Source organism: Clostridioides sp. ES-S-0049-02, assembly GCF_020658465.1.
In the GTDB taxonomy this organism is placed as follows: Bacteria; Bacillota; Clostridia; order Peptostreptococcales; family Peptostreptococcaceae; genus Clostridioides.
Window position 1 is genome coordinate 692,059 of record NZ_JACVWG010000001.1, and the last position, 461,373, is coordinate 1,153,431.

Consider the following 461,373-nt stretch of genomic DNA (forward strand, 5'->3'; position numbering starts at 1 on the left):
TTTTTGACCGAATCTATGAGCTCTGTCACTAGCTTGATTTTCTACTGATGGATTCCACCATGGGTCAAAGTGAATTACAATATCAGCAGTTGTAAGATTTAATCCTGTACCACCTGCCTTTAAAGATATTAAAAAAACTTTTTTGTCAGTACTATTATTAAATTTATCTACAAGTTCAAGCCTTTCTTTAGCATTAGTTTTACCATCTATATAGTGATATGCAATTTTACACTTATCAAGTTCCTTGCCTATATTTTTAAGGACAGATGTAAATTGTGAAAATAATAATATCTTGTGATTTTCATTTATACTATCTCTAAGTATTTCTAGACATGTTTCTATTTTTGAACTTTTTTTATTATAATCTTTTACCACTATACTTGGGTCTAAACAAAGCTGTCTTAGTTTAGTTAAATAAGAGAAAATAACTATTTTATCTTTCTTAAGATTTTTATCTTTCATTTTATCTTGTATATCTTTTGCATACACACTATATATTTTTTTCTGTTCCTTATTTAATTCAACAAAAAAGTTTTTCTCAATCTTGTCTGGGAGTTCTTTCATTACTTCTTTTTTACTTCTTCTAAGAATAAAAGGCTTTATAAGTCTTTTTAAATTTTCAACATTATCTTCTTTATTTATAAATAACTCTTGAAATTTTCCTCTACTATATAAATATCCAGGCATTATAAAATCAAATATAGACCATAACTCTACTAAATTGTTTTCCATAGGTGTACCAGTAAGTGCAAATTTATTTTTGGCATTTATATTTTTTACAGCTTCTGTTACTAAAGCCACTGGATTTTTAATGTTTTGAGCCTCATCTATTACACAATAATCAAAAATTATTTCATTATATTTTTCTAAGTCATTTCTAAGAGTACCATATGTTGTAAGGACTACATTAAAATCGTTTATTTCTCTAAAGCACTTTTCTCTATCTTTTTTATTTCCATGTATCAATAGAACTTTTATATCTGGAGCAAATTTTTCAAATTCATTTTTCCAATTATAAATAAGTGATGTTGGCGTAACAATAATACTTTTTTTATTGAATACAGATAGTAAAAATGTAATAGTTTGTATTGTTTTTCCAAGACCCATTTCATCAGCTAATATACCACCAAATTTATAAAAATCTAAAACTTTAAACCAATTAAAACCATTTATTTGGTAGTCACGTAGATTTGCTTTTAAATTACTTGGAATTTCTGAATTTATAACATTAAAATTTCTAAATTTAGCACATGTATTTTCTAATTCATTTTTACCAGTTATAAATTTTAAATCTTTACCTTTTATCATTTCATTTATATATAGAGCTTTATTATTATGAATTTTATTATCTTTTGATTTATCAATTACATCCAAATTTTCAACCAGTTCAAAAAAATCTTTAGTTTCTTTTTCTGATAAGTCTATAAAACTTCCATCTTTTAGCTTATAAAAAGTACGTTTTTCTTGGAGAGCTTTTAGAATATCTTTGTACTCTTTTGGATTTATATCAGATATATTAAAATTAAATTCTAGATAATTTTGATTAGTTTGATTAATTGAAGCTTGAATTGATGAAGAATTATATATTTTCTTCAATTTAAACTTTTCAGAATAATAGATATCTCCAAATTCCTTTAAAGATTCTAACTGTAAATCTAAAAATGTAAATAGGTCATAGTCAGTTCCTTTAAATGTATATCTGTTATTTTCTTTTACAAATTGTGAAGAAAGCATTTTATTTTCAATTTTAGCCTCCTTTTGTATATTGGGAAGTATAAATTTTTTACCACCTTCATCATCATAGATATACTTTATGTCGCAACATACATTGCCATCAATTATATCAAAGTAAAACTCTGTTTCAAAATTATTTGCTATATTATTTTTTATGTTTTCATCCAAATAAACTTCTTTGGATATTGACTTTAATTTAGGCACTAATAGCCCTAAAACATCTTTAGAGTCTTCTTTATCAAATTTTAATTCCTTAGATTTTGATAATACTTGATAGATTTTTGAATAATCTCGAGCCTTTTTATGAGACAATAAGTAGATATTATTCTCATATAAAAGTACATCACCTTTTCTACTAAGTGGAACAGGTAGTAAGTCTTTGGAGGATAAGACAATTTTATCTTCTATATTTTTAAAATTAAATTTTATTGGTAAAATATCACTTGATACTTTTGGATGATATTCTTCCTTAGAAAAAATTAGAGTAAAATCCTTGTCCTTAAGAGCATTCAAAAATTGTTTCAGAGAACTCATATTTATTTCCATGAACTTTTTTGAGTATGACGAAGAAAAATTATATGAAAGATTTGTTCCATATTCTTCTATCATATCTATTAACTTCTCATCTTCATCAGCAAAATAATGGATGTTAGGATTATAAATAAATTTTTTTCCAAACTCCAATTCATATCCATTAAGTTTTGAATATGCAAATTCAGTGATATTTTTTAAAACATACATTTTATCGATTCCAATTTTAAACTCAGCAATTGCTTTGTTTGAATCAATGTTTAATAATACATCTAAATTGACTCTTTCTTTTTTAGTATCATTTAAAAAAGAAAGTAGTTGTTTACTTAAGTCCAAGCCGACTTTAGAATCAGTCTTAGAAAGTTTATCTTTATCATCATCTAATATATCTATTAGAACAGGAGGAATGTCATTTTTACTTTTTATTTGCTTTAGGCTTTTTATCACAATAGCAACTAGATGTTTACATATAAAGATGCCTCGATTTGTAATATTTGATTGACAATCAACACAACTACAGTCACTTTCAATTATTTTAAAGTGTTTTATATCTATTGTTATTGAATTAAAATAAAAGCTATAATTATCCTCAGAATTGACTCCACCACGAAATGTTAGCAAGTTATTTTGTAAGTCATCAATATCAATGTCTATATAATCAACTAATTGATTACTATAGTATTTTATACCTCTTGACCATCTTGATGGTTCTGTATTTCTTTTGATTAATTTATATATCATATCTATTTTCATTTTATTCACCTTACCTCACTGTATATATTATAATCTAAATCTATTCAATTTACACTCTAAATACAGTGTTTAAATTAAAGCATATATAAATAGCTTTTATCTATTGCAAAATATATATAAATAACAATTTGCTATTAGATTTTTATTGTAATCTCCTGTAAACTAGGAGTGAAAAATAATGATTTAAGTAGTTTATAAATGTATATAAAATTTAATTATTAAAAACATATTTTAAGTTTATGATATTTAAATTAAAAGAATGTATAATAATTATAGTGTTTTATATTTATCATTGGGAAAGGAAGATATTGATATGGATAGTTATAAATTGATTAAGGCTAAGATACCATGTAAGGAAACAGGAATAGAAATAAAGAAGACTTTATGTGATATTTGTTCTCCAGGAATTCATTGTGGAATTGATGCATATGTCAAAGATGGCAAAGTAATAAAAATAGAAGGAACAAAAGAGCATCCAATGAACAGAGGGTTGTTGTGTACAAAGGGGCTTTGTAATAGAGAATATATGTATCGAGAAGATAGAATAAAAACACCACTGAAGAGGATTGGAAAAAGAGGTGAAGGAAAGTTTAAGCCAATATCATGGGAAGAAGCTTATAGTGAAATAGGGGGAAAATTAAATAAAATAAAAGACGAATATGGAGCAAAACATGTAGCATTTTTTACAGGGTATGGAAAGTGGTATAGACCGTTTTTACAAAGGTTTGCATCTTCATTTGGTTCTCCTAATTATGGTACAGAATCAAGCTCCTGTTCAACATCAGCACAGATGGCTGGAAATGTTGCAACTGGGAGAAATTTTACAATGCAGGATATGGAAAATGCAAATACTTATTTAGGTTGGGGGTTTAATCCATACTACTCTAAATTTTTAAATAGTGTAAATTTAAGTAAACTAAAGGAAAAAGGTTTAAAATTTATAATTGTAGACCCTAGGATAACACCAACAACTCAAAAAATAGCAGATTTGCACTTGAGAGTTAAGCCTGGTACTGATGGAGCTTTAGCTCTAGGAATGGCTAATTTATTTATAGAAAAAGATTTGATAGATAAAGAATACATAGAAAAACATGTACATGGGTTTGATGAATACAAGAAATATGTAAAATTATTTGATTTAGATACTGTCAACAAAATTACAGGGGTTTCTAAAGATGATATAGTAAAAGCTGTAGAGATGTTATCGAAAGGTCCATTTTGTATAAATGAAAGTGCTGCTCCAGTAGTTCATCACCAAAATGGATTTCAAAATTATAGGGCAATGATGTCTCTATCTGCTATAACAGGTAATTATGATAAAATTGGAGGTAACATACCAAAACAAGATTATTTTGCTGGTAAGGTAGGAGGATTTCAAACATTAGAAAAAGAGTTTGTAAAAGAAGTGCTACCTAAAAATATAAATGAAAGAATTGGTGGGGAAAGATTTCCTCTTTGGAATGAAATGGTAAATCAATTTCAAGCTATGGATTTAACTCGACAAATAGAAGAAAAGACACCTTATGAAATAAAAGCATTGTTTTGTCATGGTATAAATGCTAGAATGTTTCCTAATTCAGGTAGGCTTTTTAACGCTCTAAACACTGTAGATTTCTTTGTCAATATAGATTTATTTATGACAGATGCATCAAAATATGCAGATATACTTTTACCTGCATGCACATCTTTTGAAAGAGAAGAATGTAAGAGTTATCCAGGTGGATATATTACATATACGAAAAAAGTAATTGATACATTATATGATTCAAAATCAGATGTAGAAATACTTTCTGACTTAGCAAATGTTATGGACATAGATGATGATTTCTTAAAAGCAGGTTATGAAGCAAGTATAAGACATATGTTTAAAGGAACTTGTGTAGATGTAGATGAACTTAAAGAAAGTGATTTACCATTGAAATGTAAAGATTTTAAATCATATGAGGTAGGTTCGTATACAATGGAAGGTTATGATACTAGTACATCTAAGTTTGAATTAAAATCTACAATTATTGAAAAATATAAAGATTTTGGATTAGATACATTACCAACATACAAAGAATTTAATGATGATATAGATGAGTATAATTACCTATTAACATCAGGTGCAAGAATTCCAAATGCATTACACTCAAGACTTCATGATGTTAAGCTTTCGAGAATATTAAAAAATGAGGCTAGTTGTGATATTTCTAGTTTAGATGCAAAAGACTTAGGTATTAATAATGGAGATTATATAAAAATAACTACTAAAATAGGAAGTTTGAATGTTAAGGTCAATGTTACTGATAGAGTTTTATATAAAAACATACATATGTATCATGGATATAGAGAAGCTGATGTAAATAGTATCATCTGTGATAATTTTGACCCTTATAGTGGATTCCCTGCATATAGAAGTTGTAAGTGTAAGATTGAAAAAGTGAATAAATAATTGGGGGGATATAATGAAAAGTTTATTTGAATTCAATAAAGAGTTATGTACAGCATGTGGGGCTTGTTTGCTTGCTTGTATAGACCAAAATGATAATGACATAGATAAGGGTGAATTTTTTAGACATGTATTTACAGTGGAAGAAAAAGAAAAGGTAGAGTATTTTTCATTATCATGTGTTCATTGTGATGAAGCAAAATGTGTAGATGTATGTCCTAAAGATTGTTTTAAAAAAGAAAATAAATTTGTCATATTAGATAATCAAGATTGTATAGGATGTAAACTTTGTGAAAAAGCTTGTGAATATGGAGCTTTGATTTATGGAAATGATGGTAAAGCAAACAAGTGTAATGGTTGTGTTGAACGAAATGAGTGGGGTATGGATGCACCTTGTGTAATGGTATGTCCTACAGGAGCATTAAAGTTTAATATGGAAGTAGATTAATTATAAATTATAATTTATACTAAGATGTAAAATGAACTTTGTAAAAGACTACATTAAATTTGTATTATAACTAATTTAATGTAGTCTTTTTATGTATATACTTATAAAATAAAAAATTGAGATAGTTAGAAGTTTAAATTTTTATTTTAAAAAGTTTGTCTTATGGATTACTAATCAATTAACATGTTTAAGAATTTTTCTTTATGATTTAAAAAATCTTGAGTAAGTTGATAATTTTCACTATCTTCGCATTTAACTTTATTAATGCCATTCTCATTTATTTCATAGATGATTGAATTAGGATAACAAATTAATATGGGTGAGTGTGTTGCTATGATGAATTGGCAATTTTGGGTTACTAATTCGTGTAATCTTGTTATAAAAGCCATCTGTCTAGCAGGTGAAAGTGCTGCCTCTGGTTCATCTAATATATATATTCCTTCTTTAGAAAATTTATGAATAAATAATGAGAAGAAGGATTCACCATGAGATTGTTCATGCAATGATACTCCTCCATAATAGTTTATAGTTTTTATTCCTGACGAAAACCTAGAAGCTTTATCTATTGCAGTAGCTACATTATAAAAAGATTCAGCTCTCAAAAAAAAATTTTGCTTAGGTTTTTTAGGTCCTTTTGTGATTGTTATATATTTATGAAGTTCAGAGTGGCTATTATAAGTACTAAAGCCAAAGTTTTTTGTCCCACCTTCAGGGTTGAATCCATATTCAATAGCTATTGCTTCTAATAATGTTGATTTTCCACTTCCATTTTCACCAATTATAAAAGTTACGTTTTTATGAAACTCAAGTTGATATAAGTTTTTTACTATTGGTAGATTAAATGGATATTCATTTATACTATGTATACCTTTTCTGTTTAGTTTAACTGACCTAATATATTGATTTATTTTTTCAGCATTCAAATTTAAAACTCCCTTTTATTGATTTTAATATACTTATTATAACTTAAAATTAGTGACTATATTTAGGTTTTTATCTAATAAATTTTAATATAGATATTAATAATTTTTAAATTGGAATCTAGATATAGATATTCATAGTGTTAATTATCAGAAACCTTACACTAACAACAGATAATTTTAATTACTCTTAAAATATTTACTTAGGAAATTAAAATATTTTATATTTTTAACAATAAAAATATATCTTTTATTATAAAAAAATTATTGAAAAACGATATTGTATGATGTAGTATATAATATATAAAATATTTTAAAGGAGTTGATATAGTGTCTGATAAATTTATAAAAAATCTATTAAATGGTATATTACAAATTTTATTTTTTCTTTTAGCATTAGTACTTTCTGTAGGAGGAATTAAAGGCTTTAGTTATATTTGTTTTAGTGGTGAAGCAACTATACAAAGTTTTATATCTGGTATGTTAAGGTTTTCTTTGGTTGTATCATATTTTATTATAGTAAAGTCATTGTTAGAAATATTAAATAGTTCTGAATATAGCTTATTCATAAATGAAAATGCAAAAAGATTTAGACTTATTGGCTATCTTTTACTTTTAAATTCTGTTATAGAATTTAGTTCAACTTTCGGTACTACTGGAACAGGAATGAGGTTCCTAGATTTAGGATTCGGATTTTACTTTACAGTCCCAACTCTTGTATATTTTGTGGTTGCTCTTATGAGTTTTGTGATTTCAGACGGATTTAAGAAGGCAATAAAGATAAAAGAAGATAATGATTTAATTATTTAGGAGGCACACTATGTCAATTATAGTAAATTTAGACATGATGTTTCGATAACTCTATATTTATGTTTAGTATATGGTAATAAAATATTTAATATATACTCAGTCTTTATTTTAATATATCCAGTATTCGTTCCATCACTACATCCATAATAATTCTTCTGAAGTAAATGATACACGAGATATATTTAATTCTTTACTAAATTTTTTCGTATCTAATTTTTTATTGATTAATATACAGTCTTCCACGGAGGTTGATTTGCAATAGCAGTAATGATATGTAAATATCTATATTACAACTTTTTCATATGTTTTAATTTTATAAAAACGAGTTAGACAGCCCAATCATATTAAATAAATTTGATATTAAAAAGGGCTATATAAGTGGGTAAGGAAATAGTTTTTTTCTATTGGAAAAATAAATAAAATTCTATTATAATTTAATATGTGACAAAAGTTTGCAAAAAACAACATTAAGTGAGGGGGACTTATTTTATGATTTTTAACATGAAATATTTTTTGGAATTATTTCCAATAATAATGAAATCATTCAATGTAACTGTGATTTTAGCAATAAGCTCACTGATATTTTCATTAATTATAGGAACGATAGTAGCGTTATTATCTTAGAAGAAAAAGTGCTTTAAAAATACTTGGAGATGAAAATATTGAAATGATTGATTTTTCAGCAATGACAGGTGAAGATTTTGCTATTTATATGAAGGAAAGACCTGGTTTATTTATGTATATAGGGGTAGGAAATAAAGAAAAAAATATAAATTACAGACTTCATAATAACAAGTTTAATATAGATGAAAAATGTTTAAGCACAGCATCTTCATTATTTGCACAACTTGCAGTAGGTTATCTTTGTCAATGTTAGATTATAATTATAAGAATATATTCTATTTAAAAATAAAATGACTAAGTTATTTTTAGATTTCAAATTAACATATTAATTTTTAGTATCAAATATGTGATTAGTCTATTATATTTATTAAAAAAGGTGGATACTAATGATAAAAGTAGAGAATTTACATAAAAGTTTTAAAGGTACAGAAGTTCTTAAAGGTATAAATTTAGAAATAAATCAAAGTGAAGTAGTAGCTATACTTGGTCCATCTGGAACAGGTAAATCTACGTTACTTAGATGTTTAAATTATTTAGTTGAGCCTACAAAAGGAAAAATAATGATTGGAGATGTAAAAGTAGATGTAGAAAAAGCAACAAAAAAGGATATAGCAAATTTAAGAAAACATACATCTATGGTATTCCAAAATTATAACCTATTTAAAAATAAAACAGCATTAGAAAATGTAATGGAAGCATTGATAGTAGTACATAAAAAGAGTAAACAAGAAGCTAGAGAAATTTCGATAAAATTAATAGAAAAAGTTGGGATGTTAGATAGAAAAGATTTTTATCCATCAAAGTTATCTGGAGGTCAGCAACAAAGAATAGGTATAGCTAGAGCGATGGCAGTAAATCCAAATGTAATATTATTTGATGAACCAACATCTGCACTTGACCCAGAACTTGTTGGAGAAGTTTTAAGTGTTATAAAATCGCTTGCAAAAGATGGAATAACAATGCTTATTGTGACTCATGAAATAAATTTCGCAAAAGAAGTTGCTGATAAAATTATATTTATGGATAATGGTGTGATAGCTGAAGAAGGAACTCCTGATGAAATATTTAATAATCCAAAAAATGAAAGAACGGCAAAATTTTTAAATATTATTAGGAAAGAAGAAGTATTTAATTAAAAACATATAATTGAAGTATGTCTTAAGACATATGAGATACTTTCATAAAAGTAAGCTAATTAACATACAAAATTAATAGATATCTTAATTTATATAATTAAGATATCTATTAACTTTTTGAGTAAAAATATAAATTCTAGATTTAGACGTAATGCCTATAATTTGAATTAATTAAAATTATGTGTATTGAATCATATAAGTTTAAATATCAAACTTATTTTGGAAACAAAAGATTTCAAACTTATTTTTGTTAAAAGATAATAGACCTTCATCTCTCATTTTTCCAAGTTCTCTTGACATAGAACTTCTATCAACACATAAAAAGTCAGCCATTTCATTTCTTGAAAAAGGGATTGTAAACTTATAGTTACCCGTTCTCTCTATTTGATTTGAAAAGTACATGAGCAATTTTTCACGAGTTGTTTTACAAGAAAGCAACTCTATTTTGTTATGAAGTAAAATATTTTTTTCAGCTATTAATTGTAACATATTTTCAACAAGTCTATTGTGAAATTCACATGTAGACGAGCAAATACCAGTCACACTTTTAAACTTTATAAATAGAACTTCACATGAAGATGTTGTCACTACTGTTACAGTACTTTTATGTAGTCTAGTGCAAGCAAACACCTCTCCAAATAAATCACCAGGTAAAAGTTCAGCCACAATATTTCTATTACCTTCAATATCTTCTTTTATTATGTGTGCACTTCCCTTAAGCATAATTCCAATAGAAGTCACTTCATTTCCTACAGAAAATATTATGTCATCTTTTGGATAAGTCTTATCAGTAACACCCAAACATTCTAACATTGCTTCAAGTTCATCATCTTTAATCCCTTCAAACAGAGAAATCCTTCTTAATAGATTTATATGTTTTTCTAAAAATTTTTTCAAATAATCACTTCCTTGTTGCATATGCAACCGATAATTTCTTTTCATTGTACTATACTAAATTTATAAAAGCAAGGAGATATAAAAATCCTGATACAAAAATCTAAAATAAAAAAGACCTATGTCTTAAAAATAAATATCTAGTAAAGTAGTATTTTAAACAAAAAAATTTTATGAGGTGATATAAATGATTAGAAAAATAATTAAAATTAATGAAGAAAAATGTAATGGTTGTGGATTATGTGTTGAAGCTTGCCATGAAGAAGCTATAGGTATGGTAAATGGAAAAGCAAAACTTTTAAGAGACGATTATTGCGATGGTTTAGGAGATTGTTTACCAACTTGTCCAACGAATGCAATTTCATTTGAAAATAGAGAGGCTGCAGAATATGATGAAGAAGCAGTAAAAGCAAATATGGAAGCAAAGAGAGCACAAAAAGAAAATTTAGCATGTGGATGTCCAGGTTCTCAGTCTAAGTCTATAAAAAGACAAGATTTAGATACTATATCTACAAATAACAATATAGTAATGGAGGCACAAGAGTCTCAGCTTAATCAGTGGCCAGTGCAAATAAAACTAGTACCTGCTAATGCATCATATTTAAAGAATGCAAGTCTTTTAATAGCAGCAGACTGTACAGCATATGCATATGGAAATTTCCATAATAAATTTATGAAAAATAAGGTTACATTAATTGGTTGCCCTAAACTTGATGAAGTTGATTATGCTGAAAAACTTACAGAAATTTTAAGATTAAATGATATTAAAAATATAGTGGTAACACGTATGGAGGTACCTTGTTGTGGTGGTATCGTAAATGCAGTTAAAACAGCCCTACAAAATAGTGGAAAGATGATACCATGGCAAGTAATTACTATATCTGTAGATGGGAAAATAGTAGATGGAGAAATCTAATTAAGTAAATCGTAAACAATTTAATAAATTTTAATAAATAAAATTAAATGGGAGGAATAAAAGATGGAGAATATGTTTTGTTTTCAATGTGAACAGACAGTTGGTGGTAAAGGATGTACTATAAATGGAGCTTGTGGTAAAAAAGGGGGAACAGCTAATTTACAAGATGAACTTACAGGAGTATTAATTGGACTTTCAAGAGCAACTGTTGGAAATAAAAATAGACCAACAAGAGAAACAGATAAAGTTATGATAGAAGGATTGTTTACTACTGTAACAAATGTAAGTTTTGATGATGAAGCTATAAAAAGACAAATTGAAAAAATTGAACTAGCAAAAAGTGAACTTGTACCTAGATGTTCAGATTGCTCAACAACTTGTAGTAGAAATGATAACTATGATATGAAGAATTTATGGAATGATAATGAAGATATACGTTCATTAAAATCATTAATTTTATTTGGATTAAGAGGGATGGCTGCTTATGCTTATCATGCAATGGTACTTGGATATACAGATAAAGAAGTGAATGACTTTTTCTACGAAGGGTTAATAGCAGTTGGAGAAGACTTATCTAGTGATGAACTTTTAGGATTTGTAATGAAAACTGGGGAAATAAACTTAAAATGTATGGAATTACTTGATAGAGCAAATACCGAAACTTATGGAACACCAGAGCCAACTCAAGTACCTATGAAAATTGAAAAAGGTCCATTTATTGTAGTTACAGGGCATGACCTTTATGATTTACACAAATTGCTAGAGCAAACAAAAGATAAGGGAATAAACATATACACTCATGGAGAATTATTACCAGCACATGCATATCCAAAATTAAAAGAATATAAGCACTTAAAAGGAAATTTTGGTACAGCATGGCAAAATCAACAAAAAGAATTTGACAATATACCTGCTCCAATACTATTTACGACAAACTGTTTAATGCCTGTTAAGGATAGTTATAGAGATAGAGTATTTACTACAGAAGTGGTTGCTTATCCTGGTATGGTTCATATTGGAGAAGATAAAGATTTTTCTAGTGTAATAGAAAAAGCACTTGAACTTGGAGGATATAAAGAAGATATGCATATGACTGGAATAAATGGAGGTGATATGCTAACTACTGGTTTTGCAAGAGGAACAGTTTCATCTGTACAAGATACAGTAGTAGAAGCTGTAAAAAATGGTGACATAAGACACTTTTTATTAGTTGGTGGTTGTGATGGTGCAAAACCTGGAAGAAATTATTATACTGAATTTGTAAAACAAGCTCCTGAAGACACTGTTATATTGACTCTTGCATGTGGAAAATATAGATTTAATGATTTAAATCTTGGAGAAATAGGTGGTTTACCACGTTTAATGGATATGGGACAATGTAATGATACTTACAGTGCAATTCAAGTGGCTATTTCATTGGCAAATGCTTTTGAATGTGATGTAAATGAATTACCTCTTAGCATAGTTCTATCATGGTATGAACAAAAAGCTGTTTGTGTACTTCTTACATTGCTTTACTTAGGTATAAAAAATATCTATATAGGACCTTCTTTACCAGCGTTCTTGTCTGAAAATGTATTGAATATATTGGTTGAGAAATTTGCTTTAACTCCTATATCTACTCCAGAAGAAGATATGAAAAAAATATTAGGATAAAGAAAATACGCTTAGCTGATAAGGTATAAATTTTATAATCAAAGTATTATTAAGATTAATTATAATTAACATAAATAAGGGGTGGCTTTGTATAAGGTCAACCCTTATTTATATTTTTATGGTCTATTACTAAAGTATATATTATTTTAATCAATTATTTATAATAAATCATACTTTTAAATATTTATAATAAATCATACTTTTAAACTTATAATACTTAAAATATGTGTATAGTACAAACAAATAAAAAGTATAGTTTTAATAGTGCAGGATACTGAATTTAATTATAGAAAGAGGAACTTTGTAATATAGAATTTGCATAATATATATATATTATAGTGTAATTATTTTAACTAAAATTTAAAATATATAAGGCATTTTATATGGGGGTATGTATATATGAAAAATTCGAATTTTAATATATTAACATTCGATGGTGGTGGATTAAAGGGAGCATTAAGTATATCCATACTTGAGAGAATAGTAGAGGAGTATCCAAGTTTGTTAAATAACATAAATATGTTTGGAGGAACATCTACAGGCAGTTTGATTGCATTAGGGCTTGCATATGGTGTAAGCCCAAAAGAGATAAAGACTCTCTATTCAATTGAAAATTCAAAGTATATTTTCAACAAAAGTTATGCAGAAATGCTCAGACCAAAGTATGAAAATAAAAATTTAAAGGAAATTTTACTAAGTATATTTCCAGAAGACTTAGAATTGAAAGATTTAAGTAAATTAGTCATGGTACCAAGCTTTTATATAGGTAATGAAGAACATTCATGGAAGCCTGTATTTTATAATAATATGCCAAATTCTCTTAATAAAACTAGTAAAGTTGTGGATGTAGCAATGGCAAGTAGTGCTGCACCAGTATTCTTTCCAACCTATAATTGTCATGTTGATGGTGGTATAATAGCAACTGACCCAAGTTTAGCATGTATAGTTTATTCAATTGACAGTGGACTTAAGCTAAATTATAAAAATACAAGACTTTTTTCTATAGGGACTGGATATGTATATAATAGTATAAAGACAGATACAACTGAATGGGGAGCTATTGACTGGATAATCAATAAGGAGCCAGACTTACCAATTATATCTGTTACACTAGAAGGGAACTCTCAAATGAGTCAACTATTTTCTCAAAAACTTCTTGGAGATAATTACTATAGGTTAAATCCTAAAATGGAGAGAGATGTAGCTATGGATGATTGTGATTCACTAGAATATTTAATATCTCTAGGTGAAAACTGTGATATAAAAGATGCATTTGAATGGATAAATAAAAAAGGTTTTTATAAAAATTAGGTATAGTTTTTCATTATATTTATAAGTAGAAAATTTTTATAGTTTATAATTTTGATAAAAGATTTTGTAATTTTAAATACTTTAATATCATATAGTATTTTCTAAATAAAGTAAAAAATAATAAAATACAAGATTATTAAGTTACTTCTTAGGGAATAAATAAAATATAATTTTTTTAAGGAGTGATGAAAATGATAAAACTTGCTACTTTTGCAGGTGGGTGTTTTTGGTGTATGGTAAAACCTTTTGATAAATATGATGGGGTTATAAAAGTAGTTTCTGGATATACATCTGGTCATGTTGAAAATCCTACATATCAAGAAGTATGTTCAGGAACAACTGGCCATGTTGAAGCTATTCAAATAACTTATGATGATAATATAATAAGTTATGATGAACTTTTAAATATATTTTGGAAACAAATTAATCCTACGGATGATGGTGGACAATTTGGTGATAGAGGAACTCAATATAAAACTGCTATATTTTATCATGATGAAGAGCAAAAAAATACAGCTTTGAAGTCAAAAGAAAGCTTAGAAAATAGTAAAATATTTGATAGTAAAATAGTTACTGAAATAATTCCAGCAACTAAATTTTACGAAGCAGAAGAAAATCATCAAGATTATTATAAAAAAAGACCATTAAATTATAATATGTATTATAAAGGTTCAGGAAGATATAATTTTGTAAAAAGTTATTGGGATGGAAATAATGTAGATAGGGAAGCGTTAAAAAAGACTTTAACTCCTATTCAATTTGAAGTTACTCAAAATGACATGACAGAAGTACCTTTTGAAAATGAATATTATGATAATAATGAAGAAGGTATCTATGTGGATATAGTAAGTGGAGAGGTTTTATTTTCTTCAAAGGATAAATTTGATGCAGGATGTGGATGGCCTAGCTTTGCAAAGCCAGTTATAGATAAGTCTATAATTGAAAGAAGTGATTTTTCACAAGGCATGTATAGGGTTGAAGTAAGAAGTGCTAAAGGAAATTCTCATCTAGGTCATGTTTTTGATGATGGGCCAAAGGAACTTGGAGGTTTAAGGTATTGTATAAATTCTGCTTCTCTTAAGTTTATACCTAAAAAAGACATGGAAGAATTAGGATATGGAGAATATTTAGAGCTTTTTAAATAATTAAAACTAGTTATATCATATATTCAGATTAGAGATGGAAATATAAATTTATGTTTTCATCTTTTGTTTTTTTGCCAATAATATGATAAATTATTAATTGTAATGTTATAATTTATATTTGTATGACTAAAGAATTTAATTTTTGAAAGAGAGAAAACAAATGAATTTAAAAGACTTTAATGGAAAAAGATTAAAATCAGCTAGAGTTTTTAGAGCTAAAACTCTAGAGCAGTTATCTAAAGAAACTAAAATAAATAAAAAAGATTTACAAGCTTTTGAAGAAAATAAGTATGTTCCAAATATTGAAAATGCATTAAAATTATCAAATATATTAAACTTCCCAAAAGAGTATTTTTATAAAAACGAAAGTATAAATGTTATTGTGGAAGATAGTCATTTTAATCCTCAATCTAAACTTCCTAGAGTGGAGGAAATTTCTTATAGAGAAAAAATAATAATCATTCATAAAATATACTCGTTTATGGAAAGTTATATAAAATTTCCAAAAGAAAACTTACCAAATAGAAAACTAATTAAGGATGTTAATATAAATGATATAGAAAGTCTTGCTAATAAGACTAGAGAACTTTGGAATTTAAACAACAATCCAATAGTAAATATGGTAAGTTTATTAGAGGCTAATGGGATTATAATATCAGGAATGAATGTAGATAGAAAAGGAGCAACCGTATTTACTCAAAAACAGAGAATAGGTAAAGAAACTAAATATCTAATATCTCTTGGGAATGATAAAAAATCAGCATCAATTAGAAACTATGATTTAGCCTATGAGCTTGGATATATAATATCAAGTCAATTGGGAATACCAAATAAGCAATTCTTAGCAGATGAATATGCCTGTGCATTTTTGCTTCCAAGAGAGACTTTTTTAGAAGACTTGGTTTATCCAGAAGACCTAGATTATTATGTAGAACTAAAGCAAAAATGGATTGTACCTATATCTGTTATGATTTTTAGAGCATACAATTTAGGTGAGATAAGCTATAAAAAGTATAATTATCTTATGAGCGAAATGGATAAACGAGGATGGTTAATAGAAGAACCATTAGATAAAATGAAGGGTGTAAGTCCAGTATATTTAAAAAAAGCAGTCGAATTACTGATAGAAAACAAAATAATGAACACAGACAATATAGTATCAAATTTAGGAGATATAGGAATAAGTCTTTATCCAGAAGACCTAGAATTATTGATGGGATTGAAAAATGGACTCCTATCTCAAAATACAAAGAAAAAAAGTAAAGTTATAAAATTTGATGGGAAAAGATAAATTAATATTTTAATATTGAAAGATAAAAGCAGGTATTTATGATTTAAATTTAAGGTTTATTAAGATAATTTTTTATCATAAGAAATTTACCTGCTTTCAATATTAAATTTGAGATACACTTAAAATATGCTATTAACTTAAATATGTATTCTAATATGGTATTAATCTAAATATCCTTAGCAATTTTAATGTATTCTTTTAAAATAGTACATGATTTATTGAATTTTTTTTGTTCATCATCAGTTAAATTAATTTCTACTATAGACTCAACTCCATTTATGCCAATTATGGCAGGAACACCAGCAAACACATCTTTTTGCCCATACTGACCATCTAATAAAGTAGAAACAGGAAGGATTTTTCTTTCATTATGAAAAATTGTCTTTACTATTTCTGTTAAAGCAGTACCAATACCAAATTCAGTAGAACCTTTGCCATAAAGTACATCCCAACCAGCTCTAGCTGTTTTTTCAGTTAATTCATCTAAGTTTAATTTTCCATAAGTGTTAGGATTTTCTTTCATAATATCAAATAATGGTTTACCACCAATTGAAACATGAGACCAAGGAACCATCTGAGAATCTCCATGTTCACCCATAGAATAAGCTTGTATTGATTGTTGAGGAAGATTTGTTTCCTCAGATAAAAGCCTTCTAAGTCTCGAAGAATCGAGTGCAGTGCCTGTACCCAAAACTTTATTTTTAGAAAATCCAGAAACTTTCCAAATATAATCAGAAATTATATCAACTGGATTTGAAATTACAATAAATATACCATCAAATCCAGAATCAACAATAGGTTTTACAATTGTTTTTACAATGTTGACTGTAGACTCAAGAGTATCCAATCTAGTCTGATTTTTTTCAGGTAATGGACCTGCACTTATTACTACAATATCAGAATCTTTACAATCATCAAGTGTTCCACTTTTTATTTTTGTAGCATGTTTAAGATAAGAAACTGCATCTGATAAATCTAAAGCTTGAGCCTTTGCTTTATTTTCATCTATATCAATCATCAGTAGTTCATCACAAACACCTTGAGTTATTAAACTAAATCCACAATGTGAACCGACATGACCAGTTCCTATTATTGATACTTTTCTTGGTTTTATTGACAAATTTAACATCTCCTTACAATTTGTTTTATGTATACATATGAGAATACTCTATAATAATTATAGAGTATCTAAATAAGTTAATTAAAGAATAAATCGTATAGATTTAAAACTAAATAGTCTTTGAAAGTGCAATATGGTCTCTTAAAACAGAACAAGATTTACTAAATCCTTCTTGCTCATCATTAGTTAAATTGATTTCAACAATTCCCTCAATCCCACTTTTTCCTATAATACAAGGAACACCTGCAAATACATTTTCTTCATTGTATTGACCTTCTAATAATGTAGAGACTGGTAAAATCTTTTTCTCATTATGTAGTATAGCCTTTACAATTTCTACTAAAGCAGTTCCTATTCCAAACTCTGTGCAATCTTTGCCATTTATTATGCCTATACCTGTTTTCTTGTTTTTTTCAACTATTGATGGTAAGTCTAATTTGCCATAAGTATCTGGATTATCCTTCATCATATCTAAAATTGGTTTGCCACCAATTGAAACATGAGACCAAGGAACTATTTGAGAATCTCCATGTTCACCCATTGAGTAAGCCTGTATTGATTGTTGAGCGATTCCAGTTTCTTCAGATAAGAGTCTTCTAAGTCTTGTTGAGTCTAAAGCTGTTCCAGTTCCAATAACTCTGTTTTTAGGGAAACCAGACTTTTCCCAGATATAATTTGTAACTACATCAACTGGATTAGAAATAACGATAAATATACCATCAAATCCAGAATCAATTATAGGTTTTACTATAGATTTTATCATCCCAATAGTTGGTTTTAGTAAGTCTAACCTAGTTGTGTTTTGTCTGCGTAAAGGACCTTCTGAAGAATCTGCAACACTTATCACTACGATATCAGAATCCTTACAATCATTAAAAGTTCCTTTTTCTATATGTACTTTATGTGGAAGATAGGAAACCGCATCAGCTAAATCTAAAGCTTGAGCCTTTGCTTTAGCTTCATCAATATCAATCATAAAGAGTTCATCACAAACTCCTTGAGTTATCAAACTAAATCCACAGTGTGAACCAACATGACCTGAACCTACAATAGATATTTTTCTTGGTTTTATTGGCATTTTAAATCACTCCCCCTACAAAATAAAACGATATATTTATAATACAATGCTATATGTTATTAAGTATGTTTTTTATAGATTGCAATATTCTATCATTTCAGAAAATTTATTTAATATGATTTTATACTAAAGTTTTTAAAAAAGCAATGTTAATATACTTTATATTATTGAATATTTAAAATAATATATAATTATAAATTTGTTAACATTAATATCTATATGTTAAAATATAGTAGAAGATTACTATTAAAAAATAGGTTAAGCTTTATATGGTGTAATTACTTTAAACTTAACCTAAGATATGTGTATATTTAAACAATAAGGCAGTTTACAATAAAGGAAATGGAGATAAAATCATAATGGAAAAGTTATACTATACAAATCAGTATGTAAGAGATTTTACGGCAGAAATAATTGAGATAAGAGAAATAGAAAATAAGTTTCATGTTTTGTTGGATAAAACAGCGTTTTTCCCTGGTGGAGGAGGACAATTTGGAGATTTAGGAAAAATAGATAATTATGAAGTAATAAGTGTATATGAAGAAGATAAAAAAGTATATCATATATTAGATAAAAAGCCAATAAAGATACATAAGGTAAAGTGTAGTATTGATTGGGATAGAAGAGAAGATGGTATGCATCAACATTTTGGACAACATGTACTCTCAGGGTGTTTTTTTAAGACTTTTAATGCAAATACAACGGGTTTTCATTTAGGTAATGAGTACAGCACAGTGGATATAGAGGGTAATTTAGATGAAGAAAAAATTAGAGAGATAGAGTTGCTTGCCAATGAAATTATTCATCAGAATATACAAGTAGAAACATTACTTCCAACTAAAAGAGAATTAAAAAAAATTTGGTTAAGACGTGCTTTACCAAACACAAATGAAGAAATAAGGGTAGTAAAAATAGGTGACTTAGATACAAATGCGTGTTGTGGAGTACATCCAACATCAACACGTGAGCTTAGAATGATAAAAATAAAGAAATGGGAGAAGCATAAGTCTAGTACAAGAATAGAGTTTTTGGCTGGTAAAAGAGCTGTAGATGAAGTATTAAAAAGGGATATATATTTAACCAAAATCTGTAGATATTTAAGCTGTAGTGAAGAAGATGCTATAAATGGAATTGTAAATTTAAATGAGAAAGTGGAAGATTCTCTAAGTAAAAAGAGAAAACTTGAAGAAATAGTAGCTAAGTATCAAGTTAAAGAAATGGTTGAAAATGCAAATAAGATTGGAAATATTTCAGTTGTTAAAAAAATTTATGATGAAGAAGATTTAAAATATGTAAATAAAATTGCAAATAAAATTACAGAAGATGAAAATAAGATTGCATTATTAGCTGTTAGATTTGAAGAAAAAATAAACTTGATTTTTGCATGTTCTGAAAATTTGAAGGCTGTTAATATGGGAAGTTTATTGAAGGATGCAATAAGTCTTATAGATGGTAAAGGTGGAGGAAGTCAGGTTTTAGCTCAAGGTGGGGGAAAAAATAATGGTAACTTAGAATCTACCTTCGATTATGCATTTATGAAACTAGAAAAAATTTTATAATGTATTATTACAAAGAGATTAATGTAATACGTAAAATAGATATGGGGGAATAAGTATGGAACAAAAGGACTATATAGAATTATATGAAAATGAAGAACTGATAGAGATAAGAGAAGCCCGTTTAGATGATTTGGATATAATAGCGAGATTTAATTATAATTTAGCTAAAGAAACAGAAGGAAAAGAACTTGACATGGATGTTTTAACTAAAGGTGTAAGGGCGCTATTATTAGATGAAAGAAAAGGAAAATACTATGTATATACAGTATTTGATAAGGTTGTTGCACAGATTATGTATACATATGAGTGGAGTGATTGGAGAAATGGAAACTTTCTTTGGATTCAGAGTGTATATGTAGAGAAAGAGTATAGAAGAAAGAACATCTTTAATTATTTATTTAATCATATAAAAAATATGTGTGATAGAGATGAAAATATTGTTGGCATGAGATTATATGTAGAAAAAGAAAACATAAATGCAAAAGCAACATATGAGTCTTTAAATATGTATGAATGTGATTATAATATGTATGAATATGAAGTAATAAACTAGTAATGTAAATATAAGAAGTAATAAACCAATAAGATAAACTTATACTATTATTATATTAAGATTATACGTTTATCTTGGGTATATTGAGAATTGTATGAAATAAAGCAGATATTATAATTAAATTTTTTAGGGGGTATAAGTATGGGCGTTTTAAAAGTCATGTTTTATGTATTTTTGTTTTTAGATTTAGTATCAATATTCTGTTTCTTTTTTAATAAAGGCAAGATAGCATCTAATACAATTGTATTTAATGCAATAGGTGTATATACATTTGTACTTTGTTTCATGCATTTTAGTTCTTATCCAAGTAATAATATTCTTGGTAAATTTATTGCATCTCTCTTTTTTATACTTGGAGTTGCAGGAGTCATGCTTAAAGAAAAAAATTTTTTATATGCTAGATTACTTTTAACTTTGGTTATTGTTTGTTCTACACTTAAATTGTTTGTTATTTAATAAAATGTATCTATAATGAAATTTATGAAGGTCTATATTTTAAAGTATAGATCTTTTTTAATATGTTTTAATTTAACACTTAAGGAAAATTTAAGAAAATTTTAAAGGCATCTTAAATACTTGTTGGTATTATTAAAATATTAAAAGAGAGAAGGTGTTATTATTGAAAAAAGACATGTGTAGAACTTCAGAAAAATTATTATTATCAATTATATACATAATATTTTTTGTATATGTTCTAATAACTATAAGGATAATTTTATTTAAAGATATACCAATTTATGCCATTTTCAAGGGTGGATTTAGGTCTGTCAACTTAATTCCATTCTATACAGTATGGGAATTTATGACAGATAGTAACATTAGTCTTATAAGAGCTATTGCAAATATCATAGGTAATATTGGTATATTTATTCCAATGGGAATTTTTCTTCCTGTAGTATTAAAAAAATTAGATAAAAAAACTATAATTATAATAATTTCTCTTATTAGTTTAGGATTTGAATTAATACAATACATTTTGGCTATTGGAAGCAGTGACATAGATGATGTGATTCTAAATTCATTAGGTGGGATACTTGGTATTATTATTTATACAAAGGTGACCAAATTATTTCCTAATAACATTAAAAAATTCCAAGCCATAATAAGTACAAGCATAGTTTTGGGAGTAATAGGATTAGGTGTCATTGTTACAAATTACCAAAGCTTGTTAACTTTTAAACTCAAGCCAGATAAACAAGTTTCAAGAATATTAGTTGAAGAAAATAAGGAAATAATTAAAGATATAGATAAAAATGAGGGAGATATAATTGGCTCATTTGAAAGCTTTAAAAATGGTGTATTAACTATTAAGGCAGCTTGTAATAATAATATAAAGAGTCCAGATAATTTAATGGATAAGAATGGTAATATAAAAGTTTATCTAAGTAAAAATACAAAACTAATATCCTTTGTAATCACTGAAGGAGAGAATAAAGATATAATTAGATATGAAGAATTTGATGCTAAAAATTTGCCTCTGTTAAAGAAATCTGATACATTTGAGATTTGGATTGATAAGTATAATCGACCAAAAGATGAACATGGAATTACAGCTGCTAGATTATTAATCGGATTAGATGAATAGAATATCCAACAAAAAAGAATAACAAAAGTAAAAAACGAAAAAACTATTTCTACAATTATTTTTACATTATGCACAAAAATATATCAACTATTGAAGGAGTAGAGATAAATTATGGAGATAATAAAATATATTTTGTATTTTTTTATATATTCATTTCTAGGATGGGTAGTAGAAAGTGCAGGATGTTCTATAGCAAGCAAAAGGATAATCAATAGAGGTTTTTTAAATGGCCCAATATGTCCTGTTTATGGTTTTGGAGCAGTACTTGTGATATCAGTATTAGGCAGGTTTGACAATATAATTATTTTATTTTTGATAGGAATGATTTTGACTACAATACTAGAATATTTTACAGGATTTATTTTAGAAACATTATTCCATGCCAAATGGTGGGATTATTCTGACCAAAAATTTAATGTAAAGGGAAGAGTCTGTTTAAAAAATGCAATATATTTTGGAATAATGTCTGTTGTAATAATAAAATTTATACATCCCTATATAGAATACATTGTGAGTACTATTCCGTATAATATATTAATTTCAATAGTGGTAATTACGACTTTATGGACAATTGTGGATTTAATTGTTACTATCATATCACTTAAAAAATTAGACATGAAGCTCAATTTATTAGATGAAATAATTACAGACCTAAATGGTATAAACATGAAATTGGATAAGTTTGATAGAAGAGAGATACAAGCTTTATTTAAAACAATAAATAGTGAAGAGTTAGAAGCCAGAGAAAAATTAAACAAAATAAACAGTAAATTAGACCGTATAGAATCTAATATTATCTTACAAAAAAGAATTATCAAGGCTTTCCCAGATATAAAACATAAAAAACAACAAGAACAATTACAATATTTTAAAGAAATCATTAATGATAATAAAAGATGATAAGATGATTTAATTAGAAATAAATGGAAAAATAGTATTTATAAGATAATTTGCAAAGAACTCTATTATAATAGAATAGAGTTCTTTATTTTTTGGAGAAATAGAGTTGATTTGCTGAAAATAAAATATATTATCTCTGAATAACAAATATTTTGAAAATTATAAAAACATATATTGACAATTTGTGTCAAAAATACTAACATTAGTATATAAAGAATTTTATATAAAAATATCTTTATAAATTGCAATAATTCTAAAAATATAAATTTACTTAAAGAGGGGAATGATTTGCCAATGAGCGAGATAACTAGTCAAATGATAAGTACAGAAGAAAAAAAATATGTTGCTAAGACTCAAAAAATACCTTATTATCCAGTAGCATTTAAATCAGGTGAAGGTGCGATGTTATATGATTATGAAGGTAATGAGTATGTAGACTTTTTAGCAAGTGCAGGCTCTGCAAATGTAGGTCATGGAAATAAGGAAATCTCACAAGCAGTTAAAGAACAAATGGATGATATCACACAATATACACTTGCATATTTTCATAGTGATCCTCCTGTAAAGTTAGCTGAAAAGCTTGTGGAAATAGCCCCTGGAGATAATGATAAGAAAGTATTATACAGCGCAACAGGCTCTGCTTGTATAGATGCTGCTATAAAATTAGCAAGAGGATATACTGGAAGAACAAAAATAATATCTATGTGTGAATCATATCATGGAAGTACTTATGGAGCTATATCTATATCTGCATTAAGTACAAATATGAGAAGAAAAATGGGTCCATTATTACCAGAAGTTTATCACTTCCATTATCCAGATAAAAATAGAACTGCCAAAGAATGTTTAGATGAAATGGAATATGCTTTTGCACACTACTTACCAGTAGAAGAAGTAGCTGCAATATTTATAGAACCAATTGCAGGAGATGCAGGAATAATAGTGCCTCCAGTAGAATGGATTAAAGGATTAAGTAAAATATGTAAAGAAAATGGAATACTACTTATAAGTGATGAAATACAGCAAGGTATGGGAAGAACAGGTAAATGGTTTGGTATAGAAAATTTTGGTGTTGAAGCAGACCTTATAGTTCTTGGAAAATCTGTTGGTGGAGGATTACCTTTAGGAGCAGTTGTTGGAAGAACAGAAATAATGCAAAGTCTTGATGCACCAGCACATCTATTTACTTTAGCTGGAAATACAACAGTATGTGTAGCTGCTTTAAAATCTATAGAAATAATTGAAAGAGAAAATTTACTTCAAAAGAGTATAGAAATGGGAGATTATATTAAAGCAGGATTTGAAAAACTAAAAGAAAAATACGATATAATTGGAGAAATAAGAGGCTTAGGTTTATCTATAGGAGTTGATATAGTTAAAGGAAAAGGTTCTACTGAAAAACATCCAGATGCTACAGCTAAGATATGCTACAGATGTATACAAACTGGTTTGATAATGATATTCTTAGGACAATCCACTTTAAGAGTACAACCACCTTTAGTAATAACTAAGGAACAAGTAGATAAAGCAATGAGTATTATAGATTCTGCAATAGATGATTATTTAAATGGTAGAATTGGTGACGAAGTTTATGAAGTAACTCAAGGTTGGTAAAATAGATATTAAATAAAAAAGAGTTATCTCAATTTTAGAAAATAATTTCTGAAATGAGATAACTCTTTTAAGTTACCCACAAGTAAGAAGATTAGTCGATTCATTAAAGGTTATGTTTTGGGTATTACTTTTGTGAGTATTAGAAACAGTATTGCGAGAGTAGTTACTCTTACTCGAACTATCTGTCAGTTTTGTTATAATCAAAATTGCTAAAAGAATAAAAATTACTGTGTATAAAGCAATAACATATGGTTTTCTTTTATATTTGTATTTGTTATTAAAAAAAGAATGTCCATAATTATCTTTATTGACCTTATGTTTATTTATATTTGTATTCTTTTTTTTGTTATTCTTCTTTTTATCATCCTTTTTTCTATTTTTAGGGTAAGGAATGACTTTGTGTGTATCATCAAGTTTGACATTTTTATTTTTTTGAATATTGTTTTCTAGGCTAGCTTTTTTTTCTCCAAATTGAATAGTTTTATTGGTATTGTTGTTATCTTTCAATGTTAATCTCCCTCCCTTAAACTTTCCCTTTAGATAATATTACTACTAACCTATAGAATATACAATAATAATATACAACGAATAAAATTTTATAAGTATAAATCTCTTTCCCCACGTTCTAAGGCAGTCATATTGTTAGATACGATGTTTCTTATGTCTTCTCTTTCTATCTTAGATATTTCTTCAGTAATAAGTTTTTTACCCATAGCTTTAAGTTCTTCGTCACCATAATCAATTAAAAATTCATTCAATGTAGTAAGTGCATTTGGTGTGCAGACATTGTGAATTTGACGACTCTTAGCCAAACTCATAAATCTATCTCCAGTTCTACCTTTTCGATAACAGGCTGTACAGTAACTAGGGATATATCCATCAGTGATTAATTCCTTAAGGACTTCTACAGGGCTTCTGTGGTCTCCAACCTCAAATTGTTCTGTATTGTCACCATCTTCATATGCTTTATATCCACCAACACCTGTTAGAGAACCTGCACTAACTTGTGATACACCATATTTTAGTAATTCGTTTCTCATTTCAGCAGTTTCCCTAGTAGACATTATAATTCCAGTAAAAGGAACTGCCAATCTAGTTATAGCTACAATTTTTTTGAACATATCATCAGAAACTAAATGAGGGAAATTTTCTAAACTCATACCCTCAGCTTTTTTTAATCTAGGGAAAGATATAGTATGGAATCCTACACCAAATTTTTCTTCTAGGTGTTCATTATGCATCATAAGTCCTAAAACTTCAAATTTAGGGTCAGCTAGACCAAATAAAACTCCTGCACCAACATCATCAACTCCAGCTTCCATGGCTCTATCAAAAGCTGTTAAATGGTAGTAGTAATCATTTTTTATAGACTGACCATGCATCTTTATAAATGTTGGTTTATGGTAAGTTTCTTGGAATAGTATATAAGTTCCTATTCCTTTTTCTTTTAGTAGTTTATATTCTTCTACACTAGTAGCTGCTATGTTAACGTTTACCCTTCTTATGTTTCCATTTTCATTATATGTTGAATAAATTGCATCTAAGCAGTCTAATATATAATTTATATCACAATTTTTAGGGTCTTCACCAGCTTCTAAAGCAAGTCTTTTATGACCCATTTTTTCAAGTATTTTAACTTCTTCTCTTATTTCGTCCATAGTAAGTTTTTTTCTTTTAAATTTATTACATGTATTGAAACCACAGTAAACACATTCATTTACACAGTAGTTTGATACATAAAGAGGGGCAAATAAAACCACTCTATTACCATATATTTCATTTTTTATTTGCCCAGCTATACTAAATAATCTATCAAGTTGTTTTTTATCTTCTACTTCAAGAAGTGTAGCTATATCTTTATAACTAAGTTTTTCTCTTCTATCAGCCTTATCAAGTACTTTCTCAATATCATCCGAAGTTGAATTTTTTGCATCCTCTAACAAAGAATTAATAAGTTCATGTTTTATGAACATTTACAAACGCCTCCATTCAATATTATCACCACGAGAGTAGTCAACTTTAAGTCCTAGTGACTTGATATTTTCCTCTAAACTCTGGTGATATTCACAAGCTTCTTGACCAGTAAAGGCTTTGTTATCATAAAGAGAATATTGTTTTCTAAATTCTTGAGGAGAAAGGTTTGGCATAATTACATTACAACCAGCTAAAAGACCTGCATTTCTACCACTAGGGTTTATAGATGCAAGAGCTGTTGTAGCAGGTAATAAGACTTTTGGAAGTAGAAGTCTTGTAATTGAAAGCATAAGTAGTGTTTTTTCTAAATCACCATGTTTATAATCTTTAAAGATTGTATCATGATGTGGGATAAAAGGTCCTATACCAACCATATGAGGATTTAACTCTTTTAGGTATAATAAGTCACGAACAAGGTCCTCATTGCTTTGGAATGGTGACTCAACCATAAATCCAGCACCTACTTGATAACCAATTTCCTTGAGGTTTTTAAGGCATTCTTTTCTAGTTCTAAGTTCAATGTTTGGCGGATGTAATTTTTTGTAATGGCTGTCTGTAGCAGTTTCATGTCTTAAAAGATATCTATCTGCACCACTTAAAAAGTATTTTTTATAGGAGTCATAGCTTTTTTCTCCTAATGATAATGTTATAGCACAATCCTCATATTTATTTTTGATACTTGAAACAATCTCACATATCTTATCATCAGTAAAATATGTGTCTTCACCACCTTGTAAAACAAAAGTTCTGTATCCTATCTTATAACCTATATCACAACATTCAAGTATTTCATCCGTTGAAAGTCGATATCTTGTAATATTTTTGTTAGAAGATTGTATACCACAGTAGTAACAATTGTTTTTGCAGTAGTTTGTAAGTTCTATAAGCCCTCTTAAGTAGACTCTATTTCCATAGTGTTTATTTCTCATATCGCTAGCTTGCTTGTAAAGATAGTTTCTCAAATTTTGTTCAAAGTTATATTCTTCATTGTCGATATTCTCTATTAAGTATAGTAGTTCATCAAAGCTTAGTGAATTAATGCTGTAAAGTTTATCTATAAAGTATTTAATCTTATTTTTAGTCATATCTTAGTATGTATTTATTAAATATATTTAAATTTTTAGTAATTGAAAAGTTCAAGGGATCTTTCCAAAATACCTTTTGTATATGCTATTAAAATACCATAGTTTACGATAGGTACATTGAAAGATTTTGCCTTTTCTATTCTAGATAACATTCCAGCTCTATTCATCATACAAGCTCCACAGTGAACTACAAGTGCATATTTAGTTATATCTTCAGTGAAAGATACTCCAGAACTAAATTCAAAAGTAATATTTTTACCAGTTTTCTTTCTAATCATATTAGGGATTTTAACTGTTCCAATATCATCAGTTTGTCTGTGATGAGTGCAACCTTCAGCCATCAAGACCTTGTCACCATCTTTTAAATTTTCTAAAGCATAGGCACCATCAATTAATTCTTTAAGGTCTCCTTTTTGTCTAGCGAACAATATAGAAAAAGATGTAAGAGGAATATCTTTTGGAGTATCTTTATCCACTTGTGGAAATACTTGAGAGTCAGTAATAACAAGCTTAGGTTTTTTACCTAAATTAGATAGAGTTTCTTTTAAGCTATCTTCTTTTGTAACTATAGAAATTGCTCCAATATCCAAAATATCTCTTATAACTTGCTGTTGAGGAAGTATAAGCCTACCTTTTGGAGCTGCCTTATCTATTGGAACAACTAAGACAACTAAATCATTTGGCTCGATTAAATCTGATACCAATTTAAACTCATTACTGTCTTTAGGCAAAACCTTTATTATTTCATTTTTTAAATCTTCAATTCCAATTTTATCTGTTGATGAGACAGAAACAACTGGACATTTAACTTTATTTTTAGTTAAGTTTAAAATTTCAGATTGATTTTTAATTGTATCAATCTTGTTAAGTACTAAAATATGAGGTATATTTTTATCATTAAACTTTTCAATTAGTGATAAATCTTCTTTTGACACACCAATTTGGCAATCCACTACTAGTAAAGCTATGTCTGTCTTTTCTAAAATATCTAATGATTTGCTTATTCTAAGCTCACCAAGTTCACCAACATCGTCAAGACCAGCAGTATCTATAAGAACACAAGGTCCTATAGGAAGGATTTCCATTGGTCTAAATACTGGGTCTGTAGTAGTTCCAGCAATATCTGATACTATTGCAGCACTTTGATTTGTTATAGCGTTTATTACGCTAGATTTACCTGCATTTCTTTTACCAAAGAGACCTATATGTACTCTTATTGATTGTGGAGTAGAATTTAGACTCATTTGTACTCACCACCTTAAATTTCTTTTTTTGATATACTAGTTTTTACAGATACATGAGGTATATTTCCCAATTTACCAGTCAAACTATTGATAATATCCATTTCGCCAACAACTGCTATACATACAATTGAGACACCTTCTTCTTCACAAGGAATTCCCATTCTACCTTTAATAATACCTTTAAAAGTTGATACAACTTCATTAAATTTAAGCTGACATTCTTTTGGTTCTTCCAAAATAGCACTTATAACCGCAACCTTTTTCATAAATATCCTCCTAACTCAGAAAATATGTTCTTAAACAAATCCAAAATCAAAAAACTTTTCTTTTTAAAGAAAAGTTTCTACAAAAGAAAAGTTATTAATTACACAATTATAATGTGCTATATTAAACTATTTCCTTACAGATTAGATAACTCTTTTCTGGTAGGGTTAGCTTGTAAAATTTATTTTAACAACAATTAGCTAAAGAAAATTTTTATACAATTTGTGTGAATCATATAAAAATTAACTAAAGAAAATTGAAGTTACTTATATAATAGTAGTAAATCGAGATTAAGTCTATAGAAAAACCAATTTTTGTATAAAAATAAAAATAAAAATTGGTTATTTACAAAGAAATGACTTTAATAAAATATATAGTTAATTATTTTTTTAGCATGTAGTTTATAAGAAGTTTTAGAGTATTTTCAATTGCTTCTATATGAGTTCTTTCGTAGTGGTGGCTATTATTTGTTCCAGGGCCAACACAAGCTATTTGAACATCTTCTCCCCAACGAATAGCCTCTGAAGCATCTGAACCATAAAAAGTAAATACATCGACAGCATAATCTAAATTATTATCTTCTGCAACATCTACAAGTTTATTTCTTAAACTAAAATCATATAGAGATAAGTTATCTTTTGCAACTATAGTTACACCATGTTCACTAGATGTTTGACTTGGTCCAGTAGGTGCTATATCTATTGCTACAAATTCTCTAGTTTTTTCAGGTAAAGCTTTAGAGACACCATGTCCAATTTCCTCATAATTACTTATATAAAAGTTAGTAGTATGCTTAGGTATTAAGTTGTTTTCCTTAAAGTATCTAGCTATTTCAAGAACCATTGCTACAGCTGCTTTGTTATCTATATATCTAGATTTTATAAAACCAGATTCTGTAGCTTCAAAACGATGGTCTAGACATACAAAATCTCCAACATTTATTCCCAAATCCAAAATATCCTGTTTATTAAATACTTTTTCATCAAGTCTAATAATCATTGTTTCTTCATTTCTTTCAGATGCAGCTTTTGTCTGTCCATATATATGAGTAGAAGCGTATTTAAACACAACACTTCCTCTAACTTTTTTACCTTTTCTAGTTATAACAGTGCAATTTTCACCTTCTATAGCGGCCCAACAACCACCACCGACTTTATGGTATTTAAGAGTACCATCTGGTGATATTTCTTTTACCATAGCACCAAGTGTATCCATGTGTGCAGATATTGTTATTTGATTTGAATCATCTTCACCAGGAAGAGTAGCTATAAGAGCACCTTTTTTTGTAAGAGTAGTATTAAGACCCAAAGTTTCAAAATCCTTTTTGCTTTCTAAAACTGCATTTTCAGTATATCCAGCTGGACTTGGTATATCAAGATACTTCTTCATCAAATTTATAGTATTAGTTAAATTTAAATTCATATTATTTCCTCCTAAAAAATGTATATTCATACAAATTATAACATAAATACGAATGTTCTGAAAACTGTATTTGAAAGAAAAATTTCTAAATCTATTAAAAAAAATAATATATAAGGTAAAATTAATTTATATTATATGGGTTTAAGTTGAAAATAGTTTTATTGTATAAATAATAAAAATAAATAAAAAACAAATAAACAAATAAAAACAAATAAATAAAATATTTAGTTTAATTCTCTTTACAAATAAAGATTTTAGTAATAAAATAATTTTTGAAAAAGATTTTAAATTCAGACTATTCGTTTTTAAAGTAATTAATCTGTAAACCTTTATTAATATGTGTAAATAGTTGGTTATATATGTATTTAATTAGCTAAATATAAATAAAAAAGTTTATTTTAATTATTTTCATTATTGGGAAAAAATTTATTAGGAATTATAAAAAATCTGGATTACTTAGAAAAAGAGAGGGTGTGTATAATGTGATTGAAAACGGATTCGTATTTTGTAGTTTTTTAGTTGTATTTGTAGGTGGCATTTTTTACATGGTTGATAAATTAAAATGGAAGATATTCGATGTTATTAATCCAATGCTTTTAATCTATTTAGGAGCTGCTATACTTGCATCATTTGGTTTATTTGCACAAAATGAAGAAGTTGGTATCTATCAGAATATAATAACCGTAAATTTTCTACCATTAATGTTAGTATTCTTATTAATTCAATGTGATTTAAGAAAAATATTAAAAATGGGCCCTAAAATGTTATTATCATTTTTCTGTGCTACATTGACATTTATGCTTGGATTTGTTATAGCCTTTATAATTTTTAAAGGTTCAATGGGTGCAGATTCATGGAAAGTTCTTGGTGCAGCATCTGGGTCATGGATAGGTGGTTCATCAAATATGATTGCAGCAGCTAATGCTTTAGGTGTTGCAGAAGAAGGGCTTAGTTATGCAATACTTATGGGTTCTATAGGATATACAGTATGGATGTCTGTTTGTCTAATGTCTGTAAAATTTGGACCTAAATTTAACAAATGGACAAAATGTGATACAAGTTTTATAGATGAGGTTACAGCAAAGCTTGAGAAAGAAAATAAAGATAATACAGCACCTACGTTTGTGGAACTTATGACTTTATTATCTGTTGGATTTGGAGTTGCAGCATTTGCACAGATTGTATCTAAGATACTTCCAACTTCAGGCATACTTAATGAGACTATGTGGGTAGTGCTTGTTGCCTCTACAGTATCAATATTGTTAGGTATGACTAAGATATCAAAACTTAAAGGAAGTACATTAGTAGGAAATGTGTTTATGTACTTGCTTCTTGCAGCAACAGGAAGTAAAGCAAATTTCTTTGGACTATCAGAGGCTCCTGTTTACATAATGTTTGGATTAGTAGTAGTTCTTGTACATGCCATTTCATTTATAGGACTTGCAAAACTATTTAAATTAGACTTATTTACTTGTGAGGTAGGAAGTATAGCTAATATAGGTGGTGTAACTACAGCACCAATGATTGCTGGGGTTCATAATCCAGTATTAATTCCAGTAGGTGTACTTATGGGGCTTTTAGGAAATGTTATAGGAACTTATTGTGCTCTTATAGTTACTCAAATATTACATATGTTAGCTTAATGAAACTATAGTATAAAGCTAAATAATTCATATCAAAAAAGTTATTTCAATTTAAGCATAAGCTTTTATCGAAATAACTTTTTTTATTTGGCAAAATAAGTCGTTTTAAAAAGTTGTTTTGACATATTTAGTGAATAATATTGTAAAAATTACCAATAACGATATATATTTAATTTTTATATTGAATCGAACGTTTGTATGATGTATAATAAATATATAGAACGAATGTTTGCAGAACGAATGTTTTTTGAAATTATTTTAATAATTTATGAATATATATCACAATGCATAAATATATTTAAATATAAAGATAAAAAGAATTTAAAGGAGTGTTGATAACTTATGATAATTCCATCAAGAAAAATACAGGATATAACATTAACAAATTTAAAAAATGGTGAAGTGACTTTAATTGAATTAGATGAAATATATAAAAAGATGGGATTTTTATTTGTTGTAAGTGAAGGCAAATTGAAAAAAATAAAAAAGGAGAATCATCATTAAAAATGCATAAAATAAATACTATAAAATTTTGTAAAACCTAACTTATGTAGAATATAAATACTTAAGTTAGGTTTTTTTGTGATAAAATCTGTGATTACTTGAGTTTTAGAAAGCAGTACAGTGTTTTATAAACTAAAAAATAAATGAGTTTAAATCTCAAGGGCATAATACTGCATAAGAGGTGATATTAATGAAAATAGTAACCTACAATATTCATAAAGGTATGGATTCAAATAATAAATTGACATTATCTAAAATGGGAATATATTTAAAGAGCTTAAATTGTGATGTAGTTTGTTTGCAGGAAGTACTATACCCTCAATTTTTAGCTTTAAAGGCTGTTTTAAATATGGATGGTGTATTTGCTACAAATGTAAAAAAGGTAAATATGCTATATGGAATTTGTACATTTACAAAATTAAAAATATTAAACAATAATCATTTTTTTTTAACTAGTAAAAAAGAACAGCGAGGAGCACTTTGTATAACTGTAGATGATTATGGAAGAATTATAAATATTATAAATGTTCACTTAGGTTTAGATAGAGAAGAGAGAGCAAAGCAACTGGATGAAATAATAGACTATAGAAATAGATTAGTAGGAGCTGTTGTTTTATGTGGTGATTTCAATGAAAAAAATATCTCTTTAAATATGTTTAGTGATATGGCTGTTTGTCTAAATAAATCTCAGTTTGCAACCTTTGAAAAGTCAAATTCTAGGATAGATTATATTTTTGTTGATAGAAAAACTGAACTAAAAGGATATATAGTAGAGAAGATTTATTTATCAGACCATTATCCAGTAATAGGATATATTTGATTTTTAATGTAACTTAATCAATATTCGTAAATAAAGAGTAAATTTTTTATTAAGGTATAATTAAAAAAATATAATTAAAAAGTGTCAAAAAGAAATCTAATTATAAGACATAAATTTACAATAAAGTTACATTTGCTTAAATGCCTTGTTTAAAAAAAGCTATTCAAATATAATCTAAAGTAGTTTTGAAAGGGAAACTTTAATAAGCAAAATTAAGATAAATTAAGTTAGTGTTAAAATGAGGTGAATTTATGAGCAGAAGTACAACAAGGGTTTCAAAATTAGGAAAAGAAAAAAAACGAAATTTTATAATAGTGTTAGCAGTTTTAGCTGTAGCGATTGGTGTGTCTACTTATTTTTTTAACAACAAATTTCTATATAATGGGAAAATAGCTAAAAATGTATATATAGAAGATATAAATGTATCCGATATGAGCAAAGAAGAAGCATTAAAAGCTGTAACAGATAAGTATACTCCAGAAGACCTGAATCTTACTTATGATGGAAAAGATTATAAAATATCTCCAAATGATATTGATTTAAAATATAACACAGAAGAAGTTGTAAAAAATGCTTATGAGAGTACAAAAAAAGGTTCTTACTTTCAAAACTTAAAGAAGTATATTGATATAAGAATAAATAAGCTATCCCTGAAAATAGAATCTGGATATGATGAGGCAAAACTTAGTGCTCAAGTATCTTCAGTAGCAGATAGCATCAACGTTAAAATGAAAAATGCTTCAGTTAGTGTTGGAAGTGGTGGATTAAATTACACAGAGTCTGTTATAGGTAGAGAATTTGACTTGGCATCAAATAAAGAATCTATATACAACATGATAAAAAATAAAGAGCATAAGCCTTTAGAACTAAAAGTAAACCTTCAAAAACCAGATATAACGACAGAACAAGTAAAATCTGTGAATTCTGTTATAGGTCAATATTCAACAACATATTCTCAATCTGTATCAGGTAGAGCATATAATGTGGCATTGTCAGCAAGAAAAACTAGTGATGTTTTACTAATGCCAGGTGAAGAATTTTCATATAATAAGCTTACAGGGCCTAGCAATAAAGCTAATGGTTACAAAGATGCACCAGTTATAGTTTATGGAAAATTAGAGCAATCAGCAGGTGGAGGTGTTTGTCAAACATCTTCAACAGTTTATAATGCAGCTCTTCTTTCAGGTATGGAAATAACACAAGTTACAAACCACTCATCTGCATCTACTTATGTACCAAGAGGTAGAGATGCTACGGTAAGTGATGGAGGATTAAATTTAAAATTTAAAAATCCATATAACCATCCTGTATATATTAAAAATTATGCAGGTGGAGGAAGTGTATCATCTATAGTATATGGCAATTCTGGTGATAAACCAAATATATCTATAGAAGTAAAAAACACTGGAAAAGATAAATATTCTACATATAGGGTGTATAAAGACTCAAATGGAAAAGTCATAAAAAGAGAACATATATCAAATAGTTCTTATAAAGAATTGAAAAAATAGATTATTTTTTAGCTTAATATTGAATTGATACAAAAAACAAGAGAGTTGATAACTCTCTTGTTTTTTGTATAAGAGTAGACTTACTAATTGTCGTTTTGATATTAGAATCATTAATATATAGAAAATATTCCTATATATTGGTATAATTATAAATAGATTTAGTTATATAAAATGTATGAGGAGGTGACAGGGTTGAATTTTATAGGCAATAGGTATGAGGTAGTAAATTCTGATGACGTTTTAGAAATTAACAAAATCTATAAAGCTAGGGATGTTTTTTACAGAAAAAATGTGTTAATAAAAGTTATAAAACACAATAACTATATTTGTGAAGATTTTGTATCAAATTTAATTGATGAAAGTACTGCTTTAGATGAAATAAACTCTCCTTATATACTAAAAATAATTGATGTTGGGATTCATTGCACAGAAGAAACAACATTATATTATATTGTAAGTGAAGACTTTGATGGTATTGGCCTAGATGAATTAATTCTAGGTAATTATCTTCATCTAGAAGCAATTATAAATATAATGATACAAGTTTTAAAAGCTTTAGAAATGATACATAGAAATTATTCATATCATGGCAGTTTAAAGTCAAGTAGTATAATGGTGAATACAGAATATAATATTAAAATTTGTGATTTTGGAATTACAAAAGCAAATAATGGGGTTAATACAAGAAGCTATGGAAATAGAAGATATTTATGTCCACATCAACTATGTATAAACTATACTGATAGAGAGAGTGATTTTTTCGCAACAGGTCTTATTTTATTTGAGTCTATATTTAAGAAATTACCTTTTGGAGAAGCAAATTCAGAAGAAAAAATGTTACAATTGATTGATAAAGGGCTAGATTGGAATAGTATAAGAGCAATTAATGGCAACATAGAACTTATAAATGTTATAAAAAGACTGCTTGGTAGAAATAATAAATATACTAGAGCTAATGATATTATTGTTGACCTTAGTAAGGTAATGTATGAAAAAGCATATATAGAGGTTGAAGATAAATTAGAAGAAGAACCAAAAAAAATTGTTCAGGTTAGAAAAGAAGATAAAAGTAAAGTGAGAAGAAAATTACATAAAAAAATTGTTGTTGCTGGCTTAGCTATAGTTATGATTTCAATGATTATTATAGGTTCTATAATATAAAAATTATATATTGTACATTTTAAAATAAATGTCTATAAATAATATACATATAGATTAAAATTTTAGTATTGTTTTAATTATGAGAGGAAGTGGTTATTATGTTAGCAAAAAATAATGAGGTGTTAAACGTTTAAGAGTATTTTAACAAATAGCCACCTGCTTTTGTAGTTTAAAATAAAAAGCTGTGGCTAAAAGTCACAGCTTTTTGCTACTTTTTAAAGGCAGGAGTATATTAAAAAGGAGCAAAGTATGAGTGAAATAAAAATAATAGCAAGTAACAAGTGTTGGATTGAAGATATAGCAAAGAAACAACTTGAAGATATTTTAAAATTGAATGGAGTTTTAAGAATAGTAGGATTGCCTGATTTACATGCAGGTAAAATACCTGTGGGCCTAGCAGTTGAAACCAAAGATATTATCTATCCACATATAATTGGAAATGATATAGGTTGTGGCATGACTTTATTTAAAACTGGAATTTCCAAAAAGAAATTTAAAAAAGATAGATGGATTAAACGTCTTTATGAAATTAAAGATTTATCTGATATAAAAATAATAAATCCATATGAAGAGGAATGCCCAATATCAAATTTGGGGACTATTGGAAGTGGAAATCATTTTATAGAATTTCAATGTGTAAATAAAATTCACAATAAAGAAAAATTTGAACTATTAAGATTTTCATCTGATGACATAATGATGTTAGTTCATTGTGGGTCAAGAAATTACGGAGAAACCATACTTAAAAAATTTTATAATAAAAATGGTATTGAAGTTGGAAGTGAAAAAGAAAGAGATTATATGATAAATCATGATAAAGCTTTAATCTGGTCAGAGCGTAATCGTGAAATTGTTAGTAAAAAAATCATGCAATCAATAGGTATATCTAGAGATATTGAAAAAATATTGTCTATAAATCATAATTTTATAGAAAAAAGGGAAGATAAATTCATACATAGAAAAGGTGCTGTTTCAAGTGAAAGAGGAGCTGTAATTATACCTGGTTCAAGAGGAAGTCTATCATATATAGTTATGCCTACTGAAAATACAGAACTGTCTTTATATTCTCTATCACATGGAGCTGGTAGAAAATGGTCTCGTTCAATTTGTAAATCTCGTCTTAAAAACAAGTATAATAAAGATACTATAAAACAAACAAAATTTAAAAGTCATATTCTATGTAATGATATAAACTTGTTATTTCAAGAGGCTCCAGAAGCATATAAAAATATAGAACAAATTATTGAAAGTTTGATAGAATATAAGCTTATTCAAGTAGTGGCAACTATGAAACCACTAATTACTTATAAAGGGTAATTTTAAAAATTATATTAAATTATAAATAACTGATTTTATTAAAGCATATTAAGAATGCTTTGATACTATCAGTTATTCTTTTGTTTTTTGTTAGGGTTAATAATTTAAAGAGCTTAACTTCATAATATGTAATTTTTATAAAATTACATTCTGTAAGAAATGTTGGGTATAAATGAAAGAATAAACATTATTTTTATTTTAATAGTGAGTATTATAGGTGTTTTATTATGTTAAAAGATAAATAAATTTATTTATATTGACACTAGGATATAATTTATGAAATAATGTTAAAGTGACTAAAATAGTTAAGTAAAAATAGAAAAGGAGCAGTGTTTTATGAAAAAGAATACTAACATTAGTGAGTCCGGGGTTAGACTTCTTAATAAATAAGGAGTTTAATGAACAATAATTCCTTATTTATTAAGTCGATTACAAATAATTATTATAAAAATAAGTGAAATAGTTATTTAAAATTCATGACTTATAAATAAAGGAGAAAGTAAAATAATGAATAGTAATACAATTGAAAGACTACAACTAAATGAGGTTAAAGAATTAATAAAAATACATTGTGTAAGTTCACTTGGAAGAAATTTAATAGACAAATTAACTCCTAGTGGTAATATTGAAGTAGTAAGAAGGAAATTAAAAGAAAATAAAGAAGCTAGAAAAATAATTGAAAATAGTAATCATATACCACTTGAAGGGTTGTTTAATGCAGGTTCTACAATAGATAAAATTGAAAAAGGAATGATAATAGAACCTATTGAACTTGTAAATATAGAGGATTTTTTAAGAGGTTGTAGGAAGATGAAAGCTTTTATGTTAGACAAAGAATTTTATTCGCCTACATTAAGTTCTTATGCTTTAAATATAACAGAATGCAAAAACATAGAGGAAGAGATAAACTACTGCATAAAATCAAATAAAGTTGATTCTAATGCCAGTAAAGAATTAAAAAAGGTAAGAAGAAATATAGAAGTTACAGAAGGAAAAATAAAAGATAGATTAAATAAGTTTATAACATCAAGTATAAACAAAAAGTATATACAAGAGTTTATAATAAGTAAAAGAAATGATAGATATGTAATACCAATTAAATCTTCTTATAAAAATGAAGTTGATGGTACTATATTAGATACTTCATCAAAAGGAAATACTGTATTCGTTGAACCAATAAGTGTGTCAAATTTAAGTACAGAATTGACTATGTTAAAAGCTGACGAGACTATTGAAGAATATAAGATATTATCTTATTTAACAGAGCTTATATTTGATAAAATAACTCAGATAAAGTTAAATATAGAAATACTTTCTGAATATGATATGGTATTTGCAAAAGCTAAATATAGTCAAAAAATAAATGGTATTACTCCAAGAATAAACAACAATGGATATATAAAAATAATCAAAGGTAAGCACCCACTTTTAACAGGAGATGTGGTACCTTTAGATTTTGAAATAGGTAAAAGTTATAGAAGTCTTGTAATAACAGGACCTAATGCAGGTGGAAAAACTGTAACTCTTAAGACTGTTGGTCTATTAACTTTGATGGTTCAATGTGGTTTTGATATTTCTGCTAAAGAAGACAGCGAACTAAGTGTATTTGAAAAAGTGTTTGTAGATATAGGAGATAATCAAAGTATTGAAAATGCTCTAAGTACTTTTTCATCACACATAAAAAATATTGCAGAAATTATGGACTCATCAAATAATTCTACACTTGTTCTATTTGATGAGATAGGTAGTGGAACTGAACCCAATGAAGGAGCAGGACTAGCAATATCATTGCTAGAAGAGTTTTATAGTATGGGATGTATAACAATAGCATCAACTCATTATGGCGAAATAAAAAAGTTTGCTAATTTGCATCCAGAATTTGAAAATGCAGGTATGATGTTTGATAAAGAAACTTTAGAACCATTATATAAATTAACAATAGGAAAATCTGAAGATAGTAATGCTCTTTTTATTTCTAAAAAGATGGGAATAAAAAATAAGGTATTAAGTAGAGCTAAAGAATATATAACTGATAGAAACTACAATTTAGATTTAGTTAAGAGAAGTAAATTAAAATCCCATACTGAAAATAAAGATAATGTTGAATTTATTTCCAATTATACAGAGTATAATACAGGTGATAAAGTAAAATTATTGGATGAAAATGACTTTGGAGTTGTGTATAAACCTAGAGACAAATTTAATAATGTAGAAATATTATTTAAAGACAATTTTGTTTTAGTAAATATAAAAAGATTAGAACTTAGTATAAAAGCAGAAGAGTTATATCCAGAAGGATATGATTTAAATTCATTGTTTACTAGTTTTAAAGATAGAAAATTAGAAAAAGACATTCAGAGAGGTTCAAAAAAAGCTCTTAAACAGATTCAAAGAGAAATTAGAGAAAATAGAAAACAAATGTAAAAAACATAAATGACTATTTAAAATGTAAATAATTATTTTACAAAACATGAGTAATAAATGCGATTATTTTTGCGTATTTTACTCATGTTTTTTTGTGTGTAAAAATTTATACTTTAAACATAGATGAAATAATATTAAAGGAGGTATAAATATGGATGTTCTATTATCTGTAAAAGATGTAACAAAGACTTACAGTAAAAATAAAAAACCAAGTTTGAATCATGTTTCATTCGAGGTAAATTCTGGTGAATTTGTTGGAATTATGGGAGCATCAGGTTCTGGAAAAACAACTTTACTAAATGTATTATCTACAATAGATAGTGTAAATAGTGGTGAGATAGTAATTAATGGTGTAAATTTAAAAGAATTAAATAATAACTCTACTGCGGATTTTATAAAGGATAATATTGGATTTATATTTCAAGAATACTTTTTGATTGATAGTTTGAATGTTTTTGAAAATATAGCTGTACCACTTACTTTAAAACATATGCAAGCAAGTGAAATCGAAGATTCTATCAAGTTATTGACAAAACGTTTTGGAATAGATTCAACTTTGTATAAGTATCCAAATGAGTTATCTGGTGGTCAATGTCAAAGGGTTGCTGCAGCAAGAGCTATTATAAAAAAACCATCTATAATACTTGCAGATGAGCCAACTGGAGCACTTGACTCAGTATCAGCAAATGAGTTACTAAAAACACTAAGTGATGTAAATCGAGAATTAAAAACTACTATATTGATGGTAACACATGATGCTTATGTAGCTAGTTTTTGTAGTAGAATTTTGATTTTTAGGGATGGTCAAATTATAGATGAACTTCAAAAAAATGAAAAAAATCATAAAGATTTCTTTGAAGCTATAGTTAGCAAGACCAGTAAACTAGAAGAAATATATTAGTATACATTAAAAGGAGATAGTAAAAATGAATATATATAACATTGCTAAAAAGAATCTCAAGAAAAACTTTTCGTTTTATTCATTATATTTGTTTTCTGTAGCTTTTATACTCATGATATTTTTTAGTTTTGTATCTTTTTCTGTGAATGATATTATAATGAATAAAATTTCATCAGATGGAAGAGTAGAAACTATGACAAAAACTATTTCAATTTTTATAATTTCATTTGTATTATTCTATATGCTTTACTCAAATAGATTTTTTATAAGACGTAGAATGAGAGAGCTTGGCATATACACCTTGATGGGATATAGAAAATCAAGTATATTAAAATTAGTTATGATTGAAAATATATTTATTTGCATGATTGCTTTTATTATAGGTGTTTTAGCTGGTTCATTATTACATAAGTTTATTATACATGTAATTGTGCATTCATTAAATTTAAATGTAGATAGTTCAAAGATACCTTTTTTCAATGTAAATGCTGTTATTTCTAGTATATTATTTTTAATTGTTATATTACTTGTACTATATTTTTCAAATTGGAAATTGATTCGAAGAAATTCTCTTCTTAATTTAGTCAAAATAGAACGAAACGAAGAAAAACAGATTATAATAAGACCTTTGATAGCTTTTATAGGTATTTTTATGCTTGTATTAGGATATGTACTAGCTTTTGATATGACTAGAGGAAAGGATTCTGTTTGGTATAGTATTGGTTTTTCTCCAATTGCTATATTGACCTTACTTTGCGTAGTTGTTGGAACTGTTTTTTTTATAAATTCATTTTTACCTTATATTATTAGAATATTAAAAACTAAAAAAAATCATTTTTATAGAGAAATACAGATTATTACAATTCCTAAGTTTATTTACTCCATACGTTCTAATGCAAAAACATTAATTTTATTAACTTTGTTGTCAGCAGGAACATTATGTATATTTGCGTCAACTGTTTTATCAATTTATTATCCTGTAGTAGCAGTTTCTCGTATAGTACCTTCTGCTATTGAGTTTAAGTTAGAAGAAAAAAGTAATGTTGATAAAATTATTAATGCTGTAAGAGATTATGAATTAATAGAAAACCTTAAATACAGAGAAACAAATATTATAAAAGTAAATTCTTCATCAAAAAATTTACCGATTGAGTATTCTATTGGCAAAGACAAAGGAAGAATCTCTGGATTTGACTGTATATCAGAGTCTGATTATATAGAATTAATTAAACAACAAGGGAAAAAATTTGATTTAAAACCTCTGAATTATAATGAAAGTGTATTAGTAAAATATAGACCAAGTGAAGAGAATGTGGATAAAGGGAAAATCCTTAATTTAGATTTATATTCAGATAAAAAGGTAGATGTGGTTATAAAGGATACTACATTAGATAATCCAATTAGTTTTTCAAATAGTATTGGAACATTAATAGTGTCGGATAAATTATATAATGAAATATCTAGATACAATAATCTATCAAGAAATTCTATTATAAGTATTGATGGAAAAGATATGAGAGATAATAAAGAAATTTATGAAAAACTTAAAAATTTATTAAAGAATAATCCATATTTTATAAGTGCTTATCAAAGAAAATTTGAAATTGTGCATGAGAGTAGTTCAACTTTTTTATTGATTAGCTTTCTTTCTGTTATATTTTTTATTGCTACAGGAAGTATGCTGTATTTTCACAGTATTTCTAATGCCATTTATGATAGAAATAGTTTTAATATATTGAGTAAAATAGGATATAGTCAAAAAAATATAAAGAAAATAATTAAGAATCAGATTTTAGTGTTTTTTTCGATACCATATGTATTAGGAATGGCACATAGTATATTTGGATTAATTGCTTACAAATCTGCTTTAATAGATAACATATTAGGAAATAATACACCTATAATAATTCCAATAGTATTTGCAAGTGTCATATTTACACTAGTATATATAGGATATTACATTTTAACAAAGTATTCATGTTATAAAATAATGCTTAAAAAATAGCATTAAAAATTTTATAAAATATTTGGAAAATAGAAGATAAGCATCTTGTATATAAATTAATTTACAAGTTATGTAATGTTATCATATAATTAATTATCAGAAAGGAGTTAATATGTTCAAAGTCAGTTATAATAAAAGAAAGATTTTCATATTAATAAATCAATTATTGATAATATTATTTCTAATTTATGAATTTTTTAATAATAAAAATATTAAAAGTATTTCCATTTTCAATCTCTTACTTGTATCTATTATAGTTGTTGATATAATGTACATTGAATTAATTAACTTGAAACAAAATAGAGTGCTCGTACAATTTACAAACTTGCTTGTTTTGCTTTCTTGGTATTTTTTATTTTTATTTGATAATAGTAAAACATCTTCTGAATTAATTTTTTTCCTAAGTCCAATTATTGTTTTTGAAAGTGTAAGATTTTTATTTGTATTTTTCTTTCAAGATTACAAATACAACTACCAGAAAGGCTTAGAATTTATATTGAAACTTATGTGTGCTTTGACAGTCGTTTCAAAATTTATTGATAATCATCTGTTTGCACTACTTTATTTATTACAAATAATTATAAGTTTGATAAGCTTTATATTCTTAATAGTCTTATATAAAAAAACTGTGATACTTGTTTTAAAGTGTGAGAAAAGAAATTTTATATATTCAGCTATTTTATTGTTTATATTCCTTGTATATGCTATAGTTTTTTCTAAAAAACAGGAATATGTTGAGAATCTAGGAATGTATTTAATTATATCATTAGCCATATTTAGTATCCATAATATTGCTATAAAAGATAAAGGTTATATAAAACAAAATACTATGCTAAATGGTAAGAAAAGATTGATTTTTATTTCTTTAATAAGTGTATTTTTCGTTGGAATTGGAAAACTATTAGACCTTAATATAATTACGTATTTTATAATAATACATTGTATATTTTGGTTTACTCTACTTTACTTTATTTTAATTTACACAAACATTGATGATATCATATATAATAAAAATTCAGTAAAAAAATTTAGTGTGCAAGAAAGTAACTTAATAAATAATCTAATGCAGATATATAAAGAGGAAGAGCTTAAAAAGGATTTTTCTAATTATCTACATGATGAAGTATTACAAGATTTACTGTCAATTAAAAATATGATGAAAAAATCTGAAAATCCAGATGTAAAATATATAATCGTAAGTACATTAGAAAAATTAAATCTATCTATTCGCAATCAAATGCAGGATTATCATCCAATATTGTTAAAAACACTTACATTAAAAGAAAATATAGAAAATATGTTTGTTATGGTTAGAGGTAATTATTTATCTAAAAATATAGAAATTTGTTTTACATGTGAAGATAATATATTTTTGGCTGAACCATATAATTTTATTATATACCGTATATTAAAAGAGCTAGTAACAAATGCTTTTAAACATTCAAATTGCTCTAAAATCGAAATTTCACTAATTCAAAAAAATAAAGATATAATTCTTTCAGTATTAGATAACGGAGTGGGAGTGGAAAGTGAATATGATTTAATAAGATATCAAAATAATGGGCTATCTTCTATTCAAGAACAATTACACAGATTAAATGGTGTTTTTAATATTGATAAGACAGCTTCTGGGTTTAGTATTGTTGTAAAAATTCCTATGGAAGGAGAGAATTATTATAAATATTTTATTAATAGATGACCATGTATTATTTGCAAAAAGCTTAGAAATTGCATTAGAAGATTATACTGAAATAGAAAAATTTATTTATATTAAAGATATTTCCCAGGTAATTTCAATAATTAAAAATGAAAAACCAGATATAATTCTTATTGATATTAATTTAGGAAAAATTGACAATGATGGGTTGTCTCTAGCAAAAGACATTATAAGAATAATACCTAAAGTAAAAATAGTCATGTTAACGGGTTATGATTTGCCTGTATATAAGTATGAAGCTCAAAAAATGGGTGCAAAAGGCTTTATAAATAAAAATATCGAGCCAGATAAATTTATTGAAATATTAAATCAGATTCAAAATGGATATAATTATTTTCCCAATGAAATAAAATATATTGAAGAGCTAACACATAGAGAAAAATTAATATTGCAATTTCTATATAATGGAGTTAAGAGAAAAGATATAGCAACTCAATTATACTTAAGTGAGCGAACAGTATCTAATCATATCCAAAACATTTTTGATAAACTAAATGTATCTTCTTCATTAGAAGCTGTCACAAAGGGAGTTCAGCTTGGATATATTAAACTCAATATGCAATAAGAGAAGTTTGTAGTTCGGTAAATGTATTTGATTGTAAATTTTCATCTAATATAATAATTAAATTTAAGTAGAAATTTTTATCATTTAAAATATATATAAAAAGGCTATCTAAAATAAAATTTTAAGATAGCCTTTTTGTTAACATATTTTCATAAATCCAATAATTAGTAAAATCAAACCGCTTAACCAAGATAAATTTAGATTTATATTTTTAACAAATACATTTCCTAGTAAACAACCAAATGATACTGCTAATATATTTGAAATTAGAGAAAATAAGATAACTTGTATATAATTTACACCTACAAGACCACTTCCAAATCCAATAGCTAATCCATCTAAGCTTAAAGCAAGTGCAAGTGTAAATGCTTCAGCAGGTTTAAGAATTTTAGATTTATTTGTATCTAAAGTGTCAGGTTCAACACTAACATTAAAATTTAACTTAAGATCTAGCATATTAAAATTATAATCTTTTGAATGTATGGATTTTTTTTTGAAATAAGATTTAAAGAAACTCTCAACTAATCGAGAACTTCCTAATAAAAATAAAATTAAAAAGCATATCAACATTGTTATATTTTGAGGTAAGAAGTCTCTAGCTATTGTACCTGCAAAAAGTGATATTGCCAAAATTGCTGAAGAAACCACACTAATAATCATATTTGAATATAAAGGAACTTTAACTTTATTTACGCCATATCCAAAACTTGTTACAAAGGCATCTATACAAAGAGAAGTTACTAATAAAATTGATTCAATCACAGTAGATTAACATCCTTTCTCTTAAATTTTATACTTATATAGTTATAGTATTGTAAAAAGAGATAAATTGTTACAGATAAACCAATAGAGTGTTGATAGAATTTCAACATTTTGTAACACCTAAAAAACAAAAAATTCATATTATATAATATAAAATCAAACATAATAAAGCAGGTGAAAATAATGGAGCAACATATTGAGGTTGAGAGTTTTGGTAATCTATTGAAGGCATTACTAAAAGAAAAATCAATATCAATGGGAGCGTTGAGTAAAAAAAGCGGAATTGATAAATCTACTATATCTCGCATAGCAAATAATAAACAAAAACCGAATATAAATCACCTAGAAAAGATTGCAATACACTTAAATGTAAATTTAGAAGAGTTATTAAAAGCATCAGGATATGAGTTTAAAAACAGTAATAATAAACAAATTTTTAATATAGATAGCGATTTTAGTAACTTTGATGATGTACTTGGATTTGCAAATTTAATTAATGATAAAAATTTCAACGGAAATATTGAGAAAGAGTTAAGTAAATGTGAATTATATGTTCAAACAGATGAAGGGAAAAAATTACTTTTTGATAGTTTTAGTAAAAAAATAGATTCTATAGAAAAACAAGGACAATTTACAGATAGACTGAGGGACATGTATGCTGAATTTTGTACAGGAAAATTAGGAATAAAAAAATATTTATTGACTGGAAGTATGCTGCTTTACTTTGTTATATCAACGGATGTTATTCCAGACTTTGTATTTCCAATAGGATTTATGGATGACTTAGTAGCATTAAATATGATTACAAAACTACTTAGAAAAGATAAGTAGTTTTGTAATTGTACTACTCTATGGGGATGACAAACAAAGATACTGAGTATAGATAAATTTTAATGTTTATCTAAGGAGAAATAACTTGAAAATTTTAAAATAAACAATTTAATATATATTTTGTATGTATTTAAGTATATAAAATAAAATAATATCCAAACTAATACAAAATAGTGATAATTTTTTTGTACTGGAGGATATTTATGAATTGCAAATGGATATCTAAAATAGATGAAAGAAAAAAATGTCATAGAGAAGCAGATTCTTCTGGATATTGTATTTTTCACAAAGAGAATAAGTCTAGTGAAGATATAAAACTGATGATGGACAATATATATAAGGAAGAAATAAATGCATTTAATGGATTTATATTTGAGAATGAATTTAATGCAGAAGAAATATTAACTTATGACTATAAATTATTAAATTTTTCTGAAACGATATTTAAAAAAGAAGCAAATTTTAGAAAATATCTTTTTAAAAAAAATGTTATTTTTAACTATACAGATTTCAGGGGTCAAGTATCTTTTAATGCTTGTGTATTTTTAGAAAATTGTGATTTTAATAAAACAAAGTTCAATAAGGTATATATAAATGATAAGATATTTGAAAAAGTAAAATTTAAAGGGCCTGATTTAGTAGTTAATAAAGTAGAAAATTTTCCAAGAATGGATGGAATAATTTTTAGTATGTGTACAAAATTTATACTTAAAAATGTGGAGTATGGAAAAAGTGAATGCAAGCATGGAAAAATAAATTATAGAATAGCTAGAAATCAAGCTACAAAAATTGGAGATTATGAGATGATAGGTCCTTACTATTATAAGGAAAGAATTTATAGTAGCAAAATGATAAAACGTTCTGACTATCCAACTCTCAGCAGTTATTTAGTTGAAAAGTTTTTTGACCAAATAGCGCACTATACTACAGGTTATGGAGAAAAACCATGGAATATATTATTTGTGATTATAGCTATAATAAGTAGTTTTGCCTTATTATATCTATTCGTAGGTATAGAAAGTTCAAACAGTACACTTATAACTTTAAATATAAATAACTTAGGTAATTATTCAGCAAGTGAGATTTTTAAAACATATATAGATTTATGGTATTTTAGTATGGCTACATTTAGTACAGTAGGATACGGAGATATGGTTGCTACAAGTTTGATTGGTAAAGCTTTAGCAGGTATAGAAGTATTTTTAGGAGTTACAATAGGAGCAATTTGGGCATCTGTGATTATTAAGAGAATGATAAGATAATATCTGTGTAAATATGGATAGGTATTAATTACTAGATATAAATTGGACTAAAGAGGGAAAATTTAAATATAAATATACTTAATAATCCAAGAAGGTGAAAAAATTGAAAAACGGAATAAAAAAAATTTTAACATTAACTCTAATTCTAGCATTTATAATACCAAATTATTCATATGCTGATGAAAAATCCGTAGACAAATACTCAAAAACATCTATACTTATAGACCAAGAAACAGGTAGAGTCTTGTATGGTAAAGAGCCTGATATGAAGGTACCTTTAGCAAGTTTAAGTAAGATGATGACTTTTTTACTTGCAATAGAGGCTATTGAAAATAAAGAAGTAAAAGAAACTGACACAATAAAGATAGACAAGTCTATTGCTTCAGTGAAAGGTTCAAGCTATAAACTAAAAGTTGGTGAAGAAGTACCACTTATAGAACTTATGAGAGGTCTTATGATTGTATCAGGAAATGATGCAGCAATTGCTATAGCAAAACATATTTGCAAATCTAAAGAGGCATTTGTAGATAGGATGAACAAAAAAGCAAAAGAAATAGGAATGACTAATACTCATTTTTTAAATCCAAATGGTCTTCCAATATATGATTTAAGTAATCCCAAAAAACCAGCAAAAGAAAATATATCTACTGCAAGAGATATATCTATTCTTGGAAAATACATGTTTGACCATTATGAAAAGCAAGTAACAGCTATAACTGATATGGAAACCTATACGAACTCAGATAGAAGCTTTGAAAAAAGCAATACAAATGCATTATTGAGAATTATACCTGAAGTTGATGGTATAAAAACAGGGTACACTGGGAATGCTGGCTATTGTTTATCATTTTCTATGATTGTTAATAAGAATGATAAAAATGAGAAAAAACGTAGAGTAATAGGCGTTGTATTAGGTGCTAATCATAAAGATAAAAGAATATCCTCTTCTTTGGCTATGTTAAAATATGGAAAAGAGAATTTTAATATGAAAAAAGTAATTGATAAAGATAGCTTTATTGGTAAGAAATATATAAAAGGAATGAAAGAACTAGAGGTTACTTTAAAAGCAAAAAATGAACTTTATACAATATTAAAAAATGATGAAAATATAAAATCTGAAGTAAAAATTAAAAATATGGAGTATCCTGTTAAAAAAGGTGATACTATGGGTACTATAAAATATTACACTAGTTCAGGTGATTTACTTGGAAGTGTAGATATAGTCAGTGATAATAGTGTTGATAATGTACCACTAAAAATAAAATTAAAAATGAAATTTGCAAATTAAATTCAAAAAAATGGTATAAAATATACAAAAAAATATAAAAATAGAAAATATGGAAAAAATATTGTTATTTTTTCACCTCTATGATATACTACTAGAGGTGAAAAAATAAAATAAATCACACACAGCATTGGGATCCTTAAAAGGTGCCTATTACATGGTTTTTTAGGGAGAAGATCAAGCTGGAGGTATAAAACCAGGAGGTAAATATGTCAGTAATATCAATGAAACAATTATTAGAAGCAGGTGTTCACTTCGGTCACCAAACAAGAAGATGGAACCCTAAAATGGCTAAGTATATATTCACAGAAAGAAATGGAATATATATAATCGACTTACAAAAAACAGTTAAAAAAGTTGAAGAAGCTTACAAGTTCACTAAAGAAGTAGCTGAAACAGGAAAGCCAATTTTATTCGTAGGAACTAAGAAACAAGCTCAAGATGCGATAAAAGATGAAGCTGAAAGATGTGGAATGTACTTTGTTAATGAAAGATGGTTAGGTGGAATGTTAACAAACCACAAAACTATAAAAACTAGAATAAATAAATTAAGAGAATTAGAAAAAATGGAAGAAGAAGGCGTATTTAACGTTCTTCCTAAAAAAGAAGTTATAAAATTAAGAGCTGAAAAAGAAAAACTAGAAAAGTACTTAGGTGGAATAAAAGACATGCCTGAATTACCAGGTGCAATGTTCGTAGTTGACCCAAGAAAAGAAAACATAGCTATTCAAGAAGCTCACAGATTAGGTATACCAGTAGTTGGTATAGTTGATACAAACTGTGACCCAGAACAATTAGACTTTGCTATACCAGGAAATGATGATGCAATAAGAGCCGTAAAATTAATAACTGGTGCTATGGCAACAGCTGTAATTGAAGGTAGACAAGGTGCTGAAGAAGAAGTAGCTGAAGACCAAGAATAATAATTTGACAATTAAATGGTAAGGGTCGCCCTTACCATTTATAATATGGAATAGAATAAGTAGGAGGAAACTTAAAAAATGGCTAATATAACTGCTCAAATGGTAAAAGAGTTAAGAGAAAGTACAGGCGCAGGAATGATGGACTGTAAGAAAGCTTTACAAGAAGCTGAAGGAAATATGGAAAAAGCAGTAGATTTATTAAGAGAAAAAGGATTATCAAAAGCTGCTAAAAAAGCTGGTAGAGTTGCTGCTGAAGGTCTAGTTGCAATAGAAATGAACGATGATAATACAGTTGCTTCTATGGTAGAAGTTAACTCAGAAACAGATTTCGTTGCTAAAAATGAAGACTTCAAAGTGTTCGTTAAAGATGCTGCTTGTATGGCATTAGCTACTGATAAAGAAGATATCGCTTCTTTATTAGGTGAAACTCATAGAGAAGGAATAACTTTACAAGAAGTTTTAAATAATAGAGTTGCAAAAATAGGTGAAAAATTAGACTTTAGAAGATTTGCTAAAGTTGTAACTAATGGACAAGTTGCTGGATATATCCACGGTGGTGGAAAAATAGGTGTTCTTGTTGAAATGGAAACAGAAGCTAGAGATGCCAAAGTTTTAGAATTAGGTAAAGATGTAGCTATGCAAGTTGCTGCTATGAATCCTAAATACGTTTCAAGAGATGAAGTAGATGCTGAATACATAGCACATGAAACAGAAGTATTAACTCAACAAGCATTAAATGAAGGAAAGCCAGCTAATATAGTTGAAAAAATGGTTAAAGGAAGATTAGAAAAAGAATTAAAAGAGGTTTGTTTATTAGAGCAAACTTTCGTTAAAAATCCAGATATAACTGTTAAACAATTAGTTGCTGATGTTGCTAAAGCAGTAGGTTCTGATATAAAAGTTGTTAAAGTTGTGAGATTCGAAGTTGGTGAAGGTATACAAAAGAGAGAAGAAAACTTTGCAGAAGAAGTTGCTAAGCAACTTAAGTAATAACCAAAGAGAGAACACGCAGGTGTTCTCTTTTTTAAAAAATAGAAAAAATGGATATGAAGGATTGAAATAGGAGGTTTCTGATGGATAAACCAATGTACAAAAGGGTATTGTTAAAATTAAGTGGAGAAGCATTAGCGGGAGAAAGAGGTTTTGGTATAAATAATGATGTAGTTAATGATATTGCTATTGCTATTAAAAAAATACAAGAAATAGGTGTTGAAGTGGCTGTAGTTGTAGGTGGAGGAAACTTCTGGAGAGGTAGAACTAGCGAAGGAATGGATAGAACTACTGCTGACTATATAGGTATGTTAGCTACAGTTATGAATGCAATGGCATTACAAGATGCACTAGAAAATATAGACGTTGCTACAAGAGTTCAAACTGCTATAGATATGAGACAAATTGCAGAACCATATATAAGAAGAAGAGCAGTTAGACATTTAGAAAAGGAAAGAGTTGTTATATTTGGTGCAGGAACTGGAAACCCTTACTTTACAACAGATACAACTGCTGCTTTACGTGCTGCTGAAATGGAAGCAGAAGTTATTTTGTTAGCTAAAAATGTTGATGCAGTATATGACAAGGATCCAAAAGTACATGCAGATGCTAAGAAATTTACAGAATTAAGCTATATGGAAGTTATACAAAAAGAATTAAAAGTTATGGATTCTACAGCTACATCTTTATGTATGGATAATAAGATTCCAATAAAGGTATTTGAGCTTACAACGGAGAATATAATAAGAGCAGTAAAAGGTGAAAATATAGGAACTACTGTAAAATAATGAAGAATGAAGGAGGAGTAAAATTATGAAACTAGAAATACATAAGCAGTTAGAAGAGAAAATGAATGGGACAATTGATGCTTTAAAGTTCGAATTTGGAACTATAAGAGCAGGAAGAGCCAATGCACAAATGTTAGACAAAATAAGAGTTGATTATTATGGAACTCCAACTCCAATAAATCAAATTGGTGCTATATCTGTACCAGAGCCAAGAATACTAATGATATCTCCTTGGGATAAATCTGCTATGTATGAAATAGAAAAAGCTATAGCTAACTCAGATTTAGGATTGAATCCATCTAATGATGGTGAAGTTATAAGACTTTCTGTACCAGCTTTAACAGAGGAAAGAAGAAAAGAATTAGCTAAAAAGGCCAGTAAAGCTTCAGAAGAATTTAAAGTTAGAATAAGAAATGAAAGAAGAGACGCCAATGAAAAAATTAAGAAAATGGAAAAAGGCGGAGAAATAACAGAAGATGAATTAAAGAAAGCACAAGATGAAGTTCAAAAAATGACTGATAAATTTATAAAAGAAATAGATACATTATTGGCTAAAAAAGAAAAGGATATAATGGAGGTATAATATTGAAAAAATATTATAACCTTTTAGGTCTTCATATAGATGAGGTAAAACAGTATTTTGATGAACAAAATCTAGCTTATACCATAAAATCTATTGAAGGTAAAAAGGATAAAGATAAACTTGTAGTTCCTAGAGTTATAAAAATATCTGAGATAGGTGATAGTGTAGAACTAATAATCACATACTTTTCTGACTCCTTAATTTAAGGAGTCAGAACAATATTGGAGGCAAAATATGAATAACAACATCATGTATGACATAGACTTAAATAACATACCTACTCATATTGCTATTATAATGGATGGGAATGGAAGATGGGCAAAATCCAGATTTCTTCCAAGAACTGCAGGACATAAGGCTGGAGTAGAAACTATAAGAGATATAGTTAAAGAATGTTCAAATTTAGGTGTTAAGCACTTGACACTATATGCATTTTCAACAGAAAATTGGAAAAGACCAAAACTTGAAGTTGATACACTTATGAACTTATTATCTACATACTTAAGAAATGAAATAGCTGAACTGCATCAAAATAATGTAAAAGTAACAGCTATAGGAGAGATAAGTGCTTTACCAAAAACTTGTATAAGAGAATTAAATTCAGCTAAGGAAATGACAAAAGACAATACAGGAGTTAACTTAAATTTAGCATTGAACTATGGAAGTAGAGCAGATATAAAAAATGCTCTTATAGATATAGTAAAAAATTGTGAAAGTGGTAAAATAGATATAAACAATATTGATGAAGATATTATAAAAAACTATTTAAGCACAAAGTCTATACCAGATCCAGACTTGGTCATAAGAACAAGTGGGGAACAAAGATTGAGTAACTTTTTACTTTGGGAAGTTGCTTATTCTGAGTTTTACTTTACTGATATACATTGGCCTGATTTCAACAAAGAAGAATTACAAAAGGCTATATATTTATATCAAAAAAGAGATAGAAGATTTGGAGGACTTAAGTAAGGAGATTATTTTATGCTTACAAGAATTATTGCTTCACTAGCTCTGGTTCCATTATTTCTATTTGTTGTATATGGAGGGATTCCTCTTTATATAGCTGAGATGGCAATAGTTTATATTGCATTACATGAATTTTATAAAGCATTTAAAATAAAAGATATACATCCAATATTTATTATAGGGTATATATTTTCTATTTATTTAGCTGTAAAAAATATTTTTAACTTACCATTGGAATATACTTATGCAGTGCTTTTCATTTTATTTTTAGCAAGTATAATTTATATGTTGATGGGCAAAAGCAATGTTATAGATGTTTCGATTACATTTTTAGGAGTTTTTTATATAGGAGTATTTTTAGATTTTATAGTTATAACTATAAATAGCTTTGAAAGAGGGAATATCTATGTATGGCTTATATTTGTAATATCTTTTATGACAGATATATTTGCATATTTTAGTGGCTATTTACTTGGCAAACATAAGTTAATCCCTAAAGTGAGTCCTAAAAAGACTGTAGAAGGAGCTATTGGAGGAATAATAGGAAGTACACTTTGTTGTATTTTATTTGGGTATTTATTTGGTATTGATTTGCTTCAATTGGCTATAATAGGAAGCATAGGAAGTATAATAGCTCAATTAGGAGATTTATTTGCATCCTCAATAAAGAGATATGTAGGGATAAAGGATTATGGAAAGATAATACCTGGTCATGGGGGTATATTAGATAGATTCGATAGTGTTATATTAGTAGCGCCTTTTGTATATAATACTATTAAATTTTTTATTAGATAAAGATTGGTTGGTTTTAAAAAGGCAGTCTATAATTGCTAGTAATGAAAATAGCTATGTAACTTTTAAAAAGCAGAAGAATTCTGTGAGTATTTAGTTACATGGCTATTTTCATTTTTTTATTTAATAATTTCGACATTTTTAAATATAGTATCTTTTTATAAGCTATATATCTGAATATAACTAATTTATTCTCAATTATAAATTTTATTTTTATGTATAATTAATAAGTCATAAGTATATTATTGATTTTATTTGATAAGTATGGGTATAATTTAAGTAATATATCAAAAAAAGGAAAATGTTTCCAAAATATGATAAAATAAATTCAAATAGTTAAATTCTCAATAAATAATATATTTTAATTGTTTATTGAAATATATTAGGTACTCCATCTTCAACATCATCAAGTTGATGATGTAAATTTAAAGTATACCAGTATAAAAATAGCTTTTGAATTAGGTAAGAATTTATTATATATATATAAATTTTCATAACTAGAAAATATGATTGGAATTAAAAAAATAATAGAAAAAAGTTTATTTCAAGAAGTTAAAGCAATTTAGGGGGGATGGATTAATAGGCATGTTAACTAATAATATTATAGACAAATTAACGAATTTAAATGGAAATTACAATTTGAGAATGATGCTTTCAAGTCTAGAAACACAGAAAAAGACATATGGTATTATGTTTATTGGAATTGATGATTTCGAACAAATTAATAACTTATATTCTTATTCATTTGGAGATAGGGTTTTAAAAAAGTTTTCTAAATCTATTTTACCTTTTTTACCTGAAGATATAAGTTTATATAGATTAGATGGAAATGGTTTTGGAATTTTGTATCCAAATGGAGATTGTTATGAATTAACAAAACTCTTTAATAGGTTTCAAGATATCGCACAATGTATAAAACAGATTAATGGACATGCTATTTCATTTACTATATCAGGAAGTATTTGTTTTTATCCAAAAGATGGTATAGATTGTGATACACTATACCAAAATGCACGTGTTACATTTGAAAAAGCAAAAAAGCAAGGGAAAAAAACACTAATTGTCTATTCAAAAGATGAGTTGACTTTTTCGCAGTATTCTATACAGTTGATAGAGTATCTAAGAGAAAGTGTATTAAATAATTTTAAAGGATTTTATTTAAATTATCAACCACTTATTTTTAACAATAGTAAGAAACTATATGGATGCGAAGTATTGCTTCGTTGGAGAAATCCTAATTTTGAAATGAAACTTGGTCCAACTGAATTTATACCTTTTTTAGAATCTTCTGGGCTTATGGATACAGTTAGTCAATGGGTAATTAAAACAGCTTTAAAGCAATTAAAAGTATGGACAAAATATATGCCAAATTTCAATATGAATATAAATGTGTCATATCAGCAGCTTGAAGACCCTAGCTTCAAGTTTTTTATTTTAGACACTATAAAGCAAGAGGGTATATCTCCATCTCTGATTACATTGGAATTAACAGAAAATAATAACATAAAACAAATAGAAGAAATAAGGAGTTCTTTTGATTTTCTTCGAAGTCAAGGTATTAAGATTACATTCGACAGCTTTGGAGCAAAACATTCATCTTTAGAAATTTTTCGTGAACTAAGTGCTGATTCTTTAAAAATTAATCATACTCTTTTAAACCGTATTACATATGATGTAATAGACCAAAAAATCGTCTCTCAAATTATTAATCTATGTCATAGTATGAATATGTCCGTTTATGTGGAAGGAATTGAAAATAAAGAAACTTTAAAAATAATTGAACAGATGAGACCAGAAATATTGCAAGGATTTTATTATAATGAGCCTATAAACGCAGAGAAGTTTTATGAGCATTACTTTGAAAAGAATATTGAGAGCATTAATTATCAGGAAGATGTTATATCAAAAGAACTTTCTATAGAAAAAGAAAAAAGTATGGTATATTCTGCCTTTACTCCAACACATTCAATGAATATAAAAGAATTGGTTGATAATGCTTATGCAGGCATATTTCAAGTAGGAATGAACCCTGAATTTACTTTTCTTACATGTAATGAAGGCTATAGAAGGATGTTAGGTTATACCATTAAAGAGATGGAAGAAAAATTTAAAAATCAAGCATTAGGATTTGTGCATCCAGATGATATGGAATATGTGAATTATGAAATTAGAAGGCAACTTGGAATTAGCGATATAGTTACAATTGAATTTAGGGTAGTAAAATCTGATGGAACTCCTATATGGATACTTGGAACAGGCAATGTAGTAAAAGGTAAGCAGGGTTCTAAAAGTTTAATTGTAGTCATAATAGAAAATGATAGGCTTAAGAAAAGGTCTTTAGAGATGGAAGAATCCTATTGGAAATACAGAAGAGTTTTAGATAATATTCCTGCTTGTGTAAAATGTATCCATTTTGATGAAAATTTTACTTTAGATTATATTTCTCCTAGCTTTATATCATTGATAGGTTATACAGAAAAAGAAATTAAAAGTAAGTTTGATGGAAAGTATATCAATTTAATTATAGAAGAAGATAGAAGAGTTGTACTTGGAGATATGATAAGCCAAGTTAATTCTGGAGATATAGTTACACTTCATTATCATGTTAGATGTAAAGATAATCGTTTGATTTCTTTAGAAACGATTTCTAGATTATGTGAAAATGATAAAGATGGCAAGAAGTACTTTTATTCAAGTATTGTGGATGTAACAGAGGCAACAGATGTAACTTCTGAAAAAAGTGATAAAAAATCTAATAGACTTGTTAATCGCTATCAAACAGCCTTAAAACAATGGGGAGATATATTATTTGAATATAGTTTTAAGGATGGTACAATAACATTTTCTGATAACTATTATAGTATATTTGAGATAGAACCAAGAGGAACAATTTCTGAACAATTATCAAATATTTATGAAGAAGACCATCAGATTTTACTTGACGCTTTAGAAAATGCACGTATTGGTAATAAGCCAGAAGCAATAGAGATACGTATACGTTCTAAAGATAACATACATTTATGGTGTTCTATAGTATTTAATGAACCTGATAAGATTGGAGATGCTACTATATCGATACTAGGTAAAATAAGAAATATTGATGAAGAAAAGAGAGAGTATAATAAGTTAATTGAGCAATCTCAAAATGATTTAATGACAGGATTACTAAATAAAAGTACTACTGAGGAAAAGATAAGACACATGTTGCTATCAGTTGATGAAAATAAGAAATATGCATTATTTATGATTGATGTAGATAATTTTAAGGATGTTAATGATACTATGGGGCATGTATTTGGAGATAAAATCTTAATTGAGTTAGCGGAATGTCTAAAAAGTAATTTTAGGAAAACAGATATTGTTGGCCGTGTTGGAGGTGATGAATTTATAGCATTTATGGAGTATAATGGAGATAAAGAAAGCCTACAAAAAAAAGGTCATGATATATTAAAAAGATTAGATACCACGTTTACATATGATAAATTATGTTTTGAAGTAAGTGTAAGTATAGGTATTTCTAGATACCCAGAAGATGGGAAACAGTTTTACGAGTTGTATCATCGTGCAGATAGTGCATTGTATAGAGCAAAAGAAGAAGGTAAAAATACATATTGTATGTTTTCCATCTAAAAATAAAATCAATCAAACACATGTTACTACAAAGCTTTTGTAATCACCTTTACTAAGTGATTAGTTATTTGTAAGTTATATAGATACATTATAATAGAGGTAACTGAAAGTGCTTTTAATGAAATATCAGAGCCAGTTAATTCAATTTTAGAAAAGCTTACTTAAAGAAACCTTTAATTGAGAAAAAGTCTACAAGTATCATTTAGTACATTATTAAAATGTCACATCGTATAGATATGTATGTTGTATGTTAAGGAATTGAAACTAAGAAAGACTTAGATTTTTTAAAGACTATTAAATGTGATGTGGGACAAGAATTTTATTTTTCGAGACCAATAGAAGAAAAAGAATTTTTTAATAAATATGTGACTGAAAAATAATATAAATATTGTAAAAGTGTAATAAGAACATAACATGCTAGAAGAATTAAAAATTTGTAATTAAAATTAGCAATAGATAAAAAGTATTAGTAATGTAACTAATGCTTTTTCTTATTGGCTTTATTTAGATTAATAATCATAAGAATAAAATGTTCATATAATAATTGAGTTGATTTCAATTTGATTTTATTAATAATGTAATAATGTTATTTGTGTAATGTCCAGTATTCATAACCAAAGATACTCTTTCTTTTACAAAGTTGAACTGAGTTATTTTTATTTGTCGAATCATACATGTTATTAGTAACTTTCATTTTTTTATTTTATTATTTACATTTATTTTAAGATAGTAATCGTTTTCAGAGCGAGAAGGATTTATTTCTTTATCAACAACTGTTACAAATTCAAACTCAGGTTTATCTAATGTTGCTATATAATTTAATGCTGGTGTTGTAGAAAAACTAAGAATAAATGTAGATAAGGTAACCAGTAATACTTTAAGTTTTGTTTCATGTCTTTTTTTGATAATTAATACTAAGGCATAAAAAATTAATAACACTATCATGTAAATAGCAGAAAAACTAAATCTTTCATTATTTGGTGTATTTAGGGTGTTTGTTGATAAAAGTGGAGTTAACATAGATAATGAACATGCTGTTAAAGGAAATGGTATATGATACTTTCTTGATTCTTTTGCTTTAGGTATTTCTAGTAGCATTTTAGGATATAGCCATAAATACATCATCCAACTGAATAGTAATATAAATATATAGATGGAAAATTTAATTTTCATAGGAGTAAGGAGAGCAATGATAGCAAGTATTGTTAGTAAATAACGAATAATACAAGTAACCTTTTTTTCTTTTTCTATGACAGCTAAAGTCCATCTATTTTTTATAAATTCATTTTCTCTTTTTTCACTCTGCTTCATTTAATAACCCTCTATTAATAGTATAGTTTTTTAATCCATTACTTTGTTTTATTTTAACATATTTATATAAAAAAGTAACATTGAAGTTTTTTATTTTTTGGAATGTTATGTTAACTTGGGATAATGATTATACAAATTTGTAATCAGAAGAAATTACTTCTATCATTACTTAAAGTTAATAAATATAATTTTCTGTAAAGCTTTTTAATTAGATACAGATTATTTTAAAACATATTTTTGATAGGTGCTATTTATTGTTATATTAAAATGAATTTATTTATCAATATTGAAAGAACATGGTTTTAGCCAATTTTGAATAAGTGATTATTTATCGAAAAAGATGAAAATTTTTCAAAATAGATAAAATATGATAAAATAGATTTTAGAAGAGGTGATAAAATGATTTCATACACTCCATTGTGGAAATTGCTAATTGATAGAAAAATAAGAAAGATGGAATTTGTAAATATATCAGGTATAAGTATTTCTGTTTTAGGTAGATTAGGAAATGATAAGTCTGTTTCTATGGATACAATGGAAAAGATATGTTTAGCACTAGACTGTAAAATAGAAGATGTTGTAGAAATAAAAAAGGATGTTTAATGATGCTAAAATATTTTAATAATATTATAAAAAACATATAAAGAATAGGTAAGGTTTAATTTAATAGATAGAGTTTTATTGGATTAAAAATAAAAGTAACTATATGTGAATAAATTAAAATTAAAGAGTAATGCTATAATGTAAACTAAATATATTTTTCCAGTAATTATATGAAGTTTTTGTGAATAGTAAAAATAATTGTTTTAGTAGTGTTATAATGTCTTGGTAGGGTATATTTATTATTAGAAAGGATTATTATATGAAAAAAATATCAATTTTAGGTTCTACAGGCTCTATAGGTAAGCAAACCTTAGATGTAGTTAGAGAAAATAGAGACAAGTTTGAGGTAGTTGCAATATCAGCTAATAGCAGTATTGAATTACTACTTGAACAAATTGTAGAATTTAGACCTAAATATGTAACAGTTTTTGAGGAAAGCAAAGCATTAAAATTAAAAGAAATATTGCCACAAAATATAGAGATAGAAGTTTTAACAGGAATGGAAGGTTTAAAAATAATTTCATCACTAGATGAAATTGATGTACTTTTAACTGCTGTTGTGGGAATGATAGGATTGGTCCCAACACTTTGTGCTATAAAGAAGGGAATAGATATAGCATTAGCGAATAAAGAGACATTAGTAACTGCTGGAGAGCTTGTAATGGCAGAGGCAAAAAAATATAATGTAAATATTCTTCCCGTTGATAGTGAACATAGTGCTATATTTCAGTGTTTAAATGGAGAGAATAATAAAAATATAGAAAAAATAATACTTACAGCTTCTGGTGGTCCATTTAGAGGAAAGAAAAAAGAAGAACTTTTAAATATAACTAAAAATGAAGCTTTAAAGCATCCAAACTGGAGTATGGGAAGAAAAATAAGTATTGACTCTTCAACTCTTATGAATAAAGGACTAGAAGTAATAGAAGCTAAATGGCTATTTGGAGTAAAACAAGAAAATATAGATGTAGTAGTTCATCCACAAAGCATAATTCACTCAATGGTACAGTATACAGATAGTTCTATAATTGCACAATTAGGATGTCCAGATATGAGGTTGCCTATACAATATGCTCTTACATATCCAGATAGAATGGAAAGTAATTTTGAAAGAATGAATTTTTCAAAATTTAGTACTTTAACCTTTGAAGAACCAGACTTAGAGACTTTTCCATGTTTAAAATTAGCTTATGAATGTCTAAAGATGGGTGGAACTTATTCTTCTGTTTTAAATTCTGCAAATGAAGTTTTGGTAAGTGAATTTTTAGAGGATAAAATTGGTTTCTATGACATACCATATTACATAGAGAAAACTTTAGAGGTTCATAAAAGCATAAGCAAACCAACGTTAGAACAAATTTTAGAAACAGATAGATGGAGTAGAGCTTATGTTGAAAATCTGATAAAAAAATAGGAAGGTGAATTTATGACTATAATAGCTGCATTAATACTATTTAGTATAATTGTATTAATACATGAATTAGGACATTTTATATTTGCAAAAAGAAGTGGGATTAAGGTAAATGAGTTTTCTATAGGTATGGGACCTAAGATATATAGTGTAAAAAAAGATACAGAGTATTCCATAAGAGCTCTTCCAATTGGTGGATATGTAAGTATGGAGGGTGAAGACGAAGAACAAATAAGTCCAAATTCTTTTGGAAATAAATCTATACTACAAAGATTTAGTACTATTGTAGCAGGACCAATATTTAATATAATACTGGCAGCAGTACTTTTAGTACCAGTGTTTTTGTATATAGGTTCTCCAACTACTACACTTGGAAAAATAATGCAAGATACTCCTGCACAAGCAGTAGGACTTCAAGTAGGAGATAAGATAAATAAAATAAATGGTAATTCTGTTAAGACTTGGGATGAAGTTGCAAATATTATAAATACTTCTTCTGGTGGAGAATTGAAGCTTAGTATAACTAGGGATGGAAATGATAAAGTTGTAAATGTAATTCCTAAAGATAACAATGGAAAGTATGAAATAGGAATTCAGCCACAAAGAGAAAAAGATTTCTTTGGTTCAATAGTAAATGCATGTAAAACTACTGTGGATATGACAAAACAGATGTTAACATTCTTAGGTCAAATGGTTACAGGACGTGTACCAGGAGGAATTGGTAATGCTGTTGCAGGACCAGTAGGTGTTATTGGTATGGTATCAGATGCAGCCCAAACAGGTCTTATAAATGTAGTCTATTTGGCAGCTGTCATAAGTTTAAATCTAGGTATAGTAAACTTATTACCAATACCAGCCCTTGATGGTTGGAGAATACTTATGTTATTATTAGAAGCTGTTAGAGGCGGTAAAAAACTTGACCCAAATAAAGAAGGTATGATAAATGTAGTTGGATTTGGAGCCTTAATGTTATTTATGCTTTTTATAACATATAAAGATATATTAAGGTTATTTCAATAATTTAACTTTATATAAAGTTTAAAAAAGCTATGTAGTTTTAAGTGAGAATAAATTAATTTTAAAAGGTTAAATTTATTCTTAGTTGTTTAACTATATAGCTTTTTAATTTATAATATATATGTAGTTTGTAGTATTTTTTAAGATATTGAATAATTTTAATATAAAATAATATATAGAGGTGAAATATGAGTTACAAGAGAAGACAGACAAGAGAAGTTAGTGTTGGGAGTGTAAAAATAGGAGGAGAAAATCCTATAAGCATACAATCTATGACAAATACTGATACAAGAGATGCAGAGGCTACAATATCTCAAATAAAAAGATTAGAAGAAGCTGGTTGTGATATAGTTAGAGTTGCTGTTCCTGATATGGAAGCAGCTAAAAATATAGGAAAGATAAAGTCTAATGTAAATATACCTGTTATTGCTGATATACATTTTGATTATAAGTTAGCACTTGAAGCTATAGAACAGGGTGTAGATGGTGTTAGAATAAATCCTGGTAATATTGGAAACATAGAAAGAGTTAGAATGGTTGTTGAGAAATGCAAGGAAAAAAATCTAAAAATTAGAATTGGTGTTAATGGGGGTTCTTTAGAAAAAGAACTTTTAAATAAATATGGTTCTGCAACTGCTGAAGCATTAGTTGAAAGTGCTATGGGACATATTAAGATTCTTGAAGATTTAGGTTTTTATAATATAGTTATTTCTCTAAAATCATCTGATATTTATAAAACTGTTGATGCATATGAATTAATATCAAAGAAAGTTGATTATCCTCTTCATATTGGAATTACTGAATCTGGAAGTGTTCATAAAGGAACAATAAAGTCTTCTATAGGTGTGGGAGCACTTCTTCTTAAAGGGATTGGAGATACTGTCAGAATATCTTTGACAGGTGACCCTGTTGAAGAGGTTGTTGTTGGTAAACAGATTTTAAGAAGTTTGGGTCTTTTAAATGATAAGATTAAAGTTATATCATGTCCTACATGTGGCAGATGTAATATAGATTTAATTAGTGTTGTAAATGAAGTTGAGGATAAAATTGGTAGTATGGAAAAAGATATTACTGTTGCAATTATGGGGTGTGCTGTAAACGGACCTGGAGAAGCTAGAGAAGCCGATATAGGCATTGCTGGTGGTAAGGGCGAAGGTCTTTTATTTAAAAAGGGTGAAATTGTAAGAATGATTAATGGTGATAAATTGGTTGATGAGTTACTGGATGAAATTGATAAGTTATAGAGTATATATTTAAAACATATTAAACAGCTAGATGATTAAATACTTTTAGAATAAACTTTATCTATAGTATTTAATTATCTAGCTGTTTTAAATTTTAACATTTTATAGTTGTATAATACTTTGTTTTTGATATTTTAACAGTATAAAGCTGAATTAACAAAGTTGATAGAATAAAATTGATTTAAAATTTAAGTTAAATGATTTGTCGAACAAAAAAATAAAAATTTTAAAGGAAAAAGTTGTTTAATAAAGAAATTATTAGATAGAAGTTATTTTTTATAATTTATTGTTGTTAAATAGATACAAAGGTCTTAATATATTTAGTTTATTAATATCAATTATCAGAAAATGGGGGGTGTTTATGAATTGGTTAAATGTATAGAATTATCAGTGAAGGTATACCTTCTTGAAAATATTTATTTAGATAATGTAGCCAAAGAAATATGCAAATTAATAGATGATACATTAATTATGGAAGATAAATATAGAGAGTTTCATAATAAAAATGAATTTAAGTATTATTCTTTCAATCTGCTATATCCTTTAGAAAAGGATAAAATTTATAAGAAGGATTGTATCTACACTTTTATTATTAGAACAGTAGATAGTGAGTTAGGAACTTATTTTATGAGGAATCTAAAAAATCAATATTCTGATAAAATAAAGGTCATTACAATGAGTAAAAAAGTAATTCCTAAAAAACATATTGAAAGTATTTATTCTATTACTCCAGTGATAGCAAAGTTTGAGGATGGATATTGGAAGGGTAGTAATACAGTAGAAGATCTGGAGAAAAGAATTAGAGAAAATTTAATAAAAAAATACAACGAATTTACCAACAGCAAGATAGATGAAAATTTTGAATTATTTAATATGATTAAGTTTATAAACAAAAAACCTATTTCCATGAAATATAAAAATATATCCTTACTTGGAGATAAAATAAGTTTTAAAGTATCAGAAAATGATATGGCTCAAGAAATTTCAAACTTTGCACTTGGAGTAGGGGTTGGAGAAATCAATTCTCGTGGATTTGGTTTTGTAAACTATAGATGGTTATAGGAGGTGAAGGTTTGTTAAAGGATTGCTTAGAGATTTTTGAAAAAGAATATAGGGCTATAGGGAATAGTCTTATAACAGATAATTATGTTTTATCTGAGGGCTCATATGTATTGGTAAAAGATTTTTCTATCATAGAAAAATTGGAAGTTTCAAAGGGTAATAGAGATAATACAGAAGAATTATATAGCAAGTTTTCAAAACTGGATTACTTGTCAAAACTGGTAGATATGAATAAACCTATTGATGACAAAAAGATAATTCATAGTAATAACTATCTTTCATTTTTTATTAAAAAAGAAAATTTAAGACCCGACAAAAATAACAGCATAAAGCTTACAGAAGATATTATTAATAACTATTATGATGTGTTACTAAATCCAGGGCTTAAATATGATAAAAAGAAAAAAGAAATATTTGATTCTATGGAAAAAAAATATGGTAGAACAGATGAAAATAATCTAAATAAGGTAAAGGTGTGGATAAAAAATAATATATTTACTTTAGTTGAAGATGTAAAAAAAGATAAAAACTATTTAAAAATATTTTTTGATGAAGAGATAGATATATACAATATAGAAAGTCAAAAATATGTAATTCCCAATATATATAATAAAAATGATTTTAATGTAACTATTGATGGTAAAACCTATGGATTACCAAACAATAATATGCAGTTAAATGCAAAAAAGCCATTTTTAGAATTAAAAACACGAAAGAAAAACTCAACACCATATCTAATTGATGAAGATGAAGTTTTGTTACAGAAAGCTTTCTTTGATTATTTAATGAATAAAGCATCCAGTGGAGAAGAATTAGTATATATAAGTAGTGAAAAAGGAATCCATAGAAAAGCTGATATACCAAATGAGTTTAGTGGATATATACTGAGGATAAAAAAGGGTAAAGAATTAGAAATACATGATTTTGATACTGTGGTAAATTTAAATACTAAAATAAAAAAAATAAATGTAAAGTTTGTAATACCAATAGAATATGACAAGTATGGTTTAAATCCAAGTTTAGAAGTAGGATATATTAATAATCTTAAAAAATTAGAAAAAACTATTGATACTATATATTTTAATACATTTATGTGTAATAGTTATTTCAGAGAAGTTAAAGAAATAAACTTAAATGATTTAATTCTAAGAGATATATTGGTTAGAAATAGAGATGGGTTATATACATGGTTTTATAAAGGTAGGGATAATATAGTAAGACAAACTTTTTCAAACTATTCTATGGAGATAATTAAAAATTCTATAAAAAACAATAACTATGTAAAAGCCAAGGAACAGTATAACTTAAGAATAGCTATAATAAATTATTTTTATGGAGGATATAAAATGGCAGATAAAATAAAATATATTAGTGAATCTTTATTTGAAAAAATAAATTCTAAACAAACACAATGTATACAAAGTGATGAAGAATACTATTTTGCAATTGGACAATTAGCTTCATATCTTATATCTAAAAATAAGTCATCAAAAAATAAAAACCATTCTCTAATTAATCCTATATTAAATGCACGAAATAAGGAAAAGCTTATGCTAGAGATAAGGAAGTTGTTTAAAAAATATAATTATGCCATAGATTATGGTAGTAAGAGGTTTGATAATTTATATGCTATGATTGTAGGATATGAAGTAGAAGATAAAAAAATTAATGGGGATTTATTAATAGGTGGTTACCTATATTCTAATTTAATATATACAAAAAGAGAGGAGAAAGAAGATGAATAAGAGAGTATATGGGGTGTTAGGAATAAAATCTGTAATGTCAAATTGGAATGCTGATTTTTCTGGATATCCAAAAACTATATCAACAGGAGAAATTTTTGGAAGTGACAAAGCTCTTAAATTTCCTATGAAGAAAATGTGGGAAAATGAAGGTGAAAAAGTATTATATATAAAGTCATTAAAAATAGATGAATCTAAGAAAGGAGAAATCAAAGTCAGACCAAAGTCACTAAAAGAGAGGTATGAAGAATTGTTTGATATAGAAGATTTAAAGGTAGAAAAAAATCAACAAAATGTGTTAGAAAATTTATTTAAAGCTATTGATGTCAAAAACTTTGGAGCTACATTTGCAGAAGTAGGAAATAATATAGGAATTACAGGAGCAGTACAAATTGGTCAAGGATTTAATAAGTATGAAGATAGCAATGTCGAAGAGCAACAAATACTTTCTCCATTTAGAGACTCAAAAGCTAAAGATAAGAAAAAATCGACAAATGAAGAAGAAAAGGAAGATGCTAATTCAACTACTTTAGGTAAAAAAATAGTTAGTGATGAAGCGCATTATTTTTATCCTTTTTCAATAAATCCAAAGGCCTATGAAGCTTTTGTTAGTATGGGTGTAACTGAGGGGTATACTGAAAATGATTATAAAAAATTTAAAGAAGTTGCTCTAGTGAGTGCGACTGCGTTTAATACAAATTCAAAAATCGGATGTGAAAATGAATTTGCAATATTTATTGAAACAAATGAAGAAGTATATTTACCAGATTTAACTCAATATATAGCATTTAAAAAGAAAGAAAATGAAAATGATTTAATTTCTTTAAATATGATTGACTTAATGATTGACTTAGCAGAAGAAATTAATAGTATAGAAATATATTATAATCCATATAAAACAGAAATAAAGCCTTCCAAAGAGAAAATAGCATCAAAATTAGATAAAGTAAAGTTTATAAATATATTTACAAGAAAAGAGGTATAAGATGGAAGTCTTAAAATTTAACCTAAGTGGGAGAACTGTATTTTTTAAAAAGCCAGATGTAAATAGTATAGTTTGTTTTACTTATGGAAATATACATAAAGTCGCACTTATGGGAATTTTGGGAGCTTGCTTGGGACTTAAGGGATATAATCAACAGACTAAAGATGACGAATATCCTGAATTCTACTCTGAACTTGAGAATATAAAAATATCGATAGTTCCAAAAAATGAATTTGGATATATAGATAAAAAGATTCAGAGATTTAATAATTCTGTAGGATATGCTTCAAAAGAAGAAGGGGGAAATCTAATAGTAAAAGAGCAATGGCTTGAAAATCCTAGTTGGGATATATATATACAATTAGAAGATACAGATATTTGTAGAGATTTGAAAAATAGATTTTTATCTAATAAATTTGTTTACATACCTTATTTAGGAAAAAACGACCATATAGCAAATATAAGTGGAATTGAACTAATTAGTGATGCTTATAAATCAGAAAGTGTTGATAAAATAGATAGTTTTTTTACAAGGGAAGATTTTGAATTTGAGAAATATGATTTTGATGATGATGACGATGATTATGAAGAACCTTTTAAGTATCAAGAGAAGCTTCCTTGTAAGTTAGATAGAATAACTAATCAATATATTTTAGAAACCATAATATTTACTAATATGCCAGTTAAATTGCTTAGTAAAAAAGATGTATATAAAGTAAGGGATATGAATTTAATATTTATTTAAATTTATAACTCCAGGAGGGATATATGTATTTTGAAAAAGTTGAATTATTTGATATAAATAGCAATGTAAATAATTATCAAAATATTTATGCACATATAAATAAGGATAAATCTCCAGAAACTTTGAAAGAACATTCAGATTTAGTATACTCATACTTTATGAAATTATGTGTCAAAAAAGATTTAGAATCTTGTTTAAAAAGAATAGAAGATAAATTTTTTAAAAATAACTCTTATTTAAGTAAGAATTTTTATAGAGAACTTATGTTAAATATGGTTTACATGCATGATTTAGGTAAAATTAATGTTTCATTTCAATCTGTAAAAATGAACAATAAAAATTTTAAAAGTATTTCAACAAGATATACTAAACATTCTTTTATTTCGTCTATATTGTATTTTGATTATTATTTTGAAAAGTTAAAGAAAGTTGATGTTGAAGAGAAAAAGATATTGAAGTTGTTTTTAATGATAAATACATATGTAATATCAAAGCACCATGGAGTCTTGAAATCATTTAGGGAATTTTTATCTTCTTTTGAGGATGAATTTGTAAATATTGAAGATAATTTTAAAGATTTATTTATACATAATTATAATTTAGAGATTAAATCAACTTCAAAAACTATTAAAAAAATAATTAGTGATACATATAAGTATTTGGATGATAGTTCTATAAAAGATGGTTTAGATATAGAATTATATATATATTCAAAATTAATGTTTGCAATTGTTACATCTTGTGATTTTTATGCTACATCAGAATATAATGGTGGAAAATCTATAAATGATTTTGGGACTATTGATAATCATAATAAATATTATGATGTATTTAAAAAATCTAAAATATATGAAAATATGAATAGGTACAGAGAATATCTAAATAACGATGAAAAATGCCCATATGAAGATAATGATATAAATAAATTGAGAACAGAGATGAGTATAGAAGTTGAAGAAACAATGACATGTAATCTAAGTAAAAATATATTTTACTTAGAAGCACCTACTGGAAGTGGAAAAACTGTTACATCTATAAATTTAGCATTAAAATTTATAGAATTAAATCAATCATTAAGTAAAATATTTTATATATTTCCATTCAATACATTAGTAGAACAAACCAAAAGTGTATTTATAAATGATTTGTTTAATTCTGTTAAAGATATAGAAAAGGATGTTGTAGTTATAAATTCTATAACTCCGATACAGACCTATGATGACGAAGAAGATAATAAAGATGTTAAAGACTATAGCACAAAACAAAAAATTGACTATGAAAAATCCTTGCTAAATAGACAGTTTTTACACTATCCTATAGTACTTACTACTAACATAGGTTTTTTTAATTATTTATTTGGAGTTTCAAGAGAAGAAAGTTTCCCATTGGTACATATGATAAATAGTGTAGTTATATTAGATGAGATACAAAGCTATAAAAATGAGATATGGAAAGAGATTATTTTATTCTTAGAAAAGTATGCTGAAATATTAAATATAAAAATTATTATAATGTCTGCAACTTTACCTAGATTAAATAAATTAGGATGTAATGATGATAATTTTGCTTATTTAGTAAGGTACAGAGATAAGTATTTTAAGAATCCACTTTTTAAAGATAGAGTAAATATAAGTTTTGAAATGTTAAATTCAGAAGTTAATTCTATTGAAGAAATAGCAAAAAAGGTTGTAGAGGAATCAGAAAGATATAATAAGATACTAATAGAGTTTATAAAGAAATCATCAGCATTAGAATTTTACAAGGATATTAAAGAAAAGTTGAAGGATAAGTCAGAAAGCATTTATTTAATAACGGGAGATGATAATAAATTAGAGAGAAAAAAAATAATAAATAAAATTAAAGATATAGGATCTGTAATCTTAGTTGCTACACAAGTTGTAGAAGCTGGAGTGGATATAGATATGGATTTGGGATTTAAAGATATATCTATAATTGATTCAGACGAACAATTTTTGGGAAGGATAAATAGGTCTTGTAAAAAATTAAATTCAAAAGTTTATTTTTTTAATTTAGATGATGCAAAAGAGATATATAGGAAAGATATTAGAAAAGAGAAAAATTTAACCCTGAATGAGGAGAGCAATAGAGAAATTATTTTAGAAAAAGATTTTGAAAAGTACTACGACAAAATAATAGCTAGAATAGAAGAAAATAAAAATAAACATAATGACGAAAATATAGATGTTTTTACAAATGATATTGTAGGTAAATTAGATTTTAAATCAGTAAATAAAAGGATGACATTGATAGATAAATTAAGAGATTATACAATTTTTTTGAACACTCAAGTAGAAGATGAATCTGGAAATATAGTTGTAGGAAGTGATGTTTGGGAAGATTATGTTTCTCTATTAAAAAATAATGATATTGACTATTCTGAAAAAAGAGTAAAGATGTCTGACATTATGGAAAAATTAGATTATTTTACATATAAACTTCGTAAATTTGATAATTCATTTAATGATTATATAGGAGATATTTTTTATATTGATGATGGTGAACAGTATTTTACAGATGGTAAATTTGATAGAAGCAAATTTAATGAAAATGTAGAACATGAGTATATATAGTAAGGTTAGATTAGAAATAGGATATATAGTATAGTGTAATTAAAATTTATCCCAAGCTAGTAAATGAAGAATAGTTTCTAAGTATTGAAATTTAAATATTTTATAACTTTTATAGATTTTTTATGATTAGCTGGGATAAAAAATCTATATATCAGTCTTTTCAATGTGTTTAAAAGCAATATCCTTTTAAGAGATATTGCTTTTACAGTGGTTAAACAGTAACATGAGATGTATTTAAATCCTATGTGGTGGGTAGGTATGTTTATTAATACTTTTGTTAAACAGTAACATGAGATGTATTTAAATTTATGATGTTAACAGTTTATATCCTTATGTTATGAAAGTTAAACAGTAACATGAGATGTATTTAAATACACTTTGAAAATTACATAAATTCAGCTTGTATAATGTTAAACAGTAACATGAGATGTATTTAAATTAAAGTGATAAGGTAGTTTTGCATGAAAAGACAGTAGTTAAACAGTAACATGAGATGTATTTAAATAATATAAAAAAGTACTTATAAAAGAATTTTCAACAAGTTAAACAGTAACATGAGATGTATTTAAATTGGCATAGAATACATCTAACTTGTTTTGCAACTCTTGTTAAACAGTAACATGAGATGTATTTAAATTCAGTATCCACAAAGCAACATTCGACTAAGATTGACGTTAAACAGTAACATGAGATGTATTTAAATTAGAAATACATTTACTAAAGTTGAAGGACATTATCGTTAAACAGTAACATGAGATGTATTTAAATGTAACAAAGTAATCATCTATGTTATCTAAATCATTTGTTAAACAGTAACATGAGATGTATTTAAATCTCACATATATTGGTATTTCTTCCAAAACAGGCTGTGTTAAACAGTAACATGAGATGTATTTAAATTTTTTTTGCTATACTATTATTGTAAAGGTTGTTAAAGTTAAACAGTAACATGAGATGTATTTAAATTGGCATAAAACACATCTAACTTAGTTTGTAACTCTGTTAAACAGTAACATGAGATGTATTTAAATACTGTACTTTTTCCAGTTTGCGCTTGAAACGAATTGTTAAACAGTAACATGAGATGTATTTAAATTAAATATATTTGTGAAGGATTAGAAGTCTATTTAAAGTTAAACAGTAACATGAGATGTATTTAAATCCAACACCCCGACAATGATATGTATTTGAGTATTTGTTAAACAGTAACATGAGATGTATTTAAATTAACAACACTATATAAGTAATAAATAAGCATACAAGGTTAAACAGTAACATGAGATGTATTTAAATCTACAGCCCATTTTCCAATCTCGTATTCTTTTTTGGTTAAACAGTAACATGAGATGTATTTAAATCCAGTAGAAAAATCAGTAGTCTTTAAAATATCAGTTGTTAAACAGTAACATGAGATGTATTTAAATAGGGACAATTTTTCAGAAAGAGAAATTAGAGAATTTGTTAAACAGTAACATGAGATGTATTTAAATCTAACTTTAAGTATTTTGAGTTGGCAGACTTCTTGCGTTAAACAGTAACATGAGATGTATTTAAATAGAGATAATGACATCAGAAAAGCAGTATTTAATGACGTTAAACAGTAACATGAGATGTATTTAAATAAACAATCTCTATAACTAAGTCTGTAAGCATAATCGTTAAACAGTAACATGAGATGTATTTAAATCAAGTATAAATCTGCATTTACATTATAAATATTAAATGGTTAAACAGTAACATGAGATGTATTTAAATCAGAGAAAGAAAGTTATAAGAAATTTAGTAAAGAGAGTTAAACAGTAACATGAGATGTATTTAAATCTAAGGTTAATAATAAAGTAGTTAATAACTATCACAGTTAAACAGTAACATGAGATGTATTTAAATACCAAAGGTATATCACTTGGAGGATTAGGGTCAGGGGTTAAACAGTAACATGAGATGTATTTAAATAACCATATAAACTTTTTTTCATGTTGCACTCTAAAAGTTAAACAGTAATATGAGATGTATTTAAATTTTAATTTATATTTTATTTCTATATCATTACTAAAGTTAAACAGTAACATGAGATGTATTTAAATTATTATACAATATTAAATTAAATAAAAATAATTTTATAGTAAATTATATTGTAAAATTATAAATTTTAATATTCTGAATAAGACAATATATGATATACTTATATATAAATAATCAAATAAATAGGTGATATTATGAAGCTTACAGGAACTTTAATAAATTACTATTTTCATTGTAAAAGACAATGTTGGCTACTTGGCAATAGAATAAACCTAGAAGAAAATAGTGAAGATGTAAAAATAGGTAGAATTCTTCATGAGCTAAAAGAAAAAAATTCAAAACATAAAGAAATTGCAATTGAAAATATAAAGATAGATAAATTAACAAAAGAATATTTAGTAGAGATTAAAAAGTCTGATGCTGATGTAGAAGCTGTCAAATGGCAAGTTCTTTTATACTTAAAAATATTAAAAGAAAAAGGAATTGTTAGAAAAGGAAAAATTGAATTTATAGAAAAAAACAAAACCGACAAAAAAATAGTTTTTGTAGATTTGAGAGAAGAAACTGAAAAACAGCTTGTATCTATAGAAAAGGACATTGTCGATTTAATAAATAGGGATAAAGCACCATATCCAGATTTAAAAAAAGGGTGTAAAAAATGCGCTTATTATGAGTATTGTTATATATAAAATTAGATAACAACATATAAGGAGGTGTCATTATTGGGAAAGACAAAATATATTGGCTCAATGGGAGAGCTTTCAAGAAAAGACAATTCAATATGCTTTAGAAAAAATGGAAAGAATGTGTACATACCAGTAGAAAATACTAGCGAAATATTTTGTTTAAATGAAGTATCATTAAATTCTAAATTACTTGATTTTTTATCGAGAGCAAATATTGTTGTTCATTTTTTTAATTACTATGGTGGATATAGCGGAACCTTTTATCCTAAAGAATTTTTGATAAGTGGAAAGGTAACTGTAGCTCAGGTAAAAACCTTTGAGAATAGAAGAGAAGAAATAGCAAAATCTATAGTTAATGGTATAAGGATTAATACAATAAATACATTATCACATTATTATAAACATGGAAATTCAGAAATACAACCATTATTATCACATCTAAAAAAAGATTCTCTAAATAAATTAGAAAAATCGAATAATATAAAAGAAATATTATCAGTTGAAGGAGATATTTGGCAAATATTTTACTCTTCCTTTAAATATATTTTAAGAGAAGAATTTATTTTTAATAAAAGAGTTAAGAGACCACCAGATAATCCCCTAAATGCTATGATATCATTTGGAAATAGTATATTATATGCTAAAACTGTAACTGCTATATATAATACCCATCTAAATCAAAGTGTAAGTTTCTTACATGAACCAAGTGAAAGTAGATTTTCTTTAAGCTTAGACTTAAGTGAAAATTTTAAACATGCAGTAACATTTAAAACTATATTTGATTTAGTAAATAATAGAAAAATAAATGTTGAAAAACATTTTGATAAAAAATTGAATTATTGTATTTTAAATGATGAAGGAAAACAGCTTTTTATAAATTCCTTAGAAGAAAGGTTAGAATCTGTAAAAGAGCATCCAAAATTGAAAAGAAAGGTAAGTTTGAAAACATGTATAAAACTAGATGCTTATAAAATATTAAAATGTATAATGGAACAAAAAGAATTTATTCCTTATAATTTAAAATATAGTCTATAATTTTAAAAATAAATAAAATTCCTTAATGTAATAACACTAGAATTATAATAGTGATATTATTATTAAATATACATAATATACTATTATAATAGTGCAAATTAAAAGTAGAAATTCTCAGAGATAGTTGAAAATATGAAAGGAGGAAGTTCTGAAAAATAATTATAACATTTTGATTTATTGAAAGTTTATATGTTTTTCAGTTTAAGTAATATATTATATATGAAAAAGAAAAGTAATTTAAATTATAATTATGTATTTGTGGTTTATGATGTAGGAGAAAAAAGAGTAAATAAAGTTTTTAAAATATGTAAAAAGTATCTTTCACATTTCCAAAAATCAGTTTTTAGAGGAGAAATAACTCCATCTAAAATTATGAGTTTGAAACATGATTTAGAAAATATTGTAGATAAAGATAACGATTTTGTATGTATAATAAAATTAATGAATTCTAATATATTTGAAGAAGAAATAATAGGTAATAATAATAGTAATTGTGAAAATTTAATATTATAAATAATTTACTTAGTATACTCATAAAAACAAATATAATAAATTGTTAAAGGATAGTGAAATTAGACGATAGTTAAATTAAACTTGGAAATATTTATTAGTAAGGCTATGGCTGAGAGAAGCATAGTCTTATTTTTATATTTTTTAAAATCTTTTAAAAATCCTTTTTTATATTTAAACTTTCTAAATTAATATCTATAGCTATACATGTTGATTTGTTTATTTATTCTACTTTCGCTTCTAGTCTTATAATGTATTGAATTTATAAAATACAATTGGATAAATCATATCAGGTGGTCTATTTTACCATTCAAGAGTCAAATGCATAACTTTATCAGTAACTTTTAGCTAATAGTGAATGAGGCATATGATGTCTTGATATACTCTGAGTAGAAATACCTTTTATTTCTATGTCTATTTATAGAATTTTAGCATCTTTATTCTTATTGTAATAGCTATAATCATTTAAATGATTATAAAGCTCCGTTTCCAATATTTAATGAATTGTATTTGTAAATAAATCTTTTAGTATCTTTTAAATATATATTGTTGTTTTAACATCATATTGTTAAATAAGTTTTATATATTATGATTCAATTATATAAGTGAGTACCAAAATCCATTCTATATTTATTATAATAAAATTATATTTACTAAAATGAAAATTACAACAGTAGTATTGAAATATAATTACTATTATGGTAATATTTAGTTACTAAAACTATTGATGTATTATGTCAACACAAATATCAATGCATTTTACAAAATGTTTTAGTAAAGATTAATAATAGAAAGGAGAGCAACTTGTGGGATATAAAAAAATATATAGATTGCCTATTTTGGTTATTGCTTTATTGGTTACTGGTACGACAACGGCCTTTTCTCTTAATACAACCAATTCAGAACAAACAAGTGTATACTTAACAAATTCAGAAAGTACTTCAACACAGAAGGTTTTAGACATTTCAAATAGCAAAGGTATTGCCAATAATAAAAATCTTCCACTAGCCATAAACAATAGCAAAATACAGTTTGATGATAGTCCATATCATTGGCCTAGCAATGTTATAAGTGTTAAGAATAACAGTAAAAAGGCAATCATAGATTATGAAATTGTGTGTCTTGCATATGACAAAAACGGAAAACCACTTGAACTATATTGGGATGCTCAAAATGTAGCCACAAATGGAGAGGTAGGAAGTGTTGGATTTGGTACAGATGGTGTAGATTATGGTATTGTTGCAGGTATATCTCCTGTATCTAAGAAAGCATACTCACATACTTATAGAAGAGTGCAACAATCACCACCAAAAGATATAATAAGTATGTTTGAAAAACAACAAGGTAAGGCATGGGTAGAAAAATGGCTGAAAGAATGGCAACAAATAGAGAAAGAATATGCAAAGAAAAATGCAATAGTTCCAGGTAAGAATCAAAATGATGCTTCTTTATTGTTTGATAAATGGAACCAATCAACTGGAAAGCATGATGTGAAGTATATTATATCATGTGTAAAGCAAGTAACATTTACTGATGGTAGTGCATGGAAAAATTCATCATATGAGACTTGGATGAAAGATTTTCAAGGAAAATCAGTGTCAACTAATGTGTTAGAAAATTACTGTAAGTAATATTTGACACTAATAAGATAAAATCAGGTATACACTTAATTGGTGTTAAGCCAGCTAAATACTTATTGTTCCAATGGAAATAGACATTTTTACAGATGTATTTTAATTGTGAAAATGAATCTTATAGATAGATATACCATAGACAGATATACATAAGATTATAGGCATGTATCAACTTTTGATAGGTGCTTTTTTTATTGGATAAAAAAGATAATGAATGCTATTCAATTTAGAACCTATTTAAGAATATATACTATAATTCTTCCTTGTATCATAAGTATACATGTAGTAAATACTTAGAAATAGTTTGTTTTTAATAATGAACTTATAAAAAATAAACTATTAAATAGTAGAAAAATAGATAAAAATAGCAATTTTTTATCTATTTTTCCATTCTCTATAAATACTCTTAATTATATGGATATAATTCATAATAAGTTAGCAATAAATCAACCATTTTACCATAACTTTGAGTTCCTTCAGCAATTCCATTAGCTTTTAAATAAGAATTATTAAACCCATTGGAAATTTTATCGATTTTACCTTCATATCTTTGCCAAAATTCACTCTCATTTTTTAAATCCCTACGAACAGACTCTGAAATACCAGCAGAAATATCAGCATATGCCTTATAGTCAACTTTGCTTAAAGCAGAAGCAGTATAATTTAAGGCCAAAATATAGCCAGAATAATTAAAATCAATATCAGGATGTTTTATTGAAGTAAGATAACCTATAAAGTTAGCTTCATCTTCACTAGCAAATCCTCTCTGATGTGCCATTTCATGACCAACTGTACAAGGAATATATAAGTCAGGGATTGCAATATTAATATTTGCCTCACCTGTAAAGGGAAAGTATATACCAGTTATTCCTGTATAACACATAAGATGTGATGAAATAACATACTTTGGCTTAGAGTAACTACCACTAGCACTAGGTAAAATATATGAAATTTTATCATATCCTAATTGAGCTCTATTTATGACACCTTTATAATCTGTATTAGATTTTACGACACCATTTTTATCTTGTAGTGTAAGTTTTCTAGTTTCATTTGCTTTAGCTACCAAAAATTTATATAACTCAGAAAGTTCTTTAGTACTATGTTGCTTTGATTGGACAGAACTGTTGTTTTTTAAATTGTATTGGTTGATAAGGGTATTCTCGAGTGGAACTCTATTGTAGTTTATACCCCAAAGTACTACAAAAAGAAAATAAACTATTGATAAAATGGATAATATATTTAAAATAGAATTCTTTAAAAATGTCTTTAAATTTCTATTCTTTTTGAAAATTGTAAATACAATAGAACATAAAAATAAAAAAATAGATATAACTATTATGTACATTGTAATTTCGTAGATAGAAAATGGAAATATTCCTGAAACTTTACTTAATAGCTGTATAACTTTTTTATCTATGGCTTGAGAATAATATTTTTCAACAATATGTGGAATTTTACTTGCTATGAAATTTAAAAACAAAGCAATAGGAAAAAGGATTAAAGAAAAATATTTTATTTTTTTACTCATATTTCACCTCGCAGACTTTAATTTATATAAATATATTATATATCAATTAAAGTTATATTGTAAAATAGGTATAGTTATTTATATTTATGACTTTATACTAAATAAATGATAAGTTATAATATTCATATGAATAAACAATTTATGTATAACTAATAATAATTAAAAATAACAATTGTATAAGGAGTAAAAAATATTATGATAATAAGGCTTACTAAAGATAATTTTAATTTTAGATTTAAACAATATGAAGGGATGTTTTTTCATGCTGAAGTAAACGAAGGAGAAGAATCAATTAAATACAAAATAACTAAAGATAAAGATGGCACTGAACTAAAAGAGTTTGGAAATACACATATAAAGGATAATATGATATATATACCTCAAATAGAAGCATACATAGATTTAAACAGTATAAAATAAAGATTGTAGGTATTAATTTAAAAAGAGGGTTATGTTTAGGGGGGAATACAGTATGAGTAAAGCATTAGACATAGTAATAAGACCAGTAAGAAGGGAAGACGCGAAATCGATTAATGAAATGAGAAGAGCATATAATGTTATGAGAAATACACTAGCATTAATGAGTGATAGGCTGGATAGAACTATAGCTATGCTAGATTCTCTAGGTGAAAATGATTATATGTTTGTGGCTGAAATTGATAATGATGGAGAAAAAAATGTAATAGGTTTTGCTGGTTTACATGTGAATCCATCTCCAAGATTAAGACATAGTGCAGAACTAGGAATAACCGTTGATGAAAAGTATCATGGTATAGGAGTAGGTCAAAAGCTTATGGAACAACTTTTAGACATAGCAGACAATTGGATTAAGTTGATGAGAGTAGGGTTAGAAGTAATTGTAGACAATGAAAAGGGATTAAACTTATACAAAAAACTGGGATTTGAAATAGAAGGAACTAAAAAATATGCTGTAATTAGAGATGGAAAATTTGAAGATGTTTATATCATGGGAAGATATAATAAAGATTTAATTTAACTCATTCCAATAAAAATAGAGAAGTAGAATAGATTATCTATTAATAAAGAATTTTCATTAAAGATAATTTAATATTACTTCTCTATTATATTTTAAAAACTTTATTATCGAAAATTTATAAAAACATTCTATATACAAATAGAATTATTAGCAATATCAAAGCTACCTTAAAAGCTAGACTAGCAACAGTTTTTATAATTTTTACAGAAACGCCTATAGCAACTATAGCAAATACTATTTTAAAGAGTAAATCTATATCCATATTTAAGCCTCCTATTCTATCATACATATAGATATTATTGACAAATATCTAGGAAAAAATTCCATCAATACACTATAATAAATTGTTTATATTTGTAATTTATTGAGTCTATTATTATATAATACATAAAAGAATAAATCAAGATAGTAAAAAAATACTTATAAAAGGTATTGATATAACTGAAAATAATGTCGTAAAAAATACACATTGTGAGGCTAGTGTTACATTAGAATCATATTGATTAGCAAATATAGCAGTATTTGCAGCAGCAGGCATAGAAGAAATTACTACTGGTATAGCTAAAATCATTTTATCATTAACCCACCCTTTTAGAATAAAGTATATAATCACAGGAAGTACTAATAATCTTACAATAGTAACTAGATATAATCTTTTATTTACAAAACAATCTATTGCTGAAGAATTAGCAAGCAAACTACCAATAATAATCATAGATATTGGTGTAGTCATATCTCCTAACATCTTAAGTGGATCATTTATAAACTGAGGTAATCTAAGACCTGTTATAAATAAAAATAAACCAATAACTACTGCTATTGTAGCAGGGCTTATAAGTGATTTCATTGAAAATCCTTTAGTGGTACTACCTTTAGATAACAAGTAAATTCCCAAAGTAAAAGAAAACAAGTTAAATGGTAGATTAAAAATAGCGGTGTAGAATATAGCTTCATGGCCTAGAACTGCTTCAATTACAGGATAACCCATGAAAGCTACATTTGAAAAAACAACTATATACTGATATATCCCCAGGTCTTTTGTATCTTCACATTTTAAAATGTATTTTAACAAAAAAGCAATTATAATAGAAACTATATACATAACTAAGGATATAAATAATAATAGTAGTATTTTTTGTATCATTTTATTATCAAAGTTAATCTGCATAGAACTAATTATCATAGATGGTAAAAAAATAGTCATTGTCAAATTTGAAAGTTTAGATGTACAGTGTTCATCTAATAAGTTGAATTTTCTGACAAAGTATCCTACTAAAATAATTATAAATAAAACTGCAACTTGAACAAAAATATTGCTGAAATTCATAAAATGTCCCCCCTATATATACATTATATACCAACTCAATAATAAAATCTAATGATTATAAAATTTAAAATTCAATATTACAATATAGTGACAAAAGGTAAAAATTCAATATTATAGCATTAATTATGGTTTATAATGTATAATAATGTTTGAGAGAATATATTTTATAAAATGGGTAGGTAGCGAATAATGAAAAACACAAAATTTTCTATAAGAAAAATAAAAAATATATCTAGTGACCCCAAAGTTATACATACTAAGGGAGCTCTTTTTGAAAAAATGGGAAAGACAGAAAGTGCAATAGAATTATATAAAAGTGCAGCATTAGATAATTATGTAAAATCTCAATATACTTTGGGAAATATATATGAAAATAAAAAGCAATTTAAAGAAGCAGAAAAATGGTATTCAATGGCATATAAGAATGGAAGTGAAGATGCTGCATTTGATTTGGGTAATATGTATTATAGATTAGATGGATATGAGTATGCTATATACTGGTATGAGAAAATAGCTACTATAGGATATTTACAAGCACAAAATAATTTAGGTGTATGCCATTTTAAAATGAAAGATTTTATAAGATGCGAAAAGTGGTTAAAAGAAGCAGCAGATAATAATCTAGGTAAGGCTTGTTTTAATCTAGGAGTATTGTATACATTTTTAGAAAAAGAAGATGAGGCATATGAATATTATAAAAAAGGTTCTGTACTTTTAGATGATGATGCGAAGTATAATCTAGCAATACTAAATGGAAAGAAGAAGGACAATAAATCTACAGTAAGTCTATATAAGCAATTGTATAAGTCTGGTCATATGAAAGGTTGTTTTAACTTGGGTATGATTATGGAAATCAATGATAATTTGGAAGAAGCAGAGAGATATTATAAAAAGAGCGCAGATAGAGAAGATGTAAAATCTGAGTATAGACTTGCATATGTATATGATAGAAAAGAAGAATTAGGAGACGCAATTTATTATTATGAAAAAGCAATAGAAAAAAATCACACACTTTCTAAATATAGACTTGCAAATTTATATAATAGAGAGAATGAGATAGAAAAAGCAAAGACTTATTATAAAATGGCAGCAGAAGATGATATAACAGAAGCTAAAAACAATCTAGCAGGTATATATTTTGAAGAAAAAGATTATGAAAATGCTATAAAGTACTATGAAGATGCTATAGCTGTTGGATGTAAAAGTTCTCTTGAGAATCTTGGAGACTTATATTATCAAAATCAAGATATAGAAAAAGCAGTTTCATATTATTCTAGAATTCCAAATAATGTATCGTGTCAAATAAAATTAGGGAATATATATGAAGATTTAAATAACATAGAAGAAGCTATAAGTTGGTATAAAAAAGCATCTGAAAATGGAGATACCAAATCTAGCTATAGATTGGGATGTATATATGAGAATTTAGGAAATACAAAAAATGCTAGAAAGTATTTTGAGATGGCAAGTAGTAAAAATCATATGAATGCGCGTATACATTTAGGTAGAATTTATTTTAGAGAAGGAAAACTAGAAGAATCTAAAATGATGCTTGACACACCTGCTAATGAAAATAATATATATGCTCAACACATGGTAGGACTTATTTATGATATGTTTTACAAAGATTATGTTAATTCCAAATACTGGTATGAGAAGGCTAGAGCACAAGGTTGTGTTGAATCAATATATAATTTAGGGCAAATTTATTTAAAATTAAATGATGATGCAGAAGCTGAAAAATATTATAAAGAAGGTATTAAATTTGGGAGTAAGAAGTGTGAATACATGCTTGCAGGACTTTACTACAAAAAAAGTTTAGATATGTATATTTCTCTAGCAGATGAAGAATATGATAACTGTGGAGAAATAGTAGAAGATTTCCCTAAACTAAATATAAACTTTGATGAAATATTAATTCCACCATTTAAATTACAGGAAGAAATACTTGATGAAGAAGAGTATGTTCCAATTTATATATTGAACATAAAAGAAAGTTTAGACTCAATGTTGGAAGGTCTTGAAACTGAAATGAGTATAGATGAAGAATATGATAATTAAAAAACCTGATAAAAAGAGTATTTTTAAAATAAATAAAAGCCATTGGAGTAAATGTAAATTAATTAACTCTAATGGCTTTTTCTTATTAATATTTTATAATAGCTTGTTTCTTGACATAAAAAATGTAATTATTATGCATATTATAGAAGTAATGAGCATAATTATCCAAAATCCATTTGGGTTATCAGAAAATGGCATATTGATAACATTCATACCAAAGAATCCTGATATTATTGTAGGTATTGAGAAAATTAGTGTAACTACTGTTAAAAATTGCATAACATTATTTTGATTATTACTTATAATTGCACTGAAAGCATCCATAATTCTACTCAATATATCTCCATAGATTTTAGCCATATCAAGAGCCTGTCTATTTTCGACTATAACATCTTCTAAGAGGTCTTCATCATCTGGATATTTCTTTATACCAGCAGTTCTAACCATCTTGTTTAAGACCAATTCATTGGACTTTAAAGAGGTAGAGAAGTATACCAAAGACTTTTCTAATTCCAATAGTTGTACTAGTTCTTTATTTTTCATAGATTTGTAAATTTCTCGCTCTATTATGATTGTCATTTTATTTATTTTTCTTAAGTAATGCAAGTAATAAGCTGCATTTTTATGAAGAATTTGAAGCAAGAAGCGAGTTTTTTTAAATGTAAAAAAATCTTTAATATGACCAACTATAAAGTCATTTAAAATCTTAGTTTGTGCATTACAAACTGTTATAATAGCTTCTTGAGTTATTATAATACCTAAGGGTATTGTAGTATAATGAGAAGAATTAGAGTCACTTTCGTCTACTGGTATATCTATAAGTATAAGAGTATGATTGTCTTCAACATCTATTCTTGAGCGCTCTTCTTCATCTAGTGCAGATTCTATGCTTTCTACATCTATATTTAATAAATTAGAAATTTCGTTGATTTCACTATGATTAGGTTCAACAAGATTTATCCAACAGCCATCTTCAAAAAAACTAAGTTTCTCTAATTTTGAATCTATAGTTTTGTAATATCTTATCATGGCAACACATCCTTTATTCAGTTTTATATAAATCTCATCATTTAATAGTATCTATTAATTAACTAATTTATATAACTGAATATCTGTATTAGTTTTAAAGTTAGATATTATTAAGTGATGAAATTGTAAAAAATTCTCTCCGCAACGGACTAGTATCCATTGCTCATCACTCTCCTTATTTATTATTTTATACATGCCTATATACAAAAGAAGTATTTTAAGCACTCTTTAATATAATACCTTTTCCAGGTATATAAATCAAGTTTTGATTTAGTCAAATGATATTTTTGTTATAATTTACATGTAAAACATAACAGTCATATTTAACTTAGATAAAGTATATATATACTCTGAGTGAAAATATTAAATATATTAGAAAATGAATAGGTATCTATATCCTTACTCCTTTATAATATGTTTAATAAAAAATACTTTGTTTTTCAAAGTAAATTCTAGTAATAATTTATGATGAAAATAAAAGTATTATCAATATAATAGAATGAGAGGTTATTAGAGGTATGAGTGAATTTAAAGAGATTATGTCAGAAGAAATTAAAAGTAATCCATTTAAGTTGATAGGTAAAGACTGGACATTGATAACAGCTGAAAAAGAAGGTAAAGTAAATACAATGACTGCTAGTTGGGGTGGACTTGGAGTTATGTGGGGAAAAAATGTTGCTTTTGTAGTAATAAGACCACAACGTTATACTAAAGAATTTATAGATAATACAGATTCATTTTCTCTTACTTTTTTTGATGAAGATTTTCGTGAAGAACTTTCTTATTGTGGTAAAGTATCTGGCAGAGAAGAGGATAAAATATCTAAAACAGGATTTAATGTAGAACATTTAAATGGTACACCTTATTTAAAAGAGGCAAAGTTGGCTATTATATGTAAAAAAATGCACTGCCAAAAAATTGACCCACAATGTTTTATTGATGAAGAGATAGATGGAAGATGGTATCCACAAAAAGATTATCACACTCTATATGTAGCTGAGATAACAAATGTACTTGTAAAAGAAGATTAAATAATATGCAATGATAGGGTTATATCAGTAAGCAGTATTATAGGAAGCAAAGAAAATTTAATTATGATATATAAGTGATTGAGTTTTTATACATGAAATTTTCTACAATTGATTGGAAAATAAATTAAGTAAGAGCAAGTGAAATTTTGAAATATACTATTAATAATGGTGTAAATTATATTTATATAGTATCTTAATAAAAATAAAGATGAGAATATAAATAAGCTAAGGATATAAATATGTTAATATAGATTGATTAGTAACATATTTAAACATCCTTAGCTTAATAAAAATTTAATTTGTAAATTTTCAAATTATAATTCAGAAATTAATTCATTGATAACATCTTCAACAGAACTTAACTTATCAATTTTATACGCATTATTGCCACAGAATAAAAGTGAATTTTCCACATCTCCTTTAACAGCATTAATTAATGCTTGAGAAATACAGTATGGTGTTTCTTTTGGATTGCAAGGAATCAAACAGTTGTAACATTTTTTTATCTCTGGACGATTAGTTTTAACATCTTCTATAAATTTATTTCTTATAGCACGTCCAGGAAGACCTACAGGGCTTTTAACTATGTGTACATCTTCTTCTGTAGCATTTATATACGCCATTTTAAAGTTTTCATGTGCATCACACTCATAAGTAGCAACAAATCTCGTACCAACTTGTACACCACTTGCTCCCATATCAATATATTTTTTTACATCACTACTAGAAGTTATGCCACCAGCAGCAACAACTGGAATGTTCTTGCCAAATTTTTCTCCATAATTATTTGCAACTTTTAATATCTCAACAAATTCTTTATCATAGTCTATAGAATCTATGTTATCAAGCTCCTCATTAGAGTATCCAAGATGACCACCAGCTTTTGGACCTTCAACAACTATTAAGTCAGCAGTAGTTTTCTCTTTTCTATCCCACATTTTTAAGATTACACTAGCAGCTTTTGCAGTAGAAACTATAGGTGCTATTTTTACATTACTTCCTTTTACTAAAGATGGTAGTTTATTAGGAAGTCCAGCCCCTGATATTATAAGGTCTACACCAGCTTTAACAGCTTCTTTTACATATGTTTCATATTCTTTCATAGCGACCATGAAATTAATGCCAATAATGCCACCATTTGAAATTTCTTTTGCTCTGGAAATATGTTTTTTTATAGCTCTTAAATTTGCATTTATAGTGTTAGTCTCAAAATCTTCCTCATCATAACCAATTTGAACTCCAGAAACTACACCAACACCACCAAGCTTAGCAACAGCACCAGCAAGTGATGATCTAGATATACCAACGCCCATTCCACCTTGAATTATAGGAACTTTTGCAACTAAATCTCCAATTATTAACTCTTTTATGATAATCCCTCCTCAATGTAAACATGTTTAAAGAACTAGATTATAATACTTAATATTATTACCTAGTCCTAATTATTATACTACAAATTATAATAAAAGAGTAGTTATATTTTATATGTGAGACAATAATTATAGAATATTTAAAACTGCTCCTTTAGAATCACAACACAACTCTTTTATTTCCCAATTAGATTTTAAGTTTGATAGATGATCTCTCATATTATACACGAAATTATCATCATTTTCTTTTATTAAAGCCATTATAGTAGGCCCAGCTCCACTTAAGAATACGCCAATACTATTTAATTGTTCAGATTTTTTAACAATATCACTGTAGTTTTCAATTAAAGTACCCCTATAATCTTGATGCAATTTATCTTGACAAGCTACTTTAAGAAGCTCAAAGTTTTTGTTTAACAGTGCAGACACAAGTAAAGCGACTCTACTAACATTAAACACTCCATCAGAATATGGTATTTCTTTTGGTAAAACACCTCTAGCTTTTTCAGTTGACAGTTTGAAATTAGGTATCATTGCACAAAATTTGAGTTCATTAGGGATTTCTATAATATCGTAGTGTATATTGTCATTATCAGTAACAGAAACAACCATATTACCTAAAATAGCAGGAGCAACATTATCTGGATGTCCCTCTATTTCTGAAGCTATATTTAACAACTGGCATTTATCTAAATTAGCATTTGATAGAGCATTTGCAGCTATAACGCCAGCAACTATACAAGAGGCACTACTACCAAGACCTCTACATATAGGGACATCACTTTGGATTTTTATTTTGATACCAGTAGGTATTTTAGCTGGCTTAACTCTATCAAAGAAGTATTTCATAGATGTATAAACTAAATTATTTTCATTTTTGTAGGCATCTTCGCAACCTTCTATTTCAAGACCACTTTCAATTTCTTCAACATAAAATTTATTATATATATTTAAAGCAATTCCAAGACAATCAAATCCTGGACCTATATTTGCACTTGTTGCAGGAACTATAATTTCTAACATAATAATCACCTATACCTTTAAGAATTTTTCTATAGCTATTTTTAATTCATCCTTTTCATAAATATCTTTATGTAGTATTTCTGCATTTTGAAGATTTCTAATAGGTTTTGGTATATCTACCTTAGCAATATTTGATAATCTATCTATTATGGCAAAATCATCAAGATTTCCAAAATTGGAGTCTATAGATTTTAAAACATCTTCAGAAAACTTAAATGGGCTTGCAGTACTTACAACAACAGTTTTTGTATCATCAGAAGTTTCTTTTTTGTATTTTTCATAACAATTATATGCAACAGCAGTATGAGTATCGATTAAATAATTGTAATTTTTAAAAATATTATTTATCGTGTTTTTAACTTCTTCCTCATTAGAATATTCACCATAGAATGAAGCCAGATTCTTTTTCATATCTTCATTTATTTTATAAACTCCATCTTCACTAAGATTAGATAGAAGTCTGCTTACAGTTTCAGTATTTCTATTTGATATTTCAAATAATAATCTTTCTAAATTACTTGAAATTAATATATCCATAGAAGGTGAAGAAGTCAATTTCAATGCTCTATTTTTATCATATATACCAGTTTTAAAGAAGTCATAAAGTACATTGTTGTCATTTGATGCACATATCAATTTATTTATTGGAAGTCCCATTTGTTTAGCATAATATCCAGCTAAAATATTACCAAAGTTACCAGTTGGGACTACAAAATTTATTTTGTCATTTAACTTTATTTCATCACTATCTACCAATTTCATATATGAATAAAAATAGTATGCAACTTGAGGAAGAAGTCTTCCTATGTTAATTGAATTAGCAGAAGATAAGATATAATTACTATCTAATAGTTTTTCATTAAATTCCTTATTAGAGAAAATTTTCTTTACACCAGATTGTGCATCGTCAAAATTTCCTTTTATACCAACTACATATGTATTTTTTCCAGTTTGAGTCTTCATCTGAAGTTTTTGCACTGCACTTACACCATCTTCTGGAAAGAATACAATTATTTTTATCTTGTCTATATCTTTAAAACCTTCAAGTGCTGCTTTTCCTGTATCTCCAGATGTAGCAGTAAGAATTACAACATCTTTTTCTAAATTATCTTTTTTAATAGATGTTTTAAGAAGGTGAGGCATTATAGTAAGTGCCATATCCTTAAATGCTAAAGTTGGACCATGATATAATTCTAAGAAATAAGCATCATTTACTTTATTTAATGGAGCTATACTAGTGCAATCAAATTTTTCGTCATATGCATTTGTTATACAATCTTTAATCTCAGATTCAGTAAAATCGCATAAAAATTTACTAAGTACAAAAAATGCTATTTGGGAATACGTTAAATTTACTAAATCTATAAGTTCATTTTTTACATTTGGAAATTCACTTGGAACATAAAGACCACCATCGTTTGAAATTCCTTTTATTATTGCTTGTGATGCAGTTACTTTTTCTTTGGTGCCTCTTGTACTTGAATAATACATTTCTATAATCCTCCATATATTTTAAATTTTTAATTAGCTAATTAAACTAGATACAGAATATTTTAAAAACTGAATTTAGGTAATAAAAAAAGACCCTCATCCCTAAAAAAGGGACGAGAATCTGTTTCCCGCGGTTCCACCCAAATTGATTTTAAAAAATCCACTTGATACTTTAACGTAAGTAGTAAAACGTCTATTCTTACTAAAATCATAAGATAACTTCAGATAGAAGCTCATAGGTAGTTTTCAATCTTTCTAGTTAAAGAAACTTTTCAGCTAATAGTTTCCTTCTCTGGTAACCGATTCAGATTTACTCTTCCTAATCAAAGCCTTTAAATATTCTTAATATTATTAATTATTCTAGAATATAAAACAGACAAAGTCAAGTATTAATATAAAAATTTGGAAAAAATATTTTTTGAAATATAAAAAAACTGTAATCAAATTGACTTATATACAGAATATTTTTTTAACCTTTTTAAATCTATAAAAACTTGAATTTTCATAGAAGTGAAGTGGATTTTAATAAAAATTAATTAGAAGATAAGAGTTACATATCTGTAATATTAAAATTTTATGCTACACCATATTACAAAAAAAGTTTACAAAACTTTAATTTGAAAAATGTAATTATATGGTATATCATATAAATATAGATAAATAGCGTTAATATTTAAACGATTAATTGTACTTGAATTAATAAAAGTATATAATTTTTAATTTGAAAAAAATACTATTGTAAAATTACAAATATGTTCAAATTAAATTCACAAGTATTTCACATAATAAGAGTATACTGTAAACAAAAGGAGGTATTAAATATGGGAATAGTACTTATAACAGCAGCATTAGTTTTGGTTATGTATGGACTTTCAATTCTATCATATATATCAGAAAGCAATATATTAGAAGACACTGTAAATGATAACCAATAAGGTTTTAAATTATATAAATAAGTAGAACTGTAAGTAAAAATTACTTTTTATTTACAGTTTTTTTATATATTTATTAAATAAAGTTAACATATAAATAAATAAAGTTAAAATGTAAAAAATAATACTTTATTTATAGCTATCAGTTTTTAAATTAATCCTTTCTATAAACTAACAAAAATAATGTTTTGTTTATAGTATATATGGATAATAATAGTAAAGTATAAGAATAATGAGAATAATATATAAGAAATAATAATATAAAGAGAGGTAAATTGTCATGGTAGATATTATTGTAATTGGTGCTGGACCAGCAGGTTTAACTTCAGCAATTTATGCTATGAGAGCTGGTTTAAGTGTAACAGTCTTTGAAAAAAGTATTTATGGAGGTCAAGTTGCAAGTACATCTGAGGTAGAAAATTATCCAGCAGTTCAAAAAATCTCTGGTATAGAGTTTTCTACTAACATATATAATCAAGCAGTCGATCAGGGTGTTGATATTCAGTTTGATGAGGTAGAAAGGATAAGTTTAGAAGGTAAAGTAAAAATTGTTAAAACAGCATCAGGAGAACATAAAGCAAAGGCTGTTATCCTTGCAAATGGAGTCGAAAGACGTAAATTAGGATGTGTTGGAGAAAAAGAGTTTACAGGTAGAGGAGTATCTTATTGTGCAACATGTGATGGAGCCTTTTTTAAGAATAAAGAAGTTGCAATAGTTGGTGGAGGAAATACTGCATTAGAAGATGCTTTATTTTTAGCTAATAATTGTACAAAAGTGTACTTAATTCACAGAAGAGATGATTTTAGAGGTGAAGAAGTATTAGAAAAGTCAGTAAAGGCAAGAAAAAATATTGAGATACTTTATAGTCATGGTGTAGAAAAAATAGAAGGTGAAAAGACAGTATCAAGAATAGAAGTAAAAGACTTAAAAACTGAGGAGAAAAGAACTATAGATGTAAGTGGTATTTTCATTGCTATAGGACTTAAACCTAACAATAAAATGTTTGAAAATGTACTTGAGTTAGATGAAGGTGGGTATATAGTTTCAGATGAGTCTTGCACAACATCAGTTGAAGGTGTATATGTAGCAGGAGATAATAGAACGAAGTTTTTACGTCAAATAATAACAGCAGCTTCAGATGGTGCTATCGCAGCTGTTCAAGCAGCTAATTATATAAATGTTGAATAAATATAACTCTTAAATAAAAATAGCCATATAACACTATAAAGAAAATATATCTTTAAGTATTATATGGCTATTTAGTAAATAGATATTAGAATTTATTTACCTTGTCTAGACTTATTATATCTTAATCTATCATGTTCATTTAATAATCTTTTTCTAAGTCTTATAGAATCTGGTGTGATTTCAACTAATTCATCATCTTCTATAAATTCTAATGCTTCCTCAAGAGTGAATATTCTAGGAGGTGATAATTTTATAGCATCATCTGAACCAGAAGCACGTACGTTACTCATTTTCTTGTTTTTACAAGGATTAACTACCATGTCATCTTTTCTAGAATTCATACCAATTATCATACCTTCATAAACTTCTACACCAGGGTCTACAAACATCGTAGCTCTATCACTTAAAGCATTAAGAGAATATCCCATAGTAACACCAGGCCCTTGTGCTATTAAGACACCATTTCCTCTTGAAGGTATTTCACCCTTAAATTCTTCAAATTTTTCAAATGAACGAACTAGAGTACCTTCTCCACGAGTAGCATTTATAAACTCACTTCTATATCCTAAAAGACCACGAGTAGGAGCTAAGAATTCTATTTTTACATAGTCTCCTTCTATTGACATAGACTCCATCATACCTTTTCTCATGTTCAATTCATTTATAATAGTACCTGAATAAACTTCTGGACAGTTTACAATAACTCTTTCTACTGGTTCCATTAATTTTCCATCTTCTTTATGCATTAAAACTTCAGGCTTAGAAACACCAACTTCATAACCTTCACGTCTCATATTTTCAAGAAGTATAGATAAATGAAGTTCTCCACGTCCAGAAACTTTATATCCATCAGTAGTATCAAGAGGTTCAACTTTAAGTCCTACATTTACTTCAAGTTCTTTTTCAAGTCTGTCTTTTAAATGTCTAGTTGTAACGAATTTACCACTTTTTCCAACAAATGGAGAATCATTTACTAAGAAGTTCATAGAAAGAGTAGGCTCTTCTATTTTTATCATTTCCATAGGAAGTGGATTATCTAAATCACATAGAGTTTCTCCTATAGATATATCAGGAATACCAGATATAACAACTATTTCTCCACTAGTAGCTTCATTCACTTCAACTTGTTTTAAACCTTCATATACAGAAAGTCTTGATACTTTTCCTCTAGATACAACAGAACCTTCTCTACAAATAGCAACTTGTTCATTGCTTTTAAGTGTTCCTTTATAGATTCTACCTATACCAAGTCTACCTACATAATCATCATATGCAAGAGCTGATATTTGGAATTGTAGAGATTCATTGTCGTAATCAGGATAAGCTTCAACATGATTTACAATAGTTTTAAATAGTGGAGATAGGTCTTCACTGTCATCATCCATTTCAAGTTTAGCTATACCTTGTTTAGCTATTCCATATATTATAGGGAACTCACATTGTTCGTCTGTTGCATTTAAGTCTACAAATAAATCGAAAACTTCATTAACTACTTCTTCCGCTCTTTGGTCTTTTTTATCAATTTTATTGATAAATAGTATTGGTTTTAAACCGAACTCTAAAGATTTTTGTAAAACAAATCTAGTTTGAGGCATTGGGCCTTCGCTTGCATCAACTAGTAAAATAACTGTGTCAACAGTTTTCATAACACGTTCAACTTCAGAAGAAAAGTCGCTATGTCCTGGTGTATCAACTATATTTATTTTATAGTCTTGATAGTTTATTGCACAGTTTTTTGAATATATAGTTATGCCTCTTTCTTTCTCAAGGTCGTTACTGTCCATAACGCAGTCTTTAACTACTTCATTTTCTCTAAAAACACCACTTTGAGAAAGGAAAGCATCAACTAGTGTTGATTTTCCTGCATCAACGTGGGCAATAACTGCGATATTTATAATTTTATGTTTTTGTGACATTTTTGTTGCTCCCTTCGATTAAAATAACTTATTAATTATATCACAATATATTATTAGGTACAAGGAAAAATAGATTAAAATGCATTAATATAATTTAAATTAGGTAAAAATGTTGATTTCAAATATATAAATTTATTTTGTTTAAAAAAAATTTTTAGACAAATAATAAATTTATAAATGAACATACTAATTTAAAAGTAGAGGATGATATATATTGGAAGTAACTAAAATAATCATTAAATATTTTACAAGTGAAAGTGATACTTTCATAAAAGAGGAAGTAGATAATTTTGAAGAACTTTTAAGATGTTCTAAAAAGTTTATTGAGGGTAAAAAAATAGAAGAAGATGTTTTATATATAAAATCTAAAGAAAACTACAAAGTAAATGTAGTTAAGTTTATAGAAGTTAAAGAGTTGGAGATAGTAAGAAAACAGCAAATACCCCCATACATGTAATAATAAAATTACTATAAAATGGAATGCATGGAAATAATTTATTGTAAAAAAAAAATTACAAAGCTTATATTTGGGTATAACTGTATTAATTAGACATTAATTAGGAGGAACTTAAATATGATAAGAGTATGCCCAAACTGTTCAAATGTGGATGTAAATAAGCTAAAAACTTTAGTTGGAGAAGAAAATGTGAAGACTGGTTGTATAGGTCAATGTAGAGCATTTAAAAAAGAAGCTGTAGGAATAATAGATAATGAGCTTGAAATAAGAGAAACAGAGGAAGAATTTTTTGAAGTATGTAAGAAATAAACTATACATGTAAGAAAAAACTACAGTAGAAAATAAATTATATAAAAGAGAGCATATAAATTGAGTAAGTATTTAGCAATTTATTTGCTCTCTTTTTATGTACATATTTAATTATGAGTATACTTTTTTATTAAATACAAATAAATATAACTAAATTAAATTTATTTATTAAAAAAATATTGATTAAATATACCTATAGGGGGTATAATAAATACTATAGATTTCCAAATAAAGAATTTATCAATATTACATATCAAAATAAAATATACAAATTAATTGAAAATATATTGAAAGAGAGGAAGAGTTTATTATGAGTTCAAATAAAATAGTAGAAAATTATAAAATAACAGGTATGACATGTGCAGCTTGTGCAAAGGCAGTAGAAAGAGTAACTAAGAAATTAGATGGAGTATATGACCAAAGCGTAAACATAGCTACTGAAAAACTTAAGATAGAATATGACAATTCTAAAGTTAGCTTTGATGACATAAAGCAGGTTGTAGAAAAAGCTGGATATGGAATTATAAAGGAAGAAAGTAATAAAAAAATTGATATGAAAATTGATGGAATGACATGTGCAGCCTGTGCAAAAGCTGTAGAGAGAGTAGTAAAAAAATTGGATGGAGTAGAAAGTATTAGTGTAAATATTGCAACTGATAAAGCTAATATAGACTATAATCCATCAAAAGTAAAATTATCTCAGATAAAAGCAGCTATAGAAAAAGCTGGTTATAAACCAATAGAAGAAGTAAAAAATAAAGTTGATGTAGATGAAGATAAATTAAGAAAAGAAAAAGAAATGAATACTTTATTTATTAAATTCATAGTTGCAATAGTATTTGCAGTACCTTTGTTTTATATAGCAATGGGTCCTATGATAATAAAACCTATAGGACCATGGCCTTTACCAGAAATTCTAAATCCTATGACAAATACTTTAAATTATGCATTAGTTCAATTGATTTTAGTAATCCCAGTTATGATAGCTGGATATAAATTTTATATAAATGGGTTTAAAGCACTTTTTTCTTTAAGTCCTAATATGGATTCTTTGGTTGCAATTGGTACCTTGGCAGCATTTTTATATAGTCTATATACAACAGTACAAATAGCAAATGGACAAATTCAGGGTATGCACCATCATCAGTTGTATTATGAAAGTGCAGGAATAATAATAGCACTTATATTACTTGGTAAATATTTAGAATCAAAATCAAAAGGAAAAACATCAGAAGCAATTAAAAAACTTATGGGGCTACAACCTAAAACTGCAATAGTAATAGTTGATGGTAAAGAAATAGAGACTCCTATAGAAGAAGTTGGAATAGGAGATATAATACTAGTAAAACCAGGGACTAAAATACCAGTAGATGGAGTTGTAATAGAGGGATATACATCAGTTGATGAATCTATGCTTACAGGTGAAAGTATACCAGTAGAAAAAAATATTGGAAGTAAAGTTACAGGAGCTAGTATAAATAAAAATGGTGTTATTAAATTTAAAGCTGAGAAAATTGGTGGAGATACAGCTCTTGCTCAAATAATAAAATTAGTTGAAGATGCACAGGGTACAAAAGCACCCATTGCTAAACTTGCTGATACTGTTTCTGGATATTTTGTACCAATAGTAATTGCAATAGCTATAGTATCATCATTATTGTGGTTTTTAGTGGGTGGAAAAGATATAGTATTTGTACTTACTATATTCATATCAATACTTGTAATTGCTTGCCCTTGTGCATTAGGATTGGCTACACCAACTGCTATAATGGTTGGAACTGGAAAAGGTGCAGAAAATGGAATACTGATAAAAGGTGGGGAAGCACTAGAATCTGCTCACAAAGTAAATACAGTAATATTTGATAAAACAGGTACAATAACAGAAGGAAAACCAAAAGTAACAGATATTGTATTAAATAATGTGAAAGAAGAATACCTAATTAAGATTGCTTCAAGTGCAGAGAAAGGTTCAGAACATCCTCTAGGAGAAGCAATAGTTAGATATGGAGAAGAGAAAAATATACAGATTGAAAAAGTTGATAACTTTAAAGCTATACCAGGTGCTGGTATACAAGTTGCTATAAATAATGAAAATATATTACTTGGAAATAGAAAGCTTATGAACGACAATAATATTAACCTTAAAGATTTAGAGGAAAAATCTAATATACTAGCAAGTCAAGGTAAGACACCTATGTATATTGCTGTAGATGGAAATTTATCAGGAATAATTGCAGTTGCAGATGTGGTTAAAGAAAGTAGTAAAAAAGCAATAGATATTCTTCATGATATGGGAATAAAAGTTGCAATGGTAACTGGAGATAATGTTAAGACTGCAAATGCTATAGCAAGTCAAGTAGGTATAGATATGGTATTAGCAGAGGTTTTACCAGAAGATAAATCAAAAGAAGTTGAAAAATTACAAAATCAAGGTAAGTTTGTTGCAATGGTAGGAGATGGAATAAATGATGCACCAGCTCTTGCAAAAGCTGATATAGGAATAGCAATAGGAAGTGGAACAGATGTAGCAATTGAGTCTGCAGATATAGTGCTTATGAAGAGTGATTTAATGGATGTTCCAACTGCGATTAAACTTAGTAATGAAACTATAAAAAACATAAAGCAAAACTTATTTTGGGCATTTGGATATAATACAATTGGTATACCTGTAGCAGCAGGATTATTGTATATATTTGGAGGACCTCTTTTAAATCCAATGATTGCAGCAGCAGCCATGAGTTTAAGTTCAGTTTCGGTAGTTTCAAATGCGCTTAGACTTAAAAATTTCAAAGCATATAAAAAAAATTAGAATAATAAATTAAGTAAAAATGTATTTAAAAGAGCTATCTTTAATTAAAAGGATTAATTTACAAATTAAGATAGTTCTTTTTTCATGTAAAATTCACAACAATGAGATAAAATATAAGTAATATAAGAAATTTTAAAATAGAAAGGATTGATAGGATGAACTCGTCAATACTTGTAATCGAAGACGATTCAAACATACAAGAATTAATATCAGAGTTTTTAAGTGCAGAAGGCTATCAGGTTGAGTCAGCAAATGATGGATTAGAAGGTATACAAAAATTTAAGCAAGGAAGTTATGACTTGGTAATATTAGATATAATGATGCCAAACTTAGATGGTTATGGAGTTTGTAAAATGATAAGAAAATCATCAAGTGTTCCAATTATATTTTTGACTGCTTTAAACGATGAAGGAGATCAACTTAAGGGATTTGACTTAGAATGCGATGATTATATAACAAAACCATTTTCATTTAATCTTCTCATTAAAAGAGTAGAAGCTATCTTGAGAAGAAGCAACAAAACGATAAATGATAAGTTTATAGTTTTTGAAAAATTAAAGTTAGATTTAAACACATATATTGCTGAAATAGATGGAGAGCCTATAGAACTTACATTAAAAGAATTTAATATATTGAAAGCTTTGATAGAAAAATATCCACAGGTTATAACTAGGGAAGGTCTTTTAGATAGTATATGGGGTTATGATTATTATGGAGATACTAGAATTGTTGATGCACATATAAAAAATATAAGAAAAAAAATATCATTACCATATATTAAAACTGTAAAAGGAATAGGATATACACTTGAGAAGGATATTTGATAAGTGGGAAAAATTAAGTATAAAGTATAAATTATTTTCCATAACAACATCATTATTAATAGCATTAGCTTTAATAATATACCTAATTTTATATTTTTTATTGCCATCATATTATCATGAGTATAAAATTGAGTCTCTTCAAGAAAGCTTAAAATCTCTAGTAGATAGTTCAATTCACTTTGATACATATACTTTAGAAGAAAGACTCTATTATATGGCTAAAGACCAAAACCTTGCTATTTTACTAAAAGACAACCAAGGAAAAATTGTATATGGTAAAAATGAAGTAGTTATTTTAAGATATAGTAAGTATATGATTAATAGTATTGAAGATGAGTATAGAACATCTATACCTATATATACAAAAGACTCAAAAGACGGGCCATATAGTTTAGAACTTGTTATGCCATTACAGCCAATTGACGAAGCAAATGAAGTCATAAGAAAGTTAATGCCATACATTATATCAATAGCGATATTAATAGCAATTATTGGAGCATATATATATTCAATCGTAATAACAAAGCCTCTTATAAATATAATAGAGAGTGAAAGAGAACAGGAATATAGAAGAAAGGATTTTGTTGCAACGATATCACATGAATTAAAAACTCCAATAACCATAATAAGTGGTCAAATTGAAGGAATGATTTATAGTGTAGGTAAGTATAAAGATAGGGATACTTACTTGAAAAAATCATATGAATGTACACAAGAGCTAAAAGATTTAGTAAATGAGATGATAGAGGTTTCAAAATCAGAAATACTAGAAAAAGATTTAAAATTAGTATCAATAAATATAAGTGAACTTTTAAATAGACTGGTAAAAAGACAAGTATTTTTAATAGAAGAAAAACATATGAAAACTATTCTAAAAATAGAAGAAAACCTAGAAATTAAGGCAGACCAAGAGAGAATAACTAAAGCAATTAATAATATAATAAATAATGCTATAAAATATTCTCCTGAAGGCTCAGACCTTATAATTAGACTTTATGATAAAAACAATCGAATAAACAAAAAAACTTCTAATCAAAGAGTTATTTTAGAAATTGAAAATACTGGTGTAACTATAGAGAAACGTTACTTAGAAGAGATATTTAATCCATTTTATAGAATAGAAAAATCTCGTTCAAGAAAAACTGGAGGAAGTGGTCTTGGTCTTTATATAGTCAGTCAAATTTTTAAAACTCATGGGTTTGAATACAGTATAAAAAATAAGGAAAACTCTGTAGTATTTACGGTTGAATTTAAAAATTAGCTTTAAAACATATATAGAGTATCTTTTCATAAGTTGGAAAATGTCAGCATAGCCTGTATTTACGAGTTTTGATAAGGATGGTAGTAGAAAATTAGCAAAATCAAGGCTTTGCAGACAGCAGGCAGACAGTGTGATTATATAAAACTGAATATTATGATAGAAAAAGGACGCATTTTTTGAAATCTGCGTCCTTTTTCTATTGGATTTTGCTTATCCTTGAAAAGTCAGCAGGCAGTAAAGAACGTCATTGAATGGGCCTTCATTAATGGCGTTTGACTGAATGGGTTTTAGAGCCGTGTTACAGTCATTTTTAGATACCGAAGATACAAGGCATTTTACTTAGAGGATGGGCAAAATCTAGCGCTGGATAAGGTAGATTTTGGTTATCTCATTGAGCATTTATACAGGCAGACTGGAACTGAATATGAGTTATTCCCTGCTGAATAAGAAATTTGAGAGGGATTTTTTGGATAAATTGCAAGGTTAATGCAAGGTTCTAGCAAGATTAATGTAAGATTAGAGTGTTATAATGGGAATCAGAATAGGGGGAATGTATATGAACAAATACATAATTGAAACGAAAAATCTTACAAAACAGTATGGTTCGCAAAAAAGTGTTGCTGACCTGAACATCCATGTACAGAAAGGGAGAATTTACGGTCTGCTTGGTAGAAACGGAGCAGGAAAAACTACCACAATGAAAATGTTGCTTGGATTAACACAGCCTACTTCTGGTGAAGTGAAGATTTTTGGAAAATGCTTAAAAGACAATGAAAAAAAATTGCTGCCACACATAGGAAGTCTGATTGAATCGCCTGGTTTTTATCCGAACCTGACTGCTACGGAAAATCTGTGTATTTTTGCTACTTTACGTGGAATTCAAAACCGGAACGCTATCAAAAATGCTTTGGATTTAGTAGGTCTTCCCTATAAAGACAAAAAGCTGTTTTCTCAATATTCTCTGGGAATGAAACAAAGACTAGCGATTGCCCTTGCTATTATGCACGAGCCAGAATTATTGATTTTGGATGAACCAATTAACGGTCTTGACCCTATTGGAATTGCAGAAATACGCTCATTTATCCATGACCTATGTAAAAAAAGAGGAAAGACCATTTTAATCTCCAGTCACATTTTATCAGAGATAGCTCTGCTGGCTGATGATATAGGAATTATCGACCACGGAGTATTATTGGAAGAAGAAAGTCTATCTGAACTGGAACAGAAAAGCAACAAACATATTCATTTTACGATTTCTGATACAGCACAGGCAGGAAGAGTTTTGGAACACATATTCCATGAGCAGCACTTTACAATTCAAGATGACCACAATTTAAGACTGCATAATCTTGATTTATCTGTTGGAAAAATTGTAACTTCGTTTGTAGAGAATGGATTAGAGGTTTTTGAAGCACATACTTGCGAAGAGACCCTTGAAGACTACTTCAAACGAGTAACCAGAGGTGAGGTAATTGCTTAAACTTATAAAATGTGAATTTTGGAAGTTAAAACGCAAAAAGTTATTATACGCACTTTTGTCATTATCATTATTCTTTCCCTTAATTTTAACATATATGGCAAAATCCAGAACAAACACAGATATGACAGAACATTATCTTCAAACAAGATTTGATTATGTCTATACAATGATGTTAGGTTATGGATTGGTTTTTTTACTGCCTTGTTTAATTGGTATTATTGCAGCTATTCTTTTCTTTATAGAAAGAGACTGTAATACTTCAAAAAATATCAGGACAATACCTATTGCAAATACGCAACTTATCATGGCAAAAATCTATATGTTATTTATTTTTGGAATTGCTTTTTGCCTAATAAATACCTTATCAGTTGCATTGTTTTCCAGTTTGTTTCATGCAGGAATGGTTTATGGTATGTCCTATAAGTTAATGATGAGTTTAGTTTTTGCTGTGCTTATTGTAGCGGCTTCTTTACCGATTGTTTTTCTGATTATTTATTTTAACAAAACATTTTTATTGTCCATCTTGCTTGCATTTTTCTATTCTATTTTCAACTGGGGAATATTGGGGACTGTGGGAACCTCCATAAGTGCTTCTAAAATCACTTTTTTAAATTTCTTTCCAGTTATATGTGTTATGAACTGGGCGAGCGGTTCCATGATGAATAATCTGCAAAAAGATAATCTTTTACCAGAAGCATACGATATTGTACCAACCACCAGCCATACAGTTTTACTCATGGTGATTACTGTTACTATCTTCTTATGGCTGATAGTTCGATTCTACAAAAAATGGACGAGGTAATATATATGGAAAATATAGTAAAAGTTGAATTTTTGAAATTAAAACGATATTCTGTAATAAAGGCTGGAATTATTATGACAACACTTTCTCCACTACTGTCATTATTTTATTCAACAGCTAGTGGTGAACAATCATGGACATTTGAATATTTCATGCAACAGGTTATGACTAGTAATTGTACCCTTTTCTTCCCGATTATTATTACATTGATTGCTGGATATATCATAACACGGGAATATACAGACGATACCATAAAAAACCTATTAACAATTCCTATTCCTTACAAACAACTACTTTCCAGCAAATTACTTGTGTTACTACTCTTAACAATTTATTTCAGTTTTATAGGATGTGTTATAGCGTTAGTAATCAATATAATTGCTGGATTTCCAGGAGTAGGTTTTGGCAATATCATTAATATGTTTATTCATATTATCGGAGCAAACATTTTTGTATACATTGCTGTTTTACCCATTATCTTACTTTTCTGTTGTTCAGTAAATAACTTTTTGGGTGGTGTTGCACTTGCTTTTGTGTATGGATATTTTGGAACTTTTGAAGGAACATTATTAAATTATTATCCAATTAAAGCAAGTATGATTTTAATGGATTCTAATTGTAGTGCAGAGTATGGATATACTTATCGTATTTTTCCTGCTTTAATTGTACTGCTGTTCATTTTATTGATTTCTGGAATTATCCTTGCTGGCAAAAAGAAAGAAACTAGTGTATTAACGATTACTAAAAAGAAAAAAACAGCAAGAAAAAAGGGATGGTAATAATTTAAAAATAAGCCAACAGAAGATTATTCTTCTATCAATTTATATTGGATAATTTTGTAAATTAAATACTGATGTGCAATACAATATCTTTACATATATAATATTTTCTACATTAAAAAGTAGAAGTTTCAATAATAGTTCATTGTAAAATCATAAAAAATTCATACTAAAAATGTATTATGTAAATAGAAATAAAAAATTTTAAACCATAAAATAACACCAAGCTATAATGATGATATAACCTAATATCCTCCAATTAAATCATCATTATAGTAATTCCCAACAATTAAATGCAATGAATTTAAAAAATAACATCGAGCATAGAGTATATATGCTTGATGTTATTTTTATTTTAAAACGAAAAATAGGTAATCTTTATTAAAAGTTATATATTCAGATAGTCTTAAATTACATTTAATAACTTAAAAATTATACTTGATAGAGCAAATAAATATATACATTTTGGGAAAAATAACTGTAGGAAGTATTATATTTACAGAGGAGGTAGTTTTGATGGATAGACTTAAAAGAGATATGAAAAACATGAAAGAAGATTTAAAAGAAGGTGCTAAAAAGACAGCTTATGTAATGAAAAATACTGCTGAAGACTTAAAAGATGACGCTCAAGGTGCTATGGTAAACCTAGAAATGAAGAAAGATGAAATGATGGAAAGATATGAGCAAAAGAAATTTGCAAAAGATTTAGAAAAGCAAATGAAAGATGAAATGAAATAAAGTTTTGTCTATAGATTTAGGTACTATTATCAATAATAGTTCTTAGATAAGAAATACTATAAAAGGTTTTACAGAAGAAATAGGCTTTCTAAAAATAACTGTATTATATTTAGAAAGTCTATTTCAAGTATGTTATATTTAAATCATATCAATTTTAAAATTTTAAATATTAAATTTGATTATTGCTGTAATCATATAGAATTAAGGCTTTTAAGGATATTTACAAAATAATGGTTTATCTTTTTAATCTATTTGAAAAATATATCATTAAGTTTATAAAACATTCACATTAAATTCTGATAAAGTATTTATTATGTCAGGAGTAGGTGATTTTTCTGTAATTATAGAACTAATGTCTTCTAAATGAGCAAATTTAAAGTTTCCATCAAATTTAAATTTTTTATCTTCCATAACTATAAATACTTTTTTACTTGAATTTATTATAGCTTTTTTTGTAAGTCCATCTTCAATTTCAAATGTTGTAAGAGAAGAATTAAATACATCTATACCACAACTGCCCATAAAAGTTTTATCAAATTTATATCTTGATATAAAGTCTATTGTCGGAGTACCAACAAATCCATCTAAGCTAAGATTTAATAAACCACCAGTAGAAATTACATTTAAATTATTGGGCTTTGAAGTAACTACATTTAGTATATCTAGCATATTTGTGACCAATGTTACTTTCTTATTGCTTTCAGCTAACAGTTTAGCCAACAATATATTGATTGTAGATATATCTAAAAATATAGTTTCTCTATCTGAAATTAGATTAAATGCTTTTTCTGCTATTATTTTTTTTGTTGGTATATTAATTTCTTTTCTATCTTTTGTATCTTGGTTTTCAAGGGTTTCTCTGACTAGTACAGCTCCACCATAAATTCTTCGTATCGAAGAAATTTTTTCTATATTTTTTAAATCTTTTCTTATACAATCTTCAGTAACATTAAATTTTGAACTGAGTTCTTTTACAGTAACTCTTCCTTCTTTTTTTAGGATATTTAATATAGCTTGAATCCTTTCTTCCGCAAACATCTTTTACCTCTTTTCCTGAATATAGTATTATAGTAAATATTATAAGATAAAAGATAAAATATCAACTATTTTAATATGGAATACAACATTAATTTAATATAAAAAGTATATTATTCTTAATAGTCTATTTAAAACTTAATAAATAAAGAAATTATAAAAATATACAACAGAATCAAACAATAAAAAAACATAAAAAACAATAATAAAAAAGTTGAAAATAATACCAAACCAATATATAATAAGAATAAATAAAATAAAAAAATAAAGTTTAAAGGGGGATATTTTAATGCAACTAATCTTAGATACAGGTAACATAGAGGAAATTAAAGAGCTAAGTACTTATTTACCAGTTGATGGTGTAACAACAAATCCAAGTATTATTTCAAAGGAAAAAAAGAATTTTAAGCAACTTATAAGTGAGATTGGTGAAATTATAGGTGAAGATATGCCTATACATGCTCAAGTATTAAGTACAAAGTATGAAGATATATTAGATGAAGCATTATATATAAGTAGTTTGAGAGAAAACATATATGTGAAAATACCTGTAACACAAGATGGTTTAAGAGCTATAAAAGACCTTCATAAAAAAGGAATAAAAATAACTGCCACTGCAATATTTACTGCTCATCAGGGATTTTTAGCTGCAAAAGCTGGAGCAAATTATGTTGCACCTTATGTAAACAGACTTGATAATATATCTGGGGATGGTGTATCTGTGGTTTCAGAGCTTATAAAAATAATAGATACTTATAATATGGATACAAAGGTACTTGCTGCTAGTTTTAAAAATGCACAACAGGTTATAGAATTAATGAAGTGTGGAGTACACAGTGTTACAGTGCCATATGATATTTGTAAATCCATGATGAATCATCCATTGACAGATTGGAGTGTTGATAAGTTTATAGAAGATTGGGAAAATACTTTTGGAAAAGGTAGCAAAACAAATAACATTTAATTTTAGAATAAAAAATTAGTTTTTATGCAATTTTATAAATAGATTTTTATAAAAAAGATGAAAATATGAATTAACTTAAGATAATAATGTTCTAAATTATTAAAAAGAAAATTCATATTTTCATCTTTGTTAAACTTCTAGACCTATAAATCTCCACCAAGGGAAGGTTATACAGATTATTATAAAATAGGTTAAAGGAATTAAAGTCAAACCATACTTAAAAATAACCTTACTATTATATAGATTCTCACCATGTCCAACCATTATTGTTGCATGATGAAAAGGCAATATGTATTGTATACTTACTACAATATAAACAAAAAGGCAAAGAACAATACTATTTTCTTTCAATATATGTAAACTTCCAAGTAATGGTATCACCACAGAGGATGTAGTGACAGCACTTCCAAGGCATATATTCAGTATTATTGTCAGGGTTATTAAAAATAATATTGAAATAGTTTTTGAAGAGTTTGGAATTAATTTTATTAAATAGTTTCCCATTATATCAACAACTCCAGAATACTTTAGTACTCCTCCAATTGAAAACGCTGCTACAAAAAAAATGAGAACTTTCCAATTTATTTCTTTTAAAGTATTGAAACCAATTATTCTTTTTAACAACAAAAGAAGTACACAAATAGACATTATAATTAGTGTATTTAAATTATGAATAAATTGAGTTAAGAACATAAAAAACATTATTCCTAAACATAAAAATACATGTTTTTGTTCATCACTTAATAAACAAAATTCTTTTTTTAGATTAGAATATGAAAATTGAAATTTATTAGAATTAAGATTATCATAAGAAGTAAATTTTATTAAAGATAATTCTTTTTTAAAAACAATTATAAATAAAAAATAAGTTATAAAACAAGTAATTATAGTTGGAACAGACATATAAAAAGCCCACTGCCCCCAGTTTATATTACAATTTCCAAGTTCTAGGACTACATAGTTTAAAAGAGTATCTCCATTTACAAAAAACATTGATGTAAATGTAGATGCTGTAAATATACTAAAGAGAAGTATAGATTTTGAATCATCAGCTAAGTGTTGTTCTTTAAAAAATTCTTTATAAAAAGCTGACACAAGAATGACTCTTGGAAATGGCTGTGGTATGAAAAATATTAATAATACACCTAAAATATATGATAAAAAAATCATTTTTTTAGGGGTATCTACAGTATTTAAAATTAATTTTTCAGAAATAATTTTTGCAACACCTGTCTTTGCAACTGCATTAGTAATTATGTAAGCAAGGATTATTATATAAAAATTTTCTGTAAATAAAAATTGTAAAATGACTTTCAAAGGTGCAATATTAAAAATAAAAGCTAATATTACAAAGACTAGTGCAACTACAGTTTTTTCAACAGAGTCTACAGCCCATATTAAGATAGTTAAAAACGATAAGCATATAGAAAATTTTATATTGAAACTATAATTTAGAAAGAAGTAAAGAATTATAGTAACCATAATAGTCATGCAAAATTGTTTTGGTTTAAGAATAATATCCATTTTTTGTATCCACCTCCATAATTTATTATATCATAATGAAGGTGAATACATTTTATTAAAAGATTATTCATTAATTCTATGATTTACAATAGCTTTAGTTTTCCAATAACCTTTTTTATAATAGATGACTGTAACAATAAGACCTAAAGTCCAACCAAAAGGTATACCCATCCAAATTCCATCTGTTCCAAATAATCTAGAAAATAAATAAGAAGCAGGAATTCTTCCAAGCCATAAAGATACGACTGAACTCATCAAAGCAAACATAGAATCACCAGCACCTTTCATTGCACTTGAAAGTACAAAGGAAGTACCAATAAATAAGAAAAAAGGTCCTATTATAAATAAGTAAGAAGAACCAATTTTAATGACATCTTTGTCTGTATTAAATAGAGAAATTAAGTTTTCTCTAAATAATAAGATTAAGGCAACGACAACAATTGCTAGAATTAAAGCCATTTTTATAGATTCACGAATTCCTTTTCTAACCCTTTCATTTTCTCCAGCACCTATATTTTGAGCAACAAAAGTGGAAACAGCAGAACCAAGGTTCATGATAGGTAAGCTTATAAAGTTTTCTATCCTAAGACCAGCTCCAAAAGCTGCCATGGCAGATGTACCATAACCATTAACTAAAAATTGAAGAGCCATGTTGCCAATTGAAAATAACATCTGTTGAACTCCACTTGGAAGTCCTAATCTAAGACCATCTTTAAATATTTTATTGTCATATACAATTCCTTTAATCTTAAATTTAAGTACTTCATGTTTTTTATTTAAATATATTATGCTAATTATAAATGATACTGCTTGAGCCATTATAGTGGCAAGTGCAACACCTTCAACTCCCATTTTCAAGACAACAATAAAAATTAAATCTAAAACTATATTTAAAATTGTGGCTATTATTAAAAAATAAAGTGGAGTTACTGAATCTCCAAGTCCTCTAAGTATTGCACTTACTGAATTATATCCAGCAGAAAATAAGATTCCACCAAATATTATAGTAAGATACAGTTTTGATTGATTAAAAACTGATTCTGGAGTATTCATAAGCTTAAGCATAGGACCTCCAAATACTATTCCAATAACACTTATCAATATAGAGCCAATAAATAAAAGTATATATGTAGTATCAATAGTAGCTTTTACTTTTTTTAAATCTCCTGAACCATAAAACTGTGAAATTAAAATAGAAAAACCAAGACTGACACCCATAAGCATTGCTACAAGCAAAAACATTATAGGGTTAGCACCTGAGACTGCTGCCATAGCTTCTTTACCAATAAATCTACCAACTATAATACTGTCAGCAGTATTGTATAGTTGTTGAAATAAACTACCAATAAGCATAGGCATAGCAAAAAAGAATATAGATTTTCCCTCATGACCTGTAGTTAAATCTTTCACCCTTATTCCTCCAAATTTAAAAATTATTAATTATCAATTTGCTATAATAAATATAATATAATCTTAACATAAACTTTATATCTGTACTATAAATAAATTGTATTAAATAATCATATATTTTATAAAAATGTAAAGAATATAAGTATGACGTAGATATAGAAAATTAACATTTAATATAATCGAATATTAATACAAATTTATTCTAATATATACGCATATATTGACAAAATTAACTATATAAATTAAAATAATATTCGTAAAGAAAAATTCATGTTTTATATTGTATAACATATAATTTTGACAATACGGGTCATAAGTTTCTACCGGAATACCGTAAATATTCTGACTATGTATACTATTATTTAGTTAAATAAATATTTATTTAACTAAATTATGAAGGATACGACTCAGCTTATTAGTTACTGCGTCGTTTTTTTGTAAAATTTAATAGGAGGTGTTGTTATGCAAACAACAAACAGTAGTACCATGCAGAAACTTTTTCCAATTTTGACTAATAAAAATGTCGACATGAAGAAAGAAGTAATTGCTGGTGTAACTACTTTTTTAACTATGGCTTATATAATAGCTGTAAATCCAAACATTTTATCAGCAACAGGGATGCCAGCAGGTGCTCTTGTTACAGGGACATGTCTAGCAGCAGCATTTGGATGTATTTTAATGGGAATGGTTGCAAATCTTCCTTTTGCTTTAGCATCAGGTATGGGTCTTAATGCATTTTTTGCATACACAGTAGTCTTACAAATGGGGGTTCCTTGGGAAGTAGCTCTTACAGCGGTATTTGTAGAAGGTATCATTTTTATAATATTATCAGTAAGTGGAGTTCGTGAAGCTGTTGTAAATGCAATACCAAAGAATATGAAGCTTGCTGTTACAGGTGGTATAGGTATATTTATTGCACTTATAGGTTTAGTTAATTGTGGAATCGTAATTGGAGATCAAGCTACTCTTATAAAGATGGGGAAATTTACTCCAGCAGTAATAATAGCTTGCATAGGATTAATAATTGTAGCAGTATTAGATAAAAAAAGAGTTAAAGGTTCTATCCTTTTTGGAATAGTAGTAAGTTCATTACTTGCTTGGGGATTTGCATTTATGAATCCAGAATATGCACAAAAATTAGGTATATACTTACCTAGTGGAATATTCAAGTTTGAAAGTTTAGCACCGATAGCAGGTAAAATAGATTTAGGATATGTATTACATCCAACAAATATAGGTGGTTTCTTTGTAATAGTTTGTACATTCTTATTTGTTGATTTCTTTGATACAGTAGGTACATTAGTAGGGGTTTGCTCTAAAGCAAATATGCTAGATGAAAAAGGAAATGTTCCTAATGTAGGTAGAGCTTTGCTTACAGATGCAGTTGCAACTACAGTAGGTGCAGGGCTTGGAGTATCTACAGTTACAACTTATGTTGAGAGTTCAACAGGAGTTATTGCAGGTGGTAGAACTGGATGGACAGCAGTAACAGTTGGTGTTTTATTCTTAGTTGCAATGTTTTTCTCTCCTGTATTTATAGCAATTCCATCATGTGCTACAGCACCAGCTTTAATTTATGTTGGGTACTTGATGCTTGGTACAGTTAAAGATATTGAGTTTGACAATATAACTGAAGGTGTTCCAGCTTTCGTTACTATTGCTTGTATGGCATTAACTTATAGTATAGGTGATGGTTTAACTCTAGGTATATTAACTTATGTTTTTGTAAATGTATTTTACAACATATTTGGAGCTAAAAAGGCTGAAGATAAGAAACATGTTTCAGTAGTAATGATTGTTCTTGCTATATTATTTATAATAAAACTTTGGCTATTATAATAGATATTGTTTAAAAATTTAATTCAATAAAATAAAGAACTGTAATTTCTAATCTATTTTGAGAAGAAGTTACAGTTCTTATTTTTTTGTATTACTTAGATATATCTACTAATTTTCCCTTTTCTAAGGTTTTAGGCACAATTGTTATATTAAATTCTTTTTGCAATTCTTTTATAATATCTAATTCTTTTTTTGTTATTATTGAAATAGTATCTCCACTTCGGTTTCCTCTAGCAGTTCTACCACATCTATGCAGATATTCATTTTTACTATTTGGAAAATCTAAATTAAAAACATGGCTTATATCTACTATATCAAGTCCACGAGCAGATAAATCTGTTGTAACTAAAATTTTTGCTTTTCCAAGTTTAAATTTATTTATTGCATTTTTTCTATCCTCTTTTGGCATATTTCCAAATATTCCAATTGCTTTATAATTATGATAGTTTAATTTTGATACTATAACATCTATGTTTTTTTCATTGTTTACAAATACAATAGCTCTTTTTGGGTTTGTAGCAGCTAATGTTTTTCTAAGAAAATTAAATTTATCTCTTATTTCCCCTAACATATATGTATGATTTATATTAGGATTTATCTGTGACTTTTCTTTTGTTTTTATTAATTCAAATTCTTTCATAAATTTATCACAAATTTTTATAGTACTATCTGTAAGACTTGCAGAACAACCTATGATTTGTCTATCTCTTAATGTAGTTTTTATTATGTCTTCTACACAAGTTATATTTTTACCATTCAACAAATTGTCCACTTCATCTAAAACGATAGTTTTTATGTTGTGTGATTTTAACTTCTTCTGCTTTATTAAGTCTAAAACTCTTCCACAAGTTCCTATTACTATATGTGGTTTTATAGCCTTTATATTTTTTATTTGTTTTTGTATATTAACTTCTCCAATTAAGGATAGTGAAGTCAAAGGAGTTTCTGAGTTTTTTGCTAATAATTCAATTTGATTTGTAATTTGCATCACTAATTCATGTGTTGGTGCAAGTATAAGAGCCTGAGTTTCTCTTTTTGATGTATCAATTCTTTCAAATATAGGTAAAACATATGCAAGTGTTTTTCCTGTTCCAGTTTGTGAGTTGATTAATAAATCTTTATTTTGCATTATATTTTCTATAACAAGTGACTGAACTTCTGTTGGAGAAGTTATGTCTTGTTTTTTAAGTCCATTTATTAGAGTAGAACTTATCTTTAATTGTTCAAATGTGTTCATCTTTTGCTCCTTCTATTAAAAACTTATATTATTGTAGTTAACTATTTCTTATTATACATTGTTTAGTCAAATCTAACTATACATTATTTTATAATTATGTGCAATTTAGAAGTAAATATAGATGTTTTTTGTATATTTATATTGAGTTCAGTATTTTTACAATTGTCTAATACTTAAATTTAAAAATTTAGCAAATTGTAGTTGCAATTGCTTAATACTTGTTATATATTATATATAACAAGTATTAAAACTATAATATATAACATGGAGGGAAATTATGTTAAAGATAAGTAATGTATCTAAATCATATAAAAATAAAAAGGTAGTAAATAATATTTCATTTGAGGTAAATGATGGAGAGATTTTTGGCTTTATAGGTCATAATGGTGCAGGAAAAACTACTACTATTAAAGCAATTGTTGGGATACATGATTTTGAGGGAGGAGAAATACTTATAAACTCTAAATCTATAAAAAAACAATCTGTTGAGTGCAAAAAGGAAATGGCGTATATTCCTGATAATCCAGATTTATATGAAGCTCTAACTGGAATACAATACCTTAATTTTATAGCAGATATATTTGAGGTAGATAAAAATGAAAGAGAGGACTTAATAAAATACTATTCAAATAAATTTGAAATTAATAGGGCATTAGGAGATTTAATATCTTCGTATTCACATGGAATGAAACAAAAACTAGCTATAATTTCAGCTTTAATCCATAATCCTAAAATTCTAATTCTTGATGAACCTTTTGTAGGTCTTGACCCAAAAGCTTCCTTTATATTAAAGGAAATCATGAAGGAGTTTTGTAAAAAAGGTGGTTGTATATTTTTCTCAACGCATGTATTAGAAGTTGCTGAAAAAATCTGTGATAAGATTGCCATAATAAAAGATGGAAATATAATTGCTTATGGAACTACTGAAGAAGTGAAAGGAAATAATTCTCTTGAAAATATTTTTATGGAATTAATAGAAAAATAAAATGCTATTTTTACAGAATATAATGTCTAAAGTGAGGTATGATAAATTATGAGTAATCTAAGTATATTAATAAAAACTAATATAATAAATGAGTTTAAATTGAATGCTTTAAAAAATATAGACAGCAAAGAAAAACAAAAAATAATAGGAATGATGTTTTCAATAGTTGTTGTAGTAGGGCTATTAATATTTTATGTAACAAGTTTAAGCCTTTCTCTAGTTGATATTTTAAAACAAATAAATCAAATGGAAATGTTGCTTGTGTTTGGCTTTGGATTATCAACAGTAATGGCAATTGTTACATCATTATATAAAACTTCATCATATCTATTTCAAGCGAAGGATTTAGAGTTATTAACTAGTTTGCCAATAAAAGAATCTACTATATTGGCTAGTAAAATATTAATGTTAGTTGGAACTAATTATTTGTTTTCTTCAGTGTGTATGATTATACCAGCAGTAGTTTATTTTTTTAATGCCAATGTAAGTATAACCTATTTTCCTTACTTAATATTATTATTTTTGGCTCTGCCATTACTACCAATAGTTGTTTCATCAATAATTTTCTTATTTATAGGACAGCTATCATCAAGGCTAAAATATAAAAATTTAGTGTTAATCATAGGTAATGTAATATTAATTTTGGCTTATACTGTACTTATGTCAAAACTAAACTCTATATCAGTTGAGTTATTAAAAAATAGTGTATCTATTTCAGAAACAATTAATAAAATATATCCACCTATATACTATTTTGTTGATGCTCTTAAAACTGGAAGTATAGTTTCATTTTTAATGTTTATGGCAACATCATTAATACCATTCTTTATCTTTGTGACTCTATTTGCAAAAGGATTTACAAAGATAAATGCTAGAATGGGTGAAAGTTATAAGACTAAAAACTATAAATTTAAAAGTCAAAAAATTTCAACACCCTCAAAGGCTCTATTGAAAAAAGAATTTAGAAGATATACTTCTTCATTTATTTACTTTTTGAATTCATCTATTGGTCTGTTATTTTTAATAGTGGCTACAATCGGTGTGTTGGCATTTGGAGCTGATAAAATAGGTGAGTTACTAAAAATGAATATAGATTTTAGTATTATAAAAATACAGTTATTAGGTGCGTTTCTATTTATAATAGTAATGAACTGCACAACATATTGTTCAATTTCTTTTGAAGGAAAGAATCTATGGATACTAAAGTCTTCTCCAATAGATGAAAGGGAGATATTTTGGTCAAAAATATTGATGAATTTTTTATTAAATGCACCATTATCTGTTTTATGTCTAATATTAGTGTCTATAAAACTAAACTTTGAAATTCAGTTCGTGATGGTAGCAAGTTGCTTGATTGTAACTATGTCAATGTTTGTAGCTTTAATGGGATTGTTATCAAATTTACTTTATCCAAACCTTGATTGGAAAAATGAAGTGGCGGTAGTAAAAAGAAGTGCAAGTATGATAGTTACAATATTAGTATCATTAATTTATATAGTTATACTTGGAGGCACATATATGTTATTGAAAGTTTCATTTCTAAATATATATTTGATTTTAGCAAGTGTGCTTACACTTATATTAGACTTTATGCTATGGAGAATTATTTCCACTAAAGGAGTAAAAATATTTAAAAATTTATAGATATATTTGTGTTAAAAATAGACTTATTTTTTAAAGTATTGCAAAGAATATGCTAAGTAGTATACTATTGTATAGTGATATGAAAAAATTTAGGAGAAAATAAATGAGAAAATTATCCAAAAAAGAGAAAGATTTTATTCAATATGGATTTCTGATATTTTTGATATGTATTACTACTTATTTAGTATCAACCACTTTAGATGTAAAACTAATACCTAAAATTATAAGTCTAGTAAATAAAACCTATATATTTCTTGGCATACTAATAATGTTAATATATATGATAATTGAATCTATTGTGACACATTTGATAATAAATGCAGTTCAAAAAACAAAAGTAAAATTTATAGGTATCAAAATGGCTACAATGGGATTTTATTATAATTTAGTTACTCCCTTTGCATCTGGGAGTCAGCCAATGCAAATATATGCACTTACAAAGTATGATGTTAGTCTCAGTAAATCTGTAGCCATAGTTACTAATAAGACCGTTGTATTTCAAAGTACAGTTACTATATTTTGTGGAATTTTAATTTTATTGAATAAGTCATTATTAATGGAACAAGTGCATTCAGTTAGAGTTTTAATCGCCGCTGGGATGACCATGAATGTAAGCATGCTATTAGGAGGACTCTTAATAGTATTTAGTCCTAAGCAAGTAAAAATGATAGCAGAGGTTTTGATTAATTTTTTATCTAAATTTAAAGCATTTAAGTTTTTAGATTTAAAAAGAGATAGAATAAATCATTATATTGATGACTACAATTATTCTATAAAAATATTTATCAAAAATGTAAGGATTTTATTTTTAAGCATATTGCTTACTGCACTACAACTTATAGCATACTTTAGTATAGTTTATTGTGTGTATAAAGCTTCAAATTTAAAAGGAGTATCATATATACATATAATGACATTGCAAGTATTTTTATACATGGCAATATCACCAGTTCCAACACCAGGAAATGTTGGAGCAAATGAAGTTACATTTTTTACCATGTTCTCAAACATAATTCCAAAAGAATTATTGGGATATTCAGTGCTTTTGTATAGTGGATTTGTATATTATATGTTATTAATAATTTCAGGATTGTTTACATTCAGAACACATTATACATTGAATAACTGGAAACATGATAACAAAAGTAATTCTAGTTTAGGAGAAGTTATTGAAAAAGTTTAATTATTAGAAAATAAAAAGAAATATAAATTACTTAGTTTGTAAAATTTAATCGATAAAATTATTATTAGGGAAATTCTAAATATAAATATACTGCTAAAATAAGCTGTATTGTATTGAGATATTTCCCTTTTTTGATTAAAATTATAGAAATTTGAAATAATAAGTAATAAATACAAACTCTATATTATTTAGAAAAGGAGAAAATATGAAACAAAATAAAGAAAATGAAAAACAAATGAGTAATTCTAATATTAAAAAAAATAGTGATAATAAAATCGAAATTGCTGAAGAACTATATCCAAATAAAAATATAGGTAGTATGCTTGGAGATAGAATAGATAAGAAAAAAATCAATCGTCCAAGTTAATGAAGTAGTTGAAAATGGTGTGTTTTAAAAAAATAATATAATGAGATGTTTTATTGTTAAATTTAAACTTATTTTAATGAGAAAAAAAGTCGAAAATCGTCTAAAATGCACCTGTATGGGGGATAACGTTATTTTATAGATGCATAAAACTTGACAAAATCAACCTTTTCTTGGCAAGAAAAAAAAGATAAAATTATATGAGCGTTATTTAATTGTCAAAAATGAAGGTAAAGTTGCAAGTGATAAAAAATATGATTGATAACATTTATTTCTGTGCTATAATTGTATAGTAAAATGAATAAATGAATATGTTGTATACATGCATATTAGGAGGAGAGACTGACATGGAATCATCTATACATACAATTGCCAGCAATAATTTATTGATAATTTTTGCTATTGTGAGTATAACTGGAATAATTTGCAGCAAACTTAGCGAAATCGTAAAAGTTCCAGATGTTGTATTATTTTTACTAGTAGGTATTTTAATAGGACCATCATTTTTGAAATTTATAGATATTCGTGGATTCCAAATAGAGAATCAGCTGATACTTACATTTGGTTCTGCATTTATATTATATTTAGGTGGAAAAGAAATAAGTTTAAAGGTTTTGAGAAATGTAAAGATATCTGTATTTTTACTAGCTACTGTAGGAGTAGTGATATCTGCTTTTATAATGCAACAAGTAATAGGATTTACTTTTGGAGTAAGTGCAATGACTGCTTTATTAGCAGGAACTATAATAGCATCAACAGACCCTGCTACTCTTGTACCTATATTTAATCAAGTAAAGATAAAGGATAGAGTAAAACAAACTGTAATAAGTGAATCAGCTTTTAATGATGCAACAGGAGCTATATTAACATCAGCAGTGTTAGCTGTAATTTTATCAAATAAGTTTTCCTTAAGTGCCAATATTTATGAATTAGGTACAATGGTTGTTGTAGGAATTGTAGTTGGTCTAATTACAGGAATACTGCTTTTGAAATTGGTTAATGATAAGCCATATGGTATATTTAAAGATTTTGCACCAATAATATCTGTTATTTCAGTTGTGGTTGCATATGAATTATCTACAAAATTAGGCGGAAGTGGATATATGTCTTGCTTTATTGTAGGTATAATAACTGGTAACAAGAAAAACTTTAAAATATGGTTAAGCCAAAAATCTTATGATGCAGATTTTTATGTTGCTGAGACTTTAGGAACTATTTGTCGTATGGCGATATTCATAATATTAGGTAGTCAAGTTAATTTGGCTCAGTTAGGTAAATATTTTGTACCATCTGTAATTGCAGTGCTAGTATTAATGTTTATAGCAAGACCAATTTGTGTCTTAGTATGTGCACTTGCAGACAGAGAAGCAAAATGGAGTAAAAATGAAATATTGTTCATGATGTGGGTAAGAGAAACTGGTGTAATCCCAGCTGCACTTTGTGGTATTATTTCAGCAATGAAAGTTCCTGGATATGAAGTAATTTCATCAGTAGTATTTATGTCTATATTAATTACATTAGTAATACAAGGAAGCACTACAAAATTGGTAGCTAAAAAACTTGGATTATTAGAAGAAGAAGTGATAAATATAAGCGAAAAGGTATCAACTTTTTAGTTTTTCACTTTAAAGGATACATAATAATGGCTATTTTAAGGTTATCTAGTGATAATTATTGAAGTAGCTATTTTTTATGTAAAAATGAATTTACATAATTTACATATTGCATATATTTATTATCAAAATTTGTTGAAGCTGTGATATAATTAGTTGTATTTAAAATAAGAATAGCGAATAAGGGAGGAAATTTATGTTTACGGTTATAGATATTGTACAACCAGATACAGTGGAAGAAGCGTACTCAATTTTAAATAAAAGAAAAACTAATCAAGTAATTGGTGGAAGTGCTTTTTTAAGAATGGGGAAAAAAAGAATAGGAACAGGAATAGAGTTATCTAACCTAAACCTAGATTATATAAAAGAAGATAAAGAGTATGTTGAAATTGGTTCTATGACTACTTTTAGAACATTGGAAACAAGTTCAATAATAAAAGATAATTTTGGTAAAATAATAGAAGATTCAGTTAAAGATATAATAGGAATTCAGTTTAGAAATGTAGTAACAGTTGGTGCAACAGTATTTTCTAAATATGGGTTTTCTGATTTGATAGTGGCATTGCTTTCATTAGATACAGAAGTAGAGTTATATAAGGGTGGGAGAATTAGCCTTGAAGAGTTTTTAGATAGAGATTATGGGAAGGACTTATTGACTAAGGTGTATATAAAGAAGGAAAATAAAAAAGCCTCTTATAAGTCATTGAGAAATGCAAAAAGTGATTACCCTATTTTGAATGTGTCTGTTTCAAAAGATGGTAAGAAGTTTAAGTTGTGTGTAGGAGCAAGACCTCAAAAAGCTATGATTGCAAAAAAAGCTAGTGAATTTTTATCTAATAATGAAATTAATGAAGCTAATATAGATAGGGCAATAGAAATAGCTTCAGAGGAATTAACATTTGGTTCTAATATGAGAGCATCTAAAGACTATAGAAAAGCTATGAGTAAAGTACTTTTAAAAAGAGCTATAATGGAGGTTATTTAATGTTAGTAAAGCTTAATATAAATGGAAAAATGAAAAATATTGATATAGAGCCAGAAGAATATTTGGTTGATACCTTAAGAAAAGTTGGCAATTTAAGTGTAAAAAGGGGTTGTGATACAGGTTGTTGTGGTCTCTGTACAGTTTTAATAGATAAGAAACCTACATTATCTTGTGCGACATTAACCTTGAGAGTTTTAAATAAAGAGATAACTACAATTGAAGGTTTAGAAAATGAAGTTAAAGAATTTAGTGAAGTTTTGGTAAAAGAAGGAGCTGAACAATGTGGTTTCTGCTCTCCTGGTTTTATACTTACTGTACTTGCAATGAAAGATGAGCTTAAGAACCCTACAGACGAAGAAATAAAACATTATTTAACAGGAAATTTATGTAGATGTACAGGATATATGGGACAGTTAAGAGCTATCAAAACTTATCTGGAGGTAAAGTAGAATATGAATATAGTTGGAAAAGGAATTGAAAAAATAGATGGAATGAGTATAACAACAGGAAAACCTGTATATACTGATGATTTAGCAGCAAAAGATGCTTTAATAGTAAAGATACTTAGAAGCCCTTATGCTTATGCAAAGATAAAAGATATAGATACATCAAAGGCAGAAATGGTTGATGGTGTTGAATGTATTTTAACATATAAAGATGTACCAAAATCTAGATTTACACTTGCTGGTCAAACCTATCCAGAGCCATCACCTTATGATAGGCTAATTCTTGAAGATGTTGTGAGATATGTTGGTGATGAGGTAGCTATAGTTGCAGCTATAGATGAAAAAAGTGCAGTTAAAGCAATGAATCTTATAAAGGTAAATTATGAAGTACTAACACCTGTTTTGAATTTTGAAGAGGCAATCGGAAATAAAACTATAGTACATGATGAAGATAGACATTGTAATTTTGAAATAGGTATGCAGAGAGAAAAGAATATAGTGTCACATCATGACTATACAAAAGGTGATATAGAAGAAGTATTAAGTAATTGTGACATAGTGATTGAAGAAACATATTATACTCAAGCTCAAGCCCATGCAATGATGGAGACGTATAGATCATATAACTATTTAGATCATGCTGGAAGACTAGTTGTAGTAAGTTCAACTCAAATACCATTTCATGTTAAAAGACATCTATCCCGTGCATTAGAACTACCAGCTAGTAAAATTAGAGTTATAAAACCTAGAATTGGTGGTGGCTTTGGTGGTAAACAAACTGCTTGTGTTGAGATTTTTTCAGCTATTGTAACTTTAAAAACAGGTAAGCCAGCTAAAATAATATATGATAGAAAAGAAACTTTTAATTGTTCGACTAGTAGACATGCAATGAAACTAAAAGTTCGACTAGGTGCTACTAATGATGGAATAATAAAGGCTATCGATATAAATGCACTTTCAGATACAGGAGCATATGGAGAACATGCTTCTACAACTATTGGCTTAGTTGGGGAAAAGACTTTACCAATGTATAATAAGGTTGAGGCAACAAGATTTATCGCAGATGTAGTTTATACTAATAAAATGCCAGCAGGTGCACTTAGAGGGTATGGAGCTTCTCAAGGCTGTTTCGCTGTTGAATCAACTATAAACATGTTAGCTGACAAATTAAAAATGGACCCAACGGACTTGAGATTAAAAAATGTAGTAACACAAGGTGAAACTACCTTTGCATATGGAAAAACTTTAAATAGTGTAGACTTAGTAAAATGTATAAATAAAGGGAAAGAACTTATCGGATGGGATGAAAAATATCCTTGTAAGCATCTTGAAAATGGAAAAGTTAGAAGTGTGGGTATGGCAATTACTATGCAGGGTTCTGGTATACAAGGGCTTGATAAATCTTCAGCTGAAATAAAACTAAATGACTGTGGAGACTATACACTTATGATAGGTTCTACTGATATGGGTACAGGAAGTGACACAATTCTAGCTCAAATGGCTGCTGAAATTCTTGAGACAAGTATTGAAAATATAACAGTTATATCAGCAGATACAGACTTGGTCCCATATGACCCAGGTTCATATGCTTCAAGTACCACTTATGTAACTGGGATGGCAGTAGTTAAGGCAGCTCAGGATTTAAGGGATAAAATAATATCTGCTGGAGCAACTAAACTAGGTGTAGATAAAGACGAATTAGAATTTGATGGTATAAAATTAACTAGTAAAGAATGCAGTACTTCGTTATTTGACATAGCAGTTGACTCTACAATTGGACCAAATACTAATCAATTAATAGGTCTCGCATCTCATGGTAGTCCAGTATCACCACCACCTTTTATAGCTGGTTTTGCAGAAACTGAAATTGATAAAGAAACTGGAAAAGTTGACTTATTAAATTATGTAGCCATAGTGGACTGTGGAACAGTTATAAATAAAAACTTAGCAAAGATACAGGTTGAAGGTGGAATTGTTCAAGGTATTGGAATGGCAATGTTTGAAGAAGTTAGATATACAGAAAAAGGTAACATGGATACAAACACATTTATGCAATATAAGATTCCAGCTAGATGTGATATTGGAAATGTGGAAGTTGATTTTGTTGAAAACTATGAGCCAACAGGACCTTTTGGAGCTAAATCTGTTGGAGAGGTTGTTATAAATACACCTTTACCAGCAATACAAGAAGCTGTTTTTAATGGTGTTGGGGTTAGAGTAAATACACTTCCTATTACACCTGAAAAAGTTTTTATGGAAATGAATAAGTAAGTATTTTATACAGATTTTAGACTAGTTTTACATGTTAAACAACCAGTTATGTCATACCTGTTGAAAGATATTTAATAAGTAGTTATTATAATATTATGAAACTTTACTTGTAAAATATAAAATTAACTAAGGGGATGATGTTTTGGCTGGAAATCTAAATAATATGAGAGCAGTAAATAATTTTAGAGGAGATAATAACATTTTAGAATGTTTAGTCAGCTTTGAGGGTCGTTCAATAAGTCAGAGAAAAGCAAGGGTATTTTTTAAGGAAATGAAGAATCAAATAGAAATCGACTTCGTAGAAGAAGAAATTTCTAAACTTGTTGAAAATGTTGTTTTAAATACATCATATCAAGAAATGTTATATGATGAAATAGAGAAACAGCTGGAAATTGATTGTGTAGGAACTTGGATGATATTATCTAAATTAAAAGATGCTAGAGTTCATTGATTTTAAAATAAATTATTAGAGCCTAATTTTAAGGCTCTTTTTTAATGTTTTTAATTAAGATATAAACTTATTTTAATTTATATATATGATAATTATAACATATATTTAAAATCTAACTATTTAATTTTATATGTATTCTATTGTATAATATAAATTAGATTAATAAAATAGTTCGTTAAAATAATTTATTTATTTTAAATTATTGTTTAAGTTTATAAATTTTGTATAAAATAAAATTATATTATTAATTTTTAGCAATAAAATTTTCACTAGGAGAGATATATGAGAAGAAATAGTACCAATATAGCAGTAACAGCAGTTGTTACATCAATTTATGCAGTTTTAACTTTATCATTAGGATTTATAAGTTATGGACCAATACAATTTAGGATAGCCGAGATTATGATGCTTCTAGCATTTTTAGATAAGGGATATATAGTAGGTCTTACATTAGGTTGTTTTTTAGCCAATGTAATAGGTCCATATGGTGTACCTGATATAATTTTTGGAACATTTGCCACATTTGTAAGTGCAAGTTTAGTGTATATTACTAGAAAGTTAGGCGGTCAAAATAAAAGCACATTAATTATAGCTTCTATATGGCCTACTATCATAAATGCAATTGTAGTTGGATTAATGTTAAATATATTTTTTGGACTTCCTCTAATATTATCGATGATACAAGTAGGTTTTGGAGAATTTGTAGTAGTAACCTTGGTAGGAGTACCATTCTTTTGTTTTTTAATGAAAAAATATAGAAATATCATTGATATTAAGTTTTAGAGTGCAGAAAGTTATTTTGTAGATTAAAAAATTAGTGTGAATTAAGAATAGTATTATTATAAGGGGGATTTTATTTGTCAAAGATAAAGAGATTAACTGATGTTTGGACATATATTAATGATAGACAAAAGTTTACAATCAAAGAGTTGTCAGAGAAGTTTAATCTTTCAACTAAAACTATTCAACGATATTTAATAGAATTAAATGAAATGGGGCTTCCAATTAAAGCAGAAAAAGGTAGAAATGGAGGTTATAGGGTATTAAATAATAGCTATATACCTCCTGTTATATTTACAGAAAAAGAAGTTATGTCTATAGTTTTTGCATTTAAGTCACTACAAGTTTACAATTTTTCACACATAAAAAAAGAAATTGATTCTATAATTAAAAAAATAAATTATAATCGTGAAAGTAGTGCAAAAATAGGTATAAACAACATTGAAAAATATATTGAGTTTATAGCTAATTATAAAAATATTGATGCCAATATTGTGACTGAATTTTTCAGGTCTTCATCAAACTCTTGTGTTTTAAATATCAAATATAAATCTGGAAATCAGTTGCTGGAGAAAAAAATATGCCCAATAGGTATATATTTAAATGAAGGATTTTGGTTTTCACCAGTGTATGACTATGAAAGTGATAATATTATACTAATACGTATAGACAAAGTACTGGAAATTGAAAAAGTAGGAGAGTCTAAAAAAGCATGTATAAGTTTGAAAAGTTGGCTAGATTCAGTATATAGCAAGTTAAATGAAGAGATGGCAATTACTAAGAAAACTAGTGAAATTGTTCATTTGCATATATTACTCACAAAAGAAGGTATTTCTAAAATAACTAGAAGTTTTTTAGATTTGGATATAGAATTAAATGAAAATGGAAGTGGAACAATTAGTAAATTTATAAAGTATGAAGAAATAGATTGGTGGATATCTACATTATTTTCAATAGGAAAAGATGCTAAAGTTATAGAACCAAAATTTATGAATAAATTACTTTATGATAGGGCTAAAGAGTTAAAATATTTTTATGAAGAAAATATGATATAATATTTAAAAATGTTAAAATTAAATAATTATTAAGGAGATATATATTATAATGGAAAGTTTTAATAAGAATGCTAAGATAATTGGTATTGGAGCTAAAGGTATTAATATAATAAATGAAATAGAAGAAAAAGTAAAAATAAATATGGATATAGAAAAAATTACTATGAATCAAGAGGTTGAAAAAGAATATGTTAGAAGTCTTTTAGATGGAGTTGACATATTATTTTTAGCATATTCAGCTGAAGATAAACAAAGTCGAGAAGTTATAAAAGCTATTTCATACATGTCTAATGAAAGACGAATTTTATCTATAGGTATAAATTCTTCAGAAGAAGAAAATAAAGATGACTTAGGAATTAATAGAGAATTTAAAGTCAATGAAAATAGTATTTTAAAATTTGTTGATTTGATGAATGTTATGATAGAATCTATTTCAGACTCTTGTATGATAAATATAGATATAAGTGATTTAAAAGAAGCTATTATAAGTGATAAAGGGATTAAGTATTCTTTTGAAGAATTTGAAGATTCAAAACAGCACAGTGAAATAGTAGATATTTTATTTGAAAATATGGAACATTTTGGTGAAGAATTTATTGGGAAAAAAGGTATAGTTTTTGTTGAAGGAAATGATAAATTTTCACTAGTTGAATTAAATGATTTGATGAATAATATTCAAAGTAAGGTAGAAGAAGGCTATGAAATAATATTTTCTTTATACTTAAAAGAAAATTTAGATGGAAAGATTAAAGTGGGAATGTTATATAATTAATGTATTTTAGATATTAAGGAGAAGTATATGTCTGAAAATATAAATGTTACAGAGTATTGGCTAATGGAAGAATTTTTTTATCAAGAGACAGATACACCACAAATTTTTAAAGAAGAAAGCATAATTGCATTGGGATTTGATATAAAAATAAATTTAAAAAAAGTGCTTAATATGGGAAAAAAATCTGAAAAATACATTAATGAGAACTGTAATGACAAAGATTTTATAAAAAAATTTATTTCAGTTAAAAAAGGAGATTATTTTCTATATAAGGCATATCAAAATGTAGAAGAAAAAATTAAGTATAGTGTTCTTATTGGTATTGTTGAAGAAAGTTTTGAAAATGGTTATGAATTAAGTCATATCTTGGGTCATACATTACCTATAAAATGGATGTACACATTTGATACAGTTTTAAATTGTAAAATATATACGAGTGAGTTTTATAAATTAAATAATGAAGATATAAATACATATTTAGACATTATTAAATTGCAACATAATAAATCATTAAAAAAAAGAATAGAAGAAAATGACAATAATAAATGGTACCTAAAAAACTATTATTATATAGATGTAGATAAGTGTGTAGAGAATGAAGAACTGTTTATTCAACCCACTAATTTAGAACAATTAGAAAACTTGAAAAATATAAATACAGATGATTATATTCTAGTATATAATAGCGAAAAAGTAAGTTACGAAAATGACCATACAATGAAAAGCTTATTTGGTGTTTGTCAAGTTAAAGAGGGTTTTGATAAAGACAAAATAACTACTTCAGAAGGTGGATGTTTTTTACCTGTAGAATGGATAGAAAATGAAAAAGAGAATATTGATGGAAATGCATGGGTTATCTTTGAAAATAATAATTTAGTTGAAAAATATATAAAAAGATGTATTAATAAAATTCCATTAAATACCATACTTTATGGTCCACCAGGGACGGGTAAAACATATAATGCAAAACAAATAGTTTATAATTTAATAAATGAAACTAGTTTAAAAAATAATGATTGTACAAGTTATGTAGATTATAAAAATAATGTAGAATTTTGTACTTTTCATCAATCATATGGATATGAAGAGTTTATAGAAGGTCTCAAATCCGATGGTGAAGGTAATTTTAAGCCAGAAGATGGTATATTGAAGGAAATATCTATAGAAGCATGTTACGATGGGTTGAAACTTGAAAAGAAGCTAAATCTTGAGTTAGAAAAAGATACTTTAACTATAGAAGATGTAAAGGCAAGAAAAAAGATGTTGGTGCTTGATAATATAGAAGATGTCGAGAACTTTAATTTTGAAGAATCAGAAAACTATGTTTTAATAATAGATGAAATCAATAGAGGAAATATATCTAAAATATTTGGGGAATTAATAACATTATTAGAAGATGATAAAAGACTTACTAAATCAAATCAAACTATCGTAAAACTACCATATTCAAAAGAAAGATTTTCTCTACCTCCAAATTTATATATAATTGGTACTATGAATACATCAGATAAATCCATAGCTCTTTTAGATATAGCTTTGAGAAGAAGATTTGCTTTTGAAGAAATTATGCCAGACTATGATTTATTGTCCGTTGTAGATGGAATAGATGTTAAAAATATGCTATATACAATTAATAAGAGAATAGAGTTTTTATATGATAGAGACCATGTTATTGGACAGGCCTACTTACTAAATGTAGAAAATATTGATGATATAGTGGCCATATTTAGAAAAAAAATAATACCACTTCTTCAAGAATATTTCTATTATGACTCAGAAAAAGTAGGACTTATTTTAGGTGGTATAGGTAAAAATGAAAAGGATAAATATATTGTTTATAAGGAAGAAATCACAGCATCTAAATTATTTAAAAATAATAATTCATCAATAATGGAAAGTAAAGTTAATTATTGTATAAAACGAAATATATCTATTGAGGAGTTAAAAAATATATATGAGTAAAAATATATATGTAAAGGAAACTTATGAATGGATAAAAGTAGGTAATGGTGAAAATGAACTTACAGAAACTGAATATGAAAAATTACTTAAATATCTGGATAATAATAAGGATGTGTTAAAGAGTAATATAATAGATATCAGATATAAAAAACTGAGATTCATAAATTATGTAGGTGTTATATATTTTGAAAATGTAATATTGGAGATACTTCCAAAGCTGTCATTAAGTAATGATATTGTAAAAGATAGAGAAATGCTATTACAAATGCTTTCTACATGTAATAAGATTCCAATTATAATAAACGAAAATATAAAATCAAGTTTAAAAAATTATAATCTCATGAATTTTTTTGTTATGTATTTTATTGAAAGTATGCAAATGCAAATTAAGAGAGGGATTTATTTTGAATATATAAATAAGATAGATAATTCGAATGTTGTAAAAGGCAAGATATTAATAAGTAAATATGCAAGAGAAAAAAATATATCTCCAATGAAAATAAAATGTGAATATGATGAGTATAGCGAAAATAATTTTTTGAATCAAGTTTTAAAAAAGGCATGTATATCTATATTATGTAGAGTAAATGACAATTTAATTCAAAATAAGATAAAAAAAATTTTGAGTTATTTTTATAATGTGGACTTAGTTTATATAAATAGAGAAGAACTATTGGATTACAAATTTTATAAAAATAATGATAGATTTAAAGATTGTTACTCATTGGCGAAACTTATACTTTTAAATTTATCGATGGATAACAGCGAAAATAATCAAGATGCATTTTCTATATTATTTGAAATAAACATTTTATATGAAGAATATATCGGAAACTTAATAAAAAATATATGGAATAATGAATTTAGAGAAACGTATATACAAGATAAAAGTAAATTTCTTTTAAAAAATGAGCAAACAGGAAAGAAAACTTTTAATTTAAGACCAGATATAGTTTTATATGATTCAAAATATGAATCTGAAATCATAATTGATACAAAATGGAAAGCTATTGAAGTGGATTCAAATATCTTCTATAGATCAAGTGATATATATCAGATGTATGCATATATAACATCTTATGAAAATGCAAAAAGGTGTATATTATTATATCCTTGTATTAAAAAAGATAAAAATTATAGCTCATGGAGATTATTGGAGTCGTTTAAAGGTAAATTTATAGAAGCAAAAACTGTAAGATTAGATAATATAAAAAACACCATATCTGATTTGAAAAAAATAATTTTTAATTATAAATTTTAAAAATAAGAATTATAAAAATAATAAAAATACATTGTATAAAGCAATAAACAATTTTATAGCATATAAGAACTATAAAAAAATAATAAATGAAAATTTTTGTAAACTATTTTAGATGTTAAACATGGCACTATAATTGCTTATTTAGCATAGAATGCTTGCAAAATAAAGACAGTATACCTGCTAAATTGAAATTTAAGTAGGTATACTTTTTCTTAAGCTTCATTTGAAAATTAAAATATTATTGTAAAATTATAACTAAGCTTTTCTGTTATGATATAATTAAATAGATAATTTAAATGATGATTATATATAATACTTATTTGGAGTTGATATTTTATGGATAAACACAGTGATTCAGTAATGTATGGTGGAATGGAAGTATACAATATTTGGGGAACAACAACAGTAGACTCTATAATTGGGGAGTCTGATGTAATGCTTGCTCTTAAAAATAGAATTTGTAAAATTGGAAATAGTGATTCTACTGTAGCGATAACTGGAGAAAGTGGCACTGGAAAAGAGTTAATAGCAAGAGCCATTCATCTCGCAGGAAACAGAGGGAATAAAACATTCGTTGCTATAAACTGTGCTGCTATACCAGAGCCCTTGCTAGAAAGTGAACTTTTTGGGTATACAAAAGGAGCTTTTAGTGGGGCAGATTCAAAAGGCAAAATTGGTAAATTTGAATTAGCTAATGGAGGAGTTGTATTTCTAGATGAGATAGGGGATATGCCAATTCAATTACAATCAAAGCTTTTGAGAGTGTTACAGGAAAAGAAGTTTACAAGAATAGGTTCAAATGAACTAATTGATATAGATGTTAGAATTATATCAGCTACTAATAGAGATTTATTTGAGTTGGTTAAAGAAAATAAATTTAGAGAAGACTTATATTATAGATTGAATGTAATACCTCTAGAAGTACCTCCTCTTAGAGATAGAGGAGATGATATACAAATATTAATAAATAATTTTATAGATAAATATTCAAGGAAGATGAAGAAAAATGTATACCATATAGAGCCAGATGTAGAACATATGCTGCTTAAATATCCGTGGCCAGGAAATATAAGAGAATTAGAAAACACTATAGAATTGGCTTTAAATCTTCTTGAAGAAGATGGGATAATACATAAAGGTATAATAAATAGAAAGATAATTGAATATTTTAAGTTAAACAAAATAAATATAAAATTACTTGAGGAAAGTGACTATGAAATAAATATGGAACAAGATATACTTACCCTTGAAGAATTTGAGAGAGCATATATAAAAAAGGTATTAAAGTTTTATGGAAATGATACTAAATCTAAAAAGTTAGCTGCTAAAAAGCTTGGAATATCGCTAGCAACATTGTATAGAAAGATAGATGTATAGTAATTATTCTTTTAATTCTCAATTCTAAAATTTGAAATTATAAAATTGATAAAAATCACTTGAAAAACTATTTTCTAAGTGATTTTTTTTGTAATAAGATTTTATTATCCAAAAATAAAAAAAATTTGAAAGAATTTAAAAAAAGAAATGGTTTATCAAATTATTAAATACTAACAAATATAATAAAAATTATATATGTAAAACAATTTTGTTAAAATATTGGCATTATAATTGCTTCATATTAAATCAAGATGACAAAATAAAAAAGAAAGGATGTTGAATAATAACTGTCATTAAAAAATAGTTGGGAGTGATAACCTTGAGTAAATATCAAAAAAGTGTATCTATGTTTGATATTGATGGAAGGCCACCAATTTTAAAGTGTTTACCACTATCAATGCAGCATATACTAGCAATGATAGTTGGAACTGTCACAGTACCTATAGTTGTGGGAGGAGCTGTTGGTGCTAGTGCCACACAAATAACACTTTTAGTGCAATATGCATTAATAATAGCTGGAATATCAACACTTATACAACTATATCCAATAGTAAATATTGGTTCAAGATTGCCTATAATTTTTGGAGTCGGTTTTACTTATGTGCCAACACTCGTAGCAGTTGGAGGAAGTTATGGACTAGCGAGCATATTGGGAGCACAATTAATAGGGGGAGTGGCTACAGTATTAATAGGAATATTTATAAAAAAGATAAGAAAATTTTTTCCTAATATAGTTGCAGGAACAGTAGTTTTTACAATTGGATTATCTTTATATCCTATAGCAATAAATTATATGGCAGGTGGTGTAAATAGCCCTACTTATGGCTCTATGCAAAATTGGGCAGTAGCAGCTATAACACTAGTGGTAGTTATAGGTATTAGTCAATTTGCAAAAGGTTATGCAAAATTGGCAGCAATATTTTTGGGAATTATAGTTGGATATTGTGTATCTTTAGTTTTGGGCATAATAAATTTTGACCCTATTAGAGAGGCAGCTTGGTTTGCTATACCTAAGCCACTTGAATTTGGACTTAAATTTGATATACCAGTAGTAATCTCTGTAGTAATTGTAAGTATAATCAATGCTGTTCAAGCAATTGGAGATTTGTCAGCTACTACAATGGGAGGTATGGATAGAAATATAACAGATAAAGAACTGTCAAGTGGAGTAATAGGAAGTGGAATTTGTACTATGATAGGTGCTTTGTTTGGAGGTTTACCACCATCATCATATAGTCAAAATGTAGGTATGGTAGCTATGAACAAAGTAATAAGCAGATTTGTGCTTGGAATAGCTGGTATATTTATGTTATTATCGGGGTTTGTACCTAAGTTTGGTGCATTGATGACAACTATACCATATTCTGTTTTAGGAGGGGCTACAATATCTATATTCAGTATGATAACAATGACAGGTATAAAGTTAATTATTACAGAAGAATTGTCATCAAGGAATATTACTATTGTAGGTTTGGCAATAGCTTTAGGTATGGGAATAACATCAGTTCCGGCAGCACAGGAAGCATTTCCTCCATTTGTAAAGTTAGTATTTGGAGAATCTCCAATAGTAATTGCGACATTGGTTGCATTTGTTTTAAATCTAATAATACCAAATAAAAGTCTAGAAGATGAAGCTAAAGAAAGAGCTGTTATGGAAAAGGCTAATTAAAAAATGATAATTTAAAAGGGTTGTTTAAATTATTTTATTATGAGATTGTTAGATTACTTCAGATAGCTATTCATTTTAATAAGAAATTTAATAAAGAGTATACATCAGACATTTAATGTTTAGTCAAAAAGAAAATCGGGGAGGGTATATTTGCACGTTTGTTAAATTTTTATAAAAATAGCTCAGTTTAGCTGTGGTTATCGGTTGAGCAATAAATTCATGGTCATAAAAATATTTATAGAAAATAATTATAAAATATTTAGTCAAGATATTTATGTATGGGAGGATTTATTTTATGAAAACACGTAATACTTCAAAATATGATGTGGATGGGATACCACCACTAAAGGAATCGGTACCTTTAGCTTTACAACATTTGTTAGCAATGATAGTAGGAAATATGGTGCCTGCAATATTAATAGCAAACGTGGTAGGACTTAACCAGGGGCAAGCGACGATGTTGATTCAAGGCTCTATGTTAGCAGCAGGTTTGGCAACGTTTTTACAATTATATCCAATACCTTTATTTAAAGGATTTAAATTAGGTTCAAGATTACCTGTAATGATGGGAATGAGTTATGTATTTTTAGGGGCCTGTCTTTCTGTAGCAGCTAAAGACGGTTTAGCAGCTCTATTTGGAGCACAAATTGCTGCTGGGGTAATCGTATTCTTTGTAGGATTTGCAGTTAAGAAAATTAGACATATATTCACTTCTATAGTTTCTGGAACTATAATAGCATGTATGGGACTTGGATTATTTGCAACAGCTATAAAGAATTTAGCAGGAGGAGAAGGTGCACAAACATTTGGAAGTCCAATAAATTTTATAGTAGGAGTTATAGTTGCTTTTGTAATAATAATGATAAATAAGTATGGTAAAGGCTTAGTTAAAAACTCTTCAATATTAATTGGAATATTAGTAGGATATGCTATATCTTTAGTTTTAGGATTAGTTGATTTTTCTGCAGTTAAAGGTGCAGCTATAGTATCTTTGCCAACACCAGCAGCTTTTGGATTGGAATTTAGACCAGAGTTAATAGTAATGTTTACTATTATTTACATAATAGGTATAGCTGATATGATGGGTGCGTGTACAATAGCAACAATAGGTGCAATGGACAGAGAGGTAACTGATGAAGAGTTATCATCAGTTGTTTTAGGAAACTCTGTAACTTCTATAATTTCATCACTATTTGCAGCTCTTCCAACTGGAGTATTCAGCCAAAACACAGTAATTGTATCTATGAATAAAGTTACAAGTAGATTTGTAATAGCATTAGGAGCACTTGTATTATTGCTAGCAGGAATATCTCCAGCATTAGGAGCAATAATGACAACTATACCATCTTGTGTTGTTGGTGGAGCAACTTTAGTAGTATTTTCATCAATAGCAATGTCTGGTTTCTCTATTATGAGTATGGATGGTTTTACTGAAGAAAATAATCTTATAGCAGGAGTATCTATAGCAACAAGCATGGGTCTTACAACTGCTCCACAAGTTTTAGACCAATTTCCAGCAACAATTGGAACTGTCCTAGGAGGCTCAAGTATAGTTTCTGGAGCAATAATAGCTATATTACTTCAAACACTATTTAAACTAAAAGGAAGTAAGAAAGCTGAAAACGTTACTTCAAATCTTGAGGAAAATATTGGATAAATGTATTAGATATGATATGAGAAAGCTATGTGATAAAATGTTGTAATGAAAGTATTAAAAGGGGGATTTAAGATGATTGATATACTAATAAAAAATGCAATAGTTGTTACAGTTAATAAAAATAGAGAAGTTATATTTGATGGAGCAATAGCTATTCAAGGTGACAGAATCTTAGATATAGGAAATACAGATGATGTTGAGGTGAAGTATACTGATGTTAAAAAGGTTATAGATGCTAAAGGAAAAGTGATATTCCCTGGATTTATAAACACTCATAATCATCTATTCCAAGTATTATTAAAAGGTCTAGGAGACGACATGGCACTTCATGAATGGTTAAACACAATGATGTTTCCATCAGCAAAGTTCTTGACAGAACAAGATACCTATGATGCTGCAATGCTTGGATGTATGGAAGGTTTAAAAAGTGGTATAACTACAATGGTTGATTATATGCATACACATAATAGACCAGGACTTACAGATGGAATAGTAAAAGCATATAAAGATTTAGGTATAAGAGGAGTAGTTGGTAGGGGCTGTATAGATTTAGGTATTCATAAAGAGCTTATAGAAGACGTGGAAACGGTTGAAAAGGATTTGAGAAGAGTATTTGAAAAATATCATAATTCAGAAAATGGAAGAATAAAAATTTGTGTAGCACCTTCTTCAATGTGGGCTATATCTGAAGAAATGGGTAAAATGCTTTGGAATATAGTCAAAGAGTATGATTCATACTTCACAGTTCATATTTCTGAAACTGAATTTGCAAGAACAGCAACAAAAGATATACATGGGGAAATAGATATAAAATTACTTGAAAAATGGGGAATAGTAGGTCCAGAGGTTGTAGCAGTGCATTGTGTATGTATAACTGATGAGGACATGGAAATGCTTAAAAAGTATGATATAAAAGTTTCTCATAATGTTGCAAGTAATATGTATCTTGCTTCTGGTGTTGCACCTGTTCCAGAAATGTTAAAGAAGGGTATAAATGTAAGCTTAGGTCTTGATGGTGCAGCAAGTAACAATGCACAAGATATGGTAGAACTTATGAAATTAACAGCTTTACAACATAAGGTAAACAATTGTGACCCTCTTGCAATTTCTGCAGAAAAAGTCCTTGAAATGGCTACAATTGAGGGAGCAAGAACTCTTAGAATGGAAGATGAAATAGGTTCTTTAGAGGTTGGAAAAAAAGCTGATTTAGTAATATTTAACTCAATGCTTTCTCCAAAATCAATACCTCTTCACAATCCTGTATCAACTTTGGTATACTCAGCTAGTATGCACAATGTAGAAAGTGTCTTAGTTGATGGAAATATAATACTTGAAAATGGTAGAGTTACTACAATTGAAAGTGAAGAACAAGTCTTATTGAATGCTCAACATGCAGCAGAAGAATTATGTAAGAGAGCTAATGTAACTAATAGAATGGAAGGGCATAAGTGGAATAGCTTATACTAGTATAAAAACAAACTTGTAATAATATTCTATTACAACATTAGTTTATCTGTAGGAGGAGAAAATGGAAAAAATAAAATTAAATATTAATGATTACATGTATGAAGTAGAAGTTGAAAAGAATGAAACTCTTTTGCATGTACTTCGTGAAAAATTAAATCTAACTGGAGCGAAACAAGGTTGTAATAGTGGCAGTTGTGGAGCATGTAAAGTTTTGATAGATGGAGTAGATATAAAATCTTGTAAACTTCTTGCAAGGAACTGTGAAGATAAAGTTATATACACTATAGAAAGTTTTGCTAATGGAGAAAATCTTCATCCAATACAAGAAGCTTTTATAGAAGTTGGAGCTGTACAATGTGGATATTGCACTCCTGGCATGATTATAACTACACAAGCTCTTTTAAATAGAAATTCATCTCCTAGTGAAGATGAGATTAGAGAGGCTTTTAAAGAAAATCTCTGCAGATGCACAGGATATATAAAAATTATAGAAGCTGTAAAATTATCTGCAGCTAGATTAGGAGGTAGATAGTTATGGAAAAAGTCATAGGAAAATCATACCCTCTAAAAGATGCAGCTTTAAAAGTTACTGGTCAAATGAAGTATGTAGCAGACATGAAACCGCAAAATGCACTTCATGCTAAAATGCTTTTAAGCCCAGTAGCACATGCAAAAATAAAAAGTATAGATACAAGTGAAGCCGAGAAAATCGTTGGAGTTAGAGCCATAGCTACACATCTCAATACATCACAGAGAAAATATAATGGTTCTTTACGATTTTATGAACATAATATACCTGAAAATGAAGTTATTTTTTCAGATACAGTTAGATTTGTAGGTGACCGTGTAGCAGCAGTTGCAGCAGAAACACCAGAAATAGCAGAAAAAGCTGTAAAACTTATAAAAGTAGAATATGAAGAATTACCAGCTATATTTACTATACAAGATGCAATAAAAGAAGATGCTATATGTATACACGGAGATTCAAACATGGTTTCTCAAAATAATATAAATGGTGGAGATGTAGAAAAAGGTTTTAAAGAATGTGACTACATCTTTGAAGACGAATACTCTACTCCTGCTATACATCATAGTGCAATAGAAACTCACAGCGTAATTGCACATTATGATTATAATGATAAATTGATTGTACATACACCTTGCCAAAATACATTTGGTTTTAGAATAATATTATCTCAAATTTTTGGGATGTCATTAAATAAGATAAGAGTTATAAGACCTGCTATTGGAGGTTCATTTGGTGGGAAATTAGAAATGACAATTGAGCCAGTAGCAGCAGCATTGTCAAAAATGACGAGAAGACCAGTCAAAATGGTTCTTACAAGAAAAGAGTCTATGATATCAACAAGAACTCGTCATGGGTCTTTTGTAAAACTAAAAACTGGTGTAAATAAAGATGGAGAAGTAATAGCACAGGAGATAAAAATATACACAAATACAGGTGCATATGCATCAAGTGCATTAAATGTTATAGGAGCACTTAGCCATAAAGTGTTTAAAGTCTATAAAATACCAAATATAAAATTTACTGGAATACCAGTATATACAAATACACCAATAGCAGGTGCCATGAGAGGTTATGGTTCACCTCAAATATTTATGGCTCAACAAGCTCAATTTGCAAAAATAGCTAAGAAAATAGGTATGGATTTAGTAGATTTTCAAAATAAGAATGCTGTAGAGCCAGATGATGTTGATATAATCTTCCACGGTTCTCTTGGCAATCCTAGAGTTCTTGATTGTATTGAACAAGGTAAAAAAATGTTTAAATGGGATGAGAAGAAAGCTCTTCCAAAAGAAGAAGGAAATTATTTAAGAGGTATAGGTATGGCAATAGGTGCACATGGTAATGGAGTTTTTGGTGCACATAGAGATGTTGTCACATTGACTCTTAAATTAAACGAAGATGGTACACTAACACTACTTACGGGAGCACATGATATGGGTAATGGTGTTGTAACTATGCAAACAATGATGGTAGCTGAAGTTTTGGGAATAACTCCTGATAAAGTTGATACTTTTGAAACTGATACTGATGCATGTACATTTAATCTTGGAGATTATGCAAGTAGAGGTGTATTTGTAGAAGGTGGAGGAGCTAAAAAGACAGCAGAAAAATTAAAGACTTTAATACTGGAAGAAGCAGAAAAATTACTCGAAATTTCAAAAGAAGAGCTATATCTAGATAATGGATATGTAATCAGTAAACTTGATGAAAATATTAAAGCATCATTATCTGATGTTGCAGTATATAGTCAAAGTAAGTCTTTGAGAGAATTGACAGTTGTTGAAGATTACTCTTCTCCAGCAGGTATTACTTCTTATGGTGTACATTTTGCTGAAGTTTTAGTAGATAAAGAAACTAAAGATGTAAAAGTAGTTGATTTTGTAGCTGTACATGATGTTGGTAGAGTTATAAATCCTCTAAATTTAGAAGGTCAATTAGAAGGCGGAATTCATATGGGGTTAGGTTATGCGTTAAGTGAAGAGCTAGCCTTTGATGAGCAAGGAAGACCTAAAGCTACTGATTTTAAAAATTATAAATTATTTAGAACTGTCGATATGCCAAAGTGTCAAGTTGCATTTGTAAATAGTTATGAAAAAGCTGGACCTTTTGGTGGCAAGAGTATTGGTGAATGTGCAGTTGTACCAGTTGCACCTGCTGTAGCAAATGCAGTATATGATGCAACTAATGTAGAGATACATTCATTGCCAATAAAATTAAAATAATAATACTTAAACTTAAAATGAAACTTTATTAAAGTTATAGAAAGTAATAAAAATAGATTTATTTGATGAGGAGATATTGTTATGGCAAAGATATTAGGTATTTGTGGAAGTCCACGTAAAGGAGCAACAGAATATGCAGTATTAGAAGCTTTGAAAGAAGCTGAAACTATACCTGGTATAGAAACTGAGTATTGGTCAGTTAGAGGGAAAAAAATAAGTCCTTGTGTGCATTGTGATGCATGTATAAGAAAAGAGACTATGTGTATCATAAAAGATGACATACAAGAATTAGAGCAAAAAATATTAGAAGCAGATGGAATTATAGTGGGTTCTCCAGTGTATGATATGAATATAACTGCTCAACTTACAGCAGTATTTAATAGACTTCGTCCTATGTATTTAGTTCATCCAGGAAAACTTCAAAATAAAGTTGGAGCAGCTATAACTACTGGTGGAACTAGATATGGTGGTCAAGAATTAACAAAACTTCCTATAATAAATTTCTTCTTAATGCATGAAATGTTAGTATCTGGAGGATTAGGAGGATGCTATATAGGCGGTACAATATGGAGTAAAGATGGAAAAGCAAAAGGGGCTCAAGAAGACGAAACAGGTATGGACACAGTAAAAAGACTTGGAAAAGGTGCTGCAGAAGCAGTTATGGTTTCTAAGTTTGGTCTTGAAAAATGGAATCTTGTAAAAGAAGAATTAGATGTTAAAAAAGATGAAAAATCACCTCTTAGAGACCATTAAAAAGCAATTACTTCTTCAAAAAAAATAAAGACATATGGATATGTGAGATATAAAGTTGACACTCTAAGGGAAAAGGAAATATAGCATTTTACTTTAATCTGACAGATGATAATTACAAATCTGCAATTATTTATGTGAATGCCAAAAGTAGTGTTGTTTGTTTCACTTTATCACAAAATTCCATAACTGAAAACTAAGTTGATACAGTTACAAACTTATATACATACGAGTTGAATTTTTACTATTCGCTCAATAAAAAATAGTGATGTAATAAAATATTACATCACTATTTTATGTCTTTTATTAAATATTTTATAGATTTATATGTCAAAAAATACATAAGGAATACGTTTTAAGTATTAATTTTTAAATTTTAAAAATGAGAATTAAAAAGTGAGAAGATGAAAAAGGTTTTTTTATTATCAAATTCTATATACATTAGATAACCTAATAGATAAAAGTAAAAAAAGTTGAAAGTATTGCAAATTCTATGCTAAATAGACACAGAAAAATATTTGATATATATTAAGTGTTGGCATGTTAATTGCTAATATATAGAGTATAAAAATTTAACAATAATTTGGAGGTATTTTAGATGCTAAAAGAAATTAAATGGAAAGTAAACAATCTGCCAAAGGGCGATAAAGAAAATTGTATCAAATTTTTAAATGAACAAGAAATAACTAAGGTTAGAAACTTCCATAAAAGCTTTCCTCAATATAAAGAAACTCCATTAGCAAACCTAGAAGGTTTAGCAAAAAAATTAGGTGTTGCAGGAGTATATGTTAAGGATGAATCTTATAGATTTGGATTAAATGCATTTAAAGTTTTGGGTGGTTCTTACTCTATGGGTAAATACTTAGCTCAAAGATTAGATACAGATATATCAGAGTTAGGATATGAAAAATTAACTTCAGATGAAATAAAAGAAAAATTAGGAGAAATAACTTTCTTTACAGCTACAGATGGAAATCATGGTAGAGGAGTTGCTTGGACAGCTAATAAATTAGGTCAAAAATCTGTTGTATTAATGCCAAAAGGTTCTTCTGAATTTAGATTAAATAAAATCAAGGGAGAAGGTGCAGATGCTAGTATAACAGACTTAAATTATGATGACGCAGTAAGATTAGCTAATGATTATGCAGAAGCTGATGACCATGGAGTAATGGTTCAAGATACAGCATGGGATGGATATGAAGAAATACCAGCATGGATAATGCAAGGATATGGAACTATGGCTCAAGAAGCTATAGAACAATTAAAAGAATATGGAGTAGATAGACCAACACATGTATTTGTGCAAGCAGGAGTTGGTTCGCTTGCTGGTGCAGTTCAAGGATATGTTGCTTCAATATATGATGAATGCCCAATAACAGTAGTAGTAGAAGCTGATGAGGCAGATTGTTACTATAAATCAGCAGAAGCAGGAGATGGAAAACCAAGATTTGTAGGTGGAGATATGCCAACTATAATGGCAGGTCTTGCTTGTGGAGAACCAAATACTATAGGATTTGAAGTATTAAAAAATCATGCAGCAGCATTCGTTTCAGCACCAGACTGGGTTTCTGCTAAAGGTATGAGAACATTGGGGAATCCTTTAAATGGTGATGAAAAAGTAATCTCTGGAGAGTCTGGAGCGGTTACAACTGGTCTTTTAATAGCAGCTATGGAAAGAGAAGATTTAGCTGACTTAAGAAGAGATTTAAAGTTAGATGAAAATTCAAGAGTACTTTTAATAAGTACAGAAGGAGATACTGACCCTGATAAATACAGAAGTATAGTTTGGGATGGAGAGTATCCAAGCATATAGATAATTATTAAAATATTATCTTTATCAAATAATCATTTACATATTAAAAAGATTATAAGTTCTAAAATTTAGAAATTATATAAATTATAAAGGCTTAAATTAAAATATACATTTATAAAATCTAGGGGGATAACGAAATGCTAAACGAACAAAGAAAACAAGAAGTAACTGAGATATGTCAAAAACTAATCCAAAATCCTAGTTCTTCTGGAAATGAAGAAGGGGTTGTAAAAGCAATAGAAGAATCTTTTGAAAAATTAGGCTTTGATAGCTGGTCAAGAGATAGATATGGAAATATAGTAGGATGCATAAAGGGAAATAGACCAGGTAAAAAAATATTATTTGATGGTCATATAGATACAGTTCCAGTTCCAGATGCAAGTAAATGGAGTGTTCCTCCTTTTGAAGGAAAAATAGTAGATGGAAAGATATATGGTAGAGGAACTTCTGATATGAAAGGTCAGTATACTGCAATGATGTCTGCTGTAGCATATTTTGCTAAAGATACTAATAAAGACTTTGCTGGTGAATTATATGTAGCAGGAGTTGTTCATGAAGAAATATTTGAAGGAGTTTCAGCTAGAGAAATAAGTAAAGCTGTTAAACCTGATTATGTTGTAATCGGAGAATCTTCAGAACTAAACTTAAAGATTGGTCAAAGAGGTAGAGGAGAAATAGTTGTAGAAACTTTTGGTAAACCAGCTCACTCTGCTAACCCAGAAAAAGGTGTAAATGCAGTTTATAAAATGGCTAATGTAATTCAAAGAATACAACAATTAGTACCTCCAACTCATCCAGTTTTAGGTGATGGAATATTAGTTTTAACAGATATAAAATCTTCTCCATATCCAGGTGCATCAGTGGTGCCAGATTATTGTAAAGCTACTTTTGATAGAAGATTATTAGTTGGAGAAACAAGAGAAGGAGTATTAGCTCCAATACAAGCATTATTAGATGAAATGATGAAAGAAGACTCAGAATTAAATGCAAAAGTTTCTTATGCATCTGAAAAAGCTGACTGTTATACAGGAAATACTATAGAAAGTGAAAGATTCTTCCCAGGTTGGTTATATGATGAAGATGATGAATTTGTTCAAGCAGCATACAAAGGATTAAAAGAAGCTGGAATAGATTCAGAAATAACTCAATATTCATTCTGTACAAATGGAAGTCACTATGCAGGTGAAGCTGGAATAAAAACAATAGGATTTGGTCCTTCTAAAGAAAATCTTGCTCATACAATAGATGAGTACATAGAACAAGAACAATTATTTATAGGAACAGAAGGTTACTATGGAATATTAAAATCTGTATATGGAAAATAATATTTAGTTCACAATAAATTATTTAAATATAGTCTAGAGGTGCTAAATTTAGCACCTTTGGCAAACATAAATTTATGTAAACAATATAAAATTAAAATTCTAAAAGAATCTACTAGAGCTTAAAAGTTAGGAGGTATATATGGGAACAATACTAAGAGGTGGAACTATAATTACCTCTGATAAAACTTATATAAGTGATTTAAGAATAGAAGATGAAAAGATAACTGAAATAGGAAATGATTTAGAAATAAATAATGATAAAGTAATTGATGCTACAGGGAGACTTATAATTCCTGGAGGTATAGATACACATACTCACTTTGATATGAATGCAGGCTCTATAACTACTGCTGATAATTTTAAAACAGGAACAAGAGCGGCTATAGCTGGAGGAACTACCACTATACTAGACTTTGCAGAATCAAGTGAAGGAGAAAATCTAATACAAGGTGTAGAAACATATCATAAAAAAGCAAGTGGAAATTGTTATTGTGATTATGGATTTCACATGACAATCACATGCTTAGATAAAGATACATTTACGCACATGGAAAAGCTTATTTCAGATGGAATAGTATCCTTTAAAATGTATATGGCATATGAAGGTATGAAAGTAGATGATGGAACAATATACAAAGTACTAAAGGAAGCTAAAAGCCTAGGTTGTATAGTTGAATTTCATTGTGAGAATGGAGATTTATTGGATGCATTAATAGAAGAACGTTTACAAAATGGAGATTTAGAACCTAAATATCATCCACTTACAAGACCAAACATAGTTGAGAAAGAGGCTGTTTCAAGACTTGCTGATATAACTGAATTGTCAAACTCAAAATCATATGTAGTTCACCTAAGTTGTAAAGAGTCACTAGAAAGTATAAAGATAGCTAGACAAAAAAATGTAGATATGATAGTAGAAACATGTCCGCAATATCTATTATTAGAAGATAGTTTATATAATAAGGATGAATTTGAGGCAGCTAAATATGTAATGTCTCCTCCACTTAGAAAAAAAGAAGATATAGATTTTCTTTGGAAAGGTTTGTCTGAGGGCGATATTCAGACCGTAGGTACAGACCATTGTTCATTTAATTTTAAAGGTCAAAAAGATTTAGGAATTGATAATTTTAGTAAAATACCAAATGGAGCACCAGGTGTTGAACATAGATTATCTCTTTTATATACATATGGGGTTTTGGAAAATAGAATAAGTGTAAATAAATTTGTAGAAGTTACTTCCACAAATGCTGCTAAAATATTTGGGATGTATCCTAAAAAAGGTGAAATAGCTGTAGGAAGTGATGCAGATATAGTGATTTTAAATACAGATAAAGAAGAAATAATCAGTTATAAGAATCAAAAACAAAATGTAGATTATACTCCATATGAAGGAGTTAAAGTCAGATGTAAAGTTGAAGATGTTTTTTTAAGAGGAAAGCATGTAGTACAAAGTTGTAATATCATGGAGCAACCAGCAGGTCAATATATTAAAAGAAAAATTACTAAATAATGCAGGGGGAAATAAGAATGATGGATATACTTATTAAGAATGCCATAATAGTAACTGTAAACAAAGAGAGAGAAGTTATTTTTGATGGGGCATTAGTAGTAAAAGATAACAAGATTGCAGATATTGGGAATTCTAAAGAAATAGAAAGTAAGTACACTGATGTTAAAAAGGTAATAAATGCTAAGGGCAAAGTCCTATTCCCAGGTTTTATAAATACACATAATCATTTATTCCAAACTTTATTAAAAGGATTAGGAGATGATATGGTACTTAAAGATTGGCTAGAAACTATGACATTTCCAGCAGCCAATTATTTAGAGCCAAAGGACACTTATGATGCTGCAATGCTTGGCTGTGTGGAAGGTCTTAGAAGTGGTATAACAACAATGGTTGACTATATGTACCCTCACAGTAAACAAGGTCTTTGTGATGGAATAATAGATGCTTATAAAGAATTAGGAATAAGAGGAATACTTGGAAGAGGATGTATGAACACAGGTGCTCAATTTGGAGTTCATCCTGGAATAATGCAAGACGTAGAAACGGTTGAAAAAGATGTAAGAAGATTGTTTGAAAAACACCACAATACAGAGAATGGAAGAATCAAAATAGGAGTAGCTCCAGCAGCAATATGGTCAAATTCTCAAGAAATGCTTGAGATGCTTTGGAGAGTAGTAAAAGAATATGATGATGCTTTATTTACAGTACATATATCAGAAACTCCTTTTGATAGAGAAGCAGCAAAAGAATTGCATGGGCAATATGACATAGATGTTTTAAAGAAATTGGGAATACTTGGACCAAATGTACTTATGGTACATTGTGTATATTTAACTGAAGAGGATATGGAACTTACTAAAAAATATGACATGAAGGTGTCTCATAACACAGCAAGTAATATGTATTTATCTTCAGGAGTTGCACCAGTACCAGAAATGCTTAAAAAAGGAATAACAGTTAGTTTAGGCGTAGATGGAGCTGCTAGCAATAACTCTCAAGATATGCTTGAACTTATGAAATTAACAGCACTTCAACATAAAGTTAATAAATGTGACCCATTAGCAATGTCAGCAGAAAAAGTTCTTGAACTAGCGACTATAGATGGAGCAAGAGCTATTGGAATGGAAGATGAGATAGGTTCACTAGAAATTGGTAAAAAAGCAGATTTACTAATATTTAATCCAATGCTTTCACCAAAAGCAATACCTATGCATAATCCAGTGTCTACATTAGTATATTCTTCTAGCATGAAAAATATAGAGAGTGTTATAGTGGATGGAAATATAATAATGGAAGATTCAAAAATATTAACAACTGATGAAGAAAAAGTATTAAAAGATGCTCAAGATACAGCTGAGAGACTTTGTGTAAGAGGGACTATAAAGAATAGAATGGAAGGCCATAAGTGGAATAGTCTTTATTAATAAATACAATATTATTCTTAAATAAATTAAATATAGTATAGACTTTGGCTTAAAAATATGAGTTTTGAGGTGATTTATTTGATTATCAAATGTACCATAAATAATAAAGAAAAAGAATTGAATGTAAGACCAGATGATTTTTTAGCAGATACATTAAGGGAAAATGGATATGTAAGTGTTAAAAAAGGTTGTGATACTGGCTCATGTGGTCTATGTACAGTAATGGTAAATAACAAAGCTGTGCTGTCTTGTAATTATCTTACTGCTAGAGTAGAGGGACAACACATTACAACACTTGAAGGCGTAGTAGATGAAGCTAAGAAATTTGGGGATTTTCTTGCGGATGAAGGCGCTGACCAATGTGGATTTTGTGCTCCTGGATTTATAATGATGGTTTTAGCAATGAAAAGAGAACTTCAAAATCCAACAGAAGAAGAAGTTATAGATTATGTAAATGGAAATCTTTGTAGATGTACAGGATATAAAGGTCAACTAAGAGCAATACATAAATATTTGAACACTTAAATTTTTTTAAGTGAAAATTAAATTGATATGGGGAGAGAATATGATAACTATAAAGGAATATGTAGTTCCAAAAAGTTTAGATGAAGCTTATGAACTGCTAATATCAAGAAAAAACAACATAATACTTGGAGGCTGCGGATTTTTAAAACTAGGTAGCAAAAATATTGGTTCAGCAATAGATTTAAAAGACCTAGGTTTAGATTATATAAATGAAACTGAGAATAGTATATTAATTGGAGCAGATACAAGTTTAAGAACTTTAGAATTAAATAAGGTTATTAAAAATTACTGTAGTGGAGTAATTTCAAACGCTGTTTCTAATATAGTAGGAGTTCAATTTAGAAGTGGAGCTAGAGTGGGAGCTAGCGTATTTGCTAAGTATGGATTTTCAGATTTAATACCTTCATTACTAGTAGTAGATGCAAAGGTTAAGTTATATAAAAAAGGGGTTATGAATTTAGCTGATTTTTTAGAAAGTGAGCTTGAAAAAGATATATTAATGGAAATTATATTACCTAAAAAAGATGCTATAGGTGTATTTGATTCAATAAGAAAATGTACAGGTGATTTTGCGGTATTAAATGGGGCAATGTTAAAAGAAGGAAATTCTTATAAAATTGCAATAGGAGCTAGACCAAGAAGAGCAAAGATTGCATACAAAGCAAGTGAAGTGCTAAGCTTAGAAAATGATGCAAACAAAGCTGGAGAGGTATCAAGTGAAGAACTTTCATTTGGAAGTAACATAAGAGGAAGTAAAGAGTATAGAAAAGATATGGCAAAAGCATTAGTTGTTAGAATGTATAATAGTATTGGGGGTGAGTTTAATGGTAAATAAAGAAGTAAGAAAAATAGATAGTGAAGCCATTGTTACTGGTAAACCAATATATACTGAAGATTTAATTTTTCATAGGGATGTTTTGACTATTAAACTTCTTAGAAGCCCACATGCTTTTGCAAAAATAAAAAATATTGATATAAAAAATGCATTAAAAGTAAAAGGTGTAGTAGATATATTTACTTACAAGGATGTACCAAATTATAGATATTCAATGGTTGGAGAATCATATCCAGAAGCATCACCTCATGACCAATTAATACTTGAAGATATAGTGAGATATGTAGGAGATGAAGTTGCTATAATAGCGGCTGAAGATGAAAGAGCAGCTATTAAAGCAATGAAACTTATAAAAGTTGAATATGAAGTAATGACACCAATATTAGATGCAAGAGAATCAGAAGGTAATAAAATTTTAATACATGAAGAAGATGATTTGTTTTGTCCGTTTGATTTTGGATTAGATGCTACAAAAAATATAGTATCAAGAGAAAAAATGGGTAAAGGTGATGTAGAAAAAGAGTTTAAAGAGTGTGATGTGATAGTAGAAGAATCTTATATGACTCAATCACAAGCACATTGTATGATGGAAACTCATAGAGCTTACACATATATAGATACTAATGGTAGACTAGTAGTAACTTCTGCAAATCAATCAGCTTATCATATGAGAAGACAGGTTTCAAGAGCATTGGGAATACCTCTTTCAAAGGTGAGAGTAATAAAGCCAAGGATAGGTGGAGGTTTTGGTGGAAAAAATATAGCTGTAACAGAGATATATGCGTCATTTGTAACTTGGATGACGAAAAGACCAGCAAAACTTATATATACTAGAGAAGAAACTTTTGCAATGACTAATACTAGACATCAGATGTTTTTTGACATAAAAGTTGGAGCAGATAAAGAAGGAAATATAAAAGCTATAGATATGAAAGCATTAAACAATACAGGTGCTTATGGTGACAATGGACCTTCAGTTTGTTCCGAGTCAGGGCATAATGTGCTTCCAACCTATAATAATGTACCTGCAATAAAGTTTGATGGAAGGACTGTATATACTAACTTAGTTCCAGGGGGAGCATTGAGAGGGTACGGAGCAACTCAAGGTACATTTGCACTTGATTGTGCAATAGACGAATTAGCACATAAACTTAATATGGACCCAACAGAAATAAAATTAAAAAACATTATAAAAAAGCAAACTGAAGGCGGAATAATGAATTTTCCAATAAGAAGTTGTGCACTTGATGAATGTATAATTAGAGGCAAAAAGCTAATTGGATGGGATGAAAAATATCCTGTTATAGATATTGGGAATAATAAAGTAAGAGCTGTTGGAATGTCAGTTGGAACTCATGGTTCTGGTATAGCTAACATAGATATGGCAATAGTAAATATGAGAATGGATGAGGATGGAACTTATAAGTTATTTTCTGGGTCTTCAGATTTAGGAACTGGTTCTGATACAATACTTGCACAAATTGCTGCCAAGACACTAAATACATCTATTGATAGAATTTCTGTTTATACAGGAGATACAGATATGTGTCCATATGATACTGGAGCATATGCTTCTTGTACTACTTATGTAACTGGAAATGCTACAATAAAGTCAGCTGAAAGTTTAAAACAAAAGATATTAAAAGTAGCACAGAAGAAATTAGACCTACCAATCGATGATTTAATGCTATATGAAGACAGAGTTTGTTATAGTGAGGATGTAGAAAAGTTTGTTTTATTAAGTGAATTAGGAAGAGAATCTGTTGGTGGTGGAAATCAAGATGTCTTATACTCATCTGAATCTTATGGGATAAAAGAGAGTGCAAAACCATTTTTAGCAGGTTTTGCAGAGATTGAACTAGATAAAACAACAGGTGAGTTTAAGGTGATAAACTATGCTTGTTCAACTGATTGTGGTACAGTTATGAATCCTGCACTTGCAAGAATACAAGTTGAAGGAGGAGTAACTCAAGGTATAGGGCTTGCAATGTATGAAGATCCTAGACATGGTTCTGATGGTAAACTTCAGACTTCTAATTTGTTACAGTATAAAGTTCCAACAAAAAAGGATATAGGAAATATATTAGTAGATTTTGTAGATAATTATGACCCAACAGGACCATATGGAGCAAAATCTTTAGGAGAGATAGTTATTCATACGCCAGCACCAGCAATAGCAAATGCAATTTTTAATGCAGTAGGTGTGAATATAAGAGAACTTCCTATAACTTCTGAAAAGGTTTATATGGCTATGAAAAAACTAAATCAGGGAGGTAAATAAATGGTTGCTATAAAAAGTAAATACTTAATATCTTCTGCTGATGAAATATATACAAATTATGCTGTTGTAATAGAAAATGACATTATAAAAGATATATTGCCAAATGAAGAAGTTGAATTAAAATATAAAGATATTTCAGAGATAATAAATAAATCAGATGCCATAGTAATGCCAGGCTTTATCAATGGGCATATGCATCAATATGGAGTGCTTTCTAGAGGAATACCAGCAAATGTACATTTTACTGATTTCGAAGGATTTTTAAATGACTATTGGTGGCCGTTTATAGAAAATAGAATAGGACTAAAGGAAGTAAAAGCCACAACTAAAGCATCTGCAATAGAACTTATAGAATCTGGTGTAGTAGCATTTTGTGACACATTAGAAGCTCCAAATACAGAAAAAGGAACTTTAATTGAGCAAGGGAAGATACTAGAAGAAATAGGAATGAAAGCAGTTTTATCTCTAGAAAGTTGTGAAAGAATAAGTTATGAAAATGGGTTAAGATGTTTAGATGAAAATTCTAATTTAATAAAATGGAGTAGAGAAAACAGTAAATTAATAAATGGAATAATGTGTACACATACTAGTTTCACATGTTCAGATAAATTTATCAAAAAAGCTAAAGAAGATGCAAGAAAATTAGAGGCACCAATGCAATTTCATTTATGTGAGAGTATATATGAACCAAACTACTCTAAAAAACACTTTAATAAAAAAGCAGTTGATTACTACAATGATTTAGATATATTAGATGAGACTGTATTAGCGTCTCAATGTGTAAAAGTAGATGATGAAGAGATAGACATATTAAAGGAGAAAGGTGTAAAGGTAGTTCACATGCCTCTTAGTAATTGTGAAGTAGGTGGCGGTTTTTCTCCAGTTCCACGAATGATTAAAAAAGGCATAAAAGTAGCATTAGGCACAGATGGATATATAAATGATTTTTTTGAAGTTATGAGAGGTGCATTTTTAATGCATAAATCAGTTGAAGAAGATGCATCTGTAATGCCCGCAAGTTTAGTATTTAAGATGGCAACAGAACATGGTGCTTATGCATTGGGACTTCAAAAATCAGGAAAAATAACAGTTGGTAATAAAGCAGATATAATAGTTATGGAAGATGAATTTAAAACTCCTGTAACACTTGATAATATATTTGACCAGATAGTAGTGCAAGGTAAAAAAGAATTTATATCAAATGTATACATAGATGGTAAACATATTTTAAAAGAAAAACAATTGGTTAACTTAGATAAAAAAGCTATTGTTAAAGAAATGAAAGATGTTGCCTGTGAATTCTGGAAGTTTTAATAAATGTAAATAAATATGAAAAGGGGAAGTAAATAATGTATAATTTTTTAGGGAAAGAATTAAAATCACCTTTTATAATAGGTTCAGGTCCGTTGACATATAGTGCAGCTGGATGTAAGATACTAAGTGATGCAGGAGCAGGAGCAGTTGTTACTAAGACAATAAGAAAAGAAAGAGCTATAAATCCAGCACCTCATATGGTGAGAAATACAGCTAATGCTCTTTTAAATAATGAGAAATGGACAGATTTTGAACCAGAGCAATGGATAGATTTTGAAATACCACAAATGAAAAAAGATGGAACTGTATGTATAGCTTCAGTAGGTCATACAATAGAAGAAAGTAGTGAACTAGTAGAAAAGATTGCAAATGCAGGAGCTGATTTTATAGAGCTGGTATCTTATGACTATAGAGATTTAATACCAATGCTTAAGGATGCGAAAGAAAGAGTGAATATACCAGTAATAGTTAAACTTCCTCCTATGATAGATGAAATAGGGGCTTTTGCTAAAAAATTAGAAGAAGCAGGAGCAGATGCAATAACTGCTTGTGATTCTGTAGGACCAGCACTTAGAATAGATATAGAAACTGGCCAACCTTTATTAGGTGGAAATGGAATTGGATATTTAAGTGGAGAAACTATTAAACCAATAACTCTACAAAGAATATATGAAATAAAAAAAGAGGTAAATATACCTATAATTGGATTAGGTGGATGTGTAAGTGGAGATGATGCTTTAGAGATGATTATGGCAGGTGCTGACTTCGTTGGTATATGTTCAGTAGTAATATTAAAAGGAGCTCAAGTAATAGCTAAAATACACAATGACCTAAATTCTAATCTTGACAGACTAGGATATAAAACTATAGAAAATGCTTGTGGGGTAGTACATAAGCATATGGGAGAGGTAAATGAAAGACTTAGTTTTGAATTTACTTATGATGAAGAAAAGTGTACTAAATGTAAGATGTGCGAGAGAGTGTGTGCATATCAAGCTAGAAAATTAAATGACAAGATGGAATTAAATGAAGGTGAATGTAGATATTGTGGTCTTTGTATATCAGTATGTAAACCAAAGGCACTTGGAAGAAAGATTTCATGTCCAGAATTAAATGCATAAGATGTTTTATAAAAAATATAACTTCAAAAGATAAAAATTTATATACAGATAAAGGATACCATATTAAAATGGTATCCTTTTGTTTGTAATTATTATTTTTAGATTTATATCTATATTAATTATTTTTTGTAGTAATTATACATAATAATTTTAATAATTAAATTTATGACAACTATTTTAGAGATATATGTTAACATTGTATAGCATTTGTATAAGATGTTATAATAATTAATAGGGATGGTGATGTAAGTGGAAGATAAAATTTTAGAATTATTACATATTATAAATAAAGATGTGGTTAGCATGAAAAATGACATGTCAGAAGTAAAACAAGAAATAAGTGTAATGAAAGAAGAAATAAGCGAAGTGAAACAAGAAATATGCATAATAAAAAATGACATGTCAGAAGTAAGACAAGAAGTAAGTGTGATGAAAAAAGAAATGAATGAAGTAAAACAAGAAGTAAGTGTAATGAAGAAGGAAATGAGTGAAGTAAAGCAAGAAGTAAGTGTAATGAAAAAAGAAATGAATGAAGTAAAACAAGAAGTAAGTGTAATGAAAGAAGAAATGAATGAAGTAAAACAAGAAGTAAGTATAATGAAGAAAGAAATGAGCGAAGTAAAACAAAAAATAAGTGTAATGAAAGAAGAAATGAATGAAGTAAAACAAGAAGTAAGTATGATGAAGAAAGAAATAAATGTAGTGAAAGAGAATTTACATGAAGTTAAATTAGAAATGAACTCTATGCAAAATCAAATAAGTAGTGCAAGTAAAGATATAAGTGAAATTAAAGCAGAAAGTATTATAGTTAATGAAAAACTATATGAAATAGATGTTAAAGTAGATGCCTTAGAATCTGAAGGAAAATCAATTAAAGAACAACAAATTGAACAAAATAGTATTTTAGGAAGTTTATTACATAACTCTGAAATAAATAAAGCTACTCATGATAATATGGAACATAGTATAGCACATATAAAAGGTGATACAAACTCCATAAAAGAAGATGTTTCAGAAATAAGAAGAGATTTAAATTTAGTAGAATTAGCTACAAGCAAAAATTGGAGCGATATTGTAAAATTAAAATCAGCTAGATAATCTTTTAATTACATTAACTTATCATCCATAAAAGTATAAACTTTCATATAAAAATAGATGCTTATAATAGTCTTACTATTTATTATAAATTTTAGAAATTAAAATAAAAATTTGAGAAAAGATCATTTGAAAAATACTTTTGGTCTTTTTTTTTATGTAATTATAAAAATATCATAAAAATAAAATTTAAAATTTGCTTAATAAAAAATTACAGAACAGTTGGAATAAGTAAATTTTTATCAAGGAAAGTATAAAAAAATTATTCTATGCAAATGTATGCAAATATTGGCATTAAAATTGCTGTATAGAAATAATAAATAGTAATGTACATAAAGATTGTATTATACAATAGTATTACTATTTTTAATTATAGATATTGGTTTATATCTATATGCTAGATAGAAACTTGTATGTTTTATGTTGCAGATACAAATATAGTAAAGGAGAGTACATGGGTACAACTGAGATACATAGCTTATTAAGTTTTTCTGTCTTATGATAATTATATTATAAAATATTCATAAATATTTTGATTTTCAATTTGAAAATTATTTTATGCTTAAATTAATTATTATGTAATTAATTTAATAACAAAAACAGTGAAAGAGTAAATAATATTATTTACAGGGGGTAATAAAAAAGTATATTAAATAAGTTGTACTTTTAGCCCCGTACATAAAGAAATTTATGTAGGACACAACTTTAAAACCAGTAAATCCTAAAGCCTTGCAACTACAATAAAAGATAGAAAGAAACTTTTATGAATGTGGTGAAAACCAGAAATAATAGCAAGGATGGTATATGGTGAGAGCCTAAGTACTTTACAATGGACATTTGGTCGCCAAGCCTAGAAATAGGAAGGTCAAACGACTATCTCGAAAGAGAGTACACTATAAGCTATTGATAGTGGAAACGGGTTGCTCTTAACAGGTAATGCTGAAGATGAAGAAATAGTCTACGCTCATATGAAAGTATGAGGTCACTTAAGATTAAAGTGGCATCTATAAAGTAGCGTTTATAGGTAAATGTTTAAAACTTACAAGATATAAATACTTATGAAAACTTATAACTTATAATGATTAAGATTGAAAGATTTAGATTGGATTAGAATTGTTGTAAAAAATTTTAAAGTCCATAGCTACAATACTCTTATATTTGTAAAGCACTATAGAACATATACAAAATAATAGAATAAATTTAATTGTTAATAATTAAATTTGTTGTACGTGATTTTTAAGTATAAAAACTTAAATGTATTACTGAGTATAGTAAGATTTATAAAAGTCATTTAATTTAATATATTAAATTTTTAAGTATTTATATAATTCAATAAGTTTTATGTAACGGGAGTTTTTATTATGAAAGCAAAAAGTACATCAAAATTTGAATTAGACGGAATACCACCACTAAAGGAAGCAATACCTTTGGGGTTACAACACTTAATGGCAATGGTAATAGGTAGCTGTTTACCAGCGATACTAGTTGCAAATGCGGCTGGACTTAATCATAAAATGTCTACACTATTAATTCAAGCTGCTTTAATTTTTGCAGGATTATCAACTTTGTTACAATTATATCCAATACCACTATTTAAAGGTTTTAAATTGGGAGGAGGAATACCAGTTATAATGGGAGCTACAGCAATGTTTATAGGAGCTGGAGTTTCTGTTGCAGGCAAGTATGGATTACCTGTCTTATTTGGCTCTCAAATAGTCGCTGGTATAGTGATAATCATAATTGGTTTTGGTCTTAAAAAAATAAGGTTTATATTTACCCCAGTCGTATCTGGTACTATAGTTGCATGTATGGGTCTTGGACTTTTTCCAATAGCTATAAAAAACTTAGCTGGAGGTATGGGTAATGAGACATTTGGACAACCAATTAATTTTATAGTTGGAATAGCTGTATCACTTATGATATTAGGATTAAATAAATATGGAAAAGGATTGTTTAAAGATGCATCAATATTAGTTAGCATAGTTTTTGGATATATTTTATCACTAATTTTGGGAATAGTAAATTTTTCTTCAATTCAAGAGTTTACTTTGGTTGCACTTCCAAAACCACTTGCTTTTGGATTGGATATAAAGCTTGAGGTTGTAGTAATGTTTTCAATAATATATTTGGTTGAAATAGCTGATATTATGGGAGCATGTACACTTTCTACAGTAGGAGGACTTAATAGACAAGTTACAGATGAAGAACTTTCTTCTGCTGTTTTAGGAAATGGAGTATTATCTACAATAGGAGCATTATTTTCTGCTACTCCAATGGGAATGTTTGGTCAGAATTCTGCAATCGTTTCTAATACAAAAATTATAAGTAAATTTGTATTAGCTATTGGAGGCATTGGATTATTTCTGGCGGGAGTATCACCTTTATTAGCTAATTTAATTAGAACAATACCTCCTTGTGTGGTTGGAGGAGCAACACTCGTAATATTTTCAACTCTTACAACATCTGGATTAAGACTTGTTAGTATGGATGGTTTTAATCAAGAAAATAGTATGATATTAGGTCTTTCTATGGCAACTGGGATAGGATTTATGGTAGTTCCTCAGGTTCTTGAAAAATCTCCAAAATTTATAGAAACACTACTTGCAGATTCAAGTGTAGTTTCAGGAGCTATGGTTGCTATAATAGTTCAAGGTTTATATATGATAAAATTTTCAAAAGGTAAGGACAATAAAAATAAAAAGGAAAATATATAGAGTAAAAAACTAATAGAATTAAATTAAGTTTACTATATATTTATAAAAATAAAGCAAAGTACTTAGTAGGTTTCAAGTTTTAATAAATATAATATAAGGGGGATAAGATGGTTACTATAAAAGAATATTCTGTTCCACAAAGCCTAGAAGAAGCATATAAAATTTTGATTTCTAAAAAAAATAATGTTATTTTAGGTGGTTGCGGATTTATAAAATTAAGCAATAAAAACATAGGAACAGCCATAGATTTAAAGGATATAAATCTAGACTATATAAAAGAGGATGAAAAAAATATACTAATAGGAGCAGATACATCTTTGAGAAGTTTAGAAATAAACAAAACTATTAAAAATTATTGTAGTGGAATAGTCTCAAGTGCTGTTTCTAATATAGTTGGTGTTCAATTTAGACAGGGTGCAAGAATTGGAGCTAGTGTATTTTCAAAGTATGGTTTTTCTGACTTGATTACAGCACTTTTAGTTGTTGGTGCGAAGGTAAGGTTATACAATAGTGGAATATTAGAGTTAAATGAGTTTTTGGATAGTGAATTAAATAAAGATATATTAATTGAGGTAATACTTCCTAAGAAAGATGCAGTAGCTGTATTTGATTCAATAAGAAAGTGTACAGGAGATTTTGCTATATTAAATTCAGCTATGTTAAAAGAAAATGATACTTATAAAATAGCAATTGGAGCAAGACCTCAAAGAGCTAAATTAGCACTTGAAGCAAGTCAAATATTGAGCAAAGAAAAGGATATAGATAAAGCATCTATTATTGTAGGTAAAGAATTAATTTATGGAAGTAATATGAGGGCAAGTAAAGAATATAGAATAGATATGGCAAGTGCACTGCTTAAGAGGATGTATAGTGCTATTGAGGGAGGTAATAAATAATGATTAATAAGGGGATAAGAAAGATAGATAGTACAGCAATTGTGACAGGAAAGCCACTATATACTGAAGACCTTATTATGCATAAAGATGTTTTGACTCTTAAACTTCTTAGAAGTCCACATGCACATGCCAAAATAAAGAATATAGACACGTCAAAAGCTGAAAAAATTCCAGGAGTTGTAGGAATTTATACCTATAAAGATGTACCACAAGTTAGATATTGTGTTCCAGGTCAAACAGAACCAGAAGCATCTCCTTATGATAGAGTTTTACTTGAGGATACAGTTAGATTTGTTGGAGATGAGGTAGCATTAGTAGCAGCAGAAGATGAAAAAACTGCACTTAAAGCTTTAAAAATGATAAAAGTAGAGTATGAGATTTTAAAGCCTGTATTTAATGCAAAAGAAGCAGAAGGAAATGAAGTTATTATACATCCAGAACAAGATATAGTAGAACCGTATCCTTTTGGATTAGATGCAAAAAATAATATAGTATCAAAAGAGTTTTTCGAGTTTGGTGATGTTGAGGCTAAGCTTAAAGAAAGTGAATTTGTGGTAGAAGCATCATATAAGACTCAAAGTCAATCACATTGTATGATGGAAACTCATAGGTCATATGCATATAAAGATATAAATGATAGGATTGTTGTTGTGTCATCATTACAATCACCACACAATATAAAGAGAATACTTAGAAAAGTATTGGGGATTCCTTCTTCTAAAATAAGGGTGATAAAGCCTAGAATAGGTGGTGGATTTGGAGGAAAGAATATAGCAGCAACAGATATATTTACTGCATTTGTGACTATGAAAACTGGAAGACCAGCAAAATTTGTCTTTACAAGAAGTGAAACCTTTGTAGGTTCTAATAGTAGGCATGAAATGTTTTTTGATGTTAGAGTAGGTGCAGACAAAGAAGGAAATTTAAAGGCGATAGAATTAAAGTCACTAAATAATACAGGTGCCTATGGTGGTAATGGAGTTTCTGTTTCTTCAGAATCAGGTCATAATACATTACCAATATATAATGATATTGATGCTGTTAGATTTGATGCTAGAACAGTATATACTAATAGATTACCAGCAGGTGCACTTAGAGGTTATGGAGCTACACAAGGCATATTTGCAATAGATAGTGCTATTGATGAATTAGCCAATAAGATTGGTATAGATCCTCTTGAATTTAGAGTTAAAAACATAATAGATAGGTACACTAATGGAAAAGCAGCAGAAGAAGAAATTCTAAGCTGTGAATTAAAACAGTGTATAGAAAAAGGGAAAAAATTAATTAATTGGGATGATAAATACCCATGTAAAGATATAGGTAATAACAAGGTAAGAGCAGTAGGAATGGCAGTGGCAAATCATGGTTCTGGTATACCACGTGTAGATATGGCAACAGTGACTATACGAATGGACGAAGATGGGACATATAAGTTATTATCTGGTCTTGCTGATTTAGGTCAAGGTGCTGATACAATTCAAGCACAAATTGCTGCAGAGACTTTAAATACGACTGTAGATAGAATATCTGTTTATACAGGTGATTCAGACCTATGTCCATATGATACAGGTGCGTTTGCTTCTTGTACTACAACAGTTACAGGAAATGCAACAATAAAAACAGCAAATAAATTAAAAGAAATAATACTTTCAGTAGCAGAATCAAAACTAGAGTCTAAAAAAGAGGATTTAGAGTTAAGTAAAGATAGAGTTTTTGTTAAGAATGATGAGAGTAAATTTGTGTTATTAGAGGAATTAGGAAGAGAGTCAGTTGGAGGTATAGGGTTTTCAAGTGACGATGTACCAGTTGTTTTAGAAGCAACAGAATCATTTGGTATGTTAAAAAGAATAAAACCATTTATAGCAGGATTTGCTGAAATAGAACTAGATAAAAATACAGGAGAATATAAGGTAATAAATTTTGCATGTGTACCTGACTGTGGTACGGTTATAAATCCAACATTAGCGAGAATACAAGTAGAAGGTGGAGTAATGATGGGGATAGGGTTTGCAATGTATGAAGACCCTAAATTTGATAAAGATGGAAAGTTATTGACAGACAGTTTCTTGCAGTATAAGGTTCCTACAAAAAAAGAAGTAGGAAATATATTAGTAGATTTTGCTGATAATTTTGACCCAGGAGGGCCTTATGGAGCTAAATCTTTAGGAGAAATAGTTATACATACGCCAGCACCAGCAATTGCAAATGCAATTTTTAATGCTACTGGAGTTCGTATAAGAGAGCTTCCTATAACTTTTGAAAAAGTGTACATGGGGATGAAAAACAACAACAAATAAATTTAATAAATGATATACTATAAAAGTATAAATTTAAGTTATTTTGCAAAATAAAGTAATTTAATAGACATTATATATGGTGCTTTATAAAAATACCATATATAATGTCTAATAGAGTAGGAGTTAAAGGAGGTGAGTTTATGCCAAATAGAACAAAAAACATACATTATGGGACTCAGAGACAACAATTAAAAAATTTAACTAAGAAAGAATATCAGGCTTTGCGAGAGATGTGCTTTTTAGCAAAGAACTTGTATAATGTTGGTACATATAATGTCAGACAACACTACTTTAATCAAGGGGAGCATCTTAATTATGAAGCCAATTATCATGTATGTAAAGAAAATGAAAACTATAAACTACTCAATAGTAATGTAGCACAACAAATACTAAAAGAAGTTGATAGTTCATTTAGGTCATTTTTTGGTTTAATTAAATTAGCTAAAGAAGGCAAGTATGATTTTAGAGGAATAAAATCACCTAAGTATTTAGATAAAGAAGGATTTTTTAGTATAATAATAGGACAAATAAGAATTAAAGAGGATGGAATTTTAAATGTGCCTATGTCTCCCGTATTTAAAAAAATGTATGGAAAGGTGAGTATAAAAGTTCCAAATAATATATTAGACAAAAAAGTTAAGGAAATAAGAATAATACCTAAACATAAGGCTAGGTTCTTTGAAATTCAGTATTGTTATGAAATACCGAAATCAGAGGAAGTTTCAAATAAAAAAAATGCACTGGCAATAGATTTAGGTTTAGAAAACTTATGTACTTGTACTACCAACTTAGGTGATAGTTTTATTATAGATGGAAGAAGGCTTAAGTCTGTGAACCAATGGGCAAATAAGCAAAATGATAAAATAGAGGCTTTAAAATTAAAAAAGAATATAAGTTTAATTACAAGAAAACAATTTAAAGTATGGAATAAAAGAAATAATCAGGTTAAAGACTATGTAAATAAAACTTGCTTTTACATAATTGACTACTGTGTAAAAAATAATATTGGCAATTTGATTGTAGGATATAATGCTAAGTTAGAAAAAAGTGATAATATGGAAAAGAAAATATATAGAAATTTTATAAGAATTCCTTTTGGAGAGATAAAAGGAAAACTAGAGTATCTATGTAAAATAAAAAATATTAATTTCATTAGACAAGAAGAAAGTTATACTAGTAAATCAGATTTTTTTGCCAATGATTATCTTCCTGATATTAATTTGGATGATGTACAGAAACACAAATTTAAGGGAGAAAGAATAACACGTGGTCAATATAAATCTAGTATGGGTATGATTATAAATGCGGATGTAAATGCAAGTCTTAATATATTAAAAAAATCACAAATAGTTGATTTATCTTACTTGCAGAATAATCCTCAGATGTTAAAGCAACCACAAAGAATAAGAATATCTTAATAATAATTAAAAGATAAACTGATAGCGTATAAGCTTACAGCTTAGCGGCGAATTGGATCCGCCTTGTTGTTTACAACAGAATCTATTTACTTTTTAGTTTATAGAATTTCAAAAATCACTTTTACTAAAACAGTTAAATTATAAATTTCAAATAAATCAAATTTAGGATATTTAAAAGAAATATTTATGAGAGGTGAAAGTGTGAAATTATCAGATATGATAGGAGCAAATGAAATAATAACTGTAGTTGGAGCAGGAGGAAAAACTTCATTTATAAAATACTTTGCGAATTTTTATAGAGATAAGCTAAAAGTTTTACTTACAACAACTACTAAAATATATTTACCTGATGAAAAAGACTATGACAATATATTTATGACAATAGATGGAACTTCTATTCCATCTATTTGTTATGGAGTAACAGTATGTGGAAGCTGTATAAATAATGAAAATAAAATAGTAGGAATCAAGTTATCTGATTTAGAAAAAATGATAGACAAATTTGATTTGGTATTGATAGAAGGTGATGGTTCAAAGAGAAAAAAACTTAAAGGTTGGAATGATGGAGAACCAGTAGTATATTGTAAAACTACAAAAACTATAGGTATATTAGATATAACTTCATTTGGAATGGATATTAATGAAGAAAATATACATAGGTTAGATGAATTTAAAAAAATAACTAATTTAAATATGCGTAATATAAATGATAATTCTACAGTAAATCTTGATAATTTAAAAAATGTAGTATTAAATCCAAAAGGATTGTTTAAAAATTATCATGGTAAAAAAATATTATTTATTAATAAAGTCGAAAATGAAATGTATGAAAGTTTAGCTATAAATTTAATTAAAATTATTAAAGAGCATGAAAGTGAAATAGACATATTTTATGGAAGTATAAAACAAAATTTTTGTATAAGATATTGAAGTATTAAAATAATTTATGTGATATTATATATATAGATAATATCAATAAAGATACTATAAAATCATAACAATATCAATACATTATAAATGTTAAGGAATGATATATATGATAAATGCAGTAATAATGGCGTCAGGATTTGCCAGAAGAATGGGAGAAAATAAACTTTTACTGGAATATGATGGATGTTCTATAATAGAACATGTACTTAAAGCAGTTAGTAAAATTAATTTTCATCAAGTTGTAGTTGTAAGTCAATATAAAGAAGTTTTAGCATTGTGCAATAAATATGGCTTTAAATATGTAGATAATAAAGATGCAAATATAGGTCAGAGTGAATCCATAAAATTGGGCATTTTAAATAGCTCAAAATGTGATGGATATATGTTTTTTGTGGGAGACCAACCATTTATTGATGATTTATATATAGATAAAATTATAAATACTTTTAAATTAGATAGAGATTTTATAGTAATTCCAAGATGCAAAGATGTATGTGGAAATCCAGTTATATTTCCATTTAGCAAAAAGAAGGAATTGTTGGCACTTAAAGAAGATGAAAAAGGGAAAACTATTTTAAAAAATTCATCAAAAATAAAATATGTAGAAGTTCCCGAAAAAATGTTATTAGATATTGATACAAAAGTGGATTATGAAAGAATAGGGGGCAAATTATGAAATTAATAAAAACTATAGATGCTGTTGGACAAGTTTTATGTCATGACATTACTCAAATAATACCAGGAGAATTTAAAGGAAGAAAATTTAAAAAGGGACATGTAGTAAAAGAAGAAGACATTCCAGTTTTATTATCTCTTGGTAAAGACAACTTATATGTATGGGAAAAATCAGAGGGAATGATTCATGAAAATGAAGGAGCTTTATTTTTAAAAGAATTAACTGCTGGAGAAAATTTAGATTTCAGTGAAATAAAAGAAGGAAAGATAGATTTTATAGCAGCATGTGATGGGCTTTTAAAAATAGATGTCGATGCACTTTTTGATTTAAATTGTGTTGGCGAAATAATGATGGCAACTCTTCATAATAATTTTGTAGTAAATAAAGGGTTGAAAGTAGCTGGAACAAGAGTCATACCTTTAGTTATAGATGAGAAAAAACTAGAAGAGGCAAAAAAAGTACTTGATAACAGAAAGATAGTCAATGTGATACCTTTTAAACCTAAAAAAGTAGGAATTGTTACCACTGGTAATGAAGTGTTTTACAGTAGAATTGTTGATAAATTTGGACCAGTAATAGAAGAAAAAGTAAAGGGGTTTGGATGTGAAGTTATAGGTCAAACTATATGTCCAGATGATAAAGATATCATAAAAAATGCAATAAAAGAATTTATAAGTCAAGGAGCAGAACTTATCTGTTGTACTGGTGGAATGAGTGTAGACCCAGATGATGTCACACCAACAGCTATAAAAGAGACTGGAGCTGATTTAGTTACATATGGGTCACCAATATTACCAGGAGCAATGTTTTTACTTGCTTACTATGGAGAAGTCCCAATTATGGGTATACCAGGGTGTGCAATGTATCATAAAACTACAGTGTTTGATATAGTTCTATCTAGGATTTTAATAGATGAAAAACTTGACAAATATGATATAGCTAAATATGGTCATGGTGGTCTTTGTATGAACTGTGATGTATGTACTTACCCTGCATGTAATTTTGCTAAAATATAAAACCATAAAAATAGAGTACTTACAAACTTAGGTACTCTTTTTAAGTATTAATTATACAGAAAATATCTTTTTACTAATAGCTAAAACAGTTTAAAGATTCAAATAAAGTATTTAGAGTGTGTAAAAGAATTAATAAAGTTGCAATTTGATTTTTTTATAAGTATAATATAATAGATTGTTAATTTTTATGAAACTTACAATCTTTAATACAATTTTAATAAATATTTCACGAATTTGGTATAAAAAATATGCTGTTTACGTGAGAATAAAAATGTTATCAAAATTTTATGATAAAATAAATTATGAACAAAAAGAAAGGAAAATACATTAATGTTACAAGTTACAGGTGTTGGACTTAGATTTGGTGATAAGGAACTATTTAAAGATGTTAACTTAAAATTCACTAAAGGAAATTGCTATGGAATAATAGGAGCTAATGGTGCGGGAAAATCTACTTTTTTAAAAATATTATCAGGAGAAATAGAACCAAATACAGGGAATGTGTCTATAACTGATAAAGAAAGAATGTCAGTTTTAAAACAGGACCACTTCGAATATGAGGAAGAAACTGTTTTAAATGTTGTTATAAGAGGTCATGAAAGACTTTGGAGTATAATGCATGAAAAAGATGCTTTATATATGAAAGAAGATTTCAGCGAAGAAGATGGAATAAAAGCTGCTGAACTTGAAGGTGAGTTTGCAGAACTTGATGGATGGGATGCAGAAACTAACGCTGAAAAAATACTTATGGGTCTTGGTATAACTAAGGATATGCATTACAAACAAATGAAAGAATTAGTTGGTGGAGAGAAGGTTAAAGTGTTATTAGCACAATCACTTTTTGGAAAACCTGAAATACTATTAATGGATGAGCCTACAAACCACTTGGATTTTAAATCAATAAATTGGTTAAATAATTTTATAATGGATTTAGAAGAGTCTATAGTTATAATAGTATCACATGATAGACATTTCTTAAATCAAATATGTACTAATATAGTTGATGTTGACTTTGGTAAAATACAGATGTATGTTGGAAACTACGACTTCTGGTATGAATCAAGTCAATTAGCATTACAACTTGCTAAAGACCAAAACAAAAAGACTGAGGAAAAGATAGCTCAATTAAAGGAATTCATAGCTAGATTTAGTTCTAATGCTTCAAAAGCTAAACAAGCTACATCTAGAAAGAAACAATTAGACAAATTAGAAATTGAAGATATACAACCATCAAGAAGAAGATATCCATATGTAGGATTTACACCTGCTAGGGAAATTGGTAATGAAGTTTTAGAAGTACACAATTTAACTAAAACTATAGATGGAGTTAAAGTACTTGATAATGTTTCATTTAGATTGGATAGAGATGACAAAGTAGTATTTATGGGTGATGAAATAGCTACTACTGCACTTTTAAATATAGTTATGGGAGAACTTGAACCAGATAGTGGAGAATATAAATGGGGAGTAACTACTTCTCAAGATTATCTTCCAAAAAACCATAATAAGTTTTTTGATGGAGTAGAGTATTCTCTAGTTGACTGGCTTAGACAGTTTTCTGAAGAAAAAAGTGAGAGTTTTATAAGAGGATTTTTAGGTAGAATGTTATTCTCTGGAGAAGAAGCTTTAAAAGAAGCTCAAGTTATATCTGGAGGAGAAAAAGTCAGATGTATGCTTAGTAAGCTAATGCTTTCAAATGCAAATGTACTTGTGTTAGATGACCCTACTAACCACTTAGACTTAGAAAGTATAACTTCTGTTAACAAAGGACTTGAAAAATTCCCTGGGGTGCTTTTATTTACTTCTCATGACCATGAGTTTATATCTACTATAGCAAATAGAATTATAGAGATAACTCCAAATGGAATAATGGATAGAAAGATGGATTTTGATGAGTATTTAGAAAGTAAAGAGATACAAGACCAATTAGCTAAAATGTATGGGAAAGATAAATAATTGTTAGTTTAAATATTATTTTTACTAATTATAATTATTAGAATAAAAACCTTTTAATGTTTGAGAATACGCTATAGAAGTATGTAGGTATTTAATCAAATATTAGGAGGTTTTTTATTTAGTATATATATTGTAGTAAATAGGGTTGTAGAGATAACTCAAACAGAACTACGGATAGAAAGATGTATGGATTTTTATTATAAAAAGTACATGTCTCCAAATCAAAATTGATTGTTTACATTGGGTCAAATTACAATAATGTTTGGAGACATAATAAGAAAAAGTTATATAATATAATTTCATAAGTCTATAGACATTCTCTTTTATGATAATGTATTTTTTGTAAGGTTATAGGTGTTACTTTTTCATCATAAAAATCTTCTGCTTTACTAGTAACAATACCACCTAAGCTACAAATGATTTTAACTGTTGTGTTACGTGCTTCCATAAAAATTTCATCAACATCTTGAGAAAATAAATTAAGTTTATAACGCTAAAACTATTTTGTAATAAATATATTTTAACTCTTCTATTATAAAATTAAATTTGAATATTAATTTAACTTTAATTTTATTAGTAGTAAAAATTAATTTTATAGATGATAAAGGCTAGAGTAGTTATAATTAAAAAATGTAATATTAGTTGGCATTAAATAAGTTCTCAGAAATTTTGTCAGATGCTTCTTTATCCATTTCTTTTAGAACATGGGAATAAACATTTAAGGTTGTATTTATATTTGAATGACCAACTCTTTCTGAGATAACTTTTATAGGTACCTTAGAATTTATAAGTAAAGTAACATGTGAATGTCTTAAATCATGAAATCTAATGTGTGGCAAGTCATTCTTTTCTAAAAATCTTTTGAATTTTTTACTCATAACATCTTCAGCAATAGGTTCACATTTTTTATTGAAAAATAACAAGTCATGACTATTTCTAATAGAAGACTTTAATAAGTTTTTATTTTGTTTTATCTTATATTCCTTTAGTAAAAAGATTAATTCCTTTGGAGCAGATATTTTTCTAATAGAGCTTTCAGTCTTTGGTTCTTTAAGAATTACAGAGCCATTAATTCGAGCTGTTATCTTATTTACAGTTATTGTATTCTCTTCAAAATCAATATTATCCCAAGTCAAACCTAAAACTTCTGAAATTCTAAGACCTAAACCAACTGCTAAATTAATAGGTAATTCCATATATGTATTTTTTGACAATTTCAACAATTTTATCATTTGTTCTTTGTCATAAATTTCATTTTTAAATTTTTTATATCTTGGAGCTTCTATATTATCCATAATATTTTCTTTTACTAATTTGAGTCTATATGCTCTTTTTATTGCAAGTTTCAATATATTTATATGAATCTTAATTGATTGAGGATTCAATTTATGAGATAGTTTATCAATGTAGTTCTGTATATGAATTGGATGTAAATCCTGTATTTTATATTTACCAATAGAGGGATTAATATAATTCTTACAAATACTAACATAATTGTTGTATGTAGCTAATGATATATTTTCACTGTACTTTTTTAAAAAATCTAATAGAAATTCTGAGACAGTGATTTCGTTTGGAATTAAAAAGCCATCTTTATACAGACTTTCCTTTACTTCATTTAACCTTTTGTTCGCATCTCTTTTTTTATCAAAAATACCCATGTTCTTTTGTTTTCTTTTTCCAGTATCTTCATCTGTAAATTCAAGATAAACTACATAATTCTTGTTTCGTTTTCTAATAAATGCATTCATATATAACCCACCAATCAAAATTTTATACATTTATTATAACATATGGATAAACTCAAAAATAGTTTTTGAAATAAATTTATGGCTATTTCAAATATTGATATTTATTGATTATAAAATGAGTATATTATCTTAAATATTAGAATTTTAATTTGATAATCTGTTATACTTATATATATAAATAAAATTTATTATTTACTTTTGGGTTTTTTATGTTTGATTGGTACTGAAAATATAAGTTTTTTATATTAATAAATTTGAATTGTATATTTTGAATAAAACCTTTGACTGGGAAAGTTTATTAATATAGTATTTAATTATGTATAAGTTTGAGAGGAGTGTAAAATCATATGACTATTACTAAAATACCACCAGCGGAATTAAAGGTCATGAAATTTATTTGGGGATCAGATTTTACAGTAACATCAAAAGATGTCATTGAAGCTATGGAAAAACTATATGATTGGAAGCAAACTACAACACTAACACTTTTATCAAGATTAGTAAATAAGAAGTTCTTGGATGCTAAAAAGATAGATAGACATACACATTATACAGTTATTATTGGAGAAGCTGAATATTTACATTTTGAAACAAAAACTTTTCTAGATAATATGCATGGAAGTTCTATTGAAAGCTTTATGAAAGCATTGTTCAAAAAGGGGGTAAATGAGGAGGAATTAAATTCTGTTGAAAAATGGGTAAAAGACATTAAGAAAGATGAATAGTTTGTTTGAGATCAATAGCAAGAATAACTTTAAACATATATTTTTTGTAGTAATTGTATGTTTAAATGTATGAACATTTAAGCATTTAATAGTATATAAAAACTAAGGCTTATTAGTTATTTTTAAGATGAATTTAATTATCATAAAATAAATAGTTTTTACAATAATTAGTAAAATGAATTAAAAGTGAAGTAAACTGTAAAATACATAGATTTATTTATTAAGTATCCCTAGTTTTCTAATGCATTTTAATACTATAAGTCTAATATAAAATAAAATTTATTGATATTTAATTTTATATTAGACTTATAGTTAATCGGAGCTTAGCTAAATATCGATTATTAAAATAGAAAACTAAAATTTTTTTATTATTTATACAAATTGATTATTTTTTAGGTATATTAAAAGTTGTAATTTTATTTTTATATTGATTATTTATAGTATATTAAATGACAATGTATTAGATTGTCTTGTTGTTTAAATAAGTATTTATAAGTATAAAATAAATATTACTAAAATAGATATTAATAGCCATTAAAATAAAAAGAAAAGTTCCTAATTTTTAGGAACTTTTTATTTGTTTAGTATAATGTATGAGTTTTTGCTTCAGCAATAGCTCTTGCTGCACTTTTAGGATTTTCTATATTCTCTTTTTTATAGAAATTAATTACTTCTTCTAAATCTTTATTTTCAATGTCATCTTTTCTATTTTCAAGAATATAATTTATGATTGATTCGTTTATAAAGTTTGATAAATCTGTATTTTCATTATTAGTCATTTTGTATACTTCTTGTAATAAAATTTCATTAACTTCAACTGTAATTTGTTTTGTATTTTTTATCATATTAATCACCTCTTAAAAAAATTATAGCATTTCAAAAAAATAAAATCAATATGTTTTAAAATTATAGAATTTTAATTCTTAAATTCTTAAAAATAGAAAAATTAAATAGAAGTAGTTTTGAGCTATTAAAAAGATTAATAAAAAAATATTTAGTCATAAAAGCCTTATACTATATGATTCTAAGATGAAGGATTTATAAAGGTTTAGGGTGAATTAAGTATAAGACAACTTCTTAAAGCAAATGAGTATGGCATTTAAATCTAAATGTAGACATATAATATTAAATATGCTAATATATCAAAATAATAAGGGGGGAATTTATGAAGCTTAAAGAAGCATTGATTACATGTGTTGTATGTAGTGTATGTTTAACTCCATTATTGGTAAATGGAGAAACAAAAATAGATGCAGAGCATTGTAAAGAATCTATAGTAAATATAGATACTATAGTAACTTCAGGTAAAAACTTTAATTCTAAATATAATCAAGGTATGGAAGACTATAAAAGCAGTGATGAGTATAAATTGAAAGTGCAAAAAGAGAGACTAGAAAACCAGCTAGGAATCAAAATAAAGGATTTAATTCCTATAACATTTGAAGTGAGTTATTATACCAGCCTTAACCAAGAAAATGGATATGGAGCTATAACTGCTACAGGAGATGATTTAGAAGATGGTTTTGTGGCAAACAATCACTTAAGTTTTGGAACTAAGATTATTGTAGATGGTAAAGTAAAAACCGTTATGGATAGGGGGTCTAGTAAGTATTTTAGTAATTCTAATGCGATAGATGTATTTGTACCCAAATGGAGTAATGAAAGTGAATCAGAGTATTATGACAGGGTTAATAATATGGGAAGGCACTATAAAAAAGGATACATCATTATGGAATAATAGTTCTTCTTCAAGTAATATGTATTGATTGCAATATTTATTACATATATAATAGATATTAAGTTAATTAATACAACAATGTATATTACTGGGAGGGCAATATGGAACAAACTTTTATAAATGGGAAAATAAACTTATTAATGGAAAATTATAAAGCATTAAATGAAGTTAAAGGTTCTTGGCAAATGGGATTAATTCAACATAGTTGTGCACTTGCATTTACGCTTAAGAACAAGAGGATAAGCCCTAGATTAGTAGAAGAGCGAATAGAACTTATTAAAAAAAATACTGGATTATTCTCTAACTTTAGAGGATATAACATATTTTATATTGCAACACTACTTTCATTTGAATCAAATCCAGAAAGTAGTTTTAAGATGATTTTAGAGATATATAAAAATCTTAAAAATGAAAAGTTTTGGGGAGATACATATTTACCACTTACAGCATCAATAGTCTATGAAAATAGAGATAAAATGGATTATATTACATGTATATCAAAAATGAAAACAGTATACGAATATATGAAGAAAAAACATCCATTTTTAACATCTAGTGATGACTATTGTAATATAGCACTTATTGCAATTCATTCAAAAAATTTAGAAGAAGATTTAGAATACATAGAAAAATGCTATGAATTTCTAAATAAAAATGGTTTTTATAAAGGAAATGACTTACAAGCACTATCTCAAATTCTTTTATTTAGCGAAGATAGAACAATGGGTAAATGCAAAAAAACTATTGAACTTAAAAAAGCATTTAAAGAGAATGATTGTAAGTTAAATTATTATGGGTATCCAATAATAGGAGCAATTTCGTTATTAGATTATAAAGAAAATGAAATAATAGAAAATATAAAAAATGTTTCAAATAGACTTAAAGAAGAAAAAGGTTTTGGGAATTGGTCTTTAGGAAAAAGCAATAGAGTAATGATTAGTTCTGCTGTTGTGGCTTCTATTTATGCAGATTCAATACAAAAAGAAAATAATATAGATTCTATAGCTAATAATATATTTTTAAATATTATTATTGCTATTCAAGTTGCTTGTGTAATGGCAGCTACAAGTGCAGCTATAGCATCTTCTTCATCAAATTAGTGACATTATTTATTAAAATTGGATATAATAAACCTAATAATACAATTTATATGTTTAAAAAAGAATATGATATTACATTTAAATTAATTGTGATATTTAATAAAGTAAAGCATATAATTAATATATAGATTTCAGAAAATATATAATACTACATACAATATAGGGAAAGTAGAAAAATACATCTACTTTCCTTTTTAATTATAAATTATGAGTTAGTCTTATAAAAAAATTTATGGAAAATTTATTTAAAGTTTTATATTGTATTTTTTCTTAGATGTACTAAAATAAAACTATAAAGAAAATAAAATTTATAACAAACTAATACATATTGAAAATAAGGGGGAAGTTGAGATGGATCAAAATCTAAATTGGCTTAAAGAAAAAAGAATAGAAAAAACAATAAAATCTCTAGAAAGTAATAACATGAAAGGGTATCTAGTAAATAATAAAGAAGAGCTTCTTAAAAAAATTGAAGAAATAGTAGAAGTAGGTTCTTTAGTAGGTTGTGGTGGCTCTATGACTTTATTTGAGACAGGAGTTATTGACTTTATAAGAGAAAAATATGATTTTCTTGATAGATATGCAAAAGATATTAAACCAGAAGAAATGAAAGAAATATACAGAAAATCATTTTGTGCAGATGCTTATTTTACAAGTACTAATGCAATAACAGAAAATGGAGAGCTCTATAATTTAGATGGAAATGGAAATAGAGTAGCTGCTATGATATATGGACCAGACAAAGTAATAGTTGTAGCAGGTGTAAATAAAATAGTTAAAGATGTAGATGAAGCTATAAAAAGAACTAAAACAATAGCCGCTCCAGCAAATTGCAAGAGACTGAATACAAATACTGGATGTAAGACTACTGGCATATGTATAGATTGTTCAAGTCCAGGAAGAATTTGCTGTAGCTATACACTTATAAAAAGACAATTAGCACCAGAAAGAATACATGTAATTTTCTTAAACGAGGACTTTGGATATTAAAAGAATAAAATAAGTAAGGAGAAATAATGAAAAAAGTAAAACTTATATACAATCCTAATTCAGGTGAAAAAAAAATATTATCAAATTTAGATACTATTATAGAATTATATCAAAAACAAAATTATTTATTGATACCCTATAGATTGAATATTAAAGAGCCTGTAAATAATGCATTTAAAGAAGTAGATAGTTCCTATGACCATATACTAATAGCAGGTGGCGATGGAACTATAGATTTAGTTGTAAATTCAATGAAAGAGTTAGATATAAAGATTCCAATCGGAATTTTACCTACAGGAACTGCAAATGATTTTTCAAATGCTCTTCAAATTCCATTTGATATAAAAGAAGCTATAAAGGAAATCATAAATTCAAAGCCAAAGAAAATAGACATAGGGAAGGTAAATAATAAATACTTTATAAATGTCGCAAGTGCAGGTATGTTTACTGATGTATCACAAAGAATAAGCACAGACTTAAAGAATTCGTTTGGAAGAATTTCTTATTATATAAAGGGAATAGAAGAAGCATTGTATATGAGGAAGTTTAAGATAAAAGTATATTCCAAAGAGATGAATTATGATGGAGATATGTATCTTATGCTGATTTTTAATGGAAAAACAGCAGGAAATATAAATTTAGCATATAAAGCTGAAATAGATGATGGATATTTAGATGTAATTATTTTTAAAGGAATGCCAATTCCAAAATCAATACCAGTTTTGATAAGTGTGCTTAGAGGTGATTACTTAGATCAATATAATGGAAATGAAATATTGTATTTTAAAACTAAAAAAGTAGATATAGAATGTAAAGATTCTCTTATAACAGACATTGATGGGGAAAAAGGTCCAGATTTTCCTCTCAATATAGAATGTATAAAAGATGGAATAGAGGTTATGGGAATCTGTAGTGGAAAAAGTTAATTATTTAAAATAAATGATGAAGACTAAAATAAAAAATTACTTCTAACTAAATTTATTTATAGTAGAAGTAATTTATATCTTAAGTCTTCATTTTTTAGTTATAACAATTATTTAGCAGGTTTAAAAGAGCTTTTTAAAGGAACTATTCTATTGAACACAAGTTTTTCCTTAGTTGTGTATTTATTATCTATACTAAAGAACCCATTTCTAACAAATTGGAATTTATCAAAAGGTTTAGCATCTTTTACTTGTGTAGGCTCAACAAAACCTTGTAATATTTCTAATGAATTAGGATTTATCTGTTCTAAGAAATGCTTTCCTTCATTTTCAGGTAAATCATCAAGAATCAATGGCTCAAACAATCTAAATTCACATGGTATAGCTGATTTAGCATCAACCCAATGTATTGTAGATTTTACTTTACGACCTGTAAATCCAGAACCACTCTTAGTTTCAGGGTCATAAGTACCATGTATTTCAACTACATTTCCATTTTCATCCTTAATTACATCCGTACATTTTACGAAATAAGCTCCTTTTAAACGAACTTCATTTCCTGGGAAAAATCTGAAATATTTTTTAATAGGTTCTTCCATAAAATCATCTTGTTCTATATATAATTCTCTAGAAAAAGGAACTAATCTTTTACCTTGAGATTCATCTTTAGCATTGTTTTCTATTTCAAGCATTTCAACCTTATCTTCTGGGTAGTTGGTTATAACTAGCTTTAAAGGTCTTAAAACTCCCATAGCAAGTGGAGCCTTTGGCTGTAAGTTTTCTCTTAGGAAATAATCAAGCATTTGACTGTCTACTGTAGAGTTAACTTTCGATACTCCTATTTCACTACAAAAATTACGTAAAGCTTCAGCAGTATATCCCTTACGTCTAATTCCAGATATAGTAGGAACACGAGGGTCATCCCAACCATCAACAATTCCTTCGTCTACAAGTTGTTTTAATTTTCTTTTACTCATAACAGTATTGTTTATGTTAAGTCTAGCAAATTCTATTTGTCTAGGTACATTTTCCATTTCACATTCTCTGACAAACCAGTCATAAAGAGGTCTTTGGTCTTCAAACTCCAAAGTACATATAGAGTGAGTTATTCCTTCAATTGCATCTTCAATTGGATGGGCAAAAGCATACATAGGATATATACACCATTTATCTCCTGTATTATGATGTGTTGAATGAGCTATTCTGTATATAATTGGGTCTCTAAGGTTTATATTTGGAGAAGACATATCTATTTTAGCTCTTAATGTTTTTTCTCCATCTTTAAATTCACCATTTTTCATTCTTTCAAATAAATCTAGGTTTTCTTCAATAGTTCTATTTCTATAAGGGCTTTCTTTACCAGGTTCAGTAAGAGTGCCACGATACTCCCTCATTTCATCTTGTGTTAATTCACACACATAAGCTTTACCTTTTTTTATTAGGATTAAAGCTCTTTTGTACATTTCATCAAAGTAGTTAGATGCAAAATTTAATTCACTCCAATCAAATCCTAACCACTTAACATCTTCTTTTATGGATTCTACATATTCAACATCTTCTTTTAATGGATTTGTATCATCAAATCTTAAATTAGCCTTTCCATTAAATTCTTTAGCTAGTCCAAAGTTAAGACATATACTTTTTGCATGACCAATATGTAAATATCCGTTTGGTTCAGGTGGAAAACGAGTTATTATACTGTCATGTTTTCCTGTTTCTAGGTCATTTATAATAATATTTTTTATAAAGTTAGATGAGTTCGTTTCATTTGACATATTTTCATACCTCCTATTTAATTTGCTTATAATACAGAACACTACACTGTATTGCATAATATTAATTTTAATCCAAGATTAGAAAAAAATAAAGGTGTAATTAAGAGTATTATGCAAAATATTAACTTTTATACTAAAAACATGTTTTTTTACAGTTTATTTACAAAAAAGCAGATTAGTTGAATTAATCTTTAAAAGACTGTATTATAATATGTATATTGTTAAGAATATTATGTGAAGTTAGTTATCTAAATTTATTTTAAATCTGTTGACAGATTTGTAAAGGAGACGATTATGGGAAGGATTGCAAAGATTATATTAAGCTTAATTGTTATTATTTTAGTGTTAACAGGTATTGTTGTATACATATTAACACCAAAAGAGAGATATGATGTTAGTTCACAAAATAATAAAATCATAGACGAAGAGTATTTATCAAAAGGTTCATATATAAATTCTATGGAAATAGTAAAAAATCCACTTAGAATGGTTGGAAAAGTATCTGTTTCCGAAGAAGAGTTTAGAAATCTAATATATACATTAATGAATAAACATGGAATTAAAGAATTTGAAAATAATTTTGTTGAGATGAAGGATGGAAAAATAAAAGTGGCAGGTCCATATAAGGTCTTTGGTCTAATCAATAGCCAATATGAGCTTGAACTAAAACCCACTTTAAAAAATGAAGATTTGGTTGTAAGTCTTGAAAATGTAAAGATTGGAAAATTTAAAATAAGTGATAAAATGCTAGAAAAAATACTAAGTAATTACAATAAAAAGGTTCCATTTGAGGTTAATGGAAATAAAATTACTTTAGAAAAAAGTTATCTTTATCCAGTAACACTTAAAAATATATCTATAAAAAAAGGAAATGTTGATTTGGATATGGAAGTAGAAATAGATTTAAAATCACAAATAAATGGAGCATTAGGTTATCTAAAGGATTCTGGAAAAGCTCAGGATATACTAAATCATTTGATTAATTTAAAGAAAACATCTGTTGGTTAAAAATATAGAAAATTTATATTTATATTTTTATTATATTTTATATAATATTAAAGCACTTTAAAATCAAAATTTGTAAAATAGCCTTTATTATGTTAGAATATTTTATGACATTAAGTTGTAAGTGTATAATATTATTTAATTACTAGATTGGGGGGAAATGATGAATAAAATTTATATTGTAACAACATATACAGGAACTGTATTATCTTATTTAATAAGAAATATAAGTAAAAAACTGTATACACATGTGTCAATATCATTAAATGAAAATTTAAAGCCAATGTATTCTTTTGGGAGATTAAATCCAAGAAATCCATTTATTGGAGGCTTTGTTGAAGAAAATATAAATCAAGGCTTATATGCTATAAGAAAAAATACTGTATGTAGAGTATATTCATTAGAAGTAGATAATTCACAATATGAAAATCTATTTAAAAATATAAAATTAATTAGTGATTATAGAGAAGATTACTATTATGATATAATGGCATTGATATATTTGTCTATGAATATTCACAGAAAAGTTGAATATAAATACGTATGTTCAAACTTTGTTGCTGATATGTTAGAAAAAAGTGAAATAGATATTTTGAATAAAGAAGCATTTGAAGTAACACCAAATGATTTCTATAATTTAAATGGTTTAACTTTAGAGTATGAAGGTTTATTGTCAGAATATAATTCTAAACAGCATTCTTATGTATCCAAAATGGCAAACATATAAAAAATTTATTTTAAAATTTATCATATAAAAATATTGCTAAATAATTAGGCTGAAGATGGTAGTTTAACTTCGAGAGGATTAAGAATTCGTAAATCTTAGTTAGAACACTTTCTTCAGTTTTTGATTTTCTGTAGTTATTTACATGATTATAATATTTTTTTGAGATATATATCAAATATAAATAAACAGTGGTACAAAAGTATAAAGATATCTTAATACATAATAAATATGATAAATATTTATTTTTTGTAAATATATGGATATAATAGTAATAATAATATTTTATAGAGAGGAGTATTAAATGAAACGATATCTTAAAACATATGGAGTTTCACTCATAATTGTAGCAATTTATGCATTTATTAAATTACCTGTACTTAGACTGGACTTCACATCTTTATTTTCAGTAGGAATAATATTTTTTGTTGTAGCAGGAATATTAGATATGATGCTAGATAGAAATGAAAGAACATCTAAACTTGCTAAATATAATTTTTCAATAGCAATAGCTTTACTTGTATATGTTGTAGTTGTACCCTTTATAGCCTCTACACCTGTACTTCATGCAAAAGCCTATAAAGACTTATTAGGAAAGGTGACTGAGAGTAAATTTACTGATGATATGAGTCCTGTCAGTGTAAATGACATTCGTCTTGTAGATGAAGACATGGCAATGAAATTAGGTGATAAAAAACTTGGAGAAGTTCCAGCTATAGGTAGTGTATCAAAATTAGGAAAGTTTCATATACAAAATGTAGATGGAGAGTTGTACTGGGTAGCACCTCTTGTGCATAGAGATATAATTAAATGGGTTACATCTTTAAGTGGTACAAGTGGATATGTAAAGGTATCAGCAAGTAATCCTCAAGATGTTCAACTAGTTCAAGAAATAGATGGAAAACCAATAAAGATAGTATATCAACCAGAAGCTTATTTACATCAAGATTTACAAAGACATTTATACATACATGGTATTGTAAATGTTGGTATGACAGATTTTACTCTTGAAATAAATGATGAAGGAAGACCTTATTGGGTTGTAAGTTTATATGAACATAAAATTGGTTATGGAGGAGCAAATGCCACAGGCATAGCTACCGTTGATGCAGAAACTGGAAAAATAAATGTCTATAATGTTAAAAATACACCTAAATGGGTAGATAGAATACAACCACAAAAATTTGTAACAGACCAAATTCAAGACTGGGGTGTTTATGTCAATGGATTTTTAAATTCTGTTATATCAGAAAAGGGAGTACTAGTGCCAACAGAAGGGACATCGCTAGTCTATGGAAATGACAATAGGTCATATTGGTATACAGGTATAACATCGTCTGGTGGAGATGAATCTACAATTGGATTTATGCTTGTTGACTCTAGAACTAAAGAAGCTAAACTGTATAAGCAGCCAGGAGCAACTGAGACAGCTGCGATGAAATCAGCTGAAGGTAATGTTCAAGAAAAGAATTATGAAGCTACATTCCCTGTTATGTACAATATATTAGGTCAGCCAACATATGTATCATCTTTAAAAGATAAAGCTGGTCTTGTAAAGAGAGTAGCCTTTGTATCTGTTGAAGATTATAATGTACTTGGTCTAGGGGAAGATAAAAATGAAGCTTTAAGAAATTATAAAGATTCATTAGAATCTAAAGGCAATGACTTAAAGCTTGATAATGATATGAAAGATGAAGTTATAGAAGGTGTAGTAACTAGAATAAGTCCTGATGTGCGAGGAGGAAATACTAATTACTATGTAACTTTAGATTCTAATAAAGAGATAATATTTAAAGCTACCTCAAAAGTATCTAGCGAATTACCATTGACTCAAGTTGGAGACAAAGTTAAAATATCATATTCAAAAGAAGATTCTGGTGTAATTGAAATGTCAGAATTTGATAACTTAAATATTGCAAATTTTGATGATAAAAAAGCAAAACAAGAGACAGGAACTAATGAAGATACAAATTCACAAGATTCTGAAAGTCAAAGCAATGTGTAACTTAGTAAAAAAACTGTAGATAGTGTTTAGTGCATTAATAGCTAGTTTTTATAGAAATAAATTCTATAAAAACTAGCTATTTTATTTTAATTCTTTGTAAATTTAATGTCATAAATTTAATATAATATTAGTACAACTTTGCAAATAATACTTCAAGGAGAATGTACTATGACGAATATGGAAAAAGAGATATTGCTTTTAATTAGCAGGGTTAGATGTGTTACAGAAGCTCAATTTAGAAAGATTTATGGAGACCAAAAAAGATACAATAAAAAAAATTTCAAAAAAACATTGAGAAAAATGTGTAGTGAGTATACACTAAAAAAATATCCATGTGATGTGGATTATCGTAACTATAAGGACCTCTCATATGTTTACTATTTGAATGGTAGTAAGCTTTTTAAGGGAGATGATTTAATAAAGGCTCTAGTAGGGTCAGAACTAGTTGTTAGAATTAATACTGCAGGTTGTGATGTAAAAAGATTTTATCGAAATGTTAGTGTAGATGATGTTAAATATGATTTATTTATTGAATATACAGATCAATTTGGCAATATAAAGCAGGTTTTAGTAGATGTTGATTTAAATAATGAAATAGATGTTTCTAAATATGAGAATCTCTCTAGAAAAATAGATAAATCTACAATTCCATTTTTTAGAGTACCAAATATTTTGGTGGTTACACCAGATAATTTATCTGAATTAAATGACTTAGAGAAAGAAGATAATGAATATAGTATAAATTTTATAGATTTAGGATTAAATAAACTATTTAATTGTATATAAGATATTTTTAGAAAATAAAGTTTTTGATTTGCCACATTTTGTAAAAAAATTGTTGCAATATTATATAGAATATGATAAAACTATATTAATAAATTAATTAATAATAATGAGCCTAGGGTAGAGGTAGCTATATTCAAGAGTAATCAATAGTAGCTGGTAAGTGTTGATGATTGATGAAAGGGTCTATAGCCGAAGAAAAGTTGTTGACAAACAGATTTTCTGGACTTATGCAGAATATGCATAAGGCTGTCACTTTTAAAGTGGTGAGCTACAAGGTTACTTGGTCTATGAAGTTCACACGTCCAAAGTATACCTTTGGGCGTTTTTATTTATCAAAATTTAGCTTGAGGGGGAAAAAGCATGAGTATAATTGTCCAAAAATATGGAGGAAGTTCAGTTGCAGATACTGACAAAATAAAGTCAATTGCAGAAAATATAATAGAAAGAAGAAAAGAAAATCCACAAATGGTAATAGTTGTATCTGCTATGGGAAAATCAACAGATGAATATATAAACTTGGCAAAAGAATTGAGTAATGAACCTAGTAAAAGAGAGCTAGATGCTTTAATGTCTACTGGAGAAATGATTTCAGCATCTTTATTATCAATAGCATTAAATGCACTTGGTTGTAAAGCCATAAGCTATAATGCTTATCAATTAAATATAAAAACAAGCGGACTTCATGGAAAATCTCAAATTGACGATATAAATGTAAATAGAATAAAGAATAGTTTAGATGAAGGGAATGTTGTAATAGTAACTGGATTTCAAGGAATCAATGAAGATGGTGATGTAACTACTCTTGGAAGAGGTGGTTCAGACACATCTGCTGTAGCTCTTGCAGTTAAATTAAATGGCAAATGTGAGATATATACAGATGTTGATGGAATTTATTTTACAGACCCAAGAAAATATGCAAAGGCAAATAAACTTGATGAGATTGAATATGAAGAGATGCTTGAATTAGCAAGTTTAGGAGCACAAGTAATGCATTCAAGAAGTATAGAACTTGCACAAAAATATGGTGTTGAAATTTATGTTGGACGTACATGTAGTACAGTAAAAGGAACATATATAAGAGGGGGAAAAGACATGAAATTAGAGGATAAAGTAATAACAGGATTAGCTACTAGTGATGATGATAGTTCTATAACAATAAAAGATTTTAAAGTAGAAAATATATCTAGTTTATTTGAAGATATAGCAACTATGGGAATAAGTGTGGATATGATAAGTCAAACTGCACCTATTTTAGATAAAATAAGTGTGTCATTTACAGTTCCAAAAGAAGAATTAGGAGAGTGCAAAAAGATAGTGTCTAAATATACAAATGAAGAACATGTAGTAATTGATAATAACATCACTAAATTCTCTTTAGTAGGTCTTGGTATGAAAAATACTTCTGGAGTTGCTGCTAAAGTATTTAAGATATTTAATGAAAATGGTATAATGGTAAAACTTATAACTACATCAGAAATTCGTATAACTTGTGCCATAAATTCTGATGATAAACAAGTAGCTATTGAGAAAATAGCAGAAGTATTTAATATATAAAACTTAGGGAGGATATTATGAAACTTCATGGAACTATGACTGTAAAAGACAATGAATTATATATTGGAGGTGTAAGCTGTCTAGAGCTTAGTAAAAAATATCAAACTCCATTATATGTATTTGACGAAGACTTAGTAAGACAAAACTGTAGAGAATATATAAAATATTTTAAGGCTAAAGATGGAAAAAATAAAGTTGCTTATGCAGGTAAGGCATTTTTACCTCTTTATATGTGTAATCTTATAAATGAAGAAGAGATGTGTTTGGATGTAGTTTCAGGAGGGGAACTATATACAGCTTATAAATCAAATTTTCCTATGGAAAAAGTTTTCTTTCATGGAAACAATAAAACTGAAGAAGAAATAAATATGGGATTAGATTTGGGAGTAGGTAAGTTTGTAGTAGATAATTTCTATGAGTTAGATTTAATTGAAAAATTATGTGAAGAGAAGAAGAAAACTCAAGAAATATATTTTAGAATAACACCTGGTATAGAAGCTCACACACACGATTATATAAAAACAGGTCAAATAGATTCTAAATTTGGTTTTGCTTTAGTAAATGGAGATTTGTTTAGAGCAATAGAAAAATTGAATGATTATACAAATATTAAATTGGTAGGTCTTCATGCTCATATCGGTTCACAAATATTTGATGTAGAACCATACATAGATACAGTAGATATAATGATGAACTTAGTAAAAGAAATAAAAGAAAAATTTAATATACAGCTGACAGAAATTGACTTAGGCGGAGGTGTAGGTGTTTATTATAGTAAAGGTGATAAACCTAAAACTATAAGAGAATTCTGTGAAACTATAATCACTAAAGCAGAAAATTCTTGTAAAGAACTTGGAATAGAAGTACCTACATTGGTAATAGAACCAGGAAGATCAATAGTTGCAAATGCAGGAAGTACATTGTATACAGTAGGTTCAATAAAAGATATAAAAGATGTTAGAGTTTATGTAAGTGTAGATGGAGGTATGACAGACAATGTAAGACCTTCACTATATCAAGCTAATTATGAATGCAGTATTGTAAATAAGATTAACCATGAAACTATGAACCATGTAACAATAGCTGGTAAATGTTGTGAAAGTGGAGATATATTAATTGGAGATATAGATATAATGGATATAAAAAGTGGAGATGTACTTATAACAACATCAACAGGTGCATATGGATATTCAATGTCTTCAAATTATAATAAAATACCAAGAGCAGCAGTAGTGTCAGTATTTGATGGAGATGACAAGATAATTTGTAAAAGACAAAGTTATGAAGACTTATTATCTTTAGAAGTATAGAAGAAGAATTAAATATTAATTTTTAAAATAAGTAGATTAGACAATATATCTATAGATTTAAACTAATTTTTAGTTTGTTATAGTTATTCAAGTCATATCTACTTATTTTCTGTTTTATTAACAATTTTCCTGTAATAAATATAAAATATTTTAAAAACTTCCTGATTATGATAAAATTTAAAGTATATGACAAGGAGGGATTTAATGAGAGGAAGAGTAATTTTATTGATATCGATATTATCTATATTTCTTGTAGGATGTTCATTTAATAAAAAAGATGAAATAAGTTCAACTGAGCAAGGAAAAATATATTTAGAGAAACATGACTATAAAAAAGCTATGGAAGCATTATCCTCTGCATTAGAAGAAGATAGCGCTAATGAAAATGCAAGAGCTATGTATATGCAATCTATGAGAATGCTAAATGTGGATGAATTTGAAAAAGCTACAAATTATACGGATGCAATTAAAGAGCTTAAGCTTATAGAGAAAATTAAAAACGGCTCATCTGTTATTAAAAATGAAGCATCTAAAAAGAAAGAGGAATTGACTAAATTAGAAAAAGAACAGAATGAAGCAGAGGAAGAACGAAAGAAAAAGGCAAAAGACACAGCTGGAGAAGATAGGTATAGAGTGGAATCAGAAGCAAAGAAATCTTCCTATAGTGAAAAGAGTAAAAATAATAAATCTAATTCCAAAAACAAAAATACAACTTCAAACAATAACAAAGATGTAACTAACAATGATTCTTCTCAAAATCAAGAAAAACCAAATACGAGCAATCCAACACCGACACCAACTCCACCTTCATCAGAAAATAGTGGAGGGTCAGATAGTAGTGGAAATTCTCAGAACTCAAATAATCAGTAAATGTAAAGTATTACATATAAACAATTAAGACTTTGTATCAGAAAATGAAATTAACTTTTAGCATATATTCTTTGCCAAGAGTTAATTTCATTTTTTTATAGTAATGTAATAGATAATAATTAATTTTTAAAATTATAAAAGATAAAGCTTATTGCAATCTCTTGTCAATATATTTGTCAATAGAAGTTTTTACAACAGCAGCTACAGGTACTGAAAGAAAAACACCTATAAAGCCAAAAAGAGACTGTCCTATTAAAATCGCAGAAATTATCCATATAGCTCCTATTCCAACTTGATTGCCCATAACCTTTGGCTCTATGAAATTTCCATCTAGTTGTTGTAATATAAATATAAATATGATAACCCATATGGTTTTTTGTGGGCTGTATAAAATTGTCATAGCTACTGGAGGTATAGCTCCAATAAATGGCCCTAGATAAGGTATTATGTTTGCTAAAAATATTATTGAAGCTAAAAATAAAGCATTTTCTATTCGAATGATAAATTGAAATCCTATAAATGCAATTATACCAATAATGAGAGAGTCTAAAATTCTACCAATTAAATAATCATAAAAAATATCATGGGTAGTTCTAAAAAATTCTATAATGTCATCAGCTTTGTTTCTAGCAGTAGAAGAATATAGCAATCTTTTAAATCCTAATGCAATTTTTTCCTTATCATATATAATATATATAGATAATATAAAGCCCATTACCATACTAAATAGCATAGATGATATGCTAAGTGTATAGATTAAAAAGTTTTTAGGAATTCTACTAATAAAATTACTAGCTTCTTTTAATGCATTATCTAAGCTGTGTTGTATATGAGGAATTAGAGCTTTTAAAAAATCTATGTTTGACATATTTTTTTCTATAAAATTATCTATATAATCACTGTAGATAGGCATTTCATTTATTAATCTATTTAATGTATTGGCTATTGAAGGAATTAGTAATCTAATACCAAAAGCTAAAATAATACCTATCAATATATAAGATAAAAAAATGGATAAAAGCCTATGTGTTTTAAATTTTATTTCAAAAAGCATTACAAGAGGATTTAAAAGCAAAGCGAGTAAAATAGCTAGTAAAAATGGACTAAAAAAACTTAATAATCCTTCAATGCTAGATATAAAATCTGCTGGAGTATTAATAAACTTAAAAAATAAAATTCCAATAAACACGACCATTAAATAATATTTTACATTTTCTTTTGAAATAATAATCACTTCCTTAAAATAGTGTTTAATCAGCTATTACATATTAATAGTATGTGAAAAGAAATTACAATTATTTAGGAAAATTAAATAATTTTTTGGCTTGTTTTTAATTAAGGTCTAGTATAGTATAATAATGTAACAAAATTAATGTTGATAAAAATATTAAATAACATATAATTTAAGATAAGAAAGGATTATGTATGAGAATTAATAAATATATAGCTTCTTGTGGAATTGCATCTAGAAGAAAAGCAGAAGAAATCATTCTTGAAGGAAGAATAAAGGTAAATGGAAATATAGTAAAAGAGCTATCTTTTAATATTGATGAAGAAAAAGATATAGTAGAATTTGATAATAAAGCAGTAAAGCCAAGCGAAAATTATGTCTATATAGTATTGAATAAGCCAGAAGGTTATATAACTACTGTAAAAGATCAGTTTAATAGAGCAAGTGTAATAGATATATTAAAAGATGTAAAGGAAAGAGTATATCCAATAGGGAGGTTAGATTATGAAACAAGTGGGCTTTTGATACTTACTAATGATGGAGATTTAACATATAAACTTACTCATCCAAAACATGAAATTAATAAAACTTATGTGGCAAGTGTAAAAGGAATTATAAATAAGGATGAAATAAAAAATTTTGAAAAAGGACTAAAAATAGAAGATTATACAACAGCACCTGCTAAAATCAGAGTAACTAAGGAAAATAAAGAAAAGAATTATTCAGTATGCGAAATAACTATACATGAAGGAAGAAATAGACAAGTAAGAAAAATGTGTAAGGCTATAAATCATCCAGTTTTAAACTTAAGAAGAATTTCTGTAGGGAAAATAGTATTAAAAGATATAAAAGTTGGTGAATATAGATACTTAACAGAAGATGAAATAAAATATTTAAAATCAATAAAATAACATGAAAATGAAATGAAGTTAATAGTAGGGAGAAATAATATTATGGCATATGCAAAACATTTAACTAAAATTACAGATATAAATAAATTTTATTTAGAAAATATTATTAATAAAGGTGATGTAACAATAGATGCTACCATGGGAAATGGTTATGATACAAAGTATTTGGCTGAAAAGGTTGGAGAAGAAGGCTTTGTATATGCTTTTGATATACAAGAAGAAGCTCTAAAATCTACAAGAAAAAAATTAGAAAAAGAAGGATATATAGATAGAGTAAAATTAATACTTGATGGTCATGAAAATATCGATAAATATGTAAAAGAAGAAGTTTCATGTGTTTTATTTAATTTAGGATATCTTCCAAGAGCAAAACATCTAATTATAACTAAACCAGATACAACTTTAAAAGCTATAAAGTCTAGCTTAGAAATATTAAAAGAAAATGGAATAATAAGTATTGCTATATATACAGGACATGATGGAGGGCAAGAAGAAAAAGATAGTATATATAATTTTGTAAATAATTTAAATCAAGATGAATTTAATGTTTTAGAATCTAAATTTTTAAATCAAGTCAATAACCCACCACAATTGATTTTAATTGAAAAGAAAAAATCACAATAAACACTAAAAAAAACTTGACAAGATTCTATTAAGAGTTAATATATATATTGTAACCTTTTAAAAACACTTTAAATAATAAGTATATGATAATTTACTTTTGAAGTAAGTAATGTGCTTAAATATGCAAAATAAAATATTTAACTTTTAAATGAGTAAAAATTGAAAATTTTAAAAGAAATATTGAATAAATCTTAAAAAATGCAAGGAAAGATGGTATAATAAATTTAATCGAAAATACTATGTGAAGTATAAGGTACAGAAAAGTTAGAATTTTATGAGTTTAAGAAGCTGAGATAAAAACTAAAATAATAAAATTTTTAGAAAAAATATTAGTAGTGATAAAAAGAAAATAGTTTATATAACTAAAAGGAGAAAAAAATGGAAGAAACAAATGAAATGAAAGATAGTAAACATTTGATATCAAATATACAATCTCAATACACGAGGTTAAGTAAGGGGCAAAAACTTATAGCACAATATATTTTGAATAATTATGATAAAGTTGCATTCATGACTGCATGCAAATTAGGTGAAACTGTAGGAGTGAGTGAATCTACTGTTGTAAGGTTTGCAAATGCTCTAGGCTATAGTGGGTATCCAAAATTACAAGCTGCACTTCAAGAACTCATAAAAAATAAATTAACTACAGTACAAAGAGTTGAAATGGCACATGATTATTCTGATGATTTTGCAATATTGAACAAAGTTTTAAAGAGTGATATAGATAATATAAGATCAACATTAGAAGAAATTGATGAAAAAGCATTTAAGGAAGCTTCTAATAAACTTTTAAAGGCAAGAAAAATATATATACTTGGTATGAGAAGTTCTTTTGTAGTAGCTCAATACCTAGGTTTTTACTTAGATATAATACTTGATAATGTCCATATAATTAGAATGGATATGGGAGATGCATTTGAACAGATTGTAAGAATAAACGAAGAAGATGTTATAGTTGCAATTAGTTTCCCACGTTATTCAAAAAAATCTTATCAAATTGTCAATTATGCTAAGGAAAAAGGAGCACATGTAATTTCATTAACAGATAGTTTATTTGCACCAGTAGCAGCACTTGCAGACAATACTCTTTTGGTTAAGAGTAATATGGCTTCATTTGTAGATTCACTAGTTCCAGCACTTAGTATTTCAAATGCTCTTGCAATCTCTGTTGGTATGAAAGAAAAAGAAGATATTAAACAGCACTTCGATGACTTAGAGCAAATCTGGAAGAGATATTCTGTATACGAGTAAAGTTTATATATTAATAAGTATGATTAATTATTAAAAATCTCAAATCCATCAGTTTTTGAGTAAAAATACTATAAAAAACTGACTGACATTTAACTGACAGTCAGTTTTTTTATTTAAATAAAATTTTGCTTAAATTATCAATAAAAAAAGACCCTCAAAAGAGTCTTTCCCGAAAAATCTATATATTATAATATAGTTATATTTTCTGCTTGAGGACCTCTAGCGCCTTTAACTATATCAAAGCTTACTTGTTGACCTTCTTCTAATGATTTAAATCCTGAAGTTTGTATAGCTGAGAAATGAGCAAATACATCATCTCCACCTTCTATTGATATAAACCCAAATCCTTTTTCATTATTAAACCATTTCACTATTCCATTATTCATTAAAAATACTCCTATTAACCTATATCAAGATATACTTGATTTAATTGTGTATTACCACAAATACTATTATATCATAGATTAATAGTAATGTCTATTTAATTATATTTTTTAGTTAACATCTTTGGTTATTATTAGTCTTAAAAATATATTTAAGAGTTTTATATTAAGATATCTTAATATAAAACTAGATAAAACTAAAAAGGGTTTTCTAGAAAATAAAGTCTATTTAATTTAATACCCATTAGTACACATGAAAAAGATTTGACAACATGTCTAAATTTTCAAGTAAAATAATAAAGGCTATAGGTGATAATCAAAAAGAGTGTTTTAGACACTCTTTTCTTAATCATCTTCTACATATTCAAGTATATCACCTGGTTGGCAGTCTAAAGCTTTACAAATTTCATTTAGAGTGGTGAATCTAATAGCTTTTGCTTTACCAGTCTTTAAAATTGATAAATTAGCATTTGTAATATCTATTTTTTCAGCCAAATCTTTAAGTGATATTTTTCTTTTTGCCATCATTACATCTAGATTAACTATAATTGCCATAATATCACCTCTATATCGTTAAATCGTTATCTTCTTTTATTTTTATAGCTTTATTAAATGTTTCAGCAATTACAAAACACATTAGTGAAAAGATAAAAGAGATGACCATAAGTGGTGAAATTCCTCCATTATCAGTTCCAAAAATTCTTATATTGCTGGTATTCAAACTATAACCATTGATACATTCAATTATAGTATTTATCAATAAGCAATATCCCATTATTTTAAATCTCTTAACATTTTCAAGTATAAAAGGTGAGTATTTATTGCTATTAATTATAAAAGTTAGGAATAAAATAACTATGAAATAGTTAGAAAAATACATTATTCTAACTACTAAAATAAATAATTTTTCAAGGTTAAAATCATGTAAAAACATAGGTATCATACACATGAATAGTATACCAGATACACTTAAAATTACTAGTATAAAGTATAGAAATACTGATAGAATATTGTTGAAAATTCTTGTAATCATTAAATACCATCTCCTTAATATAAGTTATATTATTGATTATAATATATAATTTATTGTTTTTCAATAAAAAAATATTGATTAAAATATAAAAATATTATTGTATATATAAATAAGAATATTAAGGTGGTAAGTTTATATGAAAAAGAATATAAGTTCTAAAATGTTGAATAATATTGTGCTAGTTGGAATAATTTTAACTTTATTATCGCTTATTTTAATGATATTAAGGTAAAGTGAATTGATAGAATAATTATTCTAATTTAGAGATAAATAGTAATAATGAAATTATCTTCACTCAAATAAAGTATTTGTCCATTTATTTAATACTTTTAATTGCTCTGGTGTATTAAACCAATGCTCCCCGTTTGCTATAACTGTTAAATTACAATTAAAATGGCGTGTAAATTTCTCTACCACACTTAGTTCTGTAAGTTCGTCATGTTTACCATATAGTATTCTTGTTGTAGTGTTCCATTTAGTAATAGGATGTTTTTTGACATATTGCAGATATTCCCATGAAAGTGTATGACCAAATGAAGTTGGAATAATTAGTTCATGTTTAAGTTGTTCTTCTGATACATTTGCCCAAAACATCATATTAGAAATAAGTTGTTGCATATCGAGAATTGGAGATACAAAAACACACTCTTCCAGATTCTCATTTTCAAAACTTAACATACTAAACCATGCACCAATACTATTTGCATATAATGCAATCTGATTCCAATTAGATTTTGCATATTTCATTATAGCTAATAACTCTGGAACAACATTCCATGGGTCAAACGAAATGTTTTCTTCTTTACGTTCTCCATGTTTAGGTAAATCAATGCTTAAAACCTGCCATCCATGATTAACAGCGATATTAGCAAAAATTTCGGCTTCTTCTTTATAACCACATTGTCCGTGTATATAAATATACAATTTGTTTGAAGGATTTCCCCAAAGAATTGAAGGAATTCCATGAATTTGAAAATATTTCTTTTCCATAAAAATCTCCCTTCAGTTTAATATATAGTATCTATTAAACTATAAAATTATACTGTAATATTCTAATTTAATTACCTATAATACTAATTTAATTAGTTATAATACTAATATAGTTAGTATTATATTAAACTAAAATTAAATTGTCAACATTGCACTCAATATAAAGTTTTTTATAAGTCTTAATTGTTGACGAAGCTAATTAGATTAGTTAAACTAATAAAGTAATTAATTTTAGTTGAGAGAGGTATAATCATGCGTGTTAGTAGAGATATAGTAATACAGGTAGCATCTGATATAGCTGATAAAGATGGGCTTAACAAGCTTTCTTTAAAAGTTGTTGCAGAAAAACTAAGTATACGTACACCTTCTTTATATAATCATATAGAAAGCTTAGATGATTTGTTGAGAGAGGTTGCTCATAATGGTATGAGGAAAATGAATAAACAGATGGAGAAAGTTGCTATTGGTGATTCTGGAGATACAGCTATAAAGTCTGTAAGTATTGCATATTTTAATTTTATAATTGCTCATCCTGGGGTTTATGAAACAATTCAATGGGCTATTTGGCATGGGAACAAAGAAACATCAGAGATATTTGAAGAATATAAATCGCTATTAGAAAAACTTATTCTTTCTTGTAATTTAAGAACAAAGAATATAGATGAAGTATTAAATTTGTTGATGAGTGTGATTCATGGATATTCAACTTTGCAACTTGGAAAAGCTCTTTTAGATTCAGAAGAAGCCATAAAAAGTCTATCTGACACTGTTGATACTGTACTATTAGGTATTCATAAAAAGTATGACTAAATATATCGCTAAATATTAATGTAAATGATAGAATTAATAATCAACATTACATATATATCAATAAATTATAATATAGTTGATTTAATTAATAGATTGGATTAGAAAATAAGAAGTAAAAAAATAAATATTAATGTCTTTGCTAGAAGATTCTTTCGAAGTATATTACTTAAAACTTAAAGAAAAATAGTGTACTTTAAAAATTTAATCTAAAAGCAAATCAACTTTAAAAACTTTAAGTGGATTTGCTTTTGATATATTTCTTTGTTAAATTAATTTGATATTGATAGTTTCATTGGAGTAAAACGTATACCATTGACAATCTGTTCAGCATTAGTATTTTTAAATCCTAATTTATGGTAAACTTCAACAGCATAAGGGGATGAATTTACAGTTACTTCAGTTAAATCATCTATGTTTTCAGTACAATACTTTACACCTATAGCCATTAATTTTTTTGCAACACCACATTTGTGATAATTTTTATCTACAAATAACATACATATATGATTTAGGTCTCTGATAGCTAAAACCCCAATTAACTTTTCACAATCAAAACAGCCCCAAAAGAAAATAGATTTTTCTTTGACTTTTTCAATAATAGAGTTATATTCTATAAATTCATGGAATGACTTAATTCCTTCAGCACAATAATCTGGAGACTCAAATTCTTCAAATACATTCCAAATTAAATTTAATGCACTTCTAATATCAGGTTCTTTTAATTCTCTTATTAGGTACTTTTCACACATTATAAACAACACCTCTATTATTAAAAATTTTTCTTATAATTATATACCTTAAATATATTTATTTCAATATAAATTGTTTTATTAAATTTGAATTTAAAGGTGATTAATAAAACAATCCATATATAATATAGTTAGAACATAAAAATTTATTTAATTTTACATATAATTTAATAATAATGATAAATTTGAAATAATTTAATATAAAATGAAAATATATATGACATATAAGTGTCATATATATAATAGTACAATTAAAGATATAGTATATATATGAAAACTATTTTGTAAAGAGAGAAGGAGAGGTAATATGCAGATTATAGATATAAATTCAAACAATATTGATAATGAACATGTATGTTGTGCAATTACTGAAAAAAAGGGAGAAAACTGTGTTTCTTCTAAAAAATATTGGATGAAAAGTAATTTTGACAAAGGTCTTGTATTTAAAAGATTAGATGAAAGAGGTAAAGTTTTTATAGAATATATACCAGCAGAAAATGCATGGTGTCCTATTACTGCAGATAATTATATGTATATTAATTGTTTCTGGGTATCTGGAAAATTTAAAGGACAAGGATACTCTAATTTATTACTACAAAAATGCATTGATGATGCAAAGTCAAAAGGAAAATATGGGTTAGTTGTACTTTCATCTGAAAAAAAGCTACCATTTTTATCTGATTCTAAGTATTTAAAATATAAAGGATTTTATCTGGCAGATACATCAGAACCAAGTTATGAGTTATTGTATTTTCCATTTACTGATAATGCACCTATTCCATGCTTTAAAGATTGTGTAAAACAAAGTAAATCAAAGGAGAATGGGATAGTTTTATATTACAGTAATCAGTGTCCACATACTGCAAAATATGCTCCTATTTTAAAAAAAATTGCGAATGCTAGAGGTGTTGAAGTAAATCTTATAAAATTTGAAACAGCAAAAGAAGCACAAAATGCTCCTGCACCATTTACTACATATAGTCTTTTTTTCAATGGAGAATTTATAACTAATGAGATACTTTCTGAGAAAAAAATTGAAAAATTTTTAGATAGTAAAGGTTTTTAAAACTTAATTAAAATAAGATATAAATTTAAATCTTCTAGTTTTTGTGCAATTTTTAGGTGTTTGTTTGGACATAAATGAGAATATACATTCCATGTTGTTTCAATTTTTTCATGTCATAAATGTTCTGCTATTGTTAGTATATTTATTCACTAGTCAAATTATAATATTTTACAGAATAACTAAACATTGCAACAAGATGGTTGTGTATTGTTTTTAGATATTTTTGACTGTAATTAACTTTTAATAATTAGTTTTGTCACTTTCTTACATGGGAAGGAATAATTTCATTTATTTGAAAATTTCAAAAGAAAGGAAGTAATTTTAAATCTATTGTAAGCTTTTCATTAATAGTAGTATCCTTTGCTGTTGTTTGAGTTCTTCTATATTTATTCTCCATATACTTATATTAACATTATATGTGTATGTATCAATGTTTTTTATATACTATTTGTGCTATCCATTCAACCTAAAGGAGTGTGATTTTAACACTAAATTGTAAAAGCTTCATATAAATCCTATGATATATTTAAGATATTTTTATAATAATTATAAATTTATATTAATAAACAACTGTAAAGGTGAACTTGCTTATAGTATAATAAATTAATATATTATGCAAAGAGTTAAGGAGAGATACTTATGCAGACTTTAGATGTATACATGAAAAAATTATGTCCACAATATCTAATAAAACATAGTGAAATCGTTGATGAAGTAACTGTTGATGTACGTACATCGATAGAATATGGTAGTATAGCCAAATTAGAACATAATATCTCTGTTATTAATGAAAAAGAATATGACTTCCTGCACAGGAATAAACCCATCGCAGGAATTGTTGTCTTATATGGTTTAATAAAAAATCGTAAAAAAATAAAAGATAGGCTTCTATCTATTAGCGATAACAATAGTAAAAAGATAATAATTGTTTGCTCTAGAGGTAGGCTTCGTAGTCCAATTGTTTGGATGTATTCTAGATATTTAAAAATAGATTCTAAAGTATTAATAAATGGAATACACTCTCTAAAAAATAATTCTTAAACTTATAAAAATATAGATCATTCTCGATATTATGCAACTAATTATCACATATATAGTATCAAGCTAGAATGTATATATATTTACACAAATCTATATGTATTCTCACTTGTTGTTCAACTGTGTTGAATTAATAATGATACTTTTATCAGTTAATTTCCATCAATTTTATTTTCAATAATTACAATTGTAAAATTGAGGATGTTGTAGAAATAAAAAAAGATATTGAGTAGTAAAATTTATGATACTAATATACTTTATAGCCTGTTAGAAAATATAGAACTAATAGAACTAATAAATGAAATTTCATGTGATAGATGAGCTTTTATCAGATTAAAAAGAAAATCAGCAGAAAGACTATTGTTGTGTATGATTAAGAATTCTTTGATAACAATTTTAGTCTTTCTCTTAAAAGGAGAAAAAATGATATTAAAAACAGAAAGATTAACTCTAATTCCACTATCACTTCGTCAACTTGAACTTTGGACTTCCAATAATTCAGAATTAGAAAAGGAATTAGAATTCATTTATTGTGCAGAACCAATGACTGGTTTTTTTTATGATATTGTAAAAGGACAATTAAATATTGCTAAAAAAGATGAAAAAAATATATTGTTTTATACATTTTGGTTTATTATGTTAAATGAAAACCGTACAATTATAGGATTAGCCGATTTTAAAGATGTGCCAAATTCTTATGGTGAAATTGAGATTGGTTATGGATTAGGTGAGGATTATAAAAAACAAGGATATATGACAGAAGCTATTAAAAAGATATGTAGCTGGGGATTAAGTCAACCAAATGTTTCTTCTGTGATAGCTGAAACTGATGCTTACAATACAGATTCACAAAATGTTTTATTAAGATGTGGTTTTAAGTTATATCGTAACTCGGATACAAAATGGTGGAAATTAACAACCTAGAAAAAATTTCCAAAAATTTATAAATAATATTGACAAACTACTAAAAATAAATTATTATATAAAACAACAAGAAAAGAAATTGAAATCCTATGAAAAAGAAAGTAGCATAAAAGGATTTGATAGAGAGCTAGGGATGGTGGAAGCCTAGTAATGAATTTTATTGTGAATAGAGCTTTGGAGGAAGTTACCAGAATTAGTAGTATGGTAATTGGTGAGTCTCGCCTTAAGAGATTAGAGTGGGTAAGATTATCTTATCAATTAGAGTGGTAACGCGGGTGTATATTCGTCTCTTGGTCTTTGACCAAGAGGCTTTTTTAATTTTAAATATACATTTGCAAATACTTTTTAATTCATAAGAATTATTATAATTGTAATTTTACCAATAAGAGTGGTACCGCGGAAATTCGCCTCTTAGCATTATAATGCTAAGGGGCTTTTTATTGTTAGTTAGATAGTTTTAAACTTATATATTATCAAATGATTATTAAATAATAATATTAATTTAAAAAAATAATTCGAAATATTCTTAAAATAATTATAAAACGGAGGAAATAAAATGAGCAAAATAAAAGCTGGAATTATTGGAGCAACTGGATATGTTGGTGTAGAATTACTAAGATTACTAATAAATCATGAAGGAGTAGAAGTTACAGCTATAGGTTCAAATTCATACATTGGCAAAAACATAGTTGATATATACCCAAGTATAGGTTATGAAAACAGTATGACATGTATAGAAAACGAAAAAGTAATTGATATGTGTGATGTTGTATTTACTGCTCTTCCACATGGTGTAAGTGAAAAGTTTGCAATAAAAGCAATTGAATCTAAAAAGAAAGTCATAGATTTAGGTGCTGATTTCAGAATAAAAGATGAAAAAATATATAGTAAATGGTATGGAGTATCTTTTATAGATACAATTTTGCACAAAAAAGCTGTATATGGATTAAGTGAGATATATCAAGAAGATATAAAAAGTGCTGATATAGTTGCAAATCCAGGATGTTATCCTACTAGTATTTCTTTACCATTGATGCCATTATTAAGTTCTAAATTAATAAAAAATAATAATATAATAATTGATTCTAAATCAGGTCTTACAGGAGCTGGTAGAGAGTTATCAACAAGTAGTCATTTTACAGAAGTTAATGAGAATATAACTGCATATAAAATAGGAAAACATAGACATACTCCAGAAATAGAACAAAATCTAAGTGAAGCGTATAAAGAAGATGTAGATGTAGTTTTTACACCAAATCTAATTCCAGTAAATAGAGGGATACTATCAACTATATACTGCATAAAAGAAGATAATGTATCTATAGGTGATATACATAAAAAATTAACTGATTATTATGAATATAAAGAATTTGTAGAAATACTCCCATTAGATAAGATAACCTCTTTAAAAAATGTTGTATATTCAAATAAATGTGTAATATCAGTACATGAAAATAAAGATACATTAATAATCTGTTCAACTATAGACAACATGATTAAAGGGGCAGCAGGGCAAGCCGTACAAAATATGAATATAATGTTTGGAATTGAGGAGACTACAGGCTTAAAGCATATTGCACCAGCATTTTAGGAATAGAAAAATACTAAACTCATATAATTAGGAGGATAAAAATGGAGATTATAAAAGGTGGAGTTACAGTTCCAGAAGGGTTTGTTGCTTCAGGAATTCACTGTGGCTTAAGAAAAAATAAAGAAAAGAGGGACTTAGCTTTAGTTTATTCAGATATTTTATGTGATGCAGCAGCAGTAGTTACTCAAAATAAAGTTAAAGGAAATCCAGTTTATGTAACACAGGAGCATATTAAAAATGGAAAAGCACAAGCGATTATAGTCAATAGTGCTAATGCTAACACATTTAATGGAAAAGAAGGTCTTATAAACGCATATAAAATGGCTAAATTTACTAGTGAAAAATTAAATATTAAAGAAGATGATGTTTTGGTTGCATCTACTGGTGTTATAGGAAAACCACTAAATATAGATTTAATAGAAAAAAATATGGATGAGTTAGTAAGTAATCTCAGTAAACAAGGTCATATTGGAGCAAGAGAAGCAATTATGACAACTGACATTATAAAGAAAGAAATAGCAGTAGCAATAATGTATGGAGATAAAAAAATAACTATTGGAGGTATGGCAAAAGGTTCAGGAATGATACATCCTAATATGGCAACAACATTGGGATTTATAACGACAGATGCAAATATCGATAGCGTTCTCTTAAAAGAAGCTCTAAAAAGTGCAGTTGATAAAAGTTTTAATAGAGTTAGTGTAGATGGAGATACAAGTACTAATGATATGGTAATGATTTTGGCAAATGGAAAAGCGAAAAATGAGAGAATGGATGAAAAAGATGAACATTATCAAGTATTTTTAAGTGCGCTTACATATGTTTGTATAGAACTTGCTAAACTTGTTGCTAAAGATGGAGAAGGATGTACAAAATTAATTGAATGCTATATAAATGGAGCACTAAGTGAAGAACATGCAGTAAAGTTAGCAAAAACAGTTATATCTTCTTCCTTGGTAAAGACAGCTGTATTTGGAGCTGATGCAAATTGGGGAAGAATATTGTGTGCTTTAGGATATGCGGGTGAAGAAATAGATATGGAAAAAGTAGATATTATTTTTGAAAGCATGAAAGGATATATAGAAGTATGTAAACAGGGAAATGGGTTGGATTTTAATGAAGAAAAAGCGAAAAAAATTCTTGAAGATGATGAAATAAGTATATTAGTAGATTTGAACATGGGAAATGCTAGAGGAAATGCATGGGGATGTGATTTAAGTTATGATTATGTAAGAATAAATGGAAGTTATAGAAACTAGGAGGAAATGCTTAATGATTGATATAGAAAAAGCAAATACACTGATAGAAGCTTTACCATATATAGAAAAGCATCAAGGCAAAACTATTGTAGTTAAGTATGGTGGAAGTGCAATGAAAAAAGATGGTTTAAAAGAGTCTGTTATGGAAGACCTTGTACTTATGAGTTATGTTGGAATAAATATAGTTTTAGTACATGGTGGAGGAGCAGAAATCAATAAAATGCTTGCTAAAGTAGATATAGAAAGTAAATTTGTAAATGGGCTTAGATATACAGATGAAGAAACTATGGAAATTGTAAAAATGGTCTTAGCTGGAAAGGTAAATAAAGACTTAGTAAACAAGATACATACAAAAGGCGGAAAAGCAGTAGGGCTTTGTGGGATAGATAATAATATGATTTTATGTGACCCATATAAAAATTATGAACTAGGATTTGTTGGAGAAATAAAGAAAGTAAATGTTGAACTTATAGAATCTTGCTTGAAATCAGGCTATATTTCAGTAATTGCAACTATTGGAGTAGGAGAAGATGGTGAGACCTATAATATAAATGGAGATACAGCAGCATCAGCTATAGCTAAAGAATTAAATGCAGATAAGCTGATACTTCTTACTGATGTGCCAGGTCTTTTAAGAGATCCAGATGAAGAAAAGTCATTGATAACAGAAGTTATACTAGATGATGTTGATAAGCTATTTGATGAAGGTATAATTACTGGTGGCATGATACCTAAGATACATGGATGTGTAGACGCTTTGAATAATGGGGTAAATAGAGTCCATATTTTAGATGGAAGAGTTCCTCATTCTATAATAACAGAGTTATTTACTGATAGTGGAATAGGCACATTAATAAGAAAAGAAAATGAATAAGAAAATAAGTTAAATATAAAAAAGATTATAAACTTAAGTGAGGATGATAAAAATGAAGATAAATAACAATAATATAGTTTCAAAATGGGAGGAATATTTCATAAATACATATAGCCAACCTGATTTTATTATAGACTATGGCGAAGGTAGTTGTTTTTTTGATACTAAAGGCAATAAATATATAGATTTTACAAGCGGATACGGAGTATCTTCTCTTGGATATAGTAATAATAATTTAAAAACTGCTTTAAAGGAGCAAGTGGACAAATTATTACATACATCAAACTTATATTTCAATGGTCCAGTATTGTCTGTAGGAGAAAAAATAATTAATATAAGTGGATTGGATAAAGTATATTTTTGTAACTCTGGAACAGAAGCAAATGAAACTGCTTTTAAAATAGCAAGAAAGTACAGTAGTGATAAATATGGTGAAGGAAGAGGGACAATCATAAGTTTAAAGGATTCTTTTCATGGTAGAACAATGATGTCTTTGATGGCAACTGGTATGGATAAGTATCATAAATATTTTTATCCACTTCCCGAAGGATTTAAATATGTAGAAAAAAACGATATTGAAGATTTTAAAAATAATATTGATTCAACTGTTTGTGCAGTAATTCTTGAAGCAGTTCAAGGTGAAGGTGGAGTTAATGTTCTTGAAAAAGATTATATTTTAGAACTTGTAAAAATATGTAAAGAAAAAGACATAGCAGTAATATTTGATGAAGTTCAATGTGGCATAGCAAGAACGGGGAAACTTTTTGGATATGAATATTTTGATGTAAAACCAGATATTGTTACAATTGCAAAAGGTTTAGGCGCAGGGATACCAATAGGAGGAGTATTAGTAAATGAAAAATTTTCAAAAGTTTTAGGGAAAGGAGACCAAGGTACAACATTTGGAGGGAATTTATTAGCTATGGTGGCAGCTTCTGTTGTGTTAGATGAAATATCTAAAGAAGGATTTTATGAAGATGTGTTAGAAAAAGGAGATTATATAAGAAAATCTATTGAAAATTTTAATAGTACAATCGTAGTAAAGACAAAAGGTATGGGCTTGATGATAGGAATCGAAACTACTATTGAATCTAGCACTATAGAAGAAAAAGCTAGAAAAAAAGGATTACTTATTTTGACTGCTGGAAAGAATGTACTTAGATTTTTACCACCTTTAACTATTAGCTACAAGGAGATAAATGAAGCTCTTGAAATTTTAAAAGATATATTACTAGAAGATAATTAAGTTATTAAAAGATTCATTGTTAGGGTGAGAATTAGAGTAGATAAAAATATATGAAACTAAAAATTTTATAGCATTTAAATAAATTTACAAAAAGGGGAAAATCAATATGAATAATATAAGTTTAAAAGGAAAGAGTTTTTTAACATTAAAGGATTTTACAAAAGAGGAAATTAGATATTTATTAACTTTATCTAGTTATTTAAAAACTAAGAAGAAGGTTGGTATAAAAGGAGATTTATTGCAAGGTAAAAATATAGCATTATTGTTTGAGAAGACATCAACAAGAACTAGATGTTCGTTTGAGGTGGCTGCTCATGATGAAGGTGCTCATGTAACTTATCTAGGACCCAATGACTGCCATATGGGTAAAAAAGAATCTGTATCCGATACAGCAAAAGTTTTAGGAAGATTTTATGATGGTATAGAATTTAGAGGATTTAAACAGGAAACAGTTGAAAGTTTAGCAAAATACTCTGGAGTACCTGTTTGGAATGGCCTTACAGATGAATATCACCCAACTCAAATACTTGCAGATTTTCTAACAGTAATTGAAAATGTAGATAAAGATTTAAATAAAGTTAAATTTGTTTATGTTGGGGATGCTAGAAATAATATGGGTAACTCATTGATGATAGGATGTGCTAAAATGGGAATTCATTTTGTAGCGCTTGCTCCTAAAGAACTTTGGCCAAATGAAAAGTTAGTTGAAGATATGAAAGAAATAGCTAAAAAGTCTAAAGGAGATATATTGTTAACTGAAAATATTGATGATGTAAAGGGTGCTGATGTTATATATACAGATGTATGGGTTTCTATGGGAGAAGAAGAACAATATGAAGCGAGAATAAATCAACTTAAAGATTATCAAGTGAATATGGATATGATAAAGAAAACTGAAAATGAAAATGTTATATTTTTACATTGTCTTCCAGCTTTTCATGATTTAGAAACTAAAGTTGGTCAAGAAATTTATGAAAAGTTTGGATTATCAGAATTAGAGGTTACTGACGAGGTATTTAATTCCAAGTATTCAAAAGTATTTGAAGAGGCAGAAAATAGAATGCATACTATAAAGGCTGTTATGGTTTCTACTATGACTGATGTAAATATGAATAATAATTTAATATAAATATTTTTTAATCTAGATTTATGTTTTGATAAAAGTCATAAATATTCTAAATATATTATTAAAAATCCTCATTATATGTTAAAATAATTTATGTATCAACAAATTAAGAGGGAGGATTTGAGATATGAAAAAAATCATATTACTTTTAACAACTTTTTTATTAGCAATATCTTTGACAGCATGTTCAAGTGCAAAACCAGAAGATACAATCAATAATTTTTTTAGTAGTGCAAAGAAATTTGACTTTGAAGGTATGAACAAAGTTATGGAAAATAATGATGAAAAATATAAGGATATACTAAAAGAATTAGAAACAGAAGACCCAAGTACACAGTATGTTTTAGATTATCTAAAACATAATGCATCTAAAATAACATACACAATAAAAGACAGTGAGATTAAAGATAATAATGCAAAAATTCAAGTAGAGTGTAAGTTTGTAGATTCAACACCATTACTTAAAGAAATAGTGGCTGAAGCATTTACAAAGATGCTTGGCATGAGTTTTTCAGGTCAAGATTTAACAGATGAGAAAACAACTGAAATGTTAGTGTCAATTATGAAAGAAAAGCAAAAAAGTGTTGAAGAAACTTTTGTAACAAAAACTGTAGAGTTTGAATGTACTAAGAAAGATAATAAATGGATAATAAGTTCAGCTAATGATGCACTGGCTGATGTATTATTATCTAATCTTGTTACAGCAGGAGAGGAATTTTCTAACTCTATGAGTTAAGTTGAATATTAAATTGGAACTATAATAAAAAATGAATATATAACATTTATAAGGGATATCAGCTTTGGTATCCTTTATATTTTTAAGGTAAATAGATAAAAATCAATGGAGATATTAAAAATAATTTGAATATTTATTGTCATTATTAGAAAAATATTTACTGTATAATATATATTATTTAAAATGAGATAATTACGAATAGAATGTATAATTATAAGTAAGACATATATCTAATGGAAATGATAGATGTGATATTATTGATGAGAAATCAACTTTTATATAAATAGAATTAGAAGGTAGCAATTAGAGTTAGTTGCTACCTTTTTCATGTTTATTTTCTTTTTTTATACATCAGAATGAAGAGTATTATCGTAAAATTATTTTAGATTAAGATTATCTAGTATTTTTAAAAATATTTTTACTGCAATATCTAAATCATTCACAGTAACATTTTCATTAGGATTATGACTTATGCCTTCAGTACATCTTATAAATACCATGCCTATATCAGTTATATTATCCATTTCTTGAGCATCATGACCAGCGCCACTATAAATATAAAATGGGTTGAGATTTAAATCCACAAAACTTTTTTCTATAACTTTTGTCATTTTATCAGAACATGGTACAGGAACATTTTCAAAAGAGAGTTCACTTGTATAATTAAGTTTTCTATTTTGACATATGCGAGTTATTTCATCAAATATTTTTATTACTGAAGTATCAAGAGTTTCTTGTGAACATGAGCGGACGTCAAGAGTAAAATCAACCCTTTCAGGAACTACATTTGATGATGATGGATAGAAATTCATCTTTCCAACTGTAGCAACTAAATCAGGCGTTATCTTAGCTATATTTTCAATTGATAATACACATTCACAAGCACAACATCCAGCATCAAATCGCATATCCATTGGGAGTGTTCCAGCATGGCCAGATTTGCCATTTACTGATATTTTAAAACTCTTAAATCCTGTAATACTTGAAACAATACCAGCAGGAAGAGCATTGTTTTCTAAGACAGGTCCCTGTTCGATATGGAATTCTAAATAAGCATCAATATCTTTTCTAGGGTGTAAATTTATTAAATTTTTAGTATCAAATCCAAATTTTGTTACAGCTTCTTCAAGCGTAATTCCATTTTCATCAACAGATTTGAGTAGTTCCTCTTTAAAAGTACCAGCAAAAACTTTACTTCCCATTAGAGATGTTTCAAATCTTGTTCCTTCTTCCTCAGCAAATGCAACTAATTTAATATTAAATGGATAAGACTTATTATTATTTATAGATTCTTCAAGTCCAATTAGAGGAACAATTATTCCTAGCATTCCATCAAATATACCTCCACATTTTACACTATCTTGATGAGATGCAACTACTAATGTAGGTGCGTTTAAGAAATTAGATTTATATGTACCTATAATATTTCCAATATCGTCAATTTCAATATCAAGATTCAAATTTTTCATCCAAGAACTTATTAATTCAATCGATTTTTTATGCTCATCAGTTAATATAAGTCTTGTAAGTCCTGTTGTTGTTGAACTTATTTTTCCTAATGTTTGTAAATAATCCATACATCTTTGTCCTAACATGTGTACCCTCCTAAAAATATAATTGTCAACTAAATTTATCAGATAATTATATTATATCAGTATATTTAGAAAATAATAGGATGTTACTGAATAAATAAATAATAAAAAAACAAAAATCCTAGTAGAAATAAATTCATAAAAAACAAAAATACTATCAAATTTTACCCTGATAGTATTTTTATAAAATCTTTTATAAAACCACTTAAATATAAAACTAGTGTTAATATCTTTTACACTTCTTTTTTACAATAAATTTTTGTAGAAATAAAATATGAAATTACAAATAATAAAATCGCAATAAATGGAAGAGAATAAACTAAAGTATTAAGTATAATTTCAATAGAAATACTTGAATTAAATCTTTCCAAAAGACTTTTAAATCCTAATATTGCAGCAGTAGGAAGTAAAAAGCATGCAATCATTAATAAACGAGCTTTTTCTGTACCAAATTTATAAATAAGTGGTAAAATAAGGCTAGCAAAACATACTGAAATTGATAAAATTAATCCTGTAATAACTAAAGTATCATCTAAAACAAGTGTATTTTTAAAATATCCATTAACAATGCTAATAATAAGTGAAAAAAATACACCTATAAAGCTAAATATTAACATAGTTAAATATTTACTTAATACAATAGTGTCACGTTTGATAGGCATTGTAAGTACATAGCTATCCCATTTATTTAAATCATCATATGAAAATGTTGAAACAATCATTGTTGTACATAAAACTATAATAACACCTATAAAACTACTGTTATTTCCATCTCCAACAGAAGAGATATATCCAAATACAATCATAAATAAAATTAGAAATTTTATATTGCTTTTTAAATTAAGTAAGTCCTTTAAAATTAGTCCCTTCATTATTTATCACCTCTCACATAAAATAACATAATTTCTTCAATTGATGTATTATCAACTATAAGGTTTGGATGTTTTGTAATAAATTTATACTTATCTTTAAGTAGTACTTCATATCCAAACTGGCTTTTACGATAATATGAATAATCTTCATTTGTAAGTTTAGCAAAATCATTAGAATTACATTTTAAGATACCCATAGTATCGATTAATTCATCTTTGCTTTCGCTAAATACAATTTTCCCCTTATGTATAAATGTAATATAATCTGCTATTTTGTCTAAATCACTTGTAATATGTGAAGATAAAATAATAGAATGTTCTTCATCTTGTATAAAATCTAAGAATATATCCAATATTTCTTCTCTTACAATAGGGTCAAGTGAACTAGTTGCTTCATCTAATATTAATAACTTTGGTTTATGAGATAAAGCTACAGCAATACTAAGTTTCATTTTATTACCTTTTGAAAATTCTTTAATTAGTTTATTATTTGGAACTCTTAGTTGTTTTAAATATTCTTTAAATAGTCTATCATCCCAGTTTTTATAGATATGGCTCATAATTTTTGAGATATTATTTGTATTTAAATTCTCATGAAAGTTGCTTCCTTCAAATACGACACCAATTTGTTCTTTGATTTCTTTTTCATTTTTTATGTTATCAAGGCCAAAGATTTCAATATTTCCACTATCATAAGATATTAAATTTAAAATTGATTTTAGTGTAGTAGTTTTTCCTGCACCATTTTCACCTACAAATCCCATTATAGAGCCTTTTGGTACTGAAAAAGATACATCTTGTAATGCAAAATTTTTGTAAACTTTGTTTAGGTTTTTTATAGTTATTGCGTCCATAATTATCATTCTCCCTTATATAATAAAAGTAAAATATCTTGTAACTCATTATATGTAATGCCACTACTTTGAGCTGTATCAACTGCTTTTTGTAGGTATTCTTCGATTAAACGAAGTTGTTCTTCTTTAACAAAATCCATATTTTTGCCAGATACGAAACTACCTTTACCAGTAACTGTTTCAATAAATCCATCATGTTCTAAATCACTATATGCTCGTTTTGTAGTAATTACACTTATTCTAAGTTCTTTTGCTAATAATCTCATACTTGGAAGAGCAGTACCTTCTGGCAACTCTCCACTTATAATCATACTTTTAATTTGTGTAGTAATTTGTTCGTATATTGGCTTGCCACTTGAATTACTAATAACTATATTCAATTAAACACCTCCTTAAATTGTATATATAGTATATATACATTATATAAATATATATATACTATGTCAAGTAAACTTACAAAAAAATAATTGGAAATATTATGTGTTTAGTGGTTTTACTCTGTAGAAAAGATTATTTTACTGAGCATATTAAAATTTTTTAAAAAAATTTACAAATATTATTCAAAAATCTTACCAATAAATTGAAAATACTGATTTTAAAAAACAATAAAGTTTAGCTTATAGATAAATAAAAGTTTAGCTTATAGATAAACTTTTGTTATTTTTGTTTTTGACATACATATTTTTTTGTAATATATTTATATTATCAATTAGAGATAAGGAGAGTGAGAAGAGATATTTAATTTAGATAAGGCATTAAAAAAAGATTTAAATCAAGAATACACAGAAAGTAGAAATTTGGTTATGAACAAAAGTAAATATATGAATGTTTGCTTTAAAAATTATATCAAAGTGGCAGAAGGAATGTATACTAAAAGAGATTTAATTCCAATAAAATTAATAAATTCTATGGATAAAAATAATAAGATTAGGAAAACACTACATGAATTATCTTGCGAATTTGAATATCCAAAGACTTCCTTGTCTTCATTGTTTACAGAACTAAAAAAATTAGATTTTTTACAGAAAGTAAAAAATGGTGAGTATATGATAAATCCACATATAGCATATAAAGGAAATAAAGCTGATAAAGAAAGTTTACTAGAAGAATATAATCAGATAAAAAGACCTAATAAGGTTAGTAAATAAGGAAGAAGGTTTTTATATGAGTTTAAAACTTGATAGAAATGTTCTACAGTGGTTTGATTATGTATTTGAAAATGAAGAAACTAGTTTGAGATATTATAATTTTGAATGTACATTAAAAGAGATTAGCCCTACTAGTTTAAACAGAGTAGCATTTATATTAGAAAAAAATAATTCTGAATACTGGAAGTTGTATTTTGAAATACCAGCTGAAGTTACTTTGAAACTTAAACAAAACATTCATCCTTTATTTAGAGAGTATATATATGAACAAATATCACTGTATAACGATAATCAAATTTACAATTTTGTAAATTCAAATTTATTAAAAGTGTTTAATAATATTGCAATTTACCAATATAATCTTTTAGAAAATCTATATACTATTGATTTTAGAAAGAGTTTTATAGATAAGTGCCAATATTTGTTAATAGGTGAAAAAAGACTTATAGATGAAGATTTATATCTAAGAGCAAAATCAAAAGAAGTGTTTGATTTTTTTAATTCAGATGGAACCTTTAATCTGACATTAAGTTTTGACATACAAAAAAATGAAAGTTTGCTTGATAGTCTTTTAGAGCTTAGAAAATCAATAATCATAAATGAGAGAATTTAATTTATTTGGATATAATATTAAAATGGAGGGATTTATATGGACGTAGAAAAAATGACTTTAAGAGTTCAAAAAAGTTTAAATGAGGCTTATAATGAAGCAGTAAAAAATCATAACCAACAAGTAGATGTAATTCATCTTTTTTCAGCACTTATTAATCAAGAAGATGGATTAATACCAAATATAGTAGAAAAGATGAATATATCAATAGATTCTTTAAGAAATACTGTAAACTTTGAAATGGATAAACTTCCAAAAGTATATGGAGAAGGAGCAGATTCACAAGGAGTGTCAGCTACTAGAAAAATAAATGAAGTACTTATAAAAGCAGAAAGTATTTCTAAAGAATTTAAAGATTCATATATAAGTGTTGAACATGTTATGCTTGCAATGATGGAAACAGAATCAAAATCAGTTGTTGGTAAAATATTGAAACAATATAATATAAATAAAAATGATTTTTTAAATGTTTTATCACAAGTTAGAGGTAGTCAAAGGGTAGAAACGCAAGACCCAGAAGGAACATATGATGCACTTGCTAGATATGGAACAAATTTAGTAGATTTAGCTAAAAAAAATAAATTAGACCCTGTAATTGGAAGAGATGAAGAAATAAGAAGAATTATAAGAATTTTATCAAGAAGAACAAAAAATAACCCTGTATTAATTGGTGAACCAGGTGTAGGTAAAACTGCGATAGTTGAAGGCTTAGCAGAAAGAATAGTAAGAGGAGATGTACCAGAAGGATTAAAAGATAAAATAGTATTTTCTCTTGATATGGGTGCATTGATTGCTGGTGCAAAATATAGAGGAGAATTTGAAGAAAGATTAAAGGCTGTCTTAAAAGAAGTTCAAAGTTCTGATGGAAAAATCATTCTATTTATAGATGAGATTCATACTATAGTTGGAGCTGGTAAAACAGAAGGCTCAATGGATGCAGGTAACCTGATTAAGCCTATGCTTGCAAGAGGAGAGTTAAATTGTATTGGTGCAACTACTTTTGATGAGTACAGAAAATATATAGAAAAAGATAAAGCACTTGAAAGACGTTTCCAACCTGTAATTGCAGAAGAACCTACTGTTGAAGATACAATATCTATACTTAGAGGACTTAAAGAAAGATTTGAGATACATCATGGAGTAAGAATTCATGATAATGCTATTGTAGCAGCAGCAAAACTTTCTCATAGATATATACAAGATAGATTTTTACCAGATAAAGCAATAGATTTAATAGATGAAGCTGGAGCTATGATTCGTAGTGAAATAGATTCATTGCCAACAGAATTAGATGTGGTTAGAAGAAAATTATTTACACTAGAAACTGAGAGAGAAGCTTTGCTTAAAGAAAATGATGATAAGAGTAAGACAAGATTAGAAGATATTCAAAAGGAAATAGCAGAGTTAAAATCTAAAAATGATGAAATGACTGCTAAATATGAAAAAGAGAAGAGTCAAATACTAGATATCAAAAATTTAAAATCTCAATTAGATGAAGCTAAAGGAAAAGCTGAAAAGTACGAAAGAGAATATGATTTTAACAAAGCAGCAGAGGTTAAATATGGTGAAATACCTAAATTAGAAGAGCAAATAAAGAAATATGAAGAAAGTATGAATGATGGTTCTGAAAACTCACTTTTAAAAGAAGAAGTTACAGAAGAAGAAATATCTAATATTGTATCAAAGTGGACAGGTATACCAGTAACTAAATTAGTCGAAGGTGAAAGAGAAAAGCTACTTAAGCTAGAAGATGAACTTCATGAGAGAGTTATTGGACAGAATGAAGCTGTTACAGCAGTTTCAAATGCAGTAATACGTGCAAGAGCTGGCCTAAAAGATGAAAGAAAACCAATTGGTTCATTTATATTCTTAGGGCCTACAGGAGTTGGAAAAACTGAACTTGCAAAAACTCTTGCTAGAAATTTATTTGATAGTGAAGACAATATAATTAGAATTGACATGTCTGAATATATGGAAAAACATGCTGTATCAAGATTAGTAGGACCTCCTCCAGGATATGTAGGATATGAAGAGGGCGGACAACTTACAGAAGCAGTTAGACGTGCACCTTATTCTGTAATATTATTTGATGAGATAGAAAAAGCACATGAAGATGTATTTAATATGTTTTTACAAATATTAGATGATGGTAGACTTACTGATAATAAAGGTAAGACTGTAGACTTCAAAAATACTCTTATAATAATGACCTCTAATATAGGAAGTAATTATTTATTAGAAGCAGGTGGAAATATAACAGATACTACTAACAGTCTTGTAATGAATGAGATGAAGCATAGATTTAAACCTGAATTTTTAAATAGAGTAGATGATATTATAATGTTTAAACCTTTAGACCAAGATAATATCAAGAAAATTATAGACATATTTATGGAAGATTTAAAAAATAGATTAAAAGAAAAAGATATTTCTATTGAGGTTACAGATTCAGCTAAAGATGTAATGGTGAGAGAAGGTTATGACCCTGTGTATGGTGCAAGACCTCTTAAGAGATATATAGGAAATACATTAGAAACTATAATTGCAAGAAAACTTATTGCTGGAGATATATATAATGGATGTACTATAGTTATAGATGGGCAAGATGAAAATATTGAAGTTTTAGTTAAGTAATAAAAAGTCAGTAGAGCAAAATGTATGGTTTGATACATCATGCTCTACTGACTTTCTTGTTCATTAATGTTAATTAATTTATATATTTATGATTTTAATAAGGAAAATATAATTAGTTTTATTATTTATATAATATAGGGTATTAATTGATTTTATATAAAACAAATATTTTTAAACAGAGTAAAGTTTTTTTATTAAAAGTTGATAAAATATATGATATAAATAAGTAAAACTATTAATCATAACTGAAGATAAAAATAAATATGGAAGGATATAGTGCTCAATGAAAAATATATTTTACTATGAAACTAAAATTGGGAAAATAGGAATATCAGAAGAAAATAATTACATTACAGATTTATTCTTTGGGATACAAGAATTATCTTGTGAAAAATATACCATTAAAGAGACTAAAATTATAAAAGATGCAAATAAACAACTAAGTGAATATCTAAATGGTGATAGAAAAAAATTTGATTTACCATTACATCCATCAGGAAGTGAGTTTAGTAAACAAGTGTGGAGTGAACTTTGTAAAATTCCATATGGAGAAACAAGAACTTATCTAGAATTAGCGAATACAATCAATAGACCTAAATCATATAGAGCAGTGGGGTTAGCCAATAGTAAAAATCCTATTTCTATTTTTATACCTTGCCATAGGCTTATTGGTTCTAATGGAAGTTTAAGAGGTTATTTGGGAGGAATAAAAACAAAGGATTATTTATTAAAACTGGAAAGTGAAAATAAATAATAGAATTATATAGTAAGTACATATTGAAAAGATAATACTTATAATGAAAATTAACTTTATTTTCATTAATAATTAGGTTCCAATAATTAAGTCATGAAAACTTAAACTCTCAATAATAAAAATAGTTTCAAGCTAAATAAATTTTACTACACAAATATAAAGTGAATAACATAAATAAAAGATAAATAGTATTTTGTGAGAAAAATTTGAAGTGTAGTCAGGTAAATATAGCCTCTTTAGAAAGTGGATTTTAATTATGTTTATAAATGGTAAAAAAATACTGATAATGATAGTTAGCAAACTATAATTATCAGTATTTTTTATACTTTATCAAGTACTAAAAAGTAGATTAAATAAACATAAAAATTTATATATTTATACAAAGTTTTATAATAAGAATTATCTTGAAAAATATATAAAAACATAAAAAATATACAAAATTCTACAATAATAGATTTTTTTGTTATAATTACGAGTTTTTTATTGCATCTGTAGAATAAAAGTATTATTATATAGTTAAGATAATTATCCAAGAAAATTTTGGATAAGAGAAAAATATTTTATGAAATGAAAAAATCATAATTACATAATTTTTATTAAAAATTTGTTGGGAATCTTTGAATAAAATTAAGAACATAGGTTCGCTGGGGGATGGTGTATGTGGAAAAATCAAATACTACTATTATAAGAAAGGAAAAAATTAAAGACACAGGAATTAAATTAGATTTTTTATTGAGTGTAGATATTGATTTTTATGAACTGTTATTAGAAATATTGGAAAAAGTAAAAGAAGAGAACTAATTCTCTTCTTTTAAAAATCTCTTTATATAAGCATTATCAATCATTTTTTCTATAGCTTCCCTATCTTCTTCTTCAAGTGAATATATCTTTTCTAAAAGCTGCTTTGTTTTTTCACTAACTGATAAACTTTCTATTATTAATTTGTCTTCTCTATTTATTTTTGTATTTTCATTTATACCTAATAAATAATCTGTAGATGTCTTCAGTGATTTTGCTAATCTTACTATTATTTCACTTTTAGGTTCTCGAAGATTATTTTCATAACGTGATAAACTAGCTTCAGTTATACCAACTTTAGTAGCAAGTTCCTTTTGATTTATATTCAACTCTTTTCTTAGCTTTGCTATTCTATCTCCTAAACTTTCCATATGTACATCACTCCTTACCGAAATTATAAGTTATTTTGCTGAAAAGTAAAATAAAATTACCAAAAATATATAAAAAAAGAAAAAAGATAAGAAAAAAGATTGATAATTACCGTTTGTATATATATAATATAAATTATACAAATGGTAATTTATGGAGAGATGATATGTTGAATGGAAACAAATCAAAATTAAAAATGATGCTATAAAAAAATAATGAAATTATTAAAAATAAATCCTATAATACATTTATTTGAAGAAAATATAAAAATAAGTTTATAGAAAAGAGATATATATGTTGTAAAATATTGAGTTTTGATATAAATGATTTAATATACAAATGATTTGAATAAAAATTTTTATTAATACAATTACCAAATGTATAAATCGACATAGAAAGGGTGGTAAGGATAAGTTTTACTAAGTGAAATAGATTGTATAATGATGTTGGAATAATCAACAAATGATTTATTATGGAAATAAAAAAGAGAACTAATTAGCAAGGCTTTTAGGATTAAAGAAACTCTCAAAAGAGAAAGATGGTATATAAATATGTAATGGTAAAAGTTTTAATTATGTCAAAATAGTATATAACAAGGAAATGACTTAAAAATAAATTAAATATATTGGAGAATTTGAAATGATAATAATTAGAAGCCAGGATAAAACTAATTTAATGAAAGTTAGTAAAATTGAAATAAATGATAATCAAATATATGTAACATTTGAAGATATGTATAATACTAGGAAGATAGGATGTTATGAAAGTAAAGAGAGAGCAATACAAGTATTAGATAAGATACAAAATTTTATTGAGAATGGCACTGAATATGATTATATAACTGCTAATAAAGTTAGATGTAATGTAAATCGAATATTTCAAATGCCAATTAAGTAAGGTTATTATATTAGGCTATTCAGATTTGAAAATTATTCTAATAATTTTGTTGAAAGTGATTATAATTAAAATTTATTTTAAATATTGTTTTTGCTATAATCAAGCAGAAAAGTGAAAATAGGTATTATCAATAAGATAAAAAGTTATTGTTAAATATATTAAAGAATAAAATACCCTGTTCTTAAGGTAGTAAGAATGGGTATTTTATTTGTACATAAATATTAAGATAAAATGTAAAGCTAATAGATACATTAAATTATCTAATAAGTGATATAAAAATTATACAATAGAAATTCTCCTAAAATAGCTAATATTAAGTACATAATAGCTTCATTTTTAGGGAGGTTAATAGTTTTTCTATTTGTATCATCATCAGCTTCAACAGCAATTTCATCTTGAAGAATCTGTTCATATCGATGTGCAAAGATAGTCTTTTTACTTATATAATTAAATAAATTATCTATACATATCCATATGAAGTATCCCAAAATAGCACCTAGAGTATTCATCATCAAATCATCAATATCTGTAGTCCTATGATTAAATAATTGACAAATCTCAATTGCCAATGAAAAGCTTAGTCCAGTACATAATATGCTAATAAAATTTCTAAATCTTTTCCAAATCAAAGGAAGTAAAAATCCTAAAGGCATAAACATGATGATATTTAGAATGTAGGTTAAAGCACCACTTGAACTAAATGGAATTAAATTTATTTCATCTAGTCTAATAATTTCACCATATCTACCTATATCCCATATACTTCCAATACCTGCTTTGCTAAGTGCTAAGTAAATATAAAACAAAAAAACATAGACCCATATTAGATGTGTTACTAAATTCCTTTTTTCTTTTAAATTTACTCTTCTTATAACAATTATTTGGTATATTAAACAAGGTAATATTGCACAAAATAACGGATAAAGTGTACACATAATTTTAATTTATCTCCCTCCAAAATTTATATTTTTGACCTTATAAATACTATCTTTATTGTAATCTTTAAAAATAAACTTTTCTTTAATAAAACCTTAAAAATTTATTAACTTATAAAAATAAACTATGTATCCTTATAAGACTTAGAAAATTGAATCTTCTACACTTAATATGTAAGTATTTAAAAATTTTATCATATGTATAAATATTATAAATATATGGAAATAATAATAGTATATATTGGTAAAATAGGAGGAATTGTATGAAATGGATTAAATGGTATAGTATTACATGTATATGTATTTTTGCTCTTATAACTTTTTTTATGTTAATGTTTCCTAATAAAGTAAAAATACTTGATGCTTCATCTGCATATAGTTTTATTGAAAAAAAAGTGCCAAATAATGCTACCTATCAAGGATACAAGAGGAATCAAATTGATGGTACTACTACAATTTATTATAATTATAATAATTCAACTCATGTAGTAAAATTATCACACCCTGAATATAATTCGAGAGCGATTAACTGGGATAAAGTTTCAAATATTATATTTGATTAACTTAAAATTAGTACTTATATACAAGTATATTAAGTTATAATTTGTTTTACATTTGTAAATGTAGATATTAGAATCTAAACATAAACGATTTTTGTCTATCTTGAAGATAAGGCAATTATTGTGTGTTAGACTGGAGAAATAGATTATGAAAAATGTCGAAGAACTACTTCCAAAAGATAAGTTTGATAACTGTAATATTGAAAAATTAAAATTATTATCTGATGAAGAGATAAAACCTATTTGCCTTAAGCTTTTAGAATGGATACAAGATTACAATTGGCCTGTTGCAAAATATATATTGCCTGTATTGGCATCACATCAAGAAATTATTACTCCATTGATATAGATATTCTTACCCCAGAGGAACAAGATGATGATTGGAAATATTGGATAATCGTATGTCTATTACCAATGTTCACAGATAAAAAACTTGAACCAATTATACCTTTTATAAAGAGAATTGCAGAAAAGCCAACAAAATGGGAAAATACTTCAGAAGTAGATGAGGTTGCGAGAAAATTATTACAATTAAGGTTATGAGTATTTTTGGAGTGTGCTTTATTAGATAAGATATGTATAATAGTTCAACTTTACAAAACTATGCTATTATGTGATATGCAGTTAAAAATATGGGATTTTAGAAAATAATTATTTTATGAAGGTTTATGGATTTATATATGAATATATGAAGATATTTTAGACTTATATTCTCCAAAAAATATTGTTGATAGAATACAAATAGCAGTGTATTTCTAATATACTTATATACCTAAAAACATTCTCTTAATGGGAATGTTTTTTATTTATTAAAAAATCAATATTTATTAATGCATGAAATAATAAAGCTCATATTTTCTATAAATAATACTATCTTACATCTTATTAAAAAAATTTTCTAAGGAATACAATAAAAAATAATTATTTAGTTTAATTGTGTAATTTATTGATATTTTTTAGATTTTTTGTAATTAGTTAATATAAAAATGTATTATAATGATATTATTGAAACTTGAAAATCTGATAAAGAGATAATATCATAAGAAGTGATTACTATTAACTTTCATCTAATAAGTCTAAATCATATAGAATCTGAATTAATTAATATTAAAAATCTTATTTTAATTTTTGATGTAGGATTATTAACTTTGATGAAATTTTAAAAAGTCATGAAGAAGTTATTTAGATGGAATATAAATAAAGGGTTATTTATTGAAACTTAAAAAAGAAGATAAATAATAGAGATATACAATAAATACACATAGAAAGGATGATATTTATTATAAAAAGGAATTTGAAAGGAATTGTTACAGCACTTATCATTGTTATTTTTATACTCATTTATTATGCATTTTTTAGGGGTATTACAGCAGAGCAAATACGTCAATATGTGCAATCATATGGAAACTATGCACCCTTTGTATATATATTGATTTTCTCAATTTTGCCAATTACTTTTTTTCCAGTTCCAGTATTAGCATTGGCTGGAGGATTAGCATTTGGATTGTGGAAAGGGACACTTTATACGATAATAGGTGCAGGTGTTAATAGTGCAATTATGTTTATGATGGCAAAGGTATTAGCTAAGGATGCCATAACTAAGTTTTTAAAAAATAAATTATCACCATCTTTATGGAAACTTTTTATGGAGGCAGATGAGAAGAGAGGATTTTTTATTATATTTGTATTAAGATTGATACCAATTACTCCATATAATCTTATAAACTATGGAGCAGGGCTTACTAATATAAGATTTAGTAGCTATATGTTTGCAACACTTATTGGTATTTTACCAGGAACATTAGTGTTCTTAAATATAGGAGATAAAGCTATTGATATCACTAATCCTTCTTTTATAATTTCTATAGTGTTGTTGTTTTTATTAATAATAACATCTTTAATATTGGCAAAAAAGATTTCTCCAACTAGTATATCTAAGAGAGAATAACTATTTAATTTATTTGTGTAAGATATTAATATAAAATAGTAATATTTTTATATTAATATCTTTTAATATTTTTTGGGTTTTTTGTAATTAATTGATATAAAAATATATTATAATAATATTATGAAAATTTTTAAAATATAAGAAAGAGGTAATACCATGAGAAGCGATATAAAAAAAGGAATAGAGGGAGCTCCAAAGAGAGCATTAATGTATGGAATGGGTCTTACTAGAGAAGAAATTGAAAGACCATTAATAGGTATAGTAAATGCACAAAATGAAGTGATTCCTGGTCATCTTCATCTTGATGAAATAGCAGAAGCAGCAAAAAATGGAGTGAGAATGAGTGGTGGATTACCATTAGAATTTCCAGCTATAGGAGTTTGTGATGGTATAGCTATGGGGCATGTTGGAATGAATTATTCACTTGCTTCAAGAGAATTAATAGCCGATTCTATAGAGGCAATGGCAATGGCACATGGTTTTGATGCTTTAGTACTTATACCTAATTGTGATAAAATAGTCCCAGGAATGTTAATGGCGGCTGCAAGACTTAATATACCAAGTGTTGTTGTAAGTGGAGGTCCTATGCTTCCAGGAAAAGCAAATGGAAAAGTATATGACTTTAACTCTGCAATGGAAGGTGTTGGAGCTTGTAAGGATGGGACAATGAGTGAAGAAGAACTAGAAGTGTTGGCAATGAATTCTTGTCCTGGATGTGGTTCATGTTCTGGGCTTTTTACAGCTAATAGTATGAATTGTTTAACAGAGGCACTAGGTATGGGTATTCCATATAATGGTACTGCTGCTTCACATTCAGGAGAAAGAAAAAGAATCGCAAAGTATGCAGGTATGTATGTTATGGAACTTCTTAAGAATAATATAAAGCCTAGAGATATTTTGACAATAGACGCTTTTAAAAATGCAATAACTGTAGATATGGCAATGGCTGGTTCTACAAATACAGTGCTTCATTTACCTGCAATAGCCTATGAAGCAGGAATAGAACTTAATTTAGATTTATTTGATGAAATAAGTGAAAAAACTCCTTGTTTAACAAAATTAAGTCCAAGTGGTAAGCATCATATCGAAGATTTACATATGGCAGGAGGAATACCAGCTATAATTAATGAACTTTCAAAGATAAAAGGAATAAATTTAGATTGTAAAACAGTAACAGGCGAGTCTATAGGAGAAAACATAAAAAATTGTGAGATAAAGAATGAAGAAGTAATACATACATTAGAAAATACATATAGCAGTCAAGGTGGCCTATCAATTTTAAGAGGTAATCTTGCTGTAAATGGAGCAGTTGTAAAAAAATCAGCAGTAGCAGAGGAAATGTTGATTCATGAAGGTCCAGCAAGAGTTTTTAATTCAGAAGAAGAAGCTGTTAGTGCTATATTTGACAAAAAAATAAACAAAGGTGATGTTATAGTTATAAGATATGAAGGTCCAAAAGGAGGGCCAGGAATGAAAGAAATGTTATCTCCCACATCAGCAGTTGCGGGAATGGGGCTTGATAAGCATGTAGCACTTCTTACTGATGGGCGTTTTTCAGGAGCTACCAGAGGGGCATCTATAGGGCATATTTCTCCAGAAGCTATGGAAGGTGGTTTAATAGGAATAGTTGAAGAAGGAGATATAATTTCTATAAATATACCAGATAAAAAATTAGAACTAAAAGTAAGTGAAGTAGAAATAGAAAATAGAAAATCAAAATTTAAGCCTTTAGAACCAAAAATAAAGCATGGATATTTAAGTAGATATGCTAAGCTGGTTACATCAGCAAATACAGGGGCAGTTTTGAAATAGTAAATATATTAAAAAAGTAGAGAATATTAAATACTAACAGGATATCTTAAAAAGTTTTTACCATAAATAAGATATCCTATTTTATTGTTTTAAATGTATAAAATATTTTATATCCTACAAAAAAGTAAATTATCTATAAAAGTAAATCTGTATATGTAAGCAAATCTTTATTTTGATATAACATATAAATTTTATTTTGTAGACAATAAAATATGACTCCTAAAAATAAAAAACATATCATAAATATAAATAGATGAGTATAAGCATGTAACTATAAATTAATAATTTAATTTATAGTTTATCACTTTAACTTGTTTATAATTTTTTATATGCAATAAAATTTTTAGGGGGATACATTATGAATAAAAAAATGAAGTTAATTCCATATGAGATAAATGAAAATCTAAGAGGAACAAAGAATAAATTTCCATATGGTATAAAACAAATGAATGCTAAAGGAATGTGGGAAGAGGGTTACACTGGTAAAAATGTTGTAGTTGGTATAATAGATACAGGTTGTGATACATCTCACCCTCTATTAAAAGGAAAAATCATTGGAGGTGCAAATTTCAGTGATGATAGTAATGGAAATAAAAATATATATGAGGATTTTAATGGACATGGAACACATGTAGCAGGCATTATAGCAGCATCTAATTATAATAATGAAGTTATGGGAGTAGCACCAGATTGTAAATTATTAATAGCAAAAGCATTAAATAAAGATGGTATTGGGACATATCAGAGTATAATTAATGCTATCAACTTTGCTGTAAGTAGCAAGGTAGATATTATATCTATGTCTCTAGGAGGGAATAAAGATGATAAAAATCTAAAAAATGCTGTTTTACAAGCAGTAAAAAATAATATTCCTGTAGTGTGTGCAGCTGGTAATAATGGAGATGGGGATTCTAGTACAAGTGAATATAGTTATCCAGCAAGTTATCCTGAAGTAATAGAAGTAGGTGCAATAAATGAAAATTATTTAGTTGAGAAATTTAGCAATTCAAATAGTACAATAGATTTAGTTGCACCAGGAAGAAATATTTTATCCACTTATATGGATAATAAACTTGCTATTATGAGTGGTACTAGTATGAGTGCACCCTATGTAACAGGTTCAATGGCATTGATTAAAGAGTGGGCAAGAGAAGAGTTTGAACGAAATTTTGATGAAGCTGAGTTGTATGCACAGTTGATAAAGTGTACAAGAGCACTTGGTTTGCCTAGAACAGAACAAGGAAATGGTTACTTATATTTAAACCTTTATAAATACAAGGGAAATACTAAAAGATAATCTTTGTTTGCTAATGAAAGATAAGGACTATATATTTACGAAATAAATGATAAAAATTATTTAATGAGAAATATTATCAATAAGTATTGATTTTTAAAACTGTGCATGATATTATATATTTAGAAAAAATAAAGAGATTTCAAATAAAGAAATCTTTTATTTTTTAAATTCTAGTTAGCTATAGCTAACTAAAAGAATGATTAAAAATATCGTAGGAGGTAAAAATGAATAAAATATATATTGTTTATTGGAGTGGAACAGGAAATACTGAAAAAATGGCAAATTTTGTAGCTGAAGGTGTAAAGTCAAAAGGTAAAATAGCAGAGGTTTTAGATGTAAGTTTATTGAAACCAAGCGATTTAAAAGGAGAAAATAAATTTGCACTAGGTTGCCCATCTATGGGAGCAGAACAATTGGAAGAAGGTTATATGGAACCATTTGTATCAGAATTAGAAGCAATGGTATCAGGTAAACAGATTGGATTATTTGGTTCATATGGTTGGGGAAATTGTGAATGGATGAGAGATTGGGAAGAACGTATGCAAAATGCTGGTGCTACAATTATAGGTGGTGAAGGAATCACAGCAATGGAAGATCCAGATGGAGAGGCAGAGGCTAATTGTATTGAATTAGGTAAAATGTTGGCTGAATAAATTTGTATGCTATAAAAAGCTAATTTTTAAAAACTAATGATAATATTAGTATACATAACACTAAAAAATATTAATAGCATGATATATGTAATGAATATTTTATAAAAGATAAAATATTTAATATTTTGACTTCAATATATATTCAGTACTGCCAGATAACGATTTTTTATTTGTTATCTGGCAGTATGTTTATTAAGTATAAACTGAATAATCTGAGCTATTTAATCTTATGAAAGTTTTAATAAGTGTTGTAGAAAAATGTAAGGAAAAGGAGTAATAATGTGCTCAATTTATTGTAAAAGAAATATAACCATCAACCTGTACTATCTCTTCAAGATTGTCATAGCCTGATTTTTGTTCAATTAACATCATTTTCAATGTTTCTTTATCTGCATTTTTAATATAGTTTAAATAATTCATACGCCCATAATACGAAGCACGTTGGGGGTTGCATCCTCTTATGCCTTTTGGTGGATAGGTACAAACTGATACTGCTTTTTGTGCGTCTTGTACTGTATTAATAAATGGAAAGCCTATAATATCTGTTCCCATATTCATTATAGCTCTAACAAGAGTAGGGTCACTATTTCCCAATTTAACCAAAGAAGCAGCACCACCAACAGTGCTGCTATCATATGTTGCTGAATGTCTTTACGGTCTAAAGCTCCATGTTCTCCCTCAATCCATACAAAATCATATCCAGATAATCCTACTAATTCACTTACAGCTGAATCAGACAGTGAAACTGCAATCCCACAAAGTACTTTTCCTGCATTTAAATTTTCTTTAATCATAGTTGCATATTTTTCCATTTATATCATCCTTTCTTTTACAAATTGATTTTTACACTTCAAACTATACAACTTCAACCTAACTTGAAGTCAATATTTTTTATTGAATACTGATTGACTATTATGAAAGGAATTTTTATAATGTTATTATTCATTTAAAAGTTTAGGGAGGTAAAGAACATGCAATATTCCATGACTGAGGTATCAAAAATAACTGAAATTTCTCCATCAGCAATCCGTTTTTATGAAGAAAAAGGTTTACTACTTCCCATCAATAGAAAACCAAGCGGTGTTCGTTACTTTTCAGAAAAGGATGTAGAACGCTTGATATTTATTACAGAACTTAAAAAGGCAGGTTTATCTATAAAGAATATATATGAATGTTTTCATTTCTGCGATATGGGAGATGACACAATAGATAAAAGAATTTGCCTATTTGAGCAATATAAACAGAATATTCAAAATAAAATACATGTGTTGGAACATTGTATGGAGCAAATAGATGAAAAAGTAGCTTATCTAAATGAAAAAAAGGCAGTTAAGAAATAATTTCTTGTGCTCTTTTTATAACTATTTCTATTGAGGATAAGTAAATATAGAAAAAGGATACTAGTTTTTGATATTAACTTCTTAGAATTAATGGGTTGATAATAATTAAAATAGTGTGTAGAAAATGAATTAGTATTCCTGTCATTTATACCTGATTTTATGAAGGTTTTTCAACTATGTTGTCTATTTATTTATGTAAAGTCTCGTTTTTAATGATTTTTACACTATATATCAAAATCTAAAATGGGTTTTATTTTATATGATATTTCTCTATGTAATAAAAAAGAAAATTATGATAAGATATATTAATGTAAGTGATAAAAATACTTATGAGTATAAAAGTGAGTATTTTTTTATTATATATGAACAATCTAGATTATGATGTTAAAACATACAGTTATACTTTTTTAATTAGTATGATAAAAATATCAGAATTGAATTGTTATTGCTTGGGGGAAGTAGAAATGTATGAATCAAGAGAAAATTATTTAGAGACAATATTGATTTTGGAGAAGAAAAATGGAGTTGTAAAGTCTATTGATATAGCAAAAGAATTAAATTATAGTAAAGCAAGTGTAAGTAGAGCTGTAGGGATTTTAAAAGAAAGTAGTCTTATTATAATGATGCTTGATGGTGAAATTATTTTAACTGAGAATGGTAGAAAAAAAGCAGAAGAAATTTATGAAAAACATATTTTAATTACTAGATTTCTAATAAATACATTGGGAGTTTCATTCAATATAGCTGAAAAAGATGCATGTAGAATAGAGCATGTGATAAGTAATGAGACATTTGAAAGAATAAAAAAATATTTAGACAAAAACTAAGAGGTGAGCTTATGGAGTATTTTAGTGAGTCGAGTAAATATGAAGTGCAAAAATTTAATTGGGGAGAAGTTACATGGATACATGAGCCATCAAAAACACAATCTAATAGACTTAGTGCTGGAGTTGTAAAATTTTTTCCAGGAAATTGTCAAGAAAAACATTTTCATTTAAGTGAAGAGCAACTTTTATACGTGATTCAAGGAGAAGGAATACAAATAATTGATGGTAGAAAGATTAATATAAAGAAATCATCAATAATCTATTGCCCACCATATTCAGAACATGAAATTATAAATACTGGTAAAAATGATTTGATAATATTAATCGCCTATGTTCCCTATAAATTTTCGAGTTTAAAACAATTACCAATCATGTTTTCTGAGAATAATATACAAGAATTAGTTAATATAAATATAATTGAAAATATTGCAAATCAAATATCTAATATACTGAAGCTTAAAATATCTATTTATGATTCAAAACACGAAAAAATATTTGAAACTAATGGAGAAGTTAAATTTTGCGTTACTTGCAAAAATATAAGAACCTGTAATAGAAAACTTAATAAAAATATAAATAACGACAATTTTACTAAAATATATAATTGTGATTATGATGTTTCTAGTCTAGAGATACCGATAGTATTAGAAGAAAATATAATTGGGTATATAGAATGTGGAAATTTTATAATATATAAATCTATTGATATAGATAAAAAGTTGTCTATATTATCAAATAAATCAAATATAGATACAAAATATATAAATAAAATTTACAGTGAAATTCCATTAAATCCTAAAAGTAGATTATATGTATTAAAAGAAAATTTACTAATGGTAACTGATTTTATTCAGGAAATAGCGAAAAGAAAATTCTTTGAAAACCAACTTAGCATAAAGGATGAGGAAATATTAAAAAATAGAAAAGACAATATAAGGCTTGAAGATGCACTTAAAAAGGCTAATACTAGGCTGTTAGAAGAAAAATGTATTATAAGCCCTATAGAAATTAGTATACTTAATACTGCTGGTGGAGAGTATCCTTATGAATTAGAATTTTCTCTTGAGAAAGAAATTAAAAATATGAATTTAGAAGGTATTTGTAAATTAATAGAGGTAAATAAGAAAATACATAATAATATTAAGAGTATTGTTCAAGAGATGACGCTCATATTATCTAGAACAGTACTTAGAGATTTAGAAGATTTAAATCTTATTTATTATGTAAAAAATAAATATACTAAAAAAATATCACTTGTAAGTAGTGATGAAGACTTATGGAATATATTACTTGAATTTTCTAAAGAATGTATTGATATTAATAGAGACTTTTGGAGAAAAGATAAAGTAAATTTAATTGAAAAGATAAACGAATATATACAAAAACATTATAAAGAAAATATAAATTTAAATAGCATATCTGATGTATTTTTTATAAGTCCAAATTATTTAAGTTCTATTTTTAATGAAAAGAATAAAATTTCAATAACTGAGTATATAAATATTCTTAGAATAGAAGAATCTAAAAAATATTTAAAAAATGGAAATATGAGTATAGCAGATATTTGTAAGAAAGTAGGATTTAATAATAGCAGTTATTTTTCACAAATATTTAAAAAATTTAATAATAGTACTCCAAATGAATATAGAAAAAATATATTGGACAATAAAAATTAAAAAGAAATTGTATAGAGTATATATTATAAAGGAGATTGAAATAGAATGTATGGAGGAATTTTATGTTTGTAATTACTTTTTTATGTATCGGGGGTTTTATAGCTGCTTTTGTAGATTCTATAGCAGGTGGAGGTGGGCTTATCAGTATGCCTGTTCTTATGGCTATTGGAGTACCAATACATCTTGCTATTGGTACAAATAAATTTGCAGCATCAGCAGGTTGTATAAGTAGTGCTTATAGATATGCAAAATCTGGCAAAACTAATAATGAACTTTTAAAAAAGCTAGTTCCTTTTACTATTATAGGTAGTATTTTAGGAGTAAAATGTGTATTATCAATAAATGAAAATATACTAAATGTTTTAGTTGTATTAATGATTTTAATAGTGGCAATTTATACTTTTGTTTCTAAAAATTTAGGTCAAGAAGATAGATTTGAAGGTATTAATAAGAAAAATTTGAGATTAGGAATGCTTATGGCATTTATAATGGGATTTTATGATGGTTTTTTTGGACCTGGAACAGGAACATTTCTAACTTTCGGATTTATAAAAATATATGGATATGATTTCTTGCATGCTTCAGCAAATACAAAAATATTAAACTTGACAAGCAATGTAACTTCGTTATTATTATTTATGATAAATGGTCAAGTATATTATAAAATTGCTGTATTGTTTGCATTAGTGATGATAATAGGGGCCTATGTGGGTGCTAAAGTTGCAATAAAAAATGGTTCAAAAATGATAAAACCAATATTTTTAGTAATGGCATTGTTTATGGTCACAAAGCTAATGTACCAGACATTGTTTTAATTAGATATTTTTAATTCCTATAATTATTTATATACTATATAAAAATCTACAACCATTGTAGTTATATTAGTTATGGCTTTTTTATAGGATACTGATAATTAAAAACTTCAAGTGTTTTGTAGTTTCTAAATGCTCATTATAGTATATATGAGAACATATATTTCATGTTATTTTAAGATTTTCATGAGGTTAATGTTGTATAAATATGAATATATACAAATTTTACAAAAATTCTAATTATCTTCTAATACAGTTCATATATAATACATATGGAAATTGTAATATTATAATAGAAAAGTTATATAGTATAAAAATATAACTTTAATCTATGTATATGAAATATATAATAATTTGTAGGAGGAATATATATGAACATATCAAGAAGAGCTATGAAAATAATTGAACTGGCACAGAGAATTGCTAATAAAAGAGGTGTAACAGTACAAGAAGCTTGGAATGATGCCGTAAGAGAATACAGAGAAAAGTATGAATATGTTGCATAAATAGTGCGCATTATATTTTAAATATAAGAAAGTTTATAAAATAAAAGGACTTAGAGTTTTATTTCTAAGTCCTTTATTTTTTTGAAAGTAAAGTATTTAAATAAAACAATCTATGATTGAGATTGTTTTATTTAAAGCTAGTTTTAGAAATTTATATAATAATTTTCAATAACTATTTAGAAAAAAATCTAAATAGTTATTGAAATGAATAATTAATTATGTTATATTGTATTTAGATGAAATTCTAAATAGAGAGGTGATATTGTTGGGTTTTCCAGAAACGTTTAAAGCTCTTTCTGACCCTGTAAGAAGAGAAATCTTACTTATGCTAAAGAATAACAAGATGTCAGCAGGAGAAATTAGTGAAAAATTTAATATGACAAATGCCACAATCTCTTATCATCTATCTCAATTAAAAAAGGCAGGGCTCATATTTGAAACCAAGTATAAAAACTTCATTTTCTATGAAATAAATACTTCAGTTTTTGAGGAAGTTATGCTTTGGTTTTCACAATTTATGGAGAAGGGAGAAAAAGATAATGAAAAAAATGATAAATAAACAATTTGTTTTATCAACTTTAGTATGTTTTATACCATTTATTGTATCAGTTTATTTTTATAATAGATTGCCAGATCAGGTTGCAATTCATTTTGACAATTATGGAAATCCAGATAATTATGCTCCAAAAGTTATAGCGGCTTTTGGTGTACCATTATTAATGCTATGTGTTCATTTATATACATGGTTTAGAATTGAAAATGAACCAAAGAAAATAGGATTTTCAAAAATACTTCAAGGTTTTTCAAAATGGGGAGTTGCTATACTTTCAGTTATTTTGCAAGTAATGATGACTGTGTATTCAATAGGAATTACTTTAGAGACAAATTTTTATATAGGATTATTTTCAGGAATATTGATTTTCTTTATTGGAAACTATATTCCTAAATGTAAACAAAACTATACATTAGGAATAAAATTACCATGGACTCTTAATGATGAAGAAAATTGGAATAAAACACATCATTTAGCTGGATGGATTTGGATTATTGGTGGAATATTGTTAATTATTAATGCATTTATTAATATTCCTTTTTATAATACTTTTGTAATAATTATGATTGTAGTGATACCATTTATTTATTCTTATTTTATATATAAAAGTTCAGCTAAAAATAACTAGGATAGTTATATATTTTTATAAAGCGTAGCTAAATCTTATATATTTCAGAGCTAAAACAGACAATTAAAAACTTATTAAGATATTTATCTTAGCTCTGAAATTAATTAATATTAAAAGTAAGGAGTCATCAGTAACTATATATTCTAAGGTTATTTACCAATCAGGATATGCATTATAAATTGAAAATTCATATTTAATATTGAAAATATAAGTATGATGTTATATCATACTCTATAAAAATTATTTATGAACACAGGAGGTAGACATGAATCTTGAAGAAATGAAAGAATATAGAAAATTATATAATAATAAACTAAGTGAAACAGATGAATTTTTTAGAGCCTTTGGAAGTCTTGATGATAAGACTTATTCTGAGGGAGCTATAAGTAAAAAAAATAAAGAGTTGATGGGATTAGCAATTTCTATTTTAAGTCGTTGTGATGAATGCATTTGCTATCATATAGAGGGGTGTGTAAACTCTGAAGCAAGTAAGGCTGAAATTATAGAAGCAATAAAAATAGGTGTAATTGGTGGTGGCTCTATTACATATCCAAATGCAAGATTTGCAATAAAAATCTTAGAAGAACTTAATATATAATTATAGATTTGTTTTTGTAATTAATATTTAATATCTAAGATATATTCTAAGACAGTTTTTTTAATACTGATATAATAAAACCTATTAGAAAATCAAGTATATCAGAGGATGTATGAGATAAGATTGACGATTAAAAAAAGGAAGTGGTTCTTGGTACTTCATTTATCTTTTTCAACTTTAAGACTTTAGATAAATTTTATTAGATTTAAATATATTGATTGCTTAAAGTTATAATAAAAAATAGATAAACTATATAGTTTATCTATTTTTTATTATAATCTTGTTTAATTGTCAATAGTTAGAATGTTAAATAGAAAGATATATTTCTTCTTTTCAAAAATAATCTTCCTCTATCATAATTGCTATCTCACAGTCATATAATCTTTTTGACAAACTAGTATTATTATGCTGATATTTTTCCTTAATAGGTATTAGTAAATCAAGTTGTATATCTTTTACCTCATGGTCTGTCCTTTCTATATGGCTAAAATAGTTTAAATGTTCTTCTAAAAGACCACACATATGTTCTTGGTCTTGTAAATCACCTGCAAATTCATATTTCTCATTGTTATTCACCCATTCAAGAAGTGCATCCCATTCAGCAAAATTGCCAAAAGCAATCATATGTACACCATATAACCCTCCTGCAAATTGCTTTCTTTTAAGTGGTGCCGAAATCTCCATATTATCTGGAATTGTCACCCATGCCTCATAACCATGATAGCCTGTTTCATCTATTGGATTAGGATGATTGAAACCATAACGTCTTAAATCTGGTTTAATTTTATTCAAATTGTTTTTACACACGAATTCATCAAGCATTGTATTTGCATGAAGTTCTGGGTCATCACCAATATAATGAGCGGAAGCAATAGTAGTTGGTGGTAGGTATACTATACGTATATCATTGATTTTTGATAGTCTTTCATCTGCTTTATTTAACTTATTCATACCTTGCTCCTCCTTAAAATTAATACTAACAATATTGAGTGATTCAATAGCTGATAACAATGTGTCATTTTCAGAAATAATATTTTTGAATGGTAGTTCTGTAACTTTAATTAATTCTTTGATAAAACAAAAGAGAATATCCTTGATTGTTGAAAGAGCAGTAATTTCCTCGTCCAATTCATTTATATTTTGACGAAAGATGTTAATAGCAGTAACTGCATTTTTATTTTCTAGAATTGTTTGAATTTGACGTAAAGGAATTCGCAATTTACGCAAAAGCATAATCTGCTCAATTCTAGAAATTGCTTCATCATCATAAACTCTGTAAGCATAACCTTCACGACGAAAACTTTTAATTAATCCAATTTGTTCATAATAGCGTAGCATTCTAGTGGATATCCCCATATTTTTAGATACTTGGCTTATAGTGATTGTCTTCATTATACTTCCCTCCTTACAGCTTCAGTATAAACTACGACACGGTGTCAAAGTCAATAATTAGACATTATAATTATTTATAACCTTAATTTAATCAGTTTAAATATCTCCTATTACACTTAGCTCTTTGTGAAATTAAATAAGTCTATATAATAACATAAAAGTTTTTGAAATATTATATATCAAAGGCATACAGGCTATTTATTTCAAGCTGTATAATCATCTGTCATTATACTAGATACTGTATTTTACAGGAAAATCAAATATTTGATATGTTTTTTTAGAAAAATTCTACTAATAGCATATAAGTTTGAAACTTTTCTGTTATTAAATATTTTACCTTTTATTTACTTTTAGAAATAAAATAGTTAAGGAATCTTACTTATATATTAAATCTGCTACACAATAAATAATTTTTGTTATTTTTACTGTAAAACTTTTGAAAAGAGAAGTACTGATTTTATTACAGAGTTTTTTACAAATTAAATTGCATATTTTTATTTATAGGGTAGAATAAACTAGTTTTGTTAAGTATTTTGAAGGTAAAATAAAGTCAAAAAAATAAAGGAACTAATTTGTCTAACGTTTATTGGTGAAAAATAAACATATAGAAGTTATAATAAATATATAAAAATGTATGAGAGGTGTTGTATGTTTGGCAAACAAAAGGAAAGTGTTAGATTTCTAGAGTTTAATGATGTAGCAGAGAAGTTTGGAGAGAAAAAAGCTGTTGCAATTTTTGATGCAATAGCTGGAAAAAAATCTAAAGAACATATTATCAAAGACATAGAGAAATTAGTCAAAAACGAAGTGTAGATATTTATAAGGTATATTGAGCTTGAGGGTAGCTCTTTATACCTTCTTTTTTATTGTATAAAAATAATTAAATATTCTAGTATTCATTTAATTATGATTGCATTACTTTTATGTTGACAAGAAAGCGCTTTAAATATATGGTGTATATATTAAAATAAATTTAAATGTAATTATGAAATACAGCTATTGATTCATTTGTTTAGGTTAGGGATTTGTATAATCACTTTCCTAATGAATTTATTGTTATAAATAAACAAAATAGTCAAATTAGTAATGTGAGGTGAAACTTTATGCCAATTAATTCTTTTGAAAATTATCCTATGAATTGGAAACCAAAACGGCCATTAAGAGGACAAATATTATATAAAGCTATTGCAGAACAATTAGAACAAGATATTGATAATGGAACTTTGTTGCCTGGTACCAAATTGCCACCACAACGTGAATTGGCAGACTTCCTAGATGTAAATGTAAGTACTATTTCTAGAGCCTTTAAAATTTGTGAAAAGAAAGGATTAATAAGTGGGGTTACAGGAAGTGGAACTTTTGTAGCTTATGATATACGGTCAAATTTATTTTTGATGTCAAGTAATAAAATTACATTCATTGAAATGGGTACAATGAATCCTGATTTTGCATTAGAAGAAATGAGTACTTTATTTAAACAAATAACTAAAGAATTGGATTTTAAAACTATATTTCAATATGGACAGAGAGATGGTGCTGATTGGCAAAAAGAAGCTATAGCTAAATTGATTTCCCAAACTGGATTTAAAACCTCAGCTGATAGCTTACTTCCTGCAAGTGGAGGACAAAATGCAATTGTAGCCATTTTGGCAGGGCTATTTCAACATGGAGATAGAATAGGTGTAGACCCATTAACTTACCCTGGAATAAAGACAGCAGCCAAAATGCTTGGAATACAATTAATTCCAATTAAACAAGAAAATGGGGAGATTAGTGAAGAAGGTTTATTATATGCATGCAAGAATGAAAATATCAAGGGAATATATATAATACCAGATTATCAAAATCCCACTACACATATAATGTCAGAGGATGGACGAAAAATGATTGCACATATTGCATCCAAATATAACTTAATTGTTATTGAGGATGCTATTCATGGTTTACTTAATGAAATACATTTGAATCCAGTTGCTAATTATATACCTAATCAGACAATTTATATTACAAGTTTATCAAAAATTCTTGCACCTAGCTTACGTCTTGCATACATTGCTACACCTAAAAAGTATAGAGAAGCCTTATCAAGTGCTTTGTATAATATTAATCTCTCTCAATCATATTTTTTAACAGAAATAGCTTATCGTATGATTGCATCAGGAGAAGCAGATAAATTAATTGAGGCACGCCGTAAGTCTGCTAGAAAGAGAAATGAGATTGTCAATCAATATTTATCTGAGTATAATATTTTAGGAAATAATGAATGTATATTTAGATGGTTAATACTACCTGATGATATAATGGCTGAAAAACTTGAGTTACAAGCACTAAAAGAAGGTGTACAGGTTTATGCATCTGAGCGCTTTGCAGTTGGAAAAGAAAAACCTATTTCTGCAATAAGAATAGCTGTATGTGCTACAGAAAATATAGAAGAACTTAAATCTGGTTTAAGTGTATTAAAACGATTACTAAAAGAAAAAAGATAATTGTATTGCACACAATATTTTAATTGTGTGTAATTTTTTTTGCTGTTACAATGAAAATATGATAGATAATTGATTTATAAGAATTGACATATATTATTGCCTCACAACAAAAAGTAATTATAAATTAATAGTATTTCAAAATTAATTTATTTTTATTTATATAGTAAAGCTTATATAGTTAATTCAAATCTATGTTTAAGTATAATTGCAATTATATGATTAATCTATTTTATATTTTAATAATACTCAGTGTATTAAAGGTTAAAAGGAGTGATTTATCATGGAAAGAACTCAGCAACTAAGAGAAAGTTTTATTGCTTCTATACCCATATTTTTGGGCTATATACCAATAGGAATAGTAGGAGGAATACTATTGCAGAAATCTGGTCTTTCACCTTTCCAAATAGCATTAATGGTAACTTTGGTATTTGGAGGAAGTTCTCAATTTATTGCAGCTTCAATGATTTCAGCTGGTGCAAGTGTAACGTCTATTGTATTAACCACATTTATTGTTAATTTGAGACATTTTTTAATGAGTTCCAATTTAAATATGTATATAAAAAATAAAAGTCCAAAGTTTATATTGCCATTTTGCCATACCATAACTGATGAAACTTTTGCAGTTAATTATGAAAAATTTACTACTGGAAATTGGACTGATAAAAATGCAATCTATCTCAATTTTTTTTGCCTAGTTTCATCAGTCTTAGCTAACTTTATTGGGGCATTTTTAGGAGAAACAATATCTATAGATAGTTCTATTTCTGGATTTATACTGACCTCTATGTTTATAGCATTAATAGTTTCTCAAATAAAAAACAAGATTTATGTTTTAGTATTTATATCGTCAATTATTATTTCAATTATTTTATATGTATTGTTTAAGAGTAATTTAGTAATTATAGTTGCATCAATTTTAGCCTCTTTAATTGGGTTCTTTGCAGAAGAGGTACATTCGAAAAAGGAGGAATCTTATGAATAATAGTAATTATATATTTTTTATTATAATAGGAATGTACATTGTTACATACCTTCCAAGAGTTCTTCCAATGTTAATTTTTTCGAAAAAGGATATGCCTGAGTCTTTGAAAAAAATAATGAAATTTATACCTGTAGCAATACTTACTTCTTTAACAGCGAAAGATGTATTTTTTAATGGAGATAATTTATATTTGTCTGTAGTAAATCCTAAAATTATATCTTTTCTAATTGTGCTTCTTGTTGCATATAAATTTAAATCTATTGGAATTTCTATTGTTACAGGTGTGATATCTATATATTTATTTGGATTTATTATGTAATATTTAACCACTGTCATATACAAATTTAAAAATTATAAATATTTATAAATACATATTGCTTTAGATTTTATTATTTAACATAATTATATATTTTTAGTATTATCTTGTTATGTATTTTAAATTTAATTGATTAATGTTTTACGTACAAATATAAAGAACTTATTGCTCATATATTAACTTTCATATAGTAATAAGTTCTTTTTTATAATTTAAGTTTGTAATTAATTTATAGGTATTTTAATTTAATAGAGAATATTGTATAAATACATAATAAATATAAATGAATTTATTTTATATTTATATAAAGTCATATAGATTCAGTTACTAAGTAAACTTTAGAATAAGGTAATAATAAATTTAACTGGATTATAAATAAAAGTCTAAAACATGTTAATTTTAATCTATAAAAAATTAAATTATTATATAATAATTTTACATAAGTACTGTGATTTATATATGGAAGTAAAAAAATATTACTTGCACCAATTTATATGTATTTGTTGAATATAATAAATTAGGCATTTACTCTAATTGATTTTTTATTACTTTTAAGTTAAACTTTGCATCATTGTTATCCTTATTAGCATACAATGATTTATTTAAAAATTTTTTTGCTTCATCATATTTTTTATTACCCATACACATAACGGCCTTTAAATTATATGCATCACTTAAATCTTTTTTATAATTAGAATTTTTTTTATCTAAATATTTTAAGCAGTTATTAATTGAAATCAGACCATTATCATATTCGTCTAAATTCATATAGTGACATGTTTGTGCATAATAAGCATCTGAATTAGTAGGATCAATGTCAACTGCTTTTTTCAGTAGTAGAGTAGTATCTTTAAGTGCTTTTTTAAGTGTTTTATCTGAAACTATCTCATGTTTTCTAAATTTTAGATATACAACATCAAGGTATCTAGAACTAAGATTTCGTTTGAAATTTTCATGCCATAATAACTTATATTGATTATTTTCAACTATAAGGTACCTATTAATTTTTAAAGACTCACATTTTTTTAAGTAAATATTTTTTATATCATAAGTTTCTTCTAGTTTAACAAGATTTTTATATTCTTTTTTATCATATTTATATTTTTCTATATTTTCTTCTTTTATTAATTTATAACCAATTACTTTTTTTGTCTCAAGTAATACACTTTGATACTCTTTAAACCTTTCAAGGCTAACTTTTTTCTTGGTGTCTTTGCTTAGTAAATCATATGCTGTTTCATAATCTCCAGAATTTACTCTATCACTGTACTTTTTTGCTACTTCACTAGCACTTTCTCTTGGAGAACATCCTGTTAGTAATATTGCAATTAATACTATTAATATTAAGGGTACTCTTTTAATAATGTTCATAATATAGTCCTCTATAATTAAATATTTATTAATTTTATTTTATCATCAAACATTAGATAAGTCATCAGCTTTAATATATATGTGAAGTAGATAGTTTAATAAAATGTTGTATATCTTAATTTAGATATATGAAAAATTTCTTATAAACAATTATTGCTTTAAGAAGTTGTACTTATATTACTTTATAGATTTCCTAATAATAGATTTACTTATTTCTTTACTTATAACTATTTTGATTTTATAATATTAGTAATATCTGTTTTATTTATACTAATATTTCTAAAAACCTAATTCTAATAACCAGTTTGTAAGTTTATTTTCTCTTTCCTTTAAATTGTTATTATATTCATTAAACTTTCCTAATATAATTTCTCCAATGATTACACCATCAGACATAAATACTACTCGTTCTGTTTTTGCTGCAACTTTGGCATCATGAGTTACAAGCATAATGGTTGTACCAGAGTTGTTGATATCTAAAAGAATGTCCATCACTTCATTTGTTACTTTAGAATTAAGTGCACCTGTTGGTTCATCTCCAAATAAGATTTCTGGAGTATTAATTAATGCACGACATATAGCTGCTCTTTGAAGTTGACCACCAGAAACCTGAGTAATATCTTTATCTTTGATTTCTGAAATATTTGTTTTCTCCATAAGTGTTTTTGCTCGTTCATTAATTATTTGGCGGCTTTCTTCCTTTCTCAAATAGGCGGAAAGGACTATATTATCAAAAATATTTAAATTTTTTAGTAAATTGCTTTGTTGAAAGATAAATCCCATTTTTTCTAATCGTATCTTCGATAATTCTTCCTCAGACATACTAGAAATCATTTCTCCGCAGAATGTAATATTTCCAGATGTGAGTTTATCCATACCACTTAAGTTATAAAGTAGAGTTGTTTTTCCTGAGCCAGAAGCTCCCATAACAGATACAAACTCTCCATGTTGAATGGTTAAATCAATTCCTTTTAAAACTTGATGTATATTCTCTTTGCTGATGACATATTCTTTACTAATTTTTCTAGCTTCTATAATATTATTCATAATATACCTCTTATTCTATGATAGACATAATTTTTATTTTTTTGATTGTCATACTAATTGCTGTAATAGTAACAGATACAGTTATAATTAAAGTTATTGGACAAACTATATATACAATTAGTGGATTTGTTATAAATTGTAAATTGGATATACCAGAAAGAAGTAGCCCTGCTATTTTCTGACCAATTGTATTTGATGCAATAATTCCTAAAATAATTCCAATTGTAAGCACTAATAATGCTCTTGCAGTATATTGAGTTCGTATATTTTTAGTAGAAAATCCTAAACTAAGCATAATTGCAATTTGTGATGTATCTTTAGCAATCAGCATTTTGAAAAACATTGCTGTAATAAATCCAGAAATCGAAACAGATAGAATAATAGCTAACTTTATAACAAGTCTTAATTGGCTAATAACAGAGCCTAATGTCTGACTTACATAATCATCCATATTTGTAACTTTTGCAGGATAACAATCCATTCTATACTGATCTAATTTATCTGTTAAATTAACTCCAGGTTTCATATTTAAATTTATGATATACCATAAAATTGTATCTTTTTTGTAAGGTAGCATCGCTTTTGCAGTCTTACCACCATATGTAACATCTTGATAAATGCCACTAACAGTGAGAATTAGTTCATTATCTTCTTCTGAAAAAATGGATAAATTATCTCCAACACTTTTCCCTAGTTCATCAGCATTTATAACAGATAGAGCAATCTCATTTTCATTTGTTGGTGCAGAACCATTTACATATTCAAGTGGAAAAGTTGAAAAATCTCCATTTTCTATTTTCATGTTTTCTATCGCCCCATCCTGATTCACTACCTTATAAGAACTCGTTATAAAGGAATCATATTTTTCAACATCATCATCACTTTCAATCACATTCAATATAGAATTAAGATGGTTTTGAGTTTCATTTGTCTGTTGCAAATCAATGCGAATATCGCTTTGACCAGCTCCCATATAAGTAATAAATTCTGGAGACTGAATAGTATTTAGAAAATTAAGTGGTACAATCATGAGGAAGGTGCAGACAGCATAAACAAAGCAGAGTAAGCTATAAATGGTAAATCTTCCAGTTACTTCATTTAATCCTAAAAAGAGATTAACATTTGTTATTTTGCTTTTGTACAGTTTTATATTATATCTGTTTTGTTTAGTGGTCATTGAAGTACCTGTTTTTAATGCTTCTACTGCTGATATTTTATTAAATCTTTTGAGTATTAGATTACAAAAGAATATAACTGCTATAAATACAATAACTGCACCAATTAATGGGATAAAGACACTAAAAGTATTTTTTTCTACTGTACCGATATAAAGATTGATATTCTCTGTAAAAAAAGTTCCAATAAATAATGAGGTTATATAACCAAAAAAACTTGCTAAAGATGCAATCAATAGATATTTTGCAAGATACAACTTTCGGATATTAACACTTTGGATACCAATTGCTTTCATAACACCAATTTCACGATAATCTTCTTCAATAGTTGTAATTAGTGTAAATCGTAAGCATAAAGTAGAAATTATAATAAGTAGAATACTAATTAATATAATAATTGCAACTAAAATTCCATCAGATAATGCATTTAGTACTTGATAAAGAGAATAAGTTATTGATGTTCCTGTTTGTGGAAGATTAGTTGATTGATATAACGTTTCAAATTCACTAATTTTATTTATATCATTTAATAGAAATTCAATAAGGTACTCACTTTCACCTAAGTTAGCATGTAAAGTATTCCAATCATCATTACTGATTAAGAAACGCTTTGAAGTAACAAGGGAAGGGTTCATTTGTACATCACGCACAAAGTCTTTTATTGTAAATTCCATGAAGAAATCACCATTGGCTATTTGTATCTTATCTCCAATATTTAAATTATTTTGTTTCATGTAATAGACAGGAACCCCTATTTCTCCATTTTCTACTTTTAATATAGCATTATTCATGTCTAACAAAAAATCGAACTTACTATTTTGCCTCACAAAACTATTTTCTAAAACACTGTCAGATTGGCTTTTTTTCTCATTTCCTAGAAAAATATTTCTTCCATTGATATTTAGAAGTTCAACCGTTTGTTGTTCTTTTACAGACGGAGTTGAAGATGTAAATTCATTGATTAATTTTTGGTTTAATTCTCCAGAATACATTTGAACATAGTGAGGTGCGTGAGATTGTCTAAACAAGGAAGACATAGAACTAGTAAGTTCTATAATGATATTTGTAGCACTAGATACCAACATAGCTGCCAGGAAAATAAATATGAATAATGTGGCTGTTACTACTTTATTTCTTGCTAAATCTTTTTGTAATATTCTTTTTAACATATTTCATCCTCGTTTCTTAAAAATTTTAAAAAATTAAAAATAGCATAAGTATAGCAATGTAAATAACTAAAGTAAGTGAACTGAGTTGAATATAAAAAAACTCAAGAAAGTGTATCATAAGTGATTTTTTTATTAATGTTATATATTGATAAGAGATAACAATAGTTACCACTATTTTCATTAAAATTTTTATTAGTTAGTCTTTATGTACTTTCATAATCATACAAATATATGTAGATTTTATACTTATATCTATTCTATAGACTGACTGTCGGTTTATATTAATGATACAGTGATATACCTTTTTTGTCAAGTAAGCTTTAAAAAATTATGATACCTAAATAGTGTTCAATAATCAAAAAAGAGATATAAGGTATAAGAACCTGTATGAATACACACAAACTTTTTTGTTAATATATATTTATAAAAGTTCCTGTATTAAAGATATAAGAAATTATGAATTTGTCTTTATATCTTCATATTCTTAATATAGAAAAAAGTTTGTTATAAAAAATTATATGTTAGGTAAATTACTATTTTATGGATGATTCATAGAGAATAATACTTTATTTAGTAATATAAAGATATTTTTTATTTATTATTAATTAAAAATTGAATTTATATTTAATTAATATAAAATTTGAGGGAATATTATTTTGTAAATATTTAATTTGTGTTATTATTCAGATATAGGCAATATTAGATAAATCTAATGACGCAAAGCTATAGGGACTAAAATCTTTATATAATAAAGGTCATGTCAGCCAGTTGCCAAAAAGATAATAATTCTTTTTGTTAAATTTATTTTTTAAGAGTTAGGTATTTTTAATAACTTAAAATTTGGCAAGAGGAGGATTTTAAATGATATCTGAATTAATGTTAAAAAACTTTGATGAATCTAACATCAATTTTAAGACTAAGATTAAATTGAATTTAAGAGAGAAACCAGATATAAACAGTATGAAATTAAAAAGCATACCAGAAGGAAAAATGGTTAAGTTAAATTGTGTAAATGGAAAATGGGCAGAAGTTGAAAGTAATTATGACAAAGGTTGGTTACTATATAAATATTTAGAGAAATTGAGCAATGCTAAAAGTAATAATATTCTAGAAAACAGAAAAAGAAATTACATAGGAAATATAAAAACTAATGGTTTAAATCTAGAATTAAGAAATGACAGAACAACAGATTCAAAAATAATAACTACAATTCCTGATGGTTTTAAAGTTGAAGTCTGTTATAGTGTTGGAAAATGGACAAGAATCAATATTCACAAAAATGGGAAAAGATATTCTGGATATGTATATAGTCAGTATGTAGAAGAATATTCGACTTTGACATAATCATATATAATAAACTTTATAAAAAAAGAATCCTAATAAATGCAAGATGTCATTCATAAGGGTATATGAAAATATATTGAGAAAAAAGTTTTATACAATAGTTAAAGGTAATAACTAAAAATGAATATAATATAGATAGGCACTTCATATGAGGTGCCCTTTCTATATCTATGAAAGAAGAGTAAATAAAATAAATACAAAACAGTAAACTATGAATTATATGTGGAAAGCCATTATCTACAGTTTTTGCTTAACCCTTACAAACAGTTAATAATTTTTTTGTTCCAGAAATTTCTGCTAATACTATATCTATCATACGTTTTACATTAGCAACATGAAATTCACTAACTTCTTTTTCCCAATCATCATCTTTTTGCTTAATCCCTGTTAGATATTGATTTAAAACTTCTAATCGTTTTTCTAAAAGCTTCTTTCTTTCTTCTTTTCCTAGGTATTCAATAAAGAATGCTGTAATAGAAAAAATATTAGTGTCATAATCGAATTTTAAAATAGAACTTCTCAAAGTATCGTGAAATTCTATACTTCCTTTTTCTGTGATTGTGTAAACCGTTTTGTCTGGCATATTACCATCCTTTTTAACAGTACCTAAAATCAATCCTCTTTTTTCTAAAGTCTTAATTGTAGTATATACGGTTGAGTCTGCGATATTAAACCAGTACTTTACATTCATGTATTCTAGCACTTTTATAATTTCATAGGCATTAAGAGGCTTTTCATTTATTAGACCTAAAAGCATTGTTGCTGGTTTTGATAACATTATAATTCACTCTCCTTTGTAATATTTATTATTACATAATTATATATATATTAGTTTTATATTAAACTACTACTATTATCTAGCAGTATTATTGTATCATGGAATTTTAATGAAAGAAAGTATGAATATAGATTATGTTACAAATTAATAAATGTATAAAGTTTAAATTAATTATTTCAAAAATTTAAGTAATAAAAACTGATTTATAAGTTTAATTTTCTACTTAATCCATTTAGGAAGGAATATAAGAGACCTAAAGATAACAAAGCAATTGTATATGGTATGAATAATATGATAGATGTTAAAGTATGATTTTTATATGTTGATGTGATAAAATATGACTAACAAATAAATTGAACTTTGAAAGGAAAAATGAATGAAAAATATTTATATTATTGGTGGGACAATGGGAGTAGGCAAAACAACAGTATGCCAATCTCTAAAATTAATCTTGAAAAATAGTGTTTTTCTTGATGGTGATTGGTGTTGGGATATGCATCCATTTCAAATTACTGTTGAAACGAAAAAAATGGTTCTTTCAAATATTTGTTCATTGTTGAATAACTTTATAAAGTGTAGTACTTTTGAAAATATTATTTTTTGTTGGGTAATGCATGAACAAAGTATTATTGATACTATTATATCTTGCCTAGATATATCTGATTGTAGAGTAATAAATATTTCCTTAATTTGTGATGAAACTGTATTGAGAAAAAGGTTGAAGACCGATGTAGAGGAAGGTTTGCGTTTTACTGATGTAATAGAAAGAAGTGTTAACTATTTACCCATGTATGAAATATTAGCAACAACGAAAATTAATGTTTCTAATAAATCTGTCAAAGAGATTGTTGAAGAGATATCTAAATTGTAAAATTTTAGTTTTTAATTTAAAGTTAATGACATTATAGTATTGTTGAACATTCCACTGTTGATTGATAAATATAAAAAAGGAATGCATTGCTTAATTCTATTTGTGTAATTCCTATTGTTCCAGTTAGATTAAGAATAAGGACGAAAAAATATAGTCAAATTTTAATATTCTTCTGATATTATAAAAAATATCTAATATAAAAAAATTAGAAATTTGAAAAAATTTGTAGTTTTTGAGTGAGTATATATTATAATAAAATAGATATAAATTTTTTATGAGGGGAAAGTAAATGAAAAAAAAGAAAAAATTGATTAGGATAATTATATGTTTTTTGCTAGTAATCAGTATTGTAAATCCGCTACAAGTAGAAGCTGAAATTATTAACGATTTTAGTACATCTGTTTACTCAACACAAACGAACTATACATCTACTAATGCTAAGTTTAAGACTATTAAATCTAGAAAAAGACATAGAGGTAGTAGGTCAAATAAAAGTAAAATAAAACTAAAAAAACGAAGTACAAGTAATAAAAGGTATAGAAATGGAATTATAAATAGACATAGTAACAGAAGTATAAAAAAACACAATATAATATCAAAGTTGATATTGTTAGTAATAGTGATATTTATCATTATAGCTATAGTAATAGTAATATTAATTAAAAGAAATAAGAAAAGATTTTATTAGAATATAAAAATAGAATTATTAAAGCCTTATTAAGACTAATTCAAAAATTACATAAAATAGCTAGATAAATAATAAGAAAATAAATTAAATTATTGAAAATAAAATTTAAAAAGTTTGAATTAGGTATAAAATTTTAAGAAAGAAATTAGTATTGATTTTTATTAGTATTATTTTAAAAAAATAGTTTTAAAAGAAGTATATTTAAAAAGCTATAAAAATATATTGACATTTTTTAGAAAAAGTAATATGATTATTTCAATGGCAAAACAATATATAATAAATTAAATCCTATGACAAGGAAGAGTAGTTAAATTTAGGTTCAATATAGAGAGCCAAGGATGGTGGAATCTTGGTAAGAAAAAATTTGATGAATGGGCCTTAGAGGAGTAAATCGAAATCATATTTTTGAGAGTAGACTTTATCGTTAGTCGTACGTTATAGCGAATAGGGTATGTAAGTACCTGATAATGAGATATATAAAAATTGAGTTTTATATTAAGTTTTTATATAATTTAGGTGGCAACGCGGATAATCTCCGTCCTATTAATTTAGGACGGAGTTTTTTATTTTACGAAAAATTCGATATGTAGAAGGTGGTGAAATGGATGTTATGAATTTCTAAAGCTAAAGATGATGATTTAGAAAACTGGCAAAAAAATAAATTGAAAATTAAAAAAATTAGGAGGAAATACAAAAATGAAAACAAATACAAAAAAACTAACTTTAAATGCAATACTTTTAGCAATGGGATTATTAATACATCAAATTACACCTGCTATAGGATTACCAATGAAACCAGATGTACCACTAGCAATGCTGTTTGTGATATTAGTTTTAAATAGAGATGACTATAAAACTTGCTTAATAGCAGGAATAGTGACAGGTATATTTACAGCACTTACATCAAGCTTCCCAGGAGGTCAAGTTCCTAATATAATAGATAAAACTCTTACAGCCAATATAGTATTTTTATTAATATATGTTAGCTATAAAATGCCTTTTATAAAAAACTTATCTAAAAAAACACAGGATACTATAGTAGTTGCAATTATAATGCCAATAGGAACACTTGTAAGTGGAACAATATTTTTGTTAGCTGCTCAAGCTATAGTTGGTCTTCCAGGAGCTTCTTTTACAGCATTATTCTTAACAGTAGTATTACCAGCTGTTTTAATAAATTTAGTTGCAGGAATATTTTTATTCAAAATTGTTAATTTATCAATAAGAAGGGTTAGTTACCAAAGTTAAAATTTGATTAGATATATGGCTTATAATATTTAATTTGAGATATACTTGATATAATAAAAAGTTTATTTTATAAAGATATTATGATTATTTTATTTTCTTAAATAAGATTAATTTAATGTACTTGTATAGTATAAACTTAGTAAATTATTAGATATCAATAGAAATATATTTTGTAGAATTGTAAATGGATTGATTTAAAATCTATTTTTATATAAAAGTATAATATAATAAAGGACAGCGATTTGGCTGTCTTTTATTATAGTTAAAACTTTAATAATACCTTTAAAAGATTTTTCTTATTTGATATAATTAAGGTTATGTGTAATATAAGAAATTAACTAGGAGGAATAGAAGTGAGCAAAAGAAAACAAGTAACAATACCTATAGAGAAAATACAAGAACAAGATAAATATATAGAACAAATACACAGACAAAATGAAGAATACTTCAACAGAACTGGAAAGAGAAAACTCGTGTTTACTCAAACCTTTGGATGCCAGATGAATGAACATGATTCAGAAAAACTTTGTTCAATGTTAGAAGAAATGGGATACCAAATGTCAATGATAGTTGAAGAAAGTGACCTAATAATATATAATACATGTGCAGTAAGAGAAAATGCAGAACTAAAGGTGTATGGAAATTTAGGTCAGTTAAAGCATCTAAAAGGAAAAAATCCAAACATGAAAATAGCTGTGTGTGGATGTATGATGCAACAACCACATGTTGTAGAAGAACTAAGAAAAAAATACAAACATGTAGACCTTGTATTTGGAACACATAATCTATATAAATTTCCACAATTACTTACAGAATCAATAAATTCTGATAAAATGTTAGTAGATGTATGGGATGTAGATGGAGAAGTAATAGAAGGCCTTAGAAGTAATAGAAAATTTGAATTAAAAGCATTTGTAAATATAATGTATGGATGCAATAATTTCTGTACATATTGTATAGTTCCATATACAAGAGGAAGAGAAAGAAGTAGAACACCTGAAGATATAATTAATGAGATAAAAGAGCTTGTTTCAAATGGAACAAAAGAAATAACTTTGCTTGGACAAAATGTAGATTCGTATGGCAAAACACTTGAAAATCCAGTTGCATTCTCAGAACTTTTAAGAAAAGTTAATGATATAGAAGGAATTGAAAGAGTTAGATTTATGACATCTCATCCTAAAGACATATCTGATGAGGTGATATATGCAATTAGAGATTGTGATAAGGTGTGTGAATTTTTACATTTACCAATACAATGTGGAAGTAGTAGTCTTCTGAAAAAAATGAATAGACATTATACAAAGGAATATTATCTAGACATAATAGAGAAAGCTAAAAAAGAAGTGCCAGATATTGCTTTTTCAACGGACTTAATGATAGGTTTTCCAGGAGAAACAGAAGAAGATTTAGAAGATACTCTAGATGTGGTTGAAAAAGTTAGATATGATTCAGCATTTACATTTATTTATTCTAAAAGACAGGGAACTCCTGCTGCTAAAATGGAAAATCAAATACCAGAAGAAATAAAACATGAAAGATTTAATAGAGTATTAGAAGCAGTAAATAGAATCTCAGCAGAGATAAATAATGAATATAAAAATAGAGTAGTTGAAGTTTTGGTCGAAGGAAGAAGCAAAAATAATGAAAATAAACTTGCTGGTAGAACTAGACAAAATAAACTTGTAAATTTTGAAGGTGGAAGTGATGATTTAATTGGAAAATTAGTTATGGTTAAAATTACTGAACCTAGAACATTTTCATTGAATGGGGTACTAATAAATGATTAACACTGTATAAAATAATAAAATTATGTAAACTGATTGAAATAGATGTACTATAAAACAAAATATATTAAATTTTTTAATTTTAAGAACATATCATATATATTATGATAATTTCAGTTTCTATTATAAATAAAAATAAATTTGATATAGGATGTAAATTAATTGTACATCTATTTTTTATTCTATTTTATCAAAGCTTACTTAACTATATTTAGTATTTATTATATATTAAAATATCTAATAGACATAAAAAAGCAGTCAATCTTTCATAATTAACTGCTTAACTTACTAATTTTTATTTTTTACATTTCTTGTTAGAGTAATAGATATTGAAAAACACGCTAGCAAGTATAACTATTATAAATATTACAGCAAACGGAAGCATTTTTTTTTCATCCATTTGTCCACTCTCTATTCTATATCCCAAAAATGACATGATAAATAACATTATAGATACAATAAAAGTAACAATGCTAGAACTTCTACATAGTTTTTTTACATCATATCGAGCTTTTTCTTTATCACTCATAGTATTATAACCTGCTAATAGCATACTTCCTTTTCCATTAAATAACAATATACTTAAAATGAAAGAGGCAATTGCAATTATAACTGTGAATCCTACTGCAAACATTATAAGCACCTCCAGATACTCTGATTTATCAGTTTACTTAATGATTAATATTTTACCATAAACATACATTAAAATCATTTATTTCATAGATTAATCTTATTAGATATATTATCATATTATAATTTATTTATAATGTGGTATTAGTACATAGTGCTTAGCTTGAAATTGTATTAAAAATTGTGTAACAATAATTGAACAATAATCAAGCATAAAAAATATTATAAAACATAATTTACTATCTTTTTTAGAATTATAACATTTTAAAGTTAGAAAATTTTAAAAACTTCTTATATAAAAATTTGAATATTTGATTACAAGTATTATTCTGATAAGAAGTTTAAAAAATTTTCTAATATTTTTGCTGTTATTCCCCAAATTACATAATCTTTATATTTATAAAATAGAACAGGGTAACTTCCACTTTCAAATTTATAATCTTTTTGATTTGGAATTGAACCATATGGAAGATTTTCATCAGGAAAAACTTTGACTGTATTATTATAGGTATTTGGAGGATTTTCTAAAAGATATTTTATAGGTACCAAAAAAGTATGGTCAACTTCATCTTTATTTATATTTAAATTATTGATGTTTTTTATATATCCTAAGTAGGGATGTATTATAAATTTTACAGGAGTTATAAGTAAGTCAAGACTTGCTATAACTTCTATATTGTCATTAAAAGTTCCAAGTTCCTCACATGTTTCTCTAATAACGGCTTCATAAGGAGTTTCGTTAGACTCTATTTTTCCACCTGGAAAAGAAATTTCATTGGGTTGATGCTTTAAATTTTTTGAGCGAACTTCAAATAATATATGATGTATGTTATTTATTTCTACTATTGGAATTAATACAGATGCTCTTTTCATATTTTCATAACCGTTTATATATGGTTTGTAATCTTTAAATTTATTTTTAATATTGTTTATCATTTTTTCCTCCTAAAATAATATTATTAAAAAAATGTAGAATTAAATTTTGACAATAACAATATATACGTAATTATATTTATCTAATTCAAGATATAGTAATATCTATATTATTATATAATAAATCAATAAATATATATTAACAAGTATTAACAAATACTAAAGTATTTAAGTTTAGTAATATTTAAACTAAAGTATTATAAAATAATTTTGTGACCTTTAATTGAAAAATATATTTCTATTTTAACTGACATTCATTTTTTTATTTTTACAATCTCATTAAGGTGAATTTTATTTTAGAATCATCATCAAAAATAAAAAAGTGAGTATTTATAAAAAAGTAAAGTGGTAAGATAATCTTACTGCTTTACTTTTTTATGAATAATTTATCTAAAATATTTATAAATTAAAAATAGAGTAAATTCTATTTTTCTAACTCTAAATATTTCTTAATAACTGACTCTGCTAAACATTTTGACGAATCAATAATGTTAATTGATGGTTGTATATTTTCCAAGACAACATTTAAATCAGTGCAAGCAATCACTATGTTTTCAATAGATTCAAATTTTATACTTTCTAGAAGTTCATTCCAAATATTGATATTTTGTGGATTATTCTTATCTGTTTTTATGTTTTGTATAAGAGCATTTATCTTTTTTTGCCATTCTTCTTTAAATATAAATTCATGACCAGCTTTTGTTATACCTTTTTGATAAATTGTAGATTCAAATGTTGAACTTGTTGAAAGTAGAGTTACTTTTTGTGGCGTAGCAGGTAAATATTTAATAGTTTCTTCTACAATATTTAATAATGGAATACCTATTGATTCTTTCAATTCTTCAAAATATATATGAGCTGAATTGCACGGCATCGCAATAAAGTTTGTTCCAATTGATTCAAGTTTTTTTAGACCCTTAATGATAGTTTTTTTCATAAGTTCATGATTTATTGCGCGGTCAATATAAAATGGAGTAGGTAAGGAATATATCATAATTTCAGGAAACTCTTCATCGTATCTCGCTCCATACTGAGACTGACATTCATCAATAATTAAATCAACAAATGGCGCTGTTGACCTTGGGCCCATCCCAGCCAAAATTCCAATTAATTTTTTATTCATTTAAATAATCTCCTTAGATTCTGTATAGTTTATTTTGTATAGGCTTTATCCGCCAAAAATGAAGAAATCATATGTTTCTTTAATTCTAATATTTGGGTGTCTTTCTGTCAAATGTAGAATAAATCTTTGTAACAATCCTTATAGTCTTTTATACTATTTTTGTATCATTTAACAATTGTAGCGTAATTATGAAAAATATTTGAGTATTCTTTATTTATAGAATAGCTCTTGTGGTATTATGTCATGCTCTATGTTACAATCAAAATTATATAAAAGAAGTATTTAAATTTTTATAAAAAAAGATTCGGATGGAATAAAATTAAAACCAACTATGCTTATTGATAATAGAGGATGACTCGATTATGTCTTAAAAGAGATAAAAGAAAAGCTATACCTAAAAGTCATTATCCTATTTAATTAAATTTAAGTATGTCAACTGTCAAAAGATATTGGAATTTTTAACTGGTGTCATGAAGGAATTCTTTGTATTAAGAAAGACATAGTCCTGTTGCTATTTTTATATTGGTGCTTGTTTTTTAAATATTCCACAATTCACTCTAGAATAAGGGGGTGAAAATTTATGATTTCAATTTTAAACGATTTTTTTAGAACCGTTTTAGTAAGTAGTTTATTTATAGTTCTCTTATTAGTTTTTAGAATGACTATTTTTAAAACTTTCAGTAGAAAATTTAACTATTATATATGGTTTATTGTCATTATAAAACTATTATTACCATTTACATATTATACTTTTGCATTTAATGAATTGAAATATCAACACAATATTAATAAGGTAAATTTAGAAGGTTTTAACAATATTTCTACTTTGTGTACTATTATTTTAGTGTCTATTTGGATTACTGTTACGATATTTTATTTGATTTCTACTTTATGGAAATATATTAAGCTTAAAAATCTGATAGAGGATTTGTCCTATGATGTTGATGATGAAGACATAAACAATCTTTATGATAGTTTATTAAAAGAGCTTAATATAAATAAAAATGTAAAGATTAAATATTCTCATGAAGTTGAAACTCCGTCATTTTTTAATTTCTGTGTTCTTTTACCACCATATGATTATAAATTAAAAGAACTTGAATGGATATTTAGACATGAACTTATGCATTTTAAGAGTAAAGACATTTATATTAAATATTTAGTATTATTCTTAAAAATAGTATATTGGTTTAATCCTTTTATGTACATTATGGATAAAGTTATAGATTTAGATTGTGAACTTTATTGTGATGAAAGAGTTTTAAAAAATCGTAGTATAGAAGATAAAAAAGAGTATGCTTTGACTATTATAGGTGCAATGAAAAAAGATTTAAATTCTTCAAATAAATTTGTAGCTGGACTGCATAAGAAATCAGATATAAAAAAAAGAGTATCTAATATGTTTAATGAAAAAAATAAAACAGGAAATTTAATGGCATTAATTTTATGTTTATTATCATTGATTACATATTTTAAAATAGATATAATTGATTCTAAATCATTAATTTATTCATTACCAAAACAATTAACTATTGTAAATAAGAATTCTAATTTTAAATACTTAGGACAGGTTAATACAGATGAGTAATGTAAATTTTAAATAATACATTTAGAGATTTATTGAGAATAAATTAGCTTATTAATTACGCTAATATATATTTTGGTGTAAATTAGTTTGTTAGTTCAACTGTTATACTTTATGTATATTAAGTTTTATAGGGGGATAAAATGAATTTTAAAAGTAAAGCCAAAGTATTAAGTTTATGTTTAATATCAATTCTAATGATATTGACAGGTTGCACTAATTCTAAAAATGATAAAATCACTGAAATCAATATATTAGCAACTACAGACTTACATGGAGAAGTTACCTATAATGTAGCTGAAAAAATAAACGAAGAAAGAAAAAAAGACTCTAATATAACATTAGTAGATGCAGGAGATTTTTATGATTCGGATGGTTTAGGAGCAATGGAGCAATATCTTAGTGAGGCTCGAGATGCTTACGAAAAAGATGAAGTAATTAAAAAAGAAGTACCTATAGTTAGACAAATGAGTGAAGTTAAATATGATGCAGTAGTGCTTGGTAATCATGAGTTTGTTTCTAGCTCTAAAAAAAATTTAGATAAAATGATAAATGAATTTAATAGTGAAAATATAGAAGTTTTATCTGCGAATACATATAATAGTAACAGTTCAAGTTATGTTAAACCTTACACAATAAATACAATTGAAACAAAATATGGTGAAGTTAAGCTTGGTATACTTGGTCTTACAATCAAAGAAGTCGGAGAAGGATGGGATTTTGATGAAAACGAAAATAAAATTAAGGCTAAGTCCAGAGATTTAAAAGATATGGCTACATACCAGGATTTATATATGAATGATATGATAGATGATGCTAAAAAATGGGTGAAGGAAATAAAAGAAAAAGAAAATCCAGATATACTATTAGCCGTAGTACATAGTGGAGAAAAACCTAAAAAGCCTAAAAATCCAGGTAATAGAATACAAGAACTAGCTAAAGAAGTTGATGGAATTGATGCGATAGTAGCAGGGCATACTCATAAGGAAATTGAGCAACATGATTATACAAATGATATCTTTTTTTTATCAATTTTATATCAATAATACATTTAAAATGTAGATAAAACTAAAAAGGGTTTTCTAGAAAATAAAATCCATTTAATTATACTTACTTACCAATACCATCACTTGATGTAAACAAGATTCCACAACATTTTCACCATACTCTAGTATAAAATCGTTTAACTGCGTATCTATAAAATTACAGTAGTCATATGAACTACATATATAGGCAGTTAGTATATGTGTACATCTATCTATTTTATTCATAAACATATATTATTTATCCCCCTAAAAAACTTTCATAAAAAACAAAAAGAAAATATCTTTTTGGCAACTGGCTGACATAACTTATTTTATAAGTGTTAGTCCCTATAGCTTTGCGTCACTAAATTTCTCTAGTTTTGCCTAGTTAGTTTTATTCTACGATTATAATATTACAGGAAAACGTTTTATTTTTCAATATATAAACTAAAAAAATTAAATATAAAAGTTATTTTGTCCTTTAAAAATAAAACATACAAGTAAATTATGTAATAAAGCTTGTTGTGTAAAAGGAACTGTAAAGTTATATTATTAATCTATTTGAATTATATTGATGAAGTAGCACAAAATTAATCAACAGGAAGTGTTCAATATATTAAAAAGAGTATAGATAATAAATATATGTGTATAAAAATCTATTATATCAAAAATAATAGCATTAACAGAATAAAGCTATAGTAAATCAAAGATGGTTATTGAAATTTTACAAAATTAGTGAGAATAAAGACAATAAATCATAAACTACTATAGTAGTTTTGTAAATTTTAATACAAATAAAATATATGATATAAATAAAAAATTTGTTAAAATATGATAAGTGTAGTATAATCAAGTAGAAAAGATATAATATATTTCGGGGAGCTAATATGCTGAGAGGAGATTTTATCTCGACCCTTTGAACCTGTTTGGATAATGCCAGTGTAGGGAGACCAGTAAAGATAAAAATAAGTCTTATCCTATTTTGGATAAGACTTTTATTTTATTTAAATATACTATGTTTTTATCTATAAAATATTTTAATAAAAAACAAAATATACCTAGTAGGTATTAATTATTTTAAAAGGAGTGATTTAAATGGTAATTGCAGACATAGCAGTAATGCCACTAAGACCTTACAAAGGTGAAGAAGAAATGTATAAAGTAGTAGATGCTTGTATAGCAGAAATTGAAAACAGTGGTCTTAAATGTGAAATAGGAGCAATGAGTACTACTGTTGAAGGTGATTTTGATGAAGTTTTTGAACTGCTAAAAAAAGTACATAAAATCCCTTTTAATCTTGGATGTGAAAGAGTTATAACAGTAGCTAGAGTAGATGAAAAAGCTGGAGGTTTAACTATAGATGATAAACTTAGAAATCATAGATAAAGTCAAAAATAGTATATATCCAATAGCAACATTTTTGTTTATACTTATTTTTTGGCAATCTGTGGTAGAAGTTTTAAGAGTTCCTCAATATATACTGCCTACACCAATAGATATAATTAATGTATTTTTTAAAGATTATCAAAATTTATCCATGCATGCCATGGTTACTATAGGAGAAGCAATATTTGGCTTTATAGTTGCAATAATAATATCTTTAATAATTGGAATATTAATGGATTTTGTATTGATAATAAAAAAATGTCTTTATCCTATTATGTTAGTGACTCAAATGATACCTACAATAATAATAGCTCCACTTTTTATGATTTGGTTTGGCTTTGGAACAATGCCAAAAATATTGATGGTAACACTTACGTGTTTTTTCCCTATATTAATAAGTTTTGTAGATGGTATTGAGAATATTGATAAAGATTATTTAAATTTGTTTAAGACTATGAATTCAAATAAGATTAATACTTTTATTCATCTTAAATTTCCTATGTCAATGGATAAATTTTTTTCTGGACTTAAAATATCTGCTACTTATGCTGTAATGGCAGCAACTGTTGCAGAGTGGTTAGGTGGAACTAAAGGTCTTGGTGTTTATATGCTAAGGTCAAAAAGTGCATATGCACTTGATAAAGTATTTGCATCTACTATATTAGTAGTTATATTTAGCTTAATATTTGTAGGAATTGTACAAGCTATAAAAAAAGTTGTTATAAAACATAGATTAGAAGATTAAATGTACTTGAGGGAGGATATTATGAATTTCAAAAAATTAGGAATATTAGGTTTAGTAAGTGCTCTTACATTAGCAACAATAACTGGATGTTCTTCTGGAAATAATAGTGATAAAGACAAAAAAAATAGTAAAGATACTTCTTCTAAAAAAGTGACTGTTGTACTTGATTGGACACCAAATACTAATCATACTGGATTATTTGTGGCGCTTGATAAAGGTTATTATAAAGAAGAAGGCTTGGATGTTGAAATAGTACAACCACCTGAAAGTGGAGCTGAGACTTTAGTAGCAACAGGAAAGGCTGACTTTGGTATAAGTTATCAAGAGCAAGTTACTTACGCAAAAACTAGTGAAGACCCACTTCCAATAAAAGCTGTAGCTACTGTTATACAACACAATACTTCTGGATTTGCATCTCCAAAAGAAAAAAACATAACTACAGCAAAAGATTTTGAAGGAAAAACTTATGGAGGTTGGGGTTCTCCATCAGAAGAAGCTGTTTTTAAAGCAGTTATGAATAAAAATGGAGCTGACTTTAATAAATTAAAGATAGTTAATACTGGTCAAGATGATTTCTTTGCAGCTATGAAAACTGTAGATTTTGCATGGATATTTGAAGGTTGGGATGTAGTTAAAGCTAATTTAATTGATTATGATTTAAACTTTATACCAGTAAAAGACCTAGATGAAAGATTAGATTATTATACACCACTTATAATTTCTAATGAGACTGTACTTAAAGACAATCCAGAACTTGCTAAGAAATTCTTAAAAGCTACAACAAAAGGTTATGAGTATGCAATAAAAAATCCTGAAGATGCTGCAAAAATTTTAGTAAAGCATGCTCCTGAGGTAGATGAAAAACTAGCAATAAAGAGTCAAGAATATTTAGCAAGTAAATATAAAGATGATGCACCAAGATGGGGAGAAATGAAAGATAGTGTATGGAATAACTATACATCATTCTTAAAAGAATATAAATTAATAGATAAGGATATGAAGGCAAGTGATGCTTACACAAATGAATTCTTACCACAATAAAAAGGCAAAAATATCTATAGAAAATGTATCAAAGACATATAAAGATGTAGATGTTTTAAAAGATATAAGTATTGATGTTTATGAAGGCGAATTTGTTTCTATATTGGGACCAAGCGGATGTGGAAAAAGTACTATCTTTAATATTATAACTCAATTGACAGACTATAATAGTGGTATGGTAAACATAAACGGTAATTATAGCTACATGTATCAAAAAGATTTACTTTTACCATATAAAACTATAATAGATAATGTGTCTCTTCCATTGGTACTAAAAAAAGAAAAAAAGAGCAAAGCTAGGTCTATGGTAAAACACTACTTTGAGGTTTTTGGTTTGGAAGGGTATGAGTATAAATATCCAGCAGAACTTTCCGGAGGTATGAGACAAAGAGCTAATTTTTTGAGAACTTTTATAAATTCTAATGACATAATGCTTTTAGATGAACCTTTTGGTGCACTCGATTCATTAACTAAAACATCTATGCAAAAATGGCTTTTAGAAGTTAAGAAAAAAGTAAATTCAACGATACTTCTTATAACTCATGATATTGATGAAGCTATAATGTTATCAAATAGAATTTATGTTATCTCAAAAAAACCATCAATAGTAAAAAAAGAATTTATCATAGATAATAGAAATATAAATGAAGATAATCTTGAGAATGTTATTAAACTGAAAAAAGAGATAATATCTTTATTATAAAATTCTATACGTTTTTACTTAGTGATTATTAAACTTAACAATCCAAAGTGCAATCAGCATTTTGGATTGTTTTTTAGTTATACGTCAAAATTTTATATATTATGTTAATAATAATCAAGTACTATGATATAATATTTAATTAGAAAAGAAGGAGGTTTAATAATGCAAATAGATATGAATAAATTAACTCCTATGATGAAACAGTATCTTGAAGTAAAAAATAGATATAAAGATTGTATACTGTTTTTTAGATTGGGAGATTTTTATGAAATGTTTTTTGAAGATGCATTAGTAGCTTCAAAAGCTCTTGAAATAGCATTAACAGGGAAAGCCTGTGGTTTAGAAGAACGTGCTCCTATGTGTGGAGTACCATTTCACTCAGCCAATTCATATATATCAAAGTTAGTAGAAAATGGATATAAAGTAGCAATAGGTGAGCAAATGGAAGACCCATCTACTGCAAAAGGAATTGTTAGGAGAGAGGTAATAAGAGTTATTACTCCTGGAACAGTTCTAGATGGAAATTTACTTGAAAATAAAAAGAATAATTATTTATTATCTTTATATAAAGATGACGCCAATATAGGTTTAACTTATGTAGATATAAGTACAGGAGAAGCTAATGCAACTTGTCTGAATGAAGATAAAGTAATAGAAGAAATTGCAAAAATTCATCCTACAGAAATAATTATAAATGATTTGAATTTTATAGAAAAACTTAGAGATATAGCTACTGTAAGCAACATATACATAAATGAAAGTTTTAGCGAAAACTATTTAGATATAAATATATTAAAAGAGTATTTTCCAGAGGTTTATCTACAAAAATTAAAGTTTGATGATAAGGGTCTTATAAAATCGAGTTTATCAATTCTTCTAAACTATATATATAACACTCAAAAGCAGATAACATCCAATATTAATAATATAAATATATACAATTCATCAGAGTATATGGTCTTAGATATGTTTACTAGAACTAATTTAGAACTTACTCAGACTATAAGAGGAAATAAAAAGAAAGGTTCACTATTACATGTTTTAGACAAAACATCTACTGCGATGGGAGGAAGACTTCTAAGAAAATATGTAGAAGAGCCTCTGATAAATAAACCTAAAATTGAAAATAGATTAAATGTAATAGAAGAAATAAAAGATGATTTTATACTAAGAGAAGATTTAAATGATATACTTAAAAATATATATGATATAGAAAGAATATGTGGGAAAATAGCATTTGAAAGAGTAACACCAAAAGAATTAGTTCACTTAAAAAATTCAGTAGAAAAATTACCAAATCTAAAAGACACAATAGACTTATCAAATGCAAATAGATTAAAAGAGTATGTATCAGAAATGGACAAGTTGGATGATATATACAGTTTAATAGATGAAGCCATTTTGGAAGAACCTACAATAACTATAAAAGATGGGAATATAATTAAGTCTGATTTTAGTGATGAACTTAAAGAATTGAGGGATATTTCTAAAAATGGTGCTTTTCTTATAAAAGAAATAGAAAATAGAGAAAGAGAAAAGACGGGAGTTAAATCATTAAAAATAGGATTTAATAAAGTATTTGGATATTATATAGAAATAACAAAGGCTAACTTTAAACAAGCAAAACTAGATGAGACATATATAAGAAAGCAGACACTTAGTAATGCAGAAAGATATATAACTCCAGAGTTAAAAGAAATAGAAGAAAAGATACTACATGCTGAAGAGAAAATTAAATCTCTAGAATATGAGATATTTGTAAGTATAAGAGATACTATATATAAAAATATAGACAGAATACAAAAAGTAGCTAAGATTATAGCTAATATAGACGTTTTTGTATCTTTGGCAACAGTTGCTCACATAAACAACTATATAAAACCACAGATAAACGAAAATAATAAACTCGATATAAGAAATGGTAGACATCCAGTTGTTGAAAATATAGTAGGTGAAGAAAATTTTGTTCCAAATGATACATATTTAAATCGTGGAGAAAACATCATTAACATAATAACTGGACCTAATATGTCTGGTAAGTCAACATATATGAGACAAACTGCTATAATAGCACTTATGGCACATATAGGTTCTTTTGTTCCAGCAGAATATGCTAATGTACCGATATTAGATAGAATATTTACAAGAGTAGGGGCTAGTGATGATTTATCTCAAGGACAATCTACTTTTATGGTAGAGATGAATGAGGTATCTCTTATATTAAAAAATGCTACTGAAAGAAGCTTAGTTATTTTAGATGAAATAGGACGTGGAACTAGTACTTATGATGGTATAAGTTTAGCATGGTCAATAGTAGAATATATTCAAAAGAATATTAGATGTAAGACACTATTTGCAACACATTATCATGAACTTACTGATTTAGAAGAAGAATTTAAAGAGGTTAAAAATTATTCAATAGCAGTTAAAGAAGATGGAGAGGGAATAATATTTTTAAGAAAAATAATTCCTCAAGGTGCAGATAAGAGTTATGGAATCTATGTTGCTAAATTAGCTAAATTGCCAGATGAAGTCATAGATAGAGCAAAATATATACTTAAGGATTTAGAAAAAAATCATGTTTATAACAGTGTAGCAATAAATGGAGATAAAGAAAAAACTATTGTGATTAATAAGGATTTAGATGAAGAACTACTTAAGGTAAATCAGAGCAATTTTAAAAATAAATACGAATCTCTAAAAATAGAGCATGAGCTTATAGTAAAAGATTATAAACACATGAAAAAGGATTATGATAAACTAAATTCTAAGTTTAAAACGTTAAACGATGAAGTTATTTCAATGAAGAAAAAGGATAGTAAAGAAGAAATTGATAAAGAAGATTCTGTAAAGGAATTAGCACTAACTCAAATATCTTTTGATAGTGTAAAGAGAGATATATTGTCAGAAGAAATTTTAAACTTAGATATTTTAAATATGACTCCATTAGATGCTATAAATTCTCTTTACAATCTTCAAAAAAAAGCAAAAGAAATAAAATCTTAGAGGTGTAAAAATGAAAAATATAATTAACATCCTAGATGATTTGACTATAAATAAAATAGCAGCAGGAGAAGTAGTAGAAAGACCGTCTTCTGCATTAAAAGAATTAATTGAGAATTCTATTGATGCAGGTGCAAATAAGATTTCTATAGATATCATTGATGGAGGAAAAACCTTAATTAAAATCACAGATAATGGAATAGGAATACCTTCAAGCGAAGTTGAGAAATCATTTTTAAGACATGCTACTAGTAAAATTAAAAAAATTGATGATTTATATGATTTGTACTCTCTTGGATTTAGAGGAGAAGCATTAGCATCTATTTCAGCTATATCAAAATTAGAAATGATTACTAAAACCAAAGATGAAATGGTTGGAACTAAAATATTTGTAGAAGGTGGAAAAATAGTTTCAAAGGAGCCAATTGGTTCCACTAATGGTACAACAATCATTATAAAAGAGATTTTCTTTAATACACCAGCAAGACAGAAATTTTTGAAATCTACCCATGCTGAAACCATAAACATAAGTGATTTGATAAATAAGCTTGCAATAGGCAATCCTAATATCCAATTTAAATATACAAATAATAATAAACAAATGTTAAATACACCAGGTGATGGAAAGCTCATAAATACTATTAGGAGTATATATGGAAAAGAAATAACGGAAAACCTAATAAATATAGAATTTAAATGCAATCACTTTAAAATTGATGGATATATAGGAAATAATAACATCTATCGTTCCAATAAAAACTTGCAACATATCTATATAAATAAAAGATTTGTAAAAAGTAAAATAATTATAGATGCAATAACTGAAAGTTATAAGTCTATAATTCCAATAGGTAAGCATGCTGTTTGTTTTTTAAATATAGAAGTAGACCCAGCAGGTATTGATGTAAATATACATCCTAATAAGCTTGAAGTTAAATTTGAAAAAGAACAAGAAGTGTATATAGAGCTAAGAGATTTTTTAAAAGTTAAATTAATACATTCTAACCTTATTGGAAAGTATGCTACATATAATGATAAAAAAACGCAGCCTCGAATTGCTATCAATAGTAGAGAAAAAAGTACAGATTATGAATTTAAAAATAAGAACTTCATTGAAGCTAATTCAAAAAATAATAATACAACTAAAGATAAAGATGAATTCATTGAAGTTGTAAGTTTATCAAGTGAAAAACCAATAGACGAATTTCCTTCTGTAAGCGAAGTTTTAAATGCAAATATAGAAAATGAATTAAAAAATACGGGCTCTTTAGAAGAAGAGGTTGTAAATGACAATATACAAGAAGAATTTCAAGTTGATAGGCCTAAACAAATTGATAGTTCTAAAAATGAAGATAGTAATTATTTAGAAAGAAGTATTAAAGACAGCCAAGAGGAATATTTAACTAATTCAAAACAAAGATTTTCTTTATATGGATATTCTGTAATTGGAGTCGTATTTAATACTTATATAATTCTAAGTAAAGATGATTCTATGTATTTGTTAGACCAACATGCTGCACATGAAAGAGTTTTGTATGAGAGATATATGGATAAGTTCTATAGACAAGATATCAATATGCAAATACTTTTAGACCCAGTAATTCTTGAAGTATCAAATGTAGATATGCTTCAAATTGAAAATAATTTAGAGTTATTTATGAAATTTGGTTTCGAATTAGAAGTTTTTGGCAACAATCATGTAATGATAAGATGTGTTCCAACTATATTTGGAATTCCAGAAACTGAAAAGTTTATACTTCAAATAATTGATAATATAGATGAGATTACAAGTAATTATGATTTAAAAGGTGAGAGATTTGCATCTATGGCATGTAGGTCTGCTATAAAAGCAAATGATAAAATATATGATATTGAGATAAAAAGCTTATTGGAACAATTAGAAAATTGTGAGAATCCATTTACGTGTCCTCATGGTAGACCTATAATGGTTGAAATTTCTAAGACCGAAATAGAAAAAATGTTTAAAAGAATTATGTAAAATATTTTGGATATTTAAAATATATGGAAAGGAATGTTATGAAAAAAATACCACTTATAATACTTACAGGTCCAACTGCTGTTGGAAAGACTGATTTGTCAATAAAGTTAGCAAAAGATATGGATGCAGAGATAATTTCAGCAGATTCTATGCAAATATATAAATATATGGATATTGGAAGTGCAAAAGTTACATCTGAGGAAATGCAAGGAGTAAAGCATTATCTTATAGATGAGGTTAAACCTGACTATCCATTTTCAGTTTCAGAATTTCAACAAAGGGCAAAAAAATATATATCTGAAATAAATCAAAAGGGAAAGTGTATTTTAGTGACTGGAGGAACAGGTCTTTATCTCAATTCTTTAATATACAATATGGATTTTGCAAAATCTGATGCTAATAATGAATTAAGAAAAGAGCTTCAAAAACAACTTCTTGAGAATGGAATAGATTACATGCATGATAGATTAAAATCACTTGATGAAGAAGCTGCTGATAGAATTCATAAAAACAATACAAAGAGAGTTATAAGAGCACTTGAAGTTTGTTTAAGTGGTAATAAAATGAATGATTTTTCAAGTGACTTAAAATTTAATGACGATTATCAACCTATAATAATAGTTTTGAATAGAGATAGAGAGCATTTGTATGAAAGAATAAATATGAGAGTCGATATCATGATAGAGAGTGGTTTAGTTGAAGAAGTTAAAAAACTCCTAAATATGGGATTTAAAAAAGATATGATATCAATGCAAGGTATAGGATACAAAGAGATGTTGAAGTATCTAGATGGAGAATATACATATGAAGAGGCCATTGAAATAATAAAAAGGGATTCTAGAAGGTATGCAAAACGTCAGATAACTTGGTTTAAAAGATATGAAACAGCAAAATGGTTTGATTTGGATAAATATGAAGATATAGATTTATTAAAAAATGAAATAATTATATATATTAAAAATTCTATAAAATAATATATATAAATTTTTAAGTATACAACTTCATATTGAAAATTTATCATAACTTATATAGAATATAAGATAGGAATATTTTAGATGTTCAATTTAATCTTGGGAGGGTACAAATCTAATGAAAAATACAGTTTTAAATTTACAAGATTTGTTTTTAAATAATGCTAGGAAAGAAAGGATACCTGTTACTATATATTTAGTCAATGGAGTTCAAGTCAAAGGGCTTGTAAAAGGATTTGACAGTTATATAATATTGATAGAAGGGGACAATAGACAACAAAACATGATTTATAAACATGCTGTTTCGACTATACAACCTGGTAAATATATTAATTTAACTAATCAAAATCAAAATAATAACAACAATAACAATAGATAACTAATTTAATTTAAGATAATTAAAAGGAGACTTATGCTAACTTATAAACTACAATTTATTTGTTTTAGTAAAATAGTCTCCTTTGATATGTTTAAATAAAATAACAAAGAGACAGGTGATAAAATGCTTAATGAGACAAAAGAATTATTGAAAGGTTACTATGGGATAGATGATGATACTTTTAAATTATCACAAGAAATAATGGAAGATATAAAATATAAGTTTGAGGAAATAAAAGAAATAAGAGAATACAATCAATATAAAGTTTTAAAAGCTATGCAAGAATCTAAATTAAGTGACATGCATTTTAATTGGACTACAGGATATGGATATAATGATATTGGACGTGAAAAAATAGAGGAAATTTATTCAAAAGTTTTTAATACAGAAGATGCTCTTGTAAGACCAATAATTGTAAATGGAACACACGCACTCACTTTATGTATACAAGGAATAGTCAGACCAGGAGATGAAATTCTATCTGTTACTGGAAGACCATACGATACTTTAGAGGGTGTTATAGGTATAAGAGAAGAAAAAGGCTCTTTAAAAGAATATGGTGTTACATATGATGATGTAGATTTTTTAGAAGATGGAAATTTAGATTTAGAAGGAATTAAAAGAAAAATAAATGATAAAACTAAACTTGTTATGATACAAAGGTCAAAAGGGTATTCTTGGAGAAAATCACTTTCAATTAGTGATATAAAAGAAGCCATTGATGTAATAAAATCTGTTAAACCAGAAGTTATAGTAATGGTTGATAACTGTTATGGTGAGTTTCTAGATACTAAAGAGCCAACTGATGTTGGAGCAGATGTTATGGCTGGTTCTCTAATAAAAAATCCTGGAGGTGGACTTGCATTAACAGGTGGGTATATAGCTGGTAGAAAAGATTTAATTGAGCTTATATCATATAGAATGACTTCTCCTGGAATAGGTAAAGAATGTGGTCTTACTTTTGGAACTACTAGAAATGTTCTTCAAGGATTTTTCCTAGCACCCTATGTAGTATCTCAAGCTGTGATGGGAGCTATATTTTGTTCAAGAGCTTTTGAAAAATTAGGATATGATGTATTGCCAAAACATGATGATTTAAGAAGTGATATTATTCAGTGTATTAGACTTAATAATGCTGATGAAGTCATAAGTTTTTGCCAAGGAATACAAGAAGCTGCTCCAGTTGATTCTTATGTTAAACCTGTACCTTGGGATATGCCTGGATATGAAAGTGAAGTTATAATGGCAGCAGGAGCATTTATACAAGGTTCTTCTATAGAACTAAGTGCAGATGCTCCAATAAGACCTCCTTATAATGTTTACTTCCAAGGAGGGCTTACATTTGACCACTCTAAAATGGGTACTTTAAAAGCAATTGAATTTATAAAAAAACTAAAAAAGTAAGCATATTTTTCTTTTAAAAGGTCAAAATATTTACTAGTATATTATGATGAGAATTGAAGGGTGATAATTATGAAAGAACAAATTAAAGAAAAAGTAAGTTCTCTACAAGATGAAATGATTTCTTCAATACAAGAAAGTGTAAAAATACCTAGTGTTATATCTGAGCCAACTAAAAATTTCCCATTTGGAGAAAATATAGATAAGGCTTTAAGAGGTATTTTAGACTTATGTAAATCTTTAGGGTTTAAAACAGTATATAAAGATGGATATTATGGCTATGCAGAAATAGGACAAGGTGAAAAAATGATAGGTATACTTGGTCATGTTGATGTAGTTCCAGAAGGTGACTTAGAAAGCTGGAATTATCCACCATTTGAAGGTGTTTTAGAAGATGGTAAGTTATATGGAAGAGGAACACAAGATGATAAAGGACCTACAATATCAGCAATTTATGCAGTAAAAGCTCTTATGGATTTAAATATAGATTTAAATAAGAGAATAAGATTCATTTTTGGAGCTGATGAAGAAAATCTTTGGAGATGTATAAATAAATACAAAGAAAATAATGAAGAAGTACCAGACTATGGATTTACTCCTGATTCTAGATTTCCAATAACAAATGCAGAAAAAGGTCTTTTACAAGTTCATTTAACATGTGAGAGTAAAAGTGATATAGAATTATCAGTTGGGAAGGCTTTAAATGCAGTTCCAGGAAAAGCAGTTTATATTGGAAAATATTCTGATAAGTTAAAAAAAGAATTAGATAAATTAGGTTTTGAATACACTGTTGAAGGCAATAAAATATGTATAATAGGAAAAAGTGTTCATTCAGCAGCTAGTGATACTGGTATAAATGCAGTAGCTAGACTTTGTATAGCTCTTAATAATATAGGAATAGATTCTAATATAATTAAGTTTTTAGCAGAAGTTATTGGTGAAGATGCTAATGGAAACAATATAGTTCCTAATTGCAAGGATGATGTATCAGGAAAATTAACAGTAAATATAGGTAAAGTAACTATTGATAGTAAAAAAGAATTTGCTGGAATTGATGTAAGAATTCCTGTAACATATAAAAAAGATGATTTTGTAAAAGAACTAAAGAAAATAACAGATAAATATAATTTAGATTATAAAGAATATGATTTCTTAGATTCAATTTATGTTCCAGAAGATACACTTCTTGTTAAAACATTGAGAAAAGTATATGAAGAGGAAACTGGTCTTGATGGAACACCTCTTTCATCTGGAGGAGCAACTTATGCAAGAGCTTTAGACAATTGTGTTGCCTTTGGAGCTATTTTCCCAGGGAAACCAGAAACTGAGCATCAAGCTAATGAACATTTGATAGTAGAGGATATTGTAAAAGCTGCTAAAATATATGCTCTTTCTATTTATGAATTATTAAAGATTTAAATATAAATATAAAGCTGTCTTGTAATAGGATTTTTTCTAGTAAAAGACAGCTTTATTGTTGTATTATTAAATAAGTTAATAAGATAAATATTTAATAGATATAAAAAATAATAGTAATGTTTATATTAGGAGGAATTATATGAAAATAGCTATATTTTTGGGAGCAGGAGCTTCAGCTGCAGAAAATTTACCCATTCAAAATGAATTATTTAGTGAATACTTTAAGAAATTAAAACCTAAAAATTATGATACTGATATGAATAGAGAATTGTATGCCTTTTTTAAACAAATGTTTAATATTGACATAAGAAAAGATAATCTAGATAATGCAAATTTTCCAACATTTGAAGAAGTTTTAGGGCTTTTAGATTTAGCAGAACAAAGAAGAGAAGCCTTTAGAAATTTTGGACTTGAAAATTTAAATAATAGAAGTGATAGTATACGTTTTTTAAGACAGTATTTAATACTATTGATGGCTGAAGCAATTCATAATACACCTAGAACAGATAATAAATATCACAAACTTTTAGTTGAAAATCTTTTACAAAATGATTTACTCCTTGATACAACTTTTATTAGTGCAAATTATGATATACATATAGACAATACAGTTACTGGCTTAAGAGATAAAAATGATTTGCCTATTATGCTTGATTATGGTGTAGAATTTACTAATTTTAAGGAAGAATTAAACTGGAGAAAACCAAAAGAACCATTAATTAAACTCTATAAGATACATGGTTCATTGAACTGGCTTTACTGTCCTATTTGCAACAGTTTAACTCTTACACCACATGAAGGTGGTGTTATGAAACTAATTGAAAATAGTTCAGAAACAAAATGTTTGGAGTGTGGAGAACTGACAGAACCAATCATAGTTCCACCAACATATTTTAAGAATATGTCAAATATATTTTTAAGTAATGTTTGGAATGAGACAGAAAAAACTTTGAGAGAGGCTGACCTTCTGGTATTTTGTGGGTATTCATTTCCAGAGGCTGATATGCATATAAAATATATGTTAAAAAGAGTACAAACAAATGGTGGAAAAACACCTCTTAAAATAATGGTTTTTAATAATCATTCACAAAAACAAAGGATTACTTTAAAAAAAGAAGAAAGAAGATATAAGCGTTTTTTAGGAGAAGATGTTATATTTACTGATAATTCTTTTCAAGATTTTTCTATGAACCCATTAAATTTTATAAAAAGTATATACTAATTTGGCAATAATAGGATAAAATCCAATAGAAATAAAGTGAATTTAGGTATATAATAGAAAATAAAACATAGGGGGTATAAAAAATGAAGGTTTTTGATTTAACTCATGTGACACATAATGATATGCCTGTATATGCAGAGACTAATAGACCTGATATAAAAAAAGTAGCTATTATTGAAGAAAATGGATATCAAGAAACATTAATCAGTGTATTTTCTCACAATGGAACTCATATGGATTCACCAAAACATATGTATACTAAAGGTGAATCCTTAGATACATTGGATATAGAAAATTTTGTCGGTAAGGCTTATGTATTAGAACTTGAGCAAGGAAGCAAAAACATAGAATTAGAATATCTAAAAAAATATGAAGATGAAATAAAAAGTAGTGAGTTTATAATATTTAAATCAGGTTGGTCAAAGTTTTGGGATAAAAAGCAATATTATGTAGGTTATCCTACATTAACAGAAGAGGCTGCAAACTATATAGCTGATAGTAATCTAAAGGGAATAGGAATTGATATGTTATCTGTAGATAGATACGACACATCAGCTTTTAAGGTACATCACATTTTATTTGAAAAAGGTAAAATAATAATAGAGAATCTTACAAATTTAGAAGCTGTGCCAGAAAGATTTCTATTTATAGCAGCTCCATTTAAGTATAATGACGCTGATGGTGCTCCAGTAAGAGCAATAGCCATAGTAGAATAATATTTACTATAAAACAGGAGAAGTGTAATATACAAAGTATTAAAGGAGAATATAGCATGATGAGTGATGTAAAAGATAAAATAACAGAATTATCAGATGCAACTGAAGTAAATTTAAATGAAACTAAAATATACAATATTTTAGATAAGTTAAATATTAAATATGAGGTAGTAGAACATGAAGCTGTATATACAGCAGAGCAGTTAGTAATTTTAAATGATATAACAAAAGGATGTCAGTGTAAAAATTTATTTTTAAGAAATGCTAAAGGAAACAAATACTATCTAATTGTAGTTAGAGGGGATAAACATGTTGATTTAAATTCAGTTAAAGAAAAAATAGGAAGTTCTAGGTTATCATTTGCTTCGCCTGAAAGATTATACAATGTACTTAAACTTCTTCCTGGAAGTGTAAATCCTTTTTCATTAGTAAATGATACAGAAAGAAAAGTAGAGCTTTACATAGATGAGGATGTAATTAAAGAAGAGTATTTAAATTTTCATCCAAATATAAATACTAAAACTGTAAATATATCAAAAAAAGGATTTGAAAAATTTTTGGAATATTTGGAATATCCACTACAAATCATTGACATTTAAGTTTTTAATGAACTTAAGCAAAATTTAATTAACTAATCGAGGGGAGAAAAAATGTTTGGAGTAATAGCAAATAGTCTAGCAATCGCAGGTGGGTGTATAGTAGGTCTTATAATCAAAGGTGGTTTACCTCAAAGAGTAAGTGATACTATAATGAATGGAATTGCCCTATGTGTATTATATATAGGGATATCAGGAGCACTAGAGGGAAAGAATACACTAGTGACAATAATATCTATAGCTTTAGGAGCTTTAATAGGAGAGTTAATAGATATTGATAAATGGGTAAATAAATTAGGTGCATTTTTGCAGAGTAGGTTTTCTAAAGGCAATAAAAAGGATTCTATTGCTGAAGGTTTTATATCATCTAGTTTGTTATTTTGTATAGGGGCTATGGCAGTAGTTGGTTCGTTAGAAAGTGGACTTACAGGAAGCCATGATACTTTATTTGTAAAATCAGTAATAGATGGGATAGCTTCTGTTATATTTACAGCTTCTTTAGGTATAGGTGTAATGTTTTCTGCTGTATCTGTATTTTTATATGAAGGTATTATATGTTTAGGGGCATCATTTTTAAATGGATTTTTAAGTGACCCTGTAGTTACAGAAATGACAGCTGCAGGAAGTTTATTAATTATAGGACTTGGTTTAAATGTACTTAAGCTAACAAATATAAAAGTAGCAAATCTATTACCAGCCATATTTATACCAATATTATTTGGTGTATTTGGAGTAATTTAGAGATTAAAAACTTAAAGTTTGTCTAATTTTTTTAAAAACTTTAGACAAATTTTTTATTTAGAAGGAAAATGGCTTTCATCATCAAATTAATAATTATAGTAGAAATAAGTTTAATATTATGATTATAAAGTTTATATTAAATTTATTTTATTGATGAAACTAATGGGGGAGGTTAAAACTCAATGATTACATTTGATGTAAATGGAGCTATTATCAGGTTTGATGATACAAAAAATAATTATAATAAGATAAGAAAAATTTTTAAATTGTATGCTTTAGAAATTTCTAAAAACTTTGAGAGAGATTGTTTAAATAATTTTCAAAATCTAAAACAAATATCAGATAGAGGTCTAAATCTAGGAGAAAAATATATAGAGGAATCTTTTAAGAAAGGAATCGAGACTATAGTGAGTTTTGGAATTATAACTATAGATATTGATACCTTTAAAAGTGTTTATTGTGAAAAATATTTAGATTTTAAAAGGCTTTTTAATAACTTAAATAAAACTTTTATCATACCAAATAAGAATAAAAAAAATAATCATGCAAATTTTTTAGAAATAGAATCTACAGTAAAAAAAATGAGCAATTATTTGTATAATGATTGTTTCAAAATTCATTATGCTGTAATAGATGCGCTTATAGAAAATAGAGTCAGTGAAGTCCATTCTTATATTGATGAAGAATCTATAAAAAAATCTAATGCCTTGTTTAATAATTACAAAGATGGTTTTATTGGAAAAGCAGATGAGTGTAAGGTTGTAAAACAAATAATAACATTAAATCCATATAGAGAAGATGTATACGAGTTTTTGGTAAAGGAAGATGGAGATTTTAGTAAGGAGATTGAAAGATTAACTGAATTTTTAGGATATAATATAAAAGAATATAAGGCTTCTTTAATGGACCTTTATATAAATGAACTAGTAGAGAGCGATGAAAGTGATGCTGAAAATGCAAGAGAGAAGATTGAAAAGTATGCTAAATATATTGGTTGTAGTGATGAAAATCTATATATAGCAAGGGTTAATGCCATATACACTTTTGCCAATGCATAAATTTTGTAAAATTTATAAATAAAGAAATACATGTTTGTACTAAAATTTTAAATAAAAAATACTTATTAAGCTTACTAAAAAATAATTTATATTTTCTAGATAAAACCATTTCTTTAAAGGAGTGGTTTTATTTTTTCTATCACTCAATATAAGCAAAATTTTAAATTACGAATAGCTCATATTACTAAAATAATTTTAAGTAAATAGAAAAGACAATATATTGACTAAATTGGTTCGAGTTGATATAATGAAATAGTCAACATGATGTCTTATATTTGGATTATTCATAGCTTGCTAAAGAAAGCTATTTCAAATATATAAATCATGAGCAATAATTATTACATGGAGGAATCAATTATGAAAGTAAATATATACAATGCAGAATCACTTGTAGATGATAAAATTAAAGTTATAGTTTCAGGCTTAATTCCAAATAGTAAATTAAGAGTATCTATGAAAATGGAATTTCCATGGTGTAAAGGAGAGGAATTCTCATCTTATGGGGTATTTTATTCAAATGAAAAAGGAGAAGTGGATTTAGATTCAATTGAACCTGTAGAAGGGACTTATAAAACTACTGACTGCATGGGGTTAATATATTCTCTGAAAAAATCAAAAACTGAAGGTGAAAATTTTGCAGAAAATATATCTATTGATAAACCAATAATCATGAATATGATATTTGAATCTGATATTGAAAGAAAAGAAGTTAAGTTGAAGAGATTGTTCAAAACAGAAGATATTATCACAAAAGATATATCTGATGAATTTATAGGAAAATTATTTTATAAACAAAACTCTAGTAATAAAACAATTTTAGTTTTAGGGGGTTCTGATGGAAATTTAGATGCTTTAGAACTCCTGGCAGCTCCACTTGCATCTAGAGGGTGCAATGTACTAGCAGTTGCTTATTTTGCTCTAGAAGGATTGCCAAGTAAGTTAGAAGAAGTACCATTAGAATACTTTGAAAAAATATTTAAATGGATTAGTGAAGATGAAATCACTAATACTAAAGAAATATTTGTACATGGGACATCAAAAGGTGGTGAGTTAGCACTTTTACTTGCTTCAAGATATAAACAAATTAAAAAAGTAGTAGTATCACAGCCTCATGCGTATTGTTTTCAAGCACTTGATGGACAAATGAATGGAAAAGATACTTCATCATGGTCATATAAAGGTAAGCCACTTCCATATATCAAGGTAGACAATAATATATTCTTTGAAGACCAGAAAAAAGATATAGAAAAAGGAATTCCATTTGGATTTGCCAGTACTTATAAGAAAAGTATTGAAAGGGCAGACAATAAAGAAGAGGCTAGGATAAAAGTAGAAAATTCTGAAGCTGACATTCTTATGATTTCTGGAAAAGAAGATAATATTTGGAATAGTTATGATGGTTGTGTAGAAATCATAGAAAAACTTAAAAGAAATAATTACCAATATAATGTGGAACTATTAACATATGATAAGATGGGACATCCTTTACCAATTCCATATATTGTACCTCTAAGTGAAACTTTATCTATGAATATGGCTGGAGGAATATTTTCTTCAGGAGGAACTGTAAAAGGTAATGCAAAAGGACAGTTTGAATCATGGAAAAGAACTATTGAATTTTATAAAGAACCTTTATCAATCGATATAAAAAAATAAAAATGGATATATCTTTCTATATATGCACAAAATCTATCAATTTTACAATTTTAATTTATTGTTTATGTAATTTATATGTTATATACTAGTTTTAACAAGATTGATAATTTATAAACAATTAATAAGAGTTATTGAAAGGTGGAGTGAAATTATGGAAAGACTCACTAGAAGTGAACAGCCTCACATAAAATTTGGAATGTTTAAGATACGAATTCCGTTTATACATTACAGATTTGAGAAACCGGAAGCTATTCAAGGCATAATATCAAGTATGACAAGCTTAGGAACTATTGGACTTAGCACGCAAATATTAGGATTACCCTATGAAGTAGCATGGAGTATGGCTATCATTAACTCAATATTGTATTGCCTGCATGTTTTTATGGGAGACCCAGTAGTTCCTGGCTGGATTACAGCTTCTATAACTCTTACAACTGCATATTTGTTAAAGTTCAATATTGGTATTGAAAGAATACAAGCATTAACAGCTTTACAAATAGATTTAGGAATTATATTTATTTTAATGGGTATAACAGGTATAGCTGGAAAACTAGTAAATAGAATCCCAAATTCCATCAAAGGTGGAATACTTATGGGAGTTGGTATATCAACTGTAATAGCAGAATTTAGCCCTAAAGGCAGATTTGAATCTTATCCAATATCTATAACAGTTGGGATTTTAGTTGCTTGCTTTGTAATGTTTTCTGAAAAATTCGATGCTCTAAAAGTAAAGAATAAGTTTTTATTTCGATTAGGTCAATATGGAGTAGTTCCAGCTATTTTAGTGAGTTTAATTATAGGAATATTTAGTAAAGAAATAGGAATTCCTAGCTTTAATTTTGAAAATATTATTTATATAATGGATTTTCAAAAATTAATAGATACAGTATCTCCTTTTGGAATAGGTTTTCCAAGTCTAATATTATTTATACAAGGATTGCCAATGGCTTTCATGATATACATAATTGCATTTGGTGATTTTATAACAGGTGAAAATTTAGTTCTTTCTGAAAGTAAAAACAGAACAGATGAGTATATTGATTTTAATTCTAATAGGTCTAATATTATAAGTGGGATAAGAAATATTGTTATGGCAGTTATTTCTCCATATATAGCTATGTGTGGTCCATTAGCTGCAACTCTTACTGGAAGTGTTGCTCAAAGATATAAGGTTGGAAAGGAAGCAATGCAGTCTATTTTTAGTGGTATGGGTACGTTAGTATGGGTTTCAGCTATTTTTATCTGCTTTTATCCAATTGCCCAAATAGCTACGCCTCTTATACCATTAGCATTATCAGTGACACTTTTAGTTCAAGGTTACTTATGTACTAAACTATCAATGGAACTATGTGATACTGGCGTAGAGAGAGGATTAATTGGGCTGATGGGTGGCGTGATTGCTGCTAAAGGTGGAACCTGGGGACTTGTTGTAGGTTTTATACTATATTTTGTCTTAATTGATTCTAAAAAAAGAAAAGAAAGTAATATTAATTCAAAAGAAAGTGATATTAATTCATCAGAAGATTATGTATATGAAATATCATGTAAAAAGAAAAGTATTTAAAGTAAAATATGAGTTGCAATCGTCTATTAATAGATTAATTGCAACTCATATTTTATTTGTCAGCTTCAGGAATGATAAAAAATGCAAAACTATTTCTTGACATAATTTTTTTAATGTGCAACAATTGTTATACAACGTATGTATTTTATAAAAATTTAATGGAGAAGTGAATTTATATGCCACCTAAAGCAAAAATAACGAAAGAAATGATTTTGAATATTGTCTTGGATATTACAAGAGAAACAGGATTTGAAACTGTAAATGCAAGGAGTATCGCAAGTAAATTACAATGTTCCACTCGACCAATTTTTACTTGCTATGAAAATATGGATGAATTAAAAGGTGAATTTCTTGCTTTTGCATATGAATACTATAATCAGTATGTTATTAATTATCATAATTCTGAAAATGTCAGTCAATATTTATTACTTCCACTTTCATACATTGAATTTGCTCAAGAAGAAACACATTTATTTAAGTTGTTGTTTATAAACGATTTAGATTTGATGATGGAAGAGCCAAATGATTTCTACAAAGAAATTGATAATGAAAAAAAGGCAAGGCTTTTTTCTGAAAGTATTGGAATAGAGTTAGAATGTGCAAAAGTCATATTTTTAGATTTATTTCTTTATACTCATGGCATAGCTGTCTTAACAGCAACGAAAAAATTGACATTAGATAGAAATAGTGCCGAAAAAATGTTGGAAAATATATTATCAGCTTTTATAAAACAAGAAAAAAAGGATTGGAATTTATCTATTTGATGTTTACTAACTAATACAGAAGGGGGTGCAATATGAAAACAAACCAATACTTAATTGATTTTTACAATAATTACGACGAAGATAGTCGGTTGGCATTAAAGCATGGAACAGTTGAATTCCTAACCACTATGCATTACATTGAAAAGTACATAAAACCTAGCGACCGTGTGCTTGAAATTGGTGCTGCAACTGGTCGATATTCTCACACGCTGGCACGTCAGGGATATGACGTCGATGCAGTCGAATTGGTCGAACATAACATAGAAGTTTTCCGTAAAAATATTCAATCAAATGAAAATATAACTATTACTCAAGGTAATGCTATGGATTTGTCTGCTTTCTCAGATAATGAATATGACATTACATTGTTATTAGGTCCGTTGTATCATCTTTATAGCAAAGAGGATAAACAACAAGCTCTACATGAGGCTATTCGTGTAACAAAACATGGTGGTGTGATTTTTGCTGCATATGTTATATCTGATGGCTGCCTTATTGATGAAGGGTTCAACCGAGGAAATATCAATGTAGCTGAATATATTGAAAAGGGCTTGATTGACCCACAAACATTTGCTACCAAGTCAGGTCCTAAGGATTTGTTTGAACTTGTCCGTAAAGAAAACATTGACGATTTGATGTCTGTTTTTCCTGTAACAAGACTGCATTACGTAGCATCGGATGGTTTAGCCCTATGTATGCGTGAAGCAGTCGATGCTATGGATGATGAAGAATTTGAGTTATATTTGAAATATCACTTTGCTACTTGTGAACGCGAAGATTTAATAGGTGTTACGAGTCATGCGATTGATATATTTAGAAAATAAATAATAGAAGTTAAAAAACAAACAGAGGGTCGTAAAATCAAAGTTTTCAGACCCTCTAAATCTTGAAAATCTATGTTGAGTGTAGTATAAAAGTAGCTATTTTTATATATATTTTTATTGAGAGCGTAAACGTTTTGTAATTGATTGTTTTTCTAGATTTCTTATAAGGAATTCAATTATTAATATTTGCATGCCTATTAATATAAATGAAAAAATTAAAATAGAAAGTATAGAGAAATTGAAACTAATGAAGTCTAATCTAACAACATCTTTTATAAAAAAGCAGAGTAATTTTGAACCACAATAACCCAATGTAATTGATACAAATACAGCTTTAATACTCAAATTTAAACCTTCTCGATAGAGCATTTTGCGCAACTGTTTTTTTGTCATTCCAACCGCCTGAAGTAAGGCAAACTCTTTTTTTCTAGTTAATACACTATTTACAAGGATATTTGTCATATTAAGGATACCAAAACAGGAAATTAAACCAACAAATACATATGCAGCTATAATCATATACTTAAAAGCTCTAGTTAGCATTTTATAATCGCTATCATATGAATAAAGGATTAAATTTGAATTATTTTGAATAATATTTAATAGTTTTTCTTCAACTTCTTTTGAATACTTTTTATCGGATAAAATTGAAAAATGTAAATTTGTATTATATGGTGTTATTTTATCTAAAGCCTTGTCTGAAGTAAAGAACATGCATCCTGTATTTGAATTATCAATTATTCCAACTATTTTCATTTGTTTTTTGATGATGTCATTTCCACTAAATATATTAAATGTAATTGTATTTCCAATTTTCAAATCAACTCCATAAGATTTTGTCCTATATTTATTTACAATCAAGCTGTTTGAATCCAATTGCTTATAATCAACTTTACCATTTACAATATACTTTTGGAATGATTTTGCAAGCTCTGGTGTGACACTTTCAATCAAAGTTGTAACATTACTTCCATCTTTATCCTTAATAGAAGGGTATATAACTTCACATTTTATTCCTTTAGATTCAATTACTTTTTGTACTCCATAAATTGATTTGATTTCATTTCTAAGAGTGTTTGTAAATGGATTATTTTGCTGAATTTGTGTAATTCGTTCATACAAATTGTCAATTTTATTTCCAATAATATAATTTTCATTATAAACGAATGTCTGAGACATCTGTTTATTAAAATCTATAGAATTAGACAGACTAGCAATTGAAATAAATAATATTCCACTAATACTCAATGAAATCAATGCTATTAAATTTTTCTTTCTATTTACCTCAATATTTTTTAGTGCTAAATTTTTAATATTTATATAATTAAGTGTTTTAATTTTATTTCTAGATTTAATTTCTGTGTATTGCATAGCTTCAATAGCGGAAGTTTTTGAAATAATTCTAGCTGGCTTATTTAAAGAAATTCTTACAGTCAAAAATATTACTATTGATAATACTAGAATAATAAATAAGTCAGTAGTCATTTGCCATGCTAAAGGCTGAATTATATATGTAATTATGCAGGAAGATATAATGCCTATTGGAATAAAAATAATAGATAAAATATTTCCTTGTAGGTAAATAATCTTTTTCAACTGAAAAGAAGTCATACCAAGTGCTTTCAACTTTGCATACATTTGAACTGAATTAACAACTGAAATATAAAAAATACTATAAATAACAAACAAACTAGAAAAAAGAATAATTACTCCTACTATTAAAACTGTAATAACTTGTTCACCATCAATTAAATTTGATTCAATATAATTATCATTTAAATATATATTATGTTTTTTAATATTTAAAGAGGAACCAATTTCACTTAATTGAGTCTTAATTAAAGTAGGGGATTTTTCTGTATTTTCTTTTGATAATCTAACTAATACATCTACAGTGTTTGGAGTTGCTTCATTAAAATTATTACTTTTGATTTGTAAAGGTGTAGAAGCCATATGCTTGAGATAATCATTGGAAACAACTGTATAGTATTGCTTAGCATTATCTTGATAGTAATTTTCTACAAATCCAACAATAATAAAATCGTTTTGTATTTCTTTGTTAGTAATATTGTCGCGATATTTTAATGTAATGCTATCTCCAAGGTCTTTATTCAAGCCAAGTTCAGATAGATATTTTTCTGAAATAGCAATTTCATATTTATTTGTTGGCATACCGCCCTTTAATAGTTGAAAATTCAGAAGCTCAATTGCAGTGTTATCTACATATATCATTGACATTCTATAATCTGATTTTATCTCACTACCAAGTGACTTATAAACTCCTACACTACTAAAGTTTTTATTTTGCTGTAATAATGTTTTTGATTTTTCATTTACAGATTGATATCTTGCATGATAGGGAGATGAATTAACCAAATCCATAGAGCCATTATATGAAACTAAAGTAGTTGTTAATAATAAACATGTGGAAATCATTATAATAATACCTGAAAGAAAAAATTTAAGTTTATTAATTTTTAAATCATTCAATGCTATTTTTCTAATGAAAGCACCATTATTATTTTTAAACATATATTTCACCTCCTAGTTATAAATTTTTCCATCTTCAATACGAACGATTCTATCTGCTAATTGTGCAATTTCATTGTTATGGGTAATCATTACAATTGTTTGGTTAAATTTCTCACTTGTCATCTTAAGTAAGCCTAATACATCTGCACTCGTTTTGCTGTCAAGATTACCTGTTGGTTCATCAGCAAGTATAATAGCAGGCTTCGTCACAAGTGCTCTTGCAATAGCAACACGTTGCTGTTGTCCTCCAGAAAGATTACCTGGTACATCATATAATTTTTCATCTAGTGCAAGTAAACTTATAATTTCATTTATAAAGTCTTTATCTAGTGTTTCACCATCCAATCCAATTGGTAAAATGATATTTTCATATACATTAAGTAAAGGAACAAGATTATAATTTTGAAATATAAAACCTATATTTCTACGTCGAAAAATTGTAAGTTGTTCATCATTCATAGTTGATAAATCCTTTCCTCTTATAATGACATTTCCAGATGTAGGATTATCTAAACCTCCCATAATATTTAATAATGTAGATTTACCACTACCAGATGTACCTACAATAGAAATAAATTCACCTTTTTCAACAGATATGCTCACACCATCAAGAGCTTTTGTAATGTTTGAATTTCTCCCATAATATTTTTTTAAGTCTGTTACTTGTAAAATACTCACTATAAAGACCTCCTTTATATATTGTAAATACAGTATATAATCAAAATGTTGCAGAATTATCACAAATAAAATATTTAAAAATTTATTTATTAGGTAAAAATATAGAAAAAGTAGAGCCTTCTCCAATTTTTGATGTAACTTTGATATATCCACCTTGAAGAGATACAATTTTTCTTGAAAGATATAGACCAATTCCAATACCATCTATATCATGTACATCTTCCTCACGATAGAATCTCTTAAAAATTTCTGCTTGGTGACTTTCTGATATGCCTTTTCCAGTATCAGTAATATCTATTTTAGCATACATAACCCAGCATTCTGTAGATATATGTATCTTACCTTTAGGACTTGTGTACTTCACTGCATTGTCTAATATATTGAAAATAGCTTCAGAAGTCCATTTTTTGTCATGACATATATATAAGTTTGAATCACAATCAACTGTAACTTCAATGTCCTTTTTTTCAGCATCAAATAAAATTCCACTAAGTGAAGTCGCAATTGTTTCATAAATCGAATTCTTTTTTTTAGATAATGAAATTATACCTGTCTCTAGTCTTGAAGTTTTTATCATAGACTGCATTAAAAATTCTAATTTATCTAATTGACCTTGCATATCCATCAAAAACTCATTTTGAATTTCAGTTTTAAGATTCTGATTCAGTAGAGTATTATTAATTATCTTTAAATTTGCAATAGGAGTTTTGATTTGATGAGAGATATCAGAAACTAATTCTTGTAAATCAGCTTTTTCCATAGCAATATTGTGGCGATTTTCTTGAATGACTTCATACATTCTAATCAGTCTATGATTAATACGTGACAAAAGTGTTTCTTCCTCCAAAGTAATTTCCAGATTATCTTTACTATTCATCATCTTATCTAAGGTTAAACATATCTCAGAGCAAAATAGAGTTATTTTTTTATGAAGTAAGAGCATGATTAATAATATAAAACCAGAGAATATTATTGTGTATATCAATAATAGAACAACTATTTTAAAATCATTAGTTATTATATAAATTGCTATATTGAATAGAATAGCTGTAAGAGCCATACTAACAGCAATTATTAAATAAATAGTATTAAAAGAAAAATTTTTAAAATTCATTTTTTTCACCTATCCACATGTATCCCATACCATATACTGTTTTAATGTATTGAGAGCCATCTTTTTCAATTTTACTTCTAATTCTACTTATAACAGATGTCAAAGTATGTTCATCTACAAAATTAGCATCTATATCCCAAAGTTTTTCTAAAAGTATTTTTCTTGTTAGAATGTTTTTGGGATTCTCAATAAATAGTTTTAAAGTACGATATTCTAATGGTGTAAATACAATTTGATTGTCATTTATATATGCACAGAACTCAGAAAAGTTAATCTTGAGATATCCATCATCATAACAATCTTGTTTTGTTTTTGTTGTAATATGATTTAAAAGTGCTCTTACTTTTTGTTTAAACACATTGATATTAAATGGTTTTGTTATATAATCCAAAGCTCCAAGTTCATAACCTTTAATCATATCATATTCCATATCATTGGCTGTTAAAAAAATTATAGGGATATCATAATTTTCTTTAATTTTCTTGCACAAATCAAATCCACTTCTATCTGGTAGATTAACATCTAAAATAATTAAATCAAATTTGTGCTTAACAATAGATTCTAAAGAAGATATAGCTGTAAATTTTGAAATAACCATATATCCCTCTTCACTTAAGTTGTACGATAGTGTTTTATTTAATATAGTATCATCTTCAACTACTAATATTTTTTTCATATATTCACTCCTTTTATGTTTAATATTCTATATAAAGTTAATTATATAATCAAAATGTTGCTAAATTATCATATTATATTCATATAAATAAAATACTTAATAAATAATCTGTCCTAGAATTTATCATGGGACAGACTATTTATTAAATATATAAAATTATTTTAACCAAGATGGATTTCCAGGTACAAATATTCTTTTACCAAATTTTGAAGTATATTCATCCAAAGCTTTCTCAATAAGCTCATTATTGCCTTTAAAAGAAGTAGTGTTTTTTATAGTTTCAAGGTTTTGGCTAAATGGGCAAGCAGATATACACATACCACAGTCTGTGCCTAAATATCTCCATTTAATGTAACATGTTTCATGTTCAATCACCCAATTATATTTTCCATCATCACCAATTTTAATATCATTAGAAAGTGAGTGAGAAGGGCAATTAAAAGAACATTTTTTACATACTTTGCAAAAGTCTTCAAGTCCAAAATCAACATATTCATCTTCTATAAGTGGAATATCTGTAGTAACAACCCCTAGTCTAAGTCTAGAACCATAATCTTTATTTGTAAGTATTGCGTTTCTTCCTATATCACCCAATCCAGCATCACGAGCTATAAAAACAGGCATTACTAGATAATTAGCATCCATATGATTTCTAGCATCATATCCTAGGTTTCTTATGTAATAACTTAAAATCATGCCAACAATAGATGCATCTACATAACATTTTGAAGTTTCTATAACTTCACATATCATCGGGGCTCTGTTTATCATTTCTTTATCCATTTCACATCCAAATACAATTGCATATTTGTGAGATAGATTAACTTCTTCACCATAGTTTTCTTCATGTCTACCTCTATTTGTATAAATATGATAATCTTTTAATCTAGTTATACCAACCACAGAAGCTCCATATTGCTTTGCAAACCCTTTTATTTTTTTAGTCATAGACTTTGCATCTACATCCACTTTATTGTCACAAACTTTTCCTTCACATAGTGATTTTATATCAGATAAAAAGTCAAATGCACTACTTGCCATTGGAGAATTTATCTCATTATAAGTCATAGTTCCTTCACTACATAAATTTGGTCTACTTCTTATACTATCATCAACTTCTTTTTTTTCAGGATTTTTCTCATAATAGTCATTATAAGCAAAACCATTTTTTTTATAATTTGCTCTTGCAAACATAGTATTTCTTTCATCAACCCTTTTCAATTCTATTCCCCCTAGTAAAAGTATAATTAAATCATATAACCTTATCCTTATCCTTACATAATTTAATTATATAAGAATAAGGTTATATTTTCAATTTAAGCGTCATTAAATTAAATAATATGTATTTATATATGTTTTATAATATTTTTACATATAAATTATATTAATGATAAATAATAAGAAATTTAAGAATAAATACGATTTGTTGTCTTTAAATGGTGTGTATTGACATACTGTAAAAAATCTTATTATAATAAATGTATGAACAATTAATATAAATTGATAAAGAAAGAAGTGAATTTATATGTCAAGAAATAAACATTCTGACAAGATGAGAAGTCAGATATTAGACGTTGCGTGGAAAATATTCGAAGAAAATGACTATGATGATGTAACTATGCAACAAATTGTGGATACTCTTGATATATCTAAAGAATCTGTATACTACCATTTTAAAGATAAAGAACTCCTGTTCGAAGAGATTATATCAAGTAATTTAAAAGTAGAGATGGAAAATTTAAAGTTAATATTAAATAATCCTAACTTTACGATTAGAGAAAAAGTGTCTGAATTTATCTTACACATATCTAGTTCAGAAATAAGGAAAAAATTGATTGATTATATGTGCCTCCAAAAAAAACCTATCTTATTTATGAAGAGTATAAGAGCATCTACGCTTGAAATGACCCCTTTACTATCTTGCTTAATAAAACAAGGTGTTGAAGAAGGCATTTTTAAAACTGATTATCCAAACGAAATGTCTGAAGTATTTATAATATTAATAAATATTTGGTTAGACCCAGTATTGTTTAATGAGAGTACAGAAAAACATTTCAAACGTATTGAGTGTCTTGCTAATTTATTAAGTGCAAGTGGTGTACATATTATAACTGATAATGATTTAAAATCAATTAAAGCCTTTTATAGAGAATGTTCTAAAGGTGAATAGTCTATAAATAAAAAACTGTAACTAGATTTGAGAAAAAACAAATTTAATTACAGTTTTTTTAGTAAAATAGGTGTATCAATATATTTTTAACAAAAGATAAGAAGAAATACTATTTTAAAAGTTTAAAAATAAAAGGAGTAGAAAATTGAATTTATTAATTATTGAAGATGATACAAACTTAAATGAAGGTCTTTTTTATGCTTTTGAAAGTGAAGGATTTAATGTTTTAAAAGCTTATACAAAACAAGAGGGCTTACATATATTTAATAATAAAAATATAGATTTTATAATTTTAGATTGTAACCTGCCAGACGGAAATGGATTTGATATATGTAAGCAAATACGAGAAATGTCAGATATTCCAATTATAATGCTTACTGCAAGAGATTCAGAGATTGATGAGGTAACAGGATTAGAAATAGGTTTAGATGATTATATCACAAAGCCGTTTTCTTTGTCTGTATTAAAAGCGAGGGTTAAAGTATCAATAAGAAAAAAATCAAATAATAAAGTACTGTATTCTAATGGTATAAGATTAGACCAGAAGTTATTAAAGGTGTATAAAAATGAAGTAGATTTGGAACTTAGTGCTGTAGAATATAAGCTTATTAATTATTTAATTGAGAATAAAGGACAAATATTATTGAAGGAACAAATTTTACATCATATATGGGATAGTGAAGAAAATTATGTTGATGAGAATATTATATCTGTAAATATAAGAAGACTTAGAATGAAGGTAGAGGATAATCCATCTAATCCAAAGTATATAAAAACAGCTTATGGAATGGGCTATCTATGGAATGAGGTGGAATAAATATGTTACTATTATTTGTTGCAATATGTATGATAATTATAGCTATAATAACTATTAAAAAAAGTCAAAATACATGTGACGAATTAAGTCTAATGCTAAATCAATTATTGGAAGGTAAAGAAATTTCTTATCCAGATACAAAAGATACAAGAATATCAAAAATTTCTTACCAAGTAAAAAAAGTTAAAGATATGATAGAGATAGAAGTAGAGCAGTCAAAATCAGAAAAGGAAGCAATTAAAAGTTTAATTTCAAATATGTCACATCAATTAAAAACACCACTTTCAAATATTACCATTTACTGTGAACTTTTAGAAAATAGTAATCTTCCTACATCAAAAAAAGTAGAATTTTTACAAAAAATGAAAAATCAAACTTTTAAAATTGACTGGTTATTAGAGTCTCTATTTAAGATGACTAAATTAGAAGATGGGGTTATCAAATTTGAAGCAGAAGAACTACTAATTAAAGACACTATTGTTCAAAGTATTAGTACTGTTTTTAATAAAGCAGAATCTAAAAACATAAAAATAAATTTAGAAATATTTTCAGATATAAAGTTATTTCATAATAAAAAATGGACTATAGAGGCAATCGTAAATGTCTTAGAAAATGCAATAAAATATTCACCATCAAATAGTATAATTACTATTTCTGTAGAAAAAATGGAACTATACACTAAAATTATAATCAAAGATGAAGGAATAGGCATTGATGGTAAAGAATTGAACAATATTTTTAAACGATTTTATAGAGGTAAAAATGTTGAAAATCAAAATGGTACAGGAATTGGTCTCTATCTTACAAGATTAATTTTAGAAAAAGAAAAAGGGAATATTATAGTAGAATCCAAATTAGGAAGCGGAAGTTGTTTTAGTATCTTCTTACAAAATTGTAAGAGTTTAAATTAACTTTGTAGGATGGGTGTAATTATCGTCACTTACAATATCTTATAAGAACTTATATTTTAAGTTATGTTGAAAGGAGAAATAAAATGAGTATATTAGTGACGAATCATTTAGTAAAACATTATGGAGAATATGAAAACAAGGTCAATGCACTAAATGGGGTAAGCATAGAAATTGAAAAGGCTACATTTACTGCTATAGTTGGAACTTCTGGGTCTGGTAAAAGTACATTATTAAACATTATAGGTGGGTTGGATAGCCCATCATCAGGAGATGTAATAATTAAGGGTAAAAACATATCTAAATTAAGAAAAAAGGATTTGACTGTATTTAGAAGAAGGAATATAGGTTTTATATTTCAAAATTACAGTTTAATACCAGTATTAAATGTCTATGATAATATTGCTCTTCCTGTTACATTGGATAAAGGAAATTATGTAGATCATAGCTATATTGAAATGTTAATGAATACATTAGGTATTTGGGACAAACGTCTAAAATTTCCAAGTGAACTTTCTGGTGGACAACAACAGAGAGTAGCAATTGCTAGAGCCTTAGCAAATAAACCTGCACTTATACTAGCTGATGAACCAACAGGAAATCTCGATAGTAAGACTACAATGGAAGTAGTATGTTTACTAAAAGAAAGTAGTGCAAAATTTCACCAAACAATACTTATGGTAACACATAATGAAAATATAGCACAAATATGCGATTCTATTATACATATTGAAGATGGAATTGTAGTAAATAATGGTGGTGAAATACTATGATATCTTTAATGAAGTTTGCAATTCAATATATTAAACATTATAAAAAACAATCTATATCTATAATCTTAAGCATCGTACTATCAGTAGCCTTATTGACAGGAATTGGTTCTTTAGTAAATAGTGCAAATAAAAGTAAAATTGAGAAAATAAGAGCGGATAATGGAGATTATCATTTTTATTTTAAGGTAGATAATAAACAACTACAAAAAATTAAGAAAGACAAAAAATCAAATGAATACACTGTAAATAGGCTTGGTATCACAAATACTAAAGGTTCTATAGATGAACCTTTCATTATGAATTTTTTAAATGTGGATTCATCTTATTTAGATATGACAGGTAGAAAATTATTGAAAGGAAAGCTTCCTAGCAAAGGAGGAGAAATAGCACTTGATACCTATTCATTAAATAATTTAAATATAAAAGAAAAAATTGGAACAGAGATAAAATTAGACGGAAAAACTTATAAGTTATGTGGGATTTTATCTGATATTTTAAATCCAGAAACTGCTTTAGAGGGCTTTGTAGATAGTTCTACATTTTCTGAAGAAAATGGTAATTATATGGTTTATGTAAAATTTGATGAAAATAAAAATATAAAAAAACAAAGCGCTAGATTTATGAGAGAATTTAGTATATCGAAAAAAAGTTCCTATGTAAACTGGAATTTATCAAGTGAATTTGGTGTAAAACCTCCAATAACTTTTGAAAGATATAGTGTATTTCAATTTTTAAATTCTTTAAAATTAAATACAAATGCAATTGTTTTGATTATTGGAATATTTAGTGCAGCAGCAATATATAGTATTTTCCATGTTTCGATACTTCAAAGAATATCACAATATGGCGTTTTAGAAGTGTTAGGTGCTAATAATAAGCAACTTTTACTACTCTTGTTTTTAGAATTATTTTTACTTTTTATCATAGGTTTTCCTATAGGATGTATTTTAGGCATAGGAGTAGCTTCAACAATACATCAACAATTTCCTCATATATTCTTAGGTAGTGATATTATTCCAGGGTCATTTTTTATAAGTGAAAAATCTATTTACTTAGGATTTTTGTTTTTAGCATTATTGTTAATTTTAATCACTGTACGAGTTGTATATAAGCTAAGCAAATATTCTAGTATTGAGTCAATGAAAAATTTTGAAGTTATTAGTAAACAGAATAGAGAGATAAAAAGTATAAAGTTTTCTAACATGACAGCAGTATTATCTCATAAATATATGACTCAAAAAAAAGGAATGTTTATAGGGATTTTGTGTTCATTAGCACTTGGGGGAATTATTTTTCTATGTTCTAGCTATTCTATACAACTTACTAGAAATAATAACGAGCTTACAATGAAGGCTGATGATGGTTTAAATTCTGATTATCAAATAGCTATGCAAACAACTGATTTTGATATAGGAATACCAAAAGATAAAATTTCAAGACTAAACGAAGTAGAAGGTGTATCAAGTATTCACCCAGTAAGGTATTTTTTTGGTGGTATACACATTAGAGATGAACAATTACTTTGGAAAAATTTCTTTAAACCTCTTGAAAAAGATTACAGAATAAAGAATTTTTTCAATGGAATTTGCACTAAACAAAGTGATGGGGGATACCTTTTAAAGACAAATATCTATGGATATAATGCTAACATGTTAAAAGGATTAAATCCTTATATTATTGATGGAAAAATTGATAATTCTGACATGGTTAAAAATAATAAAGTGATTGTTAGACTTCCTATGGATGGTACTGGTATATATGGTGCAGTTGACATAAAGCCAGGAGATACTATCAAAGTTAAAGTGCCAAAAACAATGAAACCTACTGATGAGACTATTAAGTTTAAAGAAGAAGATAAAAATGATTATACAGTAAAAGAATTTGTAGTTGCTGCTACTGTAAAACGTGTAATGGCAAATAATATATACTTTATTGGCGATTATGGCATGGATATAGTTATGACAAATGAACAAATGGAAAGTAATTTTAATATCATAAATTACAATATGGCCAGTATAAAAAAGACGAAAGAAAGCAATAGCATGGAAGTAGCTAAAGAAATAAAAAATGTTATACATAATATAAAACGATGTATTGTGACAGATTATACTATTGCTATTGAAAAAAATAATATTTATTTAAACCAGAAATTATTGTTTATATATGGTATCGTATTTGTACTTCTAAGCATAAGTTTGTTTCATATTATCAATACAGTGAGTTATTTAGTTTTTTCAAGAAGACATGAATTTGGAATTTTAAGAGCTATGGGAATCACAGATAATAAGTTTTTGATTATGATGATGAGGGAAGGTTTTTTATATGGACTATATGCAAGTATTATAATGGTAATTGGAAGTATTATTGGGCAATCTATGATTTATTTTATAGTAAAACGCGTATATTTATATATAAATCCAGTTTTCAATATAAATATGTCTCTATATGTGGGTATGATTATTTTAAATATTACTATTAGTATTATTGCAGTTATCATTCCAGTAAAACAAATATTAAAGAGTGATATTATTTCAGAAATAAATAGAGATTAAAATTCTTAATAAAGATTAATAAATTAAACTATGTAAATATTAAATAACCTCTTAATTGATATACAGTAAAGTTATATCAATTAAGAGGTCTATATTAGTTTTTAATCTAAATAAATTACATAAAATGCTTTAATATATATTATTTTGTATAGTTATCAAAATAACCTTGTATGTAAATAATAGGAGTACCTTTATCTCCACTTCCAGAAGTTAAATCTGCTAAAGAACCTATAAGGTCTGTAAGTCTTCTTGGAGTAGTACCTTGAGAAACCATATTTCCTGTTAAATCATCAGATTTATTATCTTTTTCAACTATGTATTTTGAAATTGCTTCTTTTAACTCATCTCCAGATAAGTTAGCAAAATCATTATCAGCTAAATATTTTAATTTCACCTCATTTGGAGTACCTTCTAAGCCTTTTGTATAAGCAGGAGAAACTACTGGGTCAGCTAGCTCCCATATTTTCCCTACAGGGTCTTTGAACGCTCCATCTCCATAAACCATTACCTCTACATTTTTACCTGTAATTTCTTTTATATTGCTTTGAATTTTATTTACAACTTCATCACAATTTATAGGGAATAATTTTACAGTTTCTTCTGTAGCTTTGTTTGAACCTAAAAGTCCATATTGGTCATTATACCCACTACCATCTACACTTGATGTCATTATATCATCAAGAGAATATACCTTTTTAGCACCATTTTGATTTAAAATTCTCTTTGTTCTTTGTCTTGTATGTATATCACAAGTTAAAACACTTGTTGTGTAATTAAGTATAGTTTTTGGGTTGTTAGCAAAAACTATTTCTACTTCTGCACCACACTCTTTAATTAAATTTTTATAATAATCAACATAATCAACACCAGTAAATGTATGTTTATTATATCCAAATAGTTCTCTATATTTTTCTTCTGTTAACACATCTGACCAAGGGTTTATTCCTTTGTCATCAAGTTCATCAATACTTATCAAGTGATTTCCAACCTCATCAGAAGGGTAGCTTAACATTAATACAACTTTTCTACATCCTTTTGCAATACCCTTTAGACATATTGCAAAACGATTTCTACTTAAAATTGGAAATATAACACCAACAGTATCATCTCCAAATTTATCTTTTACATCTTTCGCTATATTGTCAACATGAGCATAGTTTCCTTGTGCTCTAGCAACAACAGCTTCTGTAACAGCAATTACATCTTTGTCTCTAACTTCAAAGTTTTCACTCTTTGATGCATTTAAGACAGAATCAACAACTATTTTAACTAAGTCATCTCCTTGTCTTATAATAGGTGCTCTAACACCTCTTGAAACAGTTCCAACTAATCTATCCATTATTTAAAATCCTCCTAAAGAATTAATATTGTCATATTAGTACCATGTATATTATAATTCAAATATAATCATAAGTAAAATAAATAATACTAATATTTGATATAAGGAGTAGTTATGTATGAACGTAAAACTTGAATTATATAAAGTTTTCAATGCAGTTGTAAGTCATAAGAGCTTTTCTGTTGCTGCCAAAGAATTATTTATGTCACAGCCAGCTGTAAGCCAATCAATTAAACAATTAGAAGAACAATTAGATACTATATTATTTTATAGAAATAATAAAGGTGTAAAGTTAACTCCAGAAGGGAAAATTTTAAGTGAACATGTTGCTACTGCATTAAACTTAATCGCATCAGGAGAAGATAGAATAAATAAATTTAAAAAATTGGAATATGGTTCATTAAAAATTGGAGTAGGAGATACAGCAGCACGTTTTTTTCTATTAAAGTATTTGGAAATTTTTCATAAGAAATACCCACATATACATGTATCTACAATAAATAGAACTAGTAGAGAGCTTATATCCTTACTTAAAGATGGTAATATTGATATAGCAATCATAAATATGCCAATAGAAGATGAAACATTAAATATCGTTGAATGTATTGAGATACATGACATATTTGTATGTGCAAATGATTACATAGAATACAAAGGAAAGCAAATATCTTTAGAAGAATTAAATTTGTTACCTTTGATAATGTTAGAAAATAAAGCAAATTCAAGGCTTTATGTAAATGAATATTTTTTATCAAAAGGTATAAAGCTAAATCCAGATATAGAATTAGGCTCTCATGAATTACTTTTAGAATTTGCATATATAAATCTTGGAGTATCTTGTGTTATAGAAGAATTTAGCATAGATTACTTAAATAGTGGAAAATTATTCAAATTAGACATAAAAGAGCCAATACCTAAAAGAAGTATAGGTTATTGCCATTTGAAAAATATCTCTCTATCACTAGCAACAAAAGAGTTTTTAAGTATGATATCTAATAATATGTAAGTTTATATTTGGCATTTCTAAAATAAGTTTAATAAAAATAAATTAAAAAGTACCTACATATACATGTATCTTACAATAAATAGAACTAGTAGAGAACTTATATTATTACTAATAATGTTGTAGATTTGAGAGATTTATAATAAGCTAATTTTTATTAAATTAGAAATAAGGTTAATTTGAGCACATTTATATAATTAATATCGTATTTTAAATATGAACAGTATATTAGATTAATGTATAAAGGAGGATTAGAAATGTCTGATTCTGAATATCCTCAAATGAAAACCTTAGAAACTAGAAACTGCATACTAAGACCTGCATCATTAAATGATACTGAGGATTTTTTTGATTGTTATAAAAATAAAGTAGTAGTAAAACATTTACCATTTAATGAGCATAAGTCTTTAGAAGACACAAGAAAATTTATAAAATCATTTTTTTTAAATCCATATAAAAAAGGAAAAATAGGTCACTTTGCAATAGTGTACAAAAGAGATAATAAAGTTATTGGGAATATGGGGTTTAATAATATAAATCCAAAGGCATTGGAAGCTGAAATTGGCGTATGTATTAATCCCAATTACTGGGGTCATGACTTTGCTACTGAGATAACTAAAAGAGTAATACAATATGGATTTAGAGAACTAAATCTAAATAAAATCATTGCGATAACCTATGAGGAAAATGCGAATTCTACAAAATCATTAGATTTATTGGGTTTTAAATGTGTAGGAAAATATATCAAAAAAATTCATACTGGAAGCACAATAAAAAATGTCCCATGTTATCAGTATGAATTGAAAAAATAATGAGTATTTAGTGTTCTAATAAATGTTAGATAAAAACAATGCCAAAATCATATTATATCTACTAAAAAGGTTTAGTATATTAATTAATATACTCACACTTTAATATGATATGATTTTGGCATCTATAAGTTATTAAAAGCTATATAAACAAAGTTATAAAACAACTTATTAATTTTCTAAGTTTTTAAATCCTTCTCCAAGAACCTCATGTACATCTGTAACAATAACAAATGCAGTAGGGTCAGTCTTTTTAACTAATCTCTTAAGATAAAGTTCTTGCTTTTTAGAAACTACAACAAGTAGTACTTCCTTGTTTTCTCTAGTGTAACCACCTTTACCATCAAGAATAGTAAGACCTCTATCAAGTTCTTTTGTTATGGCTTGTCTTAAACCTTCAGGTTCTTCAGAAATAATAAAAAATGCTTTTGAATGATCAAATCCTTCCATTATCATATCTGCTATTTTTATTAAGACACAAAGTGCTATCCCAGAGTAAAGGCCTGTTTCTATACTACGATTTACTATACCAGAAGATATAACGACCATTCCATCTAAACAAGACATAAATTTTGTAGCTTTTATCCCTGGAAACTTTTTACTAAGTATAAGTGCAATTAAATCTGTTCCTCCAGTAGAAGCATCTGATTTAAACATTATTCCTAAACCTATCCCAACTAAAATTCCTCCTGCAATAGCTGATAGTAGTAAGTCATCAGTTAATCTCAATTTTGATAGTGGGTCTGTCAATTGGACTATAGCAGAGAATACTATTGTCCCAAATAACGTTTTTAATGAATTTTTTGTACCCATAATTCTGAAAGCAAGTATTACTAATGGAACACCTATGATTAACATGATAGCTGATACTGGAAGTCCTGTAACTTTATTTAACACTAAAGATAGACCACTAAGCCCTCCAGGAGCAATTGTATGTGGTTTTAAAAACATATTTATACCAATACTCATTGATATACAACCAAAAAATAACCCAAGCATTTCAAGTAAAATTGGCGACTTTTGTTTTTTCATATAAACACCTCCATGAACTTGTCACAATTTAATATTATAACATATTTGACCAGTTTATATTATATAAAATTTCTTGACATAAGCAATTTCAAGTGTTTTATTATTCTTAATATTTGTGAAATATTTCCAAAATACATGATTTTCTGTCATTCTTCTAACACGATTATTTTTTAGTGGAAATTTTTTATATGTTATAATTTTTAATTCTTTTATTAAAGTATCCCCTATAAAAGTGGTTCTATGATATGCTTTTCTATTTTCATTAATATACACATATTATTTTGTATCCAGATTTAGATAGTTTAATATTTAATAAGTAATTTTAAACTGTTTTATATATCATCACTGTTTTGTATATTGTTACAGTGCTTTATTAAATAACAGATAACTTGATAATATAAAACTATACACATATAATTTAAGATAGTATCATATTTAATAAGATTTACCTTAAAAATAGTTAAAGAACACAAATATATAAGTTTTGGAAAAGAGTTGATTAAATGCGTAAGTCTGGATACAGGACAATACTTTACTCGTACATTATTTTTTTCTTAGTGCTTTTCTGCCTGGCTTTAACTGCAATAGGAATTTTCTTATCACTTATTAATGTCCAGCATCCAAATGGAAAAAGCATACGTAGTGACTGGCCTCAAAATTTTATGGAAAGTTTTACTGAGCAAATTATATTTATAGATAATAAACCACAAATAAAACAATCTGGTTTGGAAAAGCTTCGGGAAAATCAATTATGGATACAAATCTTAGATAGTTATGGAAATAGAGTTTATGGATTTTCAGAACCAAAAAATCATAAAAATCATTATTCTAATTCTGAGTTATTGGAATTAGCCAAGAAAGATACTTCAAATGCTGATACTGTATACTTGAGTACTATTAAAAATAATGAGGATGAATTTATTTATATTATACACTTTCCACTTAATATTTCTAAAGTAACAATGTTTTTTGATGGGACTAAATTTATAGGTGGAAAACCTATTGTGCTTTCAATAATAGGTATTATATTTTTAATAGTTTTAATTTCTGGAATTGCCTATGGATATTGGATAACAAAATTTATTTCACGAATCACGTCTTCTGTTAGTGATATTGCAAAAAGAACATATCTTCCAACCAAAGCGAAAGGAGCTTTTGCTGATGTCTATGATAGTTTGAATACTCTTAATGAAGAAATTCATATCAGTGATGAAATGAAAAAGAAAACAGATATTATACGAGAAGAATGGATTTCAAATATAACTCACGATTTAAAAACTCCCCTTTCGCCAATAAAAGGATATGCAGAGATACTTGTAGACACTGATAATATTCTTTCATATGAACAAGTACATAAATATGCTTCTATCATGCTTAAGAATATAGAATATACAAATACACTTATTAGCGATTTAAAGTTAACATATCAATTAGAAAATGGTATCATTCCGTTGAATAAGCAAAATAGCAACTTGATAAGGTTTTTGAAAGAGTTAGCTATTGATATTTTGAACTATCCAGAATATGGAACTAATACAATTGAATTTGACAGTAACATTGACAATATTAAATTTACTTTTGATTCTACACTTCTAAAGCGTGCATTTAGTAATCTGATTATTAATGCTTTTATGCATGGAAATCAAGATACCAAAGTTTCTTTGAATGTAATGATATATGATAAAATTAATATAACTGTTTTAGATAATGGGAGAGGAATGACAGAGGAGGAAGTATCAAATTTATTTAATCGTTATTATCGTGGCACTAATACAGAACAAAAAACAGAAGGAACTGGTTTGGGATTGGCAATAACAAAGCAAATTATTGAGCTTCATAGAGGAACTATATCGGTCGAGAGTATTTTATCTTTAGGAACTACATTTCATATTTCCTTTCCTATCAATTAAGGTTAAATAAGGTTAAATAAAAGATATATTAAGGTTGATAAATTATCATATTTATATGGTAGTTATCAACCTTTTATTATTTAGGAGGAGACTTAATTTTAGGAGGAAATTTAATGAAAATAAAAAATTCTATGATTATCATTACATAAGTAAAAGCTTTTTTATCTGATTTTGTTTATGGAATATTAATTAGCATTAAGAAACTTTAGAGTTACATTAAATCAAGAAAGTAGGTGTAAATTTGAAAATTATATTAAAATATATCCTAACAAATATTAAAGAACGAAAAATAAGAACAGCAGTTATGTTGCTATCCGTAATTTTATCAACAGTTTTACTTTTCGTTTCCTTTTCAATTGGATTGTCTTATGAAAGTGCACAGAGAAAAATGGCAAGAGGTATGGCTGGGACTGCAACAATAGCTGTTCAAGGTACAGGTTCAAATAAATTAATTAGTTTAGAAGATATACCAGATTTACATTCCATAAAATCAAAAGTCGGAATATTAGAAAGCTCTGCTGTTTATCATGAAGATGGATATTATGAATCGTTCGATATTATAGCAGCAGATTTACCACAACTAAACAAAATTAATAAACCACGATTGGTAAATGGAAATAATATCACTGATTTTTCTGGTGATAAAATTATTCTTCCAGACCGTTTCACATCAAAATATAAAATTAAAAAAGGTAATTTAATCACTTTACAAATTTATAGTAAGCCTTACACTTTTGAAGTGGCTAATATTGCTGTATATGACACAGTCTTTTTGAGACATACAAGAGGGGTAAATGCATTAATACCTAAAGACACGCTATCTAAAATTTTAAATAAAGAAAGTGGATATACAAAAATTTTGATAGAGCCGAAAAACGGCATAACAACAGAAAATTTGATAAATGAATTATCAGAAAAAATTTCAACTAAAGAATATAAAGTATCAAATACTGTAAATGAAACTCAGATAATTGCAGATGCTAGACAGAAAACAATGCCATTTTTCCTAATAAGTTTTTTTGCATTAACTATGAGTATTTTTATTATATATAGTAGTTACAAGGTAATTACATTAGAGCGTCTTCCAATCATTGGAACATTTCGAAGTATTGGTGCTAATAAAAAAACAGTAACTAATATTTTACTATTTGAAAGTATATTATATGGAAGTGTTGGAGGGTTACTTGGAATTCCGATTGGTATAGTTGTTTTAAATTTTATGCTTCATGGTCTTGGTAATTCTCTTGAACAAGGTATATCAATTCCAACAGTAATATCTCCAATAGTAATTATTTCTTCTTTTTTAGTAGCGATAATTGTTTCTCTACTTAGTTCATATATACCTATAAAAAAGACTAGTAAGTTATCAATAAAAGATGTTGTTTTGGGAACGGTGGAAGAAAAGAATATTTCAAATCGTACTATATTTTGTATAGGTTTTATAGTACTTTTTTTATCTATTCTACTTCCAAGGATAACAACTGAAAATACTTTGTATTTAGCTGGAGGATTTTCGTTATTAGGACTAATTGTATCTACCATTATTCTAATTCCTATTTTTACTGATACTATGTCTACAGTATTTGAATTTATTTATGAAAAGATTTTGGGAAATGAAGGTAAATTAGCTGCCAGAAATATGAAGAATAATAAAAATATCACACAAAACATTACATTACTATTTATAAGTATTTCTGCTGTAATTGCAATAAGTGTTGTAGGAAGTTTTGTCAAGACATATATAGGCGATGTATTTCGTGATGCCAAGTTACAGGGATTCGCAGATGGAAATATGAATCAAGAATTTATTGAAAATGTTAAACACATGGATGGAATTAAAAAAGTTTTACCTATCTATGTTATGAACAATGAAATATCTTGTGACAGTATAAAATTTTCAAGAGTAGAAGCAACTGATAATATAAAATCATATAGTTCTATGTTTGCAATAAATTATACTAATTCTCATATGAAGGAAGTAGCAATTAAATCTTTTGAAAAAGAACGCTCTATTATTTTAAATGAAGATACACTTAAAAAAACAAGTTTCTCTGTAGGGGATAAAATAATTGTATCTGATGGTGATAAAAAGGTTTTTTACACAATAGTTGGAAGTTTTAAATCTCGCGCAAATGATGTAGAAGCTGTTATACCATCTCGTTATGCAGTTAGTGATTTCGATAAAACTACATATGGATTTTTAGCTTACACAGCAGTCAATCCAGATGTGATTATGATTCAGATAAGAGATTTATTTGGAGATACATCTAATTGGAGTCGTACTGTTGAGGAATTCAACAATGACTCTTTAAATACTATAAATAGCTTTTTATCTCCTATGAATAATATGACCTATTTTATTTTACTGCTTGCTACAGTAGGTATAATTAATAATCTATTGATAAACTATATTCAAAAGCGACGTTCTATAGCTATGTATAAATCTGTAGGACAAAGTGATAAACAGAATATTAAAATGACTTTAATTGAAGGATTTACATCAGGTTTATTTGGTGCTTTTATTGGAGTATTAATATCTATATTAGAAATTCAGACGATTTTCATAGTTGCAGGACCAAAGATTTCAATGACACCAGATTTAGATTTTAAAACATTCATTTTTGTTGGAATGTTAGGTATTACGGTAACATTAATCGGTTCAGTAGTACCAATTATAAAAGGAAAGAAAATGAAATTAGTAGAAGAAATTAAATTTGAATAAAAATGGAGGATAACACATGAAAGCAAGCTATAAAAGTATAGCAATAGAAGCAAAAAATATTATTAAAGAATTTAAAGTTGATAATACAACTACTAAAGTTTTAAAAGATATATCTTTACAGGTGATGAAAGGTGAGTTCGTTTCTATTATGGGACAATCTGGTTCTGGCAAGAGTACTCTTTTATATATTTTAGGTGGGCTAGATACTCCAACAAGTGGAAAGGTATATATGAATGGAACAGATATATCACATTTCAATGACGATAAGATGAGTATAATACGTCGTAGAAATATAGGGTTTGTATTCCAATTTTATAATTTAATACCTAATTTAAATGTTGAAGAAAATATTATGCTACCTCTATTACTAGATGGGAAAAAAATGAATGATTACAAAAATCAATTAAACGATATTTTGGAAATTGTTGGATTATCAGATAAACGTAAACATATTCCACGTAAGTTGTCAGGTGGTCAACAACAACGTGTTGCAATAGCACGTGCATTAATAGGAAAACCAGAGATTTTATTTGCTGATGAACCTACTGGAAACTTAGACAGTAAGACAGGAGCAGAAATAATGCAATTACTCCGTAAAATAAATCAAGAAAGTGGTCAAACAATAATTATGGTGACTCATTCACCTGAAGCTGCTGGAAGTAGTAATCGTATTATTACAGTTCTAGATGGTGTAATAGCAGAATAATTAATAGATATATTTTGGTAATTTTTACATAATAATTTTAAATATTCTTAAAGATTTCAAGTCTTTTTAGATTGTATAATTTTTATATATATGAATTAGAATATGTTAAATGTGTTATAATATTAAGACAATGAATAAAAAATTATACTCTATGTAAATTATTTTATTTATTGTTTATTAAACATATTATTAGGGTATTTATTTAAGACAATAAAATATTTAAAAGTCTAAGTAATAATTGGTAGAAGTTTTGGCAAAATATACAAAAACTAATTGATTATATACGTTATATGGGTATATAATAGATATTGTTTTAATAAAATACTTGAAAGGGAATGATTTGATGAAAATTACTTTACCAGAAACAGCTATTGATACTTTAAAAAGTATCTTAAAAGACAATCAAGATAAACCTAACAATGTAAGAGTATACTTTGCAGGTGTTGGTTGTGGAGGTCCTTCTTTTGGATTAGCTTTAGATGAGAAAAAAGAAGATGACTTAACTTATGAAGTCGGAGAATTACAATTTGTGATGAACTCTGATGAATATAGTCAATATGGAGATATAATTATAGAAGATACAGGATTTGGATTTAGAGTAATTCCAGAAAATATGAAAGATCAAGGTGGAGGAGGATGCTCTGGTTGTTCAGGGTGCCACTAGAATTGATTTTTTAGTATATTGAGAACTCTCTTTGATAGAAATAATTTTCTATTCTAAGAGAGTTCTTTTTATTTTTAAGTAAGATAATGTATAATAAAAAATGTATTTTACTAATTTTTATATGTAAGGAGAATTTATTGTGAGAAGAAGACGAAAAAAAGGTGCAGATGAAAAACTTTTAAGTTATACAGAATATGTCTTAAGAGAAGATATAGACAAGTTAAAGGGCAAATGGAGTATAAAATTTGGAAATGATAATCCAATACATGTTGAATTTGGAACTGGAAAAGGTCAATTTATTACAACCTTGGCCAAGCAAAATCCTGATATAAACTATATTGCTATGGAATTAAAGGAAGAAGTACTTTTAAAGGCTGTTGAAAAAGCTGATGTTTCTAATTTAAATAATATATTATTTTTATGGGCTGATGTAAGTGATATTCTAAATTATTTTGAATCTAAAGAATTATCTAAGATTTATATAAATTTTTGTGACCCATGGCCAAAAAATAGATGGAGTAAAAGAAGACTTACTCATTCTGGATTTTTAGAGATGTATAATAATATTTTAGAAGATAATGGAGAAATTCATTTCAAAACAGATAATGAAAAATTATTCGAGTTTAGTTTAAATGAAATTGCTGCAAATAATTGGCTCTTAAAGAACATTTCTCTTGATTTAAGCAGTAGTGAGTATAAAAATAATGTTACAACAGAGTATGAGGATAAATTTATGTCACAAGGAATGCGAATATTTAGATGTGAAGCTAAAAAACGTAACTAGTAATATGTTTATAAGTTTAATAGTAGAAATTTATTCTAATTTATATTAATAAAGTGTACGAAAGTAGGCATATATAACAAGGAAACAGAGCCCTCTCATAGAAATTAATTTACTATGTAAAAAATTTTGTTTTATGTGGGAGGGTGCTATGAATTTAGCTAATTTAATACCATTTCTTATTTCTGCGACGGCTTTAAATCCAATAAATTCAAACGATAAGATTTTAAGTGAAAACCAACTTAAAGATATTTTTCCTGATGCTAACCTGAGAGCAGTTGTAAAGCGATATGTAAATCCAGATGAAATGACTATAAGTAATATAAAGGCTTTGGATGGTGAATTTTATGCAACTGGAGAAAATATTTCAAATTTAAAAGGTATATCATATCTTGAAAACATAGACAATTTTATTTTTTGGAACAATAACATAAAGGAACTTCCTAGAGAAATACTAGGTCTAAAAGATATGGACTCAATTAATCTTGCAAATAATTATTTAATTAATGATAATACAGTTAATTCTCTTTCAAATAATGGTGTAGATGTAAATTGTGATTTGAATTTTATTGATACAAAAGATAATCAATATAAATTAGATTCTAAATACCATAATATTGACATATCAAAAGGCGAGAGTATTGATTTGAGAAAAATAGTTACAAAGAAAATTGATAGTTATTACAAATACTGGGAAGTAACTAATAGCCTTCCGAAAGATTTAAACTTTGTGGTATCTGTAAGTGATAAGAGTATACTTTCATGTAAAGATATGATTGTTAAGGGTAATAATAAAGGGCAAGCAGTAGTGAAAGTTATACTAAATGACAAAGATGATTTAAATACATCTCAAGAAGTTTTAATCACTGTAAATGTAAAATAACATAAAATAAAGTGTATATTTATACAACTTATTTAATTATTATATTTTTAATTTTAATATTAAATCAAAACAAAGGTTGCTAGTAACAAGGCACTAATATTAATGTTTTGTTACTAGCAACCTTTAGATATCTATAAATAGATTATCTAAAAAATCCCATTTCTTTTGTTAGTAGACCATATTCCTATTAAAATTATCAATGAATATACTATATACAAAACTATTCTTATATACTGAACATCTAGTCCAAAAAACTCAATATTACTTTGTGAGGTATGCAACATCACAAGTACTGCAGATATACCAATAAGCAAAGGATTAATTACTATTTGCTTATCAGTTCTTAAAATCATTATTTTTCCCATCCAAATTATCGATAATATAAAAAATAAAACTTTAAGACCAAACTCTAATGTATCTACCAAAGCGAAAACATCCCTTCATTTATAATAAATTTTTCAGCTTAATCAAATATAAAACCCTAATATAACTTTTTAAACTTGTACTAAATCCATATAAGATAATTTAATTAAGTTCTATAAAACTTTATCTACATTAATATATACTACACTATACTTTGCATTTCTTAAATATAAATTATTAAAATTAATAAAATTTTGTTCATGAGTGTATAAAGATATATTTCATTATTTAAATGCATATCATTATATATACAGTTTTAGGAGGCGAGGTATATGGAATCTAAATTTTTTAATTGGTACACTCAATCCTTAGGAGGAACTTTTGGTATTATATCATGTATATGTGCTTATTTAAATGGATATATGTTTGTTTATACAAATAGTGCTAGCAGTTACTTTGAAAGTATAGGATTTTTAGGAATAATTTCAAGCTATGTATTACTTCCACTTTGTATGCTAACTTTGGTTTTTGGAATTATACGTTCTTATACTCCAGATACATCTGATAAAAGTATTTTTGATATACCATTTTTTACTTTAAATAAACGATTGATACTTGTTACAGTAGTTTTTGGATTTATTGGTGCTAGATTTTATTTTATAATTCCTGCAATTTTAATGACTTTTAACTTATATAGTAGTATTTTAATCACTAAATTAAAAGATATACTATATAAAAACAAAGAAAATGATACTAATATGAAAGAAAGCGAAGTCTAAATTGCATAATTTTGGTATTTGTCTTAAAATTTCCCGAGGTATTAATTTGTATTTTATTGTATTTTGCAAAATATATTGAATTTTATTCATTTTATACTTATAATTTATATTAATAATGGAAAATTAAAACAAAAGAATTTACTGGTTGTTAATTTAAAATTAAAATATATCTGAATGTGTTGATTCTATAGTCAGCACTTTTTCTTTTATAAATTTGCTTTTTGTGATATAATATTAGCACCAGGTAATAATACAAGGGGGTAACAACATGAACATCAATGAAATTAAGGAATTATTAAAGGTCATAGACTCAACTAACTTAGAATATGTAAAGCTTGAAAGTAGTGATTTTAAATTAGAAGCATCTAAAAAAACTGAAGTTACAAGCTCACCTGTTTTAAGTGTACAACAAGAATCGGTAGTAGATCTTTCTTTAGAAAAGCCATTTGTAAACGAGGAACCTGTAGTATCTAATGAGAATTTATCAATAGTAGTAGCTCCTTTGATGGGGACATTCTATGATTCTCCAAGTCCAGATGCAGAAGGTTTTGTCAAGGTTGGCGATGTAGTTGAAGAAGGTGACACTTTATGTATATTAGAAGCAATGAAGCTAATGAATGAAATAACAAGTGAAATTAAAGGTGAAATAATTGAAGTATTAGTTGATAATGAAGAACTAGTAGAATATAATCAACCTTTATTTAAGATAAAACCATTGTAGTAGGAGGTATTTAAGTTGATAAAAAAAATACTAGTTGCAAATAGAGGTGATATAGCAGTTAGAATCATCAGAACGTGTAAAGAACTAGGCATAAAAACTGTCGCTATCTATTCTGAAATAGATAAAGATTGTTTTCATAGATATATAGCTGATGAATCTATTTGCATAGGGCCAAACAATATAAGCAAGAGTTATAATAACATAGAAAATATTATATACCTTGCTCTTAAATTAAAATGTGATGCTATTCATCCAGGTTTTGGCTTTTTATCAGAAAACCCTGAATTTGCAAAACAATGTGAAGAGAATAATATTATTTTTATAGGTCCAACAAGAGAACAAATGATTTTGATGGGAGATAAATCTAGAGCGAGAGAAACTATGATGGAATTAAATATCCCTGTTGTTCCTGGTTCAGAGTCTGTTTTAAAAACTAAGGAAGAAGCTTTAGAAGTTGCAAGAGAAATTGGCTATCCTGTTATGATAAAAGCCTCAAGTGGAGGCGGTGGAAAAGGTATGAGAATCGTTAGAAAGGAAGAAGAACTTTTTTCAAATTTTGATATGGCAAGTTCAGAAGCTTTAGCAGCATTTTCTAATAGCGATTTATATATGGAAAAATTCATAGAAAATCCTAGACATATAGAAGTACAAGTATTTGGTGATAAACATTCAAATGCAATACATTTAGGTGATAGAGATTGTTCTATGCAAAGAAGAAATCAAAAAGTAATAGAAGAGTCTTTAAGTCCATACCTTTCAGATGAAGAAAGAATAAATCTTCATAAAATTGCAGTGGATATAGTAAAAGGTGTAGGTTATATTGGTGCTGGTACTATTGAATTTATAGTTGATAAAGATAAAAACTTTTATTTTATAGAGATGAATACAAGAATACAAGTTGAACATCCAGTCACAGAGATGGTAACAAATCTTGACCTTATAAAACTTCAAATATCTATAGCTAATGGAGAAGAAATACCTTTTAAACAAGAAGATGTTGTTTTTAGAGGTCATGCTATTGAGTGTAGAATAAATGCTGAAGATTCATCAAATAATTTTGCTCCATCACCAGGTAAAATAGAGTCATTAAATTTACCTGGAGGTTTTGGCGTTAGATTTGATACTTTTGTATATACAGGATATACTATTCCACCTTTATATGATTCTATGATAGGTAAATTAATATGTTGGGCTGAGACTAGAGAAGAATGTATAAATAGAATTTATAGAGCTCTAGATGAAATTATTGTAGAAGGTATTAATACAAATGTAGAATTCCAAAAGGCACTTGTAACAAGTGAAGAGTTTAGAAAAGATACTCATCATACCAAATTTATAGAAGATGTCTTTATGAAGAAAGAATTTGCTACATTATAAGGAGTAAATAGATTATGATAAAAAAATTTTTATCATCAAAAGAATCTAAGTATGTTACGATTTCTTTAGATGACAACTTTAAAAAGAATAGTGTAGATGATAAATTTTGGACTTATTGCAAAGGATGTAATAGTCATGTATTTAGAAAAGACATAGAAGAAAATTCATTTGTATGTCCAAAATGCTCAAGACATTATGGTTTAAGAGTTCGAAATAGAATAAATTTATTGATTGATAAAGGGACTTTTATGGAATTTAATTCTGATATAGAATTTCAAAATCCATTAAACTTTCCTAAATATAAAGAAAAAGTAGACTCTTATAAGGAAAAAACGAATGAGTCAGAAGCTGTTGTCACAGGTTATGGAAGATTAAATGGAATTAAAACAGTTATTTGTGTAATGAATCCTGATTTTATGATGGGAAGCATGGGTTCTATTGTTGGAGAAAAAATAACTTACTCAATAGAATATGCTGCCAAAAACAATTTACCTATAATTATTTGTTCTGCTTCAGGAGGAGCTAGAATGCAAGAAGGTATGGTATCTCTTATGCAAATGGCAAAGACTTCTCAGGCACTTGCTAAGCTTGAAGAAAAGTCATTACCATATATATCAGTTTTAACTGACCCTACTACTGGAGGCGTAACTGCTAGTTTTGCTATGCTTGGAGATATTATAATTTCTGAACCAAATACATTAATCGGTTTTGCAGGACCAAGAGTAATAGAACAAACAATAAATCAAAAACTTCCTGAAGGATTTCAAACTTCTGAGTTTTTACTTGAAAAAGGTTTTATTGACATGATAGTAGATAGAAGAAAAATGAAGGAAGTATTGTATCAAATTCTTGCTATGCACAAGAAATAGGGCATAAAGGAGGAACTGTTTTGATTGAAAATAATAATGATAAAATAAAAGTCTTGGAAAATGATATTAAACAATTAATAGCTATTTCTGAGGCAAATAACATAGATTTAAGTGATAAAATAAATTCCCTTAATGAAAAATTAGCAAAGCTTAGAGAAGATGCCTTTTCACATCTATCACCATATGAAAAGGTAGTGTTAAGTAGAGATATAAAAAGACCTACAACTTTGGAATACATAGAACATATTTGTTCTAATTTTTTAGAGCTTCATGGAGATAGGCTTTATAAAGATGACCCTTCTATAGTTGGAGGAATAGGGCAAATAGGAAAATTCAATGTTACTATAGTTGGTCACCAAAAGGGAAGAGATACTAAAGAAAATATAAAAAGAAACTTTGGTATGCCTCATCCAGAAGGATATAGAAAAGCGTTAAGACTTATGAAGCAAGCTGAAAAATTTGACAGACCGATAGTGACATTTATTGATACATCAGGAGCATTTTGTGGTCTAGAGGCAGAAGAAAGAGGACAAGGAGAAGCTATTGCAAGAAACTTACTTGAAATGAGTAAACTTTCTGTTCCAGTAATTACCTTTGTAATTGGTGAAGGTGGTAGTGGAGGAGCTTTAGGAATTGGAGTAGGCAATGATGTGTGTATGTTAGAACACTCAGTTTATTCTGTAATTTCACCTGAAGGTCTTTCGAGTATCTTATTTAAAGATTCATCTAAAGCAAAAGAAGCTTGTGATGTTATGAAACTTACAAGTAATGATTTATATGATTTAAAAATAATAGATAAGATTATAAAAGAACCTCTTGGTGGTGCACAAAAAGATGTAGAAGCTGTTTCAAAGGAAATGAAGTCTTATATTTTAGAAAGATTAAATCATTATAAAGATATGCCTAAAGAAGAAATAATGTCTCAAAGGTATAATAAATTTAGAAATATTGGAAAATGCTTATAGAATATAAAGAAATTTGTAGATTTTTCATTATAAAATGGTTTTAAAAAATAAAGGTTTTCTTAAATCTATTATAGAAGTATATTTTTATAAAAGTATACTTTAAATGATGATTGTAATTAGTAAATGGCAATTGTGATTTAGTACTTTAGGTAATGGATACTTTAACAAATTAACAAGGAGATGTTGAAATGGAAGTACTAAAAGTTTCATCAAAATCTAATCCTAATTCTGTAGCTGGAGCTTTGGCTGGAGTACTGAGAGAGCGAGGTATTGCAGAAATACAAGCTATAGGAGCTGGAGCTCTAAATCAAGCAATAAAATCAATTGCAATAGCAAGAGGATTTGTTGCACCTAGTGGAATGGACTTAGTGTGTATTCCCGCATTTACTGATATAGAAATCGAAGGTGATAAGAAAACTGCCATCAAACTTATAATTGAACCTAGATAATATATCTTTTTGTTAGAATTTAATCAAGTTTTAAAGGTTGACTATGGAAATGATGTCCTGTAGTGAACCTTTTTTACTTCGATATATTTTATTTTATATAAATTTTAATGTATAATCTTAATTAAACAAATAAGTTTGAAGGAGATGTATATTATGAAATTAAAACTATTTTTAGAAGAGTATGCAGTATGTAGATTAAATAATAACAGTAAAATACCAACATGGATAGATACAGAAAAATTTTACTCTATAACTAAAACTGATGATGAATTGAGCATTGTATGTTCAAATAACAATATTCCTTCTGATATTAAGTCAGAAAAAGAATGGAGAATACTTAAAATCTTAGGCCCTTTAGATTTTTCACTTATAGGAATTTTATCTAAGATAAGTGGGTTATTAGCTGATAATAAAATAAGTATATTTGCAATTTCTACATATGATACAGATTATATTTTAATCAAAGAAAAAGATATAAAAAATGCTTGTAAAATTTTAAACTGTAATGGATATGAGATAGAGTAGTTGAATACTTAAATGCGAGGTCATAGTTTATGATTCATATAGTTGAGATTTTTAAAATAAGTATAATAAATATCTTTTGTTTTATAGGAATATTTATTGTATTTGGATTGATTTTTAGTATTATAGAAAATTTAAATAATAAATATATCTTTTTATCTTTTGGAAAAACTGGTGTCATTGTAACTGGAGCTATAGGAACTTTTGTACATGAATTGAGTCATTTAATAATGTGTTTGATTTTTATGCATAAAATAAATTCAGTAAAATTCTTTAGACCAATTGAAAGTAAAAATGATGGAGTATTAGGATATGTAAATCATAGCTATAAAAAAGATAATATTTATCAGAGTATAGGAAATTTTTTTATAGGAATCGCTCCAATTATAGGTGGAACAATGATAATTATTTTACTTTTTAGAATACTATTACCAGATAGCTATATTAAAATAATACAAAGCATAGATTTAAAGTTATATGTAAGTATGATTAATAACTTTAATATAGCAGGTTTTACACAGATTATTTTAGATGATATTTTTAATTTTGTAAAAATAATATTGTTAACGCCTGATATATATTCATTAAGATATTTTATATTTATGTTTTTAATGTATTCAATTTCCACTCATATGTCACTTAGTAGTGCCGATTTAAAAAGCAGTTTAAAGGGTTTGAGTTTTATAGTTATAATTATATTTGCAATTAGTTTAATCATATACTTATTTGGGCTTAATAGCTTAAATATTTCTAATTTAATAGTGAAGTACAATATATTTATAAGTTTTTTTATGACAATAGGTGTTATTTTTTCAATAGTAACTCTCATAATATCTTATATTTTAAGTTTGGTAAGTCCATTTAAAAATTTTAATTAAGATATTAAATCTTATACTATTTTACTTTCATTGAAAAGATAGTAAAATTCAAAATTGAAAGAGAGTTTAATAAAACATAAAATTTCTCGATATATTTTAGTAAATACTTATTAAGTATATATTGAGAAATTTAAAAAGAGCATTTGAATTCAACTAGTCTTTAAATGTGGATTTAGGGAATAGTTAGTGCAAAAACCAATTAGAGCACTACTAATCTCTTAAAAAATACATTAATTGATTAAATTAAATATTTATGCTAACATAGCTACATTGTTATTAATAAAAATAACTTACAAATATTCATATTTTAATTTTAGGAGGTTTAAATTTGAATAATGATAAGAAAATTATAAAAGTACATAATAAATCTGATAAACCTGATAATATTGTCATCAAAGAAAATGAACTTATAGAAAAATGTCTACTTTTGGAAAATAAACTTCCTGCATTTATGAAAGATTATTTTATATATTTAAAAGGTTCTGTTGCTGTCTCTACACGACTTGCTTATTTAGAAGATATAAAGTTTTTCTGTTTATACATGATTGAGACAAAGGAATTAACAAGTGCAGATTGTATAAAAGACATTACAGAAAGTGATTTTAACATGATAAAATCAAGAGATATAAACTTATTTTTAGGTGATTATTGCAGTAGATATTATAAAAATACAGAGAAAAACACATTAATTTTTGAAAATAACAATAGAGCTCTGGCAAGAAAAAAATCATCCATCTCTACTCTATTTAAATTTTTATATAGAAATTCTCAAATAGATAGTAACATAACTGATGGATTTAATCCAATAAAGCTACCTAAACCACAACCAGATGCTATCAAGCGTCTTGAAATAGATGAAGTTGCAAAAATGTTAGAGTCAGTAGAAACAGGTGAAGGTCTTACTGAAAAAGAAAAAGTTTATTGGAAAAAAACTAGATTACGTGATAAGGCTATATTAGCTCTATTTGTTACATATGGGCTTAGATTAAATGAACTCAGAGAACTTAATATCTCCTCTTTTAATTTTTCAAGAGGTGAATTTAAAATATATAGAAAACGTGGAAAAGAAGTCTTAATGCCTATAAATCATACTTGTGAACATGTAATAAAAGATTATTTACAAAATGAGAGAACAAGAGATGACTTACTAGATGATGAAGTTAAAGATGCATTGTTCTTATCTCTTCAAAATAAGAGGATTACAGCAAAAGCTATAAGAACACTTGTAAAAAAATATACCTCTATTCCATTAGATACAACTAGAGATAATGGATATAGCCCTCATAAATTAAGAGCAACTGCTGCAACTTCTCTGATTCAAACAGGATTTTCTATATATGATGTTCAAAATTTACTCGACCATGATAATGTCACGACTACTCAACTTTATGCCGCACATAAAAAAAATGTAAAACGTGATATAGTTAAGAATTTTGAATGGATTGAAGATGATTAAAAATCAGGAACAAATGTTTGCAGATATAAATGGATTATGTTATAATTAAAAATATAAATGTATGGAAATAAAAACAAAATATGTTTGGAAATGAGTGATGTTATGTATTTAGATCTAACTGAAAAGCAAGTTTTAATACTGGAATTTATAAAATCTCAAATCATATTAAAAGGCTATCCACCTGCTGTAAGAGAAATATGTACTGCTGTAGGGTTACGATCTACTTCAACTGTGCACTCTCATCTAAATAAACTTGAAAAACTGGGATACATAAGAAAAGACCCTACTAAACCAAGAGCTATTGAAGTTTTAGAGCGTAGTAAAGTCAATGATGTTTCTGGAGCTAACCAGGAAATAATAGAACTTCCTTTAGTAGGTCAAATAACAGCTGGAGAACCCATTTTAGCTCAACAAAACATAGAGGAATATATTCCATTCCCTGCCAGTTTAGTAAAGGGCAGTAATAATTTTGTATTAAAAGTAAAAGGCGAAAGTATGATTAATGCAGGAATTTTAGATGAAGATTACGTTGTAGTAGACAAAAAAAATACAGCCTTAAATTCTCAGATAGTGGTTGCACTTATAAATGGTGAATCTGCGACGGTCAAGAGATTCTTTAAAGAAGGAAACTCTATAAGACTTCAACCAGAAAATGATTTTATGGAACCAATTATGCTTAAAGACTCAGAAGTTGAAATTGTAGGTATTGTAACTGGTGTATTTAGAGTTATAAAATAACTATTAAAGAATATCAAAAAAATAAGCTATTTAATAGATAAAATATATCTTAATTTCTTTATTTTATCTGTTTGGAATAGCTTATTTTTATATGCATTTACTTTTTTATAATATTTAATGCTTTTTATTTATTATTTCTCATACTTTAGCTATTGATATTTTAACTATTGCTTTCCATAACATATATCACATGGGTCATTTTTCTTACTTTCTGCAATTGTACCTGATAATATTTTTTTACTTCTTGAAAGCCCACTACAATTTTTAGTTGAGTGATAACTCTTCCCTTTTGGAGTAAAATACACTGTTTTTGACGAATTTGATACATTTTGTTCCTTATTTAAGGAGTCGTTTTTGTCTGTATTGTTATTTAAATTTTCGTAGTTTCCATTTTCTCTAACACCCTTTTTGTAACTTCCATCTTTACAGCTTGTAAAAACTCCATCACCTGTAGATTCAAATACTATATCTGAACATTCGTCACTTCTATGTACTTTTACACCCATCTTTTTTAATTTGTTCATTGTTTCCTCATGTGGATGACCATATGAATTACCTTTCCCAACTAAAATTACTGCATATTCAGGGTTTACTTTATCTAAAAAAGCCTGAGATGAACTACTACGAGAACCATGATGAGCTACTTTTAAAAGGTCTACTTCTCCAAGTTTTGATAGTATTTCTTTTTCTGTACCTTCCTCAGCATCACCTGTAAATAAGGCTTTATCGTTACCATTAGTATATGCAAGTACTAGTGATTGTTCATTAGTAGTATCTCCTCCATTTGTATTTAGAACTTCAAAATAGGAGTCTTCAAGATAAAACTTTTTATTTTCAAGAGGTACACTTGGAGATAAATCCTTATTTGCTAAAGCATTTATAAAATCTCTGTAACTCTTTGTTTCTGCTGAACCATTTGATACAAAAACATTTTCTATATTGAAATTTTTTACAACAGAATCAAGTCCCCCTAGATGGTCTGCATGAGAATGAGTAGCTATAAGATACTTAATATCTTTTACCCCTTGATTATTTAGGTAGTCTACCATTAAATTCTCATCATCGTTATCTCCCCCATCTATCAACGTAAAAGTTTTGCCCTCTTGAATTAATATTGCATCACTATTTCCAGTATTAATAAAATGAATTTTTATATTTTTATCATTTGATATACTACTAGATAAAGTTTCTTGGTTATTTGATTGATTATTTTCACTGTCTGTTGCACTACTACATCCAGTTAAATAAATAGATATAGAAATTATCAATAAAAATACCAAAGCTTTAATTTTACAATTTCTTTTGTTTTTTATATTACCTTCTATCATAACTTACTCCTCCATTTTCACAATACTTTATGTCATCTACCGACTTATTCTATCATAATTAGCCATTTGATATCAATATTTATCCTATACAGTTAATTTATCTTGTATTAATAATAAAACAATAATATTTCAACTTTTTTTATTTTAATAATATAATTTATTAACTTTTTATATATTTTTAAGTAATAATATTTAATATAATAGTAATGATGATAAATTACAAAATAAAGGATTTTTAAGCTTTAATCCATTGGAAAAATATACTATAATATATGTATTAACCAAGAGAAAATAGCTAAATAAGCTATTCTTAGTAATATAAAAATATATTTCTAGATTTTGATAACTGTCAGTTTAACTATCATAACCTATATTTGAGGAAAGAAATTCCCATTTCAAACCTAGCTAAAGGATGAGTTATTGACAGAATTTTTACTCAGGAGGTAAAAATGAAAGATAATTCACATTATACACTCATTCTAGCATTAGCTGATATAATTATTGGAAAACAAATAGATACAAAAAAAGTCACTAGATCGCTTGAACTTATATGTAATAGTTTTTCGTTTGAATGTGCTCTAGTATATGAAGTAGACCAATATAATCATTTTAATTTAATTGAGAATTACAGTTTGAGTGACATAAAATTATGTAATAGTTTCAATGCATATGAAATTGAATCGGATTTTCAAAAGCAATTAGCTCATCAGAAAATAATTTATTTAAATAAAAATAAAAATTATAAACCATGTGAGATTGATTTTATGAATATTTTTCATGCAGAATCTTTGATTGGAATATCTGTGATAGATGAGAATTTTAATAATTATGGCTTTATTTTATTTTTAAATACTACATCTAGGAAAATAGATTTTTCTGATTCTGAACTTAATACACTATGTATTGTCCTTTCACTACTTGAAAAGTATTTAAGTGTAAGAATACATAGAAATAAAGTTTTCTTCACACAGACTGCACTTGAAAGCATAATAAATAATACAGGCATAGATATTTATGTCATTGATTTTTATACATATGATATTATATATGTAAACAAGTCAATGGCTGAACCTTATGGTGGGATATCTCAATTTTTGGGTCAGAAATGCTGGCAGGTTCTTTTCCCTGGGCAGACATCTCATTGTGAGTTTTGCCCACAAGAAAATCTTATTGATGAAAACGGCAACATTACAGGAGTACATACCTGGAATTATCAAAGACCTTTTGATGGAGCATGGTTTAGAGTATTTAGTACAGCTTTCAGATGGATTGATGGTCGTCTTGCTCATCTTGTTAGTAGTGCAGATATAACTGATAATAAAAAGAATGAAGAATTAATTGAATATATGGCAAATTATGATGTATTAACAGGTCTTCCAAACCGAAGAATGCTTATTGAAGAATGTAAAAATAGAATTGACAATGCTAAAGAAGATGAGCAAGGGTATGTAATCTTTTTCGATATTGATGGTTTTAAGGTAATTAATGATAATTATGGGCATGATGCTGGTGACGAGTTTCTTATAAAATTGGGGGAATTCTTCTCATCAATTCCACTTCTTAAAAATTCAGTTTATAGAAATGGTGGAGATGAATTTGTTGCTGTAATTGGTGGTGACATTACAAAAAATAACATACGTAATTTAGTAAGTTTTATACATGAAAGGTTTAAAAACCCATGGAATTTAAAAAATGGTTCTATATATTGTAATACTAGTGTTGGTATAGCTTGCTATCCAGAAGATGGAAATAATGCTGAAGAATTAATTAATAAAGCAGATCAGGCAATGTATCAAATTAAAAAAGCTGGCGGTTCAGGAATATGTTTTGGCTACCAGTTAATAAAAAATGATTAAATCTAATTTTTTTAATCAGCAGTAAAAGGGTAATAACTAATTCTAGTTATTACCCTTTTACTAATTAATTGTAACATGATATGAGTTTTTACGATGTTTTTTTACATAATATTTAAATAATAATTTATAAAGCAATAACATAGAAAATTGACACCTTATAAGTTTTATATTATATAAAATGAATTATTTTACATCAGTAGTACCCAGTTATGCATTTTAAACGCCCATTTATGTTTAAAATATTGCAAAATTCTTCCAAAAACTATAATATATTAAATATCAACAAAAATAAATAAACTTTTTCCTTAAAGAAGGCTTAAAGCTCACACCAACTGCCTTCTTTTTTTTTATAATTTTTTAACTATTTATTTTGATTAATATTTATTTCATATTTTAGCTCTACTCTTCTAGATGCATCTCTATTTACACTATTATCTCCGTTTTTTAAGAGTTCAGCTTTTGACCTACCTATTGCAATAATATGTTTAGTTACCTTATCTTTATATTTATAATTACCTATTTCATCTCCTACTATAAATTTAGCAACGCTATATGCCCTTCTTTGTGATAAATCTAAGTTATAGATATAGCTTCCTACATCGTCTGTATGGCCTTCTATAACTATTTTAGATATATAGTCGCCATAATCTTTATAAATAGTTTCTATGTACTTTGGAACAAACATTTTTAACATCTCTTTAGCCTCTGGTTTCAAGACATCACTATCTACATCAAACATTGTCCTTTCACCAAAAGTTACTTGACCATTAGCCTTATCCACTTTCACAGGTATACCACTTTTTTTAAAGGTATCTTCAACAGAAGCATTCACATTTTTAGCTAAATCCTGTTCAACTGAACCTGAGATACTTTCTGAACTAAATAATATAAGAATTACAACCATCAACACAGTGGATAATAAATCTGTAAATGTTGGCCAGAAACTACTCTTTTCAAATTCTCTGTTAACAGTTCTTCTATATTTATTATTCATTTAACTCATCCTCACCTATGACCTTTATTTCTTTCTTTTCTATCTCATAAATTTCTTCACTTAAAGGATTAAATATACTATCAATATTACTTTCAAATAAGTCTTCACTATCAAGAGGAACTTCGTCTTGCATGAAGGAGTTATTAAACATAACATCTAGCTTATCTTGAATGTCTAAAGAGTTCTCAAACATTATATCTAGTTTGGCTTGTAAGTCATTAGAAAAGTTCTCAATAATACTTGAAAGATTCTTAATTGAATCGTCTAGAGTATATTTTTCGTCTAAAAGAATTTTTTGATTTTGAGATATTTTGTTTTCATGAGTCATTAATTTAGTTAACAAATCTTGAGCACTTCTTTCATATAAAGCAAATCCTGCATTTATATTTCTTATATAATCTTTAATTTTATGTTGGCTTTCAGTGGAATTATATATATTTTTTGAGGATTCTTTTATATCAAATAAAATTTCCTTATTTATATTATCTTGATTATCATACTTATCAAACAGTTTTACAAATTTTACATTTAAAATATTAAACTGTTTATCTAATTTTCTTACACTTTGGTCAAATGTCTTAATAGAACTTTGAGAGCCTTCTAAAAGACTTTTTAAAGCTTCTATTCCACTAATAAATTCGTCATTAAAATCATTTAAGTCTTTAGATATTTTATCAAATTTTTCAATAGCTTCTATAGACTTGCTTATTTGTTTTATTGTATTTTTTACCTCCTCTACTTTTAAATCCATTCTTTCTGATTTAATATGAGTTACCTCAGAAGTCAGTAGATTCTCAGCTTTTAACATTATTTGTATCAAAACATGTTCACAGTCTTTTATCTTTGTAAAATAGCCTATAATTAGAGAAAACACCACTCCAAATATACTAGTTGTAAATGCAGTTTGCATGCTACTAATAGTCGAAGGAAGTGAATTTATAATATCTTTAGTATCAACACATAAAAGCATTGTAGAAAGCCCAACAAATGTACCTAAAACTCCAAGTAATATACTTATTGAAGATGAATTTTTTATGCTCCTAATTTTTTCTAATATCGGTAAGTTATTATATTTTAAATCTGATACAACTTCTTCTACAAACGAAGTTATATTTACATCAGCATAAGGATTTTCTTTACTATATGTATAGTAATCATTCCTTATTTTGCTATAAAATACACTCGTTTTATAGTCTTGGTTGATTTCTTCTAGTTTTGAACTTACAAACAAATACAACTTGTTGTTTTCCATAATTTTAAAAATAGAATACACAGTTATTGCAAGTAAAAATAATATAGTTATTGGATTAGTAAATATTGACTCTATCAAATTAGTTATTATGTTACTCAATTTTATCCCCTACCTTATAATTTATTTATCTATAATTTATACGTACAAGTTACTAAGAAAATACGTAAATAAACAAAATATTTATATTATATTTATGAAAAATGGTACAAATAGGTTGTAATGTTAATAACATAATATATACGAGCTAAAAGTTATAGGGGGTGGCATAATGAATGACAACATAGTAGAAGTTAAAAATATCAATATGAACTTCTACACTAAGGAAGGCGAGCTTGAAGTATTAAAGGATGTCAATTTTAATTTAAAAGAAGGTGAAATACTAACATTACTCGGTCCTTCTGGAAGCGGAAAATCTACAATTTTAAATATTCTTACTAATCTTTTAAAACCAACTAGTGGTGATGTAAAGATTACTGGAAATATTGGATATATGTTTCAAAAAGACAATCTGCTTGAATGGAGAAATATAATGGATAATATAACTATTGGTTTGGAAATTCAAGGTAAAAAAGATAAAAAATCTTTAGATAGAGTTGAAGAGCTTTTAAAGACTTATGGACTATGGGATTTCAGAAGTATGTATCCTAAAGAATTATCTGGTGGTATGAGACAAAGAGTTGCTCTTATTAGGACACTTTCTGTAAATCCAGATGTTTTACTTTTAGATGAACCTTTTTCAGCTCTTGACTATCAAACTAGACTGTTGGTTTGTGATGATGTTTATAGTATTATTAAAAATGAAAATAAGTCTACTATTTTAGTTACACATGATATTGGTGATGCACTTTCTATAAAAGTGCAACTTTAGGAATTAATCTATTTTATTTAAATCCATCCATTTAGATTCTAACTCAGATATTTTTCATGATAATACTCATAAATATGAAGTTGTTATAGTCAATCTTAATATGTATGAAATGTAGAATAGTTGAGGGTGCTATTGCTTCTAACGAGCTAGGAATTATAAAAAAGTCCTTTTAATCTTAAAAAGGGGTTTGTGATATACAGTAAGATAGTAAAGCTGTTTTCATAAGGTTTTTATATTGACAGTTTTGCAATAAAGTTATAATATTAATAGGATTGTAGTTTTTTATAGCATATGGAAAATTATGTTCATTTTAAAACTATTAATAAATATAATTTTTTATATTTGGATAATCGTAAAATTAAAATAAAGGATGATAAAAAATGACAGAACAAAATTTAAGCTTGATTGATGAAGTTAAAAGAAGAAGAACCTTTGCAATCATTTCCCATCCCGATGCAGGAAAAACTACATTAACTGAAAAGTTTCTATTATATGGTGGTGCCATTCGTGAAGCCGGATCAGTTAAATCAAGAAGATCTCAAAAACATGCAGTATCTGACTGGATGGAAATTGAAAAACAAAGAGGTATATCTGTTGCATCAAGTGTTCTTCAATTTGAATATAATAACTTTTGTATAAATATTCTTGATACTCCAGGGCATCAAGATTTTAGTGAGGACACTTATAGGACTCTTATGGCAGCAGACTGTGCAGTAATGGTTATTGACTCTGCTAAAGGTGTCGAGGATCAGACAAAGAAATTATTCCAAGTTTGTAAAATGAGAGGAATACCAATTTTCACTTTTATAAATAAAATGGACCGTCAAGGAAAGGATCCCTTTGAACTACTTGAAGATATTGAAAATGTTCTAGGAATTCGCTCTTGTCCAGTAAACTGGCCAATTGGTTCTGGTAAAGAGTTCAAAGGTGTGTTTAACCGTCATAAAAATCAAGTTGAACTATTTGATGATGGTAACCATGGACAATCTATTGCTAAATCTACAACTGGAGATATATCTGATGAAAAATTTAATACTTTATTAGGTGATGCTCTTCATGAAAAACTACTAGAGGATATTGAACTTTTAGATATTGCTGGAGATAATTTTAATTTAGACGGAGTATTAAATGGTGAATTGACGCCTGTGTTCTTCGGAAGTGCCCTTACCAACTTTGGTGTAGAACCATTTTTAGAATCGTTCTTAGAAATAACACCTCCGCCAAATCCTCGTAGCAGTAATTTAGGTGATATTGACCCTAATTCTAATAGCTTCTCAGGATTTATATTTAAAATTCAAGCTAATATGGATAAATCTCATAGAGATAGAATTGCATTTTTAAGAATTTGCTCTGGTAAATTTGAAAAAGGTATGACAGTAACTCATGTACAAAGAAACAAAAAGGTTAAACTTTCACAACCTCAACAGTTTGTAGCCCAAGACCGTGTTATAATAGATTCAGCTTATCCAGGGGACATTATAGGGATACATGATCCAGGAATATTTAATATTGGTGATACATTAAGTGAAAAAAAATCAAATTTACAATACACTGGTATACCACAATTTGCTCCTGAACATTTTGTAAGAGTATCTACAAAGAATGCTCTTAAAAGAAAACAGTTCTTAAAAGGTCTTACACAATTATCAGAAGAAGGTACTATACAGATATACAAACAACCTAATTTTGGTATGGAAGAACTTATTGTAGGAGTCGTTGGAGTTCTTCAATTTGAAGTTTTAGAATATCGTCTAAAACAAGAATATGGTGTTGATATGATAATGAATACACTACCTTATCGTCACATACGTTGGATTGAACCTGATACTTTCAAATCGGATAAGCTTTCAATACCAATGGATACAATACTAGTTGAAGATAAAAATAGCAATCCAGTATTGTTATTTCAAAATGAATGGTCTATTAGACATCTAATTGAAAGAAATGAAAATTTAGTTTTAAGAGAAACTTCTTTATAAAAAATAAATATTAATGCCCCCTACGTCTATTTTTAAACGTAGGGGGGAGATTTCCGATTTTCTTTTTTCTAACCACTCTTCTCTTTTAATGCCATTAGTCTCATAAAATATATGTGAATCCAAATATTTTCTCATTTGTTTTTCCTCTCTTATATCATATGTATACCTTATCAAAATTTTAAGCTTTAGCTTCACTTTTTTCTAAATCTTCTTCTAGTATCTTAAAGGCTTTATCTAAAACTTCCTCAGGATACTTTTTTCTTAATGCATTTACAAACCATATAGCTTTAGCTGATTCTATTTTTTTTAGTTCCAGTGGATTTGTAGGAAAAATCTCCACAACTTTTATATCCATATATAACCCCCCTATGCCTTAATTGAGTTATTATATTAATCTATGAGGTTATAGACTTGTCTTGACACAACTAATTAAGTCTCAAATTTTCTCTATGAAAACGAAATCAATATTTTTTCATATGATGCAATAAAAATGTATTATTAACATTTAATGTATTCTTTACATCATATATTTATATATAAGTAAATAATAAAACACTATTAATACCTATACGTATTGAAAATACTACTATAAGGGGTGAACTGATAAATACATCTACTCTTTTGTGATATGAAATTGAATACCAGAATATTACTTATTCAAGTCAATTTATACCAAAGTTTAAGGGGGTTAAACTTATGAAGGCTGCAATTTATTCAAGAAAATCAAAATTTACGGGCAAAGGTGAATCTATAGAAAATCAAATACAACTATGTATGGACTATGCTAAATCTGTTGGTATAAAAGATTTTTTAATATATGAAGATGAAGGCTTTAGTGGTGGTAATATAGATAGACCTCAGTTTAAAAAAATGATGCAAGATGCAAAAGCAAACAAATTTGATTATCTTGTGTGCTATAGATTGGATAGAATATCAAGAAATGTATCTGACTTCTCTACTCTAATAGAAAAATTAAATAAATTAGATATATCTTTTATATCTATCAAAGAGCAATTTGACACTTCTACTCCAATGGGAAGAGCTATGATGTTTATATCTAGTGTATTTGCACAGCTTGAAAGAGAAACAATAGCTGAACGTATAAAAGATAATATGTATGAACTTGCTCGTACTGGGAGATGGCTAGGTGGTAAAACCCCTCATGGATTTAGCAGTAAAAAAATTAAATACTTAGATGAAAACCTAAAAGAAAGAAGTATGTATCAGTTAGAAGTTAGTGATGATGAGATGGAAGTTGTTAAAATAGTTTATGCTAAGTATCTAGAACTTAGATCTTTATCTCAATTATACAAATATGTTTATCACAATGGAATAAAAGGTCCTCGTGGTGGTAAATTTGACCCTAGTTCATTATCTGGTATACTTAGAAGTCCTGTTTATGTAAAAGCTAATGATGTTGTTGTAGAATATCTTAGAAATAATAATATGGAAGTTATCGGTACTCCTGATAATGAATGTGGAATACTTACTTATGCTAAAAATACATCTACACCTATCGCAGCTATTGCTAAACATAAAGGAATTATAGATTCTACTACTTGGCTTGAAGTTCAAGGTTTACTTGATGCTAATCGTGATAAGAGTCCAAGAATTGCTACTGGTAAAGTTGCTTTATTATCAGGAATTTTAAAATGTTCTAAGTGTGGTTCTAATATGAGAATTACTTATAAAGGCAAACGAACTGATAAAGAATTAAAGTATTATTATGTATGTGGTACTAAAAAGAATCTTGGTGTTGATGCTTGTAATTGTAAAAATCTTAAAGGACCTTTAGTTGAAGCTATTGTTATTGAAAGAATTAAAAATTGTAATGTAGAAGCTATTATAGATGCTTTTCATGAAAATAAGATTAAAGTTGATAATGCATCAAATAGTATTAATAGTGAGATTAATTTATTTAGGAATTTTATTAAGGATAAAGAAAAAATCATCAGTAATTTAGTTATAGAACTTGCTAAAAATACTGGTAGTGTTGCTTCTAATTATATTATCTCTCAGATTGAAAGTTTAAATAGTGAAATTGAAGAATTAAAAGTTAAGGTTAGAAACTTAGAAGATAACAATGCTGATATTAAAAATGCCAGTGTTAATTTAGATATTGTTGTTAGTAATTTAGAAAAGTTTAATAATATGGTTGATGATGCTAATTTGGATAATAAGAAGTTATTGTTGTCTACTATTATTGATTCTATAGTTTGGGATAGTTCTAGCAACACTCTTAGCATTGTTTATATGGGTGCTGACATAGATGACTTAGTTTCGTTGTCTGATAGGTCGCACTTCTGTAGTGATGGCAGATGCACTTTCTATAAAAGTGCAACTTTAGGAATTAATCTATTTTATTTAAATCCATCCATTTAGATTCTAACTCAGATATTTTTCATGATAATACTCATAAATATGAAGTTGTTATAGTCAATCTTAATATGTATGAAATGTAGAATAGTTGAGGGTGCTATTGCTTCTAACGAGCTAGGAATTATAAAAAAGTCCTTTTAATCTTAAAAAGGGGTTTGTGATATACAGTAAGATAGTAAAGCTGTTTTCATAAGGTTTTTATATTGACAGTTTTGCAATAAAGTTATAATATTAATAGGATTGTAGTTTTTTATAGCATATGGAAAATTATGTTCATTTTAAAACTATTAATAAATATAATTTTTTATATTTGGATAATCGTAAAATTAAAATAAAGGATGATAAAAATTGACAGAACAAAATTTAAGCTTGATTGATGAAGTTAAAAGAAGAAGAACCTTTGCAATCATTTCCCATCCCGATGCAGGAAAAACTACATTAACTGAAAAGTTTCTATTATATAGTGGTGCCATTCGTGAAGCCGGATCAGTTAAATCAAGAAGATCTCAAAAACATGCAGTATCTGACTGGATGGAAATTGAAAAACAAAGAGGTATATCTGTTGCATCAAGTGTTCTTCAATTTGAATATAATAACTTTTGTATAAATATTCTTGATACTCCAGGGCATCAAGATTTTAGTGAGGACACTTATAGGACTCTTATGGCAGCAGACTGTGCAGTAATGGTTATTGACTCTGCTAAAGGTGTCGAGGATCAGACAAAGAAATTATTCCAAGTTTGTAAAATGAGAGGAATACCAATTTTCACTTTTATAAATAAAATGGACCGTCAAGGAAAGGATCCCTTTGAACTACTTGAAGATATTGAAAATGTTCTAGGAATTCGCTCTTGTCCAGTAAACTGGCCAATTGGTTCTGGTAAAGAGTTCAAAGGTGTGTTTAACCGTCATAAAAATCAAGTTGAACTATTTGATGATGGTAACCATGGACAATCTATTGCTAAATCTACAACTGGAGATATATCTGATGAAAAATTTAATACTTTATTAGGTGATGCTCTTCATGAAAAACTACTAGAGGATATTGAACTTTTAGATATTGCTGGAGATAATTTTAATTTAGACGGAGTATTAAATGGTGAATTGACGCCTGTGTTCTTCGGAAGTGCCCTTACCAACTTTGGTGTAGAACCATTTTTAGAATCGTTCTTAGAAATAACACCTCCGCCAAATCCTCGTAGCAGTAATTTAGGTGATATTGACCCTAATTCTAATAGCTTCTCAGGATTTATATTTAAAATTCAAGCTAATATGGATAAATCTCATAGAGATAGAATTGCATTTTTAAGAATTTGCTCTGGTAAATTTGAAAAAGGTATGACAGTAACTCATGTACAAAGAAACAAAAAGGTTAAACTTTCACAACCTCAACAGTTTGTAGCCCAAGACCGTGTTATAATAGATTCAGCTTATCCAGGGGACATTATAGGGATACATGATCCAGGAATATTTAATATTGGTGATACATTAAGTGAAAAAAAATCAAATTTACAATACACTGGTATACCACAATTTGCTCCTGAACATTTTGTAAGAGTATCTACAAAGAATGCTCTTAAAAGAAAACAGTTCTTAAAAGGTCTTACACAATTATCAGAAGAAGGTACTATACAGATATACAAACAACCTAATTTTGGTATGGAAGAACTTATTGTAGGAGTCGTTGGAGTTCTTCAATTTGAAGTTTTAGAATATCGTCTAAAACAAGAATATGGTGTTGATATGATAATGAATACACTACCTTATCGTCACATACGTTGGATTGAACCTGATACTTTCAAATCGGATAAGCTTTCAATACCAATGGATACAATACTAGTTGAAGATAAAAATAGCAATCCAGTATTGTTATTTCAAAATGAATGGTCTATTAGACATCTAATTGAAAGAAATGAAAATTTAGTTTTAAGAGAAACTTCTTTATAAAAAATAAATATTAATGCCCCCTACGTCTATTTTTAAACGTAGGGGGGAGATTTCCGATTTTCTTTTTTCTAACCACTCTTCTCTTTTAATGCCATTAGTCTCATAAAATATATGTGAATCCAAATATTTTCTCATTTGTTTTTCCTCTCTTATATCATATGTATACCTTATCAAAATTTTAAGCTTTAGCTTCACTTTTTTCTAAATCTTCTTCTAGTATCTTAAAGGCTTTATCTAAAACTTCCTCAGGATACTTTTTTCTTAATGCATTTACAAACCATATAGCTTTAGCTGATTCTATTTTTTTTAGTTCCAGTGGATTTGTAGGAAAAATCTCCACAACTTTTATATCCATATATAACCCCCCTATGCCTTAATTGAGTTATTATATTAATCTATGAGGTTATAGACTTGTCTTGACACAACTAATTAAGTCTCAAATTTTCTCTATGAAAACGAAATCAATATTTTTTCATATGATGCAATAAAAATGTATTATTAACATTTAATGTATTCTTTACATCATATATTTATATATAAGTAAATAATAAAACACTATTAATACCTATACGTATTGAAAATACTACTATAAGGGGTGAACTGATAAATACATCTACTCTTTTGTGATATGAAATTGAATACCAGAATATTACTTATTCAAGTCAATTTATACCAAAGTTTAAGGGGGTTAAACTTATGAAGGCTGCAATTTATTCAAGAAAATCAAAATTTACGGGCAAAGGTGAATCTATAGAAAATCAAATACAACTATGTATGGACTATGCTAAATCTGTTGGTATAAAAGATTTTTTAATATATGAAGATGAAGGCTTTAGTGGTGGTAATATAGATAGACCTCAGTTTAAAAAAATGATGCAAGATGCAAAAGCAAACAAATTTGATTATCTTGTGTGCTATAGATTGGATAGAATATCAAGAAATGTATCTGACTTCTCTACTCTAATAGAAAAATTAAATAAATTAGATATATCTTTTATATCTATCAAAGAGCAATTTGACACTTCTACTCCAATGGGAAGAGCTATGATGTTTATATCTAGTGTATTTGCACAGCTTGAAAGAGAAACAATAGCTGAACGTATAAAAGATAATATGTATGAACTTGCTCGTACTGGGAGATGGCTAGGTGGTAAAACCCCTCATGGATTTAGCAGTAAAAAAATTAAATACTTAGATGAAAACCTAAAAGAAAGAAGTATGTATCAGTTAGAAGTTAGTGATGATGAGATGGAAGTTGTTAAAATAGTTTATGCTAAGTATCTAGAACTTAGATCTTTATCTCAATTATACAAATATGTTTATCACAATGGAATAAAAGGTCCTCGTGGTGGTAAATTTGACCCTAGTTCATTATCTGGTATACTTAGAAGTCCTGTTTATGTAAAAGCTAATGATGTTGTTGTAGAATATCTTAGAAATAATAATATGGAAGTTATCGGTACTCCTGATAATGAATGTGGAATACTTACTTATGCTAAAAATACATCTACACCTATCGCAGCTATTGCTAAACATAAAGGAATTATAGATTCTACTACTTGGCTTGAAGTTCAAGGTTTACTTGATGCTAATCGTGATAAGAGTCCAAGAATTGCTACTGGTAAAGTTGCTTTATTATCAGGAATTTTAAAATGTTCTAAGTGTGGTTCTAATATGAGAATTACTTATAAAGGCAAACGAACTGATAAAGAATTAAAGTATTATTATGTATGTGGTACTAAAAAGAATCTTGGTGTTGATGCTTGTAATTGTAAAAATCTTAAAGGACCTTTAGTTGAAGCTATTGTTATTGAAAGAATTAAAAATTGTAATGTAGAAGCTATTATAGATGCTTTTCATGAAAATAAGATTAAAGTTGATAATGCATCAAATAGTATTAATAGTGAGATTAATTTATTTAGGAATTTTATTAAGGATAAAGAAAAAATCATCAGTAATTTAGTTATAGAACTTGCTAAAAATACTGGTAGTGTTGCTTCTAATTATATTATCTCTCAGATTGAAAGTTTAAATAGTGAAATTGAAGAATTAAAAGTTAAGGTTAGAAACTTAGAAGATAACAATGCTGATATTAAAAATGCCAGTGTTAATTTAGATATTGTTGTTAGTAATTTAGAAAAGTTTAATAATATGGTTGATGATGCTAATTTGGATAATAAGAAGTTATTGTTGTCTACTATTATTGATTCTATAGTTTGGGATAGTTCTAGCAACACTCTTAGCATTGTTTATATGGGTGCTGACATAGATGACTTAGTTTCGTTGTCTGATAGGTCGCACTTCTGTAGTGATGGCAGAAGCAATAAGCATATCAGATAAAGTTGCAATACTATCTAAAAGACCAGCTACTATAAAAAATATTTATGACATTGAACTTAATATGGATGGAACAAAAACGCCTCTCAAAACACGTAAAGTTCCCGATTTTCAAAAGTATTTCGACATCTTATGGAAGGAGCTAGATACACATGAGGCTTAATAAAAGATCTGAAGGATATATAAACTATATTAAAGGTGTAAAAAGAGAAAAAAGAAATGTATTATTTTATCAACTATTAATTTTAATTGGCTTTATTATAATTTGGGAGATTTTAGCTGATTTAAATGTTATAAATACTTTTCTATTCAGCAAACCAAGTGATATTTACAATTTGTTTATTCAATATGCATCTAGTGGCCAACTATTTAAACACATTGGAGTATCTGTATATGAAACAGTTCTTGGTCTTGTTATAGGAACTGTTTTAGGTATTTTAGTAGCTATTGCTCTTTGGTGGTCAGAAAAATTATCAAAAATATTAGACCCATTTTTGGTAGTTTTAAATGCTCTTCCTAAGACTGCTTTGGCTCCTATAATTATAGTTTGGGTTGGTGCTGGAATAGAAGGAATTGTAGTAACAGCTGTAACTATTTCCGTTGTTGTTACCATACTTTCAGCCTATAATTACTTTATGAATATAGATGAAGAAAAAATTAAGATGTTAAAGAGTTTTGGAGCTAGCAAATCACAAATCCTATTTAAACTTATATTACCCGCAAATACAGGAAATTTAATAAACTTAACTAAGATTAATATTGGCATGGCTTGGGTAGGTGTTATAGTAGGAGAATTTTTAGTATCAAGATATGGAATAGGATACTTGATAGTTTATGGCAGTCAAGTATTTAAGTTAGATTTAGTAATGATGGGTGTATTCGTGTTAGCTGTTTGTGCATGGGCAATGTATGCTATAGTTAACATTATTGAAAAAATATATAATTCTAGATAAATAAAAAATATTATTTAGTAAATTTTAATCATTCTAGTATTTATAGGATAGTTTTCTAGAAATACTAGAATTGTACAATTAAAAAATTATAACTATATAACTTTAATATGTGAAACTGTAGGAATATTTGTGAGAAACATAAAGCAAATTTACCTACAGTTTTTAGTGTATAAAATCAGTAAAATAAGTTAGATATTTACTGATTTTATTACATAAATCCAATAGTACAATTCATCTTTCCATAATATCTGGAGATGTATCATACAATCTTATTTTTTATTGAGTATATTATAATGTAATAGAACAATTAAAATACTGATTACCCTATTTTGCAACTTACACAATTATATATAAAAGATAAAAAATAATTATCATCAAATTCATAATTTTAAGGCTTAATGCATATAATTATATGTCGGTTAAAGGCGCATAAAAATAAAAGGAATTCATAAGTTATATGTTGTATAGATATTGTAGTAGATGTAATATGTAAGAAATTTCAGCACTATTTATATTCTGTACAAAAAGATACTTGAAGGGAGATTGAAAATGGGAATATTAGAAGGAGCTGCAATGATAAGAGAAATTGCAATTAAAATAGCCAAAGAAAAAGGTATTACAGAACAAAAGGCATGGCCTGAAGCTGTAAAAGAGTTTAAAGAAAAATATGAACTTGTGTTATAAATTTTGATTATAAAAAACTGTCTTGATTTTATTAAGACAGTTTTCATATTTTATGATGAAAATTTTATAAAAAGTTTAATGAAATAAGATTTAATTATTAAAAAAACAATTTAAAATTTATTTTATCTTTTATACTTTTAGCTATAAAACAAATTTGTTTTTAATACTGTTTTTGAGGTATAAATCTTATATATTAAAGATAAGATTTGGAGGTATTTAGTTTGGAAAGTAAACTTGAAAATAGATGTTCATGGCAAGAGTATTTTATGAGATTATGTGAGACAGTAGCTGAAAGAGGTACTTGTGACAGAGCTTATGTTGGAGCTATAATTGTTAACTCAGAAAACAGAATCGTATCTACTGGATACAATGGTAGTATATCTGGAGATAATCACTGTAGTGAAGTTGGTCATGAGATGAGAGATGGTCATTGTATTAGAACCATTCATGCCGAACAAAATGCCCTTTACTATTGTGCTAAAGAAGGCATATCAGTTAAAGATTGTTCTATTTATGTAACCCATTTTCCTTGTTTAAATTGTACTAAGGCCATAATTCAATCTGGAATTAAACATATCTACTATAAAACTGGATATAGGATGGATGAATATGCCTTGAGATTATTACAATCAAGCAATGTGTTATATACAAAATTGCAATTTTAATACTTACACATATTATTCTATAATTTTACAAAATATTTTATATTAGATAATTAAAGTATAAAAAGAAACAAAATTTTAAATTGTGCATATATTAAATAGAAGTTAAATTTAATCATAAAGGAGATGTATAATTTGAAAGTAGTAGTAATACCAGGGCACACTTTAACTGGGAAAGGTACAGGAGCTGTAGGATATATAAACGAAAGTAAAGAAACAAGAATAATGAATGACTTAATAGTTAAATGGCTTAAATTAGGAGGGGCTACTGTTTATACAGGAAAAGTTGATGCATCAAATAATCATTTAGCTGACCAATGTGCTATAGCAAATAAACAAGAAGCTGATTTAGCTGTTCAGATTCATTTTAATGCAAATGTTACAACTTCAGCCCCAGAAGGTACAGAAACTATATATAAATCTAATAATGGAAAAGCATATGCAGAAAAGGTAAATGCTAAACTAGCTACAGTATTTAAAAATAGAGGTGCAAAATCTGATGTTAGAGATCTTTATTGGCTTAATCACACTAACGCAACAGCTATACTAATAGAAGTATGCTTTGTAGATAGCAAAGCAGATACAGATTACTATGTTAATAATAAAGATAAAGTTGCTAAGTTAATAGCAGAAGGAATATTAAATAAATCTATATCAAATTCTCAAGGGGGAGATAAAGTGTATGAAAATGTAATAGTTTATAAGGGGGATGCTGATAAAGTTGCTGCTCAAATTTTATACTGGCAATTGAAAGATGCTTTAGTAGTAGAAGCATCTAGCTATAAGCAAGGTTTAGGCAAAAAAGTTTATGTTGTAGGTGGAGAAGCTAATAATCTTGTAAAAGGTGATGTAATAATAAATGGTGCTGATAGATATGAAACTGTAAAATTAGCATTAAGACAAGTAGGTAAGTTATAAAATAGATATTATTTTATAAATATATAATAAAAAGATGTATCTACTTATTATGTTTATTCATCAATAGATACATCTTTATTTATTTGTACTTTATAAAGTATTTTCTGTAAAATTAGTTTAGTAAAGTTTTAAATTCACAGAAATACTAAAGCTTATCGTATTAATATTTTTTATCCGAAAAAATATTTTTAATTATAGTTAATATATCAACTATGACATCCATATTTGATTTAACGCTGTCTTTAGTAACAAGAAAGTCTGCTGTAACTTCAGTAACAGCCTCTGTTACATCTTTCATATTCTCGCCTACTTCTCCAAAACTATCTACAACACTAGGAAGATTATTTAAAGTTGTATTTATATTTTGAGTATTTTCATTTAATACATTTCCAACAGTATTTAAAATCTTATGTAATTTAGCAAGTACAATAATTAAATAAATTAAAGCGATACACCCAAGTATAGCTAATAATACATATATTATACTAATATTAATTGTTATTGTGTTATTCATTGTTATTCCTCAGTGACACTTACTGGTTCAACAATGTCTATTACTTTATCTTCCTCGCTAGAATCTTCAACACGTTTTTTATTATCTATATAATTTCTTATCTTTTGCTTTGATTCAATGAAATTTCCTTTTCTGTCTTCTAATTTCTCAGACATCTTACCTTTTACATCCACTGTTTTCATGTTTATTTTATCCGCAATTTGTTGAGATGCATCTTTTATATCTTCTCTTGTTTCTTTTCCTGATTTAGGTGCTAGTAATACTCCTCCAACTGCACCAGTAACAGCTCCTAATACGACACCAGCCGTTGCAATTTTAGCTTGTTTGGCTTTTTCAGCTCTTTGTTTAGCTTTTCTTTTATCTTCTATTTTTTTTGATAAGCTCATATCCAATCGCTCCTTATTATAATATTTCTAAATATTATAATACATTTTTTTCCATAATGATATAGTTTCTAACTAAATTTTTAAAAACTAATAAAAAGTTCTTTCTAGTATTTATATATATAATAAGAATTCTAAACTACATTCCAAAAATTCTATAATATAAGTATCTGAAAACTCTTTAATATAAGTCTCCTACTCTTTCACTGTATATCAAAAATTTTGATGCAGTTTCTAAATACAATTCTTCATTAGCGTTTAAACATCTTATTTCTTTTGTGCTAAATATCTCCATATTTTTAACCCTTTTAAATAAATTAATTAAAAAAACAATAAGAGAGGAATTAATCCTCTCTTTTAAATTTAATTAGATTTGGCAGGGCGGCGTATCCTGCATCTCTATTAACTACCCTATAAGCAGCGTATTGGGTGCCTTTTCCAACCTCAAATCTAATAAATAAATATTTACATATATATTTATATTATAACTTATTTGATAATATTTTTCAATGCTTTAGGAAAAATTAATAATATTATGTTAACCATCATATTGTAATACTCTTCCACTACTAATTCTACTTTCTAATTTTGCTTCTTTTATGGCGTATAATGAAGAGACATATAGATATCCCTTTTTTGTATCTAGTTCTGTAGCAACTAATATATAATCATCAAGTTTTTTTACAAATTCTACACTTTTACCAGGTTTTTTAGGATGACTTCCTATATACTCAGGAGATTTTAGCACTGTTTTTATAGTTTCTAGTATATCATTAAAAATGTCTTTACTCAATTGACCTCTATGTTTTTTCTTTATATGTTTTATAACACCAGAAGAAGCATAAATTTTACCAGTATATTTAATTCCAGCGAGTTCAGCTAATTCTTCATCTATGATTCCAACAACTTTGTCTGTAGACATATAAAGCACATTCCTTTCTAAGATAATTTATTGCTAAAATTATTAAAATTAAATATCTATATTTAAAGTATAGTTTATTCGAAAAAGAAAAGATAGTATAATATAGTTTTTTCATATCTGACCTTACATAACCTCTTTTTATATGATTTATAAATGGTAACTAAGGCTCTATTTTCAAATTATTTTTGGAAAATTTTTAGTTTTTTAAGCTTATATTATATATATATCATTTTTTACTTGAAAATATATATATTCTGAATTATTATAATAGTAAGAATTGAAATGAAATTAGGCAAGGCTGTTGAAAGATTTTATGATTAGATATGGAGAAAATATAGTAGACTTTTGTTTGTACAGAATAATAATGCATGTTTTATTTTAAAGTGTTCTATGATAATATTATTTTTATATATCAAATAAATTACCAACAGGAGGAAATTATGAACGCTCAACAAGAAGTATATAAAAAATTGGATGAACTAAATATATCTTATGAAATTGTAAATCATCCTGCAGTCTATACAATTGATGAAATGGAACAATTAAAAACACTACAAATGGAGTTTGTTGTAAAAAATTTATTCCTTCGTGATTCTAAGGGTAAAGAGCACTTTTTAGTTGTCTTAGGTAAAGATAAAAAAGCAGATTTAAAGGATATACGCCAAAAAATTGATAGTAAACCTCTTAGTTTCGCTTCTGAAGAAAGACTTGAAAAATATCTAAAACTTACTAAGGGAGCTGTAACACCTTTTGGTATACTAAATGATACTGATGCTATTGTAAAAATTGTATTTGATAAAGATTTATTGAAAATGGATAAAATAGGTATACATCCAAATGACAATACTGCCACTGTATTTTTAAAGTTTGAAGATTTAAAAAGGATTATAGAAAAAAATGGAAATGAAATATACTATGTAGAAGTATAGTTTTATTATTTTACATATAATAAATGATAGATAAAGTGGGTACCTCAAAATAAAAATTTGAGTCATCCACTTTTTTATACAAAAAATAGAAAGGGGGGTTCATAAGAACCCCTAGTATAATTCACACTACTTCCATAGGATGAACTCTGTATTTTCAATGTTTAAATCTCCTTTTGGGACAATTGTGAATCATTTGAACTCAATCACGCAGGTATCTCTTTTATTTTCTATTAAGTCATATCATCCCTAAGCGCATCAATAATATTTTCTCTTTTTATTTTACTAATGGCATACAACATTGTAATGAACACTATAAAGAGAACGACAAACACGCTGATTCCGATACTGGTCCATGGAAGTACAAAATCTATATCATCTTTGACCATTCCTTTATGAATTAGCCAGGAAGAAATTACAGCTATAGGAAGTCCAAAGAGCAGCGACCTCATGCCATAAAAGGCACACTCAAAATTCATCATCTTCTGAAAATCACGTTCAGACATTCCCACAGAGCGAAGCATGGCAAGTTCACGACGGCGTAACTTGATATTTGTGGAAATTGTGTTGAATACATTGGCTACTGCAATCAGCGAGATCATAATTATAAAGGTATATGCGAACACATTGGCAATAAAGATGTAATTACGGTTTTCGTCCATCATTCCATACATATTGTACAGGTTGTACTCAGCCGTAATCCCTTCCCTCTCGATGATTTTCTCCATTTCTGCAACTGACTGATTGGGATTCTTTGATTTAAAACTCAGGCTTTTAATTCCTTTAGAAATACTTGGAGTCTCAAACGAATCTTTGACCGAATAAGGTGCCAACACCCTGAAGCAGGCTTTCCTCATCTTTGAGTTTCTGACACCTGGTGGAGAATCAGGTGGCACGACTTTTACAAATGAAATGTTTACATTTTTCCTATCGACTGTGTTCGACTTGCTATCAGCTTCAGGAGTAAGTTCAAGATTTATGGAAGAATTTGTGAAGATATCAATAGTATGGTCATCCTCCACCATCATGGAAACGGCAATCATTTTTGCATTTTGCCCAGTGTACTCTTCTGTTGGCAACCCCAGACTTTTGATAATATTCAGATACGTACTGTCATCAAGAAACTGCATATCTACTGGCATATCAACCGTTTCAGATGGCGAATGTGAACCCTCATAGTTCAAGTAATCATCTGTAAGTTCACTTACTTTAACAACACATGAATAGGTCATAAGTTCTTGATACAAGCCTTCATACACACCATTGGTAGTCTTCAGCTTATCGTATAGCTGTAGCATTTTACTGTCATTCATGTCCTGTGTGGAAAAAATGATGTCCTGGTCAGTAACCTCTGATGCCTGATTTGAAACTTGTTTCAAATCAGCTACCAAAGCACTGGTCGATATGAACAGCACTATACTTAAAACAAGCGATAGCACAATACTACGATAGCGTTTCTTGTTTCTTTTAAAATTCTTCAGCGCCAGAGTTCCCTCCAGACCGTAAATACGCTGTGCAAGCTTTGATATCCTTACTGCTTTGGATTCAATTTTCACCTCGTTCGTCTGGCGAATACACTCCATCACTGGTTTGCTGGCAGCCTTTCTAGCTGGAATATAAGCCGATATCAAGATGGTAACCATGCTGACCACTGCCGCAACAACGATTGCTGGGATGGACAATGTCAAGGTCAAAGGTACATTGGTGTATAGAACATTTGCGAAATTTTTGGAGATAACAGAAATAACAAGTCCAATACTAACTATACCAACCGCAACACCAATCGGTATGCCAACAGCACCAATGCAAAGACCTTCAAATAAAACTGAATTACGTAGCTGCTTTGCTGTAGCTCCAACAGATGAAAGGATTCCAAACTGCTGTGTGCGTTCGTTCAACGACATGTTAAACGAATTATATATCAGAAAAATCGAGCCGAGCATGATTATGGCGACCACAATACCACCAACTGAGTACAAAAGCATATTGAACAAGTTATTGTCGGAAATACCCATGAAACGCAACACATTATCATTTAAAACGTAAGCATGGTCTCCAGTACTGTTTGTATATGAATGAACCTGACGTGGATTTTTCAACGTGACAAACAAGCTAAGGCTGTCAGCTTTGACTTGTGCATCCGCTTTGGTTATCAATGTGTATCCTGGTGCGGAAGATTCCTCAAAGACAGGCCTTTGGCAGGTACCAACAACTGTATAGCTTCTCTCGCCTTGTGGAACAAGAGTTTCATCTCCAACAGTATATTGGTCACTCTGACTAAGCTTCTCATTTCCATTCATACGGTTTCCCACAGGCAAAGAAATAGTGTCGCCCACTGCGAATTTAACACCGCCATCTGTTGCAACTTTACCCGAAACAAGAATCTCTCCACTGTTTTCAGGTAATCTGCCAGAAATCAAAGTTATAGGCAAAGTATCAAAGGCTTTTTCGCTGAATCCAGCTATAAAAAGATACGGTTTGCTTGGATTTTTGTTGCCATCAAGCTTTGCATAGCCAATATTTTCAAATGTTGCGGTATTTGCAACTTTATCATTTCCTATCTGTTTCTGTACGAAAGAGGAATTAACATCCAAAAACTCAACGTGCCAACCACCATATTTCTCAATCGAACCATTTACCATATAGTTTTGCAGGGAAATGGCAAGTGTAGCGACTGCTGTAATCATAGCAGCAGACAGAACAACTCCGATAACTGTTACAATCGTTCGTGTGCGTCTCTTTTTCATGTTTTGCAGTGCAACTTTGTTGAAAATGTTCATGGATATACCTACCTCCTTTCATCTCGCGTCACTTTGCCATCTGATATGCAGATAATGCGGTCTGCTTGCAGGGCTATATTTTCGTCATGCGTTACAATGATAAGGGTTTGACGATATTTTTTATTGCTTAATTTCAATAGATTGATAATTTCATGTCCATTTCGGCTGTCTAAACTACCTGTGGGTTCATCAGCAAGCATTACCGCTGGGGCATTCATTAAAGCACGTCCTATGGAAACACGCTGTTGCTGACCGCCAGAAAGCTGATTTGGTAAATGCGTTTTGCGGTCTTTTAGGCCAAGTAGGTCCATCAAGTCATTTAAGCGTTCCTCATTGACCTTTCGCTTGTCCATCAGTATAGGTAAAGTGATGTTTTCCACAACATTCAGAGTTGGAATAAGGTTATGAAATTGGTAAATCAGTCCGACTTGTCGCCTACGGAAAATGGCCAGCTTTTCATTGCTTTGGGCATATACATCCTGACCGTCCAAATACACCTTTCCGCTTGTTGGTACGTCCACTCCACCGATGATATGAAGTAATGTGGATTTTCCTGAGCCAGATGAACCAATGATTGCAGTAAACTCTCCCTTTTCTATTGTAAGCGAAACATTATCAAGTGCGGTAACTTTGTTCTCGCCCTTGCCGTAGACCTTGCATAGATTTTCAATTTTTAAGAACTCCATTATGTAAGTCTCCTTTCTTATGGTTTAACCATATAATATAACTTTCAACTTACATCTGTGTGACTTTCAGGTGAGAGATTAGTCACTTTGGGAAACGAATTACAAATATCGCGCCACCTTTTTGGTGATTTTTTGCAGTAATCGTCCCTCCCTGTCGTGTTATAATTATTTTACAGAGTGCCAATCCAATCCCATATCCTGTGGCTTCTGCGTTTTTACCACGATAAAATCTATCAAACAAATAAGGTAAATCTTCTTTTTCAAATCCTGTGCCACTGTCATGGATAGTAATCTCAGTAAATAGCGGATTATCTTCACAAACAATCTCAATCTTCCCATTATCGCCTGCACTTTCCATACAATTTTTGAGGATATTCTGAATTGCTTCTGAAAGCCAACCCGAATCACCCTGAATAATCATTCCTTTAGGCACATCTATTTGTAAAGCAATGTTATGCAGTTCAATTGGAATTAGAAATGGTCGAAGTGAGTTGTATATCAAGTTGTTCACATCTATCTGCTCGCTTTGGAAAACTACAATACCTGCGTCTAAGCGAGATAACTTCAATAGGGAAGTAATCAACCAATCCATCTTTACAAATAATTCCTCTGTTTCCCTCACCAATGCCTTTCGTTGATTTTCATCAGAGCTATTTGATAGCAATGACAGAATAATATTCGCGGATGTAAGAGGTGTGCGGAGTTGGTGGGCTATGTCAGCCAACGAATCAGCAAGATGTTCTTTTTCTTTTTTCAGCGCATCGTTTTGTTCCCGAATACATAGTGTCATTTTTGTTATCTCGCTGTGCAGAATGGAAAGTTCGCCCTCGTCCGATTCACCAATATACAGATGGTCAGCATTATGAAGCACAAGATCAATTTGATTAGAAATCTGTGCAATATTTTTATATCGAGCTTTGGTAAAAGAGAAAAACGCTAAACCAAATGCAGTAACAGAAATAATAGAAAGGATTCCCGCCACCATATTTATTGTAAATCCAAGCGTTACAGTGGTGACAGCCATTAAAGAGAACAAAATAGCAAACTGCTTAAACTCTCTATTTCGAAGCATAATCGTCCCCCAATCTATACCCTGTCCCACGAACAGTCAGAATTATTTGTGGGCTTGCTGGGTCGCTCTCTATCTTCTCCCTCAAGCGCTTTATGTACACAGTTAATGTATTATCATTGACAAACTCACCCGCCGCGTCCCATAATTCATCAAGGAGCCTGCTCCTCGTGATAATACTTTTGGGGTTATTAATAAACACCAACAACAAGCGGTACTCTAAAGCTGAAAGAAAAACCTCATTGCTGTTTTTTTTCACAACGCCACTTGCCATATCGACATGAAGCCCACAGATTTCAAAAGCCGCTTCTGAACGTCCGTTTTTTCGTAGGGCAGTTCCAATTCGCGCAATCAATTCACGTGGACGAAAAGGTTTTGTTATATAGTCATCTGCGCCTATATTCAGCCCAGTAACAACACTCGCCTCATCGCCTGAAGCTGTCAGAAAGATAACAGGAACATCTTGCATTTCTTTGATTTCTGTGCAAACTGTAAAACCATTTCCGTCAGGTAAGGAAATATCAATTAACGCCAAGTCAAATTTATTACTGGAAAGCATGGCAATAGCTTCACCTCGTGTAGGAGCGTGAGTGACTTCAAATCCTTCTGAGTGCAGCAAAAGCATAAGATTTTTAGCGATTGCTTTATCGTCCTCAACCAAAAATATTCGTTTCATTTGTTTTCACCATCCTTTACTTTACTATTTCTATATCGTCCATCAGCTGAAACAAATCACATATTCTTCATTTTTTTGTTTACTTAACCCGCTCAGCAGAGTAATTTCATATCACTATTATGTATGCAATTCCCCAATTTTTCAAGGATTCTTTTGTTGTTATATAGCTCACGCGTAACACCTCCATTGCTATATTATATTTCTTTTGATGGAAATACACAAGTTGAGGTCTAGGTAAAGCTGCTTTAACAAGCATCTTTACACTTGAAAATAGTTCTCCATAATGAAATCAATTTTCGAAAGTTCTCATTTTACATTGTTATAGAAAGTAACCATATTCCTGTAAATACAGGTTTGATAAATGCCTTACCTATATTTACAGTGTCAAATGTACATGTTTATAATGTAATAAAGAGGGTGAAAGCAACAAGTGCTTTCACCCTCTTTGAATATATAGCTTGTGTCACCCAATAGAATCCCATAATCACTTGCAACCAAAATTCCACTATTTTTTATTACTTTTTTCTTGCAGAAACAAGTAACATCATAGGTCTACGTAATTCATCTTTCATTTCAGGAATCGTATTTAATAATTTCTCTTCTGGTTGAGGTTCGATTATTTCTAATATCTCAAATCCAGTTTTAACTAAAGTATTTAGATAAGTAGTTAATGTTTTATGATATTTTATAACTTCTTCCCCTAAAAAATTTGATTTTCGAAGTCCCTCTATAAAATAGTTATCTACTGGCCAGTGTAAATTGTTTCCATCTTTATCACAGTACCATTCTTGAGCTCCATATGCAGTGAATATAGGATGTTCAACTGAAAATACAAAATCTCCTCCGCTTGAAAGACAATTGCTTATATTTTTACATATATCTTCAAATGATTGAATATAATGAAAAGCCAAAGAACTAATTACTACATCAAAGCAATCTTTTGGGAAGTCTATATCTTCAATAGGCATACATATGTATTTTATATTATCAAATTTGGTTTTATTTCTTGCTTCTTTTAGCATCTTTTCTGAAATATCAATTCCAATAGCAGACTCTGCACCATTTTCAACTGCATATTGACAGTGCCATCCAAAACCGCACCCTAAATCTAATACTCGTTTCCCCTCAAAATCAGGTAACATTTTTTTTAGAGTATGCCATTCTCCAGCACCTTCAAGACCTTTTTTAGAGCGTTCCATATCACTGTATTTACAAAAAAATTCATCATTATCATATTTATTTTGTTTCATTTAATTTCCTCCATTTTAACTGTACTTGTTTAACTATATTTGCCAAAATATAAAATGCAAATCTTCACTACTTTACACAATAACATTTTTTAAATTTATAAAATTAAATTATTATTTATATGAATTAATTTAATATCTATTATTAATAAATTTTGTGCCTATATAATTTATATAAAAACATTACTGTTTTAATTTTATATCTTAATTTACAAATAATCAATACAATCTATTTAATATAATCGATTACTTGAAAAATTCAAATATAAAAATTATTTTTAAATTATTGTAGAAATAAATTCTATAGGTATATATTTTTGTAACAACTACAACAAATATTTAATATTATATATTATTCGGATGTCTTATGGGAGGTATTTATTATGTTTAAAAAAATAATCGCAATTGCAAGTTCTATTGTTATGAGCACAATATGCTTAACTGGATGTGATTTTAACTCTAATGATGAAAATGATAAGTCTGCTTCATCTAAAGACTTAGATAAAGTAACTATTGCAGAAGTTACTCATTCTGTTTTTTATGCCCCACAATATGCTGCTATTACAAAAGGATTCTTCGAGGATGAAGGAATAAAGGTTGACCTTATAAATACTCAAGGTGCGGATAAAACTATGGCAGCTTTAATTTCAGGTGAAGCAAATGTAGGCTTAATGGGTCCTGAAGCTTCCATATATGTATATAATCAAAACAAAAACGATTATGCTGTAAACTTTGCACAATTAACTAAAAGAGATGGTAGCTTTTTAGTTGCCAGAGAAAAGATGCCTAATTTCTCCTATGATGATTTAAAAGGAAAAGAAATATTAGGTGGTAGAAAAGGTGGCGTTCCACTAATGACTTTTGAATATGTTCTAAAAGACAAAGGGCTTACTATTGGAGAAAATTTAAAAGCAGGCAATGTCAACGTAAGAACTGATGTACAAAAATCAGTCTGTTTATAACTGTGATTTATAGCATCTAAAATACATATAATATAATTATTACTAAATTTAATGTCAAGATAATATAAAAAGACATAGATGAATTACTCTTCATTCATGTCTTTTTTGTATTATTATTTTTTTCATATATTTCTATATTATATATTAATTAACTTGATGTTTTCTAAAGTTATTCTTAACAAAAGGTAAAAAAATAATTGATAATATTAAACCTGTAAAAATAATCATTGTAGGTAAATCTATTATTAAGTTTCCAAATCTGTAGTTTACATACTCAGAAAATGAGAATGAAATAGCATTTGATGGTAAAATTCGAAGAATCTGATTATATAGCCAATTTGTCTCACTATATTTTAAGAATAGTGGTATAAATAGTAACACTATATCTGTAATTAAAACTGGAAAAGGCGATTTCATGCAAGAAGATAATAAAAGTGTAAATCCAATTAATGCTATTAATATCATATAGATAACTAAAATACTCAATAAGGTTGCTTGTAAAAATGTAACTGGGTATGGTGTTGAGCTCACTGTAAGTTGTAATGGTAAATTCCATCCATCTACTCCAAAAGACAATATAAGAATTCCAATAGATATAATTGTATTTATTATAAAAACAATTGTCCCAAATAAAAAGGAACTTATTATTTTAGCTGTTATAACTTTTGTTTTTCCATATTTAGAAGACAATATCACTGAATCAGTACCTGATTGATATTCTCCTGAAAATACAGAAGCTATACTTATACAGATAGCCAATATAGTGAAAATTAGTAAGTCTCTACCCAGTAAAAAATAATTCCAGCCTTCATAATATCCATTTAAATAGGGTTCATTTATTTTCTTATTCTTAGATAACCAAAACTCTTTTTCTTTTTGTGCATAATTTCCATCTGAATATTCACTGTTTAATATTGTATTTACTTTTTCATTTCTAAACTTATAAAAATTAGTTCTATTTTTTAATGATATTGATTGAAGTATCATAGAATTAAAATCATTTGGTGCATTATATGATTCTGTTATAAAGTTATAAAATGTTTTGTTTGGATAAAAGAATCTCCAATAAACGCCTTGCTTAAAACTTGAAAATCCATTTTCATCTTTTACAATATTATTTGGATTATTAAAATTTTTTTGATATTCTCTGATTGAGTTTTCTATTTTTTTATCTGTTATGTATCCCTCGTTTAATTTAGATTGTTGTTTTGAAAGTTCAATAGCTTGTAGCCCTCTATACTCTTTACCATTCTCATCATAGGATTTTTCTTTGAGTGGCATTAAGGCAAAAAGAAATATACTTAAAATCAAGCTTCCTAAAACAACTGCTATTGTAGACTTTCTTTTTATTATCTTTTTTAATTCAAACTTAATTAATGTAGACATATTTATCCCCTCACACATATTTATTGTACTTCATTAAAACAATATAAATATAAATCTTCTAATGTTGGTCTTAGATTACATGCATTATCATGTGGTTTTATATCACTTATAATTCTAAGAGTGGCAACACCTCCAGAGTGATGAATATTTACCAAACAATATTTACTAGCCATATAATCTACTTCATTTTCATTAACCACACATTTCCATACTTTATCTTCTATTTTTGATGTTACTGCTTCCACTGAACCATCCAAAATTAGATTCCCTTTTTTCAGTATTAAAATTTTATCTGCAATATGTTCTACATCAGATACAATATGAGTAGATAAAATTACAATTTTTTCCTTGGAGAATTCTGAAATCAAATTACGAAAACGGACTCTTTCTTTTGGGTCTAAACCAGCTGTTGGCTCATCTAATATTAAAATTTTAGGGTCATTAAGCAATGTCTGAGCAAACCCAAGTCTTTGTTTCATACCACCAGAAAATGTTCTTATTTTTTTATTAACGACACCTGACAATCCAACCAACTCTAATAATTCTTGCGATTTTTCTTTTGCGTAACTAGGAGTTAAACCTTTCAATGAAGCTATATATAACATAAACTCTTTTGCAGTAAAGTCTGGATAATATCCAAATTCTTGAGGAAGATATCCAATCATATCTCTAAAATCTTCTCCCATATCCAAATTATTTTTACCATCTATCTTCACTTCTCCAGAGGTTGGGCTTAATACTCCGCAAATCATTCTTATAAGAGTTGTTTTTCCTGCTCCATTTTCTCCTAAGAATCCATATATACCTTCATTTAGCTTGAATTCTATCCTATCTACTATAATTTTGTTATCATATTGTTTTGTTAGACATTCTAAACTTAGTTCCATACAATTCCTCCTAATACTATATATTGTTATTTATTATTTAGATAATAATGTTTTCAAATGAACAAAGATGTTTCCATGTTTTTTTTATTTCATGTATTAATATTACTGATGTCACTAAAAAAATAATTAACCATTGCTCTATTGATTCAAATTGATATATACTGTTTTTAAAAGTACCAAGCATAAATATTAACAAGACAAGAGATGTACCATAAATCATACAATAGTAATTTGTATACTTACCTCTATTTCTATTTATAATTTCTAAGCATCCAATACACATTAAGTTAAAAGGTACTAATATATAAATTATTATATACAAGGTATTGATATCAATTATTTGTTTTGCTAGTAATAAGATAACGCACATAAATAATAAATCACTTACTCCAAAAACAATCATTCTAGTAGCAATAATTTTATGTAATGTATTTTTTGTTGAAAATTCTATTTCCAATACACTATTGTTATATACTTTTGCTATCTCCTCTATATTAGTCAATATAAAAAGTGGAACTGCTACAGAAACCAAGGATAATATTTCATAAAATGAGTTATTATCTCTTGATGTATTGAATAGTAATGCACATATTGTACATAACACTAGAAATTGTATAATCCAGGTTCTTTTTCGTATAAAACCAATTTGAGAGATAAAAAAATCTATACTATTCATCCTTTTATCAGCGTTACTAAACGTCATTTTATGTATTGTTTTAATAGTCTTTTCAAAAGCTGAAACTTCATATTTAGGAACTGTATACTCCATTAAACTTTTTTTGATTTTTTTCTTATTCATAGTTTGCCTCCTTCCATATATGCCTCTAATTTTTTTAAGGCCATACTCATCCTATACTTTGTAACAGATACACTGGAATCCATAATTTTAGCAATATCCTTAAATTTCAAATCATGATAATACCGCAAAATTACTACTTCAAATTCTGTTTCTGGCAATTTAGTCAAAGCTTCTTTTACAAATATCTTGTTTTCTACATCTACTAATTCTTGTTTAGATTCTTCTTTGTCTAGTGACTCTAAATATAGGGGTTGTTTTTTCTTCCAAAAATCCTTACACCTATTTCTAGCAATAACATATAAATAATTTTCAAATTTACCATAGTGTTTATAATTACTTATATTTTTTATAACTGTTACAAATACATCTTGAGTTAAGTCCTGTGCAGTCATTTGATTATCTACATGGCGATAACAATAACAATAGACGCTATTATAATATTTCTCTATTAAAGTATCAAACAATTCTTTTTTACCTGTTTTTATTTGTGCTATAATCCTAGAATCATTCACTATTATCACCTCCATCACTCTATATAACGATTAAAACAAAGATAATCTTCAAATGACTTTATACCTTTAGATAATGCCCTATTTATTCCTTGTTTTGCTGTTTTGTTTAACACTAAACTCTTATTGATAACTATTTTAAATTTAAGTATAATATATAAAACTAAATATTGATTATAATTTAATTATCCTCTCTTAAAATATCCTGTTTATAAATTTTAATATCCTCTTCAAGAGCTTCTTGTGAGTCACTATTTAATTCCTTATTTATGTATATCTTGTCTATAAAAAGTTTAAGCTTTCCTCTATAAGATAATTTGAATATAATGTATGCAATACAACCACCTAAAGTATTCATTATCAAATCATCTATATCTACAGCTCTTAACTGTGGAACTATAGACATGCAGTTCATAATTAATTGAATAGTTTCTATTGATAATGATATTAAAAAGCTAACTATAATTGTTTTTTTAAAATTTCTTAAACTTGATTTTATTAAACATAGATATAATGTAAATGGTAATAACAACAAAGTGTTGCCAATTAAATTATTTTTTATAAGATTTATATTTGTATACTTATTTTCTATGAAATCTCTAAATGGCAATAGATTTATATTCATTTTTTCATAAATAGTAAATCCTGAGAAATAATTTTCATCTGTATCTATTGGCAAAATGACTAAACTTATTAATATAAATAAATAAAGTATAAATATGTTGACCATTATTTCTTTTAAAAAAATATACTTCTCTTTATTCTTATACTTATTTATAAGTACAATTACCCTAACTATTACCCATATTGGTAATCCACACACAAATAACTTCATTATATCAAATTTCATAATATACCTCCTTAGTATTTGTAATTTGAAAACTTTAAGTAATTTTATCCTTATAAAATTGATTTATCTAGTGTAAATTACTTCTACTATCTTATATAACGATTTACAGTTTCAAAAAGTCAGTATTAAAAAATTATTTTATAAAATATATTCTTTAATATTTATCAATAACAATTTGAAACTTATATACTATCTGAAAATAAAAATAAAAGCTCTCTCCAAATATTTTATATATTTAGAGGTAGCTTTTATTTTTAATAACTATATTTGATTTGGATAATCTAAGGTAGTGTTTATATAAAGTTTATATTTTATTTGAAAGTATAAATGTATCGTACATCAGTAATTTTTTTATCCATAATCTCAATAGTATATACATCATTATTACAATAAAATCCATGTTTCTCATAAAATTTTCTCGCTCTCTGGTTTTCTTCTAATACCCAAAGATAAATATTACTAAATCCTGACAATCTCATATCATCTAGAGCACTTTGAAATATTTCATTTCCAACACCTTTTCCAAAATACTGAGGAAGTAAATACAATGAAACTATCTCGCCCCAATCTTTTAAAGTATCATCCCTTGAGTTGCCATAAGCAATACAACCAATTGGTTTATTATTATCAAAAATCATTTTAGCTGTTATTTTATTGTTTCCAATTAAACCTTTAAAAGTTTCAACCCAAAAATCGTCCTTTAAATCGTCTAAATAACTCTGTGGTATAATTCCCTTATATGCTGTTTTCCAACTTTGAGCATAAATCTTACTTATATTTTCTACATCATCTATTACAGCGTTTCTAATTTCCATCTTCTCCTCCTTAAACATAAAATATTTATGATAGTTATTTTCTATTTTATAATCTTTTATAGTAATAAATTTTAAAAATTATATAACTTACTTTAGTAAGAGTATACCAGTTTTCTTTTATACAATAAATTAAATTTTAAAATAATACTGATATTTCAAATCTTAACAATATTTTATAAGAAATTATCATATGTAATCTAAGTTTTAATGAGTATATTATTAGTTAAAGATTTATTATAAATTAACTAGTGAAGTTTTAATGTTAAGTTTTTAAATATATTTGTCCTATTTTATATCATAAAGAAGTGCTAATTACTAGCAACTTCCTTATTTGAGTTTTGTACTTTTAATTGTCTATCTATCATTATTTTTTCTATTGCTTTATATATTCTATCATCTTTATCCTGTTTTTCTCCTATTGTAAACTTTCTTCCTAGTGTTGTTTCAGGAGATACTACATGGCATACAGTATTTCCATGTAGTACTGTCATGGATATTTTATAACCATTATCGTCTGTTGGAACATCTACATCATCATCAAAGTATGTTATAGTAGTTGTACCATCCAAATCTTTTTCTATCTTTGGCATGCAAATCCCCTCCTCTCTTATATTTTATGTATATTAAAAATTGTCCTATTCTTAATTAATATTTATAAGTATTTAAGTAGTGTAATTTATGAAAAATAGCAATATATATCCAAAATACTCCATACAGTTAAGCACTTAATTAGATACTTTATGTAGTAAATTAAAACCATTATACTCTAATAAAATTAAGTGCTAAACTATGATATACTAAATATAAAAAAATTATATAATTAATAACTTTAATACTTAAGATTTAATATTTAAGTTGATTTTCAATACTAAATCTATACTTTATTATGCTAGTTAATTTGTGCATAAAAAGAGAGGAAGAATTATTTAAAAATAGGTATTATAAAAAGTACAAGGAGCTGATTTTATGGAATGGATTGAAAAACTAAACAAAGCAATTAACTATATTGAAGAAAATATAACAAAAGAAATTGAATATGAACAACTGGCAAAAATAGCTTGTTGTTCTACATATCATTTTCAAAGGATGTTTGCTTATATGGCAGATGTACCTCTTTCTGAGTATATTCGACGCAGACGGATGTCTTTGGCTGCTGTAGAATTACAAAATGATAATAAAAAAATAATTGATGTAGCTTTGAAATATGGATACACTTCTCCAACAGCATTCAATCGTGCCTTTAAAAGTATTCATGGTATTGCACCATCAATTATACAAAAAGGAGAAACAATAAATTTAAAGGCCTTTCCTCCAATTAGCTTTAAAATTACTATAAAAGGAGCTGAAGAAATGAATTATAGAATTGAAAAGAAAGAAGAATTTCGTATTGTTGGTGTATCTCAACGCCTTCACACTGAGTTAGAAAAAAACTTTGAGATTGTTCCAAAAATGTGGCAACAATCTGCATTAGATGGAACTATTCAAAAACTGTTACCTATGATGAATAGCCAACCAAAAGGTGTATTAGGTGTAAGTGTGTGTAATGATTCAGAAGAGTGGAAATACTTTATCTCTGTTGCAAGCACAGAATCCATAGATGATAAATTAGATGAATATACTATTTCACCTTTTACTTGGGCAATATTTTCTGGAGAAGGACAATGCCCACAAGCTATACAAGAACTAGAAAAACGTATTGTAACAGAATGGTTACCTACTTCCGGATATGAGTATGACAATGGTCCTGATATTGAACTTTACTTAAATCCAGACCCACAAAATTCTAAGTTTGAAGTATGGATACCTGTTATAAAAAAATAGCCTATAAATTTAATTTATATAGATATATAGAAATAGAAAGATAGAATTTATGCAAAAGTGAAGTTCTATTTATAATAACAAAGACTTGAATATATATGTGAAAATAAACATGTTAAAAAATAAAATCTATTTTTTACATGTTTATTTTTTATGTTTTAAATATAATCAGTTTACTGCTGAATATAATATATTCAAGGAGTGTGATTTAATGAATGTTTCTATTTATCTGCGAAAAAGCAGAGCTGATGAAGAAGCAGAACACAGAGGTGAGTTTGAAACCTTAGGTAGACATAAAACAACACTACTAAAACTAGCAAAAGAACAAAACTTAAATGTAATTGATGTTAAAGAGGAACTTATTTCTGGAGAAAGTATAGAATATAGGCCTAAGATGTTAGAGCTACTAGATGAAGTTAAAAGTAATAATTATGATGCTGTTTTAGTAATGGATATTGACCGTTTAGGACGTGGAAATATGCAAGACCAAGGATTAATATTAGATACTTTTAAAAAGTCTCAAACAAAAATTATTACTCCTAGGAAAACTTATGATTTGAATGACGAATTTGATGAAGAATATTCTGAATTTGAAGCTTTTATGGCTCGTAAAGAATTAAAACTAATATCTAGGCGTATGCAAAGAGGTAAAATTAAAAGTATTGAAGAAGGTAAGTTTATTGCTCAGTCTCCTCCCTATGGATATGATATTAAATACTTAAACAATAAAGAAAGAATTCTTGTAGTAAATAAAGATAAAGCAAATGTTATTAAAATGATATTTGATATGTATTTAAAAGGAATTGGAGCCTGTAAAATATCCAAGTATCTAAATGAACTTGGTTATAAAACCACAACAGGTAGAACTTGGTATGAAAAAGGTGTAAGAGATATTATAAAAAATAAAGTATATTGTGGCTACATAGTATGGAATAAAGTTGAGAGAAAAAGAAATTCTAGTAGGACTAGAGGCATCGAGGAACAAATGGAAGTAAAAGGAAAACATGAACCAATAATAAGCGAAGAAATATGGAATAAAGCGCAAGATATAAGAAAAAAACGCAGTAACTCACCTACTCCAAACAATAAAATAACCAATCCTTTAGCTGGAATTATAAAATGTGGATATTGTGGTCATACTTTAGTTGCAAAATCTAATACAACATCAAAAGGATATGAAAAATATATAGTCTGCACTAATTGTAAAAACAAATCTACTAAATTATACATATTAGAAAATAAAGTTTTAGAGGTTTTAAGTAAATGGCTAACAGATTATAAGCTATCTTTGAAAGAAGAACTTGTTTTTAAAGATAAATTTGAAGATAATTTAAAATGTACTCTAACATCCTTAAAAAAAGAACTTGAGAACCTAGAGAAACAAAAGGGAGGATTACATGATTTTTTAGAACAAGGAATATATAGTTCAGATGTATTTATAGAACGTTCAAATATACTTACATCACGTATAGAAGATGTTAAAAATTCTATAAATAAAGTAAATATAGATATTAAAATAGCAAAGGAAAAAAGCACTGTTAGAATGCAAATTATTCCTCAACTTGAAAAAGTTTTAAGAGAATACACAGAAGAGAAAGAGCCTTATCTGAAAAATATATTACTTAAAACTATAATTGACCATGTTGTATATAAAAAAGAGCCTAATCAAAAATGCGATGATTTTTCTTTAATACTATACCCCATTATATCAAAAGATTAATTGTATATTTCAATGTTATAAACAGACTGACTACCAAAAATCAGTCTGTTTATAACTGTGATTTATAGCATCTAAAATACATATAATATAATTATTACTAAATTTAATGTCAAGATAATATAAAAAGACATAGATGAATTACTCTTCATTCATGTCTTTTTTGTATTATTATTTTTTTCATATATTTCTATATTATATATTAATTAACTTGATGTTTTCTAAAGTTATTCTTAACAAAAGGTAAAAAAATAATTGATAATATTAAACCTGTAAAAATAATCATTGTAGGTAAATCTATTATTAAGTTTCCAAATCTGTAGTTTACATACTCAGAAAATGAGAATGAAATAGCATTTGATGGTAAAATTCGAAGAATCTGATTATATAGCCAATTTGTCTCACTATATTTTAAGAATAGTGGTATAAATAGTAACACTATATCTGTAATTAAAACTGGAAAAGGCGATTTCATGCAAGAAGATAATAAAAGTGTAAATCCAATTAATGCTATTAATATCATATAGATAACTAAAATACTCAATAAGGTTGCTTGTAAAAATGTAACTGGGTATGGTGTTGAGCTCACTGTAAGTTGTAATGGTAAATTCCATCCATCTACTCCAAAAGACAATATAAGAATTCCAATAGATATAATTGTATTTATTATAAAAACAATTGTCCCAAATAAAAAGGAACTTATTATTTTAGCTGTTATAACTTTTGTTTTTCCATATTTAGAAGACAATATCACTGAATCAGTACCTGATTGATATTCTCCTGAAAATACAGAAGCTATACTTATACAGATAGCCAATATAGTGAAAATTAGTAAGTCTCTACCCAGTAAAAAATAATTCCAGCCTTCATAATATCCATTTAAATAGGGTTCATTTATTTTCTTATTCTTAGATAACCAAAACTCTTTTTCTTTTTGTGCATAATTTCCATCTGAATATTCACTGTTTAATATTGTATTTACTTTTTCATTTCTAAACTTATAAAAATTAGTTCTATTTTTTAATGATATTGATTGAAGTATCATAGAATTAAAATCATTTGGTGCATTATATGATTCTGTTATAAAGTTATAAAATGTTTTGTTTGGATAAAAGAATCTCCAATAAACGCCTTGCTTAAAACTTGAAAATCCATTTTCATCTTTTACAATATTATTTGGATTATTAAAATTTTTTTGATATTCTCTGATTGAGTTTTCTATTTTTTTATCTGTTATGTATCCCTCGTTTAATTTAGATTGTTGTTTTGAAAGTTCAATAGCTTGTAGCCCTCTATACTCTTTACCATTCTCATCATAGGATTTTTCTTTGAGTGGCATTAAGGCAAAAAGAAATATACTTAAAATCAAGCTTCCTAAAACAACTGCTATTGTAGACTTTCTTTTTATTATCTTTTTTAATTCAAACTTAATTAATGTAGACATATTTATCCCCTCACACATATTTATTGTACTTCATTAAAACAATATAAATATAAATCTTCTAATGTTGGTCTTAGATTACATGCATTATCATGTGGTTTTATATCACTTATAATTCTAAGAGTGGCAACACCTCCAGAGTGATGAATATTTACCAAACAATATTTACTAGCCATATAATCTACTTCATTTTCATTAACCACACATTTCCATACTTTATCTTCTATTTTTGATGTTACTGCTTCCACTGAACCATCCAAAATTAGATTCCCTTTTTTCAGTATTAAAATTTTATCTGCAATATGTTCTACATCAGATACAATATGAGTAGATAAAATTACAATTTTTTCCTTGGAGAATTCTGAAATCAAATTACGAAAACGGACTCTTTCTTTTGGGTCTAAACCAGCTGTTGGCTCATCTAATATTAAAATTTTAGGGTCATTAAGCAATGTCTGAGCAAACCCAAGTCTTTGTTTCATACCACCAGAAAATGTTCTTATTTTTTTATTAACGACACCTGACAATCCAACCAACTCTAATAATTCTTGCGATTTTTCTTTTGCGTAACTAGGAGTTAAACCTTTCAATGAAGCTATATATAACATAAACTCTTTTGCAGTAAAGTCTGGATAATATCCAAATTCTTGAGGAAGATATCCAATCATATCTCTAAAATCTTCTCCCATATCCAAATTATTTTTACCATCTATCTTCACTTCTCCAGAGGTTGGGCTTAATACTCCGCAAATCATTCTTATAAGAGTTGTTTTTCCTGCTCCATTTTCTCCTAAGAATCCATATATACCTTCATTTAGCTTGAATTCTATCCTATCTACTATAATTTTGTTATCATATTGTTTTGTTAGACATTCTAAACTTAGTTCCATACAATTCCTCCTAATACTATATATTGTTATTTATTATTTAGATAATAATGTTTTCAAATGAACAAAGATGTTTCCATGTTTTTTTTATTTCATGTATTAATATTACTGATGTCACTAAAAAAATAATTAACCATTGCTCTATTGATTCAAATTGATATATACTGTTTTTAAAAGTACCAAGCATAAATATTAACAAGACAAGAGATGTACCATAAATCATACAATAGTAATTTGTATACTTACCTCTATTTCTATTTATAATTTCTAAGCATCCAATACACATTAAGTTAAAAGGTACTAATATATAAATTATTATATACAAGGTATTGATATCAATTATTTGTTTTGCTAGTAATAAGATAACGCACATAAATAATAAATCACTTACTCCAAAAACAATCATTCTAGTAGCAATAATTTTATGTAATGTATTTTTTGTTGAAAATTCTATTTCCAATACACTATTGTTATATACTTTTGCTATCTCCTCTATATTAGTCAATATAAAAAGTGGAACTGCTACAGAAACCAAGGATAATATTTCATAAAATGAGTTATTATCTCTTGATGTATTGAATAGTAATGCACATATTGTACATAACACTAGAAATTGTATAATCCAGGTTCTTTTTCGTATAAAACCAATTTGAGAGATAAAAAAATCTATACTATTCATCCTTTTATCAGCGTTACTAAACGTCATTTTATGTATTGTTTTAATAGTCTTTTCAAAAGCTGAAACTTCATATTTAGGAACTGTATACTCCATTAAACTTTTTTTGATTTTTTTCTTATTCATAGTTTGCCTCCTTCCATATATGCCTCTAATTTTTTTAAGGCCATACTCATCCTATACTTTGTAACAGATACACTGGAATCCATAATTTTAGCAATATCCTTAAATTTCAAATCATGATAATACCGCAAAATTACTACTTCAAATTCTGTTTCTGGCAATTTAGTCAAAGCTTCTTTTACAAATATCTTGTTTTCTACATCTACTAATTCTTGTTTAGATTCTTCTTTGTCTAGTGACTCTAAATATAGGGGTTGTTTTTTCTTCCAAAAATCCTTACACCTATTTCTAGCAATAACATATAAATAATTTTCAAATTTACCATAGTGTTTATAATTACTTATATTTTTTATAACTGTTACAAATACATCTTGAGTTAAGTCCTGTGCAGTCATTTGATTATCTACATGGCGATAACAATAACAATAGACGCTATTATAATATTTCTCTATTAAAGTATCAAACAATTCTTTTTTACCTGTTTTTATTTGTGCTATAATCCTAGAATCATTCACTATTATCACCTCCATCACTCTATATAACGATTAAAACAAAGATAATCTTCAAATGACTTTATACCTTTAGATAATGCCCTATTTATTCCTTGTTTTGCTGTTTTGTTTAACACTAAACTCTTATTGATAACTATTTTAAATTTAAGTATAATATATAAAACTAAATATTGATTATAATTTAATTATCCTCTCTTAAAATATCCTGTTTATAAATTTTAATATCCTCTTCAAGAGCTTCTTGTGAGTCACTATTTAATTCCTTATTTATGTATATCTTGTCTATAAAAAGTTTAAGCTTTCCTCTATAAGATAATTTGAATATAATGTATGCAATACAACCACCTAAAGTATTCATTATCAAATCATCTATATCTACAGCTCTTAACTGTGGAACTATAGACATGCAGTTCATAATTAATTGAATAGTTTCTATTGATAATGATATTAAAAAGCTAACTATAATTGTTTTTTTAAAATTTCTTAAACTTGATTTTATTAAACATAGATATAATGTAAATGGTAATAACAACAAAGTGTTGCCAATTAAATTATTTTTTATAAGATTTATATTTGTATACTTATTTTCTATGAAATCTCTAAATGGCAATAGATTTATATTCATTTTTTCATAAATAGTAAATCCTGAGAAATAATTTTCATCTGTATCTATTGGCAAAATGACTAAACTTATTAATATAAATAAATAAAGTATAAATATGTTGACCATTATTTCTTTTAAAAAAATATACTTCTCTTTATTCTTATACTTATTTATAAGTACAATTACCCTAACTATTACCCATATTGGTAATCCACACACAAATAACTTCATTATATCAAATTTCATAATATACCTCCTTAGTATTTGTAATTTGAAAACTTTAAGTAATTTTATCCTTATAAAATTGATTTATCTAGTGTAAATTACTTCTACTATCTTATATAACGATTTACAGTTTCAAAAAGTCAGTATTAAAAAATTATTTTATAAAATATATTCTTTAATATTTATCAATAACAATTTGAAACTTATATACTATCTGAAAATAAAAATAAAAGCTCTCTCCAAATATTTTATATATTTAGAGGTAGCTTTTATTTTTAATAACTATATTTGATTTGGATAATCTAAGGTAGTGTTTATATAAAGTTTATATTTTATTTGAAAGTATAAATGTATCGTACATCAGTAATTTTTTTATCCATAATCTCAATAGTATATACATCATTATTACAATAAAATCCATGTTTCTCATAAAATTTTCTCGCTCTCTGGTTTTCTTCTAATACCCAAAGATAAATATTACTAAATCCTGACAATCTCATATCATCTAGAGCACTTTGAAATATTTCATTTCCAACACCTTTTCCAAAATACTGAGGAAGTAAATACAATGAAACTATCTCGCCCCAATCTTTTAAAGTATCATCCCTTGAGTTGCCATAAGCAATACAACCAATTGGTTTATTATTATCAAAAATCATTTTAGCTGTTATTTTATTGTTTCCAATTAAACCTTTAAAAGTTTCAACCCAAAAATCGTCCTTTAAATCGTCTAAATAACTCTGTGGTATAATTCCCTTATATGCTGTTTTCCAACTTTGAGCATAAATCTTACTTATATTTTCTACATCATCTATTACAGCGTTTCTAATTTCCATCTTCTCCTCCTTAAACATAAAATATTTATGATAGTTATTTTCTATTTTATAATCTTTTATAGTAATAAATTTTAAAAATTATATAACTTACTTTAGTAAGAGTATACCAGTTTTCTTTTATACAATAAATTAAATTTTAAAATAATACTGATATTTCAAATCTTAACAATATTTTATAAGAAATTATCATATGTAATCTAAGTTTTAATGAGTATATTATTAGTTAAAGATTTATTATAAATTAACTAGTGAAGTTTTAATGTTAAGTTTTTAAATATATTTGTCCTATTTTATATCATAAAGAAGTGCTAATTACTAGCAACTTCCTTATTTGAGTTTTGTACTTTTAATTGTCTATCTATCATTATTTTTTCTATTGCTTTATATATTCTATCATCTTTATCCTGTTTTTCTCCTATTGTAAACTTTCTTCCTAGTGTTGTTTCAGGAGATACTACATGGCATACAGTATTTCCATGTAGTACTGTCATGGATATTTTATAACCATTATCGTCTGTTGGAACATCTACATCATCATCAAAGTATGTTATAGTAGTTGTACCATCCAAATCTTTTTCTATCTTTGGCATGCAAATCCCCTCCTCTCTTATATTTTATGTATATTAAAAATTGTCCTATTCTTAATTAATATTTATAAGTATTTAAGTAGTGTAATTTATGAAAAATAGCAATATATATCCAAAATACTCCATACAGTTAAGCACTTAATTAGATACTTTATGTAGTAAATTAAAACCATTATACTCTAATAAAATTAAGTGCTAAACTATGATATACTAAATATAAAAAAATTATATAATTAATAACTTTAATACTTAAGATTTAATATTTAAGTTGATTTTCAATACTAAATCTATACTTTATTATGCTAGTTAATTTGTGCATAAAAAGAGAGGAAGAATTATTTAAAAATAGGTATTATAAAAAGTACAAGGAGCTGATTTTATGGAATGGATTGAAAAACTAAACAAAGCAATTAACTATATTGAAGAAAATATAACAAAAGAAATTGAATATGAACAACTGGCAAAAATAGCTTGTTGTTCTACATATCATTTTCAAAGGATGTTTGCTTATATGGCAGATGTACCTCTTTCTGAGTATATTCGACGCAGACGGATGTCTTTGGCTGCTGTAGAATTACAAAATGATAATAAAAAAATAATTGATGTAGCTTTGAAATATGGATACACTTCTCCAACAGCATTCAATCGTGCCTTTAAAAGTATTCATGGTATTGCACCATCAATTATACAAAAAGGAGAAACAATAAATTTAAAGGCCTTTCCTCCAATTAGCTTTAAAATTACTATAAAAGGAGCTGAAGAAATGAATTATAGAATTGAAAAGAAAGAAGAATTTCGTATTGTTGGTGTATCTCAACGCCTTCACACTGAGTTAGAAAAAAACTTTGAGATTGTTCCAAAAATGTGGCAACAATCTGCATTAGATGGAACTATTCAAAAACTGTTACCTATGATGAATAGCCAACCAAAAGGTGTATTAGGTGTAAGTGTGTGTAATGATTCAGAAGAGTGGAAATACTTTATCTCTGTTGCAAGCACAGAATCCATAGATGATAAATTAGATGAATATACTATTTCACCTTTTACTTGGGCAATATTTTCTGGAGAAGGACAATGCCCACAAGCTATACAAGAACTAGAAAAACGTATTGTAACAGAATGGTTACCTACTTCCGGATATGAGTATGACAATGGTCCTGATATTGAACTTTACTTAAATCCAGACCCACAAAATTCTAAGTTTGAAGTATGGATACCTGTTATAAAAAAATAGCCTATAAATTTAATTTATATAGATATATAGAAATAGAAAGATAGAATTTATGCAAAAGTGAAGTTCTATTTATAATAACAAAGACTTGAATATATATGTGAAAATAAACATGTTAAAAAATAAAATCTATTTTTTACATGTTTATTTTTTATGTTTTAAATATAATCAGTTTACTGCTGAATATAATATATTCAAGGAGTGTGATTTAATGAATGTTTCTATTTATCTGCGAAAAAGCAGAGCTGATGAAGAAGCAGAACACAGAGGTGAGTTTGAAACCTTAGGTAGACATAAAACAACACTACTAAAACTAGCAAAAGAACAAAACTTAAATGTAATTGATGTTAAAGAGGAACTTATTTCTGGAGAAAGTATAGAATATAGGCCTAAGATGTTAGAGCTACTAGATGAAGTTAAAAGTAATAATTATGATGCTGTTTTAGTAATGGATATTGACCGTTTAGGACGTGGAAATATGCAAGACCAAGGATTAATATTAGATACTTTTAAAAAGTCTCAAACAAAAATTATTACTCCTAGGAAAACTTATGATTTGAATGACGAATTTGATGAAGAATATTCTGAATTTGAAGCTTTTATGGCTCGTAAAGAATTAAAACTAATATCTAGGCGTATGCAAAGAGGTAAAATTAAAAGTATTGAAGAAGGTAAGTTTATTGCTCAGTCTCCTCCCTATGGATATGATATTAAATACTTAAACAATAAAGAAAGAATTCTTGTAGTAAATAAAGATAAAGCAAATGTTATTAAAATGATATTTGATATGTATTTAAAAGGAATTGGAGCCTGTAAAATATCCAAGTATCTAAATGAACTTGGTTATAAAACCACAACAGGTAGAACTTGGTATGAAAAAGGTGTAAGAGATATTATAAAAAATAAAGTATATTGTGGCTACATAGTATGGAATAAAGTTGAGAGAAAAAGAAATTCTAGTAGGACTAGAGGCATCGAGGAACAAATGGAAGTAAAAGGAAAACATGAACCAATAATAAGCGAAGAAATATGGAATAAAGCGCAAGATATAAGAAAAAAACGCAGTAACTCACCTACTCCAAACAATAAAATAACCAATCCTTTAGCTGGAATTATAAAATGTGGATATTGTGGTCATACTTTAGTTGCAAAATCTAATACAACATCAAAAGGATATGAAAAATATATAGTCTGCACTAATTGTAAAAACAAATCTACTAAATTATACATATTAGAAAATAAAGTTTTAGAGGTTTTAAGTAAATGGCTAACAGATTATAAGCTATCTTTGAAAGAAGAACTTGTTTTTAAAGATAAATTTGAAGATAATTTAAAATGTACTCTAACATCCTTAAAAAAAGAACTTGAGAACCTAGAGAAACAAAAGGGAGGATTACATGATTTTTTAGAACAAGGAATATATAGTTCAGATGTATTTATAGAACGTTCAAATATACTTACATCACGTATAGAAGATGTTAAAAATTCTATAAATAAAGTAAATATAGATATTAAAATAGCAAAGGAAAAAAGCACTGTTAGAATGCAAATTATTCCTCAACTTGAAAAAGTTTTAAGAGAATACACAGAAGAGAAAGAGCCTTATCTGAAAAATATATTACTTAAAACTATAATTGACCATGTTGTATATAAAAAAGAGCCTAATCAAAAATGCGATGATTTTTCTTTAATACTATACCCCATTATATCAAAAGATTAATTGTATATTTCAATGTTATAAACAGACTGACTACCAATTTGGAGTAATGGCTGGGGCTTTTGCAGGTGGTGAAGGTGACTTTACAACAGCATTTGAACCTACAGCAACTGCCATGGAAAAAGAAGGCAGCGGATATATAGTAACATCTATAGGAAAAGATTCTGGAGAAATACCATTTACAGCTTACTCTACTACTAGATCTTACATGAAAAATAATAAAGATTTAATTCAAAGATTTACAAATGCTGTTTATAGAGGTCAATTATGGGTTCAAAAAGCTCCTAGTAAAGAAATCGCCGAAGCTATGCAACCTTTCTTTGAAGATATATCTCTAGAAGATTTAGTAACAGTTGTAGATAGATATAAGTCAATAGATGCATGGTCTCAAAACCCTGTATTAAAAGAGGAAGGTTTAAATAAACTAATGGATGTTATGAAAGAAGCTAAGGAATTAGACAAAGAAGCCCCTTACAAAGACATAGTAAATACTGAATTTGCAAATAATGCAATAAAAAATATAAAATAAATATGCATCAGTTTTAACTAAAAACTTACAAAAATTATAAAAAGAGTCTTTTAAAAGACTCTTTTTATAATTGAGATTAAAGTTTATATTAAAAAATAGAAATTAAAGTATCGTAAAGATACCTATATATCTATCCTCTGTATTCTGCTCCAGCATTGATTTTTGTAATTTGAACAGCAACCATTTCCTCATTGCTTCCATTAGTAATTTCATGCCATTCTCCTGTTGGTACAAAAACAGTATCACCTTGTTTTACATCACACTCATGTTCTCCAAGTTTCATTTTCCCTTCTCCTTTTAAGAACACAAATATTTGTTCACCATTAGGATGTCTATGGGCATTAAGAACTTGATTAGGTTTAAAATAATAAACTTCTGAAGTTATATCATTACCAGCAAATACTGGTATTTTTGGTACTGCTGCATCATTATATTGAGCTAAGCTTCCATCTAATAGATTCTTTTTATTTTCATGCATACTATAAATACCTCTTTTCTATATTATAGATTTACTATTATTATTCCAATATAAAAAAATAGTATTCTCCTTATACATAATAGGAATAAAATTCTTTTACTTGTAACTATGACTCCTTAATATAAATTAAATTTTTTAATGTTTTTATTAAACTTACATCTTAACCTTTTAACACAGAAATTATTTCATTACATATATTTAATGATTATCTTGATTTTCTATTCTAATGTTTTTTTCATAGGTTGGTTTACTTTTGATTCTATTTTCAATATATGTTGAATTTGAAATAGAGTTATTCAAAAAGTTTGTAGAGATAAATTCTAATTTTAAATACATTATTGATGAAAATAAACATAAAAACAATACTACAACAGTGCTTCCTTTATATTTTTCACTAAACATATAATAAACACGTTTTTGAATATCTGATTTTTGATGTAAACCAGCTACAAATTTATTTGAATAATTTAATTTTTTTCTCATCATATTTATGATAATTAAAGCATACTCTTTTTTCTCTTCTATATTACAATTTTTTAAAACTCTTTCATCACAATAAAGTTCACAATCTAAATCTATAATCTTATCCATAATATACATAAAAGGATTAAACCAATAAACACATTTTAAAAATAACACTAAATATTTAATATAAAGGTCTTTATTCTTAAAATGTATAAGTTCATGTCTAAATATCCATTCAAGTTCTTTTAATGTATATTCACATGGTGGCAAAAGAACACATGAATCAAAAAATGCAGGTGTTTCAACTTCATAAGTGTATTTAAGTTTTATATCTTTACTTATTTTTAGTTCCTTTAATAAATTTTCATAAAGCTTGATTATATCTTTATCATCTATCTCATAAGATAAATCATTAATTAAATTTTTGAGTTTTATATATTTCAAAATATTGTAAATTAAATATACTATTGCACCAATAATCCAAATAAATATTAAAATACCACTTTTAGAAATAGAAATATTATTAAAGTTTTCTAAGTTTATCTTTTTAATACTATCTTGATATTTCAATGTATTAAATGTAAAAGTATAATATGTAAATGGTAGCAAGAGTTTAATAACTACAATAAACCAGATATAATAATTAAATCTTTTACTAAATCTTTTAAATACACTTATTCTAAATACTAATAAAAGAATTAGGAATAAATTACTTACTAAAACCGTTCTAAAAATATCACTTAGAATCAAACTCATAGACTCTTCTCTCCTATTATATCTATTCTTCAATATGTTTATTTAACAATTTTTAAAAATCAGTTCAATATTAGTATTTTGTATTTAATTTTATGTATAAAGTAATTATAATTGTCATTAGTAAAATTTACCAGTATTATTTTGTTACTTATACTTACCAATAAACTTATTTAATTCTCTCCTTACCAAATCAGGTTTATCACGAAGCTATTTAGGCTAATTAAAATTTATTATATTAAATATAATTTATACTTAAAACTATATTATTAAAAAAAGGCATAAAATATATTATTTTATGCCCTTTTTTAATAGTATAGTTTTTTCAATGCTTGTATAAATATAAATCGTTTATTTGTCAGTGAAATGTCAGTAATTTTTTTGTTTTTTTTATTATTTTTTCATCTTTTTAGGATTCTCATAAACATTATATTTGTATTTATATTTTTAAAATTTATAGAAATCAAGCATATTAATTTACCACTCTAAATAGTTTTCACATTAAATTATTTAAACTTTATATTTTTTGTTTTAGCTATACCATATTTCTACCACAAAGAATTTATCGAATTTTATTTTCATTCAAATCCTTTTCAAATTAAAGACTCGTTGTATCGCATAAATTTCCATTAAAAATATTTGCGTTTCTATTTTTTATTTTAGCAAACTTTTCTTTTATTTTTTTAATTAAATTCATAAATTTCATTTTTATAAATTTCAGCCAAAATTTATCTCTCCGCATTTTGGATTTTAAATGCACTCTATAAAACCACGCGATGTTTTATACATATTTCATACAAACTTCCTTAAAATCTATTTAAATGTGTAATTTGATGTTTAAGCTACAAGCGAATCTAAAAAGTTAACTATATTTATATTATGTAAACTAAATTGATTTTTGAAAGCTTCATTTATATTTTTAAATAATTAAGATAAACTTGAAATTATTTTCATAGTGATTTATCTTAATATTATGAATATTTACCAATAGTACTTTAAAGAAAAAAGGGAAGCATTACAATCTATTTAGATTAGTGCTTCTCTTTTCACTTCTTTTCTTCTTTGTTGAGTTAATAATACTTTCGCAGTTATAGTTATGAATAGGCATACTATTATTCTCATAAATTAATCCATCCTAAAAGAAAAATAAATCTTCAAACTTTTTATCTAATGCAATGCATAAAATCAATGCAAGTTTAGCAGTAGGATTGAATTGTCCTGTTTCTATTGAACTAATAGTATTACGTGATACTCCAACCATTTTTGCTAATGCTGATTGAGATAATTTTGCTTCTGACCTTGCTTCTTTCAAACTATTTTTTAATATCAATTCTTCTTTTTCCATATCACTTCTACCTATAACGTATAAATGAATTTAAAAATACATAGTGCAAAAATAATTAAAGCCCCTATACTTATCAGCAAATATTTTTTCTCATTTATCTTTCTGTAAACAACAAAATAAGCAACTGATACATAGCCAGTTAATACAGCTAAAATATCATAGAATGGTGTTACTTTTTCAAGACCTCTCATGTCAGATACAACTACTTTGACTGCGAAAACAACACCACAAATAATCGCTAAAGCAATTGAACCAATTGCAGTAGCTTTTTGACTTACTGTGTTTTCAAATTCTTCGTTTTTTTCCAATTTTGCCTTGTTTAAAACAGCTTCTTTATTCATATCAATTCCCCTTTCTTAAAATACTTGTGTAATGTAATAGATAAAACTACTCAATGTTATAATAGAAGAGAGAAGGATAATAAAGCCACTCTTTTTATTTAATGCCTTAAAACTCCCATAATAGTTCCCAGTTAACCAGCCCCATAATATAGTTAATAATAAGGATAAATCAGTTGTTCTTAATTTTATAAGATTTAAGATAATGAGCGGTACTATTATACCTACAAATAATAAAGTTCCATATCGTTGACCTTTATTTAATACGAATAAATATCCCTCATCTGATTTTTCTTGTCTACTTCTTTCTAAAATTTCTTCTTTATTCATCTATATTCTCCTTTTATTGCCAAGTTTACTTGTCAATAACTTTTGCAAAGTTTTATTGTCAAATTAAAAGTATGCAAATCTTATATAGAAATGCACGCTTTTATGATTTACCTTACTATCTTCCAGTTATCGCCTTTCTTCAAGGTCAATTCATACTGTGAAATCTGCATTGGATTTTTACATAAAAAATACTAGATATAAATTTATGATTTATATCTAGTATTTTTATTTGTCACATATCACTTTCACCTATCAAAAACAATTGTTTTCCATATTGCAAAAAATTCTCTTGTATAATATGTTGGAACAAATGAAAGCTTTGACTTACTAGCGTAAAAAGAAATATTTTTATATTCATTTCTAGATGCTAGTATTTTACTCCTAAGAACATGAAAATCAGTTGTTACAATTTTTACTTTTATATTTTTTATTCTTTTTCTACTATGCTCTTCTATCTTTAGCTTTGAATATTTAAAGTTTTCATAAGTATTTGTAGATTTATCTTCTTCTATTATTCTATTGCTATCTATACCATTTCTAACAAGATAATCTTTCATAGCTTTTGCCTCAGTTATATTTTCTCCATTACCCTTACCACCTGATACTACTACATAGCATTCACTATTAACTTTTAAATATTTTAAAGCAGTGTTTAATCTTCCCTTCAATGTAGTACTTGGTGTAGTCTTTTTTACAGAAGCTCCTAAAATCAAAAGATAATCACTTTTTGTCTCAAAACTATTTTTAGGATAAAAGATTATTAAGCTTTCAGTAATCATGAATACTATTAAGAAAACACTAATTAGTATTTTTAGCACTTTATAAAAAACCTTCTTTTCTTTAATTTTCTTTTTTAAGATTCGATAAACAATTAATAGTATTCCTATAACTAAGAAAAATCCACTAAATGAAATACCACCAAAAACTATTTTAAGATAAAAATAGTAAATTATAAATATTAAACCCAATATTAAATTAATCATATTTATATAATCCTTTTTATTTGTTTTTATATAAAGAAATATCTATGCACTCTATAAGACAGTTATATTCTCCATCTATCCAATTAATCCAACTTGCAATTGATACATTTTCTCCAAATATATTTGTCTCTGTTTTAAATTTTGAATCTCTATTTTCTTTTAATCCATTAATCGGGCAGTTATTACAAGGAATATTAGATTTTAATAATGATTTATAACATTTATCTCCTATTTTTATTTCTAAGTCTAAATTTGAGACCTTATTATTAATAAAAATAAGGTCATAAGTATTCGGATTTACTATATATATATAATTATCAATAGAATCAAGAACTTCTTTTAGTGATAGATTAGAATCTTCATATTCAATTTCACCTTTTAGACTTTCTTCTTTCACACTACCATTACTTATATCGGTTTCAAGTTTATTTTCACATATACAATCATTATAAAGTGAATACTTATCTTTTCCTTTATTCTTTGCATAATAAAGTGCCATGTCTGCTTTTTTATAAAGTTCTTCAAATACAGCTCCATGTTCTGGTGCGAATGAAATTCCAACTGTACCAGATATCTTATACGTTTTTTTATTTCCAGTATAAGAATTTCTAAATATATTACATATTTTTTCTGCTTTACTTTTAGCATTTTCAAAAGATTGAATATTCTTTAAGAATACTATAAATTCATCACCACCAATACGCCCCACTATATCATTATTTCTAAATATAGGCTTTAGTTGTTTAGAAACTTCATACAAAACTTTATCTCCAAAAACATGTCCTAAATTATCATTTATTGATTTAAAATTATCTATATCAATAATTAAAAAGGCATGAATTCCTGAATTTGATTCTTCTGAATTTAGAAAATCATTAATAAGATTTTCTGTAGTACCCTTATTATATAATCCTGTTAAAGTATCTCTTTCAGCTTTTAATTTTAATTTAATTTCTTCATTTTTCTGTTCGTCGATATCTTTAATATAAGCAAGTGCTTTTATATCATTCGTAATAGAGTCTTTTATTAAATGCATTGTACAAAGTACCCAAATCATTTTATCATCTTGATTCATTCTTCTATATTCCAACTTTATTTCACTTATATTATTTTTATAGGCTTCTAATAAATGTCTACATAAAAATGTATTTAAAAAGACTTCTTTATCATCTTTATAAATAACAGTCTCTGATATAGATTTTACCATTTCAGAGTAGTCATTGCTTGGTTTAATTCCAAATTGTCGATACCAATTTTCATTACCCCTTATAAAAATATCCTTTGATACATTTATTTCATAGGTTATTATTGCTTCTGATAATATAGCGGAATGATATTTGTATGCTTGATTATATCTTATTTCTGCTTCTTTTTGTTCACTTATATCTTCTTGTATCCCAATAGCTCTTATAGGTTTACCATCTTCATCAAAAATAGTAGTTAATGTAATTTTGTTCCATATGTAGCCTTGATCTGGAACTCTTATTTTAACAACACAACTTGCAGTTTTTTCTCCACTTATTATCTTCTCATACATTTTTATAAAATCTTCACTAAAGTCTTTATAAATAATTCCTGCTTCAACTAAGGAATAAGGAACATTTTCATTTATTTTATCAATATTATAATTTTCCATACTCTTATTAGTATTTACAAGAGATTTTGTATTTATATCATACTCAAATATAATATTTGATGTTTGATTTAATGCAATTCTAAATCTTTCTTCATTAATTCTAAGTTTTTGTTCTGCATTTTTTAAATCAGTTATATCAGTTAAAATCCAAATTCCTTTTTTGCTATCATCACTATCAGTAATAAGCCTTCCTTTTAAAGAAACCCATATCATCTTGCCATCACATTTCTTTATTCTATATTCACCTACAGCGATATTTCCAATAATCAACTGATGTCTTAAATTTTCAAGAATCTTTTTTCTATCATCATAAAAAACAAGATTACATGATTTATATTGGAGTTCATCTTCTAACTGTTTACGTGTATATCCAATCATTGATAGATAACCAGAGTTAGCATATTGTATAGTAAAATCTTCATCAAATTCTGTTATAAGTATTCCGCCTAATATATTTTCTGATACCATTTCAAGTTCTAAATTCTTTTGTTCCATTTCTTTTTCTAATTGTTTTGTTTTGGTAATATCTACTGTAACACAATAAAGATATTTTTTACCATCAGGTTCTACTATAAGTTCCCCCTTATCAGATATCCAGACTATATCACCACTTTTAGTTCTAACTCTGTATTCCAATTCAATAGTTTTATTTTTATAAAGTTGTTCAGAGATTTCTTTTTTTACTCTTTCAACATCATCTTTGTGTATTATTTTATAAAAACTATTATTAAATTGCATTTTTATTTCTTCTCTTGTGTAACCAAACAAATCAACAAATCCATCACTTAAAAATTCAAACTCAAATTTTTCATCAACAGTACATTTTTGAACTCCTCCAGGAATGCTATTTGTAATAGATGATATTTCCTTATTGGCTTTTAGAATATGCTTTTGTGATTTATTATTTTTATAGAAGATATATATTATTAGTGCAATAAATAATAAGAACACCTTACAAATTAAAGAAAATGCTAATTGATTTATTTTATCAATATTTTTTCTTACAGTATATTGTGGTATTACTGAGAGAACATACCAGTCATTTACACCTATTGGTGTGTATGTTGCATAACGTTCTTTACCTTTGTATTTATATGAAATAAATCCACTCTTTTTATGTTTTGTATCTTCATATACTTTTTTATAGCTATAACCAGCATCAAAAGAAGCTTCCTTGAATATATCGTATATATTACTACTTGCTCCAACTATAGCATTTGTATGTGAAGATTTCAAAACAAATTGTCCGCTAGATTCAAATATATCTATATATCCTTCACTGTTGAAACTTGTTATGTCAATGAATTCAGCTAATTTATCATTATAGTATGAACCATATAAAACACCAATCACTTTATTTTCTTTGTATACAGGTGTAGCTATAACAAAAGTATCTTTTCCATCAATAGGAGATTTTACTACTTCAGATATGTTACTGTCTCCACTAATAGCTTTCTTAAAATATTGGTAATTTGATATATCAACAACTTTCCCATCGCTAGTACGACTTATTCCATTAGGAGAAGCAATTGATATTCTTTGAAAATCAGATTCTTTTGATATTTTAGCTAATAACGGGATTATCTCAGGATTATCTATAGTATCAAAATATGAAACCATATTCGCTATACTCTTAACAAATGATAATGAACTGTCTAGCTTTATTTTTATAGCATTAGAACTTTGTAAAGATATTTCTTTTAAACTAACTTTATTGTTTTCTTCTTCTTGAACATTAGTTTTAAATGCAAAATCAGAAAAAGAAATTATTGTGAATAAAAATATTAATATAATACTCATTACGCTTTTCAACGATTTTGCTCTTATCACTTACTTACCACCTCCAAATTAAAATTTATTGACCTATATTTTATAGACTAATTTCTCAAACTCTTTAACTGGTAATGGTTTTGAAAAATAATAACCCTGAATAATGTCACAATTTGCTTCCCTTAACATTTCCACCTGACTTTTTGTTTCAATTCCTTCAGCAACGACTCTTATTCCCAATTGTTTAATAAGCGAAACTATACTTTTTATAACAATTTGACTTTTATCAATATTCTTATCATCAATAAAAAAGCCTCTATCTAATTTGATTACATTTAAAGGTATATTTTTAAGCATATTTACAGAAGAATATCTTGACCCAAAATCATCCATTGAAATTATAAATCCAATATCTTGAAGTCTTCTACTTACATCAAATAGAGTGTCCGTATCACCAAACATACTAGATTCAGTAATTTCAATTTCTATTAAACTATATGGTATTTTATATTTATCACATATATTAACTATTTTTGTGATAAAATCTTTTTTTAAAAAATCAACTCTTGAAAAGTTCACAGATATAGGTAAAGGTAAAATACCTTTGTCAAATAAAGTTCTAATTTCTTTGCAAGCTTGTTCTAGTATGTACATATCAATTTTTGTAATAAAACCATTCTTTTCAAATATAGGAATAAAATCACTTGGATATATAAATTCTTTTTCTGTGTATTGCCATCTAACCAGTGCCTCACTTCCACAAAATTTATCTGATTTAATATTGTATTTTGGTTGTAAATACATTATAAATTGATTATTTTCAAGTGCATATTCCATCTCTTTCTCTATTTTATCTTCAAGTAATAACTTATCCCTTAACTTATCGTTAAAAAAAGCAAAATTTATATCTCTATTGTTTTTTATTGATAATTTCGCAAGTGAAGCTCTATCACTATATGCACTTATAGATAAGTTCTTATCCTTAATTTCATAGATTCCAAAAGACAAATTTACAAAGTCATTACTAATAATGATTTTTTTAATAGTATTTACTATATCTTCTTTTGTATTATATTTTAATAAGATATTAAAATTATCAGAACTAACACGAGCAAAAGTCTCATTATCATGAGTCATATTATTTAATGTATCTGCAATATCTTTTAAAATTGAGTTGCCTTTTTTATGGCCATATATATCATTAATTGCTTTGAATTTATCAATATCAAATGTTACCATTGCATGTTTATCATTTTGTGATGCTTTCTTTAGTAAATTTATAGCATCTGATTCAAATTTTCGCCAATTTGAATAACCAGTTACAAGATCTGTATATGCTATTTTTTCTATAGTCTTTTGACTCTTTGCTTTTGAATATAATATGTACAGTATAACACCTAAAAACAAAAATGAAAGTATAATCCATCCAATAATTGTAATCATCATTAAATTGTTTAGCTTTTTAGATACAACTATCTTTGGAACGATTGATATTATAAACCAGTCATTTATTCCTAAAGAAGTATATGCCATATAAATTTCTTTTCCTGATTCTTTAGCCTCTACTACTCCTTTATCTGATATTTTCATATTTTTAAAAGTAAATGCTTTTTTAAAATTAACTTGTGAAAGATTTGTAATATTTGAATTTGAATTTTTGTGATAAGATGGTATAATTATTTCACCATTACTATCACATATAAGTGAAAAACTTTCACCATTAAAAGTTGAAATAGACAAAAACTCAGATACAAACTCAACATCATAATCAGCTGCAATAACAGCAACAATTTTACCATTATTGTATAATGGGACTGCATATGTTTTCGTCAATTTTCCAGTATCTTTATCTATTAAAGGCTTTGATATATTAGCTGTACCTTTAATGGCCAACTTAAAATAATCCCTATCTGAAAAATCTGTTCCAAAAATACCTTTAGCATAGCCTTTGCCATTAGGTAAAATCATACCAATATTATTATAGTTACTATTTTTATTATATGATTCCAAGATTTTCAAAGTTTTTTCTAAATTAAAATTATCTTCTATTTCTAAAAACTTAGAAATACTTTCTAATTCATTTAAATTACTTTTCAACTTACTATTAATTGCAATCTTACTCTCTTCACTAATTTCTGATAAATAATTCTTTGTCTCATATTCTAATACATTATCCATATTACTTATATAAAAAAACGCAAATACACTAAAAAAGAATAGTACCATAAATGCTATTAATATACTTTTTAATATTTGCCTACTATATTTCAAGTAGCTACACCTCACCCTCTCCACTAGTTATATTTAGTTGATTCACTTTATTTTACTATTAAAAACTCTTTTTTACAATTGAGTTTTATAAATTGTTAATAAAGAACATATTAAATAAGTATTATTTATAGGATAATAAAATTAAGGGTATAAATACAGCAATAGCATATTTAATTACATTAGTAACAATAAGACTAATATGATTAAATATGTTATTGTTTATATTTATACCCACTTACATGTAATTTTAAATTTATATAATTTAAATAAGAGTCTATTTTTCTAAATACTCTCTTCTGACTGAAGATGTTTTAAAATATTCAACAAGTTTATTTTTATCATTATTAAAGATAGCCTCTTTTATTAAATTCACTTCCATCTCAAAATTTTCTATAGATTTTAATAAATTATCTCTATTTCCTAAAAAAAGTTCACTCCATAGGTCTTCATTCATATTTGCAATACGAGTTAAATCCCTATAGCTATCTCCAATAAATTTGCCTGTATCTCTACCTTCTTCATCACTATTTATAAGAGCAACTGCCATTACATGAGGTAATTGAGATGTAAAAGCTATCATTTCATCATGTTTTTGTGCAGTTAATTTTTTTACTCTTTTAAATCCTATCTCTAAAATTAAATTCTCAACAAACTCCAAGTTTTTTATATTATTTCTGCCAGTTGGAGTAATTATATAATTTGCTTCTTTAAATACCTCATCACTCGCAAAATCAATTCCCTTTTTTTCTCTACCTGCCATTGGATGACCAAATATAAAATCTATATCATCTGGAATAATTTTTAAGACATCATTTATAAGAATTTCTTTTATTCCTGTGGTATCAGTAATTATAGTTCCTCTTTTAAAATACTCTTTATTATTTTCTAAAAAAGTTACAATTAATCTAGGATATATAGATAATATAATCAAATCAGCTTGTTTGAAAAATTCCTTCCCTGTAGTACATCCTTTTTTGATGATTTCTAACTCTTCTGCTTTTTTCAGAGTTTCAGAATCTATATCTACTCCAAACACATCTTCATATCCAGCTTTTTTCAATGCCTTAGCAAAAGAACCTCCTATAACTCCTAATCCTACAACAACAATATTCATTATTCTTATTTCCCCCTAGATTATTTTTTCATTAAATTCAAATTTAAAATTTTTATTAATTGCATTTTTGATATTATATACAGCATCATTTAATGATTTATCATTTAAAATTTCTATATCCGCAGAATTTTTATAAAGATTTATTCTTTCATTATAAAGATTGTATAATTTCTCTTTTCCATCTTGTAATAAGGGTCTTGAATTAATATTTATATCTTCTAAAATTTTTTCTATAGGTCTATTAATAAAAAGTATTATTCCTGCTTCTTTGAGTATTTCTATATTAATATCTTTTTTTATTACACCACCACCAGTAGAGACTACTGTTTTATCGCTAGTAGAAAGTTCTCTACATGCTTGAGTTTCATAATTTCTAAAAACCTCTTCTCCTTCTAAAAATAATTCTGCTATACTTTTTTGAGATATTTTGTTTATATAATCATCCATATCACAAAAACTACAATTATATTCCTGTGCTAAAAGTTTTCCAATTGTAGTTTTTCCACTACCTGGCATACCTATTAATATTACTTTTTCTTTGTTTATCATAATCAATCCCCCTATAAAAAGTTTAATTTTATTTCTTCATATATAATATTTAAAACACCATTATCTATTTTAGTATTCTGCCATATTTCTTGAGATTTTATTGCTTGCCCAACCAACATATATAATCCATTACACGTTTTTTTACCTAGATTCTGACCAATTTCTAGAAAAGAAGTTTTTTTAGGATTGTAAATCAAATCTACTAATATATCAAAATTTTGTATAATAGATTTTGAGACAGGTGATAATCCTATATTAGGGTACATTCCTACTGGAGTTGCATTTAATATTATATCTCCTTTTATATTCTTAAGTTCTTCATAATCTATTAATATAGCTGAATTATTTGATAGCTTTTTATTATCTTTTTTTCTACTTGAAACATAAACTTTATCTATTCCAGAATCAAGAAGGTATGTTATGGCTGCTTTAGATGCACCTCCAGTACCTAATATAACAGCTGTCTTTCCTTGAATATCAATATTAGCTATTTTGAACATAATGTCAAGTCCAAAATAATCTGTATTATAGCCATATAATTTATTCTCTTTAAGTAAAATTGTGTTAACTGCCCCTATACGCTTTGCTTCTGGAGATATAAAATCTAAAAACTCCATGACTCTTTCTTTATATGGGACAGTAACATTTACACCTTTGATTCTTAATAATTTTATAGCATCATCCAACATTGGTATATTTTCTTTTGAAATCTCAAAGTTCTTATAAGCACCTTCAATATTCAATACTTCAAATAACCTCTTATGAATTTGAGGTGAAACGCTATGAGATAGCTTTTCACCTATTAGACCAAAAAAATTCATCTTTACACCTCCAATCATTCTGTTTAAAGAAAAAATTACATTTATCTATTCAATTTTATTTCTATATACACCGATAAATTTGAAGTATGCTGTATTACGTTCTATCATGTCTAATAAGCTACATACTTTTGAATCATATATAGAACATTCAAAATCTATATAAAAGAAATATCTCCAAGAAGCATTTTTCATTGGTCTTGATTCTATTTTTGTCATATTTATATTGTTTTCAGCAAAGTATCCAAGTATTTTATAAAGCTTTCCAGCTTCATGCTCAACAGAAAATACAATACTCATCTTATTTGACTCTTCTTCAATGTGTATCTCATTACTAATTACCACAAATCTAGTATAATTATCTGTTATATCATTTATACAAGGACTTATTATTTCTAATCCATAAATCGTTGCGGCTTTTTTACTAGCAATTGCTGCCTTTGTTTTATCTTGAAGCCTTTTAACAAGTTCAGCACTAGTTGCTGTATTATTAAAAGGTATCAATTTCCATTGACTATTTTGTTTTAAAAATTCACTACTCTGACCTATTCCTTGTGGATGTGAATATATTTCTTTAATATCTTCAAGGTTTGTGCCCTTTATTCCAATTAAATTTTGATTTATTTTTATACACTCTTCCCCAACTATATAGAATCCATATTTTCCTAAAAGGTCGTAAGTTTCAGAAATTGCTCCTGTAGAGGAGTTTTCTATAGGTATTATTCCATAATTTATTTCTTTATTTTGAAGTGCTATAAAGACATCTTCAAATTCTTTAAATTGTTTTTTTGTGATTTGAGTATTAAAAAATTTTGTTAGTGCTTCTTCTGTGAATGAACCTGATATACCAGGAAATCCTACTAGGATATTTTTTTTATTAAGTTCACTTTTTAATGACTTATATTTATATAGATTTAACAAATCAAAATTTTCATTTGATGAATTTGAACTGTTTTCATTTTTTTCCTCTACATCATTATCTATTAATCTTTTTTGCAAATTTCTACTAACTTCCATTACTGAATTGAAAAATTGTACAGTCTCTTGTGAATATTTTTTATCTTCTAGATTATCTACTGCTTTACTCAATACTTTTTCTTCTCTATCTTTTTGAAGTATAGTAGTATTATTTTTCATTTTATATCTAGCAATTTCAAGAACTATATTCATCCTTTTTTCAAATAGTTGAACAAGTTCCTTATCTATATCATCAATTTTATTTCTATATCTCGTTAAATCCTCCATTATTATCGTCCTTTCATCAAATCAAAAATTCCAATAGCTGTTACTGCTTCTATTACAGGTACAGCTCTTTGAACTATACAAGGGTCGTGTCTACCTTTAATAGCTAAAACATCATCTTTTTTATCTTTTATATTAACAGTATTTTGTTGTTTACTAATTGATGGAGTTGGCTTAATTGCTACTTTAAAAACTATTGGCATTCCAGTTGTAATACCTCCAACAATCCCACCATTATTATTAGTTTTACTTTTTACTGTATCTCCATCATAGTACATTTCATCATTACTTTGAGAACCATACATGTCTGTAATATCAAATCCTAATCCAAATTCTACACCTTTTATAGATGGAACAGAAAATAGTAAATGTGATAGAGTAGATTCAACAGAATCAAAAAACGGATTTCCAACACCTACATTAACACCTACTACTGCACATTCAATTATACCACCAACTGAATCTCCCTGATTTTTTGCATCTAGAATAGTATTTTTTATAGCTTCTTCTTTTGATAAATCAAGCAAAGGTAATTCTAAATTTTGTAAATTTAATAATTCTTGTCTTGAGATGTCTATATAATTAAAACCCTTATCCTCTATATTCTTGATTTTTTTTATGTGGGCTCCTATCTCTATACCTTCTTGTGATAAAATTTGTTTACATATAGAACCACAAAATACTAATGGAGCAGTTATTCTTCCTGAGAAATGTCCTCCTCCTCTATAGTCATTAAACCCAGAATATTTTATATGACCTGTATAGTCTGCATGACCTGGTCTCATCAAGTTTTTAACTTCTCCATAATCTTTTGAGCGAGTATCACTATTTCTTATAATTGCACATAATGGAGTTCCTGTAGTTTTTCCATCAAAATATCCACTTAAAATTTCTGGTATATCACTTTCATTTCTTGAAGTTGATATAGAATTTTTTCCTGGTGCTCTTCTCTTCATTTCTTTATCAATTTTATCAAAGTCTAACTCAATGCCAGCTGGAAGACCATCTATATTTATACCTATAGCATTTCCATGAGATTCTCCAAAGATGGATATTTTTAAATTATTTCCCCATATTCCACTCATCAATTCTTCCTCCTAACATCTCAAAATCTTTAAAAAAATGTGGATAAGACTTTGATACACACTCAAAATCTTTCAATATGATTGGTTTATCACATCTACAGGAAGCAATTGCAAGTGTCATGGCAATCCTGTGGTCTTTGTGACTCCATACCTCTACGCCTCCATTTAATTTGCTTACTCCCTCAATTATCAAACTATCCTCTTTTTCTTCTATATTTGCCCCAAGCTTACTTAACTCAACATTTATTGCATGAAGTCTATCACACTCCTTAATTCTAAGTCTTCCAGCATTGATTATAGTCGTCTTCCCTATACTTAAAGCTGCTACCACAGATAAAACGGGTATTATATCTGGGCATTGAGATGCATCTATCAAAGTACTATTTAGACAATTTGTTATTCCTTTGATTTTGTTGTCTTCTCTTAAAATTTCCACACCCATCCTTGATAAAATCTCAATAACTTCACTATCTCCTTGAAGAGAATTTTCTTTAAGGTCAAGTATGTTAATATCTTCTCCAATAGCATCTGCTGATAAATAAAATGCACCTTGAGAATAATCTCCTTCAACTTTATAATCTATAGCTTTATAAGTTTGATTTCCTTTTATGATAAATTCTTTATAATTATTGTTTACAATTTCTACCCCAAAATCTTTCATAGTTGAAATAGTTAAATCTAAATACCCTTTAGATTCCAGTTCAGTGGTAATTATTATCTTTGAGTCACTATCTAATGTAGGTAATATAAATAATAATCCTGTTATAAATTGAGAACTTATATTTCCTTTTACTCTAAATTCGTCTGGTTTAAGTTTTCCTGATACGATTAAATCCAGTTTATTTTCTTTGTAGTTGTATTCTATGCCTTGTCTGTCAAATATCTCATAATAAGTAGCAAGTGGTCTTTTTCCAAGGTTACCTCTTCCTATAAATCTTTTTACTCCATCAAAGGCTAAAGAGATAGGTACCAGAAACCTTAAAGTAGAACCTGATTCATTACAATCTATAGTCAATTTAGGCTGATTCAATTGATTCTCTTTATTTAAGATTGCTTCTTTAGAGTAGATTCCTGTAATTTCTAAAATGTCTTCTTTTTTTTCTATGGTTGCTCCTAATGATATCATTGCTCTTATAGTAGCTATAATATCATCAGAAAAATCTATATTAGAAATTCTACTTTTTCCATCACTTAAAGCTGCACAAATAACTGCTCTATGTGCCATACTTTTTGATGGAGGAATTTTCACATCTCCTGATAATTTGCTTGGATATATTTTTAAGCTTCCCATCATTTTACCTCCTGAAAAAATTTAGAAGTAGTATCATATATAATACTTTCTCCAATATCCTTTAAAAGTATTATTTTTAGTGTATCACCTAGATTTTTTTTATCAAGAGATATAGTATCTATTATGGATTTATTATCTCCTAATTCAACATCATAAGGTAAATCATAATTTATTAAAATTGATTTTATAAGCTCTGATGTACCTTGTTTTGTAATCCCTTTTTTTTCACTCTCTAATGTTATCTTATACATGCCTACACCAACAGCTTCTCCATGAGTATAACCTGTAAAGTTATAGTGTTTCTCAATAGCATGACCTAGTGTGTGTCCAAAATTTAAAAGCATCCTATCTCCTAAATCTCTCTCATCAGCTTCAACTACAGTTTTTTTGATAAGGCAACATTTGTGTATAATGTATTCTATATGTTGCATCACTTCTTCCCTATTTTTTAAGTTTGCAAGCTTATTAAAAAAAGTTTTATCTTTTATACATCCATACTTTATAACCTCTGCCATTCCATCTCTATAAAATTTTTCTGGAAGAGATGATAATACATCTGGGTCAATAAATACTGCTTTCGGCTGATAAAAACTCCCTACTAAGTTTTTTCCCCTTTCAAGGTCAACTCCAACTTTTCCACCTACAGAACTGTCCACTTGAGCTAATAGAGATGTTGGAATTTGAATAAAATTTACACCTCTTAAAAAAGTTGCTGCCGTAAATCCTCCTAAATCTCCAATTACCCCACCTCCCAATGTGATAATCAAATCTTTTCTAGTTAACTTAAAGTCAAGTAAACTTTCATATATTTTAGGTAGAGTATTAAATGACTTTGTCTCTTCACCAGCTTCTAATATTATAGCTTTAGTTTCAAATCCAGATTCAATCAAATTATTTTTAACTTCATATAAATATAATTTTGCTACATTTTCATCTGTAACAATAAAAATCTTATTTCCAGAATATATTTTTTTAATTTCTTTACCTATATTTTTTAATATACTTTTTTTTATAAATATATTGTAACTATTCTCTTTTAGATTAACTAATAATTTTTCTTCCACGTTTAACCATCCTTCTATAGATTATATTTCTCTTCCAACTGCTGATGCGATAGTTTTTAGTTCATTTATTAATCCTTCATACTCATCTGGTTTAATTGATTGTTTACCATCACAAAGTGCATGAGCTGGGTCATTATGAACTTCTATTATTAAACCATCTGCTCCAACCGCAATTGCTGCTTTAGATAGAGAGTCAACCATCCATGATTTTCCTGCTGCATGACTTGGGTCAACTATGACTGGTAAATGGCTAAGTTTTTTTACAGCTAAGATTGCACTTAAATCCAATGTATTTCTAGTGTATGTTTCAAAAGTTCTTATACCTCTTTCACAAAGAACCACACTTTCATTTCCTCCAGCCATTATATATTCAGCTGACATTAGCCACTCTTCAATTGTAGCAGATAATCCTCTTTTTAAAAGTATTGTTTTATTTGTTTTTCCTAATTCTTTCAATAAATCGAAGTTTTGCATGTTTCTTGCTCCAACTTGAATTACATCTACATTTTCTTCAAATACATCTATATCTTGTGTTGACATTATTTCTGTAACTATAGGAAGACCTGTTTTTTCTTTTGCTTTTTTTAATAAATCTAATCCATCATATCTTAATCCTTGGAAAGCGTATGGAGATGTTCTTGGCTTGAATGCTCCTCCTCTTAAAAATCCTGCTCCTGATTTTTTTACATCTTCAGCTATAGAAACTATTTGTTCCTCTGTTTCAACAGAACAAGGACCAGCTATCATAGTAAGTTTTTTTGACCCAATTTCCATACCATCTACATTTATAATTGAAGGTTCTGGATGAAATTTTCTATTTGCTTTTTTAAAAGGTTCTACTACATGCATAACTTTTTCAACCACCTTATTTGCTTCTATTCTTTTGGCATCTATTTTGCTAGTATCTCCAACTAACCCCAAAACAGTTAATTCTTTTCCATCTATAGGATTCACTTCTACACCTTCTTTACAAATAGCTTCTATTAATTTCTTAACTTCTCTCTTATCTGCTCCTACTTTTAATACCACTATCATCTTTACTACCCCCTAATGTTATATTTTTATACTTGAGTTTAAAATAAAAAAGAGAACTCATTAATGAGTTCTCTAAAATAATCTATTAAGCATCAAATCTTACATGACCATATAAAATAATCATTTTTATAAAATTGACCTATGCCCAAGGTTATTAAAATCAAGGCCTCACCAGAAAGGAATTACATGTATTTTTGTAAAAGAAATAGCCAGCGCTAAAATAAAAGCCCCAGAACATAAAATAAAAAAAGCTATAAAGTTTTGCCACTAGTTCTTTTAAAATCCCTTTCATAGTATTATCCTCCATTTTTATAATTTATTAATCTTCTTGTTTAATAATTATAGCAAAGAAAATATAATTGTCAATATTTTCTATAAATATTTTCAATTTAAAATATTTTTTTATTTTCTTAATACACTTTTTCTTTTAATATATTTTTCTAAAATCGTTTAAAAAGCATCTTATTTTTACAATAATTTTTTTATTTTAAATATTATAATTCCAACAAAAACTATGCCTAACATCAAAAGTAATGTTGCTGGATATCCATAAAGCCAGTTTAGTTCTGGCATATACCTAAAGTTCATTCCATATATTCCTGTTATAATTGTAAGTGGTGCAGAGATAGCCGTAAGTAGGGTCAATTTTGTAATTAAGTGATTCGTTTTTTCACCTACTCTAGAAGAATAAATATCTAGGAGTTTATCTGCTAACTCACGTGTTGATAGTGCAAAATTATATAATTTATCAATACCAAAATCTATCCCTTGAAAATTTTCAAGATTATATTTTTTTACATTCGAGTATTTTAAATATCGTATATTTTCTTTAACTATTCTATCTCCAATATATAAAAGTGGTCTGGTGTTTTTAACTATAGTTCTAGTCAATCCTCTTACATCACTTATTCTAGAAACATGATTTTTATGAATATTGTCCATCATCTCATCTTCTATTTCAAGAATTAATTCTTCAACTTTTTCTAAAGATTCAAAACCATTTTTTATAACTTCTCTAAAAATTAAATAATTTATCTTAAAAAGGTTTATGACAGGATTTTTTTCAAGTTGAGAGTTTTTTAAAATAAGATTCTTTACAAATTCAAATAGAAAATGCTCTTCATTTACAACAACTAATATAAAATTATCTGATAAATACATATTTACTTCTTCTATAACAGCTTCTCCATTTCTCAATTCAAAAGTATTTAGGCTCAAAAAATCATAATTATCAAATAAATCAAGCTTTGTTATTTCATCAAATTTAAGACAATCATTAAATGTTATTTCATCTATATCCAAAGTTTCCTTGAGTAATTTTAAATTTTTTGGAGCACTTAATATAAGATATGAATTTTCTGGTATATAAAATTTTGTTCTAAAATCTTTTGCAATCTCTCTTGTATTTAAATTCAATATATACATAAATCTACTCCTAAACCTCAATTTACATTTTTAAAATTATATATATTTATTACTGTAATTATTTTTCACTATTTCAGTAATTATTATTTAATATTTATTTATATTAAATTTATTAGAAAATAAATATTAAATCTTTTATTTTTTAACTTAGACTTTTCTTACAAATTATACCATACTTTTATTTTAAAATGTGTTTAATATTATCAATGTTAAAAAAGTACTAAAAAATGAAATGCATATACTTAAATTAATAATAGCATACGCACTTCATTTTAACTTAATCTAAATTATACAATTTTAGCATCCATTTTGCCTATTCATCATTTAGTCTATATCCAACACCAACTTCTGTAATTATATACCTAGGGTCAGCAGGTTGCTTCTCTATTTTTCGTCTTAATGTTGCCATAAAAACCCTTAAAGACTTAGTTTCATTGCCTATAATACTACCCCATATTTCTTTTATTATAAAATTATGAGTAAGTACTTTTCCATGATGCTTTGCAAGTAATGAAAGAATATTATATTCAATTGGTGTCAAATGTACTTCATTATTGTCAACAATAACTTTTCTTTTATCAAAATCAATAAATAATTCACCTACTTCAAACGTAGACCTAATCTCTTCTTTTTGTTGTAATTCTACTTGTGAGTGTCTAAACGCTACTCTGACCCTAGCTAATAACTCTACTATAGAAAATGGTTTTGTTAAGTAATCATCTGCACCTGCATCAAACACTTCTACCTTTTCTCTGTCTTGTTCTCTCGCTGAAACTACAATTATTGGTATATTTGAAAACTGCCTAATAGCTTTTATTACCTCTATTCCATCCATATCTTCTAACCCTAAATCTAATAGAACGACATCTGGAGAATATGATACAGCAATTGATATTCCTTCTTTACCAGTTATAGCCTCTTTAACATCATAATCTTGAGTTGTAAGTGCAGTAGATATAAATTTTCTTATTGTTTTATCATCCTCTACTAACAATATAAGTTTTTTACTCATTTCTTCCTCCAAAACTAAATTTCAAAATTTCATACTATTCATTTTCTTTTGGCAAACTAAATTTAAAAGTTGAACCTTTATCTTTATTGTTTACTACTAAAATTTCACCTTTATGAGCTTGAATTATAGATTTACAAATTGATAATCCAAGTCCAACACCTTTTCTAGAATCCTTAGTACCTTCTTCTCCAGTAAAAAATCGATCAAATATATGCTCTTTCAATTCTTTTGATATTCCAGGACCATTGTCAGACACTTCAAACCAAACATAATCTTCTTTTTCATATACAATTATATTTATCTTACAATCCTCTTTTGAATATTTTAAAGCATTATCTATTAGATTAATTAAAACCTGTTCTATTAATTTGGCATCCATAGGAACAAATAATATTTGCTCTGGTATATTAATATCTATAATTGCATTTTCAATTCTTTTTTTTATATTTTGCAATGACTCTGATATAATTTCCTCAACAAGTTCAGAACGTTTTTTGACTTCTAACTTTCCTTCATCTATCTTAGTCATGCTAAGCAAATTTTCAACAAGTCTTATTAACCACTGAGTATCTTCATATACACCACTAAGTAATTCGTCTATTATATCCTGACCTATAGTATCCTTATTTTTTATAATTGTACTAACTGCTCCAGATATTCCTGCTAATGGTGTTCTGAGGTCATGTGAAACTGCTCTTAAAAGATTGCTTCTAAGCCTCTCTCTTTCTATCTCAAGATTAGTGTTTTCTTTTGCTTCTGATAGAATTTCTCTATCAAGAGCTATTGCCATTTGAGCAGTTATTGTTTCAATTAAACTTATATCTTCTGTATCTAATTTTGAATCAACACATGATATACCAATGACTCCCAAAGTTGAATTCATACCTATAATTGGTATATAATATCCTTTTGAACCAGGAAGTGTATCTGTATCACTACCTGCTACTGTTGAATTAGACAATACCCAACTTGCAACAGCCTTTTCATCTTCTATATCTAAATCATTTTTGTCCTTATTAGCAGTATTTTTTTTATAGAACTTTGATTTCTTATCCTTATCCACATTTAAATAACAAACTATATCTCTACTTAGACTAAGGCATAAAAGTTCTATACCCTTATTTACTATATCATCTTTATTCGACAATCTTAAAAATCCCTTAATGATTTGATATATCATTTTTGTATTTTCTTCTCTTTTAGCAGCTGTATCTGCTTCATGTTGTATCTTAGATGTAAGAGTACTAGTTATTATACCAACTATTGAGAATACAACTAATGTTACTATATAATTTGAATCAGCTATTGACAGTGTATATAAAGGTGCTGTAAAAAAATAATTTAACAGTACTATGTTAAATACAGAACTTATTATACCTGTACTATATCCTTTAGTCCACATAGAAACCAAAACTACACCTAACATATATATTAGTAATATATTTTCTCTTATAAATCCCATACTTTGTACTATATATGCCAAAATGCTTATCACTGAAGTAATAATTATAAGTTTTATAAAATCAGTTTTACTAATTTTAAATTTTGATTTTATTGATGAGTTATCTTTTTTAGGTCTATATTTAACCTCTGAAGCAAATTTATAAGGGATTATATGTATATCTATATAATCAACTTCATCTATTAATTTGTCAACTATATCTTTTTTCAGTTTTTTACTCAATTTTTTAGTATTTGAATGATTTCTGCCTATTACAATTTTTGTTACATTTCTTATCTTGGCAATTCTAAGTATCTGTTCTATTACATTTTCACCATGTAAAACAATTATCTCAGCACCCAACTTCTTAGCTAGTTTTAAATTGTTTTGTAATTGTTTTTGCTCCTCAAAAGGCAATTTTGCTGTATTTGGAGTTTCAACATATAAAGCTATCCACTTAGCAAACGTACTATCTGCTATCCTAGATGCAGTTCTAATAACCTTGGCTGAAGATGGAGATGGGCTTATACATGCAAGAAGTGTATCTGATGTAGGTATTACTGTTACATCACCCTTTGATAATCTAGTCATTTGAACTTCTTTATTTACTCTTTCGGCTGTTTTTCTAAGTGCAATTTCCCTAAGTGCAACTAGATTGTCTTTTATAAAAAAATTATCTTTTGCTCTAATTGCCTGTTCCTTTTTATATATTTTACCTTCATTAAATCTTTCAAGAAGTACGTCAGGTTCAACATCTATAAGCTCTAATTGTGTACTTGTATCTAAAAATTTATCTGGTATAGTTTCTTTGACTGATACATTTGTAATTATCTCCACAATATCATTTAAACTTTCTAGATGTTGTACATTTACAGTAGTATATACATTTATACCTGCTAGTAATAATTCTTCTATATCCTGCCATCTTTTAGTATGCCTTAACCCAGTGACATTAGAGTGAGCAAACTCATCAACTAATATAACTTCTGGCTTTCTTGCTAATGCTGCATCTAAATCAAACTCTTTTAATTTTATAGATTTATATTCTATTTCTTTTACAGGAAGAGTCTCTAATCCGTCAAGTAATGCTAATGTTTCTGGTCTAGTATGTGGTTCAATATATCCAACAACTACATCAACCCCTACTTTTTTTAAATTTTGTGCAGACTCCAACATAGAATAAGTTTTACCTACACCTGCTGCATACCCAAAAAATATTTTTAACTGACCTCTATTTAGTTTTTTTTCTTCATTCTTTATTTTTTTTAATAGAATATCAGGATTTGGTCTGTCCATCAAACAACCTCCTTGTACATTTCATTACTATTATAATATCAATTCTAGTATAAAAATGTAGTTAAGATGTATTTTTAATGATTAAGATTATGTAAAGATACAAGTATGTAGTTTAATTGTAAAATAAAAATGCCTATTATTTAGGCATTTTTATTTTTTACACAGTCATTTTTATCGATTCTCTTGTTTTGATTTATATAGATATTTATTTATATTTTATTGAAAATACATTAACATTTTTAAATATGCAAATATATCTTTAAATAAAACTATTACTACAATCTTTATTTCAACATGGTTACTTTAAATTCAGTATTTCCATGAACTCATCACCTGTAATTGTCTCTTTTTCTAATAAATATTCAGCAAGTTCATGTAGCTTATCAATATTATTCTCTAAAATCTCAATTGCTTTTTTATGGCAAGTCTTTACTATTCTAAATACTTCTTCATCAATTTTAGCTGCAGTATCTGAAGAACAAGCAAGAGAAGAGTCTCCTCCTAGGTACTGATTACTTACTGTTTCAAGAGCAACCATATCAAATTCCTCACTCATACCAAGACGAGTAACCATAGCTCTTGCAATCTTAGTAGCTTGCTCTATATCATTTGATGCACCTGATGTACAAGTATCAAAAATAACTTCTTCAGCAGCACGACCACCTGTAAAAGTAGTTATTTTATCAATGGCTTCCTCTTTGGACATAAGTACACTTTCATCTTCTGCAACTTGCATAGTATAACCCAATGCACCTGAAGTCCTAGGTATTATTGTAATTTTATGGACAGGTGCAGAATGTTTCTGCATTGCAGCAACAAGTGCATGACCTATTTCATGGTAAGCTATGATTTTCTTTTCTTTATCAGAAATCACAGCTCCTTTACGTTGATATCCTGCAATTACAGTCTCAACAGATTCCTCAAAATCTTGTTGCTCTACTACATCTCTGCCAGACTTAACTGCTAAAAGTGCTGCTTCATTTACAATATTTGCAAGTTCTGCTCCAGATGCACCTGATGTAGACCTAGCAATTGCATTATAATCTATATTTGAGTCTACATTTACATTTTTAGCATGTACCTTTAAGATAGCTTCTCGTCCTCCAAGGTCTGGAAGTTCAACTGGTATACGTCTATCAAATCGTCCTGGGCGAAGTAATGCTTTATCAAGACTATCAGGTCTATTCGTTGCAGCTAGTATTACTACACCTATTCCACCATCAAATCCATCCATTTCACTTAATAATTGATTTAAAGTTTGTTCACGTTCATCATTTCCGCCTATTCCACTTCCATTATCACGCTTTTTACCTATAGTATCAATTTCATCTATAAACACTATACATGGAGCTTTTTCTTTAGCTTGTTTAAATAAATCACGTATTCTAGATGCTCCCATACCTACAAACATCTCAACAAATTCAGAACCAGATATTGAGAAAAATGGTACATCTGCTTCACCTGCCACAGCTTTTGCAAGTAGTGTCTTTCCTGTTCCTGGAGGCCCTACTAAAAGTGCACCTTTTGGCATTTGTGCTCCTATTTTTTTGTATTTTTCTGGATTGTGTAAGAAATCTACTATCTCGCTTAGAGCTTCTTTTGCCTCATCTTGACCAGCTACATCATTAAATCTTTTTCCACTTTGAGCAGATACATACATTTTGGCATTACTCTTTCCAAATTGCATACTATTGCCACCCATTCGTTTTTGCATTGATTTCATCATTAAATTACCAAATAGCATAAGAATACCTATAGGTACTATCCATGTAAGTAAAATACTCAAAAGAGGTGAATTTTCTTTAGGAATAATCTTAGTAAATTCTACTTTTGCATCTTTTAATCTATCAACTAGTTCTGGGTCATCCATTCTACCAGTTATGTATATATTTTTATCCTTACTACTAGATGGGCTTATTGCAATTTTATTACTTTCTATTTCAACAGATTTAACCTTTCCTGAATCTAACATTGTAAGAAATTTTCCATAATCAATCTCAACCATTTTTTTATCCATTAGACTTGGAAATATTAAAGCATTTAAAAACATTACTACTATTATTATTATTGTATAATAATAGAGTATTGACCTCTTTTGTGGTTTGTGTTCATCCATAATTTTGTTCTCCTTTAAATTAATTTTATGTTATTTGCAATCAATATGAGTTAAAAGCTTATTTAATTTTTCTAAGCCCTCTATTATATCTTCCATATCTTGCAATTTTTCACTAGTCATATTTTCAAAATAGTCATCAAAAATACTACTTGAAATATTTTCTTGTATATCCAGCGATTTTTCTGTAACTTTAACTTTTACAATTCGTTGGTCTTCTTTATCTCTTATACGATTTAAAAATCCATTTTTTTCGAGTCTTTGACATATTACTGACACATTGCTATTTGTCATATTCAAATTTTTACCTAAATCACTTATTTTTTTCTCTCCATGTTCACATAGTTCTGATAAAATCAAAGCTTGTACTGCTGTAATCCCAAGTGGTTGATAGAACTGACTTAATGAAGTTGTAAATTTGATATTTATATCTCTAGTTAATTCTAGCAGTGCTTTTTTAAAACTTATCTCATCCATATAAATTCTCCCTGTAAAAATACTTTATTTTACTAATATTTTTAACTTTAAATTCAAAAATATTTTATAAATAATCCTTAACACTATAAATATTTAATGTATTAAATATTATAGTATTAAGGATTTATTGTCAATAACAATATTGTAACTTCAGTTATAAATAGTTTATCTTATCTTATTGAAATTTTTGAATAAGATATTTTTAATAAAAAATCGATGTATTTATTTTACACCGATTCCTCTCATTTTAATCTTATTCAAAAATAAAAATCTAAAGTTATTTACTATTACAATAAATTTAATCTTCTGTTAACATATTATATACAAAATCAAAACTTCCTTTATGTGCTCCTAAGGTCGTTTCCATAATACAAACAAATGCCTTTGCTTTTTGCAGTATTTCATCATTATCCCAATCAAACATGCCTTTATCAAATATACACTCAGAAGAAACAAGTAAAAACTCTATTGTCTCTTTTGGATATTTTGTATTGAATACACCTTCTCTTATACCTTGTTCTACTACCTCTGTTAATATAGGTGTAAAATTTAAAATAGTTTTGACTATTGTCTTTTGATGCATCTCAGCATTGTTGGGTTGTTGAAATTGGTTAATCACTTTTTCTTTACTTCCTCCAACTTTAGGTCTTTGAGATATTAATATCTGAAAGAACTTTTCAATAACTGGAATATCTGGATTTGAAGCAATTTCTTTCAACATCTTTATATCATTATCTATAATTCTAGTTATAATTTCATCCATTACCTCTTCTTTAGATTTAAAATAGTAATAAAATGTTCCTTTTGCAATTCCAATCTCATTTAAAATATCATTTACAGTAGTTTTTGTATAACCTTTAGTACAAAAAAGCATTTCAGCTGTATCAAGTATTTCATTTTTACGTTCTTCAGGGTCTTTTATAATTCTCATATACTTTCTCCTTTCAATAGACCAACAGTCGGTTTAGTTTTATTATATAAAACTACTTTTATAATGTCAATTTTATAAAATAAAAATAAGGTATAAAGAAGTATGATAATTACTTTTATACCTTATAGATTCTCATATTTTTTAGTTGCGTTTTATATTATTAGATAGTTTTTTATCCAATTTCTAAACAAAAGTTCTGAATGCTTTTTCCATTTAACAGTTGGTTCTTTTGAAGGATCATCATTTATATAATAATTTTTAGGTATTGAGATTTTATCACCTCTATCTACATCTCTTTTATATTCTTTATCTAAAGTGTATTTATCATACTCACTGTGACCCATTACAAATACATCTCTTGAATTTGTAATTATATAAGGACCAGCTTCTTTAGAATGGCTTACAATGCTCAATTCATCATTATTTTTCAAAGTTTCAATATTTACAGTAGTGTGTCTTGAATGTGGAGCAAAAAACTCTTTTTCAAATCCATCTACTATCTTACTATTTTTATCCACTTCATGCTTAAATACTCCAAAACATTTTTGACTTAATGGAAGTTTTTTTACATTGTAGTATTTGTAAAGACCTGCTTGAGCTGCCCAACATATATATAATGTAGATTTAGCCTTTCTTTTAGAATAATCCATAATATCTTTTAGTTCATCCCAATAATCAACCTCTTCAAACTCCATTTGTTCAACTGGAGCTCCTGTTATTATAAAACCATCAAAAGATTCTTTTTTTGCTTCATCAAATGTTTTATAAAAATTCTTAACATATTCATTACAACTTCTTTTACTCTCTCTTGTTGAGATTTTAATAAATTCTACAGATACATTAAAACCTGTCTTGTCTATTCTTCTAAGTAAATCTAACTCTGTATCTATTTTTATTGGCATTAGATTTAATATAGCTATTTTAGTATCTATATTTTCTTTGTATTCTAAATCTCTATTAAAGTCTTCTTTACAAATTACATCTATTCCTTCATCTAATAATTTATTAATAACAGGTAGTCCCTTTGGTAGTATTAAAGCCATATCTTTTCACTTCTCTTTCTCTTATACTATTAGAAATTTAAAGCTTGATTTAAATCAGCTATTAAATCCTCTACATTTTCTATTCCAACAGATAATCTTATTAGGGAAGGTAATACTCCAGACGCAATTAATTGTTCTTCTGTTAATTGTCTGTGAGTAGTTGAAGCTGGATGTATAACACAAGTTCTTACATCTGATACATGAGTTACTAATGCTGCTATTTGTAGTTTTTCCACAAATTTTTTAGCATTTTCAAGTCCTCCTTTTACTCCAAATGATAAAACTCCACTACATCCTTTTGATAGATATTTCTTGGCATTTCCATAATACTTATTATTTTCAAGCCCTGGATAGTTAATCCAATCTACATTTTTATGTTTTTCTAAAAACTCAGCTATCTTAAGTGCATTTTCACTATGTCTCTCCATTCTAAGATGTAGTGTTTCAATATTTAAATTAGTAAGATATGCGTTAAATGGACTCAGGCAATTTCCATAGTCTCTAAGTAATTGAACTCTTGTTTTAGTAGCATATGCAGCATTGCCAAACTTCTCAGTATAACTTATTCCATGATATGTTGGGTCTGGCTCAACTAATTCTGGAAATTTCCCATTGTCCCAGTTAAAATTTCCACCATCTACTATAATTCCACCAACACTTGAAGCATGGCCATCTAAGTATTTTGTAGTAGAATGAGTGACTATGTTTGCTCCATATTTTAGCGGATTACAAAGTACTGGTGATGCTAATGAGTTATCAACTATAAATGGAACATTAATTCTTTTAGCTACATTTGCTATTTTTTCAAAATCTATAACTTCAAGAGTTGGATTTGCAAGTGTTTCTGCAAATACAACTTTAGTATTTTCATTTGCAAGTTCTACTATTTCATCTTCGCTTGCATCTAAATCAAATGATATTAAATCTATTCCAAATTTTTTAAGACTAGGCCCTAATAAATTAAATGTTCCTCCATATACTTTTGAAGAACAAAGTATACTATCTCCAGATTTACATATATTTAAAACTGCTAACATATTTGCAGATTGACCTGATGATACAGCAACAGATGATACTCCTCCCTCTAACAAACTTATCTTTTCTTCAAAAGCTTGAACTGTAGGATTACTTATTCTGGAATACATATGACCATCAGCTTTTAAATCAAATAAGTCAGCAAGTTGGTCTATACTACTATATTTAAAAGTTGTACTTTGATATAAAGGTAAAACTCTTGGTTCTCCATTTCCTGGCTTATAATTTCCTTGCACACATATTGTTTCTTTGTTATACATTTTTGTATCCCCCTTAGATTTTAATTAAGAAAATTAAACTATTTGTCAGATGAGATTTAAAATAAATAAAGCCTGAGTATATAACTCAGGCTCTGTATAAGCTTAATTATACTCATCTCTCAGCTTTCGCCGCAGGATTTAGCACCAATGTATATAAATATACTGGTTGCCGGGTTTCATAGGGCCAGTCCCTCCACCTCTCTGGATAAGATTTATTTAATTTTTCTATGTTTTATATCTTATATTTTTTTCCTAATTTTGTCAACTATTTTTTATATAATTTTCTTTTAAGAAATTTTCCAACCTCTACTTGAACTACAGACATTATAGCTAAAATAACTGTTACAAGCCACTGTGAACTATTTAAAACAGTTAAATTAAATGCATCTCTAAAATTAGGGACAAATAATATAACTGCCATAAGCAAAGCAGAAGTTAAAAATGAGATTAAAAGAAATGGGTTTTTACCACTATTTCTAGTAAACATAGAATCTGTATTTGAACGCTGGCTAAATGCACGCAACATTTGTGAAAATGCTAATACACAGAATGCCATTGTTTGACCTACAGTATGGTTTCCTATATTAAGACCAATTTTATATGCTAAAATGGTCATTATTGCTACAAATATCCCCTGAGTAATAACTCTTTGTACAAGGTTTTTTTCAAACAAACTTTCTGATTTAACAGGCTGATGCTTCATTATATTTCTACTTGGTGGGTCAACTCCAAGAGCAAGAGCTGGAAGAGTTGCTGTTGCAAGGTTTACCCATAGAATATGCACAGCAAGAAGTGGAGTATCCCAGTTTAACAATATTGCAACAAATAGTGTAAGTATCTCTGCTATATTTCCAACAAGCAAGAATTGTATAACCTTTTGTATATTTCTATATACACGTCTACCTTCTTTTATTGCATATGCAATTGTGGTAAAACTATCATCCATTAAAATCATATCTGAAGAATCTTTTGCCACATCTGTACCACTTATACCCATAGCTATACCAATATCAGCAGACTTTAATGCAGGGGAGTCATTTACCCCATCTCCAGTCATTGCTGGTACTTCTCCAATTCTTTTTAGAGACTGTATAATTCTAAGTTTATCAAATGGTGATACACGAGCAAATACTGTCACATTTTTAACAGCTTTATCAAGTTCATCATCACTTAAATTATCAAGTTCATCACCAGATATAACAGTATTTCCTTCATTCCAAATTCCAAGTTCATGAGCTATTGTTGTGGCAGTGACTTTATGGTCACCTGTTATCATTATGGTTCTTATGCCCGCTTCTTTACAAGTTTTTACTGCATCAGTTACCTCGGTTCTTGGTGGGTCAATCATACCAACCATACCAATAAATGTCAAATCATATTCTATGTTTTCACTATCTTCCTTTGGTATCGATAAAATTTCACGCTTAGCAAAACCAAGTACACGTAATGCATCTTTAGACATAGTAAGACATAATTCGTGTATGTTTTTTTTGTCCATCTCTGTAATGTTTCTTTCACCTTTTGATGTTAATATTTTGGTACATAAATGGAGAAGTTCATCCACTGCACCTTTAGTATATGCTGTGATTTTTCCATCTATATCATGAACAGTTGTCATACATTTTCTGTCAGAATCAAAAGGTTGCTCAAATACACGTGGATATTTCTCTTCAAGAGCTTCTTGATCTATTCCAAATTTATTAGCCATAAAAATCAATGAACCTTCTGTTGGATCACCTAATATTTCATCTTTTTTATCTGGATTTATACATGCATCGTTACAAAGTGCACCAGCATAAACAAGCTCTTTATATACTAGTGGATGTTTCTCAGACGCAGTATCTATTGATGTTACTTTTCCAGATTCAAAATCGCCATTTACAGCAATATGTGTAACAGTCATTTTATTTAAGGTTAATGTACCAGTTTTATCACAACATATTACTGTAGCTCCTCCTAATGTTTCAACTGCTGGCAACTTTCTAATCAAAGCGTTTCTTTTAGCCATACGTTGCACACCTAGAGCCATTACAATGGTTGCTGTTGCAGGTAATCCCTCTGGAATGATTGATATAGCAAGTGAAATTGCAATCATAAACATTGGTAAGAGAGGTCTCTGATAAAATGCACCTATTGCAAATATAATAACGCATACAATAATACCTATAACACTTAATGTTTTTCCAACAGTATTAAGTTTACGTTTTATGGGAGTATCAAAATCATTTTGTGAATCTAAAAGATGTGCTATATTACCTACTTCTGTGTCCATCCCAGTTGCAACTACAACACCTACACCTCTACCATATGTGACAATTGAAGACGTATAGGCCATATTACTACGGTCTCCTAACACACATTCTACAGGTAAAATGCCATCTGAATCTTTTTCTGATGGGACAGACTCTCCTGTTAAAGAAGCTTCTTGAATTTTTAAACTAGATGTATCTATTAAACGAATGTCTGCTGGAATCATCGCTCCATCTTCTAAAAAAACAATATCTCCTATTACAAGATTACTTGCTTGAATAACATTTTCTTCACCATCACGTATAACACGTGCTGTAGGTGAATTCATATTTTTTAGTGCTTCCAATGATGATTCTGCTTTTTTTTCTTGAACAATACCAATAACTGCATTTACTGTTACAATTATTAGAATTACAAAAGCTTCTGTAAATTCTCCAAATGCTAAAGATAATACTGATGCACCTATTAGTATCAATACCATAGCATCTGTAACTTGGGTCCAAAGCATTTGTAAAACTGTTCTAGGTGGTCTTTTTCTCAGTTCATTTAAACCATACTCTTTAATCCTGTTTTCCGCCTCGGTATCGGTGAGCCCCTCCTCTGATGAGTCTAAACTCTCTAATACTTCATGTGTTGCCATCGAATGCCAAGGCATCTGTTTGTGATTTTCCATTTTGGAAGATCACTCCTTTCTTTTTTTGATTTAAGAATAATTATATTTTAAAATCCAATTCAATTCAATACTCAGTAATTATATTTTACCTAAATTTAACAATTCAATTTAAAGTCTATATAAAAATATCTACTCTTTTACAAACACATACTCCTTATTATTAGATAAATCTTCTTGATATTTATACCCTTCTAAGTTAAACTTTTTTAAGTCGTTAATATCTTCTATTTTATTTTTAACAATATATTTTACCATCATTCCTCTAGCTTTCTTTGCTTGTGTAGATTCGACTTTTAACATATTATTTTTATTTATTTTAAAATTACATGTTACATATGTATGATTGTCATCAATAAATTTTTCCACAGTTTTGCTGTATTCACTTGATGCAAGATTGACAATAGCTGTATTTTCTTTGTTTAATTCGTTATATATACTGTCTCCCCAATATTCATATAAATTTTTAAATTCTCTTATCTGTAACTTTGTCTGCATTTCTAATCTGTATTCATATATACTATCATAGGGTTTTACGACCCCATACAATCCACTTATGATTCTAATACAACTATTTGCAAATTCCTCATCTTGCTTTGTAAAATTCTCTGCTTCTATATTTTTATATTGTATTCCAGCATAAGTTAAGATTGCAGGAGTACCTAAACTGTCAAATTTAAAATTATCAAATCTACTCTTGTTTAATATAGCTAATTTTTCGTTGATTTTCATTTTACTTTTGAAATCCTCTACACTAAAGGTTTTTATATTCTTTGATATTTCTTTTGCTTTTTCTATGAAACAGGGCAAGCTTAAATCTCTATCAAATTCTTGTACATTCTTCATATTTTTAGCTGGTGATAACATTATAATCATAAATTTCTACTACTCCTATTTTTCCAAATATTCAAGAATCTCTTGTGCATTTGTATCTGGTTTTGCTTTTTCAAAAACTTTTTCAATAATTCCACTTTCATCTACAATATAAGTTGCACGAACAACTCCTAAAGCAGTTTTCCCATACATTTTTTTCTCTTTCCACACATCAAAAGCCTTAATAGTAGTTAAATCTGGGTCAGAAAGTAAAATAAAAGGAAGCTCATGCTTTTCTGCAAATTTTTGATGTGATTTAATACTATCTTTACTTATCCCAATAACTGGTATATCATTATTTTTAAATCCTTCATATGCGTTCCTAAATGCACATGCCTGACGTGTGCATCCTGGTGTATTATCTTTAGGATAAAAATATATTACCACTTTTTTCCCCTTAAAATCAGACATACTGACTTTATTTCCATCTTTATCTTCTAATGTAAATTCTGGTGCTTTTGTACCTATACTTAACATAAATATCTCTCCTTTTGTTTTTAATCAATAATTTATACTATATTTATATTACTACCCTATATTTCTATATATAAATAAAATATTTTACTTTTTATATAGAAAACTTCATGAATATGTAAATCTTATATACTGAAAATTTCAAGCTTTATTTGATTAGAACATTTAAACTGGAATTTATGTTAAGTAATTAAAATAAGCAGGATTTAATTTATGTATTAAATCCTGCCTATTTATTTTTATTCTTCTAATACTCTAATCTATATAAATTTAAATTCTTCTACATCAAACAGACCTAAATCAGTAAGTCTTATTTTTGGAATAACAGGAAGAGCCATAAATGAGAGTGTAATAAAAGGGTCTACATACTTTGGAACTCCCATTTTTCTTGCTATTTTTAACATATTATCAGTTGTTTCTTGCACTTCATCTGCTGGAAGAGTACTAATTAATCCAGCTACTTTAAGACTTAAGTGAGCAAGTACTTTTCCATTTGATACAATTACATAGCCACCCTGTATATCTCTCAAGTAATTTACTGCAACTATAATATCATCATCATTATCTCCTGCAACTATGATATTATGTGAATCATGAGCTACAGTAGTTGCTATTGCTCCATTTTTTATGCCAAACCCTTTTAATGGTGCAACTGATATGTTTCCAGTCATTCTATGTCTCTCAACAACACAAAGCTTTGAATATTCTTCATTTGGATTGAAATATCCATTTTTGTTTGGTATAGATTCAAATAATTTATTTGTCAGAATTTGATATGGTACAATTTCCATTACATAATTTTTTTCATTTGACTTTAATTGTATTTTTTCTCTATCAACGTCTTTAAATTTGACTGTATTGAGTAAATCTTTATCCTTAATTTCATAATTATAATCAGAAAAAATTCCCTCATCTATCAATTTACCATCTTTATAAACACTACCTACCTCCATGTTTTCTAAATTGTTTAAAACAACAATATCCGCTTTATATCCAGCACCTATTGCTCCAATTCTATTTAGACCATATGCTCTTGCTGAATTGTAAGTTGCAATTTTAATAGCTTTAATTGGCTCCATACCCAAATCGATTGCACACTTTATATTCCATCTTATATGACCTTGTTTTTCTATATCATCCAAATGTTTATCATCTGTACAAAACATAAATTCTTCAATTGGTAAGTTGTGTTTCAATAATCCCTTTATTATGGCTTCTAAGTTTTTTGCTGCACTTCCTTCTCTTATAAAAATTTTTAAACCTGCTCTTAATTTTTCATACACTTCATTAAAAGTTATACATTCATGGTCATTTTTTATTCCTGCACATACATATGCTTGAAGTGACTTCCCACTTATATTTGGTGCATGTCCATCTGCAATTTTATCTTTAAAAGCCTCTAATTTATCTAAAATTTCCTCTTCCGCAGATATGACATCATTAAAACACATTACCTCTCCTAATCCTAAGATTCTAGGATTATTTATGTAAGCATCCATATCTTTTGCACTAAAATTTCCTATTCCATTAGTTTCAAATCTTGTTGCAGGGACAGATGATGGTAGCATAATATATACATTTAAGGGTATTTCTTTTGTTGATTCTAGTAAAAAGTCTATTGCACTTGCTCCTTTTACATTGACTAGTTCATGAGGGTCAGCTATAACAGTTGTTGTACCTGACTTTAGTAATTTTTTTGATAATTCAATTGGCATTACCATTGTAGATTCAATATGCATATGTGCATCAATAAAACCAGGTGATAAGTATTTACCACTACAATCAATCTCTATTTTACCACTATATTCGCCGATTCCAACAATTGTATCATCTACTATTGCTACATCTCCTACTAGTAATTCTTCTGTGAATACATTTATAATTGTTCCATTTTTAAGTACAATATCAGCTTTATCTCTTCCACTTGCAACATCACACTTTTTTTTCAAATTGCTCATTTTTACAACTCCTCTTAAATTTTTTATATCAATATACTTGTTGTATCATATATTATAGTTTGATTTATTAATATATATTATATATGAGTTTCAATAAAAAGTATTGATTGAAATTTATTCCATAGCTTATTAAATTAAACAAAAATAACATAAGAAACAATAATATTATTTCTCATGTTATTTATAAATATTTTAATTATATTAAATTTTATTTTTTATATTTTTAATACTTGTTACTATATCCATAGTATAGATTTATGTATTTTTATCATTTATATTAAAATCTACTTTCAATTAACCTAAAAAAGCATAAACTATAATTCCTACGATTATAGCTGGTATAGTAGTAATAATCATAGCCCATAAGGAAGATTTTTTATCCATTGCTAAAAGCGGAAAAAGTGCATCTCCATCTTGAGATATGGAATTAGCTATTACTGCACCAAGTGGTATAGTTCCTTTCAAGTAAAATGACATAAGTACAATTTGTATACCGCACCCTGGAATAAGCCCAAGACCTGCACCTATAAATACACTAATTACACCTGTTGATAAAACTAAATTAACTAAGTATTCATCTCCACCTAAAACCAATATTATCAAATCGTAAATAAGATATGCAATAAAAATCCATGTAATAACAAATGAAATTTCACCTACAGAATGTATAAGCATTTCTCTTAGGGAAATTTTCTTATTTTCTTCCTCTTTTTGATTAGAATTTTTAAATACCTTTTTAAAACACCACATATAAACTATTGAGAATAGTATTCCTATAACTGCTATTGCTTCTTCTAGTGAATGTAATTTTTCAATAATAGGAAGATTTATTCCAGAATGAGCAAGAGACATAAATATAAAACCTATTAATACAATTCCTATATAAATTTTGTACCCTTTACCATGTGTTATTATAAATGCAAGTCTATTTGTATTTCCATGAGATTTAGCTAAATTATCCAAAATTATATCATCATGATTATGCGATTCTTCATTATCTTTATGGTAATTTTTATCTGTATTATGTTTTTCTGATTTTCCATATTTATTTAATTTCAATTTTTCTTCTAACTTAAAATAATCTACTAGTTGTCCTGTTATTACTCCTGTAATTGTACTAACTATAGTCACAAAAAAATACATTTTAATATTTGATGAAATAAGTATAAATGCAGCATCTCCCATACTTGCTATTAAGCTTGCAATGATTGCTCCAAAGCTTAGTTTTCCACTTATATATAATGGCATTATTGCCAAACTCCCACCACAACCTGGTATAGCTCCTATCAAAGCTCCTATTAAAGGTTGATATTTTCTATTTTTTGATATAATATTAGTAAAATTACCACTAGTTTTATAGTTTATATATCCAAATAGCAAAATAAAAAATCCAATCATAGAACCCACATGTAAAAATGCTTCTTCAGAAGCAGATATTAACATTTCCATTAATTTACCTCCTATATTAATTTCGCAATAATTATATTATATTTCATTTATTATTGATAATCAATATCATTATATCTTTTAAATTTCTAATATTAAAAAGTGCATATCTTATATTGTTAATTTCTTGCATATTAAGATACACACTTTCTGATATTAGGTTATCTAGTTGCCATATGTAATTTTATATTATAATATAAAATTACATATAGATATTACAACAAATTTTATATATTATACCGATATTACACATTTTTTCATCGTTTACTATATTTATAAATTTTCAATAAATGTTATTACTTCCTCTATTATCCAATCTGGTGTAGATGCTCCTGCTGTCACTCCTAAAGTTTTATACTTCTTAAGCATATTTACATCCAATTCGTCTTTAGTTTCTATTGCAAAAGTTGGAACTAAATCTTCACAAACTTTTACTAACTTTTGAGTATTAGAGCTGTGTTTTCCACCTATAACTATCATACAATCAACTTCTCCTGCTAATGCTTTAGCTGCTTCTTGTCTAGTTTTTGTGGCTGAACAGATTGTATCATTAAATACTATATTTTCTAGTTTATCAGCTAATTTATTAACTATATTTGAATATAAATCTGGATTTATTGTTGTCTGTGCAACAACACAATATTGTTTTGAATTATCAAATTCCATATTCTCCATTTGCTCTACAGCTTTTATTATTATTGCTGAGTTTTCGCACCATCCATTTATACCTATCACTTCTGGATGTTTCATATCTCCAATAACTATTATTTCATAACCCTTATTATGATACTCACTCACTACTGTATGTATTTTCTTTACAAATGGACATGTAGTATCTACAATTTTAAGTTTTTTATTTTTAGCTTCTTTGTATACTTTCTCAGGAACTCCATGAGATCTTATTATCATATTTTCATAATCTGGTATTATATCGATTTCATCTACAGTTTTAAGACCTTTTTGTTCATATCTTGCTACTGCTTGCTTGTTATGAATAAGAGGTCCTAAAGCATATATTCCAGAATCATTTTTCTCTACTTCATCCCATGCCATTTTCATTGCTCTCTTTACTCCAAAGCAAAATCCTGCATTTTTTGCTATTTTAACATTCACAAAATCCCCCCCTTATTTTGAATATTTAAAGTAATTCTGTTTTATTATTTCTAAAACTTCTTGCGACATTCTTTCATGGTCATCATTACTTAACTTTTCTTTAAAATGTTCTTCAAATGATATTGGCTCTCCAAAGTACACAATTACTTTACTAAAAGGTTTATACTTAGATATTATCGATACTGGTACAACCTTAGATTTACTCTTTATTGTAAATAGAGAAAGACCTGCCTTAGCTTTGCCAAAGTTGTCTCCTTTAATTCTTGTTCCTTCTGGAAATATTCCTAATATATAACCATCTCTAATTGACCTTAAAATAGTTTTTATAGTGGATACATCTGGCTTTTCTCTATTTATAGGCATAACATGCAATTTTTTTAATATAAAACCTAGTGGCTTCACTTTAAATAATTCTTGTTTTGCAATAGCTGCTATCTCTCTATTCTTTATAGCTGCAGCTAAAAATACAGGGTCAAGATTTGATTTATGATTTGAAGCCACCACTATATTTCCTCTGTCTGGTATATTTTCGGCACCTATAACTTCATATTTAAAAAACACTTTAGAAAAACATCTAAAAATATTTATTGCAAATCTATAAAAATTCACGTTTATCTCCCTTCAATACTACATTATATTTTCATTTTAGATAAATTGAGCTTAAAAACTTATCTTAGATACAACTTCTTGTACAACCTGATCTATAGTCTTTCCTGTTGTATCTATTTCTAGTGCATCCTCAGCTTTTACTAGTGGTGCAAATTCTCTATTTGAATCAATTTCATCTCTCTTTACTATATCCTCAATTACTTCTTTTAAAGTAGTATTATATCCTTTATTGCAAAGTTCTTTATAACGTCTACTTCCTCTTTCTTCTGGTGTAGCTACTAAAAAGAATTTATAATCTGCATTTGGAAAAACATATGAACCTATATCTCTACCATCTAATATTACTGAACTTTTTGTTCCAATTTTTCGTTGAACTTCAACCATCAACTTTCTTACTTCTTTTATCTTAGCTACATTGGAAACATTATTGCTTACTTCTATTGTTCTTATTTCATTATTTATAATTTTTTGGTCTAAGTATATGTTATTATTTTCAAAATCTATATCTGAATTTTTAGCTATTTTAATAACCTCTTTTTCATTATTAACATCAATATTATTTTTTAAACACTTATAAGTAACAGCTCTATACATAGCACCTGTATCTATATAATTTATATTTAGTTTTTCTGATACTATCTTAGCTATTGTACTTTTACCAGCCCCTGCTGGTCCATCCACAGCTATAATCAAATTACTCATACCTACACCTCTATTTTATTTATATTTAATAATCGACTTATCAAAAACTTATACACTAATCCCTGCAAGATATCCAGTTGAAAATGCTATTTGTAAATTATATCCACCAGTTTCTGCATCTACATCTATCACCTCACCTGTAAAAAATAAATCCTTTATTAACTTAGACTCCATTGTAGAAGAATTAATTTCTTTAACTGAAATACCACCAGAAGTAACCATTCCAGTGTTTATCCCTGTAGTTCCATTACAAGTTAGTTTCATATTTTTTATATACTCAATAATTTTAATCTCATCAGCCTTAGATAAATCATTTGCTTTTTTATCACTTAAAGATAATATAGAAAGAATTTCTTTTAAGAAGTTTTGAGGTAATATCTGTTTAAGATTATTTAAGATATTTTTATTTGGAAATTCTCTAATTATATTAGAAATTTCATTGACATCTAAGTTTGGTAAAAAATCTATATTTAATTCTATCTTATCTTTTTCAATAATCTTGTTGATATAAGAAGAGATTATAAGTACACAAGGACCTGTTATCCCAAAATGTGCAAATAACATGTCTCCTGATTTTGATATTTTCTTTTTCTTAATCTTACAAGATATTTCTACATTTCTCATAGATATTCCTTGCAAAGCTTTAATCCATTTTTCTTCTATTGTAAGTGGCGCTAAAGCAGGATATAGTTTATTTAATGTATGTCCATGATTTTGAAGAACCTTATACATTGAACCATCTGAACCTGTTTTTGAATAACTAACTCCTCCAGTTGATATAATGACTTTATCTCCTAATATCTTATCTCCATTATCTAAAATGACACCTTTTATTGAATAATTTGCTTTATTATTGTTATGGTCACCTTGTTCAGTAATTTCTTCAGTTATAATATCCACAACTTTTTTATTATACATTATCTTTACATTATGATTAATTAAGTCCTTATTTAATAATTCTATTACTTCTATAGACTTATCATTCTTAGTATAGACCTTGTGGTCATTTTCTTCTTCAATCTTATATTCTAAATTTTTACTTTCAAAGTACGATATAAGATTTTTATTTGTAAATGTATAAAAGCTACTGTATAGAAATTTTTTATTGTTCACAACCTTATCAAAAAAATCTTCTATCTCTCTATTGTTGGTAAAGTTACATCTACCTCCACCAGTTGCTCTTAACTTTCTCCCTAACTCTCCATTTCTTTCAATCAATATTACTTCATTATTATTTTTCGAAGCTGACAAGGCTGCCATCATGCCAGATGGACCTCCACCAACCACTATAACTTTACTCATAAACTTCTCCTTATAATTTGATACTTACTCAAGTGCAGAATTATTTATTTTTACATGATTTTTTATATGACTTGTATCATTCATCTTTATTACTACTGGACCATAATCTTTAAACTCTACTATATTTAAAGCAGTATTATCTTGCTTAATTCTGTATATATTTTCCATACCTGACTCTAAGAATGATAGTAACATAACCCTCAATGTAATTGAATGTGTAACAAGAACTATATTTTTATCATTGTATTTTTCATTTAATTCCTTTATAAAAGTATCCACTCTTTCTTTTATAATTTTAAGAGTTTCTCCTTCTGGTATATTTACTAAATGTGGCTCATTTCTCCATGTTGAATATATATCTGAATAGTCTTTTTGAATTTCTTTTATTAAAAGACCTTCCCAAACTCCAAATCCCATTTCTCTAAGTGCTTCAGTTTTTTGTACTTCAATATTGAGCTTATCACCTAAAATTTGAGCTGTTTGCATTGCTCTTCCTAAATCACTACTAAAAATATAATCAATCGAATACTTACCAATGTCTTCAGAAAGTTCTCTTGCTTGTTCTATCCCTTGTGGTGTAAGGTCAGAGTTACCATGACCTTGTGTTTTTCCTAATAAGTTCCAGTCTGTTTGTCCATGTCTTACTATATAAAAAGTATTTCCCATATTTCCTCCTAATATATCTGTCTATTTTTTATTAAATATAAATTGTCACTTCTCAAACTTTAATTATACCATATAATAGTTTACTATGTTTCTATTTTATAACTTAATCTAATATATCCTTCTTAGCTCATACTATTTATATTTACCACAATTTATTATATAATAACAGGTTTTTTCTCAACTTATAAAAAATAATCATCATATTTTATTTATAAAATTCTTCAAATCTATATTCTTGAATTGGATTAAAATACCTATCTCTATCTACTTTTGATAAAAACATATCTAATGGCCTTGCAAATATCCCTGTATCATCATATAGAGTTTTATATAAAACCAAATTATTATTATCTTTTTCTTTTTTATGATAAAAACTTCCATTCATGTCTATATATATATAAATATTTTCATCTAGCTCAGTATGCTTAACATCTAGCTTATACCTAATTTTGTTTTTAGTTGAACCTTTTTCATTGTATGTTTCACAGATTTTTTCTATATCATTATTATCAATGGCTTTGCTCAATCCCATTGTAGCATAATATTTTCCTTTAAAATGCTTATAAATACAAGGACATTTTAATTTTCTTTCATCAATGTTTAGACTATTTTTTGGTTTATCCATTTTACTATCCTCTCCTATATGTATTTTTTAAAAAATATGCTTTATCTTATTATTTTTTATTTTAAAATAAATTTACAAACTAAGTTATTTAAACTTTTTCAAAATACAGCAATTTTTAATATTCAAATTATATATTATAATTTGTCTAATATTTTTACACATCATATAATATATTTAGTTGTTTATGAATTTAATTTTTATTTATATAAATATATTCTACTTTTCTTATTATGTAGTTATATAAAATCATGTAGTTATATAAAACTTATCCTATATTTTATTTATTAAAAGCAATACTTGTCTTATATTTTATCATAATTTAAAGTTTATTAATAATACAATAAAATAAATAAAGAGGCTGTATAAAATACAGCCTCTCAAAGTTAATATTTATAATCATATAATTTTTCTAACTTCTTTTCTAATTTCTTTTTTCTATCTAAACCTAAAACTCTTATAAAATTATTTCCTACAAAAATACAATTATTGCTGAGATAAAATTCACACTTATCTAAATTTACAATATAACTGTTACTGCATTTGAAAAAATTTTCTTCTTTCAGTAGTTTTCTTACACTAGAAGAATTTTCTCCAATATAATAAGTTCCATTTTCTGTATAAATTTTTGATTCATACTCTTGCTTTTCTATGTACAAAATTTCTTTAATGTTAATTGAAAAACGTTTATCTTCGTATTCAATATTAATAAAACATTCCTCTTTCATTACCATCCCTCCAAGTATTCTTATTAATTTAATTTTAGTGTTTTTTATCAATATAATCTATCGGAAATATATGTAAGATTAGTCTATTTGAGATATTTATAAAGTTATTTTTGATACTGACCTACAGACTCTTTTTTTAACATTAATTTTTAAAGTTAAAATAGCTTATTATAAATAACATCAGTAATTATAAATACATATTTCTTTAATAAAATAACTTTTCAATAAAATTGTGTAAAATTATACATATAAAAGTAAATATTGACTTTTATATGTATAATTTAAAAAATTAAGATTTAATTATGAATTTGTTAAAATAATTTTATACTTCTTAATTATCAATTAAAATCTCAATAGACATATTATAAATATATATGTATATTTATGTATTTCTTTTTTGATATTCTGTTACTCCCTCAAGTTATATCTAAGCAAATTTAATAATATAATCTTTTTACTATAAAAACTTGATAAAAGTGTTCCCATATATTTTACACATACATTTCATTTTTTCAAAAAAACAATGAAGTTCATATTTGTAAATTTTTTTAATTTCTGTTGAAAGAATTCGAACATTTGCTTGTTCTGAACTAGAAGCAAATGGAAAACGTAAAACACCTTGCAGAGTAACTGGAGTCTGTTCAGAGTGTTTTTCACTTGAGTACATGTGTTGCAATATAGTTGTTACACATATGTCTAGATATAAAAAACGCATAAAAGTGATTTTGGTTGATACATAGCTAGGATGTTAATATTACATTTTTTTATATTTACTAATATCTCTCCTTACAAAATAGGCATTTCTTGAAGTTATTAAAAAATCTATAAGTAATTTTACAAATGTTACATGGTATAGTTATAGACATAAAAAAACAGTCTATATGTTAAAATAAACTGCTCTATAAACTAAAACTTGATAATTTTTTAAATATTATCAGTTCTTCTACCATACAACTTGAGAATACATTTATGTAATCTTACTTATATCACTAATACGCTCATTTTAGAAAGTCTTAGCATAATCAACTTTATCTACTTTACCAGATAATTCAATTTTCAATCTTTTAAGACAAATAAGCTATAATATATCAATTAGAAATATATACTAAGCTATTTTTATATGTATTAATTAATTTATTATATTATCTTTTTTATCTTTAATTTTAAGAATTATACGTATTAATGCAAATATTGAGATATTGGATAATATCAATAGTAAAACTATTACTAGAAAGACAACTCTTCTTTCAGGAGAAATCTTTATAAGATTAATAATATAATCGTAAAGTATAAAAAATGATAATAAATTTGCTATCATTGGAACACATATATACAATTCTTTTTTACTAATTTTAAAATTAGTACAAGAAATTTTATAAATGTATAATAATATAATTAAAATCAATTTTCCAAAAAAGATAGCTTCATACCTGTATAAATTTCCACTAAGTAAAATATTCATATTATCTAAATTGTTCATTGAAACTACTAATAGCATACTCAATGCATTTATACCTATTAACACCATCCAATAAAAAAACAAAACCACTAAACATTTATATATATTGACCTTATAATTAGACTTATAAAAAATAAAAGTTATAAGAATACATATCCATATTCTATCATTAGCTCCTACATTTATATAAAAAGAACAGATAATAAGAAAAATAGAAAATAAGAAAGATATATTTAGCTTCATTAAATTAGTTTTTACTTTACTTGTATAATCAAAAACTTTCTTGCATGCCCATATCTCTATAATAGAAGAAACAATTGTTATAAACGTGTCTAACATAATAACTCCCCAAAAATAATTAATTTATATCTTCACAATAAAATATACCATTAAAAATACATACTAATTATAACATAAAATGGCACTTAAATTTGATATTATCACTTAATGATTTTAATAATAGTATAAAATCAACTAACGAAATATTAACCACTAAATTGTTAACATTACAATTAGAAAATATAAAAATTATTTCCTCATTTTATTTTAATTATGCTCAAAAATATAAGTTGACTCTAAGAACAATTAGAAACAATTAAGGAAGTTTGATATGATTAAATAAAATAACGGCTTGAATTAAGGAAAAGTAATGAATTAAAAAATTATTTTTAAAGCTAAAAGCATGGAGAACTAAAATAGGTGGTATCATTTAACTTGATACCACTTACTTTAATTATTAATAGGTATTTTATTGAATTTACGCCTATTAATCATCAATTTATAAATAGTTGGTAACTTATTAAATAATACCAATATAGATTTTTGTATATATCTATCTATTAAAAACTTAAACATATAAATACATATATTTATTCATCCTTTAAATTTTTAAAATGATTTTCAAATAAATCTAATGCATCTTTGTCAATCACTTCATCTTCATGTAATGCTGAAAGTAAACTTTGTAAAGAATTATCATGTATATTACTTAAAAAATCTTTTGTCTCAACATTCAAATATTCTTTGTGACCAACAACTATCGTATAATGAGTATATCTATCTATTTTTTCTGCATTCAAGAAATGCTTTTTAACAAGTCTTGATAAAAGTGTCAATGTTGTTGTTTGTTTCCATCCATATTTTTGTTCCATAGCTTCAATAGTTTCTTTTGATGTTACTGTATCATTTTTCTCCCAAATAAACTTCATAACTTTTAACTCTGCTTGTGGTATTTTTGAAATTGTCATAGCCTTACGCCCCTCTCAAACTTTTATTAAATTAATACTATCGCAATATAGTTTTTAAGTCAAAGATTTTGTCGATAATAATATTTTCCAATTTTTTCCATAATTTATTTCTTGCTATAATTCTATAACAAATTACATAAGTAATGATTATTCTACATAATAAATTTAAGTACATAAATAAGATATAGATTATCAAAGAAATAAAAATTTAAATTTTCTTATTGATTCATATATTAGAGACCATATATATCATAGACATGTTTATATTTCCTATTTTTGTAGAGAAATGATTTCAAAAAACTAAAAGTGTATTTGTATTTAATTTTTTGGAATATTCTTCTTAAGATTAATTTAGATTTCAATAATATGTCTATTTTTAAGTTAAAGTTTTTTTTAAATCTTTGATTTATTCTATCTTATTTTAGACAATATAAAATAGTAATTTTCATAAACTGTAACTTAATTTATAATAACTATTCTAATTACTTATCCTCTTAAAATCATATCCTATATTTAAATTTAATTTTTCATTATATCAAAATAATTTTCAATTAAATAAAAAAATGAAAAATAAAAAAAATTACTTACACTAAAATTTTTCTTAATGTATAATCCTAATATAAATAAATTAAATTGGGAGGTAAATAAGTATGCCACAAAATAAAAAAGAAAGTTTGATATTCACAGTGCTTATGTGTGCTTTTATGGTATTTTTTATGAGTATCTATAATATCTCTTTACATGAAGGTCTTTCATCAGAAACTGTAAAAAATGCTTGGATGGGGTTTCCGCTAGCCTATGTAGTAGGTATGATTTTTGATTGGTTTATTGTTTCTAAAATTGCTAAAAAAATTGCATTTTGCATTGTAAATCCACAAAGTAAACAAATTGCAAAGGCCATTGTTATATCAAGTTGTATGGTATGTGGGATGGTTATATGTATGTCTTTATTTGGAGCCATTGAATCAGTTGGTTTCTCTAGCACAACCTTATTTGTATGGGCTGTTAATATACTCAACAACTTTATCATTGCATTGCCGTTGCAACTACTAATTGCAGGCCCTTTAGTGAGATTTGTTTTTAGGAGATTATTTCCTGAAGGAACAATTGTAGACTGTTTATAATTCACAAAACTACATAAAACTTTATACTATAAGTATGTTTATCCTAAAGCAAACTACTACACTATACAATAATTTTTAATTAATGGCAAAATAAATTTATTACCAAATTTATTTTGCCAGCAAATTTATTCTTAATCGTATTTTAGATTTATGAAATACTATTCAAATTCATTTAATTTATTTACATCTAATTTTTCATCTTTTCTATTTATTAAAACTGAAATTAAAATCTTAAGTTAAATTTTATGTATGTTCTTTATAAATCTTTTTATTTCAAATTTTTGATATTTCTTTTGCTAACATTTTATAAAATTTACATTTATCTCTTTTTTAACCATCAAAGGATATTTCAACTTTTACTTATCAAAAGTCAGTAAATGTAGAGTATTCCAGTTTTAATATATCATAAAAATTTACTCAATCCATCCATCTTTTCTTCTATAATATTGTTTAGGAAATTCATAGCTTGAAAACATTAATGGAGATAGAGAATATGAGTAACTACCTGCATTATTAATTGAAATCACATCTCCTATAACTGCCTTTTTTAATTTAACATTATTAGCTAACACATCTAATGATGTACAAAGATTTCCAACTATTGTTACATATTCTTCTTCTTCTGAACTACTTAATACTGAAAAATAAAATGCATGATTTGATGTATATAATGGTTCTTGCCCTTCTAATTCTACACCACAAGTTACTTTCTCAATTAAATTAGAAATAATAGGTCTCATAAATCCATTAAGACCATTTCTTACAACAAGATACTTTATCCCTCTTGATACCTTAATATCGACAATTTTAGTATAGTAATTGCCTGATGTGCAAACTACAAAACGACCTGATTCAATAAAGAGTCTAGCCTTTAATGTATTTGCATTAGTAGAAACAATCTTTTCAGTTAATATTGAAAGCTTTTTAAGATTAACTGGACTTTCTTTAAGATTGTCATATACTACTCCAATACCACTACCAAAATTTATAAATTCAATATTTATATGTTCACTTTTATTTAAATTTAGTGCTATGAGAAAACATTTTTCATAATAACATCCTAACTTTTCAAAATCTAACACTTGAGATTTAATATGTATATGAATTCCAACCACAGATATATAGTTACAAAGATTTAGTATTTTAAAAACATTATCTATATCTTCTATATCAATACCAAACTTGCTTGATATAGAGCTATCATCATCCATAGTAAAAGCAGGATTTATTCTTATGCCTATTTTAATTTTTTTATTTTGTTTTTCTGATATTTTATTTATAAGTTCTATTTCTGTTATACTATCTGCAATAATTATACACTTATCTAAAACAGCTTCTAGCTCCTCTTCTAGCTTTCCTGGTGCAGAATAGTAAATATTATCTCTATCCACTCCACATTCTTTTGAAATCAACACTTCTTTCATGGATGCTGCATCTGTTCCAAACCCTTGTTTAGCAATGCTTTTTACAATTTTATTATATGGATTTGTTTTGATGGAATATAAAAAATCAAAACCTAAAATACTATTTTTTAACTCCATACATCTTTCGATTATATTAACCTCATCATATATATAACATGGTGCATGTTCTTTTATAAAACTATATTCTTGATTTAAATACATATTTTATACCTCCAAAGTTATAGATGATTTTATTAATTAAGTTCCTATACTGTTTATAATATATTTTACTATAGATTGGTATAGTTAACTATATACATATGCTTAAAGTATGCATTTCAAGTATTTTATATAGTAAACATTCAATAGTAATATTTATAAGTTTTTATGCCATAAATTCATCTATCTAATAAAAAAATATAACTTAAAATTATTATATTGAATATATTTTATATCCAATCTTAATTGTTTTTGCCTAATTTTTTGAATGATTTATTTCAACTTTATTACAGATTAAAAAAGTGTATTGTTGTTAATGTATTCTCGTAGTATCCTAAATTTATATGAAACTTTAAAATTGTGAGGTTATATATGAAATTTTTAATGGTCTTTTTAGCATATTTTTTAATGTATATTTTACTGGTACGTATTGGAAAAAGAATTAATAAGATATATCCATACAAAAATCATATTTTTACATGGATGATTTTAATTTTATTAGCATTCTACATAGTTACTAATATTGCTAGTTTTCTAAAATCACTTCTTTAGGCTGTTGGTTTTAAACTACTAAATGAAATGAAACTCATTTTATAGAATATATATTTAAAAAGTTTTTATAAAATTTAAATATTACTATATCATTAAACATTATTTTAAAATAATATGGAGGTGTTAATATGAAAGTATGTATTCTTATGGGAAGCCCTAAGAAAAATGGTAATACTGCTTCTATTTTAGAACCATTTATAGAAGAACTAGAAAACTATAATGCAAATCTTGAAATGTTATGGTTGTATGATTATCAAATAGAACCTTGTATTGCCTGTAAAAAATGTCAAGAAAATTTATCTTCTTTTGGATGTTGTCGTCAAGATGATGTTCATAAAATTTTCAAAAAGGTTCTTATGTGTGATTTAATTATTCTTGCAACTCCAATTTATTCTTGGTATTGCACTTCTCCAATGAAAGCATTGCTCGATAGATTGGTATATGGTATGAATAAATACTATGGTGATGAAAAAGGACCAGCACTATGGTCAGGAAAATCAGTAGCACTTATTACAACTTGTGGATATAGACCTGAAAAAGGAGCTGATATCTGGGAAGATGGTATAAAGCGTTATTGCAAACATTCACAGTTAAAATATATAGGAATGCTTGTTGAACGTGATTTAGGTAAGCCTAATTTTATGGATACAGAAAAAGAAGAACATTCTCGTCAATTTGCAAAACAAATTTATGATATTTTAGAGAATTCATTTAAAGCAGATAACTGTTAAGTACATAATGCTACATGGAAAGTATTGGTAATATAAATAGAGCTTATAATAATTTTAAAATTATATAAGCTCTATTTTTATATGTTTTTATTCTCCAATTGATATATTATTTATGCCACTGTTTTTAACTTCGACAATTGGTTGTCCATTTCCTAAGATATAATCTTTAGACCAACCTTCTGGTAATTTATTCAGACCATTTCCAATCAACTTCAAGTGTAAATTTGATGGTTCTTTTTTCAAGTTTAATTTGAATATGCCATCAAAGGTATCTTTGCTGTCCTTTCCAAACAAACTTATATTGCCACTTATATTTGTAGCTGTTACATTTACAATTCCATTGTTTCCTCTAAACTTTATCTCAGATGATATAGTTTCGGCTGTTACACCTGAAATCCCACTATTAGTATTTATATTAAAAGGATATGTTACACTTTTGTCGATAACTTTCGCAATTCCATCATTGACATCAACTGTAGCTCCCCCCTTAATATTATAAAGTTCTACTGAGCCTCGTTCAACATCTACTTTAAAATTAGAATACACTTTATCTGGAATTCCAATCTTTATTACATTTACTCTCTTATCTTTATTTGCATTTATCATATTATCGCCATTCATATCTTGCAAGGGACCATCTTTCTTCTCTATTGTTTTCTTAGCACTTACAACCAACTTTCCATTTTTTCCATTATTAGAAGCAGTCTCTTTATTTACAGAAAAAGTACAATTTTTTTCATTAGTTACACTTACATAATCAAACTCAAATTTATCAGTATTCGTCTTTTCAACAACTACACCTAAATTATCAGTTTCTATATATACTTCAGAAACTTCATTTCCTTCAATTGAAGTTAAGTGTTTTACAATATTTGGAGTTATATTCATATTATTATATTCCACCATATCTAAACATTGTTTATATATATTGGCATCAATTCCTCCAACTTTTGTTATACTTTTAGCTCCTTTTAAAATACTTTTATTACTTCCATCAGCAACTAAAACAATTGGCTTTTCTTTTGCTAGAGGAGATAGTGTTAATGCATCTACTAATTGATATCCTCTTGTTATGTAAAAGTCAGTTGATTCATTATAAAACTTTTCTATTACTTTTTTATTGGTTTCAAATCTATCATTTCCACCAACTCTAGTTGCATTAGTCTCCCTTACCAAATCCTCATTTATTGCAGATTTGCCACCTATAGCATAAATATTTAATCCTTCAATCTTAAATGGAATTGATTTACCATCTGTAAGTATTATAGCTCCTTTGTTTTTTGCAGCTACAGGTGCTATGCTCATAGCATCAGCCTCTCCTACAAACCCATTTGTCAACATGACATCTTTTACCTTACTAACTTCATTTATTTTTTTTGCTACATTGTAACTAGTTTCAATTCTATTATTTCCACTTATCCTTTCTACTTCAATACCTTTTCTTTTTATATCTTTTTCCACGGAACTTTCAATAGTATTATAACCACCAATTATATACACTTTTTTTACAACGTTCAAATTCTTGTTATCTAGTCTATTTGAAGTGGCTTTTGGTATTTCATCCTTTTTAGTCAAAAGTATTGGCGCGTTAATAGCCCCAGCTAGTCCACTTGATGAAAGTCCATCAGATAAATTTTTATCTCCATTAACCAATATTACAGTGTCATAAGTCTGCCTATCTGCTATAAGCCCTGCTGTTTCATATCTATCAGTTCCTATTATAGAATCTTCTTTGATTTGTGCACTTGCAGTTAAACTATTAAAAAGAATTAGAGTCAAAGCCAAAGTTGATATACCTATTTTTTTACTGAATTTTTTGAACTTTTTATTCATAATTCCTAATATTTCCCCCTTATTATAATTAATTATTTTTTTAATTTTTATAAATTTACCTCTTTACTTACAAATTATAGCATAATTTTATAATTAAATATCTATTCACCTAAAATTATTTAATATAAAAAAGCTGTATTTCTATTTATTAATTACTTGACTATTAATTAATAAATAGAAATACAGCTTAAAATGTTCGACTTTTTACCAAGGTTATTTAATCCGATTAATAAACTAAAAATTTGCACTCTACCAAATATAAGGTATAATACGATATTTTGTTTTTTGACAATATTCTTTATACCCATCAAGTTCAGCACTAAGCAACTTTTCTTCATCTAATATACGAAACACAACTATTATGCATAAAGGAATTGCAGCAATCATTCCCCACCATGAATTCAGTGCTAGAGGTGTAAAAAGTATAATTAATATAGCACCTAGATACATAGGGTGTCGCACAACTGAATATGGTCCATCAGTAATTACTTTTTGATTACTCATAACAACTATAACTTTTGATGTAAAAGAATTGTAGCGAAAAACAAAGAATACAATTATAAATCCAATTAAAATAAGTACATCTGATATTATTGTCAAAATAATTGGAATACTAGAACAAGCAAAGCGGTTGTCTAGAGCTGGTACTCCTAGCAATCCAAATAAGAAAAGAAATCCAGCGATACTTTGACCAAGTATTTGTTGTGGACGTGTTTCCTTTGATTTGATGCGACGTTCAAGTAATACTGGGTCATTAATCATCAGGTAAATTGTAATTATACAAGTTGGAATACAAAAGGCAGTCAGAAATATCCATCCTTGCCAAAAATCAATTGTACCAGTTAAACCAAAAATTAAGCATGCTAAAACTAATATAAAAGCAATAACAGATACACTTGCTAAAATGTATAAAGATTTTATTTTTTCTTGCATTTAAAACCTCCAGCACAGCTTTTTTCTATAAAAGCAATAAACTATATGTAAGATAAATTAAGATAAATATAGAAAACAATTATAAGTTAATAAAAAATTAAGTTCCTTAGACTTTTAAATATATTATAAAATTATTTGCTACCATTGTTTGTTATTGTGGCAATTTGGTAGCAAATTTTATTTCTATCCCATTTTTTAGAATATACTTATATTAAAATATTTTTATTGCATAGTTTGATATTTTTCAATATTTATACAGCTTTTATCATCATCTTGCCACCATCAAATGCATACTCAACCATATTATGTTCATATAAATATGTTATATAAGAACGTATTGTACTACCAACTAGAACATATTGATTAGCATCTAATTTAACATTGTACACATCACACATTTTTTCAATGACTTCATCAATCATAATTGGTTCACAGCAAACCTTTTTAATATTAGATATTATTTCTTCCATCTTATCTTTATTTACATCAATTAAATCTTGTATACTTGTAGTCTTGACAGAGTGACTTGGAACAAAAAAATCTGCATCAAGAGTTTTCATTTTTTCTAACGTTTTAAATTGTGAATCTATATCTAACAAAAAGAAGAAATGATATTTACTAATTATATTTTCTGGTGTAAGACTGTCTGCAACAAACAAAACATTATCTGGAGTTCTAACACCAATCATTTCAAAATAATGACCAGGAAGAGAAATCGCTTCAAGTTCTGTATCTAAAATTTTTCCATTTGAGGGTATAATATAATCAACTTCACTCTCTTTTGCTAATAAAAATTTATTTTTTAGTGCTTTACTTGGATACCCTCCATACAAAAATGCCGATTCTAATATTGGATTTTCTGTAAAGTATCCTTCTATTTTAGTTGTAGCAATCTTACATTTTGTTTGATTTTTCAAATATGCATTCCCTCCTATATGGTCTGCATTTGAATGAGTGTTTATTATTAATTTAGGATTTAAATTATGCTCCTCTAATAGTCTAAGAATTTGTCTAGCAGTATCTTTGTTATTTCCACTGTCAATTAAAATTGCATTATTTCCATCTACATATACACCTACTATTGTAGGAAGTGGAATATAATATGTATTTCCTTTTATCTTCTCTAAAGTCAGTTTAGCCATTTTATAACCTCCCTTTAAATTTATTTTTAATTATAGCATTAATTTTCAGAAAATTCCAATCAAATTATTTTTATAATATGTTTTTATTTTTTTTATTAAAAATTGGAAAAACTATATAATATATATTATAATCTATATATAAGGAGTGATGTTATTGAAAAAAGATAGAATAACTTTTTCAGAAATTTTAATATTAATCGTAGGCTGTATATTAATGGCAATTTCTCTTAACATGTTTTTTAATCCACATGCAATTGCTGCTGGTGGTATAACAGGTCTTGGAGTTGTTTTAAATTCATTATTTGGTGTACAACTTTGGATTGTCAATTTACTTTTAAATATACCTCTATTCATATTTGCTTACAGAATACTTTCAAAGAAAGATTGTTTTAAAACAGTCTTAGGAATAATTTTTCTTACTATAGCACTTAAAGTTACTGCAAATATGACTACACTAGATATTACAAATGATATGTATCTTGCAATTATATCTGGTTCTATTTTAATGGGAGTTGGTCAAGGCCTTATTTTTAGAATAAATGGCTCTACAGGTGGAACCGATTTGATGGCACTCCTATTGAATAAATATTTCCCTACACTTAGTATTCCTGTTTTGATGGGTATTGTTGACTGTGTTGTAGTAGTACTATCGGGAATAGTAAATAAGCAAGTTGAGATTGCACTTTATTCAACTGTGGCACTATACATTTTAGTAAAGGTCAGTGACTTACTTATTGAAGGATTTAATTATTCAAAATCATTTACTATTATATCTGACCTGTCAAAAGATATAAGTAAAAGAATAATGGAAGATTTAGATAGAGGCGCAACTATTCTAAAAGGTGAAGGTGCTTATACTGGAGAAAATAAAAATGTGCTTTTAGTTGTAGTTGAAAAAAAAGAAGTTGTCGAACTAAAAAAATTAGTGAAAAGTGTCGACCCTAATGCGTTTATAATAATTACAGATATACATGAAGCTTTAGGAAATGGATTTAAAAAAATAGAATAATCACAAAAACAAACAGCAAGCATAAATTTCAAATATAAAAAACTTATATTTTTATATTTGAAAATTGTGCTTGCTGTTTTTCATACAATAAACAGTCAAAAAATACACTACTTAGATTTATTTTAAGATTTATCTCATTATTCTAAGTTCACATTATTTATTAGTTTAATATCTATAATTACATTATAATTATCTCCCAACTTTGTATAAATTCCTATGCATATAATCTTATCTGCAAACTAGAAGTTTTTATAATTATTATTCTCCATTATATCATTTATTGATTTTTTTAACAATTAAAGCAAATATAAACTTAAACACCTATGTAATTACTAACTATAAAGTGTTTTAAAATTACACAAGACCTATATTTATAGATTATAAGATATTTATATAAAAATGATTCATAAATATAGCCAAATTGCTCTAAATATGTATATAATAAAAATAATATGATGATTATATTTAACACTGTCAATAAAACTAAAAATATTAAAAGGAGAACTTAAAATGAGTGTTAATTTACAAAAAGGACAAAGAGTAAGTTTAGTAAAAGATGCTAATCCTGTAAAAAATTTAATTGTAGGATTAGGATGGGATATGAACAAATTAGGTAAAAAAAACTATGATTTAGATGCATTTGCAATAGCATTAACTAGTGAAGATAAAATGAAATCATCAAAAGATTTAGTTTATTTTGGACACCTTAAACATCCTTCTAAATCTATCATACATACTGGTGATAACTTAACTGGAAGAGGTGAAGGAGACGATGAACAAATAAATGTCAATTTATGTGATATACCTGAATATGTACATAAAATAGTTTTTGGAGTTTCTATATACAGAGCTAAAAAAAGAAATCAAGATTTTGGCCAGATGAATAATTCTTTTATAAGGCTAGTTGATTCAAATTCTAGACAAGAATTATTTAAATATAACCTTCAAGAAGACTTTTCTGGTAAAGTAACAGTTTTGGCAGGCGAAATTTATCGTAGAAATAACGAATGGAAATTTAATGCCCTAGGAATTGGTCAAAATGAAGAGCTTCATGAATTAACTGATATATATCGTTAATACTAACTATAACAAAAAAATTATAAAAGGAGTTGTTTTAAATGGGTATAACTTTAGCAAAAGGACAAAAAGTAAGTTTAACAAAAACTAACCCAGGTCTTAAGAAAGTAATGGTAGGATTAGGATGGGATACTAATAAATATGATGGTGGTTTTGATTTTGATTTAGATGCTTCTGCATTTTTAACTGGAGCTGATGGTAAGGTAACAAATGATGGGGATTTCATATTCTACAATAATTTAAAACATGCTTCTGGAGCAGTTGAATACATGGGAGATAATAGAACAGGAGTTGGAGATGGTGATGATGAGCAAATAAGCGTTGACTTATCTAAAATACCACAAAACATTGCAAAGATATCATTCACTGTTACTATAAATGAAGCTGTTACAAGAAGACAAAACTTTGGACAAGTTGAAAATTCATATATAAGAATTTATAATGAAGAAACTAGTGAAGAGCTTATCAAATATGAGTTAGGTGAAGATTTTAGTATAGAAACAGCAATAGTAGTTGCAGAGTTATATAAACATAATGAAGAATGGAAATTCAATGCCTTAGGTTCTGGTTTTGAAGATGGGCTTGCAGGATTATGTGGAAATTTTGGTGTTAATATAGGTTAATAAGTAGTTTAAAATAAAAAGGTAGCTACTATTTTAAGTGCTACCTTTCAATCTACTCCTCTTATTCTTGCTGACTTTTTATTCATTCTTCTAATGCTTCCATTTTATCGCCCTTAAATTATTCTTTCTCCTATAGTTTTGAAAGGTAATAATAAATATATATCTTATTTCCTGAATATTACATGCTTCTCAATGTAATGCATTGTAGTTAGAAACTCACTGAACCATACTTTAATACAAGCCAACTATCCCTATTGTAATTGTTATAGTGGTCTATTGTATTGGTTTGTTTCCATATTGCCTACCTTTCATATATTGGAAAATATAAATAATCTACTGTGTGCATTGTTCGGCTAAGGCGAACAAATACAACTCAATTTTCTCTCATTCTAATACCACCATAAAATATCTTATGTTTTAGGATGATAATTTTCATTCATTTTATTACAATTTATACTATAGTTTTATGTGCTTTGTTAATATTTGTAATATTTTAGACACTCTTTATACTTATGTTACTGATATACTTTGATTAAGAAAAGTAAATATAATATGAGTTGGTGATTATTTATGAAAGATATTTTAAAGAATTCTTTTCGTACTATACTAGGGTTTTGTATTGGTGCGTTAATATGTATATCTTATGAATTTATTTCTAAAAAAGAAATAAGCTTTTATACAATTAGACTATTTATTTTTTTACTTGCTGGAGTGCTTATAGGTACTCTAATACGTATAATATTTTTATATTTAAGACAAAACAGAAAACATAAATAGAGTATATTATAAAGGAGATAATGCTATATGGATTTTTGGAACAATACACTTTTAAGTATAGGAGTAATATTCTCAATAGGAACTACAATAAGATACTTAATTAAAGGTAAAGCTAATTATTGCAAGAAAAAATATTTAGATAAGTTAGAATTGAAATATGGAAATATAGACAGAGAAAAAGCTATTAAACTAGAACTATTTTTTAACTATTTAATAAGTTTAGAATACATAATAATGGGTTTATTAATAAAAAAATTTGATACTGCAATAATATCAGTGATATTAGTATCTATTATAACACTAGTATCTTATTATTTAGTTAGGAAGAAATATATAACTCTATAAGAACCACTAAGATTAATTAAATTAAAAAAAGAACTCCTGTTATTGAGTTCTTTAATACGCCTTTATTGGTATCCTAAATTCTTTTGTTTCCATGTTATCAGCTGATAATACTACTTCTATATAAGCTTCTTTTTTAAGCATAATACAATTTTTAAAATTAAATTGTTCTATTCTAAAATTTATTCCTTTATGAATTGTAGTATTATCTTTTGGGTGCCATCTAAGTTCTTTATTTATCTGTTCAAAATTGTTATTTTCTCCAATATCTACTTCCATATTAATAAATTTCAAACTTAATATGGGGCTTTTTGCAACAATAGTACTTTTATTTTCTATTACAAAATCAACTAAGTTATTACTATGAATTTCAGCATAAATATTAGCTTTATCATCTAACTTATTTGAATCAAGTCTAATATATCCATTACCATTCTCATAATAATCACCCGCCATATTATTCTCATTATTTCTTCTATATTTTAATATCAATTTGGCTTGTTTATTAGATTCCATAAAAGCCATAATTGATATAATTAAGGCTGCTATTGCTGCAAATGATGCAATTACAGAAATTATATTTACATAATTACCAAGAAATTCATTAAACTGATTGAGCATATCTTTTTCTCCTTAAAAACATTACTTTATCTTATTATAGTTGTATAATATTTTTTACATTTACTTTTAATTTATTACACAAACTTCTTATATAAAAAAAGACCATCTATCAAGATGATTCTCTAGACTAAGTATCTATGTTTTTGTTTATACTCTGTAACAGCATCATTTCATGCCTCTTGCTCTCTTATTCCCTTTTCTCTAGCAATTCTCTGTGCTATCTTTCTAACTAATTCAGCATTTTTTAATATTCCTATACTAACCACTTCCTTATCTCTATTTTATATTATACCATACAATAAGGAATAAAGCTAATTCCTATTAAGTTTTGTTGCTCGTTTCATAAGTTCAAAAACTTAATCCCCCTAACACCTTCTTTTAATTTATTATATAAAAAAGACCATCTATCAAGATGACCTTTTGACTTAATCTATTTTTTACCTTTACACCACTTCTTATTGGTATCATCTTTTATGTAAGTTCTAAATATTTCACAATAACCTAAACATAAATCAGAACATTTCTTTGAAACTTTAGAGAAAAATCTTGGATTATTTGCATACCATATTATTATATCTCTATGTTTTACTAATTTTCTATCTTCTAGTAAATTTAGGTTAAATAATAATTTAGGATTATTTTCTCTTAATTCCTGATTATTTACATCTGAAATATTACCTATTGATAAATCATCTTCAAATGATACAATTTTATTATGTGGTATTAACTTTAACTTCATTGCTTCTTTTAATAAATAACAGCATCCTCACACCCTGCCTAGTCAGTTCAATAAGCTAGAGTAATCTCTTAATTCTAGCCTAGTATATATTTAGTTTTGATAGTAAAATTCTTCATTTCCATAATATTATTATCTTACATAATCATCAATAAAAAATCTCAGGATAGTTTCTAAATTGTCTTATTTTCAAGCTTTTCATGAAAAAATGGGTAATTCAAATTCCTTTATTTTGAGATATAACATATTAATAATCTTACTATTGATAACTGAATTATTTAATAATCTTATTTTTTCTACTTCTATAGTTCATAGCATTTTGATTTCTTTACTTAAATTTTCATCCATAATCCATATCTCCTTTTCCTTTTGAATAATTTATTTCAATTTATTTACAGTTCTGCAAAATTTATTGCTATTATTAACAACTCATATTACTCTAGAGTTATACTAATTTATGAGGTAATTATTTATGGACTATTATCCTATGTTAAAGTATTTAATAACTTTTTTAATTGCGATTTTTGTTTTCATTCTGATAAATTCCATTTGTCAAAAGATAGAAAAAAGTTTCAAATTAAATGGATTTAAAAAGTTTCTTTTTTATTTATTTACATATTTCATTGGTTATTCAATTATTAGGTATTTAGATTATTTTTTTACAATTTATAGTTAATATTAGGAGAATAAATTTATGACTGTCTTTTCTTATTTGCAAGAATCAAACACATTTATCATTCTGTCTATAATTTTAGGAATACTTATGACAATCAATGATAATAAAAAACAACTATTAAAATTTAAAATACTGAATTATTGTTTTTTTATATGTATGAGTATCTCTTATATTTTTTCTTTTTTAGTCTTTTTTAAAGACTTTAGTTCAAACATATTAGAAATTATTGCTCATATTTTGTCTATAATACTATTAATCGCTTGTAATAGAGTTTCGACTAAAAATACTTTAAATACTAGTCTTTACACTTTACTAGCATTTTGGTTTAGCCCTCTTATGAAGTTATTTATTTAGTTGCTGCAAATAAAAAATAGTAAAACAATAAATATGACATAATAACCACTCAACTTCTAAATTCAAAACTTTGTAGTTATGAATATACTTTAGATATGAAAAAGAAGGTAACAACTATACTTAGTTGCTACCTACTAATCTTTTTTCTCATTTCTTTTTTCCCAAACTCTACTGAAATATCAAAAAATGATGCTATATTCTCAGTAAAAAACTTATTTTTATGATATGCAATATCAAATGTCCTGCATAAGTCAATGCCTTCAATATCACAAGACCATAAAAGATTTTTCTTTACGTAATCTTCAACAAGAAGTTCAGATATAACAGCAATACCAAAATTATCTGTAACTGCTCTTAGAATAGCTTCAGAGTTATAACATGACCATCTAATATTCATTGGTATTTTTAATTCTTTCAATTGATTTTCTAATTGCGCTCTTGTTCCACTTCCCAGTTCACGCATAATTAATGGCTGGTTTGAAAGTTCTGAAACTTTTACTGAATCTCGATTGTAAAATTTATGCTTATTGGAACATACAAGTACAAGGTGGTCCTTAATAATGCTTTTTATCACAATATCTGGATGATTAATCTTTCCTTCTACAATTGCAATATCTAATTCACTATTAAGTAATTTTTTTACAATTAGACTTGTATCTTCAACAAACACTTCAGGTTCCACTAAAGGGTTTCTTTTATATAACTCTAATATTATTGGGCTTATCACACAAGTACCAACAGTTACTGTTGCTCCAACTCTTATTCTAATATTTTTAGCACAATGTTTCATACAATCAATCATCTCTTCATTTATAGATAAAAGATGCTTTCCATATCCTAGAAGCTTTTTTCCTGCTTCAGTTAGGTATAGTTTTTTTGAAATTCTATCAAATAATTTAACTCCATACTCTCTTTCTATTTCCGAAATAGCTTGACTAACTGACGACTGTGTAATATACATATTTCTTGCAACTTCACTCATTTTGCCACATTCAGCAACCCTTACAAATATCTCAAGGCTACGAATAGTCATATTATCACGACCTTACCAAATATTAGTAAATACTTATGATTTTATTAACATTTTAGTATTTTACAAATACATTGTCAAGAACTATAATTTTAGCATAGAGTTATAAAAAGGATTGGAGTGTGATATTGTGAAAGTATTAATTATAGGTGGAGTTGCTGCTGGAACAAAAACTGCTGCAAAAATAAAACGTGAAATGGGTGACAATTGTTCTGTTACAATCCTCAATAAAGGCGAACATATTTCTTATGCAGGCTGTGGCTTACCATATTATGTTGGTAAGGTTATTGAAGATAAATCATCTCTAATTGTAAATACACCTGAGAGCTTTTCTAAACTAACAGGAGCAGAAGTTCGATGTGGAGTTGAAGTTACATCTATTGATAGAAAATCAAAACAAGTAGTTTTGAAAAGAATTTCAACAGGAGAAGAAGAAACTATTAGTTATGATAAACTTGTAATTGCCACAGGAGCAGACCCAATAAAACCACCAATACCTGGAATCGATTTATCTGGAGTATTCTTCATGCGTACTCCAAATGATGCAATAGCATTAAGAGATACTGTCGAAAATGGAGTCAAGAGAGCTGTTGTCATTGGTGGAGGCTTTATTGGTCTTGAAATTGCTGAAAATCTTTCTGCTATGGGTATACGTGTAAGTGTTATTGACATGGCCGAACATGTTATGCCTGGATTTGATACCGATTTCGCTGAATATGTTGAAAATCACCTAGCTGATAAAGGTATTATGATTTTCACAGGCGACCAAGTTATAGGAATTGAAGGTGAAAATAAAGTAGAAAAACTTCGTACCAAAAATAGAGTTATTAAAACAGATTTAGTGGTTATGTCAGTTGGAATTCATCCTAATACAGCCTTTTTAAATGATACAGATTTAGAATTTGCTCCAAACAAAACACTTATAGCTGATGAATTTATGCTTACAGCTGATGAAAATATATATGTAGTTGGAGATTGTGCTTGTGTAAAAAATGCTTTGACAAATAAACCTACATGGTCACCTATGGGTTCATCTGCAAATCATGAAGGTAGAATTTGTGCTCAAAATATAGCTGGAAAATCTAAAACTTATAAAGGAGTTCTTGGAACAACTGTAGTCAAATTGCCAGAACTTAATGTAGGAAAAACAGGTTTAAGTAAAGAGTCAGCTAAAAAAGAAGGTTATGATGTTTGTTCTGTTACTATAGCTACTGATGATAAGGCTCACTATTATCCTGATGCATCTAATTTTATAATAAGAATGGTTGCTGAAAAACATACTAGAAAGTTATTAGGTGTTCAAGTTATGGGCCCTGGTGCAACTGATAAGATAGTAGATATAGCTGCCACTGCAATAACTTTGGGAGCAGACCTTTATTCATTAGAAAGTATGGACCTTGCATATGCACCACCTTTCTCAACAGCTATTCATCCTTTTGTAGTGGCAGTAAACGTGTTACAAAATAAACTTGATGGAGAACTCGATAGTGTTTTACTTGATGAAATTGAAGATTTTGATAGCTGGACTAAACTTGATGTTTCAAAAGCCCCTTCTATTCCTAACCTACGTTATTTACCTGTTGGTGAAATTAATGGAGAAATTGAAGGTCTTTCTAAAGATGAAAAGATTCTTCTTCTATGTGCAAAAGGTAAAAACAGCTACATGGCTCAAAATCGTTTAAGACGATTTGGTTATACAAATACAAAAGTCCTTGAAGGTGGAATACTATTTTATCCAAATCTTAAAGCAATGGAGGATTAATTATGAATAAGATTACAACAGAACAAAAAAAGGAATTAAAAGGTAGAGGCTTTTTACCAAGTAGAGATGGAGAACATTTTGCTGCACGTATAATAACTGTAAATGGAGTAATCAATACCTCACAAACGAAAAAGATTGCTGAGGCTGCTGAAAAATTTGGAAATGGTCAAGTAGCATTTACTACTAGATTAACAGTAGAATTACCTGGTGTAAAATTTGAAGATATTGAAGCTTTAAGTGAATTCATTGCCAGTGAAAATTTAATCACAGGTGGAACAGGTTCAAGAGTTCGTCCTGTTGTAGCATGTAAGGGAACTGTTTGTGTTCATGGATTGATTGATACACAAGCACTAGCTGCTGAAATTCATCAAGAGTTTTATAAAGGATGGTACGATGTAAAGTTACCTCATAAATTTAAAATCGGTGTTGGTGGATGCCCTAATAATTGTATTAAACCTGACTTAAATGACCTTGGAATTGTTGGTCAACGTGTACCTGATTATGACCCTGAAATATGTGTTGGATGCAAAAAATGTTCTGTTATGGAAGTCTGTCCTGTCAAAGCCGCTAAATTAACAAATAAAGGAAAGCTTGAAATAGATAATAATTTGTGCAATAACTGTGGTAAATGTATAGAAAGTTGTAATTTTGATAGTATTGAAGAAAAAGAATCTGGCTACAAAATATACATAGGAGGAAAATGGGGCAAATCTGTTCGCCCTGGAACACAAATTGATAAACTATTTTCAAAAGAAGAACTTATGACTTTAATTGAAAAAACTCTTCTTTTATTTAGAGAACAAGGTAAAACAGGTGAACGCTTTGGAATTACGATTGATCGAATTGGTGTTGATAAATTTATAGAAATGCTTTTATCAGATTCTGTATTGGAAAGAAAGCAAGCTATACTTGATGCTCCTTTACATCTTAAAGGTGGAGCTCAGTGTTAATAAGAGTATTTTTAATTTAAATTTTAAGAGTATATTTAGCGTATATAAATAATCTATATAAAAATAATATAGTAATCATATGCCAGATAGATATAGACACAAAGGATTTATAAAGATAAATTTTTAATGCATCTTTATAAATCCTTTCTTTATCAAAACTGTATACTTATTTTATTCTAATTATATATCAACACTCTTTTTAATATTTATTAAGATAATTTTATATATAAACCATGATACAATAAAAAGACCTAGATATTAATCCAAGTCTTTTAGTATTAAATTAATTTTGAATTGTATTAATTGAAAAGTTTACTATACCACTATTTCCATTTTCATTTACAACCAAATACCAAGTTCCTGTATTAGGAACTTTCATTCTACATAGAGTTTTCTTAGCAAATCCACCATAATAATCATAGTTTCTTTGATTTTTAAATTTAACATAATTTATATGATCTAATAATATCACATTAGCTTGTTTCTCCAAGTTTACTTCTACAATATCCCCTTTTTGCAGATGCATCTTACTATAACTATATTCCATTTAATTAACCCTCCACAATTGAATAACTTTTCTTATTTATTACATATTAGTCCTCTATATCTGAAAATTTATTTAAAATATCATAAATACTATATAATTACATGATTAACCAGCTCTAACCTTATCTACTACAACCCAAAGTCTATTTAAAATATTATTAGCAACAACTTTTCCATCCCATGTTACTTTTTCATCCTTATTTTCTAACAAAGCATAATACCCAGAGTCAGAACTTTCATCTTTATAGATTGTAACATAAAATTCTTCATCACTATATTCAGGTCTATCTTTAAAGTCTTCAGATATTTTACATTTTATTATATATCCTTCTAATTCTTCCTCTATAAACAAATTAATTCCTCCAATCTCTATATTTTTACTAATTATACCATATTATGTCATAATCTATGTATTTTATAGGAAATTTCTATTTTTTCTTTATTTTATAAGAGTATTATATAATTTTATACTTTTTTACTTTATATTATATTCATTAACTCTTTTATTTTCTTATATATTTCTTTATAATTAATATATTTTTTTATTAGTTTCTACAATCTTATAGACATAATTATATCTACTCTCTTTATGTTAAATAATTTATTTTTATTTAGCATAGTATATTTTTTCTTGTCAATTAATATTTTCTATATTAAATTATATTGGCTAAAATATAATCAAATTGATTTAAAAATTATATTAAAAGAAAATACTATTTATCTAATAAAAAATAGCACTCCCCTAAATGGGAAATGCTCATTTTTCAAGATTATTTTTGATCTTCTAGTATATCATTTAAGGCATCATATGTGAAATTTATTATTTCACCACAGCTTACTTTATTTTTTTTCAATGAAGCACATATTTCTGTACTGTATTTAGCCCTTACTTTATTCATTAATTCTCTTGAATACTTTCTTGCCATATTTTCATCTAAGTTATTATTTCGTCCATTTAAATATCCTATTATAACAACTGCTGCATTTACAGCTCCACAGACACTCCCTACAGTAATTCCAACTCCCATGCCACTTCCTATTGAAATTGGTATATCTGTTTCATGTTCTTCATTATAAGATTTTATTAATGCTTCTGCACAAGTGTATCCTTGGCTATGATATATTGATGGTCTTGTCATTTTTATACTTCCTTTCAATTTTTATTTTAGTTTACGTGTTCTCATAGTGTCTAAATAAAATATTATTAACCTTTTTATATAATATTTATTATGACTATAAACTTAGAATTGTATTTACTTCAAAAAATTCATAATTTTATTCATTTGATTGTCTAATACTTCAAATATTACAAAACAACGTTTAACAAAAAACTACAATAAGTTACAACTAAACTAAAAACAACATTTATACTCAGTTCAATACTTATGATACTTTTTTATTTGTAGAAACATCTTTGTTATATCTTAATATTATATCCTAAATTTACTTTGATTTCTGTGACTTAGTCACATACTCTATATTTATACCTCATTAAGATTTAATTTAATAAGAAATACGCTTATAAAAACATATAATTTTTATTCTCAGATTTTATGGGAAGGATATATCAAAGTTATTCTTTAAACTAAATACCTATACTTTTGTTTATATACACTAACAGCATCATTCCATGCTTCTTGTTCCTTTATGCCCTTTTCCTTAGCTATTTTTTGTGCTAATTTTCTTATTAATGTAGCACATTCCAGTATTCCAATATTAGATATTTTATCTCTATCAACTCTATATAACATATAAATTTATCTCCTTTAAACTTTTATACAAATTAATTTAATTTTTAATCTTACTTAATGCTTATCTTTGTAGTAATTTTAAACTTTATATATGTAATATATGTGAAGTACATTAGAATAAATTTAGAATTTAAACAAAAGTAATCTTATAAATATTACTTTTTAAACTTAATCCACTGTCCACTTTGACTCTCTTTGTACTTTACCTATCTTTAAAAACAATTTCATAAATAATATATAAACGTTACTATTACTATGTCTTACCTATATGCTATATACTTAATTTTGATATTTATTACATTAAACTCTGAAACATTTATTATAATTTATTAAATTAAGTAATGCATTAAGTAGTTTAATTCTTTGTATTTAAACAAAAGATTTGCTAAAATAAAAATAAGCAATAATACACAAATTAAACTCTAAGGAGGTTAGCAAATTGAAAAAAATACTTATAACAGGTGCATTAGGACAAATAGGCTCAGAATTAACACTCAAGCTAAGAAATGAATATGGAGAACAAAATGTAATTGCTAGCTCAAGAAGAACAAAAGAAGGAAATCCTGTATGTGAATCTGGTATATTTGAAATATTAGACGTCACAGATAAAAATCGATTCTTTGAAATCGCAAAAAAATATGATGTGGATACTATAATTCATCTAGCTTCTCTGCTTTCAGCAGTTGCAGAAAGTAAACCTTTAGAAGCTTGGAATTTAAATATGGATGGATTGATAAATGGTCTTGAAATAGCTAGAGAATTGAATTGTAAGTTTTTTACACCTAGTTCAATAGCTGCATTTGGTGAAAATTCTCCAAAAAACATGACTCCTCAAGATACACTACAAAGACCTAATACTATGTATGGTGTAACTAAAGTATCTGGTGAATTACTATGTGATTATTATCATTCAAAATTTGGAGTGGATACTAGAGGAGTTAGATTTCCTGGTCTTATTTCTTACGTTACTCCTCCTGGTGGTGGAACTACAGACTATGCAGTTGACATATATTATGAAGCATTAAAAAATAAAAAATATAAGTCTTACATAGCAGAAGGTACAAAAATGGATATGATGTACATGCCTGATGCTCTTCAATCTATAGTAGATTTAATAGAAGCTCCAGCTGAAAAACTTATTCATAGAAATGCTTTTAATATCACTGCTATGAGTTTTGCTCCTGAAGAAATAGCTGATTCTATAAAAAAATACATACCCGATTTTACAATAGAGTATGATGTAGACCCTGTAAGACAAAGTATAGCTGATTCTTGGCCTAATTCATTAGATAGTAGCAGTGCTGTAAATGAATGGAGTTTTAAAGCTAATTATGATTTAGATAAAATGACTAAGGATATGCTAGAAAAATTATCAGAAAAAGGAATTGGCAAATAACAAATTAAGAATTTAGTACCAAAAAATTCAGAGAATAAAACATCTTATATTTATGATTCTATTTTATAATCTTCACTTTTACATAGCTTTTATTCTCTGAAAGACTAACAGTTTTTATTTTTAACATACAACAAACTATTCTTTATAAGCATATTAGTAGTTTTCTAATATGGATTAATCATATAAAAATAAACAGAAAGGAAAAAGCTACTATTGCAAGTATAATAAAAAAACTTAATCAAATTTTACTATACTTTGCATATTATAATACAAGTAGTAGGTGTTAATGTTGCTAAATTTAAGAGAAATTAGAGAAGAAATAATTAAAGAATATATAGGCAATAATTTAATCTCTGAACTTACAGAAGAATTAAAGAACATTCTTATAACTGATTTAAAATCTAACCCATTTAAAAGTAATATTGAACTCAGTATAATACCCGCGAATATAGAAATATTTAAAAAGATAGAAACTAAATTGTTAGAAGCTAAAGTTAATCTAAAAATAGGTTGGGAAAGAATACTTATAAATTCTATCTTAAAAGATTCCTTTGATTTAAATTACGAAATAAATAAAAGTTGTAATGAGCCTTTGATGTTCAGAATCATTATATCAATTGATTCTTATGACGCTTAATCTCATTAAATAAATATCTATGAGGATGTGCTTTTAATTTATGAAATACAAGTTATTTATAGACTTTGAATTTAATATATTAGATGATAATAAATACAAGCTAGAATATAGTGGAGCTGAATTGATTTCAATAGGTTGTGTTTTGGTAGATAATGACTTTAATATAGTTGATGATTATTATTCTTTAGTTAAACCAAAATACAATGAAATACTTTCATTTAAGTGTAAAAAACTCACTAAATTAAACCAGTTAGAAATTAATAATGCTCCTAATCTTTTATATGTTATGGATGATTTTTTCAAATGGTTTAAAAAATTTAGCGATGTTACAATATATAATTGGGGTGATTTTGATATTGCTGGTCTTCTAAATTCCTTTAGAGTATATAAATATGCGGGTACATGCTTAGAGTTATTCAATATGATGATTGATATTCAACCTTTTATATCTCAGCATATTACATATAAAAATAGAGTCTTATCTAAGCAACTATCTTTACTAAATATGAAAAAGATTTTTTCTGTAGAGGGAGAAATTAAACATAATTCACTTTCAGATGCTCTGGATTTAATGAATGTATGTAAATGCTTTTACCTTAACTATCCTAAAGATACTAATACACTTGAAGAATTATACAATAAACTGCCTCCTATTAAAAATCCTTTATATTATATTCCCTATTTTGAGGATGAAAATTTTGAACTTAAATTTGATAAGACTCCAGAAGATATAATAATGTATCTTAAACAAATATTCAATATATTAAATATAAGTAAAAAAGACATTTATTTTAAAAAAAGAAGTGTATTAGTAAATAATTCTAAAATTATCAACTTCAAAAACTTATCTTCTTCTTTTAAATTAATAAAGCTCAATGAATTTGAAGAATATCCTGATTTTGTATTGAAATTAGGTGATAAAAATAATTTTGTTGAATCTGTAGTTAAGATAAATAAAAGTAATAGAAAATCCATAAAAAATTTAATATTGAGATTATCAAGAGTACCTTAAATGATTGAATTCAATTGTTTAAGGTATTTTTTATAATCTGAATTATTTTTTTTATATAGGATATACTAACTTAGTATAAATATTTTTTAAAGGAGTAATTGATAGATATGACAGTGGTATTAATAAGAAGTATTATATTATACATAACAGTGTTGATTGCACTTAGAGTCATGGGAAAAGGTGAAATCGCTGAAATGAACTGTTTTGATTTGGTCATAACACTTTTAATTGCAGAAGTTGCATCCGTCCCAATGGAAAATAATAATATACCAATTATAAATGGTGTTGCAGCAATAACTGGCCTTGTAATTATGCAGACTCTAATTTCATTTTTATCCTTAAAAAGCAGAAAATTAAGTTCATTTTTATCAGGTAAACCTTCTGTCTTAATTGACAAAGGAAAGATTGTATATAATGAACTTAAAAAAGAAAGAGTTAGTATAGATGAGTTGTTAGAACAATTGAGAATTCAAGGTTACTTCAACATAAAAGATGTACAATATGCTATTTTAGAGACTGATGGTAATTTAAGTGTGGTTCCAGCATCAAGTTATAATAGTACTCCTCCAAGAGCTTTTAACCATTTACCAATTCCACTTATTTTGGATGGTAAAATAATAAATAAAAATCTTGATATGGCTGAAAAAGATACTAACTGGTTAATGGGTATCTTAAAGTCTAACCACATAGAAACTTTTAAAGATGTTCTTATTTGTGTTTTAGATGAAAATGACAAAATATTTATTCAAAATAAGAAGGGTGATTAATATTGAAATCTACAACATTTGTTATACTATGGGCTGTTTTATTTATGCTATTTGGATTTTATGTTAATAATAAACTATATGATTTTACGGAAGATTACAAAAACAATATGTCTATATTAGAGAAATCTATAGAAAATGAAGAATGGGAAAAAGCTCAAAAAGAAGCTGATTCTATATCTACTAGATGGTCTAAAGAAAGAAATCATTGGTATAAAGTTTTAAATCATGAATACTTTGACGAAATAGGTCTAAAATTTAATATTCTTGATAAAGCAATTTATACTGAAAATAAATTAAAATCCTTAGAAGAAGTTGAAAGCATAAAAACATATTTAGGAAATATTGTTGAAAGTGTTAAGTTTGATATAAATTATATATTTTAACAGTCACAAGTAAGGATATAGATAAAGTAATGATTCTATATCCTTATTTGTTTATTTACAATTTACTACTATCAGAATAAATTTTTAGAGCTTCTCCAATGAATTTGGATGCTCCTTTACCATATTTCTTATCAGTCACCTGTATATAGCTAGAATTTTGTAAATAAAGTTCTGACAAATAATCTAAATAATTCTCTCCTTCATCTATCTTGTAAAATTCATTCATTCGGTTAGTTTCATATACTATATCTCCAACAATATCTTGAATCTCTTCTGAAGAAGGATTTTTACTTAAGTCTGCCACAAGCTTTTCATATAATATGTTTATTTTGGGTTGTTTATTACCTAAATAACTCTTCAAAACTTCTCCAATAAATTTACACGCTCCATTACCATACTTTTTATCAACTTCTTTTATCCATATAGGATTTAGTAAATAATTTTGCACCATGCTATACCAATTATCATCTCCATACTCCATATTAAAAAGTTCATAATCTTTCTTAGATGTATCTGTTATCTCTTTAGCAATTTTTTGAAGTTCCTTTGATAAAGGATTTTTATTTAAATCTGCTACAAGTATTTTATATAGTTCACTTAATTTTGGATGATTATCTTCCAAACAGTCTTTTTTAAATTCATCAAATTGTTCTGCTAAAGTCAATATATCACTATTAAAATTTTTCTTTATAGCCTCAGAATATTTCTCAATACTTCCATATATTTTTATAGCCATTTTAGCAATTTCATCTTCTTTAGATTTAAACTTCTCAATATGTTCATTATATTTCTCTACACTACCATAAATTTTAATTACTTTATCTTCATGCTCTATTTTAAATTCCTCTAATACTTTAAAATATTCACTCATATCAAATTCTTTGAAGTTTACTACATTTTCTCCTTTTAACGTTTTGTCTATAATTTCTATTAGACTATCCAATCTTTTACGTTTTATAATAAGTAGCTTTCTTTGACTTTCTAGAGCATGCATTTTATCAAAGTATGGGCTTAACATTATATCTTTAACTTCTTTTAAAGGTATCTCAAGCTCTTTAAAAAATAAAATTTGTTGAAGCGTTTTAATAGCTTCATCATCATAAAACCTGTACCCTGCTTCTGTAATTTCACTTGGTTTTAATAAACCTATCTCGTCATAGTAATGTAATGTGCGCACACTTATTCCTGTCAAATCTGAAACTTGTTTTACTGTTCTCATTGCCTCACCTCAAAATTTTATTTTACAGCTACGAATATTAATAAATATTTATATATCTATCAGTATTTATTAATATTTTCAAACTATGTTTTCATATTACAATATAACGTGGTGTTAGAGTCAACACTTTATAAATATATAATTTGATTTTTTGAACTCATTTCATATTTAAATTTTGATTATCTAGTTAATATACTTTTTCCTAACATTATTAAAAAGAAATCTTGTTCTATATTCATATACCTAACATTAAGTATCCAGATTTCATTTGTTTCAAAATTTCGGAAAATAGTAAAGGAAGTTTTTCAGTTTCATCAACCTTATTCAATAAATAATCTATTATTATATTAGATATTTTTTCAATTATAATTGCGCTTTCTTCAAAAATCTCTGCTACTTCTACCCAACAGTCATTTTTGTATTCAGTTCCAATAGATTTAAGCATCTTGCTCATTTTATCAAAACCACCTTTAAATTCGACACTATCTGGTTCTTCAATTCCTTTGATTGCATTTGGAATAGTTGGTACTGTTCCAAAAAACATAACCATATTAGCTAAAATCCTATCATAGTCATCTTTTTCCAGTTCATGTTTCCATTGTGACAATTCTTTGATAAACTTTTCAAAACCTTTATATCCTAAAAACCCTGTAGGTGGATTTAAAAACATATCACGCTTTATAGCGAGTGCTTCTTGAGCAATCTGATATTTATTCTTTGAACTATTCATTCTAACTGTACAAATTGTATTCGCTTTGCTTAATCCAGGATAACTACAATTCATACATTCACATAGTTCATCATAAGAAATAGAGATTAAATCAGTTATCCCACAATCATATAAATATATTCTTTCTTCTATATCATCATACCCTACCATAAGCACATAATGAAAAGGAATATGCTCTTTATGATATAATTTTTCATAATATGGCAGATAATACATATCTAAGGCTCCTAAAACAACTGGATAACCAGAATCAATTTCTGATTTTGCTTTTTTTAAAGCTTGTTCATACTTTTTAAACTCATAGTGTTTATATTCAAAACCAACAATAGGTGCTAAAAATTCATACATTTTTTTGGTTCTTCCATCCCCCAAAGCAACCATTCTCTTTAATTCTTTTTTATTTGTTTTTAGATAACAAAACGAGCCAAAACCTGATAATAAAAAGAAAAAATCATTTGGCAGAGATTCACCCATTTTATTCATATATATATCTTCTATACCATTCCACATACATTCATAATCATGTAAATGGTGCTTTATTTCAATTATTTTCCTCATTTAATTTACCTCCATTTATAAATAATTTCATTATGGAATTAATAGTGTTTTCATAAATTATATCTTTATAATTTCAAATGATATGGTTATTGCCTTCTACGATTAGTAGCTTTTTCATGTATATTTTTAATTAAACCTAGTATAAACCCTCCTATAATGTGAGAGTCAATGGCAAAATTCAAAAATAAGTATTCATATTGTGTAACTTATAATAAAATTAGACTTTTAATGCTTGTAAATAAGTAGAAAATCTTGAGAAAAATAAGTTTTAAAATTTCTTGTATTGTAATCAAATAAATTATTACAAATAATATAATAATTTTATATAAAAAAGAGTATATAAAAAACTAAAAAACGTTTCTTATATACTCTAATAATTTTAATTTACTATATTCTATTATTTCCCAGCCTTCATAGCTCTAATTTTTAGTGGTAAAGTAAATAAATTAATAAATCCTTCTGCATCTTTATGGTCATAAAGTTCACTATCTCCAAAAGAAGATATTCCTTCATCATAAAGTGCATTTTCAGTAAATATTCCAGCAGGTTTTATATTACCTTTGTAAAGTTTAACTTTTACTGTCCCTGTAACATTATCTTGAGTTTGTTCCATAAATGCATCTATAGATTCTCTTAATTTACAGTACCATAATCCATTATAAATAAGCTCTCCATATTTGTAAGATATCATTTGCTTAAAGTGTAGTGTGTCTTTATCTAAAGTAGCACTTTCTAAAATATTGTGTGCTTCATAAAGAATTGTTCCTCCTGGAGTTTCATATATACCTCTTGATTTCATACCAACAAGTCTATTCTCAACTATATCTATAACTCCAATTCCATGCTTACAACCTAACTCATTTAATTTATGAATTAATGCCACTGGAGATAATTCTTCACCATTTATCTTTTTAGGCTCACCTTTTTCAAAATAAACCTCTACATATTCAGCTACATCACATGCATCCTCAGGGTCTACACATTGTTTATATACATCCTTTTTATGTTCATTTTGTAAATGTTCTATGTCTCCACCTTCTGTTGATACATGCCAAAGGTTAGCATCTACTGAATATATTTTAGCTTTAGTTGCTGTTACTTTTATGTTGTGTTTCTCAGCATAATCTATAGCATCTTCTCTTGATTTTATATCCCATATTCTCCAAGGAGCTATAACTTTTATAGTTGGGTCAAGGGCTGCAATTGTAGCTTCAAATCTAACTTGGTCATTACCTTTTCCTGTACATCCATGGCATATATATTTTGCTCCTTCTTTATGAGCAACTTCAACTAATTTTTTAGCTATTATAGGTCTTGCTAAAGAAGTTCCTAATAAGTATTTTCCTTCATATTTTGCTTCTGCTTTTACAGCTTTAAATATAGTTTCCGTCACAAACTCTTCACTTATATCATCTACATAGGCTTTTGATGCTCCACTTTGTAAAGCTTTTTCATAAACATCTTCCATTTTATCTTCTTGACCTACATTTCCACAAACAGCTATAACTTCTATATCTTCATAATTTTCCTTTAACCAAGGTATTATAATTGATGTATCAAGTCCTCCTGAATATGCTAATACTACTTTTTCCTTCATTGTTAATTCCTCCCAATTTTAAATTATAATTTTATATTTTTTATTTTTTAATACAAACTCTTAATATTTAATGACTTTAAAAATATAGATTCTTATAAAATCATTTTAATACTAAAAAAACCCCTCAGTATTTTTAAATACTAAGAGGCGAAATATCCGCGGTACCACTCTTATTGATAAACTTAGCTAATCAATCAGTAAATGTATAACTACTAAATACATATTAGTAAATAAATATATTAAAAAACGCCTCTTGGAAAAACCAAGAGACGAAATATATCCGCGTTACCACTCTAATTGATAAGATAAACTTATCCACTCTTTCTCTTAAGGCGAGATTACCTACTAACATACTAAATTCAATTAGCATCCTCCAAAGTTCTTTTCACTAATACTTATTTGCTAAGCTTCCACCATCCTCAGCTCTCTATAAAATACATAAAAGTTACTCTCTTTTTCATCGGATTTAAATATCAAATTTTTTAGACATCTCTTATAGAATATATAATAGTTTATTTTTCCATTTATGTCAACTATATAATTTATTTTCTTTTTAAAATATTTTCTCTTTAAGCTTACTCATATTTTACTTTCCAAAGGCATAGTCCTTTAGCTGGTGCGGTGTCTGATGACTTACTTCTGTCTTTCGACTCAAGCATATGCTTAACATCTTGTGGTGCTTTTCTTTTAAGGCCAACATCTATTAATGCTCCTACTATTATTCTTACCATATTATATAAAAATCCATTTCCCTCTATATATATTTCTACAATATCATCATTTTCTTTTATATTTATTGAGTAAATTTCTCTTACATTAGATTTTTTCTTAGACTTAGAAGAAGCAAAGCTAGTAAAATCATGTTCTCCTATTAAATACTCACTTGCTTTTCTCATTCTATCTAAATCTAATTTTTTACTTATGTGTGCAGCATACTTTCTCATAAAAGGACTGTGATATTTATTATTATCAATCTTATATAAATAAGTTTTTGATTTTACATTGTATCTTGAATGAAATCTTTCATCAACTTCCTCAACAGTTTTTACAACTATATCCTCTGGCAAATATTCATATAGATATTTTTGAATTTTATCTACTGAATCCATACAATTTGTTTTAAAGTTTATAACTTGACCTCTTGCATGTGCTCCCATATCAGTTCTCCCAGAACCAATTATCTCAATAGTTTCATTGGCCATTTTACTTAAGACAGACTCAAGCTTTTCTTGTATAGTCATGTCATTATCGCCTAATTTTTGATAACCTTTGTATCTTGAACCATCATATGCTACTATCATTTTTATATTTCTCATCTTAATCCTCTTTCTAAGAATTTATGCCTGTTTAGCAAATTTATTTTTTATATTAAAAGTTATTTTTGTTCCAACATTCTTTTCACTTTCTATTTTCATTACTCCACCATGAAGTTTTACAATTTCATTACTAATTGCAAGACCTAATCCACTGCCAGCCTTGTTGTAATCCTCTTGGAAAAATTTATCTAAAACTTTATTTAAATTTTGCTTTTCTATACCTGAACCATTATCTTCAACTGATATAGTTGTTATATCTTCATCCTGAGAAGCTACAACTTTTATGTAACCACCCTGACTAGTGAATTTAAATGAATTTTGTATTAAATTTATAAGAACTTGTCTTAGTCTATTTTTATCTCCTTGGATATTTTCTATGAATTCATTTTCAAATTCAAATAAAAGTGATATATCTTTTTCAGCTGCTTTAACTTTCAACTGATTTACAACCCCAACAACTAATCCTTCAACATCAACTATATCAATATGAAGCTTTATCCTATCAGAAGAAAGCCTTGAGAAATCCAATAATTCTTCTACCAACTTTATAAGTCTTTCTGTCTCATCTTGTATAATACCTAGACCTAAATCTAACTCTTCTCTAGTTATACTTTCATATCCTAATGTTTCACTCCATCCCTTTATAGATGTAAGAGGGGTTCTCAACTCATGAGATACCGAAGATATAAATTCTTCTTTCAATTTTTCACTCTTATCAATTTCATGTGCCATATGTTCAAATGTCTGTGCTAAATCACCAATTTCATCATCTACAATCTTCATATTTTCCAATTTTATATTGTAGTTTCCTACAGCTAATTCGTTTGCAAACTTCTTTAGCTCTCTCAATGGTTTTATAAGAGTCTCAGCAAATTTGAGACTTATTAATATAGCTATAATAAGTATAAATATTCCCGCCAATATAAGCCATGTAGCTTGCTTTAATATGGCGTTATCAATTCCATCTAATGAAACAGTATATCTAACAACACCTTCTATAATATTATTTACTTTGAGTGGTAAGGAGATGCTCATGACATGCTCTCCTGTATCTGGTATTTTATAAGTATATGGTGTTAAGTTTTTAGTCTTTACATCTCTTAATGCATTATCTACATCTTCATAATTTGCTTTTTCTTTACTTTTAAATCCATATTGGTCCAATATAACATTTTTATTCTTATCTATTATCGAAATCCCAAATTCTGAATTCTTTGTTAATGGCTGTTTATCAAAAATATTTTTAACTTTTTTCTCAAAGCTTGTAGTTTCCATTGTAATAGCATTATATTCATCAGCGTATTTTATTTCAGATTCAAGTAACTGTTTAACAGAATCATAGTAATAGTTTTGTATATAAAACATGAATAGCCCTTCAAACAGAGTTACCATTATAATAATTATTATAAAATAGTTTTTTATTACTTTTTTTCTCAGACCTTCAAAATGTAACACTATTATTCTTCCTTTCTAAAACAGTATCCATAACCCCAAATAGTTTGTATATATTTTGGTTTTGATGGGTCATCTTCTATTTTATTTCTTATCCTTCTTATATTTACATCTACTATTTTAAAATCATACAAATAATTAGTTCCCCATACCTCATCTAATATCTGATCTCTACTTAATGATTGTTTAGCATTTGATATCAAATATTTTACTATTGAAAATTCTGTTGGAGTAAGTTCAATCTCTTTACCATTCTTAAATAATTTTCTTTTATCTATATCAAGTATAAATGGTGGCGAGACTATCTCACTTGACTTAACATTTGAATCATCTTTTGCAACTCTTCTGATAAGAGCAGAAACCCTAACTAAAAGTTCCTTTATACTAAATGGTTTTATGATGTAATCATCTGCTCCTGAAATAAATCCTTCTATTTTATCATCTTCTTGAGCTTTTGCAGTAAGCATTATTATCCCAACTTGATCAAAATTTTCCCTTATAAACTTACAAACCTCTATCCCACTTATATCTGGAAGCATTACATCTAAAAGAGCTATTGTAATATCACTTTCTGTTGTCATTTTTTCTATAGCTTCTCTACCAGTACCTGCTTCAACTATTTCATAGCCTTCTCTTTTTAAGTTTATACTGACAAAACTTCTAATTCCAATTTCATCTTCTAGTATAAGTATTTTTTCCTTCATAAAATAAAACCTCCAATTGAGTGTAATATTAACCATATATTAATGAGAAATACTCTTTTAATGCGTCTATCGTAATATCTAACTTATCCATTTCATTTGCATCATTTATAGTTAGTAAAAAAGTATATTCATCGCTTTCTTGAAGTACAATAGAATTTTGTGTATTTGCACTTTTTCTATCTTCAAGTTTATTTTTACTCTCTACTATTATATTAAATAAATTCTTACGTTCTGAATAATCAAAATAGTAAAATTTAAATACAGCTTTTTCCCCAACAAATTCTTGTTCAACAATTATTTTATCTACTAAATTATTTTGCATAAATAATCTAAAATTGTATTTATAATTATAGTATATCTGGCTTATAAATATTAATTTTGAATTAGAATCTTCTTTCCCATTCCATCTGTACCAACTTATATTAGCAGATGCTTTAGAGGTATAAGTATTTCTATTCCCTCCAGCAACTATAGGTATCTCTATAATTTTATCTTTATCAACATCATCAACAGGTATGTAATAAGGTTTAGTAATAGTTTTATCATAATCACTAAACACTTTTTGAATTTTATCATTTTTCATATATAATATCTGTGTGATATAATTATTTTCTTTTAACATGGGAATATCTAGTACAACACCTTTGATGGATGCAGCTGAATTTCCAACAGATGAAGCAACATTACCTAGAGTTATATATAACTCATTTAGATTTTTTACATTTTCAAATTTGACATAATCCTTAACCTTCATAGTTCCATCAAAATTTGCAACAGTTGCAAACATCTCATTAGTTTTATTATTCAAATGAAGCATTAATATATCTATCTTGTCATCTCCATCTATATAACCAATCTTTACCTTCATATCGTTAAAATCTTCTTTATTTTGAATCCAAGAAGCATCTAAATCGTATACTTTTGTGATTTCATTATCCCTTACTTTGTATATATGCATATTAGTTTTATCTTTGGATTTAACAAGTAAAATAACTTCCTTATATCCATCTGAATCCAAATCATAGAAATTAGCATATTCTATTGATTCTCCATTTTCTAAATAATGGTCTCCTAGTACATATTTTTCACCATTGTAACTTAAAGTTACAAAACCTACTTTATTAACATTATTACTTAAATCTTCTTTTTGCTCAAATACTACTAATTCATCAACTCCATCACTATTTAAATCTACCTTATTTATTTTTCCTACCTCTTTTGTATTAGAAGGCAATATCATAGATGAGTCTGGTTTTAGTAGCTGATCTATACCATCGTACAATACTTTTTTTGTATCATCATAGTTAGGTATCTTTGCCAATTGTTCTGGAGATTCAGTTTTAACATTACATCCAGTAACAAATAACATCATTAAGCCTGATACAATAATAAGCTTTAATAACTTCATTTAACCCCTCCTAATCCTACAATCTTAAATTTTTCTTTTTTCTCGCAAAAATCTCCTCACAATAGTTAGACGTTTCAAATCCTCATAAGGTTTTACTTCTTTTAACAAAACTTTATATTTTGATAAAACTTATGATAAATATAAAATCTAATTATTATTTCTAGGAGGTTTAGGCCCTGGATATTGGAAAAAGTTAGTTTTTAGCATACCATTATATAATTTTCTCTTTTTAGCTGCTTTTTGTCCAAATTCATATTCAAATTCTTCATAGGAAGTTATCAGATAATATGACCAATTTTTTAACTTTCTAAATGTATAACCAAGCTCTTTATATAATTGTTTAACACTATCCTTATCTTCCAATCGTTCTCCATAAGGAGGATTGGTAACTATAAATCCAAATTCTTCTTCACTCTCAAACTCAGTTGCATCTCCTACATTGAATTCTATATATTCATCTACACCTGCTATTTCCGCATTTTCTCGAGCTATATCTATACATTCTGCATCTATATCATATCCATAAATTTTAAATTTAGATTCATTGTCTATTTTATTAAAAGCATCTTTTCTTACATCCCACCAAATCTTTTTATCAAGCGTTCTCCATTTTTCTGATATAAATTCTCTATTTAATCCAGGTGCCATATTTATACCTATCATAGCTGCTTCAATTAATATAGTACCAGAACCACACATAGGGTCTACTAAAGTCCTACCTGCTTTCCAAGGAGTTAAGTAGATAAGTCCAGAAGCTAAAGTTTCTCTTATTGGAGCTTTATTTGCTTTTTCTCTATATCCTCTTTTATGTAAAGCATCTCCTGTTGTGTCTATTGAAAGAGTTACTTTATCTTTGTGTATAAATACAAATATAGGGTATTTTTCTTTATCTTCTTTAAGCAAACCATCCTCTAAATAACTTTTCTTCAAGCTTTCTACAATAGCTTTTTTTACTATAGCTTGTACATCTGGTGTACTGTATAATTTTGATTTTATAGAAGAAACTTTTGAAATAGGAAATTGAGCTCCATAAGGTATATATTTAGACCAATTTATCCTTTTTGTATTTTCAAATAATTCATCAAAGCTTTTTGCTTCAAACTCAGCAATCTTAAGATGTACTCTTTCTGCACATCTTAACCACATGTTTGATTTTGCTATCCCAAATTCATCAGTCTTATATGTTATTCTTCCATCTTCTGTTTTTATTATTTCATATCCCAAATTAGTAATTTCTCTAGCCAACATTTTTTCCATTCCAAAAAAACATGGCGATATTAATGTATAGTTTTTCATAAAACCTCCTGTTTCCTATATTAATTACAACGATTATTTATTTTTTAACCTATTTACATGTTTAAATTCATACTTCCCATTTGATATCCTGACATATCTAGTGTAACATATTTAAAGCCAAATTTTTTTAATTTAGTGTCAACTTTACTAAAATTGTTATTTTCAAAAAATTTACCTAATTCTTCCTGATTAACTTCTATTCTAGCTATATCTCCATGCATTCTTACTCTAAATTGAGAAAAGCCCAAATCAGATAAATATTCTTCACTTTTTTCTATTATCCTAAGCTTTTCATCTGTAATTTCAACACCATAAGGAATTCTGCTTGCCAGACATGCAAATGATGGTTTGTTAAAAGTTTCTAACTTCATATCTCTTGAAAGTAACCTAATTTCATTTTTCTTTAATCCACTTTCTTTCAATGGACTAATTACTTCTAGTTCATTTAGTGCTTTAAGACCTGGTCTATAGTCTCCTAAATCATCTACATTGGTTCCATCTACTATGTACTTTATATTATGTTCCTTTGCGACCTCTTTTATTTTAGTAAATATATATTTTTTACAATAATAACATCTTTCAACACCATTTTCTTTGAATTCCTTTAAATCAAAATCTTCTATTTTTAATATAATATGTTTAACTCCAAAATTTTTAGTATATTGTTTTGCTTCTTCTATTTCTCTATTTGAGTGCATCATTGCATGAATAGTTACAGCTATAACATTATCTCCTAATGTATCTCTTGCTACTTTAAGTAAGAAATTACTGTCAACTCCACCTGAATAAGCAACTGCCACACTTTCTAATCCAATCAATTTTTCTCTTAATTTTTCTAACTTTTCTCTTTCCTTCACTAAATCTACCTCCATATCAATAAAATATGAACTCTAAAACTATTCTTATTTTTTACATACTTAATGATTATAACATATAAAGTATATATTTAAAAAATTAGAATGACTTTTAAATATATTAATTATAATATTAAAGTACTTTTATTTATATCTTTACAATTTAAGTATATTGCTGTATTACACTATATAAAAACAAGACAGTGTAATACAGTAATATACTTAAAAGCCATGAAGCCTAAATAGCCTATCTTCATGGCTAAGTTCACGATTTTATTCTCATATAATTACTCTTCTTATCGATATAATTGTAAATTACAAAAAGATACTATCATTAAAAATGTTTTAAAAACTTAATACTTATAGTTTACAGAGCCCTATATCAATCCCACCAAAAAAGCCATATGGTAGAATCTTGTATTACCTCTTTTAGAGCTCTTAATGTCTCATATCCTTGTACAATAATATCTTCACAGTACAAGATTAACTCTATGCATAGGTTATTGAACATTTTATTGTCACTAGGTATATTTTTTGAAAAATATTGGACTGTGTCACATCCAATTGCTATTGGGTATGCTCCATAGTTTTCGTACCAATATTTTGCAACTGCTATATGCTCTTCATCACTAGGACAATCGTTAAATCCACCAATTGGTATATATGCAAATACTTCATAAGGTTTAGTTGTTGGAACTTTAGCTATGTAAACTTTGTTATTTTCTTGAAATATATCTATATTTGTAATTGGGTTAAAACTTTTATAATCACAAAAAATATCTTCTGACTCTATGAGTTCCTTTACCACCTCTGAAATTTCACTCTTCCTACACTTGAAAAATTCATTTACATCAATTTCATTATATTTTTTCAGACAATGCTCTTTGTAGTTCTCAAGAGAACCATGCTCTTTATTGACAATATCAATGTTTTCTTTTAGCAATCCTACCTTTTCATCGATAATTATAATTGGTGTATATCCTTTTTCTTTTCCATCTTCTATCATTGTCTCCAATAAATTGTCAATATCAATCTCATTGTTCACAGGAACACATTCAAAACCATATAAATCTTCAATACCCATATTTATCTCCTATTCTTTTTAGATTTAATTCTTTTGAAAGTTTTCTTTTTTTGTTGTCAAATTTTTAAATACTATTATTATTTGTAAAACTATAAGTAGAGGTATAATTTATAAAAAACATTCATATTAAATAAATTTTCATTTAATTTTTTGTATAAATATAACGTTTTTATGACAATATCCTCATATAAATATAATATCACAAAACAAATGTTCATGGTTAATAATAAGTAATTTTGTAATAATTCGTTGTAATATTATGTTATTTTAAATAAAATAAATGATATAATTTGTATAAGAAAGGGTATATTTATTCACATTAAATTTATTTGAGACAAGGTCAATGTGAATTTTTTTAATAGTAACAAATATCCCCAAAATAATAAATAATATTAGACTTTATGTATAGTATAAATTCTAATAAATCACATGCATGTTTGCAAGAATTAATAGATTAAAATCAAGATTTAGATTTAATAGTACTTTTATGTGAAAAGATATGTATTTATTTAATATATTAAACTCAGAAAGTACAAGATTCTACTATCTAATAGCTAATAATTCTATTGATGTGCTTTTAATCCCAATACTAAAAACACTTACATAGAGACTAGAAATGTACTTTTCTAACTTGTAATTAACAGTAATTACTATGTATAAATTTTAACTGCATTGAGAAAATAGTAGAATAATATACCTGTAAAATTTATTAGAGTTGTATATTCACGTGTATTTCTTATTATTTATGTATAACAAAAGTAAATTTAATACATAAATTTATAGGTGTACCAATTAAAAATTTTAACTAATACACCCATTGATTTCTATTCTTCCTTTAATAAAATATCTTTCCATACATCTTCTTTAAACCCTAATAGTACATTTTTACCATCAAATAGTAGTGGTCTTTTAATAAGCATACCATCACTTACTAATATTTCTAGCAGTTTATCATCTGACTCAGTCTTTACTACATCTTTAAGACCTAATTCTCTATATTTCATTCCACTTGTATTAAAAAACTTTTTTATATCATATCCACTAATATTATAAATTAATTCTAATTCATTTTTAGTTGGTGGATTTTGAACCATATCTATATCCTCAAATTCCAAATTATTTTCTTTAAGCCATTTTTTTGCTTTTTTAACTGTAGAACATTTTGTATATCCATATAATTTAATCATTATAGTAAAACTTCCTTTCTAATTTTTTATCTCTATATTTACATTTTTATACCCATAATATGTATATTATAATCAAGTTTTATTATAAATACGATAGAACAGTTCAAATTTTCTAGCATCAATAGATACAGTCTTAGTTATATTAAAATCTCCATATTTGCTTTCATTAAATTTATAATTGCTACTGTTGATGATAAATTCTTCCTTCTCATACTTTTTCTTTAGCTACTTTGGTGTGAAGTATGGCATTTCTATAATTTTAATCTTACATTATACATTTTTTGAATTTTTATACATGTAAAAGCCGTGACAGTTTGATATCACGACTTTTTTACTACACGGTTAAATTAAATTTTAACTGCTCTAATATATCAAAATTTATATTTTTCATTGTAAAAGTCAGACAAACAATCCTTATTTTTTTATAAAATTTCAATATAAATTCCGTTTTTAAAAATTTAAACAATTTTTTCTTTTATTTGAATATCCTCAACTATACCATCTTTTATACTTATAATCTTATCAGCAACACTATTTGAAAATACAACATCATGTGTAATTATCAGTATAGTCATGCCTTTATCTTTAAGCCTATTCATTATATTTACTACTTTTTGAATAGTATCAATATCAAGTGCAGAAGTAGGCTCATCAAAACAAAGAACTTTTGGCATTAATGCACAAGACCTAGCTATTGCAACTCTTTGTTGCTGTCCTCCTGACAACTCAAATGGATATGAGTTCAATTTTTCTTCCAAATCAACTAGTCTCAAAAGTTCTTTAGCTCTATTTTCAGCTTCCTCTCTAGGGACTTTAAAAACATTAACTGGAGATTCAATTATATTTTCAAGGACAGTCATATGAGGAAATAGATTAAAGTTTTGAAAAACCATACCTATTTTACCACGTATTTTTGCCATGTCTTTCTTACTTTTTATTATTTCATTATCTATTATAATTTCTCCACTATCAAATTCTTCAAGACCATTTATACATCTTAATATTGTGGTCTTCCCTGCACCAGATTTGCCAAGCAAAACTCCAATCTGACCTTCTTCTAGTTCAAAAGAAATATCTTTAAGCACTTTATTTTTTTTAAATGATTTATTTAAATTCCTGATTTTCAACATATAAAAAACCTCCTCCTATAATTATTGTAGCTTTATCTGTAATAAGAATATTTTTTTTCAAGTAATTCAAATCCCTTAGTAAGTATAGCTACAAATATAAGATATATTGCTCCTGCCTCAAATAGTGGTAACAAACTTGCTTCTCTATTCATTGCTATTTGAGATATTCTTAAAATATCATTTAATCCTAATATATATACTAAAGATGTATCTTTTACTAATGTAATTACTTCATTTGAAATAGGTGCTAGTATTCTTTTAAAAACTTGTGGAAATATTATTCTCTTGTACATCGTAAATTTGTCAAACCCTAGTACTTTTGAAGCTTCATATTGACCTCTATCTATTGATTGTATTCCACCTCTAAATATTTCTGCAAAGTATGCTGCATAATTTAAGAAGAAAGCTACTATTCCAGCTGTGAACCTGTCAAATACAATTCCTATAAGAGGTAAACCATAGAATATGACTATCATTTGTAAAAGTAAAGGTGTTCCTCTCATTATTAATATATAACATTGTGTAATACCACTTATTAATTTATTTTTTGATAATCTTAAAAATGCAACTCCAATCCCCAATGGAATTGATACTATTAATGTTATACAAAACATTGCTATAACTATTTCTAAACCTTGTAACATGCCTTTAGTGCCCCCTTCTTAACAGCTAACTTATCTCTTATTTAAACCACTTATCATAAATTTTGTCAAAAGCTCCATCTTTTTTCATTTCTTTTAATGTTTCATTTATTTTTTTACAAAGTTCTGGATTTTCCTTAGATGTTGCTACAACATAATCTTCTAATCCAAAATCTTCTTTTAATACTTTATATTTATCTTCACCTTTTTGTCCCATATAGTATCTAATTAAAACTTCATCACCAACAACTGCGCTAGTTCTACCTATCTCTAAGTCTCTAAGTGCTTTATCGTAAGTATCATAAAGAACTGGTGCTCCACCCTTTAAGCTATTCATAAAATCTTTATCTTTTTCTACTGCATCAAGAGCTGTTGAACCTTGTTGAGTTCCAACTTCTTTATCTTTTAAATCAGCTTTTGTATTTACTTTTGAATCACTTAAAGTAACTATTATTTGTTTATTTTGTAAATAAGGTTCTGTATATGATACTATTTTCTTTCTCTCATCTGTTATAGAATATCCATTCCATAATACATCTACAGTTTTTGAATCATTTAACTCTGTTTCTTTCATTGACCAATCTATTGGTTGAAATTTAACTTCCATTCCAAGTCTCTTAAATGTCTCTTTTGCTAAATCAACATCAAATCCCACTGTTTCTCCTTTTTCATCTAAAAATCCCATTGGTACAAATGTATTATCAAATCCTACAATTACCTCTTTTTTTGATGCATTTGAAGCATCTTTATCCTTTTCATTATCTGATTTTGAGCAACCTGCCATTCCACTTACTAAACCTAACATAATTGTAAATAATCCTAATTTTTTTAATATATTTTTCATAATATTCTCCCTCGTCTTTTAAATTTTTAAATTTTAAATATTTTGATTATTTCAGAAAAAATGTATCTATTGCAATATAATTCTCTGCGCGCTTAAAAAATTATATTAAAAAACTCCCGTCTCTAGCTATTGCTAGAGGACGGGAGTTAAATCTCGTGGTTCCACCTCTGTTCATTAATGCCTCACGACACTAACCTCTTTAAGTACAATAAAAATTATACTCTAGCACTATAACGGATGCAAGGATACCGGGAAACTCCTAGTAAAGTATTTTTACTCTTTCAGAGTCCTGCTCAAAGATGTGTTCAAAGTAAAATCTATTGCTCCTCTCACCAATCGGAAACTCTCTGTTTAAGATTACCTACTTTTACTATTTCTTTTCATCGCATTTAATGTTGTTTTGAATTCTTATTTATGATATTGATTTTATATCATAAGGCAATATCTGTCAATATATATTTTAAAATAAATATAAAAATCTAATTCCAAGGTACAACTTCTACCTCACCATAGCATCGTTCTACCAATCTATTAGAATACTCTCCTTTATATCCCAAAATAAAAAGCAAAACAAGCTCAATATATCTTGTTCCTATTGAAATGATATTCCAAATGTCTTCAACTTCTAATGTAGCTCTATGAGCTTTTCTACTTGGATGAACTATACTATTTCTTAAATAAATAACTAAATCTATTCCATCATCAAACTTCTTTTTTATCATGCTATCAAATATGTCTAACTCATATTTACCATATGGTATCTTACATATATCAAGTAGAAGTCTGATATTTTTAGATGCCAAATTATGGTCAAAAGTTTCATCTGTAAGCACCTTATTTTGCTCTACCAGCACTACATATGACAAAGTTTCAAGTGCAATCTGTACAGATATTATATTATTTTCCATAGTCACACTTCCAAGAGACTCTATATACCAATCAACGACACTCTTTATCGCAGAACCATAATAAAAATCTTCTAATTTTTTGCACATGAGACTTATATATTTTTCTATATTATGATAATTCGACAGCGTATCTGACCATGTTGGTACATATCTAAAAGGTGTTATTTGATTTTCATTCCAAATTCTATAAACTTCATTACCATTTCTATATCCTTTTGCCAAACAAAATCCAACATATCTGCCACACATAAAACTCAAGGCTGTTGCTACTCTATCTAAAAGATTTATTGTATTATTAGTTCTAAAAATTCTACCATCTTTTCTTCTAATCCTACCTATATGAGTTATTATTGCACCAGATTTAGACTTTAAATCTGACTTCAATTCTTTTCTATAATCATACCGTTTATCTATAGTAACAACATAATCATTTATATCAAATTCAATTCTACCTGCATATACCTTATCATTGTATTTTATAAGTTTTCCAGGTATTTTATCTAAGTTTATTATATTAAAATCTACATGTTCAACATAAGAGTTTTTAGATTTTATACAATCATCATTGATATATCCTTCTATCACAAAATCACTTAGAGTGTTTATTGTTATAGAAATAATCTTATAACCATAGACTTCAAGAATAGCATTATCATAGTCCAAAACTAAGTTCTCATCTTCATTTTCTATATCTTCAATGCAACCTATATCTGCTTTAAAACTTATGGATATTGGAGGTGTCATTTTATAATAAATTTTTCCATTACATCTATATTTCTTATCTAAATATATACAAAATCTACCTTCATAGATACTAATATCTTCATTGATACCATAGCTTAAATATTCTGATGTTATAGAATCATCAATTTCTTTCATTTTTATTCCCACCTTTGCTTTTGTATAATAACATGGGGATTTCATTTCTTTTTTATTTAGTAAAACCCAATCTATTATATAATTCAATATATTATTTTTATTAATTATGTATTTTATAATTTCTTATAAAAACAGTATCATTCTAGTATCATCGTTTGTTAGAGACATTATGTATTTTATAATTTTTTATTTATTAATAATACCTAAAATAGATTTTAAGAAATCATTTTATTACCATAGCTTTTATTCATTTAGATATTATCATTCATATATGTACATTGTCAAAGAAAACATTTAATTTATTAAATATTTTCTTTAACAATATATTATTATAATCTTATAAATAATATATTTAATAAACTGAATCTATTTCATTAAATGATTTTTCAAAATAAAAATGGTAGCTTTAATTTGTTATTTCAAAACTACCATTAGATTATGTATATTTTCTTTTAACATATAAAGCTTTTACTCATTACAACGATTTTTACTACGTTTATTTAGTCTATATATTCAAAATATTATGGCACTCATAAAATTGGAACCCAAAATTCAATCAAACTTTTACCATCCTTATCAACTAATTCTCCATATCTCGCAAAATCATATTTAGCATTTTCATTTAACTGGCATGTTGACTGAGGTAACCATTCTTTATAAGCATAATCTACAACAGGTTGTAAGCTATCTTCTCCCTTTGCTTTAAAGGTAAAAACTATATTTTGCACATTCACCTATAACAGAAAAACCTAGTCGTGTATTTCCTTTATAGCCTACTAAAAGAATTTTGTCATTTTCAACCATTTTAACTTCCATTATTCTATCACCTCTCAAAGTTTCTTTTCCATCAACAGTAAACTTTAATTGTACAGGATGAAAATCTCCTTTTTTTCTAAATGATTGTGGGCTACATTTAAACATAGCCTTAAATCCAATTGTAAATGATTGTTGTGTTTCATATCCAGCAAATAGTGAAATTTCCATAATTGACTTATCTGTAAAAATTAGTAACCTTCTAGTATGATTGTACCTAATTCTGTCTTAGCTATTTTCACATTTCTTGCTATTGTCAAAAAAAATTAATCACTAATAATGATGGCAACCCGTAAAATTTGGATAATATATCATTACTCAAGGTTAGATAATGTATTTCTTATGTCCTTTTCTACTAATGACTTCATATTATCATTATAAATATTTATATCTGCATTACTTAATTCCGCTCTTATACGATGAATAAGTTGTTTCTTATACTTTATGATATTAGGTAATGACTGAATAAAATTTCTCGATACAGAAGGCTTTTTATCCACAATGTGACTTAGTATACTATCTATATTCATTTCAATTTTATTATCAGTATCCCACTTAGCATTTGCAACTATTAACAACAATCCTCTTGTACGAATATATGAACTTTCATTATTAATCATTTCTAGAAAATAATCAAAAAAACAGTATGTAATGTTTGATTTTTTACTTTCATTTTCTAGAAATAAAAAAGTTTTATATGCTTCAGTATGATTTTTTGAACATAATTCTTTAATAAGTAAATCAATATTTTCCAATATTTTCATCTCCTTTGTAACAAATATTTATTTAAGCTGAGTATAACATAACAAAAAATAAATAGAAATAATTGCGATACCTATATAAATATTATCTGTTAATCAATCTGATTTACATCAATGCATGTTAATACTCAATTTTCATTTAAATTCTGTTAATAAGTAATATAATTTTTTTCTAAATTATACTAGTAAAAAGACGCTCCTTTCTGAGCGTCTTCATAATATAAAAATCTAATATTCTTTTAAAGTTCATTGCGTTTTATTTGTAATTAATAAGTTATATAATAAATAGACTTAATAAATATATTATATAACTTATATTTATTATAGTTCCTTTTTTAAAGTTTCTTTTAAAGTATCATATGAAAAATCCATTATTTCTCTACAAGCAACTAAATCTTTCTTTAAGTCTATACATAACTCTGAACCATACTCATTTCTTACTGTTGTTGTCAAATCTTTAGCATATGCTTTAGCTTTAGTACTTTCACCCTCATGGTTTCTACCTCTTACATATCCAATTATTATATTTGAGGCATTTACTGCACCACATAAACTAGCAACTCCACAACCTGAACCTAATCCACTACCTAAACAAACTGGTATATCTGTATTAAACTCTTCATTATATGCTTTTATAACTGACTCTGCACAATTAAACCCTTTTTCATGGTATTTTGATGCTATAACTTTATTGCACATTAAAACTCCCCCTTATCAATGTAAATTAAAAATCTCTTCTAACGTAATTATATCAAATATTAACAAAAAAATCACTTTTAACCAATTTAACTATTTTCTTCTAAATCTAATAGTATTTTTTTTAAGTCAGAATGATTCCCCATATATCCACCAATATTATTTTTACCAACAACTCTGTGACAAGGTATTATTATTGGAATTTTGTTGCTTTTACTTGCTTGTCCAATTGCTCTAACAGACTTTGGATTATTTATATTTTTTGCTATTTCTGAGTATGAGAGTGTTTTTCCATAGGGTATTTTTAACATTTCTTCATAGACAGACTTTTGAAATTCAGTACCATCAACACGTATTTTCAAATCAAATGTTTTTCTTTTTCCATTAAAATAATCATCTATCTGATTTATTGCCTCTTTTAAATCTTCTTCACTTCTTTTTATATCTATTCCTTTTTTAATATATTCTTCTTTTAAATTATTAAATTTTTCATCTCCTATATCTAAACTAACTACAAAACCATCTTCACTCAATATGTACAAATTTCCTATTTTAGACTCATAAACATCATATACTAAATTCATATAACGTCCCCCCTTTTATATTAGTATACATATAATTTTTCAAGTAATAAAGAGTTACCCTAAAAAATAGAGTAACTCTTTTTATAATTGTTATACAATAGTAATTTATTTAGATAGCTATAAATTTTCAATATGTGAAACATTAATCTTCTATATTTTTAAAAGCTTTAGAAAGCATAAGTTTTATCCTGTTAAGCTGATTCACCTCGCTTGCAGAAGGGTCATAATCAATAGGAATTATATTTGCATTCTTATATAATCTTTTTAATTCTTTTATAGAACCTTTACCAATTATATGATTAGGTAAACATCCAAAAGGTTGCATACAAATGATATTTTCCACACCTTCATTCAACAATTCAACCATCTCACCTGTTAAAAGCCATCCTTCTCCAGTTTGATTTCCTAATGATACTACTGGTTCTGTATTTTTCGCAACTGTTTTTATATTTCCTGGAGCGTAAAATCTTTTACTTTTATCAAGTGCTTTTTTATATACTCTTTGGTATATACTTGTTATGTATATAAAGGCTTCTCCTATCATTCTACTTTTTCTACTTCCTTCTAAATGAGTGTGTTTATAAATAGTATTAAACGCACAACTTAAAAAGAAATTTGTAAGGTCTGGTACAACTGCTTCAGCACCTTCTCGCTCTAATATATTCACTAGATTATTGTTTGCAATTGGATGAAATTTAACTAATATTTCTCCAACTAAACCTACTTTAGGTTTTTTAATATCTAATATCTCTAGGTTATCAAACTCATTTACTATCTCTTTTATGTTTTTAGTAAATACAGAAATTTTAGCTTTGACTAGAGATTTTTTACATATATCAACCCATTTTTCATATAGAGTATTTGTACTTCCAATAACTTTCTCATATGGTCTCACTCTATAGAGTACTTTCATCAATAAATCTCCATATACAACAGACATAAAAAGTCTATTGATTAATTTTAGAGATACATTATCCATTATCCCACTATCTTCTATTCCATTTACACTAAGTGCAATAACTGGAACATCTTTAAACCCTGCATCATACATAGCTTTTCTTAAAAATCCAATATAATTTGTAGCTCTACAACCGCCACCAGTTTGAGTTATTGCAACAGATGTATTATTTAAATCATATTTTCCAGACTTTAATGCTGTTATTAATTGACCTACTACTATTATAGCTGGATAACAAGCATCATTATTTACATACCTCAAACCTTCCTCAATAACACTACTATCTGTATCTTTTAAAATTTCTATCTTATATCCACTCAGATTTACAGCTTCTTCAAGGAATTGAAAATGTATAGGTGACATTTGTGGTGCTAATATAGTATGTTTGTTCGTTATTTGATTATTCTTTGCATACTGTATTCTATCTACTTTCATATTTTTTACATCTATATTTTTACTTTCTCTCTCAAACATAGCTGCTTTTAAAGACCTCATTCTTATCTTTGCAGCTCCCAAATTATTACCTTCATCAATTTTTATAATAGTATATATTTTAGATTTTTCATTAAGTATTTCTTGAACTTGGTCTGTAGTTACTGCATCCAAACCACACCCAAATGAATTAAGTTGAACCAATTCTAAATAATTTTTATCTCTTACAAAACTAGCTGCTTTGTATAATCTTGAATGATAGACCCATTGGTCTACAACTCTAAGTGGTCTTTGCATATTTGCTAAGTGACATATAGAATCTTCAGTAAGTACTGCCATATCTAAAGAATTTATAAGCTCTGGCATTCCATGATTTATTTCTGGATCTATATGATATGGTCTACCACATAATACAATTCCCTTTAAGTTTCTCTCTTTTATCTCCTTAAGTGCTCTTTCACCTGCTGCTTGCATCTCCATCTTAAATGAATTTTGTTCATCAGTCGCTTTATCAACTGCATGATTAATTTCTTCCTTAGTTATATTTATACCATTAAAACGTCTTGATAATTCCTCATGAAGTCTCTTTTTCAACTTTTCCTTATCATTTAGACTTATAAATGGATTTATGTAATTTATATTTTTGTTTCTTATATTTTCCACATTATTTTTTATTACTTCAGAATAAGATATTACAACAGGACAATTATAATAATTATCTGCACTTAAATCTTCTTTATTTTCATTGGTTACACTAGGATAAAATATATTTTTTATTCCTTTTGAAATTAAATTTTCTATATGACCATGAACTAATTTTCCAGGATAACACACTGTTTCAGAAGCAATACTAGTTATACCAGTTTCATATAATTGTTTTGATGACCTATCTGAAAGTACAACTCTAAATCCCATATCATTGAAAAATGTAAACCAAAATGGATAATCTTCATACATATTTAATACTCTTGGTATTCCTATCTCTCCTTTTTTTGCCTTATCTTTTTCTAATGGTTTGTATTTAAAAATCCTATCATATTTATACTTAAATAGATTTATGGGGTTTTTCTTTTCTAAACCTATCTTTTTATCGCCATAAATGGCTTCTCCCTTCTCACATCTGTTTCCTGAAATAAAAATTTCATTATCAGAAAATTTGTTTATTGTAAGAAGACAATGATTTGAGCATCCTTTACATCTAATTACACTTGATTCTAATTTTATACTATTCAATTCTTCTTTGGATAATAAAGATGTTTGATATCCACTTTCATACTTCTCTCTAGCTATAAGAGCTGAACCAAAAGCACCCATAATTCCAGAAATATTAGGTCTAATTACATTTTTGCCAATTAGCCTTTCAAAACTTCTAAGTACTAAATCATTGTAAAATGTTCCACCTTGTACAACAATATTATTTCCAATCTCATTTAAATCTCTGATTTTTATTACTTTAAATAAAGCATTCTTTATTACAGAATAAGATAAGCCTGCTGATATATCTCCAACACTTGCCCCTTCTTTTTGAGATTGTTTTACTCTCGAATTCATAAACACAGTACATCTTGAACCTAAATCGACAGGGCTTTGAGAATAGATACCTTCATGTGCAAATTCTTCGATTGTCATAGATAAAGAACTTGCAAATGTCTCTAAAAATGAACCACAACCTGATGAACAAGCCTCATTTAATATTATATTATCAATTACGCCCTCTTTTATTTTTAAACACTTCATATCTTGACCACCAATATCAAGTATAAAGTCTACATCTTTATTAAAAAATTTAGCAGCTTTATAATGTGCTATAGTCTCTATTTCTCCATTATCTATTTTTAATGCTTTTTTAATAAGTCCCTCTCCATATCCAGTTACAGTTGAACTTAAGATTTTAACGTCTTTTGGTAATATATCATATATTTCATTTATGACCTTGATTGTTGTTTTTAGTGGATTCCCTTCATTACTATTATAGTAAGAATATACTAGATTCCCATCTTCATCAATAAGCGCAGCCTTAGTAGTAGTAGAACCTGCATCAATTCCTAGATAACAATTTTTCTTAATTGAATTTATATCTACATAATCTATTTTTTCTTTTTCATGTCTTCTTAAAAATTCTTCATACTCGTTTTTATCTTTGAATAAAGGTTCTAATAAATTTACTTCTACATCTTCAATATTTTTTATATTGTCTAGTTTTTCTATTAGAGATTTAAGTTTTATACTATCTTCATCTACTGATAATAATCCTGCTCCAATAGCAATATAAAGCTGTGCATCTTCTGGGAAAATTACATTTTCATCTTTTAAATTTAGTACTCTTTTAAAAGCTTCTCTAAGTTCAGATAAAAAATACAATGGTCCACCTAAAAATGCAACATTGCCTTCTATTTTTCTTCCACAAGAAAGAACACTTACTGTTTGTACGACAACTGCATTAAAAATACTCATTGCTATATCAGTCTGCTTAGCTCCATCATTTATAAGAGGTTGAATATCTGTTTTAGCAAAAACACCACATCTTGAGGCTATTGGGTAAATAACATTGTAGCCTTTAGCTAATTCATTTAAACCACTAGCATCTGTCTTTAAAAGGGAAGCCATTTGGTCTATGAATGCTCCAGTGCCACCTGCACATATACCATTCATTCTTTGATCTATTCCTCCACTTAAATAGGTTATTTTTGCATCTTCTCCTCCAAGTTCTATAACAACATCAGTTTCCGGATGGAAATATTCTATTGATTTTGTACTAGATATAACTTCTTGGACAAATTTTACCCCAAGTTTTTTTGAGATTCCAATTCCTCCTGAACCAGTTATTATAATGGTTGCATTTATATCTCCCAATTTTTCGTATATTCCATTTAGTACTTCTTTAACTGATTTCTTCACATCAGAATAATGTCTTTTATATTCTTTATGAACTATATTGTTATTATTAAGTACCACAACCTTTACTGTTGTAGAACCTACATCAATTCCTATATGAAATAATTCATCCATTGTACCCCTCCATACTTATATGCTTTTTTAATTTTTGTAAGTTCTATGGCTTTATTTTAAGTAAGTTATTTTATAATTTTTATGATTAATATTTTTATTTTATGATTCTTTTATTAACCAAGCTTACTCTACTAGGTAATTTCTAATAATACCTTTAAATTTTAAATAAGAACATATAGTTAGTGTACTAAATTTTGTCATAAATTTCTACAGATTTTTGTTACTTTTTACATAAATATAACTTAACTCTAATACCAATTTAATGTTCATATATTATAAAATATCTTCATTCAAAAAAAATGGTTGTCAGTACACAATTCCTTATTGCATATAGACAACCATTTTTTTGTATATTATTTTTATTTTAATTACTTCTATTTATCATATTTATGATACGAGCATAAATATAAAGTGAGCTGCTGCTCCTGCACATAAACCACCTATTGTATGAGAAAGAATTGCTTTTCCAGCTAATTGTCTAGCATTTAATGCATCCATCATACCAATATGTGTACTTAAATATCCACTCCAACACATACCCATTGCTGTAAATACTGCTATATCATTAGGAGTTATAGCTCCTGATTTTATAAATTCTGGAACTAAAGACATTGCTGCTCCAACAGCTCCTAATGAAGTTATAGGGAATGCTATTGCTTCTGGTGATGTAAATCCAAATAATGGCTCTAATATAAATCCAAGCTTATCCCCAAGAACTGGAAGTAATTTTATTCCTTCATATGCAGCTCCTGTATAAACCTCTTGACCTGTAGCAGGGTCTGTAGATGGTCCAAAAGTTAATAACATAACCAATGTACATACTACTAGGACACCAGGGATTATAGCCATTCCCATATCTACACCCATCTTACCACCTTCAAGAATAGCATCTAGACCTCTTTGGAATACATTTCCTTCTCTTATTTCTCTAAATTCAGCTTTTTTCTCTAATGTTCCTGCTGCTTTATCTTCTTCTGGATTATAGTTATAGAACTTCTTAGTAAATGTCAACATTATTCTAACACTTACAACACTACCTATTACTGCACCTAAGTTACCAATCAATGCTGGCAATACATATTCTGTACCTTGAGATATCATAAACGTTGTTAAGATAAGTCCCATACCAAAAGCTGTTCCTAAATTACATAGTGCTGGAACTTGATATTGTTTAAAATACTGTGTGAATGTTTTATCTTTAGCAAAAGGTATAATAGCTGGATTATCTGATAAATAAGTTGTTATAGCCCCTGCTATACTAGCACCAGGTAATCCGTATAAAGGCTTCATAAATATAGCGAAAATTTTATTAATTAATGCTATTACTCCAAACTCTGAAAGTAGTGCGCTTAATGCGCCTGCAAGAACTGCCATAGCCATAATTAAGAAAACTGTCTCTAATAGTAAAGCATGTGCTGTACTCATTATTACTTTAAACATCATTCCTGCGCCCATAATACTACCAACATATCCAAATCCAACTATTAGTAATATTATGAAAACAAATGTCTCCATGCTTACTGCCTTAACCTGTCTCCTGTCTGTTAACTTCTCCATTTTGAATCATCCCTTCTTTTCTTTTGTTGTAAAGCTTAACAAAACCTTTTCTCTTTTTTAATTATACTTATAAATATTACTCTTTGCAACTTTATTTGTCATTTTTTTATCATAAATAAAATGAAAACCAGTATTCCAATAATAAAAATTTTTCAGATTTCTGCAAGTTTTCGACATATTATCTTTCATATATAAAATGATACAATTTCTTACTAAATAGATATAACCTCCTCTAACGACCTAATATCTAATAACAAGTTGTAACTTATAACTTTTATATTAATCAAAAAAGATTATGAAAAATTTTTTCCTTCAATATTTTTCATAATCTTTTTTTCTATTTTTATAAATTTTTTTCAAAAATTTTTTTTTAGTTATGTATTATTTTAATTTTTCAGCTATATATTTTACTAAATCAACAGTTCTTGAGGAATATCCCCATTCATTGTCATACCATGAAACTACTTTGACCATATTATCCTCTATAACCATTGTGGACAGAGCATCTATGATAGATGATCTTGAATCTCCTCTATAATCTATAGAAACAAGTGGTTTGTCACAGTATCCTAAAACACCCTTTAATTCTCCTTCAGCAGCTTCTTTTAATACAGAATTCACTTGCTCAATTGTAACGTTTTCTTTAAGTTCACATACTAAATCAACAAGTGAAACTGTTGGTGTTGGCACTCTAAGTGAAAAACCATTTAATTTTCCTTCTAATTGTGGTAATACTCTTGACACAGCTTTTGCTGCTCCTGTAGTGGTAGGTATTATAGATTCAGCCGCTGCTCTCGCTCTTCTCAGGTCTTTGTGGCTCTTATCTAATATTCTTTGATCGTTAGTATATGAATGTACAGTAGTCATTAAACCTTTTACTATACCAAATTTTTCGTCCAATACTTTAGCAAATGGCGCTAGGCAATTTGTAGTACAAGATGCATTTGAGATTATATTATGCTTTTCATTATCATATTGTTCTTCATTAACTCCAACAACTATAGTTATATCTTCATTTTTTCCTGGAGCTGTTATTATTACTTTTTTTGCACCTGCTTTAATGTGTTTTTCTGCCTTTTCTCTTTGTGTAAATAATCCTGTTGATTCTATAACTATATCAACCCCTAACTCTTTCCATGGTAATTCTTCCGGGTCATTGTATCTCAGTATTTTTATTTCTTTAGAGTTTACTATTAGTGTATCTTCATCCTTTGCTTCTACCTCACCTCTAAAAGTTCCGTAACATGAATCATATGTAAATAAATGTGCCAAAGACTCTGTTGTTGCTCTTGCATTTATGGCTACAATTTCTATATTATCTCCTAATTCTTCTTGAGCTATTCTCAACACAGCTCTTCCTATTCTTCCAAATCCGTTCATTCCTACCTTAATTTTCATTATGAAATGTCTCCCTCCATTACTATGTTTTTACATGATTATTGTACACTAAATAATTCATTTGTTCAATACTTTTTCTAGATTAAATAATTAAATTCTGTGTTTTTTTATTATCAAAAGACAATTAGTGTATCATTTTTATCTCTTTTAACCCTTATTTAGTATATACTTTTTAATATAAAGAGGCTGGAGGGACGTATTTTGCCCAATGTCCCTTGGGACATATTTCACCACCATTTTTTTGAATTTTTAAACTATATCTATATTTGAAAATACAATATGCATTAAAAGATTATCTCTCAATACAAAAACATCTAAAGATTACCTAAAAATAACCCTTAAATTTTTGTATTGATTAATTTACATCTTAAAAAATAAAACAAAAAAGAGATTATATCATTATATGAATAAAATAAATTTTTATACTTTACTCACTTACATAATACAATCTCTTTTTTGTATAATTATTCAAATAATTTAGTTCCTAAACTTACAAACATTTGTAAAATTAAAAATGCTTTTGTATCTATCTTATGATTACTCTGTAAAATTTCTTTTGCTTCATCTTGTGAAACTAAAATAGCTTCAATATCTTCATCTGGTTCTAAGAATTCATCAGTTATATTACCATCGCATATACAGTAAACAAATGCAATCGATTCATCACTCATACCAGGAGATAGATATACTTTCTCATTACTCTTATTTTTTTGAATTTCTAAAAGAGTAAGCCCAGTTTCTTCTCTAAGTTCTCTTTCAACAGAAATATCTATAGATTCACCCTTATCGATAAGACCTGCTGGCAATTCGTATATATATCCATTAATGGGTACTCTAAATTGTTTTATTAAAATTAATTTTTTACTACTTTTATGAAGACCTACTATTGCAACTGCATCTGCACTATCTTCTTTATTTTCAAGATAAATACTTTTTAGTTGTTCACTGCTTTTTCTTGATGCTACCATCCATATCTTATCTTCATCTAGCTTATTTTTATACTCAATTTCAAAAAGTCCCATAAACTTACTTTCAACCAATGGATTTATATTCTTTATTATAGTTTTTTTCAAATTTACTACGACCTCTCTTTGTTTAAATATCCTTAAGTAATTATAGACATAATACTTTAAAATAAGTATTGGATACAGTTTCTTATATCTCCATTTCTAAGTTATCTTTATCTATGAACCCTACTTTAATTTCACAATCAAATATTTCTTTTAATAATTTTGCTAACTCTTCTCTTGCACTCATTACTTGATCTAAATTTGCATTAGTAAAACCATCTATAGGGAAAAATATATTTTTTGAACTACTTGTAATTTTTCCTTCTTCACCTTGTCTCCATATCCATCTTCTAGTTTTTACCATATCTCCAACAGAATAAATTAATTCTCCTTCTTCCATCAACTCAACTTCAGTTTCTCCAAATGGAATAAATTTATCCCCTTTTTTTGAAAATCTAACAAATACATCATCATCTCTAAAATCCATATCATGTGCACCCATTGGAAGTAGATATTTTAAAGAAATAGAGTTTCCTAAGTCTACAATAGGATTTATATGTGGAAGCTTTTTATTTTTAGCAACTCTTGTTGTCATTGCTTCTATCGAACTCATAAATTTATTTGGATTCATCCCTAAACTTCTAAATGCTTCTCTGTATGGTATAATTTCTTCTGCTTCTTTTACCTTTTTATCTTTAAAGTACTCTTCTACTCTGTCTATGCTTATATCTAAAAGATTATTTATTCTTTCAATTTCTTTAGTATTGTCTATTCCTTTTGCAACTACTACACCAAAACATACATTTTCTAATTTATCAAATACTTCTTTTTCTACTATGAATTTCATTTTGCCTTGTCCTCCTGTTATTTTACATTATTTTCTAAGTAAATTTTATCACTTTATGTCTTATAAATATACCCCCTATTTTAGCAATTGTTTAATTTTTTTAAATTTTCCAATTAATACAATATTAGTTCTTATGAAATATTTTATATATAGTAATTATAGATTAGGCTTTTAAAAAAAATATTCTTGCTTTATAATGTATAATATATTTTTATTATACGTCTTATGGAGGTAATATTGTGAAAAATTTGATTTCTATATATTTTATAATTATTAATATTATTGGTTTATCTTCAATGTATATTGATAAGAAAAAAGCAATAAAAAATAAATGGAGAATAAAAGAAGCTACCCTTCTTGCCATAGCAATAATTGGAGGTAGCATCGGTTCTATCATTGGAATGTATTCTTTTAGACATAAAACTAAGCATATTAAATTTACACTTGGGATACCATTTATAATATTACTACAATTGTTATTATTCTATTTTTATATGCTTTAAAGTGATTTTTAAATATAATAATTCTATTTTTATTAATAATTTAAGGTGTATAAATTTTTTAATTTTATACACCTCTTATCTAGCAATTCATAAAAATCTAACCAATTAAATTAATGACCTTTATGTTTGGCTTTTCTTTTTTCTTGTTTCAAAGTAAAAAGTCTTTCTTTTTCTTCTTCTTTTCTAGACTTAGCTAGTATTTTTTTATCTTGTTTTCTTTCTTCATGTTGAAGCTTAAGAGCATTTTGCGCTTTAGTTCCTATAGTTTCTTTAGACTGTTCTTTTTTTACTTTTCTCTGCATCCTTTTATATCCAATATTGTCTTTAGATACATTTTTATCCAATTTGATACTTCCAAAATTTAATGAAAAGAACTTTTCAAGTATGAATTCATATACTTCTACATCCTTAGGTTCTGCTCCAAAAACTACCCTACACACCTCATATTTTTTACCATCTTGTCTTTCGAATATACCTATCCAAAACGGTTCTTCAAATAAGACTGTTAATTTTCCACTAACATTATCCATTGCTAGTTCCTCCTATTTATTTGCTTTATTTCTAAAGAATGGACAACCAAGGAGGCAGGTTACTGACAGCAATTGCTGCGTCTGGACTACCAACCAGACTGTGTTTTTATCTTCATCAGTTAAATATTAACTTTTTTATTTTAATTTGTCAATGTGGACATAAATTTATCTTCCTTACTATTGCTATTAACAACTTTAAATATTATCCATTATTTCTCCATGCATAAACAAAGCTGCTTCTCCAGAAATTTTTACATCATTATCTTTTAATAATTCACACTGAATAATGCCACCACGATTAGAAAGTTGTGATGCTATCATTTTATCTTTTCCCAACTTTTCAGCCCAATATGGTATAAGACTACAATGAGATGAACCTGTAACAGAATCTTCTGAGTCTAATTCTGGACAAAAATATCGAGATACAAAATCTGTATCAGTTCCTTGTGATGTAATTATAACACCTAGCCAACCTGTTAATTTACGTAAATCTTGATAATTAGGTGTATAGTCTATAACTTCTTGTTCATTACTTAGTAACAATATTAAATCTCTTGAAGAGTAGATAGCCACTGGTGTACAACCCAGTAAACTACGTTGTTGTACTGATAATTCAATTTCAATAGGTTCTCTGTTTGGAAATATCATTTCATATAGATTCCCATTTCGTGTAACTTCAAGAGTTCCACTTTGAGTAAAAAAACAAATTTTCTTAATATCTATATCAATAAAATTGGATATAACATAAGCTGCAGCTAAAGTTGCATGACCACATAAATCAATTTCTTCTTTAGGTGTAAACCATCGTAAGTCATAATTTCCATTATTTTTAACTACAAAAGCTGTTTCTGGAAGATTATTCTCTGTTGCTATTTTCTGCATTAATTCTAGTGATAACCTCTTTTCAAGAACACAAACACCAGCAGGATTTCCTTTAAATAATCTATTTGTAAATGAATCAACTACATAATATTTCATTATTCACACCTTCTTTCTAATTTAAAGTTAGGAATACATTCATATTATATTATCCCATATTTAAATAATCAAAACAAATTACTATTTCTTATGAATTTATATAATTCAATATCTTACTCTCGACAAGTATTTATTGAAATACAAAACTAGAATACTTCTTTATCAATATTTCAATAATATTTTCTTTTCTGATAAAATCTCTTCTATAAATCTCTTCTATACTAATTGTAGTGACTTTTCTTTAAACCACATTATGACAGTAATAATTGTTGCACATACATCTGCTACCAATTGAGTTGCAATAAGACCTTTCATACCCCATAAATTTGTGAAGATCAACAAAAATGGAATGAACAGCAAACCTTGACGACATATACTTAGCATACCACCTTGTTTTGCTTTTCCAATTGCTAAAAAGTAATTTCCTATGACAATTTGAACCCCTAATGTCATAAATGAAATAGCATCAACAATTAAAGCAGTTCTTCCAATTTCCAATACTTTAACTGATTCTTGATTAAATATATAAATAAATTGCTTTGAAAATAAAATGCACAAAGTTCCAAACAATACATTTACAACAGTACTCCAATATATTGCTGTCTTAGTAGCTCTTTCAACTCTATCTATTTTTCCTGCACCATAGTTATATCCAATCAGAGGAGAATAACCTTTTAAAAAACCATATAAAGCATTTGATTCCAAAGACATAAGGCGATTAACAATTCCCATAGCTGCAATAGCAGCTTCTCCAAATGGTTTAGCAACAATATTAGTTAAACTCACTGCCCCACCAGTCAAAAATTGGAAGAAGCAAACTGGTAGACCGATTTTGAAAATCTCTGTGTAAATAGTACGCTTGATTTTAAAATAACTAAAAGAAATTTTCAAAAATGTATGCCCTTTTAAAATATAAAATCCATAAAATGAGGTAGAGACAAGTTGTGAAATTAATGTTGCAATAGCTGCACCAGAAACTCCCATATGACATCCAAATATTAAAACTGGGTCTAATATGAAGTTTGTTAATCCACCAAGCAACATAGCAGTCATACTAAATGAAGAACTCCCTTCTGCAACTATCATATTATTCATCATTATATTTAAAACATTGAATATAAGCCCCAAAATATATATCAAACCATATTCTCTTACATAATAAAGTGTGCTATCTGTTGCCCCTAAAATATTCATAAGAGGATTAAAAAATAATAGCATAATTGTAACCAAAACAGTGATTAAAAATATACCTGAAAAGAAAGCTATACTACTACAAGCCTTTACTTCCTCATATTCTTTTTTACCAAGAAGCCTTGAAATATAAGAACCTGCACCACTTCCAAAAAGCAATCCTATTCCAGTACCAACCATAGTTAATGGATATACTAAGGATACTGCAGCAGTTTGCAGTGTCCCCAAACGACCTACAAAGAAAGCATCAACAATATTATATAATGCTGATACTATCATCCCCATCATAGTAGGCATTCCTAATTTTAACAGTGATTTCCTTACATCTTCTTTTTCTAAAAGATAGATTCTTTTTTGATTTCCATTCATATCAATCATCCTTTCAAATGTTTTGTTTCAATACAGCATAGTTACTAAACATATTTTCAAAAATAATTGCTACCCTCTACGATAGCAATTTTTTCACACACAGCTATTACTTTTCTTCTAATTTTTTATCAATACTTTCTTCAAAAGCAGAAAAATAACTCAACATATACTCATAAAAAGGCTCTGGCATATCATCTAACAGTTTTAGTGATTCATCATTAGTTTGCTTATGATATTCTTGATGAGCTTTATAATTTTTCATTCCATCATCTGTAAGGCTCAAAACTACTTCTGTATCAGAATCAGGAGATACTTTTTTTACTACAGTTCCTTTATCTACTAGTTTATAAATCATCTGAGAAGCTGCTCCTTTTGTAATACCCAAAACATCTGCAAGAGATGTAATGTTTATTCCAGGATTATCACCAACAGCTGATATTGTATGAATTTCTGATTTTGATAATAGAATCTCTGTTCCATAAGTTCGCTTTTTATCTTCCCACTGATTGTATTTGTGAATAATACGTTCCATCAATGTAATTAGTTTAGAATAATCTCTCATACTTTCACCTCTATTTGTTTAGTTTCATTACTGTTTAGTTACTATACATATTATATCTTTACTTATCAATTGTCAAGTTTCTCTTTAAGAAATATCCAAGGATTTATTTTCATAATTGAATGAATCCTTATTTCTGAACCTCCATATAAAAAAGGAGTACTATTTTTTGTACTCCTTTTTTATAAATTTTATTTTTTATATAGATTAAGATTACTATATTATCTTAATCTTCCAAATTGTTAATTTGACTTAAAATTATAAATTGGTTTCAATATATTAATTATGTCAACTGTTTCTCTTATATTTTCTACAATCTCATCAATTGGCTTATACGCTTGAGGTGCTTCATCAATGGTTTTAATATTTACACTCGTTGTAAATACATTTTTCATAGAATCTTCATAATCTTTCATATTTATACTTCTTTTGGCTTCTCCTCTTGAAAGTATACGTCCTGCTCCATGAGGTGCAGAATTAACCCAATCTAAATTTCCTTTTCCTACTCCCAAGATAACACCATCTCTCATATTTATAGGAATCAATAACTTTCTTCCTTCATATGATGCTATAGCTCCTTTTCTTAGTATTCTGTTTTCAATTTCTATATAATTATGTATAGTTTGAAAATGGTCTAAATCATTGAACTTAAGACCTATACATTCTTCAATTATTCTTTTAGCCATTGTATTTCTGTTTAGTTCAGCATATTTTTGTATAATATCCATATCATGAAGATAATCTTCCATCAATTTTCCTTCTAAATAGCATAAATCTTTTGGTATTTTAGGGGTAAAATTATGTTCTTCTTTAAGCGTTATCAATGCATCCTGAATTTCTTCTTCTCTATTTTCCTTTTTGTACTGCTCAACAAGTCTTTTACTGTCTTCATCAAAGCTATTGCTAATTCTGACATAGTAATCATAAGCTTTTTTTTGGTAGTATTTTGCTACCCTATTGCCAAGATTTCTACTACCAGAGTGTATTATTAAATATTTATTTTTTTCACTATCTTCATTTAACTCAATAAAATGATTTCCCCCTCCAAGGCTTCCAATAGCTCGATTATATTCCTCTGTAGCTTTTCCTATACCTTTTATACAATATAATGATTCTATCTCTTTTTTATAGTTTGCTTTACTATATTTATTTATATTAAATCCATGAGGTATTTTTTTTCTTATAAAATCATCTATCTGTTTCAAATTCAAATCAACTTTACCCAGATTTACACATATAACCCCACACCCTATATCTACTCCAACAAGATTTGGGACTATTTTATCTTGTATTGTCATTACAGTACCTATTACACAGCCAGAACCTGCATGACAATCTGGCATTATTCTTATCTTAGATTTTGTTGTAAATTCCTGATTACATAATTCTATTATTTGACTTATTGTTGTACTATCTACATTATCTGTAAATATTTTTGCTTTATTGTATTTTCCTTGAATCTCTAGCACTAATACCACATCCTTCTAAACTATATATTAATTTTAATATCATATTCTGTTAAAAAAATATATTCAAATAAATTTTATATAAAAAATAATAACAAAAATATTGCTTTTATTTTTATATAATCAAATTTATAATGTATTAAAAATAACATAAAAATGTCCATCTTTCAATATATATACTTTTCTTATGTGATATCATTGTAGATTTCAAGTTTTTATTCATTTAAATATATTCATTATTTTTTTACTATTTTTGTAAAACCAATCCCATAGTCATACTATCATCAGAATATGCTTCACCTTTGACATTATTAAAAATTTCAATAGATTTAAAGCCAATATCTTTAATTTCTCTAAAAAAACTCTCTTTTGAAAAGTATTTATTCCAAATATAAAATACATTTTCACTTCCTTCTGTTATAACAAGAGTTTGTTCTAATGTATTGTAATCACTATATTTGCAATTATCTTGTATACACATATATCTTTCACTACTCCAAAATCCTCCATTTTCATTTATTTCCCATGTTTTAACTTCTTTAAAATCATCGTATTTATTTATTGTAAATACATCTAATATCAACTTTCCTCCAGGTTTTAAACTCTTGTAAATATTCTCCATCAATAGACTTCTGTTTTTAGTTGATAAAGCTCCATAATCACAATAAATTAAAGTAGCTATATCAAATTCTTCACTGTAATTCATATTTAAATAACTTTGAAATAAATATGTTATATTTAGATTTTTCTTTTCATTTCTACTTTGTGCATAATTAATAGAACGTTTTGAAAAATCAATTCCAGTTACTTTATAACCTTTCTGTGCAAATCTTTCTGAGTATAATCCTGGACCACATCCTAAATCGATTAAATTTGGATACTTATCTGGAGATGCAACTTTAACTATCCAATCTACAGAATCATTAATAAAGTCTAGACTTCTACTTGCTCCTTCAAAATCAACATCTAAATGTGCTTTTAATAACTGTTTTGAGATATATTCATCATCCCAAAAATTAACTTTACTTTCCTTATAAAGTTCTGGTTTTTCTAAATACATGCATAATTTGTTTAACAAAACATACCACTCCTTAAAATTTATTTATAAAATAAAAAAACCACAGATTTTACTCTGTGGTTTAACTTCAAAAAGATGAGTTTAAATAAGAGTAAAATAGAATCAAATATTTTTAAGCACAACAATAAAACTATCGCTTTATTTTGTTTACTTATTGAATTTGATTTTATTTACTCTTTTCCAGCAATACTTACATCAACGATTTTATGATATCAAGTACCCCGAACAACATCATCCTTTCATATTTTTATTTTATAGATGTATTGTATACTTACTATCTCTATTTGTCAATAAATTTCAGTTTAAATAATTTATAATATTAAATTAAAAAGTACACTATTGTATCTAAAATTAATCAAAAAAAGACAACTGAATAGCGCTTGAATGTTTTAATTTTTCTTTCATTACTTTGTCATAACTACTTGATAAAGAATACTTATTTCTAAGTTGATTGACCATTTTATAAAGTTGGTTTTTATACTCTTTATTAGCTGAACCTGTACTGTACAATATTGATAATTTATCAAATAAATTAGGAAATTCTTTTTTAATGAAGTCAAAAAAAACACCTCTAGTTATACCTCTTAAATACAGAGTTCCAGGTAGCACATAGTGTACATTACTTTCTTTTGCATATCTAAATAATGAATTTATGTTATCAAAATTATCTGTAATATAAGGTATGATTGGCATAATATGAAGACCAACTGAAGCGTTAGTTTTTCTAAATTCTTTTAACATTTCAAATCTTCTCATTGAATCTACTCCATTTGGCTCAATGAGCTTTTGTGTCTTTTCATCTACAGTCGTAATTGTAGATGCTATGTTAATATATGTAATTCTAGATAATTTATCAACCAAATCATAATCTCTTAAAATTAAATCCGATTTTGTAGAAATAATTGCTGGGGTTTTATATTTGATTAATAGATTCAATATTTCTGGCATAATTTTATACTCAGCTTCTATAGGTTGATAACTATCTGTCACTCCACCTATATTAATTACTTCTCGCTTCCACTTATTGCTACTCAATTGTTTCTCAAGCATTTCTACTATATTTGTTTTTACATAGATATCTTCAAAATAATTATTAGAATTAATATACTTATGTGAATAGATAGCATAACAATATTTACATGCATGTTCACATCCACGATAAATATTTAAATCCCATTTATATGGAATACTTCTTTTTAGTTTATTGCAAGCAGTTTCACAATTTATTGGAATATATTTTACTTTATTATACAAACAATCACCTCTTTACATCTAATAATACCATAATATTAAATTATAGTAATTAAAGTAAGTTATTACCATGCCATAATTCATAGTCATCACCGTATTTACAAAGTAATATATCCCATTCATTCATGGATATTCCTCCACACACTGCTTTTTCTTCTAAATTATATAGACATTGCTTTAAATATATTTCATTATGCCAATCTCTATATAAATTTTCTAAATTTAGATTATATACTACAGATACATCCATTGAGAAATTGTTATTGTTCCATTTTAGCATTTCTATAAACTTAGTTTCATTAGGTCTATAAGCCCTTTTTACCATTTCATCATGTACAACTTTAGCATAAAACTTAAATTCATCAATACTATAATTTAATACTTTATTTACTAATAGATGATTTGGAGTACCTTTTTTCTCTATAGAACCTTTTATAGCGAATAGTTCTCTCCATTGACTTACTAATTGATTTTTTGGTAATACATCAATCAAATCTTTATGCCATAATCTCATAATCTAACTCCTCACTATAAAATATTATCTAAATTTAGTACTTAAATTACCTTATAGTTTTACACGTTCAATAATTTTATCTGTAAAAACTATGCCATCCAAATGGTCTATCTCATGACAAAGACATTTTGCCATAAGTCCTGAACCTTTAATTATTATTTTCTCACCATTCTCATTTAAAGCTTGAACTGTAACTTTTTTAGGTCTTTTTAATTTTCCCCATACATCAGGAAAACTTAAACAACCTTCAACAACAATTTGCTCTCCTTCTTCTTTAATAATTTCAGGATTGACAAGTTTAATAAGTCCCTCTCCTAAATCTATAACAACTAAACGTTTTAATATTCCCACTTGGCATCCAGCTAAACCCCCACCATTTGGTGTATTGTACATGGTTTCTGCCATATCATTTAATAGGTCTCTTATCTTATTATCTACTTTTTCTACATTCTTACTCTTTTTTCTTAAAATTTCATCGTCAAAAGTTCTAATCTCTCTTAGAGCCATAATATTCCCCCCTACTTATCTGAGCTCTTGATTTTCTCTCACTTTGTTCAAATAAAAATATACTTTCTATTGGTTCATTAAAAACTCTTGAAATATCATATGCTAACCATATTGAAGGTTCATTTTTTCCAGTCTCTATAGCATTTATAGCCTGCCTAGATGTTCCAACTAATTCTCCTAGTTGTTCTTGTGTTAACCCCAATTTTTCTCTTAATACCTTGATTTTATTTTTCATATATACTCCATTCATGTAATGTTAACCTTACATTTAAACTGTAACATTTTCTAATTTTTATGTCAAGTCAACCTTACATTTATTTTGATAATCTATTTAACTAGATATTTTTTTATTGAATTTTTTAAGTAATAAAACAATCCAAATTAATGATACAATAAATGAGATAAAAATATATATGTAGTTACTATCTTTAAATGCCTTTGCTAACCAAAATGATGGTAAGAAAAGTAAAATATATTGTATTTTATTTAAAATAAAAAATGGTGCTGTAATACCTAACATAAAAAGTCCTGATAACTTTGTAAGTGCCATACCTTCTAATTTATTTGATGATAAAGAAATTATTAATATTGATATAATAATTCCCTGAGTCAAAGATACTAAAGAAATTGCCAAATTTAATAAAAAAGAAATTTTAGTTATCGAAAAAGTTAATAATAAAATTACTGTAATGGCAAAGGCTAATATAGCTGGTATTCCAAGTCTTGAAATAAGATAACCACTTTTTCCAATAGGAGTGATTATCAAATACTTTGAAATATTATCATCAATTTCTCCTAACATAACCATAGTAGAAGCAAAAAAGAACATAAAAGGTGTTATAAAAGCTAAAAGCAAGTCAAATACTAAAAAATATGGTTCTAAAGTTAATTTATAATAAGAACTATCAATTAATATATTTTGAATTAATGGTATTCCAAATTTTATAAGTCCTCCACATAATATTGGAGAAATACATACTACAAAAAGCATAGCATCACCTTTTATTTGCTCAAATTCTTGTCTAAAAGCATTAATAATTTTTATCATAACTTTATACCACCTACCTTTTTCCAAATACTACAAACAAAATAATATGTTATAAAGTAAACTATTATAGTCATCAATATTAAAATTAATATATTAGTTACTAAAGAATTTTTATCTCCACTAATAAGAGAAATACATATATTAAAAGGATACAAGTTGGTGAATACACTTAAATCCATCAATACATTAATTATTGGTGGCACAAAGCAGACAATCTCAATAGGAATAGTTAAAACAATAAATTGATTTAAACTTGATGCTCTACTTGCAAGTATAAGCCCAAGTAATGAAAATATTATGGATGCAAAGAAAGTTCCCATAATTACTATCAAAATATTATTTAAATTTGCTGTAATTGCAATTACCATAGATACAATACTAGATATTATTGACAATGAAATCACCTTTGATAAAATATATTCTGATATTTTTATGGGAGATACAGCTAGGGAATTTAAAACTCTTTGACTCTTCTCAAGAAGTACAATTGCTCCCATAAAAAATAGTCCCATTGCCGCTTGGTCAGAATAAATCATAATTATAGCTACCTTTTCTCTCAATAATGGTGGAAAGGCATTAAGCAAACAAATATATACAATACTTAAAGTAACATATAAAAAATAAAATCCATATTTAAATTGAAACTTTACATCTCCTAAGATAAGATTTTTTAATCTCATTGTAAATTCCTCCCTGTTATCTCAATAAAAATATCATTTAATGTCGGTTCACTGCTATGTATTGATAAGAGCTTATTTTCCTTAATAAGCATATTTAATTTTTTGTCATTACTAGTATCATTTAAAAAACATTCAGAAGTTTTTTCTTCATTATCAAAATCTTCATTATCAAAATATGTATATCTAATTTTAACAGCACCTTTTGACATAATAAGATTATGTGGTGTATCTAATGCAGATATTTTCCCATTTACAATGAATGCTACCCTATCACAAAGTTCTGTTGCATCCAACATATTATGAGTTGTTAAAATAATAGTTTTACCTTTAGATTTTTCTGACAAAATCATATTTTTCATAATCTTACTATTTGATGGGTCAAGTCCACTTGTTGGTTCATCTAAAAACAATATATCTGGATTATGTAATAAAGCTTTTATAAAATTTAGTCTTGATTTCATACCCTTTGAATATTCTGATATTTTTTTATTTGCTTCACTTTCTAATCCTACTGATTTTAGTAGTTCATCAATTGGTAATAATTTTTTAGAATATAAAGATCCAAAGTATTTTAAATTTTCTATTGCAGTTAATTTTTCATATAAACTAGGAAATTCAAAATCAACGCCTATATTCTCATAAAATTTATTTGAATGTTTTTTGCTTTCTATTCCATTTACAAATACACTTCCTTCATAATTGGTTATCATACCAATTAGAATTTTTTGTAACGTTGATTTACCTGCTCCAGATGGTCCTAAAAATCCTAGTATTTCTCCTTTCCCTACTTCAAAATTAATATTTTGTAAAAATTTTTTATTTGTATAACTAAATGATAAATTATCAACTTTAATCATTTTTATCCCACCTTTTTATATATTTGACTATTTTAACTATATAGTCAATAAAAATCAATTTTTTTGTTTGTTAATACTTTTTAGTAAAAATATTAGCAAACAAGTTTAAGAATTTATTCCATAAGTTGTATAACTAGACCTCTTATCATCAATCTTAAAGCATCATCAAAGCAATTCTCACCAACTTCATGTTTGTATAACATAGTAAGAAATACTGCTCTAAACGCACCACTAAAGTTTTCTACACTTTTATTTTTTGCATTTGGAATATAAGATATCATCTTACTAATTTCAAAATCATCATGTTTAAAATGTTCTTCAATTATAGAATCTGGTAATTTTCGCATTAGTATTTCAAATTCTCCATTAATTAACAGATTTAAAATTGAAGTATCATCAACTAACTTATAAAATTTCATAAATATATCTGTCAACTGCTCATATGTAACACTGTCATCAAGTTTTTCTAATTCATATAACATTTGATTTTGTATTGAATCATGTATATCTCTCAATACTTCAAAAAAAAGTAATTCTTTAGATTGAAAAAACAGATAAAAAGTTCCTTTTGGAATATTTGCTCGTCTTACAAGCTCATCAACAGTAGTTTTTCTAATACCATATTGCTCAATGCACAAACTAGCTTCTTCTTTAAGTCTTTTAACTATGTATTCTCTTTCTTTATCAGAATATGATTTAGGCATCCTTTCACCTCCTATTTGACTAAATTAATCTTTACAGTCAATATAATTCATTTCCACTTTAATGTCAATAAATTTCTTAATTCCATTAAAAATCTTCGAAAATTCTGAATTTTATATAGCTTTTTTTATGCTATAATGTTATAATTAAAGTATAAATAATATATTATTCTATTTTCATATCTATTTGCTTATTTTTTAACTTAGTTTCTAATAGCAGTAATCATATTTATCTTTTTAAAAGTTCCATTTTTAATAAAAAATGAAGGAGTTGATTTTATGACTACTACTACAAAAAATCGTTTTTATGATTTTGTTCAAGAAAACTTAAATAAATATGTTGAAGTAAATTCTTATTTTAGCAGTTGCCCTTTATATGGGGAAATTATAGAAGCAGACAGCTTATCAATTACACTTTGTTCAAGATATATAGACGAATCTAATCCATCTTTAAACGAGACTTACACACTATATTTACCACTTAGCTCTATAATAGCTATTAGAACTATATAAAAAGGTTAATTAAATACAGGTTATTTTTATATAGGATGTAAGACTTTCTATATAAAAATAACCCTTTTCTATTTATACACTTAAAATATTAATACATATATTTAAAGCTGTAAATAGAATCTTATAATTATTGATTGTTTCAGTTATCAATAATTAAAATAACTATTTACAGCTTACATTTGACACTCTCTACTAGAAATATATTAATCTACTAGTATCTATCTTATTTAGCACTTTTTAATTTTACTAACTCCTTAAAGGCGTTTTGATTTGCACCTCCACCAACTTGAGTTGCTTTTTCTAAAGTTTTATTTTTAAGAACATCTTTTTGACTATCAGCTAATTTATCACCAACCAAAATTACTGGTGACGCATTTTTTGCTCCTAAAGGGCCAACTGCTAATCCATCTATTAAATCATTTTGACTCTTGATTCCATTTTTAACTACATATGCATTTTTCAAAGTATCTTTTTTATAAAAATTATCTATTATCTTTGAATTTGTTTCATCTCTGCTACTACCAGATAATCTAGTGGGATTTTTAAGTTTACTTTCCAAACTAGTTGATAAAGATACTGTACCGCCAATAATATAAGACTTCTCTATATTTAGTGAGTTTAAAAATTCATCTGCTCCTTGTAATTCGCTTTTTTCATTTGCAAGTATAATTGGAATATTATTTTCTGCTGCGGCTGCACCTACACTAATTGCATCAGCCAAACCTTTTACACCATTTACAACAGCTATTTGAGAAACATTTTTTATACTATTTAGTTTTTGAGCTAATAGCAAGCTTGTCTTATATCTGTCACTTCCTGATATTCTTTCAGTTGATATATTTAAGTTTTTTAATTGTTGTTCAGTTTCTTTACTTATGGAATTTTCTCCACCTATTAAGTACACTTTTTTTGCACCTAATCTCTGTATTTCAGCTTTAGTTTTTGAATTCAAAGCTTCCTTTTGTGTTAATAGTATTGGTGAATTGATAGCAGATGTAAAAGGAGTTGCTGCCAATGCATCCACTATTGAACTTCCATTTACTAAAACTACATTTTCTGAAGAACTAAAGCCATTTTGACTAACTTTAATGGCAGTTTCATATCTATCACTACCAATTAAAGATTCATTTGGAATACTTTCCCCAGAAGATTTTTCTGTAACAGCTTTTATAGTAAAGTTACATGGATAAAACTTGCTATCTCTATTTATATCATAGAATTTTCCAGTACTATCTATAATGTAACTTTCTCCTAAGTTTGCTTTTGCTTTAAACGTATCGTAACCTGGAACATTTGATTCTGAACCTATAGTTGATTCTCCACTTTTATCTTCTATGCTAACTACTATAGCACCTTTTCCTTCTGGTATATCAAAAGAATCGATTGGAACTGTTATGTATCCCGAATATTGTGTAGTGCCCTCTTTTAATTTTTTCATGTTATTTTCTTGAGGTATGCTATTTACTACTGGAGCATAATATATTTCATACTTAGCTCCTATACTCTCAGTTAAAAACATTACAGACTTTAGAGTCTCATCTCCCCTATTAAAGTCAAATACATTTGCAGCTGTTATCTTGTTTGAAATTAAAGGAACAATACTTGCATAGTCATGTTGATACATTTTTTCATCATCATTTGGTTTTTGACCTCCTCTGATTGAGAAATTATCTATATCAGACATAAGAGTCTTATCTTCATAAGATATCCAGAAGTATCCACGTTCAGAATTATAATCTCCCCAACTATTTTTTATTAGCCATGCACCATTTTTTGATGGTCTATTGCTTGAATTAAAGTTATCCTTAGAATAATTGTCATCCCAACCTACAACTGAAATAGCATGGTTAGTGTTAAAACTTTTTGTTGGACAATAATATGAATTTTGGTCTTCACTTTGATACCTAATATCTTCATAATAACCTGATGTTACTGCTCCATACTGTAATATAGCATTTTTTGTAGAGTTCATATCATTACTTACACATACAGCATCTGTTACATTAAAGACAGTTGGTGATGTATTCATATTAGCTGGTTTTGTTGCTCCTTGTGCTTTAGATATTTTACCATTATATGGAATATCTTTTTCCAATTTAGGACCTGACCAAGATGTTAAGTATCCCATAGCTTCATAATTTAAAGCACCATCCATATCATTTACAGTCCATCCATATTCACCTTCTGAAGCCCACCATCTTAAATGTTCTTCTGATAAATCATAGTCTCCATAATTCTTCAATTTCAGGAAACTTTCTAAAGTTGCCATAGCTGCAAAGTCCCAGCATATTCCAAGATTTTCTTGATTTTTTATTGATGTCATTAATCCTAACTTTCTTGGGTCATAAGATGCTGGAGCTGTTCTTCCTTTGCTTTGAACTTTAGTACCTTCCAATTGATATGGATTTGGTATAATACCATTATATTTTTCTGTACGTCCATTTTTAGCATCTTCTAGATATTGTTTATAGGTCTCACTGTATTCAGCTTTTTTTATCTGATTCAATGTATTTCCATTTTCAGCTGACACAGGAATCGTTGACATTACTAAAATAGAAATTAAAAATAATGCAATAAACCTTGATGCTTTTCTTGAAGCAAACTTTTTCATACTTTCTCCCCCTAACTTCGAGCTAATTTTTAAAGATTTAATACTATATATGACTAAATATTGATTATTTCTAAATATATAATCATTTAAATCAATTATACCAAAGTTTTCCTTTAAAAATAAATAGAATAAAATAAAAAGCTGAAATTATCTTGGATAACTTCAACTTTTTATTTTATTATTTAAGATATTTTTATTTAAATCCAATTACTGCAGCTCCTAGAGCCCCCATTATCTGAGTATCTTCTGCAATAAATATTTTTTTATCTAATATTTCTTCTATCATTTTTACTAACACTTTACTCTTTGCAAGGCCTCCAGTAAATGCAATTTCATCTACTATTTCTCCTCTTGCTAGCATTGATGTTGACTTATTTGCAATAGATTTAAGTATTCCTGCTGCTACATCTCCAGTAGAAATATTTTGAGCTAAGAGACTTACTATTTCTGACTCTGCAAAAACTGTACACATACTAGATATATTAACTGGTTCATTTCCTTGAGCTAGTGTATCAATACTTTCTATATCACTCCCCAAAAGATTAGAAGTAATTTCTAAAAACCTACCAGTACCAGCAGCACACTTATCATTCATTATAAAATTAAATACATTTCCATCTCTATCTAAATTTATAACTTTACTATCTTGGCCACCTACATCTAAAATAGTCCTTACATTCTCATTTAAAAAGTACACTCCTCTAGTGTGACACGTTATTTCTGTTACTTTCTTATCAGCAAAGTCCATTACTCCTCTGCCATAACCTGTGCCTACTACTTTTTTTATATCTTTTTTATCAATTCCATCGCTTAACAACTCATAAACTTGTTTAGATGTACTTTTAGGGCTCCATCCAGTTGGTATAATTATTTTTTTGACAATTTTTTGACCATCAAATAACACACCTTTTGTTGCTACTGACCCTGAGTCCACTCCTATACTAAACATAAACCCTCCTATTATTTACTCCTATAACATCTCCACAAACGCTTCAAATCTAGTTCTTAATTGTTCAGTGTCTGATTTTGAATAATCAGTTTCAAGAGACATAAATGGCTTATTTTTTTCTTTTGTAACAAATTCTCTTACTCTGTAACTTTCTATATTAAATGTATGACAGGCTTGTAAAACTACATCTATTACACCATCTACATTATATTCATCTATTATTCTATCTAATAGTTCAATTCTATGGTCATTGTTCATCATACAAGAGCAACCTATATTTATGTATTTTTGTGTTAAAGCATCATACACATCTTCATTTTCTTCATCAACTAATAAATCATTTGATCTTATAGCTCCACAAAGTTCATATGCAACAACTGATGCTCCAGCATCTTCTAAAGTTTTAACTATTTTTTCACTTATTCCACCAATTGGAGAACCTGTTATAAGAATTCTTGGTTTATCTTTTGTAATTGGACATTCTCCTTTTTCATATCTTTCTTTCATATCATCTATAACTTTTCTTAAAGATTGTTTAAGTTCAGCACGGTCAAATTTAAAACCTGCTTGATATAGAACATTATGAAGTTCA

General features: G+C 27.2%; 418 protein-coding genes, 2 pseudogenes, 1 CRISPR repeat array, 6 riboswitches and 5 other annotated features (2 of these 432 cut by a window edge). Of the genes and pseudogenes, 239 read left to right on the plus strand and 181 right to left on the minus strand.

The window, feature by feature from the left end; all coding sequences use genetic code 11:
• Nucleotides 1–3,018 carry the 5' portion of a DEAD/DEAH box helicase gene (locus tag IC213_RS03115; RefSeq protein ID WP_227482521.1) on the minus strand. The gene continues 171 nt to the left of window position 1, outside the view, so only the first 3,018 of its 3,189 coding nucleotides appear in the window; its start codon is at nt 3,016–3,018; its stop codon lies beyond the left edge, outside the window.
• 259 nt (nt 3,019–3,277) lie between these two features.
• Between IC213_RS03115 and IC213_RS03120 the strand changes: the two genes are divergently transcribed.
• Nucleotides 3,278–5,452: a molybdopterin-dependent oxidoreductase gene (locus IC213_RS03120; protein WP_227845932.1), complete on the plus strand. Its 2,175-nt coding sequence runs from the start codon at nt 3,278–3,280 to the stop codon at nt 5,450–5,452.
• A 13-nt stretch (nt 5,453–5,465) separates the two neighbouring features.
• A complete protein-coding gene (locus IC213_RS03125) occupies nt 5,466–5,897 on the plus strand; it encodes a 4Fe-4S dicluster domain-containing protein (protein WP_227845931.1) in 432 nt (143 codons plus the stop codon).
• A gap of 170 nt (nt 5,898–6,067) precedes the next feature.
• On the opposite strand, the gene IC213_RS03130 is transcribed toward IC213_RS03125, so the two are convergent.
• Complete coding sequence (locus IC213_RS03130; RefSeq protein ID WP_227830617.1) at nt 6,068–6,820, minus strand: AAA family ATPase; 753 nt, start codon at nt 6,818–6,820, stop codon at nt 6,068–6,070.
• A gap of 327 nt (nt 6,821–7,147) precedes the next feature.
• Between IC213_RS03130 and IC213_RS03135 the strand changes: the two genes are divergently transcribed.
• The 4 genes from IC213_RS03135 (at nt 7,148) to IC213_RS03145 (ending at nt 9,387) form a co-directional block, all read left to right on the plus strand.
• Nucleotides 7,148–7,627 (plus strand): DUF2975 domain-containing protein, encoded by a 480-nt coding sequence (locus IC213_RS03135; protein ID WP_227434827.1) that lies wholly within the window; start codon nt 7,148–7,150, stop codon nt 7,625–7,627.
• Nucleotides 7,628–8,116: 489 nt separating this feature from the next.
• Nucleotides 8,117–8,251 (plus strand): hypothetical protein, encoded by a 135-nt coding sequence (locus tag IC213_RS20875; RefSeq protein WP_255612862.1) that lies wholly within the window; start codon nt 8,117–8,119, stop codon nt 8,249–8,251.
• A 43-nt stretch (nt 8,252–8,294) separates the two neighbouring features.
• On the plus strand, nt 8,295–8,504 hold the full coding sequence (locus IC213_RS03140; RefSeq protein ID WP_227830616.1) for a hypothetical protein: 210 nt from the start codon (nt 8,295–8,297) through the stop codon (nt 8,502–8,504).
• Between the two features lie 133 nt (nt 8,505–8,637).
• Entirely contained in the window at nt 8,638–9,387 is a 750-nt protein-coding gene (locus IC213_RS03145; RefSeq protein ID WP_227830615.1) for an amino acid ABC transporter ATP-binding protein, read from the plus strand.
• Between the two features lie 201 nt (nt 9,388–9,588).
• Here the strand turns inward: IC213_RS03145 and IC213_RS03150 are convergent, their stop codons facing one another.
• On the minus strand, nt 9,589–10,305 hold the full coding sequence (locus IC213_RS03150; RefSeq protein WP_227434946.1) for a Crp/Fnr family transcriptional regulator: 717 nt from the start codon (nt 10,303–10,305) through the stop codon (nt 9,589–9,591).
• Between the two features lie 163 nt (nt 10,306–10,468).
• Between IC213_RS03150 and IC213_RS03155 the strand changes: the two genes are divergently transcribed.
• The 5 genes from IC213_RS03155 (at nt 10,469) to IC213_RS03175 (ending at nt 16,600) form a co-directional block, all read left to right on the plus strand.
• Nucleotides 10,469–11,197, plus strand: coding sequence for a 4Fe-4S binding protein (locus IC213_RS03155; RefSeq protein WP_227434824.1), 729 nt, complete (start codon nt 10,469–10,471; stop codon nt 11,195–11,197).
• A 63-nt stretch (nt 11,198–11,260) separates the two neighbouring features.
• Entirely contained in the window at nt 11,261–12,853 is a 1,593-nt protein-coding gene (gene hcp, locus IC213_RS03160) for a hydroxylamine reductase (protein WP_227830614.1), read from the plus strand.
• Nucleotides 12,854–13,252: 399 nt separating this feature from the next.
• Complete coding sequence (locus IC213_RS03165) at nt 13,253–14,164, plus strand: patatin-like phospholipase family protein (protein WP_227830613.1); 912 nt, start codon at nt 13,253–13,255, stop codon at nt 14,162–14,164.
• A gap of 191 nt (nt 14,165–14,355) precedes the next feature.
• Nucleotides 14,356–15,309 carry a peptide-methionine (S)-S-oxide reductase MsrA gene (gene msrA, locus IC213_RS03170; protein WP_227482529.1) on the plus strand — a complete coding sequence of 318 codons (954 nt, stop codon included), beginning with the start codon at nt 14,356–14,358 and terminating at the stop codon, nt 15,307–15,309.
• Between the two features lie 160 nt (nt 15,310–15,469).
• Nucleotides 15,470–16,600, plus strand: a complete 1,131-nt coding sequence (locus IC213_RS03175; RefSeq protein ID WP_227434820.1) for an XRE family transcriptional regulator — start codon at nt 15,470–15,472, stop codon at nt 16,598–16,600.
• Between the two features lie 166 nt (nt 16,601–16,766).
• On the opposite strand, the gene IC213_RS03180 is transcribed toward IC213_RS03175, so the two are convergent.
• Entirely contained in the window at nt 16,767–17,720 is a 954-nt protein-coding gene (locus IC213_RS03180) for an L-lactate dehydrogenase (protein WP_227434819.1), read from the minus strand.
• 109 nt (nt 17,721–17,829) lie between these two features.
• Entirely contained in the window at nt 17,830–18,798 is a 969-nt protein-coding gene (locus IC213_RS03185) for an L-lactate dehydrogenase (protein WP_227434818.1), read from the minus strand.
• A gap of 359 nt (nt 18,799–19,157) precedes the next feature.
• On the opposite strand from IC213_RS03185, the gene IC213_RS03190 reads away from it, so the two are divergent.
• The 6 genes from IC213_RS03190 (at nt 19,158) to IC213_RS03215 (ending at nt 25,009) form a co-directional block, all read left to right on the plus strand.
• On the plus strand, nt 19,158–20,357 hold the full coding sequence (locus IC213_RS03190; protein WP_227862735.1) for a DHHA1 domain-containing protein: 1,200 nt from the start codon (nt 19,158–19,160) through the stop codon (nt 20,355–20,357).
• Between the two features lie 55 nt (nt 20,358–20,412).
• Complete coding sequence (locus IC213_RS03195) at nt 20,413–20,910, plus strand: GNAT family N-acetyltransferase (protein WP_227434816.1); 498 nt, start codon at nt 20,413–20,415, stop codon at nt 20,908–20,910.
• Between the two features lie 141 nt (nt 20,911–21,051).
• Nucleotides 21,052–21,366, plus strand: a complete 315-nt coding sequence (locus IC213_RS03200; RefSeq protein WP_227434815.1) for a hypothetical protein — start codon at nt 21,052–21,054, stop codon at nt 21,364–21,366.
• Between the two features lie 163 nt (nt 21,367–21,529).
• Complete coding sequence (locus tag IC213_RS03205; protein WP_227434814.1) at nt 21,530–22,495, plus strand: VanZ family protein; 966 nt, start codon at nt 21,530–21,532, stop codon at nt 22,493–22,495.
• A 111-nt stretch (nt 22,496–22,606) separates the two neighbouring features.
• The gene (locus IC213_RS03210) at nt 22,607–23,395 is read left to right on the plus strand and encodes a putative ABC transporter permease (protein ID WP_227482535.1); all 789 of its coding nucleotides are present in this window, start codon (nt 22,607–22,609) and stop codon (nt 23,393–23,395) included.
• Between the two features lie 294 nt (nt 23,396–23,689).
• Entirely contained in the window at nt 23,690–25,009 is a 1,320-nt protein-coding gene (locus IC213_RS03215) for an aminotransferase class III-fold pyridoxal phosphate-dependent enzyme (protein ID WP_227434812.1), read from the plus strand.
• Between the two features lie 72 nt (nt 25,010–25,081).
• Here the strand turns inward: IC213_RS03215 and IC213_RS03220 are convergent, their stop codons facing one another.
• The 6 genes from IC213_RS03220 to IC213_RS03245 all read right to left on the minus strand — a co-directional run bounded on the left by IC213_RS03220 (nt 25,082) and on the right by IC213_RS03245 (nt 30,998).
• Nucleotides 25,082–25,516, minus strand: coding sequence for a hypothetical protein (locus IC213_RS03220; protein WP_227482536.1), 435 nt, complete (start codon nt 25,514–25,516; stop codon nt 25,082–25,084).
• 89 nt (nt 25,517–25,605) lie between these two features.
• Nucleotides 25,606–26,982: a [FeFe] hydrogenase H-cluster radical SAM maturase HydG gene (gene hydG, locus IC213_RS03225; protein WP_227482537.1), complete on the minus strand. Its 1,377-nt coding sequence runs from the start codon at nt 26,980–26,982 to the stop codon at nt 25,606–25,608.
• The gene (gene hydE, locus IC213_RS03230; RefSeq protein ID WP_227434809.1) at nt 26,983–28,068 is read right to left on the minus strand and encodes a [FeFe] hydrogenase H-cluster radical SAM maturase HydE; all 1,086 of its coding nucleotides are present in this window, start codon (nt 28,066–28,068) and stop codon (nt 26,983–26,985) included.
• A gap of 35 nt (nt 28,069–28,103) precedes the next feature.
• On the minus strand, nt 28,104–29,312 hold the full coding sequence (hydF, locus tag IC213_RS03235) for a [FeFe] hydrogenase H-cluster maturation GTPase HydF (RefSeq protein WP_227482538.1): 1,209 nt from the start codon (nt 29,310–29,312) through the stop codon (nt 28,104–28,106).
• A 14-nt stretch (nt 29,313–29,326) separates the two neighbouring features.
• Nucleotides 29,327–29,578 carry a TM1266 family iron-only hydrogenase system putative regulator gene (locus IC213_RS03240; RefSeq protein ID WP_227434807.1) on the minus strand — a complete coding sequence of 84 codons (252 nt, stop codon included), beginning with the start codon at nt 29,576–29,578 and terminating at the stop codon, nt 29,327–29,329.
• 379 nt (nt 29,579–29,957) lie between these two features.
• A complete protein-coding gene (locus tag IC213_RS03245; RefSeq protein WP_227830611.1) occupies nt 29,958–30,998 on the minus strand; it encodes a M42 family metallopeptidase in 1,041 nt (346 codons plus the stop codon).
• Nucleotides 30,999–31,480: 482 nt separating this feature from the next.
• On the opposite strand from IC213_RS03245, the gene IC213_RS03250 reads away from it, so the two are divergent.
• The 11 genes from IC213_RS03250 (at nt 31,481) to IC213_RS03300 (ending at nt 45,566) form a co-directional block, all read left to right on the plus strand.
• Complete coding sequence (locus tag IC213_RS03250) at nt 31,481–32,641, plus strand: DUF819 domain-containing protein (RefSeq protein ID WP_227434805.1); 1,161 nt, start codon at nt 31,481–31,483, stop codon at nt 32,639–32,641.
• A 342-nt stretch (nt 32,642–32,983) separates the two neighbouring features.
• Complete coding sequence (locus IC213_RS03255) at nt 32,984–33,145, plus strand: hypothetical protein (RefSeq protein ID WP_227434804.1); 162 nt, start codon at nt 32,984–32,986, stop codon at nt 33,143–33,145.
• Between the two features lie 190 nt (nt 33,146–33,335).
• On the plus strand, nt 33,336–33,965 hold the full coding sequence (locus IC213_RS03260; RefSeq protein WP_227830610.1) for an endonuclease/exonuclease/phosphatase family protein: 630 nt from the start codon (nt 33,336–33,338) through the stop codon (nt 33,963–33,965).
• Nucleotides 33,966–34,216: 251 nt separating this feature from the next.
• Nucleotides 34,217–35,476, plus strand: coding sequence for a VanW family protein (locus tag IC213_RS03265; protein ID WP_227434802.1), 1,260 nt, complete (start codon nt 34,217–34,219; stop codon nt 35,474–35,476).
• Nucleotides 35,477–35,659: 183 nt separating this feature from the next.
• A complete protein-coding gene (locus IC213_RS03270; RefSeq protein WP_227434801.1) occupies nt 35,660–36,637 on the plus strand; it encodes a protein kinase domain-containing protein in 978 nt (325 codons plus the stop codon).
• Nucleotides 36,638–36,886: 249 nt separating this feature from the next.
• On the plus strand, nt 36,887–37,954 hold the full coding sequence (locus IC213_RS03275; RefSeq protein ID WP_227482542.1) for an RNA ligase RtcB family protein: 1,068 nt from the start codon (nt 36,887–36,889) through the stop codon (nt 37,952–37,954).
• 507 nt (nt 37,955–38,461) lie between these two features.
• The gene (locus IC213_RS03280) at nt 38,462–40,378 is read left to right on the plus strand and encodes an endonuclease MutS2 (protein ID WP_227434799.1); all 1,917 of its coding nucleotides are present in this window, start codon (nt 38,462–38,464) and stop codon (nt 40,376–40,378) included.
• 151 nt (nt 40,379–40,529) lie between these two features.
• Entirely contained in the window at nt 40,530–41,279 is a 750-nt protein-coding gene (locus IC213_RS03285; RefSeq protein WP_227434798.1) for an ABC transporter ATP-binding protein, read from the plus strand.
• 25 nt (nt 41,280–41,304) lie between these two features.
• A complete protein-coding gene (locus IC213_RS03290) occupies nt 41,305–43,284 on the plus strand; it encodes an ABC transporter permease (protein WP_227862736.1) in 1,980 nt (659 codons plus the stop codon).
• A gap of 289 nt (nt 43,285–43,573) precedes the next feature.
• Nucleotides 43,574–44,983, plus strand: coding sequence for an ATP-binding protein (locus IC213_RS21235; protein ID WP_227862737.1), 1,410 nt, complete (start codon nt 43,574–43,576; stop codon nt 44,981–44,983).
• Between the two features lie 28 nt (nt 44,984–45,011).
• On the plus strand, nt 45,012–45,566 hold the full coding sequence (locus IC213_RS03300) for a LuxR C-terminal-related transcriptional regulator (protein ID WP_413927294.1): 555 nt from the start codon (nt 45,012–45,014) through the stop codon (nt 45,564–45,566).
• A gap of 138 nt (nt 45,567–45,704) precedes the next feature.
• Here IC213_RS03300 and ytaF read toward each other — a convergent pair whose 3' ends face one another.
• The gene (gene ytaF, locus IC213_RS03305; protein WP_227482547.1) at nt 45,705–46,328 is read right to left on the minus strand and encodes a sporulation membrane protein YtaF; all 624 of its coding nucleotides are present in this window, start codon (nt 46,326–46,328) and stop codon (nt 45,705–45,707) included.
• Between the two features lie 183 nt (nt 46,329–46,511).
• Between ytaF and IC213_RS03310 the strand changes: the two genes are divergently transcribed.
• The 11 genes from IC213_RS03310 (at nt 46,512) to IC213_RS03360 (ending at nt 58,378) form a co-directional block, all read left to right on the plus strand.
• Nucleotides 46,512–47,159 carry a helix-turn-helix domain-containing protein gene (locus tag IC213_RS03310; RefSeq protein ID WP_227434794.1) on the plus strand — a complete coding sequence of 216 codons (648 nt, stop codon included), beginning with the start codon at nt 46,512–46,514 and terminating at the stop codon, nt 47,157–47,159.
• Nucleotides 47,160–47,362: 203 nt separating this feature from the next.
• On the plus strand, nt 47,363–48,421 hold the full coding sequence (locus IC213_RS03315; protein WP_227862738.1) for a potassium channel family protein: 1,059 nt from the start codon (nt 47,363–47,365) through the stop codon (nt 48,419–48,421).
• A gap of 103 nt (nt 48,422–48,524) precedes the next feature.
• Complete coding sequence (locus tag IC213_RS03320) at nt 48,525–49,709, plus strand: D-alanyl-D-alanine carboxypeptidase family protein (protein ID WP_227482548.1); 1,185 nt, start codon at nt 48,525–48,527, stop codon at nt 49,707–49,709.
• 206 nt (nt 49,710–49,915) lie between these two features.
• Nucleotides 49,916–50,629 (plus strand): 30S ribosomal protein S2, encoded by a 714-nt coding sequence (gene rpsB, locus IC213_RS03325; protein WP_003424537.1) that lies wholly within the window; start codon nt 49,916–49,918, stop codon nt 50,627–50,629.
• Between the two features lie 78 nt (nt 50,630–50,707).
• A complete protein-coding gene (tsf, locus tag IC213_RS03330; RefSeq protein WP_021384993.1) occupies nt 50,708–51,619 on the plus strand; it encodes a translation elongation factor Ts in 912 nt (303 codons plus the stop codon).
• Nucleotides 51,620–51,702: 83 nt separating this feature from the next.
• A complete protein-coding gene (gene pyrH / locus IC213_RS03335) occupies nt 51,703–52,407 on the plus strand; it encodes a UMP kinase (RefSeq protein ID WP_003430597.1) in 705 nt (234 codons plus the stop codon).
• Between the two features lie 25 nt (nt 52,408–52,432).
• On the plus strand, nt 52,433–52,990 hold the full coding sequence (gene frr / locus IC213_RS03340) for a ribosome recycling factor (RefSeq protein ID WP_227862739.1): 558 nt from the start codon (nt 52,433–52,435) through the stop codon (nt 52,988–52,990).
• 2 nt (nt 52,991–52,992) lie between these two features.
• Entirely contained in the window at nt 52,993–53,196 is a 204-nt protein-coding gene (locus IC213_RS03345; RefSeq protein WP_227835449.1) for a hypothetical protein, read from the plus strand.
• Nucleotides 53,197–53,224: 28 nt separating this feature from the next.
• The gene (locus IC213_RS03350; RefSeq protein WP_227434789.1) at nt 53,225–53,959 is read left to right on the plus strand and encodes an isoprenyl transferase; all 735 of its coding nucleotides are present in this window, start codon (nt 53,225–53,227) and stop codon (nt 53,957–53,959) included.
• A 12-nt stretch (nt 53,960–53,971) separates the two neighbouring features.
• Nucleotides 53,972–54,751 carry a phosphatidate cytidylyltransferase gene (locus IC213_RS03355; RefSeq protein ID WP_227434788.1) on the plus strand — a complete coding sequence of 260 codons (780 nt, stop codon included), beginning with the start codon at nt 53,972–53,974 and terminating at the stop codon, nt 54,749–54,751.
• A 582-nt stretch (nt 54,752–55,333) separates the two neighbouring features.
• Nucleotides 55,334–58,378, plus strand: a complete 3,045-nt coding sequence (locus IC213_RS03360; protein WP_227862740.1) for a diguanylate cyclase domain-containing protein — start codon at nt 55,334–55,336, stop codon at nt 58,376–58,378.
• A 690-nt stretch (nt 58,379–59,068) separates the two neighbouring features.
• On the opposite strand, the gene IC213_RS03365 is transcribed toward IC213_RS03360, so the two are convergent.
• Nucleotides 59,069–59,689 (minus strand): hypothetical protein, encoded by a 621-nt coding sequence (locus IC213_RS03365; RefSeq protein WP_227850987.1) that lies wholly within the window; start codon nt 59,687–59,689, stop codon nt 59,069–59,071.
• 399 nt (nt 59,690–60,088) lie between these two features.
• On the opposite strand from IC213_RS03365, the gene IC213_RS03370 reads away from it, so the two are divergent.
• The 13 genes from IC213_RS03370 to IC213_RS03430 all read left to right on the plus strand — a co-directional run bounded on the left by IC213_RS03370 (nt 60,089) and on the right by IC213_RS03430 (nt 76,973).
• Nucleotides 60,089–60,292, plus strand: a complete 204-nt coding sequence (locus IC213_RS03370; RefSeq protein WP_227434784.1) for a helix-turn-helix domain-containing protein — start codon at nt 60,089–60,091, stop codon at nt 60,290–60,292.
• Nucleotides 60,293–60,551: 259 nt separating this feature from the next.
• Nucleotides 60,552–61,706 (plus strand): 1-deoxy-D-xylulose-5-phosphate reductoisomerase, encoded by a 1,155-nt coding sequence (locus tag IC213_RS03375; protein WP_227434783.1) that lies wholly within the window; start codon nt 60,552–60,554, stop codon nt 61,704–61,706.
• Nucleotides 61,707–61,718: 12 nt separating this feature from the next.
• The gene (gene rseP / locus IC213_RS03380; RefSeq protein WP_227434782.1) at nt 61,719–62,723 is read left to right on the plus strand and encodes an RIP metalloprotease RseP; all 1,005 of its coding nucleotides are present in this window, start codon (nt 61,719–61,721) and stop codon (nt 62,721–62,723) included.
• A 185-nt stretch (nt 62,724–62,908) separates the two neighbouring features.
• Nucleotides 62,909–63,964 carry a flavodoxin-dependent (E)-4-hydroxy-3-methylbut-2-enyl-diphosphate synthase gene (ispG, locus tag IC213_RS03385; protein ID WP_227845922.1) on the plus strand — a complete coding sequence of 352 codons (1,056 nt, stop codon included), beginning with the start codon at nt 62,909–62,911 and terminating at the stop codon, nt 63,962–63,964.
• Between the two features lie 366 nt (nt 63,965–64,330).
• A complete protein-coding gene (gene cas6 / locus IC213_RS03390; protein WP_227835452.1) occupies nt 64,331–65,026 on the plus strand; it encodes a CRISPR-associated endoribonuclease Cas6 in 696 nt (231 codons plus the stop codon).
• Nucleotides 65,027–65,037: 11 nt separating this feature from the next.
• Nucleotides 65,038–66,771: a CRISPR-associated protein Cse4 gene (locus IC213_RS03395; RefSeq protein WP_227862741.1), complete on the plus strand. Its 1,734-nt coding sequence runs from the start codon at nt 65,038–65,040 to the stop codon at nt 66,769–66,771.
• The gene (locus tag IC213_RS03400; RefSeq protein ID WP_227862742.1) at nt 66,764–67,753 is read left to right on the plus strand and encodes a type I CRISPR-associated protein Cas7; all 990 of its coding nucleotides are present in this window, start codon (nt 66,764–66,766) and stop codon (nt 67,751–67,753) included. Before IC213_RS03395 ends, IC213_RS03400 begins: the two co-directional genes overlap by 8 nt.
• Nucleotide 67,754: 1 nt before the next feature.
• A complete protein-coding gene (gene cas5b, locus IC213_RS03405; RefSeq protein WP_227862743.1) occupies nt 67,755–68,498 on the plus strand; it encodes a type I-B CRISPR-associated protein Cas5b in 744 nt (247 codons plus the stop codon).
• Nucleotides 68,499–68,521: 23 nt separating this feature from the next.
• Nucleotides 68,522–71,089, plus strand: coding sequence for a CRISPR-associated helicase Cas3' (gene cas3 / locus IC213_RS03410; protein ID WP_227862744.1), 2,568 nt, complete (start codon nt 68,522–68,524; stop codon nt 71,087–71,089).
• Between the two features lie 210 nt (nt 71,090–71,299).
• Nucleotides 71,300–73,173: direct repeats of the CRISPR family, unit length 30 nt; unit sequence GTTAAACAGTAACATGAGATGTATTTAAAT.
• Nucleotides 73,174–73,305: 132 nt separating this feature from the next.
• Nucleotides 73,306–73,800 carry a CRISPR-associated protein Cas4 gene (gene cas4 / locus IC213_RS03415; protein ID WP_227835456.1) on the plus strand — a complete coding sequence of 165 codons (495 nt, stop codon included), beginning with the start codon at nt 73,306–73,308 and terminating at the stop codon, nt 73,798–73,800.
• 24 nt (nt 73,801–73,824) lie between these two features.
• Nucleotides 73,825–74,832: a type I-B CRISPR-associated endonuclease Cas1b gene (gene cas1b / locus IC213_RS03420; protein WP_413927292.1), complete on the plus strand. Its 1,008-nt coding sequence runs from the start codon at nt 73,825–73,827 to the stop codon at nt 74,830–74,832.
• 219 nt (nt 74,833–75,051) lie between these two features.
• Nucleotides 75,052–75,345 carry a CRISPR-associated endonuclease Cas2 gene (gene cas2 / locus IC213_RS03425; protein WP_227835458.1) on the plus strand — a complete coding sequence of 98 codons (294 nt, stop codon included), beginning with the start codon at nt 75,052–75,054 and terminating at the stop codon, nt 75,343–75,345.
• Between the two features lie 803 nt (nt 75,346–76,148).
• Nucleotides 76,149–76,973, plus strand: a complete 825-nt coding sequence (locus IC213_RS03430) for a DUF5780 domain-containing protein (protein ID WP_227824009.1) — start codon at nt 76,149–76,151, stop codon at nt 76,971–76,973.
• A gap of 409 nt (nt 76,974–77,382) precedes the next feature.
• Here the strand turns inward: IC213_RS03430 and IC213_RS03435 are convergent, their stop codons facing one another.
• Nucleotides 77,383–78,507, minus strand: coding sequence for a DUF3810 domain-containing protein (locus IC213_RS03435; RefSeq protein WP_227434780.1), 1,125 nt, complete (start codon nt 78,505–78,507; stop codon nt 77,383–77,385).
• A gap of 195 nt (nt 78,508–78,702) precedes the next feature.
• On the opposite strand from IC213_RS03435, the gene IC213_RS03440 reads away from it, so the two are divergent.
• Nucleotides 78,703–78,927: a hypothetical protein gene (locus IC213_RS03440; protein WP_227482555.1), complete on the plus strand. Its 225-nt coding sequence runs from the start codon at nt 78,703–78,705 to the stop codon at nt 78,925–78,927.
• 52 nt (nt 78,928–78,979) lie between these two features.
• Nucleotides 78,980–79,504, plus strand: coding sequence for a GNAT family N-acetyltransferase (locus IC213_RS03445; RefSeq protein WP_227850988.1), 525 nt, complete (start codon nt 78,980–78,982; stop codon nt 79,502–79,504).
• Nucleotides 79,505–79,619: 115 nt separating this feature from the next.
• Here the strand turns inward: IC213_RS03445 and IC213_RS03450 are convergent, their stop codons facing one another.
• Entirely contained in the window at nt 79,620–79,766 is a 147-nt protein-coding gene (locus IC213_RS03450; protein ID WP_227434777.1) for a hypothetical protein, read from the minus strand.
• A gap of 138 nt (nt 79,767–79,904) precedes the next feature.
• A complete protein-coding gene (locus tag IC213_RS03455; protein ID WP_227835461.1) occupies nt 79,905–80,831 on the minus strand; it encodes an AEC family transporter in 927 nt (308 codons plus the stop codon).
• 189 nt (nt 80,832–81,020) lie between these two features.
• Here IC213_RS03455 and IC213_RS03460 point away from each other — a divergent pair, with 189 nt between their 5' ends.
• Complete coding sequence (locus tag IC213_RS03460) at nt 81,021–82,892, plus strand: tetratricopeptide repeat protein (RefSeq protein WP_227434775.1); 1,872 nt, start codon at nt 81,021–81,023, stop codon at nt 82,890–82,892.
• Between the two features lie 93 nt (nt 82,893–82,985).
• Here the strand turns inward: IC213_RS03460 and IC213_RS03465 are convergent, their stop codons facing one another.
• A complete protein-coding gene (locus IC213_RS03465) occupies nt 82,986–83,921 on the minus strand; it encodes a magnesium transporter CorA family protein (protein ID WP_227434774.1) in 936 nt (311 codons plus the stop codon).
• A 518-nt stretch (nt 83,922–84,439) separates the two neighbouring features.
• Here IC213_RS03465 and IC213_RS03470 point away from each other — a divergent pair.
• On the plus strand, nt 84,440–84,952 hold the full coding sequence (locus IC213_RS03470) for a flavin reductase family protein (protein WP_227850989.1): 513 nt from the start codon (nt 84,440–84,442) through the stop codon (nt 84,950–84,952).
• A gap of 314 nt (nt 84,953–85,266) precedes the next feature.
• Here the strand turns inward: IC213_RS03470 and IC213_RS03475 are convergent, their stop codons facing one another.
• From IC213_RS03475 to thrC, 3 genes are all read right to left on the minus strand, one after another.
• Nucleotides 85,267–86,325, minus strand: a complete 1,059-nt coding sequence (locus tag IC213_RS03475) for an NAD(P)H-dependent flavin oxidoreductase (RefSeq protein ID WP_255606541.1) — start codon at nt 86,323–86,325, stop codon at nt 85,267–85,269.
• Between the two features lie 126 nt (nt 86,326–86,451).
• Nucleotides 86,452–87,345: a homoserine kinase gene (gene thrB / locus IC213_RS03480; protein WP_227482558.1), complete on the minus strand. Its 894-nt coding sequence runs from the start codon at nt 87,343–87,345 to the stop codon at nt 86,452–86,454.
• Nucleotides 87,346–87,354: 9 nt separating this feature from the next.
• Complete coding sequence (thrC, locus tag IC213_RS03485; protein ID WP_227434771.1) at nt 87,355–88,836, minus strand: threonine synthase; 1,482 nt, start codon at nt 88,834–88,836, stop codon at nt 87,355–87,357.
• Between the two features lie 106 nt (nt 88,837–88,942).
• Nucleotides 88,943–89,172, minus strand: a binding site (T-box leader).
• Between the two features lie 876 nt (nt 89,173–90,048).
• On the opposite strand from thrC, the gene trxB reads away from it, so the two are divergent.
• Complete coding sequence (gene trxB / locus IC213_RS03490) at nt 90,049–90,957, plus strand: thioredoxin-disulfide reductase (RefSeq protein WP_227482559.1); 909 nt, start codon at nt 90,049–90,051, stop codon at nt 90,955–90,957.
• Nucleotides 90,958–91,049: 92 nt separating this feature from the next.
• On the opposite strand, the gene typA is transcribed toward trxB, so the two are convergent.
• The gene (gene typA, locus IC213_RS03495) at nt 91,050–92,873 is read right to left on the minus strand and encodes a translational GTPase TypA (protein WP_227434769.1); all 1,824 of its coding nucleotides are present in this window, start codon (nt 92,871–92,873) and stop codon (nt 91,050–91,052) included.
• 214 nt (nt 92,874–93,087) lie between these two features.
• On the opposite strand from typA, the gene IC213_RS03500 reads away from it, so the two are divergent.
• From IC213_RS03500 to IC213_RS03540, 9 genes are all read left to right on the plus strand, one after another.
• On the plus strand, nt 93,088–93,330 hold the full coding sequence (locus IC213_RS03500; RefSeq protein ID WP_227434768.1) for a hypothetical protein: 243 nt from the start codon (nt 93,088–93,090) through the stop codon (nt 93,328–93,330).
• A 117-nt stretch (nt 93,331–93,447) separates the two neighbouring features.
• Nucleotides 93,448–93,639 (plus strand): DUF1450 domain-containing protein, encoded by a 192-nt coding sequence (locus IC213_RS03505; protein ID WP_227862745.1) that lies wholly within the window; start codon nt 93,448–93,450, stop codon nt 93,637–93,639.
• Between the two features lie 310 nt (nt 93,640–93,949).
• On the plus strand, nt 93,950–96,448 hold the full coding sequence (locus IC213_RS03510; protein ID WP_227482561.1) for a heavy metal translocating P-type ATPase: 2,499 nt from the start codon (nt 93,950–93,952) through the stop codon (nt 96,446–96,448).
• A gap of 155 nt (nt 96,449–96,603) precedes the next feature.
• Nucleotides 96,604–97,272 carry a response regulator transcription factor gene (locus tag IC213_RS03515; protein ID WP_227434765.1) on the plus strand — a complete coding sequence of 223 codons (669 nt, stop codon included), beginning with the start codon at nt 96,604–96,606 and terminating at the stop codon, nt 97,270–97,272.
• Nucleotides 97,256–98,533, plus strand: a complete 1,278-nt coding sequence (locus tag IC213_RS03520; protein ID WP_227434764.1) for a sensor histidine kinase — start codon at nt 97,256–97,258, stop codon at nt 98,531–98,533. Before IC213_RS03515 ends, IC213_RS03520 begins: the two co-directional genes overlap by 17 nt.
• 556 nt (nt 98,534–99,089) lie before the next feature.
• Complete coding sequence (locus IC213_RS03525; RefSeq protein ID WP_227862746.1) at nt 99,090–100,013, plus strand: ABC transporter ATP-binding protein; 924 nt, start codon at nt 99,090–99,092, stop codon at nt 100,011–100,013.
• Entirely contained in the window at nt 100,006–100,815 is an 810-nt protein-coding gene (locus IC213_RS03530; RefSeq protein ID WP_227823999.1) for an ABC transporter permease, read from the plus strand. Before IC213_RS03525 ends, IC213_RS03530 begins: the two co-directional genes overlap by 8 nt.
• 5 nt (nt 100,816–100,820) lie before the next feature.
• Nucleotides 100,821–101,594 (plus strand): ABC transporter permease, encoded by a 774-nt coding sequence (locus IC213_RS03535; RefSeq protein ID WP_227862747.1) that lies wholly within the window; start codon nt 100,821–100,823, stop codon nt 101,592–101,594.
• 516 nt (nt 101,595–102,110) lie between these two features.
• Entirely contained in the window at nt 102,111–102,332 is a 222-nt protein-coding gene (locus IC213_RS03540) for a hypothetical protein (RefSeq protein WP_227434761.1), read from the plus strand.
• Nucleotides 102,333–102,605: 273 nt separating this feature from the next.
• Here the strand turns inward: IC213_RS03540 and IC213_RS03545 are convergent, their stop codons facing one another.
• Entirely contained in the window at nt 102,606–103,370 is a 765-nt protein-coding gene (locus IC213_RS03545; protein WP_227845911.1) for a DeoR/GlpR family DNA-binding transcription regulator, read from the minus strand.
• Between the two features lie 286 nt (nt 103,371–103,656).
• On the opposite strand from IC213_RS03545, the gene fsa reads away from it, so the two are divergent.
• Entirely contained in the window at nt 103,657–104,331 is a 675-nt protein-coding gene (gene fsa, locus IC213_RS03550; protein ID WP_227434759.1) for a fructose-6-phosphate aldolase, read from the plus strand.
• A gap of 129 nt (nt 104,332–104,460) precedes the next feature.
• On the opposite strand, the gene IC213_RS03555 is transcribed toward fsa, so the two are convergent.
• A complete protein-coding gene (locus tag IC213_RS03555; RefSeq protein WP_227862748.1) occupies nt 104,461–105,855 on the minus strand; it encodes an SLC13 family permease in 1,395 nt (464 codons plus the stop codon).
• A gap of 63 nt (nt 105,856–105,918) precedes the next feature.
• Complete coding sequence (locus tag IC213_RS03560) at nt 105,919–107,265, minus strand: MATE family efflux transporter (RefSeq protein ID WP_227862749.1); 1,347 nt, start codon at nt 107,263–107,265, stop codon at nt 105,919–105,921.
• A 266-nt stretch (nt 107,266–107,531) separates the two neighbouring features.
• Nucleotides 107,532–107,634, plus strand: a riboswitch (purine riboswitch).
• 93 nt (nt 107,635–107,727) lie between these two features.
• Between IC213_RS03560 and IC213_RS03565 the strand changes: the two genes are divergently transcribed.
• A complete protein-coding gene (locus IC213_RS03565; RefSeq protein WP_227434756.1) occupies nt 107,728–109,104 on the plus strand; it encodes an NCS2 family permease in 1,377 nt (458 codons plus the stop codon).
• A 91-nt stretch (nt 109,105–109,195) separates the two neighbouring features.
• On the opposite strand, the gene IC213_RS03570 is transcribed toward IC213_RS03565, so the two are convergent.
• Nucleotides 109,196–110,341 (minus strand): DEAD/DEAH box helicase, encoded by a 1,146-nt coding sequence (locus tag IC213_RS03570; RefSeq protein ID WP_227434755.1) that lies wholly within the window; start codon nt 110,339–110,341, stop codon nt 109,196–109,198.
• 277 nt (nt 110,342–110,618) lie between these two features.
• Between IC213_RS03570 and IC213_RS03575 the strand changes: the two genes are divergently transcribed.
• The 39 genes from IC213_RS03575 (at nt 110,619) to IC213_RS03765 (ending at nt 160,933) form a co-directional block, all read left to right on the plus strand.
• On the plus strand, nt 110,619–111,326 hold the full coding sequence (locus IC213_RS03575) for an ABC transporter ATP-binding protein (RefSeq protein ID WP_227482567.1): 708 nt from the start codon (nt 110,619–110,621) through the stop codon (nt 111,324–111,326).
• A 48-nt stretch (nt 111,327–111,374) separates the two neighbouring features.
• The gene (locus IC213_RS03580; RefSeq protein WP_227862750.1) at nt 111,375–112,970 is read left to right on the plus strand and encodes a putative ABC transporter permease subunit; all 1,596 of its coding nucleotides are present in this window, start codon (nt 111,375–111,377) and stop codon (nt 112,968–112,970) included.
• A gap of 103 nt (nt 112,971–113,073) precedes the next feature.
• The gene (locus IC213_RS03585; RefSeq protein WP_227434752.1) at nt 113,074–114,153 is read left to right on the plus strand and encodes a lysylphosphatidylglycerol synthase transmembrane domain-containing protein; all 1,080 of its coding nucleotides are present in this window, start codon (nt 113,074–113,076) and stop codon (nt 114,151–114,153) included.
• A gap of 205 nt (nt 114,154–114,358) precedes the next feature.
• Nucleotides 114,359–114,520 (plus strand): DNA polymerase III, encoded by a 162-nt coding sequence (locus IC213_RS03590; RefSeq protein WP_227434751.1) that lies wholly within the window; start codon nt 114,359–114,361, stop codon nt 114,518–114,520.
• Between the two features lie 344 nt (nt 114,521–114,864).
• On the plus strand, nt 114,865–116,133 hold the full coding sequence (locus IC213_RS03595) for a cation:proton antiporter (RefSeq protein ID WP_227434750.1): 1,269 nt from the start codon (nt 114,865–114,867) through the stop codon (nt 116,131–116,133).
• A 193-nt stretch (nt 116,134–116,326) separates the two neighbouring features.
• Nucleotides 116,327–117,115, plus strand: coding sequence for an FAD binding domain-containing protein (locus IC213_RS03600; protein WP_227482570.1), 789 nt, complete (start codon nt 116,327–116,329; stop codon nt 117,113–117,115).
• Nucleotides 117,115–117,564: a (2Fe-2S)-binding protein gene (locus tag IC213_RS03605; protein ID WP_227434748.1), complete on the plus strand. Its 450-nt coding sequence runs from the start codon at nt 117,115–117,117 to the stop codon at nt 117,562–117,564. The genes IC213_RS03600 and IC213_RS03605 overlap by 1 nt, the downstream gene beginning before the upstream one ends.
• A 3-nt stretch (nt 117,565–117,567) precedes the next feature.
• Entirely contained in the window at nt 117,568–119,832 is a 2,265-nt protein-coding gene (locus tag IC213_RS03610; protein ID WP_227434747.1) for a xanthine dehydrogenase family protein molybdopterin-binding subunit, read from the plus strand.
• A gap of 142 nt (nt 119,833–119,974) precedes the next feature.
• A complete protein-coding gene (locus IC213_RS03615) occupies nt 119,975–120,283 on the plus strand; it encodes a hypothetical protein (protein ID WP_227434746.1) in 309 nt (102 codons plus the stop codon).
• A 282-nt stretch (nt 120,284–120,565) separates the two neighbouring features.
• Entirely contained in the window at nt 120,566–121,066 is a 501-nt protein-coding gene (locus IC213_RS03620) for a QueT transporter family protein (RefSeq protein WP_227434745.1), read from the plus strand.
• A 74-nt stretch (nt 121,067–121,140) separates the two neighbouring features.
• Nucleotides 121,141–122,118, plus strand: coding sequence for a WYL domain-containing protein (locus tag IC213_RS03625; protein WP_227862751.1), 978 nt, complete (start codon nt 121,141–121,143; stop codon nt 122,116–122,118).
• A gap of 49 nt (nt 122,119–122,167) precedes the next feature.
• Nucleotides 122,168–122,890 (plus strand): cell division protein, encoded by a 723-nt coding sequence (locus IC213_RS03630; protein WP_227862752.1) that lies wholly within the window; start codon nt 122,168–122,170, stop codon nt 122,888–122,890.
• A gap of 27 nt (nt 122,891–122,917) precedes the next feature.
• Nucleotides 122,918–124,852 carry an AAA family ATPase gene (locus IC213_RS03635; protein WP_227862753.1) on the plus strand — a complete coding sequence of 645 codons (1,935 nt, stop codon included), beginning with the start codon at nt 122,918–122,920 and terminating at the stop codon, nt 124,850–124,852.
• Entirely contained in the window at nt 124,845–126,113 is a 1,269-nt protein-coding gene (locus tag IC213_RS03640; protein WP_227862754.1) for an McrC family protein, read from the plus strand. The genes IC213_RS03635 and IC213_RS03640 overlap by 8 nt, the downstream gene beginning before the upstream one ends.
• 336 nt (nt 126,114–126,449) lie before the next feature.
• A complete protein-coding gene (locus IC213_RS03645) occupies nt 126,450–127,490 on the plus strand; it encodes a sigma-54 interaction domain-containing protein (RefSeq protein WP_227434740.1) in 1,041 nt (346 codons plus the stop codon).
• 346 nt (nt 127,491–127,836) lie between these two features.
• Nucleotides 127,837–129,159: a nucleobase:cation symporter-2 family protein gene (locus tag IC213_RS03650; protein ID WP_227862853.1), complete on the plus strand. Its 1,323-nt coding sequence runs from the start codon at nt 127,837–127,839 to the stop codon at nt 129,157–129,159.
• 295 nt (nt 129,160–129,454) lie between these two features.
• Entirely contained in the window at nt 129,455–130,816 is a 1,362-nt protein-coding gene (locus tag IC213_RS03655) for a uracil-xanthine permease family protein (RefSeq protein WP_227434739.1), read from the plus strand.
• A gap of 72 nt (nt 130,817–130,888) precedes the next feature.
• Nucleotides 130,889–132,283 (plus strand): amidohydrolase family protein, encoded by a 1,395-nt coding sequence (locus IC213_RS03660; protein ID WP_227434738.1) that lies wholly within the window; start codon nt 130,889–130,891, stop codon nt 132,281–132,283.
• A gap of 61 nt (nt 132,284–132,344) precedes the next feature.
• Nucleotides 132,345–132,815 carry a (2Fe-2S)-binding protein gene (locus IC213_RS03665; RefSeq protein WP_227434737.1) on the plus strand — a complete coding sequence of 157 codons (471 nt, stop codon included), beginning with the start codon at nt 132,345–132,347 and terminating at the stop codon, nt 132,813–132,815.
• 2 nt (nt 132,816–132,817) lie between these two features.
• Complete coding sequence (locus IC213_RS03670; protein ID WP_227434736.1) at nt 132,818–135,034, plus strand: xanthine dehydrogenase family protein molybdopterin-binding subunit; 2,217 nt, start codon at nt 132,818–132,820, stop codon at nt 135,032–135,034.
• An 81-nt stretch (nt 135,035–135,115) separates the two neighbouring features.
• On the plus strand, nt 135,116–135,787 hold the full coding sequence (locus IC213_RS03675; RefSeq protein ID WP_227434735.1) for a flavodoxin family protein: 672 nt from the start codon (nt 135,116–135,118) through the stop codon (nt 135,785–135,787).
• A gap of 595 nt (nt 135,788–136,382) precedes the next feature.
• Entirely contained in the window at nt 136,383–137,597 is a 1,215-nt protein-coding gene (gene dpaL / locus IC213_RS03680; protein ID WP_227830595.1) for a diaminopropionate ammonia-lyase, read from the plus strand.
• Between the two features lie 137 nt (nt 137,598–137,734).
• Nucleotides 137,735–138,922, plus strand: a complete 1,188-nt coding sequence (locus tag IC213_RS03685; protein ID WP_227482575.1) for a YgeY family selenium metabolism-linked hydrolase — start codon at nt 137,735–137,737, stop codon at nt 138,920–138,922.
• A gap of 139 nt (nt 138,923–139,061) precedes the next feature.
• A complete protein-coding gene (hydA, locus tag IC213_RS03690) occupies nt 139,062–140,432 on the plus strand; it encodes a dihydropyrimidinase (protein WP_227482576.1) in 1,371 nt (456 codons plus the stop codon).
• A gap of 17 nt (nt 140,433–140,449) precedes the next feature.
• On the plus strand, nt 140,450–141,856 hold the full coding sequence (locus IC213_RS03695; RefSeq protein ID WP_227434961.1) for an amidohydrolase family protein: 1,407 nt from the start codon (nt 140,450–140,452) through the stop codon (nt 141,854–141,856).
• Between the two features lie 78 nt (nt 141,857–141,934).
• A complete protein-coding gene (locus IC213_RS03700) occupies nt 141,935–142,381 on the plus strand; it encodes a (2Fe-2S)-binding protein (protein ID WP_227434963.1) in 447 nt (148 codons plus the stop codon).
• A 40-nt stretch (nt 142,382–142,421) separates the two neighbouring features.
• A complete protein-coding gene (locus IC213_RS03705) occupies nt 142,422–143,216 on the plus strand; it encodes an FAD binding domain-containing protein (RefSeq protein ID WP_227434965.1) in 795 nt (264 codons plus the stop codon).
• The gene (locus IC213_RS03710) at nt 143,206–145,497 is read left to right on the plus strand and encodes a xanthine dehydrogenase family protein molybdopterin-binding subunit (protein ID WP_227823991.1); all 2,292 of its coding nucleotides are present in this window, start codon (nt 143,206–143,208) and stop codon (nt 145,495–145,497) included. Before IC213_RS03705 ends, IC213_RS03710 begins: the two co-directional genes overlap by 11 nt.
• On the plus strand, nt 145,498–146,811 hold the full coding sequence (locus IC213_RS03715; protein ID WP_227482577.1) for an amidohydrolase family protein: 1,314 nt from the start codon (nt 145,498–145,500) through the stop codon (nt 146,809–146,811).
• 35 nt (nt 146,812–146,846) lie between these two features.
• Complete coding sequence (locus IC213_RS03720; protein ID WP_227434977.1) at nt 146,847–147,932, plus strand: dihydroorotate dehydrogenase; 1,086 nt, start codon at nt 146,847–146,849, stop codon at nt 147,930–147,932.
• Between the two features lie 249 nt (nt 147,933–148,181).
• The gene (locus tag IC213_RS03725; protein ID WP_227862755.1) at nt 148,182–149,030 is read left to right on the plus strand and encodes a hypothetical protein; all 849 of its coding nucleotides are present in this window, start codon (nt 148,182–148,184) and stop codon (nt 149,028–149,030) included.
• 1,358 nt (nt 149,031–150,388) lie between these two features.
• Nucleotides 150,389–151,741 (plus strand): uracil-xanthine permease family protein, encoded by a 1,353-nt coding sequence (locus IC213_RS03730; RefSeq protein ID WP_227823988.1) that lies wholly within the window; start codon nt 150,389–150,391, stop codon nt 151,739–151,741.
• Nucleotides 151,742–151,848: 107 nt separating this feature from the next.
• Nucleotides 151,849–152,637, plus strand: coding sequence for an FAD binding domain-containing protein (locus IC213_RS03735; protein WP_227830593.1), 789 nt, complete (start codon nt 151,849–151,851; stop codon nt 152,635–152,637).
• Nucleotides 152,637–154,937 carry a molybdopterin cofactor-binding domain-containing protein gene (locus IC213_RS03740; RefSeq protein WP_227862756.1) on the plus strand — a complete coding sequence of 767 codons (2,301 nt, stop codon included), beginning with the start codon at nt 152,637–152,639 and terminating at the stop codon, nt 154,935–154,937. The genes IC213_RS03735 and IC213_RS03740 overlap by 1 nt, the downstream gene beginning before the upstream one ends.
• A 140-nt stretch (nt 154,938–155,077) precedes the next feature.
• Nucleotides 155,078–156,355, plus strand: a complete 1,278-nt coding sequence (locus tag IC213_RS03745) for an RNA-guided endonuclease InsQ/TnpB family protein (RefSeq protein ID WP_227434986.1) — start codon at nt 155,078–155,080, stop codon at nt 156,353–156,355.
• Between the two features lie 201 nt (nt 156,356–156,556).
• Nucleotides 156,557–157,285 (plus strand): selenium cofactor biosynthesis protein YqeC, encoded by a 729-nt coding sequence (gene yqeC / locus IC213_RS03750; RefSeq protein ID WP_227434988.1) that lies wholly within the window; start codon nt 156,557–156,559, stop codon nt 157,283–157,285.
• Nucleotides 157,286–157,391: 106 nt separating this feature from the next.
• A complete protein-coding gene (mocA, locus tag IC213_RS03755) occupies nt 157,392–157,961 on the plus strand; it encodes a molybdenum cofactor cytidylyltransferase (protein ID WP_227845748.1) in 570 nt (189 codons plus the stop codon).
• Nucleotides 157,958–158,977, plus strand: a complete 1,020-nt coding sequence (locus IC213_RS03760) for a molybdopterin-binding protein (RefSeq protein WP_227434991.1) — start codon at nt 157,958–157,960, stop codon at nt 158,975–158,977. Before mocA ends, IC213_RS03760 begins: the two co-directional genes overlap by 4 nt.
• Nucleotides 158,978–159,307: 330 nt before the next feature.
• Nucleotides 159,308–160,933 (plus strand): ABC-F family ATP-binding cassette domain-containing protein, encoded by a 1,626-nt coding sequence (locus IC213_RS03765; protein WP_227434992.1) that lies wholly within the window; start codon nt 159,308–159,310, stop codon nt 160,931–160,933.
• A 307-nt stretch (nt 160,934–161,240) separates the two neighbouring features.
• Here IC213_RS03765 and IC213_RS03770 read toward each other — a convergent pair whose 3' ends face one another.
• Both IC213_RS03770 and IC213_RS03775 read right to left on the minus strand, forming a co-directional pair.
• Complete coding sequence (locus IC213_RS03770) at nt 161,241–161,381, minus strand: hypothetical protein (RefSeq protein ID WP_227482586.1); 141 nt, start codon at nt 161,379–161,381, stop codon at nt 161,241–161,243.
• A 190-nt stretch (nt 161,382–161,571) separates the two neighbouring features.
• On the minus strand, nt 161,572–162,684 hold the full coding sequence (locus IC213_RS03775) for a tyrosine-type recombinase/integrase (RefSeq protein ID WP_227862757.1): 1,113 nt from the start codon (nt 162,682–162,684) through the stop codon (nt 161,572–161,574).
• A gap of 347 nt (nt 162,685–163,031) precedes the next feature.
• Here IC213_RS03775 and IC213_RS03780 point away from each other — a divergent pair, with 347 nt between their 5' ends.
• Nucleotides 163,032–163,409 (plus strand): BlaI/MecI/CopY family transcriptional regulator, encoded by a 378-nt coding sequence (locus IC213_RS03780; RefSeq protein WP_227434997.1) that lies wholly within the window; start codon nt 163,032–163,034, stop codon nt 163,407–163,409.
• A gap of 581 nt (nt 163,410–163,990) precedes the next feature.
• Here the strand turns inward: IC213_RS03780 and IC213_RS03785 are convergent.
• On the minus strand, nt 163,991–164,254 hold the full coding sequence (locus IC213_RS03785; RefSeq protein WP_227434999.1) for a hypothetical protein: 264 nt from the start codon (nt 164,252–164,254) through the stop codon (nt 163,991–163,993).
• A 320-nt stretch (nt 164,255–164,574) separates the two neighbouring features.
• On the opposite strand from IC213_RS03785, the gene IC213_RS03790 reads away from it, so the two are divergent.
• From IC213_RS03790 to IC213_RS03805, 4 genes are all read left to right on the plus strand, one after another.
• A complete protein-coding gene (locus tag IC213_RS03790) occupies nt 164,575–165,147 on the plus strand; it encodes a hypothetical protein (RefSeq protein WP_227435000.1) in 573 nt (190 codons plus the stop codon).
• 101 nt (nt 165,148–165,248) lie between these two features.
• Nucleotides 165,249–166,247, plus strand: coding sequence for a DUF4003 domain-containing protein (locus IC213_RS03795; protein WP_227850997.1), 999 nt, complete (start codon nt 165,249–165,251; stop codon nt 166,245–166,247).
• Between the two features lie 351 nt (nt 166,248–166,598).
• A complete protein-coding gene (locus tag IC213_RS03800; protein ID WP_227435003.1) occupies nt 166,599–167,237 on the plus strand; it encodes a lactate utilization protein in 639 nt (212 codons plus the stop codon).
• Nucleotides 167,238–167,263: 26 nt separating this feature from the next.
• Nucleotides 167,264–168,163, plus strand: a complete 900-nt coding sequence (locus IC213_RS03805; RefSeq protein WP_227435009.1) for a YegS/Rv2252/BmrU family lipid kinase — start codon at nt 167,264–167,266, stop codon at nt 168,161–168,163.
• Nucleotides 168,164–168,270: 107 nt separating this feature from the next.
• On the opposite strand, the gene IC213_RS03810 is transcribed toward IC213_RS03805, so the two are convergent.
• Nucleotides 168,271–169,935, minus strand: a complete 1,665-nt coding sequence (locus IC213_RS03810) for a glutamine--tRNA ligase/YqeY domain fusion protein (RefSeq protein ID WP_227850998.1) — start codon at nt 169,933–169,935, stop codon at nt 168,271–168,273.
• A gap of 294 nt (nt 169,936–170,229) precedes the next feature.
• On the opposite strand from IC213_RS03810, the gene IC213_RS03815 reads away from it, so the two are divergent.
• The 7 genes from IC213_RS03815 to IC213_RS03845 all read left to right on the plus strand — a co-directional run bounded on the left by IC213_RS03815 (nt 170,230) and on the right by IC213_RS03845 (nt 178,189).
• Complete coding sequence (locus IC213_RS03815) at nt 170,230–170,943, plus strand: DUF2140 domain-containing protein (RefSeq protein WP_227482590.1); 714 nt, start codon at nt 170,230–170,232, stop codon at nt 170,941–170,943.
• A 160-nt stretch (nt 170,944–171,103) separates the two neighbouring features.
• The gene (locus IC213_RS03820) at nt 171,104–171,667 is read left to right on the plus strand and encodes a hypothetical protein (protein ID WP_227435019.1); all 564 of its coding nucleotides are present in this window, start codon (nt 171,104–171,106) and stop codon (nt 171,665–171,667) included.
• A gap of 301 nt (nt 171,668–171,968) precedes the next feature.
• The gene (locus tag IC213_RS03825) at nt 171,969–173,669 is read left to right on the plus strand and encodes a hypothetical protein (RefSeq protein ID WP_227435021.1); all 1,701 of its coding nucleotides are present in this window, start codon (nt 171,969–171,971) and stop codon (nt 173,667–173,669) included.
• A gap of 168 nt (nt 173,670–173,837) precedes the next feature.
• Complete coding sequence (locus tag IC213_RS03830; protein ID WP_227435022.1) at nt 173,838–174,455, plus strand: hypothetical protein; 618 nt, start codon at nt 173,838–173,840, stop codon at nt 174,453–174,455.
• Between the two features lie 110 nt (nt 174,456–174,565).
• Nucleotides 174,566–174,734, plus strand: a riboswitch (Lysine riboswitch).
• Between the two features lie 81 nt (nt 174,735–174,815).
• A complete protein-coding gene (locus IC213_RS03835) occupies nt 174,816–176,009 on the plus strand; it encodes an aspartate kinase (RefSeq protein ID WP_227435024.1) in 1,194 nt (397 codons plus the stop codon).
• 17 nt (nt 176,010–176,026) lie between these two features.
• Nucleotides 176,027–177,319, plus strand: a complete 1,293-nt coding sequence (lysA, locus tag IC213_RS03840) for a diaminopimelate decarboxylase (RefSeq protein WP_227860404.1) — start codon at nt 176,027–176,029, stop codon at nt 177,317–177,319.
• A gap of 204 nt (nt 177,320–177,523) precedes the next feature.
• Entirely contained in the window at nt 177,524–178,189 is a 666-nt protein-coding gene (locus IC213_RS03845) for a hypothetical protein (protein ID WP_227435027.1), read from the plus strand.
• 148 nt (nt 178,190–178,337) lie between these two features.
• On the opposite strand, the gene IC213_RS03850 is transcribed toward IC213_RS03845, so the two are convergent.
• Nucleotides 178,338–179,423 carry an AI-2E family transporter gene (locus IC213_RS03850; protein WP_227862758.1) on the minus strand — a complete coding sequence of 362 codons (1,086 nt, stop codon included), beginning with the start codon at nt 179,421–179,423 and terminating at the stop codon, nt 178,338–178,340.
• A 191-nt stretch (nt 179,424–179,614) separates the two neighbouring features.
• Between IC213_RS03850 and IC213_RS03855 the strand changes: the two genes are divergently transcribed.
• From IC213_RS03855 to IC213_RS03865, 3 genes are all read left to right on the plus strand, one after another.
• Complete coding sequence (locus tag IC213_RS03855) at nt 179,615–180,331, plus strand: pseudouridine synthase (RefSeq protein WP_227482596.1); 717 nt, start codon at nt 179,615–179,617, stop codon at nt 180,329–180,331.
• Between the two features lie 42 nt (nt 180,332–180,373).
• On the plus strand, nt 180,374–180,955 hold the full coding sequence (locus IC213_RS03860; protein WP_227862759.1) for a tRNA (mnm(5)s(2)U34)-methyltransferase: 582 nt from the start codon (nt 180,374–180,376) through the stop codon (nt 180,953–180,955).
• 378 nt (nt 180,956–181,333) lie between these two features.
• Complete coding sequence (locus IC213_RS03865) at nt 181,334–182,206, plus strand: MurR/RpiR family transcriptional regulator (protein WP_227435034.1); 873 nt, start codon at nt 181,334–181,336, stop codon at nt 182,204–182,206.
• 185 nt (nt 182,207–182,391) lie between these two features.
• On the opposite strand, the gene IC213_RS03870 is transcribed toward IC213_RS03865, so the two are convergent.
• From IC213_RS03870 to IC213_RS03885, 4 genes are all read right to left on the minus strand, one after another.
• Nucleotides 182,392–182,592: a cold-shock protein gene (locus IC213_RS03870; RefSeq protein WP_021384215.1), complete on the minus strand. Its 201-nt coding sequence runs from the start codon at nt 182,590–182,592 to the stop codon at nt 182,392–182,394.
• Nucleotides 182,593–182,934: 342 nt separating this feature from the next.
• Entirely contained in the window at nt 182,935–183,144 is a 210-nt protein-coding gene (locus IC213_RS03875; protein ID WP_227435037.1) for a helix-turn-helix domain-containing protein, read from the minus strand.
• Nucleotides 183,145–183,154: 10 nt separating this feature from the next.
• Complete coding sequence (locus IC213_RS03880) at nt 183,155–183,622, minus strand: DUF2975 domain-containing protein (protein WP_227835979.1); 468 nt, start codon at nt 183,620–183,622, stop codon at nt 183,155–183,157.
• Between the two features lie 291 nt (nt 183,623–183,913).
• Complete coding sequence (locus IC213_RS03885; RefSeq protein ID WP_227862760.1) at nt 183,914–184,612, minus strand: alpha/beta hydrolase; 699 nt, start codon at nt 184,610–184,612, stop codon at nt 183,914–183,916.
• 252 nt (nt 184,613–184,864) lie between these two features.
• Here IC213_RS03885 and IC213_RS03890 point away from each other — a divergent pair, with 252 nt between their 5' ends.
• Nucleotides 184,865–185,422, plus strand: a complete 558-nt coding sequence (locus IC213_RS03890) for a TetR/AcrR family transcriptional regulator (protein WP_227435043.1) — start codon at nt 184,865–184,867, stop codon at nt 185,420–185,422.
• A 269-nt stretch (nt 185,423–185,691) separates the two neighbouring features.
• Here IC213_RS03890 and IC213_RS03895 read toward each other — a convergent pair whose 3' ends face one another.
• Nucleotides 185,692–186,171 carry a GNAT family N-acetyltransferase gene (locus IC213_RS03895; RefSeq protein WP_227835980.1) on the minus strand — a complete coding sequence of 160 codons (480 nt, stop codon included), beginning with the start codon at nt 186,169–186,171 and terminating at the stop codon, nt 185,692–185,694.
• Between the two features lie 307 nt (nt 186,172–186,478).
• On the opposite strand from IC213_RS03895, the gene IC213_RS03900 reads away from it, so the two are divergent.
• From IC213_RS03900 to IC213_RS03940, 9 genes are all read left to right on the plus strand, one after another.
• Nucleotides 186,479–187,237, plus strand: coding sequence for an N-acetyltransferase (locus IC213_RS03900; protein WP_227835981.1), 759 nt, complete (start codon nt 186,479–186,481; stop codon nt 187,235–187,237).
• A 639-nt stretch (nt 187,238–187,876) separates the two neighbouring features.
• Complete coding sequence (locus tag IC213_RS03905; RefSeq protein ID WP_227435051.1) at nt 187,877–188,278, plus strand: hypothetical protein; 402 nt, start codon at nt 187,877–187,879, stop codon at nt 188,276–188,278.
• Between the two features lie 420 nt (nt 188,279–188,698).
• On the plus strand, nt 188,699–189,199 hold the full coding sequence (locus tag IC213_RS03910; RefSeq protein WP_227855353.1) for a GNAT family N-acetyltransferase: 501 nt from the start codon (nt 188,699–188,701) through the stop codon (nt 189,197–189,199).
• Nucleotides 189,200–189,279: 80 nt separating this feature from the next.
• Nucleotides 189,280–189,493, plus strand: a binding site (T-box leader).
• A gap of 262 nt (nt 189,494–189,755) precedes the next feature.
• Nucleotides 189,756–190,790, plus strand: a complete 1,035-nt coding sequence (argC, locus tag IC213_RS03915; protein WP_227482604.1) for an N-acetyl-gamma-glutamyl-phosphate reductase — start codon at nt 189,756–189,758, stop codon at nt 190,788–190,790.
• A 41-nt stretch (nt 190,791–190,831) separates the two neighbouring features.
• Entirely contained in the window at nt 190,832–192,049 is a 1,218-nt protein-coding gene (gene argJ / locus IC213_RS03920; RefSeq protein ID WP_227435055.1) for a bifunctional glutamate N-acetyltransferase/amino-acid acetyltransferase ArgJ, read from the plus strand.
• A gap of 13 nt (nt 192,050–192,062) precedes the next feature.
• Entirely contained in the window at nt 192,063–192,923 is an 861-nt protein-coding gene (gene argB / locus IC213_RS03925; protein WP_227845742.1) for an acetylglutamate kinase, read from the plus strand.
• Between the two features lie 52 nt (nt 192,924–192,975).
• Nucleotides 192,976–194,169: an aspartate aminotransferase family protein gene (locus IC213_RS03930; RefSeq protein ID WP_255612864.1), complete on the plus strand. Its 1,194-nt coding sequence runs from the start codon at nt 192,976–192,978 to the stop codon at nt 194,167–194,169.
• Between the two features lie 106 nt (nt 194,170–194,275).
• Nucleotides 194,276–195,298, plus strand: a complete 1,023-nt coding sequence (gene argF, locus IC213_RS03935; protein WP_227435057.1) for an ornithine carbamoyltransferase — start codon at nt 194,276–194,278, stop codon at nt 195,296–195,298.
• A gap of 124 nt (nt 195,299–195,422) precedes the next feature.
• Entirely contained in the window at nt 195,423–196,031 is a 609-nt protein-coding gene (locus IC213_RS03940) for a DUF4878 domain-containing protein (protein ID WP_227482605.1), read from the plus strand.
• A gap of 377 nt (nt 196,032–196,408) precedes the next feature.
• Here the strand turns inward: IC213_RS03940 and IC213_RS03945 are convergent, their stop codons facing one another.
• The 4 genes from IC213_RS03945 to IC213_RS03960 all read right to left on the minus strand — a co-directional run bounded on the left by IC213_RS03945 (nt 196,409) and on the right by IC213_RS03960 (nt 199,729).
• A complete protein-coding gene (locus IC213_RS03945) occupies nt 196,409–197,626 on the minus strand; it encodes a M20 family metallo-hydrolase (RefSeq protein WP_227435060.1) in 1,218 nt (405 codons plus the stop codon).
• A gap of 230 nt (nt 197,627–197,856) precedes the next feature.
• A complete protein-coding gene (locus IC213_RS03950) occupies nt 197,857–198,495 on the minus strand; it encodes an ABC-2 transporter permease (RefSeq protein ID WP_227435062.1) in 639 nt (212 codons plus the stop codon).
• On the minus strand, nt 198,495–199,358 hold the full coding sequence (locus tag IC213_RS03955; protein WP_227482608.1) for an ABC transporter ATP-binding protein: 864 nt from the start codon (nt 199,356–199,358) through the stop codon (nt 198,495–198,497). Before IC213_RS03955 ends, IC213_RS03950 begins: the two co-directional genes overlap by 1 nt.
• Entirely contained in the window at nt 199,355–199,729 is a 375-nt protein-coding gene (locus IC213_RS03960) for a GntR family transcriptional regulator (RefSeq protein WP_227435065.1), read from the minus strand. The genes IC213_RS03955 and IC213_RS03960 overlap by 4 nt, the downstream gene beginning before the upstream one ends.
• Before the next feature lie 423 nt (nt 199,730–200,152).
• Between IC213_RS03960 and IC213_RS03965 the strand changes: the two genes are divergently transcribed.
• From IC213_RS03965 to IC213_RS03985, 5 genes are all read left to right on the plus strand, one after another.
• Complete coding sequence (locus IC213_RS03965; protein ID WP_227435067.1) at nt 200,153–200,497, plus strand: replication/maintenance protein RepL; 345 nt, start codon at nt 200,153–200,155, stop codon at nt 200,495–200,497.
• A gap of 16 nt (nt 200,498–200,513) precedes the next feature.
• A complete protein-coding gene (locus IC213_RS03970; protein ID WP_227435068.1) occupies nt 200,514–201,110 on the plus strand; it encodes a hypothetical protein in 597 nt (198 codons plus the stop codon).
• A gap of 36 nt (nt 201,111–201,146) precedes the next feature.
• Nucleotides 201,147–203,741, plus strand: a complete 2,595-nt coding sequence (gene clpB / locus IC213_RS03975; RefSeq protein ID WP_227435070.1) for an ATP-dependent chaperone ClpB — start codon at nt 201,147–201,149, stop codon at nt 203,739–203,741.
• Between the two features lie 283 nt (nt 203,742–204,024).
• Nucleotides 204,025–204,495, plus strand: a complete 471-nt coding sequence (locus IC213_RS03980) for a methylated-DNA--[protein]-cysteine S-methyltransferase (RefSeq protein WP_227862761.1) — start codon at nt 204,025–204,027, stop codon at nt 204,493–204,495.
• A 660-nt stretch (nt 204,496–205,155) separates the two neighbouring features.
• Nucleotides 205,156–205,296 carry a hypothetical protein gene (locus IC213_RS03985; RefSeq protein WP_227435245.1) on the plus strand — a complete coding sequence of 47 codons (141 nt, stop codon included), beginning with the start codon at nt 205,156–205,158 and terminating at the stop codon, nt 205,294–205,296.
• Here the strand turns inward: IC213_RS03985 and IC213_RS03990 are convergent.
• Entirely contained in the window at nt 205,293–205,664 is a 372-nt protein-coding gene (locus IC213_RS03990; RefSeq protein ID WP_227435072.1) for a helix-turn-helix domain-containing protein, read from the minus strand. The two genes, IC213_RS03985 and IC213_RS03990, sit on opposite strands and share 4 nt — an antisense overlap.
• 637 nt (nt 205,665–206,301) lie before the next feature.
• Between IC213_RS03990 and IC213_RS03995 the strand changes: the two genes are divergently transcribed.
• Nucleotides 206,302–206,559 carry a hypothetical protein gene (locus tag IC213_RS03995; RefSeq protein WP_227435074.1) on the plus strand — a complete coding sequence of 86 codons (258 nt, stop codon included), beginning with the start codon at nt 206,302–206,304 and terminating at the stop codon, nt 206,557–206,559.
• 260 nt (nt 206,560–206,819) lie between these two features.
• Here IC213_RS03995 and IC213_RS04000 read toward each other — a convergent pair whose 3' ends face one another.
• Entirely contained in the window at nt 206,820–207,494 is a 675-nt protein-coding gene (locus tag IC213_RS04000; protein WP_227855311.1) for a VanZ family protein, read from the minus strand.
• A gap of 263 nt (nt 207,495–207,757) precedes the next feature.
• On the opposite strand from IC213_RS04000, the gene IC213_RS04005 reads away from it, so the two are divergent.
• From IC213_RS04005 to IC213_RS04030, 7 genes are all read left to right on the plus strand, one after another.
• Nucleotides 207,758–208,057: a hypothetical protein gene (locus IC213_RS04005; protein ID WP_227830580.1), complete on the plus strand. Its 300-nt coding sequence runs from the start codon at nt 207,758–207,760 to the stop codon at nt 208,055–208,057.
• A gap of 145 nt (nt 208,058–208,202) precedes the next feature.
• A complete protein-coding gene (locus IC213_RS20885; protein ID WP_255619003.1) occupies nt 208,203–208,403 on the plus strand; it encodes a DUF5071 domain-containing protein in 201 nt (66 codons plus the stop codon).
• Nucleotides 208,316–208,597, plus strand: a complete 282-nt coding sequence (locus IC213_RS04010) for a DUF5071 domain-containing protein (protein ID WP_255619006.1) — start codon at nt 208,316–208,318, stop codon at nt 208,595–208,597. The genes IC213_RS20885 and IC213_RS04010 overlap by 88 nt, the downstream gene beginning before the upstream one ends.
• Nucleotides 208,598–209,348: 751 nt before the next feature.
• Nucleotides 209,349–210,002, plus strand: coding sequence for a TVP38/TMEM64 family protein (locus tag IC213_RS04015; protein WP_227482611.1), 654 nt, complete (start codon nt 209,349–209,351; stop codon nt 210,000–210,002).
• A 156-nt stretch (nt 210,003–210,158) separates the two neighbouring features.
• Nucleotides 210,159–211,814, plus strand: a complete 1,656-nt coding sequence (gene ilvD / locus IC213_RS04020; RefSeq protein WP_227862762.1) for a dihydroxy-acid dehydratase — start codon at nt 210,159–210,161, stop codon at nt 211,812–211,814.
• A gap of 358 nt (nt 211,815–212,172) precedes the next feature.
• The gene (locus IC213_RS04025; RefSeq protein ID WP_227435084.1) at nt 212,173–213,111 is read left to right on the plus strand and encodes a S8 family peptidase; all 939 of its coding nucleotides are present in this window, start codon (nt 212,173–212,175) and stop codon (nt 213,109–213,111) included.
• Nucleotides 213,112–213,335: 224 nt separating this feature from the next.
• Nucleotides 213,336–213,764, plus strand: coding sequence for a flavodoxin (locus tag IC213_RS04030; RefSeq protein ID WP_227435085.1), 429 nt, complete (start codon nt 213,336–213,338; stop codon nt 213,762–213,764).
• A 285-nt stretch (nt 213,765–214,049) separates the two neighbouring features.
• On the opposite strand, the gene IC213_RS04035 is transcribed toward IC213_RS04030, so the two are convergent.
• Together IC213_RS04035 and IC213_RS04040 are read right to left on the minus strand one after the other, a co-directional pair.
• The gene (locus IC213_RS04035; RefSeq protein ID WP_227862763.1) at nt 214,050–214,367 is read right to left on the minus strand and encodes an aldolase/citrate lyase family protein; all 318 of its coding nucleotides are present in this window, start codon (nt 214,365–214,367) and stop codon (nt 214,050–214,052) included.
• The gene (locus IC213_RS04040; RefSeq protein WP_227862764.1) at nt 214,322–214,576 is read right to left on the minus strand and encodes a hypothetical protein; all 255 of its coding nucleotides are present in this window, start codon (nt 214,574–214,576) and stop codon (nt 214,322–214,324) included. The genes IC213_RS04035 and IC213_RS04040 overlap by 46 nt, the downstream gene beginning before the upstream one ends.
• Nucleotides 214,577–214,735: 159 nt before the next feature.
• Here IC213_RS04040 and IC213_RS04045 point away from each other — a divergent pair, with 159 nt between their 5' ends.
• The 8 genes from IC213_RS04045 to IC213_RS04075 all read left to right on the plus strand — a co-directional run bounded on the left by IC213_RS04045 (nt 214,736) and on the right by IC213_RS04075 (nt 220,704).
• A complete protein-coding gene (locus tag IC213_RS04045; protein ID WP_227849408.1) occupies nt 214,736–215,104 on the plus strand; it encodes a MerR family transcriptional regulator in 369 nt (122 codons plus the stop codon).
• Nucleotides 215,105–215,568: 464 nt separating this feature from the next.
• Nucleotides 215,569–215,931, plus strand: a complete 363-nt coding sequence (locus IC213_RS04050; protein WP_227435091.1) for a metal-dependent transcriptional regulator — start codon at nt 215,569–215,571, stop codon at nt 215,929–215,931.
• A gap of 11 nt (nt 215,932–215,942) precedes the next feature.
• Nucleotides 215,943–217,607 (plus strand): PocR ligand-binding domain-containing protein, encoded by a 1,665-nt coding sequence (locus IC213_RS04055; protein WP_227862765.1) that lies wholly within the window; start codon nt 215,943–215,945, stop codon nt 217,605–217,607.
• Between the two features lie 62 nt (nt 217,608–217,669).
• Nucleotides 217,670–218,422 carry a sulfite exporter TauE/SafE family protein gene (locus IC213_RS04060; protein WP_227435094.1) on the plus strand — a complete coding sequence of 251 codons (753 nt, stop codon included), beginning with the start codon at nt 217,670–217,672 and terminating at the stop codon, nt 218,420–218,422.
• A gap of 368 nt (nt 218,423–218,790) precedes the next feature.
• Nucleotides 218,791–218,925 (plus strand): hypothetical protein, encoded by a 135-nt coding sequence (locus IC213_RS20890; protein ID WP_255287792.1) that lies wholly within the window; start codon nt 218,791–218,793, stop codon nt 218,923–218,925.
• 265 nt (nt 218,926–219,190) lie between these two features.
• Entirely contained in the window at nt 219,191–219,484 is a 294-nt protein-coding gene (locus tag IC213_RS04065) for an autorepressor SdpR family transcription factor (RefSeq protein ID WP_227435096.1), read from the plus strand.
• Entirely contained in the window at nt 219,465–220,106 is a 642-nt protein-coding gene (locus tag IC213_RS04070; RefSeq protein ID WP_227482617.1) for an SdpI family protein, read from the plus strand. Before IC213_RS04065 ends, IC213_RS04070 begins: the two co-directional genes overlap by 20 nt.
• Before the next feature lie 265 nt (nt 220,107–220,371).
• Entirely contained in the window at nt 220,372–220,704 is a 333-nt protein-coding gene (locus IC213_RS04075; RefSeq protein ID WP_227435101.1) for a carboxymuconolactone decarboxylase family protein, read from the plus strand.
• 333 nt (nt 220,705–221,037) lie between these two features.
• Here IC213_RS04075 and IC213_RS04080 read toward each other — a convergent pair whose 3' ends face one another.
• On the minus strand, nt 221,038–222,096 hold the full coding sequence (locus IC213_RS04080; RefSeq protein ID WP_227862766.1) for a MerR family transcriptional regulator: 1,059 nt from the start codon (nt 222,094–222,096) through the stop codon (nt 221,038–221,040).
• A 648-nt stretch (nt 222,097–222,744) separates the two neighbouring features.
• On the opposite strand from IC213_RS04080, the gene IC213_RS04085 reads away from it, so the two are divergent.
• From IC213_RS04085 to IC213_RS04100, 4 genes are all read left to right on the plus strand, one after another.
• Entirely contained in the window at nt 222,745–222,909 is a 165-nt protein-coding gene (locus IC213_RS04085) for a hypothetical protein (protein ID WP_227435106.1), read from the plus strand.
• Between the two features lie 290 nt (nt 222,910–223,199).
• Nucleotides 223,200–224,582 (plus strand): PLP-dependent aminotransferase family protein, encoded by a 1,383-nt coding sequence (locus IC213_RS04090; RefSeq protein WP_227482619.1) that lies wholly within the window; start codon nt 223,200–223,202, stop codon nt 224,580–224,582.
• A 280-nt stretch (nt 224,583–224,862) separates the two neighbouring features.
• The gene (locus tag IC213_RS04095; protein ID WP_227435109.1) at nt 224,863–225,564 is read left to right on the plus strand and encodes an AzlC family ABC transporter permease; all 702 of its coding nucleotides are present in this window, start codon (nt 224,863–224,865) and stop codon (nt 225,562–225,564) included.
• Entirely contained in the window at nt 225,557–225,883 is a 327-nt protein-coding gene (locus tag IC213_RS04100) for an AzlD domain-containing protein (protein ID WP_227435111.1), read from the plus strand. Before IC213_RS04095 ends, IC213_RS04100 begins: the two co-directional genes overlap by 8 nt.
• Nucleotides 225,884–226,405: 522 nt before the next feature.
• On the opposite strand, the gene IC213_RS04105 is transcribed toward IC213_RS04100, so the two are convergent.
• From IC213_RS04105 to IC213_RS04115, 3 genes are all read right to left on the minus strand, one after another.
• Nucleotides 226,406–227,251 (minus strand): tetratricopeptide repeat protein, encoded by an 846-nt coding sequence (locus IC213_RS04105; RefSeq protein WP_227823965.1) that lies wholly within the window; start codon nt 227,249–227,251, stop codon nt 226,406–226,408.
• A 279-nt stretch (nt 227,252–227,530) separates the two neighbouring features.
• Nucleotides 227,531–228,298, minus strand: coding sequence for an ABC transporter ATP-binding protein (locus tag IC213_RS04110; protein WP_227482621.1), 768 nt, complete (start codon nt 228,296–228,298; stop codon nt 227,531–227,533).
• Nucleotides 228,299–228,308: 10 nt separating this feature from the next.
• Nucleotides 228,309–230,642 carry an FtsX-like permease family protein gene (locus tag IC213_RS04115; protein ID WP_227862767.1) on the minus strand — a complete coding sequence of 778 codons (2,334 nt, stop codon included), beginning with the start codon at nt 230,640–230,642 and terminating at the stop codon, nt 228,309–228,311.
• Nucleotides 230,643–231,324: 682 nt separating this feature from the next.
• Nucleotides 231,325–231,418: riboswitch (cyclic di-GMP riboswitch) on the plus strand.
• 85 nt (nt 231,419–231,503) lie between these two features.
• On the opposite strand from IC213_RS04115, the gene IC213_RS04120 reads away from it, so the two are divergent.
• Complete coding sequence (locus IC213_RS04120; RefSeq protein WP_227834322.1) at nt 231,504–231,986, plus strand: SH3 domain-containing protein; 483 nt, start codon at nt 231,504–231,506, stop codon at nt 231,984–231,986.
• Nucleotides 231,987–232,236: 250 nt separating this feature from the next.
• Here the strand turns inward: IC213_RS04120 and IC213_RS04125 are convergent, their stop codons facing one another.
• Nucleotides 232,237–232,764 (minus strand): PadR family transcriptional regulator, encoded by a 528-nt coding sequence (locus IC213_RS04125; RefSeq protein WP_227435117.1) that lies wholly within the window; start codon nt 232,762–232,764, stop codon nt 232,237–232,239.
• Nucleotides 232,765–233,140: 376 nt separating this feature from the next.
• On the opposite strand from IC213_RS04125, the gene IC213_RS04130 reads away from it, so the two are divergent.
• From IC213_RS04130 to miaB, 4 genes are all read left to right on the plus strand, one after another.
• On the plus strand, nt 233,141–233,635 hold the full coding sequence (locus IC213_RS04130; protein WP_227482625.1) for an AAA family ATPase: 495 nt from the start codon (nt 233,141–233,143) through the stop codon (nt 233,633–233,635).
• A gap of 289 nt (nt 233,636–233,924) precedes the next feature.
• A complete protein-coding gene (locus tag IC213_RS04135; RefSeq protein ID WP_227435119.1) occupies nt 233,925–234,323 on the plus strand; it encodes a hypothetical protein in 399 nt (132 codons plus the stop codon).
• A gap of 281 nt (nt 234,324–234,604) precedes the next feature.
• Nucleotides 234,605–234,869 (plus strand) — a binding site (T-box leader).
• A gap of 150 nt (nt 234,870–235,019) precedes the next feature.
• On the plus strand, nt 235,020–235,571 hold the full coding sequence (locus IC213_RS04140) for a tryptophan transporter (RefSeq protein ID WP_227435120.1): 552 nt from the start codon (nt 235,020–235,022) through the stop codon (nt 235,569–235,571).
• Nucleotides 235,572–235,924: 353 nt separating this feature from the next.
• Nucleotides 235,925–237,361 carry a tRNA (N6-isopentenyl adenosine(37)-C2)-methylthiotransferase MiaB gene (gene miaB / locus IC213_RS04145; RefSeq protein ID WP_227862768.1) on the plus strand — a complete coding sequence of 479 codons (1,437 nt, stop codon included), beginning with the start codon at nt 235,925–235,927 and terminating at the stop codon, nt 237,359–237,361.
• A 292-nt stretch (nt 237,362–237,653) separates the two neighbouring features.
• On the opposite strand, the gene IC213_RS04150 is transcribed toward miaB, so the two are convergent.
• The 3 genes from IC213_RS04150 to IC213_RS04160 all read right to left on the minus strand — a co-directional run bounded on the left by IC213_RS04150 (nt 237,654) and on the right by IC213_RS04160 (nt 240,044).
• Nucleotides 237,654–237,992, minus strand: a complete 339-nt coding sequence (locus tag IC213_RS04150) for a DUF3784 domain-containing protein (RefSeq protein ID WP_227823959.1) — start codon at nt 237,990–237,992, stop codon at nt 237,654–237,656.
• Nucleotides 237,993–238,312: 320 nt separating this feature from the next.
• Nucleotides 238,313–238,924 (minus strand): NUDIX hydrolase, encoded by a 612-nt coding sequence (locus IC213_RS04155; RefSeq protein ID WP_227435123.1) that lies wholly within the window; start codon nt 238,922–238,924, stop codon nt 238,313–238,315.
• 421 nt (nt 238,925–239,345) lie between these two features.
• Nucleotides 239,346–240,044, minus strand: coding sequence for an aspartate/glutamate racemase family protein (locus IC213_RS04160; protein ID WP_227834324.1), 699 nt, complete (start codon nt 240,042–240,044; stop codon nt 239,346–239,348).
• A 580-nt stretch (nt 240,045–240,624) separates the two neighbouring features.
• Between IC213_RS04160 and IC213_RS04165 the strand changes: the two genes are divergently transcribed.
• Both IC213_RS04165 and IC213_RS04170 read left to right on the plus strand, forming a co-directional pair.
• Entirely contained in the window at nt 240,625–241,632 is a 1,008-nt protein-coding gene (locus tag IC213_RS04165) for a M56 family metallopeptidase (RefSeq protein WP_227862769.1), read from the plus strand.
• 140 nt (nt 241,633–241,772) lie between these two features.
• Complete coding sequence (locus IC213_RS04170) at nt 241,773–242,675, plus strand: metallophosphoesterase (protein ID WP_227862770.1); 903 nt, start codon at nt 241,773–241,775, stop codon at nt 242,673–242,675.
• A gap of 54 nt (nt 242,676–242,729) precedes the next feature.
• Here IC213_RS04170 and IC213_RS04175 read toward each other — a convergent pair whose 3' ends face one another.
• Entirely contained in the window at nt 242,730–242,906 is a 177-nt protein-coding gene (locus tag IC213_RS04175) for a hypothetical protein (protein ID WP_227435127.1), read from the minus strand.
• Between the two features lie 53 nt (nt 242,907–242,959).
• A riboswitch (cyclic di-GMP riboswitch) is annotated at nt 242,960–243,049 on the minus strand.
• A gap of 470 nt (nt 243,050–243,519) precedes the next feature.
• Nucleotides 243,520–243,619, plus strand: a riboswitch (TPP riboswitch).
• Between the two features lie 130 nt (nt 243,620–243,749).
• On the opposite strand from IC213_RS04175, the gene IC213_RS04180 reads away from it, so the two are divergent.
• The 19 genes from IC213_RS04180 (at nt 243,750) to IC213_RS04270 (ending at nt 264,842) form a co-directional block, all read left to right on the plus strand.
• Nucleotides 243,750–244,040: an MTH1187 family thiamine-binding protein gene (locus IC213_RS04180; RefSeq protein ID WP_227435128.1), complete on the plus strand. Its 291-nt coding sequence runs from the start codon at nt 243,750–243,752 to the stop codon at nt 244,038–244,040.
• The gene (locus IC213_RS04185; RefSeq protein ID WP_227482631.1) at nt 244,015–244,785 is read left to right on the plus strand and encodes an ABC transporter permease; all 771 of its coding nucleotides are present in this window, start codon (nt 244,015–244,017) and stop codon (nt 244,783–244,785) included. Before IC213_RS04180 ends, IC213_RS04185 begins: the two co-directional genes overlap by 26 nt.
• 21 nt (nt 244,786–244,806) lie before the next feature.
• Nucleotides 244,807–245,826 (plus strand): ABC transporter substrate-binding protein, encoded by a 1,020-nt coding sequence (locus IC213_RS04190; protein WP_227482632.1) that lies wholly within the window; start codon nt 244,807–244,809, stop codon nt 245,824–245,826.
• The gene (locus IC213_RS04195) at nt 245,795–246,529 is read left to right on the plus strand and encodes an ABC transporter ATP-binding protein (RefSeq protein WP_227482633.1); all 735 of its coding nucleotides are present in this window, start codon (nt 245,795–245,797) and stop codon (nt 246,527–246,529) included. Before IC213_RS04190 ends, IC213_RS04195 begins: the two co-directional genes overlap by 32 nt.
• Nucleotides 246,530–246,691: 162 nt before the next feature.
• On the plus strand, nt 246,692–249,535 hold the full coding sequence (gene mutS, locus IC213_RS04200) for a DNA mismatch repair protein MutS (RefSeq protein WP_227862771.1): 2,844 nt from the start codon (nt 246,692–246,694) through the stop codon (nt 249,533–249,535).
• A gap of 10 nt (nt 249,536–249,545) precedes the next feature.
• Nucleotides 249,546–251,531, plus strand: a complete 1,986-nt coding sequence (mutL, locus tag IC213_RS04205) for a DNA mismatch repair endonuclease MutL (protein WP_227482635.1) — start codon at nt 249,546–249,548, stop codon at nt 251,529–251,531.
• Nucleotides 251,532–251,569: 38 nt separating this feature from the next.
• The gene (gene miaA, locus IC213_RS04210; RefSeq protein ID WP_227482636.1) at nt 251,570–252,505 is read left to right on the plus strand and encodes a tRNA (adenosine(37)-N6)-dimethylallyltransferase MiaA; all 936 of its coding nucleotides are present in this window, start codon (nt 251,570–251,572) and stop codon (nt 252,503–252,505) included.
• Between the two features lie 115 nt (nt 252,506–252,620).
• On the plus strand, nt 252,621–252,881 hold the full coding sequence (hfq, locus tag IC213_RS04215) for an RNA chaperone Hfq (protein WP_003428780.1): 261 nt from the start codon (nt 252,621–252,623) through the stop codon (nt 252,879–252,881).
• A gap of 123 nt (nt 252,882–253,004) precedes the next feature.
• Entirely contained in the window at nt 253,005–254,285 is a 1,281-nt protein-coding gene (locus IC213_RS04220; protein ID WP_227435134.1) for a methionine gamma-lyase family protein, read from the plus strand.
• A 69-nt stretch (nt 254,286–254,354) separates the two neighbouring features.
• Nucleotides 254,355–255,701 carry a M20 family metallopeptidase gene (locus IC213_RS04225; RefSeq protein ID WP_227862772.1) on the plus strand — a complete coding sequence of 449 codons (1,347 nt, stop codon included), beginning with the start codon at nt 254,355–254,357 and terminating at the stop codon, nt 255,699–255,701.
• 139 nt (nt 255,702–255,840) lie between these two features.
• Nucleotides 255,841–256,923, plus strand: coding sequence for an SIR2 family protein (locus IC213_RS04230; protein ID WP_227435136.1), 1,083 nt, complete (start codon nt 255,841–255,843; stop codon nt 256,921–256,923).
• 83 nt (nt 256,924–257,006) lie between these two features.
• Nucleotides 257,007–257,639 carry a cyclase family protein gene (locus tag IC213_RS04235; RefSeq protein WP_227482638.1) on the plus strand — a complete coding sequence of 211 codons (633 nt, stop codon included), beginning with the start codon at nt 257,007–257,009 and terminating at the stop codon, nt 257,637–257,639.
• A 59-nt stretch (nt 257,640–257,698) separates the two neighbouring features.
• Entirely contained in the window at nt 257,699–258,238 is a 540-nt protein-coding gene (locus tag IC213_RS04240; RefSeq protein WP_227435138.1) for a prolyl-tRNA synthetase associated domain-containing protein, read from the plus strand.
• A 51-nt stretch (nt 258,239–258,289) separates the two neighbouring features.
• Nucleotides 258,290–258,976, plus strand: coding sequence for a DUF554 domain-containing protein (locus tag IC213_RS04245; RefSeq protein ID WP_227435139.1), 687 nt, complete (start codon nt 258,290–258,292; stop codon nt 258,974–258,976).
• Nucleotides 258,977–259,158: 182 nt separating this feature from the next.
• Nucleotides 259,159–260,034: a kinase gene (locus IC213_RS04250; RefSeq protein WP_227823948.1), complete on the plus strand. Its 876-nt coding sequence runs from the start codon at nt 259,159–259,161 to the stop codon at nt 260,032–260,034.
• Nucleotides 260,035–260,391: 357 nt separating this feature from the next.
• Nucleotides 260,392–261,690 carry an acyl-CoA thioesterase/bile acid-CoA:amino acid N-acyltransferase family protein gene (locus tag IC213_RS04255; protein ID WP_227862773.1) on the plus strand — a complete coding sequence of 433 codons (1,299 nt, stop codon included), beginning with the start codon at nt 260,392–260,394 and terminating at the stop codon, nt 261,688–261,690.
• Nucleotides 261,691–261,841: 151 nt separating this feature from the next.
• On the plus strand, nt 261,842–263,254 hold the full coding sequence (locus IC213_RS04260) for a hypothetical protein (RefSeq protein WP_227435142.1): 1,413 nt from the start codon (nt 261,842–261,844) through the stop codon (nt 263,252–263,254).
• 176 nt (nt 263,255–263,430) lie between these two features.
• A complete protein-coding gene (locus IC213_RS04265; protein WP_227862774.1) occupies nt 263,431–264,018 on the plus strand; it encodes a TetR/AcrR family transcriptional regulator in 588 nt (195 codons plus the stop codon).
• Nucleotides 264,019–264,050: 32 nt separating this feature from the next.
• Nucleotides 264,051–264,842, plus strand: coding sequence for a class I SAM-dependent methyltransferase (locus tag IC213_RS04270; protein ID WP_227862775.1), 792 nt, complete (start codon nt 264,051–264,053; stop codon nt 264,840–264,842).
• A 114-nt stretch (nt 264,843–264,956) separates the two neighbouring features.
• Here IC213_RS04270 and IC213_RS04275 read toward each other — a convergent pair whose 3' ends face one another.
• The 5 genes from IC213_RS04275 to IC213_RS04295 form a co-directional block, all read right to left on the minus strand.
• A complete protein-coding gene (locus IC213_RS04275) occupies nt 264,957–267,374 on the minus strand; it encodes an FtsX-like permease family protein (protein WP_227830560.1) in 2,418 nt (805 codons plus the stop codon).
• A 12-nt stretch (nt 267,375–267,386) separates the two neighbouring features.
• The gene (locus tag IC213_RS04280; RefSeq protein ID WP_227834329.1) at nt 267,387–268,052 is read right to left on the minus strand and encodes an ABC transporter ATP-binding protein; all 666 of its coding nucleotides are present in this window, start codon (nt 268,050–268,052) and stop codon (nt 267,387–267,389) included.
• A gap of 82 nt (nt 268,053–268,134) precedes the next feature.
• Nucleotides 268,135–269,166 (minus strand): sensor histidine kinase, encoded by a 1,032-nt coding sequence (locus IC213_RS04285; RefSeq protein WP_227862776.1) that lies wholly within the window; start codon nt 269,164–269,166, stop codon nt 268,135–268,137.
• Nucleotides 269,156–269,842, minus strand: a complete 687-nt coding sequence (locus IC213_RS04290; protein ID WP_227845722.1) for a response regulator transcription factor — start codon at nt 269,840–269,842, stop codon at nt 269,156–269,158. Before IC213_RS04290 ends, IC213_RS04285 begins: the two co-directional genes overlap by 11 nt.
• 156 nt (nt 269,843–269,998) lie before the next feature.
• The gene (locus tag IC213_RS04295; RefSeq protein ID WP_227435149.1) at nt 269,999–271,063 is read right to left on the minus strand and encodes a 4Fe-4S dicluster domain-containing protein; all 1,065 of its coding nucleotides are present in this window, start codon (nt 271,061–271,063) and stop codon (nt 269,999–270,001) included.
• 304 nt (nt 271,064–271,367) lie between these two features.
• Between IC213_RS04295 and IC213_RS04300 the strand changes: the two genes are divergently transcribed.
• The 5 genes from IC213_RS04300 (at nt 271,368) to IC213_RS04320 (ending at nt 277,062) form a co-directional block, all read left to right on the plus strand.
• A complete protein-coding gene (locus IC213_RS04300; RefSeq protein WP_227435150.1) occupies nt 271,368–272,012 on the plus strand; it encodes a TetR/AcrR family transcriptional regulator in 645 nt (214 codons plus the stop codon).
• A 145-nt stretch (nt 272,013–272,157) separates the two neighbouring features.
• Nucleotides 272,158–272,829, plus strand: a complete 672-nt coding sequence (locus IC213_RS04305; RefSeq protein ID WP_227862777.1) for a response regulator transcription factor — start codon at nt 272,158–272,160, stop codon at nt 272,827–272,829.
• Nucleotides 272,830–272,831: 2 nt separating this feature from the next.
• Entirely contained in the window at nt 272,832–273,740 is a 909-nt protein-coding gene (locus IC213_RS04310; RefSeq protein ID WP_227823942.1) for a sensor histidine kinase, read from the plus strand.
• Nucleotides 273,741–273,823: 83 nt separating this feature from the next.
• A complete protein-coding gene (locus tag IC213_RS04315) occupies nt 273,824–274,510 on the plus strand; it encodes an ABC transporter ATP-binding protein (protein WP_227435153.1) in 687 nt (228 codons plus the stop codon).
• Nucleotides 274,507–277,062, plus strand: coding sequence for an ABC transporter permease (locus IC213_RS04320; RefSeq protein ID WP_227862778.1), 2,556 nt, complete (start codon nt 274,507–274,509; stop codon nt 277,060–277,062). Before IC213_RS04315 ends, IC213_RS04320 begins: the two co-directional genes overlap by 4 nt.
• Before the next feature lie 139 nt (nt 277,063–277,201).
• On the opposite strand, the gene IC213_RS04325 is transcribed toward IC213_RS04320, so the two are convergent.
• The gene (locus IC213_RS04325; RefSeq protein WP_227862779.1) at nt 277,202–278,401 is read right to left on the minus strand and encodes a coenzyme F420-0:L-glutamate ligase; all 1,200 of its coding nucleotides are present in this window, start codon (nt 278,399–278,401) and stop codon (nt 277,202–277,204) included.
• Between the two features lie 118 nt (nt 278,402–278,519).
• On the opposite strand from IC213_RS04325, the gene IC213_RS04330 reads away from it, so the two are divergent.
• Nucleotides 278,520–279,407: a LysR family transcriptional regulator gene (locus IC213_RS04330; RefSeq protein ID WP_227435156.1), complete on the plus strand. Its 888-nt coding sequence runs from the start codon at nt 278,520–278,522 to the stop codon at nt 279,405–279,407.
• Between the two features lie 254 nt (nt 279,408–279,661).
• The gene (locus IC213_RS04335) at nt 279,662–280,216 is read left to right on the plus strand and encodes a GNAT family N-acetyltransferase (RefSeq protein ID WP_227435157.1); all 555 of its coding nucleotides are present in this window, start codon (nt 279,662–279,664) and stop codon (nt 280,214–280,216) included.
• Nucleotides 280,217–280,384: 168 nt separating this feature from the next.
• Here IC213_RS04335 and IC213_RS04340 read toward each other — a convergent pair whose 3' ends face one another.
• Complete coding sequence (locus tag IC213_RS04340) at nt 280,385–281,245, minus strand: YitT family protein (protein ID WP_227435158.1); 861 nt, start codon at nt 281,243–281,245, stop codon at nt 280,385–280,387.
• 503 nt (nt 281,246–281,748) lie between these two features.
• On the opposite strand from IC213_RS04340, the gene IC213_RS04345 reads away from it, so the two are divergent.
• The 6 genes from IC213_RS04345 to IC213_RS04370 all read left to right on the plus strand — a co-directional run bounded on the left by IC213_RS04345 (nt 281,749) and on the right by IC213_RS04370 (nt 288,911).
• Entirely contained in the window at nt 281,749–283,155 is a 1,407-nt protein-coding gene (locus IC213_RS04345) for a sensor histidine kinase (protein ID WP_227862780.1), read from the plus strand.
• A gap of 241 nt (nt 283,156–283,396) precedes the next feature.
• The gene (locus IC213_RS04350) at nt 283,397–285,877 is read left to right on the plus strand and encodes an FtsX-like permease family protein (RefSeq protein WP_227862781.1); all 2,481 of its coding nucleotides are present in this window, start codon (nt 283,397–283,399) and stop codon (nt 285,875–285,877) included.
• A 16-nt stretch (nt 285,878–285,893) separates the two neighbouring features.
• Entirely contained in the window at nt 285,894–286,583 is a 690-nt protein-coding gene (locus tag IC213_RS04355; protein ID WP_227482654.1) for an ABC transporter ATP-binding protein, read from the plus strand.
• A 343-nt stretch (nt 286,584–286,926) separates the two neighbouring features.
• A complete protein-coding gene (locus IC213_RS04360; RefSeq protein ID WP_227862782.1) occupies nt 286,927–287,247 on the plus strand; it encodes a Fe-S cluster assembly protein HesB in 321 nt (106 codons plus the stop codon).
• A 139-nt stretch (nt 287,248–287,386) separates the two neighbouring features.
• Complete coding sequence (gene trmB / locus IC213_RS04365) at nt 287,387–288,031, plus strand: tRNA (guanosine(46)-N7)-methyltransferase TrmB (protein ID WP_227862783.1); 645 nt, start codon at nt 287,387–287,389, stop codon at nt 288,029–288,031.
• 148 nt (nt 288,032–288,179) lie between these two features.
• Nucleotides 288,180–288,911: a hypothetical protein gene (locus IC213_RS04370; RefSeq protein ID WP_227830552.1), complete on the plus strand. Its 732-nt coding sequence runs from the start codon at nt 288,180–288,182 to the stop codon at nt 288,909–288,911.
• Between the two features lie 146 nt (nt 288,912–289,057).
• On the opposite strand, the gene IC213_RS04375 is transcribed toward IC213_RS04370, so the two are convergent.
• Nucleotides 289,058–289,336 carry a hypothetical protein gene (locus IC213_RS04375; protein ID WP_227435168.1) on the minus strand — a complete coding sequence of 93 codons (279 nt, stop codon included), beginning with the start codon at nt 289,334–289,336 and terminating at the stop codon, nt 289,058–289,060.
• Between the two features lie 270 nt (nt 289,337–289,606).
• Between IC213_RS04375 and IC213_RS04380 the strand changes: the two genes are divergently transcribed.
• The 10 genes from IC213_RS04380 (at nt 289,607) to lexA (ending at nt 298,028) form a co-directional block, all read left to right on the plus strand.
• Nucleotides 289,607–290,053 carry a hypothetical protein gene (locus IC213_RS04380; protein WP_227435171.1) on the plus strand — a complete coding sequence of 149 codons (447 nt, stop codon included), beginning with the start codon at nt 289,607–289,609 and terminating at the stop codon, nt 290,051–290,053.
• 268 nt (nt 290,054–290,321) lie between these two features.
• A complete protein-coding gene (gene accB, locus IC213_RS04385; protein WP_227435173.1) occupies nt 290,322–290,774 on the plus strand; it encodes an acetyl-CoA carboxylase biotin carboxyl carrier protein in 453 nt (150 codons plus the stop codon).
• A 15-nt stretch (nt 290,775–290,789) separates the two neighbouring features.
• Nucleotides 290,790–292,151 (plus strand): acetyl-CoA carboxylase biotin carboxylase subunit, encoded by a 1,362-nt coding sequence (accC, locus tag IC213_RS04390; RefSeq protein WP_227435176.1) that lies wholly within the window; start codon nt 290,790–290,792, stop codon nt 292,149–292,151.
• Between the two features lie 14 nt (nt 292,152–292,165).
• Nucleotides 292,166–293,020 (plus strand): acetyl-CoA carboxylase, carboxyltransferase subunit beta, encoded by an 855-nt coding sequence (accD, locus tag IC213_RS04395; RefSeq protein WP_227435179.1) that lies wholly within the window; start codon nt 292,166–292,168, stop codon nt 293,018–293,020.
• A 20-nt stretch (nt 293,021–293,040) separates the two neighbouring features.
• On the plus strand, nt 293,041–293,985 hold the full coding sequence (locus tag IC213_RS04400; protein ID WP_227435182.1) for an acetyl-CoA carboxylase carboxyltransferase subunit alpha: 945 nt from the start codon (nt 293,041–293,043) through the stop codon (nt 293,983–293,985).
• A gap of 188 nt (nt 293,986–294,173) precedes the next feature.
• Nucleotides 294,174–294,434, plus strand: a complete 261-nt coding sequence (locus IC213_RS04405) for a stage V sporulation protein S (protein ID WP_003424039.1) — start codon at nt 294,174–294,176, stop codon at nt 294,432–294,434.
• 153 nt (nt 294,435–294,587) lie between these two features.
• Entirely contained in the window at nt 294,588–294,959 is a 372-nt protein-coding gene (locus IC213_RS04410) for an ACT domain-containing protein (protein WP_227435185.1), read from the plus strand.
• A gap of 29 nt (nt 294,960–294,988) precedes the next feature.
• Entirely contained in the window at nt 294,989–295,834 is an 846-nt protein-coding gene (locus IC213_RS04415; RefSeq protein WP_227435188.1) for a hypothetical protein, read from the plus strand.
• 328 nt (nt 295,835–296,162) lie between these two features.
• Nucleotides 296,163–297,290 carry a tyrosine-type recombinase/integrase gene (locus IC213_RS04420; protein WP_227482655.1) on the plus strand — a complete coding sequence of 376 codons (1,128 nt, stop codon included), beginning with the start codon at nt 296,163–296,165 and terminating at the stop codon, nt 297,288–297,290.
• Nucleotides 297,291–297,392: 102 nt separating this feature from the next.
• Nucleotides 297,393–298,028, plus strand: coding sequence for a transcriptional repressor LexA (gene lexA, locus IC213_RS04425; protein WP_227435195.1), 636 nt, complete (start codon nt 297,393–297,395; stop codon nt 298,026–298,028).
• A gap of 164 nt (nt 298,029–298,192) precedes the next feature.
• Here the strand turns inward: lexA and IC213_RS04430 are convergent, their stop codons facing one another.
• Nucleotides 298,193–299,356, minus strand: coding sequence for a ComEC/Rec2 family competence protein (locus tag IC213_RS04430; RefSeq protein WP_227862784.1), 1,164 nt, complete (start codon nt 299,354–299,356; stop codon nt 298,193–298,195).
• Between the two features lie 449 nt (nt 299,357–299,805).
• On the opposite strand from IC213_RS04430, the gene IC213_RS04435 reads away from it, so the two are divergent.
• On the plus strand, nt 299,806–301,212 hold the full coding sequence (locus tag IC213_RS04435) for a sensor domain-containing diguanylate cyclase (RefSeq protein WP_227862785.1): 1,407 nt from the start codon (nt 299,806–299,808) through the stop codon (nt 301,210–301,212).
• Nucleotides 301,213–301,573: 361 nt separating this feature from the next.
• Here the strand turns inward: IC213_RS04435 and IC213_RS04440 are convergent, their stop codons facing one another.
• Both IC213_RS04440 and IC213_RS04445 read right to left on the minus strand, forming a co-directional pair.
• A complete protein-coding gene (locus IC213_RS04440; protein WP_227435201.1) occupies nt 301,574–302,206 on the minus strand; it encodes an OmpA family protein in 633 nt (210 codons plus the stop codon).
• On the minus strand, nt 302,199–303,557 hold the full coding sequence (locus tag IC213_RS04445; protein ID WP_227435203.1) for a hypothetical protein: 1,359 nt from the start codon (nt 303,555–303,557) through the stop codon (nt 302,199–302,201). The genes IC213_RS04440 and IC213_RS04445 overlap by 8 nt, the downstream gene beginning before the upstream one ends.
• 169 nt (nt 303,558–303,726) lie before the next feature.
• On the opposite strand from IC213_RS04445, the gene IC213_RS04450 reads away from it, so the two are divergent.
• A complete protein-coding gene (locus tag IC213_RS04450; protein WP_227482658.1) occupies nt 303,727–304,326 on the plus strand; it encodes an ABC transporter ATP-binding protein in 600 nt (199 codons plus the stop codon).
• Nucleotides 304,327–304,706: 380 nt separating this feature from the next.
• Complete coding sequence (locus tag IC213_RS04455) at nt 304,707–306,305, plus strand: peptide chain release factor 3 (protein ID WP_227437655.1); 1,599 nt, start codon at nt 304,707–304,709, stop codon at nt 306,303–306,305.
• A 178-nt stretch (nt 306,306–306,483) separates the two neighbouring features.
• Here IC213_RS04455 and IC213_RS04460 read toward each other — a convergent pair whose 3' ends face one another.
• Nucleotides 306,484–306,660 (minus strand): hypothetical protein, encoded by a 177-nt coding sequence (locus IC213_RS04460; protein ID WP_227437652.1) that lies wholly within the window; start codon nt 306,658–306,660, stop codon nt 306,484–306,486.
• A 341-nt stretch (nt 306,661–307,001) separates the two neighbouring features.
• Between IC213_RS04460 and IC213_RS04465 the strand changes: the two genes are divergently transcribed.
• Together IC213_RS04465 and IC213_RS04470 are read left to right on the plus strand one after the other, a co-directional pair.
• Nucleotides 307,002–308,687 (plus strand): recombinase family protein, encoded by a 1,686-nt coding sequence (locus IC213_RS04465; protein WP_227862786.1) that lies wholly within the window; start codon nt 307,002–307,004, stop codon nt 308,685–308,687.
• Nucleotides 308,688–309,032: 345 nt separating this feature from the next.
• Complete coding sequence (locus tag IC213_RS04470) at nt 309,033–310,631, plus strand: peptide chain release factor 3 (RefSeq protein WP_227862787.1); 1,599 nt, start codon at nt 309,033–309,035, stop codon at nt 310,629–310,631.
• A 178-nt stretch (nt 310,632–310,809) separates the two neighbouring features.
• Here the strand turns inward: IC213_RS04470 and IC213_RS04475 are convergent, their stop codons facing one another.
• Nucleotides 310,810–310,986 (minus strand): hypothetical protein, encoded by a 177-nt coding sequence (locus tag IC213_RS04475; protein WP_227437652.1) that lies wholly within the window; start codon nt 310,984–310,986, stop codon nt 310,810–310,812.
• 341 nt (nt 310,987–311,327) lie between these two features.
• Between IC213_RS04475 and IC213_RS04480 the strand changes: the two genes are divergently transcribed.
• The 6 genes from IC213_RS04480 to IC213_RS04500 all read left to right on the plus strand — a co-directional run bounded on the left by IC213_RS04480 (nt 311,328) and on the right by IC213_RS04500 (nt 316,185).
• Entirely contained in the window at nt 311,328–312,971 is a 1,644-nt protein-coding gene (locus IC213_RS04480) for a recombinase family protein (protein WP_227862788.1), read from the plus strand.
• A complete protein-coding gene (locus tag IC213_RS04485) occupies nt 312,940–313,131 on the plus strand; it encodes a hypothetical protein (protein WP_255287799.1) in 192 nt (63 codons plus the stop codon). Before IC213_RS04480 ends, IC213_RS04485 begins: the two co-directional genes overlap by 32 nt.
• Entirely contained in the window at nt 313,121–313,921 is an 801-nt protein-coding gene (locus IC213_RS04490; RefSeq protein ID WP_227435206.1) for an ABC transporter permease, read from the plus strand. Before IC213_RS04485 ends, IC213_RS04490 begins: the two co-directional genes overlap by 11 nt.
• A gap of 549 nt (nt 313,922–314,470) precedes the next feature.
• The gene (locus IC213_RS20895; RefSeq protein ID WP_009889851.1) at nt 314,471–314,605 is read left to right on the plus strand and encodes a hypothetical protein; all 135 of its coding nucleotides are present in this window, start codon (nt 314,471–314,473) and stop codon (nt 314,603–314,605) included.
• A gap of 221 nt (nt 314,606–314,826) precedes the next feature.
• Nucleotides 314,827–315,270: a deoxycytidylate deaminase gene (locus IC213_RS04495; protein ID WP_227435208.1), complete on the plus strand. Its 444-nt coding sequence runs from the start codon at nt 314,827–314,829 to the stop codon at nt 315,268–315,270.
• Between the two features lie 123 nt (nt 315,271–315,393).
• Nucleotides 315,394–316,185, plus strand: a complete 792-nt coding sequence (locus IC213_RS04500) for an N-acetylmuramoyl-L-alanine amidase (protein ID WP_227435210.1) — start codon at nt 315,394–315,396, stop codon at nt 316,183–316,185.
• Nucleotides 316,186–316,345: 160 nt separating this feature from the next.
• On the opposite strand, the gene IC213_RS04505 is transcribed toward IC213_RS04500, so the two are convergent.
• The 3 genes from IC213_RS04505 to IC213_RS04515 form a co-directional block, all read right to left on the minus strand.
• The gene (locus tag IC213_RS04505) at nt 316,346–316,699 is read right to left on the minus strand and encodes a hypothetical protein (protein ID WP_227435212.1); all 354 of its coding nucleotides are present in this window, start codon (nt 316,697–316,699) and stop codon (nt 316,346–316,348) included.
• A 2-nt stretch (nt 316,700–316,701) separates the two neighbouring features.
• A complete protein-coding gene (locus IC213_RS04510) occupies nt 316,702–317,085 on the minus strand; it encodes a YtxH domain-containing protein (protein WP_227482660.1) in 384 nt (127 codons plus the stop codon).
• A 535-nt stretch (nt 317,086–317,620) separates the two neighbouring features.
• Complete coding sequence (locus IC213_RS04515; RefSeq protein ID WP_227830545.1) at nt 317,621–318,004, minus strand: PBECR2 nuclease fold domain-containing protein; 384 nt, start codon at nt 318,002–318,004, stop codon at nt 317,621–317,623.
• A 440-nt stretch (nt 318,005–318,444) separates the two neighbouring features.
• On the opposite strand from IC213_RS04515, the gene IC213_RS04520 reads away from it, so the two are divergent.
• Nucleotides 318,445–318,933, plus strand: a complete 489-nt coding sequence (locus tag IC213_RS04520; RefSeq protein ID WP_255613419.1) for a prolyl-tRNA synthetase associated domain-containing protein — start codon at nt 318,445–318,447, stop codon at nt 318,931–318,933.
• 230 nt (nt 318,934–319,163) lie between these two features.
• Here IC213_RS04520 and IC213_RS04525 read toward each other — a convergent pair whose 3' ends face one another.
• The 6 genes from IC213_RS04525 to IC213_RS04550 form a co-directional block, all read right to left on the minus strand.
• Nucleotides 319,164–321,710 (minus strand): FtsX-like permease family protein, encoded by a 2,547-nt coding sequence (locus IC213_RS04525; protein WP_227862789.1) that lies wholly within the window; start codon nt 321,708–321,710, stop codon nt 319,164–319,166.
• Between the two features lie 8 nt (nt 321,711–321,718).
• The gene (locus IC213_RS04530) at nt 321,719–322,396 is read right to left on the minus strand and encodes an ABC transporter ATP-binding protein (RefSeq protein ID WP_227437334.1); all 678 of its coding nucleotides are present in this window, start codon (nt 322,394–322,396) and stop codon (nt 321,719–321,721) included.
• An 82-nt stretch (nt 322,397–322,478) separates the two neighbouring features.
• A complete protein-coding gene (locus IC213_RS04535; protein ID WP_227437332.1) occupies nt 322,479–323,468 on the minus strand; it encodes a sensor histidine kinase in 990 nt (329 codons plus the stop codon).
• Nucleotides 323,455–324,141, minus strand: coding sequence for a response regulator transcription factor (locus tag IC213_RS04540; RefSeq protein WP_227437330.1), 687 nt, complete (start codon nt 324,139–324,141; stop codon nt 323,455–323,457). Before IC213_RS04540 ends, IC213_RS04535 begins: the two co-directional genes overlap by 14 nt.
• 106 nt (nt 324,142–324,247) lie before the next feature.
• Nucleotides 324,248–324,397: a hypothetical protein gene (locus IC213_RS04545; protein ID WP_227862790.1), complete on the minus strand. Its 150-nt coding sequence runs from the start codon at nt 324,395–324,397 to the stop codon at nt 324,248–324,250.
• A gap of 259 nt (nt 324,398–324,656) precedes the next feature.
• Nucleotides 324,657–325,391: a class I SAM-dependent methyltransferase gene (locus tag IC213_RS04550; protein ID WP_227437328.1), complete on the minus strand. Its 735-nt coding sequence runs from the start codon at nt 325,389–325,391 to the stop codon at nt 324,657–324,659.
• Between the two features lie 380 nt (nt 325,392–325,771).
• On the opposite strand from IC213_RS04550, the gene IC213_RS04555 reads away from it, so the two are divergent.
• Nucleotides 325,772–326,350, plus strand: a complete 579-nt coding sequence (locus tag IC213_RS04555) for an ABC transporter substrate-binding protein (RefSeq protein WP_227483095.1) — start codon at nt 325,772–325,774, stop codon at nt 326,348–326,350.
• Nucleotides 326,351–326,494: 144 nt separating this feature from the next.
• Here the strand turns inward: IC213_RS04555 and IC213_RS04560 are convergent, their stop codons facing one another.
• The 7 genes from IC213_RS04560 to IC213_RS04590 all read right to left on the minus strand — a co-directional run bounded on the left by IC213_RS04560 (nt 326,495) and on the right by IC213_RS04590 (nt 332,186).
• The gene (locus IC213_RS04560; protein WP_227437606.1) at nt 326,495–327,736 is read right to left on the minus strand and encodes an ABC transporter permease subunit; all 1,242 of its coding nucleotides are present in this window, start codon (nt 327,734–327,736) and stop codon (nt 326,495–326,497) included.
• Between the two features lie 20 nt (nt 327,737–327,756).
• A complete protein-coding gene (locus tag IC213_RS04565; RefSeq protein ID WP_227437608.1) occupies nt 327,757–328,623 on the minus strand; it encodes an ABC transporter ATP-binding protein in 867 nt (288 codons plus the stop codon).
• Between the two features lie 37 nt (nt 328,624–328,660).
• Nucleotides 328,661–329,422, minus strand: a complete 762-nt coding sequence (locus IC213_RS04570; protein WP_227437610.1) for a hypothetical protein — start codon at nt 329,420–329,422, stop codon at nt 328,661–328,663.
• Entirely contained in the window at nt 329,419–329,934 is a 516-nt protein-coding gene (locus IC213_RS04575) for an RNA polymerase sigma factor (RefSeq protein ID WP_227437612.1), read from the minus strand. The genes IC213_RS04570 and IC213_RS04575 overlap by 4 nt, the downstream gene beginning before the upstream one ends.
• Before the next feature lie 178 nt (nt 329,935–330,112).
• Nucleotides 330,113–330,781, minus strand: coding sequence for a VanZ family protein (locus tag IC213_RS04580; RefSeq protein ID WP_227437614.1), 669 nt, complete (start codon nt 330,779–330,781; stop codon nt 330,113–330,115).
• A gap of 311 nt (nt 330,782–331,092) precedes the next feature.
• Complete coding sequence (locus tag IC213_RS04585; RefSeq protein WP_227862791.1) at nt 331,093–331,596, minus strand: GNAT family N-acetyltransferase; 504 nt, start codon at nt 331,594–331,596, stop codon at nt 331,093–331,095.
• Nucleotides 331,597–331,904: 308 nt separating this feature from the next.
• The gene (locus IC213_RS04590; RefSeq protein ID WP_227437616.1) at nt 331,905–332,186 is read right to left on the minus strand and encodes a hypothetical protein; all 282 of its coding nucleotides are present in this window, start codon (nt 332,184–332,186) and stop codon (nt 331,905–331,907) included.
• A gap of 376 nt (nt 332,187–332,562) precedes the next feature.
• Here IC213_RS04590 and IC213_RS04595 point away from each other — a divergent pair, with 376 nt between their 5' ends.
• Both IC213_RS04595 and IC213_RS04600 read left to right on the plus strand, forming a co-directional pair.
• Nucleotides 332,563–333,417, plus strand: coding sequence for an AraC family transcriptional regulator (locus IC213_RS04595; RefSeq protein ID WP_227823879.1), 855 nt, complete (start codon nt 332,563–332,565; stop codon nt 333,415–333,417).
• Between the two features lie 208 nt (nt 333,418–333,625).
• Nucleotides 333,626–335,134, plus strand: coding sequence for a recombinase family protein (locus IC213_RS04600; protein WP_227483099.1), 1,509 nt, complete (start codon nt 333,626–333,628; stop codon nt 335,132–335,134).
• A 199-nt stretch (nt 335,135–335,333) separates the two neighbouring features.
• Here IC213_RS04600 and IC213_RS04605 read toward each other — a convergent pair whose 3' ends face one another.
• From IC213_RS04605 to IC213_RS04635, 7 genes are all read right to left on the minus strand, one after another.
• Nucleotides 335,334–336,575, minus strand: a complete 1,242-nt coding sequence (locus tag IC213_RS04605; protein WP_227437606.1) for an ABC transporter permease subunit — start codon at nt 336,573–336,575, stop codon at nt 335,334–335,336.
• 20 nt (nt 336,576–336,595) lie between these two features.
• Nucleotides 336,596–337,462, minus strand: a complete 867-nt coding sequence (locus tag IC213_RS04610) for an ABC transporter ATP-binding protein (RefSeq protein WP_227437608.1) — start codon at nt 337,460–337,462, stop codon at nt 336,596–336,598.
• A 37-nt stretch (nt 337,463–337,499) separates the two neighbouring features.
• Nucleotides 337,500–338,261: a hypothetical protein gene (locus tag IC213_RS04615; protein WP_227437610.1), complete on the minus strand. Its 762-nt coding sequence runs from the start codon at nt 338,259–338,261 to the stop codon at nt 337,500–337,502.
• A complete protein-coding gene (locus IC213_RS04620) occupies nt 338,258–338,773 on the minus strand; it encodes an RNA polymerase sigma factor (RefSeq protein ID WP_227437612.1) in 516 nt (171 codons plus the stop codon). The genes IC213_RS04615 and IC213_RS04620 overlap by 4 nt, the downstream gene beginning before the upstream one ends.
• Before the next feature lie 178 nt (nt 338,774–338,951).
• On the minus strand, nt 338,952–339,620 hold the full coding sequence (locus tag IC213_RS04625) for a VanZ family protein (protein ID WP_227437614.1): 669 nt from the start codon (nt 339,618–339,620) through the stop codon (nt 338,952–338,954).
• A 311-nt stretch (nt 339,621–339,931) separates the two neighbouring features.
• On the minus strand, nt 339,932–340,435 hold the full coding sequence (locus IC213_RS04630; protein WP_227862791.1) for a GNAT family N-acetyltransferase: 504 nt from the start codon (nt 340,433–340,435) through the stop codon (nt 339,932–339,934).
• 308 nt (nt 340,436–340,743) lie between these two features.
• Nucleotides 340,744–341,025, minus strand: coding sequence for a hypothetical protein (locus IC213_RS04635; protein WP_227437616.1), 282 nt, complete (start codon nt 341,023–341,025; stop codon nt 340,744–340,746).
• Between the two features lie 376 nt (nt 341,026–341,401).
• Between IC213_RS04635 and IC213_RS04640 the strand changes: the two genes are divergently transcribed.
• The 3 genes from IC213_RS04640 (at nt 341,402) to IC213_RS04650 (ending at nt 344,499) form a co-directional block, all read left to right on the plus strand.
• Complete coding sequence (locus IC213_RS04640; protein WP_227823879.1) at nt 341,402–342,256, plus strand: AraC family transcriptional regulator; 855 nt, start codon at nt 341,402–341,404, stop codon at nt 342,254–342,256.
• A gap of 208 nt (nt 342,257–342,464) precedes the next feature.
• Nucleotides 342,465–343,973 carry a recombinase family protein gene (locus IC213_RS04645; RefSeq protein WP_227483099.1) on the plus strand — a complete coding sequence of 503 codons (1,509 nt, stop codon included), beginning with the start codon at nt 342,465–342,467 and terminating at the stop codon, nt 343,971–343,973.
• A 46-nt stretch (nt 343,974–344,019) separates the two neighbouring features.
• On the plus strand, nt 344,020–344,499 hold the full coding sequence (locus IC213_RS04650; RefSeq protein WP_227483100.1) for a hypothetical protein: 480 nt from the start codon (nt 344,020–344,022) through the stop codon (nt 344,497–344,499).
• A 130-nt stretch (nt 344,500–344,629) separates the two neighbouring features.
• On the opposite strand, the gene IC213_RS04655 is transcribed toward IC213_RS04650, so the two are convergent.
• The 40 genes and pseudogenes from IC213_RS04655 to IC213_RS04845 all read right to left on the minus strand — a co-directional run bounded on the left by IC213_RS04655 (nt 344,630) and on the right by IC213_RS04845 (nt 390,218).
• The gene (locus IC213_RS04655; protein ID WP_227436116.1) at nt 344,630–344,977 is read right to left on the minus strand and encodes a cupin domain-containing protein; all 348 of its coding nucleotides are present in this window, start codon (nt 344,975–344,977) and stop codon (nt 344,630–344,632) included.
• Between the two features lie 198 nt (nt 344,978–345,175).
• Nucleotides 345,176–346,198 (minus strand): M56 family metallopeptidase, encoded by a 1,023-nt coding sequence (locus IC213_RS04660; protein ID WP_227483101.1) that lies wholly within the window; start codon nt 346,196–346,198, stop codon nt 345,176–345,178.
• A gap of 1,132 nt (nt 346,199–347,330) precedes the next feature.
• The gene (locus IC213_RS04665) at nt 347,331–347,540 is read right to left on the minus strand and encodes a helix-turn-helix transcriptional regulator (protein ID WP_227436112.1); all 210 of its coding nucleotides are present in this window, start codon (nt 347,538–347,540) and stop codon (nt 347,331–347,333) included.
• Nucleotides 347,541–347,551: 11 nt separating this feature from the next.
• Nucleotides 347,552–347,881, minus strand: coding sequence for a DUF6442 family protein (locus IC213_RS04670; protein ID WP_227834343.1), 330 nt, complete (start codon nt 347,879–347,881; stop codon nt 347,552–347,554).
• Between the two features lie 15 nt (nt 347,882–347,896).
• Nucleotides 347,897–348,208, minus strand: a complete 312-nt coding sequence (locus tag IC213_RS04675) for a DUF6442 family protein (protein ID WP_227436109.1) — start codon at nt 348,206–348,208, stop codon at nt 347,897–347,899.
• A 245-nt stretch (nt 348,209–348,453) separates the two neighbouring features.
• Entirely contained in the window at nt 348,454–349,191 is a 738-nt protein-coding gene (locus IC213_RS04680; protein ID WP_227823876.1) for a YdcF family protein, read from the minus strand.
• A gap of 16 nt (nt 349,192–349,207) precedes the next feature.
• Nucleotides 349,208–352,657: a diguanylate cyclase domain-containing protein gene (locus IC213_RS04685; protein ID WP_227862792.1), complete on the minus strand. Its 3,450-nt coding sequence runs from the start codon at nt 352,655–352,657 to the stop codon at nt 349,208–349,210.
• 33 nt (nt 352,658–352,690) lie between these two features.
• Nucleotides 352,691–354,043 (minus strand): putative bifunctional diguanylate cyclase/phosphodiesterase, encoded by a 1,353-nt coding sequence (locus IC213_RS21240; RefSeq protein WP_413927295.1) that lies wholly within the window; start codon nt 354,041–354,043, stop codon nt 352,691–352,693.
• 54 nt (nt 354,044–354,097) lie between these two features.
• Nucleotides 354,098–354,823, minus strand: a pseudogene (locus tag IC213_RS21245) (cache domain-containing protein); the annotation flags it as partial.
• A gap of 319 nt (nt 354,824–355,142) precedes the next feature.
• Nucleotides 355,143–355,982: a prephenate dehydrogenase gene (locus IC213_RS04695; RefSeq protein ID WP_227862794.1), complete on the minus strand. Its 840-nt coding sequence runs from the start codon at nt 355,980–355,982 to the stop codon at nt 355,143–355,145.
• A gap of 15 nt (nt 355,983–355,997) precedes the next feature.
• The gene (locus IC213_RS04700) at nt 355,998–356,531 is read right to left on the minus strand and encodes a shikimate kinase (protein WP_227845314.1); all 534 of its coding nucleotides are present in this window, start codon (nt 356,529–356,531) and stop codon (nt 355,998–356,000) included.
• A gap of 11 nt (nt 356,532–356,542) precedes the next feature.
• Complete coding sequence (gene aroE, locus IC213_RS04705; protein WP_227436087.1) at nt 356,543–357,352, minus strand: shikimate dehydrogenase; 810 nt, start codon at nt 357,350–357,352, stop codon at nt 356,543–356,545.
• A 45-nt stretch (nt 357,353–357,397) separates the two neighbouring features.
• Nucleotides 357,398–358,594, minus strand: a complete 1,197-nt coding sequence (gene pheA, locus IC213_RS04710; protein WP_227860932.1) for a prephenate dehydratase — start codon at nt 358,592–358,594, stop codon at nt 357,398–357,400.
• A 2-nt stretch (nt 358,595–358,596) separates the two neighbouring features.
• Entirely contained in the window at nt 358,597–359,676 is a 1,080-nt protein-coding gene (gene aroC, locus IC213_RS04715; protein ID WP_227862795.1) for a chorismate synthase, read from the minus strand.
• Nucleotides 359,654–360,967, minus strand: coding sequence for a 3-phosphoshikimate 1-carboxyvinyltransferase (gene aroA / locus IC213_RS04720; RefSeq protein WP_227862796.1), 1,314 nt, complete (start codon nt 360,965–360,967; stop codon nt 359,654–359,656). Before aroA ends, aroC begins: the two co-directional genes overlap by 23 nt.
• Entirely contained in the window at nt 360,967–362,031 is a 1,065-nt protein-coding gene (gene aroB / locus IC213_RS04725; protein ID WP_227436072.1) for a 3-dehydroquinate synthase, read from the minus strand. The genes aroA and aroB overlap by 1 nt, the downstream gene beginning before the upstream one ends.
• A 21-nt stretch (nt 362,032–362,052) precedes the next feature.
• Nucleotides 362,053–363,066: a 3-deoxy-7-phosphoheptulonate synthase gene (aroF, locus tag IC213_RS04730; protein ID WP_227436070.1), complete on the minus strand. Its 1,014-nt coding sequence runs from the start codon at nt 363,064–363,066 to the stop codon at nt 362,053–362,055.
• A gap of 468 nt (nt 363,067–363,534) precedes the next feature.
• On the minus strand, nt 363,535–364,491 hold the full coding sequence (locus IC213_RS04735) for a CorA family divalent cation transporter (protein WP_227436068.1): 957 nt from the start codon (nt 364,489–364,491) through the stop codon (nt 363,535–363,537).
• Between the two features lie 313 nt (nt 364,492–364,804).
• Nucleotides 364,805–365,503 carry a response regulator gene (locus tag IC213_RS04740; protein ID WP_227483111.1) on the minus strand — a complete coding sequence of 233 codons (699 nt, stop codon included), beginning with the start codon at nt 365,501–365,503 and terminating at the stop codon, nt 364,805–364,807.
• A 34-nt stretch (nt 365,504–365,537) separates the two neighbouring features.
• The gene (locus tag IC213_RS04745; protein ID WP_227823868.1) at nt 365,538–368,240 is read right to left on the minus strand and encodes a sensor histidine kinase; all 2,703 of its coding nucleotides are present in this window, start codon (nt 368,238–368,240) and stop codon (nt 365,538–365,540) included.
• A 298-nt stretch (nt 368,241–368,538) separates the two neighbouring features.
• Nucleotides 368,539–370,356 (minus strand): ATP-dependent zinc metalloprotease FtsH, encoded by a 1,818-nt coding sequence (gene ftsH / locus IC213_RS04750; protein WP_227436062.1) that lies wholly within the window; start codon nt 370,354–370,356, stop codon nt 368,539–368,541.
• A 30-nt stretch (nt 370,357–370,386) separates the two neighbouring features.
• Nucleotides 370,387–370,830 (minus strand): MarR family winged helix-turn-helix transcriptional regulator, encoded by a 444-nt coding sequence (locus IC213_RS04755; protein WP_227823867.1) that lies wholly within the window; start codon nt 370,828–370,830, stop codon nt 370,387–370,389.
• Between the two features lie 298 nt (nt 370,831–371,128).
• Nucleotides 371,129–371,761 carry a TetR/AcrR family transcriptional regulator gene (locus tag IC213_RS04760; RefSeq protein WP_227436059.1) on the minus strand — a complete coding sequence of 211 codons (633 nt, stop codon included), beginning with the start codon at nt 371,759–371,761 and terminating at the stop codon, nt 371,129–371,131.
• A 152-nt stretch (nt 371,762–371,913) separates the two neighbouring features.
• Nucleotides 371,914–372,804 carry a homoserine O-succinyltransferase gene (locus IC213_RS04765; protein ID WP_227862797.1) on the minus strand — a complete coding sequence of 297 codons (891 nt, stop codon included), beginning with the start codon at nt 372,802–372,804 and terminating at the stop codon, nt 371,914–371,916.
• Nucleotides 372,805–372,833: 29 nt separating this feature from the next.
• Entirely contained in the window at nt 372,834–374,099 is a 1,266-nt protein-coding gene (locus IC213_RS04770; RefSeq protein WP_227436055.1) for an O-acetylhomoserine aminocarboxypropyltransferase/cysteine synthase family protein, read from the minus strand.
• Nucleotides 374,100–374,208: 109 nt separating this feature from the next.
• Nucleotides 374,209–374,311: riboswitch (SAM riboswitch) on the minus strand.
• 53 nt (nt 374,312–374,364) lie between these two features.
• Complete coding sequence (locus IC213_RS04775; protein ID WP_227862798.1) at nt 374,365–377,022, minus strand: calcium-translocating P-type ATPase, PMCA-type; 2,658 nt, start codon at nt 377,020–377,022, stop codon at nt 374,365–374,367.
• Between the two features lie 129 nt (nt 377,023–377,151).
• The gene (yaaA, locus tag IC213_RS04780) at nt 377,152–377,895 is read right to left on the minus strand and encodes a peroxide stress protein YaaA (protein ID WP_227823866.1); all 744 of its coding nucleotides are present in this window, start codon (nt 377,893–377,895) and stop codon (nt 377,152–377,154) included.
• A 15-nt stretch (nt 377,896–377,910) separates the two neighbouring features.
• Nucleotides 377,911–378,369: a thioredoxin-dependent thiol peroxidase gene (bcp, locus tag IC213_RS04785; protein WP_227823865.1), complete on the minus strand. Its 459-nt coding sequence runs from the start codon at nt 378,367–378,369 to the stop codon at nt 377,911–377,913.
• A 257-nt stretch (nt 378,370–378,626) separates the two neighbouring features.
• Entirely contained in the window at nt 378,627–380,324 is a 1,698-nt protein-coding gene (ade, locus tag IC213_RS04790) for an adenine deaminase (RefSeq protein ID WP_227862799.1), read from the minus strand.
• 294 nt (nt 380,325–380,618) lie between these two features.
• A complete protein-coding gene (locus IC213_RS04795) occupies nt 380,619–381,773 on the minus strand; it encodes a putative manganese transporter (protein ID WP_227483118.1) in 1,155 nt (384 codons plus the stop codon).
• Nucleotides 381,774–382,043: 270 nt separating this feature from the next.
• On the minus strand, nt 382,044–382,883 hold the full coding sequence (locus IC213_RS04800) for a 4-hydroxy-3-methylbut-2-enyl diphosphate reductase (RefSeq protein ID WP_227436045.1): 840 nt from the start codon (nt 382,881–382,883) through the stop codon (nt 382,044–382,046).
• Between the two features lie 12 nt (nt 382,884–382,895).
• Nucleotides 382,896–383,492, minus strand: a complete 597-nt coding sequence (locus IC213_RS04805) for a lysophospholipid acyltransferase family protein (protein ID WP_227436043.1) — start codon at nt 383,490–383,492, stop codon at nt 382,896–382,898.
• A 51-nt stretch (nt 383,493–383,543) separates the two neighbouring features.
• Nucleotides 383,544–384,194: a (d)CMP kinase gene (cmk, locus tag IC213_RS04810; protein WP_227436041.1), complete on the minus strand. Its 651-nt coding sequence runs from the start codon at nt 384,192–384,194 to the stop codon at nt 383,544–383,546.
• 48 nt (nt 384,195–384,242) lie between these two features.
• The gene (locus tag IC213_RS04815; RefSeq protein ID WP_227834351.1) at nt 384,243–385,496 is read right to left on the minus strand and encodes an NAD(P)/FAD-dependent oxidoreductase; all 1,254 of its coding nucleotides are present in this window, start codon (nt 385,494–385,496) and stop codon (nt 384,243–384,245) included.
• A gap of 24 nt (nt 385,497–385,520) precedes the next feature.
• A complete protein-coding gene (locus IC213_RS04820) occupies nt 385,521–386,162 on the minus strand; it encodes a histidine phosphatase family protein (protein WP_227436028.1) in 642 nt (213 codons plus the stop codon).
• A gap of 205 nt (nt 386,163–386,367) precedes the next feature.
• Complete coding sequence (locus tag IC213_RS04825; protein ID WP_227483122.1) at nt 386,368–386,787, minus strand: DUF1653 domain-containing protein; 420 nt, start codon at nt 386,785–386,787, stop codon at nt 386,368–386,370.
• A gap of 383 nt (nt 386,788–387,170) precedes the next feature.
• On the minus strand, nt 387,171–387,512 hold the full coding sequence (locus tag IC213_RS04830) for a LytTR family transcriptional regulator DNA-binding domain-containing protein (protein WP_227436024.1): 342 nt from the start codon (nt 387,510–387,512) through the stop codon (nt 387,171–387,173).
• A 457-nt stretch (nt 387,513–387,969) separates the two neighbouring features.
• Nucleotides 387,970–388,227, minus strand: coding sequence for a hypothetical protein (locus IC213_RS04835; protein WP_227862800.1), 258 nt, complete (start codon nt 388,225–388,227; stop codon nt 387,970–387,972).
• Nucleotides 388,228–388,641: 414 nt separating this feature from the next.
• Nucleotides 388,642–389,310, minus strand: coding sequence for a histidine kinase (locus tag IC213_RS04840; RefSeq protein ID WP_227845324.1), 669 nt, complete (start codon nt 389,308–389,310; stop codon nt 388,642–388,644).
• A 530-nt stretch (nt 389,311–389,840) separates the two neighbouring features.
• Nucleotides 389,841–390,218, minus strand: a complete 378-nt coding sequence (locus IC213_RS04845; RefSeq protein ID WP_227436021.1) for a BlaI/MecI/CopY family transcriptional regulator — start codon at nt 390,216–390,218, stop codon at nt 389,841–389,843.
• A 650-nt stretch (nt 390,219–390,868) separates the two neighbouring features.
• Between IC213_RS04845 and IC213_RS04850 the strand changes: the two genes are divergently transcribed.
• Nucleotides 390,869–391,342 (plus strand): DUF2798 domain-containing protein, encoded by a 474-nt coding sequence (locus IC213_RS04850; RefSeq protein WP_227436019.1) that lies wholly within the window; start codon nt 390,869–390,871, stop codon nt 391,340–391,342.
• 413 nt (nt 391,343–391,755) lie between these two features.
• On the opposite strand, the gene IC213_RS04855 is transcribed toward IC213_RS04850, so the two are convergent.
• Nucleotides 391,756–392,967, minus strand: coding sequence for a pyridoxal-dependent decarboxylase (locus IC213_RS04855; RefSeq protein WP_227862801.1), 1,212 nt, complete (start codon nt 392,965–392,967; stop codon nt 391,756–391,758).
• 677 nt (nt 392,968–393,644) lie between these two features.
• On the opposite strand from IC213_RS04855, the gene IC213_RS04860 reads away from it, so the two are divergent.
• The gene (locus IC213_RS04860; RefSeq protein WP_227483126.1) at nt 393,645–394,247 is read left to right on the plus strand and encodes a flavodoxin family protein; all 603 of its coding nucleotides are present in this window, start codon (nt 393,645–393,647) and stop codon (nt 394,245–394,247) included.
• An 87-nt stretch (nt 394,248–394,334) separates the two neighbouring features.
• On the opposite strand, the gene IC213_RS04865 is transcribed toward IC213_RS04860, so the two are convergent.
• The 3 genes from IC213_RS04865 to IC213_RS04875 form a co-directional block, all read right to left on the minus strand.
• A complete protein-coding gene (locus IC213_RS04865; protein ID WP_227862802.1) occupies nt 394,335–396,080 on the minus strand; it encodes a cell wall-binding repeat-containing protein in 1,746 nt (581 codons plus the stop codon).
• 249 nt (nt 396,081–396,329) lie between these two features.
• Nucleotides 396,330–396,842, minus strand: coding sequence for a methyltransferase family protein (locus IC213_RS04870; protein ID WP_227862803.1), 513 nt, complete (start codon nt 396,840–396,842; stop codon nt 396,330–396,332).
• 422 nt (nt 396,843–397,264) lie between these two features.
• Nucleotides 397,265–398,155 carry an MBL fold metallo-hydrolase gene (locus IC213_RS04875; RefSeq protein ID WP_227862804.1) on the minus strand — a complete coding sequence of 297 codons (891 nt, stop codon included), beginning with the start codon at nt 398,153–398,155 and terminating at the stop codon, nt 397,265–397,267.
• A 148-nt stretch (nt 398,156–398,303) separates the two neighbouring features.
• Here IC213_RS04875 and IC213_RS04880 point away from each other — a divergent pair, with 148 nt between their 5' ends.
• The 4 genes from IC213_RS04880 (at nt 398,304) to IC213_RS04895 (ending at nt 401,986) form a co-directional block, all read left to right on the plus strand.
• On the plus strand, nt 398,304–399,164 hold the full coding sequence (locus tag IC213_RS04880) for a YitT family protein (protein WP_227851045.1): 861 nt from the start codon (nt 398,304–398,306) through the stop codon (nt 399,162–399,164).
• Between the two features lie 510 nt (nt 399,165–399,674).
• Nucleotides 399,675–400,241 (plus strand): TerD family protein, encoded by a 567-nt coding sequence (locus tag IC213_RS04885; protein WP_227435995.1) that lies wholly within the window; start codon nt 399,675–399,677, stop codon nt 400,239–400,241.
• Between the two features lie 41 nt (nt 400,242–400,282).
• Entirely contained in the window at nt 400,283–400,864 is a 582-nt protein-coding gene (locus IC213_RS04890; RefSeq protein WP_227435993.1) for a TerD family protein, read from the plus strand.
• 804 nt (nt 400,865–401,668) lie between these two features.
• Nucleotides 401,669–401,986: a hypothetical protein gene (locus IC213_RS04895; protein ID WP_227435991.1), complete on the plus strand. Its 318-nt coding sequence runs from the start codon at nt 401,669–401,671 to the stop codon at nt 401,984–401,986.
• Between the two features lie 51 nt (nt 401,987–402,037).
• Here the strand turns inward: IC213_RS04895 and IC213_RS04900 are convergent, their stop codons facing one another.
• The 3 genes and pseudogenes from IC213_RS04900 to IC213_RS04910 all read right to left on the minus strand — a co-directional run bounded on the left by IC213_RS04900 (nt 402,038) and on the right by IC213_RS04910 (nt 405,403).
• Nucleotides 402,038–402,604 (minus strand): hypothetical protein, encoded by a 567-nt coding sequence (locus tag IC213_RS04900; protein WP_227435989.1) that lies wholly within the window; start codon nt 402,602–402,604, stop codon nt 402,038–402,040.
• A 430-nt stretch (nt 402,605–403,034) separates the two neighbouring features.
• Nucleotides 403,035–403,346 (minus strand): annotated as a pseudogene (locus tag IC213_RS04905) (DUF1835 domain-containing protein); the annotation flags it as partial.
• A gap of 1,151 nt (nt 403,347–404,497) precedes the next feature.
• Entirely contained in the window at nt 404,498–405,403 is a 906-nt protein-coding gene (locus tag IC213_RS04910) for a LysR family transcriptional regulator (RefSeq protein ID WP_227830997.1), read from the minus strand.
• A gap of 127 nt (nt 405,404–405,530) precedes the next feature.
• Between IC213_RS04910 and IC213_RS04915 the strand changes: the two genes are divergently transcribed.
• Together IC213_RS04915 and IC213_RS04920 are read left to right on the plus strand one after the other, a co-directional pair.
• On the plus strand, nt 405,531–407,162 hold the full coding sequence (locus tag IC213_RS04915) for an FAD-dependent oxidoreductase (RefSeq protein ID WP_227483131.1): 1,632 nt from the start codon (nt 405,531–405,533) through the stop codon (nt 407,160–407,162).
• A gap of 2 nt (nt 407,163–407,164) precedes the next feature.
• Nucleotides 407,165–408,112, plus strand: a complete 948-nt coding sequence (locus tag IC213_RS04920; RefSeq protein WP_227483132.1) for a 4Fe-4S dicluster domain-containing protein — start codon at nt 407,165–407,167, stop codon at nt 408,110–408,112.
• Between the two features lie 283 nt (nt 408,113–408,395).
• Here the strand turns inward: IC213_RS04920 and IC213_RS04925 are convergent, their stop codons facing one another.
• The 4 genes from IC213_RS04925 to IC213_RS04940 form a co-directional block, all read right to left on the minus strand.
• Nucleotides 408,396–408,659 (minus strand): DUF1883 domain-containing protein, encoded by a 264-nt coding sequence (locus IC213_RS04925; RefSeq protein ID WP_227435979.1) that lies wholly within the window; start codon nt 408,657–408,659, stop codon nt 408,396–408,398.
• Between the two features lie 105 nt (nt 408,660–408,764).
• Nucleotides 408,765–409,010, minus strand: coding sequence for a hypothetical protein (locus tag IC213_RS04930; protein ID WP_227435977.1), 246 nt, complete (start codon nt 409,008–409,010; stop codon nt 408,765–408,767).
• A 418-nt stretch (nt 409,011–409,428) separates the two neighbouring features.
• The gene (locus IC213_RS04935) at nt 409,429–409,797 is read right to left on the minus strand and encodes a C-GCAxxG-C-C family (seleno)protein (RefSeq protein WP_227435975.1); all 369 of its coding nucleotides are present in this window, start codon (nt 409,795–409,797) and stop codon (nt 409,429–409,431) included.
• A gap of 441 nt (nt 409,798–410,238) precedes the next feature.
• A complete protein-coding gene (locus IC213_RS04940) occupies nt 410,239–410,409 on the minus strand; it encodes a hypothetical protein (RefSeq protein WP_227435972.1) in 171 nt (56 codons plus the stop codon).
• 439 nt (nt 410,410–410,848) lie between these two features.
• Here IC213_RS04940 and IC213_RS04945 point away from each other — a divergent pair, with 439 nt between their 5' ends.
• The 5 genes from IC213_RS04945 (at nt 410,849) to IC213_RS04965 (ending at nt 414,604) form a co-directional block, all read left to right on the plus strand.
• A complete protein-coding gene (locus IC213_RS04945) occupies nt 410,849–411,805 on the plus strand; it encodes an L-threonine 3-dehydrogenase (protein WP_227823858.1) in 957 nt (318 codons plus the stop codon).
• Between the two features lie 286 nt (nt 411,806–412,091).
• Nucleotides 412,092–412,442, plus strand: a complete 351-nt coding sequence (locus IC213_RS04950; RefSeq protein ID WP_227435968.1) for a hypothetical protein — start codon at nt 412,092–412,094, stop codon at nt 412,440–412,442.
• 40 nt (nt 412,443–412,482) lie between these two features.
• On the plus strand, nt 412,483–413,454 hold the full coding sequence (locus tag IC213_RS04955; RefSeq protein ID WP_227823857.1) for a 3'-5' exonuclease: 972 nt from the start codon (nt 412,483–412,485) through the stop codon (nt 413,452–413,454).
• Nucleotides 413,455–413,561: 107 nt separating this feature from the next.
• On the plus strand, nt 413,562–414,221 hold the full coding sequence (locus IC213_RS04960; RefSeq protein ID WP_227435963.1) for a DUF421 domain-containing protein: 660 nt from the start codon (nt 413,562–413,564) through the stop codon (nt 414,219–414,221).
• A 2-nt stretch (nt 414,222–414,223) separates the two neighbouring features.
• Complete coding sequence (locus tag IC213_RS04965; protein ID WP_227435961.1) at nt 414,224–414,604, plus strand: DUF4363 family protein; 381 nt, start codon at nt 414,224–414,226, stop codon at nt 414,602–414,604.
• Nucleotides 414,605–414,659: 55 nt separating this feature from the next.
• On the opposite strand, the gene IC213_RS04970 is transcribed toward IC213_RS04965, so the two are convergent.
• From IC213_RS04970 to IC213_RS05090, 25 genes are all read right to left on the minus strand, one after another.
• Entirely contained in the window at nt 414,660–415,823 is a 1,164-nt protein-coding gene (locus tag IC213_RS04970; protein WP_227483135.1) for a MerR family transcriptional regulator, read from the minus strand.
• A 235-nt stretch (nt 415,824–416,058) separates the two neighbouring features.
• Nucleotides 416,059–417,111 (minus strand): BtrH N-terminal domain-containing protein, encoded by a 1,053-nt coding sequence (locus tag IC213_RS04975; protein WP_227435957.1) that lies wholly within the window; start codon nt 417,109–417,111, stop codon nt 416,059–416,061.
• A gap of 397 nt (nt 417,112–417,508) precedes the next feature.
• Nucleotides 417,509–418,708, minus strand: coding sequence for an argininosuccinate synthase (locus IC213_RS04980; RefSeq protein ID WP_227435954.1), 1,200 nt, complete (start codon nt 418,706–418,708; stop codon nt 417,509–417,511).
• Nucleotides 418,709–418,970: 262 nt separating this feature from the next.
• Nucleotides 418,971–419,178 (minus strand) — a binding site (T-box leader).
• Between the two features lie 105 nt (nt 419,179–419,283).
• Nucleotides 419,284–420,024 (minus strand): tRNA pseudouridine(38-40) synthase TruA, encoded by a 741-nt coding sequence (gene truA / locus IC213_RS04985; RefSeq protein ID WP_227483137.1) that lies wholly within the window; start codon nt 420,022–420,024, stop codon nt 419,284–419,286.
• A gap of 21 nt (nt 420,025–420,045) precedes the next feature.
• Nucleotides 420,046–421,479, minus strand: coding sequence for a cell wall metabolism sensor histidine kinase WalK (gene walK / locus IC213_RS04990; RefSeq protein ID WP_227435951.1), 1,434 nt, complete (start codon nt 421,477–421,479; stop codon nt 420,046–420,048).
• 2 nt (nt 421,480–421,481) lie between these two features.
• Nucleotides 421,482–422,180 (minus strand): cell wall metabolism DNA-binding response regulator WalR, encoded by a 699-nt coding sequence (walR, locus tag IC213_RS04995; RefSeq protein WP_227435949.1) that lies wholly within the window; start codon nt 422,178–422,180, stop codon nt 421,482–421,484.
• A gap of 28 nt (nt 422,181–422,208) precedes the next feature.
• Complete coding sequence (locus IC213_RS05000) at nt 422,209–423,588, minus strand: hypothetical protein (protein WP_227435946.1); 1,380 nt, start codon at nt 423,586–423,588, stop codon at nt 422,209–422,211.
• Nucleotides 423,589–423,735: 147 nt separating this feature from the next.
• Entirely contained in the window at nt 423,736–424,884 is a 1,149-nt protein-coding gene (locus IC213_RS05005) for a THUMP domain-containing class I SAM-dependent RNA methyltransferase (protein WP_227862806.1), read from the minus strand.
• 53 nt (nt 424,885–424,937) lie between these two features.
• On the minus strand, nt 424,938–425,756 hold the full coding sequence (gene larE / locus IC213_RS05010) for an ATP-dependent sacrificial sulfur transferase LarE (protein WP_227435940.1): 819 nt from the start codon (nt 425,754–425,756) through the stop codon (nt 424,938–424,940).
• Between the two features lie 364 nt (nt 425,757–426,120).
• Nucleotides 426,121–426,822 (minus strand): DUF4253 domain-containing protein, encoded by a 702-nt coding sequence (locus IC213_RS05015; RefSeq protein ID WP_227862807.1) that lies wholly within the window; start codon nt 426,820–426,822, stop codon nt 426,121–426,123.
• Between the two features lie 824 nt (nt 426,823–427,646).
• Complete coding sequence (locus IC213_RS05020; RefSeq protein ID WP_227435937.1) at nt 427,647–428,009, minus strand: arsenate reductase family protein; 363 nt, start codon at nt 428,007–428,009, stop codon at nt 427,647–427,649.
• Between the two features lie 458 nt (nt 428,010–428,467).
• Nucleotides 428,468–429,139 carry an amino acid ABC transporter ATP-binding protein gene (locus IC213_RS05025; protein ID WP_227435935.1) on the minus strand — a complete coding sequence of 224 codons (672 nt, stop codon included), beginning with the start codon at nt 429,137–429,139 and terminating at the stop codon, nt 428,468–428,470.
• A 32-nt stretch (nt 429,140–429,171) separates the two neighbouring features.
• Nucleotides 429,172–429,783 carry an amino acid ABC transporter permease gene (locus IC213_RS05030; RefSeq protein ID WP_227435933.1) on the minus strand — a complete coding sequence of 204 codons (612 nt, stop codon included), beginning with the start codon at nt 429,781–429,783 and terminating at the stop codon, nt 429,172–429,174.
• A 37-nt stretch (nt 429,784–429,820) separates the two neighbouring features.
• Nucleotides 429,821–430,624, minus strand: a complete 804-nt coding sequence (locus IC213_RS05035; protein ID WP_227435931.1) for an amino acid ABC transporter substrate-binding protein — start codon at nt 430,622–430,624, stop codon at nt 429,821–429,823.
• Between the two features lie 132 nt (nt 430,625–430,756).
• Nucleotides 430,757–431,017 (minus strand) — a binding site (T-box leader).
• Nucleotides 431,018–431,103: 86 nt separating this feature from the next.
• Nucleotides 431,104–432,411 carry a hypothetical protein gene (locus IC213_RS05040; protein ID WP_227862808.1) on the minus strand — a complete coding sequence of 436 codons (1,308 nt, stop codon included), beginning with the start codon at nt 432,409–432,411 and terminating at the stop codon, nt 431,104–431,106.
• Between the two features lie 530 nt (nt 432,412–432,941).
• Complete coding sequence (locus IC213_RS05045; protein WP_227862809.1) at nt 432,942–433,139, minus strand: GyrI-like domain-containing protein; 198 nt, start codon at nt 433,137–433,139, stop codon at nt 432,942–432,944.
• Nucleotides 433,114–433,446, minus strand: coding sequence for a helix-turn-helix domain-containing protein (locus IC213_RS05050; RefSeq protein ID WP_227862854.1), 333 nt, complete (start codon nt 433,444–433,446; stop codon nt 433,114–433,116). Before IC213_RS05050 ends, IC213_RS05045 begins: the two co-directional genes overlap by 26 nt.
• A gap of 92 nt (nt 433,447–433,538) precedes the next feature.
• Nucleotides 433,539–433,979, minus strand: coding sequence for a SufBD protein (locus tag IC213_RS05055; protein WP_227435925.1), 441 nt, complete (start codon nt 433,977–433,979; stop codon nt 433,539–433,541).
• A gap of 327 nt (nt 433,980–434,306) precedes the next feature.
• Complete coding sequence (locus IC213_RS05060) at nt 434,307–434,684, minus strand: C-GCAxxG-C-C family (seleno)protein (protein ID WP_227845334.1); 378 nt, start codon at nt 434,682–434,684, stop codon at nt 434,307–434,309.
• Nucleotides 434,685–434,770: 86 nt separating this feature from the next.
• Nucleotides 434,771–435,265, minus strand: coding sequence for a methylated-DNA--[protein]-cysteine S-methyltransferase (locus tag IC213_RS05065; protein WP_227435913.1), 495 nt, complete (start codon nt 435,263–435,265; stop codon nt 434,771–434,773).
• 142 nt (nt 435,266–435,407) lie between these two features.
• On the minus strand, nt 435,408–439,664 hold the full coding sequence (locus tag IC213_RS05070; protein ID WP_227862810.1) for a 2-hydroxyacyl-CoA dehydratase: 4,257 nt from the start codon (nt 439,662–439,664) through the stop codon (nt 435,408–435,410).
• Between the two features lie 387 nt (nt 439,665–440,051).
• Complete coding sequence (locus tag IC213_RS05075) at nt 440,052–441,221, minus strand: hypothetical protein (protein ID WP_227483144.1); 1,170 nt, start codon at nt 441,219–441,221, stop codon at nt 440,052–440,054.
• Nucleotides 441,222–441,602: 381 nt separating this feature from the next.
• Nucleotides 441,603–442,619 carry a type I glyceraldehyde-3-phosphate dehydrogenase gene (gap, locus tag IC213_RS05080; protein ID WP_227862811.1) on the minus strand — a complete coding sequence of 339 codons (1,017 nt, stop codon included), beginning with the start codon at nt 442,617–442,619 and terminating at the stop codon, nt 441,603–441,605.
• Between the two features lie 464 nt (nt 442,620–443,083).
• Nucleotides 443,084–443,692: an NUDIX hydrolase gene (locus IC213_RS05085; RefSeq protein WP_227483146.1), complete on the minus strand. Its 609-nt coding sequence runs from the start codon at nt 443,690–443,692 to the stop codon at nt 443,084–443,086.
• A gap of 82 nt (nt 443,693–443,774) precedes the next feature.
• Nucleotides 443,775–444,476 carry a B3/4 domain-containing protein gene (locus IC213_RS05090; RefSeq protein WP_227435897.1) on the minus strand — a complete coding sequence of 234 codons (702 nt, stop codon included), beginning with the start codon at nt 444,474–444,476 and terminating at the stop codon, nt 443,775–443,777.
• A 239-nt stretch (nt 444,477–444,715) separates the two neighbouring features.
• On the opposite strand from IC213_RS05090, the gene IC213_RS05095 reads away from it, so the two are divergent.
• Nucleotides 444,716–444,979 (plus strand): DUF1294 domain-containing protein, encoded by a 264-nt coding sequence (locus IC213_RS05095; RefSeq protein WP_227831005.1) that lies wholly within the window; start codon nt 444,716–444,718, stop codon nt 444,977–444,979.
• Between the two features lie 110 nt (nt 444,980–445,089).
• On the opposite strand, the gene IC213_RS05100 is transcribed toward IC213_RS05095, so the two are convergent.
• The 14 genes from IC213_RS05100 to IC213_RS05165 form a co-directional block, all read right to left on the minus strand.
• Nucleotides 445,090–445,509: a YjdF family protein gene (locus IC213_RS05100; protein WP_227483147.1), complete on the minus strand. Its 420-nt coding sequence runs from the start codon at nt 445,507–445,509 to the stop codon at nt 445,090–445,092.
• A 195-nt stretch (nt 445,510–445,704) separates the two neighbouring features.
• A complete protein-coding gene (locus tag IC213_RS05105; protein WP_227483148.1) occupies nt 445,705–446,487 on the minus strand; it encodes a PhzF family phenazine biosynthesis protein in 783 nt (260 codons plus the stop codon).
• A 216-nt stretch (nt 446,488–446,703) separates the two neighbouring features.
• Nucleotides 446,704–448,047, minus strand: a complete 1,344-nt coding sequence (locus IC213_RS05110) for an MATE family efflux transporter (RefSeq protein ID WP_227834427.1) — start codon at nt 448,045–448,047, stop codon at nt 446,704–446,706.
• A gap of 106 nt (nt 448,048–448,153) precedes the next feature.
• On the minus strand, nt 448,154–448,609 hold the full coding sequence (locus IC213_RS05115; protein ID WP_227435888.1) for a MarR family winged helix-turn-helix transcriptional regulator: 456 nt from the start codon (nt 448,607–448,609) through the stop codon (nt 448,154–448,156).
• 239 nt (nt 448,610–448,848) lie between these two features.
• Nucleotides 448,849–450,075, minus strand: a complete 1,227-nt coding sequence (locus IC213_RS05120; protein ID WP_227483150.1) for an RtcB family protein — start codon at nt 450,073–450,075, stop codon at nt 448,849–448,851.
• 244 nt (nt 450,076–450,319) lie between these two features.
• Nucleotides 450,320–451,150 (minus strand): class I SAM-dependent methyltransferase, encoded by an 831-nt coding sequence (locus IC213_RS05125; protein ID WP_227483151.1) that lies wholly within the window; start codon nt 451,148–451,150, stop codon nt 450,320–450,322.
• A 351-nt stretch (nt 451,151–451,501) separates the two neighbouring features.
• Nucleotides 451,502–452,404: a radical SAM protein gene (locus tag IC213_RS05130; RefSeq protein ID WP_227845337.1), complete on the minus strand. Its 903-nt coding sequence runs from the start codon at nt 452,402–452,404 to the stop codon at nt 451,502–451,504.
• Between the two features lie 49 nt (nt 452,405–452,453).
• Entirely contained in the window at nt 452,454–452,915 is a 462-nt protein-coding gene (locus IC213_RS05135) for a pyrimidine dimer DNA glycosylase/endonuclease V (protein ID WP_227435873.1), read from the minus strand.
• Between the two features lie 51 nt (nt 452,916–452,966).
• The gene (gene def / locus IC213_RS05140; protein WP_227435871.1) at nt 452,967–453,422 is read right to left on the minus strand and encodes a peptide deformylase; all 456 of its coding nucleotides are present in this window, start codon (nt 453,420–453,422) and stop codon (nt 452,967–452,969) included.
• Nucleotides 453,403–453,657: a helix-turn-helix transcriptional regulator gene (locus IC213_RS05145; RefSeq protein WP_227483153.1), complete on the minus strand. Its 255-nt coding sequence runs from the start codon at nt 453,655–453,657 to the stop codon at nt 453,403–453,405. Before IC213_RS05145 ends, def begins: the two co-directional genes overlap by 20 nt.
• Nucleotides 453,658–453,753: 96 nt before the next feature.
• Nucleotides 453,754–454,470, minus strand: a complete 717-nt coding sequence (locus tag IC213_RS05150) for an ABC transporter permease (RefSeq protein ID WP_227483154.1) — start codon at nt 454,468–454,470, stop codon at nt 453,754–453,756.
• Nucleotides 454,467–455,150, minus strand: a complete 684-nt coding sequence (locus tag IC213_RS05155; RefSeq protein ID WP_227862812.1) for an ABC transporter permease — start codon at nt 455,148–455,150, stop codon at nt 454,467–454,469. Before IC213_RS05155 ends, IC213_RS05150 begins: the two co-directional genes overlap by 4 nt.
• Nucleotides 455,147–456,007, minus strand: a complete 861-nt coding sequence (locus IC213_RS05160; RefSeq protein ID WP_227851050.1) for an ABC transporter ATP-binding protein — start codon at nt 456,005–456,007, stop codon at nt 455,147–455,149. The genes IC213_RS05155 and IC213_RS05160 overlap by 4 nt, the downstream gene beginning before the upstream one ends.
• A 113-nt stretch (nt 456,008–456,120) precedes the next feature.
• Entirely contained in the window at nt 456,121–456,711 is a 591-nt protein-coding gene (locus tag IC213_RS05165; protein WP_227433255.1) for a TetR/AcrR family transcriptional regulator, read from the minus strand.
• Nucleotides 456,712–456,987: 276 nt separating this feature from the next.
• On the opposite strand from IC213_RS05165, the gene IC213_RS05170 reads away from it, so the two are divergent.
• Nucleotides 456,988–457,221 (plus strand): ATPase, encoded by a 234-nt coding sequence (locus IC213_RS05170; protein ID WP_227433254.1) that lies wholly within the window; start codon nt 456,988–456,990, stop codon nt 457,219–457,221.
• 223 nt (nt 457,222–457,444) lie between these two features.
• On the opposite strand, the gene IC213_RS05175 is transcribed toward IC213_RS05170, so the two are convergent.
• The 3 genes from IC213_RS05175 to IC213_RS05185 form a co-directional block, all read right to left on the minus strand.
• Nucleotides 457,445–459,832, minus strand: coding sequence for a cell wall-binding repeat-containing protein (locus IC213_RS05175; protein WP_227862813.1), 2,388 nt, complete (start codon nt 459,830–459,832; stop codon nt 457,445–457,447).
• Nucleotides 459,833–460,025: 193 nt separating this feature from the next.
• Nucleotides 460,026–460,781 carry an acyl-CoA dehydratase activase gene (locus tag IC213_RS05180; RefSeq protein WP_227433252.1) on the minus strand — a complete coding sequence of 252 codons (756 nt, stop codon included), beginning with the start codon at nt 460,779–460,781 and terminating at the stop codon, nt 460,026–460,028.
• A gap of 21 nt (nt 460,782–460,802) precedes the next feature.
• Nucleotides 460,803–461,373, minus strand: the end of a protein-coding gene (locus IC213_RS05185; RefSeq protein ID WP_227483213.1) for a double-cubane-cluster-containing anaerobic reductase. Its footprint extends 581 nt past the window's final position; the window shows 571 of its 1,152 coding nt (coding positions 582–1,152); its start codon lies beyond the right edge, outside the window; its stop codon occupies nt 460,803–460,805.

What these genes read in the sequence shown, in the direction of transcription:
- IC213_RS04835 (WP_227862800.1), bottom strand. Translation starts at nt 388,227, where the DNA reads ATGCGTTTTTTATATCTAGACATATGTGTAACAACTATATTGCAACAC.
- IC213_RS04755 (WP_227823867.1), bottom strand. Translation starts at nt 370,830, where the DNA reads ATGGATGAGATAAGTTTTAAAAAAGCACTGCTAGAATTAACTAGAGAT.
- bcp (WP_227823865.1), bottom strand. Translation starts at nt 378,369, where the DNA reads ATGTTAAGTATAGGTACAAAAGCACCAGAATTTACATTAGAAGATAAA.
- IC213_RS03735 (WP_227830593.1), top strand. Translation starts at nt 151,849, where the DNA reads ATGGTTACTATAAAAGAATATTCTGTTCCACAAAGCCTAGAAGAAGCA.
- IC213_RS03740 (WP_227862756.1), top strand. Translation starts at nt 152,637, where the DNA reads ATGATTAATAAGGGGATAAGAAAGATAGATAGTACAGCAATTGTGACA.
- IC213_RS05090 (WP_227435897.1), bottom strand. Translation starts at nt 444,476, where the DNA reads ATGAAATTCATAGTAGAAAAAGAAGTATTTGATAAATTAGAAAATGTA.
- IC213_RS04060 (WP_227435094.1), top strand. Translation starts at nt 217,670, where the DNA reads ATGTTTGTAATTACTTTTTTATGTATCGGGGGTTTTATAGCTGCTTTT.
- ispG (WP_227845922.1), top strand. Translation starts at nt 62,909, where the DNA reads ATGAGTTACAAGAGAAGACAGACAAGAGAAGTTAGTGTTGGGAGTGTA.
- IC213_RS04550 (WP_227437328.1), bottom strand. Translation starts at nt 325,391, where the DNA reads ATGAAACAAAATAAATATGATAATGATGAATTTTTTTGTAAATACAGT.
- IC213_RS04885 (WP_227435995.1), top strand. Translation starts at nt 399,675, where the DNA reads ATGAGTGTTAATTTACAAAAAGGACAAAGAGTAAGTTTAGTAAAAGAT.
- IC213_RS04460 (WP_227437652.1), bottom strand. Translation starts at nt 306,660, where the DNA reads ATGGATATAAAAGTTGTGGAGATTTTTCCTACAAATCCACTGGAACTA.
- IC213_RS03120 (WP_227845932.1), top strand. Translation starts at nt 3,278, where the DNA reads ATGTATAATAATTATAGTGTTTTATATTTATCATTGGGAAAGGAAGAT.
- IC213_RS03370 (WP_227434784.1), top strand. Translation starts at nt 60,089, where the DNA reads ATGATTTCATACACTCCATTGTGGAAATTGCTAATTGATAGAAAAATA.
- IC213_RS04825 (WP_227483122.1), bottom strand. Translation starts at nt 386,787, where the DNA reads ATGGATAAACCAAAAAATAGTCTAAACATTGATGAAAGAAAATTAAAA.
- IC213_RS03810 (WP_227850998.1), bottom strand. Translation starts at nt 169,935, where the DNA reads ATGTCAAATGAAACGAACTCATCTAACTTTATAAAAAATATTATTATA.
- IC213_RS03785 (WP_227434999.1), bottom strand. Translation starts at nt 164,254, where the DNA reads ATGATAAAAAATACAAAACAAATTACAGTTGAAGTTAATGAAATTTTA.
- argC (WP_227482604.1), top strand. Translation starts at nt 189,756, where the DNA reads ATGAGCAAAATAAAAGCTGGAATTATTGGAGCAACTGGATATGTTGGT.
- argJ (WP_227435055.1), top strand. Translation starts at nt 190,832, where the DNA reads ATGGAGATTATAAAAGGTGGAGTTACAGTTCCAGAAGGGTTTGTTGCT.
- IC213_RS04480 (WP_227862788.1), top strand. Translation starts at nt 311,328, where the DNA reads ATGAAGGCTGCAATTTATTCAAGAAAATCAAAATTTACGGGCAAAGGT.
- rpsB (WP_003424537.1), top strand. Translation starts at nt 49,916, where the DNA reads ATGTCAGTAATATCAATGAAACAATTATTAGAAGCAGGTGTTCACTTC.
- IC213_RS04560 (WP_227437606.1), bottom strand. Translation starts at nt 327,736, where the DNA reads ATGTCTACATTAATTAAGTTTGAATTAAAAAAGATAATAAAAAGAAAG.
- IC213_RS04625 (WP_227437614.1), bottom strand. Translation starts at nt 339,620, where the DNA reads ATGAAATTTGATATAATGAAGTTATTTGTGTGTGGATTACCAATATGG.
- IC213_RS05110 (WP_227834427.1), bottom strand. Translation starts at nt 448,047, where the DNA reads ATGAATGGAAATCAAAAAAGAATCTATCTTTTAGAAAAAGAAGATGTA.
- pyrH (WP_003430597.1), top strand. Translation starts at nt 51,703, where the DNA reads ATGGATAAACCAATGTACAAAAGGGTATTGTTAAAATTAAGTGGAGAA.
- IC213_RS04240 (WP_227435138.1), top strand. Translation starts at nt 257,699, where the DNA reads ATGAGTGATGTAAAAGATAAAATAACAGAATTATCAGATGCAACTGAA.
- IC213_RS04630 (WP_227862791.1), bottom strand. Translation starts at nt 340,435, where the DNA reads ATGGAAATTAGAAACGCTGTAATAGATGATGTAGAAAATATAAGTAAG.
- IC213_RS04335 (WP_227435157.1), top strand. Translation starts at nt 279,662, where the DNA reads ATGTCTGATTCTGAATATCCTCAAATGAAAACCTTAGAAACTAGAAAC.
- IC213_RS03465 (WP_227434774.1), bottom strand. Translation starts at nt 83,921, where the DNA reads ATGATAAGATATTACAAAACTATAGATTCAAAATTAGAGAAACTTAGT.
- IC213_RS03695 (WP_227434961.1), top strand. Translation starts at nt 140,450, where the DNA reads ATGATGGATATACTTATTAAGAATGCCATAATAGTAACTGTAAACAAA.
- IC213_RS04640 (WP_227823879.1), top strand. Translation starts at nt 341,402, where the DNA reads ATGGAATGGATTGAAAAACTAAACAAAGCAATTAACTATATTGAAGAA.
- IC213_RS04845 (WP_227436021.1), bottom strand. Translation starts at nt 390,218, where the DNA reads ATGACAATTTCAAAAATACCACAAGCAGAGTTAAAAGTTATGAAGTTT.
- IC213_RS04940 (WP_227435972.1), bottom strand. Translation starts at nt 410,409, where the DNA reads ATGTTATATAGAGTTGATAGAGATAAAATATCTAATATTGGAATACTG.
- IC213_RS04115 (WP_227862767.1), bottom strand. Translation starts at nt 230,642, where the DNA reads ATGTTAAAAAGAATATTACAAAAAGATTTAGCAAGAAATAAAGTAGTA.
- IC213_RS04255 (WP_227862773.1), top strand. Translation starts at nt 260,392, where the DNA reads ATGAAAGTAAATATATACAATGCAGAATCACTTGTAGATGATAAAATT.
- IC213_RS04795 (WP_227483118.1), bottom strand. Translation starts at nt 381,773, where the DNA reads ATGGAAATGTTAATATCTGCTTCTGAAGAAGCATTTTTACATGTGGGT.
- IC213_RS03950 (WP_227435062.1), bottom strand. Translation starts at nt 198,495, where the DNA reads ATGAAGGGACTAATTTTAAAGGACTTACTTAATTTAAAAAGCAATATA.
- IC213_RS04465 (WP_227862786.1), top strand. Translation starts at nt 307,002, where the DNA reads ATGAAGGCTGCAATTTATTCAAGAAAATCAAAATTTACGGGCAAAGGT.
- IC213_RS03190 (WP_227862735.1), top strand. Translation starts at nt 19,158, where the DNA reads ATGGAAAAGTTATACTATACAAATCAGTATGTAAGAGATTTTACGGCA.
- IC213_RS04175 (WP_227435127.1), bottom strand. Translation starts at nt 242,906, where the DNA reads ATGTTTATGAATAAAATAGATAGATGTACACATATACTAACTGCCTAT.
- IC213_RS03635 (WP_227862753.1), top strand. Translation starts at nt 122,918, where the DNA reads ATGTCTGAAAATATAAATGTTACAGAGTATTGGCTAATGGAAGAATTT.
- IC213_RS04105 (WP_227823965.1), bottom strand. Translation starts at nt 227,251, where the DNA reads ATGAACATTATTAAAAGAGTACCCTTAATATTAATAGTATTAATTGCA.
- IC213_RS04960 (WP_227435963.1), top strand. Translation starts at nt 413,562, where the DNA reads ATGACAGTGGTATTAATAAGAAGTATTATATTATACATAACAGTGTTG.
- IC213_RS03450 (WP_227434777.1), bottom strand. Translation starts at nt 79,766, where the DNA reads ATGGATATAGATTTACTCTTTAAAATAGTATTTGCTATAGTTGCTATA.
- IC213_RS04260 (WP_227435142.1), top strand. Translation starts at nt 261,842, where the DNA reads ATGGAAAGACTCACTAGAAGTGAACAGCCTCACATAAAATTTGGAATG.
- IC213_RS21240 (WP_413927295.1), bottom strand. Translation starts at nt 354,043, where the DNA reads ATGATGATTACAATTATTGGATGGATTATACTTTCATTTTTGTTTTTA.
- IC213_RS04840 (WP_227845324.1), bottom strand. Translation starts at nt 389,310, where the DNA reads ATGTTAGACACGTTTATAACAATTGTTTCTTCTATTATAGAGATATGG.
- IC213_RS03940 (WP_227482605.1), top strand. Translation starts at nt 195,423, where the DNA reads ATGAAAAAAATCATATTACTTTTAACAACTTTTTTATTAGCAATATCT.
- IC213_RS03655 (WP_227434739.1), top strand. Translation starts at nt 129,455, where the DNA reads ATGAAAACACGTAATACTTCAAAATATGATGTGGATGGGATACCACCA.
- IC213_RS03820 (WP_227435019.1), top strand. Translation starts at nt 171,104, where the DNA reads ATGAATAAAATTTATATTGTAACAACATATACAGGAACTGTATTATCT.
- IC213_RS04870 (WP_227862803.1), bottom strand. Translation starts at nt 396,842, where the DNA reads ATGATTAATGACCCAGTATTACTTGAACGTCGCATCAAATCAAAGGAA.
- IC213_RS04585 (WP_227862791.1), bottom strand. Translation starts at nt 331,596, where the DNA reads ATGGAAATTAGAAACGCTGTAATAGATGATGTAGAAAATATAAGTAAG.
- mutL (WP_227482635.1), top strand. Translation starts at nt 249,546, where the DNA reads ATGAAAAATATAATTAACATCCTAGATGATTTGACTATAAATAAAATA.
- accD (WP_227435179.1), top strand. Translation starts at nt 292,166, where the DNA reads ATGATAAAAAAATTTTTATCATCAAAAGAATCTAAGTATGTTACGATT.
- IC213_RS04225 (WP_227862772.1), top strand. Translation starts at nt 254,355, where the DNA reads ATGAAAGAACAAATTAAAGAAAAAGTAAGTTCTCTACAAGATGAAATG.
- IC213_RS04525 (WP_227862789.1), bottom strand. Translation starts at nt 321,710, where the DNA reads ATGAACATTTTCAACAAAGTTGCACTGCAAAACATGAAAAAGAGACGC.
- hydA (WP_227482576.1), top strand. Translation starts at nt 139,062, where the DNA reads ATGGGAACAATACTAAGAGGTGGAACTATAATTACCTCTGATAAAACT.
- IC213_RS04410 (WP_227435185.1), top strand. Translation starts at nt 294,588, where the DNA reads ATGAAATTAAAACTATTTTTAGAAGAGTATGCAGTATGTAGATTAAAT.
- IC213_RS03570 (WP_227434755.1), bottom strand. Translation starts at nt 110,341, where the DNA reads ATGAACACATTTGAACAATTAAAGATAAGTTCTACTCTAATAAATGGA.
- IC213_RS04615 (WP_227437610.1), bottom strand. Translation starts at nt 338,261, where the DNA reads ATGAATAAGAAAAAAATCAAAAAAAGTTTAATGGAGTATACAGTTCCT.
- IC213_RS03470 (WP_227850989.1), top strand. Translation starts at nt 84,440, where the DNA reads ATGAGTGAATTTAAAGAGATTATGTCAGAAGAAATTAAAAGTAATCCA.
- IC213_RS05040 (WP_227862808.1), bottom strand. Translation starts at nt 432,411, where the DNA reads ATGAAAGAAATTGATGATTCTATAACATCAGAATATTTAAGCTATGGT.
- IC213_RS03825 (WP_227435021.1), top strand. Translation starts at nt 171,969, where the DNA reads ATGAAACGATATCTTAAAACATATGGAGTTTCACTCATAATTGTAGCA.
- cas5b (WP_227862743.1), top strand. Translation starts at nt 67,755, where the DNA reads ATGGAAGTCTTAAAATTTAACCTAAGTGGGAGAACTGTATTTTTTAAA.
- IC213_RS05165 (WP_227433255.1), bottom strand. Translation starts at nt 456,711, where the DNA reads ATGCCTAAATCATATTCTGATAAAGAAAGAGAATACATAGTTAAAAGA.
- yaaA (WP_227823866.1), bottom strand. Translation starts at nt 377,895, where the DNA reads ATGATTATAATGTTATCACCAGCTAAAAATATGAAGAATGTACAAGAA.
- IC213_RS04650 (WP_227483100.1), top strand. Translation starts at nt 344,020, where the DNA reads ATGGCTGGGGCTTTTGCAGGTGGTGAAGGTGACTTTACAACAGCATTT.
- IC213_RS04100 (WP_227435111.1), top strand. Translation starts at nt 225,557, where the DNA reads ATGAATAATAGTAATTATATATTTTTTATTATAATAGGAATGTACATT.
- IC213_RS03610 (WP_227434747.1), top strand. Translation starts at nt 117,568, where the DNA reads ATGAATATAGTTGGAAAAGGAATTGAAAAAATAGATGGAATGAGTATA.
- ade (WP_227862799.1), bottom strand. Translation starts at nt 380,324, where the DNA reads ATGAGCAATTTGAAAAAAAAGTGTGATGTTGCAAGTGGAAGAGATAAA.
- IC213_RS04050 (WP_227435091.1), top strand. Translation starts at nt 215,569, where the DNA reads ATGTATGAATCAAGAGAAAATTATTTAGAGACAATATTGATTTTGGAG.
- IC213_RS04580 (WP_227437614.1), bottom strand. Translation starts at nt 330,781, where the DNA reads ATGAAATTTGATATAATGAAGTTATTTGTGTGTGGATTACCAATATGG.
- IC213_RS04045 (WP_227849408.1), top strand. Translation starts at nt 214,736, where the DNA reads ATGCAATATTCCATGACTGAGGTATCAAAAATAACTGAAATTTCTCCA.
- IC213_RS04455 (WP_227437655.1), top strand. Translation starts at nt 304,707, where the DNA reads ATGACAGAACAAAATTTAAGCTTGATTGATGAAGTTAAAAGAAGAAGA.
- IC213_RS03855 (WP_227482596.1), top strand. Translation starts at nt 179,615, where the DNA reads ATGAGAATTAATAAATATATAGCTTCTTGTGGAATTGCATCTAGAAGA.
- frr (WP_227862739.1), top strand. Translation starts at nt 52,433, where the DNA reads ATGAAACTAGAAATACATAAGCAGTTAGAAGAGAAAATGAATGGGACA.
- IC213_RS04030 (WP_227435085.1), top strand. Translation starts at nt 213,336, where the DNA reads ATGAATAAAATATATATTGTTTATTGGAGTGGAACAGGAAATACTGAA.
- IC213_RS04450 (WP_227482658.1), top strand. Translation starts at nt 303,727, where the DNA reads ATGAATGACAACATAGTAGAAGTTAAAAATATCAATATGAACTTCTAC.
- IC213_RS04595 (WP_227823879.1), top strand. Translation starts at nt 332,563, where the DNA reads ATGGAATGGATTGAAAAACTAAACAAAGCAATTAACTATATTGAAGAA.
- IC213_RS04000 (WP_227855311.1), bottom strand. Translation starts at nt 207,494, where the DNA reads ATGTGTACACTTTATCCGTTATTTTGTGCAATATTACCTTGTTTAATA.
- IC213_RS04910 (WP_227830997.1), bottom strand. Translation starts at nt 405,403, where the DNA reads ATGACTATTCGTAGCCTTGAGATATTTGTAAGGGTTGCTGAATGTGGC.
- IC213_RS03245 (WP_227830611.1), bottom strand. Translation starts at nt 30,998, where the DNA reads ATGAATTTAAATTTAACTAATACTATAAATTTGATGAAGAAGTATCTT.
- trxB (WP_227482559.1), top strand. Translation starts at nt 90,049, where the DNA reads ATGGTAGATATTATTGTAATTGGTGCTGGACCAGCAGGTTTAACTTCA.
- IC213_RS04090 (WP_227482619.1), top strand. Translation starts at nt 223,200, where the DNA reads ATGCCAATTAATTCTTTTGAAAATTATCCTATGAATTGGAAACCAAAA.
- IC213_RS04475 (WP_227437652.1), bottom strand. Translation starts at nt 310,986, where the DNA reads ATGGATATAAAAGTTGTGGAGATTTTTCCTACAAATCCACTGGAACTA.
- IC213_RS03200 (WP_227434815.1), top strand. Translation starts at nt 21,052, where the DNA reads ATGGGCGTTTTAAAAGTCATGTTTTATGTATTTTTGTTTTTAGATTTA.
- IC213_RS03645 (WP_227434740.1), top strand. Translation starts at nt 126,450, where the DNA reads ATGGATAAACACAGTGATTCAGTAATGTATGGTGGAATGGAAGTATAC.
- lysA (WP_227860404.1), top strand. Translation starts at nt 176,027, where the DNA reads ATGAAACTTCATGGAACTATGACTGTAAAAGACAATGAATTATATATT.
- IC213_RS04980 (WP_227435954.1), bottom strand. Translation starts at nt 418,708, where the DNA reads ATGAAGGAAAAAGTAGTATTAGCATATTCAGGAGGACTTGATACATCA.
- IC213_RS04080 (WP_227862766.1), bottom strand. Translation starts at nt 222,096, where the DNA reads ATGAAGACAATCACTATAAGCCAAGTATCTAAAAATATGGGGATATCC.
- IC213_RS04510 (WP_227482660.1), bottom strand. Translation starts at nt 317,085, where the DNA reads ATGAGCTTATCAAAAAAAATAGAAGATAAAAGAAAAGCTAAACAAAGA.
- IC213_RS03945 (WP_227435060.1), bottom strand. Translation starts at nt 197,626, where the DNA reads ATGTTAGGACAAAGATGTATGGATTATTTACAAACATTAGGAAAAATA.
- IC213_RS05145 (WP_227483153.1), bottom strand. Translation starts at nt 453,657, where the DNA reads ATGAAAAATAAAATCAAGGTATTAAGAGAAAAATTGGGGTTAACACAA.
- argF (WP_227435057.1), top strand. Translation starts at nt 194,276, where the DNA reads ATGAATAATATAAGTTTAAAAGGAAAGAGTTTTTTAACATTAAAGGAT.
- IC213_RS03595 (WP_227434750.1), top strand. Translation starts at nt 114,865, where the DNA reads ATGGAATCATCTATACATACAATTGCCAGCAATAATTTATTGATAATT.
- IC213_RS04070 (WP_227482617.1), top strand. Translation starts at nt 219,465, where the DNA reads ATGAAAAAAATGATAAATAAACAATTTGTTTTATCAACTTTAGTATGT.
- IC213_RS05005 (WP_227862806.1), bottom strand. Translation starts at nt 424,884, where the DNA reads ATGAAAAACTATACATTAATATCGCCATGTTTTTTTGGAATGGAAAAA.
- IC213_RS03965 (WP_227435067.1), top strand. Translation starts at nt 200,153, where the DNA reads ATGAACAAAAGTAAATATATGAATGTTTGCTTTAAAAATTATATCAAA.
- IC213_RS03600 (WP_227482570.1), top strand. Translation starts at nt 116,327, where the DNA reads ATGTTTACGGTTATAGATATTGTACAACCAGATACAGTGGAAGAAGCG.
- IC213_RS04325 (WP_227862779.1), bottom strand. Translation starts at nt 278,401, where the DNA reads ATGGATAGATTAGTTGGAACTGTTTCAAGAGGTGTTAGAGCACCTATT.
- typA (WP_227434769.1), bottom strand. Translation starts at nt 92,873, where the DNA reads ATGTCACAAAAACATAAAATTATAAATATCGCAGTTATTGCCCACGTT.
- ilvD (WP_227862762.1), top strand. Translation starts at nt 210,159, where the DNA reads ATGAGAAGCGATATAAAAAAAGGAATAGAGGGAGCTCCAAAGAGAGCA.
- IC213_RS03580 (WP_227862750.1), top strand. Translation starts at nt 111,375, where the DNA reads ATGAGTAATCTAAGTATATTAATAAAAACTAATATAATAAATGAGTTT.
- IC213_RS03905 (WP_227435051.1), top strand. Translation starts at nt 187,877, where the DNA reads ATGCAGACTTTAGATGTATACATGAAAAAATTATGTCCACAATATCTA.
- IC213_RS04490 (WP_227435206.1), top strand. Translation starts at nt 313,121, where the DNA reads ATGAGGCTTAATAAAAGATCTGAAGGATATATAAACTATATTAAAGGT.
- IC213_RS04890 (WP_227435993.1), top strand. Translation starts at nt 400,283, where the DNA reads ATGGGTATAACTTTAGCAAAAGGACAAAAAGTAAGTTTAACAAAAACT.
- IC213_RS04140 (WP_227435120.1), top strand. Translation starts at nt 235,020, where the DNA reads ATGAAAACAAATACAAAAAAACTAACTTTAAATGCAATACTTTTAGCA.
- IC213_RS04645 (WP_227483099.1), top strand. Translation starts at nt 342,465, where the DNA reads ATGAATGTTTCTATTTATCTGCGAAAAAGCAGAGCTGATGAAGAAGCA.
- IC213_RS03815 (WP_227482590.1), top strand. Translation starts at nt 170,230, where the DNA reads ATGGGAAGGATTGCAAAGATTATATTAAGCTTAATTGTTATTATTTTA.
- IC213_RS03375 (WP_227434783.1), top strand. Translation starts at nt 60,552, where the DNA reads ATGAAAAAAATATCAATTTTAGGTTCTACAGGCTCTATAGGTAAGCAA.
- IC213_RS04665 (WP_227436112.1), bottom strand. Translation starts at nt 347,540, where the DNA reads ATGGAAAAAGAAGAATTGATATTAAAAAATAGTTTGAAAGAAGCAAGG.
- IC213_RS04855 (WP_227862801.1), bottom strand. Translation starts at nt 392,967, where the DNA reads ATGTATTTAAATCAAGAATATAGTTTTATAAAAGAACATGCACCATGT.
- IC213_RS03955 (WP_227482608.1), bottom strand. Translation starts at nt 199,358, where the DNA reads ATGATAATTATGGACGCAATAACTATAAAAAACCTAAACAAAGTTTAC.
- IC213_RS03505 (WP_227862745.1), top strand. Translation starts at nt 93,448, where the DNA reads ATGATAAGAGTATGCCCAAACTGTTCAAATGTGGATGTAAATAAGCTA.
- walR (WP_227435949.1), bottom strand. Translation starts at nt 422,180, where the DNA reads ATGAAGGAAAAAATACTTATACTAGAAGATGAAATTGGAATTAGAAGT.
- IC213_RS04970 (WP_227483135.1), bottom strand. Translation starts at nt 415,823, where the DNA reads ATGAGAACAGTAAAACAAGTTTCAGATTTGACAGGAATAAGTGTGCGC.
- IC213_RS04935 (WP_227435975.1), bottom strand. Translation starts at nt 409,797, where the DNA reads ATGACAAGACCATCAATATATCATAGCCAAGGATACACTTGTGCAGAA.
- IC213_RS03215 (WP_227434812.1), top strand. Translation starts at nt 23,690, where the DNA reads ATGAGCGAGATAACTAGTCAAATGATAAGTACAGAAGAAAAAAAATAT.
- IC213_RS03760 (WP_227434991.1), top strand. Translation starts at nt 157,958, where the DNA reads ATGAAATTAATAAAAACTATAGATGCTGTTGGACAAGTTTTATGTCAT.
- hydF (WP_227482538.1), bottom strand. Translation starts at nt 29,312, where the DNA reads ATGAGTCTAAATTCTACTCCACAATCAATAAGAGTACATATAGGTCTC.
- IC213_RS04005 (WP_227830580.1), top strand. Translation starts at nt 207,758, where the DNA reads ATGAAATGGATTAAATGGTATAGTATTACATGTATATGTATTTTTGCT.
- IC213_RS04265 (WP_227862774.1), top strand. Translation starts at nt 263,431, where the DNA reads ATGCCACCTAAAGCAAAAATAACGAAAGAAATGATTTTGAATATTGTC.
- IC213_RS04530 (WP_227437334.1), bottom strand. Translation starts at nt 322,396, where the DNA reads ATGGAGTTCTTAAAAATTGAAAATCTATGCAAGGTCTACGGCAAGGGC.
- truA (WP_227483137.1), bottom strand. Translation starts at nt 420,024, where the DNA reads ATGAGAAATATAAAAATGATAGTAGCATATGATGGTTCAAGATACAAA.
- IC213_RS04150 (WP_227823959.1), bottom strand. Translation starts at nt 237,992, where the DNA reads ATGTTTGCAGTAGGATTCACAGTTATAATTGCAATTGCCTCTTTCATT.
- IC213_RS04600 (WP_227483099.1), top strand. Translation starts at nt 333,626, where the DNA reads ATGAATGTTTCTATTTATCTGCGAAAAAGCAGAGCTGATGAAGAAGCA.
- IC213_RS04700 (WP_227845314.1), bottom strand. Translation starts at nt 356,531, where the DNA reads ATGATAAACAAAGAAAAAGTAATATTAATAGGTATGCCAGGTAGTGGA.
- IC213_RS04340 (WP_227435158.1), bottom strand. Translation starts at nt 281,245, where the DNA reads ATGAAAAAACAAAAGTCGCCAATTTTACTTGAAATGCTTGGGTTATTT.
- IC213_RS04430 (WP_227862784.1), bottom strand. Translation starts at nt 299,356, where the DNA reads ATGATAGAAGGTAATATAAAAAACAAAAGAAATTGTAAAATTAAAGCT.
- IC213_RS05160 (WP_227851050.1), bottom strand. Translation starts at nt 456,007, where the DNA reads ATGATTAAAGTTGATAATTTATCATTTAGTTATACAAATAAAAAATTT.
- IC213_RS04605 (WP_227437606.1), bottom strand. Translation starts at nt 336,575, where the DNA reads ATGTCTACATTAATTAAGTTTGAATTAAAAAAGATAATAAAAAGAAAG.
- IC213_RS03540 (WP_227434761.1), top strand. Translation starts at nt 102,111, where the DNA reads ATGGATAGACTTAAAAGAGATATGAAAAACATGAAAGAAGATTTAAAA.
- IC213_RS04675 (WP_227436109.1), bottom strand. Translation starts at nt 348,208, where the DNA reads ATGAATAAAGAAGAAATTTTAGAAAGAAGTAGACAAGAAAAATCAGAT.
- accB (WP_227435173.1), top strand. Translation starts at nt 290,322, where the DNA reads ATGAACATCAATGAAATTAAGGAATTATTAAAGGTCATAGACTCAACT.
- rseP (WP_227434782.1), top strand. Translation starts at nt 61,719, where the DNA reads ATGACTATAATAGCTGCATTAATACTATTTAGTATAATTGTATTAATA.
- IC213_RS04860 (WP_227483126.1), top strand. Translation starts at nt 393,645, where the DNA reads ATGAAAGTATGTATTCTTATGGGAAGCCCTAAGAAAAATGGTAATACT.
- cas4 (WP_227835456.1), top strand. Translation starts at nt 73,306, where the DNA reads ATGAAGCTTACAGGAACTTTAATAAATTACTATTTTCATTGTAAAAGA.
- IC213_RS05135 (WP_227435873.1), bottom strand. Translation starts at nt 452,915, where the DNA reads ATGAGATTATGGCATAAAGATTTGATTGATGTATTACCAAAAAATCAA.
- IC213_RS04075 (WP_227435101.1), top strand. Translation starts at nt 220,372, where the DNA reads ATGAATCTTGAAGAAATGAAAGAATATAGAAAATTATATAATAATAAA.
- lexA (WP_227435195.1), top strand. Translation starts at nt 297,393, where the DNA reads ATGTATTTAGATCTAACTGAAAAGCAAGTTTTAATACTGGAATTTATA.
- IC213_RS03440 (WP_227482555.1), top strand. Translation starts at nt 78,703, where the DNA reads ATGATAATAAGGCTTACTAAAGATAATTTTAATTTTAGATTTAAACAA.
- IC213_RS03730 (WP_227823988.1), top strand. Translation starts at nt 150,389, where the DNA reads ATGAAAGCAAAAAGTACATCAAAATTTGAATTAGACGGAATACCACCA.
- IC213_RS04230 (WP_227435136.1), top strand. Translation starts at nt 255,841, where the DNA reads ATGAAAATAGCTATATTTTTGGGAGCAGGAGCTTCAGCTGCAGAAAAT.
- IC213_RS03605 (WP_227434748.1), top strand. Translation starts at nt 117,115, where the DNA reads ATGTTAGTAAAGCTTAATATAAATGGAAAAATGAAAAATATTGATATA.
- IC213_RS04160 (WP_227834324.1), bottom strand. Translation starts at nt 240,044, where the DNA reads ATGAATAAAAAATTAATTGGAATTTTGGCTGGGATGGGCCCAAGGTCA.
- IC213_RS04440 (WP_227435201.1), bottom strand. Translation starts at nt 302,206, where the DNA reads ATGAATAATAAATATAGAAGAACTGTTAACAGAGAATTTGAAAAGAGT.
- tsf (WP_021384993.1), top strand. Translation starts at nt 50,708, where the DNA reads ATGGCTAATATAACTGCTCAAATGGTAAAAGAGTTAAGAGAAAGTACA.
- IC213_RS03795 (WP_227850997.1), top strand. Translation starts at nt 165,249, where the DNA reads ATGGAACAAACTTTTATAAATGGGAAAATAAACTTATTAATGGAAAAT.
- IC213_RS05065 (WP_227435913.1), bottom strand. Translation starts at nt 435,265, where the DNA reads ATGAATTTAGTATATGATGTTTATGAGTCTAAAATAGGAAATTTGTAC.
- IC213_RS03650 (WP_227862853.1), top strand. Translation starts at nt 127,837, where the DNA reads ATGTTTGATATTGATGGAAGGCCACCAATTTTAAAGTGTTTACCACTA.
- IC213_RS05075 (WP_227483144.1), bottom strand. Translation starts at nt 441,221, where the DNA reads ATGGAGAAGTTAACAGACAGGAGACAGGTTAAGGCAGTAAGCATGGAG.
- IC213_RS03930 (WP_255612864.1), top strand. Translation starts at nt 192,976, where the DNA reads ATGAAGATAAATAACAATAATATAGTTTCAAAATGGGAGGAATATTTC.
- IC213_RS03210 (WP_227482535.1), top strand. Translation starts at nt 22,607, where the DNA reads ATGGAGATAATAAAATATATTTTGTATTTTTTTATATATTCATTTCTA.
- IC213_RS03745 (WP_227434986.1), top strand. Translation starts at nt 155,078, where the DNA reads ATGCCAAATAGAACAAAAAACATACATTATGGGACTCAGAGACAACAA.
- IC213_RS04165 (WP_227862769.1), top strand. Translation starts at nt 240,625, where the DNA reads ATGATTTCAATTTTAAACGATTTTTTTAGAACCGTTTTAGTAAGTAGT.
- gap (WP_227862811.1), bottom strand. Translation starts at nt 442,619, where the DNA reads ATGAAAATTAAGGTAGGAATGAACGGATTTGGAAGAATAGGAAGAGCT.
- IC213_RS03185 (WP_227434818.1), bottom strand. Translation starts at nt 18,798, where the DNA reads ATGCCAATAAAACCAAGAAAAATATCTATTGTAGGTTCAGGTCATGTT.
- IC213_RS04955 (WP_227823857.1), top strand. Translation starts at nt 412,483, where the DNA reads ATGAAATACAAGTTATTTATAGACTTTGAATTTAATATATTAGATGAT.
- IC213_RS04435 (WP_227862785.1), top strand. Translation starts at nt 299,806, where the DNA reads ATGAAAGATAATTCACATTATACACTCATTCTAGCATTAGCTGATATA.
- IC213_RS03805 (WP_227435009.1), top strand. Translation starts at nt 167,264, where the DNA reads ATGAAAAAAGTAAAACTTATATACAATCCTAATTCAGGTGAAAAAAAA.
- mutS (WP_227862771.1), top strand. Translation starts at nt 246,692, where the DNA reads ATGCAAATAGATATGAATAAATTAACTCCTATGATGAAACAGTATCTT.
- IC213_RS05020 (WP_227435937.1), bottom strand. Translation starts at nt 428,009, where the DNA reads ATGATTAAATTATATGGATATACAAAATGTTCTACAGTTAAAAAAGCA.
- IC213_RS03900 (WP_227835981.1), top strand. Translation starts at nt 186,479, where the DNA reads ATGCAGATTATAGATATAAATTCAAACAATATTGATAATGAACATGTA.
- IC213_RS03790 (WP_227435000.1), top strand. Translation starts at nt 164,575, where the DNA reads ATGAAGCTTAAAGAAGCATTGATTACATGTGTTGTATGTAGTGTATGT.
- IC213_RS03350 (WP_227434789.1), top strand. Translation starts at nt 53,225, where the DNA reads ATGAATAACAACATCATGTATGACATAGACTTAAATAACATACCTACT.
- hfq (WP_003428780.1), top strand. Translation starts at nt 252,621, where the DNA reads ATGAAAAATACAGTTTTAAATTTACAAGATTTGTTTTTAAATAATGCT.
- IC213_RS03880 (WP_227835979.1), bottom strand. Translation starts at nt 183,622, where the DNA reads ATGATTACAAGAATTTTCAACAATATTCTATCAGTATTTCTATACTTT.
- IC213_RS05175 (WP_227862813.1), bottom strand. Translation starts at nt 459,832, where the DNA reads ATGAAAAAGTTTGCTTCAAGAAAAGCATCAAGGTTTATTGCATTATTT.
- pheA (WP_227860932.1), bottom strand. Translation starts at nt 358,594, where the DNA reads ATGGAGGATTTAACGAGATATAGAAATAAAATTGATGATATAGATAAG.
- IC213_RS03710 (WP_227823991.1), top strand. Translation starts at nt 143,206, where the DNA reads ATGGTAAATAAAGAAGTAAGAAAAATAGATAGTGAAGCCATTGTTACT.
- IC213_RS04515 (WP_227830545.1), bottom strand. Translation starts at nt 318,004, where the DNA reads ATGTCTACAGACAAAGTTGTTGGAATCATAGATGAAGAATTAGCTGAA.
- clpB (WP_227435070.1), top strand. Translation starts at nt 201,147, where the DNA reads ATGGACGTAGAAAAAATGACTTTAAGAGTTCAAAAAAGTTTAAATGAG.
- IC213_RS03545 (WP_227845911.1), bottom strand. Translation starts at nt 103,370, where the DNA reads ATGTTTGCGGAAGAAAGGATTCAAGCTATATTAAATATCCTAAAAAAA.
- IC213_RS04320 (WP_227862778.1), top strand. Translation starts at nt 274,507, where the DNA reads ATGATATCTTTAATGAAGTTTGCAATTCAATATATTAAACATTATAAA.
- IC213_RS04275 (WP_227830560.1), bottom strand. Translation starts at nt 267,374, where the DNA reads ATGTTTAAAAATAATAATGGTGCTTTCATTAGAAAAATAGCATTGAAT.
- IC213_RS03315 (WP_227862738.1), top strand. Translation starts at nt 47,363, where the DNA reads ATGAATTGCAAATGGATATCTAAAATAGATGAAAGAAAAAAATGTCAT.
- IC213_RS03865 (WP_227435034.1), top strand. Translation starts at nt 181,334, where the DNA reads ATGGAAGAAACAAATGAAATGAAAGATAGTAAACATTTGATATCAAAT.
- thrC (WP_227434771.1), bottom strand. Translation starts at nt 88,836, where the DNA reads ATGTATTATTCAAGTACAAGAGGCACCAAAGAAAAAGTAACTGCATCA.
- IC213_RS03535 (WP_227862747.1), top strand. Translation starts at nt 100,821, where the DNA reads ATGGAAAATATAGTAAAAGTTGAATTTTTGAAATTAAAACGATATTCT.
- IC213_RS05155 (WP_227862812.1), bottom strand. Translation starts at nt 455,150, where the DNA reads ATGAGATTAAAAAATCTTATCTTAGGAGATGTAAAGTTTCAATTTAAA.
- IC213_RS03455 (WP_227835461.1), bottom strand. Translation starts at nt 80,831, where the DNA reads ATGAATTTCAGCAATATTTTTGTTCAAGTTGCAGTTTTATTTATAATT.
- IC213_RS04085 (WP_227435106.1), top strand. Translation starts at nt 222,745, where the DNA reads ATGTTTGGCAAACAAAAGGAAAGTGTTAGATTTCTAGAGTTTAATGAT.
- IC213_RS20895 (WP_009889851.1), top strand. Translation starts at nt 314,471, where the DNA reads ATGGGAATATTAGAAGGAGCTGCAATGATAAGAGAAATTGCAATTAAA.
- IC213_RS04220 (WP_227435134.1), top strand. Translation starts at nt 253,005, where the DNA reads ATGCTTAATGAGACAAAAGAATTATTGAAAGGTTACTATGGGATAGAT.
- IC213_RS04670 (WP_227834343.1), bottom strand. Translation starts at nt 347,881, where the DNA reads ATGAATAAAGAAGCTGTTTTAAACAAGGCAAAATTGGAAAAAAACGAA.
- IC213_RS04735 (WP_227436068.1), bottom strand. Translation starts at nt 364,491, where the DNA reads ATGTATATATTGAATTTAAATACAAGAGAGATTGCAAAAGATTTTAGA.
- IC213_RS04680 (WP_227823876.1), bottom strand. Translation starts at nt 349,191, where the DNA reads ATGATTAATTTAATATTGGGTTTAATATTTATAATTTACTATTTTTAT.
- IC213_RS04950 (WP_227435968.1), top strand. Translation starts at nt 412,092, where the DNA reads ATGTTGCTAAATTTAAGAGAAATTAGAGAAGAAATAATTAAAGAATAT.
- hydG (WP_227482537.1), bottom strand. Translation starts at nt 26,982, where the DNA reads ATGTTCATAAAACATGAACTTATTAATTCTTTGTTAGAGGATGCAAAA.
- IC213_RS03565 (WP_227434756.1), top strand. Translation starts at nt 107,728, where the DNA reads ATGCAAACAACAAACAGTAGTACCATGCAGAAACTTTTTCCAATTTTG.
- IC213_RS03290 (WP_227862736.1), top strand. Translation starts at nt 41,305, where the DNA reads ATGAATATATATAACATTGCTAAAAAGAATCTCAAGAAAAACTTTTCG.
- IC213_RS03910 (WP_227855353.1), top strand. Translation starts at nt 188,699, where the DNA reads ATGATATTAAAAACAGAAAGATTAACTCTAATTCCACTATCACTTCGT.
- IC213_RS04360 (WP_227862782.1), top strand. Translation starts at nt 286,927, where the DNA reads ATGAAAATTACTTTACCAGAAACAGCTATTGATACTTTAAAAAGTATC.
- IC213_RS04245 (WP_227435139.1), top strand. Translation starts at nt 258,290, where the DNA reads ATGTTTGGAGTAATAGCAAATAGTCTAGCAATCGCAGGTGGGTGTATA.
- IC213_RS04565 (WP_227437608.1), bottom strand. Translation starts at nt 328,623, where the DNA reads ATGGAACTAAGTTTAGAATGTCTAACAAAACAATATGATAACAAAATT.
- IC213_RS04370 (WP_227830552.1), top strand. Translation starts at nt 288,180, where the DNA reads ATGAATTTAGCTAATTTAATACCATTTCTTATTTCTGCGACGGCTTTA.
- IC213_RS03970 (WP_227435068.1), top strand. Translation starts at nt 200,514, where the DNA reads ATGAGTTTAAAACTTGATAGAAATGTTCTACAGTGGTTTGATTATGTA.
- IC213_RS03630 (WP_227862752.1), top strand. Translation starts at nt 122,168, where the DNA reads ATGGAAAGTTTTAATAAGAATGCTAAGATAATTGGTATTGGAGCTAAA.
- IC213_RS03995 (WP_227435074.1), top strand. Translation starts at nt 206,302, where the DNA reads ATGATAATAATTAGAAGCCAGGATAAAACTAATTTAATGAAAGTTAGT.
- IC213_RS04345 (WP_227862780.1), top strand. Translation starts at nt 281,749, where the DNA reads ATGCGTAAGTCTGGATACAGGACAATACTTTACTCGTACATTATTTTT.
- IC213_RS04520 (WP_255613419.1), top strand. Translation starts at nt 318,445, where the DNA reads ATGAACGCTCAACAAGAAGTATATAAAAAATTGGATGAACTAAATATA.
- IC213_RS03125 (WP_227845931.1), top strand. Translation starts at nt 5,466, where the DNA reads ATGAAAAGTTTATTTGAATTCAATAAAGAGTTATGTACAGCATGTGGG.
- IC213_RS03590 (WP_227434751.1), top strand. Translation starts at nt 114,359, where the DNA reads ATGAAACAAAATAAAGAAAATGAAAAACAAATGAGTAATTCTAATATT.
- fsa (WP_227434759.1), top strand. Translation starts at nt 103,657, where the DNA reads ATGCAACTAATCTTAGATACAGGTAACATAGAGGAAATTAAAGAGCTA.
- IC213_RS05170 (WP_227433254.1), top strand. Translation starts at nt 456,988, where the DNA reads ATGACTACTACTACAAAAAATCGTTTTTATGATTTTGTTCAAGAAAAC.
- ftsH (WP_227436062.1), bottom strand. Translation starts at nt 370,356, where the DNA reads ATGGATGAACACAAACCACAAAAGAGGTCAATACTCTATTATTATACA.
- IC213_RS04850 (WP_227436019.1), top strand. Translation starts at nt 390,869, where the DNA reads ATGCCACAAAATAAAAAAGAAAGTTTGATATTCACAGTGCTTATGTGT.
- mocA (WP_227845748.1), top strand. Translation starts at nt 157,392, where the DNA reads ATGATAAATGCAGTAATAATGGCGTCAGGATTTGCCAGAAGAATGGGA.
- IC213_RS03145 (WP_227830615.1), top strand. Translation starts at nt 8,638, where the DNA reads ATGATAAAAGTAGAGAATTTACATAAAAGTTTTAAAGGTACAGAAGTT.
- IC213_RS04285 (WP_227862776.1), bottom strand. Translation starts at nt 269,166, where the DNA reads ATGAATTTTAAAAATTTTTCTTTTAATACTATTTATTTAATAATTGCT.
- IC213_RS05180 (WP_227433252.1), bottom strand. Translation starts at nt 460,781, where the DNA reads ATGTTTAGTATAGGAGTGGACTCAGGGTCAGTAGCAACAAAAGGTGTG.
- IC213_RS04195 (WP_227482633.1), top strand. Translation starts at nt 245,795, where the DNA reads ATGCTTACACAAATGAATTCTTACCACAATAAAAAGGCAAAAATATCT.
- IC213_RS04770 (WP_227436055.1), bottom strand. Translation starts at nt 374,099, where the DNA reads ATGTATAACAAAGAAACAATATGTGTGCAAGGAAATTATAAGCCAGGA.
- IC213_RS03360 (WP_227862740.1), top strand. Translation starts at nt 55,334, where the DNA reads ATGTTAACTAATAATATTATAGACAAATTAACGAATTTAAATGGAAAT.
- argB (WP_227845742.1), top strand. Translation starts at nt 192,063, where the DNA reads ATGATTGATATAGAAAAAGCAAATACACTGATAGAAGCTTTACCATAT.
- IC213_RS04745 (WP_227823868.1), bottom strand. Translation starts at nt 368,240, where the DNA reads ATGGACAGACCAAATCCTGATATTCTATTAAAAAAAATAAAGAATGAA.
- IC213_RS03775 (WP_227862757.1), bottom strand. Translation starts at nt 162,684, where the DNA reads ATGAATGCATTTATTAGAAAACGAAACAAGAATTATGTAGTTTATCTT.
- IC213_RS04545 (WP_227862790.1), bottom strand. Translation starts at nt 324,397, where the DNA reads ATGCTTGTTAAAGCAGCTTTACCTAGACCTCAACTTGTGTATTTCCAT.
- IC213_RS03365 (WP_227850987.1), bottom strand. Translation starts at nt 59,689, where the DNA reads ATGAAGCAGAGTGAAAAAAGAGAAAATGAATTTATAAAAAATAGATGG.
- IC213_RS03310 (WP_227434794.1), top strand. Translation starts at nt 46,512, where the DNA reads ATGGAGCAACATATTGAGGTTGAGAGTTTTGGTAATCTATTGAAGGCA.
- IC213_RS04655 (WP_227436116.1), bottom strand. Translation starts at nt 344,977, where the DNA reads ATGCATGAAAATAAAAAGAATCTATTAGATGGAAGCTTAGCTCAATAT.
- IC213_RS03525 (WP_227862746.1), top strand. Translation starts at nt 99,090, where the DNA reads ATGAACAAATACATAATTGAAACGAAAAATCTTACAAAACAGTATGGT.
- IC213_RS04415 (WP_227435188.1), top strand. Translation starts at nt 294,989, where the DNA reads ATGATTCATATAGTTGAGATTTTTAAAATAAGTATAATAAATATCTTT.
- IC213_RS04405 (WP_003424039.1), top strand. Translation starts at nt 294,174, where the DNA reads ATGGAAGTACTAAAAGTTTCATCAAAATCTAATCCTAATTCTGTAGCT.
- IC213_RS04500 (WP_227435210.1), top strand. Translation starts at nt 315,394, where the DNA reads ATGTATAATTTGAAAGTAGTAGTAATACCAGGGCACACTTTAACTGGG.
- IC213_RS03265 (WP_227434802.1), top strand. Translation starts at nt 34,217, where the DNA reads ATGAGCAGAAGTACAACAAGGGTTTCAAAATTAGGAAAAGAAAAAAAA.
- IC213_RS04125 (WP_227435117.1), bottom strand. Translation starts at nt 232,764, where the DNA reads ATGTTATCAAAACCAGCAACAATGCTTTTAGGTCTAATAAATGAAAAG.
- IC213_RS03720 (WP_227434977.1), top strand. Translation starts at nt 146,847, where the DNA reads ATGTATAATTTTTTAGGGAAAGAATTAAAATCACCTTTTATAATAGGT.
- IC213_RS04110 (WP_227482621.1), bottom strand. Translation starts at nt 228,298, where the DNA reads ATGAATAATATTATAGAAGCTAGAAAAATTAGTAAAGAATATGTCATC.
- cmk (WP_227436041.1), bottom strand. Translation starts at nt 384,194, where the DNA reads ATGAGTAATTTGATTATAGCTGTGGATGGACCAGCAGGGGCTGGTAAA.
- IC213_RS03585 (WP_227434752.1), top strand. Translation starts at nt 113,074, where the DNA reads ATGAGAAAATTATCCAAAAAAGAGAAAGATTTTATTCAATATGGATTT.
- thrB (WP_227482558.1), bottom strand. Translation starts at nt 87,345, where the DNA reads ATGTTAGAAATTATAGTTCCTGCAACAAGTGCAAATATAGGTCCAGGA.
- IC213_RS05150 (WP_227483154.1), bottom strand. Translation starts at nt 454,470, where the DNA reads ATGATAAAAATTATTAATGCTTTTAGACAAGAATTTGAGCAAATAAAA.
- IC213_RS03780 (WP_227434997.1), top strand. Translation starts at nt 163,032, where the DNA reads ATGACTATTACTAAAATACCACCAGCGGAATTAAAGGTCATGAAATTT.
- IC213_RS04875 (WP_227862804.1), bottom strand. Translation starts at nt 398,155, where the DNA reads ATGGCTAAACTGACTTTAGAGAAGATAAAAGGAAATACATATTATATT.
- IC213_RS04590 (WP_227437616.1), bottom strand. Translation starts at nt 332,186, where the DNA reads ATGCCAAAGATAGAAAAAGATTTGGATGGTACAACTACTATAACATAC.
- IC213_RS04180 (WP_227435128.1), top strand. Translation starts at nt 243,750, where the DNA reads ATGGTAATTGCAGACATAGCAGTAATGCCACTAAGACCTTACAAAGGT.
- IC213_RS03660 (WP_227434738.1), top strand. Translation starts at nt 130,889, where the DNA reads ATGATTGATATACTAATAAAAAATGCAATAGTTGTTACAGTTAATAAA.
- IC213_RS04975 (WP_227435957.1), bottom strand. Translation starts at nt 417,111, where the DNA reads ATGAGGAAAATAATTGAAATAAAGCACCATTTACATGATTATGAATGT.
- IC213_RS04635 (WP_227437616.1), bottom strand. Translation starts at nt 341,025, where the DNA reads ATGCCAAAGATAGAAAAAGATTTGGATGGTACAACTACTATAACATAC.
- IC213_RS05035 (WP_227435931.1), bottom strand. Translation starts at nt 430,624, where the DNA reads ATGAAAAATATATTAAAAAAATTAGGATTATTTACAATTATGTTAGGT.
- hcp (WP_227830614.1), top strand. Translation starts at nt 11,261, where the DNA reads ATGGAGAATATGTTTTGTTTTCAATGTGAACAGACAGTTGGTGGTAAA.
- IC213_RS04330 (WP_227435156.1), top strand. Translation starts at nt 278,520, where the DNA reads ATGAACGTAAAACTTGAATTATATAAAGTTTTCAATGCAGTTGTAAGT.
- IC213_RS03400 (WP_227862742.1), top strand. Translation starts at nt 66,764, where the DNA reads ATGAATAAGAGAGTATATGGGGTGTTAGGAATAAAATCTGTAATGTCA.
- IC213_RS04290 (WP_227845722.1), bottom strand. Translation starts at nt 269,842, where the DNA reads ATGAAAAAAATATTAGTAGTTGAAGATGATACTATATTAAATAAAACA.
- IC213_RS04765 (WP_227862797.1), bottom strand. Translation starts at nt 372,804, where the DNA reads ATGGCTTTAATACTACCAAAGGGACTACCTGTTATTAATAAATTATTA.
- IC213_RS04535 (WP_227437332.1), bottom strand. Translation starts at nt 323,468, where the DNA reads ATGCTTCGAAATAGAGAGTTTAAGCAGTTTGCTATTTTGTTCTCTTTA.
- IC213_RS03460 (WP_227434775.1), top strand. Translation starts at nt 81,021, where the DNA reads ATGAAAAACACAAAATTTTCTATAAGAAAAATAAAAAATATATCTAGT.
- IC213_RS03665 (WP_227434737.1), top strand. Translation starts at nt 132,345, where the DNA reads ATGGAAAAAATAAAATTAAATATTAATGATTACATGTATGAAGTAGAA.
- IC213_RS05105 (WP_227483148.1), bottom strand. Translation starts at nt 446,487, where the DNA reads ATGAAATATTATGTAGTTGATTCATTTACAAATAGATTATTTAAAGGA.
- cas2 (WP_227835458.1), top strand. Translation starts at nt 75,052, where the DNA reads ATGAAAAAGAAAAGTAATTTAAATTATAATTATGTATTTGTGGTTTAT.
- IC213_RS03255 (WP_227434804.1), top strand. Translation starts at nt 32,984, where the DNA reads ATGATAATTCCATCAAGAAAAATACAGGATATAACATTAACAAATTTA.
- IC213_RS04025 (WP_227435084.1), top strand. Translation starts at nt 212,173, where the DNA reads ATGAATAAAAAAATGAAGTTAATTCCATATGAGATAAATGAAAATCTA.
- IC213_RS03260 (WP_227830610.1), top strand. Translation starts at nt 33,336, where the DNA reads ATGAAAATAGTAACCTACAATATTCATAAAGGTATGGATTCAAATAAT.
- aroE (WP_227436087.1), bottom strand. Translation starts at nt 357,352, where the DNA reads ATGAATTTTTTTGGTCTAATAGGTGAAAAGCTATCTCATAGCGTTTCA.
- IC213_RS03875 (WP_227435037.1), bottom strand. Translation starts at nt 183,144, where the DNA reads ATGGCAATTATAGTTAATCTAGATGTAATGATGGCAAAAAGAAAAATA.
- cas3 (WP_227862744.1), top strand. Translation starts at nt 68,522, where the DNA reads ATGTATTTTGAAAAAGTTGAATTATTTGATATAAATAGCAATGTAAAT.
- IC213_RS04610 (WP_227437608.1), bottom strand. Translation starts at nt 337,462, where the DNA reads ATGGAACTAAGTTTAGAATGTCTAACAAAACAATATGATAACAAAATT.
- IC213_RS04540 (WP_227437330.1), bottom strand. Translation starts at nt 324,141, where the DNA reads ATGAAACGAATATTTTTGGTTGAGGACGATAAAGCAATCGCTAAAAAT.
- IC213_RS20875 (WP_255612862.1), top strand. Translation starts at nt 8,117, where the DNA reads ATGATTTTTAACATGAAATATTTTTTGGAATTATTTCCAATAATAATG.
- IC213_RS05000 (WP_227435946.1), bottom strand. Translation starts at nt 423,588, where the DNA reads ATGAAGTTATTAAAGCTTATTATTGTATCAGGCTTAATGATGTTATTT.
- aroA (WP_227862796.1), bottom strand. Translation starts at nt 360,967, where the DNA reads ATGGGAAGCTTAAAAATATATCCAAGCAAATTATCAGGAGATGTGAAA.
- IC213_RS03195 (WP_227434816.1), top strand. Translation starts at nt 20,413, where the DNA reads ATGGAACAAAAGGACTATATAGAATTATATGAAAATGAAGAACTGATA.
- IC213_RS04170 (WP_227862770.1), top strand. Translation starts at nt 241,773, where the DNA reads ATGAATTTTAAAAGTAAAGCCAAAGTATTAAGTTTATGTTTAATATCA.
- IC213_RS04315 (WP_227435153.1), top strand. Translation starts at nt 273,824, where the DNA reads ATGAGTATATTAGTGACGAATCATTTAGTAAAACATTATGGAGAATAT.
- aroC (WP_227862795.1), bottom strand. Translation starts at nt 359,676, where the DNA reads ATGAGTGGAATATGGGGAAATAATTTAAAAATATCCATCTTTGGAGAA.
- IC213_RS04570 (WP_227437610.1), bottom strand. Translation starts at nt 329,422, where the DNA reads ATGAATAAGAAAAAAATCAAAAAAAGTTTAATGGAGTATACAGTTCCT.
- IC213_RS04130 (WP_227482625.1), top strand. Translation starts at nt 233,141, where the DNA reads ATGAAAAATATTTATATTATTGGTGGGACAATGGGAGTAGGCAAAACA.
- msrA (WP_227482529.1), top strand. Translation starts at nt 14,356, where the DNA reads ATGATAAAACTTGCTACTTTTGCAGGTGGGTGTTTTTGGTGTATGGTA.
- aroF (WP_227436070.1), bottom strand. Translation starts at nt 363,066, where the DNA reads ATGATAGTGGTATTAAAAGTAGGAGCAGATAAGAGAGAAGTTAAGAAA.
- IC213_RS03670 (WP_227434736.1), top strand. Translation starts at nt 132,818, where the DNA reads ATGGAAAAAGTCATAGGAAAATCATACCCTCTAAAAGATGCAGCTTTA.
- IC213_RS05030 (WP_227435933.1), bottom strand. Translation starts at nt 429,783, where the DNA reads ATGTTACAAGGTTTAGAAATAGTTATAGCAATGTTTTGTATAACATTA.
- IC213_RS03715 (WP_227482577.1), top strand. Translation starts at nt 145,498, where the DNA reads ATGGTTGCTATAAAAAGTAAATACTTAATATCTTCTGCTGATGAAATA.
- IC213_RS04820 (WP_227436028.1), bottom strand. Translation starts at nt 386,162, where the DNA reads ATGGGAAATACTTTTTATATAGTAAGACATGGACAAACAGACTGGAAC.
- IC213_RS03275 (WP_227482542.1), top strand. Translation starts at nt 36,887, where the DNA reads ATGAGTGAAATAAAAATAATAGCAAGTAACAAGTGTTGGATTGAAGAT.
- IC213_RS03835 (WP_227435024.1), top strand. Translation starts at nt 174,816, where the DNA reads ATGAGTATAATTGTCCAAAAATATGGAGGAAGTTCAGTTGCAGATACT.
- IC213_RS05100 (WP_227483147.1), bottom strand. Translation starts at nt 445,509, where the DNA reads ATGGATAATGTTAGTGGAAAATTAACAGTCTTATTTGAAGAACCGTTT.
- IC213_RS04155 (WP_227435123.1), bottom strand. Translation starts at nt 238,924, where the DNA reads ATGATAAACAATATTAAAAATAAATTTAAAGATTACAAACCATATATA.
- IC213_RS04830 (WP_227436024.1), bottom strand. Translation starts at nt 387,512, where the DNA reads ATGAAAGAGGAATGTTTTATTAATATTGAATACGAAGATAAACGTTTT.
- IC213_RS04900 (WP_227435989.1), bottom strand. Translation starts at nt 402,604, where the DNA reads ATGCTCAATCAGTTTAATGAATTTCTTGGTAATTATGTAAATATAATT.
- IC213_RS20885 (WP_255619003.1), top strand. Translation starts at nt 208,203, where the DNA reads ATGAAAAATGTCGAAGAACTACTTCCAAAAGATAAGTTTGATAACTGT.
- IC213_RS03770 (WP_227482586.1), bottom strand. Translation starts at nt 161,381, where the DNA reads ATGGAAGCACGTAACACAACAGTTAAAATCATTTGTAGCTTAGGTGGT.
- IC213_RS04095 (WP_227435109.1), top strand. Translation starts at nt 224,863, where the DNA reads ATGGAAAGAACTCAGCAACTAAGAGAAAGTTTTATTGCTTCTATACCC.
- IC213_RS04660 (WP_227483101.1), bottom strand. Translation starts at nt 346,198, where the DNA reads ATGAGTTTGATTCTAAGTGATATTTTTAGAACGGTTTTAGTAAGTAAT.
- IC213_RS03510 (WP_227482561.1), top strand. Translation starts at nt 93,950, where the DNA reads ATGAGTTCAAATAAAATAGTAGAAAATTATAAAATAACAGGTATGACA.
- IC213_RS03765 (WP_227434992.1), top strand. Translation starts at nt 159,308, where the DNA reads ATGTTACAAGTTACAGGTGTTGGACTTAGATTTGGTGATAAGGAACTA.
- def (WP_227435871.1), bottom strand. Translation starts at nt 453,422, where the DNA reads ATGGCTCTAAGAGAGATTAGAACTTTTGACGATGAAATTTTAAGAAAA.
- IC213_RS03280 (WP_227434799.1), top strand. Translation starts at nt 38,462, where the DNA reads ATGAATAGTAATACAATTGAAAGACTACAACTAAATGAGGTTAAAGAA.
- IC213_RS04270 (WP_227862775.1), top strand. Translation starts at nt 264,051, where the DNA reads ATGAAAACAAACCAATACTTAATTGATTTTTACAATAATTACGACGAA.
- IC213_RS04775 (WP_227862798.1), bottom strand. Translation starts at nt 377,022, where the DNA reads ATGGAAAATCACAAACAGATGCCTTGGCATTCGATGGCAACACATGAA.
- IC213_RS04135 (WP_227435119.1), top strand. Translation starts at nt 233,925, where the DNA reads ATGAAAAAAAAGAAAAAATTGATTAGGATAATTATATGTTTTTTGCTA.
- IC213_RS03140 (WP_227830616.1), top strand. Translation starts at nt 8,295, where the DNA reads ATGATTGATTTTTCAGCAATGACAGGTGAAGATTTTGCTATTTATATG.
- IC213_RS04925 (WP_227435979.1), bottom strand. Translation starts at nt 408,659, where the DNA reads ATGGAATATAGTTATAGTAAGATGCATCTGCAAAAAGGGGATATTGTA.
- IC213_RS03575 (WP_227482567.1), top strand. Translation starts at nt 110,619, where the DNA reads ATGTTAAAGATAAGTAATGTATCTAAATCATATAAAAATAAAAAGGTA.
- IC213_RS03890 (WP_227435043.1), top strand. Translation starts at nt 184,865, where the DNA reads ATGCGTGTTAGTAGAGATATAGTAATACAGGTAGCATCTGATATAGCT.
- IC213_RS03870 (WP_021384215.1), bottom strand. Translation starts at nt 182,592, where the DNA reads ATGAATAATGGAATAGTGAAATGGTTTAATAATGAAAAAGGATTTGGG.
- larE (WP_227435940.1), bottom strand. Translation starts at nt 425,756, where the DNA reads ATGGAGGTAGATTTAGTGAAGGAAAGAGAAAAGTTAGAAAAATTAAGA.
- IC213_RS04190 (WP_227482632.1), top strand. Translation starts at nt 244,807, where the DNA reads ATGAATTTCAAAAAATTAGGAATATTAGGTTTAGTAAGTGCTCTTACA.
- IC213_RS05060 (WP_227845334.1), bottom strand. Translation starts at nt 434,684, where the DNA reads ATGTGCAATAAAGTTATAGCATCAAAATACCATGAAAAAGGGTTTAAT.
- IC213_RS04555 (WP_227483095.1), top strand. Translation starts at nt 325,772, where the DNA reads ATGTTTAAAAAAATAATCGCAATTGCAAGTTCTATTGTTATGAGCACA.
- IC213_RS03555 (WP_227862748.1), bottom strand. Translation starts at nt 105,855, where the DNA reads ATGGATATTATTCTTAAACCAAAACAATTTTGCATGACTATTATGGTT.
- IC213_RS03675 (WP_227434735.1), top strand. Translation starts at nt 135,116, where the DNA reads ATGGCAAAGATATTAGGTATTTGTGGAAGTCCACGTAAAGGAGCAACA.
- IC213_RS03445 (WP_227850988.1), top strand. Translation starts at nt 78,980, where the DNA reads ATGAGTAAAGCATTAGACATAGTAATAAGACCAGTAAGAAGGGAAGAC.
- IC213_RS04380 (WP_227435171.1), top strand. Translation starts at nt 289,607, where the DNA reads ATGGAATCTAAATTTTTTAATTGGTACACTCAATCCTTAGGAGGAACT.
- IC213_RS03150 (WP_227434946.1), bottom strand. Translation starts at nt 10,305, where the DNA reads ATGCAACAAGGAAGTGATTATTTGAAAAAATTTTTAGAAAAACATATA.
- miaA (WP_227482636.1), top strand. Translation starts at nt 251,570, where the DNA reads ATGAAAAAAATACCACTTATAATACTTACAGGTCCAACTGCTGTTGGA.
- IC213_RS03860 (WP_227862759.1), top strand. Translation starts at nt 180,374, where the DNA reads ATGGCATATGCAAAACATTTAACTAAAATTACAGATATAAATAAATTT.
- IC213_RS03165 (WP_227830613.1), top strand. Translation starts at nt 13,253, where the DNA reads ATGAAAAATTCGAATTTTAATATATTAACATTCGATGGTGGTGGATTA.
- IC213_RS04740 (WP_227483111.1), bottom strand. Translation starts at nt 365,503, where the DNA reads ATGAGTAAAAAACTTATATTGTTAGTAGAGGATGATAAAACAATAAGA.
- IC213_RS03885 (WP_227862760.1), bottom strand. Translation starts at nt 184,612, where the DNA reads ATGGAAAAGAAATATTTTCAAATTCATGGAATTCCTTCAATTCTTTGG.
- IC213_RS03990 (WP_227435072.1), bottom strand. Translation starts at nt 205,664, where the DNA reads ATGGAAAGTTTAGGAGATAGAATAGCAAAGCTAAGAAAAGAGTTGAAT.
- dpaL (WP_227830595.1), top strand. Translation starts at nt 136,383, where the DNA reads ATGCTAAAAGAAATTAAATGGAAAGTAAACAATCTGCCAAAGGGCGAT.
- IC213_RS05025 (WP_227435935.1), bottom strand. Translation starts at nt 429,139, where the DNA reads ATGTTGAAAATCAGGAATTTAAATAAATCATTTAAAAAAAATAAAGTG.
- IC213_RS04895 (WP_227435991.1), top strand. Translation starts at nt 401,669, where the DNA reads ATGGATTTTTGGAACAATACACTTTTAAGTATAGGAGTAATATTCTCA.
- IC213_RS03685 (WP_227482575.1), top strand. Translation starts at nt 137,735, where the DNA reads ATGCTAAACGAACAAAGAAAACAAGAAGTAACTGAGATATGTCAAAAA.
- IC213_RS03155 (WP_227434824.1), top strand. Translation starts at nt 10,469, where the DNA reads ATGATTAGAAAAATAATTAAAATTAATGAAGAAAAATGTAATGGTTGT.
- IC213_RS04920 (WP_227483132.1), top strand. Translation starts at nt 407,165, where the DNA reads ATGAATAAGATTACAACAGAACAAAAAAAGGAATTAAAAGGTAGAGGC.
- IC213_RS03895 (WP_227835980.1), bottom strand. Translation starts at nt 186,171, where the DNA reads ATGTGTGAAAAGTACCTAATAAGAGAATTAAAAGAACCTGATATTAGA.
- IC213_RS03830 (WP_227435022.1), top strand. Translation starts at nt 173,838, where the DNA reads ATGACGAATATGGAAAAAGAGATATTGCTTTTAATTAGCAGGGTTAGA.
- IC213_RS03620 (WP_227434745.1), top strand. Translation starts at nt 120,566, where the DNA reads ATGAGAAGAAATAGTACCAATATAGCAGTAACAGCAGTTGTTACATCA.
- IC213_RS03705 (WP_227434965.1), top strand. Translation starts at nt 142,422, where the DNA reads ATGATAACTATAAAGGAATATGTAGTTCCAAAAAGTTTAGATGAAGCT.
- IC213_RS04815 (WP_227834351.1), bottom strand. Translation starts at nt 385,496, where the DNA reads ATGAGTAAAGTTATAGTGGTTGGTGGAGGTCCATCTGGCATGATGGCA.
- IC213_RS04185 (WP_227482631.1), top strand. Translation starts at nt 244,015, where the DNA reads ATGATAAACTTAGAAATCATAGATAAAGTCAAAAATAGTATATATCCA.
- IC213_RS04880 (WP_227851045.1), top strand. Translation starts at nt 398,304, where the DNA reads ATGTTATTGAAAAAAGATAGAATAACTTTTTCAGAAATTTTAATATTA.
- IC213_RS03435 (WP_227434780.1), bottom strand. Translation starts at nt 78,507, where the DNA reads ATGAGTAAAAAAATAAAATATTTTTCTTTAATCCTTTTTCCTATTGCT.
- IC213_RS04250 (WP_227823948.1), top strand. Translation starts at nt 259,159, where the DNA reads ATGATTACATTTGATGTAAATGGAGCTATTATCAGGTTTGATGATACA.
- IC213_RS04505 (WP_227435212.1), bottom strand. Translation starts at nt 316,699, where the DNA reads ATGAATAACACAATAACAATTAATATTAGTATAATATATGTATTATTA.
- IC213_RS03175 (WP_227434820.1), top strand. Translation starts at nt 15,470, where the DNA reads ATGAATTTAAAAGACTTTAATGGAAAAAGATTAAAATCAGCTAGAGTT.
- IC213_RS04010 (WP_255619006.1), top strand. Translation starts at nt 208,316, where the DNA reads ATGGATACAAGATTACAATTGGCCTGTTGCAAAATATATATTGCCTGT.
- IC213_RS04055 (WP_227862765.1), top strand. Translation starts at nt 215,943, where the DNA reads ATGGAGTATTTTAGTGAGTCGAGTAAATATGAAGTGCAAAAATTTAAT.
- IC213_RS05115 (WP_227435888.1), bottom strand. Translation starts at nt 448,609, where the DNA reads ATGAGAGATTATTCTAAACTAATTACATTGATGGAACGTATTATTCAC.
- IC213_RS03640 (WP_227862754.1), top strand. Translation starts at nt 124,845, where the DNA reads ATGAGTAAAAATATATATGTAAAGGAAACTTATGAATGGATAAAAGTA.
- IC213_RS04760 (WP_227436059.1), bottom strand. Translation starts at nt 371,761, where the DNA reads ATGAGAATTATAAAAGACCCTGAAGAACGTAAAAATGAAATACTTGAT.
- IC213_RS04300 (WP_227435150.1), top strand. Translation starts at nt 271,368, where the DNA reads ATGTCAAGAAATAAACATTCTGACAAGATGAGAAGTCAGATATTAGAC.
- IC213_RS04040 (WP_227862764.1), bottom strand. Translation starts at nt 214,576, where the DNA reads ATGGAAAAATATGCAACTATGATTAAAGAAAATTTAAATGCAGGAAAA.
- IC213_RS03285 (WP_227434798.1), top strand. Translation starts at nt 40,530, where the DNA reads ATGGATGTTCTATTATCTGTAAAAGATGTAACAAAGACTTACAGTAAA.
- IC213_RS05070 (WP_227862810.1), bottom strand. Translation starts at nt 439,664, where the DNA reads ATGGATGAATTATTTCATATAGGAATTGATGTAGGTTCTACAACAGTA.
- IC213_RS03845 (WP_227435027.1), top strand. Translation starts at nt 177,524, where the DNA reads ATGAGAGGAAGAGTAATTTTATTGATATCGATATTATCTATATTTCTT.
- IC213_RS03355 (WP_227434788.1), top strand. Translation starts at nt 53,972, where the DNA reads ATGCTTACAAGAATTATTGCTTCACTAGCTCTGGTTCCATTATTTCTA.
- IC213_RS04120 (WP_227834322.1), top strand. Translation starts at nt 231,504, where the DNA reads ATGATATCTGAATTAATGTTAAAAAACTTTGATGAATCTAACATCAAT.
- IC213_RS05015 (WP_227862807.1), bottom strand. Translation starts at nt 426,822, where the DNA reads ATGGGTATTGAAGATTTATATGGTTTTGAATGTGTTCCTGTGAACAAT.
- IC213_RS04695 (WP_227862794.1), bottom strand. Translation starts at nt 355,982, where the DNA reads ATGAATATTGTTGTTGTAGGATTAGGAGTTATAGGAGGTTCTTTTGCT.
- IC213_RS04865 (WP_227862802.1), bottom strand. Translation starts at nt 396,080, where the DNA reads ATGAATAAAAAGTTCAAAAAATTCAGTAAAAAAATAGGTATATCAACT.
- IC213_RS04310 (WP_227823942.1), top strand. Translation starts at nt 272,832, where the DNA reads ATGTTACTATTATTTGTTGCAATATGTATGATAATTATAGCTATAATA.
- IC213_RS03240 (WP_227434807.1), bottom strand. Translation starts at nt 29,578, where the DNA reads ATGAAAAAGGTTGCGGTTATAAGTGCTATTTTGGAAGAACCAAAAGAA.
- IC213_RS04355 (WP_227482654.1), top strand. Translation starts at nt 285,894, where the DNA reads ATGAAAGCAAGCTATAAAAGTATAGCAATAGAAGCAAAAAATATTATT.
- IC213_RS20890 (WP_255287792.1), top strand. Translation starts at nt 218,791, where the DNA reads ATGAACATATCAAGAAGAGCTATGAAAATAATTGAACTGGCACAGAGA.
- IC213_RS04235 (WP_227482638.1), top strand. Translation starts at nt 257,007, where the DNA reads ATGAAGGTTTTTGATTTAACTCATGTGACACATAATGATATGCCTGTA.
- IC213_RS03980 (WP_227862761.1), top strand. Translation starts at nt 204,025, where the DNA reads ATGAAAAATATATTTTACTATGAAACTAAAATTGGGAAAATAGGAATA.
- IC213_RS03800 (WP_227435003.1), top strand. Translation starts at nt 166,599, where the DNA reads ATGGATCAAAATCTAAATTGGCTTAAAGAAAAAAGAATAGAAAAAACA.
- IC213_RS03515 (WP_227434765.1), top strand. Translation starts at nt 96,604, where the DNA reads ATGAACTCGTCAATACTTGTAATCGAAGACGATTCAAACATACAAGAA.
- hydE (WP_227434809.1), bottom strand. Translation starts at nt 28,068, where the DNA reads ATGACTAAAAATAAGATTAAATACTTTATAGATAAACTTTACAGCATT.